Source organism: Aeromonas veronii, from assembly GCF_040215105.1.
In the GTDB taxonomy this organism is placed as follows: Bacteria; Pseudomonadota; Gammaproteobacteria; order Enterobacterales; family Aeromonadaceae; genus Aeromonas; species Aeromonas veronii_G.
This window is the reverse complement of the sequence record NZ_CP157875.1, coordinates 1,309,644-1,771,016: the sequence shown is the minus strand read 5'-3', so window position 1 is coordinate 1,771,016 and position 461,373 is coordinate 1,309,644. Positions and strand designations below refer to the sequence as shown.

The 461,373-nt window shown below is 60.3% G+C and carries 401 protein-coding genes, 6 tRNA genes, 1 pseudogene and 2 riboswitches (1 of these 410 cut by a window edge); of the genes and pseudogenes, 212 read left to right on the top strand and 196 right to left on the bottom strand.

All coding sequences use genetic code 11. The features are described from left to right. The 27 genes from ABNP46_RS08225 to dauA all read right to left on the bottom strand — a co-directional run. Positions 1–764 carry the 5' end (the start) of a glycoside hydrolase family 19 protein gene (locus ABNP46_RS08225; RefSeq protein WP_349921907.1) on the bottom strand. It extends 1,828 nt beyond the left edge of the window, so only the first 764 of its 2,592 coding nucleotides appear in the window; the start codon lies at positions 762–764; the stop codon falls past the left edge of the window. A gap of 39 nt (positions 765–803) precedes the next feature. Next, entirely contained in the window at positions 804–2,852 is a 2,049-nt protein-coding gene (gene tssI / locus ABNP46_RS08220) for a type VI secretion system tip protein TssI/VgrG (RefSeq protein WP_349921906.1), read from the bottom strand. A gap of 10 nt (positions 2,853–2,862) precedes the next feature. Then, positions 2,863–3,150, bottom strand: coding sequence for a type VI secretion system PAAR protein (locus ABNP46_RS08215; RefSeq protein WP_349921905.1), 288 nt, complete (start codon positions 3,148–3,150; stop codon positions 2,863–2,865). Positions 3,151–3,426: 276 nt separating this feature from the next. Continuing rightward, entirely contained in the window at positions 3,427–4,857 is a 1,431-nt protein-coding gene (locus tag ABNP46_RS08210) for a VasL domain-containing protein (RefSeq protein ID WP_349921904.1), read from the bottom strand. 39 nt (positions 4,858–4,896) lie between these two features. Further along, the gene (gene tssM / locus ABNP46_RS08205; RefSeq protein WP_349921903.1) at positions 4,897–8,388 is read right to left on the bottom strand and encodes a type VI secretion system membrane subunit TssM; all 3,492 of its coding nucleotides are present in this window, start codon (positions 8,386–8,388) and stop codon (positions 4,897–4,899) included. 50 nt (positions 8,389–8,438) lie between these two features. Beyond that, on the bottom strand, positions 8,439–9,851 hold the full coding sequence (tssA, locus tag ABNP46_RS08200; protein ID WP_349921902.1) for a type VI secretion system protein TssA: 1,413 nt from the start codon (positions 9,849–9,851) through the stop codon (positions 8,439–8,441). Positions 9,852–9,859: 8 nt separating this feature from the next. Then, on the bottom strand, positions 9,860–10,462 hold the full coding sequence (vasI, locus tag ABNP46_RS08195) for a type VI secretion system-associated protein VasI (RefSeq protein ID WP_349921901.1): 603 nt from the start codon (positions 10,460–10,462) through the stop codon (positions 9,860–9,862). After that, positions 10,462–12,000: a sigma-54 interaction domain-containing protein gene (locus tag ABNP46_RS08190; RefSeq protein ID WP_349922429.1), complete on the bottom strand. Its 1,539-nt coding sequence runs from the start codon at positions 11,998–12,000 to the stop codon at positions 10,462–10,464. Before ABNP46_RS08190 ends, vasI begins: the two co-directional genes overlap by 1 nt. Positions 12,001–12,002: 2 nt before the next feature. Continuing rightward, a complete protein-coding gene (gene tssH / locus ABNP46_RS08185; protein ID WP_349921900.1) occupies positions 12,003–14,657 on the bottom strand; it encodes a type VI secretion system ATPase TssH in 2,655 nt (884 codons plus the stop codon). 20 nt (positions 14,658–14,677) lie between these two features. Next, complete coding sequence (gene icmH, locus ABNP46_RS08180; protein ID WP_349921899.1) at positions 14,678–15,457, bottom strand: type IVB secretion system protein IcmH/DotU; 780 nt, start codon at positions 15,455–15,457, stop codon at positions 14,678–14,680. Between the two features lie 21 nt (positions 15,458–15,478). Next, positions 15,479–16,813, bottom strand: coding sequence for a type VI secretion system baseplate subunit TssK (gene tssK, locus ABNP46_RS08175; RefSeq protein ID WP_349921898.1), 1,335 nt, complete (start codon positions 16,811–16,813; stop codon positions 15,479–15,481). 2 nt (positions 16,814–16,815) lie between these two features. Next, positions 16,816–17,331 (bottom strand): type VI secretion system lipoprotein TssJ, encoded by a 516-nt coding sequence (gene tssJ / locus ABNP46_RS08170; RefSeq protein ID WP_349921897.1) that lies wholly within the window; start codon positions 17,329–17,331, stop codon positions 16,816–16,818. Then, a complete protein-coding gene (gene tagH / locus ABNP46_RS08165) occupies positions 17,328–18,566 on the bottom strand; it encodes a type VI secretion system-associated FHA domain protein TagH (RefSeq protein ID WP_349921896.1) in 1,239 nt (412 codons plus the stop codon). Before tagH ends, tssJ begins: the two co-directional genes overlap by 4 nt. Before the next feature lie 26 nt (positions 18,567–18,592). Further along, a complete protein-coding gene (gene tssG / locus ABNP46_RS08160; protein WP_349921895.1) occupies positions 18,593–19,591 on the bottom strand; it encodes a type VI secretion system baseplate subunit TssG in 999 nt (332 codons plus the stop codon). After that, on the bottom strand, positions 19,555–21,321 hold the full coding sequence (gene tssF / locus ABNP46_RS08155; protein WP_349921894.1) for a type VI secretion system baseplate subunit TssF: 1,767 nt from the start codon (positions 21,319–21,321) through the stop codon (positions 19,555–19,557). Before tssF ends, tssG begins: the two co-directional genes overlap by 37 nt. A gap of 3 nt (positions 21,322–21,324) precedes the next feature. Further along, positions 21,325–21,756 carry a type VI secretion system baseplate subunit TssE gene (gene tssE, locus ABNP46_RS08150; RefSeq protein ID WP_349921893.1) on the bottom strand — a complete coding sequence of 144 codons (432 nt, stop codon included), beginning with the start codon at positions 21,754–21,756 and terminating at the stop codon, positions 21,325–21,327. Between the two features lie 6 nt (positions 21,757–21,762). Next, positions 21,763–23,241: a type VI secretion system contractile sheath large subunit gene (tssC, locus tag ABNP46_RS08145; protein WP_349921892.1), complete on the bottom strand. Its 1,479-nt coding sequence runs from the start codon at positions 23,239–23,241 to the stop codon at positions 21,763–21,765. 36 nt (positions 23,242–23,277) lie between these two features. Beyond that, positions 23,278–23,781 carry a type VI secretion system contractile sheath small subunit gene (tssB, locus tag ABNP46_RS08140; protein ID WP_349921890.1) on the bottom strand — a complete coding sequence of 168 codons (504 nt, stop codon included), beginning with the start codon at positions 23,779–23,781 and terminating at the stop codon, positions 23,278–23,280. A 665-nt stretch (positions 23,782–24,446) separates the two neighbouring features. Beyond that, the gene (locus ABNP46_RS08135) at positions 24,447–25,817 is read right to left on the bottom strand and encodes a tetratricopeptide repeat protein (protein WP_349921889.1); all 1,371 of its coding nucleotides are present in this window, start codon (positions 25,815–25,817) and stop codon (positions 24,447–24,449) included. Positions 25,818–26,341: 524 nt separating this feature from the next. After that, positions 26,342–26,716: a hypothetical protein gene (locus tag ABNP46_RS08130; protein WP_349921888.1), complete on the bottom strand. Its 375-nt coding sequence runs from the start codon at positions 26,714–26,716 to the stop codon at positions 26,342–26,344. 236 nt (positions 26,717–26,952) lie between these two features. Then, entirely contained in the window at positions 26,953–27,171 is a 219-nt protein-coding gene (locus ABNP46_RS08125; protein WP_100861745.1) for a hypothetical protein, read from the bottom strand. A gap of 1 nt (position 27,172) precedes the next feature. Then, the gene (locus tag ABNP46_RS08120; RefSeq protein ID WP_349921887.1) at positions 27,173–32,032 is read right to left on the bottom strand and encodes an RHS repeat-associated core domain-containing protein; all 4,860 of its coding nucleotides are present in this window, start codon (positions 32,030–32,032) and stop codon (positions 27,173–27,175) included. Beyond that, on the bottom strand, positions 32,029–32,760 hold the full coding sequence (locus tag ABNP46_RS08115) for a DUF4123 domain-containing protein (RefSeq protein ID WP_349921886.1): 732 nt from the start codon (positions 32,758–32,760) through the stop codon (positions 32,029–32,031). The genes ABNP46_RS08120 and ABNP46_RS08115 overlap by 4 nt, the downstream gene beginning before the upstream one ends. Then, the gene (gene tssI / locus ABNP46_RS08110) at positions 32,750–34,795 is read right to left on the bottom strand and encodes a type VI secretion system tip protein TssI/VgrG (RefSeq protein ID WP_349921885.1); all 2,046 of its coding nucleotides are present in this window, start codon (positions 34,793–34,795) and stop codon (positions 32,750–32,752) included. The genes ABNP46_RS08115 and tssI (ABNP46_RS08110) overlap by 11 nt, the downstream gene beginning before the upstream one ends. 285 nt (positions 34,796–35,080) lie before the next feature. After that, positions 35,081–35,599 carry a type VI secretion system effector Hcp1 gene (gene hcp1, locus ABNP46_RS08105; protein ID WP_349921309.1) on the bottom strand — a complete coding sequence of 173 codons (519 nt, stop codon included), beginning with the start codon at positions 35,597–35,599 and terminating at the stop codon, positions 35,081–35,083. An 853-nt stretch (positions 35,600–36,452) separates the two neighbouring features. Then, positions 36,453–36,540: transfer RNA gene (locus tag ABNP46_RS08100), tRNA-Ser, on the bottom strand. 182 nt (positions 36,541–36,722) lie between these two features. Beyond that, a complete protein-coding gene (dauA, locus tag ABNP46_RS08095) occupies positions 36,723–38,459 on the bottom strand; it encodes a C4-dicarboxylic acid transporter DauA (protein ID WP_349921884.1) in 1,737 nt (578 codons plus the stop codon). A 515-nt stretch (positions 38,460–38,974) separates the two neighbouring features. On the opposite strand from dauA, the gene ABNP46_RS08090 reads away from it, so the two are divergent. The 4 genes from ABNP46_RS08090 to ABNP46_RS08075 all read left to right on the top strand — a co-directional run bounded on the left by ABNP46_RS08090 (position 38,975) and on the right by ABNP46_RS08075 (position 46,748). Beyond that, positions 38,975–39,050: transfer RNA gene (locus ABNP46_RS08090), tRNA-Asn, on the top strand. Positions 39,051–39,052: 2 nt separating this feature from the next. Then, positions 39,053–39,128: transfer RNA gene (locus tag ABNP46_RS08085), tRNA-Asn, on the top strand. A gap of 1,064 nt (positions 39,129–40,192) precedes the next feature. Then, positions 40,193–45,235: an AAA domain-containing protein gene (locus tag ABNP46_RS08080; protein WP_349921883.1), complete on the top strand. Its 5,043-nt coding sequence runs from the start codon at positions 40,193–40,195 to the stop codon at positions 45,233–45,235. Then, positions 45,228–46,748 (top strand): hypothetical protein, encoded by a 1,521-nt coding sequence (locus tag ABNP46_RS08075; RefSeq protein ID WP_349921882.1) that lies wholly within the window; start codon positions 45,228–45,230, stop codon positions 46,746–46,748. The genes ABNP46_RS08080 and ABNP46_RS08075 overlap by 8 nt, the downstream gene beginning before the upstream one ends. Before the next feature lie 832 nt (positions 46,749–47,580). Here ABNP46_RS08075 and ABNP46_RS08070 read toward each other — a convergent pair. Next, the gene (locus ABNP46_RS08070) at positions 47,581–48,471 is read right to left on the bottom strand and encodes a hypothetical protein (RefSeq protein ID WP_349921881.1); all 891 of its coding nucleotides are present in this window, start codon (positions 48,469–48,471) and stop codon (positions 47,581–47,583) included. 256 nt (positions 48,472–48,727) lie between these two features. Here ABNP46_RS08070 and ABNP46_RS08065 point away from each other — a divergent pair, with 256 nt between their 5' ends. Genes ABNP46_RS08065 through ABNP46_RS08055 form a run of 3 tightly spaced genes read left to right on the top strand, consistent with a single transcriptional unit; the run spans position 48,728 to position 49,663 of the window. Next, positions 48,728–48,946 carry a hypothetical protein gene (locus ABNP46_RS08065; RefSeq protein ID WP_076574930.1) on the top strand — a complete coding sequence of 73 codons (219 nt, stop codon included), beginning with the start codon at positions 48,728–48,730 and terminating at the stop codon, positions 48,944–48,946. Positions 48,947–48,957: 11 nt separating this feature from the next. Continuing rightward, positions 48,958–49,482 carry a hypothetical protein gene (locus tag ABNP46_RS08060; RefSeq protein ID WP_349921880.1) on the top strand — a complete coding sequence of 175 codons (525 nt, stop codon included), beginning with the start codon at positions 48,958–48,960 and terminating at the stop codon, positions 49,480–49,482. Between the two features lie 19 nt (positions 49,483–49,501). Then, entirely contained in the window at positions 49,502–49,663 is a 162-nt protein-coding gene (locus tag ABNP46_RS08055) for a hypothetical protein (protein ID WP_349921879.1), read from the top strand. Positions 49,664–49,696: 33 nt separating this feature from the next. Here ABNP46_RS08055 and ABNP46_RS08050 read toward each other — a convergent pair whose 3' ends face one another. Next, positions 49,697–51,628 (bottom strand): methyl-accepting chemotaxis protein, encoded by a 1,932-nt coding sequence (locus tag ABNP46_RS08050; protein WP_349921878.1) that lies wholly within the window; start codon positions 51,626–51,628, stop codon positions 49,697–49,699. A 930-nt stretch (positions 51,629–52,558) separates the two neighbouring features. Between ABNP46_RS08050 and ABNP46_RS08045 the strand changes: the two genes are divergently transcribed. The 9 genes from ABNP46_RS08045 (at position 52,559) to ABNP46_RS08005 (ending at position 64,235) form a co-directional block, all read left to right on the top strand. Further along, on the top strand, positions 52,559–53,044 hold the full coding sequence (locus tag ABNP46_RS08045) for a YqhA family protein (protein ID WP_349921877.1): 486 nt from the start codon (positions 52,559–52,561) through the stop codon (positions 53,042–53,044). Positions 53,045–53,160: 116 nt separating this feature from the next. Further along, complete coding sequence (locus ABNP46_RS08040; protein ID WP_349921876.1) at positions 53,161–53,610, top strand: hypothetical protein; 450 nt, start codon at positions 53,161–53,163, stop codon at positions 53,608–53,610. Between the two features lie 3 nt (positions 53,611–53,613). Then, entirely contained in the window at positions 53,614–56,634 is a 3,021-nt protein-coding gene (locus ABNP46_RS08035; protein WP_349921875.1) for a YncE family protein, read from the top strand. Continuing rightward, entirely contained in the window at positions 56,634–57,470 is an 837-nt protein-coding gene (locus ABNP46_RS08030) for an FTR1 family iron permease (RefSeq protein ID WP_349921874.1), read from the top strand. Before ABNP46_RS08035 ends, ABNP46_RS08030 begins: the two co-directional genes overlap by 1 nt. Positions 57,471–57,533: 63 nt before the next feature. Further along, positions 57,534–58,958 (top strand): FAD-dependent oxidoreductase, encoded by a 1,425-nt coding sequence (locus ABNP46_RS08025; RefSeq protein ID WP_349921873.1) that lies wholly within the window; start codon positions 57,534–57,536, stop codon positions 58,956–58,958. A 202-nt stretch (positions 58,959–59,160) separates the two neighbouring features. Next, positions 59,161–59,718 (top strand): hypothetical protein, encoded by a 558-nt coding sequence (locus ABNP46_RS08020; RefSeq protein ID WP_349921872.1) that lies wholly within the window; start codon positions 59,161–59,163, stop codon positions 59,716–59,718. A 122-nt stretch (positions 59,719–59,840) separates the two neighbouring features. Beyond that, positions 59,841–61,106, top strand: a complete 1,266-nt coding sequence (locus ABNP46_RS08015; RefSeq protein WP_349922428.1) for a hypothetical protein — start codon at positions 59,841–59,843, stop codon at positions 61,104–61,106. A gap of 95 nt (positions 61,107–61,201) precedes the next feature. After that, on the top strand, positions 61,202–62,878 hold the full coding sequence (locus ABNP46_RS08010; protein ID WP_349921871.1) for a hypothetical protein: 1,677 nt from the start codon (positions 61,202–61,204) through the stop codon (positions 62,876–62,878). Positions 62,879–63,035: 157 nt separating this feature from the next. Beyond that, positions 63,036–64,235, top strand: coding sequence for a Bcr/CflA family multidrug efflux MFS transporter (locus ABNP46_RS08005; RefSeq protein WP_349921870.1), 1,200 nt, complete (start codon positions 63,036–63,038; stop codon positions 64,233–64,235). A gap of 204 nt (positions 64,236–64,439) precedes the next feature. Here ABNP46_RS08005 and ABNP46_RS08000 read toward each other — a convergent pair whose 3' ends face one another. Next, positions 64,440–64,907 carry a DUF4357 domain-containing protein gene (locus tag ABNP46_RS08000; RefSeq protein ID WP_349921869.1) on the bottom strand — a complete coding sequence of 156 codons (468 nt, stop codon included), beginning with the start codon at positions 64,905–64,907 and terminating at the stop codon, positions 64,440–64,442. A gap of 152 nt (positions 64,908–65,059) precedes the next feature. On the opposite strand from ABNP46_RS08000, the gene ABNP46_RS07995 reads away from it, so the two are divergent. The 4 genes from ABNP46_RS07995 (at position 65,060) to ABNP46_RS07980 (ending at position 70,247) form a co-directional block, all read left to right on the top strand. Continuing rightward, a complete protein-coding gene (locus ABNP46_RS07995) occupies positions 65,060–65,740 on the top strand; it encodes an ABC transporter ATP-binding protein (RefSeq protein WP_349921868.1) in 681 nt (226 codons plus the stop codon). 42 nt (positions 65,741–65,782) lie between these two features. After that, complete coding sequence (locus ABNP46_RS07990; RefSeq protein WP_349921867.1) at positions 65,783–68,182, top strand: ABC transporter permease; 2,400 nt, start codon at positions 65,783–65,785, stop codon at positions 68,180–68,182. Further along, positions 68,179–69,279, top strand: a complete 1,101-nt coding sequence (locus tag ABNP46_RS07985; RefSeq protein WP_434476181.1) for a lipocalin-like domain-containing protein — start codon at positions 68,179–68,181, stop codon at positions 69,277–69,279. Before ABNP46_RS07990 ends, ABNP46_RS07985 begins: the two co-directional genes overlap by 4 nt. Before the next feature lie 239 nt (positions 69,280–69,518). Further along, a complete protein-coding gene (locus tag ABNP46_RS07980; protein ID WP_349921866.1) occupies positions 69,519–70,247 on the top strand; it encodes a hypothetical protein in 729 nt (242 codons plus the stop codon). Between the two features lie 390 nt (positions 70,248–70,637). On the opposite strand, the gene ABNP46_RS07975 is transcribed toward ABNP46_RS07980, so the two are convergent. Continuing rightward, positions 70,638–71,426, bottom strand: coding sequence for an alpha/beta fold hydrolase (locus ABNP46_RS07975; protein ID WP_349921865.1), 789 nt, complete (start codon positions 71,424–71,426; stop codon positions 70,638–70,640). A gap of 109 nt (positions 71,427–71,535) precedes the next feature. Between ABNP46_RS07975 and ABNP46_RS07970 the strand changes: the two genes are divergently transcribed. From ABNP46_RS07970 to ABNP46_RS07960, 3 genes are read left to right on the top strand one after another with little or no spacing between them, the layout of a single operon-like run. Then, positions 71,536–71,904 (top strand): MmcQ/YjbR family DNA-binding protein, encoded by a 369-nt coding sequence (locus ABNP46_RS07970; protein WP_349921864.1) that lies wholly within the window; start codon positions 71,536–71,538, stop codon positions 71,902–71,904. A gap of 8 nt (positions 71,905–71,912) precedes the next feature. Then, positions 71,913–72,464: a GNAT family N-acetyltransferase gene (locus ABNP46_RS07965; protein WP_349921863.1), complete on the top strand. Its 552-nt coding sequence runs from the start codon at positions 71,913–71,915 to the stop codon at positions 72,462–72,464. Between the two features lie 48 nt (positions 72,465–72,512). After that, positions 72,513–72,848, top strand: coding sequence for a DUF3802 family protein (locus ABNP46_RS07960; protein WP_349922424.1), 336 nt, complete (start codon positions 72,513–72,515; stop codon positions 72,846–72,848). A 341-nt stretch (positions 72,849–73,189) separates the two neighbouring features. On the opposite strand, the gene msrA is transcribed toward ABNP46_RS07960, so the two are convergent. Continuing rightward, positions 73,190–73,822: a peptide-methionine (S)-S-oxide reductase MsrA gene (gene msrA, locus ABNP46_RS07955; RefSeq protein ID WP_349921862.1), complete on the bottom strand. Its 633-nt coding sequence runs from the start codon at positions 73,820–73,822 to the stop codon at positions 73,190–73,192. 248 nt (positions 73,823–74,070) lie between these two features. Between msrA and argA the strand changes: the two genes are divergently transcribed. Next, entirely contained in the window at positions 74,071–75,399 is a 1,329-nt protein-coding gene (gene argA / locus ABNP46_RS07950; protein ID WP_349921861.1) for an amino-acid N-acetyltransferase, read from the top strand. A gap of 131 nt (positions 75,400–75,530) precedes the next feature. Next, a riboswitch (Lysine riboswitch) is annotated at positions 75,531–75,752 on the top strand. A gap of 86 nt (positions 75,753–75,838) precedes the next feature. Further along, positions 75,839–77,191 (top strand): lysine-sensitive aspartokinase 3, encoded by a 1,353-nt coding sequence (lysC, locus tag ABNP46_RS07945; RefSeq protein ID WP_349921860.1) that lies wholly within the window; start codon positions 75,839–75,841, stop codon positions 77,189–77,191. 100 nt (positions 77,192–77,291) lie between these two features. Here the strand turns inward: lysC and ABNP46_RS07940 are convergent, their stop codons facing one another. Continuing rightward, complete coding sequence (locus ABNP46_RS07940; RefSeq protein WP_349921859.1) at positions 77,292–78,377, bottom strand: hypothetical protein; 1,086 nt, start codon at positions 78,375–78,377, stop codon at positions 77,292–77,294. A gap of 251 nt (positions 78,378–78,628) precedes the next feature. Between ABNP46_RS07940 and ABNP46_RS07935 the strand changes: the two genes are divergently transcribed. Beyond that, a complete protein-coding gene (locus ABNP46_RS07935) occupies positions 78,629–80,893 on the top strand; it encodes an LTA synthase family protein (RefSeq protein ID WP_349921858.1) in 2,265 nt (754 codons plus the stop codon). A 331-nt stretch (positions 80,894–81,224) separates the two neighbouring features. On the opposite strand, the gene ABNP46_RS07930 is transcribed toward ABNP46_RS07935, so the two are convergent. Next, a complete protein-coding gene (locus tag ABNP46_RS07930; RefSeq protein WP_349921857.1) occupies positions 81,225–81,542 on the bottom strand; it encodes a heavy metal-binding domain-containing protein in 318 nt (105 codons plus the stop codon). A 184-nt stretch (positions 81,543–81,726) separates the two neighbouring features. Here ABNP46_RS07930 and ABNP46_RS07925 point away from each other — a divergent pair, with 184 nt between their 5' ends. Further along, the gene (locus ABNP46_RS07925) at positions 81,727–82,935 is read left to right on the top strand and encodes an OmpP1/FadL family transporter (protein ID WP_349921856.1); all 1,209 of its coding nucleotides are present in this window, start codon (positions 81,727–81,729) and stop codon (positions 82,933–82,935) included. A gap of 40 nt (positions 82,936–82,975) precedes the next feature. Here ABNP46_RS07925 and ABNP46_RS07920 read toward each other — a convergent pair whose 3' ends face one another. The 6 genes from ABNP46_RS07920 to ABNP46_RS07895 form a co-directional block, all read right to left on the bottom strand. Then, on the bottom strand, positions 82,976–83,650 hold the full coding sequence (locus tag ABNP46_RS07920) for a hypothetical protein (protein WP_349921855.1): 675 nt from the start codon (positions 83,648–83,650) through the stop codon (positions 82,976–82,978). 63 nt (positions 83,651–83,713) lie between these two features. After that, positions 83,714–85,006, bottom strand: coding sequence for an NAD(P)/FAD-dependent oxidoreductase (locus ABNP46_RS07915; protein WP_349921854.1), 1,293 nt, complete (start codon positions 85,004–85,006; stop codon positions 83,714–83,716). 81 nt (positions 85,007–85,087) lie between these two features. Next, positions 85,088–85,627 (bottom strand): alpha/beta hydrolase YcfP, encoded by a 540-nt coding sequence (gene ycfP, locus ABNP46_RS07910; RefSeq protein ID WP_349921853.1) that lies wholly within the window; start codon positions 85,625–85,627, stop codon positions 85,088–85,090. 216 nt (positions 85,628–85,843) lie between these two features. Beyond that, positions 85,844–87,652: a M3 family oligoendopeptidase gene (locus ABNP46_RS07905; RefSeq protein ID WP_349921852.1), complete on the bottom strand. Its 1,809-nt coding sequence runs from the start codon at positions 87,650–87,652 to the stop codon at positions 85,844–85,846. Between the two features lie 152 nt (positions 87,653–87,804). Then, positions 87,805–89,583: a M3 family oligoendopeptidase gene (locus ABNP46_RS07900; RefSeq protein ID WP_349921851.1), complete on the bottom strand. Its 1,779-nt coding sequence runs from the start codon at positions 89,581–89,583 to the stop codon at positions 87,805–87,807. Positions 89,584–89,719: 136 nt separating this feature from the next. Continuing rightward, on the bottom strand, positions 89,720–90,631 hold the full coding sequence (locus ABNP46_RS07895) for a DUF808 domain-containing protein (RefSeq protein WP_349921850.1): 912 nt from the start codon (positions 90,629–90,631) through the stop codon (positions 89,720–89,722). Between the two features lie 210 nt (positions 90,632–90,841). On the opposite strand from ABNP46_RS07895, the gene ABNP46_RS07890 reads away from it, so the two are divergent. Continuing rightward, positions 90,842–91,444: a DUF924 family protein gene (locus ABNP46_RS07890; RefSeq protein ID WP_349921849.1), complete on the top strand. Its 603-nt coding sequence runs from the start codon at positions 90,842–90,844 to the stop codon at positions 91,442–91,444. A gap of 58 nt (positions 91,445–91,502) precedes the next feature. Here ABNP46_RS07890 and secF read toward each other — a convergent pair whose 3' ends face one another. The 9 genes from secF to hinT form a co-directional block, all read right to left on the bottom strand. Beyond that, positions 91,503–92,420, bottom strand: coding sequence for a protein translocase subunit SecF (secF, locus tag ABNP46_RS07885; RefSeq protein ID WP_349921848.1), 918 nt, complete (start codon positions 92,418–92,420; stop codon positions 91,503–91,505). Between the two features lie 97 nt (positions 92,421–92,517). Then, on the bottom strand, positions 92,518–94,320 hold the full coding sequence (gene secD / locus ABNP46_RS07880; protein ID WP_349921847.1) for a protein translocase subunit SecD: 1,803 nt from the start codon (positions 94,318–94,320) through the stop codon (positions 92,518–92,520). A 146-nt stretch (positions 94,321–94,466) separates the two neighbouring features. Beyond that, positions 94,467–94,895: a hypothetical protein gene (locus tag ABNP46_RS07875; protein ID WP_349921846.1), complete on the bottom strand. Its 429-nt coding sequence runs from the start codon at positions 94,893–94,895 to the stop codon at positions 94,467–94,469. A gap of 108 nt (positions 94,896–95,003) precedes the next feature. Next, positions 95,004–95,864, bottom strand: coding sequence for a DUF6279 family lipoprotein (locus ABNP46_RS07870; RefSeq protein ID WP_349921845.1), 861 nt, complete (start codon positions 95,862–95,864; stop codon positions 95,004–95,006). Positions 95,865–95,944: 80 nt separating this feature from the next. After that, a complete protein-coding gene (locus tag ABNP46_RS07865; protein WP_349922422.1) occupies positions 95,945–96,781 on the bottom strand; it encodes a phosphotransferase in 837 nt (278 codons plus the stop codon). Positions 96,782–96,833: 52 nt separating this feature from the next. Then, the gene (lpoB, locus tag ABNP46_RS07860; RefSeq protein WP_349921844.1) at positions 96,834–97,430 is read right to left on the bottom strand and encodes a penicillin-binding protein activator LpoB; all 597 of its coding nucleotides are present in this window, start codon (positions 97,428–97,430) and stop codon (positions 96,834–96,836) included. Continuing rightward, entirely contained in the window at positions 97,430–97,831 is a 402-nt protein-coding gene (locus ABNP46_RS07855; protein ID WP_349921843.1) for a YcfL family protein, read from the bottom strand. The genes lpoB and ABNP46_RS07855 overlap by 1 nt, the downstream gene beginning before the upstream one ends. Before the next feature lie 70 nt (positions 97,832–97,901). Continuing rightward, positions 97,902–99,278: a COG3014 family protein gene (locus ABNP46_RS07850; protein WP_349922420.1), complete on the bottom strand. Its 1,377-nt coding sequence runs from the start codon at positions 99,276–99,278 to the stop codon at positions 97,902–97,904. A gap of 44 nt (positions 99,279–99,322) precedes the next feature. Beyond that, positions 99,323–99,673 carry a purine nucleoside phosphoramidase gene (gene hinT / locus ABNP46_RS07845; RefSeq protein WP_042883127.1) on the bottom strand — a complete coding sequence of 117 codons (351 nt, stop codon included), beginning with the start codon at positions 99,671–99,673 and terminating at the stop codon, positions 99,323–99,325. A gap of 254 nt (positions 99,674–99,927) precedes the next feature. Here hinT and ABNP46_RS07840 point away from each other — a divergent pair, with 254 nt between their 5' ends. After that, positions 99,928–101,940 carry a methyl-accepting chemotaxis protein gene (locus ABNP46_RS07840; protein WP_349921842.1) on the top strand — a complete coding sequence of 671 codons (2,013 nt, stop codon included), beginning with the start codon at positions 99,928–99,930 and terminating at the stop codon, positions 101,938–101,940. Between the two features lie 158 nt (positions 101,941–102,098). After that, positions 102,099–102,731: a LysE family translocator gene (locus ABNP46_RS07835; RefSeq protein WP_349921841.1), complete on the top strand. Its 633-nt coding sequence runs from the start codon at positions 102,099–102,101 to the stop codon at positions 102,729–102,731. A gap of 74 nt (positions 102,732–102,805) precedes the next feature. Here the strand turns inward: ABNP46_RS07835 and ABNP46_RS07830 are convergent, their stop codons facing one another. Continuing rightward, on the bottom strand, positions 102,806–103,681 hold the full coding sequence (locus ABNP46_RS07830) for a 6-carboxytetrahydropterin synthase (protein WP_349921840.1): 876 nt from the start codon (positions 103,679–103,681) through the stop codon (positions 102,806–102,808). Positions 103,682–103,760: 79 nt separating this feature from the next. Here ABNP46_RS07830 and ABNP46_RS07825 point away from each other — a divergent pair, with 79 nt between their 5' ends. The 4 genes from ABNP46_RS07825 to ABNP46_RS07810 all read left to right on the top strand — a co-directional run bounded on the left by ABNP46_RS07825 (position 103,761) and on the right by ABNP46_RS07810 (position 107,609). Further along, positions 103,761–105,104: a dihydroorotase gene (locus ABNP46_RS07825; RefSeq protein ID WP_349921839.1), complete on the top strand. Its 1,344-nt coding sequence runs from the start codon at positions 103,761–103,763 to the stop codon at positions 105,102–105,104. Between the two features lie 351 nt (positions 105,105–105,455). Continuing rightward, a tRNA-Pro gene (locus ABNP46_RS07820) sits at positions 105,456–105,532 on the top strand. Between the two features lie 125 nt (positions 105,533–105,657). After that, the gene (locus tag ABNP46_RS07815; RefSeq protein ID WP_349921838.1) at positions 105,658–106,134 is read left to right on the top strand and encodes a CC0125/CC1285 family lipoprotein; all 477 of its coding nucleotides are present in this window, start codon (positions 105,658–105,660) and stop codon (positions 106,132–106,134) included. 203 nt (positions 106,135–106,337) lie between these two features. Then, a complete protein-coding gene (locus ABNP46_RS07810; protein WP_349921837.1) occupies positions 106,338–107,609 on the top strand; it encodes a dicarboxylate/amino acid:cation symporter in 1,272 nt (423 codons plus the stop codon). Between the two features lie 55 nt (positions 107,610–107,664). Here the strand turns inward: ABNP46_RS07810 and ABNP46_RS07805 are convergent, their stop codons facing one another. Further along, positions 107,665–108,111, bottom strand: coding sequence for a methyltransferase family protein (locus tag ABNP46_RS07805; protein ID WP_349921836.1), 447 nt, complete (start codon positions 108,109–108,111; stop codon positions 107,665–107,667). Between the two features lie 172 nt (positions 108,112–108,283). Here ABNP46_RS07805 and alr point away from each other — a divergent pair, with 172 nt between their 5' ends. Continuing rightward, the gene (gene alr, locus ABNP46_RS07800; RefSeq protein ID WP_349921835.1) at positions 108,284–109,510 is read left to right on the top strand and encodes an alanine racemase; all 1,227 of its coding nucleotides are present in this window, start codon (positions 108,284–108,286) and stop codon (positions 109,508–109,510) included. A gap of 56 nt (positions 109,511–109,566) precedes the next feature. On the opposite strand, the gene ABNP46_RS07795 is transcribed toward alr, so the two are convergent. The 7 genes from ABNP46_RS07795 to ABNP46_RS07765 form a co-directional block, all read right to left on the bottom strand. After that, positions 109,567–110,523 carry a TerC family protein gene (locus ABNP46_RS07795; protein WP_349921834.1) on the bottom strand — a complete coding sequence of 319 codons (957 nt, stop codon included), beginning with the start codon at positions 110,521–110,523 and terminating at the stop codon, positions 109,567–109,569. Between the two features lie 289 nt (positions 110,524–110,812). Next, positions 110,813–111,808 (bottom strand): murein tripeptide/oligopeptide ABC transporter ATP binding protein OppF, encoded by a 996-nt coding sequence (gene oppF / locus ABNP46_RS07790; RefSeq protein WP_349921833.1) that lies wholly within the window; start codon positions 111,806–111,808, stop codon positions 110,813–110,815. Continuing rightward, positions 111,809–112,789, bottom strand: a complete 981-nt coding sequence (locus tag ABNP46_RS07785; protein WP_349921832.1) for an ABC transporter ATP-binding protein — start codon at positions 112,787–112,789, stop codon at positions 111,809–111,811. A 54-nt stretch (positions 112,790–112,843) separates the two neighbouring features. Next, the gene (oppC, locus tag ABNP46_RS07780; protein ID WP_349921831.1) at positions 112,844–113,755 is read right to left on the bottom strand and encodes an oligopeptide ABC transporter permease OppC; all 912 of its coding nucleotides are present in this window, start codon (positions 113,753–113,755) and stop codon (positions 112,844–112,846) included. Between the two features lie 14 nt (positions 113,756–113,769). Continuing rightward, positions 113,770–114,690 carry an oligopeptide ABC transporter permease OppB gene (gene oppB, locus ABNP46_RS07775; protein ID WP_349921830.1) on the bottom strand — a complete coding sequence of 307 codons (921 nt, stop codon included), beginning with the start codon at positions 114,688–114,690 and terminating at the stop codon, positions 113,770–113,772. A gap of 97 nt (positions 114,691–114,787) precedes the next feature. After that, positions 114,788–116,407: an ABC transporter substrate-binding protein gene (locus ABNP46_RS07770; protein ID WP_349921829.1), complete on the bottom strand. Its 1,620-nt coding sequence runs from the start codon at positions 116,405–116,407 to the stop codon at positions 114,788–114,790. Between the two features lie 280 nt (positions 116,408–116,687). Continuing rightward, positions 116,688–117,323, bottom strand: coding sequence for a YchE family NAAT transporter (locus ABNP46_RS07765; protein WP_349921828.1), 636 nt, complete (start codon positions 117,321–117,323; stop codon positions 116,688–116,690). A gap of 1,011 nt (positions 117,324–118,334) precedes the next feature. Between ABNP46_RS07765 and adhE the strand changes: the two genes are divergently transcribed. The 5 genes from adhE (at position 118,335) to ABNP46_RS07740 (ending at position 126,666) form a co-directional block, all read left to right on the top strand. Beyond that, positions 118,335–121,010, top strand: a complete 2,676-nt coding sequence (gene adhE / locus ABNP46_RS07760) for a bifunctional acetaldehyde-CoA/alcohol dehydrogenase (protein ID WP_349921827.1) — start codon at positions 118,335–118,337, stop codon at positions 121,008–121,010. 110 nt (positions 121,011–121,120) lie between these two features. Continuing rightward, the gene (locus ABNP46_RS07755) at positions 121,121–122,353 is read left to right on the top strand and encodes an HD-GYP domain-containing protein (protein ID WP_349921826.1); all 1,233 of its coding nucleotides are present in this window, start codon (positions 121,121–121,123) and stop codon (positions 122,351–122,353) included. A 352-nt stretch (positions 122,354–122,705) separates the two neighbouring features. Beyond that, positions 122,706–124,397: a sensor histidine kinase gene (locus tag ABNP46_RS07750; RefSeq protein WP_349921825.1), complete on the top strand. Its 1,692-nt coding sequence runs from the start codon at positions 122,706–122,708 to the stop codon at positions 124,395–124,397. Continuing rightward, entirely contained in the window at positions 124,394–125,098 is a 705-nt protein-coding gene (gene btsR / locus ABNP46_RS07745; protein ID WP_349921824.1) for a two-component system response regulator BtsR, read from the top strand. Before ABNP46_RS07750 ends, btsR begins: the two co-directional genes overlap by 4 nt. 143 nt (positions 125,099–125,241) lie before the next feature. Further along, entirely contained in the window at positions 125,242–126,666 is a 1,425-nt protein-coding gene (locus ABNP46_RS07740; RefSeq protein WP_349921823.1) for a carbon starvation CstA family protein, read from the top strand. Positions 126,667–126,728: 62 nt separating this feature from the next. Here ABNP46_RS07740 and ABNP46_RS07735 read toward each other — a convergent pair whose 3' ends face one another. Continuing rightward, complete coding sequence (locus ABNP46_RS07735) at positions 126,729–128,399, bottom strand: mechanosensitive ion channel family protein (RefSeq protein WP_349921822.1); 1,671 nt, start codon at positions 128,397–128,399, stop codon at positions 126,729–126,731. 222 nt (positions 128,400–128,621) lie between these two features. On the opposite strand from ABNP46_RS07735, the gene ABNP46_RS07730 reads away from it, so the two are divergent. The 5 genes from ABNP46_RS07730 (at position 128,622) to ABNP46_RS07710 (ending at position 133,826) form a co-directional block, all read left to right on the top strand. Next, positions 128,622–128,954 (top strand): DUF3302 domain-containing protein, encoded by a 333-nt coding sequence (locus ABNP46_RS07730; RefSeq protein WP_349921821.1) that lies wholly within the window; start codon positions 128,622–128,624, stop codon positions 128,952–128,954. A 10-nt stretch (positions 128,955–128,964) separates the two neighbouring features. After that, positions 128,965–130,002 carry an HlyD family secretion protein gene (locus tag ABNP46_RS07725; RefSeq protein ID WP_349921820.1) on the top strand — a complete coding sequence of 346 codons (1,038 nt, stop codon included), beginning with the start codon at positions 128,965–128,967 and terminating at the stop codon, positions 130,000–130,002. A gap of 132 nt (positions 130,003–130,134) precedes the next feature. After that, on the top strand, positions 130,135–131,895 hold the full coding sequence (locus ABNP46_RS07720; protein ID WP_349921819.1) for a DEAD/DEAH box helicase: 1,761 nt from the start codon (positions 130,135–130,137) through the stop codon (positions 131,893–131,895). An 83-nt stretch (positions 131,896–131,978) separates the two neighbouring features. Beyond that, complete coding sequence (gene dacB, locus ABNP46_RS07715) at positions 131,979–133,424, top strand: D-alanyl-D-alanine carboxypeptidase/D-alanyl-D-alanine endopeptidase (RefSeq protein WP_349921818.1); 1,446 nt, start codon at positions 131,979–131,981, stop codon at positions 133,422–133,424. A gap of 144 nt (positions 133,425–133,568) precedes the next feature. Next, complete coding sequence (locus ABNP46_RS07710) at positions 133,569–133,826, top strand: GrxA family glutaredoxin (protein ID WP_349921817.1); 258 nt, start codon at positions 133,569–133,571, stop codon at positions 133,824–133,826. Between the two features lie 63 nt (positions 133,827–133,889). Here ABNP46_RS07710 and ABNP46_RS07705 read toward each other — a convergent pair whose 3' ends face one another. Further along, the gene (locus ABNP46_RS07705) at positions 133,890–134,099 is read right to left on the bottom strand and encodes a DUF1653 domain-containing protein (protein ID WP_349921816.1); all 210 of its coding nucleotides are present in this window, start codon (positions 134,097–134,099) and stop codon (positions 133,890–133,892) included. A 344-nt stretch (positions 134,100–134,443) separates the two neighbouring features. Between ABNP46_RS07705 and ABNP46_RS07700 the strand changes: the two genes are divergently transcribed. Then, positions 134,444–135,658 carry a pyridoxal phosphate-dependent aminotransferase gene (locus ABNP46_RS07700; RefSeq protein ID WP_349921815.1) on the top strand — a complete coding sequence of 405 codons (1,215 nt, stop codon included), beginning with the start codon at positions 134,444–134,446 and terminating at the stop codon, positions 135,656–135,658. A 61-nt stretch (positions 135,659–135,719) separates the two neighbouring features. Here ABNP46_RS07700 and ABNP46_RS07695 read toward each other — a convergent pair whose 3' ends face one another. Further along, on the bottom strand, positions 135,720–137,195 hold the full coding sequence (locus tag ABNP46_RS07695) for a YfcC family protein (protein WP_349921814.1): 1,476 nt from the start codon (positions 137,193–137,195) through the stop codon (positions 135,720–135,722). A 158-nt stretch (positions 137,196–137,353) separates the two neighbouring features. After that, positions 137,354–138,547: an enoyl-ACP reductase FabV gene (fabV, locus tag ABNP46_RS07690; protein WP_349921813.1), complete on the bottom strand. Its 1,194-nt coding sequence runs from the start codon at positions 138,545–138,547 to the stop codon at positions 137,354–137,356. A 466-nt stretch (positions 138,548–139,013) separates the two neighbouring features. Between fabV and ABNP46_RS07685 the strand changes: the two genes are divergently transcribed. Beyond that, complete coding sequence (locus tag ABNP46_RS07685) at positions 139,014–139,466, top strand: DUF4124 domain-containing protein (protein WP_349921812.1); 453 nt, start codon at positions 139,014–139,016, stop codon at positions 139,464–139,466. Between the two features lie 80 nt (positions 139,467–139,546). Here ABNP46_RS07685 and ABNP46_RS07680 read toward each other — a convergent pair whose 3' ends face one another. After that, positions 139,547–141,967: a beta-glucosidase family protein gene (locus ABNP46_RS07680; protein WP_349921811.1), complete on the bottom strand. Its 2,421-nt coding sequence runs from the start codon at positions 141,965–141,967 to the stop codon at positions 139,547–139,549. 323 nt (positions 141,968–142,290) lie between these two features. Here ABNP46_RS07680 and ABNP46_RS07675 point away from each other — a divergent pair, with 323 nt between their 5' ends. After that, on the top strand, positions 142,291–143,343 hold the full coding sequence (locus ABNP46_RS07675; RefSeq protein ID WP_349921810.1) for an AraC family transcriptional regulator: 1,053 nt from the start codon (positions 142,291–142,293) through the stop codon (positions 143,341–143,343). Between the two features lie 264 nt (positions 143,344–143,607). Next, positions 143,608–144,906, top strand: coding sequence for a methyl-accepting chemotaxis protein (locus tag ABNP46_RS07670; protein ID WP_349921809.1), 1,299 nt, complete (start codon positions 143,608–143,610; stop codon positions 144,904–144,906). 69 nt (positions 144,907–144,975) lie between these two features. Here ABNP46_RS07670 and ABNP46_RS07665 read toward each other — a convergent pair whose 3' ends face one another. After that, positions 144,976–145,173 carry a hypothetical protein gene (locus ABNP46_RS07665; RefSeq protein ID WP_349921808.1) on the bottom strand — a complete coding sequence of 66 codons (198 nt, stop codon included), beginning with the start codon at positions 145,171–145,173 and terminating at the stop codon, positions 144,976–144,978. 53 nt (positions 145,174–145,226) lie between these two features. Next, positions 145,227–146,123, bottom strand: a complete 897-nt coding sequence (locus ABNP46_RS07660) for a DMT family transporter (RefSeq protein WP_349921807.1) — start codon at positions 146,121–146,123, stop codon at positions 145,227–145,229. A 112-nt stretch (positions 146,124–146,235) separates the two neighbouring features. On the opposite strand from ABNP46_RS07660, the gene rsxA reads away from it, so the two are divergent. The 8 genes from rsxA (at position 146,236) to gloA (ending at position 153,587) form a co-directional block, all read left to right on the top strand. Further along, the gene (rsxA, locus tag ABNP46_RS07655) at positions 146,236–146,817 is read left to right on the top strand and encodes an electron transport complex subunit RsxA (RefSeq protein ID WP_349921806.1); all 582 of its coding nucleotides are present in this window, start codon (positions 146,236–146,238) and stop codon (positions 146,815–146,817) included. 4 nt (positions 146,818–146,821) lie between these two features. After that, positions 146,822–147,388, top strand: a complete 567-nt coding sequence (rsxB, locus tag ABNP46_RS07650; protein ID WP_349921805.1) for an electron transport complex subunit RsxB — start codon at positions 146,822–146,824, stop codon at positions 147,386–147,388. Positions 147,389–147,390: 2 nt separating this feature from the next. Then, positions 147,391–149,892: an electron transport complex subunit RsxC gene (gene rsxC, locus ABNP46_RS07645; protein ID WP_349921804.1), complete on the top strand. Its 2,502-nt coding sequence runs from the start codon at positions 147,391–147,393 to the stop codon at positions 149,890–149,892. 3 nt (positions 149,893–149,895) lie between these two features. After that, a complete protein-coding gene (gene rsxD, locus ABNP46_RS07640) occupies positions 149,896–150,948 on the top strand; it encodes an electron transport complex subunit RsxD (protein ID WP_349921803.1) in 1,053 nt (350 codons plus the stop codon). Between the two features lie 43 nt (positions 150,949–150,991). Beyond that, positions 150,992–151,624, top strand: coding sequence for an electron transport complex subunit RsxG (gene rsxG, locus ABNP46_RS07635; RefSeq protein WP_349921802.1), 633 nt, complete (start codon positions 150,992–150,994; stop codon positions 151,622–151,624). Between the two features lie 38 nt (positions 151,625–151,662). Further along, complete coding sequence (locus ABNP46_RS07630) at positions 151,663–152,418, top strand: electron transport complex subunit E (protein WP_349922418.1); 756 nt, start codon at positions 151,663–151,665, stop codon at positions 152,416–152,418. Positions 152,419–152,435: 17 nt separating this feature from the next. Further along, positions 152,436–153,077, top strand: coding sequence for an endonuclease III (gene nth, locus ABNP46_RS07625; protein WP_349921801.1), 642 nt, complete (start codon positions 152,436–152,438; stop codon positions 153,075–153,077). Between the two features lie 96 nt (positions 153,078–153,173). After that, positions 153,174–153,587 (top strand): lactoylglutathione lyase, encoded by a 414-nt coding sequence (gloA, locus tag ABNP46_RS07620; RefSeq protein WP_349921800.1) that lies wholly within the window; start codon positions 153,174–153,176, stop codon positions 153,585–153,587. 116 nt (positions 153,588–153,703) lie between these two features. Here the strand turns inward: gloA and ABNP46_RS07615 are convergent, their stop codons facing one another. Continuing rightward, positions 153,704–155,335, bottom strand: coding sequence for a methyl-accepting chemotaxis protein (locus ABNP46_RS07615; RefSeq protein ID WP_349921799.1), 1,632 nt, complete (start codon positions 155,333–155,335; stop codon positions 153,704–153,706). 343 nt (positions 155,336–155,678) lie between these two features. Here ABNP46_RS07615 and ABNP46_RS07610 point away from each other — a divergent pair, with 343 nt between their 5' ends. The 8 genes from ABNP46_RS07610 (at position 155,679) to ABNP46_RS07575 (ending at position 163,306) form a co-directional block, all read left to right on the top strand. Beyond that, on the top strand, positions 155,679–156,608 hold the full coding sequence (locus ABNP46_RS07610) for a ZIP family metal transporter (RefSeq protein WP_349921798.1): 930 nt from the start codon (positions 155,679–155,681) through the stop codon (positions 156,606–156,608). Between the two features lie 77 nt (positions 156,609–156,685). Beyond that, positions 156,686–157,441, top strand: coding sequence for a substrate-binding periplasmic protein (locus tag ABNP46_RS07605; RefSeq protein WP_349921797.1), 756 nt, complete (start codon positions 156,686–156,688; stop codon positions 157,439–157,441). Positions 157,442–157,574: 133 nt separating this feature from the next. Then, positions 157,575–158,267: a 5'-methylthioadenosine/S-adenosylhomocysteine nucleosidase gene (mtnN, locus tag ABNP46_RS07600; protein ID WP_349921796.1), complete on the top strand. Its 693-nt coding sequence runs from the start codon at positions 157,575–157,577 to the stop codon at positions 158,265–158,267. Next, positions 158,264–159,241 carry a cobalamin biosynthesis protein CobD/CbiB gene (locus ABNP46_RS07595; protein ID WP_349921795.1) on the top strand — a complete coding sequence of 326 codons (978 nt, stop codon included), beginning with the start codon at positions 158,264–158,266 and terminating at the stop codon, positions 159,239–159,241. The genes mtnN and ABNP46_RS07595 overlap by 4 nt, the downstream gene beginning before the upstream one ends. Before the next feature lie 19 nt (positions 159,242–159,260). Next, a complete protein-coding gene (locus ABNP46_RS07590) occupies positions 159,261–160,079 on the top strand; it encodes a cobalamin-binding protein (RefSeq protein ID WP_349922416.1) in 819 nt (272 codons plus the stop codon). Between the two features lie 162 nt (positions 160,080–160,241). Next, positions 160,242–161,246 (top strand): UDP-N-acetylglucosamine 4,6-dehydratase (inverting), encoded by a 1,005-nt coding sequence (gene pseB / locus ABNP46_RS07585; RefSeq protein WP_349921794.1) that lies wholly within the window; start codon positions 160,242–160,244, stop codon positions 161,244–161,246. After that, a complete protein-coding gene (gene pseC, locus ABNP46_RS07580; RefSeq protein WP_349921793.1) occupies positions 161,243–162,376 on the top strand; it encodes a UDP-4-amino-4,6-dideoxy-N-acetyl-beta-L-altrosamine transaminase in 1,134 nt (377 codons plus the stop codon). Before pseB ends, pseC begins: the two co-directional genes overlap by 4 nt. Before the next feature lie 21 nt (positions 162,377–162,397). Then, the gene (locus tag ABNP46_RS07575; RefSeq protein ID WP_349921792.1) at positions 162,398–163,306 is read left to right on the top strand and encodes a class I SAM-dependent methyltransferase; all 909 of its coding nucleotides are present in this window, start codon (positions 162,398–162,400) and stop codon (positions 163,304–163,306) included. 117 nt (positions 163,307–163,423) lie between these two features. Here ABNP46_RS07575 and wecC read toward each other — a convergent pair whose 3' ends face one another. The 18 genes from wecC to ABNP46_RS07485 form a co-directional block, all read right to left on the bottom strand. Continuing rightward, positions 163,424–164,668, bottom strand: a complete 1,245-nt coding sequence (gene wecC / locus ABNP46_RS07570) for a UDP-N-acetyl-D-mannosamine dehydrogenase (RefSeq protein ID WP_349921791.1) — start codon at positions 164,666–164,668, stop codon at positions 163,424–163,426. A 699-nt stretch (positions 164,669–165,367) separates the two neighbouring features. Beyond that, positions 165,368–166,510, bottom strand: a complete 1,143-nt coding sequence (gene rffA, locus ABNP46_RS07565) for a dTDP-4-amino-4,6-dideoxygalactose transaminase (protein WP_349921790.1) — start codon at positions 166,508–166,510, stop codon at positions 165,368–165,370. An 80-nt stretch (positions 166,511–166,590) separates the two neighbouring features. Beyond that, positions 166,591–167,286, bottom strand: a complete 696-nt coding sequence (locus ABNP46_RS07560) for a class I SAM-dependent methyltransferase (protein WP_349921789.1) — start codon at positions 167,284–167,286, stop codon at positions 166,591–166,593. Further along, positions 167,276–167,848 carry a hypothetical protein gene (locus ABNP46_RS07555; protein ID WP_349921788.1) on the bottom strand — a complete coding sequence of 191 codons (573 nt, stop codon included), beginning with the start codon at positions 167,846–167,848 and terminating at the stop codon, positions 167,276–167,278. The genes ABNP46_RS07560 and ABNP46_RS07555 overlap by 11 nt, the downstream gene beginning before the upstream one ends. A 1-nt stretch (position 167,849) precedes the next feature. Next, positions 167,850–168,539, bottom strand: a complete 690-nt coding sequence (locus ABNP46_RS07550; RefSeq protein ID WP_349921787.1) for a metallophosphoesterase family protein — start codon at positions 168,537–168,539, stop codon at positions 167,850–167,852. Further along, positions 168,536–169,525 carry an ATP-grasp domain-containing protein gene (locus tag ABNP46_RS07545; RefSeq protein WP_349921786.1) on the bottom strand — a complete coding sequence of 330 codons (990 nt, stop codon included), beginning with the start codon at positions 169,523–169,525 and terminating at the stop codon, positions 168,536–168,538. The genes ABNP46_RS07550 and ABNP46_RS07545 overlap by 4 nt, the downstream gene beginning before the upstream one ends. 49 nt (positions 169,526–169,574) lie before the next feature. Next, positions 169,575–170,264 carry a WbqC family protein gene (locus ABNP46_RS07540; protein ID WP_349921785.1) on the bottom strand — a complete coding sequence of 230 codons (690 nt, stop codon included), beginning with the start codon at positions 170,262–170,264 and terminating at the stop codon, positions 169,575–169,577. A gap of 18 nt (positions 170,265–170,282) precedes the next feature. Continuing rightward, complete coding sequence (locus tag ABNP46_RS07535) at positions 170,283–171,284, bottom strand: TDP-N-acetylfucosamine:lipid II N-acetylfucosaminyltransferase (RefSeq protein WP_349921784.1); 1,002 nt, start codon at positions 171,282–171,284, stop codon at positions 170,283–170,285. 582 nt (positions 171,285–171,866) lie between these two features. Beyond that, the gene (locus ABNP46_RS07530; RefSeq protein WP_349921783.1) at positions 171,867–173,033 is read right to left on the bottom strand and encodes a glycosyltransferase; all 1,167 of its coding nucleotides are present in this window, start codon (positions 173,031–173,033) and stop codon (positions 171,867–171,869) included. Further along, entirely contained in the window at positions 173,033–174,397 is a 1,365-nt protein-coding gene (locus ABNP46_RS07525) for a glycosyltransferase family 2 protein (RefSeq protein ID WP_349921782.1), read from the bottom strand. The genes ABNP46_RS07530 and ABNP46_RS07525 overlap by 1 nt, the downstream gene beginning before the upstream one ends. 42 nt (positions 174,398–174,439) lie before the next feature. Further along, entirely contained in the window at positions 174,440–175,600 is a 1,161-nt protein-coding gene (gene glf / locus ABNP46_RS07520; RefSeq protein ID WP_349921781.1) for a UDP-galactopyranose mutase, read from the bottom strand. Continuing rightward, positions 175,597–176,580: a glycosyltransferase family 2 protein gene (locus tag ABNP46_RS07515; RefSeq protein WP_349921780.1), complete on the bottom strand. Its 984-nt coding sequence runs from the start codon at positions 176,578–176,580 to the stop codon at positions 175,597–175,599. The genes glf and ABNP46_RS07515 overlap by 4 nt, the downstream gene beginning before the upstream one ends. Positions 176,581–176,736: 156 nt before the next feature. Further along, complete coding sequence (locus tag ABNP46_RS07510; RefSeq protein ID WP_434476193.1) at positions 176,737–177,924, bottom strand: acyl-CoA reductase; 1,188 nt, start codon at positions 177,922–177,924, stop codon at positions 176,737–176,739. Then, positions 177,921–178,976 (bottom strand): acyl-protein synthetase, encoded by a 1,056-nt coding sequence (locus tag ABNP46_RS07505; RefSeq protein WP_349921778.1) that lies wholly within the window; start codon positions 178,974–178,976, stop codon positions 177,921–177,923. Before ABNP46_RS07505 ends, ABNP46_RS07510 begins: the two co-directional genes overlap by 4 nt. Beyond that, positions 178,973–180,331, bottom strand: a complete 1,359-nt coding sequence (locus tag ABNP46_RS07500) for an AMP-binding protein (RefSeq protein WP_349921777.1) — start codon at positions 180,329–180,331, stop codon at positions 178,973–178,975. The genes ABNP46_RS07505 and ABNP46_RS07500 overlap by 4 nt, the downstream gene beginning before the upstream one ends. After that, positions 180,328–181,077: an SDR family NAD(P)-dependent oxidoreductase gene (locus ABNP46_RS07495; protein WP_349921776.1), complete on the bottom strand. Its 750-nt coding sequence runs from the start codon at positions 181,075–181,077 to the stop codon at positions 180,328–180,330. The genes ABNP46_RS07500 and ABNP46_RS07495 overlap by 4 nt, the downstream gene beginning before the upstream one ends. After that, positions 181,077–181,310: an acyl carrier protein gene (locus ABNP46_RS07490; RefSeq protein ID WP_349921775.1), complete on the bottom strand. Its 234-nt coding sequence runs from the start codon at positions 181,308–181,310 to the stop codon at positions 181,077–181,079. The genes ABNP46_RS07495 and ABNP46_RS07490 overlap by 1 nt, the downstream gene beginning before the upstream one ends. After that, positions 181,307–181,843 carry a GNAT family N-acetyltransferase gene (locus ABNP46_RS07485; RefSeq protein WP_349921774.1) on the bottom strand — a complete coding sequence of 179 codons (537 nt, stop codon included), beginning with the start codon at positions 181,841–181,843 and terminating at the stop codon, positions 181,307–181,309. The genes ABNP46_RS07490 and ABNP46_RS07485 overlap by 4 nt, the downstream gene beginning before the upstream one ends. Before the next feature lie 157 nt (positions 181,844–182,000). Between ABNP46_RS07485 and pseF the strand changes: the two genes are divergently transcribed. The 5 genes from pseF to ABNP46_RS07460 are packed head-to-tail and all read left to right on the top strand — an operon-like array spanning position 182,001 to position 186,534. Next, a complete protein-coding gene (gene pseF / locus ABNP46_RS07480; protein WP_349921773.1) occupies positions 182,001–182,696 on the top strand; it encodes a pseudaminic acid cytidylyltransferase in 696 nt (231 codons plus the stop codon). Next, the gene (gene pseG / locus ABNP46_RS07475) at positions 182,686–183,942 is read left to right on the top strand and encodes a UDP-2,4-diacetamido-2,4,6-trideoxy-beta-L-altropyranose hydrolase (RefSeq protein ID WP_349921772.1); all 1,257 of its coding nucleotides are present in this window, start codon (positions 182,686–182,688) and stop codon (positions 183,940–183,942) included. Before pseF ends, pseG begins: the two co-directional genes overlap by 11 nt. 6 nt (positions 183,943–183,948) lie before the next feature. Beyond that, positions 183,949–184,995, top strand: a complete 1,047-nt coding sequence (gene pseI, locus ABNP46_RS07470; protein ID WP_349921771.1) for a pseudaminic acid synthase — start codon at positions 183,949–183,951, stop codon at positions 184,993–184,995. Next, positions 184,988–186,277, top strand: coding sequence for a motility associated factor glycosyltransferase family protein (locus tag ABNP46_RS07465; RefSeq protein WP_349921770.1), 1,290 nt, complete (start codon positions 184,988–184,990; stop codon positions 186,275–186,277). The genes pseI and ABNP46_RS07465 overlap by 8 nt, the downstream gene beginning before the upstream one ends. Then, positions 186,274–186,534: a hypothetical protein gene (locus ABNP46_RS07460; RefSeq protein ID WP_349921769.1), complete on the top strand. Its 261-nt coding sequence runs from the start codon at positions 186,274–186,276 to the stop codon at positions 186,532–186,534. The genes ABNP46_RS07465 and ABNP46_RS07460 overlap by 4 nt, the downstream gene beginning before the upstream one ends. 20 nt (positions 186,535–186,554) lie before the next feature. Here ABNP46_RS07460 and ABNP46_RS07455 read toward each other — a convergent pair whose 3' ends face one another. The 7 genes from ABNP46_RS07455 to flaA form a co-directional block, all read right to left on the bottom strand. Next, positions 186,555–188,636: a motility associated factor glycosyltransferase family protein gene (locus tag ABNP46_RS07455; protein ID WP_349921768.1), complete on the bottom strand. Its 2,082-nt coding sequence runs from the start codon at positions 188,634–188,636 to the stop codon at positions 186,555–186,557. Between the two features lie 6 nt (positions 188,637–188,642). Further along, complete coding sequence (locus ABNP46_RS07450; RefSeq protein ID WP_349921767.1) at positions 188,643–188,885, bottom strand: hypothetical protein; 243 nt, start codon at positions 188,883–188,885, stop codon at positions 188,643–188,645. 50 nt (positions 188,886–188,935) lie between these two features. After that, positions 188,936–189,358, bottom strand: a complete 423-nt coding sequence (gene fliS / locus ABNP46_RS07445; RefSeq protein WP_349921766.1) for a flagellar export chaperone FliS — start codon at positions 189,356–189,358, stop codon at positions 188,936–188,938. 37 nt (positions 189,359–189,395) lie between these two features. After that, entirely contained in the window at positions 189,396–190,787 is a 1,392-nt protein-coding gene (gene fliD, locus ABNP46_RS07440) for a flagellar filament capping protein FliD (RefSeq protein ID WP_349921765.1), read from the bottom strand. Positions 190,788–190,817: 30 nt separating this feature from the next. Then, positions 190,818–191,240, bottom strand: coding sequence for a flagellar protein FlaG (locus tag ABNP46_RS07435; protein WP_349921764.1), 423 nt, complete (start codon positions 191,238–191,240; stop codon positions 190,818–190,820). Between the two features lie 41 nt (positions 191,241–191,281). Beyond that, positions 191,282–192,187 carry a flagellin B gene (gene flaB / locus ABNP46_RS07430; RefSeq protein WP_349921763.1) on the bottom strand — a complete coding sequence of 302 codons (906 nt, stop codon included), beginning with the start codon at positions 192,185–192,187 and terminating at the stop codon, positions 191,282–191,284. 620 nt (positions 192,188–192,807) lie between these two features. Then, the gene (gene flaA, locus ABNP46_RS07425; protein WP_349921762.1) at positions 192,808–193,719 is read right to left on the bottom strand and encodes a flagellin A; all 912 of its coding nucleotides are present in this window, start codon (positions 193,717–193,719) and stop codon (positions 192,808–192,810) included. A 390-nt stretch (positions 193,720–194,109) separates the two neighbouring features. Between flaA and ABNP46_RS07420 the strand changes: the two genes are divergently transcribed. Beyond that, the gene (locus ABNP46_RS07420) at positions 194,110–194,742 is read left to right on the top strand and encodes a trimeric intracellular cation channel family protein (protein ID WP_349921761.1); all 633 of its coding nucleotides are present in this window, start codon (positions 194,110–194,112) and stop codon (positions 194,740–194,742) included. Positions 194,743–194,841: 99 nt separating this feature from the next. Beyond that, positions 194,842–195,249, top strand: a complete 408-nt coding sequence (locus ABNP46_RS07415; RefSeq protein WP_349921759.1) for a hypothetical protein — start codon at positions 194,842–194,844, stop codon at positions 195,247–195,249. A gap of 67 nt (positions 195,250–195,316) precedes the next feature. Here ABNP46_RS07415 and thiI read toward each other — a convergent pair whose 3' ends face one another. Next, entirely contained in the window at positions 195,317–196,765 is a 1,449-nt protein-coding gene (thiI, locus tag ABNP46_RS07410) for a tRNA uracil 4-sulfurtransferase ThiI (RefSeq protein ID WP_349921757.1), read from the bottom strand. Between the two features lie 46 nt (positions 196,766–196,811). On the opposite strand from thiI, the gene ABNP46_RS07405 reads away from it, so the two are divergent. The 3 genes from ABNP46_RS07405 (at position 196,812) to ABNP46_RS07395 (ending at position 198,723) form a co-directional block, all read left to right on the top strand. Continuing rightward, positions 196,812–197,393, top strand: coding sequence for a helix-turn-helix domain-containing protein (locus tag ABNP46_RS07405; protein WP_205760232.1), 582 nt, complete (start codon positions 196,812–196,814; stop codon positions 197,391–197,393). A 295-nt stretch (positions 197,394–197,688) separates the two neighbouring features. Beyond that, a complete protein-coding gene (locus ABNP46_RS07400) occupies positions 197,689–197,970 on the top strand; it encodes a hypothetical protein (protein WP_167825047.1) in 282 nt (93 codons plus the stop codon). Positions 197,971–198,156: 186 nt separating this feature from the next. Next, positions 198,157–198,723, top strand: a complete 567-nt coding sequence (locus ABNP46_RS07395) for a hypothetical protein (protein ID WP_167825046.1) — start codon at positions 198,157–198,159, stop codon at positions 198,721–198,723. A 313-nt stretch (positions 198,724–199,036) separates the two neighbouring features. Here the strand turns inward: ABNP46_RS07395 and ABNP46_RS07390 are convergent, their stop codons facing one another. Beyond that, entirely contained in the window at positions 199,037–199,417 is a 381-nt protein-coding gene (locus ABNP46_RS07390) for a DUF2513 domain-containing protein (RefSeq protein WP_167825045.1), read from the bottom strand. Positions 199,418–199,655: 238 nt separating this feature from the next. Between ABNP46_RS07390 and ABNP46_RS07385 the strand changes: the two genes are divergently transcribed. From ABNP46_RS07385 to ABNP46_RS07330, 12 genes are all read left to right on the top strand, one after another. Further along, positions 199,656–199,940: a hypothetical protein gene (locus ABNP46_RS07385; RefSeq protein WP_167825044.1), complete on the top strand. Its 285-nt coding sequence runs from the start codon at positions 199,656–199,658 to the stop codon at positions 199,938–199,940. Between the two features lie 440 nt (positions 199,941–200,380). Next, positions 200,381–200,593, top strand: coding sequence for an Hha/YmoA family nucleoid-associated regulatory protein (locus ABNP46_RS07380; protein WP_167825043.1), 213 nt, complete (start codon positions 200,381–200,383; stop codon positions 200,591–200,593). A 13-nt stretch (positions 200,594–200,606) separates the two neighbouring features. After that, on the top strand, positions 200,607–201,179 hold the full coding sequence (locus tag ABNP46_RS07375; protein WP_167825041.1) for a recombinase family protein: 573 nt from the start codon (positions 200,607–200,609) through the stop codon (positions 201,177–201,179). A 1,994-nt stretch (positions 201,180–203,173) separates the two neighbouring features. Further along, entirely contained in the window at positions 203,174–203,398 is a 225-nt protein-coding gene (locus tag ABNP46_RS07370; protein ID WP_205760231.1) for a hypothetical protein, read from the top strand. 99 nt (positions 203,399–203,497) lie between these two features. Then, positions 203,498–204,301, top strand: a complete 804-nt coding sequence (locus ABNP46_RS07365; RefSeq protein ID WP_167825038.1) for a hypothetical protein — start codon at positions 203,498–203,500, stop codon at positions 204,299–204,301. A 477-nt stretch (positions 204,302–204,778) separates the two neighbouring features. Beyond that, positions 204,779–205,864 carry a capsid protein gene (locus tag ABNP46_RS07360; RefSeq protein ID WP_167825036.1) on the top strand — a complete coding sequence of 362 codons (1,086 nt, stop codon included), beginning with the start codon at positions 204,779–204,781 and terminating at the stop codon, positions 205,862–205,864. A gap of 204 nt (positions 205,865–206,068) precedes the next feature. Continuing rightward, complete coding sequence (locus ABNP46_RS07355) at positions 206,069–206,293, top strand: hypothetical protein (protein WP_167825034.1); 225 nt, start codon at positions 206,069–206,071, stop codon at positions 206,291–206,293. Further along, positions 206,293–206,877, top strand: a complete 585-nt coding sequence (locus ABNP46_RS07350; RefSeq protein ID WP_058059736.1) for a hypothetical protein — start codon at positions 206,293–206,295, stop codon at positions 206,875–206,877. The genes ABNP46_RS07355 and ABNP46_RS07350 overlap by 1 nt, the downstream gene beginning before the upstream one ends. A 110-nt stretch (positions 206,878–206,987) precedes the next feature. Next, the gene (locus ABNP46_RS07345) at positions 206,988–207,491 is read left to right on the top strand and encodes a hypothetical protein (protein WP_167825032.1); all 504 of its coding nucleotides are present in this window, start codon (positions 206,988–206,990) and stop codon (positions 207,489–207,491) included. Positions 207,492–207,548: 57 nt separating this feature from the next. Beyond that, the gene (locus ABNP46_RS07340; RefSeq protein WP_042016711.1) at positions 207,549–207,761 is read left to right on the top strand and encodes a hypothetical protein; all 213 of its coding nucleotides are present in this window, start codon (positions 207,549–207,551) and stop codon (positions 207,759–207,761) included. 196 nt (positions 207,762–207,957) lie between these two features. Next, positions 207,958–208,428, top strand: a complete 471-nt coding sequence (locus ABNP46_RS07335; protein WP_167825030.1) for a ribonuclease H family protein — start codon at positions 207,958–207,960, stop codon at positions 208,426–208,428. Positions 208,429–208,701: 273 nt separating this feature from the next. Then, positions 208,702–209,427 (top strand): KilA-N domain-containing protein, encoded by a 726-nt coding sequence (locus ABNP46_RS07330; protein ID WP_167825028.1) that lies wholly within the window; start codon positions 208,702–208,704, stop codon positions 209,425–209,427. A 584-nt stretch (positions 209,428–210,011) separates the two neighbouring features. Here the strand turns inward: ABNP46_RS07330 and ABNP46_RS07325 are convergent. Both ABNP46_RS07325 and ABNP46_RS07320 read right to left on the bottom strand, forming a co-directional pair. Then, positions 210,012–210,461: a hypothetical protein gene (locus ABNP46_RS07325; protein ID WP_349921754.1), complete on the bottom strand. Its 450-nt coding sequence runs from the start codon at positions 210,459–210,461 to the stop codon at positions 210,012–210,014. 644 nt (positions 210,462–211,105) lie between these two features. Continuing rightward, a complete protein-coding gene (locus ABNP46_RS07320) occupies positions 211,106–212,464 on the bottom strand; it encodes a tyrosine-type recombinase/integrase (RefSeq protein ID WP_167825026.1) in 1,359 nt (452 codons plus the stop codon). A gap of 319 nt (positions 212,465–212,783) precedes the next feature. Between ABNP46_RS07320 and ABNP46_RS07315 the strand changes: the two genes are divergently transcribed. Beyond that, positions 212,784–213,743 (top strand): hypothetical protein, encoded by a 960-nt coding sequence (locus ABNP46_RS07315; RefSeq protein WP_349921753.1) that lies wholly within the window; start codon positions 212,784–212,786, stop codon positions 213,741–213,743. Between the two features lie 101 nt (positions 213,744–213,844). On the opposite strand, the gene pbpC is transcribed toward ABNP46_RS07315, so the two are convergent. Next, positions 213,845–216,211 (bottom strand): penicillin-binding protein 1C, encoded by a 2,367-nt coding sequence (gene pbpC, locus ABNP46_RS07310; protein ID WP_349921751.1) that lies wholly within the window; start codon positions 216,209–216,211, stop codon positions 213,845–213,847. 7 nt (positions 216,212–216,218) lie between these two features. Continuing rightward, positions 216,219–221,063 carry an alpha-2-macroglobulin family protein gene (locus tag ABNP46_RS07305; protein WP_349921749.1) on the bottom strand — a complete coding sequence of 1,615 codons (4,845 nt, stop codon included), beginning with the start codon at positions 221,061–221,063 and terminating at the stop codon, positions 216,219–216,221. 569 nt (positions 221,064–221,632) lie between these two features. On the opposite strand from ABNP46_RS07305, the gene ABNP46_RS07300 reads away from it, so the two are divergent. The 8 genes from ABNP46_RS07300 to ABNP46_RS07265 all read left to right on the top strand — a co-directional run bounded on the left by ABNP46_RS07300 (position 221,633) and on the right by ABNP46_RS07265 (position 231,402). Beyond that, positions 221,633–222,670 (top strand): AI-2E family transporter, encoded by a 1,038-nt coding sequence (locus ABNP46_RS07300; RefSeq protein ID WP_349921748.1) that lies wholly within the window; start codon positions 221,633–221,635, stop codon positions 222,668–222,670. Between the two features lie 3 nt (positions 222,671–222,673). After that, complete coding sequence (locus ABNP46_RS07295; protein WP_349921747.1) at positions 222,674–224,197, top strand: TolC family protein; 1,524 nt, start codon at positions 222,674–222,676, stop codon at positions 224,195–224,197. Next, positions 224,190–225,281 carry an HlyD family secretion protein gene (locus ABNP46_RS07290; RefSeq protein WP_349921746.1) on the top strand — a complete coding sequence of 364 codons (1,092 nt, stop codon included), beginning with the start codon at positions 224,190–224,192 and terminating at the stop codon, positions 225,279–225,281. Before ABNP46_RS07295 ends, ABNP46_RS07290 begins: the two co-directional genes overlap by 8 nt. A 7-nt stretch (positions 225,282–225,288) precedes the next feature. Further along, positions 225,289–226,317, top strand: coding sequence for a hypothetical protein (locus ABNP46_RS07285; RefSeq protein WP_349921745.1), 1,029 nt, complete (start codon positions 225,289–225,291; stop codon positions 226,315–226,317). Position 226,318: 1 nt separating this feature from the next. After that, positions 226,319–226,738 carry an ion channel gene (locus ABNP46_RS07280; RefSeq protein ID WP_349921744.1) on the top strand — a complete coding sequence of 140 codons (420 nt, stop codon included), beginning with the start codon at positions 226,319–226,321 and terminating at the stop codon, positions 226,736–226,738. Between the two features lie 152 nt (positions 226,739–226,890). Then, positions 226,891–229,827, top strand: a complete 2,937-nt coding sequence (locus ABNP46_RS07275) for a putative bifunctional diguanylate cyclase/phosphodiesterase (RefSeq protein ID WP_349921743.1) — start codon at positions 226,891–226,893, stop codon at positions 229,825–229,827. 76 nt (positions 229,828–229,903) lie between these two features. Beyond that, positions 229,904–230,683 carry a pyruvate formate lyase 1-activating protein gene (gene pflA / locus ABNP46_RS07270; protein WP_349921742.1) on the top strand — a complete coding sequence of 260 codons (780 nt, stop codon included), beginning with the start codon at positions 229,904–229,906 and terminating at the stop codon, positions 230,681–230,683. A gap of 77 nt (positions 230,684–230,760) precedes the next feature. Beyond that, positions 230,761–231,402, top strand: coding sequence for an energy-coupling factor ABC transporter permease (locus tag ABNP46_RS07265; protein ID WP_349921741.1), 642 nt, complete (start codon positions 230,761–230,763; stop codon positions 231,400–231,402). Positions 231,403–231,473: 71 nt separating this feature from the next. On the opposite strand, the gene ABNP46_RS07260 is transcribed toward ABNP46_RS07265, so the two are convergent. The 4 genes from ABNP46_RS07260 to ABNP46_RS07245 form a co-directional block, all read right to left on the bottom strand. Further along, positions 231,474–232,166 carry an ABC transporter permease gene (locus ABNP46_RS07260; protein WP_349921740.1) on the bottom strand — a complete coding sequence of 231 codons (693 nt, stop codon included), beginning with the start codon at positions 232,164–232,166 and terminating at the stop codon, positions 231,474–231,476. Positions 232,167–232,169: 3 nt separating this feature from the next. Further along, a complete protein-coding gene (locus ABNP46_RS07255) occupies positions 232,170–232,910 on the bottom strand; it encodes an ABC transporter permease (protein WP_349921739.1) in 741 nt (246 codons plus the stop codon). Positions 232,911–233,133: 223 nt separating this feature from the next. Further along, complete coding sequence (locus ABNP46_RS07250; protein ID WP_100859508.1) at positions 233,134–233,907, bottom strand: ABC transporter substrate-binding protein; 774 nt, start codon at positions 233,905–233,907, stop codon at positions 233,134–233,136. Between the two features lie 64 nt (positions 233,908–233,971). Beyond that, a complete protein-coding gene (locus ABNP46_RS07245) occupies positions 233,972–234,742 on the bottom strand; it encodes an ABC transporter ATP-binding protein (RefSeq protein WP_349921738.1) in 771 nt (256 codons plus the stop codon). 534 nt (positions 234,743–235,276) lie between these two features. Between ABNP46_RS07245 and ABNP46_RS07240 the strand changes: the two genes are divergently transcribed. Then, a complete protein-coding gene (locus ABNP46_RS07240; protein ID WP_349921737.1) occupies positions 235,277–236,179 on the top strand; it encodes a lysine exporter LysO family protein in 903 nt (300 codons plus the stop codon). A 95-nt stretch (positions 236,180–236,274) separates the two neighbouring features. Here ABNP46_RS07240 and iadA read toward each other — a convergent pair whose 3' ends face one another. Then, complete coding sequence (gene iadA, locus ABNP46_RS07235; RefSeq protein WP_349921736.1) at positions 236,275–237,405, bottom strand: beta-aspartyl-peptidase; 1,131 nt, start codon at positions 237,403–237,405, stop codon at positions 236,275–236,277. A 165-nt stretch (positions 237,406–237,570) separates the two neighbouring features. Here iadA and ABNP46_RS07230 point away from each other — a divergent pair, with 165 nt between their 5' ends. Beyond that, positions 237,571–238,176 (top strand): ACP phosphodiesterase, encoded by a 606-nt coding sequence (locus ABNP46_RS07230; protein WP_349921735.1) that lies wholly within the window; start codon positions 237,571–237,573, stop codon positions 238,174–238,176. Positions 238,177–238,215: 39 nt separating this feature from the next. Here the strand turns inward: ABNP46_RS07230 and ABNP46_RS07225 are convergent, their stop codons facing one another. The 3 genes from ABNP46_RS07225 to arsC all read right to left on the bottom strand — a co-directional run bounded on the left by ABNP46_RS07225 (position 238,216) and on the right by arsC (position 240,228). Then, on the bottom strand, positions 238,216–239,277 hold the full coding sequence (locus ABNP46_RS07225; protein ID WP_349921734.1) for a linear amide C-N hydrolase: 1,062 nt from the start codon (positions 239,275–239,277) through the stop codon (positions 238,216–238,218). A gap of 223 nt (positions 239,278–239,500) precedes the next feature. Further along, a complete protein-coding gene (locus ABNP46_RS07220; protein WP_349921733.1) occupies positions 239,501–239,881 on the bottom strand; it encodes a DUF2069 domain-containing protein in 381 nt (126 codons plus the stop codon). Next, complete coding sequence (gene arsC / locus ABNP46_RS07215) at positions 239,878–240,228, bottom strand: arsenate reductase (glutaredoxin) (RefSeq protein WP_349921732.1); 351 nt, start codon at positions 240,226–240,228, stop codon at positions 239,878–239,880. Before arsC ends, ABNP46_RS07220 begins: the two co-directional genes overlap by 4 nt. Before the next feature lie 87 nt (positions 240,229–240,315). On the opposite strand from arsC, the gene ABNP46_RS07210 reads away from it, so the two are divergent. Beyond that, positions 240,316–240,774 (top strand): TlpA family protein disulfide reductase, encoded by a 459-nt coding sequence (locus ABNP46_RS07210; RefSeq protein WP_349921731.1) that lies wholly within the window; start codon positions 240,316–240,318, stop codon positions 240,772–240,774. Positions 240,775–240,899: 125 nt separating this feature from the next. Here the strand turns inward: ABNP46_RS07210 and ABNP46_RS07205 are convergent, their stop codons facing one another. Further along, positions 240,900–242,354, bottom strand: a complete 1,455-nt coding sequence (locus tag ABNP46_RS07205; protein WP_349921730.1) for a beta-barrel assembly-enhancing protease — start codon at positions 242,352–242,354, stop codon at positions 240,900–240,902. Positions 242,355–242,482: 128 nt separating this feature from the next. Between ABNP46_RS07205 and ABNP46_RS07200 the strand changes: the two genes are divergently transcribed. From ABNP46_RS07200 to ABNP46_RS07190, 3 genes are all read left to right on the top strand, one after another. Further along, positions 242,483–242,725, top strand: coding sequence for a sulfurtransferase TusA family protein (locus tag ABNP46_RS07200; RefSeq protein ID WP_349921729.1), 243 nt, complete (start codon positions 242,483–242,485; stop codon positions 242,723–242,725). A gap of 67 nt (positions 242,726–242,792) precedes the next feature. Beyond that, positions 242,793–243,863 (top strand): AI-2E family transporter, encoded by a 1,071-nt coding sequence (locus ABNP46_RS07195; RefSeq protein ID WP_349921728.1) that lies wholly within the window; start codon positions 242,793–242,795, stop codon positions 243,861–243,863. 240 nt (positions 243,864–244,103) lie between these two features. After that, positions 244,104–244,910: a MipA/OmpV family protein gene (locus ABNP46_RS07190; protein ID WP_349921727.1), complete on the top strand. Its 807-nt coding sequence runs from the start codon at positions 244,104–244,106 to the stop codon at positions 244,908–244,910. 65 nt (positions 244,911–244,975) lie between these two features. Here ABNP46_RS07190 and ABNP46_RS07185 read toward each other — a convergent pair whose 3' ends face one another. The 6 genes from ABNP46_RS07185 to yejK all read right to left on the bottom strand — a co-directional run bounded on the left by ABNP46_RS07185 (position 244,976) and on the right by yejK (position 252,401). Beyond that, a complete protein-coding gene (locus ABNP46_RS07185) occupies positions 244,976–245,776 on the bottom strand; it encodes an alpha/beta fold hydrolase (RefSeq protein ID WP_349921726.1) in 801 nt (266 codons plus the stop codon). A gap of 161 nt (positions 245,777–245,937) precedes the next feature. Further along, positions 245,938–247,074, bottom strand: a complete 1,137-nt coding sequence (locus ABNP46_RS07180; protein WP_349921725.1) for an ABC transporter ATP-binding protein — start codon at positions 247,072–247,074, stop codon at positions 245,938–245,940. A gap of 68 nt (positions 247,075–247,142) precedes the next feature. Continuing rightward, entirely contained in the window at positions 247,143–248,033 is an 891-nt protein-coding gene (gene malG, locus ABNP46_RS07175) for a maltose ABC transporter permease MalG (protein ID WP_349921724.1), read from the bottom strand. A gap of 12 nt (positions 248,034–248,045) precedes the next feature. After that, a complete protein-coding gene (malF, locus tag ABNP46_RS07170; protein WP_349921723.1) occupies positions 248,046–249,695 on the bottom strand; it encodes a maltose ABC transporter permease MalF in 1,650 nt (549 codons plus the stop codon). Between the two features lie 74 nt (positions 249,696–249,769). Continuing rightward, positions 249,770–250,951, bottom strand: coding sequence for a maltose/maltodextrin ABC transporter substrate-binding protein MalE (gene malE, locus ABNP46_RS07165; protein ID WP_349921722.1), 1,182 nt, complete (start codon positions 250,949–250,951; stop codon positions 249,770–249,772). Between the two features lie 394 nt (positions 250,952–251,345). Next, positions 251,346–252,401: a nucleoid-associated protein YejK gene (yejK, locus tag ABNP46_RS07160; protein ID WP_349921721.1), complete on the bottom strand. Its 1,056-nt coding sequence runs from the start codon at positions 252,399–252,401 to the stop codon at positions 251,346–251,348. A gap of 73 nt (positions 252,402–252,474) precedes the next feature. Between yejK and ABNP46_RS07155 the strand changes: the two genes are divergently transcribed. From ABNP46_RS07155 to hdfR, 10 genes are all read left to right on the top strand, one after another. Next, positions 252,475–252,702 carry a DUF1414 domain-containing protein gene (locus tag ABNP46_RS07155; protein WP_349921720.1) on the top strand — a complete coding sequence of 76 codons (228 nt, stop codon included), beginning with the start codon at positions 252,475–252,477 and terminating at the stop codon, positions 252,700–252,702. A 44-nt stretch (positions 252,703–252,746) separates the two neighbouring features. Beyond that, complete coding sequence (locus ABNP46_RS07150) at positions 252,747–254,594, top strand: DUF3413 domain-containing protein (RefSeq protein WP_349921719.1); 1,848 nt, start codon at positions 252,747–252,749, stop codon at positions 254,592–254,594. 274 nt (positions 254,595–254,868) lie between these two features. Beyond that, on the top strand, positions 254,869–257,034 hold the full coding sequence (locus tag ABNP46_RS07145) for a TonB-dependent hemoglobin/transferrin/lactoferrin family receptor (RefSeq protein ID WP_349921718.1): 2,166 nt from the start codon (positions 254,869–254,871) through the stop codon (positions 257,032–257,034). Then, positions 257,034–259,055: a prolyl oligopeptidase family serine peptidase gene (locus tag ABNP46_RS07140; protein ID WP_349921717.1), complete on the top strand. Its 2,022-nt coding sequence runs from the start codon at positions 257,034–257,036 to the stop codon at positions 259,053–259,055. The genes ABNP46_RS07145 and ABNP46_RS07140 overlap by 1 nt, the downstream gene beginning before the upstream one ends. A 35-nt stretch (positions 259,056–259,090) precedes the next feature. Continuing rightward, on the top strand, positions 259,091–261,505 hold the full coding sequence (locus tag ABNP46_RS07135) for a proprotein convertase P-domain-containing protein (RefSeq protein WP_349921716.1): 2,415 nt from the start codon (positions 259,091–259,093) through the stop codon (positions 261,503–261,505). 69 nt (positions 261,506–261,574) lie between these two features. Next, the gene (locus tag ABNP46_RS07130) at positions 261,575–262,933 is read left to right on the top strand and encodes an Lcl domain-containing protein (RefSeq protein WP_349922415.1); all 1,359 of its coding nucleotides are present in this window, start codon (positions 261,575–261,577) and stop codon (positions 262,931–262,933) included. After that, positions 262,930–263,487 carry a DUF1566 domain-containing protein gene (locus tag ABNP46_RS07125; RefSeq protein ID WP_349921715.1) on the top strand — a complete coding sequence of 186 codons (558 nt, stop codon included), beginning with the start codon at positions 262,930–262,932 and terminating at the stop codon, positions 263,485–263,487. Before ABNP46_RS07130 ends, ABNP46_RS07125 begins: the two co-directional genes overlap by 4 nt. A 198-nt stretch (positions 263,488–263,685) precedes the next feature. After that, a complete protein-coding gene (eco, locus tag ABNP46_RS07120; RefSeq protein WP_349921714.1) occupies positions 263,686–264,168 on the top strand; it encodes a serine protease inhibitor ecotin in 483 nt (160 codons plus the stop codon). Between the two features lie 291 nt (positions 264,169–264,459). Beyond that, entirely contained in the window at positions 264,460–264,819 is a 360-nt protein-coding gene (gene maoP, locus ABNP46_RS07115; RefSeq protein ID WP_349921713.1) for a DUF413 domain-containing protein, read from the top strand. Beyond that, complete coding sequence (gene hdfR / locus ABNP46_RS07110) at positions 264,819–265,694, top strand: HTH-type transcriptional regulator HdfR (RefSeq protein ID WP_349921712.1); 876 nt, start codon at positions 264,819–264,821, stop codon at positions 265,692–265,694. Before maoP ends, hdfR begins: the two co-directional genes overlap by 1 nt. Positions 265,695–265,861: 167 nt before the next feature. On the opposite strand, the gene tyrA is transcribed toward hdfR, so the two are convergent. From tyrA to glpT, 6 genes are all read right to left on the bottom strand, one after another. After that, positions 265,862–267,001, bottom strand: a complete 1,140-nt coding sequence (gene tyrA, locus ABNP46_RS07105; RefSeq protein WP_349921711.1) for a bifunctional chorismate mutase/prephenate dehydrogenase — start codon at positions 266,999–267,001, stop codon at positions 265,862–265,864. Positions 267,002–267,132: 131 nt separating this feature from the next. Beyond that, positions 267,133–268,206 (bottom strand): 3-deoxy-7-phosphoheptulonate synthase, encoded by a 1,074-nt coding sequence (locus ABNP46_RS07100; protein ID WP_349921710.1) that lies wholly within the window; start codon positions 268,204–268,206, stop codon positions 267,133–267,135. A 343-nt stretch (positions 268,207–268,549) separates the two neighbouring features. Then, positions 268,550–269,632, bottom strand: coding sequence for a glycerophosphodiester phosphodiesterase (gene glpQ / locus ABNP46_RS07095; RefSeq protein ID WP_349921709.1), 1,083 nt, complete (start codon positions 269,630–269,632; stop codon positions 268,550–268,552). Between the two features lie 99 nt (positions 269,633–269,731). After that, complete coding sequence (gene glpD / locus ABNP46_RS07090) at positions 269,732–271,219, bottom strand: glycerol-3-phosphate dehydrogenase (RefSeq protein ID WP_349921708.1); 1,488 nt, start codon at positions 271,217–271,219, stop codon at positions 269,732–269,734. A gap of 329 nt (positions 271,220–271,548) precedes the next feature. Next, positions 271,549–272,307 (bottom strand): DeoR/GlpR family transcriptional regulator, encoded by a 759-nt coding sequence (locus tag ABNP46_RS07085; protein WP_349921707.1) that lies wholly within the window; start codon positions 272,305–272,307, stop codon positions 271,549–271,551. Positions 272,308–272,407: 100 nt separating this feature from the next. Further along, positions 272,408–273,763 carry a glycerol-3-phosphate transporter gene (glpT, locus tag ABNP46_RS07080; RefSeq protein ID WP_349921706.1) on the bottom strand — a complete coding sequence of 452 codons (1,356 nt, stop codon included), beginning with the start codon at positions 273,761–273,763 and terminating at the stop codon, positions 272,408–272,410. A gap of 488 nt (positions 273,764–274,251) precedes the next feature. Here glpT and ABNP46_RS07075 point away from each other — a divergent pair, with 488 nt between their 5' ends. Both ABNP46_RS07075 and glpK read left to right on the top strand, forming a co-directional pair. After that, positions 274,252–275,103: an MIP/aquaporin family protein gene (locus tag ABNP46_RS07075; protein ID WP_349921705.1), complete on the top strand. Its 852-nt coding sequence runs from the start codon at positions 274,252–274,254 to the stop codon at positions 275,101–275,103. Between the two features lie 54 nt (positions 275,104–275,157). Next, on the top strand, positions 275,158–276,660 hold the full coding sequence (glpK, locus tag ABNP46_RS07070; RefSeq protein ID WP_349921704.1) for a glycerol kinase GlpK: 1,503 nt from the start codon (positions 275,158–275,160) through the stop codon (positions 276,658–276,660). Between the two features lie 113 nt (positions 276,661–276,773). Here glpK and ABNP46_RS07065 read toward each other — a convergent pair whose 3' ends face one another. Then, on the bottom strand, positions 276,774–277,676 hold the full coding sequence (locus ABNP46_RS07065) for a LysR family transcriptional regulator (protein ID WP_349921702.1): 903 nt from the start codon (positions 277,674–277,676) through the stop codon (positions 276,774–276,776). Positions 277,677–277,921: 245 nt separating this feature from the next. Here ABNP46_RS07065 and ABNP46_RS07060 point away from each other — a divergent pair, with 245 nt between their 5' ends. The 5 genes from ABNP46_RS07060 to dkgB all read left to right on the top strand — a co-directional run bounded on the left by ABNP46_RS07060 (position 277,922) and on the right by dkgB (position 280,650). Beyond that, on the top strand, positions 277,922–278,269 hold the full coding sequence (locus tag ABNP46_RS07060; protein WP_349921701.1) for a GFA family protein: 348 nt from the start codon (positions 277,922–277,924) through the stop codon (positions 278,267–278,269). Between the two features lie 225 nt (positions 278,270–278,494). Then, positions 278,495–278,881 (top strand): DUF6404 family protein, encoded by a 387-nt coding sequence (locus tag ABNP46_RS07055; protein WP_349921700.1) that lies wholly within the window; start codon positions 278,495–278,497, stop codon positions 278,879–278,881. Between the two features lie 41 nt (positions 278,882–278,922). Then, entirely contained in the window at positions 278,923–279,288 is a 366-nt protein-coding gene (locus ABNP46_RS07050; protein ID WP_349921699.1) for a VOC family protein, read from the top strand. Positions 279,289–279,445: 157 nt separating this feature from the next. Continuing rightward, on the top strand, positions 279,446–279,736 hold the full coding sequence (locus ABNP46_RS07045; RefSeq protein ID WP_349921698.1) for a putative quinol monooxygenase: 291 nt from the start codon (positions 279,446–279,448) through the stop codon (positions 279,734–279,736). Between the two features lie 110 nt (positions 279,737–279,846). Then, the gene (gene dkgB, locus ABNP46_RS07040) at positions 279,847–280,650 is read left to right on the top strand and encodes a 2,5-didehydrogluconate reductase DkgB (RefSeq protein ID WP_349921697.1); all 804 of its coding nucleotides are present in this window, start codon (positions 279,847–279,849) and stop codon (positions 280,648–280,650) included. Positions 280,651–280,896: 246 nt separating this feature from the next. On the opposite strand, the gene ABNP46_RS07035 is transcribed toward dkgB, so the two are convergent. After that, positions 280,897–281,703 (bottom strand): Shedu immune nuclease family protein, encoded by an 807-nt coding sequence (locus ABNP46_RS07035; protein WP_349921696.1) that lies wholly within the window; start codon positions 281,701–281,703, stop codon positions 280,897–280,899. A 472-nt stretch (positions 281,704–282,175) separates the two neighbouring features. Between ABNP46_RS07035 and ABNP46_RS07030 the strand changes: the two genes are divergently transcribed. Further along, positions 282,176–283,348, top strand: coding sequence for an MFS transporter (locus ABNP46_RS07030; RefSeq protein WP_349921695.1), 1,173 nt, complete (start codon positions 282,176–282,178; stop codon positions 283,346–283,348). A gap of 71 nt (positions 283,349–283,419) precedes the next feature. On the opposite strand, the gene cydX is transcribed toward ABNP46_RS07030, so the two are convergent. From cydX to ABNP46_RS07015, 3 genes are read right to left on the bottom strand one after another with little or no spacing between them, the layout of a single operon-like run. Then, on the bottom strand, positions 283,420–283,533 hold the full coding sequence (cydX, locus tag ABNP46_RS07025; RefSeq protein ID WP_005310033.1) for a cytochrome bd-I oxidase subunit CydX: 114 nt from the start codon (positions 283,531–283,533) through the stop codon (positions 283,420–283,422). Positions 283,534–283,557: 24 nt separating this feature from the next. Then, positions 283,558–284,685: a cytochrome d ubiquinol oxidase subunit II gene (cydB, locus tag ABNP46_RS07020; RefSeq protein ID WP_349921693.1), complete on the bottom strand. Its 1,128-nt coding sequence runs from the start codon at positions 284,683–284,685 to the stop codon at positions 283,558–283,560. Beyond that, positions 284,685–286,256, bottom strand: a complete 1,572-nt coding sequence (locus ABNP46_RS07015; RefSeq protein WP_349921692.1) for a cytochrome ubiquinol oxidase subunit I — start codon at positions 286,254–286,256, stop codon at positions 284,685–284,687. Before ABNP46_RS07015 ends, cydB begins: the two co-directional genes overlap by 1 nt. A gap of 120 nt (positions 286,257–286,376) precedes the next feature. Between ABNP46_RS07015 and ABNP46_RS07010 the strand changes: the two genes are divergently transcribed. Further along, positions 286,377–287,801 carry a PLP-dependent aminotransferase family protein gene (locus tag ABNP46_RS07010; RefSeq protein ID WP_349921691.1) on the top strand — a complete coding sequence of 475 codons (1,425 nt, stop codon included), beginning with the start codon at positions 286,377–286,379 and terminating at the stop codon, positions 287,799–287,801. Between the two features lie 74 nt (positions 287,802–287,875). On the opposite strand, the gene ABNP46_RS07005 is transcribed toward ABNP46_RS07010, so the two are convergent. Continuing rightward, a complete protein-coding gene (locus ABNP46_RS07005; protein ID WP_349921690.1) occupies positions 287,876–288,526 on the bottom strand; it encodes a tellurite resistance TerB family protein in 651 nt (216 codons plus the stop codon). A 62-nt stretch (positions 288,527–288,588) separates the two neighbouring features. Here ABNP46_RS07005 and ABNP46_RS07000 point away from each other — a divergent pair, with 62 nt between their 5' ends. The 5 genes from ABNP46_RS07000 to ABNP46_RS06980 all read left to right on the top strand — a co-directional run bounded on the left by ABNP46_RS07000 (position 288,589) and on the right by ABNP46_RS06980 (position 291,033). Continuing rightward, complete coding sequence (locus ABNP46_RS07000) at positions 288,589–289,440, top strand: DMT family transporter (protein ID WP_349921689.1); 852 nt, start codon at positions 288,589–288,591, stop codon at positions 289,438–289,440. Next, a complete protein-coding gene (locus ABNP46_RS06995) occupies positions 289,437–289,739 on the top strand; it encodes a hypothetical protein (RefSeq protein ID WP_349921688.1) in 303 nt (100 codons plus the stop codon). The genes ABNP46_RS07000 and ABNP46_RS06995 overlap by 4 nt, the downstream gene beginning before the upstream one ends. Positions 289,740–289,759: 20 nt before the next feature. Continuing rightward, positions 289,760–290,230, top strand: a complete 471-nt coding sequence (locus ABNP46_RS06990; RefSeq protein ID WP_349921687.1) for an acyl-CoA thioesterase — start codon at positions 289,760–289,762, stop codon at positions 290,228–290,230. A gap of 74 nt (positions 290,231–290,304) precedes the next feature. Then, positions 290,305–290,502, top strand: a complete 198-nt coding sequence (rsmS, locus tag ABNP46_RS06985; protein ID WP_349921685.1) for a pleiotropic regulatory protein RsmS — start codon at positions 290,305–290,307, stop codon at positions 290,500–290,502. A gap of 63 nt (positions 290,503–290,565) precedes the next feature. After that, on the top strand, positions 290,566–291,033 hold the full coding sequence (locus tag ABNP46_RS06980; RefSeq protein ID WP_349921684.1) for a GyrI-like domain-containing protein: 468 nt from the start codon (positions 290,566–290,568) through the stop codon (positions 291,031–291,033). Positions 291,034–291,048: 15 nt separating this feature from the next. Here ABNP46_RS06980 and ABNP46_RS06975 read toward each other — a convergent pair whose 3' ends face one another. Continuing rightward, positions 291,049–291,891, bottom strand: coding sequence for a LysR family transcriptional regulator (locus ABNP46_RS06975; RefSeq protein WP_349921683.1), 843 nt, complete (start codon positions 291,889–291,891; stop codon positions 291,049–291,051). Between the two features lie 111 nt (positions 291,892–292,002). On the opposite strand from ABNP46_RS06975, the gene ABNP46_RS06970 reads away from it, so the two are divergent. Further along, a complete protein-coding gene (locus ABNP46_RS06970) occupies positions 292,003–292,503 on the top strand; it encodes a nucleoside deaminase (protein ID WP_349921682.1) in 501 nt (166 codons plus the stop codon). Continuing rightward, a complete protein-coding gene (locus ABNP46_RS06965; RefSeq protein WP_349921681.1) occupies positions 292,496–293,746 on the top strand; it encodes an MFS transporter in 1,251 nt (416 codons plus the stop codon). Before ABNP46_RS06970 ends, ABNP46_RS06965 begins: the two co-directional genes overlap by 8 nt. A gap of 187 nt (positions 293,747–293,933) precedes the next feature. Here ABNP46_RS06965 and rluF read toward each other — a convergent pair whose 3' ends face one another. After that, positions 293,934–294,962, bottom strand: coding sequence for a 23S rRNA pseudouridine(2604) synthase RluF (gene rluF, locus ABNP46_RS06960; protein WP_349921680.1), 1,029 nt, complete (start codon positions 294,960–294,962; stop codon positions 293,934–293,936). A 585-nt stretch (positions 294,963–295,547) separates the two neighbouring features. On the opposite strand from rluF, the gene gdhA reads away from it, so the two are divergent. Beyond that, entirely contained in the window at positions 295,548–296,894 is a 1,347-nt protein-coding gene (gdhA, locus tag ABNP46_RS06955; protein ID WP_349921679.1) for an NADP-specific glutamate dehydrogenase, read from the top strand. Between the two features lie 192 nt (positions 296,895–297,086). After that, the gene (locus ABNP46_RS06950; RefSeq protein WP_349921678.1) at positions 297,087–297,299 is read left to right on the top strand and encodes a DUF3955 domain-containing protein; all 213 of its coding nucleotides are present in this window, start codon (positions 297,087–297,089) and stop codon (positions 297,297–297,299) included. Between the two features lie 111 nt (positions 297,300–297,410). On the opposite strand, the gene ABNP46_RS06945 is transcribed toward ABNP46_RS06950, so the two are convergent. Further along, positions 297,411–297,779, bottom strand: a complete 369-nt coding sequence (locus tag ABNP46_RS06945) for a VOC family protein (RefSeq protein ID WP_349921677.1) — start codon at positions 297,777–297,779, stop codon at positions 297,411–297,413. Between the two features lie 239 nt (positions 297,780–298,018). Between ABNP46_RS06945 and ABNP46_RS06940 the strand changes: the two genes are divergently transcribed. Continuing rightward, entirely contained in the window at positions 298,019–298,414 is a 396-nt protein-coding gene (locus ABNP46_RS06940; protein WP_349921676.1) for a hypothetical protein, read from the top strand. 70 nt (positions 298,415–298,484) lie between these two features. Here ABNP46_RS06940 and ABNP46_RS06935 read toward each other — a convergent pair whose 3' ends face one another. Continuing rightward, entirely contained in the window at positions 298,485–298,964 is a 480-nt protein-coding gene (locus ABNP46_RS06935) for a very short patch repair endonuclease (RefSeq protein ID WP_349921675.1), read from the bottom strand. Positions 298,965–299,081: 117 nt separating this feature from the next. Between ABNP46_RS06935 and ABNP46_RS06930 the strand changes: the two genes are divergently transcribed. Further along, a complete protein-coding gene (locus ABNP46_RS06930) occupies positions 299,082–300,488 on the top strand; it encodes a DNA cytosine methyltransferase (RefSeq protein WP_349921674.1) in 1,407 nt (468 codons plus the stop codon). A gap of 38 nt (positions 300,489–300,526) precedes the next feature. Here ABNP46_RS06930 and ABNP46_RS06925 read toward each other — a convergent pair whose 3' ends face one another. Together ABNP46_RS06925 and ABNP46_RS06920 are read right to left on the bottom strand one after the other, a co-directional pair. After that, positions 300,527–301,747: a type II restriction endonuclease gene (locus tag ABNP46_RS06925; RefSeq protein ID WP_349921673.1), complete on the bottom strand. Its 1,221-nt coding sequence runs from the start codon at positions 301,745–301,747 to the stop codon at positions 300,527–300,529. 174 nt (positions 301,748–301,921) lie between these two features. Beyond that, a pseudogene (locus tag ABNP46_RS06920) lies at positions 301,922–302,415 on the bottom strand (histidine phosphatase family protein); the annotation flags it as partial. A gap of 289 nt (positions 302,416–302,704) precedes the next feature. Between ABNP46_RS06920 and ABNP46_RS06915 the strand changes: the two are divergent. Then, positions 302,705–304,804, top strand: a complete 2,100-nt coding sequence (locus ABNP46_RS06915) for a putative bifunctional diguanylate cyclase/phosphodiesterase (RefSeq protein ID WP_349921672.1) — start codon at positions 302,705–302,707, stop codon at positions 304,802–304,804. 68 nt (positions 304,805–304,872) lie between these two features. Here ABNP46_RS06915 and ABNP46_RS06910 read toward each other — a convergent pair whose 3' ends face one another. Further along, positions 304,873–305,628: a DeoR/GlpR family DNA-binding transcription regulator gene (locus ABNP46_RS06910; protein WP_349921671.1), complete on the bottom strand. Its 756-nt coding sequence runs from the start codon at positions 305,626–305,628 to the stop codon at positions 304,873–304,875. 105 nt (positions 305,629–305,733) lie between these two features. On the opposite strand from ABNP46_RS06910, the gene ABNP46_RS06905 reads away from it, so the two are divergent. Then, positions 305,734–306,315, top strand: a complete 582-nt coding sequence (locus tag ABNP46_RS06905; RefSeq protein WP_349921670.1) for an NUDIX domain-containing protein — start codon at positions 305,734–305,736, stop codon at positions 306,313–306,315. 104 nt (positions 306,316–306,419) lie between these two features. On the opposite strand, the gene ABNP46_RS06900 is transcribed toward ABNP46_RS06905, so the two are convergent. Further along, entirely contained in the window at positions 306,420–307,007 is a 588-nt protein-coding gene (locus ABNP46_RS06900) for a histidine phosphatase family protein (protein ID WP_349921669.1), read from the bottom strand. Between the two features lie 245 nt (positions 307,008–307,252). On the opposite strand from ABNP46_RS06900, the gene ABNP46_RS06895 reads away from it, so the two are divergent. Next, positions 307,253–307,543 (top strand): hypothetical protein, encoded by a 291-nt coding sequence (locus tag ABNP46_RS06895; RefSeq protein ID WP_349921668.1) that lies wholly within the window; start codon positions 307,253–307,255, stop codon positions 307,541–307,543. Between the two features lie 98 nt (positions 307,544–307,641). Here the strand turns inward: ABNP46_RS06895 and speA are convergent, their stop codons facing one another. After that, the gene (gene speA, locus ABNP46_RS06890) at positions 307,642–309,543 is read right to left on the bottom strand and encodes a biosynthetic arginine decarboxylase (protein ID WP_349921667.1); all 1,902 of its coding nucleotides are present in this window, start codon (positions 309,541–309,543) and stop codon (positions 307,642–307,644) included. A gap of 1,064 nt (positions 309,544–310,607) precedes the next feature. On the opposite strand from speA, the gene pepT reads away from it, so the two are divergent. Together pepT and ABNP46_RS06880 are read left to right on the top strand one after the other, a co-directional pair. Next, a complete protein-coding gene (gene pepT, locus ABNP46_RS06885; protein WP_349921666.1) occupies positions 310,608–311,831 on the top strand; it encodes a peptidase T in 1,224 nt (407 codons plus the stop codon). 119 nt (positions 311,832–311,950) lie between these two features. Beyond that, complete coding sequence (locus ABNP46_RS06880) at positions 311,951–313,672, top strand: lysophospholipid acyltransferase family protein (protein ID WP_349921665.1); 1,722 nt, start codon at positions 311,951–311,953, stop codon at positions 313,670–313,672. Positions 313,673–313,747: 75 nt separating this feature from the next. Here ABNP46_RS06880 and ABNP46_RS06875 read toward each other — a convergent pair whose 3' ends face one another. From ABNP46_RS06875 to ABNP46_RS06860, 4 genes are all read right to left on the bottom strand, one after another. Beyond that, positions 313,748–314,059, bottom strand: coding sequence for a SelT/SelW/SelH family protein (locus ABNP46_RS06875; RefSeq protein ID WP_349921664.1), 312 nt, complete (start codon positions 314,057–314,059; stop codon positions 313,748–313,750). Then, complete coding sequence (locus tag ABNP46_RS06870) at positions 314,056–315,177, bottom strand: adenosylhomocysteinase (RefSeq protein ID WP_349921663.1); 1,122 nt, start codon at positions 315,175–315,177, stop codon at positions 314,056–314,058. Before ABNP46_RS06870 ends, ABNP46_RS06875 begins: the two co-directional genes overlap by 4 nt. A 185-nt stretch (positions 315,178–315,362) precedes the next feature. After that, on the bottom strand, positions 315,363–316,100 hold the full coding sequence (locus tag ABNP46_RS06865; protein WP_349921662.1) for a hypothetical protein: 738 nt from the start codon (positions 316,098–316,100) through the stop codon (positions 315,363–315,365). After that, on the bottom strand, positions 316,100–316,660 hold the full coding sequence (locus ABNP46_RS06860) for a YceI family protein (RefSeq protein WP_349921661.1): 561 nt from the start codon (positions 316,658–316,660) through the stop codon (positions 316,100–316,102). The genes ABNP46_RS06865 and ABNP46_RS06860 overlap by 1 nt, the downstream gene beginning before the upstream one ends. A gap of 110 nt (positions 316,661–316,770) precedes the next feature. On the opposite strand from ABNP46_RS06860, the gene ABNP46_RS06855 reads away from it, so the two are divergent. After that, entirely contained in the window at positions 316,771–317,673 is a 903-nt protein-coding gene (locus ABNP46_RS06855; RefSeq protein WP_349921660.1) for a LysR family transcriptional regulator, read from the top strand. A 7-nt stretch (positions 317,674–317,680) separates the two neighbouring features. Here the strand turns inward: ABNP46_RS06855 and ABNP46_RS06850 are convergent, their stop codons facing one another. Next, positions 317,681–318,106 (bottom strand): hypothetical protein, encoded by a 426-nt coding sequence (locus ABNP46_RS06850; protein WP_349921659.1) that lies wholly within the window; start codon positions 318,104–318,106, stop codon positions 317,681–317,683. A gap of 66 nt (positions 318,107–318,172) precedes the next feature. Here ABNP46_RS06850 and ABNP46_RS06845 point away from each other — a divergent pair, with 66 nt between their 5' ends. Continuing rightward, complete coding sequence (locus tag ABNP46_RS06845) at positions 318,173–319,903, top strand: formate--tetrahydrofolate ligase (protein WP_349921658.1); 1,731 nt, start codon at positions 318,173–318,175, stop codon at positions 319,901–319,903. Positions 319,904–320,043: 140 nt separating this feature from the next. Here the strand turns inward: ABNP46_RS06845 and ABNP46_RS06840 are convergent, their stop codons facing one another. Continuing rightward, positions 320,044–321,699: a methyl-accepting chemotaxis protein gene (locus ABNP46_RS06840; protein WP_349921657.1), complete on the bottom strand. Its 1,656-nt coding sequence runs from the start codon at positions 321,697–321,699 to the stop codon at positions 320,044–320,046. Between the two features lie 323 nt (positions 321,700–322,022). Continuing rightward, on the bottom strand, positions 322,023–322,679 hold the full coding sequence (gene folE / locus ABNP46_RS06835; RefSeq protein WP_349921656.1) for a GTP cyclohydrolase I FolE: 657 nt from the start codon (positions 322,677–322,679) through the stop codon (positions 322,023–322,025). Between the two features lie 274 nt (positions 322,680–322,953). Here folE and moeA point away from each other — a divergent pair, with 274 nt between their 5' ends. Further along, positions 322,954–324,180 carry a molybdopterin molybdotransferase MoeA gene (gene moeA / locus ABNP46_RS06830; protein ID WP_349922413.1) on the top strand — a complete coding sequence of 409 codons (1,227 nt, stop codon included), beginning with the start codon at positions 322,954–322,956 and terminating at the stop codon, positions 324,178–324,180. Then, complete coding sequence (gene moeB, locus ABNP46_RS06825) at positions 324,177–324,932, top strand: molybdopterin-synthase adenylyltransferase MoeB (protein WP_349921655.1); 756 nt, start codon at positions 324,177–324,179, stop codon at positions 324,930–324,932. The genes moeA and moeB overlap by 4 nt, the downstream gene beginning before the upstream one ends. Positions 324,933–325,061: 129 nt before the next feature. Here the strand turns inward: moeB and ABNP46_RS06820 are convergent, their stop codons facing one another. From ABNP46_RS06820 to moaA, 16 genes are all read right to left on the bottom strand, one after another. Further along, positions 325,062–325,841, bottom strand: coding sequence for an alpha/beta fold hydrolase (locus ABNP46_RS06820; RefSeq protein WP_349921654.1), 780 nt, complete (start codon positions 325,839–325,841; stop codon positions 325,062–325,064). An 80-nt stretch (positions 325,842–325,921) separates the two neighbouring features. Next, positions 325,922–326,977 carry a molybdenum ABC transporter ATP-binding protein gene (gene modC / locus ABNP46_RS06815; protein WP_349921653.1) on the bottom strand — a complete coding sequence of 352 codons (1,056 nt, stop codon included), beginning with the start codon at positions 326,975–326,977 and terminating at the stop codon, positions 325,922–325,924. Beyond that, positions 326,974–327,654: a molybdate ABC transporter permease subunit gene (modB, locus tag ABNP46_RS06810; protein ID WP_349921652.1), complete on the bottom strand. Its 681-nt coding sequence runs from the start codon at positions 327,652–327,654 to the stop codon at positions 326,974–326,976. Before modB ends, modC begins: the two co-directional genes overlap by 4 nt. A 104-nt stretch (positions 327,655–327,758) precedes the next feature. Then, complete coding sequence (modA, locus tag ABNP46_RS06805) at positions 327,759–328,472, bottom strand: molybdate ABC transporter substrate-binding protein (RefSeq protein WP_349921651.1); 714 nt, start codon at positions 328,470–328,472, stop codon at positions 327,759–327,761. Between the two features lie 62 nt (positions 328,473–328,534). After that, positions 328,535–329,014 carry a molybdopterin synthase catalytic subunit MoaE gene (moaE, locus tag ABNP46_RS06800; RefSeq protein ID WP_349921650.1) on the bottom strand — a complete coding sequence of 160 codons (480 nt, stop codon included), beginning with the start codon at positions 329,012–329,014 and terminating at the stop codon, positions 328,535–328,537. 2 nt (positions 329,015–329,016) lie between these two features. Beyond that, positions 329,017–329,262 carry a molybdopterin synthase sulfur carrier subunit gene (moaD, locus tag ABNP46_RS06795; RefSeq protein WP_349921649.1) on the bottom strand — a complete coding sequence of 82 codons (246 nt, stop codon included), beginning with the start codon at positions 329,260–329,262 and terminating at the stop codon, positions 329,017–329,019. Next, a complete protein-coding gene (moaC, locus tag ABNP46_RS06790; protein WP_349921648.1) occupies positions 329,259–329,768 on the bottom strand; it encodes a cyclic pyranopterin monophosphate synthase MoaC in 510 nt (169 codons plus the stop codon). The genes moaD and moaC overlap by 4 nt, the downstream gene beginning before the upstream one ends. 50 nt (positions 329,769–329,818) lie before the next feature. Next, positions 329,819–330,325 carry a molybdenum cofactor biosynthesis protein B gene (gene moaB, locus ABNP46_RS06785; protein ID WP_349921647.1) on the bottom strand — a complete coding sequence of 169 codons (507 nt, stop codon included), beginning with the start codon at positions 330,323–330,325 and terminating at the stop codon, positions 329,819–329,821. A gap of 178 nt (positions 330,326–330,503) precedes the next feature. Next, a complete protein-coding gene (locus ABNP46_RS06780; protein WP_349921646.1) occupies positions 330,504–331,094 on the bottom strand; it encodes a cytochrome c3 family protein in 591 nt (196 codons plus the stop codon). 11 nt (positions 331,095–331,105) lie between these two features. Continuing rightward, on the bottom strand, positions 331,106–331,561 hold the full coding sequence (locus ABNP46_RS06775; RefSeq protein ID WP_349921645.1) for a nitrate reductase cytochrome c-type subunit: 456 nt from the start codon (positions 331,559–331,561) through the stop codon (positions 331,106–331,108). Further along, entirely contained in the window at positions 331,561–332,436 is an 876-nt protein-coding gene (napH, locus tag ABNP46_RS06770) for a quinol dehydrogenase ferredoxin subunit NapH (protein WP_349921644.1), read from the bottom strand. Before napH ends, ABNP46_RS06775 begins: the two co-directional genes overlap by 1 nt. After that, positions 332,433–333,167 (bottom strand): ferredoxin-type protein NapG, encoded by a 735-nt coding sequence (gene napG / locus ABNP46_RS06765; protein ID WP_349921643.1) that lies wholly within the window; start codon positions 333,165–333,167, stop codon positions 332,433–332,435. The genes napH and napG overlap by 4 nt, the downstream gene beginning before the upstream one ends. A 12-nt stretch (positions 333,168–333,179) precedes the next feature. Continuing rightward, a complete protein-coding gene (napA, locus tag ABNP46_RS06760; protein ID WP_349921642.1) occupies positions 333,180–335,669 on the bottom strand; it encodes a nitrate reductase catalytic subunit NapA in 2,490 nt (829 codons plus the stop codon). Positions 335,670–335,867: 198 nt separating this feature from the next. Next, entirely contained in the window at positions 335,868–336,134 is a 267-nt protein-coding gene (locus tag ABNP46_RS06755) for a chaperone NapD (protein WP_349921641.1), read from the bottom strand. An 85-nt stretch (positions 336,135–336,219) separates the two neighbouring features. Next, positions 336,220–336,732 carry a ferredoxin-type protein NapF gene (napF, locus tag ABNP46_RS06750; protein WP_349921640.1) on the bottom strand — a complete coding sequence of 171 codons (513 nt, stop codon included), beginning with the start codon at positions 336,730–336,732 and terminating at the stop codon, positions 336,220–336,222. Between the two features lie 237 nt (positions 336,733–336,969). Beyond that, entirely contained in the window at positions 336,970–337,965 is a 996-nt protein-coding gene (gene moaA / locus ABNP46_RS06745) for a GTP 3',8-cyclase MoaA (protein WP_349921639.1), read from the bottom strand. Then, positions 337,953–338,093: riboswitch (molybdenum cofactor riboswitch) on the bottom strand. (Overlaps the previous gene by 13 nt.) 78 nt (positions 338,094–338,171) lie before the next feature. Here moaA and narQ point away from each other — a divergent pair. The 4 genes from narQ to ABNP46_RS06725 all read left to right on the top strand — a co-directional run bounded on the left by narQ (position 338,172) and on the right by ABNP46_RS06725 (position 342,049). Further along, positions 338,172–339,884, top strand: coding sequence for a nitrate/nitrite two-component system sensor histidine kinase NarQ (narQ, locus tag ABNP46_RS06740; RefSeq protein ID WP_349921638.1), 1,713 nt, complete (start codon positions 338,172–338,174; stop codon positions 339,882–339,884). Next, on the top strand, positions 339,884–340,522 hold the full coding sequence (narL, locus tag ABNP46_RS06735) for a two-component system response regulator NarL (protein ID WP_349921637.1): 639 nt from the start codon (positions 339,884–339,886) through the stop codon (positions 340,520–340,522). The genes narQ and narL overlap by 1 nt, the downstream gene beginning before the upstream one ends. Positions 340,523–340,739: 217 nt before the next feature. Beyond that, complete coding sequence (locus ABNP46_RS06730) at positions 340,740–341,165, top strand: globin domain-containing protein (RefSeq protein ID WP_349921636.1); 426 nt, start codon at positions 340,740–340,742, stop codon at positions 341,163–341,165. Between the two features lie 308 nt (positions 341,166–341,473). Continuing rightward, a complete protein-coding gene (locus tag ABNP46_RS06725; protein ID WP_349921635.1) occupies positions 341,474–342,049 on the top strand; it encodes an LON peptidase substrate-binding domain-containing protein in 576 nt (191 codons plus the stop codon). 276 nt (positions 342,050–342,325) lie between these two features. Here ABNP46_RS06725 and ABNP46_RS06720 read toward each other — a convergent pair whose 3' ends face one another. After that, positions 342,326–344,407: an ATP-binding protein gene (locus ABNP46_RS06720; RefSeq protein WP_349921634.1), complete on the bottom strand. Its 2,082-nt coding sequence runs from the start codon at positions 344,405–344,407 to the stop codon at positions 342,326–342,328. Positions 344,408–344,430: 23 nt separating this feature from the next. Then, the gene (locus ABNP46_RS06715; protein WP_349922411.1) at positions 344,431–345,615 is read right to left on the bottom strand and encodes an FIST signal transduction protein; all 1,185 of its coding nucleotides are present in this window, start codon (positions 345,613–345,615) and stop codon (positions 344,431–344,433) included. 108 nt (positions 345,616–345,723) lie between these two features. On the opposite strand from ABNP46_RS06715, the gene ABNP46_RS06710 reads away from it, so the two are divergent. Continuing rightward, positions 345,724–346,647, top strand: a complete 924-nt coding sequence (locus ABNP46_RS06710) for a gluconeogenesis factor YvcK family protein (protein WP_349921633.1) — start codon at positions 345,724–345,726, stop codon at positions 346,645–346,647. Positions 346,648–346,662: 15 nt separating this feature from the next. On the opposite strand, the gene ABNP46_RS06705 is transcribed toward ABNP46_RS06710, so the two are convergent. The 3 genes from ABNP46_RS06705 to lpcA form a co-directional block, all read right to left on the bottom strand. Continuing rightward, a complete protein-coding gene (locus tag ABNP46_RS06705) occupies positions 346,663–346,998 on the bottom strand; it encodes an Hpt domain-containing protein (RefSeq protein WP_349921632.1) in 336 nt (111 codons plus the stop codon). 304 nt (positions 346,999–347,302) lie between these two features. Beyond that, positions 347,303–348,100: a class II glutamine amidotransferase gene (locus tag ABNP46_RS06700; protein ID WP_349921631.1), complete on the bottom strand. Its 798-nt coding sequence runs from the start codon at positions 348,098–348,100 to the stop codon at positions 347,303–347,305. Between the two features lie 116 nt (positions 348,101–348,216). Then, positions 348,217–348,795 (bottom strand): D-sedoheptulose 7-phosphate isomerase, encoded by a 579-nt coding sequence (lpcA, locus tag ABNP46_RS06695; RefSeq protein ID WP_349921630.1) that lies wholly within the window; start codon positions 348,793–348,795, stop codon positions 348,217–348,219. A gap of 262 nt (positions 348,796–349,057) precedes the next feature. On the opposite strand from lpcA, the gene fadE reads away from it, so the two are divergent. Further along, on the top strand, positions 349,058–351,514 hold the full coding sequence (gene fadE / locus ABNP46_RS06690; RefSeq protein WP_349921629.1) for an acyl-CoA dehydrogenase FadE: 2,457 nt from the start codon (positions 349,058–349,060) through the stop codon (positions 351,512–351,514). Between the two features lie 178 nt (positions 351,515–351,692). Then, the gene (locus ABNP46_RS06685) at positions 351,693–353,210 is read left to right on the top strand and encodes an HD domain-containing phosphohydrolase (RefSeq protein ID WP_349921628.1); all 1,518 of its coding nucleotides are present in this window, start codon (positions 351,693–351,695) and stop codon (positions 353,208–353,210) included. 60 nt (positions 353,211–353,270) lie between these two features. Here the strand turns inward: ABNP46_RS06685 and ABNP46_RS06680 are convergent, their stop codons facing one another. Beyond that, entirely contained in the window at positions 353,271–354,515 is a 1,245-nt protein-coding gene (locus ABNP46_RS06680; RefSeq protein ID WP_349921627.1) for a TIGR03503 family protein, read from the bottom strand. Beyond that, on the bottom strand, positions 354,512–355,246 hold the full coding sequence (gene dnaQ / locus ABNP46_RS06675; protein WP_349921626.1) for a DNA polymerase III subunit epsilon: 735 nt from the start codon (positions 355,244–355,246) through the stop codon (positions 354,512–354,514). The genes ABNP46_RS06680 and dnaQ overlap by 4 nt, the downstream gene beginning before the upstream one ends. Before the next feature lie 75 nt (positions 355,247–355,321). Between dnaQ and rnhA the strand changes: the two genes are divergently transcribed. Next, on the top strand, positions 355,322–355,786 hold the full coding sequence (gene rnhA / locus ABNP46_RS06670) for a ribonuclease HI (protein WP_349921625.1): 465 nt from the start codon (positions 355,322–355,324) through the stop codon (positions 355,784–355,786). A gap of 46 nt (positions 355,787–355,832) precedes the next feature. On the opposite strand, the gene ABNP46_RS06665 is transcribed toward rnhA, so the two are convergent. Further along, entirely contained in the window at positions 355,833–356,555 is a 723-nt protein-coding gene (locus tag ABNP46_RS06665) for a methyltransferase domain-containing protein (RefSeq protein ID WP_349921624.1), read from the bottom strand. Positions 356,556–356,636: 81 nt separating this feature from the next. On the opposite strand from ABNP46_RS06665, the gene gloB reads away from it, so the two are divergent. Further along, the gene (gloB, locus tag ABNP46_RS06660) at positions 356,637–357,401 is read left to right on the top strand and encodes a hydroxyacylglutathione hydrolase (protein ID WP_349921623.1); all 765 of its coding nucleotides are present in this window, start codon (positions 356,637–356,639) and stop codon (positions 357,399–357,401) included. 68 nt (positions 357,402–357,469) lie between these two features. Continuing rightward, positions 357,470–359,017: a LysM peptidoglycan-binding domain-containing protein gene (locus ABNP46_RS06655; protein ID WP_349921622.1), complete on the top strand. Its 1,548-nt coding sequence runs from the start codon at positions 357,470–357,472 to the stop codon at positions 359,015–359,017. Positions 359,018–359,086: 69 nt separating this feature from the next. Here ABNP46_RS06655 and ABNP46_RS06650 read toward each other — a convergent pair whose 3' ends face one another. Continuing rightward, complete coding sequence (locus tag ABNP46_RS06650) at positions 359,087–359,932, bottom strand: endonuclease/exonuclease/phosphatase family protein (RefSeq protein ID WP_349921621.1); 846 nt, start codon at positions 359,930–359,932, stop codon at positions 359,087–359,089. Between the two features lie 111 nt (positions 359,933–360,043). Here ABNP46_RS06650 and ABNP46_RS06645 point away from each other — a divergent pair, with 111 nt between their 5' ends. Then, positions 360,044–360,268, top strand: coding sequence for a hypothetical protein (locus ABNP46_RS06645; RefSeq protein ID WP_349921620.1), 225 nt, complete (start codon positions 360,044–360,046; stop codon positions 360,266–360,268). A 6-nt stretch (positions 360,269–360,274) separates the two neighbouring features. Here ABNP46_RS06645 and yciA read toward each other — a convergent pair whose 3' ends face one another. From yciA to ABNP46_RS06620, 5 genes are all read right to left on the bottom strand, one after another. After that, positions 360,275–360,673, bottom strand: coding sequence for an acyl-CoA thioester hydrolase YciA (yciA, locus tag ABNP46_RS06640; RefSeq protein WP_349921619.1), 399 nt, complete (start codon positions 360,671–360,673; stop codon positions 360,275–360,277). 205 nt (positions 360,674–360,878) lie between these two features. Next, the gene (locus ABNP46_RS06635; protein WP_349921618.1) at positions 360,879–361,688 is read right to left on the bottom strand and encodes an NAD-dependent epimerase/dehydratase family protein; all 810 of its coding nucleotides are present in this window, start codon (positions 361,686–361,688) and stop codon (positions 360,879–360,881) included. Between the two features lie 246 nt (positions 361,689–361,934). Beyond that, the gene (locus tag ABNP46_RS06630; protein WP_349921617.1) at positions 361,935–362,933 is read right to left on the bottom strand and encodes a LacI family DNA-binding transcriptional regulator; all 999 of its coding nucleotides are present in this window, start codon (positions 362,931–362,933) and stop codon (positions 361,935–361,937) included. Positions 362,934–363,112: 179 nt separating this feature from the next. Further along, entirely contained in the window at positions 363,113–365,029 is a 1,917-nt protein-coding gene (locus ABNP46_RS06625) for a transglycosylase SLT domain-containing protein (protein WP_349921616.1), read from the bottom strand. A gap of 100 nt (positions 365,030–365,129) precedes the next feature. Beyond that, positions 365,130–367,631, bottom strand: a complete 2,502-nt coding sequence (locus ABNP46_RS06620; protein ID WP_349921615.1) for a putative bifunctional diguanylate cyclase/phosphodiesterase — start codon at positions 367,629–367,631, stop codon at positions 365,130–365,132. A 388-nt stretch (positions 367,632–368,019) separates the two neighbouring features. Between ABNP46_RS06620 and hpf the strand changes: the two genes are divergently transcribed. Beyond that, positions 368,020–368,358: a ribosome hibernation-promoting factor, HPF/YfiA family gene (gene hpf, locus ABNP46_RS06615; RefSeq protein WP_349921614.1), complete on the top strand. Its 339-nt coding sequence runs from the start codon at positions 368,020–368,022 to the stop codon at positions 368,356–368,358. Positions 368,359–368,434: 76 nt separating this feature from the next. Here the strand turns inward: hpf and ABNP46_RS06610 are convergent, their stop codons facing one another. Then, positions 368,435–368,959, bottom strand: a complete 525-nt coding sequence (locus tag ABNP46_RS06610) for a VC2046/SO_2500 family protein (protein ID WP_349921613.1) — start codon at positions 368,957–368,959, stop codon at positions 368,435–368,437. A 126-nt stretch (positions 368,960–369,085) separates the two neighbouring features. On the opposite strand from ABNP46_RS06610, the gene ABNP46_RS06605 reads away from it, so the two are divergent. Continuing rightward, a tRNA-Tyr gene (locus ABNP46_RS06605) sits at positions 369,086–369,170 on the top strand. A gap of 50 nt (positions 369,171–369,220) precedes the next feature. Then, positions 369,221–369,305: transfer RNA gene (locus ABNP46_RS06600), tRNA-Tyr, on the top strand. 123 nt (positions 369,306–369,428) lie between these two features. Here the strand turns inward: ABNP46_RS06600 and tamB are convergent. Next, positions 369,429–373,280, bottom strand: a complete 3,852-nt coding sequence (tamB, locus tag ABNP46_RS06595; protein ID WP_349921612.1) for an autotransporter assembly complex protein TamB — start codon at positions 373,278–373,280, stop codon at positions 369,429–369,431. Between tamB and ABNP46_RS06590 the strand changes: the two genes are divergently transcribed. Beyond that, entirely contained in the window at positions 373,237–373,407 is a 171-nt protein-coding gene (locus ABNP46_RS06590) for a hypothetical protein (RefSeq protein WP_349922614.1), read from the top strand. The two genes, tamB and ABNP46_RS06590, sit on opposite strands and share 44 nt — an antisense overlap. Here the strand turns inward: ABNP46_RS06590 and tamA are convergent. Further along, complete coding sequence (gene tamA / locus ABNP46_RS06585; RefSeq protein WP_349921610.1) at positions 373,402–375,174, bottom strand: autotransporter assembly complex protein TamA; 1,773 nt, start codon at positions 375,172–375,174, stop codon at positions 373,402–373,404. The genes ABNP46_RS06590 and tamA overlap by 6 nt on opposite strands. Positions 375,175–375,715: 541 nt before the next feature. On the opposite strand from tamA, the gene ABNP46_RS06580 reads away from it, so the two are divergent. The 10 genes from ABNP46_RS06580 (at position 375,716) to mltB (ending at position 385,638) form a co-directional block, all read left to right on the top strand. Then, positions 375,716–376,090, top strand: a complete 375-nt coding sequence (locus tag ABNP46_RS06580) for a hypothetical protein (protein ID WP_349921609.1) — start codon at positions 375,716–375,718, stop codon at positions 376,088–376,090. Positions 376,091–376,221: 131 nt separating this feature from the next. Further along, positions 376,222–376,500: a peptidylprolyl isomerase gene (locus tag ABNP46_RS06575; RefSeq protein ID WP_349921608.1), complete on the top strand. Its 279-nt coding sequence runs from the start codon at positions 376,222–376,224 to the stop codon at positions 376,498–376,500. A 293-nt stretch (positions 376,501–376,793) separates the two neighbouring features. Continuing rightward, positions 376,794–377,480: a DUF1499 domain-containing protein gene (locus ABNP46_RS06570; protein ID WP_349921607.1), complete on the top strand. Its 687-nt coding sequence runs from the start codon at positions 376,794–376,796 to the stop codon at positions 377,478–377,480. A gap of 7 nt (positions 377,481–377,487) precedes the next feature. Then, positions 377,488–378,123, top strand: a complete 636-nt coding sequence (locus tag ABNP46_RS06565) for a carboxymuconolactone decarboxylase family protein (RefSeq protein WP_349921606.1) — start codon at positions 377,488–377,490, stop codon at positions 378,121–378,123. Next, positions 378,120–380,285, top strand: coding sequence for an FAD-dependent oxidoreductase (locus ABNP46_RS06560; protein ID WP_349921605.1), 2,166 nt, complete (start codon positions 378,120–378,122; stop codon positions 380,283–380,285). The genes ABNP46_RS06565 and ABNP46_RS06560 overlap by 4 nt, the downstream gene beginning before the upstream one ends. Positions 380,286–380,306: 21 nt before the next feature. Further along, positions 380,307–381,494, top strand: a complete 1,188-nt coding sequence (locus ABNP46_RS06555; RefSeq protein WP_349921604.1) for an ABC transporter substrate-binding protein — start codon at positions 380,307–380,309, stop codon at positions 381,492–381,494. 43 nt (positions 381,495–381,537) lie between these two features. After that, positions 381,538–383,163 (top strand): ABC transporter permease, encoded by a 1,626-nt coding sequence (locus ABNP46_RS06550; protein ID WP_349921603.1) that lies wholly within the window; start codon positions 381,538–381,540, stop codon positions 383,161–383,163. A 2-nt stretch (positions 383,164–383,165) separates the two neighbouring features. Continuing rightward, complete coding sequence (locus ABNP46_RS06545; protein ID WP_349921602.1) at positions 383,166–383,831, top strand: ATP-binding cassette domain-containing protein; 666 nt, start codon at positions 383,166–383,168, stop codon at positions 383,829–383,831. A 2-nt stretch (positions 383,832–383,833) separates the two neighbouring features. After that, positions 383,834–384,439 (top strand): CDP-alcohol phosphatidyltransferase family protein, encoded by a 606-nt coding sequence (locus ABNP46_RS06540; protein WP_349921601.1) that lies wholly within the window; start codon positions 383,834–383,836, stop codon positions 384,437–384,439. A 95-nt stretch (positions 384,440–384,534) separates the two neighbouring features. Next, positions 384,535–385,638, top strand: a complete 1,104-nt coding sequence (gene mltB / locus ABNP46_RS06535; RefSeq protein ID WP_349921600.1) for a lytic murein transglycosylase B — start codon at positions 384,535–384,537, stop codon at positions 385,636–385,638. Between the two features lie 40 nt (positions 385,639–385,678). Here mltB and ABNP46_RS06530 read toward each other — a convergent pair whose 3' ends face one another. Further along, complete coding sequence (locus tag ABNP46_RS06530; RefSeq protein WP_349922409.1) at positions 385,679–386,161, bottom strand: MarR family winged helix-turn-helix transcriptional regulator; 483 nt, start codon at positions 386,159–386,161, stop codon at positions 385,679–385,681. A gap of 94 nt (positions 386,162–386,255) precedes the next feature. On the opposite strand from ABNP46_RS06530, the gene ABNP46_RS06525 reads away from it, so the two are divergent. Then, positions 386,256–387,137: a DMT family transporter gene (locus tag ABNP46_RS06525; protein WP_349921599.1), complete on the top strand. Its 882-nt coding sequence runs from the start codon at positions 386,256–386,258 to the stop codon at positions 387,135–387,137. A 70-nt stretch (positions 387,138–387,207) separates the two neighbouring features. Here the strand turns inward: ABNP46_RS06525 and pgm are convergent, their stop codons facing one another. After that, the gene (gene pgm, locus ABNP46_RS06520; protein ID WP_349921598.1) at positions 387,208–388,857 is read right to left on the bottom strand and encodes a phosphoglucomutase (alpha-D-glucose-1,6-bisphosphate-dependent); all 1,650 of its coding nucleotides are present in this window, start codon (positions 388,855–388,857) and stop codon (positions 387,208–387,210) included. A 57-nt stretch (positions 388,858–388,914) separates the two neighbouring features. Further along, positions 388,915–389,427, bottom strand: a complete 513-nt coding sequence (gene seqA, locus ABNP46_RS06515; RefSeq protein WP_349921597.1) for a replication initiation negative regulator SeqA — start codon at positions 389,425–389,427, stop codon at positions 388,915–388,917. A 289-nt stretch (positions 389,428–389,716) separates the two neighbouring features. On the opposite strand from seqA, the gene ABNP46_RS06510 reads away from it, so the two are divergent. From ABNP46_RS06510 to fldA, 4 genes are read left to right on the top strand one after another with little or no spacing between them, the layout of a single operon-like run. Then, a complete protein-coding gene (locus ABNP46_RS06510; protein ID WP_349922407.1) occupies positions 389,717–390,481 on the top strand; it encodes an alpha/beta fold hydrolase in 765 nt (254 codons plus the stop codon). Between the two features lie 55 nt (positions 390,482–390,536). Next, positions 390,537–390,758 carry a DUF2788 domain-containing protein gene (locus tag ABNP46_RS06505; protein WP_100860450.1) on the top strand — a complete coding sequence of 74 codons (222 nt, stop codon included), beginning with the start codon at positions 390,537–390,539 and terminating at the stop codon, positions 390,756–390,758. Between the two features lie 20 nt (positions 390,759–390,778). Then, a complete protein-coding gene (ybfE, locus tag ABNP46_RS06500) occupies positions 390,779–391,075 on the top strand; it encodes a LexA regulated protein (protein WP_005309699.1) in 297 nt (98 codons plus the stop codon). A gap of 40 nt (positions 391,076–391,115) precedes the next feature. Beyond that, positions 391,116–391,640, top strand: a complete 525-nt coding sequence (fldA, locus tag ABNP46_RS06495) for a flavodoxin FldA (RefSeq protein ID WP_349921596.1) — start codon at positions 391,116–391,118, stop codon at positions 391,638–391,640. 58 nt (positions 391,641–391,698) lie between these two features. On the opposite strand, the gene ABNP46_RS06490 is transcribed toward fldA, so the two are convergent. Continuing rightward, positions 391,699–392,184: a DUF4442 domain-containing protein gene (locus ABNP46_RS06490; protein WP_349921595.1), complete on the bottom strand. Its 486-nt coding sequence runs from the start codon at positions 392,182–392,184 to the stop codon at positions 391,699–391,701. A gap of 245 nt (positions 392,185–392,429) precedes the next feature. On the opposite strand from ABNP46_RS06490, the gene fur reads away from it, so the two are divergent. Next, a complete protein-coding gene (fur, locus tag ABNP46_RS06485; RefSeq protein ID WP_349921594.1) occupies positions 392,430–392,858 on the top strand; it encodes a ferric iron uptake transcriptional regulator in 429 nt (142 codons plus the stop codon). Positions 392,859–392,957: 99 nt separating this feature from the next. Here the strand turns inward: fur and glnS are convergent, their stop codons facing one another. The 3 genes from glnS to nagE all read right to left on the bottom strand — a co-directional run bounded on the left by glnS (position 392,958) and on the right by nagE (position 399,196). Beyond that, complete coding sequence (glnS, locus tag ABNP46_RS06480; protein ID WP_349921593.1) at positions 392,958–394,619, bottom strand: glutamine--tRNA ligase; 1,662 nt, start codon at positions 394,617–394,619, stop codon at positions 392,958–392,960. A 337-nt stretch (positions 394,620–394,956) separates the two neighbouring features. Next, a complete protein-coding gene (locus ABNP46_RS06475; protein WP_349921592.1) occupies positions 394,957–397,620 on the bottom strand; it encodes a beta-N-acetylhexosaminidase in 2,664 nt (887 codons plus the stop codon). A 121-nt stretch (positions 397,621–397,741) separates the two neighbouring features. Further along, a complete protein-coding gene (nagE, locus tag ABNP46_RS06470; protein ID WP_349921591.1) occupies positions 397,742–399,196 on the bottom strand; it encodes an N-acetylglucosamine-specific PTS transporter subunit IIBC in 1,455 nt (484 codons plus the stop codon). 268 nt (positions 399,197–399,464) lie between these two features. On the opposite strand from nagE, the gene nagB reads away from it, so the two are divergent. Genes nagB through nagC form a run of 3 tightly spaced genes read left to right on the top strand, consistent with a single transcriptional unit; the run spans position 399,465 to position 402,639 of the window. Further along, positions 399,465–400,265 (top strand): glucosamine-6-phosphate deaminase, encoded by an 801-nt coding sequence (gene nagB / locus ABNP46_RS06465; protein ID WP_349921590.1) that lies wholly within the window; start codon positions 399,465–399,467, stop codon positions 400,263–400,265. Between the two features lie 9 nt (positions 400,266–400,274). Then, entirely contained in the window at positions 400,275–401,420 is a 1,146-nt protein-coding gene (gene nagA, locus ABNP46_RS06460) for an N-acetylglucosamine-6-phosphate deacetylase (protein ID WP_349921589.1), read from the top strand. Positions 401,421–401,424: 4 nt separating this feature from the next. Continuing rightward, entirely contained in the window at positions 401,425–402,639 is a 1,215-nt protein-coding gene (gene nagC, locus ABNP46_RS06455) for a DNA-binding transcriptional regulator NagC (protein WP_349921588.1), read from the top strand. A 315-nt stretch (positions 402,640–402,954) separates the two neighbouring features. On the opposite strand, the gene ABNP46_RS06450 is transcribed toward nagC, so the two are convergent. The 3 genes from ABNP46_RS06450 to aspS form a co-directional block, all read right to left on the bottom strand. After that, entirely contained in the window at positions 402,955–404,571 is a 1,617-nt protein-coding gene (locus tag ABNP46_RS06450) for a phosphoethanolamine transferase (protein ID WP_349921587.1), read from the bottom strand. A 236-nt stretch (positions 404,572–404,807) separates the two neighbouring features. Beyond that, positions 404,808–405,548: a YebC/PmpR family DNA-binding transcriptional regulator gene (locus ABNP46_RS06445; RefSeq protein ID WP_349921586.1), complete on the bottom strand. Its 741-nt coding sequence runs from the start codon at positions 405,546–405,548 to the stop codon at positions 404,808–404,810. A gap of 74 nt (positions 405,549–405,622) precedes the next feature. Continuing rightward, a complete protein-coding gene (aspS, locus tag ABNP46_RS06440; protein WP_349921585.1) occupies positions 405,623–407,407 on the bottom strand; it encodes an aspartate--tRNA ligase in 1,785 nt (594 codons plus the stop codon). A 413-nt stretch (positions 407,408–407,820) separates the two neighbouring features. Between aspS and ABNP46_RS06435 the strand changes: the two genes are divergently transcribed. The 8 genes from ABNP46_RS06435 to ABNP46_RS06400 all read left to right on the top strand — a co-directional run bounded on the left by ABNP46_RS06435 (position 407,821) and on the right by ABNP46_RS06400 (position 415,884). After that, entirely contained in the window at positions 407,821–408,681 is an 861-nt protein-coding gene (locus tag ABNP46_RS06435) for a DUF72 domain-containing protein (RefSeq protein ID WP_349921584.1), read from the top strand. A 325-nt stretch (positions 408,682–409,006) separates the two neighbouring features. Continuing rightward, positions 409,007–409,744, top strand: coding sequence for a carboxy-S-adenosyl-L-methionine synthase CmoA (gene cmoA / locus ABNP46_RS06430; RefSeq protein ID WP_349921583.1), 738 nt, complete (start codon positions 409,007–409,009; stop codon positions 409,742–409,744). A 3-nt stretch (positions 409,745–409,747) separates the two neighbouring features. Further along, entirely contained in the window at positions 409,748–410,725 is a 978-nt protein-coding gene (cmoB, locus tag ABNP46_RS06425; protein ID WP_349921582.1) for a tRNA 5-methoxyuridine(34)/uridine 5-oxyacetic acid(34) synthase CmoB, read from the top strand. A gap of 82 nt (positions 410,726–410,807) precedes the next feature. Beyond that, a complete protein-coding gene (locus tag ABNP46_RS06420; protein ID WP_349922405.1) occupies positions 410,808–411,566 on the top strand; it encodes an ATP-dependent zinc protease family protein in 759 nt (252 codons plus the stop codon). 3 nt (positions 411,567–411,569) lie between these two features. Next, positions 411,570–413,108, top strand: a complete 1,539-nt coding sequence (locus tag ABNP46_RS06415; protein WP_349921581.1) for an inactive transglutaminase family protein — start codon at positions 411,570–411,572, stop codon at positions 413,106–413,108. 3 nt (positions 413,109–413,111) lie between these two features. Beyond that, positions 413,112–414,077 carry an alpha-L-glutamate ligase-like protein gene (locus ABNP46_RS06410; RefSeq protein WP_349921580.1) on the top strand — a complete coding sequence of 322 codons (966 nt, stop codon included), beginning with the start codon at positions 413,112–413,114 and terminating at the stop codon, positions 414,075–414,077. Positions 414,078–414,378: 301 nt separating this feature from the next. After that, positions 414,379–415,299 (top strand): hydrogen peroxide-inducible genes activator, encoded by a 921-nt coding sequence (locus ABNP46_RS06405; RefSeq protein ID WP_349921579.1) that lies wholly within the window; start codon positions 414,379–414,381, stop codon positions 415,297–415,299. Between the two features lie 129 nt (positions 415,300–415,428). Then, positions 415,429–415,884, top strand: a complete 456-nt coding sequence (locus tag ABNP46_RS06400; RefSeq protein ID WP_349921578.1) for a C40 family peptidase — start codon at positions 415,429–415,431, stop codon at positions 415,882–415,884. A 53-nt stretch (positions 415,885–415,937) separates the two neighbouring features. On the opposite strand, the gene ABNP46_RS06395 is transcribed toward ABNP46_RS06400, so the two are convergent. Beyond that, entirely contained in the window at positions 415,938–416,231 is a 294-nt protein-coding gene (locus ABNP46_RS06395; RefSeq protein ID WP_349921577.1) for a hypothetical protein, read from the bottom strand. Between the two features lie 211 nt (positions 416,232–416,442). Here ABNP46_RS06395 and ABNP46_RS06390 point away from each other — a divergent pair, with 211 nt between their 5' ends. The 4 genes from ABNP46_RS06390 to ABNP46_RS06375 are packed head-to-tail and all read left to right on the top strand — an operon-like array spanning position 416,443 to position 420,195. Further along, on the top strand, positions 416,443–417,876 hold the full coding sequence (locus ABNP46_RS06390; RefSeq protein WP_349921576.1) for a coniferyl aldehyde dehydrogenase: 1,434 nt from the start codon (positions 416,443–416,445) through the stop codon (positions 417,874–417,876). An 8-nt stretch (positions 417,877–417,884) separates the two neighbouring features. Then, positions 417,885–418,463: a TetR/AcrR family transcriptional regulator gene (locus ABNP46_RS06385; RefSeq protein WP_349921575.1), complete on the top strand. Its 579-nt coding sequence runs from the start codon at positions 417,885–417,887 to the stop codon at positions 418,461–418,463. Beyond that, a complete protein-coding gene (locus tag ABNP46_RS06380; RefSeq protein WP_349921574.1) occupies positions 418,453–418,956 on the top strand; it encodes an SCP2 sterol-binding domain-containing protein in 504 nt (167 codons plus the stop codon). The genes ABNP46_RS06385 and ABNP46_RS06380 overlap by 11 nt, the downstream gene beginning before the upstream one ends. Positions 418,957–419,010: 54 nt before the next feature. Next, positions 419,011–420,195 (top strand): iron-containing alcohol dehydrogenase, encoded by a 1,185-nt coding sequence (locus ABNP46_RS06375; RefSeq protein ID WP_349921573.1) that lies wholly within the window; start codon positions 419,011–419,013, stop codon positions 420,193–420,195. Between the two features lie 76 nt (positions 420,196–420,271). Here ABNP46_RS06375 and cysM read toward each other — a convergent pair whose 3' ends face one another. Further along, the gene (gene cysM, locus ABNP46_RS06370; RefSeq protein ID WP_349921572.1) at positions 420,272–421,168 is read right to left on the bottom strand and encodes a cysteine synthase CysM; all 897 of its coding nucleotides are present in this window, start codon (positions 421,166–421,168) and stop codon (positions 420,272–420,274) included. Positions 421,169–421,342: 174 nt separating this feature from the next. Between cysM and ABNP46_RS06365 the strand changes: the two genes are divergently transcribed. The 6 genes from ABNP46_RS06365 to ABNP46_RS06340 all read left to right on the top strand — a co-directional run bounded on the left by ABNP46_RS06365 (position 421,343) and on the right by ABNP46_RS06340 (position 426,661). Next, on the top strand, positions 421,343–421,600 hold the full coding sequence (locus ABNP46_RS06365; protein WP_349921571.1) for a GNAT family N-acetyltransferase: 258 nt from the start codon (positions 421,343–421,345) through the stop codon (positions 421,598–421,600). Beyond that, positions 421,590–422,174: a nucleotidyltransferase family protein gene (locus tag ABNP46_RS06360; RefSeq protein WP_349921570.1), complete on the top strand. Its 585-nt coding sequence runs from the start codon at positions 421,590–421,592 to the stop codon at positions 422,172–422,174. The genes ABNP46_RS06365 and ABNP46_RS06360 overlap by 11 nt, the downstream gene beginning before the upstream one ends. 70 nt (positions 422,175–422,244) lie before the next feature. Next, positions 422,245–424,068, top strand: coding sequence for a SulP family inorganic anion transporter (locus ABNP46_RS06355; RefSeq protein WP_349921569.1), 1,824 nt, complete (start codon positions 422,245–422,247; stop codon positions 424,066–424,068). Between the two features lie 129 nt (positions 424,069–424,197). After that, a complete protein-coding gene (locus tag ABNP46_RS06350) occupies positions 424,198–425,556 on the top strand; it encodes an MATE family efflux transporter (RefSeq protein WP_349921568.1) in 1,359 nt (452 codons plus the stop codon). 11 nt (positions 425,557–425,567) lie between these two features. After that, a complete protein-coding gene (locus tag ABNP46_RS06345) occupies positions 425,568–426,158 on the top strand; it encodes a hypothetical protein (protein ID WP_349922404.1) in 591 nt (196 codons plus the stop codon). A gap of 287 nt (positions 426,159–426,445) precedes the next feature. Continuing rightward, entirely contained in the window at positions 426,446–426,661 is a 216-nt protein-coding gene (locus tag ABNP46_RS06340) for a YdcH family protein (protein ID WP_108536732.1), read from the top strand. Between the two features lie 73 nt (positions 426,662–426,734). On the opposite strand, the gene ABNP46_RS06335 is transcribed toward ABNP46_RS06340, so the two are convergent. Continuing rightward, positions 426,735–427,859, bottom strand: a complete 1,125-nt coding sequence (locus tag ABNP46_RS06335; RefSeq protein WP_349921567.1) for a helix-turn-helix domain-containing protein — start codon at positions 427,857–427,859, stop codon at positions 426,735–426,737. A 184-nt stretch (positions 427,860–428,043) separates the two neighbouring features. Between ABNP46_RS06335 and ABNP46_RS06330 the strand changes: the two genes are divergently transcribed. Together ABNP46_RS06330 and ABNP46_RS06325 are read left to right on the top strand one after the other, a co-directional pair. Beyond that, entirely contained in the window at positions 428,044–430,542 is a 2,499-nt protein-coding gene (locus ABNP46_RS06330; RefSeq protein WP_349921566.1) for a penicillin acylase family protein, read from the top strand. Between the two features lie 257 nt (positions 430,543–430,799). Beyond that, positions 430,800–432,614 (top strand): MOSC N-terminal beta barrel domain-containing protein, encoded by a 1,815-nt coding sequence (locus ABNP46_RS06325; RefSeq protein ID WP_349921565.1) that lies wholly within the window; start codon positions 430,800–430,802, stop codon positions 432,612–432,614. Between the two features lie 107 nt (positions 432,615–432,721). On the opposite strand, the gene htpX is transcribed toward ABNP46_RS06325, so the two are convergent. The 5 genes from htpX to bioB form a co-directional block, all read right to left on the bottom strand. Next, positions 432,722–433,594, bottom strand: a complete 873-nt coding sequence (htpX, locus tag ABNP46_RS06320) for a protease HtpX (protein ID WP_349921564.1) — start codon at positions 433,592–433,594, stop codon at positions 432,722–432,724. 111 nt (positions 433,595–433,705) lie between these two features. Beyond that, positions 433,706–434,386, bottom strand: a complete 681-nt coding sequence (gene bioD / locus ABNP46_RS06315) for a dethiobiotin synthase (RefSeq protein WP_349921563.1) — start codon at positions 434,384–434,386, stop codon at positions 433,706–433,708. A gap of 172 nt (positions 434,387–434,558) precedes the next feature. Next, positions 434,559–435,524, bottom strand: a complete 966-nt coding sequence (locus tag ABNP46_RS06310; RefSeq protein ID WP_349921562.1) for a methyltransferase domain-containing protein — start codon at positions 435,522–435,524, stop codon at positions 434,559–434,561. Then, positions 435,517–436,713, bottom strand: a complete 1,197-nt coding sequence (bioF, locus tag ABNP46_RS06305; RefSeq protein WP_349921561.1) for an 8-amino-7-oxononanoate synthase — start codon at positions 436,711–436,713, stop codon at positions 435,517–435,519. Before bioF ends, ABNP46_RS06310 begins: the two co-directional genes overlap by 8 nt. Continuing rightward, positions 436,710–437,831, bottom strand: coding sequence for a biotin synthase BioB (gene bioB, locus ABNP46_RS06300; protein ID WP_349921560.1), 1,122 nt, complete (start codon positions 437,829–437,831; stop codon positions 436,710–436,712). Before bioB ends, bioF begins: the two co-directional genes overlap by 4 nt. 198 nt (positions 437,832–438,029) lie before the next feature. Between bioB and bioA the strand changes: the two genes are divergently transcribed. Then, complete coding sequence (gene bioA, locus ABNP46_RS06295) at positions 438,030–439,304, top strand: adenosylmethionine--8-amino-7-oxononanoate transaminase (protein ID WP_349921559.1); 1,275 nt, start codon at positions 438,030–438,032, stop codon at positions 439,302–439,304. Between the two features lie 130 nt (positions 439,305–439,434). After that, complete coding sequence (locus ABNP46_RS06290; protein WP_349921558.1) at positions 439,435–440,280, top strand: HAMP domain-containing protein; 846 nt, start codon at positions 439,435–439,437, stop codon at positions 440,278–440,280. A gap of 28 nt (positions 440,281–440,308) precedes the next feature. Here the strand turns inward: ABNP46_RS06290 and ABNP46_RS06285 are convergent, their stop codons facing one another. After that, positions 440,309–440,653 (bottom strand): hypothetical protein, encoded by a 345-nt coding sequence (locus ABNP46_RS06285; RefSeq protein ID WP_349921557.1) that lies wholly within the window; start codon positions 440,651–440,653, stop codon positions 440,309–440,311. Positions 440,654–440,849: 196 nt separating this feature from the next. Between ABNP46_RS06285 and asnS the strand changes: the two genes are divergently transcribed. The 3 genes from asnS to ABNP46_RS06270 all read left to right on the top strand — a co-directional run bounded on the left by asnS (position 440,850) and on the right by ABNP46_RS06270 (position 444,852). Beyond that, on the top strand, positions 440,850–442,250 hold the full coding sequence (asnS, locus tag ABNP46_RS06280) for an asparagine--tRNA ligase (RefSeq protein WP_349921556.1): 1,401 nt from the start codon (positions 440,850–440,852) through the stop codon (positions 442,248–442,250). A gap of 470 nt (positions 442,251–442,720) precedes the next feature. Next, complete coding sequence (locus tag ABNP46_RS06275; protein WP_349921555.1) at positions 442,721–444,064, top strand: anaerobic C4-dicarboxylate transporter; 1,344 nt, start codon at positions 442,721–442,723, stop codon at positions 444,062–444,064. A gap of 116 nt (positions 444,065–444,180) precedes the next feature. Then, the gene (locus ABNP46_RS06270; RefSeq protein ID WP_349921554.1) at positions 444,181–444,852 is read left to right on the top strand and encodes a hypothetical protein; all 672 of its coding nucleotides are present in this window, start codon (positions 444,181–444,183) and stop codon (positions 444,850–444,852) included. Between the two features lie 162 nt (positions 444,853–445,014). On the opposite strand, the gene ABNP46_RS06265 is transcribed toward ABNP46_RS06270, so the two are convergent. Together ABNP46_RS06265 and dcuC are read right to left on the bottom strand one after the other, a co-directional pair. After that, complete coding sequence (locus ABNP46_RS06265) at positions 445,015–446,154, bottom strand: M20 family metallopeptidase (protein ID WP_349921553.1); 1,140 nt, start codon at positions 446,152–446,154, stop codon at positions 445,015–445,017. 84 nt (positions 446,155–446,238) lie between these two features. Beyond that, positions 446,239–447,615, bottom strand: coding sequence for a C4-dicarboxylate transporter DcuC (gene dcuC, locus ABNP46_RS06260; protein WP_349921552.1), 1,377 nt, complete (start codon positions 447,613–447,615; stop codon positions 446,239–446,241). A gap of 285 nt (positions 447,616–447,900) precedes the next feature. On the opposite strand from dcuC, the gene ABNP46_RS06255 reads away from it, so the two are divergent. The 7 genes from ABNP46_RS06255 to ABNP46_RS06225 all read left to right on the top strand — a co-directional run bounded on the left by ABNP46_RS06255 (position 447,901) and on the right by ABNP46_RS06225 (position 454,066). After that, positions 447,901–448,215, top strand: coding sequence for a hypothetical protein (locus tag ABNP46_RS06255; protein WP_349921551.1), 315 nt, complete (start codon positions 447,901–447,903; stop codon positions 448,213–448,215). 196 nt (positions 448,216–448,411) lie between these two features. After that, positions 448,412–448,762: an ArsC family reductase gene (locus ABNP46_RS06250; RefSeq protein ID WP_349921550.1), complete on the top strand. Its 351-nt coding sequence runs from the start codon at positions 448,412–448,414 to the stop codon at positions 448,760–448,762. Positions 448,763–448,784: 22 nt separating this feature from the next. After that, positions 448,785–449,915 (top strand): succinyl-diaminopimelate desuccinylase, encoded by a 1,131-nt coding sequence (gene dapE / locus ABNP46_RS06245; protein ID WP_349921549.1) that lies wholly within the window; start codon positions 448,785–448,787, stop codon positions 449,913–449,915. Between the two features lie 67 nt (positions 449,916–449,982). Continuing rightward, positions 449,983–450,672, top strand: coding sequence for a M15 family metallopeptidase (locus tag ABNP46_RS06240; RefSeq protein ID WP_349921548.1), 690 nt, complete (start codon positions 449,983–449,985; stop codon positions 450,670–450,672). 94 nt (positions 450,673–450,766) lie between these two features. Next, positions 450,767–450,913: a hypothetical protein gene (locus ABNP46_RS06235; protein WP_005325762.1), complete on the top strand. Its 147-nt coding sequence runs from the start codon at positions 450,767–450,769 to the stop codon at positions 450,911–450,913. A 276-nt stretch (positions 450,914–451,189) separates the two neighbouring features. Further along, positions 451,190–452,917 carry a potassium/proton antiporter gene (locus ABNP46_RS06230; RefSeq protein ID WP_349921547.1) on the top strand — a complete coding sequence of 576 codons (1,728 nt, stop codon included), beginning with the start codon at positions 451,190–451,192 and terminating at the stop codon, positions 452,915–452,917. Positions 452,918–452,965: 48 nt separating this feature from the next. Next, entirely contained in the window at positions 452,966–454,066 is a 1,101-nt protein-coding gene (locus ABNP46_RS06225) for a beta-N-acetylglucosaminidase domain-containing protein (protein ID WP_349921546.1), read from the top strand. Positions 454,067–454,260: 194 nt separating this feature from the next. On the opposite strand, the gene ABNP46_RS06220 is transcribed toward ABNP46_RS06225, so the two are convergent. Continuing rightward, the gene (locus tag ABNP46_RS06220; RefSeq protein WP_349921545.1) at positions 454,261–454,893 is read right to left on the bottom strand and encodes a LysE family translocator; all 633 of its coding nucleotides are present in this window, start codon (positions 454,891–454,893) and stop codon (positions 454,261–454,263) included. Between the two features lie 388 nt (positions 454,894–455,281). On the opposite strand from ABNP46_RS06220, the gene ABNP46_RS06215 reads away from it, so the two are divergent. The 5 genes from ABNP46_RS06215 (at position 455,282) to ABNP46_RS06195 (ending at position 459,115) form a co-directional block, all read left to right on the top strand. Then, on the top strand, positions 455,282–455,812 hold the full coding sequence (locus ABNP46_RS06215) for a DUF1523 family protein (RefSeq protein ID WP_349921544.1): 531 nt from the start codon (positions 455,282–455,284) through the stop codon (positions 455,810–455,812). Between the two features lie 39 nt (positions 455,813–455,851). Continuing rightward, the gene (locus ABNP46_RS06210; RefSeq protein WP_349921543.1) at positions 455,852–456,148 is read left to right on the top strand and encodes a winged helix-turn-helix domain-containing protein; all 297 of its coding nucleotides are present in this window, start codon (positions 455,852–455,854) and stop codon (positions 456,146–456,148) included. 174 nt (positions 456,149–456,322) lie between these two features. Next, on the top strand, positions 456,323–456,496 hold the full coding sequence (locus ABNP46_RS06205; RefSeq protein WP_349921542.1) for a hypothetical protein: 174 nt from the start codon (positions 456,323–456,325) through the stop codon (positions 456,494–456,496). A 508-nt stretch (positions 456,497–457,004) separates the two neighbouring features. Continuing rightward, positions 457,005–457,415, top strand: a complete 411-nt coding sequence (locus ABNP46_RS06200) for a hypothetical protein (RefSeq protein ID WP_349921541.1) — start codon at positions 457,005–457,007, stop codon at positions 457,413–457,415. Between the two features lie 308 nt (positions 457,416–457,723). Continuing rightward, positions 457,724–459,115: a P-loop ATPase, Sll1717 family gene (locus tag ABNP46_RS06195; RefSeq protein WP_434476192.1), complete on the top strand. Its 1,392-nt coding sequence runs from the start codon at positions 457,724–457,726 to the stop codon at positions 459,113–459,115. Between the two features lie 380 nt (positions 459,116–459,495). Here ABNP46_RS06195 and ABNP46_RS06190 read toward each other — a convergent pair whose 3' ends face one another. Next, positions 459,496–461,076: an ATP-binding cassette domain-containing protein gene (locus tag ABNP46_RS06190; RefSeq protein WP_349921539.1), complete on the bottom strand. Its 1,581-nt coding sequence runs from the start codon at positions 461,074–461,076 to the stop codon at positions 459,496–459,498. Positions 461,077–461,373: the final 297 nt, after the last annotated feature.

Below are 461,373 nucleotides of genomic sequence, written 5' to 3'. Positions count from 1 at the left end.
TTACGCAGATAGCTATTGCGGCTGACCGGGTAGAGAGAAGGAATATCTTGCTTAGGCATCATCCAGTCGGGCTCAACCTTGCGTACTTCCTTGATAAATTGTGAGGCCACATAAAACTCTGACGGATCATCGCCCTTTGGGGTTGCATAGCTGACTAGCTGATAAGAATAAGGCTCATTCTTCAGATTCATCCGCTCTGATGGAACCCCAATCAAGGTAACTTCGGCCCCCTTGCGAGCCGTACCCAACCTATCCACTTTCTGAAATTGCAGATTCGATGTGGCCTTGTATATAGCGACACCGCTCCCTGTCAGCACATGACGCTCTGGCTCACCCTGATAAGCATTTTTGCAAGCAATATGCATATAGAGGCTGTAGAAGGTAAGGGTATTTCGCTTTGGCTGCTGCTGTCCGGAAACCTCTTCTGTGGCTTCATAGTGATGACGGATCAGGCAAAATGAAGGGGATGTACGCAAGGTGATCCCCTCACTAGGTTTCCCCTCTTCCGGCTCAAGCTGCACAGCTGCTGGCTCGGAGGCAATGCGGTAGGCCACTATCTCCCCATCGGAGATCGCTCGCACAGCCCCCTCTGGGTGCCAACCTCCCTTATCGCTAAAATGAATGCCGCCATGCCAGATACGGTTGCCGCCCAATAGGAAAGTGCCACCCGGTTCACTATTGAGCTTTCCGATAAACTCTTCAAGCGAGGCAATTTCTTTGGGGGCATCGCCGCTGCCCACTTGCATTGGATATAGAATTTTCATCTTCGTCTTTTCACTCGTAATCACACGACACTATTGCTCTTAACGGGATGGCACAAAGAAGGTTTGTGCAGGTTCCTGCTCCTTGAGCAGCGCCTCCATTGCCTTCTCGGTGGGAACGGCCTTGGTCAACTCCACCGCCTCGGGGGCCTTGACCACTTCCACAGCCTTGGGCGCCACAGGTGCCTTACCCGCCCAGCCAGCGCCTGAGCCCGCACTGCCGCCGGCGTTGAGCTTGATGGCGGGGCCCACCAGCTTGATGCCACTCGGGTCCACTTTCACGAAGCTGCCGCCTCCCTTGAGGGTGATCTCGGCCCCCGCCTCCAGCACCAGCTTGTCCCCCACCTTGATGTGCACCTCTTGCCCGGCCTGTACCAGCAAGGATTGCCCGAGCTTCTGGTGCATGGACGCATCCACGGTGAGGGACAGATCCCCCTTGATATGGTCGCGCTTCTCGCCGTTGACGGTGAGATGGTCGTTGGCCTTGATGCGGGTCACTCGTTCATTGTCGATGTCCCTGTGCTCGTCGTGCTTGATGTGCCAGGCCGCGTCATTTTCGATGAGCAGATTCAGGTCTTTCTGACCGTGGATGTAGATCTCTTCCTTGCCCGCCTGGTCCTCGAATCTCAGCTCGTTGAAGCCCTCCCCCTGATGGGTCTCGGTGCGCAGCACGGTGCGGGTCTTGTTGGCTGGCAACTCGTAGGGCGGACGGTTGGTGGCGTGATAGGTGCGGCCAGTGATAATGGGCTGGTCCGGATCCCCTTCCAGGAAGCTCACGATCACCTCGTGGCCGATGCGCGGGATCGCCATCATGCCGTATTGACCGCCGGCCCAGCCCTGACTTACCCGCACCCAGCAGGAGCTCTGATCGTTTGAGCTACCATATCTGTCCCAGGGGAATTGCAGCTTCACCCGCCCGTGCTCGTCGCAGTAGATCTCTTCCCCTTGTGGCCCCACCACCGTCGCAATCTGCGGGCCGTCCACCATGGGCTTAAAGGGCGCCTGTGGGCTGCCGATGCGCGCGCGCCAGGTGGTGCTGGCCTTCACCACCCCGAATTCGTTGTGATAGACGGTGGGGCCGCTGCCCCCCTCCTCTTCCAGCGCCTGGGGCTGCTGGCCCACGTGGCTGATACGCACGACTTGCCAGTCGGCATTCAAGCTGCCGTTCGGGTGCTCGGTGAGGGAGAAATACTGCCCCGGCAACAGGGCCGCGCAATTGGATTTGCCTTGGCCGGTGACGGCGTCATTGCGCAGGGCATCGAGCCGGTGCTGGGCAAACGCCTTGCCGCTCGGGTCCAGCTTGTAGCGACCCGGGGAGTCGAAATGCTGATAGGTATCGCGCTGATGCTCGAGCTCGGCACCGCGCAGCTTGTGGGAAAGCCCATAGGCCGGGGTCTTGAAGCTGTAGTCTTTGAGCTCCACATCCGAGGGACGCACCGCCTCCCGGTAGTGGAATTGACGCACATAGGGGCCCTGCTCCAGCGAGCGGTTGCCCAGATTGAAGAAGAGTTCAGGGCCTTGGGTCAATGCGGCGGCATCGTCGGCAAAGACGATGCGATGCTTGCCAGCTTCAAACTCGTGGAAGTAGAAGAGTCCCTCTTCGGCGGCGAGGCGATTCACGAAATCGAGGTCCGTTTCCCGGTACTGGACGCAGTATTCACGCTTCGCGTGTTCATTTTTCAGTGCAAAGGCGTAGTCTGTGATGCCGTGCTCTTGCAGGAGGATGGAGAGGATTTCATCCGGCTTCTGGGCCTGGAAGATACGCGAATTCTGGCGAAGCCCCAGTCGCCACAAGGCGGGCTGCACCAGCAGCTGATAGCGGGTGCGGCGAAAGCCGCTGTCCCCTTGGCCAACATCGCTCACCACCCCGCACACCCGCCGCTGCAGCTCGCCGTTATACCAGATGAGCAGCTCGCAGGGCTGGTCCAGCACGGCGCCGAAATCGACATCAGGCTGGGGGCTGGCGAGTTCCAGTCTCAGCTGGAAGGGGCCATTGAGCGCCTCCTCCAGCGCAAATTCCGCGACCACGAAGGTGCTCTCGGGCAGCGCCCCCACCTTGACGGTAAATTGCAATCCTGTGCTGTCTGCCATGGTCGCCTCCTTATCCTGCCTGGCCACTGCCAGAGCCAATCACCACGCCACCACAGCCGATGGCGGTACCAGTCACGGCGATGGGTTTGCCATTCACCAGCACGGAGCCGACGCCCCCCGAGATGCTGCGCGGATGGGGAGCACTGCTGGGTTTGACGTGGGGAGCCAGGGGATCCCCCTGACGGGCCACCGGCTTGCCGTCGAGGAAGACATTGGGGCTGGCGGCGATCACCGGGGATGGGTGGAAACCGTCGTGGTCGGTGCCGATGTCACCGAGCAATGCAATCGTGGGGCACATCTGAATTCTCCCTGTGGGCAAGGGGGGCGGCACGCCCCCGCCATGGTCCGGCGCTTGCGGACAGTCATAACAGTCGGGAGGCTGGCCCAGCAGCCTCCATGCCAATGACACTGTTTTATTAATGTCTTTTAAATCATGATGTTGGACTCTATGGCGCAGAATGCAGCACAAGGCACTGCAACAACTTGCCGCCAGCAACATCAATGCACCGAGAAACATGACAAAGGCAGTCAAATACTCCGCAATGCGAGCAATAACTTGCTCCCATCAGCAGGATCAGCCACCTTCAGCCCCCTGCTGCAGCTGATAAAGGCGGACATTGAGCGCCTTGAGGTCATTTTCCAGCCCCTTGAGATCCGCCGCCGTGATGGGCTCCTGGGCCACCTTGCGTGCCTCCAGTTCATTGAGGCGCAGGCTGAACGGGATGTTCTGCATCAGGTTCTTCTGCACCTCATAGAGCTGGGACTTGAGGTAGGAGATGGTCACCGTCTTGCGTTGACGCTCCAGCTCCAGCAGTTGATCCAGCAGGGCATCTACCCCGGCGCGAGCATCCAGGTAGGTCGGCACGCTGACGGCGTCCCCCTGCTGGCCGGCCAGCGCCGTCTGCCACTGCTTGTCCAATGCCTTCACCGCCAGGGAGTCGGGATAGAGCATCTGCAGCGAGTTGCGCAGCCCTTCCCCATGGCGATAGCCATCCAGGGGGGACGCCTGTTCGAGACGGGTCAGCTGGGACTGGTAGCGCGCCACCAGATCGCTCTCCATCCCCTGCAGGGCTTGCTCACCCAGCACGATGCGCGCCTGGCGGATGTCGTCATAACTGAGCACCTTGGGTTGCTCGGATGCCGGTTGTAACAGGCGTTGGGCCGCCAGCAGCTTCGCCTCCTGCTGATGTTGCCAGCCGAACCAGGCCATCACCGGCAGGGCGCAACTGAGCAGGCCGCAGCCAAACCAGAACCAGGCAGGGCGCTGCTTGCGATGCTGCTCTATCTTGAGCACGGTCGGCTTGACCTGACCCTTCTCCCGTCCCACCAGGATGCTGCCCTGGGGCAGAGGGGGGCAAGCCTGGGCAGAGGGTGAGGCCACACTCTGCTCCATGTCCCCCTTGAAATAGACCATGGGGGGGATCTGCAGCTCATCCTTGAGCCCAGGATCGTCGGAGACGATGACGATCTCCGCCTCATCAAACAGGTGGGTGTAACCTTCGATGAAGTGCACCAGGTTCTCGACCCGGGGAATGCGGCTCAGCCCCGCGTTGTGGAGCTTTTCGCTGATGAGCTGCAACGCCCGCTCGCAGCGGTAGATCAGCCGCTTGTCCTCGTGGCTTATCTGGTACTGGCGAATGACGTCACTGATGCGGGCGATGAACCAGTCCAGCATCTCGATGCGGGCCCGCTCCTGCTGCACCGGCGGCCAGAAGCTCTCCCACTGGGTCACGATGAGGTTGGCCAGAAACTCGCAGCCCTCGGTAAAGCCGCTCAGGCCCTGCAGGCGTGAGCGCGCCAGGGTGAAGTAGATGGCGGTCTGCAGATCCACCCCGTGTTTTTCGAAGATCTGGCTCGAAAGCTGATGGATCCTGTGCCAATCCACCTCGGGGCGCGAGGCATGGCTGAGCTTGTTGATCTCGGCGCGCAGCGCCTCGTATTCTGGCAGCATCCTGGGGTCGCGCCCCACGTTCAGCGCCTGCTGACCTTGCTGGTTATATGTCATAAGTGTTCCAACTGGATGGGGGCTAAGGCCCCCACCCCATCAATAGAGGGATTCGGGCAACTTGAACTGGCTGAACAAGCCGCCGGTAAAGGGATTTTGCGCACTGTCGGTGTAGACGCGATAAGTCATGGAGCCTTGATCCACCGGGAAGCGTACGTCGAAGGTCGCCTCGTTCACCTGGGTCAGTTCCCCCTTGTCCATCAGGCGGAACATGGCCCAGGGGCCGACGAAGCCTTCGCTGCGCGGGGAGCGCTCGCGGGCGGCCGGCACCAGGGTTATCTTGCTCTCGGCCCCGTCACGCATGGTGTTGGGCCACACCAAGGGGATCTTGGTACGCCGGCCGTGGGCGTATTCCAGCAACTGGCCGTCCAGATTCAGCACGCTGCGCCGCTTGTTGGCGGTGAGTTCGATGGGCTCGAGGGCAAACTGCACCTCCAGGTTGCCCTGCTGGCTGAAGAAGATCTGGCGGATGCGGGCGGCGCGATCGAGCTGTTTTACCAGCTCGGCCTGCACCGGCGAGCCGAGCTCTCCTTCCATCAGTCCACTCTCCACCATGGGCTTGAGGTTGACCTGATAGAAGCTGTCCAGGGTCCCGTTGGGTGCGAAGAAGCGCTCCATCTCGGACAGGGGCACATCCTTGGCAGAACCCGGCTCGAACGGGTAACGCCCCGCCAGCTGGCTGTTGAAGGGGGCCAGCACCTTGTCCTGCCACTCCTGGTTGAGGGAGGACATGGCGAGATCCACCACCAGCCGCGAACTCTGCTCGGAGAGCTGACCCACCCAGCGATCCAGCGGCGCCGGCAGGCCACGGGCATACTGCTGCAGCGCAAACACGGGATCGGCGTACTTGTTGGTCAGGCGAAGCTGCACCGCCTTCAAGGCGGACTGACCCGGCTCGGTGGCATTGACGATAAGCTCCAGATAGTGCTGCAGCTCCATCAGCTTCTGGTTCACCTCCTGGATGAGGGGCCCCTGCTCACCTCGTCCCGCCAGGGCGGCATTGGTGGCCAGGAAGGGGCGACCGATACGGGCCGTGATGGCCTGGGCCGGATCCCCTTCCACATCCGAGATCTTGCGGATACGGGTGTTGTCATCCAGCGCCGCCAAGACGCGCTGGAACGGCTGATCGTTGCCGGTGATGGCGGTCAGCACGTCCAGCGCCTGCTCCGGGCTCTCCAGCGTCTGCACATCCAGGTTGGTCAGCAGGTTCTGCCACTGGTTGACGTAGTCGGTGACGTAACGTTCATTGACCTGACGGGTGATCTCCTTGCGATCCGCCTCACTCAAGCGACTCAGCTTGCGCTGACCCAGCACCCAGGCGTCCATGGCGGTGAGATCGATCAGCGCCTTGTCCTGCTTGATGAAGAAGTTGTTGAAACCCGGCCAGGTCAACAGCCGTGGCACCTGTCCCGCCGGTTCACTGCGCAGTGCAAAGACGGTGTCGAAGGTCGGCCCCACCTCGTCGCGCACGTTGAGATCCGGCGCCAGCTCGTCCCCGGCCTTCACCACCAGGTTCTGATAAACCCGCTGATAGAGCGGCAGCTTGCCGAGTTCGCGCTGGGCGCCGTACACCGGCTCCTTGAAGGGGACGAAGGCGGTGATGGCGGCCTGATCCCGCGCAGCCCGGGCCCCATACCAGTCGGTGTGATCCAGGGCATAGTCCAGATGCCCCATCAACTGCTCTTGTACCGGCCCCTGGCCCGGGAAGGCCCGCTGCCAGCGGCTCGCCATGTACTGCTCCACCAGCTCCTTGTTGCGGCCCGAGGCATCGTCCAGCATCCGCATCACCCGCAGGATGGAAAGTTTCTCCTCGCTGCCCGCCGGTGCCCGCTGAAGATCGTCCAGCAGCCCCTGCATCTGGGCCGGCAGGAAGCGCAGACTCAGCAGTTGCAGGTAGGAGCCTTCCACATAGGGGCCGATCTCGTCCCCTTGATAGAGGCCGAGATCCGCCACCAGCGGGGTACGTTCCCGATAGTTGCCAAAGGAGAGGGTCGCCTCGCGAATGAGGTTCAGGCGCGGCAACTGGCTCACCCCGAAGGCGTGATCATCGGTCAGCTCGCGGGTGCTGGTGAAGGCCTGGGCCTTGGTCAGCACGTTGCGCCCCGCCTCTTCGTTGACCCGATAGAAATAGTGCCAACCGCCGATGAGAGCCGCCGAGAACAGGGAGAGGCAACCGAGGCCGATGGCCATGCGACGACGGCGATAGAGGGTGTGCAGCCGGTTTTCCCCGGCCAGATGGGCCTCGGGGAAGATGATGCCGGAGAACAGCTGGCGCACGAAATAGGTGTTGGACTCCCCGCGCAGGGCCGAGTGGATGGGCTCCGGCAGGTTGTAACGACGGGAGGCCGCCTGGGCGAACGCATCGAACGGTACCCCTTGCTGGTAGACGGAACTGATATAGACCCCACGCACCAGCAGCGGTTTGCTCTCCTCTATGGCCAGGGTTTCATCCAGCAGGCTGGCCACATAATCCTTGAGTCCCGCCAGCTGACGCACGAAAGAGAACAACGCGCTGCGCTGACCGGCATCCAGCCTGGTCAGCATCAGCTCGGGCAGATTCTGGTTGAGGTTCTCCACCCACTGATCCCAGAACTGGATCAGCTCCTGTTGCCAGCCATCATGGCCGCTCGGGTTGAAGGTCACCCCCAGCACGGCCTCGCGGGCCTCCTTGTCCAGCTGCTCGTACACCACATCAAACCCGCGCAGCAGATCCAGCTTGGTGAAAGTGACGTAGAGGGGCAGCCGGGTGTTCATGGTGGCCGAGACCTCCTGCAGGCGCGAGCGCATCAGCTGGGCATAGGCCTTGCGCTCGGCCACGCTGGCGTGGGAGAGCCAGGCCAGGTCCACCGTCAGCACCAGACCGTTGAGGGGCTGGCGACGACGATGCTCGCACAGCCAGTTCAGCAGATGCAGCCAGAGCCGCTCGTGCTTGCGGGCAAGGGGATCGAGCTCAGGTTCGGATTGGGACAAGAGCTCGCCGGCGGGATCCAGCATCACCGCCTTCTCGCCAAGCCAGCAGTCAATGAGCTGATCCTGGGCGACATCCCTAAGCTCGGTATCGAGTCTCGGGTTCAACTTGTTGGCCGGGTTGGCCCGGTGAATGAGGCTGCTCTTGCCGCTGCCGGGCAGTCCCAGCACCAGATACCAGGGCATGGCATAGCGGGCCCCCTTGCCAAGATGCTCATCGAGGGCCTGTAGCCAGCGCCCGAGGAACAGTCCCTGGCGATCCAGCAGTCCCTGCACCGGATCTTGTTCCAGCACGCTCTCCTGCTGGCGCTCGGCCTTGAGTTGCTGCATCTTGCGCCACATCCGCCAGGAGAGCACCCCCAGCAGCAGCCAGAGCCAGAGCAGGGTGAACACCACCCGCCCCCACAGGGGCTCGAAGGGTTTGGCATCGCGGATCTCGAGGCGGGGGCCGAGCCACCACACCAGGATCAAGGCGACAACCCAGAGCACGGCACCGAGCAGGGGCCAGGAGGGTTTCAATTTCGGCAGCTGTTGCCGCAGAAAGGTAAAAATGGTCTTGAACATAAAATGTGATCCAACTCCGACTCAGCGACTCATTTCGCCATGCATGTCATTTACCCAGCCGCCTGCTGTTCCAGGCGACTGACCAATCCGGGTTCCCATTGCGCCAATCCCAGGCGACTCGCCTCTTGCCAAAGATGCTGATAGTGCTGGCGCGCCAGCGCCGCCATACCCTCTTGTGCCAGCAATTCCGCCTGCACCAGTTGGGCGTGGAAGCGGGCGCGAGGCTCCTGCAGTTGCTGCATGCGTTCATCGAGCAGGGTCAGGGCCGCGGCCATGCCCTGCTCCCCGTGCCGCTGGGCGACCTCTTCCCCCAGGCTCCCGCCCGCCTCTCCCGCCCCGCGGTTCACCGGTTGCAGCCAGCGCTCGCATTCGGAGGGAAAGAAGGGAGTGCCATCGCTAAAACCCAGTTCCCGCAGGGCCGGCAGGCGCTGCAAGAAAGCCGCGAGCTCCTCCTTGATGGCCTGGGCGACGGCGCCAAAACCCAGCTTGTCCGCTACCAGGGCCGAGAGGCGATGGCCCTCGAACCAGTAAGGGGCCAGGGTCAGGCTCTGCTCGATACGCTGCCAGAGCGCCAGATCCGCGCTGGCGAGCGCGGCGCGATACTCGTCCACCATGTCCACCGACATGGGGGCCAGCGGGGTTTTGTTGCCACTGGATGCCATGGGCGGCGTGGTGATCCCCGCCCAGATGGCGTGACGGCGCAGGCGATAGCCCACGGCCGCCTCCGGTTGGCGCTCGATGAGCAAATCCGCCACCTTGAGCTGGGTCTGACGCCAGGCCCGGTCGTTGGAGCTGTCTATCTCGAGCCCGGGGGCCTGGCTGGCCCCGCTCAGTACCATGGTGGCGCCCTGGCTGGCATGGGCCGTCGTGCCCACAGCGCCTGCGGCCGGGGAGCTGGCACCATCCACCTCGGCCTGGGTGGCCTGCTGGCGCTGGGCTCGTCTCAGCCCCATCAGCAGCGGGTCGAGCAACTCTCCCTTATCCGGGCACTGCACCAGCCAACAGGCGCCGAGCTGCTCGGCCTGCACCAACAGCTGAGCCAGCTCGGCCGCCGAAGCGCTCTCGCAGACCCGCGGCAGGGCCCCCTCGAAGCGCTTGACGATCTGCACCATCAGCCGCTGTTTCTGGCTGGCATTGCCGGGCCAGGCCAGCAGCCAGTAGGCGCGGATCCAGGACTCCAGCAGGCTCAGCGCCGCCCCCATGGGCGTCGCCTTGGCGGGGTGTTGCAGGCAGCGCAGCAACTGGGCCAGTACCCGCATATCCTTGGTGCGCGTCTCCAGGAGGCCAAGGCAGGCCTCAGCTACCGCATTGAGATCCACCTGGGCGTGGGCCAGAGATCCGAGCTTGACCAGCTCGGTCTCCACATAGTCCCAGCGTGGCTCGTCTGCGAGGACGGCACTCTTGGTCTGTTCATCCGGCAGGCTGGCGAGCAGGCGGCCACACCAGGGGTGTTGATAGCTCATCTCCCCTCCTACCAGCGACACTGCTGGCGCAGGGGCACCAGGGCGGTTTTCAGACCGCTCAAGTCGACCCTCAGCAAGGCACCGTTGTCGGCCCGCACCTGCAACTCGCGATGGCCCAGCCAGCGCTTGAGCTCCTCGATGGCGGGCAGGCCGCGGCCATATTCCAGCAAGAGCCCCTGATCCCGGATAAACCAGCTCTGAGCACTGCTGCTTGGCTGACCATCCAGCGTGACCTGCACGTTTTCTCCGGCCCAGGGGCTATCCAACCGCAGCCGGATGTGGGTGATGCTGTCGACACAACCGATGGAGAGCGTCGCTCCCCTCAGGGCCGGGCGGGTCAGGATCTCGCTGCCACGGCTCGGGTTGCTTTGCAGCAGGAAGGGAGGACTGTCCGGGGTGCGGCCCAGCTCCTGATCCCAGATGGCCTGCCAGGCGGGAGACTTGGCCGCCCCGCTCGTGGCGGCAGGTTCACTCCCACGACCGAGGGCGTCATAGCAGGCGAGGCGCACCAGGGGGGAGGCTTCACGCCGGCACTGTTGCCAACCCGCCAGATCGAACTGGGGCTCGGCGGCGCTTGCCAGCAAGAGGGGCAACAGGGTGAGCAGGCTCATCAGTTCACCTCCAGCTTCTGGCACTTGTGATCCAGGGTGCGCTTGGGAATGTTCAGGCTCTCGGCCACCAGCATGCGATTGCCCTGGAAGTAGCGCAGCCGCGCCTCGATGACGGAGGCCTCATACAGCTGCATGGCCCGGCGCAGGTCGCGAATGTGGTTGTAGTTGTCCATCGAGCCGGGCAGCTCCACGCAGACCCGCTCCCGCAGCTCGGGCGGCAGCGCCTCCAGCACCACCTCTTCCCCGTGGCGGGTATGGGCGCAGGCCACCTCCAGCAGGTTGCGCAATTCTCGCACGTTGCCGGGGAAGTCGTAGCTCTGTAGCTGCTTCTGGAACTGACGGTGCAAGCCGCCGAGGGCCTTGCCATCCTGCTCGGCAAACTGGGCCATGAAGTGCTGGCACAGCATGGGCACATCGTCCATGTGCTCGCGCAGCGGGGCGATGAGCAACAGGCACTGGCAGAGGCGGTGATAGAGATCGGCCCGGAACTGGCCATCCTCCACCTGACGGGTGAGGGGCTGATGGGTGGCGGCGATGAGGCGAAAATCGGAGTGGAGCTCCTGCTCGGCCCCGAGGGGCCGGTAGCTGCGCGTCTCCAGCACCCGCAGCAGCTTGGCCTGCATGGCGGCAGGCATGTCCCCCACCTCGTCCAGGAACAGGGTGCCGCCATTGGCCTGGGCCACCAGCCCGGCCTTGTTGCTAAGCGCCCCGGAGAAGGCCCCCTTCTGGTAGCCAAACAGCTCGCTCTCGATGAGGTTTTCCGGGATGGCGGCGCAGTTGATGGCCACGAACGGCTTGCCGGCGCGATCCGAGCATTGGTGCACCAGGCGGGCGACCACCTCCTTGCCGCTGCCGGTCTCCCCCTGAATGAGCACGGTCAGCTTGTGCTGCGCCGCCTGATGGACCTGCTCGCGCAACCCGCAGATCACCGCGGATTGACCCACCAACTGGTCAGCCAGCAGCTTCTCGTGCTGCTTCTTGACCTGATCCTCCCCTTTTATCTGGCGAAGAGAGTCTCTCAGCACACTCTGATCCCGGCGGCTGCGACCCAGATCCCGGATGAGGGTAAGCTGGTTGCAAAACACCTGGGAGAGCTGGGCCAGCTCGGGGCCGTCGGTCCACCCCTGCAACTGCTCGGCGCTGTCCATCATGGCCAGCACGGCGAACGGCTTGCCGTTGCCATCCAGCAAGGGGAAGGCGTGCAGGCCGCACTGCTGGCCGAGGTTGGAGAGCAGGGCGCGAAACTCCTTGTGCTCGATGCGCGCGCCCCCGTGCAGGGAGTCCCAGGTGCGGGACTGGGCCTTGTGCAGCACATAGGCAAGGGGGTGGGAGAAATCATCCACCGCCAGGGAGAGGCTCACCGCCTGCCCCTTGACCCAGCCACTGCACTGCATCTGGCGCCCGCTCACGTCCAGCATGGCGAGCAGCATGCCCTTGGGCTGGAAGCTGGCGTGCAGCACCTGTGACCACCATTGGCACAGGTGCGCCTCATCGCGCTGCTCGGTCAGCTCGAGGGCAAAGGCGAGGGCTTGTTCCATACTCAAGCCCCCACCTCGGCCAGGAACTGCTGATCCGCCACAGAGAAGCGCACCCGGTTGATGGGTTCACCGGCGGCCAGACGCTGCAGCAGTTGCAGGGAAACCGGCGGCAGCAGGGCACCGTCGATGACGGATTCGAGCATGCGGGCCCCGTTCTCGCTGCGATTGGCACGGCGCAGTATCTCTTCGGCCACCTCCGCATCCAGCTCCACCTCGGCGCCGAAGCGCTCCTTGAGCAGCTTGACCAGGCGGTTGAGCTTGCCCTCCACGATCTGCACCAGGGTCTCGTGACCGAGCGGCAGATAGGGGATCACCTCCATGCGCGCCAGCAGCGCCGGCTTGAAGAAGGCGGCGAGCTCGGGGTAGAGCGCATCCAGCAGCACGTCCGGCTGCTCGGCGTTGTCGACGATTGTCTGGAAACCCAGGTTGGAGGTGAGGAAGAAGACCACGTTCTTGCAGTCGATGATGCGCCCCTCCCCGTCTGCCAGCTCACCCTTGTCGAACGCCTGATAGAAGAGGTTCAGCACATCCGGATGCGCCTTCTCCACTTCGTCCAGCAGCACTACGGAATAGGGCTTCTGGCGGATGGCCTCAGTCAGTACGCCCCCCTCGCCAAAGCCCACATAACCGGGGGGTGAGCCGATGAGGCGCGAGACGGTGTGTTTCTCCTGATACTCGGACATGTTGATGGTGGTCAGATACTGGCGGCCACCGAACATCAGCTCGGCGATTTGCAGCACGGTTTCTGTCTTGCCGACCCCGCTCGGGCCCACCAGCAGGAAGGCGCCGAGAGGACGGCCCGGGCGGCGCAGGTCGGCGCGGGCGGTCAGCAGGTGCTTGTGCAGATGGGCCACCGCCACATCCTGCCCCTTGATGAGATCCCCGAGGTACTCCGGCAGCCGGGTCACCACGTCGAGCTCCCCCTGGGAGATGCGATTGAGCGGCACCCCGGTCCACTCGGCGATCACCGCCGCGACCTGGGTCTTGTCCACGTGGGCGGAGACCAGCACGGACTCCTGCTGCAAAACGGCGAGCTCGTCCTCGAGCGCCGCCAGCTGCTGGGCGGCAGCGTGAAGGTCCAGCGGGGCATCAGCCAGATCCAACGCCTCTGTCTTTAACAGCTCATCCTGCTCGTCAGCCAACAGCGCTGCGCGCAGGGTCACGATCTGCTGCACCAGCCCCTGCTGTTGCTGCCATTGGGCCTCTTGTTCCACCAGGGCATCACGACAGGCAGACTGGGCGGCCTGCAACTCGGCGAGGCGCTCTTCGTTGTCACCCAGACCGATGAGACGCTGACGCTCCAGCTGGCGGATCTCCAGCTCCCGCTGGCGCAACTCGTTTTGCAGGTGGCTGACGGCGCGCGGCGGCGTGGTGAGGTTGATGGCCACCCGGGCACAGGCGGTGTCGAGCACGTCGATGGCCTTGTCCGGCAACTGGCGACCGGAGATGTAACGGGCGGAGAGCTGGGCGGCGGCTTGCAGCGCCTCCTCGTCGATGAGCACCCCGTGGGACTGCTCGTAGATGCTGCGCAGGCCCCGCAGGATCACGGTGGCCTCCTCGGCGTTGGGCTCGCCCACCTTCACCAGCTGGAAGCGGCGCGACAGGGCCGCATCTTTTTCCACGTATTTCTTGTACTCGCCCCAGGTGGTGGCGGCTATGGTACGCAGCTCACCCCGGGCCAGAGCGGGTTTGATCAGGTTGGAGACGTCCAGGCCACCGGCCTGGTTGCCCGCCCCTATCAGGGTGTGGGCCTCGTCGATGAAGAGGATGACGGGGCGCACCGCCTCCTTGACCTCCTGCATCACCCCCTTGAAACGCTTCTCGAACTCCCCCTTGACCGAGGCCCCGGCCTGCATGGCACCGAGATCCAGGGTCATCAGCGCCACTTCACGCAACTTTTCGGGCACCTGACCCGCCACCATGCGCAGGGCCAGCCCCTCGATGAGGGCGCTCTTGCCCACTCCGGCCTCCCCTACCACGATGGGGTTGTTCTTGCGGCGACGGGAGAGGATGTCGATCATCAGATCAATTTCGTGATCCCGGCACAAGACGGGATCCAGGCTGCCCTGACGGGCCTGCTCGGTCACGTTGACGGTGAAGCGGGCCAGCAGGCTGGCATCGGCGGGCAGGGCCGCCCCGGTCGCACCGGAGGCGGCGTTGCCGTTGCTGGCGGCGGTCACCTGCGTCTCGGCCGATTCCTTCACCCACTCATCGAACTGCTGGCGCAGCAGCTCCCGATTGACGTTGGCAAGCAAACGCGTCACCGAACCCGGCAGGTAGCGCTGGGGAGTCATCAGGAGCACCAGCAGCATGACGCCGCTGCGCAACTGGCCGTGCTGCAGCTCGGCGGAGGCCAGCAGCCAGCTGTCTTGCAGCCACTCCACCAGGAGCGGCGAGAAGGAGGGGTAGCCCTGTCCATAGCCGCTGTCGGCGGACGAAGGCTGCAGCAGGGTGCGCAGCTCTTCCACCTCCACCTCGGCCCGTTTGAGGATCTGGCGTACATCGGACAAGGGGGTATCCAGCATCTTCAGCAGCAGGTGTTCGATGCGGATCTCGGCCCCCTGATGGTTAACGCAGAGGGCCGCAGCCTCCTCCAGCATGTGACGACAGATGGGATTGAGTCTTTCCACCAGTACCGGTAGCTCTATACGAATCAAGGCGTGCTCTCCTCAGAATTTTATTTTAATAATTCGCCCAGTTGACGCAGAACGTCCTGAGTCTGGTTATTGAGTTGGTGGTGATAGAGGCCAAAGATGATGGCCAGCACCACGGCGCCCCCCAGGTAAAGGCTGCGCAGGGAAACCTGTTTGCGCAGCCGATAGCGGGAGGCCTGCTGACCGAGGTCCAGGTGAAACACGCTGGGTGCCTCGCCGCTCGCCTCGGGGGACAACTGTTTGTGCAACTGTCTGACGATGCGTTCGAACTCCCCCTGCCCCTTGCTCATCACCTTGTAACGCCCCTCGAAACCGAGACACAGACACAGATAGATGAACTCCAGGATGTCCCGATAGCGCACCGGGTCCTCCTGCAGGCGGGCGAGCAGCACGAACACCTTCTCCCCGCCCCAGGTCTCGTTGTGAAAACGAGTCAGCAGGGAGTGCTCAGACCATTCGCTCTGGCTGCCCCAGTCGCGGCCCATCACGGCCTCGTCGATGAAGGTGCAGAGGATGTAGCGAAACGAGAGCACCACGCCGTTCTCGTAGCCCTGGGCCATCAGCTCCTGCTCGATGGCCTGGATCTCGGTCACCACCCGCTGGTAGAGCTCGGGTACCCGGTCATAGCGCGACAGCAGGCGTACCCGCTGCACCAGGCCGAGCAAGGGAGTCACGGCGTCGATCATGGGATTGATGCTCTGGCCCCGCAGCCGGAACCAGTAGTCCGAGTCCATGTCCAGCTGCTCGGCATGATCGAACAACAGGTCGCTGAGTTGCTCGTTCTTGATAATGTCCGTGGTCATCTGTGCTTATTCCTTGTGAGATCACTGGCTGCGAATGGCCCAGAGCTGCATGTCCAGCTCCGGGAAGTCGCCGGCGATGTGGAAGGCGAGGGTGTTGCCCACCGCCAGCATCTGCCAGGCCGGACTCTGCCGGTCGAGCTGGAAGTAGCTGTAACCAGCGTGATAGGGCAGCTGGCGCGGGGCCACCGGCAGCGGCAGCAGCGGGATACCGGGCAGTTGCAGGCTGATGAGTTCGCGGATCTTGTCGCTCGACGCCACCTTGGTCTGTTGCAGCAGTTGCTTGCGCAGTTGCTCCTGGGGCATGCGGGCACGCACCGCCAGCACGAAGTCGGCGCTTTGCATCAGCTCGCTCTCCCCCACCACGGCCACCATGACGCCGTACTGGTGTTTGCGCAGCTGGATGGAAACGGCCCGTGGCGACAGCACTGTGCTGAGGGCCTGGCGCAGGGCCAGCATCACGGGTTCGAAGCTCTGCTGCTGATCGTCGTGGCGATAGGCGGCAAACTCCGGCGGCAGGCGGGACTCGTCGGTGAAGGTCATCAACTCGCCGCAGATCTGTACCAGGGCCTCGTGCAGCCGCTCCGGGTGCAAGGTACCGAGGCGCGCCAGATGCGCCAGCTGGGGCTGGGCCCGGTTGAGCAGTTGCAGCATCATGAACTCCGCCACATCCGCCACCCCCTGCTGGCCCGGCGCCGCGATACGCTGGGAGAGGCTGCGGGCCCGCTCGGCCACGAGACCGGCGGACTCGCCGAGGAAGCGTTTCAGGGCCGGAATGGCGGAGACGCTGATGCTGCAGGGCATGAAGTTGGGATCCAGCACCAGACCGCCGTCCGGACGCTTGTCCAGGATGCGGGCGATGGCCAAGGAGGCGTAGGCGCTGCGATCGTCACGCTCCAGCATCAGTCGCAGGCTGACCCGACCCACCTCGAGGGAGACCACGTCTCCCCCTTCGCTGTGCAGGTCGCGCACATCGTGGCGATGGGCCTGCAACCGGGTAGCCACCTGGCCCCCCTGATTGACCTCGTTGACGCCGCTCACCGACAGCGGCAACGCCAGATAGACCTTCTGGTTGGCCACCGAGGCGTCGGTGACCTCCAGCGGGGTCGGCAGCACATCGTCGTTCGGGATGTTGAACACGGTGCCGTCCGGCAAAATGCCGGTGGCCCCCACCAGGGCGATGCGGCCAAAGCCGAGGTAATCCTCGTTGATGGCCAGCGACTGGAGCCCGTAGAAATAGTCCGACAGCGCGCTCAGCCGGGCGTGCAGCGCGTAGTCAGAATGCCGCTGCTGTTGTTGGAAGTGCTGGGGCTTGATGAAGAGCCCCTCTCGCCAGATAACCCGATTTCGACTCGACATGGTCACTCTTCTTCTTGTTGTAGTTCCACTTCATCCAGACGCAGATGAACCAGGATTTGATAGGCACGGCCCGTGCTCTTGACCTTGATGACCTTGCGCCACTCGGCGCTGTCCGGATCGGCGTAGCGGGCTATCACGCCGATGTAGCGGGTCTTCTCGTCGAGCTTGACGGGCGGCAGATACTTGAACTGCCCCGGCAGCAGGGTGTAGTCCTGATGGTCCAGATAGTTCTTGCCAAGCGCCTTCTCCACATCCTCGGTCACCTGGTCGTAATCGGTGGCGAGTAGCTTGGAATCCTCCGCCAGCAGCAGCACCTGGAACTCGATGGGCGCCGCCTCCCCGCTATCGTTGGGATTGACGTCCGGCTCCGCCACCAGGCTCAGGCCCAGGGTGGAGGGCTGATCATCGTTGCTGCCCACCTGGATGTCCGGGTTCATGGCCACGTCGGCCATCTTGCCCATGGTGGTACAACCTGCCAGGACCAGCAGCGCGGTACCCAGCATCAGCGCACGTCTCATCCAATCAGCCCCTGTTGCTGACGCACGGCCTGGTCATAGGCCTGGGCATAGACCTGATGGAACAGCTTGTCGAACCCCTGCTGGCGCGCAGAGGTCAGCTCGCGGTAATAGTGCTGGTACATGTTCCAGGCCCAGCCTTCGTCCGCGGCGCCCGGGGTGCCGGTGCGGCGGTAATGTTCGAAGCGCCCGACCAGGGCATCCGGCGAGAAGGCTTGCAGGATGCTGTCGAGAGCCGCGCCGATGGCCTGCTGGTTTGCCACATGGTGAATGCGCACGTTGCGCAGACTCTCGGCCACCGCCGCCGGAGCCGTCAGGTGTACCGGGCTCTTCTGCTCGGCGAACAGCACCGCCAGGGTCTCGTCGTAGTCGAGCCCCAGACGCAGGGGGTTGTCCTCGATGGGGCGCAGGTGTTTGTCCGCCAGCGCCGCCTGATCGCTTTGCAGCTGCAACAAGCCTTCCACCATGGCGCGCACCGTCTTGCCCATCTCTTCGAGCATGTCGTGGGCCTGCTGGGTATCCTGCAGTTGCAGCGGTTGGCCGAGGCCACGCATCAGCGGGGTCAGAGCGACGTGATCCACCCCGTTAAGGGAGGGGCGATAATCCGGGTGATTCTCGATGCCGGGCATATCCAGAAATTCTTGGCTCATGGTGTTCTCGATGGCAGAAAAGGGGGACAGGGACGGATGTTCCATATCCGGTTGTGAAGGGAATTCGCGCTGGCGACCCGGGGTCACCAGGGGGGTCAGAGCTGAACGCTCGTGCTGCAGCGCCAGCAGGGGATCGAGGGCCAGGGTGTGAGGATCATCCTGCCCGATGTGGGGTTCGTCGCTCGCCAACCACTCGTCCAGCTGTTCGGTTGGGCGGTTGCCCAGCACCTGCTGCAGACTCTGCTCCGGGGTGATGGCGCCGAGGTAGGCCCGCAGCCGGAACGGGCCGACGACGAGTTCGTCTCCCTGCTCCAGATGCACCTTGCGCGCCCTTCCTATGGGGGAGGTAGCGCCATTGATGTAGGTCTGGCCGCTCAGATCGCACAGGCAGAAACGGCCGTCCTGCAGCTCAATCCTGGCGTGTGCCGGCATGACGGCCCCCAGCCGATCCCGCAGTTGCCAGTCATCCTGCTCGGAGGCGCCGAGGGTCCCCCCCATCTCGCCGAAGCCGTATTGCACCTGCTGGTTGCCGTCGAGCTGTTCGCTGTTGAGCACCACCAGGGAAAGTTGCTGGTTTAGGTCGTTCACATTCACTCCTGCTCTCATTCCTGCACTTATTCCTGAACACAAATGGTGACAAACGGGTCACTCGGCGGTGCGCCGAGGAAGGTACTCCACCCCAGGCGCGCACTCTGCTCCTCCCCGAGCCTCAGCCCCCTTGCCTGCTCCTGGCCGAAACCAAGGCGCAGATCCCAGGCCAGCTGGTCACGCAGAATGAAAGAGACAAAGGTCACCAAGGCGTGGAAGTGCTCCCCGTTCGGGAGAAACCCGAGAAACTGCCCAAAACTCAGGTTATTGATCTTCAATAGAAACTTGCCGGCACAGTCATTGACCTTGTCGCCGATGACAAAGTCTCCTCCCAGGGTGGCGCAGGCACGGCCCAGCCGGTTTTGCTGATCCTGATGGATGGGCACCCGGCGCCACTGCCAGGCGCTCACCTCCACGTCCGCCAGATCGAAACAGTGGGCCACCAGCCCCGCCACCACCTCGGGGGAGCGACTGGGGCTCGCCAGCAGGCCCGCATAGGAGAGCATCTTGGCCCGGTTCACCGGCAAACTGCGGCAGACCGCCTCGTTGCCGAGCCCCACCAGGGCGAACATCAGGCGGGAGAAACCATCCTCGCCGTTGTCCTGAAAGCGCACGTGATAGCGGTATTTGCGCCAGATACGGTGCAGCAGGGTCAGCAGTCGGTGATGGAAGAAATCCAGAAACAGGCCGAGCTTCTGCTCCCCTTGCGCGTACTCCCAGGCCAGGGAGTCGAGGTAGTAACCCGGCATGGGGGACTGGCTGCCGTGCAGGCCGAGGAAGGCCACCTCCAGCTGGTGGCGCCCCTTGTCATCACGGCCGATCTGCAGCACGTCGCTGGTGGGAAACCCTAAGGAGGCGGTCGCCTTGAAGCGGATCCCCTCATCCTCTGGCAGGTAGTCGAGTCCTCGCTCCTGATCCGCGCCATCCAGCCGGTTGAGCAACTCAACCAGCTGGAAGAAGTTGAAACGGGGCGCCTCCTTGGCGGCACTCACATCAGGGAGTGTTGACCGATCTGGACTGGCCACTGGTAACGCTCCTTGTTGTCGAGATTGACCACCTCAAGCAGGTGGAAGGCATTGACGCTGGCATATAGCGAGAAGAAGTGGGCCAGCACTGTGCTGAACAGATAGAGCTCCCCCTCGCTGCCAAAGGCGGACTGGCGGACATGCAGCACGGATTTGAGCCCCCGCACCGGCATGCCACGCACCAACCTGTCCACCGGGGTGGTCTCGATCTGCTCTATCCCCCCCAGCCGCTTGCGCGAGGCCTGCTCCGCCTGTTTGTCGTGCAGGGCCGGGAAGTCATAGGTGCGCAGCACCTGCACCAGGGCATCCCGGCGCAGCAGGGAGACATAGTTGAGCGACAGGTTGGAGATGAGCGTCCAGTGCAGACTGCCATCCAGGGCCGGTCGCAGGGGCCGGGTCGGCCGGATCAAGTTGCGGAAGGTGGCGAATGACGGCGAGCTGCCGGTCGGCACGCAGATGTTGCCCACCTTGAGGGTGGCGGCCCGGGAGCGGTTGGTGCAGGTCAGGGTGACGGAGATGGATTCATCCAGGTCCACCGTGGTGGTCTCGTCCCCGCGCACGAAGGAGAGGCTGTGCTCAAACCCGTCCCCGCTCACCGATTCGCGCACCCGCACCCGGTAGTAGAGTGCCAGCCGCTGCTTGGCCCGCTCTATCTGGTGCTGGAAACTCTCGAATGGCTGATAGATGCGCGGCGTACCGCGGGAGCGACCGAGGTTGCCCTCCACCCAGCCTTCCACCTCGTCCACCGAGAAGATCTCGAAACTGTCCGCGTGGCGGTAGCTCGCCTTGAGGGGATATTCCGCCTGGCGTCCGTTGAGGTTGACCGGTTCGCTGTCGTGCTGGAACAGATTGATGGCCGGCACGCAGTTGAGCATGAAGGAGTCCGGCCGGATCTTGAGCTCGGCGGGCAGAGGCTTGTCAAAACAGAAATGGATCTTGAATTCGCTGACCGGCAGCGGTTGCTTGGGCCACTCCCCTCTGGAGAGCTCGAAGAAGAGGAAACTCTCGGGGAAGCAGAAATACTCCTGCAGGATGCGATAGCCGGAATAGACGTTGTTCGGATAGGGCAGGAGCGCGTCGTCGCGCTCGAAGCCGATGGGCTTGAGAGCGTTGGCTTCCTGACGAAAGCGCTTGCCGTCTATCTCCAGCTCGATGTGGGAGAGCTGATTGGAGAGCCAGAAGTAGAGCTCATAGGCGGTATAGCTGTCCCCACCGAGGAAGAAGCGCAGCTTGTCGAGCTGCAATTCATCTAGGGGCAAGGGGGCATGCAGGGCGATATCCAGGGAGATGGTGGAGAGATCGTTGCCGCTCTGGGCCGCGATGTGGCGGATATCGGCCGGGTAGATCCAGGCGTCGTGGCTGGTCTGGAAGTGACACGTCACTTCGTCAATGGGCAGGCTGTCGAGCTGACACCCCTGCTTGACCAGTGCCGGCTGGGTGATGGCCCCGGGGATGACCGAGAACTGCATGATGGTCATGCTGGGCACGGGACGCAGATAGTTGGGCCAGAGCATATTGAGCAGACCGTGGGTCAGCTCGGGGAACTCGTCCTCTATCTTGGCGCGCAGGTTGCCGGTGAGAAACGCGAAGCCTTCCAGCAGGCGTTCCACATCCGGATCCGTGTTTTGCTCGGACAAGAAACGGGTGAGTTCGGGATAGGCGTCTGCAAATTCGCGCCCTTGCAGGCGCAAAAATGCCAGTTCATCCCTGAAGTAATGTTCCAGCGACATTGATCAGACCATGCGGTAGTGACGGTGACTGTCCAGGTGGACGTTGAACGAGGTAACCTGTTCGATGTGCTCCAGCCTCACATGGGCCGTCACCTGAAACGACATCTCGAGCGGGCTCGCCTGAGCGTCGGGTGAACGAACTTCCACATGAACTATCCGCGGTTCATACCGACGGATGCATTGCCGGATCGCCTCACGGATCCGCCCCTTGATATCGGCACTACCCTGGGTGGCGTCATTGAGATCGACGACGCCAAGCTCGGGAGCACTGCGACAATTGCCGGGGCGGGTGTTGAGGATCTGATCGAGCTGCCGTTTGACAGAATCCACCAGATCATCCACTTCCGAACGGGGGGAAGGGTGAACCCCCTCCCCCCGGATCCGGTCAAACAGGCTGGCCGCATTTCCTCTATCCCAGGAAGAGAGAGACGGCATCGGCCATTATTCCTTGTCCAGACGACCTACCAGAGACAGCTCGAAGCTGGCCCCCATGTACTTGAAGTGCGGACGGACGGCCATGGCGACCTGATACCAGCCCGGCTCCCCTTCCACATCCAGCACCTTGATCTGGGCGGCACGCAGCGGGCGGCGGCTACGCACGTCTGCCGGCGGGTTCTCCTGATCGGCCACGAACTGCTTGATCCAGCCGTTCAGTTCACGCTCCAGATCCTGGCGCTCCTTCCAGGAGCCGATCTGCTCGCGCTGCAGCACCTTGATGTAGTGTGCCAGGCGATTGATGATGAACATGTAGGGCAACTGGGTGCCCAGCTTGTAGTTGGTCTCCGCTTCCTTGCCTTCCTTGGTGTTCGGGAACACCTTGGGCTTTTGCACCGAGTTGGCGGAGAAGAAGGCGGCATTGTCGCTGTCTTTGCGCATGGTCAGGGTGATGAAGCCCTCTTCGGACAGCTCATACTCGCGGCGATCGGTGATCAACACCTCGGTCGGGATCTTGGCCTGCAGCTGACCCATGGCCTCGTACACATGTACCGGCAGGTCGTGGATGGCGCCACCGCTCTGCGGGCCAATGATGTTCGGGCACCAGCGGTACTTGGCGAAGCTGTCGGTCAGGGAAGTCCCCATCAGATAGGCGGTGTTGCCCCACAGGTAGTGGTCGTGATCCGAACTGATGTCTTCCTGGTAGTTGAAGCCCTTGATGGGGTTTTCGGTCGGATCGTAGGGCAGGCGCGCCAGGAAGCGCGGTGCCGTCAGCCCCAGGTAGCGGGCATCTTCCGACTCGCGCAGAGAGCGCCACTTGGTGTAGGCCGGGCCTTCGAATACCGACTTGAGATCCTTGATGGACGGCAGATCGGTGAAGCTGTCCACACCGAAGAACGTCGGTGCGACGGAGGAGATGAAGGGAGCATGGGCCATGGCGCCCACCGCGCTGACATACTGCATCAGCTTGATGTCGGGAGAGCTTTGGGTAAAGGCGTAATCACCGATCACGGCACCGATGGGTTGACCACCAAATTGACCATAACCAGTGGAATAGACATGCTTGTAGAGGCCTGACTGGGTGATCTCGGGTGAGAACTCGAAATCTTCCAGCAGTTCCTCCTTGGTCGCATGCAGCACCTGGATCTTGATGTTCTCGCGAAAATCGGTGCGATCCACCAGGAGCTTGAGGGAACGCCAGGAGGACTCCAGCTCCTGCACTTCCTTGGCATGCAAGATGACATCCATCTGCTTGCTCAGCTTCTTGTCGAGCTCGACAATCATGCTGTCCACCAGGGCCTTGTTGACCGGGTCAGTGGTGGTGCCACTGTCCAGAATGTTTGCGATGAGGGCAGCAACTCCCTGCTTGGCGACGCTGTAACCCTCGTCTACCGGGGTAATGCGTGCCTGCGCCATGATTTCGTCCAGCAAGGACGAGGAGGCAGCACTCGCCCCCGCTTGAACCTGTTCTTCGACCTGAGACATGTTTTTTCCTTATCAATCAGTCAATTAATCTGCAGATCACTCGGCAGGCTTGATCAGATCCAGCTCCTTGAGCAGTTGCTCGCGAGCCTCGTCACTGGACAGCAGATCCTGCAAACGATTGCGGAAGGACGGGATATTTCCGAGCGGTCCTTTCAGGGCAACCAGAGCTTCACGCAGTTCCAGCAGCTTGCGCAGCTCGGGAACCTGCTGGGCAACGCTGTCGGGGGTGAAGTCTTCCAGGGACTGGATCTTGATCGACACCGGCAACTCGTCCTGGCTGTTCTCTTCCAGGCGGTTGGGAACGGAGAACTTCAGTTCCAGTGCAGATTCTTTCATGACAGAGGAAAAATTATTCTTGTCGATGGAGACGGTCTGGCGCTCCTCGATGGGGGTCTCTTCCGTACGTCCTTTCATGTTGCCGATAACCATCATGGTCAGGGGAAGTTCTATTTCCGCCTGTTGACCACCGGTTGCTGGCACATATTTGATATTAATACGCTCTTTAGGCGCAACGGTGGCGCCATCAATTCCTTTTCCCATGCTCTAAATACCAAGTTAAGGATCCATGAAGACCCTAAAGCTTATAGCCAACGCTTCTACAGACAACTGTAAAAAATGACAGTTGACGAGTTCAGGGGTGAACTCGGTAGAAAAACGCCAGCCGACGAGGCATTTTCGATATGAATCCCGCCAAGGCGAAATAATCAAAAACGCAATATGCATCTTGTTACTTAATACAACCCGATTCGCCTCTACTCTTTGTTAGAGGTCTTGTTGGCTTAAGAGCCATTTGTGACAGATGGTATATTTATGACTCTTTTTCAGTCAACAAAAAATATCCAAAAGATAGACAGCAAAATTCAAACAAACAGATAAAAATCATTAAAATCAATAGTTTACATGAAACCCTTCACTGCGTAGGAAATATCTCAAGTTGAATGCAGCGGTATAATATTCACGTTTGAACCGACGATTAAGATAAGCCATTTGTCAACAATGACATAAAAAATGGCGGCCTCTGATGTAGGCTCATAGTGCGCGAACCATGACATTGACTAGTCAGTCGATAATTGTCATGTGAGATGTCTTATAAGGTGAAGCTTGATTGTCCACGCTGTTACGCGTTGAGAATATTGTACATATGGTGTCATTGAGTATGAATATTACCTATATCCACCATCTGATTTAGTTCTAGGTTTTATCCTTTATATCGGCAAGGGGGTACTTTCTTCGAGTTTGACAAACCAGTGTTGGGCCAATTTTTGACCAGCGGCTTTCTCCTGTTTTGTCATCCCTTTTTCCAATTCATTGCCCGCATCCGTCGCATCCTTGTTCCCATCAGTCGCGGCGAGCAGATACCATGCATAAGCATGCAAGCGGTTGCGTGGCGCCCCCCAGCCACGCTCACGCATGGTGCCCATGCGGTATTGCGCCTGCCGGTGATTCGCATTGGCCGCCAGCCGGTACTGCTTGAGCGCCTGGACGTAATCCGCCTCCCCGCCCAGCCCCAGCCGCAGCATCTCGCCATAGGCATAATGGGCCTCGACATTGCCCTGCCGCGCCGCCGAGGCGAAACTCAGGCGGGCCGCCACCAACTCACCCCGCCCCTGCTGCAATTGTGCCAACTCGAGTTGTGCCTGGCTCACCCCGCCTTTGGCGGCCAGGGTCAACCAGTGCTCTCGCGCCGCCGGATCGCTCTGTCTCAGACTCAGCTGATATTCCGCCTCGTGGGAACCATGGCTCGCCGCCAGTTCCAGCCAGTAACGGCCGAGGGCGAGATCCTGAGCCACCACCTCCCCCGCCAGATAGGCTTGTCCCAACCACAGCTGAGCCTCGGGAGCACCGGCATCGGCGGCGCGTTGATACAGGGGCAGAGCCTCGGCACCACTCGCCCGTCTGGCCAGGATCAGCAAGGCATCCGGTTGATGCTGGGCGGCGGCTTTGTCATACCAGCGCTGGGCGAGATCGGGTCGCTTGGCGACACCTTTCCCTTGCTCATAGCGCAGGCCGAGCCGATATTGCGCCTCACGGTTACCCTGCTCGGCCGCCTTCTCCAGCCACTCGATGGCATCGGCGTCGGCACCGGGCTGCTTGGCATACCACTCACCCAGCACCAGCTGAGCATCCGCATGATCCCGTTTGGCCGCCTGCTCGAACCAGTCGAGACACTCATCGGCCTGCTTGCCCTGATGTTGCTGCTGGCACGCCAGCCCCAGCTGATAACTGGCATCCGCATTGCCCAGCTTGGCCGAGCGCTGCCACCACTCCTGAGCCAGCTTTGGATTCTTGGGTTCACCGAGGCCAGATTGATACCAGCTCCCCACCTGCAGCGCGGCCTTGCCTCGTACATCCGCATCCGCCGCCAGTGGTCCTGATTGAACCGCAGCCTGTTTCATCCAGCGCATCGCCTCGGGATAATCCGGCTTGGCCGCCAGGCGATTGGCCAGCTCATACTGCGCCTTGCCCTGACCCTGCTGGGCGGCTTGAGAGAGTTCGGATTCGGTCAGTGGGACCGTTGTTGTGCAGGCAATCAACACATTCGATATTAGTATCGATAATAAAGCACGGTATACCATCAATAATTCCCAAAGTTTTAAAAAATAGAACAGTGATTGGGTATAAAACTAAGTGTAGCTATATTTAACCCCCCTTAAAAATTATGTGCCTTGCGAAACTAAAAAATATACAAGAACGCCACGCGTGGAGTATAAAGAGAATAATCTATGGCGATATTATAATTCTACTACCGTCTACCCACCCATCTTTTATTATAGTCGAACATGTCTTATAATAAACCACGCGAACCCCATCATAAGTATGCAGGAGATATATCCATGCAGTTACTAACACGAAATATTTCTTCATCAAAAAATTATTTCAGTAGGAATTTTGTCCGTATCGTAGAAAAAACTAAATTATAATCACAACATATCCATTGCTGGCTATAAATTATGTTAGGTAGCAACCAAAAAACAAATACACCTCATCATTCATGCGTGAACATATAAACCAATTCAAAAGCCACATAAAAATATAAAAAAGTACTTCATACGTAACAGCAATGTTAAACGCCGCTCTCAAACCGTTGTTACAACGGTATTCAGTAAGCTGGAGAAAGTCGCTTTCCAATAATGAAATTTTCTAAGTCAACTTCAAAAAACCAATATTGGAAATTATCAACCAAGTTACTATAAGTACCTACGATTGCGACTCCACTTGCAGAGCTAGGATGTATGGATATATATTCATATATTATATCTTCAGCAAAAGGGGTTATCTTACCTAGTTCAAACCCATACCTATTGTAGGCTGTAGCATTGAGGCTATTACCCCTTCCATACTCCATTACAACTATTAACTCATACTTATTTGAATACACACCATATCCTGTAGTGGGATAATCTATCCTGACCAACGAGTCATCGATATTCCACTTAGTATATTTAAAGTCCCTATCGTTAATAACTTCAACCATAAATATTTTACTACTAAAACCTGTAAAGAGTTAATTTTCAGGTTAACTCCCTAGGCAATATAAAACCCAACTAACTAGAGCACTAGAAAATATTAAAGACATTATTGTATAGTTCTTAATTACCATTCAGAGGTATTTTCTAAAAATTGATATGGATGTGTCATTTTATATACTGTAACACATCCAGAGTCTGCCGAAAGTCCCATTACTAGATTGCACTACAATTAGCCATTACTTTATCCATATCTGTACATAAGTTCGTCTATGAGTTCTTTCTCTAAGTTTGTAAATTGCTTTAAATTAAACTCATCCATGTGTACAAGAATTGCTTTTATAGGTATGGCTCGTTTAGTATCTAAAACCATCTGGATCAACTTTATTGCCTCAGGGTCAATGCCTAGCAAATGATTTTCTATCATTTTTTTTGTTTCTGCTCTCAACGTCAAAATATCCATTTTATTCCCCCGGCAGTATATCTATTTCATCTACTTTTATAAATATGTCTTCACCATCGTTTGGCACCAACTGTCTAGCCCCCCCCTTACCATATTGTGGATATGCTTCAGTGAACGGTTCTAAATCAGGACCTTCACCGCCATGGCTATTAGGGACCTTGACTTTAAGTTTACCGGATTCATCAAACAATTGTAACGTATCAAACTTTATCCTAAGTCGCCCATCACTCCATGACCCTGTAGTATCACTAGACGTAACATGCTTCGGCGCCTTTATTTGGAAGGCCTCAGTGACCTGTTCACCAGTATCAAACTTATCAAAACCGAAATATGAAAGCCGTACTTCACCAGTATCCATTGCTTTTTGAGCAAATCTATTTACAGAACCATCATCATTAAGATATCTCATATATCGATATCCGGTGCTTGGCAATGTCGATGCTGGGCCACTTGGGCCAACATAAAAGTCAGGTTTACTCGCACCAACGCTCGGCGGCGCTTCCATCCCCTCCTGATGCTTTTGTTGAACAACATCACTATTATCCGGGCACTGCCCCGGCACATTGCTTAACCCCAGCGGATCCACCCAGCCGGTGGGGTTGGGGGTATACTGGTAGTTGTTGAGTCCACCGGCCAAGCCTATCGGGTCGGGGGTAATAAATCTACCCGTGTCCGGCTGGTAATAACGGTGACGGTTATAGTGCAGCCCGGTCTCGGCATCATAATACTGTCCTTGGAAACGCAGAGGCGTCTCGACCTCGGCCAGCTCCTGTTTCCAGACGTTGCCATAGGCGCGATAACGCACCTGCCAGGCGGTATGACCGTCGTGATGGGTCAGGGCCAAAGGCGTGCCCAGATGGTCCAGCTGATAGTGATAAACCTCGGCCTGTTCCCCCTCTCCTTCCAGCTGTACCAGGGGTTTGAAACTGCCCGGCTCGTAGATGAAGCTGCGATAGGCCCCGTCGCTGCGACTCTCGGCGATGAGGTTGTTGGCCTGCCACAGGAACTCGGTCACCTGCTCATCGGCGCCACTCGTCACCGTCTTGCGAATGCGGCGGCCAAAGGCATCGTAGTCGTAACGCACCCGGCGACCATCCGGCAGCTCGGCACCGATCAGTTGATGCTGGCAGTCATATTCATAGCGGGTGAGCAGGCGTTGCCCCTTGCCACGGCGCTCGGCGGCCAGCCGACCGAATTCGTCATAGTCGAAGTGACGATCACCGCTAAACAGCAGCCGGTTGCCCTGAGTGCGCGCCGCCTCAAAGGAGGTGCCCTGGGTCTGGCTCAGCAGGTTGCCAGCCGGGTCGTGCATGAAGCGCTCGGTCAGCTCGCCGCGCACCTCCAGCAACCGATCCAGCGGATCATAGCGATAGTGTTGCTCCCCTCGTGGATTGCCGGCTGTCACCAGGGCACTGTCATCCACCTTCAGCAGATTGCCCGAACGATCGTACCCGTAGCGCCGCTCGCGGGCGACCTGCTGACCGCGCTGCAGGCGCAATGCGCTCAGGCGCCCCTGCTCGTCGTATTCGTATTGCTGGGTCAGCGCCCCCTGGCGGCGGCGCATCTCGAGACCCGCGGCAATCTGGTGGCGCGTCAGCTCAGAGCCGTTGAGATCCACGCCCCAGAGGTCGCCATCCTGATACTGGTAGTCGAGGCGATTGCCATCCGGCAGTCGCCAGTGCGCAAGCTGTCCCATGGCATCGTGCTGGAAGTAGCTGGATGCCCATCCCTGATGCTCGGCAGTGAGGTTTCCGCCCTTGTCATATTCAAAAGCCAGTGGCCAGGCGCCGTCGTCAACCCGGATCAGCTGGCCATAGGCATCATAGGCAAACTGGATCTCGCGGCCATCAGGCAGCTGTTTACTGAGCAGCCGACCCATGGCATCGCGCTCATAGCGGGTAACCAGTTCGGCCTCTTCCTTGCCGTACTCCACCTTCTCGCAAAGATGACCGTTCAGATCGTAGCGATAGGCGATGGTGCGCCCGTCAAAGCCCGTTTCCTGCGCCACCAATCCGTTGGGGTAATACTGGATGCGGTGCTGCTCGCCGTGCTCGTTCTCAATCTCGCTCAGGAACATCTTGGCGTTGTCGTAGCGGTACTTGAGCGCGCTGCCATCGGGATTGATGCGTCGGCTGAGCAGATGAAGGCGATCGTGGTACTCATAGCGGGTCTCGCGGCCCAGTTCATCCCACTCGGCCGTCACCTTGCCATAGGGGTTGTATTCAAACCGGCGGGTGCCGCCGCCGGGCAGGTGCACCGCCAAGAGGCGATCGGCCCCATCCCACTCGTAACGGGTGATGGCACCACGGGGATCCCGGCGCAGGATCTGGCGACCCCGCTCGTCATAGCGCCAGCGGGTGAGACCACCATCGGCGCCCTTCTCCTCGATAAGCTGGCCGAGGCGGTTCCAACCCAGTTCGATGCGGCTGCCATCGGGCTGCGCCACCCAGCTGAGCTTGCCTTGCGCCGTGTAGCCGTAACGGGTCTGGCGACCGAGAGGGTCAACTCTGGCGGTGACATCCCCCTGTTCGTTGCGCTCGAAGCGCCACTCCCGCTCTCCTTGCACCACCTTGCGAACTCGACCATCCCAGTAGCTGTAGGCGGTTTCACTGCCATCCGGTGCTATTTCCAGTGACAACAACCACGCATCATCGTAGTGATAACGGGTTTCCCCTCCCAAAGCATCGCGGGACAGTACCTTCTGACCCTGGCCGTTGTAGTCAAATTCGGTGATTGCACCGTCCGGATCCTGCTGGCGCACCAGGCGGGCATTGCTGTCATGGCGATAGACTTCGAGGCTGCCATCGGTATTCGCAACCGTCACCTCTCCCTTGTCGTCATCCCAGCCGTAGCTGACATCGAAGCGGGCGACGTCGCTCCAGTGGCGAGTGGCGCGGGCCTGACTCCCCTCCCCTTCCCACTCCCAGAAGAAGCTGGCGCCACCGGCGAGAGTACGCTCGAGGATCACTCCGTCGGGCCGGTAGCGGTAACGCTCCTGCTCACCCACCCCGTTCTCGGCGGCGGCAAGCCGACCGAATTCGTCGTAGTGATAGCGTTGCAGGATCGATTGTGGCTGCCAGTGCAGGCCATCGAACTGTTGCAACTCGAGGGCGCAGAGGCGCTCCCCCTGATAGACGAGGCGCAGGGCCAGGCCCCCCTCGTTCTCCAGCCAGCTGGGGCGCCCCTGCTCATCGGCGCGTACCGTCAGCCGATTGCCGTAAGCATCGGAGAGTGCGGTCAGGCGCCCTTCGTTCCCCTGCCAGCGAAAATGCAGGAGAGGTGACCCCGCCTTGGCCAGGATCACCTCGTCATCGCTGTCGCCGAGATAGACGGCCGCCGCCGCCAGCCGGTTGGTCACCATGGGCATGCTGCCGGACGGCAGCGGCAACTCGATGGCAAGGGACTCATCATCCCACCAGATCAGGGTCTCGCCGTGGCGCTCGAGCCGATGGGCCAGAGAGTGACTCCAGCCAGCCCCCATGCCGCAGTCCAGCGCCACCGCCGAGGTGCGGTAGAGACGGCCAAAGGTGAAAGGCAGCATGCCCGGCAGCTGTGCATCTTCCAATGCCAGCAACTCTTCCCCCGTCACCATGGAGACGGGGCAGCCATTGGTGCAGGTCTGGGCTTCGGGCTGGTGAGGCTGATCCGATGGTGTCCTGCCTTGCTTGGAGGCATCCGGGGTGTTGTTGACTTGCTTGATCTCGGTATGAGCCTCGAACCTGCGCTTCGCTGCGGTCCCCTGCACCACTTCGGTCGTGGCGCCGCCATCCACCAGCTTGAGATCCGCCTTCTTGGCTGGATTGAGCCGGGCAGCGCCGGCCACCAGCACTTTCTTGGCACTCTGGGCATGCTGAGCCAGATTGTGTTTCTTGGAGAGACTAACCAGTGCACTGACCAGCCTGGTCACCCGATCGCTTTTTCTGGCGACGGTGGCGGCCTTGGCGCCATAGCGCACCGCCAGCCCGGCCCCACCGGTCAGAACGACCCCAATGATGACGTCGATAAGCACTGAGGCGATCACCTGGGCACCAAATTCGGTCTGCTCGTCCGGCGGCAACAACTTGACCCAGCTCACCAGGGCGTAAGCGTAGAGATAGAGCAGGGCCTCGTCTTGCAGCACCAGCATGGCGGCCTCCATCTCGGAGGCCCCCGCCCTGGCCATGGCGGCCGCATCGACCCCGAACTCCGCCAGCTTCTTGGCATTGCCCACCGGATCGGCCAGCAGATCGTAAATAGTTTTGAGATCATCCCAGACCCCGACCAGGGCCTTGCCAATCCCGCTGGCGGCGGCGAGGGAATGAGCCCCGAAACCGCTCCCGTTCATGGTGTAACGGGCCCAGGCGGCCTTGTGTTCGCTGCCCCACTCCTTGGTGAGCCAGGCGATGAGATCCTGTTGCACTGGGGCATAGGAGGCAAAGAGTCCATCCAAGTCGGCCTTCTTCACATTGGGATAGAAGGTGACGCGATAGGATTTGCCGGGGACCAGTTTGCCCACCTCGGCGATGCCCTTGGCATCCAGGGTTCCTTCCTTGACCACGGACTCGCTGACGAAACGCCCTCGCACCATCTTGCCCGCTTCCACCCTGTAGGGGGTATTGCCGATGGGGATGAAACGCACCGATTCGAACAGATGCACCAACCGCAGGGTGCCGCTCAGTGGGCACTGGGTGACGACAGACTGTGCCTTTTTGCTGTTTGATGAAGCCGTGACTTTCTTGTCACCCACCTTGATGGTCTGCTCCATGTCCATGCTGAGCAGATCCCCCAGAAAGAAGCTCTCGGCATCCTTGCGGTACTCTTTCAGGGCGTTGCGATAATCGGCGATCACCTGGTTGAAGACGGCCTGACCGGCGTTGCTCATGCTTGGACCTCTTGCAGCAGCGCAGCTTCCAGCGCCGGGAATAATTCGGAGTCACTCAAGGCATTGCGCGCGACAAAGCGGGCGACCTTGAGCCGTAGATTGGCCTCGGGGAAGGACCAGTAGAGCTGACCATTTTGATCCGCAAGTTGTTGCATCAGGTTATTGATGAGAGGGGTAGGATCCCGTTTTGCCAACGCGCTCGTCAGCGCCTCAGGCAGGCTCCACCAGGGGAAGGGTTGTGATGCCTTGGCCTCGGATGCGGTCCAATGAAAGCCATGTCCAGCGACCCAGAGTCCGCTCAGTTCCGGCAGCAGGGTAGTGAAGCTATCCCCTAGCAGCTCTGCGATGGGCACCAGATAGGCGCCATCCCAGTAACGAAAGAACACCGCCTCCCCCTGATGCCATACCTGGGTCAGCCCCTGCAGATGGGCATAGAGGGTCGCCATGGGCTGCGCCGTCGACAGGATGAACCCCCAGTCACGGGAGTCCGTCGTTGCCGCCCATTCGATAAAGGAGCTACCTCGCTCCAGCTCAACCAGATAGGGCATGACGGGGTGCCAATCTTCATAAGAGGTACCGAGATAGAGCCCGCGAGGAGTATGGCGGCCATCCAACCGATAGTAGTGCTGCAAGGGGGCAGCATCGCTCGCTCCCGCCAGTACGGCATAGAGAGGGCACGGATCCTCCGTGGCGATCCACTCGCCCAAAGGGATGGACTCAGATCTCACAAGCACCCTCCTTGCACTTCTCGCACTCTTCGCAGAACGGCGCCGCGCTCTTCATGGTGGCGAGCTGAGCCGGGCTCAGCGGCACCTTGGGAGTCGGGGGAACTGTGACCCCCAGGGGATTGATCGGCGATTTACCGCCCCAGCCAGAGCCGGATCCGGGGCTGCCGCCTGAGTTCATCTTGATGGTGGGGCCCACCAGAGTGACGCCACCGCCATCGACCTTGATAAAGCAGCCGCCGACCTTGACGGTGATCTCGGAACCTGCCTCCAGCACCACCTTGGCACCGGCCTTGACGTGTACCTCCTGCCCCGCCTGGGTGAGCCAGCTTTGCCCGAGCTTCTGGTGCATCGAGGCATCCACGGTGAGCGAATAATCAGCCTTGACGTGATCCCGCTTCTCGCCGTTGACGGTGAGGTGGTCATTGGCCTTGATGCGGGTCACCCGCTCGTTGTCGATGTCCCGATGCTCGTCGTGTTTGATGTGCCAGGCCGCATCGTTTTCGATGAGCAGATTCAGGTCTTTCTGACCGTGGATGTAGATCTCTTCCTTGCCCGCTTGATCTTCGAATCTCAGCTCGTTGAAGCCTTCCCCTTGATGGGTCTCGGTGCGCAGCACGGTGCGGGTCTTGTTGGCCGGCAACTCGTAGGGCGGCCGGTTGGTGGCGTGGTAGGTGCGACCGGTGACGATGGGCTGGTCCGGATCCCCTTCCAGGAAGCTCACGATCACCTCGTGGCCGATACGCGGGATGGTCATCATGCCGTATTGGCCGCCCGCCCATCCCTGGCTTACCCGCACCCAGCAGGAGCTCTGATCGTTGGAACTGCCGTATCTGTCCCAGGGGAACTGCAGCTTCACCCGGCCGTGCTCGTCGCAGTAGATCTCTTCCCCTTGCGGCCCCACCACGGTGGCAATTTGCGGGCCGTCCACCATGGGCTTAAAGGGCGCCTCTGGGCTGCCGATGCGCGCCCTCCAGGTCGTACTCGCCTTCACTACCCCGAATTCGTTGTGATAGACGGTCGGGCCGCTGCCCCCTTCCTCCTCCAGCGCCTGGGGTTGCTGGCCCACGTGACTGATGCGCACGATCTGCCAGTCGGCATTGAGCACCCCGTTCGGGTGTTCGGTGAGGGAGAAATACTGGCCCGGCAGCAGGGCCGCGTAGTTGGACTTACCCTGACCGGTGACGGCGTCATTGCGCAGGGCATCGAGCCGGTGCTGGGCAAACGCCTTGCCGCTCGGGTCCAGCTTGTAGCGACCCGGGGAGTCGAAGTGCTGATAGGTATCGCGCTGATGCTCGAGCTCGCTACCGCGCTGCTTGTGGGAAAGCCCATAGGCCGGGGTCTTGAAGCTGTAGTCTTTGAGCTCCACATCGCTTGGACGCACCGCTTCCCGGTAGTGGAATTGACGTACATAAGGGCCCTGCTCCAGCGAGCGGTTGCCGAGGTTGAAGAAGAGCTCGGGGCCTTGAGTCAGTGCGGCTGCATCGTCGGCAAAGACGATGCGATGCTTGCCGGCTTCGAACTCGTGGAAGTAGAAGAGCCCCTCTTCGGCGGCGAGGCGGTTCAGGAAATCCAAGTCCGTTTCCCGGTACTGGACGCAGTATTCACGCTTCGCGTGCTCGTTTTTCAGTGCAAAGGCGTAGTCGGTGATGCCGTGCTCTTGCAAGAGGATGGAGAGGATTTCGTCCGGCTTCTGGGCCTGGAAGATACGCGAATTCTGGCGAAGGCCCAGCCGCCACAAGGCAGGCTGCACCAGCAGCTGATAGCGGGTACGGCGAAAGCCGCTGTCCCCTTGGCCAACATCGCTCACCACCCCGCAGACCCGCCGCTGCAGCTCGCCGTTGTACCAGATGAGCAGCTCGCAGGGCTGGTCCAGCACGGCGCCGAAATCGACATCCGGCTGGGGGCTGGCGAGTTCCAGCCTCAGTTGGAAGGGGCCGCTCAGCGCCTCCTCCAGCGCAAACTCGGCCACCACGAAGGTGCTCTCGGGCAGCGCCCCCACCTTGACGGTAAATTGTAATCCTGTGCTGTCTGCCATCGGTGCGCCTCTGCTGTCGGCCCGCATCGCTGCCGGCTGCCTCAAGGTGGGAGAGAGATCCGCCATGGCCGCCACTTTTTCGCCGCCATGGCTACCGCACGCCCCCAAGGCGTGCGTGCAGATCCGTCGTCATGTTCTTTGTTGTGCCCGCTCACGCGGCAAACGGGCAGAAGAAAGCCATGGCATGGGTCAGGGGATGAGGAGTTAAGCAAGCGGGGTTTTGAGCTTCATCAGGCTCTGCGGCACACAAAACAAGGAGCACCCATGGGGTGCTCCTTGCAGGCATCACGCCTCGATCGGCGCGCGCCAGTCGTCCGCACCGGAGGTGCCGGCAACGGTGTGCTCCCAGTCAATCTTTCGATAGGCCAGGGAAACCTGGATCAGCTGGGTGAAGTCAGCCTTCGCCGGATCCTGGCAGTGGGGCATCTGGCAGTCGATGTCGACGATGGTGGCATCGGTCAGCACGGTGCTGAAGAAGTGCTCCTGCTTGCCCTCGACGGAGGTGCGGTACCACTTCAGGGTCACTTTCGGCAGCATCTCGCCGGAGGCCAGGGAGTTGTACATCAGCGGCACAGCCTTGTTCAGGGCCACGGTGAACTTGAACGGCTTGTGGACGCGCTGACCAGCCGGCTGGCCGGATTGCGGATCGGTCGGCACGGTGACGATGTGCTGGAACTCTTGCACCAGCATCTCGTCTTCGTGGCCTTGTACGAAGATGTTGCCGACGGAGTCGGAGGTGAAGGCACCGGCGGTGATGTTGCCCTGGGTTTTACCTTCAATGCTGATATAACATGGAGTTGGCATGGAATTGCTCCTGATTGATTAAACGGTAATGACACTCAACCGAAACCGTTAGCAGCGTCCATGCCAAACAATTTTACCAATTAAAAACAATGACTTGCCAAAACCCCGCCGTTATCCACCGCAGTAAATATCGCAACACATTGCCCCAAAAACCAAAACAACTACAAAATATTGCATAGGCAGCCTATTCATCCAAAAAAAGAGCAATGAATTGCGCCAGCCAGTTGATAACACCAAATCCGGAGTGTTTGGGATGCCCTGTCGATGCTCATAGCCCCCACTTCGGTGACATGTAGCAGAATGTCCCATCTCATAGGTTCTAGCCCCGTCCCAAGAACCCATTACCCCATAAGCCCATAAGCCCATAAGCCCCGTATCGGGGAAGAACGGCAATCAGAAAAGGGGTCAGAGAACAGAGAGTTAGCCCGGGGGTAGGCTTTGCAATGTTGGGAATGGATGGCGGTAGGAGTTGGTGCTCCCCTTGCGCACTGACCGGAGGGCTTCAGACAGGCAATTTTACTGCCGCATCAGGCAATAAGAGATGAGAGTTCCGCCGGACTCACACATTCTGGCGCCCTGTGGCCGCTCATCCCGATAAGCGGAGTGGCTCAACGCAAGGAGGCTTGCCCCCCTTCAACATCAGCACAGATAACGTTCGGATAGCAAAAAGCCGCCCCTGAGGGCGGCTTTTCAACCTTGAAGGTGGGAAGGATAGGCTCTCTCCCAGGGGCTCGCGCCTTGGGCAGCCTGCGGCAGCCCGGAATGACTGGATTGCCTGTCGAGCCAGGCTCCAAATCCTTCGTCGTCGGATAAGCAAAAGGGCCTGTCTTGCGACAGGCCCTTTTGCTTTATTTGGCGGTGAGGGAGGGATTCGAACCCTCGATACGTTGCCGTATACACACTTTCCAGGCGTGCTCCTTCAGCCACTCGGACACCTCACCAAATTTTCGACCGCTGTTTAACGTGTTCAATCACCACGTTGTTCGCTACGCTGTTGCGCTAGAACGGGGCGTAATGTAAGGGATAGGTCGGGAGCGGTCAATGCTATTTTTCACCTTTTGCAGTCAACTGCTCAATTACCGAGCCAAGTGACCAAAAAGATGCCGTTTCCTACCCCTTTCACTCAATTTTCAGCCACTTCGTGCAAGGGTTCCCCTCTGAGGGCCTCTTCCAGCGAGCCGTAAAACTCCAGCTCCCCCGGGATGGGGCGTACCTTGGCTCTCGCCAGGGTCTTGAGAGGCTGGAACTGCAATTCCGCCACTCGCACCCGCACTCCGGCCTTGGCCATCCGCTTGGCAAATTGCTGGAAGGCAGACAAGCCACCCGCATCCAGGATGGAGACCGCCTCCATCTGCAACACCAGCGTCTTGTGATCCTTCACCTGGGCCAACAGTTCACCGAAGACCCGCTCCGCCGCCGCGAAGAACAGGGGGCCGTTGATCTTGTAGACCAGGGTTCCACTCTGTACCTCGCCGGCGTAGCGCTTGTGCTCGGCCAGGTTGTGCAGCCGGGTCATCTTGGCGATTTCGCGCATAAACAGCAGGGAAGCCAGGATCACCCCGAAGGTGATGGCGATGACCATGTCGAAGATGACGGTGAGCGACAGACAGACCAGCAGCACCAACACGTCGGAGCGCGGGGCGCGGCGGATGAGATCCACCACCTTGTGGGCCTCGCTCATGTTCCAGGCCACCAGCAGCAGCAGGGCCGCCATGGCGGACAGCGGCAACCAGGAGAGCCAGGGGGCCAGCACCAAAATGGCGGCCAGCACCACCAGCGCATGGATGATGCCGGAGATGGGCGAGGTGGCACCGGCCCGCACGTTGGCGGCGGAGCGGGCAATCGCCGCCGTCGCCGTGATCCCGCCGAAGAAGGGGGCCAGGATGTTGCCAAGCCCCTGCCCCACCAGTTCACCGTTGGAGCTGTGTTTGCGCCCCGTCATGCCATCCAGCACCACGGCGCAGAGCAGGGATTCGATGGCGCCCAGCATGGCCATGGAGAAGGCGGCGGGCAGCAGACGCTCGATGGCTGCCAGATCCCAGACCACGGGGGCACCGTCCGGTCCTGGTAGTGACCAGGGCATCATCAGGGTTGGCGCTATGGGGGGGATCCCCATCCCTTGGGTGCCATCGGCCAGGGTATAGCTGAACTTGCTGCCGATGGTCGCCACCTCGATACCCATGGTGTGCAGGCCAAAGCCAAGCCCCACCCCCACCAGCACGGCGGGCAGATGGCCCGGCACCGGCAGCCGCAACCGGGGCCAGAGCAGCAGTACCGCCAGGGTCGCCACCCCCACCAGGGTATCCCCCCACTGCCAGCTTGGCAGGGCCTGAGCCAGGGCCTCGACCTTGCCGATATAGGTCTCCGGCATTTCGGCAACATGCAGACCGAAGAAGTCCTTGATCTGCAAGGTGGCGATCACGATGGCGATCCCGCCGGTAAAGCCCAGCGTCACTGAAGGAGGGATGTACTCGATGAGACGGCCGAGTCTGGCCATCCCCATGGCGACCAGGAAGAAACCGGAGAGCAGGGTCGCCATCAGCAGGCCCCCTACCCCAAACTGCTGGGCCACCGGGTAGAGGATCACCACGAAGGCCGCGGTCGGCCCCGAGATGGAGAAGCGCGAGCCGCCGGTCACCGCGATGACGATACCGGCGATGATGGCGGTATAGAGGCCATGCTGGGGCGGCACGCCGCTGGCGATGGCGAGCGCCATGGCGAGCGGAATGGCGATGATGCCCACCGTGATGCCGGCGATGAGATCGCGGCCGAAACGAGCGGCGCTATAGGGTTCGTCGATACAGGATTGGCGCAATGCGATAGCCAGCTTCACGCCTTGTAAGGAAGCTTGATTGTGCATGTATTGAGTAATACCAGAAGGAGGAGACAAAGGCCGGCGTGACCCGGCACCCGATCATCATCAAGGGCCGGCAGAGCTGTCGACGCGGCGATGGTATCGAGGGCAACCATACCCGAGACGGCGTCATATTTCGATGGGCAGGATCAAGAAATGGCCATTAGCCCGCATTATTGCCGTGGATAAGCATCAAATCGCCGATCTTTATCGCCTATTACGCCAAGAGATCATGAAAGGAACCGATCGCCGACCGGCCATCGTCCTTTACCCTGCGACAACGACCTCATCTCCGGCTTTGATGAGGTCGCCCACCCCTTGCACCGGATCGCCCGCAGGGCCGAACCCGATGGCAGGCAAGAAGCCCCTCTCCCTTCCAAGCTGCTGATTGTGCTGAAAATAGTCCATGGCGACCAAGTTTTGGACAAACAGGCCGAAAACCCCTTTCTTGCCCGGGGTTACGGGTTGACACCCGGCCGAGAGGCCATTAATATCCGCACCGTCTCGACGAGACAGGCGATTCCTCCTTAGTTCAGTCGGTAGAACGGCGGACTGTTAATCCGTATGTCACTGGTTCAAGTCCAGTAGGAGGAGCCAATTCCCTCGTAGTTCAGTCGGTAGAACGGCGGACTGTTAATCCGTATGTCACAGGTTCAAGTCCTGTCGAGGGAGCCACATTCGAAAGCCCAGCCTTTGGCTGGGCTTTTTTCGTTTCCGCTTCTCCATTGTTTCAAGCTGAGCCAGCTATCCCTCACCGCTTGCTCTGCCACATTCCCCTCGCAGTGAACGATCCACTCTCCCTGTTTTCTCTCGACTCAAACCCGACTAACGCAGGCTCCGGTCCCTATCCGGTCAGCTCAGCTGGCGAATGGGTCACGATCTAGCCCAAACCAGAAATCATCCCCTCCCCTGACGTAAATCCCCTCAGCTCCCCCCTCCGGTCACAGCTTCCGGTCTTTCTGCTGGGATACCATGGGGATGCTCAGACCGGAGCAGGTGGCTCTGGCGTGGAGATAGCGCAGATTGAAAGATGGAGGCGATCACGAAAAGCAAGGGAAGAGGAATGGTTAGTGGGCAAGACCGGTGCAGCTCTGGGGGATATCCGGTCTTTGGGGCTGTAGCTGAGTTTGCCGGGAGTTGCGAAAAATCGCGTCGATGCCGACGAGGTGACGGGTCGTCACAATTGACAACAATTTTCATCCTAGAAGGATCAATCTACAAAAAGCAGAATTACCTTTCATGGATAGAAATACACCTCCCTCTGACATGGTTACCGAACTGCCAAGATGTAGCTCTATAGGCTCCATTATTTAGCTGGTGAACTCTATACACTCGATAGCGTCAAAGGGGGTGCGAACAAGTCCCAAATGTGAGATCATCAACTCCATATTGACAGAAGAAACGATACGCAGCTTGAGCCATAGGCTAATAATCGCCAACATCCAAATGCTCTAGTAGCCACGATTGTTGCCAAGGGCTCTCGGGTTCATGTCATCGGCTGCCATCATGAACCTTCGTTCGCCATATCAGCTTCAATCAAAACCCACCCACTACAGGTGTCATGAGGATTTCAAGCTCTCTGTGGATGGTTTTTTTGATCTCAATCTACTGCCGACACTGAAATTGGATGATTTTCGCTCTTTGATCGATTTCGTATCTAACGCAATACATGCTGTCTCGTTTTGATGGTGACTCAACACAAGTAGAGCCTAGGAATAAATAAAACTACAGGACTAATGATGAAGCTGGATATTCGCTCACCTCAAGGAATACATGCCGCAGAGCACAAGGCTATCACTGAACTGGCCGCAGGATTGCGGCCGGCCTGGCATGGGTATGCATCGTTCCTGATCGCAGACAAAGCGGGATCGATGGAAATTGACTTACTGATTTTCACACACAGTCGCATCTTATTGGTCGAGATCAAACACTGGTCAGGTTCAATTGCCTCTGATGGTAAAAATTGGATACAAACTGCGCCCTCAGGATACAGCAGGTCACAGGCCTCGCCAGTTTCTATCAAACGCGAGCATGCTGAACGCCTGAAAAGCCTATTTGATAAACACCTACAGAGTCGTTGGAATGGGTACTATCCAATCGAAACCTGTATAGTCCTAAGTGGCCAAGCAACTATTACGCAAATGCCCGATTGGGAGAGGGAGATGGTTTTCACTCTCAAGGAGTTTCTTGAGATTCGCACCGAAGCAGGCTTCGAACGTCTGTTGCCCAAACGCGAGCACGAGTACCGACTCAAATCAGGCAAGCTAGCTAGGCCAAATACCGAACGTCAAATCGCAATTTTTGAAAATTGGCTGAAGGGTGGTGGTTGCGTTAAAGCCAGGCAAAGAGAAGCTGGGGGCTATGTTATGACCGAACCTCAGCCAATTTTCAGCCACCGAGGTGGAGTCTACGCCGAATACATCGGTGTACATAGAACAATGGAGAACAACCAAGCGGTACTGCGAGCTTGGAACTTTAACCAGCTAGGCTCTCAAGCATTAACACAAGAGCAGAGGGCGTTTTACGGATTGCGTGAGCAGCGCGCTATCAACTTCGTTGGACAAAAAAATCATCAGTTACGTAAAGACTATCTGATGCAACCACAACAGCAGTTGGTTGAGGAGCAAGTAACCGAAGACTTAATTGAAGTCTACGAAAAACCACCTTTATTTGAACGTCTTGATGCCCACCTCACCATAGTTCCGCACGAAAAAACCGCCCGTCTTGAGTTACTGCGAGCTCTATTAGATCCCTTCGCACGTTTGCATCAGTTGGGACTAGCGCACCGAGATATTGCCCACGAACGCTTGTATTACAATAGTCAGTCACAGTCCATAACAGTCAGTGGTCTTGTCGCTGCTCGCTTCCCCGATGTCAATGGAAGAAGTATCGGTGACGTTCGCCGTCAACTAGCCACTTCATCAGTACCATTACCGGAAGAGGTTTATGGTGAAACGGACATTGATGCTTGCCGGCTAGACGTCTACTTGTTAGGTGTTGTTGCTTATCGCATTGCGTTCAACACACCGCTCCCCTTTGGTGAAGATGGAGTCATTTGGCAGGATCCGCTTATTGACCCTTTTGAGGGACAGCTACATTCCTGGCTAAAACAATCCCTGTCGATGGAGCCGGCGTCTCGCCAAGCTGATGCTGGAGAAATGTTAAGTCAGTTGACTCAGTTATTTGTGCTGGACAGCCGTGAGGTCGCCAATGATGAAGCTGAAATCATTTCCTCACTAGAGGCTTATCGCTCACCGATTAACCTAATGTTGGACTTCCCTCCGACTAGTGCTCCAACGCAAGATTTGGCTCGTAACCGAATGAGCTACAGATCTACATATGAAGGTCGGCCAGTGGTCGTTAGGATTTGGGCAGGCTTGCAGCCGCAGAACACCGACAAGGGACTCAATAGAAGGCTACTTAGATTTATCGAACGCTGCCAGTCATTGAAGCAACACTCGTTGCCGACAGCACCAGTTGTAGACTTCGGGCTCTCGATGATGGGGCTATATACAATTCAGTCTTATATCGAAGAGGGTCAGCAACTGACCTCTTGGTTAGAATCTAAGAGCAAAGAAGTATTGACACCTCGGTTCGAGGTAGCCAATGACCTTATCAGTGGTATCAACCAATTGCACGCTCTTGGCTTGGGGCATGGGGATCTCAAACCAGACAATTTGCTGGTAACAGAAGTAAACGGCCAGATAGGTCTGTACTTCCTAGATACGTTAGATCTGGATATCAATGGCCTTCCAATGCAAAACCATGAATATAGGCCATTGCAGGATGTTAGTTCCTTAGCCCGCGATAGATTTGCTACCTATCTGATAATTGACGAATTGTTTGCCGGTTGTGGTGGGCAGACTGAGTTGATCCGTAAAGAAATTCGCAATGGTCTCGGCAGTGAACTAACGCAAGTTCCGTTAAGCCTTGAACCATTACGTGACAGCTTACAACGTGCTGCAGAACAACCATTGCCTAAAGTGGAACCGTTAAATCTTCATTGGCCAAATTTGCTGGGTGATAACGGACCACAGATGCTAGAAACTGATCAAGGACGGCTATATCTAGCCGTGCGCACTTTACCTGAATTCCTGCAGCTTTTCATTACAGGTTTGAAACAGAAGCTTATTCTTGAAGCCAAATGGGAAGGTCAGGAACTGGTGCTGTGCAAAGTTCGCATAAAGAATATTTCCCCTGCAGAATTTATGCGCGATGCCCAACAGGCAGCTAATCCCAAACGCCACCAACATCAAATATTTGAGCAACCTCTTAAATTACAAAATGGAGAACGCATTACCAAAGATGAAGCATCTTTGATGACGATTTTGGCAAAAATATCCGCTGTTGCTGCCACTCAGCCACCGCAAACTCTTGGTGCCAAAACCTCACTCACAAACGATTTCGAGAGACCATTTGAGACAAATGATAGAGTAGACCTTCATAGATTATGGTCTGCATTGGTGGATGCTGAACGCGATCTACACCCGACAGTAACGGTAGCATCAGCGCCCCAAAAGCAAGGGGAAATCTACCTTTTGCAAATCCAGGAAGACCTTACCAATTTTGACTCACTGGACGTCAGCGACCAGATTCAACTGATGACTGATTCTCTCGAAGACAAATGGAACTACGGTACAGTTGACCTTAGCCGCAGCCAAGGAGACATGTTGGCTGTCATGGATGCGCGCTCAATGGGTTTCTTACGCCCAGGAACACGATTAAAACTCGTTGAAGTACGTAGCGAAACCAGCTGGCAGCGTCGACGCCAAGCGCTACAAGCCGTTTTGCAGCACGAAACACTGATTCCCTCATTAGTAAGCTGGTTTGATCCAACACAACCAAACCCTACCCCAGCCGTTGCGCCTTTACCGCAACCTGAGGACCAAGTACTTGCCAGTTACGGACTAGATGAGAGCAAGGCAACTGCTTTTCGCTACGTGCTAAACCAACCACTATCGGTCGTAATGGGTCCCCCAGGAACTGGGAAGACCACTATGTTGTCTGCGCTTCTCGATTACTTGTGCCAACAACCATCCGTAGGCCGTATTTTACTGGTTTCTCAGTCACATGTGGCAGTGAATGAGTTGGCGGTAAGAACTCGACAGGTCATGCGCCGTCGACTGGAGGCTAACGGCCTATCGCCATCAATTTTTGAACCATCGATGGTGCGACTCGGTGATCGTCAAAAGATTGATGACGAATTGCTAGACGTTCACGTGGAATCTCTCCAAGCACGCTATCGCACCGCATTTCACCGCAACCTTGACTCTCGCCTACTTGCTCTTGCCGCCCGCATGCGCTTGCCCAATGCTCTTGTTGCCGATGTAGGCGACTTATATCGTCGTTTCGGCACAGAGTTGTACCAGTACATCAAAGCAAGAGAAGAGTTGGAGCGTCTACAGAGTAAGATGGAAGAGCTAGACGAACGGCGACGCCCCCAGCGAGACTTTGAAAAAACTCGTTCCCGGCTCAAGCGTTTGTACGACGCCCTCAGCCATGGCCTGCTGGCCTACACCGATCTCCCACAACCTTTACTCGAAGCTGATGATCCCATGCAGGAACTGCTTGAGCTCATGGCTGAGAAGCACCAGATTTATAACCCGCAGAGTCTACTGCGGTTACGTGGAGTACTCGATACCAGCCACAACTGGATGTTGCGCCTATCGGCAGACGCTGACGGATTTGCCGGATTTGCTGCACGAACCCGAAAATTGGTTATCGGGACATTGGTTGGGATCGGCAAAGGAGCTTATAACCTTGCACAAAACACTTACGACATCGTGATTATCGACGAAGCTGGTCGAGCCACAGCCAGTGAATTAGCTATAGCGATGCAATCAGCAAGAAGGGTAATCCTCGTCGGTGATCATAAACAGTTGCCACCAATGAATGATCCCAGTCTAGTTCGTCAAGTCAGCCAGAAATTGGGGCTGACATTACAGGAAGTACTACGAACTGACTTCGAGCGCGCCTTCATCTCCACACAGGGGGCGATGCTGAATATGCAGTATCGAATGGCACCTGCAATTGGCGATCTAATCAGCCGCGTTTTCTATGATGGGAAATTAAATACCGGTCGGTCGCCAGCCGAGGCTTGGATGAAGGACTTACCAAAACCATGGAACCGGACTGTGACATGGCTAGATAGCAGCAAGTCTTATGAAGATGATCTACGAGGCACCCTAACATTAGGTGGTTCACGAAAATCCAAACCCACTGGAGCACGAAACAGTGTAGAGGTAGATTTGATTTGCATGTCTTTGCGTCGACTTATAGCTCATCCTGATGCATTAGAACAATTACATACTTGGGCTTCAGAAGATAACGCCCCACCAATAGGAATCATCACTGGTTACCGCCGCCAAGTGCAGGCTATTCGGGCGAGATTAGATACGGACTCTTGGGCAGATGGGATTCGTAATCTAGTACGAATAGACACCATTGACTCCTACCAAGGTTCAGAGAATAGGATCATCATTCTATCTTTGGTTCGTAACAACAAAGCAGATAAAGCAGGCTTCATTGATGACGCCCCTAGAATAAATGTTGCGATTTCTCGGGCAAAGGAACGATTACTCATCCTCGGGGCAATCAGCTTTTGGGGCAAACGTAATAACAATTCGCCCCTAGGTAACGTGTATCGATATATTTCTTCAGCGATAGAGCGCGGGCATCCAGAATACCAAAAAATACAGCCGGAGCAGTTGGCCATCGAATCACAGGCAGCCACTCTCAAATCTACAACTACCAAACAACTAACAGAGGCTGCTCATGACTGAAAATGCACTATTCCCACCAGAGGCTGAGCGGCTACGCAAAATCCATACTCTATCGTTGCTAGCACCAGCTCGACGTTACGAAGCCAATTTTGACGTAACAGCCAAACAAGCTCTTCCAGCGATCCTCGAATGTGCTCTAATGCTGATCTCACAGTTAGAACAAGTTTCAGCTGGAGAGTTACAGGACTATTTTGGCCTCAACGCAGCCGAACGTGAGGGCCTTCTTAAGGAAATTCTAGAAACGGGGTTCGCAGAAGAAGATCGCCACGGCCTGTTAGTACCAACCAGTCGGCTTCGAGACACTCGGAACAACTTGCAGGATATTTCTCTTGAGGAAATCGTCAATTACAACCACAGCTTCGTTGTCGACAGTCTAACCCATTCCATTCAACCGAGAGCTGATGATAAACCTGTACATGGCTTACCAGCACTAACTGCCGAAGAGCAGGAAGGGCTGGTGGACACAGCAAGCTTGTTCACCTCACAGTTTGAACGATTTCAACAATGTACTAATATCCAGCGTCTGAAGCGTTTCCATACAAAGCTATATCGTATCAACCATTGTCATTACACACAGCTGACCACGTTGCCTTTGTCGCTGGACATTTACGCGGAATGTGACCCCCTCGAAGGGCTACGATTGACTTCTGAACTGACTGGCTTTCCCGAACAAGTCAAAGGGCTTCTCACCAGCAGTGGGCTACACGGAGCTGTCAACAAACATTTTGATCAGCCACAGTCTAACCCACCGCAATTATCTCTAGCTCAATATGCTCAGGCTGTGGGAGATGCTGTCCTAGCGCGCTATATCGATGGCTACACATTAGACTTGGGAAAATTATTGCTTGATCGTAAAGCCAAGCGTACTGGTTATGGCAACAGTATGACTCAAATGATGATTGGCCCATTATACATGGATAGTAATCGCGGCCGACTGCTTAATTGGTTGTCAAGCATTCCGAGACAGGCTGCACTATCACGTGCAGTGTGGTTACCTGCGGCAACATCAACTTGGGGTGCCTATGTTGGCCTGAAAGAATTTATCACGACCATTGACAAGGCATTATCGAGCCACGACAGTACTGTCGATTTTGTTGTACCGGTCCATGACAAACAGGAACGCTACGATGTGAATGAACGCTTTGGTGCTAGAGTTCCACGTATTATTGAACTACCTAATGCGCCAGACCTTAATGAGATGGAAATATTCATCATTCCAGGAGATCCTGGCTGTGCTTTAGTGCAATATCATGCTTGCTTGCCAGAGAACTGTGGCATGGCTGGAATCACCTTACCAATCGGTTATTACACCTATGATGTGGAAAGAGTGGAACTATTATGGTCGGTGATACGTCAGCGATTAGGTAGCGATGTAACATTTTCATCCTTGCCCACCAGCACACACAAAACATTGGATGATTCCTACGCACAACTACAAAAAGATTGGCAATCAATTATATCCACACAATCTGACAACACTAAAATTAAACTTCTGGACAAAATAACAGATTAAATGCATGACATAGCCGAAAGCCAATACGAATATGGCTTTCGGCTTTGTTATATCGATATTACGGAGGGATTTTCACATTCACACCAGATACAATTCAAGACACGAAGGTTTTATCGATATCTCAGATGTTCCCGTTTATTTTTTAACAAACCTACATATTGACCAAACCTAATAAAATTAGACTTTCTCTACATAGAGAAAATGTAGTAAAAAACAAATCTTGATATATAATTTTTTCCCACAGATATAATCTATTTGTCATAATTTTTAACTTAAAAACTAGAATCTCGCCTTCTTTTATAACTATCAAAGTGCTATTTTACCAACTATCGTACAAAATCGCGTCTATGCCGACGAGGCGTCGGACCGTCACGTCGACACAACCGTCGGCAACTTTCCCGCAAGATCTCCAGTAATCCCCCTCCCCCAACAGTTCAACCTACAAGCAATGTCAGAAATGGCTCCTTTGGGCATCCCATGTTTTGAATGAAACCCAAAGTATGGCAGACTGCCTGCTCACAAAAACCTTTGCGTTTAAAAGGAGTTGTTTGCATGGCGACCAAGAGTATTGGCGAGCTGACCTAGGATGAGTTCTTGAGAATACTAGGCCCAGACCAAGGTAGTTCCAAGGATGGCAGCCGTGTAGCGGTGGACAGTTCGACTAGAGATAGCAGCGTAAATGTGATCGATGGAAAATTGTAAAAATCGTGTCAATGCTGACATCATAAAATATCGAAGCATCAACACGAATAACACTCAAAAAGCTAAATAAAACACAAACCTCAGCTTGATTTTTATTTATCACCCCCGTTTAGATATAAAATAAAACCGCTCACCTGACTTTATAAACCTCACTTCTCGGAATAGATAGAGTGATCGATTTCTCTCCCGATGTGAATTGAATTATATCATCAGCACCGAATGCACTTGCAAGTATGTTTGCATTAGTGTACTTGTCGTATCCTTTCACTATGGGACTAGACTCACCATTAATACCATTATCTTTAATAATACCTGAGTATTTCTGCGATACATATACAGTCACATTATCATTGCGTATTTCAGAGAGCCTCATCACCCCATTTACAATGGTATTCGCCATCCCTGCCAGTAATATGGGCATAACCAATATTAACACACCACAAAACAATGACTTCCATTTGTTTCTTTCAAGAAACTCTTTTTCTCGCCGGGTAATTAAATCCTGATGCTTAGAGGTTATTAATTCTCGCTTATTAAAGCTTTCCACTAACATTAACCAAACCATAGAACTTGCAATAGTAGCTATCAGTATTTGAATAAATGAATCGAAATTTTTTGTATGAGATATAAAGATTAAAACCCCAAAGAATGCAAAAGGATAGTCCTCAATGTTTATCTTCTTAAATGTCACTTTTTTATACTTAGGTCTCTTTCCTTGGGAAACCCTCAAAAAATTGAAATAATAATCAAGCATCAGCAATGGCTTAATAATCAATTTTGAGAGAAAGTGACCTAGGCATATCAATGAATATATCATAAACAAATACGCTAGGCCGAAGACTAATGATATCATAACAAATAGTGCACTATCCCCAACACTTAGGTCTCGTGGAAAAAAACCCAAGTTGTTATAATGTTTGAAGACAATTAAGAATCCAATTGCTATAGCTATTTTAAAGACAAAATTAATAACTGAAGAAAAGCTATCAATTTTCTTTGTTACTTCCTCAAGTGTATCCATCTTCCCTCCGCACAAGAAATGCTGTATATAAACACAGTATACCGAAAAAATGAATAGTTCAATATGATTCACATATTTTTTAGAGCGGCTCAATTAAAATCCCTAGCCTCACACCACCGGTGACTTTTTTAAATTAGTTAAAATAACGTAATATCCCCACCTTTAAATACATATTAAAGCTATGTTCATCCCGAACATCAGGCCCTGAGCTAACCACTCAGGGCCTTTTTCATATCTACGATCCAAAGGACAGAGCATGTTTATCCACCAAATTTTGCGCAAACAAGTAGCTGCGATCAGCATCAAGCCCATGAGAGATGGCAGCATTGATTTCACGGTAAAGGGCAGTACCAAGGGAGCAATTAAGGGGGCTATCACTGGAGCTGGCGTCGGTGCCAGAGGCGGTATCCCAGGAGCCGTCGCGGGTACCATCATCGGCGGCACCATCGGCTACATCACTGGACCAGCAGACTAAGGGAGACTGCCATGGATGAGTTCATTCAAGAAGGGAAATACGCTTCCCACGAGACGCTAAAGGGTTATGCCTACAGCTGGCAAACGCTGAGCTTGTTGATGCAGGAGGTCATTAAAAGCGGCATGTATGTTCCTGAGTTCCTGCCAGAGGAAAATCAGCCTGTGCTGCTGGTCGTGATCAAAGAGGCGACCGTTCTCAAGGCCAAGTCCCTACATAGCGAAGCGCCTGAAGTATTGATCTCTATAGCATCCCATACGGGCGAGTCAGTCCGGGATGACGACAACGGTTACTACGCTGACTACTGGCGGCTAGCAGCAGGAACTATCAAGCTGATCGACTGTGCCGAAGATGCCGTGTTCTGGCTGCCTCTCCCAGGAGTGGAAGCATGGGAGCCCTATCGCTTCTCTGGCTATGGCTCACCGTTCGATGCTCTATCTGCACCACTCTCGGTATTCCAGCATCTGGCCTTCGCTCTCAAGCCAGATCAAAGCTCGCCTGATTTGGGCATCACTATCTACCTGAAATCCACTATCTGATTTACCCGAGGATCCCAATATGAATAGCAAGACCAACAAGCAAGCCGTCAACCAGCAAGCCAATACCCAGCCCGAGAACCAGGCCAGCGATAAACCCGCGCTGCCTGCCAAGGTTATCTTGACCAGTGGTGTCGCTACCTTGCTCTCGCCAGGTTCAACTGGACTGACCCAGCCCCAGTAGACGATCCAGCCCTAGAGCTGGATCGCCCCCAGACTACAGGCGGAATCGACGCACTGTCGCATTGAGATTGACGACGACTTTGTGCATCTGCTCCGCCTCCTCCGCGGCGTCGTGCGAGGCGGCTTCGTTTTGAACAATCATGCGGGAAACTTCATCGACACTGGCCGCAATTTCGTTACTGGCCAGACTCTGCTCGTCCAGTGCACGGGTGATGAACTCAGTGACACGCTCCACTTCGCTGGTGGTGCTGGCAATACGCTGCATCGCCTCGCTGGCATAGCGAGCCAGCTCGGTGCTGCCTTGCGCCTCACTTTGGGCCTGCTCCACCCTTAGCACTGTCGCACCCGCGCTGTCGCGCACGGCGCCGAGGGTGCGGGCTATCTCCTTGGTGGACTCGCCGGTACGCATCGCCAGCGTGCGCACCTCATCGGCCACCACGGCAAATCCGCGCCCCTGTTCACCGGCGCGAGCGGCTTCGATGGCCGCATTGAGTGCCAGCAGATTGGTCTGCTTGGCCACTTCATCAATGACCGCTACCACGTTGACAATGTTTTCGCTTTGGCTGGACAGGGTCTCAATCATATTGGCACTTTGCGCCACTTCGCTGGCGACCCGGCTGATCCGCTCGGCCATCTCGGCAATGATCCGGTTGCCTTCGCGAGACTCGTGAGCGCAGTGATCGGTGGTTGATTGTGCCTCTTTGGCGTGCTCGGCAATCTGACCAATACTGGCCGCCATCTGCTCAAGCGCCGCCGCCATGGTATGGGTAGCCTGGGTCTGACGCTCGGAGCCGCTGGCAATCTGGCGCGAGGTGACGTTAAAGCGCTCGGCGCAGGCAGACACTTCGCTGGCCTCTTGCTGCACATCCTCGACCAATTGACGCAGCACACCTTGCATCCGCTGCATGGCTCCCAGCACACTGTCGGTCGGTGCCTGCTTGCCAAGCTGAAGGCCCAAATCGCCGTCGGCGATGGCGCGGGCCAATTTGACGGCATCGGCCGGCTCCCCGCCGAGCGGGTTGAGAACCAGGCGTTGCAGCAAGCTGAGCAGGACGATCAGGACGATGACAGCAAGGGCAATGCCGCCGCCGATGATGGTGATGGCCCGCTCATGGGCCACCGCATCGATTTCCGCACGCGGGTAACCGGCAATCACCCGAAAGCCCCACTGGTTGAACGGCTGCTCGGTCCACTCCCACGTGGTGTCACGCGTCTGGATCAAGGCGCTGATGTCGTCGGGTGAGCGCCCTTGCGAGGCAAAACGAAGCCTGCCCTTATCGTCGAGCACGGCGACAAACCCGGTGTCGGCCAACTTGATGCGGCTGGCGGCATGGGCCAACGGAGTCAAGTCAACCGGATAGCCGACGTACCAGATCCCGATGGTTTGACCACCGGCATCGTGAAGCGGCTCATAACCGGTGAGGTAGGGGTTGCCAAGAATATCCACCTGACCGTAAAACGGCAGGTTCTGTTTGATGGCTGCAATGGCGCGGCCATCGGGATCCAGTGGCGATCCCGTCGCACGAACCCCCTCTTTTTTGACCGTGGTGCTCACCCGGATAAAGTCGTCGCCGCTGCGGCTAAACAGGGTGGCAGTCCCCCCCATCAACGCGCTGACGCCATCAACCAACTCACTCTCGTTGGCTTGTGGTCGTTGGCCAAGCAGCAACTGGGGAACTTGGCGCTCTTTGACCGTCACCATGGCCCCCTGGCTTGCCTGACCGAGTGCGGCACTGCGCTCTTTGAGCAGTCGCATGGAGGCATCCACCCGCTGACTGATCTGGCCATCAAGCAGACTCATCTGATCGAGCAACCCGGTGACGGCATTGTTCGCATCGCTATTCGCCACCTGGTGCAGTTGCTTCTGATCGCTCCAGGCCAGCAGCAACACGCTACCGATCAGAATGGGCAACAACAGGCTGGCAATGGTCAGGGTGATTCGACCACGCAAGGTTTTCAACATCATGCTTCTCTCTTTTTGAACAACTGCGCAGGGTTGTGTGCTGGCTGGTATCAATCAGCCAGTGATGTTCCTATCCTCAAGCCGTCACATCCTAGCTGATTGTTTTCCGAACACAACATGTCATTCACTAATTATGCAATTTGCTTTTCATTTGAAACTCGCCTGTAACCTTGTATTTAACAGGGTTTATGGCGCTTTCAATAGAACATAAGAAATGCATAAATGATGGAATATTCAGACCGCATTTGAGTCTTCCACCAGGTGGGCTGTGGATGAAACAGTGAAGAAGCCGTCTTGAGCGGCTGTGTCGAGAGAGATGCGAAGAGACGTGCGGGAGAGACAATCGTCCGAGGCTCGTCACCGTTGACTGGCAAGCCAGCCTGAGATGGCCCGCTTGTGCACGCCTCCCCTGATACTGTTTTTGCCAGCGTAGTGCAGAGTCTGCCGACGTCGGCACCACGAGGATCTTCAACGGGCCTCGAGTCATCGGAGCATGGCCGAGACCTCGGCTGATGAGCCCCTTAAGAGGGAGATTTATCGGGCAATTGGCGATATATACAACCAACAAATCAAGGATAAGCAATACAAACAACCGTTAATGGTGGGATGGGTGATGCAACATGCCATGCAGAGTCTGGACACCGGCATCTGCTCATTCCGCACGGTGGGATCTTCTCCGCCCCCTTGCACAAACTCGCTCGCTTGCCTTCACCTGGCATATCGCTCCCGATCGCTGTCTGCTGACACCTTCTCCCGATGGCTGGTGAACCAAAAGGCCTCTGGCGGGCAATAGGTATAGAAGCTGCCACCCGAGGACGCACGACCGGGTGATGCGTCGGCGCCCAACCCTGCCAGCCATTTTGTCATGGTGACTGCCCAAGCCCGCCGATACACGCCATAATCAGCGTAATTTCAATTCGTTAAGGAGTCTGCATGCGCCGCTTCAACTTCATGCTCAACGGCAGCCGGCTGATGATGTTTCCCTTTTACGTGGCCATTCTGGTCTGCGTTGCCCTGCTGATGGTGAAGTTCGCCATGCAGCTCTATGTGCTGTGCCGCGACATCATCGAGATCCCCTATATGGACCTCATCACCGGTGTGCTGACCCTGGTGGACTTCGTACTGGTGGCGCAGATGCTGATCTTGGTGGCGGTCTGTGGTTTCGTGCAGTTCATCCAGACCCAGGAGCAGCGCGAGGCCCTCGGCGACAACTGGCTCAGCAAGATAAACTTTGCCTCCCTGAAGCTCATCGTCATCAACTCCCTGGTGACCATCGCGGGCATAGAGGTGCTCAAAGCCTTCCTGGAAGACGGGGTCGGCAATGAAGTGGAGATGAAATGGTCGGTCATCGTCTTCCTCGCCTTCTCCGCCGCGGCCCTCATCTATGCGGTCACCGAGCGGCTGGCGGATCATAAATAGCCACCCTTTTCATTCAGGGTTTATTCATCAAGAGCGAAATTGATAACTCTTTTCATTACGGTTACCCCAAGGTAGACTTGCTCACCCGGGTTGAATGCCCGGGTGCTGGAGCCTGTATGACAAGCCTTTCTCTCTCACCACGACACTTCTGGCGATGGCTGGCCTATCACCATCAGGCCGCCGAAGGCAGCCTCTACCTGATGTTTTTCTCCGGTCTGCTGCTGTGGGAGCCCCTGACCCCCGTCTGGTCTCTGGCGCGCTGGAACCTGTTCCTCCATGTCATGCTCTCCCTCTCCCTCTTCCCCCTGCTGTTTGGCGCTTTCTGGCTCTCTCATCGCCGTCTGCTGCGCCACAGTCGCAAGCCGTTTTTGCGCACCACGGGCCAGATCATCGAAGCCCTGCTGCTGGTCTGCCTCGGCAGCGGCCTGGTGCTGGTATTGCACGGCACACCGGGGGACAGTCTCGGCAACCTGGCGAGCTGGGCCCACTGGCTCAGCGCCCTGGCGCTCACTCCCCTGGTCTTGCGCCACGCCTGGCGCTGGACCCTGCTCAAGTGGCGTCCCTGAGCCATGATGAAGTGGCTTCTCCCCTGCCTGCTCATCGTCACCTCCCTGCTGGCGCAGGCCCAGCAGATGGGCTCGTCCCTGCAGGCCTATGACGAGGGCAAGGCACAGCGCCTGTTGAGCGCCAACCAGAGCGGCGGCTCCATAACCCTGATCGAGCGAGACAGCGGCAAGCGGATCAAGGAGGCTCGCCTTGGCGGCGACCTGCGCCAGCTGGCGCGCGCCGATGACGGCACCCTGCTGGTCACCGACTACAGCGGTGATCGCCTGCTGCTGCTGGATGAAGATCTCGACCTCAGGAAGATCATCCCCACAGGCCACAGACCCTACGGCGTCATCTTCGATCCCAAGCGGCGCTGGTTCTGGATCACCCTGTTCGAATCGGCGCGCCTGCAGGCCTATGACGAGAATGGCGATCTGCAGCTGGATCTCCCGACCGCCGAGACCCCGCGCGGGCTGGCGCTCACCGATGACGACCGCCTGCTGCTGACCCACGCCATGACGGGCCAGCTCGCCATCTACAACCTGAAAAAACTGGGCAAGGCGCCCACGGCGGCGGCCATTGAAAAACCCAAGCTCATCACCCTGGCCGAGACCCACAGCGCCACGCCAAGCGACTCCCAGGGGCTGCCGCGTCTGCTCGATGGCATCAGTCTCTCCCCCGATGGCAGCGAGGCCTGGTTGCCCCATGTACTCTGGAGCTTCGACCACCCCTTCCAGTTCCAGAGCACCGTCTTCCCGGCGGTCTCCATCATCGATCTTGGCAGCGAAACCGAGCGGGTGGATGAGCGCAAGCAGCTGTTCTTGCAGATCAACCTGCCCAACGTCGGCAACCGCAGCCAGATTGTCTCCAACCCCTTCGCCGCCCGCTTCGCCGCCGACGGCAAGCGGGTCTACCTGACCCTGGCGGGCTCGGAAGATCTGCTGGTGTTCGATCTCTCTCGCAGCGGCAAGCAGAACAGCAACCGCCACAGACGGAAAAAATTCCAGGGGGGGGCCAAGGCGACCCAGCTGCTGCGCCACCTGCCGGGTCAGAATCCTCAGGATCTGCTCATCGACGGCGATCACATCCTGGTGCACAACGCCATGGGCCAGGATCTGACCCGCCTCTCGGCGGGCGGCAGCGGCCCTTTCGCCCGGGTGACGGTAGACAGTCCCCATTTCGCCAAACTGGTGGAGTCCGACCCCCGCCCTGCCGCCCTCATTCGCGGCGAGCGGCTGTTCAATCTTGGTAACACGCTTGGCAACACGCTCGGCAGCAGCAGTGCCAACGGCCGTTTCCCCATGGCGGGGGACAACTGGATGAGCTGCAACTCCTGCCACCTGGACGGGTTCAACTTCACCAACAAGTTCCTGATGCAGGCCCACCGCCAGAAGAGCCGGGACAATGCCATCAACGGTCACGCCAACCTCGCCAACATGGTGGCGGGGGATTTTGTCGGCGAGTACCTGCGCATGATCCAGCAGACCCAGGGCGGCATGGGCCATGACGGCCGCGACGGCGCTGAGCCGGTGGATCCCGCCAGGCCCCAGCCCGAGGTCAAGGCCATGATGGAGGACTTGCACGCCTTCGTGACCGCCGATGGCAACCTGCCCTATCTCGCCAACTGGCTGCGTCTCGACGCCCCGCGCACGGATCCGGCCAAGGCCCCCGTCACCCATCCGAAGGAGTGGCTCAACTCCGCCTCCTGCCAGAACTGCCACCAACAGGCGTTTGCGGACTGGAGCGACAGCAACCATCGGCTGATGGGCAACTCTCACCCCTACTACAAGGCGGTGCAGGCACTTGCCCGCGAGACCGAGGGGGAGGCCTTCGGCCAATGGTGCCAGGGCTGTCACATGCCCCAGCAGGTGCTGACCGGCCAGACCGACCTGCCCAAGGGCTCCCATATGCTTGAGCGAGGGGGCGTGTCCCTCATCAAGGCCCACCAGACGGGGAAACCCGTGGTGGAAGAGGGCACCGGCTGCCTGCTCTGCCATCGCATCACCCGGCTGGAAGACGCCGGCGGCAACAGCGCCTTCACCGTGAACCTCAAGGATCGCGAGAGCTATGTGTTCGAGGATGCCCCCGGCGGCAGCGCGCGCCACTGGCTGGCAGAGCGCCAGATCAACGCCCGCCCGGCCATGCACAAGGCCTCCTATCAGAAGGATTTCTACCAGGACGCGGCCCTGTGCAAGTCCTGCCACAACGAATTCGCTCCGGGCACGGGCGCCAACATCGTCAACACCTGGGATGAGTGGCAGAATTCGAGCTTTGCCACATCAGCAGATCCGGCGACGCGGCGCACCTGCATCGACTGCCACATGAACCCGGAGCCCGGCAATGGCGGCGCCCCCGTGGCGGGTCGCTCCACCGAGAACGGCCCCCTGAAAGCACGCCTCTATCGCCACAATTTCACCGGTGCCCAGCACCAGCTGGTGGGACTGCGCAATTCAGGACTCGAACAAGAGAGCCTGGCGCTGCTCAAATCCAGCGCCACCCTCTCCGCCCGTATCGACGCGCAGCATGGACAACCAACGCTGGTGGTAAGGGTCGCCAACACCGGCGCCGGTCACGCCCTGCCCACCGGCGTCGCCGATTTCCGCGAGCTCTGGCTGGAACTGACCCTCACCGATGCCAGTGGCCAGGTGGTGCTGCAAAGCGGCCAGCCGGTCAATGGCGCCGTGCCTGAAGATGCGCGGCTGTTCAGGAAGGTGTTCGGCGATGCGCAAGGCAAGCCGGTGGGGCTCAAGTTCTGGCGCTACGCCAAGCTCCTGGAAGACACCCGCATTCCGGCCGATGGCTGGCGTGATGAAACCTGGCCGCTGCCGGCGGATGCCAAGGGGCCCTTTAGCGCCGACATCAAACTCAATTTCAGAACTTATCCCAAATGGGTCAACGACATAGTGCGCAAAGGCGAACCGGATCTGCCAGAGCCCCCCATCGTGACCCTCAACCACCTGCAACTGCGGGATCTGCCATCGGCAGCCCCGTCGTTGCAGGCCCGAACCACCCTACATGCCCTCAACCTGGAGCCACATCCCTGATGTTCGCAAGTTTCCTCATTACCCTGCGTGAGGGGTTGGAAGCCTTCCTGCTGGTCGGCATCTGCCTCTCCTACCTCGCCAAGCTGGGGGCGAGCCGTTACAACAAACTCATCTATCTGGGTGTCGTATTGGGCCTCATTGCCTCCTTGGGCGTGGCCTTCCTGTTCCAGGTGGTGGTCAGCCAGTTCGAGAGCGAGCGCTACAACCACCTGTTGATGGCGGGGATCCTTATCTTCGCCACCCTGGTGCTCACCTACATGGCGGTCTGGATGCAGAAGCAGGGCAAATCCCACGTGGGGGCCATGACGGCGCGCATCGATGCGGCCATCGACGGCGGCAACCTGCTTGGCCTGGTGCTGCTCGCCTTCCTGGCGGTGATGCGTGAAGGCTTCGAGACCGTGCTCTTCTTCTCGGCCCTGCTCTACTCGGGGCAAGGAGTGAGCCTGCATGAGGGGCTCGTCGGTGCCCTGGCCGGGCTGGCCCTCTCCATGGTGCTGGTGTGGGGGCTGCTGCGCTCCACCCGCAAGGTGGCCCTGGCCCCCTTCTTCCGCTGGACCGGGCTGCTCATCATCATCATCGCCGCCGGTCTGCTCTCCTCTGCCATCAACATGTTGCAGGCGGCGGGAGTCATCACCCTCTGGACCGAGCCGGTGTTCAACATCAGTCACATTCTCGACGACAGGGGCGTGTTCGGCACCTTCCTGCGGGCCCTGTTCGGCTACAATGCCTCCCCGGCCGGCCTGCAACTGGCTACCTGGCTGGCCTATCTGGCGGTCTTCGTGACCATCTGGTATCGCAACTACCAACCCAAACCGAGCCAGATCAAACAGGGGTAATCCCTTTTTTCAGTCACGGGGCCTGCGGGCCCCCTTTTCTCCTTGAGCCGTGGATAGAGATTGATGGGCGATAACAGCAGTAAGAAGATTGCCGTACTGGGCGCTGGGCCTGCCGGTCTGATGGCCGCCTGGCGCCTGCGCAGTGCGGGCTTTGCGGTCACCCTGTTCGAACAGGAGGCCGTGGTCGGGGGCATGTGTGCTACCCAACGTTTCGCGGGCCGGGACGGAGACTACCGCTTCGACTACGGCGGCCACCGCTTCATCACCAAGAACCCCGAGCTGCTCGCCTTCATCGACGAGCTGATGGGGGACGATTTGCTGCACGCGGAGCGCAAGAGCGTCATCCGCTTCGGCGGTCGCACCTATGACTACCCCCTCAACCTGCCGAATCTGCTCAAGACCGCGCCCCTCTCCCTGATGGCGGGGGCGGTGAAGGATCTGCTGCTGCTCCCCTTCGCGAGCAAGCCCGCCGACTTTGCCAAGGCGAGCTTTGCCGAGTGGATCCAGAGCCATTTCGGCCGCACCCTCTATCGCCAGTTCTTCGAGGGTTACACGGCCAAGCTGTGGGGCATCAACCCGGACAGGCTCTCCGCCGACTGGGCCGGCCAGCGCATCAGCCTCATCGATTTGAAAGACGTGGCCCGTCGCCTGCTGCCAAGGCGCAAGGGCAACCTCTCGGTGCGCACCTATGCCCGCAAGTACCGCTACCCCAAATACGGCTTCGGCCAGATCTTCACCACCCTGGGTGAGCGGCTGATAGCAGAAGGGGTCGAGCTCAGGACGGGGGCCACCATCACCCGCCTCGCCGAGGCTGATGGCCGCATCCAGCGGGTGCACTGGCAACAGGATGGCAGCGAGCATGAGGAGCACTTTGAGCAGGTGATCTCCACCCTGCCCCTGCCGCTCACCTGCGCGCACCTCGGCCTGCCCTGCTCCCTGCACTACCGCGCCCTGCGCTTTATCAACATGCCGCTCAATCAAGAGAACCTGTCGGACAACACCTGGCAGTACCTCTCGGATCCGCACATCCTCGCCACCCGCTTGCAGGAGCCGCGCCGGCGCAGTCCCTTCATGGCCCCTGCGGGCAAGACCTCGGTCATGCTGGAGGTACCCTGCAATCCGGGGGATGCCACCTGGCAGGCCCCCCTTGCCACCCTGCGCGAGCGGGTCAGCCAGGATCTGGCGAGCCTCGGCGTCGATACCGCCAGGCTCGGGGATGAGACCTTCGAGGCACGCAGCGAATATGCCTACCCCCTGATGGATCTCGGTTATCAGGAGCGGCGGGATGCGGCCATCCAGCAGCTCATGCCGATTGGCAACCTCATCATGAGCGGCCGCCAGGGGACCTTCCGCTACATCTTCACCGACACCGCCATGGAGATGGGGTTGATGGCCGCGGACATGGTGATCGACGGGGTGGACAGACGGCACGCCATCTTCAATCATCGCAACGAAAACACCGTGATCGAAACCCAGAGCGTGGCCTGACATGGCGGCAAATGAAGCGAACAGACGCCTTGTCACCTTCAACCACCGCAACGAAAACACCGTGATCGAAACCCAGAGTGTGGCCTGACATGGCGGCAAATGAAGAGGACAGACGCCTTGTCACCTTCAACCACCGCAACGAAAACACCGTGATCGAAACCCGGAGCGTGGCCTGACACAACGCTCGATAAAGGAGAACTGGATGATCTTTCGCAGCACGCTTGTCGCCCTTTTGTTGCTGACCACCATGGGGCAGGCCCAGGCCTACTCCTATGCGGCGGCGGGCAAGGAGCCCCTGATCGACGCCCGCGAACAGTTGCTGACCGCCGCGAGCGAAGGCCAGGATGCCAGCGCCGTGCTGGCCGGCCTCACCGAGGAGCTCGGCTACCTCGAGCAGCATCACAAGGTGGTGCTGCAGGCACCGCTCGCCGAGGCCATCAAGGCCAAGGACGTGGCGGCCACCCAGACCCTGCTCAACCGCGCCTACAAGGCCGAGATTGAACGCCGTCTCGAGGGCGCCAGCCAGAACCTTGGCGACTACCAGACCGCCAAGGTGCTGGTGGTCAAGAGCAAGCGCTTCCTGGACTTGATCCTCCCGTCCTTGAGTGAAGCGGACCGCAAGGCCGCCGATGGGGCGCTGGCCAAGGTGCTGGAGGCCATCGGCAACCCCGGGGTATTCGGGGTGGGCACCAAGACAGCCGATCCCGAGGCCTTCAAGGCCGCCGAGCAGGAGCTGATGACCGTGCTGGCCCCCCTCTGATCGCCATCCGTCGATAAGTGAGCAAGGATGCCGATTTGCCCCCTTCTCCCCCGGCGGGAGAAGGGTTGGAGATGAGGAGGACGCCCCGACCTTGGGAGCTCCCGCACTCGGCCTCCATCTGGCTGCTGCTCCTGCTGCAAGGGGTCTGGATGGGCTGGCTGTTTGCCTTCCCGGTGGCGCTCGATTCCGACGATGCCCTGAACTTCGCCCACGGGGTGGCGCGTTTCAGCGTGCTGGAGTTCTCCCCCCATTTTCCCGGCTACCCCGCCTTTATCTGGCTGGCCCGGCTGATCAACCTGCTGGCCGACGATCCCGCCAGCGCGGTGCACTGGGCCAGTCTGCTCGGCAGCGCCCTCATTCCCCCATTATCGGCCTGGCTGGCGGCGCGGCTCTGGCGGCGTCCCGCCTTGCTGGCGCCACTCTGGCTCGGCGCCATGGCGCTGCCGCTCACCCCGACCCTGGCACTCTCCGGCCTCTCCGACGGACCGGCGCTGGCCGCCTGGCTCGCAGCCCTGCTGGCATTGCAATACCGCAAGCTGGCCCTGGCAGGTCTATTGGTGGGGCTCTTGCTGGCCCTTCGCCCGTCTTATTTGGTGCTGGCCCTGCTGCCACTCTGGCTGGGATGGCAGCACAGGGGGCAGCGACCAGCCTTCCTCGCGCCCATCGCCCTGGTGGGGCTCGCCTGCCTGCTGTTCGTCTGGCAGGCGGATGGCTGGGCCTATTTTGCCGAGGGGCGACGCTTTACCGACGGTCACTTCACCCTCTGGGGCAACACGGCGGCCGCCCACGGCTCCAGGCTGCTGAGCTGGGGCCAGACCCTGAACAGCCAGCTCAGCCCGCTCTGGCCGCTCTTGATGGGGCTGCTGATCTGGCCGCTCTGGTCCAAGACCTGGCCAACACGGCTCGACAGAAGCTGGTTCCTCGGCTGGCTGGCCCTGCTGCTCTGGACCCTGCTCGGCCAGAATCCGGACAACCCCCGCCATCTGGCCCCCCTCACCTACCTCGGGCTGATCCTGCTCTCAGGCTGGCTGCCTGCGGCGAAACATGTCGTGAATACCGCCATGCTGGGGGCCCTCGTGCTGTTTATCGCCACCCTGACGCCGCCTCGTCTGCCCGCGATGGCGCGGGCGACACTGGTCGCCGAGCAGCACTGCCCGGCCCTGGTGACCCAGTGGGGCGTGCGCCTGCTGCGCGAGACCACTCCGCTGCCCGTCACCGATGGCTGGTATGGGGGAGACGCCAGCCTCGCCCTGACTCAAGGGGCTTGTCGCCTGAGTCGCCGCCCCCTGGCCGCCGATGCCCTGCCCTACCCCTTCGAAGCGAGCTGGTTTGCCCCCCGCTTTGGCGCCGAACCCGGCCTCTGGCTCGCCATACCACGCAAGCAGTGAATAGCCCGCCCACCATATGGGGATGGCAGACCCTATAGGCTCCCTCACTCGACTCGACTAAACTCACTGCGCATTCGCCAAGGGAGTGGTTGACGATGAAGGGAACAAGGGAGTGGGCGCTCGTCCTGCCGGTGTTGCTGGTTGCCTGTGCACTCTTGCTGCTGCCACTCTGGCAACAGGGGGGGACCCAGGGGCACGATCTCTTCCATCACCTGCTCTCCGGCCACTACTTTGCCAAGCAGCTCTGGCAGGGGGAGCTCTATCCCCGCTGGCTGATGGCCATGAACGGCGGCTTCGGCAGCCCCACCTTCTTCTTCTACCCGCCGCTCCCCTATTACGTCAGCGCCCTCTTTGCCGGCCCCGCCGCCCTGCCCCATCAGGCGGTCTACCCCCTGCTCGCCAGCGCCAGCGTCGCACTGCTGCTCTCCGGCGTCTTTGCCTACCTCTGGCTGCGCAGCTTCACCGCCCCCGGCCGAGCGCTCGCGGTCAGCCTGCTCTACCTGGCCCTGCCCTATCACCTGGCCATGGATCTCTACGCCCGCTTCGCGCTGGCCGAATTCTGGGCCTTCGTCTGGGCCCCGCTCATCTTGCTTGGGCAGGATCTCGCCACCCGGCGCCTGCGCGGTGGTCTGCCCCTGCTGACGCTGGCCCTGGCACTGCTGGCCTACTCCCACCTGCCCAGCCTGCTGTTGATGCTGGGACTCATCAGCCTGCGCGCCCTCTGGCACTCCTGGCGGGGCCACTCCCTCGTCCCCTGCGGGCTCACTCTGGGCGCCATCCTGCTCGGGCTCGCCATGGCGGGCGCCCTGCTGCTGCCCGCCCTGCTGGATCAGGGGGCCATCTCCATGGAGCTGATGCGCGGCGGCATGTTCGACTTTCGGCGCAACTTCCTCGATCGCCTGCCCACGGGGCTGGATGATTGGCGCTTTCGCGGCCACCTCGCCTGGCAGAGCGTGCTGACCATGGCCCTGCTGCTGCTGGCCTGGGCCGCCACCCGCGAGCCCTATCACCCCGAGCTGCTCTGCTGGGGCGCCATCGGCGTGGCCGTCTTCCTGATGATGCTGCCCCCAAGTCAGCCCATCTGGCAGTTGCTGCCCCCGTTGCAGCGGGTGCAGTTTCCCTGGCGGCTGAACCTCATCCTCACCCTGGCGACGGTGGCCGTGGTGGCCCTCGGCACCCCGGCCCAGCGCCATTGGCAAGGGCTATGGTGGGGCCTGCTGCTGCTGACCCTCATCAGCGCCTTCCTCTATGTGCGCCACGCCCCCCTCACCCAGGCACCGGATCGCTTCGCCATCGGCGCTGAGTTCGACAGCAAGCGCAGCGCCCGGGAGTACAGACCCAGGCAGGTGCCGGGAGGTCTGTTCGCCCCCAGCCTGCTCGCCTGGAAGGAGGAGTTCTTGCCCCCAATCAGCACGGATCAAGCGGGGGCCAGCTGGGAGGTACTGACCTGGCAACCCCGCAGGATCGTGCTGGAGGTGAGCGCCAGCGCCCCCACCCGGCTGGTGCTGCACCAATATGACTACCCCGGCTGGCAGGCCAGACTGGACGACGCCCTGGCCCTCACGGTCAGCGCCAATCACCAGGGATTGTTGCAGGTGTGGGTACCGGCGGGTCGCCATCAACTCAGCCTGACCCTTGAGGCTCGCTGGCCGGAGCGTATCGGCAACGGCCTCGCCCTGGGGGGACTGTTTGTCTGGCTTGTGCTCGCCGCCCGCGCCGCCTCTGCCACCCGCCGCCAGCCCCAGACGGCAATCCCTCAGGGCCTGGGCTAGCAGGGCTCCCCACAGGGCGCCGTCATGGCGCCGTCATGGCGCCCTGATTGATCAGCCAAACGGCCCCGCCCCAGCGCAGGTTATGTCTGCTCCGAGGCGCCAAAGCTGATAGACTCAACACTGCCCTTTGCCGCCTTCCCCACGACACGGATAGCCTATGCCTCAAGCCTCGACCCTTTCACCCCGTTTCCTGTTCATCCTGCTCGGCGCCCTGGCGGGCCTCACGCCACTGGCGGTAGACATGTATCTGCCCGCCATCCCGAGCATCGCCCGGGACTTGGCCAGCACCATCGACGGGGCCCAGCTCACCATCAGCGCCTTCCTTGGCGGCTTTGCCATCGGCCAGCTGTTCTACGGGCCGCTCGCCGACAGCTTCGGCCGCAAGCCGGTGATCCTGGCGGGACTCTCCATGTTTGCCATCGCCTCCGTGGGCTGCGCCATGGCGGACTCCCTGCCGGAACTCTTGGCCTGGCGCATGCTGCAGGCCGCCGGCGGCGCCGCCGGCTCCGTGGTGGTCAATGCCCTGCTGCGGGACTTGTTTGAAAAAGATGCGTTTTCGCGGGCCATGTCGTTCGTGATCCTGGTGATGACGCTGGCGCCCCTGGTGGCGCCCGTGGTGGGGGGCTACATCAGCGCCCACAGCGACTGGCGGGTGATCTTCTGGCTGCTGGTGGGGATCAGCCTCTTCATCTGCCTGGTGCTGCAGTGGAAGATCCCCGAGACCCTCAAACCCGAGCACAAGCAGCCCCTCAAGCTCGGCCAGGTGCTGCGCAACTACTGGGGGGTGCTCTCCCATCGCGGCGCCATGGGTTACGTGCTGTGCGGCGCCCTGTCGAGTTCGGGCATGTTCGCCTTCCTGAGCGCCTCGCCTTACGTCTACATCGAGTATTTCCACGTGCCGACCGAGCACTACGGCTGGCTGTTTGGCCTCAACATCTTGCTGATGATGGTGGTCACCTTCGCCAACAGCCGCCTGGTGAAAGGGGTGGGGGCCGAGCGCATGCTGCAGTACGGCCTCATCATGTTGCCGCTCGCGGGGGCCCTGCTCATCTACAACGCCTGGAGCCAGACCGGGGGCCTGTGGGGCATCGTCATTCCGGTAGTCTTGTTCGTCGGCCACATCAGCCTGGTGGGGGCCAACGCCATGACCGGCCTGATGGGCCACTTCCCCCAGTCCGCAGGCACCGCCTCCGCGCTCGCCGGCACCCTGCGCTTTGGCATCGGCGCCCTGGTGGGGATCCTGGTCAACCTCAATCCACCCGAATCCCCCCTGCCCATGGCCATCGCCATCGCCAGCTGCGGCTTCGGCTCGGCGATCTGCTACTGGTCGCTGACCGGCAAGAAGCAGTCACGCTGAGCCCAGGCGCTCGCACTTCGCCATACAAAAACGCGGCCCCGGCGCCCTCTCATCGAACCGATGTCGATATGAGGGGCGCCGGGGCCGCGTGCATTGAGCCAACAGGAGGGACAAACCGGCATCTCAGCGGGCTCTTTGGGTCACAAGTTCTGAAAAATTCTTATCAATATCGCCTTTTCATTAGCATGGCTAATGACTTTGCGCCTATTTCTTGCCAAAACCGGACTGCTTGAGGGTATAACCGGCACTGTTCTGCCAGGCGTCCAGACCGCTTCGGTTGTTGCCCGCCACCAGGCTGGCGGCCAGGCTCGGGCTGTTGAACAGCTGATCGGCCACGAACACGAAGCCCCCCTCGGCCCGCGGGCTCAGCACCCCCTTGTCCAGCAATTCCAGACGCAGCTCGATCACCGCCTCACGCAGGGATGCCGCATCCTCTCCGTTGGCGGTGGATCCCGCCTGCACCATGAAACCGGGATTCTGCCGCTTGCCCACCGGGTAGCCATGGGCCTCGGCCCCCTTGCCGTTGAAGTGGTAGAGCTCGCGCTCCCCGGGCTTGTTGTCGGAGAGCGCCTTTTGCAGGGTCATCAGCTCGTTGTAGATGTCGATGGGAACCACGGCAGCCTGTTTGGTGCCCTTGCTGTCGACGATAAAACTGACTTGCTTGTGTAACATCCTTGCTCATCCTGTGACCCATGGAGGCCCCTATTCTAACCACCTCTGGCGAGCGGGATCCAGCGAGGATCCTCATCCCTTTTGCAGCCGGGATCACTAACTGGCATAGTGGTTGTCACAGTGAAAGCCATTGACCATCAACCGGTTATCCCATGCTGAGCCTGAAAAACCTGAGCAAGTCCTTTGGCGCTGACGCCGCTTCCCCTCCCCTGTTCAGGGGGCTGGATCTGCGTCTGCACGCCGGTGAAAGCTGTCTGCTGCTGGGGCAGAGCGGCTCGGGCAAGTCCACCCTGCTCAACCTGATCGCCGGGTTGATTGCCCCCGATGAGGGGGAGGTCTGGCTCGATGACACCCGCCTCGACCACCAGCCGAGCGGCGAGCGGGCCCGCCTGCGCGGTCGCCACTTCGGCATTGTCTATCAGGACTTCAACCTGCTGCCGACCCTGACGGTGGAGGAAAATTGCTGCCTGCCGCTCGATATCAACGGCCTGCCCCGTGAGCCTGAGCGGCTCGATGCCCTGCTCACACGCCTTGGCATGGCAGACAAGCGCCATGCCTGGCCGGAGCAGCTCTCCGGCGGCCAGCGCCAGCGGGTTGCCCTGGCCCGGGCCCTCATCCATCAGCCCAGGTGGCTGCTCGCCGACGAGCCCACCGGCAGTCTGGATGAACACAACGCCCGGCAGGTGATGGACCTGATGATGGGGGCGGTGCAAGAGAGCGGGGCCGGCCTGCTGCTGGTGAGCCACAACCCCGCCTACGCCAGTCAGGTGGACAGGGTGCTGCGCCTCGAAGGCGGGCGGCTGCTGGAGATCAAGGGCGCGGCCCATGGCTGAACGGGTGAAGAGAGCCCCTGAGCCCGTCCTGGGAGGTGAGCCGTGCTGCCCCTGAAGGCGCTGCTGCGCCTCTACCGCGCCCACCCCTGGCTGCTGCTGATGAGCCTCACCGGCCTGATGCTGGGGGTCTCGCTGGTGGTCGCCATCGAGCTGCTCAACCAGAGCGCCAAGACCAATTTTGTCGCGGCCCGCAGCCAGCTCGCCGGGGAGGCCAACTACCGGCTGGCCCCAAGCGGCGGCCTGGACGAGCAGCTTTACGTGCAACTGGTACGAAGCGAGCGCGCCCTCGCCGCCCTGCCCCAGGTGCACGCCTGGCTCAAGGATACCGAGGGGCGCAGCTTCCAGCTGCTCGGCATCGATCTGTTGAACCCCGGGCCCTTGAGCCCCTTGCTCGGCTCAGGCAAACAGAGCGGCGACAAGGATGCATTCTCTCTGGCGCGGGCCGACGCCGTCTGGCTCGCCGAGCCGGAAGCCAAACGCCTCGACTGGGGCATTGGCGAGACCCGCGCCTTTATGCTGGGTGAGCGGTCACTCCAGCTGACCCTCGCGGGCACCTTCGCGCCCGGCGCCGTGCCCATGGAGCGGCTGCTGGTGACCGACCTTGGCATCGCCCAGCCCCTGCTTGGCAAGAGCGGACGGCTGGATCGCATCCTGTTCACGCTAAGTGACGCCGAAGCCAAGGCGCTGCAAGCCAGACTGCCCAAGCCGCTCTGGCTAGAACCCATCAGCCCGGCGCTCGATGCCAGCCTGCTCGGCGATGCGCTGGGGCTCAACCTCAGCGCCCTCTCATTGCTCGCCATGGCGGTGGGGCTGTTTCTGGTGTTCAACGCCCAGCGTTTCGTGCAGAGCGTGCGCCGCCCCCAGCTCGCCCAGCTGATCATCTTAGGCATGCCGCCGCGCCGGGTGCTGCTCTGGCTCGGGCTGGAACTTGGCCTGCTCGCCAGCCTCGGTACCCTGCTCGGCCTGGTGCTCGGGGTGCTGCTCGCCAGAGGGCTGATGGGTCAGCTGACCCAGGCACTGGCGGACCTTTATGGCCCCAACCCCATCGATCTCCTGCGCCTCGCCCCCGGGGGCCTTATCAAGGCCGCCGCCCTGGGCCTGCTGGGGACTCTCGCCGCCAACCTGCCCGGCTGGTGGGCACTGCTGCGCCAATCGCCGCTGCAACTGCGTGAAGGCCAGGTGCGTTCAAGCGCCCATCCTTGGCGCAGGCGCCTGCTGGCGCTCGCCATCCTGCTGATCTGCGCCCTCTGCCTCGCGCTACCCCAAACGGGACTGCCCGGCGCCCTGCTCGTCGCCGGCGGTTGGCTGCTGGCCATGGCGCTCACGCTGCCGGATGCCCTGCGCTGGGTGCTGAGCCGGTTGCGACGTCGGCCCGGTGGCCTCACCACCCGGCTTGCGGTAGCCGAGACCCAATACCATCTGGATCGCACCGCCATCGCCGTGATGGCGCTGCAGCTCGCCATCGCCGCCGCCATCGGCATCGGCGTCATGGTGTCGAGCTTTCGCACCAGCGTGGAGATCTGGCTGGGCCAGCGCCTCGCCGCCGACCTCTATGTGAGCGCCCCCAAAGGCGCGGCGGGCAGTCGCGGCACGCTCGACCAGTCAACTCTGGACGCCATCTTCGCCAGCCCCGACGTTGGCGCCGCCTCGCGCCGCTCGGTGCAGCCCGCCCGCTGGCAGGGGCAACCCATCGAATGGGCCCAGATGGACGCCATCCCGGAGCTCAAAGCCGCCTATCCCCTGCTGAGCGGTCGCTGGCCAGCGGCCCCTGACGAGGTGCTGGCGAGCGAACCGCTGACGGTGCGCCTCGGGGTCAAGGTCGGCCAGACCCTTGTGATCACGAGTGAGTCGGGCCCGCGATCGGTACAGGTCACCGGCGTCTATCAGGATTACGGCAGCGACAAGGGGCAGGTGTTGCACGATTTTGAATCCGGGCCGGTGCAGTCCCTGGCGCTCTTCAGTGCGCAACCGGAGCGGCTCGCCGATGAGCTGCGTGCCCGCTTTGGCGAGAAGATAAACCTCCTGCCCGCCCCCGCCATCCACGCCGCGGCCCTCAGGGTGTTCGATCAGACCTTCGTGGTGACCGAGCTATTGAAACTGCTGATCCTGGGGATTGCCTTTGTCGGTATCGGCTCCGCCTTTCTGGTGCTGGGGCTCGCCCGGCGAAGTGAACTACAAACCTTGCAGAGTCTGGGCTTAAGTCCCAGTCGCTGCCGCCAGTTGCTGGTGTGGCAGGGGGCGGGACTCGGGCTGCTCACTGCTCTGCTCGCCCTGCCAGTGGGATATGGCTTGGCCTGGGTGCTCATTGAAGTGGTCAACCCCCGCGCCTTCGGCTGGCGGCTGGCCTTCGAAGCCGCCCCCGCCCACGCCATCACGGCGCTGCTGCTGGCGCCCGTCTGCGGGGCTCTGGCCTCCTGGTTTGCCGCAAGGAGAGTGGTATGAAGCATTCACTACGGGCCAAGCTGCTGGCCGCCCTGCTGGGTGTGCTGGGCACCAACGCTCAGGCCCAGGATCTCGGCGCCGTGCTCGGCAGCAATGGCGATCACTTCAAAAAAGCGCAGCCTGGGCAGGCCGTGAACCTGCCCACCGATCACGCTGCCCACCCGGACTACCGCTCCGAGTGGTGGTATCTCACGGGGAATCTTAAAGACGAGCAGGGGCGCGAATACGGCCTGCAGTGGACCCTGTTTCGCCAGGGTGTGGAGTGGCAAATTGCTGACAAGAAAGGCTCGATTCGAGAGCAACCACTGACCAATCCCTGGCTCACCCCCCAGCTCTGGCTGGCGCAATTTGCCATCACGGATCTCGCTACCGGCAAACATCTGCAAGACGAGCGCACCAGCCGCCAGGGGCCGGGCTTGGCGGGTGCCAGCCAGGGCGAATATTGGCTAAGGGAGTGGCGACTTAAATCCGAGGGGGATGCGCTCTTCCCGGCACGGCTCAAGGTCGATAGCGCCATCGGTCAGCTGGCACTCGAGGTGAGCAATCGCAAACCCGCGGTGCTGCAGGGCAAAGCCGGTTACAGCGAGAAGAGCCCGGGCAACGCCTCGTTTTACTACTCCTTCCCGCGCCTGGCGCTTACCGGCACTTTGACCCTGGATGGGGAGACCCGCAAAGTGAGCGGCCAGGGCTGGTTCGATCACGAATGGAGCAGCTCGGTGCTGGCGGACTGGCAATCGGGCTGGGACTGGTTCTCGCTGCAACTCGTTGATGGCCGCGAGCTGATGCTGTTTCGCCTTCGCACCAAGGCAGGTCGCCCCGAACCGGAGAACCGCTACGGCATCCTGATCGAGCAAGATGGCAGCAGCCGAGTGTTGCCCCCGGAATCCATCGTCCTCACCCCAGGCAAAACCTGGCGCGGCCCCAAGGGTCAGCCCTACCCCATAGAATGGCAACTTAACGCCGCTGACCTCAATCTCCGCATCAAGGCCCGCCAGCCGGATCAGGCCATGACAGGGCGTTTTGACTACTGGGAAGGGGCGGTGACTGTGGAGGGGGATGCAACAGGGCTGGGCTATCTGGAGATGACGGGGTATTAGTGACCGATGTCACTCGGTTTGCCTAGCTTGATATTTAATTGCCTCTAAAAAATCATTCAAACCCGGTACGTTAAGTTGTTGTTTATCGGAAAATTTTTATGTCCAGCATCATTATTTTCTAATTTTCAATGTGAATCTTCGGTATAATTCGATTCTTCTATGCTAATACAAACTGCCGCAACACTATTTTTTGTTAGTGTTGTGCAGATAATTCAAATAGTTACCAACATAGGTTTATAATGGAACAGTTACAGAATCTCGCTGACACTAGACTCTTACTTGGTTGCATCTACTGTGGTGGGGATAAAGGCACGCGGGAACACGTTCCTTCGAAAGTTTTTCTCGATACGCCCTACCCAGAGAACCTCTCTATTATCGGTGCCTGTCGTGAATGCAATAACGGTTTTTCTAAGGATGAAGAATACGTAGCCTGCCTAATAGAAGCAGTGGTTGCCGGTTCGGCGGAACCAAGTGCGATAAGACGTTCCAATATTGCAAATATCCTTGAACGTTCCCCCGCGTTGAGGAACAGAATTGAAGCGTCCAAGACGATTTCATCTGGTGTATCATTCCATCCCGAAGTTGAACGTATTGAACGCGTATTAGTAAAACTCGCCTTGGGACATGCTGCATACGAACTCGCGCAGGAGTGTCGCGACCATTCGGCGTCCATCTGGTGGTATCCCCTTGACCAACTCAACCAAGAGCAGAGAGAGGAATTCGACGCTCCAGAAGTAGTTACCCTCTTAGGAGAGATTGGATCATGCGGAATGCAGCGCTTACAGGTGGTAGAGATAAAGCTGGCGTCACTGTCCGGCGAAGATATCAGCAAGAAGATAATCCTGAATGATTGGGTTGAAGTCCAACCGCAACGGTACAGGTATCTTGCATCAGACCAAGGTAAAGTCATCAGCATCCGAATAGTTATTGGAGAATATCTAGCGGCTGAAATAACTTGGGATGCCTAGTTGAATCATTATATTTTATGAAAAAAACTAATTTCCAACCCGTTTTTCATAAAAGCATCTATATCAAAAATAACTGTGGGTTCGATTAGCGAAGCATTTTCTAACGTTCGCAATACATCTCTTGACGTGTAATGCAAGAGGCAGCGGGATTTATAACAATCTGAAATACAAGGTGTTATTCCTACGGGCAAATGTATATCGTGTGTTCTAAATAAATCTGCTCATATAACCTCAGCTCTCAATATATATTCCCTTCCCATGCGTAAGATTACGCTTCGCTAATCGAATCTACTCGAAACGACCAGAATGACGGCCAACGGGTTGGGAATAATATTCTAGGGTTAGACTTCGCTCAGCCCAACCTACAACCTACCTTTTCTAATAATTGAATTACGCCACGGTTGTTTGATTGGATAAAAACGCCAACGACTGGCGGTTAAAGTGCTCCGGCTGCTCCACGTTGCAGACGTGGCCGCAGTTTTCGATGATGGCGAGCTGGCTGTAGGGATCGCGGGCGACCTGCTCGCGCACCGGGGCGATAAACATATGATCCTCCTCCCCCATCAGGTAGAGGGTCGGGATCGGTAGCGCCCGCTCACGGAAGTAGCGCATCAAGGGGTTGACCTCGGTGGCGAGGCGGAACCAGCGTTTGAACTCCTTCTGGCAGAGCTTGCGAGCCTCGCGCACGAAGAGGTTGCGGGACTCCTGATGGCGCTGGCGCGGCATGATGATGAAGGCGAACAATCGGTAGAGCCACATGTAGGGCAAAAAGTGCTGGCCGAGGCGGCCGAGCTGTACCAGCACCCGGGAGCGGATGTCGAGGCGCAGGATGGCGCCGCCGAGCACCATGCTTTTGACCCGCTCCGGGCAGAGCTCTGCCAGGTGGCGAATGAGGATGGTGCCCAAGGATATGCCGACAAAATGGGCGCGGGGGATGCGTAGGTGATCGAGCAGGCGCAGTATGTCCTCGGTCACGGCCCGAAAGCTGTAGTGACCCTGCACCACCTGCTGCAACTGGTTGGACTGGCCGTGGCCGCGCAAGTCCAGCAGCAACACGTTGAAGTGCTCCCGATAGGCGCGCAGTTGCTTGAACCAGATGGAGGAGCTGCCGCCTGCGCCGTGCACGAACACCACCCAATCCCGCTCGGGACCCAGCTCGAAAGTCTTGTGGTACAACATCTTATGGGCTCCCGGGTGGTTGGGGGATATACTCGGTCGACATATTAACAGATGGGGCGCGCCCGATGAATATGCTGCTGCTCATCATTGGACCAGCATGGAGTATCGTATGACGCTCATATCCTTGCGTGAATTTCTGCTAAGCCAGCCCGGCGCCACCGAAGATACGCCGTTCGGCCCCGAAATCCTGGTCTATCGCATCGCCGGCAAGATGTTCGCCCTGGTGGACTGGCAGGCCGAGCCCCTTACCATCAATCTCAAATGCGAGCCGGAACTGGCGCTCTTGCTGCGGGAGATCCACCCCGAGGTGAAACCGGGCTGGCACATGAACAAGCAGCACTGGAACACGGTCACCCTGGAGGGCGGTCTCGACGATGAGCTGTGGCAGGGTTGGATAGTGCACTCCTATGAGCGGGTGGTGGCGGGTCTGCCCAAGGCCAAGCGCCCCCAGGCCCCGACCATCCATCCCAAACCATGAGCCACCCCATGCCTGACGCCTCTCAATTCCAAAACCCAGCCACATACCAAGTCGTTCCCCTGGACGAGGGCCATATCCCGGCCCTGCTCGCCCTGTTCGAGCAGTCGGTGCGCCAAACAGGCCCCGAGCACTACAGTCCCGAACAAGTGGAGCAGTGGGCTCAGGGGGCCAGCCATCCCGGTCTTGCTGCCCAGTTGTGTGAGCACCACGGCTGGGTCATCACATGCGCAAAGCCGCAAGGTGAGGGGCACATGGCAGGAGAAGAGACGACAGAGCCCGCGCCCCTTGGCTTTGTGACCCTGAGCGATGACGGGCACCTGAGCCTGCTCTATGTGAGCCCACATCATCAGCGACAGGGGCTCGGCGGCCGTCTGCTGGAGACCGCCATGCAATTTGCCCAGCGCCGCAGCCTGCCTCTGCTCACCACGGAGGCGAGTGCCTTCAGCCTGGGGCTCTTCTTGCGCCACGGCTTTGAGCAGACCGGATTGGAAACCGTTGAACGGGGCGGAGTCAGTTTTATCCGTCATCGCCTGCACTGCCGCTTGCCAAGCCAGGGGTAGCCACTAAAATACGGCCCACTTTCCACAGATTGAATGAAGGCAGCCATCATGGTGGTAGAGAGCGAAGGGTACATTGCGCTGATCGAGTATCTGGTCGAGAGTCTGGCCCTGTTCGAGAGCCAGCAGGCGGGCACGGGCAGCCAGACCATCGAGGATCTGGTGAGCGGCCGGGTAGCCGACAACCTGATGACCATCTGCGAGCAAAACCCCCAGCTCGACGCCAAGGTGCGTTTTCTCATCATGCAGGAGGCCGACGCCGTGGTCGCCGATCTGGAAGAGGTGCTCTCCGCGGTCTGGCTGCGCGCCCCCACGCCGGCCCAACAAGCCTTCCTCGATGAATTCATCGATCTCATCAAGAACCTGTTCGACAGCGCCATCCGCTAATGCTGATTGGCACGTCCTGCACGGCGCCTCGTCAACCCGCTGATTGCTCCGCGATACAACGCAGCAGACATGAAAAGGGCCGCCTCTGGGGCAGCCCTGCTTGCTATCATTTTCAATTCATCGCGCTTGTCTAAGTTGAATGAATCTCGAGGCAAGAAAAATGTGTCTGGTCTTGGCTGCCGTCCTTGGTAGCTACCTGTTTAGTCAGCGCCAGTTCAGTTAAGTTCCCCGCCGTGACAGATTTTTTTCAATTTTCTTTCCGTTTCACTCGTTTCTTTGTGTTTCTCTCGTCTAGCCATTAAAAAGGGGCCTGAACGGCCCCTTTTTAGCATGTTTTGCACTCAGCGATTCAGGCTGGGGGGCAGACAGACCCCGATCCCCCCGAGGCCACAGTAGCCTTCCGGGTTCTTCTCCAGATATTGCTGGTGGTAATCCTCGGCATAGTAGAAGGGAGCCAGCGGCAGGATGCGGGTGGTGATGGTACGCCCGTCACCGCTCGCCGCCATGGCCTGCTGGAAGGCGGCCAGGCTCTGCTGGGCGATGGCTTCCTGGCTCTCGTCCCCGACGAAGATCACCGAGCGATACTGGGTGCCCACATCCCCGCCCTGGCGCATGCCCTGGGCCGGATCGTGCTGCTCCCAGAACAGCTTGAGCAGGGCGCCATAGCTGGTGACCTTGGGATCGAAGATCACCTGCACCGTCTCCGCATGACCGGTCAGACCGCTGCACACCTCCTTGTAGGTGGGGTTGGGGGTCAGCCCCCCCTGATAACCGGCGGCGGTGGAATAGACGCCGGGCTGCTGCCAGAACAGACGCTCCACGCCCCAGAAGCAACCCATGCCAAACCAGGCGGACTCCAGCCCCTCGGGCCAGGGTCCCTGAGTCGGATGGCCATTGACCGCGTGCTGCTGGCCAATCACCAGCGCCTCACGTCGACCCGGCAGCGCCTCTGCCGGTGAAATAATCTGCTCCATATGCCCTGTCCTTGTATAAAACTCGCGAAATGCCGCGACTGACGAAAAGGAGTATCGAAGATAACAGGTTATGGCATGGGATCAACTTGGCCGGACGCCGCCTGACCCACGCCAGTTTCCCGTCCTCTCCCCTCCCCCTGGAGGAGATAAATGGCAGCAACAGCCATCAAATCAATATTTAGTCTTGATTTGTGAATTTATTTTCATATATTGAGCAAATTGCTGTTTTTTTATGGATGAAGTCTCAAGTGCGTGAACGCGAACCCAGCCTGGTCTATGCCTTTCGGCAATCCACCCCCTATGTCAACGTGCACAGAGGTGCCACCTTCGTGCTGATGATGGGGGGCGAAGCCATCTGCCACCCCAACTTTGCCAACATCGTCACCGACATCGCCCTGTTGCAGACCCTCGGCATCCGACTGGTACTGGTGTTCGGCTCCCGCCCGCAGAACGACGAGGCGCTGGCCCGGGCCGGCATCGAGGCGCAGTACCACAAGCGCATCCGGGTCACCGACGATCAGAGCTTCGACCTCATCAAACAGGTGTGTGGCGGGCTGCAGTACGACATCACGGCCCAGCTCTCCATGGGGATCGCCAACACCCCCATGCAGGGGGCACGCCTGAGCGTGGTGAGTGGCAACTTCGTCACCGCCCAGCCGCTCGGGGTGGAGGATGGCGTCGACTACTGCCACAGCGGCCGGGTGCGCCGCATCGATGTGGAGGGGATCCGTCGCCAGCTGGATCAGCAGGCCATGGTGCTCATCTCCCCCATCGGCTGCTCGGTCACCGGCGAGAGCTTCAACCTGAGCTCGGAAGAGGTGGCACGGCGGGTGGCGGTGGATCTGAAAGCGGACAAGCTCATCTGTTTCAGTAGCACCCAGGGGGTCATGGACAGGCACGGCGAGGCCATCTCCGAGCTCTTCCCCGAGCAGGCCGAAGAGCTCCTGGTGGAGCTGGAGCAGGCAGGGGAAGAGATGTCCGGCACCGCCCGTTACCTGCGCGCGGCCATCGCTTCGTGTCGCGGCGGCGTGCCCCGCTCCCACCTGGTGAGCTATCAGGATGACGGCGCCATGTTGCAGGAGCTGTTCAGCCGCGACGGCCTCGGCACCCAGATAGTGCGCGAAAGTGCCGAGCGGGCGCGGGCCGCCGCCATCGAAGACATCGGCGGCATCCTGGACCTCATCCGCCCGCTGGAAGAGGAAGGCATACTGGTGCGCCGCTCCCGCGAGCAACTGGAGATGGAGATCGACAAGTTCACCATCATCGAGCGGGACGGTCTCATCATCGGCTGCGCCGCCCTCTACTGCTTCATGGAGGAGGCCATGGCCGAGATGGCCTGCGTCGCCATCCACCCGGATTACCGCAACTCCAACCGTGGGGATCAGCTGATCGCCAAGGTGGCCGAGCGGGCCAAACGGCTCGGTATCGAGCGTCTGTTCGTGCTCACCACCCGCTCCATTCACTGGTTCCGGGAACGGGGCTTCGAGCCGCTGGAGGTGGAAGACTTGCCAGTGGCGCGCCAGCGCTTCTACAACTGGCAGCGCAGATCCAAGGTATTGTCCAAGACTATCGCGTAACTCTTTGTACGAAGCATTTAGCTAACTGATTGATCTTGTGTCTGGTTCCTGTCGATTGTTGATTTTTTTGCAAACTCGATTGACAGTGCATTCCAGTGCAGGGTATTTCTACATGCACGCCACCTCAGGGTGGCACCAGAAGAGGAGCGCTGCCCAGGCAGCCCAAGGGAGGACGCCAGCGTCCGGTGAACTTGGGTCAGGGGGAGCAGCGCCGAGACGAGGCGAGTCGCTGGAGACCACCACGTCGGCTGCGGGGGCTGAATCCCCCGGGTTGTCATCGGTCGTGTGCATCCCACAGGCATCCATCAGGATGTCTGTGGGATGGGCACCGCGGATGGAGTGCTTCTGGCCGGGACCCTCGTGTTTTCCTGCCATTTATCGCCTCCTCCTCTCTTTTGCCTGCTGAAACCGGATTTTCACCTTGAGACAGGAGTATGTTATGAGCCAGATCAACGTCGCCAAGTTCGGCGGAACCAGTGTCGCCGATGCCGCGGCCATGAACCATTGTGCCGACGTGGTACTGGCCAATCCGGCGACCCGGGTGGTGGTGCTGAGCGCCAGCGCCGGCGTCACCAACCTGCTGGTGAGTCTGGCACAAGGGGAACTGGACGAGGCGGGTCAGGATGCCCAGCTCGCCCGGCTCGCCGACATTCAGCAAGCCATACTGACGGCGCTGGGGGAACCTGGCGATGTGAGCGCCATCATCCACGCTCAGCTCGCCGAGATCCGGACCATGGCCCGTCAGGCCCAGTTGCACACGGACGCTGAACTCGCCGACAGGCTCATCGCCTGCGGTGAACTGATGTCGACCCGCCTCTTTACCGAGCTGCTGCACCAGCGCGGCGTCAAGGCCCAGTGGCAGGATGCGCGCCAGCTGATGCGCACCGACAGCCGCTTTGGCAAGGCGAGCGTGGATCTCGCCGCCACCCGCACCCTCTGCCAGGCCAGTCTGGGCCCCCTGCTTGGCGACAGCCTGGTCATCACCCAGGGCTTCATCGGCGCCGACGGCGACGGCCGTACCACCACCCTGGGACGCGGGGGCTCCGACTACAGCGCGGCCCTGCTGGCCGAGGCGCTGGATGCCAGCAGCATCGAGATCTGGACCGACGTGCCCGGCATCTACACCACGGATCCGCGCCTCGTCACCCGGGCCCGTCCCATTCCCGAAATCAGCTTCGTGGAGGCGGCCGAGATGGCCACCTTCGGCGCCAAGGTACTGCATCCGGCCACCCTGCAACCGGCCCTGCGCCAGGACATTCCGGTCTTCGTCGGCTCCGCCAAGGATCCGGCCGCCGGCGGCACCTGGATCCGCGCCAGCACCACCACCAACCCGCTGTTCCGGGCCGTGGCCCTGCGCCGCTCCCAGGTGCTGGTCACCCTGCACAGCCTCAACATGTTCCACGCCTACGGCTTTTTGGCCGAAGTGTTCGGCATCCTGGCGCGCCATCGCATCTCGGTGGATCTCATCACCACCTCCGAGGTGAGCGTGTCGCTCACCCTGGATCACACCGGCAGCCAGAGCAACGGCGAGCCGATCCTGAGTGACAAGGTGCTGGCGGAGCTGGGGCAGTTGTGCAAGGTCGAAGTGGAAACGGATCTTGCACTGGTGGCCCTCATCGGCAACCGCATGAGTGAGGCGGCCGGGGTCGGCAGCCGGGTATTTGATGCCATCCGCGAGCACAATATCCGCATGATCTGCTACGGCGCCAGCGCCCATAACCTCTGCTTCCTGGTCAAAGAGAGCGAGGCGGGCCACATCGTCAACCGTCTCCATCAGGAGCTGCTCGACTGAGCCCAATGACGACAATCCTCCATCAACAAGAAGAGGGGCCCCTGCCCCCTCTTCTTGTTTTCGTATCGGCAATCCGCCGCGGCATCGCCGCTTGTCGCGACTACGCCTGGACGGCCTGTGGCAGCAGATGCTCCCTGATGGGTTCGCGCAGGGCCGCGAGCCGCGCGAGCAAGCCCTGCTGACCGAGCCCGGCCTCCTCGTCACTCAGGCTGCCCGCGAGGGACGGATAGTGATCCCGCACCGCCTCCTCCAGCCAGTCGAGACGACGCAACGTGAGGGGGCCGCAGCTCTTGCCGCCGAGATCGTCGTCGATATCGAGCCGATGGCTGCGATACATGTCCTGCCACCAGTTGGCCGCCAGCGCCGCGTCACTCTCGAGGGCGGTGCGCCAGCGCGCCTGCAGGGCCTGCATCCGGGCCAGCACGGCGGGATTGGCCCCTTCCCGGTGCAAGTATTGCAACTCGTCCGTGGCCCAGGCGAGGCAGAGAGTGCGCCAGTGGTGAAACAGCGGCAGGGGATCCGCCTCGTCCAGCCAGAGACCGGAGAGGGTACGGGTCTCCAGCCGCTCGGGCACATGAAACTCGGGATCGGACAGGCCGTTGGAGTTGAATTCGTGGCGGGGATCGAAGGGCCACATGTAACCAAAGTCGAACACCGAGATCTGCTGGCCGTCATCGAGCAGATTGCCCGGGCTCGGATCCCAGTCAAACCAGCCCCAGCGGGCCAGCTCGGCCTGCACCGCCAGCATCTGCGCCAGATTGCGCCGGTTCAGCGTCTTGACGGGATCCCCCCTGAGCCAGGGGGAGACCAGCACCCCGGCCCGGGCCGAACCAAAGCAGGTGCAGACCACGTGGGAGAGGATGGTGGGATGCAACTCTCGCAGGGTTTCAATCTCCCGGCGCCGCTCCAGCTCGGTCAAGAAGGCGGTCTGGCCGTCCACATTGGCCACCAGGGAGTCAGCCCTGCGCCGCTTGAGGCACCAGTGATGCCCCTCGACTTTCAGGTGAAACACTTCGGCGGTGAGGCCGTGGCGATAGACCCTGAGCACATCTGGGTGATCCTCGGTCAGCTTGAGCAATTGGGCCAATGGCTGGGGACAGTCGCGTTCACGCCCGATCCGGATCTCCTCTTTGCGCTCCAGCATCTGGAGCAGCCTTGCCTGACGTGCCGCAACCTTAGGATTCATACATGTACCTCCGACCGTTATTGAGAGACTAAGCAGCAAGACAGAGGCAAACCAGCGGCAAACGCTCATGATGCCGTTTTCATCACAGAATCAATCCGCCCTCTGGATCGGGATCACAATTTGCAAGTCAATACAGTCACACAATATTCATCTTTCGGTCATTAAATTGACATCAAGGAACCCACCCAGCACCATCGGGTCAAAATAGATGCAGCCATGGCTGCGAACCCCGCTCCAAGGATGAGCTTTTTATGAATGCCCCCCAGTTCGGTCACAGCCCCCCCTCCCGTCTCTCCAGGCTGCTGTTTGGCCTGCTCAGTGCACTCTTGCTGCTGACCCTGGCCCTGCCCCTGCTCAATCCCGTCGGCTGGCTCGGGCGAGCCGAGCCGCTCATCCTGGGGCCCGCCGATCAACCCATCGCCACCCTCAACCGCCACTCCCTGCTCTACAAGAGCGACAGCCGCGGCCTCTATCTGGTGGTGAGCAGTCAGTGGCAGTTGCTCAAGCCCCTGCAGCCGGGGGACAAGGTGCGGGTGGAGCTGCTCAACGACAAGGGGGTGCGCATCGATCAGTTGAGCCAGGCGGTGGACAAGCGTCAGAAGTGTCGCAAGGAGCGCTGCACCCTGGATCTCAACAGCACCCTGCGGGCGCCGGATGATGCCCTGGACAGCCGCTATCAGCTGCGCATCGGCCTGCTGCTCAAGGAGAGACCCGAGAGCGGTGAGTACAGCCAGATCCTGCAGACCCTGCCGGAGCGTGGCTTCAACCTCGTCTATCTGATGACCAGCCTGCTGCTGGTGCTGCTGGTGAGCGCCGCCGTGCTGCGGGTGCTGCTGCCACGCCTGCGCCAGAGCCCGGCGTCACGGGTGCTGGGCAGCCTGCTGCTCGGCAACCTCACCTTCGTGCTGCTGCACGGCTTCGTGGTGTTCAAGCTCGGGGAGTTTCTGCTCTGGTCAGGCTTTCGGCCGGAGCACTACTACCTCGCTTGGGGCAGTATGGTGCTGGGCTGGAGCCTGTGTGCCCTGGCGGGCTTCAATCTCTATATGGGGCTGGTGTTCACGGCGCTCTCCGGCATCGGTCTGCTCGCCAACTTCATGAAGATAGCCATCTACGGGGTGCCCCTTGGCGGGGACGATCTCGGCAACCTGCTGGCGCTGGTACATATCCTGCTCGATCAGCACCCCGTGTTGCCGGTGCTCGGCGCCCTGGGGCTGCTCTACCTGTGCTGGCGCTTCGCCCTCTCCCGCTGGATCCTGCGCGCCAGCGCCGCCACCGTCGCCTTCTTCGCCCTCTGCGTGTTCGCGACCCAGACCAGCAACAAGCTGCTCGGGGCCAACGTACGCTACGTGGACAGGGCAGTGAACTACCACAGGGACATCATCCGCGCCGGCCCCGGCCTCTACGTCTTCAACCTGGTGGACGAGATGCTGCAAAGCGGCAACGTCTTTCGCTACCCCTTGCAGATCAACGATCGCACCCCCGAGCTCGCCCGGCCCGGCTCTCTCCTGGCCTCCCAGCCCCCACGCTTCGATCTGGTGATCGTGCTGCAATACGAATCGCTCTGGCTCGACTGGCAGGGCAGGATCTGCGCCCCAGCCCCCACCCTGAGCCTGCCCGCCGGCGTGCAGCAATGGCACAAGACCATCCACTCCCCCACCACGGGGGGCATGACGGTGCTGGCGGAGTTCGAGATGAATACCGGCTTGCCGGTGGGGCTGCTCAAACAGGGGGTGGTGCCCTACTACTACCTCTCGGAGCAGGTGCCGGGACTGGCCCAGAGCGCCAGGCAGAGCGGCTATCAGACCCTGTTCGTTCACCCCTATGTGGAGAAGTTCTGGGGCCGCGCCAAGGCCATTCCGGCGCTCGGCTATCAGGAGCGCTGGTTCGATACCCGCTTCAGCAGCCTGGAGCACAAGGGGCTCTACATCTCCGACGACGCCCTCATCGATCACCTGCTCAAGCGCAGCGAGCAGGATGACAAGCCGCTGTTCGCCTATGCGGTCACCATGCAGGGCCATGGCCCCTTCGACGGGGATCGCTACCAGGCCCAGCAGCGAGGCGGTGCCTGCCCGGATCAGAGCGCGGCAGACCAGCAACTGCTCAACACCTACTACACCGGGGTGGTGGATGCCATGGCCTCCCTGGAGCGGCTGCTCAAAAGCCTGGACAACTCAGGCAAACGCTACCTGGTGGTGGCCTTCGGGGATCACCAGCCGTTTTTGATGTCGGCGGGCAAGGGCATTCACGGCGCCAAACCGCCCCGGGATGCCGCCTACCAGATCCCCATGATGGCCTTCACCCGCCGCGATAGCGGAATAGCACTCGAGCGCCAGTTCGCCCCGGTGCGCCAGCTCTATCAGATGGGACAGGCTACCCGCGCCCTGCTGGTCGGCGATCTCGCCCCCATCCCGGATCTGCCCCTGCTCCACCCCGTGCTCGGGGAAGAGAAGGGGTTCGATCCCTCCCCCCTGGTGCCCCAGATCCGGGCGAGCTTCAAAGCCGATGCCCTGCCTTGAGCCCTCTACCTGAATGTAAAAGAGGCCGCTACCGCGGCCTCTTTTTATTCGGAGCCTGGCACGATTCACTCTTCCTCCGCCGACAAGGATGAAAGCCCCTGCCAGCAGGCGCTTTTTGTTTAGATAAACCAAACAACCCCATCAATTGGTGAATAAAAATTGAACATTCCTGTCGGTCCGTGACGCGCGACCTCATCCTGCCGGTGCTCATCAGACCAGCGTGCAGCCCCGCAGCACCGATCCCGCCCCGACAATGACGAGCGCCGAGGCACAAAAAAGCCGATCCAGGGATCGGCTCTCACAACTGGGCGGTCTGTAGCCAGGGGAGTGACTAGATCACCACGGCGGTGCCGCTGATGCTGACCATCAGCATGCTGCCGTTCTGGCCCACCACTTCGTAATCCATGTCGATACCGACCACGGCGTTGGCGCCGAGGGCCGCAGCCCGCTCTTTGAGCTCCCCGAAGGCGATCTCCCGGGCACGGGCCAGTTCCTTTTCATAGGCGCCGGAGCGACCGCCGATGATGTCGCGAATGCCGGCGAACAGGTCCTTGAACACGTTGGCGCCGAGGATGGCTTCACCCACGACGATGCCGCGATATTCACGAATGGGTTTGCCTTCCAGAGTGGGGGTCGTTGAGAGGATCATGGGGTCTCCTGTGGGGTCATGGTGCGCGCCGATGCGCCCTCAGCGTCAGGTTAGCAGGTCTGCCGCGATAGCATAAGCCGGTTCCTACCATGTGAGGAGATGGCAAGCACATGATTTGACAGTCAAATGCCATCTATACTCCCCACGTGCGAACAACCCCTTTTATCACAGGAGTGTGACCAAGATGACCAGCCTTGATGCCAGAAGCCCCCTCATCCCCCGGCTGATGCTGCCCCTCGCCCTCTTCAGCGCAGCGCCGAGCCAGGCAGGCGGCCTCTATCTGTACGAAACCGGCACCGACGATCTGGGGCTTGCCACCGCGGGCATGGCTGCCCGGGCCCAGGATCCCAGCGTCCAGCTGATGAACCCGGCGGGCTTGAGCCATCTGGAGGGACGCCAACTCACCGTCGGCGGCCAGCTGCTCTACGGGGACGCCCCCTACGATCTGGACGATCCCGCCCAGTCGGACGTCGATACCGTCATCGGCTGGTTCCCCGCCGCCTCCTTCTACTACAGCCAGCAGCTCGACGAGCGCTGGTCCGTCGGCTTTGCCACCTATGGCAACTTTGGACTGGGGCTGGACTACGGCGACTGGGCGGGCAAGCAGCAGATCAAGGAGGCTACCCTGCTCGCCCTCACCATGCAGCCCTCTCTGGCCTATCGCATCGATGAGCACTGGTCCCTCGGCGCGGCCCTTGGCGTCAACTACGGCCTGTTCGCTCTCACCCGCGACACGAATAACGGGGAGAACAAGGAGGATGACAGCGACTGGGCCCTCAACGGCAAGCTGGGGGTGCTCTATGAATTCAATCAAGGGACCCGCATTGGCCTGGGTTACACCAGCGAGGTGAAGTATCACTTCAACATCGACCGCGACATTCCCCTGCCCAGCCTGCCCGGTGAAAGCGCCCGCCTCTCGGTCACCGGTCTGGTCAACAGCCCCCAGCAATTGATGCTGAGCGCCTACCATCAGCTCACTCATGACTGGGCCATCATGGGCAACCTCGGCTGGCAGGACTGGAGCAAATACAACAGTAACGAGGTCGCCCTGCCCGGGCGCGTCATCACCGACAAGGGGATGTACAAGGACACCTACCACCTGGCGCTGGGGGTTCAGCACACGCTGACGCCCCAGTGGACCCTCAACGGCGGCATCGCCTATGACAGCAGCGCCTACGAGGATCAGCAGAACACCTCACTGACGGTGCCAAGCGGCGCGGCCGTGCGCCTTGGCACCGGCGCCCGCTACGCCTTCAACCCGCAAGACAGCCTCGGCGTGGCATTCGAATACCTGCACATGGACGGCTCAAGCGTCGAGCTGGGCGATCTCTCCGGCCACTACCCCGACCCGGACTTCTATTTCTTCGCCGTCAACTACCACAGGCGTTTCTGACCCTAGCTGCAAAAAAAAACCGCTCACGAGAGCGGTTTTTTTATCGGTGAACTGACGCCGGCGGCTCCTGGCGCAGGTAGCCGCCCTGGGTCAGGATGCCGTAGGCCACATAGATGTAGCCCAGCAGCTCTATCCCTTCCTGCAATGGCGTCTTGAACTCGAAGGCCATCTCTCCCCCCAGGATCTCGTTCCACAGCAGGGAGCCACTGCCAAACATCCGGCTGAACACCGTCACCAGCAGCAGGCCAAAGAGGGTGAAGAGGGCGCTGCGGTGGCGTACGAACCGGGCGGCCCCGTGCAGCAGCGTCTGCCAACCCTGGCGCCAGCTGTGCCTCAAAGTCATCATGGCCAGCAGCAGGGCAGGATAGATCCAGAAGCCGTGCCGGATCATGTCAAAGAAGATGTCCAGTTCGCGGATCAGCAGGCAGCCGAAGAAACCGGCAAGCAACCAGAGGAAGGCGCGCACTTCCGGCAACGCCCTGCCCTTCCAGTAGAGGCCGATGACGATGGCCAGCAGGACGCCTTCTTGCAGCAGTTCGGTGATGGAGGTCTCCCCCACCCCGTTGTGGAGCCAGCGCAGATCGAGGGCCACGGTGAGGGTCGGGATCAGGGTGAGCAGCAGCAGGGACAGGATGTCGCAGGCCGCCAGCAGGAGGGTTCTCAGGGGTTCGGCGACTCCGGCCGGGCAATGCTCCTCGCAAGACGTTGGATTCACGATGGGATCTCGTCGATATCGGGAAAGTGAAAGGCCCGCCGAAGAGGCGGGCCCTGAGCGGTATCAGTGCAGCTTCATGCTCGGGCGCAGCACCCGGTTGATGCGGCCCACCAGCATGATGAGGCCGGTCTTGATGTAGCCGTGCAGCGCCACCTGGTGCATGCGATACAGGCTGATGTAGACCATGCGGGCGATGTAGCCCTCCACCATCATGGAGCCGCGCATCAGGTTGCCCATCAGGCTGCCCACGGTGGAGAAGCGGCTCAACGACACGAGTGAGCCGTGGTCGTGGTAGAGGTAGGGCTTGAGCTCGCCGCCGTTCATCATCGCCAGGATGTTCTTAAACGCCTGGGTCGCCATCTGGTGGGCAGACTGGGCACGCGGCGGCACGAACTTGCCATCTGGTTGCGGGCAGGCGGCGCAGTCGCCGATGACGAAGATGTGATCGTCACGGGTGGTCTGCAGGGTCTCTTTCACCACCAGCTGGTTGATGCGGTTGGTCTCAAGACCCGCGATGTCCTTCATGAAATCCGGGGCCTTGATGCCGGCGGCCCACACCATGAGGTCTGCTTCAATCAGCTCGCCATCCTTGGTGTGCAGCCCATCGCTGGTGGCTTCGGTGATCATGGTGGCGGTACGCACGTCCACCCCGAGTTTCACCAGCTCCTGGTGAGCGGCGCCGCTGATGCGCTCCGGCAGCGCCGGCAGGATGCGGGGGCCCGCCTCCACCAGCGTCACCTTGAGGCTCTCGGTGGTGAGGTTCTTGAAGCCGTAGGCGTAGAGCTGTTCTACCGCGTTGTAGAGCTCGGCGGAGAGCTCCACCCCGGTGGCGCCGCCGCCAACGATGGCGATCTTCACTTTGTCGCCGGGCTGGTATTCGGTGGCGAACTGCAGGAAGCGGTTCATCATGCTGTTGTAGAAGCGGTGGGCCTGGGAGGGGCTGTCCAGGAAGATGCAGTGATCCTTGATGCCCTTGGTGTTGAAATCGTTGGAGACCGAACCGATGGCCATCACCAGGTAGTCATAGGGCAGCTCGCGCTCGTGCACCACCAGCTCACCGTTCTCGTCGTGAATGGGGGCCAGGACGATGCGTTTGTCGTCGCGCTTGATGTCGGTCAGGCTGCCGAGCTGGAACTCGAAGCCGTGATTCTTGGCGTGGGACTGGTAGCTCAGGGCATCGATGCCCGCGTCCATGGAGCCGGTGGCCACTTCGTGCAGCAAAGGTTTCCACAGGTGGGTGCGGTTGCGATCCACCAGGGTCACCTTGGCCTTGTTCTTCTTGCCCAGCTTGCGGCCCAGACTGGTCGCGAGCTCGAGACCGCCGGCGCCGCCGCCAACAACGACAATATTCATCATGATGATTTTCCCTTAGTTCCTCAAAACGAAAGGGAGCCATTGGCTCCCTGAAACGAAATTGGTCGACGTGATAGCGCAGGCTCAGGCTTCTTTGAAGGCCTTCATCCGTTGCAGATGGTGCGAGATGTTCTTGAATTTATGGGTCTCGCGCTCATCCCATACGATGTCGTAATAGTTCTTCAGTTCACGCTCAGTGGCCCGATTATCGCGGATTTCATCCTGAACGGAAAGGATGCACAGGCAGTTTCCTGAATTTTTATTACGAAATTCGGTTACACACTTGGTGCCGATATCCTCGTACTCTTCCGGCCTGTCTATCTTGCCCTGCATGCTGTGCGCCGGGTCGAGATTGGGGTTGAAGATCACCTGCTTGATGCCGCACAGAAAACCGATCCGCTCGCTCCAGTAACCGCCGAGACCGACGCCACAGATGAGGGGCTTGGGGTCCGTGCTCATGTCGAGTTGCTTCTTCACTTCCTTGAGCAGGTGACTCATGTCGTGGCGGGGATGAACCGTGCTGTAGTGCACGAAGCGCACATCATCATCAATAAACTGCAATTGCAGCACTTTCTCATGATTGCCCGGGCTGGTGGCATCGAAGCCATGCAGGTAGATGATCATGGGTAAGACCTCGGAAACTGTGTCGGTTCTATCGAAACTACTCCAGCGGCAGGGCCGCGCGCCACCAAAACATCCAACTTTCTTGCTTTGGATCACGCCGGTTGCCGCCGGAAAAACCTTTTTCCTCCCGAATTGAGCAGAGAACGTGCAACAAAGCGCCGCCCAGCCCCCTCTGCCCAGTCGAAGATCCCGCCGCGAGAGGCGACGGGAGCTCAGTCAGTCGAGCGCCTGCTCGAAGCGATCGACCGCCTGTGCCACCAGGGCCAGACTCCCCTGCCAGAACGCCGCCTCGCGGATATCCTGCCCCAGGTGTTTTTCCACCAGCGCCTCGGCGCTCATGCGACCGGTGTCTTGCAGCAGGGCGCGATAGGCCTGGGCCACGTTCGTTTCACCTGCGGCCTTGCGGGCCATCAGCTGGTGATAGACCCCGAGACTGAACAGGTAGCCGAACAGATAGGGGTAGTTGTAGAACCCGAAGCCCGCGATGGAGAAGTGCGCCTTGGCGGCCCAGAACAGCGGGTGATAACGCTCAAGACTCTCTTCGTACCAGCGTCCCCAGGCCTCGTCGGTCAGGGCGCTGAGTCTTGCGGCCGACACATAGCCCCCCTTTCGCTCCGCCACCAGGGCCTGCTCGAAGTCGAAGCGGGCCGGAATGTTGACCAGGAAGGTGGCGGCGCCGTCGGCCTCGGCCCAGGCGATGGCCAGCCGCTCCTCTGACGTCTGCGCCTGCTCGAACAGGGCGCGGCGCACCAGGGTCTCGGCGAAGATGGAAGCGGTCTCGGCCAGCGTCATGGGGTAGCTGCGCTGGCTCATGGGCAAGTCCCGGATGAGCCAGTTGTGCCAGGCATGACCGAGTTCGTGGGCGAGGGTGATGACGTTGTCCATGGTACCCGCGTAAGTGATGAAGACCCGCGGCTCCACCGGGGAGGCGAACTTGGTGCAGTAGGCGCCGGTGCGCCGGTTCGGGGTAGGGGCGGCATCAATCCAGCCCCGTTCGGCCATCATGCGGGCGAACGCCCCCATCTCGGGATCGAAGGCGGTGAAGGCCTGGGCGATAAGCGCGATGGCCTCCTCGAAGGGGATGGCCCGGTTGCTGACCGCAGGGGGTGGCGCAAACAAATCCTCCGGCCCCGGCACCGCAATGCCGAGCTTGCCGGCCATCAGGGTCAGAGCCCGCTGGCCCAGCCCCCGTGCCTGATAGGTCTCGGCCATCAGGGTATCCAGGGTGGCACGATCGATGTGGCTCTGGTGACAGGAGAGGTCCAGGGCATCGAGCAGCCGCGTCTTGCCACGCTGGCGAGCCAGCTCGAGACGCCAGCCGTTGAGGGCATTCAAGATGGCGGCCACCGTCTCCTGCTCCCCCGCCCAGCCATCGCTGATGGCATCGAACGCCGCCTTGCGCAGTGCCCTGTCCGGGCTCGACAGCAGATTGCTCGCCTCTGCCAACCCCATCTCGCGGCCACCGATGGAGAGGCGAATTTTACCCACCAGATCGTTGTAGAGGTTGCCCCAGCCGTGCAGGCCATCGGTGCCAAGCCCTATCACCAGCTGCTCCGCCGCCACCGGCAGGCGCTGATCCTGCAGTCGCCGCTCGTGGCGCAGGCGGTAATCCTCCTCCCCGAGCAAGGGGTCTTGCATCAGTCGCCCAAATTCGGTCTCAGGCAGCCCCAGCATCAGATCCTCCACCGGCGCCAGGGCCTTGAAGAGATCGGCGTTGAGGGCGCGTGCCCGGGAGGCCAGCTGCTTGGCCAGGGGATCCAGGGCATCCTGACTGCCCTTCGAGGCCGCCAGCACCGCCACGTTCCAGCCGATGTTGCGAATGCGCTGCGCCCGCAGGCGAACCTCGCGCAGGAAATCCTGCAGTGCCTCCCCGTTGTCCCGCACGCCGGCCAGCTGGCCGATGAAGGCATCGAGTTCCGCCAGGCTGGCACGGGCCAGGCTCATGTCCGCCTCCAGCACGCTGCTGTCGAGGGAGGGATAGATATGCTGGTTTTGCCACTGCTGGGGATATTGAATGGGTTGCATCGTTGACTCGTGTTGATTCGTTATCAAAAGATGTCGTGGCCCGACGCAGCGGACCACGGATAAAGGATGCCTGGGGCGGCTCACGCACATGGCGCGCAGCACTCTCCCCTTTCAGCGCGGTGCTGGCCCCCTGGCCTGCCGAAGCGGCTGGGTCACACCAGCCGCTCGAGGCGGTTCACCGCCTCCTCGACATAACGCAGACTCTCCTGCCAGAAGGCGGGCTCGCGAATGTCGACGCCCAGGTGCTTCTCCACCAGCGCCTCGGCACTCATCCGCCCGGTGTCGGTGAGCAGCGCCCGGTAGGCTTCGACAAAGTCGCTACCGGCCCGCTCCTTCTGGGCATAGAGCCCCAGGCTGAACAGGTAGCCAAACAGATAGGGGTAGTTGTAAAACCCGAGATCGGCGATGGAGAAGTGACCCTTGCTGGCCCAGAACAGCTCGTCGTACTGGCTAAGGCTGTCACCATACCACTGCTCCTTGGCGGATTTCATCATGGCCCTGAGCTGGCTCGCGCCCACATAGCCCTGTCCCCGTGCCGCCACCAGGGCCCGTTCGAAATCAAAACGGGACGGAACATCCAGCAGCATGCTGGCAGCCCGCTCGCCATCCATCCAGGCGATGTCCAGCCGCTGCTCCCGGGTCTCCATCCGCGCATAGAGCGCTTCTCGCACCAGGGTCTCGGCAAACAGGGACGCCGTCTCGGCCAGCGTCTTGGGATACTCCCGCTGCTCCAGCGGCAGATCCCGCAGCAGCCAGCTGTGCCAGGCGTGACCGAGTTCGTGGGCGAGCGTGATGACATTGTCCAGGGTGCCCTCGAAGGTCATGAACACCCGGGGCTCGGCGGGCTCGGCATACTCGGTGCAGTAGGCACCGCTGCGGCGGTTCTCACTCGGGTTGGCATCAATCCAGCCTCGCTCGGCCATCAGGTGCACGAAACGCCCCATTTCGGGGTCGAAGCTTTCGAAGGCATCCGCCACCAGGCGCAGGGCCTCTGCCAGGCTGATGGCGACCGGACTCGTCGCGGGGGGCGGGGCATAGAGATCCCAGGGGGCGAAATCCACGATGCCAAGGGCACTGCCCATGGCGCGCAGGGCCCGCCTGCCGAGTTCCTTGTGGGTATCCGCCTCCCCCATCAGGGTCGCCAGGGTGCGGCGCTCAAGGTGACCCTGGTGGCAGGAGAGATCCAGCGCATCGAGCAAGCGCTGCCTGCCGCGCTGGGTGGCAAGTTCGTTGCGCCAGCCATTGATGGCGTTGAGGATGGCCGCCACCGTCTCCTGCTCTGCCCCCCAGGCGGCCTGGATGCCGTGCCAGGCGTGGACACGGCGCTCCCTGTCCGGGTGCGAGAGCAAATTGTCCGCCTGAGCCAGCCCCATGGCCTCTCCTTCCACCCGGGGGCTGAGCCTGCCCACCAGGTTGTCGTAGAGATCTCCCCAGGCCAGCAGGCCGTCCACCGCCAACCCCTCAATCAGTTGCTCTGACTCGAGCGAGAGGCACTGATCCTGCAACCGGCGGGCATGGCGAATGTCATAGGCCAGCTCGAACAGCTCGGGATCTTGCAGCAATTGCCGCAACTGCGCCTCGGGCACCGTCACCCAGAACAGGGCCATCGGCTTGAGACACTGGGCCAGGGTCGCCTGCAACTGCTGGGCCCGGGAGTAGAGCGCCTTGGCGGCCTCGTCCCGGCCATTCTGGCTGAGCCGGTTATAGCCGTAGATCCAGGCGTTGAGGGCAAAGCGCTTGACCGCGTTGCCTTGTTCCCGAATCTCCCGCAACAGGTGGCGCAAGGCGTTGGGATCCCGGGTATCCGGCAGTCTGGCAAGCTGCTCATCGAGGGAGGCAAGGGTCTTGGCGGCGTTCATGAAACCGGCGTCAACGGCCGGGCAGTCGGGGGCGGCGAAGATGTGATCATCCTGCCAGACGAGTGGAGTCATAACTGTCCTTGTGGGCTTGCGTCCAAATCGGGTGGCGCCGCCTCTGGTGGGCAGTCGCCACCCGATAGTACGAAGGGGGCTGGCGATTGCCCAGCCCCCACCCGGGTCACACCGGCAAGGTCAGTGGGAGCACCGCCTATTTGGCGGGCTTGAGTCGGCTCACCAGCGTCATGGCCACGACCAGCACCAGGCCCGCCAGCACCCCCACCAGGGCGTTGAGCAGGGTCGGTGTCACGGCGGCCAGCACGGCCCCCACGCCGGCGAGGGGAGCCAGGCTCGCGGCCGCCCCCTCGATGAGGTGATGGGCAAAGGGCCAGCCGTGGACCAGGATGCCGCCACCCACCATGAACATGGCGATGGTACCGACCAGGGCCAGCAGATGCATCAGCTTGGGAGCCGACACCAGCAGGCCCCGACCGACGGCGCGGCGCAGGGTGCCGCCATCCGGCTTTTGCAACAGGTGCAGGCCGATGTCATCGAGCTTGACGATGAGCCCCACCAGGCCGTAGACCCCCACCGTCATCAGCAGGGCGATGCCCGCCACCACGGCAATTTGCAGGCCGAGGCTAGACCCTTGCACGGTGCCAAGGGCAATGACGATGATCTCGGCGGAGAGGATGAAATCGGTGCGGATGGCCCCCTTCACCTTCTGCTGCTCGTAGGCCACCAGATCGTCCGGGACCGGGCCGCTGGGCTCGGCGACATCGTCATGGGGCAGAAACTTGTGGACCAGCTTCTCCGCCCCCTCGAAACAGAGATAGGCGCCCCCCAGCATCAGCAGCGGGGTGATGAGCCAGGGCACCAGGGCACTGATGGCAATGGCGGCGGGCACCAGGATGAGCTTGTTGCGAAACGATCCCTTGGCCACGGCCCACACCACGGGCAGCTCCCGCTCCGCCCGCACCCCGGAGACCTGTTCGGCGTTGAGGGCGAGATCGTCCCCGAGTACCCCGGCGGTCTTCTTCGCCGCCACCTTGGTCATCAGCGCCACGTCATCGAGCACGCTGGCAATGTCATCGAGCAGGGTCAGCAAACTGGCTCCGGCCATATCGTCTATTCCTCATCTGGGTAACGAACAAGCGGTCATCGCGAAAGCCAGTCTGACCACGGGTGGCTCGACCGGACGCGTCGATGAGGGCTTCCTCATTTCGGGCAAAAGATGGCACAGTGTAGCGAGAAGCCGCCGTTTCGGCAGCCCCCATGACAGGGCCAGTTGGCCTTGTTTCACCCGCAAGCCCTTCTGGCCCAAGGAGTTTCCATGCAGCCCTGGCAATCTCTGCTCGATTTCTGGTTTGGCGATGACGCCGACGATGTCACCCGCGCCCGGCGCCAAGCCCCCCTCTGGTGGGGCAAAAGCAGCGAGACCGATGCCCTCATCCTGCACCGCTTCGGCGCTCTGGCCGAGGCTGCCGCCAGCGGCACCCTGACTGGCTGGGCCGAGGTGCCCGCCGGACGCCTCGCGCTCATCCTGCTGCTCGATCAAGTGCCGCGCAACATCCACAGAGGCACGCCGGCCGCCTTCGCCCAGGACGCCAAGGCGCGGGAGCTCTGCCTCAAGGGGCTGGTGCTGGGGGCGGACAAGTCGCTCTCGCCCCTTGGCCGGGTCTTCTTCTACCTGCCCCTTGAGCATGCGGAATCCGCCGAGCAGCAAGCCCGAAGCGTGGCCCTGTTCGAGGCGTTGGCGGCGGAGCAGGCGGGCGGCGAGGCCAGAGACACCTTCGAGGGCTTCGCCGATTTTGCTCGCCGCCACCGGGTGATCGTCGATCGCTTCGGCCGCTTCCCCCATCGCAACGCCATCCTGGGGCGAGCCGATGAGGGGGAAGAGGCAGTGTTCCTGACCCAGCCCGGCTCGGGGTTCTGAGCCACCCAATAAAAAAACGGGCCAGCTGGCCCGTTTTTTTATGGCAATCACGCGGGCGTCAGGCCACCTCCGCCAGCGGGTTCTCCTCTTTCTTCTGATAGGCCTCGGGAGAGAGACCCAGCAGCTCCTGCACCGTGGACGCCACCGTGATGGAGGAGAGGGTCCCCACCAGGATGCCGGCGAACAGGGTGAAGGAGAAGCCGTAGAGGGCATCACCACCGAACAGCAGCAAGGCCCCCACGGTGAACAATGTGGTGCCCGAGGTGATCATGGTGCGACTGAAGGTGGCCTTGATGGCCACGTCCGAGCACTCGTGGATCCCCATCTGGGTGCGCGAACCGAGCAAATCCCGCAACCGATCCGAGATGACGATGCTGTCGTTCAAGGAGTAACCGATGACCGCCATCAGGCCAGCGATCACGTTGAGATCGAACTCGATGTCAAACAGCGCCAACAACCCGATAGCCACCAGGCCGTCGTGCAGCACCGACACCAGGATGCCGATGGCCTGGCGCCACTCGAAGCGCACCGCCAGGTAGGCGGAGATGGCCAGGGAGGCCACCAGCACCGCCAGCATCCCCTGCTGGAACAGCTCGGCACCGACCTGGGGCCCGACGATGGTGGTGCGCAGCAGCTCCACCGGCAGGGAGAGCTGCTGACCCAGCAGGGCCGCCAGCTCCTCCGCCGGCCAGGGCAACTCGTGGGGGGGCAGCTTGATGAGCCACTCGCCGGGCACACCGGCCGAACTCAGCTCCACCACACCGGCCAGGGGGGCGACGAGCAGGGCGTTGAGTTCATGAGCCTCCTTCAGGGTCTGGATCCGGAACTCCAGCAGGATCCCGCCGGTAAAATCGAGACCGAGGGAGAGCCCCTTGACGGCCAGCACGGCGATGCTGGCGATGGTCAGCAGCACGGACAACCACAATCCGATATAACGCCAGCGGGTCAGCCCCATGGCGATGATCATTCTCAGCATTGTTCTACCCTCGAAAGCGGATAAGGCAGGATCTCCTGCGGAAGGCGATGGGCGCAGCCTGTGGCGCCAGAGTACAGCTCGCTATGTCTGCTCATGGTCAGACCCTCAACAACTTGGCGCGGCTCGCGCCCCACAGGGGGTTGATGATGGCGCGGGTGCCCCAGATCCCGGTCACCATGCTGGAGATGAGGCCGAGGATCAGGGTGATGGAGAAGCCCTGCAGCGGCCCAGAGCCGATGGAGTAGAGCACCACGGCGCAGATCAAGGTGGTGAGGTTAGCGTCGAAGATGGTCCGAAACGCCGAGCGATAGCCAAAGTCGATGGCATTGGCCAGGCTCCCCCCCTCCCGCAACCTGTCCTTGATCCGCTCGAAGATGAGCACATGGGTGTCCACCGCCATGCCGACGGTGAGCACCAGGCCGGCGATCCCCGGCAGGGTCAGCACGGCCCCCGGCAGCACCGCCAGCATGCCCACCTGCATCAAGAGGTTGCCGATGAGCGCCGTGATGGCGACCCAGCCGAACTTGCGATACCAGGCCATCATGAACAGCATCATGCCGGCCATGCCGAACGCCAGGGCGGTGAAACCCGCCTCGATGTTCTGCAAGCCCAGGGTCGGGCCTATGCTGCGTTCCTCCAGGATCTTCAGCGGCGCGGTCAGGGCGCCGGCCCGCAGCAGCATGGCGAGCTCTTGCGCCTCGGGCACGCTGGCGAGTCCGGTGATGCGGAACTGGTTGCCAAGGGCCGTCTGGATGGTAGCGACGTTGATCACCTCGCTCTGGGCCCGCAGCTTGCCCTGGGCATTGGTCTTGTACTCGGTGAAGACGGTGGCCATGGGCTTGCCCACGTGCTGGCGGCTGAACTGGTTCATCTTGCTGCCCCCCAGGCTGTCGAGCACTATGCTCACCTGGGGTTGCCCCATCTCCCCCATGCCGGCGCGGGCATCGACGATGTGCTCACCGGTCAGCACCGGCTTGCGGGCCAGCCCCACCGCCTGGCCGCTGCGATCCGCCATGAAGAAATGGCTGTCGGCCTGCGCCTCGTAGAAGGCCAGGGAGGCGGTCGCCCCGATCACTTCCTTGGCCTGCTTGGGATTGTGCACCCCCGGCAGTTCGATGCGGATACCGTCTTGCCCCTGGCGCTGGACCGAGGCTTCGACGATGCCGAGCTCGTTGATCCGCTTTTTGAGGATCGACAGGTTCTGGGTCACGGCGTTGTTGGCCAGCAGGGTGCGCTCGGCCTCGGTCATCACCAGCCGCAGCTCATTGCCGCTGCGCTGCTGGCGCCACTGATCCAGGCGGGTGCCGGCGCTGTCCCGGATGATAGTGAGCCAGGGCCCCTGCTCCACCCCCTCAGGCAGAATGACCCTCACCTCCCCGGCCGACACCCTCGCCACGTTGGCCCCCCTCAGGTGCGCCTCGCGAAACTGGGTGCGCAACATGTCCACCAGGTTGCGGGTCTGGTTGTCGATGACAAAATCGAGATCCACCCCGATGAGCAGTTGGGAGCCACCGCGCAAGTCCAGTCCGAGCTTGATGGGGGCGGCGCCGAGCTGGCTTATCCAGGTCGGGGCGTTGGAGTGGAACTCCAGGGTCAGGGCCGCGCTCTCGAAGCCCTGTTGCTCCAGCAGCTGCTTGGCCCGCTGCTGGCTGGCCTGGCTGTCGAACACCAGTTCCACCCGCCCCCCCTGCTGTACCTCTTTTTGCAGGGAGATCTGGTGCTCGGCGAACAGGGTGCGCTGGGCCTCGGTCAGGCTAGACTGGCCATGCAGGCCGAGGGAAGGCTGCTCACCGAAGAAGGTGGGCAGGGAATAAAACGTGAAGGTGAGCAGCATGAGCAGCAGCAGGGCGTACTGCCACAGGCTCATGCGGTTCAGGATGAGATGACTCTTTTTTCTCATGAAATCGGCCTCTGTCAGGCGAAAGCGACGGATGTGACGGCGCACATCGCGTAAAAAAACGAAACAAGACAGCCAAACCGTTTAGTAAAACTAAACAGCTACGGAGAAACGATGAGGCAACAGATGGCAGCCTGACCCCATCGGAGTCAGGCGAGGAAACTCTGGGTGAAGCGGTATTGCAGATGTCGGCGCTGCAGACGCCGGCTGTGCAGCGTCGCGAAGTGATGCCGGAAACTCTGCCTGGGGTAATGAAGGGCGAGATGGAACAAAAGGCCGCACAGCAGCAAGAGGATCGCCTGCTGGGACCAGCTCTGCACCAGCTCGTAGACCACCTTGCCGGGGCCATTGTCACTGCGCAGGGAGTGTTCGAGGCGCAGCAGATGTGTCTGGTTGGAGCCGACAAACTTGACCACGCCGTCGTCGCTCTGGCTGACAAGGTGCAGGGCCTGAGTCTGCTCAGCCCCCTGCTGCGCCGCGGATACGGCGACGCCCCCCGCCGGCAAGGCAGAGAACAGCAGGGTCAGCGCAATGAACAGCGTCATCGCGGCCAGTTTCACTTTATCCAGGCGACTCAAACAGTTAATTCCCGAGTAACAGAGGGGGCAAGCTATCACAGGGGCCTGACAAGGACAAGGGCGGCAGGCCTTGCAGCCTGCCGCCCTCGCGGTGCGGACACGGGATCCTCAGCGCCCCCGCGTCATCTCCTCGAAGTCTTCGGCATAGTCCTTGAGCAGGGTGTAGAGGTGCGCCCGCTGGGAGAGCTCCATGGACTGGCTGAGATCGCTCAGCCACTGGACGGTGCGCTGGCGGGACTGATCGGTATAGCCGGTGAAGCGGCCATCCATCAGGCCGTCCCCCTGTTGCAGCAAGCGGGTCAGCTCCTTGCCAAAGTCCGGGCTCTGGCGCTGCTTCATCAACCTGTCCAGCTCCTGGGTCCAGGCTCCCTGAAACTCGAGCCAGGGGCCCATCATCTCGTATTGCCACTCGGCCCACTGGGCGATCAGCGGCTCCTGGGCCGGCTTGACCTTGCCAATCCAGAACACCAGCCGCTCGCTCATCTTCTCCCGAAAACCCTTGAGCATCTCGGCCTTCGACTCGGTGGCAAAATCGTGCTGGCGCTCCTGCTGGCGCTTCACCCTGTCCCCCATGAAGTGGGCCACCTGGGCATCGGTCAGGGTACGGGCGAGGCGCACGGTGCGGGGAATGGCGTTCTCCAGGGTGCGGGCCAGGCTGGCCTGGGTCTTGTCCAGATGCAGGGAGACCTGCTCCGGGGTCATGGGGCTCGCCACCGCCTTGGCCAGGGCGTCGAGATCCCTGGCGTAGATGGGCAGCTCATGCTGGCGGTGCCAGGCCATCAGCCCCTTCACCTCGGTATCCAGCAGCTTCTTCTGGCTGCGATCCAGAGAGAAGTAGTCATCGAGCTGCCAGACGATGGCGGAGTCGAGCCAGTAGTAGATGACCCGGGTGGCGCAACCCGTCAGCAGCAGGCAGAGCAGCAGCAGGCTCCAGCTGCGGGGGTGACGCCATGAGAAGGTGGTTCGCATGCATGCCTCCAATCGTTGAGATACTAGCGTCGTGTCGGGTGAGTCAGCGGTGAGCCCCTTGTTCGGCAAGTTCGCTCCCCCTATTCCAGGCGGCGGCGGTTCTTGTCGATCAGCGCCTGATAATCGGGACCTGGCTGCTGCTCGGCCATCAAGAGCCCCCACAGCAGCCCGATGTAATCGACCCATGGCAGGAAGGCCTCGGCCTGAAATCCCTTGCCATTGAGCAGCTTATGCCCTTCTCCCGCGCCCTCAAGCCCTATGCCTTCAAGATAGCAGCTCTCCAACTGGCGCTGCTGTTCTTCGCTCCAGCCGTGAGTGCGCACTATGCTGGCAAGCTCGAAACCCGGGTGACCGGCGGCACCATACTCCCAGTCGATGACCCAGGGTTTTCGCCCCAACAAGTTAGCCGGATTGAGATCGTGGTGACAAGGGAGCCAGCAATCGTCCGGCTCCCGGCTCGCGAGCAGGGCTCGCTCAAGGGCGGGCAGCCACTCCGGCACCTGGGCCAGCCGATCACGATACCCCCTGGCGTGGGCCCGTACCGCCATCACCACCCTGGGCACCGGCAAACGGTGCATGCGGCCGAGCACCTCGGCCAGCAGCCGGGGTTGCTCGTCCGGTGGCGGCGGGGCCAGCAGCCAGTTCGGCTCCTCGCACCAGGCCAGCAGCATCAGGCCCGTGGCTGGATCGCTGTGATGACAGGGCAAGGCGATCCCCTGCCCCATGGCCCCCTGATAGAGCTGCCACTCGGTGGCGCGATCGATGCCAAGGCGCACCGGTTCCGGGTGACCACAGCGCAAGAAACCGCACTGCCCCGAGGGGAGCGTCAGCCGGTAGTTGCAGTTGGTCAGCCCCTCCCCCAGGGGCGCGAGGCGCCCCTCACGCCAGGGAGCGGGCAGGCTGGCGAGCAGGGCCAGCTCGGCAAGATCGCCGCGCTGAGCCTGCGCAGCCCCGTTTCCCCCAGCTGGCTTACCAGCCAAAGGTGGAGGTCTTCGCCTGCTTGCGGATCTCTTTCTGATCGGCCCAGAGCAGCTCGCCGTTTTCCAGATCCATCAGGTTCATGGTCATCTGGTAGTAGACGTCCTTCACCTTGCCGTTGTCCTTGACGATGCTGGCGAGGTTGCCATAGACCATGTAACGGGCACCGGTCTGCTTGCCAATGCGCACCATGGTCGCGGGATCCACCATGCCGCTGCCCTGCTGGTATTCCAGCTGCTGCTTGACCGCCGCCACCTTGCTCATGTCGACGAAGCGGAACTTGCCGGAGCGCAGCAGCTTGGTGCGCAGGGTATCGGTGATGGCCTCGGTGTCGATGTGCTCCGACGTCTTGTTGCGAATGGAGTCCATGAACATCACGGGGCGCCCCCCTGCGGTGATCTCGCTGGTGGCCGGCGAGCTCAGCATGGAGTCCGCCATCTTGTCGGCGATGGCCTGCAGGTCGCTTGAGCCGTAATCCACGGTCACCGTCTCGGTTTCGGTCGGATCGCCATAGCTGACGGTGGTGCTGGAACAACCGCCGAGCAGCAGGGCGCCGCTCAGGATCAGCAGGGCATGATTCATTTTCATCAGTTCGATTCCTCAATCACTTCGCGTACATAGACCCTGTAACCCTGGGCGCTCCCATTGGGTGCCAGGGCAGACAGGGTTCGGCTCTGGTGGCCGTGGAGCTTGATGGGGGTCCAGCCGCGACCATCACTGGCCACCTCCTGGCCGCTGCCATCGTACCAGTAGAACAGGTATTGCAGATGGTTGTCCCCGGACTGGGTGTTGGTCAGGATCACGTTGACCTGCAACAGGCCGTTCTGCTGACGCCGGCTCTGTTCGGTCAGGGTCGCGTCCAGGGAGCCGTTGTGGGTCTCCAGAGTCGCCGCGCCCCCTGCCGGTGCATAGAGCGCCACGCCGGAGGTATTGGTGCTGCAGGCCGACAGCAGCAGTGTCAGGGCCAGGGCAGCCATCGGGGCTTTCATCATCATCACCTCACGCTGTGTATCGCTCCCCGGGGGGAGCATTCGTTATCCAATGGCGGGGCAGCCCCCGCTAGATCGGCATCACCCGGGTCGTCAAACCGGCGCCGAGGCGCTGCACCCACACTAGGGTGGTGCGCCCGCTGTGAACCCTGAGTGGCAGGGTGTGCAGGGCGCTGCCCGCCCCCAGGGTGAGACTCACCTCCCCCGCCGGAACCATGGCCTGCCAGCTGCTCGCCTCCGCCGGCAGGGTCAGCCAGCTGCGGGTATCGGCCCGCTCGGACAGGGTATTGAAGATGCCGACCAGAATGTTGCCCACATCCCCCCCTTCTTTGGCGGCGGAGCGTCTGAGCTGCTCCTTGGCCAGCAGTCGCAGGGCCTGGCGGGTCAACATGCCGGGCAACCGCTCCTGCAGATCCTTGGCGGCCAGGGCCTCGAGCCGCACCAGGGAGCTGGTCTGCTGGTGGCGATTGCCAAGGCTCACCGTCAGGGGACCGGTACTGGCACTCCTATTGTCGTAATAGGGGACCGCCACGGTAAAGGTACGAAAATCCCCGCCCGAGGTGGCGATGGGCAGCGGCAGGAACAGTTCCCGCCGCGCCGGGATCAGGCCATCTTCAAACAACACCACCAGCTGGCCCTGATCCTTGACGAGCGGCGGGGCCTTGCGGCCCACTCGCTTCTCGGTATCGCGGATCTCGTCCGGGGAGCCCCGCAGCCGGGCCAGACGCAGCAAAGCATCCTGCAGACTCTGGTTGTCCGGCGCTATCTGGTAGCCCCGCTGGTAATCCACCCAGGCGTCGTTGAGATCCCCGCTCGCCTCGTAGAGCACCCCGGAGAGATAGAAGGTATATGCATTCTGGAAACCGTTTTTCACCTGGCCGATGAGCCGGTCGAGACTCGGAGCCCCCCGCGACATGAGCTGGCGCATCTGCGCCTCGTCCCCCGCCGCCGTCGCCTCCTTCTTGACCGCACGCACCTCGTCGGCCCGACTCTTGAGGGCCTGCTCCTGCACCTGATTGGCCCGGCGCACCTCCACCAGAGCACCTTCCAGCTCCCCCCGCTGCAGGTAGTTGAGGGCCAGATAGTGATGCAGCATGGTGCGCTCGTAATCCGGCGCCAGATATCCCAGGGTCTGATCATTGGTGAGCAGGCTGCCCGCCTGGGCCAGGCCACGGCTCAGCCGATAGCGGGCCTGGTTATCTTCCCAGGCGAGACGGCTGTCGGCGGCGGCGAAGGCCTGCTTGCTGGCCGCATCCTGGCTGGCGAGCCAGGCGATACGCCCCTGCTCCAGCCGATCCAGCACATAGGTGTCATCCCCCAGGGTGGAGTCACGCACCTCGGACAAGGCATCAGCGGCCTTGCCCTGCAGCAGCAGGTTGCGCTGGGGCACCATCTGATCGGAATAGGAGACGAAAAGATCCTGCCAGTGGGAGGCGCAGCCCCCCATCAACAGGCCGGCCAACAACAGGCCGGCAGTGGAGACGGCACGGATCACAGGCTGAGCAGGGGTCCCAGGGGCTGACCACCGACCAGGTGCAGGTGGATGTGGTACACCTCCTGCCCGCCATGACGGTTGCAGTTCATGATGAGGCGATAGCCGTCCTCGGCGATCCCGGCGTCGCTCGCCAGCTTGCGGGCCACGGTAAACATCCGGCCAAGGGCCAGCTCATGATCGGGTTCCACGTCGTTGACCGTGGGGATCAGCACATTCGGGATGATCAGGATGTGGGTCTTGGCCTTGGGCTGGATGTCGCGAAACGCGGTCACCAGATCGTCTTGATAAAGGATGTCGGCGGGGATTTCCTTGCGGATGATTTTGCTGAAAATGGTTTCTTGCGCCATGGGTAACTCCTTTATATGAAAAAGAAAATTCTACACGAACCCCAAGCGAATCCCAAAAATGCCGCCGAGGCTCGCCAAGTGTGACACAAGCCGATATTTGACACAGCCGTTGTCCAAATCCCTTCAGTTATTGTTAAAAATACCGATAGCCAAGGAGACGTCTTCCGTACCAGAGGCATGACCACAGGGCATGCAGGGTACCAAAAGGACGGGGTACTCAGGCAAGGGACTTTTGCATCGACAGCGGGACAATAATGAAACAAACAATGTCAGACCTCTCCATTTTACAGAGAGTCTATTTGGGCTTTGCCATCCTGGTCGCCGTCATGGTCGCCAGCGCAGCACTGACCTTTCGCAGCCAGAGCGAGCTCAATGGGGCCCTGAGTCAGGTCACCCAGCAATCCATGCCGCTGGTGATCGCCAGCAGCCAGACCCAGATCAGCCTCCTCAGCGCCAACAAGTGGCTCACCGACGTGCTGACCGAGCAGGATCCCAAGCTGTTGCCCGGGGAAGTGGCCGAGCTGCAGCAGGCTCAGGCCCAAGTCGACCAGATGCTGGCGACCCTCAAGGCCCAGGTGGCAGCCCATCCTGAGCTGCAAGGAGAGATGACGGCCCTGACCAAGCTGGTGGCCGACTACCTGCAACTGACCCAGACCCTGCCCACCGAACACGAGGCCCTGCTCACCCGGCTGCACAAGGTGAACCAGGCCAAGGGGCAATTTCAAGTCAGCCTGCCCCAGTTCAAGAAAAACCTGGGTGACATGATGGTCTCCATCGACGACAGCTTCATCAAGATGCTCTCCGAGACCCTGACCACCAAGCTCTCCGCCATCGAACTCTCCACCATGGATGCCCTGAACCAGAGCATCCCGGCCCCCATCGAGAGTGCACTCAAGCGCAACAAGATGCAGATCGAGAGCTTCAACAGCACCATCAAGGATCTGCAGGGTGAGCTCCAGGACTTCGACAACAACATGGGCCACTACGTCCATGGGTTCGTGCGCGACACCACGGGCAACGAAGGGGTACTCGCCCAATACCTGGCGCTGATGAAGCAGCAGCAGGCCATGCGCGAGCAGAGCAAGCAGGCGAGCCAGCTCATCGTCGCCATCCAGAACAAGCTGGAGGGGATCACCACCCAGAGCCAGCAGCTCATGAACGCCAGCATCCAGGCCTCGGATCGGGTGCAGACCCAGAGCACCCTTACCCAGACCATCAGCATCGTCATCGCCATCCTGGTGGCCATTCTGGTGGCCTACACCCTCGGCAAGGCCATCCGCCGCCCTCTCAAGGAGCTGCTGCGGGTGCTGACCGAGGTGACCCAGGGCGACATGACCCAGCGGGTCGGCTTCAAGAGTCAGAACGAGTTTGGTCAGCTCGGCAGCCAGGTCAACCTGCTGATCCAGCAGATGGGGGATGTGCTCAAGCAGCTCTCCCAAGCCTCCAACCAGCTCAACAGCGCCGCCCACGACAACCGCCACACCACGGAATCCGTGCGCGCCGACCTCGAGAAACAGCGCCAGGAGACCGCCTCGGTCGCCGCCGCCATGACCCAGATGGAAGCCTCGGTGCGGGAAGTGGCCCAGGCCGCCAACCAGACCCTGGAACGGGTTCAGGACGTGGAGAAGGCCTCCGAAATGGGCCGCAAGGTGATGGCTGGCAACATCACCACCACCCACCAGCTGGCGGGCAAGTTGCAGCAAACCGGCGCCGTGATCGGCGACGTGAGCGCCATGAGCGGCCAGATCGGCAATATTCTGGACGTCATTCGCGGCATTGCCGAACAGACCAATCTGCTGGCCCTCAACGCAGCCATCGAGGCGGCCCGTGCCGGCGAGCAGGGTCGCGGCTTCGCGGTGGTGGCGGATGAAGTGCGCAACCTGGCGGGCCGTACCGCCCAGTCCACCAGCGAGATCCAGCAGATGATCGAGAACCTGCAGCAGGGGGTCGCCCGGGCGGTCAACGTCATGCAGGAGTGCTCCCGCGAGATGGACAGCTGCATGGATCAGAGCTCCCAGGCCAACAACGCCATGGAAGAGGTGCAGGGCATCGTCGTGCTCATCAGCGACATGTCGAGCCAGATAGCCTCCGCCGCCGAGCAGCAGCAGGCCACCAGCGCCGACATCGCCACCAACCTCAACCGCATCTCGGACATCTCGGATCTCAACTATCAGGGCATCGAGAAGGTGGCCGAGACCAGCCAGCAGCTTGACTCCCTGGCCGAGCAGCAGGAGGGGCTGGTGCAGCGCTTCCGGCTCAGTGCCTGAATCGCGCATGCGACATCAGGGGCCTGCGGGCCCCTGTTTCATTCTCCCCCGCCAGTAAACATTGAAAGCCTGCGCCCGGTCACGGACAGCCGCCCGCCCCTGCGTCAGCATAGCCAGATGACCCTGCCTTCTGGCCCGTTTGCCCTCAGGATGCCCTCATGATCTCCCTCAGCCAGCTGCTGCTGTTTGCCGGTGCCTCCCTGCTGATGGCCCTGACCCCGGGCCCCAACATGATTTACCTGCTATCCCGCTCCCTCTGTCAGGGGCGCGTGGCGGGCATAATGTCCTGGGGCGGCGTGGTGCTCGGTTTCAGCGTCCACATGCTGTGCGCCGCCGTCGGCCTGACCGCGCTCTTCATGGCGATCCCCATGGGCTATGAACTGCTCAAAGTCGCTGGCGCCCTCTACCTGCTGTGGATGGCCTGGCAGGGCATTCGGCCCGGCTCCCGCTCGCCGTTCGAGCCCTCGACTCTGCCGGCCCACTCCCCCGGCCGGCTGTTTCTGATGGGGCTGCTCACCAGCGTGCTCAACCCCAAGGTGGCCATCTTCTATCTCTCCGTGCTGCCCCAGTTCATCAGCCCCGAGGCAGGATCCGTGCTCGGCCAGAGCCTGCAGCTCGGCGCGGTGCAGCTGCTCATCAGCGCCGCCGTCAACCTGGGAGTTGCGCTTTCTGCCGCCCATATCGCTGGCTGGTTTGCCCGTAACCGGCTCTGGCTCGCGGTGCAGCGTTATCTGATGGCCACCGTACTGGGCCTGCTCGCGGTGCGTCTGCTGGCACAGGGTCGCAGTTAACACCTGGCCACCTGCACACAGGCAACAAAAAGGCCCCCATCGGGAGCCTTGCTTGAAACGTGCTGGGTGCCCGATCAGGCGTAGGCGATGGCGCCCTTGCCCACCCCTTCATAGGCGACGATCTTCACGAACTTGTCACCCACCTGCTTCTTCACTTCGCGGGCGATGTAGTGGGCCAGCAGCTCTATGGTGGTGTCGGTGTCGATCATCTCCACCTCCGCCGCCGGCATGGCGAGCTGGAACAGCCCCTGGGGCGCCACGTACTTGAAGCCCAGGTGATGCGCACCCAGCTGAGCCTTGGCCTGTTCACTCAAATCGAGTTCGGACAGGGACACCTTGTCCTCTTCGGTACCGAGGTAGATGTCACTCCAGCGCTCGGCCCAGTTGAGCTCCAGTTCCTCGTCCCGTTCCCCATCCACCAGGATTTCGACAGGCGAGCGGTGACCATGGGCGATGCGCTGACAGTTGCCGTCGTGCTTCTTCAGGCCATGGCTGTAGTGGTAGAAGGCACCATCGATGCGCTCCGAGCGCAAGGTCAGCGACAAATCCTTGATGTTGCCCGGCAAACGGGTCGCCAGCACGCCCAGCAGGTAGTGGGTCACCGACTCCTTGTCCACCTGGGGAGCAGGGATGAAGGCGAACGCCTGGGCCGGGCAGCGCAGATGGATGGAGCGGTGCGGACGCAGCAGGTCCACGGTGCACTCGCCATTGTCCAGCTCGGCCATCTGCACCAGGGCACTGCCGGTGGGGACCAGCAGCTTGTGATCCACCTCGTCGTCGATGATGGACTTGATGAGCTTCTTCACCCGGCCAAAGTCCAGCAGCATGCTCATCTCGTTGAGCTCACCGCTCATTTCGATATCGACCAGCCAGCTCTCCCCCACCATGCCACGGCGTTCACACAGATAGCTGGAGTCGATAACGGTCAAATCTCTTACAAATAACTTCATCACTCAGACCTTGCTACAGAGAAAGTGCAGTTTGGGATATTATGACCCCGGATTATCGGCAAAGGAACTGGAACCCCCCATGAACAAATTGCTTATCAAGAACGCCACCCTGGTCAACGAAGGCCGCATCTATGCTTCCGATGTGTTGATCGAGGGGGAAAGGATAGCCCGCATCGCCCCCGATATCAGCGCCCCGGATACGGTGGTGATCGATGCCGCGGGTCGTCACCTCATCCCCGGGATGATCGACGACCAGGTCCACTTCCGCGAGCCCGGCCTGACCCACAAGGGCACCATCGCCAGTGAATCCCGGGCCGCCGTGGCCGGTGGTACCACCAGCTTCATGGAAATGCCCAACGTCAATCCCCAGACCACCACCATCGATGTCCTCGAAGCCAAATACCAGATAGCCGCCAACTCCGCCGCCGCCAACTACAGCTTCTACCTGGGTGCCACCAACGACAACCTGGAAGAGATCAAGAAGCTCGATCCCAAGCAATCCTGCGGCATCAAGATCTTCATGGGAGCCTCCACCGGCAACATGCTGGTGGACAATCAGGAGACCCTGGCGGCCATCTTCCGCGAGAGCCCGGTGATGATCGTCACCCACTGCGAGGACACCCCCTCCATCAAGGTGCTGGAAGACGAGGCCCGCGCCAAGTGGGGCGAGGATGTGCCGATGCGCGAACACGGCCGCATCCGCAGCGCCGACGCCTGCTACAAGTCCTCCAGCATGGCGGTAGGACTGGCGAAGCAATATGGCGCCAAGCTGCATGTGCTGCACCTGACCACGGCGAAGGAGCTGTCGCTCTTCACCGCCACCCCGGATCTGAAGGATCTCAAGGACAAGAACATCACCGCCGAGGTGTGCGTCCATCACCTCTTCTTCAACGAAGCGGATTACGACACCCTGGGCAGCCAGATCAAGTGCAACCCGGCGGTGAAGAGCGCGGCGGATCAACACGCCCTGCTGGATGCGGTGCGCAACGACGTGCTGGACATCATCGCCACCGACCACGCGCCCCACACCTGGGAAGAGAAGCAAAACAGCTACTTCAAGGCACCGTCCGGCGTGCCCCTGGTGCAGCACTCCCTGCAAGCCCTGCTGGAGCTCTACCACAACGGCGTGTTCTCCCTGGAGACCATCGTCAAGAAGACCTCCCACGCGGTGGCCGAGCGCTTCCAGGTGCAGGATCGCGGCTACATCCGCGAGGGTTACTTCGCCGATCTGGTGCTGCTGGATCTCGGCAAGCCCTACGTGGTCAACGACAGCAACCTGCTCTATCTCTGCGGCTGGTCGCCGTTCAACGGTTATCGCTTCCAGAGCACCATCGAAATGACCCTGGTCAACGGCCAGATCGCCTGGCAGAACGGTCAGGTCACCGACAAGGTATTGGGCAAGCGACTGACTTTCAATCGCTGATATGAGAGGTTAACCGCTTCCAGAGCGCCATCGTTGAGATGACCCTGGTCAACGGCCAGATCGCCTGGCAGAACGGTCAGGTCACCGACAAGGTGCTGGGCAAGCGACTGACCTTCAACCGCTGAGCCACCTTCACGCAAGGTATGCGCTCACTGCGCCAGACGGCCACCCACGGGGTGGCCGTTTTTTTGGCCGGCGAGACGGAATGATGGCGTCAGATTGAGCGACTGGTCGCACTTTGATCCAAAGTTGCTCGCAAAGTAGGCGAACAGTCTCGGCGTGCTATTTACCCTGTTGACAGGACCTGACCATCTCCATAAACTCAGCCCCCGTCAGCCGAGCTGACCTCGTCGGTGTGTAGCGCAGCCAGGTAGCGCATCTGCATGGGGTGTAGAGGGTCGGAGGTTCGAATCCTCTCACACCGACCAAATTCCCCGAGAAAGGCCTTGTCAGACGACAAGGCCTTTTCTTTTTATGGCGCCGGGCCACCCTCATTGTCTCCCTCCGCCCGTTGTGCTGTAGTGAGGCACTCTCTTCTGCCCGGATTGCCCAGATGTCGCTCCCCCGCTCTCCTCTTCCACGCCTCGCCCTGTGCGCCCTGTTGCTTGTCCAGCTCGCTGGCTGCGCCACCCCCTATGACAGCGAGAAGTCCTTCTGGAACGGCCAGACGGGCTTCTCCCAGACCCAGCTTGGGCCCAACAAATGGCAGCTGGAGTTCGTCGGCAACGATCTGGTGGACAGGGAGCTGGCCCGCAAGTATGTGCTCAAACGGGCGGGAGAGATGGCGCTGGCCCGGGGCCATGCCTGGGTCAACGTGCAAGAGCTGACCCTGGCGCGGGATCCGGTCAGGGTCAGCCCCACCCGCCCCCAGTTCGGTTTCGATGAGTACGAACCCGATACCTTCATGGACGAGATGCACGTCGAGCACCGCACCTCGGCCCTGCTGACCTTCTCCCTCGGGGACCACCCCTTGAACGATCGGAGCCTGGAAGCGTCTTATCTCGTAAAAATGAAAACAAACAGTGATTAATATCAGTTAATCGCAAGATCTATATCACATACATCTAACATCATCTAAAAAACCCACCATAAGCCGCTGGATTTCCTCGGTGCGATTAGGCATTCTGCCAGCACACCGGCGACCAGGATTCCATGGTCCGGATCACAAAAAAGGACTAAGGTGGCGCCCTTTGCCCCCTACACACGACAGCACACAGAGACTGGGATCCCCCCATGAAAATGAACAAATTGACCGTCGCCATTCTGATCGCGATGCTGCTCGGCATTGCCACCGGCCAGGGTTATCGCCTGCTGGCACCGGCAGAGGCTGCTGATTTTGCCGGCAACATCACCATCTTGACCGACATCTTCCTGCGCCTCATCAAGATGATCATCGCCCCCCTGGTGTTCACCACCCTGGTGGTCGGGATCGCCAAGATGGGGGATACCCGCACCGTGGGTCGCATCGGTGCCAAGACCCTGGGCTGGTTCATGCTGGCCTCGCTGATGTCACTGACCCTGGGGCTGGTGATGGTGACCCTGATGCAACCGGGGGTGGGCCTCTCCCTCTCCCTCTCCCTGCCCGATGACACCGCCACCTCGGGGGTGGCCGCCAGCGCACTCAGCCTCAAGGACTTCGTCACCCACGCCATCCCGAAAAGCGTCATCGAGGCCATGGCCACCAACGAGATCCTGCAGATCGTGGTGTTCTCCCTCTTCTTCGGCCTGGCCGCCGCTGCCCTCGGCGATCTGGCACGCCCCGTGGTCACCCTGATGGCCAGTACCGCCGAGATCATGCTCAAAGTGACCGGCTACGTGATGAACTTCGCCCCCTTCGCCGTCTTCGGCGCCATCTCCGCCATGGTGGCCAAGGAAGGGCTCGGCATCCTGGTGACCTACGGCAGCTTCATGGCCCAGTTCTACCTGGCCCTGGCCTGCCTCTGGCTGCTGCTGATCCTGATGGGCAGCCTGTTCATTCGCCGCCGCATACTGACTCTGCTCGCCATGATCCGCGAACCCATACTGCTCGCCTTCTCCACCGCCAGCTCCGAGGCCGCCTACCCCAAGACCCTGGACAGGCTGGAGAAGTTTGGTTGTGACAAGCGCATCGCCAGCTTCGTGCTACCCATGGGCTACTCCTTCAATCTGGACGGCTCCATGATGTACTGCACCTTCGCGGTCATGTTCATTGCCCAGGCCTATGGCATCGAGCTCTCCATGGCCCAGCAGATCACCATGCTGCTGCTGCTGATGGTCACCTCCAAGGGGATGGCCGGGGTACCGCGCGCCTCCCTGGTGGTGATCGCCGCCACCCTCAACCAGTTCCACATCCCGGAAGCGGGCATACTGCTGCTGCTCGGCATCGACCACTTCCTCGACATGGGCCGCTCTGCCACCAACGTGCTGGGCAACGCCATCGCCGCCAGCGTGGTGGCCAAGACCGAAGACAGCCTGGGGGAAGGCCAGCCCCTGCAAGAGGCAAAGGCCGAACTCGCCAAGGCGTGAGACGACACCCCATGAAAAAGACCCGCCACGGCGGGTCTTTTTGTTGATATGCGCCTCAGCACCAGCGCCGCACTCGCCGGCAGTAGTGCAGATAAGCGACCCCGAAGCGGGCGCGCAGGGCCCGCTCCTCCGCCGGGATCTGGACGCGGGTCATCCAGCCGAAGAACACCAGTGGGCCGAGCCAGACAGACAGGCCGCCAAGATGGCAGGCCAGCGCCATCAACCAGCACAGCAGCCCCAGATACATGGGGTTGCGGCTGATGCGATAGACCCCCAGCGTCACCAGCACCCGGCTCTGTTGCAGGCGAATGGGATTGACCGTGGTGCGCTGGCGGGCAAACTGCGTGAGCGCCCCCAGACCGAGCGCGGCTCCCACCAAGGCCAGGATCATCGCGATGATCGACCAGCCCCCCAGACTGCCGCCCTCCCCCGCGCCCACCCCCATGGCGAGCACGATGATGACAAACAGCAACAAGGGTGGGATCCGCGGCTCGAAACGCATTTTTTCTTCCTGCTACCTGTGCCACGAATGGCGCCAATGAGATACACTCCCGCAGTCGTCGCATTGCAAAAAATGGATAAATATCATCCACATACGAATAATTTCCCAAGCGACTGACGTCCGCGTCCATGCCCGGACGCTCTCAACCTCAACAATAAGAAGGTTACATCCCATGCACAAGAAAACCCTGCTCGCCACCCTGGTGTTCGGCTTGCTCGCCGGTCAGGCGGTCGCCGCCCCCTACCTGCCGCTGGCCAGCGATACCCGCAACGGCCAGGAGCAGACTGCCACCAACGCCTGGCTGGAAGTGGATCTGGGCGCATTCGAACACAACATCCAGACCCTCAAGGATCGCCTCGGTGACAAGGGGCCGCAGATCTGCGCCATCATGAAGGCGGACGCCTACGGTCACGGCATCGATCTGCTGGTACCTTCCGTGGTCAAGGCAGGCATTCCCTGCATCGGCATCGCCAGCAACGAAGAGGCGCGCGTCGCTCGCGAGAAGGGCTTCGAAGGCCGACTGATGCGGGTGCGGGCTGCCACCCCGAACGAGGTGGAGCAGGCCCTGCCCTACAAGCTTGAAGAGCTCATCGGCAGCCTGGAGAGTGCCAAGGGCATCTCCGACATCGCCCTGCGCCACAACACCAAGATCCCGGTGCACATCGGCCTGAACTCCGCCGGCATGAGCCGCAACGGCATCGACCTGCGCCAGTCCGGTGCCAAGGATGAGGCCCTGGCCATGCTCAAGCTCCAGGGCATCACCCCGGTCGGCATCATGACCCATTTCCCGGTGGAGGAGAAAGAGGACGTCAAGCTCGGTCTGGCCCAGTTCAAGCTGGACAGCCAGTGGCTGCTGGAAGCCGGCAAGCTGGATCGCAGCAAGATCACCATCCACGCCGCCAACTCCTTCGCCACCCTGGAAGTGCCTGACGCCTACTTCGACATGGTTCGCCCGGGCGGCCTGCTGTACGGTGACTCCATCCCCTCCTACACCGAGTACAAGCGCGTCATGGCGTTCAAGACCCAGGTCGCCTCGGTCAACCACTACCCGGCGGGCAACACCGTCGGCTATGACCGCACCTTCACCCTCAAGCGCGACTCCCTGCTGGCGAACCTGCCGCTCGGTTACTCCGACGGCTATCGCCGCGCGCTCAGCAACAAGGCTTATGTGCTGATCCAGGGCCAGAAGGTGCCGGTCGTCGGCAAGACCTCCATGAACACCATCATGGTGGACGTGACCGACTTGAAGGGAGTGAAACCCGGTGATGAGGTGGTACTGTTCGGCCGCCAGGGTGAGGCCGAGGTGAAACAGGCGGATCTGGAAGAGTACAACGGCGCCCTGCTGGCGGACATGTACACCATCTGGGGTTATACCAACCCCAAGAAGATCAAGCGCTGATAACCATCAGACATAAAAAAGGGCTCCCGCGGGAGCCCTTTTTACTTATTTGGAAATCAGACCGTTTTCACACCGTCTTTCTTGCGAGTCACCCAGAGACTCAGCCCCATGGAGGCCAGCAGGATCAGGGCTACCACCCCCAAAGCGATGCCGGTGGGGATCTTGAACACATCCAGCAGCAGCATCTTGACCCCGATGAACATCAGGATCAGCGCCAGGCCGTATTTGAGCAGGGCAAAGCGCTCCGCCACACCCGCCAGCAGGAAGTACATGGCGCGCAGGCCCATGATGGCGAAGATGTTGGAGGTCAGCACGATGAAGGGATCCGTGGTCACCGCGAAGATGGCCGGGATACTGTCCACCGCGAAGATGAGATCGCTCACCTCCACCAGCACCAGGATGAGCAGGAGCGGCGTGGCGTAGCGCACACCATCACGCCAGACGAAGAAGTTCTCCCCTTCCAGGTTCTCGGTCACCTTGAAGCGACGGCGCATCCAGCCCAGCAGCGGGTTGTTGGCCAAGTCCGGCTCCTTGTCGGCGGCCCACAGCATCTTGACCCCGGTCAGCAGCAAGAAGGCGCCGAACAGGTAGAGGATCCAGTGGAACTGCTCGATGAGCCAGCTGCCGGCGAACACCATGCCGGCCCGCATCACGATGGCACCCAGTACCCCGTAGAGCAGCACCCGGCGCTGCAGCTCGGCCGGAATGGCAAAGTAGCCGAACAGCATCAGCCAGACGAAGACGTTGTCCACCGCCAGCGCCTTCTCGATGAGGTAGCCGGTGAGGAACTCCAGCCCCTTCTGGTTGGCGATTTCACGGCCTGCGCTGTGATCCAGCCAGAGCCAGATGGCCAGGTTGAACAGCAGGGCCACGCTCACCCAGATGAGGGACCAGATCCCCGCCTCTTTCAGGGACACCTTATGCGCCTTGCCGCCGCCGACGAAGCGTATGTCAATCCATAACAGGACCAGCACTATGCTGAAGAAACCGGTCCACATCCACCATTCACCCATTTTTCACCTCTCCAAAAACGACAAAACCCACGACCGAGAGGCGTGGGTTTGCGTTTGGAGCAGATACACCTTGCCTCTCGGCAAGGTCTCACTTACAGCGATTCAATCGCTGCCCGGCTGCCGGGTCCACTGCATAAATGCGTGCACCGTAATGACGACAAACCGGCGAGAAGTTACTCCCCTTGTTGCGCGGATGATAGCAACCCTGAAAGATAACGCCAAGGGGCATCTTCTGCCCTTTGCAAAATAAAAGGGGCGCCACCTGGGCGCCCCTTGTCATGGGTCACGATCAGAGCGGATCCACCTTGAGGCAGGAGACAGCGTGATCGAAGTTCCCCTCCAGCATGGGCCGGGTCTTGGCGCACTCCGGGCCCGCCACCGGGCAGCGGGTGCGGAACACGCAGCCAGACGGCGGATTCATGGGGGACGGCAGATCCCCCTCCAAGATCTGGATGACCTTGCTGCGCTCCAAGTCTGGATCCGGGATGGGCACCGCCGACATCAGCGCCTTGGTGTAGGGGTGCAGGGGGTTCGCGAAGATCTCCTGGCGGGTACCGAGCTCCACCGCATTGCCCAGATACATCACCAGCACCCGATCCGATATGTGTTTGACCACGGAGAGATCGTGGGCGATGAAGATGAGGGACAGCCCCATCTCCTTTTGCAGGGATTTCAGCAGGTTCACCACCTGAGCCTGGATGGAGACATCCAGCGCCGAGACCGGCTCGTCGCAGATGATCATCTTGGGCTCCAGGATCAGCGCCCGGGCGATGCCGATACGCTGACACTGGCCGCCGGAGAACTCGTGGGGATAGCGGTTCACCAGGTTTGGCAAGAGGCCCACCTTGGTCATCATGGCCCGCACCTTCTCCTTCACCTCCTCCTTGGAGAGCTTGGGATAGAAGGTGATGAGGGGCTCGGCGATGATGTCGCCTATGGTCATGCGCGGGTTCAGGGAGGCCAGCGGGTCCTGGAAGATCATCTGGATCTCCTTGCGCTTCTCTCGCAGCGCCCCCTGCTCCAGCTTGGTCAGGTCCTGCCCCAACCACACCACCTTGCCGTCCGTAGCCGGCACCAGACCGATGAGGGCCCGGGCGAAGGTGGACTTGCCACAGCCGGACTCACCCACCACGCCCAGGGTCTCCCCCTCGTACAGGCGCAGGGTCACCCCGTCCACCGCCTTCAGGGCGGAGGGTTTGGCCCAGGGCCAGGCCTTGTCACTCTTGATGCTGAAGTGGACCTTGAGGTCGGACACTTCCAGCAGCAGTTTCTTGTCAGTACCCATTTAGTTGCCTCCCTTGCTCATGGCATCCGATACCCAGTGGCAGGCCCGCTCGCGACCGTCGTTGAACGGCGTCAGTATGGGGGACTGCTTGCCGCAGATCTCGCTCACCCTGTGGCAGCGCTCCTGGAAGGGGCAGCCGGTGGGCAGACGCAGCAGGTTGGGCGGGTTGCCCGGGATGGTGGGCAGCACCTCCCCCTCGGTGTCGAGGCGGGGGATGGCGCGCAGCAGGCCCTCGGTATAGGGGTGGCTCGGGCGGTAGAAGATGTCGTTGACCTTGCCGTACTCCATGGTACGGCCAGCGTACATCACCAGCACCTTGTCGCAGATACCGGCGACGACACCGAGGTCATGGGTGATCATGATGATGGCGGTGTTGAACTCGCGCTTGAGTTCGTTCATCAGGGTCATGATCTGGGCCTGCACCGTCACGTCCAGGGCCGTGGTCGGCTCGTCGGCGATGAGCAGTTGCGGCCGGCACAGCAGTGCCATGGCGATCATCACCCGCTGGCGCATGCCGCCCGAGAACTCGTGCGGATACATGTTCATCCGCTTGCGGGCCTCGGGGATCTTCACCGCGTCCAGCATGCGCACCGACTCCTCGAAGGCCGCCGCCTTGCTCATCCCCTTGTGCAGCATCAGCACTTCCATCAGCTGATCCTTCACCTTCATGTAGGGGTTCAGTGAGGTCATGGGGTCCTGGAAGATCATGGCGATCTTCTCGGAGCGGATGCGGTTGAGCTTGGACTCCGGCAGATTCAGTATCTCGTCACCCTGAAACTTGGCGGAACCGGTGATGACGCCGTTCTTGGCGAGCAGCCCCATGATGGCGAACGCGGTCTGGGACTTGCCGGAGCCGGACTCGCCGACGATGCCGAGGGTCTCGCCCGCAGCCAGAGAAAAGTTGAGGTCGTTGACGGCCACCACATTGCCATCCGGGGTCTTGAACTCGACCCGCAGATCTTTCACATCCAGTAATTTCATAAAGACTCCTTATCCGTCTTCCGCGGCTCTCTAAACGATCCTGAGGGGGTGTTTTTATCGATCTTTTGGATCGAGAGCGTCGCGCAGACCATCCCCGAGGAAGTTGAAGCAAAACAGGGTCACCACCATGAAACCGGCGGGGAACAAGAGTTGCCAGATGGCCACTTCCATCGCTTTGGAGCCTTCATCCAGCAGGGCACCCCAGCTGGTCATGGGTTCCTGCACGCCGAGTCCGAGGAAACTCAGGAAGGATTCGAACATGATCATGCCCGGCACCAGCAAGGTGGCGTAGACGGCCACGATACCGAGCACGTTAGGCACTATGTGACGGGTGATGATCTTCCACTTGGAGACGCCACAGACGTGGGCCGCCTCGATGAACTCCTTGCTCTTGAGGCTCAGGGTCTGGCCGCGCACTATCCGCGCCATGTCGAGCCAGCTCACCGCGCCGATGGCGAGGAAGATGAGCGCCAGGTTTCTACCAAAGAAGGTCACCAGCATGATCACGAAGAACATGAAGGGGAAGGCGTTGAGGATCTCGAGGACCCGCATCATCAGGCTATCGACCCGACCGCCGATAAAGCCGGAGGCCGCGCCGTAGAGGGTGCCGATGACGACGGCCACCAGGGCTCCCATGATGCCGACCATGAGCGAAATGCGACCGCCGAGCAGGGTGCGCACGAACAGATCACGCCCCAGGCTGTCGGTGCCGAACCAGTGGCCGGTTTCCATGTCCGGCGCGGTCTGCATGGCACCCCAGTCCGGATCATCGAAGGTGTATTGGGACAGGTGCGGACCCACTATCACCGCCAATCCGATGATGGAGAGGATGATGAGACTGGTGAGGGCCGCCTTGTTGCGCAGGAAACGGCGACGGGCATCCTTCCACAGGGAGCGTCCTTCCACCACTTCCACTTTCTGGGCGAACGCCTCGACGGCTTCGCGCTTTTCAGTTGTGACTACCATGATGTACTCCCGACTTAGTAACGGATCTTGGGATCGATGACGGCATAGAGAATATCGACCACGGCGTTAAAGGTGATGGTGAGGGCACCGACCAGAATGGTCAGACCGAGCACCATGGAGTAATCACGGTTGAGGGCACCGTTGACGAACAGCTGACCAATGCCCGGCAGGCCGAAGATGGTCTCGATGACCACGGAGCCGGTGATGATCCCCACAAACGCCGGCCCCAGGTAGGAGACCACCGGCAGCATGGCCGGGCGCAGGGCGTGTTTGAGAATGATGTGACGCAGGGGCAGACCCTTGGCACGGGCGGTACGGATGAAGTTGGAGTTCATGGTCTCGATCATGCTGCCACGCATGATGCGCGAGATGGCCGAGATGTAGTACATCATCATGCCAAACACCGGCAGCACCATGAACTGGGCCCCGCCCCCCTGCCAGCCACCGGCCGGGAACCAGCCGAGATAGATACTGAAGAAGAGCACCAGCAAGGGTGCCAGCACGAAGCCCGGGATCACCACCCCGGCCATGGCCGACGACATCAATAGATAGTCGATGAGGGTGTTCTGCTTGAGGGCGGCCATGGTGCCAAAGGAGACACCCAGCGTCACCGCCAGCAGAAAGGCGACGGCGCCAATCTTGGCGGAGACCGGCAGCGCCTGGCTCACCAGATCGTTGACGGTGAAATCCTTGTACTTGAAGGAGGGGCCCAGGTCACCTTGTACCAGGTTGCCCAGATAGGTCAGATATTGCACACCGATGGGCTTGTCCAGACCATATTTGGCCTCGATGTTGGCCAAGACTTCCGGTGGCAGGGCGCGTTCGCTGGTGAAGGGGTTGCCCGGGGCGAAACGCATCATGAAGAAGGAGACGGTGATCAAGACCAGTAGAGTCGGGATCGCTTCCAGTAGACGTTTAAGGATAAATTTCAACATAGACATTTCCTGTCCTGTACTGCTTCCAAAGGGTCGCGGTTGTAATATAAGGCCCGCCATCCGGCGGGCCTGCTTGTTATGCGACTTGTTTCTTTACTCAGTGAGCAATGATGTACATGTCTTTGCTGTAGAGGTTGTCCAGCGGGTTGGCCGGGTAGCCGCCTACATAGGGTTTGACCATGCGGGAGGTCACGTACTGGTAGATGGGGGCAATGGGCATGTCCTTGGCCAGAATGTCTTCGGCCTGGACATACAGCTTGTTGCGCGCCTCGCCATCCACCTGGTTGCGAGACTCGGCCATCAGCTTGTCGAACGCGGGGTTGGAGTACTTGCCGTCGTTGTTGCCGTGGGTGGTCTGCATCAGATCCAGCATGGAAGAGGCTTCGTTGTAATCCGCGATCCAGCCGGCACGACCCACGTCGAAGTTACCCTGCTTTTTGGTTTCCAGATAAGTCTTCCACTCCTGGTTCACCAGGCTCACCTGCACGCCGAGCTTCTTCCACATGGAGGCCACGGCCACGGCTACCTTCTTGTGGTTGTCGTCGGTGTTGTAGAGCAGCTCGAACTTGAGCGGCTTGCCCGGGCCGTAACCGGCTTCGGTCAGCAGCTCTTTCGCCTTGGCGTCACGCTCCGCCTGGGTCAGCTTGGACCAGGCCGGTGCCACCGGCTTGAAGCCGTCGACAAAATCAGGGACCAGGGTGTAACCCGGGGTCTCGCCCTTGCCCATCACCTTGTCGGCAATCACGTTGCGATCGATGGCGTAGGAGAGCGCGGTACGCACCCGCACGTCGTCAAACGGCTTGTGCTTGAAGTTGTACTGGTAGTAGTAAGTCCCTACGTAGCCGCTGACCTGCACCTCTTTGGGCAGCTCTTTCTTCATCTGCTTGAAGCGCTCGATGGGCATGTTGTAGGTGAGATCCACTTCCCCGGCCAGGTAGCGGTTCAGCTCGGCATTGGTGGACTGGATCGGCAGATAGGTCACCTTGTTGATGACGGTCTTGGCGTTGTTCCAGTAGTTGGGGTTGCGCTCGACGTCGACCCGCTCGTTGACCACCCAGTCCTTCAGCACATAGGCGCCGTTGGAAACCATATTGGCCGGCTGGGTCCACTTGTCACCAAACTTCTCGATCACCTTCTTCGGAACCGGGTAGGTGGTGGTGTGGGAGAGCATGCTGACGAAATAGGGAACCGCCTTCTCCAGCTGTACCTCGAAGGTATAGTCATCCACCGCCTTCACACCCAGGGTGTCAGACGGCTTCTTGCCAGCGATGATGGCGCTGGCGTTGACGATGGTCGGGATCTCCAGATACCAGGAGTAGGGAGAGGCAGTCTTGGGATCCACCGCGCGCTTGAAGGCATATTCGAAATCGTGGGCGGTGACCGGATCCCCGTTGGACCACTTGGCATCTTTGCGCAGGTGGAACACGTAGTGTTTGTTGTCCTTGGTTTCCCAGGTTTCGGCCACGCCAGGCAGGGTTTCACCCTTGGGGCCGGAGGAGACGAGACCTTCGAACAGGTCGCGCAGAATATTGGATTCTACCGTTCCTTCGGTCTTGTGCGGATCCAGGGTTGCGGGCTCGGATCCATTGCCCTTCACCAGTTGCTGAACGTCTGCCAGCTTGGTACCTGCGGGTACATCGGCGGCTTGTGCCGCATTGATGCCACCAAACAATGCTGCCACCAAGAGGGTATTAATAATTGTTTTTTTATGAGTCATTTCCATACTCCAACAAGAACATTCCATGCATTTGTCCATCCGCGAGCTAAAAAACCTCGCAGCCAGCATAATTCCCTGTGATTTCTGATAATGCAATAGATATCATCAGGGGAACCGCTTCATAATGGTTAAAAAAACAGCTTTGCCCCCATTTATCAGCATTTAAATACTATTCAATGGGCGTTTTTCGTACAAAGCCGCTCGATTCTAGAAAATGACTCACAAAAAAGAAACAAAAAAAGCCGGTCGCAAGGACCGGCTTTAACAAAGCGGAGCTGAATCACATCAAGCCAGGGAAGACTCCCTTGATACCGGCCACCATGATCTCGATGCCAAGAGACATCATGATGAGACCCATGATCCGGGTGACCACGTTGATGCCGGTATTGCCCATCAGCTTGAACAGCAAGGGGGCGGCGCGGAAGATGAGCCAGGAGCAGTAGGCAAACGCCACCACCACCAGGAACATGCCCGCCATCTGCGGCAGCGTCTTCTGGCTGGCGTAGACAATCGAAGAGGAGATGGCGCCGGGACCGGCCATCAGCGGCAGGGCCAGGGGTACCACGGCGATGGATTCACGCGCCGCCAGCTCTCCTTTCTCCTGCTTGTTGTGTTTCACCTCCCCGAGCTTGCCCTGCAGCATGGACCAGGCGATCAGGGTAATGAGCGAGCCGCCGGCGATGCGAAACGACGCCAGCGAGATGCCAAAACCATCGAGGATCAACTGCCCCATGCACATGGAGACCATCAGGATGACCATCACGGCGATATGGGCCGTGGTATTGGTCTTGCGGCGCTCATCCGGCTGCATGTGGCCAGTCAGGCTGACGAACACCGGCAACAGGCCCAGCGGGTTGATGATGGCGAACAGACCAACGAAAAATTTCAGGTATAAAGAGAAGTCAATTGCTGCCATAGGCGTCATCCAGAACCAAATCGGGCCACAGGGGCCATCCCAACAAAACTGGACGTAAATTTACACCATGGTTTTTCCCTTCACCAATCAAATAATCTCACCCTTTCCGTGGCTTTTCAGTTAGTTCCTCTAATGTATCGACAAAAATCAACATATCAAGTTGTTAACGCCGCGAAAGTAAAATTAACATTCCAACGATGCCTATTGGCGCATTATACTGCCAGCATCCACTCCTGCGACATTTCCCTTCACTGAAACCACCATTTCCGGACGGAAACCGGAGTCGATAACAAAGCATTCACGATCACTCACTGCCCGACCGGCCCGGCGTCAACACTATGGCCACACTCCCCATTCTGGCAAAACCACCGTACCCGTATGCCTCTTGCATCCCCTTCCGCCTCCCGGCGCCTGGCGAGAGGCTCCGAGCTCGGTCAAACCGGGTCGCAGCGAGCGTTAATGGCCCTCTCCCCCTTGCATCATGAAACTGCGGCCTGCACGCAAGCAGGCTCCACCTCGTCATTGATAGCCAGTCCCGGCATCCAGGGTGGTCAGCGATCAGTCTGTCCGACATTTTCTGATTGAAAGCAACGGGATCCGTCCCTCTGTCTGACGTTTGGCCTTGTCCAGCCCCCCTCCAGAGGCCGCCTCATGGCGTCATGAACGCCGCTGCCAGCGCCCCGGACACGGTGAACAATCAATCGATAACTCCATGAAATATAATTAATTATCCTGCATGCTCCTGAAACCATGTTCCTCGATACGACGCCTCGCTCACCCCCTGCCGCCCAGCCCCTACATCTGTGAAACAAAATTTCTTTTGTTCTTTTGTTACATATGATCCAGATCAAGTTTTTCTGGCGAGACCCCGCTCATAATCGAGCCAGAGAACAGTTTACTAAGACATGTAAATACCCCGTTATGGTGATTCCTTCCTTGACAAGGCATCTATAATTGCCGGGCATTGCCAAGGTCTTACTAAACAGTTTTCAAAATCATCAGGAGATAAACATGGCAGTAACCAATTTGGCTGAACTGGATGCACTGGTTGCCCGCGTCAAAGAAGCACAGCGTGAATTCGCCAGCTTCTCGCAAGAGCAGGTAGACAAGGTTTTCCGTGCCGCCGCCCTGGCCGCCAGCAACGCCCGTATTCCCCTGGCCCAGATGGCCGTGGCCGAGTCCGGTATGGGTATCATCGAAGACAAGGTTATCAAGAACCACTTCGCCTCCGAATACATCTACAACGCCTATAAAGACGAGAAGACCTGCGGCATCCTGAGCCAGGATGACGAGATGGGCACCATCACCATCGCCGAGCCGGTAGGCATCATCTGCGGTATCGTTCCGACCACCAACCCGACCTCGACCGCCATCTTCAAGGCCCTCATCTCCCTGAAGACCCGCAACGCCATCATCTTCTCCCCGCACCCCCGCGCCAAGAACTCCACCAATACCGCTGCCAAGCTGGTACTGGATGCCGCCATTGCCGCCGGTGCACCGAAAGACATCATCGGCTGGATCGATCAACCGTCCGTTGAGCTCTCCAACGCACTGATGCGTCACGACGACATCAACCTGATCCTGGCCACCGGTGGCCCGGGCATGGTGAAAGCCGCCTACTCCTCCGGCAAGCCCGCCATCGGCGTGGGTGCAGGCAACGTGCCCATCGTCATCGACGAAACTGCCGATGTGAAGCGTGCCGTCGCCTCCATCCTGATGTCCAAGACCTTCGACAACGGTGTGGTCTGTGCGTCCGAGCAAGCCGTCATCGTGGTGGACTCCATCTACAACCAGGTCAAGGAGCGTTTCTCCACCCACGCCGGTTACATCCTCTCCAAGGACGAAGCCGACAAGGTGCGTAAAGTGCTGCTGATCAACGGCGCCCTGAATGCCGACATCGTGGGCCAGCCGGCCACCAAGATCGCCGCCATGGCGGGCGTGACCGTCCCCCCGACCACCAAGATCCTCATCGGTGAAGGTCTGGAGCTGTGTGCCGAAGACGAATTCGCCCACGAGAAGCTCTCCCCGACCCTGGGTATGTTCCGCGCCAAGAACTTTGAAGAAGCCGTCGAGATGGCCTGTGACATGGTCAACATCGGTGGTATCGGCCACACCTCAGGTCTGTACACCGACCAGGATCGCAACGCCGACCGCATCAAGTACTTCGGCGACAAGATGAAGACCGCGCGTATCCTGATCAACACCCCGTCTACCCAGGGTGGTATCGGTGACCTGTACAACTTCGCGCTCGCCCCGTCCCTGACTCTGGGTTGCGGCTCCTGGAGTGGTAACTCCATCTCCGAGAACGTCGGTCCCAAGCACTTGATCAACAAGAAGACAGTCGCAAAACGGGCAGAAAATATGCTGTGGCACAAACTTCCGAAATCCATCTACTTCCGTCGTGGTTCCCTGCCGATCGCCCTGGGCGACCTGGAAGGCAAGAAGCGCGCCCTGGTTGTGACCGACCGTTTCCTGTTCAACAACGGCTATGCCGATGAAGTGGTACGCCTGCTCAAGAAGCTGAACATGGAAGTGGAAGTGTTCTACGAAGTGGAAGCTGACCCGACTCTGTCCGTGGTACGCAAGGGCGCCGAGATGGCGCACTCCTTCAAGCCGGACGTGATCGTCGCCCTGGGCGGTGGTTCACCCATGGATGCGGCCAAGATCATGTGGGTCATGTACGAGCACCCGAACACCGCGTTCGAAGACCTGGCCATGCGCTTCATGGACATCCGCAAGCGTATCTACAAGTTCCCGAAAATGGGCGTGAAGGCCGAACTGGTCTGTATCACCACCACCTCGGGCACCGGTTCTGAAGTGACCCCGTTTGCGGTCGTGACCGACGACGCCACCGGCATGAAATACCCGCTGGCCGACTACGAGCTGACCCCGAACATGGCCATCGTCGACGCCAACCTGGTCATGGGCATGCCCAAGTCCCTGTGCGCCTTCGGCGGTATCGATGCGGTCACCCACGCCATGGAAGCCTATGTCTCCGTACTGGCCAACGAGTACTCCGACGGTCAGGCGCTGCAAGCCCTGAAACTGCTCAAAGAGTACCTGCCGTCCAGCTACATCAACGGTGCCAACGACCCGGTTGCCCGCGAGAAGGTACACAATGCCGCCACCATCGCCGGTGTCGCCTTTGCCAACGCCTTCCTGGGTGTCTGCCACTCCATGGCGCACAAACTGGGTGCCGAGTTCCACATCCCGCACGGTCTGGCCAACGCCCTGCTGATCAGCAACGTCATCCGCTACAACGCGAACGACAACCCGACCAAGCAGACCGCGTTCTCCCAGTACGACCGTCCGCAGGCCCGTCGTCGTTACGCCGAAGTGGCTGACCACCTGGGTCTGACCAATGCCAGCGACCGCACCGCAGCCAAGATCGAGAAGCTGCTGACCTGGCTGGATGAACTCAAGGCGACCCTGGGTATCCCGGCCTCCATCCGTGAAGCTGGCGTCAACGAAGCCGACTTCCTGGCCAAGGTTGACCAGCTGGCCCTGGAAGCCTTCGATGACCAGTGCACCGGCGCCAACCCGCGCTACCCGCTGATCACCGAGCTCAAAGCCATTCTGATGGATACCTACTACGGTCGTCCCTTCATCGAGGAAGCCCCCGCCGCCGCGCCGGTCGCTGCCAAAGTTGAAGCCAAGGTTGAGACCAAGAAGAAATCCAAGGCCTGATAATCCAGCCTGATGACAAAAGCCCGCGCACCTGCGCGGGCTTTTTTATTTGTCTATCTGTTTAATTTTGCTAGCTTATTGGTAGGCAAACACGATACCAGAGCGAGCATATGGCGCTGATCCAAGCCTCCATCGAACAGTTAAGAGTCGGCCACTACATCCATCTCCCCACGGGATGGACCAGCCACCCTTTCATGTTCAATGCCTTCAAGATCCGCGATCAGCAACAACTCGACATCCTGCTCCATCTCGAGCTCACCTTGTTGATGGTGGATCCCGACAAGAGTGATCTGCCCATAGAGCCCCTGCTTCGCGCCGAACATACCCATACGACACCAAGCGAACCCGAGCAGGATCAGTCTCTTCCTGACACCCCACTCTTCGATGAGAAGGCATTTCGTAAATCCCTTCGCGCCGCCGACAAGGCGTTTGGTCAATCCCTCTCCGAGCTGCGCGATGCCCTCGGCGCCCTCAATCTCAAACCCGATGAGGGGCTGGCCAACACCATGCAGATAGTGCGCAACGCCGCCGCCCGTCTCGCCGAGCACCAGGGGCCCCTCGGCCTGCACCTTATCCGCAGCCAGCACACCGATAGCCTGTTGCAGCACAGCCTGAACGTGGCCTTCATCGCCATGCTGATGGCCCGGGAGCTGGAGATGAGCCCCATCGAGATCGAGGAGGCGGGGCTGGCCGGGCTCATTCACGACATAGGCGAGCTCAGGATCCCGGGGCAGATCACCCAGAAACGGGGGGAGCTCAGCCGCGCCGAGCAGAACTTTCTCAACATGCACCCCCAGTACGGCCTGGAGATGCTCAACCAGTTGCAGGCCTTTGAACCCCGGATCCGCGAGGTGGCCCACCTGCATCACGAACGCCTCGACGGCAGCGGCTTTCCCCTCGGCATCAAGGGAGGAGAGATCCCCCCCCTCGCCCGCCTCATCGGACTGGTGGATTACTATGACGAGCTGCTGCATCCTCGCAGCAGCACCAACCCGGCGGCGCCGAGCCAGGCCATCGCCCAGCTCTACAAACTCTCCCAGAAGAAATTCGACCAGGACTTGGTCAGGCTGCTCATCAAGGTGCTCGGGGTGTATCCCCCGGGCTCTCTGGTGCGGCTGGACGACGACTCCGTCGCCCTGGTGCTCTCCACCGAGCCCACCATGCCCCTCAAGCCCAAGGTGTTGCCCTATGTCAGGGCCCAGCGCCCGGAGGCGGTCGCCATGCTCGATCTGCGGGAAGATGAGCGCAGCATCGTCGCCACCCTGCGCCAGGAGGATCTCGACGAGGGGCAACGCCCCTTCTTCAACCTGACCCGGCGCTTCTGTTACTATTTCGCCTTCTGAGTTATCCCCAGAAGCTGGGGATAACTCATTGGACAAACCTGAATAATTGCCAGTTGCCCCTTAAAATCGTTCCCTATCGGGGCTGAATAAAAAACGCCCAGCTAAAAGCCGGGCGGAGCATGCCACCTCCGTGTGGCGTATCCTGCGGATACATTCATGCACTCACCAGCAATATCAATCCCGTGCCGATTACACAAATATCAATTTAACATGCTGATTTAATGTGGTTTTATTTTTCATTTCTGGCACACTGCGCCGCGCTGCGCAGCCGAGACGCCAAACAATGCGGGATCGGGATCACAAAACCCCAGCGGGGCCTGGCAGTCCAATCCGGCTTTAAGGAACGTTTTTCATGCAGTTAGTCCTCTCCCTGCTCCAGCAGATGAGCGTCAGCCTGGTCATCGCCTACCTCTTCTCCAAGAGTCCACTGCTGCGCCCCCTCGCCAACTACTCCGTCAGACTGCCCCACAAGGTGCTGATCTACGTCATCTTCTCCTCCTTCTGCATCCTCGGCACCTATGTGGGGCTCGACATCGACGACGCCATCGCCAATACCCGCGCCGTCGGTGCCGTGCTGGGAGGCTTGCTGGGGGGACCTCTGGTGGGCTTTCTGGTGGGGCTGACCGGTGGCCTGCACCGCTATACCCTCGGCGGTTTCACGGATCTCGCCTGCGCCATCTCCACGACCTGCGAAGGCCTGCTGGGGGGCCTGGTGCACTGGCGACTGATGCGAGCCAACCGGGTGGAGGACTTGTTCAAGCCGCGCATCGCCTTTTTCACCACCCTGTATGCCGAGATGCTGCAGATGGTCATCATCCTCCTGGTCGCCACCCCGTTCGACAAATCCCTGCTGCTGGTGCGCACCATCGCCACCCCCATGATCCTCGCCAACTCCTGCGGCGCGGCGCTGTTCATCAGCATGATCCGCGACCAGCAACGGATGTATGAGAAGTTCTCCCGGGTCTTCTCCGCCAAGGCGCTCACCATCGCCAACCGCACCGTCGGCATCATGACCCAGGGTTTTACCGTCGAGGCGAGCCAGAAAATCGCCCACATCGTGCAGGAGGAGACCGGCGTCGGCGCCGTCGCCATCACCGATACCCAGAAGATCCTCGCCTTCATCGGCACCGGCGAGGATCACCACAAACCGGGCACCCCCATCACCTCGGCCATCACCCAGCAGGCCATCGCCCAGAACCGGGTGCTGTTTGCCGATGGCAACCGTCAACCCTATCGCTGCAGTATCTCAAGCCACTGCCAGCTCGGCTCCGTGCTGGTGATCCCGCTGCAGGGGGACGAGGGGGTGATCGGTACCATCAAGCTCTATGAACCCAAGAAGCGGCTGTTTCTCAAGATCAATCACACCCTTGGGGAAGGGATCGCCAATCTGCTGTCACAACAACTGCTGAGCGGGCGGCTGGAGCAGCAACAGCGGCTGCTGGTGCAATCCGAGCTCAAGCTCATCCAGGCCCAGATCAATCCCCACTTCCTGTTCAACACCCTCAACACCATCAGTGCCATCACGCGGCGCGAGCCCGAACGTGCCCGCCAGCTGCTGCTGCACCTCTCCCGCTTCTTTCGCAAGAATCTCAAGCGCCAGGATGGGCTGGTCACCCTGCAAGAAGAGCTGGATCACTGCCAATCCTATCTGGAGATAGAGCAGGCGCGCTTCGGGGAGCGGCTTCGCGTGCAAAACGAGATCCCGCCCCATCTGGGGGAGCTGATACTGCCGAGCTTCACTCTGCAACCCCTCATCGAGAATGCCATCAAGCACGGCATCTGCTCCCTCCTGGATCAAGGGTGCATTCGCCTCTTCGCCCAGGAGCAGGCGCACGAGGTCATGCTCTGCGTGGAAGACAACGCCGGCGCCTGGCAGACCGGCACCGGCGGAGATGGACTCGGCATAAGCATCGTCGACAGGCGGCTCAAGAGCGCCTTCGGTGAACGCTTCAGCATTCAGGTAACCTGCGAGCCGGAGCAGTGGACCCGAGTCAGCTTCACCCTGCCCAAGCCCCCCGGCCCCCTCACCAAGGAGATGACATGATCCGCGTGATCCTCGTCGATGACGAACCCTATGCCCGCGCCGAGCTGGCGGAACTGCTCGCCCCCGAGGCCGACATCGAGATCCTGGGCACGGCGGCCAATGCCATCGAGGCACTGCCCCTCATCCAGTCACTCAAGCCGGATGTGGTCTTCCTCGATATCCAGATGCCCAAGCTGAGCGGCATGGATCTGGTGGCCATGCTCGATCCCCTGCCCCGCATCGTTTTCGTCACCGCCTTCGATGAGTACGCCATTCAGGCGTTCGAGGAGAACGCCTTCGACTACCTGCTCAAACCGGTGGAGCCCGCCCGCCTCACCAAGACCCTGGGGCGGCTCAGACAGGATCTCAGCCCTCTGCCCATGACGACCCTGGCGCCTGTCATACGCCACATCCCGGGCTACCTGCACAACAGGGTCAGACTGCTGCCTACCTCGCAGGTGGAATATGCCTTCTCCGATCTCGGCGGCGTCCATGTGGCCTGTCAGGGGGAGCTGTTCCATACCCAGCTCACCTTGAAATCCCTGGAAGAGAAGACACCGCTGCTTCGCTGCCACCGCCAGTATCTGGTGGCGCCCGCCGCCATCTTCGAGATCCAGCTGCTGGACAACCAGCTGGCCGAGATAGTCACCCCGAGCGGGGCGCGTGTGCCGGTCAGCCGTCGCTACCTCAAGACATTGCGGGAGGAACTGGGCCTCGAATAACGCGCCCTGACTGTGCGCCGGATCACAATGGTTCGCCGCTCGCTTCGCCATGGCGCCGCTCACGACCTTTACCTGCCGTTAACAGAAGCTCTCCACTTACACTGCCGGCGCACACCATAAAATAACAATGCTGGAGCGTAACAATGATCTGGTTCTTCCTCTGTGTCGGCCTGCTGGTGGCAGGCTATTTTACCTATGGCAAATTCATCGAGCGGCTGTTCGGCCCCAAACCCGAGCTGGCAACGCCCGCCATCACCATGGCCGACGGCGTGGACTATGTGCCAATGTCGGACAAGAAGGTCTACCTGGTGCAACTGCTCAACATCGCCGGGGTCGGCCCCATCTTCGGCCCCATCCTGGGCGCCCTCTACGGCCCGGTCGCCATGCTCTGGATTGTGTTTGGCTGCATCTTCGCCGGCGCCGTCCATGACTACTTCTCCGGCATGCTGTCGGTACGCGCCAAGGGTGCCTCCGTGCCGACCGTGGTCGGTGAGCACCTCGGAACCGCCGCCAAGCACTTCATGAACCTGTTTGCCGTGGTGCTGCTGATGCTGGTGGGCGTGGTGTTCGTGCTGAGCCCGGCGGGTCTGCTGGCCAACCTCACCGCCACCGATCTGGTCTACTGGATCATGGCGATTTTTGCCTACTATATTCTGGCAACCATCGTCCCCATCGATAAGATCATCGGTCGCTTCTACCCCATCTTCGGCGCCCTGCTGGTGTTCATGTCGGTCGGCCTCATCATCGGCCTCATGGTGTCCGGCAAAGGCTTCTACAACACCGGGATGGACTTCTCCAACCTGCACCCGACGGATCTGCCGCTGTGGCCGCTCTTGTTCATCACCATCGCCTGTGGCGCCGTCTCCGGCTTCCACGCCACCCAGTCCCCGCTGATGGCTCGCTGCATGCAGAACGAGAAGTCCGGCCGCTTCATCTTCTACGGCGCCATGATAGGTGAAGGCATCATCGCCCTCATCTGGTGCACCCTGGGCCTCTCCTTCTACGACAGCACCGAAGCCCTCAACGCCACCCTGGCGAGCGGCGGCCCGGCAGCCGTGGTGCACGAGGTATCCACCAGCCTGCTTGGCACCGTCGGCGGCATCCTGGCCATCCTCGGCGTGGTGATCCTGCCCATCACCTCCGGTGACACCGCGTTTCGCAGCGCCCGCCTCATCATCGCCGACTTCCTGAAGCTGACCCAGAAGCCCATGGCCAAGCGCCTGCTCATCGCCATCCCCATGTTCATCCTTGGCTTCATCATCTCCAAGGCGGAATTCGGGGTGATCTGGCGCTACTTCGGCTGGGCCAACCAGACCACGGCGGTCATCATGCTGTGGGCGGCCGCCGCCTACCTCATCAAGGAAGGCAAGCTGCACTGGGTCTGCACCATTCCCGCCATCTTCATGACGGCGGTGGTGATCACCTACCTGGCCAATGCCCCCATCGGTTTCGGGCTGGCGATGGACACCTCCACCATCATCGGTCTGGTGGCGACCGCCCTCATCACCCTGGCCTTCCTAGTCAAGTTCAGACCCTCCCGTCTGACCCAGGCCGAAGAGCGCGGATAAGTCTTCCCCCTGAAAAACAAGAGGCCCGGCATCACTGCCGGGCCTCTTCGTTTCTGCCTTCCCTATCCCTGCCTGCCCTCATCCGATCCGGACGCTGACGCCTGGACGGACTCGTCGGTGGGTGTCTGCGCCGGGGCCTGATACCAGTGCTCCTTTGCCACCAGTACCGCCTGATCCGGCTGGGCGATGAAGTTGGGGGACATGATCTGTACCCCGAACTCGTTGAACACATCCTGGATATGGCCGTGCAACTCGGTCTTGACCGGCGCCGGCAGCAGATCCCCCTTCATCCGAACCTGCAGTTCGTACTCCACATACCAGTCCTGCAGGTTGAGCTGCCGCACCAGAGGCGGTTCATCCTGATTGATGAGCTTGCAGCGCCTGGCCGCCAGCTCCAGCATGGCGTGCACCTGACGCCAGGGCGTGTCATAGCCGATGGTCACCTTGGTCAGGAGCGCCACCCCCTTGCTGCCCGCCAACCGTGTGAGGTTGGTCACCCGGCCGCCGACCACCACCGCATTGGGCAGGGTCACCTCGTGCTCCTGACGAGTGACCAGCTTGGTGGAGAGGGCGTTGAGCTCGGTCACCATGCCCTCCACGTCCCCTATCTGCACCAGATCCCCCGGCCGCAGGGCGCGAGAATAGATGAGCACCAGGCCGCTCATGGCATGGTTCATCACCCCGGCGGAGCCGAGTGTCACCATCAATCCGAAGAAGACGCTGATCCCCTTGAATGCATCGGAATCCGCCCCCGGCAGATAGGGATAGGCCACCGCCAGGGCAAACAGCCAGATCACCACGGAGAGCAGCCGCCGGGTGGCGCCAATGGTCTCCGCATGCAGCCCTTGCAGCCTGAACTGGCCCCGCTCGATGCGATCAAACAAGATGGCCAGCATGCGGATGAAGAAGCGGGTGATGACGATGATGAGCAGTACGGTCACCAGCCCCGGCATGGCGGCGATGATCCCTTCCAGCATGTCTGCGCAGAGGGCGAACAAGGAGTCCCCGAGTCGCTCGCTCCAGGCCCGGGTCTGGGGGAAGAGCCCGAGCACATAGGTGAGCCAGCCGTAGGTGAGCATGAAGATCACCAGCAGGGCCAGCAGACTCAGCAGCCGGGCCTCCACGTTGCCCGCGACCTGTCGCCACTGGTGGGGGATCAGCCCCTTTTGCAGCAACAACCGGTTGGCGAGCCACTTCTTGACGCGCCGAAGCCCCCTTTGCAGCAGCCAGACCAGGGCGAAGAAGAGCAGGCTGACCAGCAGCGTCTTGCCGACGGATTTGAGCAGATAGGAGGTCGAGTGCAACTCGAGATACTTGGTACGCACCCCGTCGAGCCGGACTTTGACGCGTTCGGCCGCCTGATCCAGGGTCAGCTCATCGAATTCATCCAGATCCCCTGCCAGCAGTACCAGGATGCGTTTGCCGTTGACCAGAAACTCCCGGCTGTCCTGACCGTGCCGGGTGCCCTGCGCCACCGTCACCGGCAAGGCGAGGTCCACCGGCTCCATCCGCTGGATCCGTTCATGGGCCAGCCGCACCCTGGCCGCCCCGTCCAGGCTGCCATATTTGGCCGGCAGCATGACGATGGGTTCATGGAGCAGGATCAGGGTCTGGGCCCGCTCCTGGTCATTCGGTTCTATCCTGGGTTCGGCCGCCCAACCAACGCGGGATAGCAGCAACACCATCAGCACCAGGCCAAGCCGCCATCCCTCACTCCAGCCCCATCTTTCCATCCGGCTCACCTCTCCCTTTGCCCCATCGGGCATCCATTGCTGTTTGATTTTATCTAACCAAATCAAATTTGTGCGATAAATGAGCAACCAATGAACCACGACTGTACGAGTTCATCAACTCTCTGATTGCAGTCTTGCACTGGCGTAATATGCTGTCATCATGGCCGGGTGTCTTGCCGAGAGAAAACAAGGCATTAATCGCGACTCAGATGGGAGAAATCGATGGTACTTGACTACATAGCCCTGGGCATTCTGGTGTTTGTCGTCTTGGTCATGTTTTACGGGGTCATCGTCATCCACGATATTCCGTACGAAATTGCCAAGCACCGCAACCACCCCCACCAGGACGCCATTCATGTGGCCGGCTGGGTGAGCCTGTTCACCTTGCACGTGCTCTGGCCATTCCTCTGGATCTGGGCCACGGTCTACCGTCCGGATCGGGGCTGGGGCTTCAATCATCGTCTGGACAAGGATGAAGACGAGATCAAAACCCTCAAACAAGAGCTTGCCGCCTTGCAAGCCCGCATGAACACGCTCGAACAGACTGACAAATAGGTAACTCTCCATGGACCTGCTACTGATCCTCACCTATACCGCCATCTGTATAGGCATTTTCAAGATCTTCAAGATCCCGCTCAACAAGTGGACCGTGCCGACCGCCGTGCTCGGCGGCGTCTTCATCATCGGGGCCCTCATCACCCTGATGAACTACAACCACCCCTATTCGGAGCTGGCACGCAACTACTACGTCTCCACCCCGATAGTGCCTCTGGTCAAGGGCCGCGTCAGCGAGGTGCCGGTCAAGGCCAACCAGCCGGTCAAGAAGGGGGACGTGCTGTTTCGTCTCGATGCGGTTCCCTTCCAGGAGCGCGTCGCCAGCCTGACCGCACGCCTTGCCTCCAACAAGGACTTCCTGAAGTCCCTGGACGCCCGGCTGCGCTCTGCCAGCCTCGACCGGGATCGCGCCCTGGAGCTGGTGCGTCGCGGCATCGGCAAGCAGCGTGATCTGGACGTGACTCAGGCCAACGTGGACGACATCGTCGCCCAGATCGACCAGCAGAAGGCGTCGCTGGATGATCTCACCGCCCAGCTCAACATCGCCAAATACGAGCTCGAGCAGACCGTGGTCTATGCCCCCACCGACGGTCACGTGGTGCAGCTGGCCCTGCGTCCAGGCATGATCGCCGCCCCCTTCATGTATCGCCCCGTGATGACCTTCATCAACGAGGATGCCAACTCCTACGTCGGCTGGTTCTGGCAGAACAGCATGCAGCGCCTGAAGGCGGGGGATGAGGCCGAGGTGGTGCTGGACGGCATCCCTGGCCGCATCTTCAAGGCCAGGGTGCAGTCGGTGATCCCCGCCATGGCGCCGGGCAACATCCAGGCCCAGGCCGGTCTCATCGACCAGACTTCGGCCCAGGTGCCGGGTCGATTGCCCATCGTCCTCGAGATTACCGACCCCGAGTGGGCCAAGTACCAGGTGATCGCGGGCTCCAGCGGCCAGGCAGCCATCTACACCGAGCATGTCCACCACGTGGCCATCATGCGCAAGATCCTGATGCGCATGGGTAGCTGGCTCAACTACCTGTTCCCCTTCCACTAAGCTGCGATACACAGCGACAACGGGCCAGCCTTTGCTGGCCCGTTGCATATCTGGCAGCCCCTCTCTGCCAGCCCCTGCATTTTGAACGCAACCCCCCTATAATGGCGCCACCTCGCATCAGCACGTTGCCCCATGTTCGTCCTCAGACCCTATCAGACCGACGCCGTCAACGCCGTCATCCAGCACTTTCGAAAGCACCCGGATCCCGCCGTGGTGGTGCTGCCCACCGGCGCAGGCAAGAGTCTGGTCATCGCCGAGCTGGCCCGCAAGGCCCGTGGCCGGGTGCTGGTGCTGGCCCATGTCAAGGAGCTGGTGGAGCAGAACCACGCCAAGTACGAGGCCTGGGATCTTAAGGCAGACATCTTCGCCGCCGGCCTTGCCCGAAAAGAGGCAAGCGCCCAGGTGGTGTTCGGCTCGGTGCAGTCGGTGGCCCGCAATCTCGATGCCTTCGACGGCGCCTTCTCCCTGCTCATCATCGACGAGTGCCACCGGGTCTCTCTCGATGATGACAGCCAGTACCATCAGGTGATCGACCATCTGAAGAGCGCCAATCCGGCGCTCAAGATCCTGGGGCTCACCGCCACCCCCTATCGGCTGGGGCTGGGCTGGATCTACCGGCGCCACTATCACGGCATGGTCAAGAGCCACGGGGAGCGCTTGTTCGGGGATTGCGTGTTCGAGCTGCCCCTGCGCTTCATGGTCAAGAACGGTTATCTGACGCCGCCCAGGCTGGTGGATGCCCCTATCGTCCACTACGACTTCAGCCGGCTGGTTCCCCGGGAGAACGGCCTGTTCAGCGAGGCGCAGCTCAACGGCGAGCTCAAGCGCCAGCAGCGGGTCACCCCCCACATCATCAGCCAGGTACTGGAATATGCCCGGGAGCGGCAAGGCGTGATGATCTTCGCCGCCACCGTGGAGCACGCCCGGGAAATTCACGGCCTGCTCGGCAGCAAAGGAGAAAACGCCGCCCTTATCACGGGGGAAACCCCGGGGCCGGAGCGCGATGCCCTGATCCAGGCCTTCAAGGAGCGGCAACTCAAGTATCTGGTCAACGTGGCGGTGCTCACCACGGGCTTTGACGCCCCCCACGTGGATCTCATCGTGATGCTGCGCCCCACCGAGTCGGTGTCGCTGTATCAGCAGATCGTCGGTCGGGGCCTGCGCCTGTCGCCCGGCAAGGAAGATTGTCTGGTGCTCGACTATGCGGGCAACAACTTCAACCTGTTTGCCCCCGAGGTGGGAGAGCCCAGGCCCCATGCCGGCACGGAGCCGGTGCAGGTCCCCTGCCCCGCCTGCGGCTTTGCCAACACCTTCTGGGGCAAGACCGATGAAGACGGCAAGGTGATAGAGCACTACGGCCGCCGCTGCCAGGGGTTGTTCGAAGACGACGAAGGGCACCGCGAGGAGTGCGACTACCGCTTTCGCGCCAAGAGTTGTCCCGCTTGCGGCGCCGAGAACGACATTGCCGCCCGCCGCTGCCAAAGCTGCAATCAGCTGCTGATGGATCCGGATGACAAACTCAAGGAAGCCCTCAATCTCAAGGACTGCATGGTGATCCGCTGCGCCGGGCTGAGCCTCGCCAGCGGCCTGGGCAAGCAGGGTGAGCGGCTGGAGGTGACCTACCACGATGAGGATGGTCTGACCCTGATGGAGTACTTCGGCTTTCACTCAAGCGGCGCACGGCGCTTGTTTCAACAGCGCTTTGTGCGTCATCATTGGCCCGCTCCGGGACTCGAACCCGAATTTGCCACTCTGGAGAGCGTGCTGGCCGCCGAAACCCGGTTTCGCCACCCGGACTTCGTCATCGCCCGCAAGTCCGGTCGTTTCTGGCAAATAAAAGAGAAGATTTTTGACTACCAGGGCCGCTATCGCACCGCAGATACCCTGGCATGATGGCACCCTGGCAGATGAAATGCCGATTTTGATTATCGGGGATGGTACAAGATGCCGCCCCCTTCGTTCAGTTTGAGGATCTTATGCAGCGGCAGTTGATTGGTTTATGTGCTCTCGTTTCCACGCTATTTTCCACTGTGGCACCCGCCGCTCCGCTCACGCCCCCCAAGGGGGGCCAGTATGCCGTCATCGTGCAGGGCAACAGCGGGGTGGAGTTCGCAAGCCACGCCGATGACATGATAGCCCCCGCCTCCACCATGAAGGTGCTCACCGCGCTGGCCGCCCGCCTCGAACTCGGCGCCGATTTCCGTTTCGCCACCGACATCCAGGCACAGGCCGGCGCCAAGCAGGGGGATGCCATCAACGGTGACATCTGGATCAACTTCGTCGGTGATCCCACCTTGTCCCGCATGGACCTGGTCGCCCTGTTCAAACAGCTCGGCGTGACCCGCATCAAGGGCAATGTCTACGTCAACACCGGGGCCTACAACGGCTACGAGCGCGGCAATGGCTGGTCATGGGGGGATCAGACCCTCTGCTTCGCGGCCCCCGTCTCCTCGGTCATCATCGACAAGAACTGTGCCTACGGCACCGTCACCGCCACCCAGATTGGCAAGCCCGCGGTCGGTAACGTCGCCACCGGCGTGCCCATCGGCATCGGCGCCGACAACGTGGAGGTGATGAGCTATGGCGACATGGCACGTCAGTTCTGTGCCCTGGAAGTGGACATGGCCAAGGGCAACTTCTATGAGCTCAAGGGCTGCATCACCCCGAACAAGGAGCCCCAGGGGCTGCGCTTTGCCATCCACGATGTGGAAGCCTGGGGCTGGGACAACATCCGCTGGGCCATGAACCGGGCCGGCATCAGCCACGACGGCCTGCTGCGCGTCACCCATCAGGCGCCGGTGGGCGCAGCGACGCTGGCCACCCACTACTCGGTCTCCCTGCCGGTCATGCTCGCCAAGATGCTGAAAAAATCCGACAACCTCTATGCCGATACCTTCTTGAAAACCGTCGGCCGCCACTACTACAACAAGCCGGGCAGCTATCGCAGCGGCACCATGGCGGTACGCGCCATCCTGACCAAGAACGGCATCGATCTGGGCAACGCCACCCTGGCCGACGGCTCCGGCCTCTCCGCCCACAACCTCATCAGCGCCCGCCAGATGCTCTCGGTGCTGAACTTCATCCAGAAGAACGACGCCCAGCTCGACTTCATCAAGCTGCTGCCGAGCTCCCAAGTGGATGGTACCCTGGCCTGGCGCCGCAGCGTCACCGCCCCCATGATGAAGAACAAGGTCCACGCCAAGACCGGCACCATCACCGGCACCTCCAACCTGGCGGGCTTCATCGACACCGCCGGTGGCCAACGCAAGGCCTTCGTGGTGTTCCAGCGCGGCCTCTCCCAGGATCCGGCCACCCATGAGCGTTACCGTGCCAGCAAGGCTCCCTGGCCCTGGACCGTGTTCGAGAAGGGCATTCTGGAGAGCATCTACCAGCAGCAACCCATCCAGATTTCCGCGCAATAAATGCAAACGGCCGCCTTGCGCGCGAGGTGGCCTCTATCGAATACGGCGAATGGCCGTATCGGCAATTTCCACTTTGACTGGCCCAAGGGCGAGGCTATGCTGTGGCAAACCTCGTCTTAGCGGCGAATTTAACGGAGAGAAACGATGTTTGTAGAAATTTTTGGTCGCCCCGGTTGCCCCTATTGTGTTCGTGCCAAGCAGATCGCCGAGCAACTGACCGAGGATCGCGATGACTTCGAGTTCCGCTACGTGGACATCAACGCCGAAGGGCTCACCAAGGACGATCTGGCCGCCAAGGCGGGCAAGCCCGTCACCACGGTGCCGCAGATCTTCCTAGACGAGCAGCACATCGGTGGCTGCACCGATTTTGAAGCCTACGCCCGTGCCAACCTGGGGCTCTGATCCCGAGACTGCACAAAAAAGGCGCCTGATGGCGCCTTTTTCATGGTCAAGATCGGGAGGGATTCACGCCAGGGGGGTAAAGCGGCTCACCACCTGCCCCTGATGCTCAATCCACTCCATGAACATGGGGACGGGCCTGGCATAGACCTCCCCATCCTGCTCGGACTGATAGATGACCAGGGACTCCCCGGTCTCGGTGTGCCGGGCCAGGGTGAGCACCCGATAGAGCCCCCCCTTGAAGTGACGATAACGGCCGGGTGCAGGTGCGTGCATGAGAGTGCCTCGATGAAGGATGAGAGAGCCCCGTCCACGGGGCGACAGGGCACCAAGGCCCTTTTTCAGACCAGCCAATCGTGCCAGATAGCGCGTTTATTTCAATACACCACCTTGGCTTTATGGGGTCATTCCCCATCTTTCACTGCCTTGCGGGGAAACCGGCAAAAGATCCTGCTGAATTTAACGAATCAGCAACGCTGTTTAGAGGCCCAATATCAGGGATTTATTCCATAAATTAGATTGTTCTAGCATTCAATTCTGTGAAGAATAGAGGTAGAAATATTTGATACTAAAAAACGCTTTCTGCCAACGCGCCCCCAGGGGAAGGAATCACGCTCACCATGTTCACGATCGACAAGTCGCACAAGCTCGACGATGTCTGCTATGACATCCGCGGCCCGGTGCATAAAGAAGCTCGCCGTCTCGAAGACGAAGGCCACCGCATTCTCAAGCTCAACATCGGCAACCTGGCCTCCTTCGGTTTCGAGGCGCCGGAGGAGCTCATCAAGGATGTGATCCTCAACATGCCCCAGAGCCAGGGTTACTGCGACTCCAAGGGGCTCTTCTCCGCCCGCAAGGCGGTGATGCAGTACTACCAGCAGAAGGGGATGCGCAAGGTCGACATCGATGACATCTACATCGGCAACGGTGCGAGCGAACTCATCGTCATGGCCATGCAGGCGCTGCTCAACAACGGCGACGAGATGCTGGTGCCCTCCCCCGATTATCCACTCTGGACCGCGGCGGTGACCCTCTCCGGCGGCCATGCGGTGCACTATCGCTGTGACGAAGGGGCCGACTGGTATCCGGATCTGGACGACATCCGCGCCCGCATCACCCCGCGTACCCGCGGCCTGGTGCTGATCAACCCGAACAACCCCACCGGCGCCGTCTACGGCAGCGAGTTCCTGTTGGAGCTGATCGAGATCGCCCGCCAGCACAATCTCATCATCTTCGCCGACGAGATCTACGACAAGATCCTCTACGACGACATCTCCCACACCAGCGTCTGCACCCTGTGTGACGATGTGATGGTGGTGACCTTCAACGGCCTCTCCAAGGCCTATCGCGCCTGTGGCTTCCGCCAGGGCTGGATGGTCATCACCGGGCCCAAGGGGCGCGCCAAGGGCTACATCGAGGGGCTGGAGATGCTGGCCTCCATGCGGCTGTGCTCCAACGTACCCATGCAGCACGCCATCCAGGCGGCCCTTGGCGGCTACCAGAGCATCAACGAGCTGATCCTGCCGGGGGGACGTCTGCGCCGCCAGCGGGACAAGGCCTGGGAACTCTTGAACGAGATCCCCGGGGTCTCCTGCGTCAAGCCCAAGGGGGCGCTCTACATGTTCCCGCGCCTGGATCCCAAGGTGTACGACATCCGCGATGACCAGAAGATGGTGTTCGACCTGCTGCAGCAGGAGAAACTGCTGCTGGTGCAGGGAACTGGCTTCAACTGGCCCGCACCGGATCACTTCCGGCTGGTGTTCCTGCCCCGGGAAGAGGAGCTGGAAGAGGCCATCGGCCGCTTCGCCCGCTTCCTCAAGGGCTACAAACAGTAAGCTCGGTTCACGAAAAAGGCTCCCGCGGGAGCCTTTTTGCTATCTGTCGCTGGCCAAGCCATCAGCCGTGCAGCAGGGCACCGGCCACCAGCACCCCCATGGTGATGAGGGCCACCCCGACGATGAAGGGCAGCACCCAGCGCACGAAGCGATCGTAGGGGATTTTGGCGAGCGCCAGCCCGGCCACCAGGTGGGCGGCGGTGGGAGCGAACAGGTTGATCCAGCCGGAGGCGGACTGATAGGCGGTGATCACCAGATCCCGGGAGATGCCGGAAAAGTCCGCGAGCGGCCCCATCAGCGGCATGGAGACGGTGGCCAGCCCCGAGGTGGAGGGGATGAAGAAGCTCAGGATGATGTGCACCAGATAGGCCACCAGGATGAACACCGACGATGACAGGCCGCTCACCAGCCCCTCAGCCCAGTGCAAGATGGTGTCGATGATGACCCCCTGCTCCATCACCACATAGATGCCCCGGGCCACCGCCACCACCAGCGCCACCCCGATGAGATCCCGCGCCCCGTTCAGGAAGGTCGCCACATAGCTGGACTCCGGCATCCGGTTGATGAGCGCGATCAGGATGGAGGCGCTGAAGAACAGGGTGGAGAGTTCGTCAAACCACCAGCCCAGGGTCGGCAACCAGACAATGCCCAGATCCGACCAGGGCACCACCGCATAGATCATCAGCAGGAAGGTGGCGAAGAACACCGCCATGGTGAGCTTCTGCTTGCCGCTGAAGAGCCCGTCCCCGCTCTTCATCTGGGCGAACTCGTCGTCGTAGTGAATGTCGGCGAGCACGGAGCTGCCCTTGTCCTGCTGCACCCGCTTGGCGTAGCGCATCACGAACCAGGAGGCGAAGATCACCAGCAGCAGCCACAAGATGACGCGAAGGCCGATGCCATCCCCGATGGGAATGCCGGCAAAGCCCGACGCGATACCGGTGGCAAAGGGGTTGACGGTGGACGCCAGTACCCCGACCCCGGAGCCGAGCAGGATGATCCCCGCCGCCACCATACGATCGAAGCCCGCCGCCATCATCACCGGCACGATGAGCGCCCAGAAGGCCACCGTCTCCTCCGCCATGCCGAAGGTGGAGCCGCCGAGGGCAAACAGGGCGATGAGCACCGGGATGAGCAGCCGCTCACGACCGGCGAAGGCACGCACGATGGCGCCAACCCCGGCATCCAGGGCGCCGCTTTGCATGGTCACCGCGAGAAAACCGCCGATGATGAGCACGAACAGCGCCACGTCCGCGGCCTTGTGAAAGCCCTGGATGGGGGCCTTGAGCACCTCGAACACCCCCTGCGGGTGGGCGGGTAGCTCGGTGTAACTGCCGGGCACCGGCAGCAGGCGCTCACCGCCGCTGTAATCCGCCACGGCGGCCGCCGCGATCGGCTGCTTGCTGTCGGCGGTGACATAGTCATATTTGCCCGCCGGCAACACCCAGGTGAGGGCCGCCATCAGGGCAATGATGATGAAAAGCAGGGTATAAACGGTGGGGAGCTGGCGCCTCGATCGCGCCGCTTGGGGGCTGGTCATAGTTTCCTTTCCTCGGCTGGGCCGTCAGTGATCCGATCAGCGCAAGACTAGCGGGTTTGATGAACCCAAAAGGTGATCGAGAATAATAAAAATCGGTGAAACACGATGATTTTCCATAAAAAAGGGCCCCGCAGGGCCCCTCTTCATCGGTGTCAGGCTCAGAGCTCGACCACATCGAACTTGACGTCCGGGTTCACGTCCGCCTCGTAGTCCACCTCGTCCAGACCGAAACCGAACAGGCGCAGGAACTCCTGCTTGTAACCGGTGTAGTCGGTCAGCTCGGACAGATTCTCGGTGGTGATGGAGGGCCACAGATCCCGGCAGGTCTGCTGTACGTCGTCACGCAATTCCCAGTCATCCATGCGGATGCGGGCCTGCTCGTCCAGGGCCAGATCGGCGCCGTACAGACGGGTGCGCATCATGCGATAGACCTGCTCCATGCAGCCCTCGTGGATGCCCTTCTCCTTCATGATCTTGAAGGCCATGGAGATGTAGAGCGGCATCACCGGAATGGCGGAGGAAGCCTGGGTCACCACGGACTTGAGCACGGCCACGTGGGCGGTGCCGCCCTTGGCGGCCAGATCCCCGCGGATGGCGCTGGCGGCGCGATCCAGGTCTTCCTTGGCGCGGCCCAGGGTGCCATGCCAGTAGATGGGCCAGGTCAAGTCGGTACCGATGTAGGAGTAAGCCACGGACTTGGCGCCGTCAGCCAGCACACCTGCATCGCGCAGGGCCGACATCCACAGCTCCCAGTCCTGACCACCCATGACGGTGATGGTGTTCGCGATCTCTTCCTCATTCGCCGGCTCGACGGTGGCGGTGATGATCTGATCCTTGTTGGTGTCGATGGCGGTGGTGGTGTAGGTCTCGCCGATGGGTTTCAAGGCGGAACGGACTACTTCGCCGGTATCCGGCAGCTTGCGCACCGGCGAGGCTAGGGAGTAGACCACCAGATCAATTTGACCGAGATCCTGCTTGATGAGATTGATGACGGTGTCGCGGCACTCATTGGAGAAGGCATCACCGTTGACGCTTTTCGCGTACAGACCGGCTTCCTTGGCGGCCTTGTCAAAGGCGGCGGAGTTGTACCAGCCGGCGGTGGCGGGCTTGGTCTCGGTGCCCGCTTTTTCGAAGAAGACGCCAATGGTGGCGGCGCCGGAGCCAAAGGCGGTGGCGATGCGGGAAGCCAGGCCATAACCGGTGGACGCGCCGATCACCAGTACCTTCTTGGGACCATTTTCGATGGTGCCCTGTGCCTGGGTGTAGGCGATCTGGCGACGGACATTGGCCTCACAGCCAACCGGGTGGGTGGTGGTGCAGATAAAGCCACGAACCTTGGGTTTGATGATCATGTGTTGTCTCTTATCCGTTTGATGGATGAAATCGGGGCATAAGATACCTCATCTTGCCGCGATTAGGTGCTCTGATGTGTTGAACCACCGCCATTTTGTGTCCATGGGCCCTGACCATCCTGGCCACGATGCCGCCCTTTCAGCGGGTGCATGGCGAGCCAGATGGCCACCATGACCCGCACCGGCCGATGCCTGATGCCTGCACGCCCTCCGCTGGGGTTGAACACTGCGATACGCCACCTGTCTTCGCCCCAAGGCGTCGTGCATGGGCTCCATCCTGTTGAACAGGGGGTGCCATGCTGGCGGCCAGCCCCATGATTGCCAACGCAGGCGCCCTCCTGCCATGAGTGCGTCAACACAGACCGGCTGGCCCATCAGGAAGCGAGCCGCTTAAACGACTACTGTTTCAGGAAGAGGCAAACGGCCCGCCCGGGCCCTGCCGGAGCCAACACGCAAGGAGGAGTTCATGTCACGCACTCTGGTCATCTGTCTCGTCGGCCTGCTCGCGTCGCCGCTGGTGCAGGCCGCCGTCTACCAGTGCACCGTCAACGGCCAAGTCACCTTCAGCGACATTCCCTGCGCCGGCAATGCCAAACCCATGGACTTGCGCATCTACACCCCGCCAGCCGAGGCGGTGGCCCAGGCCAGCAAGCAGACCGAAGCGATCGAGAAAGATCTCGCCGCCAGCCAGAAGCAGCGCCAGCTGGCGACCCTGCGCGCCGAGATGGAGGCCAAGACCCAGAAGATGAACGGCGAGATCACCCGCTACAACGCACAGCTGACGGAGACGACAGCCCCCCAGGGCGATAACGGCGGTGCGCGGCGCTCCGCCGCCGAGATCCGGGACATGAGCCGCCGCCATCAGAGCGAGATGGAGGCCCTGAACAAGCAGATAACCACCCTGCAGCAGCAAAAATAACCTGCCCTACTCCTGTTCCGCATTGCGGTGATACGAAAAAGGGGGAGCCAAGCTCCCCCGACACCGTACCGCCAGCCCCATCAATATTGCGTTTCGAAGGAAGCCTCCGTCACCCCGGCAGGCAGTGCCAGCGCCCCCGGTGTCGTCTTGCCGACCACCAGCCGGCTGGCCAGATTGAAGGTCAGCGGCGCGATGCCCGTCACATCCGATGAGGGGACCACATACACCTTGTAGGCGCCGGGCTCCATCACCCATTCGTTGGTGGCGCCGTCAAAGCTCGCCAGCCAGCTCGCCGGGATCTCGAAGCTCAGGGTCTCGCTCGCCCCCGCAGCCAGCAACCGGGTCTTGGCAAACGCCTTGAGCTCGATGGCGGGTTTGCTGAGAGCGCCGGCCGGCGCCGCCACATAGACCTGGGCCACTTCACGCCCCGCCACGGCCCCGCTGTTGTAGACGGTGGCAGTCAGGGTCACTTTCCCGTTCGAATCTGGCAGTGTATTGCTCTGTATGGCGGCGTTTTTATAGTCAAACTGGGTATAGGAGAGCCCATAGCCGAAGGGGTAATTCACCCCCTTGCCGAAGGTCGCGTAGTAGCGATACCCCACATAGATCCCCTCGTTGTAGTAATGGGTATCGATGGTGCCATCCCCGTCGGTGTCCGTGCCCGGGAAACCAGCTGATGAGGGCACATCCTGGTAGCTGGCCGGGAAGGTCTGGGTCAGCTTGCCGCTCGGGTTGACCGCCCCCGACAACAGATCGGCGATGGCATGGCCCGCCTCCTGCCCCGGCATATAGGCCAGCAGGATGGCATCGACCTTGTCCTGCCAGGCGCTGGTGTCCATGACGCCGCCGGTATTGAGTACCACCACCACCTTCTTGCCCAGGCCGTGGAAGGCGGCACTGACCTCATCGATGAGCGCCAGCTCCGTGTCGGAGAGCAGGTAATCCCCCTTGGCATTCGCCCTGTCCTGCCCCTGCATCGAGTTGCGTCCCAGGGTGATGACGGCCGCCTCGTTGCTGGCGGCATAGGCCGCGATCTCGCTCGCATCCAGCGCGGGTTCCGGGCAGCTCACTACGGTGGAGATGCCGCCAAAATCGCTCGACGTCTTGTTCTGCTCGAAGAAGGTGCGATAGAAATCGGCCAGCCCGGCATCGACGCTGAACTGCTGGCCCAGCCCGTCCACCAGATTGACGGTATAGGCCGCGTTCACGTCTCCGCTGCCGGCTCCGCCCTTCAGGGTATTGACCTGGGTAATGCCGAAGCTGGCCAGCTTGCTGCCCTGCGCCAGGGGCAGGCTGCCCTGCTCGTTTTTGAGCAGCACCATGCCATCGCTGGCCGCCTGGCGCGACAACCTGGCATGGCCCGCCAGATCCGGCGCATTGCTGGCCACATACCCCTGATTGGAGGGCATCTTCAGCACCTGGGTCAGGATCCGCGTCGCCCCCTGCTTGATCTCCTCCGCGCTCAGATCACCGGCCGCATAGGCCTCCTGCAACCCGGTCAGGGCATCGCCGTAGCCATAGGGCAGCGCCGGGCCACCGGGTTCGATGAGATCGTTGCCGGACTTGATCATGTCCGCATAGTGGCCATCCCCTGACCACCAGTCACTCACCACGAAGCCTTCGAACCCCCACTCGTCCCGCAGCACCTTTGTATTGAGGTCCGCCCACTGGCCGGTGTAGGTGCCATTGACCTTGTTCATGGCGGTCATCACCGCCCAGGGGTTGGCGTGCTCTTCGGCATACTGGAAGCCCCGCAGGTAGATCTCCCGGATGGCGCGGGGGGAGATGATGTTGTCGACGATGGAGCGGGAGGTCTCGGCGTTGTTGGCGATGAAGTGCTTGATGGTGGTGCCCACCCCCTGGGCCTGGGCTCCCTCCACTTCGGCGGCCCCCATCACCCCGGAGACCAGGGGATCTTCGGAGAAATACTCAAAGCCGCGACCATTGAGGGGGTCGCGCTGGATGTTCATCCCCGGTGCGAGCCAGACGTCCAGCCCATACTCCTTCACCTCGTTGCCGATGGCGGCCCCCACCTGCTTGACCAGATCCCTGTCCCAGGTCGAGGCCAGCAAGGTACCGACCGGGAAGGCAGTGCCATGGAAGGTGCCGCCCTCCCCCTCCCGGGTCGGCGAGATGCGCACCCCGGCGGCCCCGTCCGCCATCTTGCTGGCGGCGATGTCGAGACCGGACTCGGCATTGAACACCCCGTTGATGTAGCCCACGCTGCCCGGTACATCTCCCTTGAGGTTATTGAGGGCCTCGCTGTTGATCTCGAAGGCGCCGTTGGCAAACACATAGCCCGGGCCCACCAGCATGCCCAACTGCTCGTCGTGGGTCATCCTGGCCACCATGCCCTCGGCGAGGCTGCGGTAGTAGGCGTTGTCCTTGACGGTTTCCTTGGGCGCCTCGGAGCTGTTGTCGTTGCACCCCTGGGTGGCGAGAGCCAGCGCGATGGCGATGGCCAGTCCGCTCCAGCCTGGATGCTGAGTGTGATGTTTCATCGGATCCCCTTTCGTTCCATGTGTTGAGAGCAATTGTTTTTAGACTGCTGTTTTTAGAGACATAACCAGACAAGCCAGGGCAGCTTATCGCGGGGGAACGGGGGTCTGCTTTGCATGGGGGAGTGACGACTTTGCATGGGGGTGGCGAGGTACCATATTCCTACCGCCGTCACAGCGTTACATTTGGTTACCTGGCACAACCTTAGGTTTCGTGGCGCTTGATCCCGCGCGCAGACGGCAGGCCGCCGGGCTGTCTTAATAGCGCGGTGCAGCAGGATGCTGCCCGCCTTGCCATCCGCTGCCGCCATGAAAAGGGAGTGTTCATGAGAAAGCATGTGTCAAACACCATCGCCCGCACGACCCTCGCCTTCCTGCGCGAGAGCGGCGTGGATACCCGCGCCATCCAGGCCCGCTGCCAGCTCAGCCAGTACGAGCTGGACAAGCCCGATGGCCGCATCACCGGTAGGCAACATCAACGTTTCATCCAGACGGTCTCCTCCTTCGACTTTCTGTGGCGCGAGCGCATGCTGCACACAGAGGCCCCCGACAGGATCATCGACGGCGCCTATGCCCTGTTTCCCGAGCTGGTGGGGTTTTGCCTCAACCAGCCCACCGCCGGGGAAGCCGTGAACAGCTACATCCACAACCGGATCATCATCGGCAACTGTGATGACTACCGTCTGCAAGGGGACGGGGAACACCTCTTCATCACCTACCTCGACGAACTCAATGCACCCGGTCAAAGCCAGTCGGCCATCGGCAACTTCATGATGCTGCGGGAGCTGGTGCGCCTCTATGCGCCCCGGGCGCAGTTGACGGTGAGTCTGTGCGGAGAGGCTGGCCCCGAACACAAGGCCCTGGACGATCTCTTCGGCTGCCACTGCCAGTTCGGTCAGCCGGCCAATGTCCTTGGCCTGCGGCACGCCGATCTCGCCCTGTCAGCCGAGACGCATCTTCCCCTGCTGCACAGGCAGCAACGCCAGCAGATAGCTCAGCGGGTGCTGGCACTCCAGCAGGAGCAAGGCTTCGCCGCCATGGTGGCGAGCCTGCTGGGGGAGGCGCTTTGCAATGAGAAGATGGGGGATGCGTCGAGCTGTCTGGATCACCTCTGCGCCGTCATGAACATGAGCCGCTGGACCCTCAACGCCCGCCTCCAGCAGGAGGGGCAAACCTTCAGCAAGGTATTGCTGCGGGTGCGTATCGAGCAGGCCTGCGCCCTCCTGGCCGACAGCCGCATGAGCGTGCAGGAGATAAGCGATCTTCTGCGCTTCTCCTCGCTGTCTGTCTTCTCCCGTTTCTTCTCCACCCACCTGGGGGCCTCCCCCCGCCACTATCGACAGCTCCGCGCCGGGCGAGGGAGTGAAGCCAAGGTCTGAACCGCTATCCGGGGAATGGTGCATCGCCTCCCGGCGTGTTATCCATGAGACGGCGACAGGTGGCACAACGACCACAACAACGATCTCGTTTGGATACAAACGAGGGGGAATGCAGCACACCATGCAATTAATCACCGATTAATCAGGGCAATACACAAAAGTTTCATTCACGGCATATTCAGCTTTCCCGAAGATTGCCGCTATTGTTAACAAGCTCAAATAACCGTTATGACCCCATTCAAGGATCTCATGGAGGAGTTCCATATGTTCTGGAATCGCAAGACAAGCAAAGAGGCGAGTGAACAGGTGGCGAAGATGGCGGAGTTGAGCGCCTTCGAGCATGCCATCCAGTCTCAGGTACCCTATATCCAGTTTACCCCGGCGGGCATCGTCACCTTCGTCAACGACCTCTTCCTGCAGATAGTGGGATTCAACCGTGAGGAGGTGATCGGCAAGCATCACAGCGCCCTCTGCTTCCCCGAGGACGTCAAGACGCCCGAATATGAGAAGTTGTGGCAGGATCTGCGCGGTGGCGCGTTTCGCAGTGGCCGCTTCATCCGCCAATCCAAGTCGGGCAAGGCCGTCTGGCTGGAGGCGACCTACTTTCCCATCGTCGTCGAGGGACGGGTCATCCGGGTCGCCAAGGTGGCCTCTGATGTGACCCAGCAGCAATCCTCCCTCGAACGGACCCAGGCCCTGCTGGCGGCGCTCGACAAGTCCCTCGCCGTCATCGATTTCCAGCCGGACGGCACCGTCATCACCGCCAACCAGAACTTCCTGCGCTGCTTCGGCTACCGGCTGGAAGAGGTGGTCGGCCAGCATCACCGCCAGTTCTGCGAGCCCGAGTTTTATCAGAAGAACCCCAACTTCTGGCGGGATCTCGGGTCAGGGGACATCAAGTCCGGCCTCTTCATGCGCATCGGTCATCGGGGCGAGAAGATCTGGCTGGAGGCGACCTACAACCCCATCTTCAATCACGAGGGCAAGGTGGTCAAAATCATCAAGCTGGCGAGCGACATCACCGAGCGGATCGAGAAGTCCATCTCTACCCGGGCCGCGGCCCAGAAGGCATGTGCCATTGCCAGTGAAACCGTGTCGAGCGCCGCCAAGGGGCGGGAGGTGATCGACAAGGTGCTGGAGACCTCCCGCCACATCAACACCTCGGTGGGGGAAGTCAGCCAGCAGATAGAACAGCTCAACCAGCAGTCCCGCAGCATAGAGTCCATCATCTCCACCATCAGCGGCATCGCGGATCAGACCAACCTGCTGGCGCTGAACGCCGCCATCGAGGCGGCCCGGGCTGGCGAGCAGGGCCGCGGCTTTGCGGTGGTGGCGGACGAAGTGCGGCAGCTTGCCGCCAGAACTTCCAGCTCCACCAACGAGATCGTCTCCGTCATCAAGCACAACTCCGAGATCACCTCCCGCATCACCCAGACCGTCTCCATCGTCTCCGACAAGGCGGTGGCGGGGCAGGATCAGGCCAACATCATCTCCTCGGTCATCAAGGAGATCATCGAGGATGCCAACTCTGTCTCCGACACCGTCAAGAGCCTCTCCATCTAAGGGGCTGGCCTTTTAAAAAAGAGACGGGGCCTGGCCCCGTCTCTTTTTCATGCAGATGGCGAAGAACGCTCAATCCTCCCCCGACAGATAGTGCCTGGCCTCCTCATCGGCCTGTTGCAAGGCGGCGTCCCACAGCCCGGCGATGCAGAGCCCCTCCTCCCCCACGGCCTCCTCTTCCAATGCCTCCAGCGCTCTGGCATCGGCCAAGGTGAAGGGATGGTGGCCGAGCAGCGCCTGTGCCCTCGCCAGTAACCTCATCTCGCTCATCATCGACTCCTCACAGATCAGCGCCTGCCTCAGACTGTAGCCGATGTCAGCGCTCAGGGATCTGTGGTGACCACAGCCCCTTGAGGACGCCGTACCGGTAGCTGGCCCACCCCGATGCCGGCCAGCACGGCGGCGCAGGCGACCCATTGCAGGGCGTTCAGGGTCTCTCCCAGCAGCATGTAGGCAAGCAGCAGGGTGAAGACCGGGATGAGGTTCACGTAAGCCGCCGCCAGGGTCACTTTCACCTGGGTCACCGACCAGTTGTAGAGCAGGTAGGCGCCGAGCGTCACGAAGGCGCCGAGGAAGAGGATCACCGCCATGTCCTGCCAGGCCCAGTCGGCGGGCCAGGGGGAAGAGAAGGCGAAGGGCGCGAAGAAGAGGGTACCGACGAAGGCCTGCAGGGCGGTGAGCGTCATGACGCCGTAACGGCTGGAGAGTTTCTTGAACACCACAGAATAAGTGGCGGCGCAGAGCATGGCTCCCATCTCAAGACTGTTGCCGAGCAAGGCATTGGCAGCAAATTCATCTGCTTCGCCGCCCAGTCCCAACAGGGCGATGCCGAAGATGGCGATGCCAAAGCCGAGCAACTGACGCCGACTCACCCGCTCTTTGAGCAGCACGAACGCCACCAGGGCCACCATCAGCGGCAGGAGGGCGCACACCATGCCCGCCTGACCGGCGCTGGTGTAGCGCAAAGCGTTCACCTCCAGCAAGAAATAGAGGCAGGGTTCGAGCGCCCCCATCAGCGCCAGCCAGCGCCAATCCCCTTTTTGATAATGAAAATCACCGAGCCAGCGGTAGCACAGGAGCCAGCAACAGGCGGCCACCAGCATCCGCATGAACAACACCTGGCCGAAGGACCAGACCTCCAGCACATGCTTGAGGGCGATGAAGGAACTGGACCAGAGCAACATGGCCAGGGTCAGGGCAAAAATCGGTAAAGGACGCACCACTTCCTCCATGAACTGGCATTTTGAATAATAACCATGCCGCCTTGCGGTTGTCTAAAGGCACCTAAAATCAGATAATACGGCCGCCTTCACACCGGATAACCCATCTTCAATGACTGAGTACCTGCTTTTACTGGTCGGCACCGTGCTGATCAACAACTTCGTGCTGGTGAAGTTTCTCGGCCTCTGCCCCTTCATGGGGGTCTCTGGCAAACTGGAAACCGCCATCGGCATGGGTCTGGCCACCACCTTCGTCATGACGCTGGCCAGCGCCTGCTCCTATCTGATGGAGCACTATATCCTGATCCCGCTGAATATCGCCTATCTGCGTACCCTGGGTTTCATCCTGGTGATCGCCGTGGTGGTGCAGTTCACCGAGATGGTTATCCGCAAGAGCAGCCCCACCCTCTATCGCCTGCTCGGCATCTTCCTGCCCCTCATCACCACCAACTGCGCCGTCCTCGGCGTGGCCCTGCTCAGCATCAACGAGCACCACAACTTCATGCAGAGCATCATCTACGGTTTCGGCGCAGCCTGCGGCTTCTCCCTGGTATTGATTCTGTTTGCCGCCATGCGTGAGCGCCTGGTGGCCGCCGACGTGCCGGCCCCATTTCGCGGCGTCTCCATCGCCATGGTCACCGCCGGCCTGATGTCGCTTGCCTTCATGGGCTTTACCGGCCTCATCAAGATCTAGCCCTATGACTCATATACTCTTTGCCATTCTGGTGCTGGCCCTGCTGGCCCTGGCCTTCGGCATCATTCTGGGATTTGCCGCCGTCAAGTTTCATGTGGAAGCCGATCCCATCGTCGATCAGCTCGACGCCCTGCTGCCCCAGACTCAGTGCGGCCAGTGTGGCTACCCGGGCTGCAAGCCCTACGCCGAGGCACTCGCCAACGGCGATCAGATCAACAAGTGCGTGCCCGGTGGCGATGCCACCATGCGCAAGATAGCGGACCTGATGGGGGTCGAGCCCCTGCCCCTTGGCGGCGGTGACGAGGCCGCCGTGCTCGTCAAGAAGGTTGCCTTCATTCACGAGGACATGTGCATCGGTTGCACCAAGTGCATCCAGGCCTGCCCGGTCGACGCCATCCTCGGCGCCACCAAGGCGATGCACACCGTCATCACCAGCGAGTGCACGGGTTGCGATCTCTGCGTCGACCCCTGCCCGACCGACTGTATCGAAATGATCCCGGTTCCGACCACGGTCGATAACTGGAAATGGGATCTGGCCAAGGTCACCATTCCGGTCAAGATAGTGGAGTAACCATGCATTCCTTGCTCGAACGTATCAAAGCCGGTTCCCTCTGGGATTTTCACGGTGGCATCCATCCTCCCGAGAACAAACACCAGTCCAGCCTGACCCCAGTGGTCCAGGCGGGCCTGCCGCCCCAGCTCATCATACCGGTGCGCCAGCACGCGGGCCCCGCCGGCGATCTGCTGGTCAAGGTGGGTGACAGGGTCAAGAAGGGCCAGCCCCTGACCCGTTATGACAAGGGCCGCATCGTGCCGGTGCACGCCTCCACCTCGGGGACCATCACCGCCATCGAACCCCATACGGTGGCGCACCCTTCAGGGCTCGACGATCTCTGCGTGCTGCTCACCCCGGATGGCGAGGATGCCTGGGGGCCACGGGACGGGCGTCCCGATTACTGGAACCTGGAGCGTGGCGAGTTGCTCGAGCGCATCCAGCAGGCCGGTATCGCGGGCCTCGGCGGCGCCGTGTTCCCGACCCACAGCAAGCTCGATGGCCGTGGTCAGCTCACCGAGATCCTCATCGTCAACGGCCTGGAGTGTGAGCCCTACATCACCACCGATGACCGGCTGATGCAGGAGTACGCGGACGAGATCCTGGACGGTATCCGGGTGCTCAAGCACCTGCTCAAGCCCAAACTCACCCTGATCGGGGTGGAGGACAACAAGCCCGCCGCCATCGCGGCCTTGACCGCGCACGCCACCGATGAGGACGTGCTGGTCAAGTCGGTGCCCACCAAATACCCCTCCGGCGGTGCCAAGCAGACCATAGAGCTGCTCACCGGTCGCCAGGTACCCAAGGGCGGGCGCGCCGTGGACATGGGCATCATGGTGCTCAACGTCGCCACCGTGTTTGCCATCAAGCGCGCCATCATTGACGGCGAGCCCTTGATCGAGCGCATCGTCACCCTCACCGGTGATGCCTTCAAGCAGCCGGGCAATGCCTGGGTGCGACTCGGCACCCCGGTACGCTGGCTGTTGCAGCGCTTCGAACTGCAGCCGGAGGCGGATCAGCGGGTCATCATGGGGGGCCCCATGATGGGCTTCACCCTGCCCCATGCCATGGTGCCCGTGGTCAAGGCCACCAACTGCCTGCTCTCCCCCACCCGGGCCGAGCTGCCGCCACCCGGCCCCGAGCAGGCCTGCATCCGTTGCAGCGCCTGTGCCGACGCCTGCCCCGCCAACCTGCTGCCCCAGGAGCTCTACTGGTACAGCCGGGTCAAGGAGTATGACAAGGCGCAGGGGCTCAACCTGTTCGACTGCATCGAGTGCGGTGCCTGCGCCTGGGTCTGCCCGAGCGAGATCCCCCTGGTGCAGTACTACAAGATTGCCAAGGACGATATCCGCGAGACCCGTGCCGAGGCCGAGAAGGCCGAGCGTGCCAAGCTGCGCTTCGAGGCCAAGCAGGCGCGTTTCGAACGGGAGAAGGCCGCCCGCGAGGCTCGTCACGCCGAGGCCGCCGCCCAGCGCCGTCAGGCCATGACCAAGGCGGGGGGCGACGACCCCGTTGCCGCCGCCCTGGCCCGTCTCAAGGCCAAGCAGGAGGCGGCCGACGGCGCAGCCCCATCGGATCTCAGACCGGACAATGCTGATATGGCGGCGGCCCGGGAGGCGCGCAAACAGGAGGCACTGGCCCGCCGCGCTGCCAAGGCGGCCGAAGCGGCAGAGGGAGTGCAGAACCTGGCCGCCGAGGCCCGGGAGAGTGCTCCCGTCGCCGAGGTTGATCCCAAGAAAGCGGCCATCGCCGCCGCCCTGGCCCGCGCCAAGGCCAAGAAGGCGGCCCAGGCTTCGGAGTCCGACGCCGATGCCGATGTGGTTAAACCCACCCCTGTAGCGGATACACCTGCAGCCGAGGTCGATCCCAAGAAAGCGGCCATCGCCGCTGCCATCGCCCGCGCCAAGGCCAAGAAGGCAGCCCAGGCGGCGGAGTCCGATGCCGATACTGCTGTGGTGGAACCCGCCCCTGCCGCGGATGCCCCCACTGCCGAGGTCGACCCCAAGAAAGCGGCCATCGCAGCCGCCATCGCCCGCGCCAAGGCCAAGAAGGCGGCCCAGGCTGCGGAGTCCGGTGCCGATACTGCTCTGGTGGAACCCGCCCCTGCAGCTGATGAACCCGCAGCCGAGGTCGACCCCAAGAAAGCGGCCATCGCAGCCGCCATCGCCCGCGCCAAGGCCAAGAAGGCGGCCCAGGCTTCGCAGTCCGATGCCGATACTGCCGTGGTTGAACCCGCTCCTGCAGCGGATGAACCCGCGGCCGAGGTCGATCCCAAGAAAGCCGCCATCGCAGCTGCCATCGCCCGCGCCAAGGCCAAGAAGGCGGCCCAGGCTTCGCAGTCCGATGCCGATACTGCCGTGGTTGAGACCGCTCCTGCAGCGGATGAACCCGCGGCCGAGGTCGATCCCAAGAAAGCCGCCATCGCAGCTGCCATCGCCCGCGCCAAGGCCAAAAAACTGGCAGCCGAGGCCGCCGCGAAAGGCCAGACCGAGCCAGACCCACTTTCAGACAAGAGCCATTGATCCATGTTCAATATCGCGACTGCGCCCTTTGCCCATAACCGCAAGCAGACCCAGACCCTGATGTTGCTGGTCATACTGGCCTGCCTGCCCGGTTTCCTGGCGCAAACCTGGTTCTTCGGCTGGGGTACCCTGATTCAGATCGTGCTGGCGCTGGTGACGGCGCTGGCCTCGGAAGCACTGGTGCTGACACTGCGTGGCCGCCCCGTGAAACCGGCCTTGCTGGACGGCAGTGCGGCCCTCACCGCCGTGCTCATCGGGCTCTCCCTGCCGCCCCTGCTGCCCTGGTGGATGCTGGTACTGGCCACGGCTTTTGCCATCATCATCGCCAAGCACCTCTATGGCGGCCTCGGTCAGAACCTGTTCAACCCGGCCATGGTGGCCTATGTGCTGCTGCTGGTCTCCTTCCCGGTGCAGATGACCAGCTGGCTCCCCCCCGCCAGCATCGCCGCCTACGGCATCGGCTTCGGGGATGCGGTCTCGGTGATCTTCACCGGCTTCAGCCTCGATGGCTACAGCATGCTGCAGCTCAAGCAGGGGGTGGATGGCCTGACCATGGCGACCCCGCTCGACACCCTGAAGACAGGTCTGACCCAGGGCCTCACCGCCACCGAGGTGATGACCCACAAGGTCTTCGAGGGCTGGGGCGGTATCGGCTGGAGCTGGGTCAACCTCGGCTACCTGCTGGGGGGCCTGTTCCTGTTGCAGCAGAAGGTGATCCACTGGCGCATTCCGGTGGCCGTGCTGGGCGCCCTGCTGCTCTCGGCCACCCTGGGATATCTGGCGACACCGGATGCCACCGCCACTCCCATGCTGCATCTGTTCAGCGGCGCCACCATGCTGGGGGCCTTCTTCATCGCCACGGATCCGGTGAGCGCCAGCACGACACCGCGAGGCCGGATCGTCTACGGGATCATGATAGGGGTACTGGTCTACCTCATCCGCCACTTCGGCGGCTACCCGGACGCCTTCGCCTTCGCGGTGTTGCTGGCCAATCTCTGCGTACCGCTGATAGACAGCCTGACTCGCCCCAAAGTCTACGGAGCACGCCGCAAATGACTCACGCCCTGATCTTTCCCATCCACGCCAAGGGGAGCGTCCCATGTTAAAGAGCATGCGCAAAAACGGCGTCACGCTGGCCCTGTTCGCCCTCGCCTGCACTGCCATGGTGGTGCTGACCAACGAGCTCACCAAGGATCGCATCGCTCACCAGCAGCAGCTCGACAAGCTGCGCATCCTCTCGGCCCTGCTGCCGGAGGGAAGTTATGACAACGATCTGGTCGCCAGTTGCAAGTTGGTCACCAGCCGTGAATACCTCGGCAGCGACCAGCCCATGCCCCTCTACAGTGCGACACTCAAGGGGGAGCCCACCGGCTACGCGCTGGAGACCATCGCCCCCGACGGCTACAGCGGCGCCATCCGCATGGTGGTCGGCACCGACGCCAAGGGAGCGGTCAGCGCGGTGCGCGTGCTGGCCCACAAGGAGACCCCGGGGCTTGGCGACAAGATCGAGCTGAAAAAATCCCGCTGGATCGACAGCTTCGTCGGCCGTACCCTCAATGCAGACAATGACGCGGCCTGGGCGGTGAAGAAGGATGGGGGCGAGTTTGATGCCTTCACCGGCGCCACCATCACCCCTCGCGCCGTGGTCAAGGCGGTGAAGAACCTGCTGCGCCTGCAACAGGAACACCCCGAGCTGCTGCGGGATGCCCCCGCCTGCGACGCAGCCTCATGATGCCGGAGCCAACCATGCAACAGACAATGCAAGAGTCCATGGAACAGGTGGACGTGATTGACACGGCCTCCCCGGCCGAGGGCAATGCCCGCCGTGAAGAGCTCAAGGAGCTGATGCTGCAGGGGCTGTGGAAGAACAACCCCTCTCTGGTGCAGGTGCTGGGGCTCTGCCCGACCCTCGCGGTCTCCTCCACCTTCACCAATGCCCTGGGGCTTGGCCTGGCGACCCTGGTGGTGCTGGTCGGCTCCAACCTTGCCGTCTCCCTGGTGCGCAACCTGGTGCCCAAGGATATCCGTATCCCCATCTATGTGATGATCATCGCCGCCCTGGTGACCAGCGTGCAGCTGTTGATGAACGCCTACACCTATGGCCTCTATCAGTCGCTGGGCATCTTCATCGCGCTGATCGTCACCAACTGCGTCATCATCGGCCGGGCCGAAGCCTATGCCTCCAAGAACCCGCCCCTGCTGGCGGCGATCGACGGCTTCATGATGGGGCTCGGCTTCACCCTGGTGCTGCTGGTGCTGGGGGGCTTGCGGGAGATCATCGGCATGGGCACCCTGTTCGACGGGGCGGATCTGCTGCTGGGGGACTGGGCCAAGTCCCTGCGCATCGAGCTGTTCCACACCGATGCCAGCCTGCTGCTGGCCATCTTGCCGCCGGGTGGCTTCATCGGGTTGGGGCTGCTCATCGCCGGCAAGAATGCCATCAACGATCGGTTGGGCCGCAAGCACAATGCCGACAAGGCCCACTGCGCCGTGCCCGCTCCCGGCGCCCGAGCCACAGAGCTGTAAACACAGATTCGAGAGCAATGAACAACCAAAAACGCAGAGAAATTCTGGAGCGACTGAGGGATGACAATCCCCACCCCACCACAGAGCTTCATTTCAACTCGCCGTTCGAGCTGCTGATCGCCGTCCTGCTGTCGGCCCAGGCCACCGACGTGAGCGTCAACAAGGCCACCGCCCTGCTCTATCCGGTGGCCAATACCCCGGCCGCCATGCTGGCCCTCGGGGTGGACGGTGTGAAGCACTACATCAAGACCATTGGCCTGTTCAACACCAAGGCCGAGAACGTCATCAAGACCTGCGCCATCCTGCTGGAGCGCCATGGCGGCGAGGTGCCGGAAAACCGCGAAGCCCTGGAAGCCCTGCCCGGAGTGGGACGCAAGACCGCCAACGTGGTGCTCAACACCGCCTTCGGCTGGCCTACCATCGCCGTCGACACCCACATCTTCCGGGTATCGAACCGCACCGGTTTCGCGGTGGGCAAGAACGTGGATCAGGTCGAAGAAAAATTGCTCAAGGTGGTGCCCGCCGAGTTCAAGCTGGATGTGCATCACTGGCTGATCCTGCACGGCCGCTACACCTGTCTGGCACGCAAGCCTCGCTGCGGATCCTGCATCATCGAGGACTTGTGCGAGTACAAAGAAAAAGTCTACCCGGAGAGCTAGGTATCGAGGCATGTGCTTCCACCTCGCCTTTGACGATATTTTATTTCACAGAATGAAATTCAATCAGTACAAATAACCAACCTGGAGAGGCAAGCAATGAGAATTCTGCACACGATGTTACGCGTCGGCGATCTGCAACGCTCCATCGACTTCTACACCCGGGTGCTCGGCATGAAGCTGCTGCGCAAGAGCGAGAACAGCGAGTACAAGTACACCCTGGCCTTCGTCGGTTACGGCGACGAGAAGGATGAAGCCGTCATCGAGCTGACCTACAACTGGGGCGTCAGCGAGTACGAGCTGGGCTCTGCCTACGGTCACATCGCCCTGGAAGCGGACGACATCTATGGCACCTGCGAGGCCCTGCGTGCCGCCGGCGCCAAGATCATCCGCGAGCCGGGCCCGGTCAAGGGTGGCACCACCGTCATCGCCTTCGTGGAAGATCCGGACGGCTACAAAATTGAGCTGATCGCCAAGAAGGATGCAGGCGCGGGTCTGGGCGAGAGCGTCTGACCCACCGTTTTCCAGAGATAAAAAAACGGGGCCATTGGCCCCGTTTTTTTATCTGCCTTGCTCCCCGGTGCGCCCTGCATCGGGGCGCACCGACTCTTGGCAATCGATGCCTGGCGTCAGGCCAGACGGAAGCGGCCGATGGTCTGGCGCAGTCCCGCCGCCAGCTGGCTCAACTCCAGGCAGGCACGGGCGGTGTGATCGGCGCCGCTCGCCACCTCGTTGGAAGAGTCATTGATCCGCTCCACGTTGCGGCCAAGCTCGTCGGAGACCGCGTCCTGCTCACCGCAGGCGCTGGCGATCTGAATGGCCATGTCGGCTATCTGCCCCACCGCCACCTCGATCTGCTGGATGCCATCGCTGGTCTGCTCGCTCTGGCTCACGCACTGACGGATCATCTCGCAGCTCTGGCCGGTCACCGCTTTCGCCTGATTGGCGCGGGCCTGCAGGGTCTCGATGATGGCGACGATTTCGCCGGTGGAGGCCTGGGTGCGACCCGCCAGGGTGCGTACCTCATCGGCGACCACCGCAAAGCCGCGGCCCTGCTCACCCGCCCGGGCCGCTTCGATGGCGGCGTTCAGCGCCAGCAGATTGGTCTGATCGGCGATGCCGCGAATCACGTCCACCACCACGTTGATCTGAGCCGATTCCCGTTCCAGCTCGGCCACCAGGGTACCGGCCTGCTCCATCTCCTCGGCCACCCGGGTGATGGCCACCAGGGCCCCCTGCACCTCACGATTGCCCTGTCTGGCCAGAGCATTGGCGGAGCTGGCTGACTCGGATGCCACCTCGGTATTGCCCGCCACATCGGCCACCGTCGCCTTCATCTGGGCCATGGCGGTCGCCACCATGGCGATCTCCTGTTGCTGGCTCTGGATCCCTTGCGCCGACTGCTCGGAGACGGTGCTCACCTCCTCGATGGCGGCGCCGAGCTGGGTCACGGCGGCCACCACCTCCTCGATGAGACCACGCAGGTTGTCCTGCATCTTGAGGGAGGCCTTGGCCAGCATGCCAAGCTCATCCTGGCCGATGTGCTGGCGATCCAGCTGATGGGTGAGATCGCCGGCGGCAATGGCATTGGCCTGTGCCACCACCGCATGGAGCGGCAGACAGATCTGGCGGGTCAGGAACCAGGTCATCACCCCCATGAACAGCAGCAAGGCCCCGATACTCAGGGTGGCGGAGGTGGTCACCATGGTGACGCTGCCGAGCAGGCTGCCCCGGTTCTCCTGCACGAAGCCGAGGTTCACGTCCACCAGGGCATTGACCGACTGCTCCAGATCGCTGTAAGCGGCATTGGACTGGAACAGCGCCTCCTTCGCCTGAACCAGGCTGCCCTGAGACAGCAGCACATCGATCTGGTTGACCTGGCGCAGATACTGCTGCCAGTGCTGCTTGGCACGGTTGAACGCCTGACGCTCGTGAGCCGCCCCCACCGTCGCCTCGTAGGCGCTCAGGGCGCGCTCGACCTTGCCGATGCTGTCCTGAATGCGGCCACGGCGAGCCTGCAGATCGGCCACATCGTCGATCATCAGCAAGGCAAACTGGGCGCGGCGAACATAGGAGACGTCGTAGAGCAGATTCTCCACCGAGATGACGCTGGGCAGGGTGGAATCGGTGAAGTTCAGCACCCGATCCCTGATGCCGCGCAGCTCGCTGGCGAGAAAGAGACCGAATATCACATTGATGACGGCAATGACCGAAAAGACCACGGCAATCTTCTTGCCGATGGAGAGATTTTTATAAGACATCTTGGTTGGTGATCCTCGACTGCTGACAAGCAGGTGCACGATGGCGATCACGTCCCTGTAAACGATGGCCCGAAGCGTCCTGACGGGAGATAAAAAAGCGCGAGCGACAAGGGAAGCGGCGTTCGCAGGGGCGGCACCTTACCACAAGACCCCCATGGCCCTCATCGCCTTTCGTTGCGGCGGAACCCTTTCAGAGGTCTGCACCGTTCGGGGCGCCCGGCACAACATCGACCGGCGGTCACCAAACTTGAGCAGATTGTGGCAATCGCCCCGATGCCGTGGACAAAGGGCCCCGCCGAGGATGTAATGGAGTCCGCTCTTTTCCTCGTCTCAAGGTCTGCCCATGGATAACGTATCGACCCTCTCCCCCTCCTGGACCACCCAGCTTCGCGAGCAGATCCAGGCCCGCCCCCTCACCGCCCTCGGCCTGTTGATCGCCCTGCTGGCCGTGTTGCTGCTCCTGCTGCAAAGCCTGGTCATGCTGCTGGCGGGAGACATCAGCCCGGGAGCCCGCTATGGCCTCATCGGCGGGGTCGCCGGTTTTGCCGCCACGGCGCTGGGCGCCCTGCCTGCGCTGTTTTTGCGATCCGTCCCCCAGCGGGTGGAGGATGGCATGCTGGGCTTTGCCGCCGGCATGATGCTGGCCGCCAGCGCATTTTCGCTGCTGTTGCCCGGGCTCGAGGCGGCCGAGGGGATCACGGGGGACGGCTTTCTCGCCGCCGCCGTGGTGGTGACCGGCATGACCCTCGGCGTCTTGCTGATGCTGGGGCTGGATCAGTTCACCCCTCATGAACATGACAAGACAGGCCCCTGCGGCCCCGGTCACGAGAGTTGCTCCCGGGTCTGGCTGTTCGTGTTTGCCATCGCGCTGCACAACCTGCCGGAAGGCATGGCCATCGGGGTCAGCTTCTCCCAGGGTGACATGGCGGTGGGCCTACCGCTCACCACCGCCATCGCCCTGCAGGACATTCCGGAAGGGCTAGCGGTGGCGCTGGCCATGTGCGCCGCCGGTTTTCGCCCCTCTCTCGCCGTGCTGGTCGCCATCGGCAGCGGCCTGCTCGAACCCCTGGGGGCCCTGCTCGGGGTCGGGCTCGCCAGCGGCATGGCCATCGCCTACCCCATTGGTCTGGGGCTCGCCGCCGGCGCCATGCTGTTCGTGGTCTCCCACGAGGTGATCCCCGAGACTCATCGCAACGGTCATCAGACCTATGCCACCCTGGGGTTGATGGCGGGCTTTGCCCTGATGATGACCCTCGACACCGCGCTGGGTTGATAAGGCACTGATCTCTCACCTAATATCTAGCCACCATGCAGCCCCTGAGGGCTGTGACTTGCCAGGGAGTGGACGGAATGAGGGTCAGGATGGCCGGGCTGCTGTGCCTGCTGCTGATGGGCGGCGAGGCCGGTGCCATCGAGTATTACCGCACCGCGGCCCAATCCGATTCGGCCCCCAAGTATCTGCGCCAATCCGATGGCCGGGTCGGCGGGATCTGCGTCGACCTGTTTCGGCTGATGGAGCAAGAGGAGCCTGCCCTGCGCATTGTCGGGGATCAGGCCTTTCTCCCCCTGCGGCGACTGGAAAAAAAGGTGCTCTACGGCCAGCTGGACTTCATCTGCGGCGTGGGAGACAACCCGCAGCGGCGCCGCGACTTCAGCTACCTCAGCCCCGCCATTTTCACGGTGCGCTACCACCTGGCGGTGCGCCGCGACGATGATGTCGAGATCCGGAGTTGGGAAGATGTCAGGGCTCTTGGCCGGGACGGGGTCATTCTCATCAACCATGGCAGCGGCGCCATCGCACGGTTGCAAGCTATCGGTGACCTTCGCATCGACAGCGGCGGGATCAGCAGCGAGGCCAACTACGACAAGCTGCTGATGAAACGGGGGCGTTTTTTCTATTACCGCTCCCCGGGGTTCGAATCAGACCTTCGTGAACATCGGCTGGATACCCAGATACGCCTGTTGCCCAGGGTGATGGAGGAGACTCCCTTCTACATCCTGTTCCACCGCCAGAGCTCCCCTGAGCGGCTCAAGCTGTTTGGCGACACCCTGCAACGGCTCGCCAGCCGGGGGGAGCTGGCAGCCCTGGCGGCCCGCTACGATTGATTTTCCCGCAATCAGCCATTCGCGCCGCTCAATGCTCGGCGACATCGACAACATTTGTTATCATCCGCGCCAAGCAAGGCGGCCCTCGAGTGCCGTCCACCATAGTGCAGACACGAGACAGACGAGGTAGAGGATGAAAGTAGGTATTATCGGCGCCATGGAGCAGGAAGTCGCCCTGCTGCGTAGTCAGCTTAGCGAACCCCGCACCCTGCAACTGGGCGGCTGCGAGTTCTATCAGGGGCGGCTCGCCGGTAAAGAGGTGATCCTGACCCGCTCCGGCATCGGCAAGGTCGCCGCCAGCGTCGCTACCAGCCTGCTGCTGGAGAAGTTTGCCCCGGATTGCGTCATCAACACCGGCTCCGCCGGCGGCTTCGACCAGGATCTGCACATCGGTGACGTGGTGATCGCCAGCGAAATGCGCTTCCACGACGTGGATGTCACCGCCTTCGGCTACGAGATGGGGCAGATGGCCCAGCAACCCGCCGCCTTCCCCTGCGACGAGAAGCTGATCGCGCTGGCCGAATCCTGCATCGGCGAACAGGGCAAGCACCAGACCAAGATTGGCCTCATCTGCACCGGTGATCAGTTCATGTGCAAGCCAGAAGCGATTGCGAAAGCTCGCGCCGACTTCCCCCAGATGCTGGCGGTGGAGATGGAAGGGGCCGCCATCGGCCAGGTGTGCCAGATGTTCAAGGTGCCCTATCTGGTGGTACGCGCCATGTCTGACATCGCCGGCAAGGAGCAGGTGGAATCCTTCGATGCCTTCATCGAAGTGGCAGGCCAGCACTCCGCCGAGATGATCATCAGACTGCTCGGCAAGCTGTGATCGACGCCACCGCCTGGGAGCCTCTGGCCGCCTCGCTGCTCTCGACGAGCGCGGCCATTGCGCTCGGGGCCGCCCTGCTGGAAGCCCTGCTGCCCTGGCCTGCCCGCTTTCGACTCGGCGCCGTACTCCCGCTGCTGGTACGACTGGGTCGCCGGGTCTATCGCCCCGACGGTTCCCCGCGCCAGCAGTGGCAGGCCGGTCTGCTGGCCCTGCTGGTAGTCTGGCTCCCCTGCGCAGCCGGACTCTGGGCGGTGCGCAATCTCTCCCTGAGTGAACCCCTGTTCGACCTCCTGTTCCTGCTGTTGATGCTCGAATCCCGCCCCTTGCGCGAACTCGCCAAGGCGACCCGGGCTCTGGCAAACCAGGACACCCTGGTGGTCGCCAGGCTGCAAGTCGCCCCTTGGCTCAGACGCGAGACGGGTAGTCTGTCGGTGATGGGACTCGTCAAAGCGGTGAGCGAAACCTGCGCACTGCGTCTGGTCGGCCAATGGGCCGGCCCCTTGTTGGGGTTTGCGCTGGCGGGCGTGCAGGGAGCCCTGCTCTGGCGCCTTGCCCAGCTGATGAACCAGGCCTGGAGCCCGAAATCGAGGGAGTTTGAACACTTCGGCCGCGCGGCTTCTGCCCTCTATCAGGGACTCTGCGCCCCGGTCATCCTGCTGCTGGCACTGCCGCTGTTGCTCACCCAGCTCTGCCTCGGCCAGTTGCCCGGACTCGGGGCTCGCCTGCGCGCCGCCCTGCCCTGGCCCTATCCAGCCATGGGCTGCCTGCTCAGCCTGGTGGCGAGCGCCACAAGCACTCGCCTGGGCGGCCCCCGCTACTATCAGGGCCAACTGGTGCGCTTCCCCGTGCTCGGCGACGGCGCCGAGCCGGATGCGGGGCTGCCGCTGCGGCTGCTCAACCGCCTGGCGCTCATCGGTTGGGGATGGATGGGGCTGGCACTCTTGCTCACCACCCTGGAGCTTGTCCGTGGTTAATCGATTCGCCGTGAAAGCCCTGTTCACTCTGACGCTCCTGCTCGGCTGGCCGCAGAGCGGCTGGAGCCAGCCCCCCCAGCGCATCATCAGCCTTACCCCTCACCTCACCGAGCTGCTGTTCGACATCGGCGCCGGGGATCGCATCGTCGCCACCGACGACGCCTCTGATTTTCCGCCCGAGGTGAAGACCAGACCCCAGGTGGCCAACTACCGCAGCATCAACCTGGAAGCCCTGCTGGCGCAAAAGCCGGATCTGGTGGTGGCCTGGCGCTCCGCCCAGTCCCGCATGCTGGCCCCGGTGGCCCAGCTCGGCATCCCCATCTTCTACTCGGAACCCACCGACTTTGCCTCGCTGGCGGACGAGATGCGCCGCCTTGGCAAGTTGCTCGCATTGGAGCCAGGCGCCAATGCCCAAGCCGATGCCTATATGACGAGACTTGATGGCTTGAAACAGCAATACGGCCAGCCAAAACCCGTCTCCGTGTTCTATCAGCTCTGGTATCCGCCGCTCACCAGTGTCAGCGGCTCGGCCTGGCCGGCCCAGGCCATCGCGCTGTGCGGTGCCACCAATGTCGCGGCCGGGGCCAAGACCCCCTACCCCCAGATAGGGCTGGAGCAGGTGATCAAGGCCAATCCGAGCCTCATCCTGGCCGGGAGTCAAGATCCCGCCGTGCTGACCCACTGGCAGCAGTGGCCCATGCTGGACGCCGTCAAACATGGGCAACTGAAGCTCATCAATCCCGACGAACTGCATCGCTTCACCCCCCGCGCCCTCAATGCGGTGGAACAGGTATGTACGGCAATACAGGCGATCCAAGAGACGGCTCCCCATTCCTGAAGACGATAACCGTCAATCCTGAGATATCGGTTAAGTTTCTTGCTTCAAACGTCGATAACTGTAAATCCAGCATTTTCTCGGCCGATCACATTCTTCTTGCAAGAAACTCGCGCCTTATTTGTTAGTATATGATTCATCACTGTTTTTAATGAGATGCTCACTATGTTCAATGAGAAAACGATCCTGATCACCGGTGGCACAGGCTCTTTCGGCAAGCTCTTTATCCAGACCATACTGGAGCGCTATCAGCCCCGTCGCCTGATCGTTTACTCACGCGATGAGCTCAAACAGTTTGAAATGCAGCAAGAGTACAATGCCCCCTGCATGCGCTACTTCATCGGGGATGTGCGGGATGCCAACCGGTTGACCATGGCAATGCGCGGGGTCGATTATGTGGTCCACGCGGCAGCCCTCAAGCAGGTGCCCGCCGCCGAATACAACCCCATGGAATGCATCAAGACCAACATCCACGGGGCCGAGAATGTCATTCAGGCCGCGCTGCTCAATCAGGTCAAGAAGGTCATCGCCCTCTCCACCGACAAGGCCGCCAACCCCATCAACCTCTACGGCGCGACCAAACTCGCTTCCGACAAGCTGTTTGTAGCCGCCAACAACATCGCAGGCCAGGATCCCACCCGCTTCGCGGTGGTGCGTTATGGCAATGTGGTAGGCTCCCGTGGTTCGGTCGTACCCTTCTTCCAGAAGAGAATTAATCAGGGAGCAACGGCACTCCCCATCACCCACTCCGAGATGACCCGATTCTGGATCACCCTGCAGCAGGGGGTTGATTTCGTGATCAACAACTTCTCACGCATGAAAGGGGGGGAGATCTTCGTCCCCAAACTGCCTTCGGTCCGGATCACTGACCTCGCTACCGCCATGGCTCCCCAGCTAAAGCAGGAAATCATCGGTATTCGGCCTGGTGAAAAACTGCATGAAGTGATGTGTCCCGCAGATGACTCCTATCACACCTTCGAGTTTGACGACTTCTTCATCATCGGTCCCACCATCAATTTCAATAACCGCAACAACGACTTTTCCGTCACCGCGACGAATGAAGCTGGAAACTTGGTTGAGCAAGGATTCGAGTATAACTCTCGCAACAACGGCGATTTTCTGACCATTGAACAACTCAAAGCATTGAACGACAAGATGGTGGTGGCATGATTCCGTACGGGAGACAGTCTATCAGCGAGACGGATATCGAAGCCGTCGTCGAGGTATTGAGATCCAATTTTCTGACCCAAGGCCCGGTGGTTCCCCGCTTCGAGCAGGCGGTCGCCGATTATTGTGGCGCCCGCTTCGGCGTGGCCGTCAACTCAGGTACTGCCGCTCTGCATATCGCTTGTCTAGCGCTGGGTGTGGGGCCTGGGGACTGGGTCTGGACCTCCCCCATCAGCTTTGTCGCCTCTGCCAACTGCGCACTCTATTGCGGAGCACAGGTCGACTTCGTCGACATCGAGCCCGACACCGGCAATATGTGCGCCATGGAGCTGGAGCGCAAGCTGGTAGCCGCCAAGGCGCAAGGATGTCTGCCCAAGGTGGTCATCCCGGTACACTTCGCGGGCCTGCCCTGCGACATGCAAGAGATCCGCCGCCTTGGACAAGAGTACGGCTTTAAGATAATCGAGGATGCCTGTCATGCTCTCGGCGCCCGCTACCATGACGAACCCACCGGCAATGGCCGCTACAGTGACATCACCGTCTTCAGCTTCCACCCGGTGAAGATCATCACGACCGGTGAGGGTGGGATGGCGATGACCAACGACCCCGCCCTGGCCAAAACCATGAGCCTGCTGCGCAGCCATGGCATCACCCGGGATCCGGCCGACTTCATCAATGAGCCGGACGGTCCCTGGTATTACGAACAGCAGATGCTGGGCTTCAACTACCGGATGACGGATATCCAGGCTGCGCTGGGATTGAGCCAGATGGCGAATCTGGAAGGCTGGATCGCCAAGCGTAGCGAAATTGCCCATCGTTACTTCGAAACATTGGCCCCCGAACGTCTGCCCCGTTATTTCAGTGCAGAACGACGCAGCGCTTTCCATCTCTATGTTCATCATGTGTCCCCCGAGCAACGTACAGTAACGTTCCAGAGACTCCGAGAAAAAGGCATTGGTGCCAACGTGCACTATATGCCGATTTATAAACAGCCTTGGTATCAAAAAAGGGCCCTGATGCCCCACCCACATACTGAACAGTTCTACGCCGGAGCCATCACACTGCCGCTGTTTCCAACTTTGAACGCTGTCCAGCAAGACCTCATCCACGCCTATTTGATATCAACAGTCTGAAATCGATCCCCGGGATACTTTATGCATATTCTCATTTATGGAACCTCAACCCAAGCGCTGCACTTCTTACCAGCCCTGGCATTGAACCATACCCTGTTAGGTTTTGTTGATAGTGACCCGGCCAAACAGGGTTCACGCTGGATGAACAGACCGATTTATCACCCCAGTCAACTTGCAGGGATCCAATTCGACCGAATTGTCATCGCAAGCTGTTTTGTTCACGAGATAAACCAGACGCTGGCCAGTTATGGCATAGAACCGGGGATTCCCGTAGAAGCGTTTGACGAGGTGGTCATGCAGACCAGCCGTGAATATGAAAGTACCCTGCAAGCAGTGCGTGCCAAACGCGAAGCGATGCAGCCAAAAACTCCTTTATTGCAACAACATATCGAAGGTGCAACCCTATTGACCGATAGATCGTCGCTGCTGGCGCAATTGCCTAAACACGGGGTTGTTGCAGAGCTGGGCGTAGCTGCAGGAGCTTTTAGCCGCCAGATATATGAGATATGCCACCCCAGCAAACTGCATCTGATTGATATATGGGGCTCAGAGCGTTACGGCGAAGCGCTGTACCTAAGTGTTAACAGCCACTTTCAGCAGCAACAACAGCACGGCGAGGTGATGATTCACCGCAAACCCTCGCTAGAGGCACTGGATAGTTTCCCGGATCGAACCTTTGACTGGGTATATATAGACACGACCCACAGTTATGAATTAACCCGGGACGAGCTCAGAGCCTGTGCGAGAAAAGTAAAATCAACTGGGATTATCGCTGGCCACGACTACATACAAGGCAACTGGTGCTCTCAATACCGCTATGGAGTCATCGAAGCAGTACATGAATTTTGTGTGGAATATGATTACCGAGTGCTTTATCTAACGATGGATATTTCCGAATGTTTGAGTTTTGCACTGGTTAAGAACATTTGATTTTTATTCATGCAAAGTAAATGAAAGCCTTGATAAAAATAAAACTATCAAGGCTTTAAGATATATACATATCAGTGATATAAATAGCAACCAGATGCTTGCTATTATACTTGCAGATCAACAGAACTTAATATACCTGACATGTTGTCCACATGCTGTAGAAACACCTGAAAATTGGCGGTGGTTCACTAATTGTACGACTATATCTGCCTTTTCTAGCGCATCCGTCAATGTCATCAGTTGCACATTTTCCAAATCAGAAAACTCATGAGGCAAAGCAGAAATATATGGTTCTACGACTAGTATTTCATTCTGAGGGGCTCCGGCCAAAATACGTGTAATATTCAGTGCAGGGCTTTCACGCAGATCATCAACATTGGGCTTAAATGACAAACCTAAGCAGGCAATCTTCCGACTCGACATCTCAGATAACACGCCCTCAATTTTCTCTACGACATATAATGGTTTGTAATCATTAACTAACCTTGCTTGTTTAATAATTTTGGCCTGTTCTGGATTCTGATTTACAATAAACCAAGGATCCACCGCGATGCAATGACCCCCAACCCCACACCCTGGCTGCAATATATTAACTCTTGGATGACGGTTTGCTAGAGAGATTAACTCCCATACATCAATCCCCTGACGGTCGCAAATAAAGGATAACTCATTGGCAAACGCAATGTTGACATCCCGGAAAGAGTTTTCTGCCAGTTTACTCATCTCAGCAGTGCGCGCCGTCGTAGCTATACATTCACCATTTTTAACAAATAGTCGATAGAACACCATCGCCGCTTCGGTGCTAGCTGTATCCAACCCACCAATAATCCGGTCATTGTCTACCAGCTCACGAACAACATGACCGGGTAATACCCGCTCAGGACAATACGCCACCTTCACATCCGAACAAACCCCCGCTTTTGCCGTGTGAGGAAATGTCAGGTCAGGACGAGCCTCGGATAGCCAATTAGCCATCTTCTCAGTCGTGCCAACTGGTGACGTGGACTCTAAAATCACCAGATTACCTGGCTTAAGGCATGGTGCCAAGCTGATTGCGGCCTGTTGGATAAAGCTTAGATCCGGCTCCTTGTTCTCCCCTTGAAATGGCGTAGGTACAGCGACAAGGAATACATCGGCCTGCTGCGGTATCGTATGTGCGGTTAAGTAACCATCATCAACGGCGCGGCGAACCAATTCTTCAAGTCCAGGTTCAACAATGTGGATTTTCCCATTGTTAATGGTATTAACAGTACCATGGTTGATATCAAAACCAAAGACGCGAATACCGTTACTGGCAATCACTGCCGCTGTAGGCAGTCCAATATATCCCAGTCCGATAATAGATATTCTGTCGAATTTCATATTACTACAGCTCCGTACAAGTCTGCGCGGCTAACATCCTGCGATTATGTAAAACATCGAAGAAGCGGCGGTCTCAGTTATGCCATCGACTTCCTGTCAATACGGTGGCAACAATCCGCTCCCTGATTTCCCCTATCACTATAAGAGTTGGAACGGTAGTAGATAGATAGTTTCTTGAAAAAGAAAGAAATAGTATCATCATAGACCAGAACCTGGGCGACTTAAATTTCATTATTTTAAACCAGTAACAAATACTACTTTAAATTTATTTAATCCCTGACCATGCGTCATAACTTAAAAATAAAACACAGGTAGACATATAGTAGAACGAACATTAAATTCAACATATACCTATGCTGGCAGTTGGAACAGACAGCAATCTCAACGTCCGAATTACGGCTGAATACCTTGAAGCAGAAACCATCATGATGCTTTTAACAAATGTTGTGAACACAATCAGCATAGCCGTATCGACGATATGGGTGAACCTCGAAGAAGTTGATAGCTCATACCTGTATAATCGATAGGAAATAACTGACCAATTCGTTGCACCCAATCATAGCTCAATAACCATAGCAACAAGCCATATCAGCTGATCCCCCTATGCTAATAGCAATCATAAAACGGTGGAGGTACCCTAGAATGTTCCAGCTAAGCCTACATATACTTTATATCCAACTGTATCAGTAGGCCAGTTATTTAGCTATTTTGGCTAAGACAGATAACTACCTGCTCACAAATAAAATCAACCTCATCATTAGACAAATCGAAATACATCGGCAAACGGACGACCGAATCGGTAAAATGATCAGCATTCGGCAGCAAACGACCATCATGTAGTTCCTGAAAATAGGGGCTGCAATGCAAAGATTGATAATGGAACACTGCTTTAATTCCAGCTAAATCCAGATGCTGTATCAGCTGACTACGTTGATGAAGACTAGCACAATCCAGATAAAACATATGAGCATTGTTGGTGGCATAATCAGGAATAAATGGTAGCTTGAACCCGTATTTATCGGCCACTGGGGTTAATGCCTGAAAGTAGCGATGCCATATTTCCAGCCTACGCTTTTGTATCTCTTCCAGCTGCTCCAGCTGTGCATACAAATAAGCAGCAATGATATCCGATGGCAGAAATGAGGACCCAATATCAACCCATCCATATTTATCGACTTCACCGCGAAAGAATGAACTGCGGTTTGTCCCTTTCTCTCGGATTATTTCTGCTCGTGCTGCATATTGTTTATCATTTATAACTAGCAAACCACCTTCACCTGAAATTATATTTTTTGTCTCATGGAATGAGAATGTTGACAAACATCCGATGCTACCTAGAGGGCGGGATTTATAGAATGCATCGATAGCCTGGGCCGCATCTTCAACAACAGGAATATCATATTTCTCAGCCAGGAGCATAATCGAATCCATATCACAGGCTACCCCTGCATAGTGAACAACTACAATGGCACGTGTTCGTGGAGTAATAAGCTCGGCAATCTGTTTAGGGTCAATGTTTGGATGATTAGGGTAGGAATCAGCAAAAATAATCCTTGCACCACGCAAAACAAATGCATTAACGGTCGAGACGAAGGTATAGCTAGGGGCAATAACTTCATCACCCGCCTGGATATTGAGCAAAATTGCCGCCATTTCCAAAGCATCGGTACAGGAAGTTGTCAGCAGTACCTTATTAAAGTTGTATCTATTTTTAATAAAGTCATGACATTTATGAGTAAATACACCATCACCAGAAATCTTACCACTTGCAACAGATGAAGAAATATAAACCAACTCACGCCCGTGCAGGTAAGGTTTATTAAATGGAATTAGATATGACATGGGTGCATCCCTCAACATTTATTATATTTGCCACCCACATGATTACCTATAAAACGAATGCGGGGATAAATAAGAGCCCTTTATTTTATCTCTTTCCATGAGTTAAAGGTTGTATCATCAACCGAAAAACTATCATCTTTCAATAATCGAATAGCAAATTCGAATGGAAAATAGTCATTACGCAATACTACATTTCTAGTCAGACTATAGCCAAGAGATAAAACCTCTTCGGGGCTGCTATGATATGTATGAGTATGCATAAAGTCCACTTTGTCCGATAGAAAATCAAAGGCGACGCCTTCTGCGGCTAACGCAAGTGACTTCTTAATAACCTCGAAAATAAAGCGTTTGTTATCAGCTTTAGTAAATTTATGATTAAAAATACCAGAGGCAAGAATCACATCAAACTCACCTAATGAATGCCAATCAGAAATAAAATCACAGCACCTAAAAGATACTTTATCAGAGGAATATCTAGCCCGAGCTTCTCGAATGAATGACTCAACAAGATCTATACCCAGATAAACATAATCATCCCCGTATTGTTCCTGTAAACATTTATTAATGTCGCCAAACCCACATCCTATATCAAGAATTCGTTTTCCTTTCAGAGAAAAAAAATGAGTGAGAATATAAAATCGGATATCCTGTTTACCTTTATCCCATCCCAAAGAGCGTGGCGAGTATCCATATAATTCATAATCACACTGATACTTTGATATAGTATCTAGACGGTCCTGTACTGGAAAAACACTTTCATTCCATTCATTTATCATTTATTTCACCCAATACCGAACAAGGAAGAGAATGAGCGTGACTGGAAATTTTATTGTAAGGTAAAATACAACAATTCATACCTATTTTACATTCGTCAGCTATCTCGGTGTAACCCCCTACTGAGGCATTCGGACTGAAAAAATTATAACAACCGACTTTGTTATGGTGGGTAATAGAAACCCCTGGGAAAACGACATTACCGTTCCCCATAATTGTTTTAACACCAAGATATGTATGCGACATAATAATATTCCCAGAACCTAAAATCATGCCATCTTCCAAAACAGCGGTAGGATCTAGGATATTCATTAATGGAATCCCTGCGGCAATAATACGTTCACTTATTAGACGACGATTTGAATTATCTCCTATTGCAACAAAAACTCCTGCTTGCTGTACTGCATCCATCTTGAATATTTTCTCAAGTTTCCCTACTACTGGGGCACCACAGAATTCAACATCAGTATAATAATCATCGAAAAAACCATCCAGCCTCCCACCTCCCCGCTTGAGAACAGAACAAGCTATCTCCCCTAAGGTACTGGCTCCCACTATATACATATCAAATCCACCTGAAGTTATTATCTAGATAATGAAGAAGCTTAGGGTTATAATTCTTATCTATTATTGCTTTCCTCAATCTATCTCGATCAAAATCAAATGTTATAAACTCATGAAAACCCGACGAGGTGTCTAGCATTAGCATTCCAGTTTGATGTCTAAGATCTTTAGGAAAACCCGATGAACCGGGATTCAAATATATTAGAGTGTCAGTGTAAAGCATTGTAGCCATATGTGTGTGGCCAGCTAGCAGATAATCAACACCAGGGTGTAGAACATTCAATTGTTGTGAGTTGATAATATTCTTTTCTTTCCCAGTGCGAATGACGCCAGTCACATCATGAATCAGTCGTATATTTAAACCATCGATTTTTAAATCAAGCTTTTCAGGAAGTGAAGATAAATAATAAAGATTTTCTTTAGTTATTGACTCCCTTTGTTCCTGAAGCGCCTGATTACCAGTATAACTCCAGACCATGTCTTCGCCGGAAAGAAGTAGCTTTTCATGATCACCACAAACCATGTGAACATTCATACGCTGCAGTAGATTTAATGTCTCGTTAACTTGTGGAAATATTCCCACCGAGTCACCAGCAGATAACCAAATATCTATTTTGCTACCAAACTTCTCAACCATGGATTCTAATGCAGGAAGATTGGAATGCAAATCCGAAAACATACCAATAATCAATTCTCCTCCTGATATATTTCTTCCCAGTAACGCATAAATTTACCCACTTGCGCAGGTTGCTGATCGCGAAGCGGATTGATACCAATTATTTCTCGAATTATCATATCAGGTTCATTGAAACCGAAATGTGCACGCACACTAGTTGTGCTTGATAGACGTGGATTTATTTCATAACAATATGGTTGGCCCGCCATCATTTTGAACTGAATATTAATAGAGTACGTCGATTTCAGAGCATTGGCAATTGACAGACAGTATTTTTTAATACCTTCATCTATTATGATTTTACCGCTATATGATAGGCCAAACTTCAAATCTCGCTCAAAAATAATGACGTCATTGAAATCAGCTGAAGATGAGACATATACACCGGCCGTATAGTCTTTTGGATCTTCAAGATATTCCTGCACAACAAAGTAATCTTCAGGATACGCACCAAGCAGCGCTAATAATCGGGCTTTGTTTTTAATAATAAAAACATCATTGCTTGAAGCTCCATTTCTTGGCTTTATTACAACAGGGAACCCATACCTTTTAATGAACTCTTCAATCGCGTCGTGTTCACAGCCCAATATTGTAGATGGTGCAGCTATATTATTCCGCCTGAGATATTGCATTGACTCATATTTATCGTTACATATTTCAAATACTGATGCTTCACAACTCACAATATGAATTCTTCGTTCATGAAAGTAGGTAGTATATTTTGCAAAGAATTCGTGCTCCACAGCAATAGTTGGAAAAATAACTTTGATATCATATTTTTCCACGAAACTGGTTAACTCATCAAAATAACTATTCTCTTTGACCAATGGAAGAATCACCGGATGCACATTTTCGAAATGTAATCCAGCCGCAAGTACACTTATATCTGTGGCATAGATATTATCAACATATGGGCTTGCTCTGACCGCCTTTAGAATACTTTGACCTAGTGGAGAGCCAACAGCCATGACCATGACATTTACTTTATTAGTAATATTCATACTAAATCCTCTAACGGCTAACTTTATTCACATGACTGAAAATAAATTCTTATTTATTGTCTAGCATCATGTAATGTTTAAAATCACGCCCAACATTAAATAACAAGTCTAATATAGTCACATAATGACAAAATGGCGGAAACAACTGTGGATACTCTGGGTAATGGTCATAACTCATCCATTCTAACTTTATTTCTGAAGCGATGAACTCGTTCGTATCAAGATAATCTTTGGCGGCTGGCCCAGATAAATATTCCGTTGCACCTACTTTATTAAGCAACTCGATAACACGAGCACCTTTCTTATTATTCAAATGGTAATCTCGTGAGTCTTCAAAAATCACATTGATTCCCAATATCTCTGTGCTTATGCTTTTTATAATATGTTGATTCATGTCACTCAAATTATGCCACTTATTGTTAAGATATATCTCCTCAAAGAAATCTCGATAGTATGAGAAATAAGGTGATTTGGCATACGATTTATACAGGGCATCCCAGTGTTTTTTTTGCCACGAAGAATCGACAAGGGCGACATCACAAATTAGTCTCTTTTCATCTGTACCACACGGAACAGTAAGCCAAACTACGCCTGAGTGCGACTTAATTTTATTTCTATTTCGCCAGTCATTTTTAGTATATTGAATATCATCATGAAAAATAAATCTATCAACTTTAGAAACTATATCAAAGTATCCCTTCCAAGGAATATAATTTGATTGTAAAATCGCAACGCGCATTCCGCCCTCTCAGCTAGATCAACTATTAAAAATAGCCTGCCAGTCATTAATCAATCTCTGCTCAGAGAATATATGGTTAACCAGTTCAATATTTGAAGTATTTTGATAATTGGCACACAGCCCATTAATATGGCTGTAAGAATCAACATGTAACCCCAGACGTTTAAAAAACCGCCATGAAGTCGTCTGTTCATTTATATACACATGTATTCCTCGCCCTAGTAAATTGATAATATTGCCTATGGCATGCTGCCGCCAAGATGGTAATATAGCTACATCAATCGAATCAAGGAAGCTGTAATATTCATGTTCATTCATCCATGAGACCAGCGGAGTAAAACGCTCACCAAACATTTTAGAACCGACATTAACTACATTAGTAATATAGCTATTCATCAAAGGATATGATAGGGGACACCAGACATTTATGCTGTAAGGTAAGCGCTCATTTAGTAAATCAAATATCTCAATATGAATATTATCTTCAACGCCAGAATGCCCCACCATAATATTTTTCCGACTCACGTCAGCGGCTTTCTTATGTGAACCATACTTGCATATATTACTAGGGTAAGAAAAACACTCCATATGTTGGCCAATTGATTGATAGTTCCACCGAACCCAATCCACATCTTCTTTCATAAAGGTAATCAAGTACCCGATTCTTTTTATTACCTCTAACTGTGATGGCTTATACTGGTTTTTATGATAAAAATCTCCTCCCCACATCACCCAAAATGACTTATCTAGCCAGCTTTTATTTTTTAAAAGAATGTCATTTACTTTATCACGCCAGAGGCCATGTAAAATTATTTTTTCTGCCACATCGAAATAACTCTCCAAAGTTAAAAAATCTTCATCTCGATACAAAAACTCTACTGGGTGGTGAGGCTGCAAGCCATATTGATATTTAGGGCTAGTAATAAATAAAAAACGATGCGGCCCTACATCAAAATGTTTCATCATGAAGTCAATAAATGATGGCATAAACTTCTCAATGATCATGACATGTACAATCATAAAAGTCCTTACTACCCCTTACCTCTAACAGCCTGAGGATTTCACACTAATGAAATAACTTTCCATATATGAAATTAAAATATTATATCCATCGACTAGCTGTATATAAAAAAGTAATACATTTACTCTTTAAAAGATCCAATACAACCGACTAAACAGTCCTTATCAATAAATCAAGAAAGCGCTTGTGGACCCAGTGTATCTGGAAAAAATCATCGGCAAAAAGTACCTTTATTTTACTTGAGAAGTAATATTTCTCATTTTTATGGTAATAGTATAACACGGCACAAAACATTCCATCAAGATAGGAAGGTATGTCGGTAAAACTTGGTGCTGATAATTATGTGTCATCTCCACCAGACTATATATTCATTATCAACCTAGTCCTTCAGGCCCCTGATTCATTAGGTCTCATAGAATGGAAATAATTTGGCAGCGACTAATCTATCATCCTGATATTCAGACTCAATGGTGAGCGGGCACAGTTACTCTTGAATGTAAACAATCTGACCAATTTCACCTATATCATTAGGACGGTTTATATAACTAAACAGTTTAGCTTGATGGGTGTATTTCTATTAATTAACTTACTCTCAACTGTTTCTGAATTTCAGTCATGATATTTTTAGTTTTCATCTGCCAAGTAAAATGAGACTTGGCATATTTCATCAATCCATAAAATAAATCCACTTGAGGCAGATCTAGATATTTCTCATAAATGGTAATAAGATTTATTGGACTTTCATCAGTTGGCTGGCGCCAGACACCTTCCAGTTGGTCATCACTAAAACTGTCCTGAAGACTGTAAATAAATGGCAGACCATAAAACATGAATTCACGATGTTTTAGCGCTTCTGCATAAGTAATTCCGGTACGATGGCAACCTAAGGTCCCGATGCCCAAATGCACACCAGAATAACGATTGGCTAGACACTGCGGATCCAGTGCACCGGTAAATGTCACATAGTCGGCAACACCCAATTCCTGAGCCTGTTGCGCTAATTGTTCGGATGCCGGCCCCTGACCCACAAGGAACAATCGCAGATCGACATTCGGGTAGGCTTTAACGAAGTCAGGTATCAGTGGGAACAGACGGTCATACCCATGCCAGCGTGCTAGATAGCCAACCCCCAACAGATGGAAAGCTTTGCGGATATCCAGCTTGGGCTCTGGCGCTTGAGGTTCAATCCAGGTCGCCCCGTTACCCATCTTGCGAATGGGTCTGCCTTGCAAGGTGGATCTCTCCGCCACTTGACTGGGGGTAAAGAATCCAGCCACAAGCGGTGCCAGTTGCAGAAAAAATGCCTGATCCGCCTTGGCCACTAGTGCTGGCAATTCATTCTGATATTCCAGTGTGTACATCTCGATGAACAAGGGAACTTCCACATCACGTAATTGGCGAGCCAATTGCACTAACTCGTCGTTATGCATCGGGTTATAGCGGACGTAGGCCCATTCGAACGAGCGTGCCATCGCCTGTTGCCCAGCAATCCATACCGCGACATGTACAAAGAAATCTCCAGGCACCACAGTTGCAGTGATGATCTCGCGCTGAACTTCTCGACCCTCTTCGAACACCAGTCGCACAATGTTAGGGCCATCACCACAGACCATATGAACCTGTTTGTGGTTCAGACTAAATCCCTGTGCCTGAGCCAACACTTTTCGCATAACACCCATGTGACCACGCGTTTTAAGGTTCACGTTATAAACCGTCAGTATGGACCCGTATAACCCTATTGTATTCATCATGCCTCCACAGCAAAAAATGCATCGACTGACTGACGCGACGACTCCAACACTGTGGCCATCTTCAAGGCAGTCGCCCCGTCGACAGTCTGTGGTAACAAATTCCAGAACAGGTCGGTTAGCAGCTCATCATGTGCTACCTCGGTTGAAGTAATATCAAACAGGTGAGGAACCACGACCAGATGGGTTACATTGGGCAACTCAGACAGTGGGACTGTAGTGACGCATTCTGGCCACTCTCGAATGCTCTTCGACAAGGCCTCATACAATGCCGGATCTAGCATAAAACTGTGACTATCTACACTAAATTGGCCACAACTGACGATGAAACGGCACAGGCTATTGTGCTTTCTTGCTGCGGACATATCAGCGTTTGCCACGGCGCGTGTATCTAACAAATAAACCCCGGGCGGTATCATCGTGTGAAGCAGCTTTTTCTTGCCACTACCGCGATCCGGAAAGGCTCCGCCCTGATAACGCCCACCGATGCCGGTAGCGGCATCTTGTAACCCACGTTGCATGGCAACAAGCAATTCGTCCATAGCGTTCAAATGCTGGAAAGTGATACTTCTCGCCAAGCTACGTTGTACATAGTGCTGAACCTGATGCGGAGGGTAACGAACGGGATGTTTTGCGAAGAAGCGTAGTTTGTTACGCCAGTAGTAGTAGCGAGGCAATGTATTCGTTGCATTGGCCCCACCTCCCTTGTGCAAAGCCTGTAGTCGTGGTTGTGCGACTACACGCCAACCGGCATCTTTGACTCGAACACACCAATCGATGTCATCCCAATAAAGGAAAAAATCCTCATCAAATCCCCCAATCTGTTGGATAATTTCCGCCTTTGTCATCAGGCAACAAGCGGGCACATAATCACAATCTACCAGTTCCATTGCTATCGAAGCATAAGATTCACCTGCAAAATTAAGGTGAAAACTAAAAGTAGCATCCTTCAAAGAAACGTTAGCACCAACCTCCTGTACGACCTCCGGATTATCCATCTTGCATACTGCTGGTCCAACCACACCTATATCGCTGTGGTTCGCCAGTAAATCCATCATCCCAGCTAAGGTGTTTGGTAGTACTACAGCATCATTATCCAGCAATGTAATATAACGATACCCCATTTGTTGTGCTTGATGCATGCCATGAGCAAATCCCCCAGATCCACCAATGTTTTCTTTTAATACATCAAGCCTAATATTAGGATAGAGCTGACGAATCAATGCTGCTGAGTCATCTGTTGACGCGTTGTCTACAACCAAAACATCCGCCAACTGGTCTGCTGTTTTTAGTACCGACTCAATGGCTCCGAGTACGTAATCTTGTTTATTGAAATTGCAAATAACCACGCATATTGGTTTCATTTCATTACTCGCTAGCTAATATTTTGTATCAACTGCCAACAGTTAGTATGTCATCGCCACTTGAGTGAAACGTCTCAATACATTATCAACAGCATCATCCATATCAAAATAACGGTATTCAGCGAGGCGACCCAGGGAAATCAACTGTGGGAACTGGATTAACTCATCACGATAAGCTTGATAATGCTGCTTGGCCGTGTCTGTAAAGAGCGGGTAATAAGGCTCAAGTCCCTGTTTTGGCTGATAGTCACAGGGATATTCGTATACGATGCTGGTACCGGGATGCACCTGCCCACTGAAATGCTTGAACTCGGTGATCCGCGTGAAGGCTTCTTCATTCGGATAATTGACGGTAGTGGCCGGTTGAAATTGTTCCTGCGTCAGATGGCGATGCTCGAAACGTAGCGAACGATATGGCAGGTTTTCCCCCTCTTCAGGCATCAGCTGGTCCAGCATACCGGTATATATCAAGGGACCATCAAAGGGCTCCTCATCCAAGAGAACCTGCTTCAACCGCCAGTCCAGTCTGACACGCTGCGCCATGGGAGTAGACAACCTCACCTCAATCAGCGGGTTAGCAAGCATGCGCTCAAACATGGCGGTATAGCCATCGGCTGGCATCGCCTGCCAGGGATCGGTGAAATAGCGATCATCCCGACTGACCACCACGGGCACCCGCGCCGTCACCTCGGGAGAAATCTCGTCTGGCGCCACACCCCACTGTTTGCTGGTGTAATTGACGAAGGCTTTCTGATAGATGAAATCGGCCAGCTCACCCAACAGGGGATGCTGTTCTTTTCGCAGCTCCAGGATCGGTACTCTGGCACCGTCACCAAACCGGGTGCGAAGGGTCTCGATCATGGCGCTGGCTTTATCGGCGGGGAAACATCGCTCGATGCTGGTCAGGTTGAACGGGATAGGCACCAATTGCCCGTCGATACGTGACAACACACGATGTTCGTATGGCAACCATTCGGTAAACTGCGACAGGTAATCCCACACCACCTTGCTGTCGGTATGGAAGAGGTGCGGCCCATAACGATGGATCAGCACGCCGTGCTCGTCCTGCTCGTCGAAACAGTTACCGCCGATATGATCGCGCTGCTCCAGCACCAGCACCTTCCAGCCAAGCTGGCTGGCCATTCGCTCAGCCATGACAGCTCCGGAGAGTCCGGCGCCGATAACGATTGCTTGATAGTTCACGCCGCCTCTCCAAACAGTTGTTGCATAACTTGGGATGGGTGGGCCCGATGAGTCCATGCCAGTTGATGCCGCTCATCGAAGAACCAACCCGGCGCCAATTTCGCGACCTCCGCGGCAGACTGCTCGATAAGCTGCGTGAAGCGTACGACGTCATCCTGGCGCAGAAAATAGAGCGCGGCGGAATAGTAGTGATGGGCACGTCCCTGGGCAATGATCACGGGATCAGCATCGAACATAGCGGCATTGTCACAGGCGCGCAGCAGATCGTGCAGCGACTGCTCACGGCGTTCTGCCGACTTGCGGGTCTGCCCACCAAAGCTCTGAGTATGAAAACGGTAACGCCCCAGCGGCTCGGGAATGAAATCCAGAGTCCCTGGGTTGAGGGAGAGATTCAGGATGTGCCAGGGGTAATCAAGGATGATCTTGCACCCTTCATCGATGGCATCAGCCATGCCGTCATAGCGGTGGAACATGATGGAGCTGGCATTGACGAAGACCCCAAAGCGGATCAGCGCCTCCCGCGTCATCACGGGTCCGAGGTAATGGGCGTTGTAGTAATCGCGGGTGAAGAGCTTGATGCGCTCATCGGTCTCATCGTCAAACATCTCCGCTTCATGGTAACAAAGCGTGCAGCCGGGGTGTGTGTCCAGATAGTCAACCTGACGCTGCAGCTTGCCCGGCAAGGCCAGGTCGTCTCCATCCACATAGGCAAGGTAAGCCCCTTGCGCTTCGGCAAGCAGCCGCTTCTGGGTTCTGGCCAGCCCCATGTTCTGTTCATTTTGCAGGGCCCGCAGCCCCGGCCACTGACGTGCCAGCCGCTGCATGATGGACCAGGAGTCATCACTCGAGCCATCATCGATGGCGATCACCTCGAACTCGAAATCAGTTTGCTGTTCAAGCAGGCTGAGCAGGCAGGGTTCGATGAAGCGCGCCAAGTTGTAGACGGGCACCAATACGCTGACTTTCATAGGTAAATCCAAGGAAAAATGAATAGAAAAGAAGCGGATGAGAAAAAATGGGCAAGGCTACTGCACGGCCCCTGTCAACCCTTCCCCTCTCTGTCAGATTTAATGCAAAAGCTATGCCTGGACAAGCTAATCCATTGAAGCTACAGGATTTATGTGAACCATACCCGATTATTCGCGTCGGCTGAGGCCACGGCTGCACAGTTGCAGCATGTCGATACCATCCCAGTGCCATTCGAATGCGAGCGCCTGTCCTGGCGCCACCACCCGGTCAATCCGGCAGGTGGGGGCAGTCGGCAGCACCGCTTCGACCCCGGCCCTGTCACCGCCGACCCAGACGCAGGTCTGCATGTCCCAGGGCTGTGCCAGCAGCTCATTCAGGGTATCGGCCACAAATTCGGCAACTGTACCTCCTCCGACGTGTGCGAGCCGCAGCGTGCTGGTCGGAGTCAATAAGGTGACGCCGGGCAAGCTGGTCACCTTCATTCCCCCCTGCTCGGCGGCATTTTGTTGACTGTGGATGAGCCTCTCCATCGCCAGGGCGGGATCGGCGGCAAAGGGAGCAAACAGGGCTTCCAGCAAGCGCCGGCGCAGTCCCTCGTCGGGTTCACCCAGCCAGCAGAGGGTGGTCGGCGAGGCGCAGGCCTGCTGGTTGAAACGGGTGCTGTCCTGCTGCAAGGCATCCAGCGTCCGTTGCCACTCTTGCGGATCCAGTCCGGCCAGCCAGCGGCTGTCGAGCACCGCCATCGAGCGGCGATCTGGAAATACCACTTCCTGCGCCATTGGTGCCAGGGGAATGGCCCGCACCTGGCGAATGGTCTCGTCGCCGCCCCAGATGATGCGCAGCCGGCAGCGCGCCGACAGCCAGGCGGTGATGCCCTCGTCGTGGTCATAGCGAATGAAGCGGGTACGGGCGGCGATCTCTTGCCATTCACCGAGGCTGAACAGTTCGTTGAGGATCGCCAGCATGGCCTCCTGCTGCGGATCGCGGCGTGACGACAGCCGCACCACGCAGGGGTTGCCCATCAGCAGAGCCACCAGCCAGGAGTAGAAAGCCACCGTCGGCACGTTGGAGGGTACCAGATGAAACGTGACCCCCATCGCTCCCCTTCCCTGCAGTCGCAGGCTCTCTCTGGCCAGCTGGCGTGGTCGCAACCAGAAACCGAACGCGGCCAGGTCGGGATGGCGACGCCCCTCCTGCTGCAATCGGGCTGACAGCGCCGCCACGAAATCGCAGATGACGGGAGCAAAACAGGAGAGTGGCTGCGGGCAAAACGTCTGCCAGCTCCCCGTCGGTGCCACGAAGCTGACGGCCGGCCCCGCCTGCCAGAGCCCGGTTATTCTCCCGGGCGGGATCATTGGAAGGTGTCGCTGCATCCCCTCACCTCGGCGCCAGCCTGGCGCCCCAATACCTGAAAATAACGGCCATGGCGGCCACAGGGGCAATCATCTTCCCCCAGCAGCACGCCGAGATCCTCGGTCAGCAGGCTGTGACCGGGATAACTGCCCGGTATGGCTGAAAGCACCTGCAGCAAGCCTGGTTGGCCTATTGCCAGCGGTTGATGGGTCAACGGGTCACGCACCAGCAAATCGGCAAAGACGGGGGCATGGAGATGCCCCTGCTCACACTCGACGAAGATAGAGCCTACCTGCTCCACCATCCCATAAAAGTTGTGAGCTCGGCTCAGTCCCAGCTGTTCGCGGCAACGGGCCTTGAAAGCGGGATTGTCCACCGCCAGGTGCTGCAATTTTTTCCAGCCACCGCTGTGGAACAAGATGCCCTGCTCCAGTGGCAACTGCAGTCCACGCTCGCGTAGCGGCTCCAACAAGCACTGCCATACCATAAAGGTGAAGCCAAACAGCAGTACGGGCTGACCGGCATATTTCTCGCAGAAGGCTTCGATCACAGGCCAATTGGGACGCATCTGTTCATCAAGGGCATAAGTGTGGTCACGCCCAAGGAAAGAGAGTCCAAGTGCACCGGCGCCACGTGCCGAAAACCCGCTTCGATTCTGGATGAGCGCGGGTTGTTCCACCAGCAGCATGGGCAGGCGCTGTTTACCGACAAACTCCTGCAGGATTTTCACCAGCACCTTGCTTTGCAGGGCAGCGGTCTCTCTGTCCAGCACAATCTGTGACGCAGTCCCCGTGGTGCCCGATGAGGTAAGTACCTTGAACACCTCATCCTCCGGTACGCTTTTCCACCTTGCCAGTTTGAACAGGCGGGCGGCGAGATAGGGCAGCTCGGCGTAAGAGATGGCTTGTCCCCAACCAAACGCCGACAAGACGTTGGCGTATGCGGGGCAAGCCTGCTGATGGCGAGCAGTCAGCTCATTGAGACGCGTCAGCAGCAGAGCCGACTTCTCTCGTTGCGCCAGGCCAAATATTGAAGCATCCAGTAATGCGTTCATGATGCCTCCAGCAACGCCAACAGGGCCGGGTAGTCGACTTTCATGTTGCTGCGACGCGGCAGTGGCTGCACACGGATCAACACGCTGGAAGGGGGGACCTTTAACCAGCCGGCAATCTCCCGTTGCAGTTCGTCACAGGCCATCGGCTCCCCTTCGATGGCCACCAGCAGGCGATCATCCCGACCGGTCGCAGCGCAGAGATAGCCCTGCGCCTGCAGCCAACACTCAACATCCGACAGGCTCACCCGCTTGCCAAAGAGCTTCAGGAAGCGATTGAGACGTCCGGTCAAATAGAACCGTCCCGCCTCGTCGCAACGAGCCAGATCGCCGGTAAAGAGAGACTCCACCTCGCGTCCGTGCGACAGCTCAGCCCAGCCTTCGGCATAACCGAGCATGACGTTGGGACCGTCATAAACCAGCTCCCCCTCCCCTTCGGGCAGTCCCGCTTCGGGGCGCAAGGTGAGATGCCCTCCCGGCACGGCACGGCCAATGGCATCGGGGGCAACCAGCACTTCATCGTGCCCCAGCCAGGCGATGCGTGGTGCAGCCTCGGTCTGGCCATACATGACGAAAAAACGACGCCCCAGCGTCGCGGCCTGACGGGCGAACTGGCTTGCCAGGGCTGGCTCGAGGCGCCCACCGGCCTGAGTCAGGGTCATGAGGCTGGGATAACGGTTCCAATCAAAGCGCAAGCGGTTCAGCATCTGGAAGGTAAATGGGACTCCGGCCACGCTGGTGACCCGATGAATATTGACCTCTTCCCAAAACTGGCGCTCGAGCGGGCTGACCGCACTCTGTACCAGCGAGGCTCCCACCAGCAGATGGCTGTTGAGCACCGACATGCCGAAGGAGTAGTAGAGCGGCAAACTGGTGATCGCCCGCTCCCCAGAGTCCAATGCCAGATACTCGGCGATGGCGGCAGCGTTGGCATTGAGGCTGGCTCGGGAGAGTCGAACCCATTTACTGGATCCCGTGCTGCCAGAGGTGGGCAGCAACAAGGCAAGATCGGCATACAGTGCGGGGGGGTTGCCAAGAGGTAAAAGGTCGCCTTCCGTAGTGACCACCAGGCTCGCGCCGAACCGCTCGCACAGCTCACGCTGCGTCTCCTCATCTTGAGCTGGATCGACCAGCATCACCACATGCCCCTCACGCAGAGCCAGCAGATAATGCAGCAAATGACGGGTTGAGGTAACAAACGGCAGGTAGATGAGCTGGCGCCCCTTCGGGTAGGTCTCGGCAAGCCGCTCTACTCGCTGTGCCAGCTCGCCATAGCTGAGCCAGCCTTCATCGGGATCCCGCCAAGCGGGGGCGCTATTGCCAACGACCAGATGGGTTAGCAAATCGGGTGCACTCAAATCAGCATTCCCCCGTCGACCCCGATCACCTGGCCCGTGACATAGCAGGACATATCCGAGGCCAGGAACAGGGCCACCTTTGCCACCTCGTCCGGAGTGCCGATACGCCCCATGGCGATGCTGGCCACCCGTTCGTCAAACTTGGCGGATGGCAACGAACGCGCCATGTCGGTATCGATAAAACCTGGGGCGATGGCATTGACCCGGATCTGGCTTGCGGCCAGCTCCTTGGCCAGAGACTGGGTAATGCCAATCACCGCCGCCTTGCTGCCGGCATAGCTGCTGAGTCCGGCCGCCCCTACGCATCCCATCAAAGAAGCCATATTGATGATGCTGCCACCGCCACTACGCTGCATCAGGCGAGCAGCATACTGACTGCAATAGAGCACACTGAAGGCGTTGTGACTGAACGTCTTGTCCAGCTGCGCCTGGCTGACCATGCCAAGCAGGGCATCCTCAAGCACTCCGGCGTTGTTGACCAGTACATCCAGCTGGCGAGTCTGGGAAAACAGTTGCTGGAAAGCTTGCTTGACCGCCTGCGGCTCGGCCACATCGAAACACAAGGGCTGACAGGGAACACCAAACTCGGTGGTTAGCTCTGCCGCGACCCGGCACAGAGCGGATTCATCACGTCCCCCCAACCACAGCTCGGCCCCCTGTGCGGCGAACTGGCGAGCGATGGCCAGACCGATGCCGCGCCCGGCGCCGGTGATCAGCGCCCGCTTGCCCCGCAACAGCGTCATCATTAGAGAGCGGCCTCGTATTTGGCCAGGATCTCGCGAGCTTTGGCGACCGAGCTCATGTCGATGATGTCATCGGTATCGAGCAGGACGCCGTAGTGATCCTCCAGGTGAGCAATCAAGCCCATATGCGCGACAGAATCCCACTGAGGGATGCTGTTGTAGGCCAATGTATCACTGACGGTATTGAGCTCGATCCCCAGGGCATCGGCAAAAACCTGTTCCAAAGATATTGTCATCTGAAAAATCTCCGCAGCCGTTCGCGGGCAGCATAATAATCCACAGGATTTAGCTCAAGCGAGACAAACCCACTATCATAGCCCAATTGACGATAGCCCAATTGCTCATTCAAACGTAAGGCAGCATCATTGCCTTCCCGCACCAGGGTTCGGATAAGGCCAATATTCAAGCCATCGAATGCCTGATCCAGTTGTGACAAGGCAGCGGCAATGCCCAGCATGGGGTGACGTACAGGAGATGTGCCCAGATAGAGGCCTGCATCTGCCATGGCCTGAGACTGCAAACTGCCTCTGTGCGCCCCTTTCAGGTTGACATAGCCCGCCCGCATCCCCTTGCACCAGAGCACCCAATGACGCTGATCCGGCCGTTCTTGGCTGGCAACGAACCACTGCCGCTGCTGGTGAGGAGAAACAAGCGCCTGGTCAACCATTTGCAAGCGCACTTCATCCCGATTGCGCCAGCGTCTCAGGATGGGCAAGTCCCAGGGTTCCAGCGGACGCAATTCGACACCGTAGCTCATGCTTGGTACCACTTATTGTTCACGACTTGCCTAGGTTATCGACCACAATGGGGCAACTCCGTAGCAAAAATCAGTAATATTCGTTAGAAAGTCGATATAATATCAAAAATAATCAATGAGTTGTCCGCAATAATCTCGACAATCACCACATCTTGAGAGAGTTTGTATCATGGCCATCGCCATCATTCCGGCCCGAGGCGGCAGCAAGCGTATTCCACACAAGAACATCCGCGCATTCTGTGGCCAACCCATGCTTGCTTACGCCATCAATGCGGCCCGTGCAGCTGGGTGCTTCAGCCATATCGTGGTCTCCACCGATGATGAGGAAGTAGCCGGCGTTGCGCGTGAACTCGGTGCCGAGGTACCTTTTTTACGTGCCGCCAACCTCGCTGATGATCATACCGGCACCACCCCCGTGGTGATCGATGCCATCCGGCAACTCGACCACCTGGGCATGACCGCCGAACACTATTGCTGCATCTATGCCACTGTCCCCCTCATCCAGGCCGATGACCTAAAGCGTGCACATCAGTATCTGCTCGCGAGTCAGGCCCCCTTCGTTTACACGGTCGCGGAGTTTGGCTTCCCCATTCAACGAGCGGTACGCATGGATGAACGAGGATGCGTCACTCCCTTCTGGCCCGAGCAGATGGCCCTGCGTTCCCAGGATCTGGAGCCTGCCTATCAAGATGCGGGGCAGTTCTATTGGGGAAGTCGTGCAGCCTGGCTGGGGAACATCAGTCCGGTAGGTGGCAACGGCGTAGGCCATATCTTGCCAAGGCACAGGGTGGTCGATATCGATACGCCTGAGGATTGGCACCTGGCCGAGCTACTCTATCGGGCGTTGCAACAGCATGACGCTTGAGGTCGCGTTTCGGCTCGACGCAGGCCCCGAGATAGGGTTGGGCCATCTGATGCGCTGCCTGGCCATCGCCGATCGATTGCAAGTGGCGGGGGCCGAGTGTCACTTTCTTTGCCATGAATTGCCATCTCACCTGCAATCCCTACTCAAGCAACACCGCTATCACCCTCTTGCTGCACTGGATGATGTGGGCCCCTTGCCTCATTTACGACCCGCCTGGCTTGTCATCGATCACTACGTCATCGCACAGTCCCTTGAAGCCTCTCTGGCCCAGCACTGCGGTCAATTGCTCGTACTCGACGATCTGGCAGATAGGCCACACCACAGTCAATTGCTGCTGGATCAGGGGCCCTTGCGCACCAAGGCCGACTATCAGACCCTGATCCCTGACAATTGCCGACTGCTGCTCGGTACGGATTATGCGCTGCTGCGCCCTGCCTATCGCCAGCTTGCTCGCCGAAACATCGCCCAATGGCGGCGTGGTCTCATCTGCTTTGGCGGCGCCGACCCGGCCGGTGCTTGTCTCATCACCCTCAATACCTTGGCCCAATTGCCTTGGGCAAAAAACATGTCGTGGACTCTGGTGGCCGGCTCGGCCAATCCTCTATGGGACCAGTTGCAGCAAAAAGTGGCCGAGCAGCCCGATCTTCACATCGATTTGTTGCGCCAAAGCGATCAGATGGCACTGCTGATGGCGCGGCACGATTTTGCCATCGGTGCGGCAGGTGGCATGACTTGGGAGCGAGCCTGCCTCGGGCTGCCAACCCTGGCGGTCCCCATCGTCGACAACCAGCAGTTCAACGATGAAGTGATCGCCCGCTTCCAGCTGGCCGAACGCATGACGCTAAGTGAGCTGGCCGAACCGGCACGCCTCGAGCAGGCCTTGCTTTCACTCGAACGGCGAGCTGAGGTCTATCGTCAACGTGGTCAGCAACAAGTGGATGGATTGGGGCTCGATCGTCTCATTGCCTGGTTGCTGCCTCAGACCAACTATCAACTGCTGCCAGAGGGGCAAGCGTGGCAACTTCTGCATAAAGGGATGCCACTACTCAATCTAGAACTCGCCGGCCAACAACTGCATTGGCAGGCACATCGCCCACTCAGATCCGAAGATTGGCAAGAGCTGGCACATCGCTTGCTAATCATTTTCTCTCATTTTCCACTCTATCTTGCCAACCCGCCGCAAGTGACGCCGCCCTCCCCCTGGTTGTCGGCGCCATCTGGTTGGCTACTTGGCGCAGGAACCTAATCACAGATGCAGATTGCCCATCAATCCATCGGCCCGACTCAGCGCCCCTATGTGATCGCCGAATTGTCGGCCAATCACAACGGAGACCTGACTCGCGCCCTGGCCATCATGACCGCGGCCAAGGAGGCGGGAGCCAGTGCAGTCAAACTGCAAACCTATCGTCCCGATACCATCACTCTCAAAAGCGATCGCCCCGAATTCCAGATCCATGGCGGCTTGTGGGATGGCCACAGTCTGTATGACCTCTACGAGTGGGCTCATACCCCTTGGGAGTGGCATCAGGCACTGTTTGCCAAGGGACGTGAGCTGGGGCTCACGGTTTTCAGCAGCCCATTCGATTTCAGCGCTGTCGATCTGCTCGAATCGCTAGAGTGCCCGGCCTACAAGATCGCCTCTTTCGAATTGGTTGACCTGCCCCTCATCCGTCATGCCGCGCAGACCGGCAAACCCCTCATCATGTCCACCGGCATGGCAAATGAAGCCGAGATCGCCGCTGCGGTCGAGATGGCGCTCAAGCACGGCAATGGCCAGCTGGCCCTGCTGCACTGCGTCAGCGGCTACCCGGCGCCGGCGGCTGAGTACAACCTGCATGCAATCCCCATGATGCGCCAGCGCTTCGGAGTCGAAGTGGGTCTCTCCGATCACACCCTGGGTGCAGCCACTGCCATTGCTGCCACTGCCCTTGGAGCCACCGTCATCGAGAAGCACTTCACCCTGGCACGCGCCGATGGCGGGCCGGATTGCGCCTTCTCCATGGAACCCGCAGAGTTAACCGAGCTTGTGACCTCGGTCAATACAGCCCATACCGCACTCGGTGTCGCCGATTATCAGCTCACCCCCAGCGAGCAGGACAACCGCGCATTTCGCCGCTCTCTCTATCTGATCAAGGAGATAGCCGCTGGAGAGCGCCTGACCGAGGCTCATATCAAATCGGTCCGACCGGCCCTTGGCCTCCCCCCTGCCGATTACGATCGCCTGCTCGGCAAGCGGGTCACCCGGAGTATGGACGCCAACCAACCGCTGAACTGGGAGTGGATAGCACAGGATGAATGAAGAGTTGCTTCGCCATCAGCTGGCGATGATAGAAGAACGCTGGCCCACTCTGGCCATCACGCTATCCAATGCCCAATTGGGGGAGCTGCAGGTCGAACTGTGCGAAGGCGCGGGGAGCACGCTCCTGGTCAATCATATTCAGCTCAGCAGCCGCCATGACCGTATCGCGGAGGCGCAGTTGCAGGCCAACAGCCTGCCAGATGCGCGTGAACTACATCTCTATGGTACTGCCCTTGGGGATTTGCCTCCTCTTTTGCTGGCCCGCCCGGATCTGGAACGACTGCATATCCACATCCTGAACCACGCCTTGTTTACACTGCTGCTGGCATTGCTGGAAATGGAGTGGCTGCAAGATCCCAGGATCCAGCTCAGTCTGGCCAGTGATGAAACTGAAATCTCATTGCCCTTCTTCGCCATCCCCAGTGAGCTGGAACTGGCGGAGACAACCGCCAGCCGTATCCGTGGCCGATTGATCAGTGAAATCTCGGCCGAGTATACCAAGTTGAGATTTTCGCCGGACTCAGCACGTGTCCAGTCCAGACTCACTGAAAACCTGCCATTGATACGTTCGGACGGTGACGTTACCAGTCTGTTTGATTCAGCCCCTCACGGGACGGCGCTGGTCATCGCCAGTGGTCCGACACTGCAGCAACACCTCTCCCGCTTGGCGGCATTGCTCGACCGCCATCCAGACTGGCAATTGCTCTGTGTTGATACCGCATTGGCCCCGTTAAGGCAGCATCACATCACTCCTCATCTGGTTGTCTGCATCGACGACAGCTTGACCCAGAACCATCTGGCCAGTGACGGTCTCATCACAGTGCCCCTAGTTTATAGCCCCATGGTACCTAACGTCACATTGAACAGCTGGCCCGGGCCAAGGCTCACCGCCTATTCCATCAGCCCCATGTACCAGAGCCTGCGCGAGTTACTGCCCAAAGGGGTGCTGCATCAAGGTGGGAGCGTCCTGCATCCTGCAGTCGATCTCGCCGTCAACATGGGCTGCAGCGACATAATCCTGCTGGGTTGCGACTTCGCTTTTCCGGGAGGGCAGACCCACACCGGCTGGCAGGATGGTGCACTCGGACCAACCGCTCACCAGACGTTCAGCTGGACACTGGATGGCCACGGTCATCGAGTGGCAACCAATCCCAATTTCACCACTTATCAGATTGAGCTGGAACGCTACATCGCCAAGCATCCGCAGACTCGCTTCTGGAATACCAGCCGTGATGGCGCGGCGATCCTGGGGAGTCATTATCATCCGGAGTTTGTATCATGAGTCTGCGACAAGAGTGCATCAACCTGGCCCAGCGCTTCCGACTGGGTCATCATCTGGAAAGTGCGCAACATTTGCCTGTGTTGATTGAGAAAGTGCTGACCACAATTCCCGTGTCTCAGCATGCAAATATTGCCGGCATGGTCGCGGCAATGTTGGCTTGCCAGGAGCGTGGCGACTGGCTGGGACTGGCCGACTGGCTGGAAGGTGAGCTAGTGATGCTGTTGGACTCGGCAACCCAAGAGGGCCGTGATCAATGATCAGGCCCTCTTAAGGCACTCTATTTGAATACGTTCAGCCCCACAAAATAAGCGGTATCATGCCGCTCTAGTGCATCGGCGTAGATGCTCTTCGCATCGTCAAAGAACTGCTCCAGTATGCCAATGGCGACATCCAGTTTTTCGGCAAGTGCTGTCGCATCACTATTCATCTCGGCAAGCATCAAGCTGATGATATTGGCGTAGAAGTAGTTCAGTGATCCAATCAGAACCCGATACAGATGCCCCTCATTGCTCATCAGGAGATAAAGCAGATAATCGTGGTGTCGTTGCATCATCAGTTGAATGGTATTGTGTTCACGATCCACATTCTGCCAGTCATGGCGCAATTTCTCGATGATCTCATGAAACAGCGGTACGTTGATGGCAGCCTGGAAATCGATGCTGGTAACATCAAATGACTGGAAACAATTAGTCAGGATCTCATCAACGACGGCCCGCTTGTCAATATCAAACCAGTTCGGTATCAATGCCTCGACACGGCGGGGAGAAGCCCCCTTGATATAAGCCCCATCACTGCTATTGATGCAATGTACATCAGGATGAGTCGCTAGCACCTGCTCCATATTATGGATTGCCAGTCCGAACAGATGGTTTATACGAACCTCTCCACCAAAATTGGCTCGGGCTGGGAAGGTGTCTTTCAGGTTCTGTTGGTACTTTGCCTCTTGTTTTTCATTGTAATAAAGGCTTAGTTTGGAATGGTGTTTGTCCGCCGATTTATAGCCATTATCGATACCAAATAGATATACTTCCTTGAATCCTAACAGTGCGGCATAATTCACTCCCGTATTTCCTACGAAAGGATTGGAGTACTGAATAGCTTCATACTCAAACTTTGACCCAAAACGCGTGGACAATATTTTATACATGGGTTCATTGGGCTTGAATGCTATCCCTGTTTTACGGAAGAATTCCTTGCACTCAGGATGAATGACATCGACACTCAGAAAGACACAATCTTTGATGAAGTCATCTGCATTCAATATTCGCAGAAAATCGGCCGAACTTTTGGTGCGTTCGACGGCAACATAAATATCAGGCTTGATATCAGCCTTATAGAGGGCACTCACCGCCGTACCACAGGCAATAATGATGGCCTGATGCTGATGTTGCCGAATAAAATCGATACTTTGATCCAGTGAAGGACCATTGCCTACCACAAAGACCGGCAATGTCGCAGCCAGCCTGGTGTCTCGGTCCCGCTTCAAGAATGGGGTACCGTCTTGCAGGTGTGTATGGCTGTGGGCTAATGCGTACACATTGTCATCGAAAAATCCCCAACCGGTTCTGAGCAAGTAGAATTCATTTTCGACTTGCTGAATAAGGGCATCCAACTTGGGGGAATGGTAGTGACGGAAAGAGAAGTATGCGGCTGACCAAAAAGCGCCCTTGCGATGCAAGGCCTCCATCATGTCTGCAGCTAATAACTTCTCGTCAACACCGATGAATAGATGCAGAGTCAGAGACTCTTGCTCCATATATGTCAGCAATGCATGCCAATCAAAACAGAACAGCGAGGCATAGAACAGGTCAAGGTCTGGCTCAAAAGCAAACAGATTCCTTATCTTGCATCGCTCGTAAAGATAACCCAGTTGATAACCGAGTCCTACACCATACATCAATGACAAAGGAATATCCGTGCTCGAGGCATCTTTGAGTTGTGGACTGCCCTGGCTGGATTTCTGCTTTAGCTTTGAAATTTCATTGTTGTACTTGATATGAATTTGATCGTCAAAATACCATTGCGGGGCGAAGTCAATACACTGTAACGTACTCTGTTCGAGCACTTCAGTGATTTGGTGTTGTGCATCGGCGAAGGGGTCTTCACCATAGAGTGCTATTTCAGTATCCAGCCACAGAAGATTGGGAATGCCATTTTCATTGCAGAAGAAGCGAAATGGACGCACCGGCTGATAATCCACGAAAAAATCATGAATATCTGGCATGTATTTCTTGAAGGCTTCCATGTTGTTTTGAAAGCGCAGTGGCAACATCTGGACCATCGCCGCTTCTTGTTCATGCTGCTGGCTCAACCGAGAAAGCTCTGCTTCTATTTCGCCAATCTTCTGTGTGATATCCATCAGTCGTTATCCTGCGTGTTTCTTGTACAACTCGGTCGCTCGTCCTGCCTTTGACAGACTCAACAGCTCGGTTTCTATTTGGCTTCTTTCTCTTTCGACCAGAGCCAGCAAGTCTTTAAACTGCAGCAGCACTTGCCGTCCTTCATGCTGCAAAGCATGAGGTTTCGCATCGCTGAAATGTTCATCCAGCCCTGAGAGATAAGTATCCATCAAGGCCTCGACATCGCTGGGGGGGCTGACTGTCAGCATGGTCCGGATCCTCTCCCCCAAGGTATGAAGTTCTGCCAGCTCGGTAGGCATCACTCGACCTTCTCTGATTGTTGACGGGCAAGTGCCTGCGCACGTTCTTCCGCTGGGATTGCATCCCAGCCACTCTTGATGGTCAACATCAGCTGACCGACTTCGTCCAGTGGCGTCGTATCCATGCTGCGGCTGGCATCCTGCAGACGCTGTTTCATGTAGTCATAGAGTGCAAACAGATCTTCCGGCACCTTGCCATAGGAGAGATCCAAGGCATCTTGCAGGCCATTGATAAGTGCCATGCATTTGGAGATGGCAACCGATTTCCCTTCAAAATCCTTGCGCTCTATCGCCCCTTTCGACTGGGCGATACGCTCGACACAACCTTGCATCATCAACTGGATGACACGATGAGGATCCGCGACCGCCATCTCGGCTTGCAGACTTTGAGTGGTATAGGCTTTGATATTCTTGCGATACATGACAACTCCCCTCATTCGGGATCGTGATGGAGATAAATCAGGAAGATGAAGAGCCGGATGTATTAATGAGGCTCAGATAAGAGGCCGACTGATTCATCTTGGCAAGCAGGGTGTCCAGCCCACCATAGCGAGCACGCAGGTTGGCTTCATACTTCACCAGTTGAGCAGAGGCATCCGCTTCTTTTTGGGCTAGCGTACGTAGATCTGCATTAAGAGAGTCTTCTCGCTGGGCCAGTAAACCGCCGGTCTTGGAATAGCCCTCCAGAGCTGTAGCCATTTTTCCCGCCACACCATTTTCACCACCAAAGATGGCGACGACCTGCTCAAAGTTTTTGTCCAACGCCTCATCGAACTTCTCACTATCCAGGGAGAGGACCCCCTTGTTGTCCATCTTCACACCAAGCTGGAAAATAGTGGAGAAGGTGCTCGAATTATCAGAAGGAGAGATGATGGTATTGCTCATCAGGTTGGTCACACTGCGAGTGACCGAGTCACCAGCGAGAGCGCCCCCATCGTCTTTGCTCTGACCAGCCACCATGGTATTACGCTTGCCCAAGGCTTCTGTCTTGCTCACCAAGCTGTTATAGCCATCGATAAAGCTCTTGACCATGGCTTTGATGCCATCTTTATCGGTCGATACATCTACCTTGTTGGATTTTTTGGAACCATCCGTCTCTTTATCTGACTCACGCAGCACTGTGACCTTCAAACCCATGATGGTGCCATCGAAGGTGTTGGTATCACTGGTCAGCGTGCTGCCATCGACATTGATCTCGGCGCTGCCCGCGTCCTGGGTTTGGGTCAAAGAGGAGGCGAAGTTGCTCAGGCCGGTCGTGTTGCCACTGATCTGAAGATCCTTGCCGGTACCGCTCACACCAGAATCCATCACCAGCTTGGCCTTGCCATCCGAGGTATTGATGATGTTGGCGGTCAGACCGAAGTTATCACCATGGTTGTTGATCTTCTTGCGCACGCTCTGCAACGAGTCACCGGCTTTGACATCCACGGAGAAGGTCTTGTCCCCAGCCTTGAAGGTCATGGTGCCATCTTCGGTGATCAAGGGGTCAGTGGAGCTGTCAAAGGTCCCTTCAAACTTACTGGTCGTTGCCAGTTTATTGACGGTGATATTGTACTGACCATTGGAGGAACCAGCCTTGCTCTCCACCTTGAGGATCGGGTTGTCCTTGTCCTGGGTGATGTTGACGGCACGCTTGTTGAACGCATCCGTCTTGGCCATGTCTTTGAGTGTGGTGACATAGGCAGCAATGGCCGATTTCAGCTGACCCACACCAGACAGAGTGATCTGAGCATTGGTTTTCTTGGTGGTGATTGGTTGCTGAAGCTGAGCTTTCCTCGCATTCAGACTCGCGCTGATCACACTCTCCAGATCGATATTAGACCCGGCCCCTGCCGACGTTATCGTTGCCATTGTCTTGCCTCCTCATTCACGATGACCGGTTCATATCTCGCTATCAAACAGCAAACCTCTCCTGGGATTGGCTCCGGCCTCTCCTTGGCGTAAAGCTTGGATCCGCTTGTTGATGGCAATCAACTCTTCACTGGGGATCTGACGGATCATTGACTTCGTCTCAGCATCCATGACCTTGATCACCACCTGACCAAGCTCTTTCTCCACGCTGAAGTTGACCGTCCATCCTTGTAACTGGCTGAACTCCTGCAAGTTCTGTACCTGTTTCTCGATATCTGCCTGGCTCTGCTTCATCGAAGGTGTCAACTCCTTTGACCCCTGCTTGCCTTGATGCGCAATGCCGGCATCTTCCACTCCGCCAGAAAGCAATTGAGCGGCCACTTGGCCGCTCTTGTCACTTAGCTGTACGGAAGAGCCACTGGCAGATGACAAGTTGCCCAGTTCTGTTGTCATCTTTTCTCTCCCATTTCAATTAGCCTGTCAGGCTGGTGGCTTTAGCCGAGCAGAGACAGGGCTGATTGTGGACGCTGGTTGGCCTGAGCCAGGATGCTGGAAGCCGCCTGTTGCAGGATATTTTGCTTGGTCATGTTGGCCGTTTCAGTCGCAAAGTCCGCATCGCGAATACGTGAACGGGCTGCGCTCAGGTTTTCTGAGACGTTGGACTGGTTGCGGATAGTCGAGTCAAAACGGTTCTGGACCGCACCCAGCTCGGCACGCTTGCTATCCACGGCCTGGATCATGAAGTCCAGATTGGCCATGGCAGATTGCGCAGCACTGGCCGTGGTAATGGAATTCATATTCGCAACATCTACAGGACCGCTTCCATTGGTCACACTGTAGGGCTCTTTCCCTGTCCCTGTCGCGACGGTGGCACTGCCCTTGGTAGCAGAGGCAATACCGCTGATGGTGAAAGCGGAGGTCATCTTGAAGGTGATGGTCTGACCGGCATCGGCACCCACCTGGAAGGACCCTTTGTAGCTACCATCGAGCAGCTTCTGGCCACCGAAAGTGGTATCGCTGGAGATACGATCGATCTCCGTGGTCAGTTGGTCGTATTCCTGCTGCAGTGCGGTACGGTCATCGGAGTTGTTAGAGCCGTTGGCAGATTGCTGGGCCAGGGTACGCATACGTTGCAGCATGGAAGTCACTTCATCCATGGCACCTTCAGCGGTCTGGGCGACGGAGATACCGTCGTTGGCGTTACGGTTGCCCTGGTCCAGACCGTTGACCTGGGAGGTCAAGCGGTTGGAGATCTGCAGACCCGCCGCATCGTCTTTTGCCGTGTTGATGCGCAGACCGGACGCCAGACGGGTGTAAGAGGTATCCAACGATTTATTGGTGTTCATCAAGTTACGCTGGGCGTTCAATGATGATGTGTTGGTATTGATATACATAGCCATAAAAGATCTCTCCTGATGAACAAGAAACTGCGGGCTCTGCTGTCGATACAGTCAGGATCCCACCGTTCAGATGGACAGTTTGAACGGACTGTGCCATCTGGCGGGTCCTCTGTTTGAACGGACACAGGACCCGCAGTTGCGCAAATGTTGGTTTTCCGAACACCCCTCAATTTGCTTCACACTCTGTAACGGCAGCCTCATCGGAAGCTTTAGGAAATTTATTGCCGCATTCGTCAACAAAGAGGCAAGCATCAACCGCCAGCACTCGCAATGCATCATCAAGCAACCAAGTAGGCATCATAGGAGAACAACGTTCCTGACACAGAAGGGCAGTACTAGATGAAAGATTGGCATAAGAAATGCTTGAATCTATATGTCGCCGGTTTTCCGGCGCCCATAAAAAAGGCCGACATCAAGTCGGCCAAAGAAGAGCTTACGCTCAGGAGAATAACCTCGAGGATGACAGAGTGAACGATCTGCGCAACACTCGAGGGGTATACCAAGTAAGAAAATCTCTCTTTCGATAGAACAAGGCGTAAATCCGAACACCCCATTGTTCCATCTTTCTTACCAGGGCGGCCTGAACAACCGCCCTTTTCTTTTTTCTAAAATCCTGTGGTTTAGCCTTGCAGCAGAGAGAGTGCTGACTGCGGACGCTGGTTGGCTTGTGACAGTATGCTGGAAGCCGCCTGTTGCAGAATATTCTGCTTGGTCATGTTGGCGGTTTCGACCGCAAAGTCTGCATCACGGATCCGGGAGCGCGCGGCGGTCACGTTTTCCGAAATGTTGGACTGGTTGCGAATGGTGGAATCAAAGCGGTTTTGCACGGCACCCAGCTCGGCACGCTTGCTATCCACCGCCTGGATCATGAAGTCCAGGTTGGCCATCGCCAGTTGGGCACTGCTTGCTTGCGAGATGGTCTTCACATCTGCGGCCGTGACGGCAGTCCCTGCCGCCTTGCTCACTGCATACGGCTCTTTCCCGGTCCCGGTCGCCACGGTGGCGCTGCCTTTGGTTGCCGACGCAATACCATCCATGGTAAAGGCGGTGGTCATTCTGAAGGTAATGGTTTGACCTGCATCGGCCCCCACCTGGAAGGAGCCCACATAACCGCCGTTAAGCAGATTCTGCCCACCGAAGGTGGTGTCTTTGGCGACGCGATCAATCTCTGTCATCAGTTGGCTGTACTCCTGTTGGAGCGCAGTACGGTCGTCAGAGTTGTTGGAGCCGTTTGCTGACTGCTGGGCCAACGTACGCATCCGTTGCAGCATGGAAGTGACTTCGTCCATGGCCCCTTCAGCGGTCTGGGCTACGGAGATGCCGTCGTTGGCGTTGCGGTTGCCCTGATCCAGACCGTTGATCTGGGAGGTCAGGCGGTTGGAAATCTGCAGACCCGCCGCATCGTCCTTGGCAGTATTAATGCGCAGGCCGGAGGCCAAACGGGTGTAGGAGGTATCCAGAGATTTGGTGCTGTTCATCATGTTACGCTGAGCGTTGAGCGATGACACGTTGGTATTGATATACAGGCTCATAACTTTTCTCCTAAGCTATTAAATTTTATCTTTAATTCACTCAGGCTTTATTTTTTCTGTGCCTGATATGTTTAGGTTAACGGCGCGTTTTGATGATGCTTTAGTGTTTTTTTACAGCCTTTGGAGCTGTTATCGCCGCCTGACCTATATATCGGCCCCTCTTTCCGAGTCTTGAGAAAAATGTTGGCATTTTTTCCTCATGCAACGCTCAAAGACGATGTCTCCCGCCACCAACCCCTGGGTTGGAGGCAGCCATCGCGCTTGCCCGGCAAGGCCGCAAGTCGCCGGAAACTTGGTCTGGCTCCCACTTTTGCACGCCAGTATTGCTCGTCTGCCCACCTTGCCCCTAAAATCGCCGCCCCATCATTGATCAGACCTGAGTTGTTCCCCATGCAGACGCTAGTTGAGCAGATTGTTTATATCAGCGACATGTTTGGTACTGCAGTATTCGCGTTCTCCGGGGTCCTGGTCGCAGGTCGCCTGCGAATGGATGGTTTCGGTGTCATGGTATTGGCGGCGGTCACCGCCATCGGCGGCGGCACAATCCGCGACATGATCCTGGGCGCCACCCCGGTATTCTGGGTGCGCGACCCCCTCTATATCTGGGTGGTCATCGCCACGGCATTGATCGGTATGTGGATGGTCAAGCTGCCAAGGCGCATGCCCTGGTATGTGCTGCCGGTGGCGGACGCCTTCGGATTGGCCCTGTTCACCGTGATCGGGGCCCAGAAGGCGCTTAACTTCGGTACATCAGGATTGATCGCCGTGCTCATGGGCACCATGACAGGGGTGGCCGGTGGCATGATCCGGGATGTACTGGCCCGGGAAGTGCCCATGGTCCTGCAAAAAGAGATCTATGCCACCGCCTGCATTCTCGGCGGCATCCTCTATACCCTTGCCCTGGAAATCGACATGGACAGGGTGACCGCCATGCTCATCTGCATGACGGCCGTCTTCGGTCTGCGGGTGGCGGCCATTTACTGGCACCTGTCACTGCCCACCTTCTCGTTGCAGCGCAACTGACACGCACCGGCGCGGGAGATCTCACCCCCGCCGGTGCAAGATTGAACCAAGCCCGCTTTTCTGTTGTCATAAAGGGGTCGTTTCAATCCGGACTATCTCATGCAAAAACTTGGGTTCATGACCACCCTGATACTGATGATGGTGGCGGCCAATGCTGGCGCACAGGCCCTGTTCGGGCGCCTGGCATCGACCCCGGTGCAGCAGTTCAACCAGCAGATCCGCCAGGCCAGCAGCAGTCAGCAGAGCTGGGTCAATGACTACCGTGAAGTGGCGCGGCGCTTTGTGGGCCACGAGAACATGCCAAGTCGCATCCATGCCCAGCAGCTGGACAAGGATCTGGTCCTCTCGGTCGCCCTCGATGGCCACAAGAGCGACATGATCTACATCCTGACGTTGTTTCGCCGTGACAATCTCTGGCAGATGCGTCAGGCCCAGATGGGCTGGCGTTGTCTCGGTCAGGAGACCTTCACCCCTGTCCCCTGCCCCGAGTCGACCATCACCCCCTAGGGCTCGGCAGACGACCATAAAAAAATCCGGCACATGGCCGGATTTTTTATGGTAAGCGCGTGCTCACTCAGGGGCGATAGACCTTCACATTGTCAAAGCCCTGCTCCTTGAGATAGAGCGCCTGCAGCTTGCTCATCACGCCGCGGTCACAATAGAGCAGATAGGTCTGCTCTTTGGGCAGATCCCCGAAGGCGGTCGCCAGCTTGAAGAAGGGGATGTGCAGCACCTCGCGTCCTTCCACCACCAGCGGTTTGTCGTCGTGCTCGTCATTGGAGCGGATGTCCAGGATGACCTCGCCGGCGGCCAGCTCCTGGGTCATCTCCACTTCCTGCACCTGGGCCGCGGTCTCTTCGCCGATGCGGCGGATGTCGAGGTAGCGAGCCTCGCTCACCACCTTGTCCAGGATGGCGAAGTCGAAGTTGCCCTCTTCGGCCTCGATGCGGGCCAGATCCGCCTTCACCGTCGGCTTCTTGGAGATGACGCCGCAGTACTCCGGCATGGTCTCGGCGAACTCCAAAGTGCCGATGCGGCGCGCCTCGCTGATGATGTCCGGCTTGTCCCAGGTGATGAGCGGGCGCAGGATCACCTTGTCGGTCACCCGATCGATGACGTTGAGATTGGTCAGGGTCTGGCTGGAGACCTGGCCCACGCACTCGCCGGTCACCAGCGCGGGGATCTGGAACTCGTCGGCCACCTTGGCGGCGGCACGCATCATCATCCGCTTGAGCACCACCCCCATCTGACCGTTGTCTACCTTCTCGAGGATCTCCGCCACCACGGGCTCGAAGTCCACCGCGGTGAAACGCACCCGGTGGGAAGAACCGAAGCGGTTCCACAGGTGATAGGCCACCTGCTTGACCCCGATCTCGTGGGCGGCGCCGCCGAGGTTGAAGAAGCAGTAGTGGACGCGGCAACCACGCTTGATGAACTGGAAGGAGGCAACCCCGGAGTCAAAGCCGCCGGAGATGAGGCTCAGCACATCTTCCTGGGTGGCAATGGGCATGCCGCTCAGCCCCTGGTGGATGGCGCTGACGATGAACAGCTCCTCGCCGTCGATCTCCAGGTTGATCTTCACATCCGGGTTCTTCAGGCGCACACCGGCGCTCTCGCAGTGCTGGTTGAGGCCACCCCCGACGTAGCGCTCCACTTCGAGGGAGGAAAACTCGTGTTTGCCATGACGCTTGGCACGCACGCAGAAGGTCTTCTCCTTGAGCTGTTCGCCCCAGACCCCTTTCACCTGCTCGAAGATGTCGTGCAGGTCGGTGAACTTGCTCGCCTGCACCTCGAGGAAGGCCTGGATGCCGGGAATGCAGGCCAGCGCCGCTATGGTCTGCTCGCGGAACTGGTCATTGCGGGAGCTCACGATCAGCTTGTCCCAGTCCATCCGCACCCGGGCGTCGTCGTCGAAGCGTCGCAGGACGTTGCGGATGTTGCCCTGCAGGATCTTGATGAAACGCTGGCGAACCGACTTGCTCTTGATGGTGATTTCCGGGAACAGCTTGATAATGAACTTCATGGGGGCTCTTTAAATTTTAAAGTAAATCAACGACTTACGAGTAGCGATGGGAACAAATGTTAGAATAGGAGTTCCCGTGAACAGCTACACATTATCTCACAGCGACCAGATTGTTGCCACCATTGCCAAATTGCCTGCGTCCACCTTCGGGACCCACTACACCAAAGAAGTTGCATTGGTCATAGCCCGTCACATGAACAAAGCTCAGGGCTGGGCAGCCTGTCTCTACCTACGTTCTATCGCTAAAGCTGTCGGCTGTACCACTCGCACTGTCCGCAATGCGCTGCGTCGTCTGGAAGGTCTTGGTTTCATCAAGACCGAACACCGTAAGCACGACCAGATAGCCAACTGGAATCTGGCGTCAATTTACCGTCTCGGCTCTGCGATCATGTCAATTTTCCGCACCCCCAGCACCCAACGTCCGGCTAAGTCTTTGACTTCTTATAAACAGAAACAAAGTAACAAGGATCACGCTCCCGTTTCTTCGTCTGTAGGTAAGTTCGCCATGTTCGACCACAAGCGCGTCACCAAGACACTGGAAGAATGGGAAGTCAGCAAGAAGGCCAGCCAAGAGCACAACAGGAACGCCCTACAGAAGCTCAAGGAAATGCTGAGGGCACAACGATGAACGTACAGAAAAAGCTGGTATGCGTAGAAGCTGGACTTGGGATAACCGAGGGCCAGGAATTCCCTGTGCTGGGAGAGAATGGGAACGTGTGGGAGATCCTGCTGGGCAGTGAGTACCAGAAGGTGAGCAAGCGGTCAGGCCGTGTCCAGGGCTGGAAGAGTGGCCCACGATTTGACCTAGCAGGGTGAACAATAGCACTTAGTAAGATACTGATTATAAAACAAATCATCCCTAATTGAACCGACATCAATACATAGTTATTTTTAGGCACACGGGTCCATGTGGAGTAGATAAAATGTACCAACTCAAAGTAATCAAAAAAAACAATGTAGACCAAGAAACCTTCGAGATAGCCCTTGATGCCGCTCTTCGCCGCATTGAAAACGAGATAGAGGGCTGTCAGTTACGGGCCATAGTCACAGGAGACACAGTAACTATTGAAAGTATTTACCCCAAAGAGCTCATCACAGCAAATCAGGAGGAGTTAATGCGCAAAATTGAGACCTGTTTCTGCTATAGCGGCAGGCTACTCTCTGAAAGTTTTTGCAGTATTGTATGGTTATCATACTGGTCTTAAAGATGTTTCAAACTCGAGCAAGGTTGTCTTATTGAATTTTTCCAAACTATGGCCTTTCAGCGACCACTTTCTGTCATCTGATCATCCACTATTGTTGCACCGCAAGACATGATCAAAGATTTGTCTCCGAGGCAAAACAAGTCACCTGCTCACAATCCCCCCAGTAACTAAATGAAGGATTAGACCATGTCATTGTTTGGACGGTTTTTTAAAGGAAAATCAGATTTGGCAACCACGACAGAGCAGCCAGCACAGACGACGAAGACTAGCATTCCGGTAGTAAAGGTTGATCCCTCTCAGGTTACAGAAGCAGTCAAGGCTGACTTATGGCAAGCCATCTCCCAGACTGTGGACATCCCTGAGGAATCAGCAAAGTTCGCTTATGAGGTTGCATTACGGACAGCAGCGACTCGCGACCTTTGTGAAATGACAGAGGCTTTGATTAGTTTGGGGATACAAAAGCAGCGGGCGGCATGGCTTAGTTCGTGGTTGGCAAATAGATCTAATGCACTTATGACTCGCGACAAGCGAATCAAGCTTGGGATTACGGAAGCCATTTGGCAGTATTCAGGTGCGCCATGTAAGGCTAAAAACTCGACTGACGAAGAGTCTAAGTGCAGAGATGAAGCTCATCGTCTTGCTGACGGACAGAAGTATAAAATTGCTGATGGGCTCAATCTGAACGGAACAAACACTTGGCCGGGCTATGAACCAGAATGCAAATGCGTATCGAAGTCTGTTCTTCCTTTCTGAATACGAACAAGCATCTGTGGTTACAGCGATAGTGTTTGTGCTGAAGCATTACTGCACCGGAGAACCATGTGGCGCACGCCTTGATAAATTCTGGAAAAAAATCTGAACGGCCTTTTCAGTATTAGAGCGCTCCCAAGCCCCAGCAGGATCCATTCGCCAACCACTCATCCCCTTCTGTGTGCAGGGTTTGAAGAGTGGCCCAAGGTTTGAAGAAAATTATCCTCATGGTTTAGAACGAGCTCCAACATGAAATTTTCAGGGCTGCGTGTACCATAGCTATGATTTCAAGGAGGTGCACGGTTAGAGTTATGTGCTATGACGACAACCCAAGCATGGAAGCACCTACAGCAGAAGCAACAGCTTTAATTGTCTCATAGGTCATTTCGAGACCTTTGCTGACAAAGGTTTCCTTAGTCTTGTTCCACACGGTATCGCTACGGATTGCGTCTAGGAATTCATGGCCTGCCCATGTTAGACGAGAGGCTGTGAAGTTTATGGGACCCCCGCCAAGAACTGGGCGCATTTTTCCTTCAACAAGCCCTGCCTCAATCAATAACTCCATGTGGTAGGAAGTTGTATAAGCAGCATCTTTATCAGAAAATTGGAAATTCCCGAGAGATAGGTAATGGTCTCTGTTTGGCAACTCTTCAAGTAGTGTTAGTAAATTTCTGACAACATCCCAATCACGTTTCATCCTAACCCCCTTCCCCAGATAAATTTCCCAAATAACCAAGATGTTACCTAATGAGCCCATCTTGGTAAATTCATCATTATTGCTGTGTCCAATGTCAAAAGACCTTCAATACGGCATGGACTCAGAGGGGGAGCATGAGGCACAGTTAACCAAGTGCGCTAACAGCAAGCAGTTCTCTCCAAGACCAAAGCTGGCAACGCTGAAGATTCGACACTAGGCATAATGGAGGAAAGAAAAGATGGTTCCAAAATTTAACTATAACGGTGAGCTTATTTGTCCATCATGTGGTTTTGACTACCTACACCATGACAAAGTTGAAGTCTTCGAATGCGGGGAAGATGCTGAACACGGGGTTCACGTAACGATCAGTGATGGCAAAGCAGTAATGGATACTTCTCTTGCGGGAAATCCAAGTGCACGGCGGCATGGGTTATCCGTTCACTTCTGGTGTGAAGGCTGTGATGCAAAGCCAGTCTTGTCTATCAGCCAGCACAAAGGCAACACTCAAATGACCTTTGAGTAAGGGCCTAGCCCACTACCGGATTTGCGTACACGGCTCACAAGTCCGGTAAATTCTGCAAAAAATCTGTGAGGGCATCTCGAGTAATCAAGCAGCGCCAGTATCCCCCCGTCCCCCCCTCAGTTCTCCAGCCAGCCGGTCGCCCTGCCGTCCTCTTTTTCTCACCACCTGAGCGTCCGCCTGTACCTCTCTTTGTCCCTGCCCCAAGCCATCCCCTTGCTAACACGTAGACGCTCCCCTGCGGCCTCCTGCCGTGTATCTCTCTACCATTCCATCCGTCCCTTTAAGGTATACCCTAATGAACTTCTTTCACACGGGGCTATTGACTGTCTCATTTATGTTTCATAATCTAAGTCCCATCATGTCGAGACCTTAATGTGACAGCGTGACACCGACAAGGACTCACGTTGAAGCAATAGGAAGAAGATGAAGGAGATTTCCGCATGAATGACTTGGTTATCAGGCTTCGCCGATTCAAGGACAGGAAGTCACTGGATAGAGTTGCCCCAAGGATGCTTGATAAGGCTGCTGCTACGGGCTTCCAAGAAGAGCTGAAGGTCATCGCAGCGATTGACCACCGGCAAGCAGAGATAGCGGCTGGTAGGCATTTTGATGCGGGGAAAGTCCCTATGACAGCTTGGGCATTGGTGGATTGAGTAGGAGAGAGTGATGGGACAGGTTATCGGTTATGCGCGTGTGTCATCTGTCGGTCAATCGCTGGATGTTCAACTGGATAAGCTGACAAAGGCCGGTTGTGAGCGTGTGTACCAAGAGAAGGTATCAGGGACCAGCACAGATGGCCGTGAGCAACTAGCCGAACTCCTGCGGTATGTCCGAGAGGGGGATGATGTGGTGATCACCAAGCTGGATCGTCTGGGCCGTTCTCTCGCTGATCTGCTGGACATTACTGAGCAACTGGAAGCCAAGGGCGTGACCCTGCGTGTACTGGACCAGAACCTAGAGACGACGACAGCCCAAGGGAAGCTGATGTTCACCATGCTGGGCGCCTTTGCTGAGTTCGAGACGGCTCTACGCAAGGAGCGTCAGATGGAAGGGATTGCCAAGGCCAAGGCTGCGGGGAAGTACACCGGCAGGCCCAAGAGTATCGATGAGGATGCAATCAAGGCGACCCTGTTGGAAGGCGGTAAGTCCCTGCGGGAAATCGCTGCGCTTCATGGAGTCAGCCGAGCGACTGTCCATCGCCTATCAACAAGGATGCGAGAGGATGGAGAGCTGAGTTGATCGAGTGTGTCTATCGGTTGAGTCTGGGACCATCGAAAGGACCGATCACTGGGTCTGTCCCAAAGCACATTAGAGAAAGCTAATTTACCCTGACCAATAGAAAGAACTGATCGAGTGACCCACTTTGATCGAATCTTTCAATCGACCCCCGAGGCTGTTCACCGCGACACCTTGGGGATTTGTCGTTTGGGAGGCACTGGGGCCGACTCTGGGCTTGTTCGTCTGAGAGCCCCTGTTTGTTATCCGTGGGTCTGTCACGACGACCATCATGGTGTTTTCGGAAAATCGGGAATCTCGAAAAACCGAAAGATCACCCCGACGAGTATCGCGGAGACACCACCGAGACACCTTCCAGGGACCTCTAGATCAGGGACAAATGAGGCTATCTGAATTTTCCCTGACCATTGAATGAAATGAAAGACCGGTCCCCTCTCTCTCCTTCCCTCCGCCCGTCCCTAAGACTATCTATAAGACATCTATTAGATACCCTAAATACTATCTCTCTATACATTACTTACTACAGGTATCTTTAAGACTACCCGAGGACACACTAGGACTACCCACGGTCTACCCAACGACTCCTTCAGGATGGCCTACGGGCTGTCCTGTTGTCGCTTCCTCCAGACTTCCCCCTGACCATCCCCAGGACAACCGAGTGACAACTTCAGGACAGATAGCTAGTAAGGATGATCAATCGAGAGTATCCGTTGGTTGAACATGGTGAGTTCCTTATGAGGCTCTAAGGGACGGCCTTATGCAAAATGTCTCAAGGGCAAATTGCATAACCCAGCGACTGACCAGAGGACTGGTAAATCATCCTGAATCAGGGAAACTTACCACCTGCCAAGCGACTGACCCGAGGACTGCCCGCAAAATGCCCTTGAGGCAAAATGAGGGTATCCCAGCGTCTGACCTTGAGACTGTCCGAAAATCCCAAATTGGGGAATCCGGACACCTGCCCAGCGACTGACCTTGGGACTGGTCGGAATAGCGGAATCCGGTAATCCGACCTCCAAGCGTCTGACCCGAGGACTGGTCGAAAATGGCTCGGGGGCAAATCCGACCACCTCCCCAGCGTCTGACCTTGGGACTGTCCGAAAATGCCCCGAGGGCAAATCCGGACACCTCCCAGCGTCTCCCTCCGCTCTGCCCTTTATCGCCTATCAACATTGTCCATCCAAGCAAGGGAAGGAGAGGGAGTTATCTATAGGTAATCTGTAGGTACTTATCCTGTGGCCCCTATGCACAGGGAAATCCGGAAGGGGGTAACGAAACGGGACACCCCCTTTTAGTGACCCCCGAGGTCTGTCTGGAGGGGTACAAAAATGCCCTTGAGGCAAAACTGTACCCCCCGAGTTCCATCTGGAGGGGTCCCCAAATGCTGACACGACATTTAAGGACCCCGAGGTCTGTCTTGAGGTGGTGCGAAATGCTGTGACGACATTTAGCACCACCCAAAGGTATGCCTAGCCGTGTCCAAACGGTGGATTCCCCTTTGGACACCCCCGAGGTCTGTCTTGAGGGGTAGCCAAACGCCCCAACGGCTTTTGGACACCCCCGAGGTCCATCTGGAGGGGTAGCCAAATGCTGGTACGACATTTAGCAACCCCCGAGGTCTGTCCGGTGGTTGTGAGAAAAGAGAGTTTGTCTTTTAGCACAGCCCCGAGGTCCATCTGGAGGGGGGCTCAAAATCGGGAATCCCGAAAATGTGTCCCCCGAGGTCCATCTGGAGGTGGTCCCAAACGTCGAGCCCACTTTTGGGTCCACCCGAGGGGGTCACCAAATGCTGATACGACATTTGGACACCCCCGAGGTCCGTCTTGGTGAGTGGCGAAAATGATGGCGTAACAAATCCGCCAGTAGCCGAGGTCCGTCTGGAGGGGGTAACAAAATCCCAATCTGGGAAAATGTGACCCCCGAGATCTCCCCCAGCCCTCTCTGTGCAACTGACGGAGAAGCGCGACGCTGCGATTCTGGAGAAGCACAAGGAAGGCATGAGCAACAACGCAATCGCCAAGTTATTCGACATGAACCCGATGACCGTCGGACGGATTCTTGCCGATCAGGAGGCATGTAACAAAATGCGGAATCCGCAAAATGTTACCCCCGAGTCTTCCACCTCCGCCGTCCCGATGGCATCCACTGAAGACCGCTCCGACACCCGCGAGGACGCCCGCTCCTTTATTGACGCCCAGCTCGACGCTCTGCTTACAAATTGATGATCCACTCTAAAGGTTTGACATCAATCAATGAAATGACTTTGCAGGCTTGATCAAATAGAAGTCGATTGATGCAACCACCTAATGGAGGAACATTAAATGATGAAAAAGCATCCAACTCTTTTACCCGAGGGAACGGTGCTGACAACAGAAGGCCGCGACAAGATTCTGACGGGCAAGCTACAGCGAGCCGTGGTACATACTCTGGTTGATAGTGACTTCTATTCCCTCCCAACCCCTGAGCAGACCGTCGCCAACCTAGTTAAACAAATGAGCCGCTTTGACAAGGTAGCCCCCCAGAATGTCCACCGGACGCTGAAGGTGCTCGAAGAGAAAGGAGTGCTCAGGCTCACCAAGCTGTCTTCAGGGAGCGCCGTTATTAAGCACGCGATCGACAGCAGGCGGACCGGCGAAATGACAGCCGATGGATGCCACCGGTGGGAATACTACATCAGCGGCAACGTTGCAAAAGAGCTGTGTGATTACGATGTGCGTTATGCAGCTGACGTCGTTGGACATGTGGATTTCGTCGCGGCAATTAAGGAAGCGTTTAAGGAGAAGAAGAATACATCCGTGTTCAAGACTGTGAAGCTGGCGAAGGAGGGATCAACCCGCTGGTTTATCACTGAGTTCAACAAGCCATCCTTATTTGCGCTCGCCGCCCGTGCCTACTCTATCCGCGTGAATGACAACTACGGCGAGATCCCGCGCCAGCTTGTCGAGCAGGCAGCCCGTGGAGCATGGCAGCCGTTCTTCGACACCCTGAAGACGAACAAGGTGATCAGCTACCACGACCTTCCAGAAGGCCGTGTGATGGTCTGGGACGCCCGTTGCTGGTCAGTCTATAGCGCCCGTGTGATGCAGCAACGGGAAGCGATCATTCATTCCTGGGAGACCGAGTGATTAACAGGGGGTCCTTAAAAGCCCCTACGGCGTTTTGGGACCCCCAAGACAGACACGAGGACGACCTGAAGGGGGGAGGAAAAAATCCCGAATTGGGGAAAATTCCCCCTCCCGAAAAGAGAGTTTGTCTTTTGGATACCCCCGCGTCAGACCCGAGGATGACCCTGCGTCTGACTTACCGAAAATGGCCCGAGGGCAAATCCGGTAGCCCCATGTGGCCCTTACCGAAAATCCCGAATCGGGAAAATCGGTAACTCCCCCCCCCTGCCCGAAAATGGGGATTCCCCAAAATCGGACACCCTCTCGCCTCCCTCCAGATTTCCCTGACCTAAGAACGTAGGAAGACGCTCAAAAGTGCGCAATTCAAGGACCAGCCCGTGGGGAAACCTGCGGGCTCCCTTTTTCTACGTCCTGACTCCCTTTCCCTCTTTCTCTTTGGCCGAAGGGCCATCCACCTATCAACAAGGAAAAACAACTATGTCTGCTTACGGCACTTTCCCGACTTTTCAAAACGTAACCCATGTAGGTCAGAACAACGGTCAAGGCGATACCCGAGCACTATTCATGAAGCTGTTCGCTGGTGAAGTCCTGACGATGTTCCGCAATCAATGCGTCTCCTTGGGCACCACCCGAGTGATGACCCTGAAGGACGGCAAAGCATTCGATTTCCCTGTACTTGGCATGAGCCACAATGCGAAGTACCACAAGCCCGGCGAGCTGATTCAAGCTGGCGGCATTAAGAACGTCCTGCGCACTGTCACCGTGGATGACGTCGCTGTGGCTGCTGTGTTCGTGGCAGAACAAGACGAAGACCTGAGCACCTTTGAGGTTCGCTCTCACTATGCCCGCGAGCTGGCCTATGAGCTGTCGAACATGATCGACAAGAACGTCTTCCGGACCATCGCCAAGGCTGCCTTCATTACCAACAAAGAGCTGGCTATTGCTCAATTCGGTGAGAACGGCGTACTGGATGACGAGACCTTCACCGAGAACATTACCCTGCGAGCAACCGATGCGGCAGGCCGTCCGATGACCCGTGGTCAGCAAATCGTGGACGCTATCTACCGTGCCCGTACCGAGTTCCGTAAGGCAAGCGTCCCAGGTATCCCTGTGTGTGTCCTGAAGCCGGACGACTACGAGGCCCTGACCAATGCAGCAGGCGACCTTGGCAACATGGCATGGCTGGATAAGCGTTTCTTGGGTCAGGCCGGAGAGGACAAGTCCAACGGTAACGCTGACACCGGCCTTCGCATTGCCGGCATGAAGATCTTCGAGTCCAACAACCTGCCGGACCAAGACGAAAGCAACGGACTGATCGGCTCACCGGAACCTCTGAGCGTGGAAGACGGTGGCTCTGGCCGTACCGCTGCGTACCGTGGGAACTTCTCCAAGCTGCTGGGCTTGGTCTACACGAAGGACTGCGCGGCTACCGTGAAGGTGCGCGACATTGCGACCAAGTGGGTCCCCGAGCCCCTGCGCGTCGGTAACACCGTGCTGGCTAAGATGTTCGTCGGTCACAACATCCTGCGTCCGGCCTGTGCGGTCGCTCTGCTGGAAGCGTAAGGGGATTTCCCTGACCAAAGGATGAAGAGAGGTTTCCGGACATAGACCTCTCGACATCTGGTGATTTGGCATAGCTGATGGTCATGCGGTGCTTCCTCAGACCCCCATGCGTAGCTCCTGTGTTCTTCACGGGGTCTGCCCTTGGGGGTTCTTTTTTGAATAACGTTACTCTGACCTATTACTTCCCAACTTCAAGGAGACCTTATGTCTACTCAAACTCAACACCCGAATCTGCAACGAAAGAAACCACAAGCCCGTACCACTGCAATCCTGTGGGAAGACGTAATCCCCAAGGCTGACGCTCTGACCCTCCACTTCTCCAAGCAGGCAGGCTTTGCCCTGACTCGCACCCAGATGCTCAACGCACTGATTAACCGTGAGTTCGACAAGCTGCGCTCTCAAGGTGGACTGGCTGGGGAGGTGCAGTGATGGACTACCAGACAGCCGATTACGGCTTCAGCGTGGAGACCTGCGACCTGCCCTCCTACTCCAGCGGCGTGAACGACCAAGGGGAAGCCCTCTATGAACTGGATGGGATCGAAATGACCAAGGCACAAGCCGAGGACTTCAAGGACTACTTCTTCGACGACGAGGACGATCACTCGCTTTCCCAGGACAACGACACCGAGTCCCTACCTGACGCCATTCTTTCAGGCTTGAACGCTGTGAATGACGCGCTGGGAGGCGGTGGAGTCGCTGAGTTCTACGCTGACGAGCTGCTGGGTCTAGGCGAAAGCCGAATGGACTCTGTGGTCTCTTCTTCCGGTATGAGTCGGGAGGAAATCCAGTCCCATGCAACAGCGGTAATGATCGACATGGCCGCACAGGTAGGAATGCCCAGCGACTACCTGATGAACGAGCTTCAGAACGACATCAACCGCGTCCGCTCGTTTAACTCCCAGTCAGGCATGAAGCTGCTGCGAGAGGCTATCGCTGACGGTATCGCTGGGGAATACGACTCCGCGATGACCAAATGGGATCGCCTGCGTCGCGCCCTGCAATCCGTCAAATAACCCACTTTCTCTAACCCCTAGTTACCCCATACCACAACCATCCGGAAAGCCTCTGCGGCCTTCTGGAGGGGCCACTGTGCCCGTCTCAACACACACATAAGGAAACCGACATGAACAAAATCACCATTGCTGACCTGTCCGAAGAACTGCTGGACGTAATCAACGGCCAACGCGCTGTTATCAACAAACTGGCTGAACTGGCTGGCCTGTCTTCTGGTCAAGTCCGAGTGCTCCAGATGGAAGCCTCCCAGCGTCACCAACGGGCCAAGGCTGCTGAAGCGAAGGCCAAGGCCAACCGTGAAGCCTACGAAGAAGACTCCCACCAGATGGCCGCTTGGGTCTACGCCACCCGCTTCGACTTCACCAATGCGAAAGAGTGGGGCAAAGCAGCAGCAACCGAATGGCTGGTTATCTGCGAGCGCAACGGCTCCGAGCATGGCCGCGACCACACCTACAAGTACCACGAGCCGACCCAAGACGAACTGCTGGAAGCCCTGAAGGATCTGGAGGTCTGGAGCCGTGCGACTGAAGAACACAACAAGGGCCGCCGCGAACATGCCGAGCGGACCCTTCCGAAGGTCAAGGCCAAGCTGGCCGCCCTGCTGACCGCTTAATGCACCCCACGGGGGAGGCCCAGCGTCTCCCCTGCTCTACCGAAGGAACCTATCAACATGACCGCTAATGAAACCTTTCTTGTCCATCCCAGCGACTTCGTGAAGCGCCTTCAAGCCTTCGCCACTCTGAGCCTTGGCCGCCGTCCGTCTACTGGTCAGGTGCAGAACGCAATCAACCGGTACGTCATGCAATCCCACGGGACAGACCAAGAGTCGATGCTTGCGCTTGTCCGTGAGCTGTTCCCGACAGCCGAACAGGAGGCCGCCTGATGATCACCATTGAGGACTGGAGCCACATACGCAAAGCCAAAGTCCGTCATGCCCTCTTCTGCGTGGCCTATCGGAGGCTCCAAGGGGACAGCTTCAGGACTGCCTGCCGGACTACCGCAAAGCGTCTGAAGCTCCATGAACCGACCCTGCGTCTTCTCGCAAGGCGTTACATCAAGACCACCGGAGACAACACCAAATGATCCAACCGTACACCTACACACTCGCCACTGATGGCGCTTGCAACACCAACCACACCAAAGCGTCAGTCCGCGTGGCTGGCTGGGGCTTCCTTGCCGTCCGTAGCGATGGCCGCAAAGTTGAACGCTGCGGCTACTGCGTGGGCGCTGGGGAGTCCAACCAGACCGGAGAACTGGAAGCAGTCATTCAAGGGCTGTCACTCCTTAAACCTGGCTCTGTGGTCGAGGTCCTGACGGACTCCGCCTATGTGATCAATGGGGCGACCCAGTGGTTAGCCGGATGGAAGGCGAAGGGATGGAAGAAGGCAGACAACAAGCCAGTCCAGAACAGGGACCGCTGGGAACAGTTGGATGACCTACTGACCACCCGCCAAGTGAGCTTCAAGAAAGTGAAGGGACACAGCGGCCACCCGATGAACGAACGAGCGGATCAACTGGCGGTAGCCGGTATGAATCGCGCTGGACAGTGAAAAGCCAAGTGAACAAGTCAACTACTGGTGAGCCTACGTGAAATCCTGAAGAGTCACTGGGAGATTGTCCCCGAGATTTCACGCAGCGATGCCTCCCCAAGGTCACTTCTCCCTGACCTAAGCAATACATCCGGTCACTCCCCGACTGTAAATCAACCAATTGCGTCTTTATGTCGTGCTTCTTCTGCTGCTCCAGCTTGCCTATGGGTTAAGCGATTGGGGGCTTGCTGGAGGGGGAACGGCATGAGAGGCACAACATAAGGAACCCATTCAATGAAACAAGTCGAATCTATCTCCCTGCACTTCATGGGCAACACAGTGACCGTCAACCAGAAGGACGGCCTGTTCTGTCTCAACGACCTGCACCGTGCGTACACTGGTGGTATGAGCCGTAAACAGAAGCCGCACGACTGGTGCAAAGGGATTCTTAATGGCGAGAAAAGTCGCCATTACAATTTGATCACCTTCAAGGGCAAGCACGGCGGCACCTATGCGAATGAGCAAGGGGTCTATGCCTACGCTTCATGGCTAGACGATGATTTCCACAACGCTGTCCTCCAGACCTTCTCCTCTGCTGCCCATGGTGATGCTGAAGGGGCGGTGAAGATCGCTCAATCCTCTGTCACTCTGACATGGCGTGAAACCCTTCGTGAAGGCAATAAGGCTTTCTGTCACGCTATCTACACTGCACAAAAAGAAGGGAACGTGAAAGGCAACCTGAACCACGTCATGGCTAACATACAGTCTCTTGTCTGCAAGGCAGTGACTGGTCTGGACGGCACGGCATTCAAGAACCGCTATGGTATGTCTGCGCGTGACTTCTTGGTGTCTCAAGATGATGGCAAGCGGCTTGGAGTGATGGCCCGCATTGAAGGCAAGGTGGAAGCGCTGCTGGACGCGGGGATGGACTACATGATGATCAAAGCAGCCCTTGCTAAAGATGTTATGAAGGCAATCAAAAGCTGGAGGTATGATGATGTTACTGCAAGCAATGGATGATGAGTGGGAAATGCAAGCGATGAGCGTTAATCAGCATGATTAACTCATTCTCGATGAGTGAACTGCGAAGATGATTGCTCCATTGAATTTTGTCACTCAAGCTATTCATGAAAAAAGGGAACCTTGCGGTTCCCTCTTCGTCATTACTTGCCGCCGATCTTAAATCGGAAACATTCTGCCGTCTTAGGGTATACATACTCACCACTGCGCCAATGTTTGAAGCGCTTGCAGTAGACGTAGCCATCTTCTACGTAAGGGTATGTTTTATCGCTCATTGTAGCATTCCTCATGTCCAGAACTACTCATAGAACACCACAAGCAAAGCTGATGGTTTCTACATTGGCACACAGGGTTAGTTGCGACTTTGTCGAACTTAAACCTGTTTTCTAAAGCACCTGCGTTCAGCATCTTGCCTCCCATAATGCAGGTGAACCAATTGAGTAGGATTGATTTCCAGACGTTGACGGCATACTATCCAAGTCGAGAATGACTATGGGTTGTAACCTTCCAGCATTGGCGTGCTGGTCAATTTGGTTCAATCCTACCCTCCTCAGAAGGCATCCTAACGGATGCCTTTTGTCTTTCTAGATCTCATCATCTTCTTCTGAATCAACGAGATCTAATTGAAAGGTTAAACAACCGTCTTTGAACTCAATCATGTCGTCTTTGTGCAAATACTTGACCCGATTGAAAGTCTTGTTAGTCCTTTTGCTCTCTTGAGCTAAAAAATCAGGTAGTCCGGCGCGAAATGACAGCCGAATGATTGCTGGAGATGTGTCGCTCTTCTTTGTTTGTTGGCTCAGAGTGACACTGCCAGGCTTATCTGATTTCATGATCCGACAGACGGTATTGTCGTTAGCAAAAAGAAGCTGGACTTTGTCCTGATACTGGAAGCCACACCGCTCCATCGCTTCATGGCTGATCCTAAAAAGCAGCTCATTTTTTTTGGTCTTGAAGCTGTGGGTTATGCTGACAAGCTCTGATGATGATTTGCCTGCCGCTGTCACAGCTTTAAAATTGAGATTGTCAAACATCACAGTCCCCTCCAAAGAGTTCATGCGGACAAGTTTACTCCCCTCTCATTCGCTGATCAACGATCTTCATCGATCCCCACTCAATAAATCATTATTGATTTGGTCACCTTGCATTAAATAACTTCACCCTTTGGCGCATTACCTTCAATTTATAGCTCCTAATGTTAAGTTACTGGCGCCACATTGCGTCACATTGCGCCACATCGCGCGATTAGTTGCACTATCAGTGCCACGGCAATGGACTTTAATCTCCTCACTCGTGCACTCTCAGTGCCACACTGGTGGATTCTAATCTCCTCGCCTGCGCACTCTCAGTGCCACACCGGTGGATTCTAAGTTACTCGCCAGCGCACTCTCTGTGCCCCATCGGTGGATTCTAAGTTCCTCACCAGCGCACTCTCAGTGCCTCACCGGTGGATTTCTAAATCTCATACACCTCACCGCCCATGTTCACTATTCCATAGCTCGGCGAAGATGTGCTGCCCTGCAACTGACACAATGGGTCACTGTAAAAGAGTGAGTGTTCTCTTAGAGTTATTGGGTAGCTACTAAAGAAGCACAAACGCTCCGCTCAACGAATAAGCCCCCTTGGCGGACTTCAGGACTACCTGATGTTCACCGAGGGGGCTTTTTGTTTGTGTTGATTACTTGTTGAACAACTTGAGGAACTGGGACATGTAGTCGGACGCAAGCATGGTCTCCACGGCTTCAAGCTGGCGTGAATAGTCATGGCCGGATGAATAGAGACCATAAGACATGGTTAGCCCTTTGGTCCCGTGCCCAACTATCGGAGCTGTAACGTCCTCTGGAATGCCTGCACGTTGGTACGCGGTAATAGCCATGCCACGCAAGCTATGGAAGCCCTTAGTGCGATCTCTGACGCCTGTGACAGCCTCTTTCAACTTGCCAAACTTGCTGGACCACCCGTGGGGGTTCTTCGACTTAGGGACAGGCCACACGTTACCGACCACGCATTGCCTGAGTTCTTCCCAAAGACCGAGCGGAAGAGGGAAGGCACGAATTGAGTTTGCTGTCTTGCCAGCTTTGATACGCACCAGCGGAACGCCTTGGCTAACCTCAAAGGAATCAGCCTGAAGACCAATAATTTCGCTTAGGCGGCAACCAGTGATAAGTCCAAACTTCGTCAACGTGCGAAGATCATGCGGTGCCTTCTCAACGATTTGGGCCATCTCTTCAAGCGTGAAAGGGGCGTATGACTGGGAGTCTCCTGTGCTCTTGATTCCCGCGTTCTTGAATGGGTTATCCCCTTCCACGCTCCGAGTGAGATAGCAGTTTTCCCACACAAGGGACAAAGCCGATAAGTAGCCGACCCGTGTGCTATCGCTCTTGCTACCAGCCAGGGAATCAAGCCACAAAGTCACGTCCCTCCGCTCCACATCCTTCAGCAGAACCACTTGACCACCAAGGAAGGATCCAAGGCTTTCTGCCGCGTGTTTGGCGCGACTCAACGTTGCCGGAGCTGCGGCTTTAAGACCCTTCGCGGCCTTGGCCTTCTCACTCTCAATGAATGCCTTGGAGGCTTCCTGTAGAGTGATGGCGTACTTATCGCCCACCTCTAGCTCCCCGTGGAGGGCAAGCCTTATGGCGTCCGCCAGTTCTTCATCCCCACGCGCAATTGCTGCCTCGACGTCATAAGCGTGGTATAGCCCTTCAGGTTCAACGACAACCTCTTGTCCATCTGGCAGCATGACAACCTCAATGCGCTGCTCTGCTTCCCTGACGGCTTGTTGAATCTCTTCGATGTAAGCGTTAAATCGCAGACGCTTGGGGGCTTCTTCAGCCTGTGCCACCAACCGGTCAAAGTTGGCAATGATGAGGTCACGCTTCCTCTGGGCTTCTTTGAGGTCGCCTGTTTGTAACGTCTTTGTGTAGAGCCTCCGACCTCCAAACATCGGCAAGCAACGGATAGCCTTGGGGACATTCCACACCAAGTACCAGCAATTTGCCTTCTGCTGTAAGGCCCAAGTCTCACGCCTTCTCATACACACCTCACTTATGCTAGTCTTACCACAAAAGTTACCGCCAATGTTTCCATCTTTGTGCTGTAAGTTGTTGATTAGCTATAAATTCAATGCGTTACACATGGAGTCAAAAGATAATGAACTTCATGATAATGACTCGGGTGGCCTCGATTTAAGGGCGCGGATTATATCAGAAGTTTGCGGCCAGCGCCTACAGGCTGAGCACTCCCCGCATATCCCGCCCATTTCCCCACACAATGTTTGCCGCCGACCGGCCATGTTGCGTATATTCCTCTGCCTGCGGTCTGGCAACCCCAACAACATACAACAGATAGGCGTGATGAAGACCTACATCTACTACCCCGGCATGGAAGTGCGGGATGAACTCTGGCTCAAGTTTGCCCTGCTCTATCTGGAGCGGCTCGCCTTCGTCTTCACCGTCAGCGAGAAAAGTGGCCTCACCGCCCTGCTGGACACCCTGCGCCACCAGACGGATCTGCTGACCGAGCGACCGAGCGCCGACTTCTTCTCCGCCATCAGCCCCCAGATTGAAACCCAGATCGCCGGCCTTATCACCCCGGACTTCGTGCGCCACAAGGTGTTCGGCAACAAGGAGCTGATCACGCGCTGGCGCCAGGACGCCAATCACGACTGTTTCTGCCCGTCTCAGGCAGGGCTTGAGCGGCTGCACGGCTTTTGCCTTGCCCACGGCTTCGCCACCCGGGACGACGGGGGCATTCGCATGGCACGGCGCTTTGCCAACCTGCTCTCCATGCGCCTCGCCCGTGAGTGGGCGCTCGCCAATGAGGGCGCCCTCATCACGGATCACGACTACCTCGACCGCCTGTTGCACCTGCTCGAATCCCGCTACCACCATCGCGGTGGCCAAGACTGCTTCCACCTCGAAATCCCGTTGCAAGTACCCACTCACCTCGCCGACATCTCCTTTGCCGAGCTTGTGGCCCTGCGCGGGCGCAGCGGCTTTCGCCAGCAGCTGGCCGAGTTCCATCAGGCCCTTGATGCCCTGCTCGCCATGCTCGGCAGCGGTTATGCCGACTCCGCAGTGCTGACCCGGTTCGAGCAGGCCCAGCAAGGGCTCAACCTGCTGCTGGGACCCGATACCCGGCGTCTGCCGCTCACCACCCTCGTCAGTACCGGCTTGCCGGCCATGGCGATGATCCACCGCCTGAAAGAGAGCCACCCGGATAGCACTCTCGTCTTCCACTCCATCAAGAAGAGCCACTTCCACCAGCGCAAGAGCCAGCACTTCTTCACCCGGCTGGGACAGGTCAAGCCCTGAGGCTTTCAGGGCCTGCCCTTTCACCGTCTATCGCTCATCCGGGGCGAATGGCGTCAATATTTTGTCGCATTGAAATGGAGTTAAAAAGTACCCCATCCTGTTCAGGAGGGATTTTCCAGTCGAAACTCGATGCGATCGCTGTTCCCTACCTCATCAACCACTACCAGCTGATAGCGCCCTGCCGCGCTCAATACCTGATCCCCGTCCCAGCGAAGCCGCTCGCCGTTCAAGAACCAGTGCGCCTTGCCGATGCCGCCAAGTACCCTGGGCTGCAACCGATAAAGCTGGCTGCGGATGAGGTTCCCCTCCCCCAGCGCCACGATCCGGATGGGGGCCTGCTGATCCGCCCCCCGGCTTTCCCCCTCGCAGCCACTGGCCAGGAGCGCCCGACGCCGCTCCGACGGTGGGCGCCAGGGTTCGAGAGAGAGGGGCCAGAGCGCCCGCCAGGCAACGCCATCGGCATCACGGCAGCGGGCCTGGGTCGGCTTGCCCTGCGCGGTCAGGGCCACCTTGCGAAGGGGAGACGGCCAGTCCATGGGATCCGGCAGGGTGGGCGGATCCCGCTCATCCAGCAGCCAGGCGCTCTGTCGCAGCAAGCAGGTTTCGGTCAGGGTATCGCTCGTTCGCCGCCCGAGTGGCCAGCAGACATCGGCCTCGCTCACCGTATTGGGTTGCACCGGCACGGGGCTGTCGTCCCCAAGCCTGGAGTAGACAGAGAGCAGCAGGGGGATGGCGGCGCTCTGACCGTAGAAGCCCGGCAAGGGGGTGCCATCGGGGCGCCCGATCCAGACGCCGAGGGTCCAGCGGCCGGAGACCCCCAGCGCCCAGCTGTCCCGATAGCCATAACTGGTGCCCGTCTTCCAGGCCAGGCGATTGACCCGGCCGGTCGCCTCGCTGGCGAAGGGCTGATCCGCCCGCCCCTGGGCACTCAGGATGTGCCAGATGATCCAGGCTGCCCCGGGACTCAGCAGGGGGCGGGACACCGCCTGCTGCCCCGCGAGCCAGACCGGCATCGCCACCTGACCCTGACGGCTGAGGGCGCTGTAGAGCGCCACCAGCTGCTCCAGCCGGATACCCGCCGCCCCGAGCGCAATGGCGGGATTGGGCTTGTCCGAGAGCGCGAGCCGCACTCCGGCGTTGTCCAGCCGGTTGACCAGGCTGTCCGGCCCCAGCGCCTCCAGCACCTGCACCGCCGGCACGTTGAGAGACTGCTGCAACGCCTGGGTCAGGGTCACCGGCCCCTGGAAGGCGCCGGTGAAGTTGGCGGGTCTGTAGTCCGAGCCCAGACGGGGGGCGTCGGCCAGCAGGGAGGCCGAATGCACCAGACCCGCATCCAGCGCCAGACCATAGATGAAGGGTTTGAGGGTAGAGCCGGGGGAGCGAATGGCCTGCACCATGTCGAGGTAGCCGTGGCGCCTCAGGTTGCCATACTCGGCGCTGCCCACGTAGGCACGCACCGCCATGGTGGCGTTGTCCACCAGCAAGAGGGCCGCCGAGGTCTGCTCGGGGAAACGGCGGATATAGCTCTCCACCCGCCCCTCCAGCCAGCGCTGCAGGTTGCCGTCTATGGTGGTGTGCACCAGGGCCCCCGGCTGGCTGCTGGCGGCGAGGCGGGCAAACAGCGGCGCCTCCATGGGAGTGAAGTGACCCCGGGCCAGCACGGGTTCGATGCGTCCCTGCTCCCAGACCGATGGCGCCCAGGTTCCCTGCAAGACCAGACGTTGCATCACCTTGTCGCGGGCAGCCCGTGCCCGCTCGGGATGCCGGTCGGGCCGGTAACGACTGGGGGCCTGGGGCAGCACCGCCAGCAGCGCGGCCTCTGCATGAGTGAGCTTGGCCGCGCTCTTGCCGAGATAGGCGAAGCTCGCCGCCTGCACCCCCTCCAGGTTGCCGCCAAAGGGGGCCCGGTTGAGATAGACGGTGAGCAGGGTGCGTTTGTCGTAGTGCCACTCCAGTTGCAGCGCCCGCGCCATCTGGCGCAGCTTGCCCGGCACGCTGCGATGGTAGGGCTCGATGAGGCGCGCCACCTGCATGGTGAGGGTGGAGCCACCGGAGACCGCCCGGCCATAGTAGATCCATTGCCAGACCCCTCGTGCCATGGCGACGGGGTTGACCCCGGGGTGCCACCAGAAGTGGCGATCCTCATAGCCGAGCAGCGCCTCTATGTAGCGGGGGGAGACTTGCGACAGGGTGACCGGATAGCGCCAGACCCCGCTGGTATCGGCGAAGGCCCGCAGGGGCTTGCCCTGATTGTCGAGCACCACCCGCGCGTAGGCAGGATCGAGCGGCGGCGGCGGGAACAGTCTGTCCAGCGCCACCAGCAGCAGGCACAACAGCGCGAACCCCGCCCCCAGCAGACGCAGCCACAACGGCAGTCGGCGCAGCTGGCGGGAGAGCCCCCGCCAACTCCCGCCAAGCTGCCGGCGGGCGCGCTGCCACCAATCGGCCGGACGCACCTCGTCTTGCATGGGAGCCCTACTCAGAGATGGTCACCTCGTGGATATCCTGCCCCACCGCCCGGATCTCCGGACGATACATATCCTCCACCTGGGTTGGCGGCACCTGATAATGCCCCGGGGTCACCGCCCGCATCAGATAGACCAGCTGCTGGTTGCTCCCCTCGCTCAAGTCCAGGGCTGCGGTGTAGCGATCATCCCTGAACTCCTGATGCTTCAAGTAGTCATTCCAGTCGCTCTGCCAGGCGGGCTTGCCGTCGATCCGCAACTCCTCGAGCTTGATGCTGTTGCCAAGAGCCGGGTTTTCCAGCTCGAAGCCCGCCGGCAGCATCTCCACCAGCAGGGCGTCGGGCACCGCCTGTTCGCTCGAGACGTTCAGTCTCACCACCACCAGATCCCCCACCCGCACCTTGGCGGGGTCGAGCTGTTTGCCATCCCCGTTGAACCAGCTGCGGGTCACGCTCATCCCCTGGCTCACGCGGCTGGGGGCTTGTTCGGGGTAACCGATGAGGGTGCGCTGCACATAGAGGGAACCCTGCCCTTCGTTGCCCACTGTGCTCATCGTCAGCGCCTCGGGGGCGCCGAGCTGCAGACTCGCGTGGCCAGAGAGCGAGCGCTCGCCACTGGCACTCACCATCCTGGCCTGCCAGTCGACGGCGGGGTCAACCTGGGCCAGGCGCAACAGGGCGAGGCGCTCCTGGGTACTGAGCCATTGGCGGTGGGCCAGGGTGTCGGCCAGCCTGGCGCTCAACCCACTCCAGCTATCCGGTGCCAGCTTGTGCTGGCGCAGCAGGGCGAGCGTCAACGCCCCATCCCGCAAGGGGGAGCCATAATCCGCGAGATAATCATCCCCCCGCTCGGTCGCCAGTGCCCGGTTCAGGGCCTCGGCGCCGCCTTGCTGATCCCCCATGGCGGACAGGGCCAGGGAGAGATGCAGCAACGGCAGGCCGGAGCGGGCGTGATCGGCCTGTTGTTCCCAGATGAGGCGCAGGGTGGAGAGCGGCGCCTTGCCCACCCGTGCCAGCACATAGGCGCTGTAGGCCTGATAGGCCAAGCGGCTGTGCTCGGGAGCACTGCTCCAGCGCTCGCCATACTGGCTGTCGGTGAGATAGCTTTGCAGACGGTTCAAGGCTTGATTGAGCATGGCCTCAGGCACTGCCTCACCGGCTTCCTTGCGGGTCAGCAGGTAGTCGGCGGCGTAGGCGGTGAGCCACTGCTCCTCATCGGAGCGACCATCCCAAAGACCGAAGCCGCCGCTTGGCAGTTGCAACCGTTGCAATCGCTGCATCAGGCCACGTTGCACCTCGGCCTCGTTCTGCGCCTTGGCGGGCTTGGGCAGAGGCCTGGACCAGGCCTCCCGCTCGGCAGTCGTGGTGAGCTCATAGGGCCAGGCGCGCGACAGGGTCTGCTCCAGACAGGCGTAAGGGTAATCGGCCAAGGCCTGCCACTGGGCTGCCGGATCCCAAGGTGGGGTGCCCGAGAGGCTCAGCAGCCCCTGCAGGTTGGCGCTATCAAGCCCTGCCAGCTCGTTCGGAGCGAAATGCATCTGCTGACCGGGGGTCAGCATCTGGTAACGCTGGCGGGTCTGGGCCGGCCAGGGGGATCGCAGGGGCAGGGACCACTCGCGGCTCATGGCAAAGCCATCGCCGCTGGCAGCCAGCGCCAGACGCGCGACCCCGCTCGCCCCCGTGACGGTGAGGGGCAGGGTGAGCCAGCGCTCCTCGCCATTCTTGAGCGCAAGGGTAGCGGGCAGCTCGCTCCCCGCCTGCAGGCCACCACTCAGGGTCCAGTCCAGGGAGAGGGATTGATCGCTGCCGCTCATGTTGCGCAGTTGCACCAGAGCGCGGGTCTCGTCCCCGCGGGCGCCGAAGCGCGGCCAACCTATCTCGGCCACCAGGGGGGAGACCACCTTGACGGCACGCTCCGCCTGACCGACCTGCTGCTCATTCCAGGCCAGGGCCATCAGCGCCAGCTCACCGTTGAAGTTCGGCAAATCCAGCGGGATGACCGCCTTGCCGCTCTCATCGAAGCTCACCTCGCCACTCCAGAGCGCCGCCACCTCGACCCGGCTCTCCAGGGCGCCCCCCTTCTTGAGGGCCGGTGCATCGCCGCCATAGTTGAGGCGAGCCAGCTTGCCATCCTGGGGCGGGATCACCTGGCCGTAGTTATCAAACAAATCCTGGGCAAAGCGCTTGCGACCGAAGAAAATCTCGAACGGGTCCAGGGGTTTATAGTCGCTGATATTGAGCACGCCCCTGTCCACGGCCGCCAGTACCACCCGCCCCCGGCTGTTGGGGGTGGAGCTCGCGCTCACCTCGAGGCGAGTCAGGGGCACCGCCTTGTCCGGCGCACTCAGGGTCAGCGGCAAACGACGCTCTTCTCTGTCCAGAGTCAGGGGCACCAGACCGACCGAGCGCAGGCTCTGAACCTGCGCCGGGCTCGGCACTGCGTCACCATCCGGGGCCGCAATCTGGGCCGAAATGTGCAAATCGTGGCGCTGCCACTCGGGGCGGATAGGGATCTCGAACTCCCCGCGACCCGTGGTCGCCTCCCCCTCGGCTTTCAACTCGATGCGTTGCCACCAGCGCAGACCATCGCCATCCTCCACCAGCAGCAGGCCCTTGCCGGCGCGCGGTGCCACCAGCGTCACCCTGGCGCTGTCACCGGCCTGATAGGCCCGCTTGTCGAGGCTGATGGCTATCTTGTCGGGGCGGGCCTGTTCCCCGCCGCCGCCCCAGGCGTAACTGCCGATCTCGAGGCGCAGGCTGGAGACATGGCCCTGGCTGTTTTCCACCTCCAGGCGATACCAACCGGTTGCCAGCGGCAGGCTCAGGGGCGTCGGCCCCTTGCCATCCAGTGGCAGGGTCAGTTCCTGCTCGAGGTAGGGCTGGGGATTGTATTCATACTTCCAGCCCTCGCCCCCCGAATAGTGCCAGTAGTAGTCGCGGTATTCGTTGATGAGGCGTACCTTCACCACCCCCGCCACCGGCTGCCCCTGTCCATCCAGGTTGAGGATCTGGAACGGCAGGGGCCTGCCCCCTTCCACCCTGTCTGCCACGAAGTCCGCCTTGAGGGCGGGCCACTGGCTGCCCGCCGGCCAACCGTATTGGGTGCGACTGCGATTCACCGTCCGGCCACCGGGCTCGGAGAGGGAGACCCGGAATGCCACCTGAAGCGGACCCAGCGCCTTGACGTCGTCGAGCTGATCGACAAGGGACACGATCCCCTCCCCTCGCTCATCCAGCGTCAGGGAAAGGGGCTCGGGTTCTTTCTCCTCATCCTGCAGCCGCACGTCTCCCAGGGTGAATCCCTGCCACTGGCCGAAGGGCATGAGGGCACGGCTGATGGTCACCTCCGCCTTGGCCTTGGTGCCGCTGGCGGGGGCGCCGTAGAGATAATCCCCCTTGAGAGACAGCGAGAGCGCTTCGACATCGCCGAGCAGCTCCCCGTCAGGCCCGGTGCCAAGCTGGAGTTTCAGCCGCTCCGGCAGAAACTCCTCCACCAGGAAGGGCCACTCGAAGCGACTGCCGGCGGCGGTTTTCAGCTGGATGGTCCAGCGACCCAGGGGGGCATCCTGTGGCAATCGCAGGCTGTAGCCCGCCGCCCCCAGGTTGTCCGGCAACAGCCGCCGCTGCTCAAGCAACTGCCCATCCGGTTGCTTCACCTCCAGCTCCACCGCCATGCCGGGCAGCAACTGACCATCTTGCCCCTTGAGCAGGATCTCGCTGTCGAGCCGCTCACCGGGGCGATAGAGATCCCGTCCGCTGAACAGATAAAGCTGCTGCGCCTGCCAGGGCTGGGTACCCAGATCGAAGGCGGAGAGATCCAGCGCCGCGCCGTCGAGGCGCAGCACTGCCAGATGCTTGCCTTGCTCCGCCAGCAGCAAGCGGGCACCTTGCACCTGCTCGAAGCGGCGATGGCCCTCGGCATCCGAGCGCTGCACCTGCAGCCGGTTGCCCTTCTCGTCGAGCAGGGAGAGTTGTACGTCCTTGAGGGGTGAGGCGCTGGCCAGGGAGCTGACGAACACCTCCAGCTGATCCGGATAGCGGCGGGCGCTGAGGCCCATGTCGCTCACCGCGAAATAGGTGGTTTCCTTGCGCCAGTGGTAATCGCCAAGGGGGGACATGACCGCAAAATAGACCCCGGCCTCGGCCAGTTGCGGCTCCTTCACGTTGATGAGGCGGGTCTCGCGGCGGTTGGGATCGAGCGCGAGGGCATAGCGGCCGCTGAACACCCGCTTGGCCCGCGCACTGACCTGCTCCAGATCCCAGTTGCCCATGCCGGCGCCGGGTCTGTACTGCGCCAGGAATCGGGGCAGATAGTCCGCATCAATCCTGAAGAAGTCAATATTGACCTCATCCACGTTGACCGCGCTGATGGGCAGACGCAGCTCCTGGCGCAGCGGCAACACCATGCCGCTGGCGGTAAAGGAGGCCCCCGCCTCCAGCGGCCGGGTCTTGAGGGTCCAGTGCTGGGCCCTGGGCCCCAGTCCCGCCTTGAGACTCACCTCATAGGCCGTGTCGGGTTTGACACTCGGGAAGTAGAGGGTGCGACCATCCTCGGCCAGGATCCACTCCCCCTGCACCTGCTTGCCCCCTTCCGTCACCCCAAGCCAGCTCTGCCAGCTGCGCCTTGGCGGGAGCGGGCCGGAGAAGACCAGGGCCAGCGCCGGGGCATTCCGGTATTGCCGCGCACTGGCCTGGCTGATGTGTTCAGGTGCACCGGGCTCTTCCGTGCCCGCCATCGGCGTAGATCCCGCCTTGGGTTCTGCCGGTTCAGGGCCGCAGCCCCCCAGCAACACGGCCAACGACAGGGCAAGCAATGGAAGAATGCGGGGCTTGGAGAGGGGCGCGAAGAGGTACATGGATGTCATCCCGGATTGAATCACCGCGACGGCGGTGCAAGGAGTACAGGATAAGGGATCCCGTCTCATTAATACAAAATCCCTTATCCAGAACGAGATACTACATAAGTGGCATATTAAAGCAGAACAGACCATCCATGAATGTCTCAGGGATATAATTCAATCGACACTCTCGGTAGGAACCTCATTATATCGCTGTCGGAATTTATCCGTTTTCTGAACCCAGGCTAAACTGCAAACAATAGTTCACTTGTGTGCCTTGCGTGGACTATTTATGCTTTGCCGCCATCAAATCAGAACCATCAATCAAATAAATTTCAAATAGTTAGGAACCGTCTTTACAAGCCCACTGCCTGTGCCATAAATGAAGCACGGGTATGCAGCAATGCCAAGACGAACCCAATTATTGAACTCAGGTTCATTTATTACTGCATCACAGTATCCCCGTTGGCCCGGCTTTTTTGTCGGGCCAACATCGTTATGTGCTCACTACCTGCCGGAGTCATACCAGAATGGAAAATAACGATCTCGTCATAGTCGAAAAAAGGCTGGTGACCCGATTCCTGGATATGTTTATCAAGTTCGGGCTTATCCTGGGTCTGGCCTCCTTCTGCTTTACCGTCTTCTCCCCCTTCATGAACATGATGCTGTGGGGTCTTATCCTGGCGGTGACCCTCTATCCGCTCCATCAGCGCTTCGCCGCCCGCCTCGGTGGCAAGCAGGGTCGCGCCTCCACCTTGCTGGTGCTGCTGGGCATCGTGCTCATCGTCGTTCCCACCATCGCCATGGTCAGCTCCCTGGGTGACAGTGTCAGCTCCCTGGTTCACAAGGTGGAGAACAACACCCTGACCATACCCGCGCCCTCCGACAGCATCGCCGCCATTCCGCTGGTGGGCGAGAAGCTGCACGCCTTCTGGCTGAAGGCCTCGGTGGACTTGCCGAGCCTCATCAAGAGCTACCAGCCCCAGCTTGGCGACATTGCCAAGCAGGTCGTCGGCATGCTGGCCAGCATGGGGGGCGGTCTGCTGGGCTTCGTCGCCTCCTTCATCGTCGCCGGCATCATCATGGCCTGGGGGGCACCGGGCGCCGTCAGCGCCACCCGCATCGCCATTCGCTTCACCGATGAAAACAAGGGGATCGCCCTCATCAAGCTGTGCACCAGCACCATCAGGGCGGTGGCACAGGGGGTCATCGGCGTGGCCTTCATCCAGGCGCTGCTGGCGGGCATCATCATGTCCCTCGCGGGGATCCCGGCGGTGGGCATCTTCTTCGTGCTGGCACTGATCCTCGGCATCGCCCAGGTGCCCGTCATCCTGGTCACGGGGCCGGTGATTGCCTACATGTGGATGGCCGGGGATCACGGCACCGTCGTCAACATCGTCTATACCGTGCTGCTGGTCATCGCCGGCATGGCGGATAACGTGCTCAAGCCGCTGCTGCTCGGCCGCGGGGTGGACGCCCCCATGCCCGTGGTGCTGCTCGGCGCCCTCGGTGGCATGGCCACCAACGGCATCCTCGGCATGTTCATCGGCGCCACCATGCTCTCCATCGGCTATCGCATCTTCATGGCCTGGGTCAACGAAGGTCAACCCGGCGTGAAGCAATAACCCATGGTCGTCGTTCATCATGCCATGCGCCCCCTCTTTGCAGGGGGCGCATGCCTGTTTCTGAGTGCCTGCACCCTGCTTGGCCCAGACTACCAGACTCCCCAAGTCACCGAGCTGGCAGGCTGGCAAAACGCCAGTCAGGGCCAGCGTGCCGCCACCGCGACTGACTACCGGCAATGGTGGGCGCAGTTGCACGATCCCGTGCTCAGCGCCCTGATCGAGGAGGCCCTTCGCAACAACCCGGATGTGCGCATCGCGGGTCTGCGGATCCTCGAGGCCCAGGCCCAGCTCGGCATCGCCGAGAGCCTGCTCGACCCGCAGGCAACGGTCGGTACCGGGGAGTTCCTGCAGACCGGCCAGAGCCGGGATGGCCACAGCAGCGCAGGCAGCCACTATGGCGCGGGGTTCAACCTCGGCTGGGAGCTCGATTTCTGGGGCAAGTTCCGGCGCGGGATCGAATCGGCGGATGCCAACTACTTCGCGACCCTGGCGCAATACGACGATGTGCAGGTGCTGATGATTGCCCAGGTAGCCCAGCTCTACGTGAGCATCAGAACCGTCGAGGCCAGGCTTCAGATAGCCCATGACAACGCCCGCCTCCAGCGCCGCAGCCTGGAGATCACCGAGCGGCTGTTCAAGAGCGGCAACAGCGCCGAGCTGGATGTGCAACAGGCCAGAACCCAGTATCTGGGCACCCTCTCCGGCATACCGCAGTTGCAGACCAGTCTGCGCCAGAGCCAGAACGCCCTCTCGACCCTGCTGGCCCGCACGCCAGGCCCCCTGCCCGAGATGGGCGCAGGGACGGGGCAGATCCCCCGGGGTCAGCTAGCCCTGGTCGCCGAACTGCCTGCCGACTTGCTGCGCCGCCGCCCCGATGTGCGGGTCGCCGAGCGGCAACTGGCCGCCCAGTCGGCCCTCGTCGGAGTGGCCGAGAGCGAGCTCTACCCCTCCATCACCCTGCTCGGCACCCTGGGGGTCAGCGCCACCGGTGGCAGCAGCGGCACCTACTCCTGGGCTGTGGGTCCGTCGCTCAGCTGGAACCTGCTGGATCAGGGGCGCCTCGGCAATCAGGTACTGGTGCAGGATGCCCGCTTCCAGCAGCTTCATGAGCGCTATCGCGACACCCTGTTCAAGGCGGCCAGGGAGGTGGATGATGCCGCCATCGCCTACGCCAATGGCCAGGACGAAATTGCCCTGCTGACCCAGACGGGGGCCGCGGCGCGGCGCTCTCTGGACATCGCCAACACCCAGTACCGGGAAGGCATGGCCGACTTTCAGCGGGTGCTCGACTCCCAGCGCGCCCTGTTCAGCCAGCAGGAGCGGCTGGTCAACAGCCAGGGCGCCCGCATGCGCGACCTCATCACCCTCTACAAGGCTCTGGGTGGCGGCTGGGAGCAGGGGCGATCCCGCCCCCTGGTAACGCCCGCCGTCGAAGCCCAGTTGCGCAAACGCGCCGACTGGGCCCCCTTGCTCGACCAGGTCCAGCCGCCAGCCCCCTCTTCCCAGAAGGTAAGTGCCCATGACTGACAACACTCCCCCCGGCAAGGCCAGCCGCAACGCCACCCTGGGGCTGCTCGGTCTCATCGCCCTGCTGCTAGGCTGGTATCTGCTGGCCGACCGGCTGACCCCCTACAGCTCCCAGGCCCGGGTACAGGCCTTCGTGGTCCCAATTGCCGCCGAAGTGGCCGGCCAGATCCAGCGGGTCCATGTGCGCGACAACCAGGACGTGGCGGCGGGGGATCCCCTGTTCGAGATAGATCCCGAACCCTATGAGATCGCCCTGGCCAAGGCACGCTCCGATTACCAGACGGTGCTGAGCGGCGTCAAGGCGGGCAACGAGGGGGTCAAGGCGGCCGAGGCGGCCTTGATGGCCATGCGCGCCGCCTATGACAATGCCGCCAAGGATGCCGCTCGCCAGGAGCGACTCTATCGGGAGGATCCGGGGGCCATCTCGGTACGCCGTCTCGAGGTCGCCCAGGCCAGCCGGGAGACCGCCAAGAGCCAGGTGGCGGCGGCCGAAGCCGACGTGCGCCGCGCCATCGAAGCCGCCGGCGCCAGCGGCGATGACAACTCCCAGTTGCTCAGCGCCCGCTCGGCGGTCCACAAGGCCGAGCTGGATCGCGCCAACACCCGGGTGGTGGCGCCAGGGCGCGGCCTCATCACGGATCTTCGCACGGACAGCGGTCAGTTCATCGGTGCCGGTGCCCCGGCCATGACCCTGATCGCCATCCACGACGTCTGGATCTCGGCGGATCTGACGGAGAACAACCTCGGCAACGTCCAGCCCGGCGACAGGGTCGCCATCTTGCTGGACAGCCTGCCCGGTCGCCTGTTTGAAGGGGAAGTGCGCAGCATCGGCTACGGGGTGAGCGATGGCAAGAGCCAGCCCGCCGGCACCCTGCCGAGCGTGGACAACAACCGGGACTGGCTGCGGCAGGCCCAGCGCTTCCCGGTCAAGGTCGCCTTCAAGGAGGGGGATCTGCCACCGGCCGACGGGCTGCGGGTCGGTGGCCAGGCCGATGTCATGATCTATGCCGCCGACAATGGCCTGATGAACCTGCTGGGGGGGCTCTACATCCGGTTGATGAGCCTCTGCTCCTTCCTCTACTAGGTGGTCTATGCATAACGCCGACAGGGCAATCCTTCGCATCGGCACCGGCATCGCACTGGCGGCGGGGCTCTGCTACGGACTCGCCCTGCCCATGCCCCACCTTGGACTCATCATGGCCTGGGTGGTGTTGTGCCGCCCGGGAGACCCCCTGTGCTTACAGAAGGGATTGGTGGGTGGCCTTTTGCTGATGGTCGTGATGATGGGGGGCGTGCTGCTGGTGCCCCTGCTGACCCACTACGCCCCGGCGGCCGTGCTGCTCGTCACCCTGCTGCTCTATTTGCTGATGCTGCAGGGGATGGCGGGCAAGGGGGTGGCCTCCATGCTGCTCATCATGGCCATCACGGTGATCCCGGTGGCCGGCCTCATCGAGCAGCGACTTGCCATCGCCATCGCCCAGATGATGGCGGTGGGGATCCTGGTGGGGGCCCTGGTCAACGCCCTGGCTCATCGCCTGTTTCCACCCATACCGGCGACAGAGTCCGCCCCAAGGCCCAGGCCCGCCTCCCCGGAGCATCCAGAGCGGCTGGCGCTGCGCGCTGTCATCATAGTGCTGCCGGTCTGGCTGCTGGCCCTCGGCAATCCCGCCTTCTACATTCCCGCCGTGATGAAGACGGTGGCCCTGGGCCAGCAGAGCAGCGCCCTCAGCGCCAAAGCGGCGGGCAAGGAGTTGTTGGGCTCGACCCTGATGGGGGCCCTGCTGGCCTTTGCGCTCTGGATGGGGCTCGGCATCTGGCCGTCATTGCTGATGTTGATGCTGATGCTGGCCCTGATGACCCTCTGGCTGGCGCGGCGACTGCTGGGGCTGACACCGACCCGCTTCCCGCCCTCGTTCTGGAGCAATGCCTGGATCACGGCGATCATTTTGTTCGGCCCGGCCATCGAAGACAGCGCGGCGGGCAAGGATGTCTGGCTCGCGGCGGCGATGCGCTGCGGCCTCTATCTGTTGGTGGCTGGCTACGGCTGGTGCTGTATCTGGCTGTTCGAGCAGCGGTGGCCGGTCGGCCGCCCCCTGGCAGAGCAACCCGTTGGAGAGTGATATGTTGACCATCTTTCTGGTCGGGATCCCGGTGATCCTGGCCAACATGCTGCTGCAATCCCTGGTATCGGTCTGGTGCATCCGCTTCTATTTCAGACGCTTTGGCGAGCGGGAAGGCATCGTCGCCGGGGTGTTGGCGCTGTTTGGCATCATCACTCTGGTGATGCTGGGCAACCTGGCCCAGATCGCCATCTGGGGGGGGCTCTTCCTCTGGCTGGGGGAGTTCTCCACCCTGCACGACGCCGTCTATCACTCCGCGGTCAACTTCGCCACCCTGGGTTACGGGGATATCGTCATGAGCCCGCAATGGCGACTGCTGGGGCCACTGGAGGCGGTCAACGGCGCCCTGATGATTGGCCTCTCCGGTGCCTGCATGCTGGCGGTGCTGCAGCATCATGTCCGCAAGCAATTTCCGAGATAACGCGAAGCGGCGGGGCCACATCACCTCCCCCTGATTTTCAGCTCCGCCAGGGCGGCAGAGTGCGTCCTGCATCACGCCAACAAAATGTTGTTTGACGCGGTTTTGCAGTATTCTTGCCATCCGACCGTTTCCCAACAGGACAGTGCCCGTTCATGTCGTCTACCGCGCTCAGTCATCTCCCGACCGCCAGCCCGGCGCCGCTGTTCTTTCGCCTGGACACCCGCAGCCAGCGGCTGGTGGCCCTGACCGATGTGATGCAGACGCCCCTTCACTGGCTCGATGAGCCCAGAGACGCCTGGCCCGCCCAGTTGCCCGAGGCCTTGCGCCTGCCCATAGAGCAAAAACTGGCCAGCGGCCAGGGCGGCAGACTGTTAGTTCGCTTCGCCGACCTGCAGTGGAATATTTCACTATCCCATGAGCAAGATGCCTTCTGGTTAATCTGCCTGCAGACCCAGCGCCAGGACAGCGTGGCCAGCCTCGCCCTGCAGCTGCCACGTCTGAGCCAGATGGCCAGCCAACGGCAATATGCCCCCATGCTGGAGAGCCTCAAGGAGTGCCTCGGCGCCGACCGGCTCATCCTCTGGCATTATCAGGCCAACGGCCCCCTCGGCAGCGAGCAGCTGACCCCTGTCTTCACACTGGGGGTGGATTCGCTTGCCCCCATCCGGGGAGACAGCCGCTACATCCGCGCCCTGCGTACCCGCGGCGCCTTGAGTTTCTCCGAGGCCGCCCACCAGCCCATGCTGGGGCAGCACTACTATCTGGGGGAGGCCAATGTCTGCTCTCGCCTGGACGGCGCCCTGCTGGAGCAGGAGAAGCTCATCGGCGTCCTCAGTCTCGAATACCTGGAGTCGACCCTGCCCGGCGAAGAGGCGCTGCAACTGGTGCGACACTGCGCCCAGTTGCTCGGCCACTGGCAACCCGAGCCGGTGATGACCGAGGCCCCCACCCTGACCCCGCCTGCGGATCTCGCCCTCAAGACGGGACACGACTATTGCCGGGCCTTGCTCCACTGGGCCATGGGTATCAGCGGTGCCCGCATCGGCTGGCTCGCCGAGTTCCAACCCCGCGGTCAGGAGCTCTGGATCATCCCGCGCTGCACCCTGGAAGGAGAAACCTTCTCCACCGTCAAACCCCTGCGGCTGGAAGCCGGCCCCGGACTCGAGATCTTCCGTCACGGCCAGGCCCTCTACATCGACGATCTGCCCCAGCGCTACCCGCAGGCCGAGCAGCTCAACGCCCTCAAGGCCAGGGGTTACATCGGCATCCCCCTCTCCAGTCAGCCGGGAGACCCCTTCGGCCAGCTCACCCTGCTGCTCGATGAGCCCATCGCAGATCCCATCCCCGTGCTCGATATCCTGAGCGGCCAGCGGGCGCGGGCCGCCATCGAGTTGCAGCGCCTCGCCACCGATGTGGCCCTGCGCCTGGCGGAAGTCGCCTTCAACACCCATGACGGCCTGCTGGTGATGGATCAGGACGGCATCATCCTCAAGGTCAATGACTCCTTCACCCGCGTCACCGGGTTCGAGGGGGATGAGATGATAGGCCTGCACATCACCAAGCTGCGCCCGACCTACTATGGGGACAGCCTGAAAGCGGACGTCACCACCGCCGTCAACAACGAGGGTTACTGGCTTGGGGAGGAGCAGTGCCTGCACAAGAGCGGGCACCTCTTCCCGGTTCGGCTCATGGTGACCGGGGTCAAGGAAGAGGAGGAGATCAGCCATTTCGTCTGCAGCTTCCACGACATCAGCAGCGAGAAGGAGGCGGCCCACCATATCGAGCGCCTGGCCTACTACGACGATCTCTGCGATCTCTACAACCGGCGCAGCCTGAACGACATCATGCAGCGCACCCTGCAACACCCGACCGGGCAATGGGGCGCCCTGCTGCTGCTGGATCTGGATAACTTCAAGTCGGTCAATGACTCCCTCGGCCACGCCTGTGGCGATCTGCTGCTCCAGGCCGTGGTGATCAGACTCAAGTCCCTGCCCCAGGAGAATCTGGTGCTGGCCCGCACCTCGGGGGATGAGTTTGCCCTGCTGTTTACCGCCCTCGGCCAGGGGTATGTGACCGCCAAGATCCTGGCGGAGCACTTCGCCCGCGAGCTGATGGGGATGTTCCGCAACCCCTTCGATGTGGGGGATCACAAGCTGCACTGCAGCGCCTCGGTGGGGATCAGCCTCTTCAGCGACGAGGACAAGGATCACCTCGTCCTGATGCAACAGGCCGATACCGCCGCCCACATGGCCAAGCGGGCCGGCCAGGGCAACTATGTCTTCTTCAGCGAAGCCATGGCGGAGAAGGAGAAAAGCAAGCTGGCCCTGAACAACCAGCTGCGGGACGCCCTTCGCAACAACGAACTGGTGCTGCACTACCAACCTCAATACCGGGTCGACAATGGCAGTCTCTCCGGGGTGGAGGCCCTGGTGCGCTGGCAGAAGAGCGATGGCACCATGGTGCCGCCCGGCGACTTCATTCCGGTCGCCGAGGAGACCACGCTCATTCAGGAGATCGGCTACTGGGTGATGAAGACCGCCTGCGCCCAATACAGTTTCTGGCTCAACAACGGCCTCGCCATTCCTCACCTGTCGGTCAACGTCAGCGCTCGTCAATTCCACACCACCGGCTTCGTGCAGCAGGTGGAATATATATTGCGCGACACCGGGGTGCCCCCTTCCCGCCTGCTGCTGGAAGTGACCGAGTCCGTGGTGCTGGAAAACCGGCTGGAGAGTATTGCCCGGATCCGCCAACTGAAAGCCCTCGGCATCCTCATCTCCATCGATGATTTTGGCACCGGCTACTCCTCCCTCGCCTATTTGCGCGATTTGCCCGCCGATGAGGTCAAACTGGACAGGAGCTTCATCCAGACGCTGGTGCACAGCGAACAGGACAGGGCCATCGTCAAGGCCATCCTGGATTTGGCCAAGGTGTTTCGCTTCACCGTGACCGCCGAGGGGGTGGAGGATGAAGAGCAGCTTGGCGTCCTCAAGGGGCTGGGGTGCCAGCACTATCAAGGCTTCCTGACCAGCCGCCCCCTGTCGGTCAAGGCGCTGGAGAGTCTGCTCGGTGCGAGCCCCCTGGGCTAAACAGGTAGGATTTATAGGGCCTTTTGTAATAAAATAACGACCTGCTCGCCCCCAGCACGAACTATTGGAGTCGTCTATGTCAGTCACAAACCGGATCCCGGCCATCAGCAGCACCGACGTTATTGGCCGTATCCATTCCGTTGAGACCTGCGGCACCGTCGATGGCCCCGGCATCCGCTTCATCGTGTTCATGCAAGGCTGCCTGATGCGCTGCAAGTATTGTCACAACCGGGACACCTGGGACACCCAGGGCGGTCGCGAGGTGACGGTGCCCGAACTGATGAAGGATCTCACCAGCTATCGCCACTTCATGAATGCCTCCGGCGGTGGCGTCACCGCCTCCGGTGGGGAAGCCATGCTGCAACAGGAGTTCATCGCCGAGCTGTTCAGCGCCTGCAAGGCACAAGGGATCCACACCTGTCTCGACACCAACGGTTTCGTGCGCCACTACGATGAATTGCTCGACCGGGTGCTGGACAACACCGATCTGGTGCTGCTCGACATCAAGCAGATCAACGACGAGAAGCACATTCCCCTCACCCACGTCAGCAACAAATACACCCTGGAATTTGCCCGCTACCTGGCGGCCAGGGGCCAGACCATGTGGATCCGCTACGTGGTGGTGCCCACCTGGTCCGACGATGACGAGAGTGCCGAGGGGCTCGGCCAGTTCATCGCCGAGTTGGGAGAGTGCGTGGAGAAGGTGGAGCTGTTGCCCTACCACGAGCTTGGCAAGCACAAATGGGACGTGCTGGGCGATCACTATGATCTCACCGGGATCAAGCCCCCCAGCAAGGAGACCATGGACAGGGTCCAGGCCATCCTTGGCAAGTACCACCCCAACGTCAAATATTGATGACAAAGGGCTGGCCCTCTCGGGTCAGCCCTTTTCTTCAGCCGCCCCCTCCCTCGTCACAGGCCAAGGACGCTGCCATGACTGACGGACAAGTCGCCGCCCTGCTGCTCTGGCTGGTACTGCTCGCCTTCAGCCTGAATGGCCCGCTGCTGCGCACCCTCCATGCCAACCCCCTCTATCAGCATCTTTGCCTCGGCAGCGCCATCGCCCTGATCCCCCTCTGGGTGCTGCGGGCGGGATTGCACGAGGGGCTCGAGATCCATTTTCTCGGCCTGACCGCCCTGACCCTGCTGCTGGGCTGGCGCCTCGCCCTGCTGGCACCCAGCCTCACCCTGCTGATCCTCGGCTGCTTCGGCGTCACGGACTTGGCAGACTTTGGCTGGCAGGCGCTGCTTGGCATCGCCCTGCCGGTCGCCACCAGCTGGCTGCTCTTTCTGGCGAGCTGGGCCTGGCTGCCCCGCCACCTGTTTGTCTACCTGTTCGTGGCCGCCTTCCTCGGCGGTGCGCTCGCCATCTCGGTCAAGGTGATCGCCAGCGCCCTCTGGATGGGGTTGGATGGCCGATACGGCTGGCAAACCATCAGCAGCGACTATCTCTCCATCTGGCCGCTGCTGCTCTTCCCCGAGGCCCTGCTCAACGGCATGGCCATGACCCTGCTCGCCGTCTACCGCCCCCATTGGGTCAATACCTTCTTCGATCGGGAATATCTGGGGCGCTGAGCCATCATCCTGGAAACATGAACAAAAAAGCCCGCGATTGCGGGCTTTGTTGTTCATGGCCTTTGCATCCGCTACACGCTGCGGGGGCGCAGGTGGGCATGCCAGCGGGCTTCCCACTTCTTGAACAGCCAGACGATGACGAAGGTCAGCAGCATGTAGAGCAGGCCTGCAGTCAGGAAGGCCTCGAACGGGCTGTAGTAGCGGGAGTTGATGATCCGCGCCGCGCCGGTGAGATCGACGATGGTGACGATGCCCGCCACCGCCGAGCCCTGCAGCATGAAGATCACCTCGTTGCTGTAGGCGGGCAACGCACGGCGGAAGGAGTTCGGCAGGATGATGCGGGTGAGGGTCTGCCAGCGGGTCATGCCAAAGGCATTGGCCGCTTCAATCTGTCCCTTGGGCATGTTCATCACGGCCCCACGCACGATCTCGGCGGTATAGGCACCGGTGTTCAGGGTGAACGCCAGCAAGGCGCAGAACCAGGCCTGGGCGAACAGATCCCAGGCGATGCTGTTTCTGAGCCACTCCCACTGGGCGGCGCCGTAGTAGATGATGAACAGTTGCACCAGCAGCGGGGTGCCACGGAAGAAGTAGATATAGGCCCAGATCGGCCCCTTGATCAGCCAGTTGCGGCTGTTGCGCAAGATGCCGAGAGGAATGGCCAGCGCCAACCCGAGTGCAAGGGAGCCCGCCACCAGCAATACCGTGGTGTAGAGCCCCTGCCAGTAGGTGGGCCACTCCTTGAGGATGATTGAGAAGTCCATGGCTTACCTCGTTTTGATGGCGTAGTGACGTTCGGCCCACTTGAGCGCCGAGGTGGAGACGGCGGTGAAGACCAGGAAGATCAGCGCCACGGCCATGTAGAAGGTGAAGGGCAACTGGGTCGAACCCGCCGCCAGCGACGCCTTGCGCACCATGTCATCGAGCCCGATGATGGAGACCAGCGCCGTGGTCTTGAGCAGCACCAGCCAGTTGTTGCCAAAGCCCGGCAGGGCGTGGCGCATCATCTGGGGGAAGAGGATCCGCACAAACACCTGGCGAGCCCGCATGCCGAAGGCGCGAGCGGCCTCGAGCTCTCCCTTGTCCACCGCCAGGATGGCACCGCGGAAGGTTTCGGTCATGTAGGCGCCGAAGATGAAGCCGATGGTGGCGACCCCGGCCGCAAAGGGACTGATGTCGATGTAATCCGGCAGCAAGGAGACCCATTCCTGGTTCGGATTGCTCGCCAGCAGATAGTTGTTGTAGCTCTCGTTGACCCAGGTGCAGAAGTTGTTGATGAGCACCTGGCCGCCGAAGAACAGCAGCATCATCAGCACCAGATCAGGTATGCCGCGAATGAGGGTGGTGTAGCCGGCGGCTATTCCGCGCGCCCAGCGGTAGGGAGAGAGCTTTGCCAGCGCCCCCAGCATGCCGAGTAGCAGGGCCAGCAGCAGGGAGGCGAGCGCCACTTCCAGGGTGACCCAGGCCCCCTCCAGCAGGGAGGCTTCGTATCCTTTCAAGTCAAACATATGCGGCTCCATCGCCATTGAGTGGGCTCAATCAGCAGCTTCATATCCTTGTCAGATCCATGTCATGCCACCCGTCGCGTCGTGTTCGACGAGGCCGGCATTGTCAAATCAACCAGATACAGCTTCATTGCAATCAAGTAGGCCCGCCACTCCCGGCGGGAGCCAACGGGCCTGATGACGACTGGCGGTAGCCCCATCGACGGGACCACCACCCGAATGGTCGTTATTCGCCGTAGACGTCGAAGTCGAAGTACTTGTCGTTGATCGCCTTGTACTTGCCATTCGCACGCAGTGCCAGGATGGCAGCGTTGAATTTCTCTTTCAGATCCTTGTCAGCCTTGCGCACCGCAATGCCGGCACCCTCGCCAAACCACTTGGGATCGGTCAGTTTCGGGCCGACGAACTCGAAGGCATCGCCCCCTTCTTTCTTCAGCAAGCCGTCGCTGATGGCGGCAGAATCGGCCATCACGTAGTCAACCCGGCCGGATTTCAAGTCGAGATAGGCCTCGTCGGCAGTGCCGTAGCGCTTGATGGTGGCATTGGGGAAGTTGTCGGTGATGTAGGTATCCATGGAGGTGGCGCGCTGCACGGCGATGGTCTTGCCATCCATGAAGGCTTTCTCCAGTTTCACCTCGGTGCCCTTCTTGGCTGCGAAGCGGGCCGGAATGTGCTGGTACTTCTGGGTGAAGTCCACCTTCTTCTTGCGCTCTTCGGTGATGTCCATGGTGGCGATGATGGCGTCATATTTGCGCGACAGCAGCGCCGGGATGATGCCATCCCAGTCCTGTTTGATCAGGGTACACTTGACCTTCATCTCTTCGCACAGGGCGTTGGCGATGTCGATGTCAAAGCCTTTCACCTCGCCGCTCGGCTCGGTCCAGGAGAAGGGGGGGTAGGCACCCTCAACCCCGATCCGCACCTCTTTCCACTCCTTGGCCATCAGGCTGCCGGAAGACAGGGCGGTCACAATGGCAGTCGCCAGCATCAGCTTGTTCATGTATCTCTCCTTGATAAACACGTCGATCGTTGAAAGTGCAGCTTGTTGAAAATAACGCCCGCCATCAATAGATGGAGGAGATGAATTGTTTGAATCGCTCAGACTTGGGGTGGGCAAAAATCTCCTTGGGATTGCCCTCCTCCTCCACCCGCCCCTGATGCAGGAACATCACCTTGTTCGATACATCCCGGGCAAATGACATCTCGTGGGTCACCACCAGCATGGTGCGCCCCTCCTCGGCCAGCTCGCGCATCAGGCCGAGTACCTCCCCCACCAGTTCAGGATCGAGCGCCGAGGTGGGCTCGTCGAACAGCATCACATCGGGGTCCACCGCCAGCGCACGGGCAATGGCCGCACGCTGCTGCTGGCCGCCGGAGAGGTGGCCGGGGTAATAGTCACGGCGCTCCCAGAGTCCCACCCGGTTGAGCAGATGCTCCGCCTTGGCGATGGCCTCGGCACGGGGCACCTTGAGCACCTGGATGGGGACTTCGATGATGTTTTGCATGATGGTCATGTGGGACCAGAGATTGAAGCTCTGAAACACCATGGCCAGCCGGCTGCGGATCCGCTCCACCTGGCGCATGTCCTCCGGCAGGCGTTCACCAGCGCGATTGCTCTTCATGCGAATGAGTTCACCGTGCAGAGAGACGGTACCGGCCGAGGGGGTTTCCAATAAATTGATGCAGCGCAGAAAGGTCGACTTCCCAGAACCCGAGGAGCCGATCAGGGAGATGACATCCCCCTTGTGGGCGGTCATATCGATGCCCTTGAGCACTTCGTGGGTGCCAAAATACTTGTGCAGATCACGAACTTCCAGTGCGGCGACGTCGCTCATCCATTACAACCTTGTCTGTCCCTAGACGCCCCGTTGGGCGTGACTCAAACCATCGTCCATTTAACAAATCGTTAACCGATGGCAACCTCCAGCGAAAATATCACTCAGGTAGTCAAAAAACAATACAGAACCGAGGTATTTGGTGTTTTATCTGTATTTTTATTGGTCATTAACGGTTTTTTCAGCAGTTTGTCTGCATAAAATCCGAGTTTTGTCATGCGCCGAATACCGCATTTTTATACCCCCAATGCACGAGTGGCAAGAAAATTTCGCGATCAGGTCGAAATCACGACCAGAACAACTTTATTCACCACCCTTGCGCTCTGCCATCTGGCACTTTTCGAAGGATGAAATTGATTTTACTGACGATGACGTTGCCAGAATGTGACTACTTTTCCATTCGAGACTACCCAGAAATCACAACAATATGGTAAAAAAGCCTCGCATGAGCCGCTCAAACCACTGGATTTGTGACCCTTGTGCAATAAGAAGTGATAGTGTGTCGTTTTTCCAAGTTTTGTGACCGAGGCCCCAATGTTGCTGAATGTGTTGCTGATCCTGCTGCCGCTCGTGATCGGCTATCTTGTCCCCCTCTCTTCCGCTCGGCTCATCAGGCTGGTCAACCAATCCCTCGGCAAGATGGTCTACCTTATCCTGTTCCTGATGGGGCTGGGGCTCGCCTATGTGGAGAACCTCGGCACCAACCTGGGAGTGATCTTCAAGGTGGCGGCCATCATGCTCGGGGCCATCACCGTCTGCAATCTGCTGGCGCTCTGGTGGCTGGACAGGCGCAGCCCGCCGACCCACGAGGCTAGCGACGGCAAGATGCCGAGCAAGTGGCACCTGCTGTGGGAATCACTGCAGCTCTGCTTCGTGGTGCTGGCGGGGGTCGGGCTCGGCCTGCTGGTAGACTTGCGCGCCCTGCCCATCGACCGCTTAAGCGAGTGGGCGCTGATGCTGTTGTTGCTGCTCATCGGCATCCAGATGCGCAACTCCGGCATGCGGCTGCGCCAGATCCTCCTCAATCCCTGGGGCATGAAGATAGCCGCCACCGTGATCTTGAGCAGCTGGGTCGGCAGCCTGCTGGCAGCCCAACTGCTGGCCATGCCCTGGAGTCACGCCCTGGCGCTCGCCTCCAGCTTCGGCTGGTATTCCCTCTCCGGCATCCTGGTGGCGGACAAGCTCGGGCCGGTGCTCGGCTCCGCCGCCTTCATCAATGATCTCGGTCGCGAACTCATCGCCATCCTCATCATTCCTGTGCTGATGCGCCGCCACCCCTCCGCCGCCATCGGCTATGGGGGCGCCACGGCACTGGACTTCACCCTGCCGGTGATCCAGAAGTCAGGGGGTATCCAGGTGGTGCCGGTGGCCATCGTTTCTGGCTTTATTCTGAGTCTGCTCGGCCCCATCCTGATCCTGGGTTTCCTGGCTATCTGACCTCGTCCTCCTCTCTCCTGCGAAAAAGCCCGGCATCGCTGCCGGGCTTTTTACTTCTTTAAAAGACGGGGGCATGACGGGCGCAGCGCCCCGAGTCACACTCGCCACTGACCGGCGCTCATCACCCATCTGATGGCCATGGTTTCCGGGTCTACCAGCAGCAGATCCGCATCCTTGCCAGGAGCGATCACTCCCTTGCCTGCAAGACCGAGCGCCCTCGCCGGATTCACCGTCACGACCCCGAGAGCCGTCTCCCACGCCACGCCCAGCGCCCGCGCCTTGACGCACGCCTGCCACAGGCTGCCAATCTGGCCGCAGCGCAGCTCGATGAGCCGCCCTTCGCCATCGAAGCGCGGCAGACTGGCGTTGGCATCCGAGCTGAAACTGATGCGATCGGCTGACACACCGGCGGCCAGCAGTTCCACCAGCGCATCCGCCGCCAGCCGCTCCCCATCCTCCAGCAGGTCGGGGAAGCTCGAGGTGGTGAGATCGACCCAGCCTCCCGCCTTGCCCCAGTCGATGGCTTCGGCAAACAGCCAGGGGTTGCGGTTGCAGTGGGTCGGGTAGAGCTGGCGCAGCGGGATGTCGGTGTTATCGCGCAGGGCCCGCAGCGGTGCGAGCGCCCCCTTGCCATCCCCCAGATGAAAGAAGCTGACTCCGCTCTTGCCCGACAGCAGCCCCGCCACCCGCGCCTCGCTCACCAGCCGGGCCAGCTCGTCATGGGTGGGCGCGCTGGAGCGGTGATCGCTGATGGCGACCTCCCCCACTCCCAACACCTCGGGGATCAGCATGATGTCGGACTCCATCGAATCGGTGAGAGTCTTGACCGGCAGATGGTAGGAGCCGGTGTACATGAAGGCGCTCACCCCGGCGGCGTTGAATTCGCGCACCTTGCCGAGCACCTGGGATGGGCTCCGGGTCAGGCTGTCGGTACCCAGCGCCGCCACCAGGGTGGTGACGCCCGCCTGCAGGGCTTCTCCCGCCGCCAGCTCGGGGGTGCGAAAACCAAAGCCCCCCTCACCGCCACCGCCGGTGATATGGGCCAAGGGATCCACCAAGCCAGGCACCAGATAGTGGCCACGACCATCCACCCGTACCAGCGGCCAGTTGGCGGGCACATCCAGCCCTTTGCCTGCCCAGGCGATGCGGCCATCGGCCACCAGCAGATCCTGCTGGCCAAGATAATGGGGACTGTAGATCTCGGCACCTTCGATCAGGGTCAACATGGGGTCACTCCTTGCGAAACATTGTCTGGAAGCCGGCGAGGCGGGAAGCGTCATTAACCCACCTTTGGCACGCCAGGGGAAGGGCTCACGTCACGTTGCCCATAGGCAAAGCCGCGCGGATCCGCTAGGCTCACCTGCAATCTTCGCTGGTCGATATCCGCTCCCATGAACTATCTGGCTCACCTGCACCTGGCCGCCCACACCCAGAGCTCCCTCACCGGCAACCTGCTGGGGGACTTCGTCAAGGGCTCGCTCCCGAGCCAGCTCGGACCCGATCTGGACGAGGGGATCTGGCTGCACCGCAAGATAGATGCCTTCACCGATGCCCACCCCGAGCACAGGGCCGCGGTCGCCCGCTTCGAGGCCCCCTGGCGCCGCTTCGGCGGCATTCTGGTGGACATGCTCTATGACCACTGGCTCTGCCGACACTGGTCCCGCTACGCCAGCCTCCCTCAACCCGATTTTCTGCGGGAGAGCTATGGTCGCCTGCTGGCCGATGATGCGCGCCTGCCCCAGGGCTTGCCCCTGCCTCTCAGACGGATGGCGGAGCAGGACTGGATAGCGTCGTACCACCACAAGGAAGGACTGGCCCAGGCCCTCGATGGTATCGGACGCCGGTTGCGCCGGCCCCTGCCCCTCGGGGAGGCGCTCCTCACCCTGGATGCGGCGCAGTGGCGGGCCAGTGAGCAGGGCTTTCTGCGCTTCTACCCCGAGTTGATGGCCGCCAGCGAGCAGCAACTGGCGGCCTATCGGCGGGGCAAGCACCCATAAAAAAACGCCCCAATGGGCGTTTTTTTATCTGCGTGCGATTCAGATCGCTGGCTGGAAGACAAACGGCTTGCTGGCCACAAACTTCTCCGCGGTCTCTCCCGCATAGAGCTGTCCCTCGGTCAGCCCCAGCTTCTTCACCGCGGCCCCTTCCTTGAGATCCAGCTTGTCCATGCTCACCCAGAAGGTGTTGGGCAAGTTGGTCAGCTCGAAGAAGTAGCGGCGATGCTGTTGATCCGCCACGCTGCGCCACAATGTGGTGGAGATGTTGGGCTGATCCGGCGTGCTGATCCCCATGGGGACGGAGACGTTGCGCATCACGCTCATCACCCCGGCCACCCCCTGCTCCATCTTGCTGGTCTTGGGCAGGGTCTTGATGTAGAAGGAGGCGCGCGCGAAACGATCCGCCGAACGGTTGGTACCGGGCAACATGGTCAGCCCCCCGATCTCTTCCCAGTAGTCGTTGAGGGCCAGCTGCTTGTCGAAGGTGGGGGAGTTGGTCATCACCTGGTAGCTGCGGTCGTGATGGATTTGCAACTTGCCGCCCACATACTGGAAGATGGCCGAGTCGCCGCTCGCATCCGAGAGGGAGAGGTGCAACTGGGCCGGTCGCCCATCCGGCGTCATGCCGGTCATCACGTAGAATTCATCCTTCGCGAGCGCCGTCACCGCCTCGTCCACGGTGGCGAAGTTGTCCAGCACATACTGGGCCCAGAGGGAGATGGAGAGGGTCTTGCGCTTGTCTGCGGCGCTCGGGGTCACATACTCCGATTCGGTCAGATAGAGCAGGTTCGCCACCAGCCCCCGCTCGTTCATCCCATCCGCCGTGCCCGCATCAAACCCCGCCGCCACCACGGAGCCATAGCGTGCCTGCCATTTCAGCGAATTGGGGCCAGCGGCGCCGTCCCGACTGATACCCCGTGGCAGCGACCAGAGATTGGTGGGCATGGCGGTGCGCCAGTCCATGGTGCGCCCCGTGACGATGAGGCCATCCTCCCCCTGATAGAGGGCGCGGGTACAGGCCTGTGCCGCGCCACCGACCGAGCAGGCCAGCGCCAGGGTCAACAGGGAGTGTCGAAAGAGAGGAGCAAGTTGGATTGTCATAGAGGTCTCGCAGATCGGGGCCAGGGGCACCCGACTCATCAGGCCATCCCGTGGATGACGTTCAGGAGCCTGATCAATACAGAGGGCAGTCAAGCTCCGGCCGAGGCTTTATTTTATCACCATACCTCTTTGGAGATGGGAGCGGAGAGGCTGTCAGGGTCAATAGCTGACGGATGGCGCCAAAAAAACCGGACGCGTGGTCCGGTTTGAGGGTCAGGCTCTGTCAGCTCGACTCTTTCTTCTTGCGGATACTGAGACCCAGCTCGCGGCCGCGCAGGCGGGCGTAGTAGATGGTGCCGATGAAGGCTAAGGTGGTGAACACCAGCTCCACCACCGCCAGCCAGCGCTCCCCCTCGTCCGTGGTGATGAGCGTCAGGGCGTGCAGGAAATAGGGCATCAGCACGAAGTTGCCCCAGGCGTGGGTGTAGGGGTTGCCCTGCACTATGCCCTTTAGGGGGAACAGCAGGGGCACCGTCCAGATCACCGGCAGCAACCAGGGGTTGAGATCCGGATGGGGAGAGAGCCACAGATGCCACAGCAGGACCCATCCCAGCAGACCGAAGAAGCCGGTCAGGGTCAGCAGACGGGCGAAGCGGGTGCTCACTTGAGGATCTCCAGCACCTGCTCGGGCGGACGGCCGATGCGGGCCTGTCCGTTTCTGATGACGATGGGGCGCTCGATCAGCTTGGGATGCTGGTGCATGGCGGCGATCAGGGCATCGCCTTCTTGTTCGGCCAGCCCCAGCTCCTTGTAGAGATCCTCCTTGGTGCGCATCAGCTGGCGCGGATCGCTGAAGCCGAGCTGGCCCAGCAGGGTGCGAATCTGCGCCTCGCTAGGCGCCTGTTCCAGATAGAGCACCACATCAGGGGCGATCCCGTGCTGCTCCAGCAGCGCCAGGGTTTCACGGCTCTTTGAGCAGCGCGGATTGTGGTAGATTTGGGTCTCGCTCATGGTAACTCCCTGATATGACTGATGGGACAAGAAACCGCGCTATTGTAGGGGAAACGTCGGATGAGGGTAAGGGCAAGGGTGCCAGAAATGAAACGAATTTGTTGGCTGATTGTGGCCGCTCTGCTGACGGCCTGCTCGCCGGCACCGCGCTTCACCGACGCCGGGGGGCAAGCCGTGACCCTCGACGACTTCACCGGCAAGCCGCTGCTGGTCAATTACTTCGCCCCCTGGTGCCCCCCCTGTCTGCGGGAGATGCCGCTGCTGGCGGCCCTGCAGCAGCAAGGGGAGATAGGGGTGATCGCCATCAACTATGATGCCGCCACCCCTGCCGAGCTGACCGCGCTCGCCCGCCAGCACGGGATAACCGTGCCCCTGCTGATCCCGGCAGATGAGTCACGCCTCCCCTTCCCCCGCCCCGCCATGCTGCCCACCAGCTACCTGCTCAGTGCCGAAGGCGAGCTGCTGGAGACCCTGGTCGGGGAGCTGGACGAGCAGAAATTGGCCGAGATAAAAGCCCGGACAGTCACACCCCGGCAGCATCAGTAGCTACCAATCATCACATTGACCTAGCAAGCCCTCTTCAACAGGCATCAATGGCAGCATGAGTGTCCAATAAAACGAGACGGGGTGCCCCTGATGGGGCACCCCGTCTGTCATCACCCGCCTCGGGATCAGCCTTTCAAGCTATCGAGATCCTTCTTCGCCCGCTCCAGCTGGGTGATGCGCGCCTCGATGCGGGCCAACGTCAGCTTGTCGGTGGTGGTGCCGCGGGCCACCACCAGCTCGTCGATAGCCGCCTGATAGTCACCACGCAGGGAGAGGGTCTCCGCCCGCGCCATGTGCAAGTCCGTCATCCGGCCCGACTTGCGATAGGCGTCCGACAACAGGCTCCAGGCCAGGCTGTTCTCCTCGTGCTCGCGGGCGTAAGGATCCAGGGTGGCGATGGATTTCTTGTAATTGCCCGCCTCCAGATAGGCGTTGCCGAGGTTGACCACCACCACCTCGTTGTCCGGCATCCGGGTACGGAAGCGCTCCAACCGGGCGATGGCCTGGGCACTGCGCCCCTTGGCGAGATCGATGTCGGTCATGGCATCCACCATGAAGAGATCCTCGGGGTGGCGCGCCGCCAGCTCCTGCATCAGCGCATCCGCCTCATCGGTGCGCTTGAGCTGCAGCAGGGCCAGGGCCTTGCCGTAGAGGGCGGCATCCTTGAGGGGGTAGTCTCCCTTTTGCAGGCGGTTGTCAAAATAGCTCAGCAGTCCCTGGGGGGTCTCGGTGCCGTAGCGCACCTGGATGCGCACCTTGGCCAGCCAGAAGTCGAGGCTGGGAGGCAGGGTGCGGCGGCCATAGCTGCTGGCGCGGGCGCGGGCCTCGCTGATCCGGGTCTCCGGCAGGGGGTGAGTGAGCAGCATCTCCGGCGGCTTGCTGGCGTAGCGATACTCCGCCGCCAGTTTCTGGAAGAAGGTGGCCATCCCCATGGGATCGAAACCGGCGTCATAGAGCGTCTTCATGCCGATCCGGTCCGCCTCGTATTCGTTGTCCCGGGTGTAGTTGATAGCGGACTGCATGGAGAGACCCAGGGTGGTCTGCAAGGCGGCGATACCGGCGGTGGGGTTGATCACCGCCAGCGCAATGGAACCCACCAGCCCGGCCAGGGTCATGGCGGAACTGCTCGCCTGGGACTCCATGTAGCGGGCGATATGGCGCTGGGTCACGTGGGTGATTTCGTGCGCCAGCACCGAGGCGAGCTCGCTCTCGCTGTCGGCGTAAAGGAACAGGCCGGTGTGCACCTTGACTCGTCCGCCCAGGAAGGCGGCCGCGTTGATGCTGGGATCGTTGATGAGGAAGAAGGTGAAGGGGAAGCGCACCCCGTCCGCGTTGGTGAGCAGTCGCTGACCCAGATCGTCGATGTATTCGCTCAGCACGGGATCGTCGATGATGGGCAGGCCGGCCCGGGCGAATCGCATGAAGGCATTGCCATAGCGCACTTCCTGCTCGATGGGCAGGGCCGCTACCCCGGCGGTGCCGATGTCGGGCAGCTGGTTGTTCGCCTGGGCGTGGAAGGTCGCGCTCATCAGGGAGACCAGCAGGGGAAAGGATGCCATCAAGGGGGAAAAGCGGGCCACTGTGTCTCTATCTCCATCAGAAAGTGCTCGGGCAGAATACCCTTGCCCATCAAGGCCTACAAGCGTTGTTTCATCCTGCCATCGCGGCCATAATGACGGCCATCATACGCGATGGAGCCCTCCCCGAGATGGAACAGCACTGGGAACAGCTCGACCTGACCCCCTGGCGTTGCCCCGAGCCCCTGATCCGGCTCAAGCTCTGGCTGCGGGCGGCCCATGACGGCCAGTGCGTGCAGCTCCTGCTGGCCGATGCGGGTTCCAGACAGGACATTCCCGTCTGGTTGCGCCGACAGGGCCATCAGGTACAACCGTTGCAGGAAACCGAGACCTGTCTAAGGCTGCAACTGGTGGTCAGCAGTCCCTCGTCATGATGCGTCTCTTTGCACACCGTCGTCGGGCGCATGTCATCCCATGCCCCAGTAATGTAAGGAAGCTCCGATGTTAGAAGTCCTGAAGCGCTGGTACCAGACCCGCTTCTCCGATCCCGATGCGGTCACCCTGTTCCTGCTGCTGGTGTTCTGCTTCGCCGTGCTCTGGCTGTTTGGCGACATCCTGGCGCCGCTGCTGGTCGCACTGGTGATGGCCTACCTGCTGGAGTGGCCGGTGAGCCGATTGCAGCGGGCCGGGCTTTCTCGCACCCTGGCCACCAGCCTGGTACTGCTGCTGTTCATCGCCCTCACCGTGACGGCCTTCCTCGGGCTCATTCCGACCCTGGTGAGCCAGGGCATCAACCTGGCCAAGGAAGCGCCGGCCATGCTCAACCACGCTCAGGACTATGTGCGTGCCCTGCCGGAGAAGTACCCGGAGATCATCGACGTCAGCCTGGTCGAGACCATCATCGACAACATCCGCCAGCGCATCTTGGCGGGGGGCGAGCAGTTGGTGAGCGCTTCCCTGAGCTCCCTGGTCAACGTGGTCGCCATCCTGGTCTACGCCATCCTGGTGCCCCTGATGGTGTTCTTCATGCTCAAGGACAAGCAGGTTCTGATGGGAGGGCTGCGCCGCTTCCTGCCGCGCAACCGCACCCTGGTGAACCGGGTCTGGGTGGAGATGAACGACCAGATCATCAATTACATCCGCGGCAAGGTGATCGAGATCCTCATCGTCGGCATCGCCACCTATGTGCCCTTCGCCCTGATGGGGCTGCGCTACTCGGTGCTGCTGGCGGTGGCGGTGGGCTTCTCCGTGCTCATCCCCTACATAGGGGCGGTGGCGGTGACCGTGCCCGTGGCCATGGTGGCCCTGTTCCAGTGGGGGCTGACCCCGGACTTCGCCTGGCTGATGGTGGCCTATCTGGTCATCCAGGGGCTGGATGGCAACCTGCTGGTGCCCCTGCTCTTCTCCGAGGCGGTCAACCTGCACCCTGTGGCCATCATCATCGCCGTGCTGGTGTTTGGCGGCCTCTGGGGCTTCTGGGGGATCTTCTTCGCCATTCCCCTCGCCACCCTGGTCAAGGCGGTGATCAATGCCTGGCCCAAGCGCGAGGAGCTGCCCCGCCCCGCGCCATAAGCCCCATGACAATCCAACAAGAAGAGAGGCCCCGGCCTCTCTTCTTGTTGCCTCTTTGCGTATTTACTCTCCCCCGCGACGTGGTTGGACACACCGGCGTACTTTCCTCCCCCCTTAGCCCCCACTTGCTGACACCAACCTGAATTCCTGCGGCTATCGACTTGAATTCACAGCAAAAACACGCTTCACTGACGAAGACTCCACCTACGCCCCGGCCTGAAAACCCAAAAGGATCCCTTGATGCCCCCTGTCTCCTTGCGCCACGCCTGTCTCCCCGCACTCCTGAGCCTGTTGCTCGTCGCCCCGGCCCGGGCCGACATCGACATCGGTGCTCTCAGCGCCTTCTCCAGCGACAGCCCGAGCAGCCCCATCCCCAAGGGATTGGTGCTGGGCGGCGTGGTCCTCGGCGGCCAGGCCCGTTATCAGTATCAGGATGATGCCCTGCTCCCCATCCCGGGGGCCCTCTATTTTGGCGACAACCTGATGTACCTGGGGGATCGGGCCCGTTACTACCTCAGCCGGGATGGCGGGCTGTCGACCTATGCCTTCGGGCGGGTGCGCTTTGGCAACCTGGATCCCGATGACGATGCCTATTTCACCGGCATGGAGAAACGCAAAGGGGAGTTCGAGGCAGGCTTTGGCGCGGATCTCATCACCCCCTATGCCCTCTGGTCGATGCGGGCCACCACGGATGTCACCGGTACCAGCAACGGCCAGGAGGTGATGCTCTGGGCCAACTTCCCCATAGTGCGAGGCCGCCTGCTGCTGATGCCGGGGGCGGGTCTGATGCTGCGCAGCCACAATCTGGCGAACTACTATTTCGGCGGCATCGGGGCGGATGAAGTGGCCCCCGGTCGTCCCCAGTGGAATACCGGCACCACCCTCTCCCCCATGGCCTCCATCATCGGCAGCTACCGCTTCAGTCCCAACTGGATTGGCGGGTTTGGCTTCAACTACGAGCGCTATGACGACGACATCGCAGACAGCCCCCTGGTGCAACACCAGGGCGAGTTCTATGCCGGGGTCGGCGTCGGATACATCTGGTAACGGTGCAACATAACGAGAAGGGAGCCCGAGGCTCCCTTCTTGCAATCTTGTGATGCACGCACGCCTCAGACGCTCGCCAGAAACTCCGTCAGCTTGCGGGTAACGAACGCCGGGTTTTCCAGGGTCGGGATATGGCCTGCGGCCGGCACCTCGATGAAGGGGCAGGCCAGCGCCTCGGCCATCAGATAGCCTTCCAGCACCGGGCGCGCCTTGTCTTCGCAACCCGTCATCACCAGGCTCGGCACGCGGATCTCCTCGAGCCACTCCATTCTGTCTTCCCGGGTCACGAAGGCGCGTCCCAGCGCCACCAGACTGGCCACCTTGTCCAGCGGCCAGTTCGCCAGCCGAGCCTTGAAACCGGCCATCAGGGCCGGCTCCGGCTGGTTGGCGAAAAACAGCGGCGCCACCTGATCGATGATGGGAGGCGGCAGGCTGCCCTGCTGTTCGATGGCGGCGAGCATGGCGAGGTAGCGTTCGCAGGTGATCTGGGGCTCCCAGCCGACGAAGGTATCCATCAGCACCAGCCCCTTGAGGCGGGTCGGCGCCAGTCTGGCCAGCTCCACCCCCCACATGCCGCCGATGGAGAGGCCGACCAGTATGAACTCGTCCACCCCGAGGGCATCAAGCAGGGCCAGCTGATCCCGTGCCAGAGTCGCCAGATTGCAGGGGCCCTCGGGCACGGGATCGGAATCCCCATGGCCCCAGAGCTCGGGCACGATGCAGCGATACTGCCCCTTGAGGGCTTGGATCTGCGGTGCCCACATGGTGCTGTCCCACAGATAGCTGTGCCCCAGCAGCAGCACAGGCCCCTGCCCTTCATCCAGATAGGCCAGGCGACGCCCTGCTATCTCCATCATTTTCTTCATGTTTTCTCCTATGACCCGCTAGCTGGCGCCAGTGTAGCACGAGGGGCAGGCGCCTGACCTCCCCAGACGGGCGAGGCCTCCGGCCAGCCTGCGAGCGGGCAATAAAAAGCCGGTCGTCAGACCGGCAAAAGGCATTGAAGATAACGGAAAACCTGGCGTCATCAGACGCGGATATATTTGGCCGTGCGCGGGAAGGCTTGCTCCTTGGCATCGAACAGGTAGCAGGCCTCGGCCGGGATGCCGACGCTGTAGGTCTGGCCGGTGGCCACGTCCACGTCAGAGCTCGCCTTGACGGTGAAGTCGTGACCATCCACGTCCATGTAGACGAAGGACTCGGCTCCCAGGTGCTCGGCCACCTGCACCATACCGCTTACCTTGCTGTCGGCATGGGCGTGATCCAGCGGCACCAGGTGCTCGGGGCGAATGCCCAGTTCCACCTTGTCACCGACCGCACCGCGGCGGGCATCCACCCGCACCCGCACGGTATCGCCGGAAGTCAGCTTGACCACGGCTTCCTGCTCACCGATCTCCTGCAACTCGCCGGAGAGGAAGTTCATCTTGGGAGAGCCGATGAAGCCCGCCACGAACTTGTTGTCCGGGTTGTGGTAGAGCTCGAGCGGGGTGCCGAACTGCTCCAGGTTAGTCTCGGCCTCACCCTTGAGAGGGCTCAGCACCACGATGCGGTTGGCCAGGGTCATGGCCTCCACCTGATCGTGGGTCACGTAGATGATGGTGGAGTTGAGCTCCTTGTGCAGCTTGGCAATCTCGATGCGCATCTTGACCCGCAGGGCCGCATCCAGGTTCGACAGCGGTTCGTCGAACAGGAACACCTGAGGCTGCTGGACGATGGAGCGACCGATGGCCACCCGCTGGCGCTGACCGCCGGACAGGGCCTTGGGCTTACGGTCGAGCAGGGGCTCGAGGCCGAGGATCTCGGCGGCGCGCATCACCCGCTTGTGGATGTTCTCCTTGTCCATCTTCTTGAGCTTGAGGCCGAAGGCCATGTTCTCGTAGATGTTCATGTGCGGGTAGAGGGCGTAGGACTGGAACACCATGCCCACATTGCGCTCCACCGGCGGCACGTCGTTCATGTAGCGACCGCCGATGGTCAGCTCGCCGCTGGTGATGTCTTCCAGGCCCGCGATCATCCGCAGCAGGGTGGACTTGCCACAGCCGGACGGGCCGACGAAGACGATGAACTCCCCTTCCTTGATGGCCAGATTGATGTTGCGCAGGGTGTCCTTGTGGACCGCCGGATCATAGTTCTTGCGAACCTTGTTGAGTACTACTTCAGCCATGTCGAGCTCCGCTCTTGAATCTTTGCAAATCGTGATGGCGGGGGGAGAAGCTTCCCCGGCCATGAACCTTAACCTTTGACGCCACCGGCAGTGAGACCACCTACCAACCAGCGCTGTGCCAGCAGGAATACGACGGTGATCGGCAAACCAGATAGCACTGCTGCTGCGGCGAAGTCACCCCACAGATAGTTCTGCGGATAGAGGTATTGCTGGGCACCGACCGCCAGGGTCAGATTGTTCACATCCGACAGCAGGATGGACGCCACGGGCACCTCGGTGATGGAACCGATGAAGGCCAGAATGAACACCACCGCCAGGATGGGCACCGACAGGGGCAGCAGGATCAGCCTGAATGCCTGCCAGGGCGTCGCACCGTCGATGGCCGCCGCTTCCTCCAGGGAGGAGTCGATGGTCTCGAAGTAGCCCTTGATGGTCCACACGTGCAGGGCGATGCCCCCCATGTAGGCCAGGATCAGGCCGCCGTGGGTGTTGAGGCCGAGCCAGGGGATGTAGTCCCCAATCTTGTTGAACAGCGCATAGATGGCCACCAGGGCCAGCACCGCCGGGAACATCTGGAAGATCAGCATCCCCTGCAAGATGGTCTGCTTGCCACGAAAACGCAGGCGGGCAAAGGCATAGGCACAGGTGGTGGAGAGCACCACTATCATCAGGGCGGTGATGCCCGCTATCTTGATGGAGTTCCACAACCAGGTCAGCACCGGGAACGGCGGCGGCGTGATGCTGCCGTCAGCGTTGGTGATGGACATGCCGAGCGCCAGCTTCCAGTGGTCCAGAGTCGGATTGGTGGGGATGATCTCCCCCACCGAGAAGTTGCCGTTACGGAACGAGATGGCGATGACCATGATCACCGGGAAGATGATCAACGCCAGGAAGGCCCACATGACCAGGTGGGTTGCCCACACCCGGTATTTGACTGATTTGGGTTGTACGATAGCCATTTTCGAGCCTCCTTACAGCTTGTCCGCTTTGGACAATTTCAGGTTGAGCAGTGCGAGCGCGCCGACGATCAGGAAGATGGCGGTAGCGATGGCACTGGCCAGACCGTAGTCCTGACCACCCGAACCCTGGAACGCGATCCGGTAGGTGTAGTTCACCAGCAGATCCGTGGTACCGGCCGGGGTGCTGGCCCCGATGATGTCCGGTGCTCCGTTGGTCAACAGCTGGATAAGCACGAAGTTGTTGAAGTTGAAGGCAAACGACGCGATGAGCAGCGGCGTCAGCGGCTTCATCAACAGCGGTACCGTGATCTTGAAGAAGTTCTGTACCGGACCCGCCCCGTCCATGGCGGATGCCTCATAGAGATCTTCCGGAATCGCCTTGAGCAGGCCCATGCAGAGGATCATCATGTAGGGGTAGCCGAGCCAGGTGTTGACGATGAGGATCATCATCTTGGCCAGGAAGGGGGTGGTGTACCAGTCCGGCTTGATGCCGAACGCCGCTTCCAGGAACAGGTTGATCTCGCCGAAGTTCTGGTTGAACAGACCCTTGAACACCAAGATGGAGATGAACGCCGGTATGGCGTAGGGCAGGATCAACATGACCCGGTAGAAACCACGGCCGCGCAGTTGCTCCCACTGTACCAGGCAGGCCATCACCATGCCGATGGCCAGGGTGAAGGCCACGGAGCAGGCGGAGAAGATCACCGTCCAGACGAAGATCTGCATGAAGGGGCCCTGGATACCCGGGTCTGTCATGATCCGCACGAAGTTCTTCCAGCCCACGCTGACCACGAAGCCCGGTGCCAGCCCCTTGCCGACGAACTGGCCATCCGCGTCGATGTACTGGTAGAAGCCGGTGTCGGGGTTGGGCAGCATCAGCTCGCCGGTCTGGTTGTCACGCAGCAGGTTGACATCCTTGATCATGACCCCGGACTTGAGCACGGCGCCGTCCACCAGCTGGGTGTAGAGCGGTTTTTGCGCCGCAAACTTGCGCAGGCTGCTCATGGTCAGGTGCACGCTGCCGTCCGGCAGCACCAGATCCAGGGCATTGAGATGGCTGCGGTGATCGACGATGGCGCGAATGGGCGCCGCCTGGCCGACCGCTTCCCCGTTCAGGGGCTGCAGTTGCACGGTTTCAGGCTCATTCGGTGCGCTGCCCTCGCGAACGGCCAGGGTGTGCGCCTTGTTGTTCTGCAGGTGAAGAGGCTGGCTGATGAAGGATTGGTCATCTTGCTGCAACAGCAACTGGTACTGACCCTTGTCCCCACCCAGCAGGGTGAAGTCGAATTCGCCCCCCGCCACCTTGTAGATCTTTTTCAGATGGAAATTGCGTGCCTGCTCGAGGGAGAGCAGGTTGGTGCCCGAATAGTTGGTGAAGGCGATGCCGATCGTGTAGGCAAGAGGGAAGATGATAAACACCACCATGCCAGCCACACCGGGGAAGATATAGCGGTGGGCATAGGTCTTCTTGTTCATGAAGACATACAGCCCGACGGAAACCACCACCAGATCCAGCAGCGCGAACACCCACTCACCGCTGGCATACATCATCACGGCGGCATAGCCGTTGAGGATGGCGACCAGGGCAGCGATGGTCCACTTGAGCCAGGAGTGCTTAGCCTTCGGACCGGCATAGGATTCAATAGAAGGTACTACTTCCATGCCAATTAACCTTTATTACGCCAAGAGAGAGTTGAGAGAGTGGGAGGCCCGAAGGCCTCCCGGGTAGTGCATGCTTACTGAACGATACGCTTGGCAGCAGTATCCAGGGCTTCGTCAACGCTCTGACGGCCAGAGGTGACGTTCTTGAGGGCAGTTTCGAAGGAGGACCAGAAACGGCTCATCTCAGGCACGGACGGCATCGGCTCGCCATTCTGGGCGTTCTGCATGGTGGCCTTGATGTTGGCATCCGCTTCCAGGGTCTTCTGGAAGGACTTCAGTGCCACGGCACCCAGCGGCTTGTCGGCATTCACCGGCGCCAGACCGGCATCGGTCAGCAGATAGTTCTCGAGGAACTCGATGGCCAGATCCTTGTTCGGGCTGGCGGCGTTGATGGTCGCACCCAGTACGCCAACGAAGGCCTTGGCCGGTTTGCCCTGCAGGGTCGGCAGCGGCGCTACGCCGTACTTGATGCCGCTCTTGTCCAGGTTGCTCCAGGCCCAGGGACCGTTGATCATCATGGCCACTTCGCCCTTGTTGAACTTGGCATCCATGACACCGTAGTCGATGCCCTTCTCCAGGTGACCGGACTTGATCATCTCGGAGATGTAGCCCACGCCCGCCTTGGCGCCCGCGTTGTTCACGCCGGTGTCTTTCACGTCATAACCGGTGGCGGTCTTCTTGAAGGCATAACCACCGTTGGCAGCCACCAGGGGATAGCTGAAGTAGGGGGTGTCATAGGCCCACATGATGGCGCGCTTGCCATTCTTCTTCAGATCTTCGTCGATCTTGGCGATCTCTTCGAAGGTCTTCGGCGGGTTCGGCAGCAGATCCTTGTTGTAAATCAGGCTGACGGCTTCAACTGCAACCGGGTAGCCGTAGGTCTTGCCGTCGACGGTCATGGCGTCCCAGGCGAACTGCTCGAACTTGGCCTTCTCGGCGGCATTCGGGGTCACCGGCACCAGCAGACCGGCCTTGACCCACTCACCGTAACGGTCGTGAGCCCAGAAGAAGATGTCGGGACCGTTGCCGGTGGCAGCGGCTTGCTGGAATTTCACTTCAACCTGGTCCGGGTGAGCCACGGTCACCTTGATGCCGGTCTCCGCTTCGAATTTCTTGCCGACTTCGGCCAGGCCGTTATAGCCCTTGTCACCGTTGATCCAGATGGTCAGCTGACCTTCGTCAATGGCAGCCGTGGCAGAGCAAGCCACACCCAGAGTAGCCAGACCGATCAGGGATGACAGCAATTTCTTTTTCATGAGCCTTTCCTTGTATAAGTTCCGCGCTGTAAGAGCATTGTGTGCAAGTGAATATTATCCCAAGCCGTGCATGCCTCACATGACACGCCTCGCATTTTTGAAATGCAATTACGTATTTTCTTCCAGAAAGTTCTGAAAACATTTTCTTATTTCCGCGAATACCGGGGGTTTATTCCCGTATTTTTGACTCCGCAAGGAAATAAAATTACCAATCGGTAATAAAATTTCATGAATGAAAGGGGTTTCACCCCCATGAAAGCCCTTTCAAACCCTTTATTTTGTCCAATGTGTTAACAAAGTACCGAGTCCATTTCGATGTGCGCCAACCCCATAAATAAAAAGACACCCGGGGCAGCCCGGGTGTCTTTTTGCCGAAAATGAAGAGTGGATCACATTATGACTGGCGCAGCAGTTGATCCTTGAGGTTGGGGGGGACGCCACGGATGGTCAGCGTGTCGGTCTGGGGATCATAAAACACGCGGCTGTTCAATAGCTTCTGCTCGAAGCTCAGGGTCAGACCACCGCCTGAACCGACGAATTTGGTGAGCCCCCGCAGGGTGGACCTGTCCGCCGGGAAACGATCTTCCAGTTCATATTCCTGGCCGATGAAACTGTAGAAGTCGAGATCCCCTTCATCTTTTGCAGCCAGTTCAGCCGAGAGTTCTTTTATCTCTATTTCTGCACCGGCACTGGCTTGCTCGGTGCAATATTGGAAGACCTGTTTCTTGTAATCATGGCGCTCGGCGGGCTCGAGTTGGCGGCTGTCGCAATAATCGTCCACCGCCTGCAGCAATCCCTTGTTTTGCACCTTGGCATCCATGCCTTCACGGGCACCCAGATAATCCATGAAGAAGTCCCCCAGCTTGCGACCGACCCGCCCCTTGCTGAAGGTAATATAACGGCGAGAATCGGGCTGGGTCTTCCACTCGGTCAGATCGATACGGGCCACCAGATTGAGTTTGCCGATATCCAGATACTGGATATGACGCAGCTCCAGCGCCTCGCTGACGGTGACGCTCTCCTTGCCTTCCAGGAGGGCGATCATCAGATAATCAACCCCCACATAGTTGTATTTGGCAAACAGCAGCACCCCCTGCTCTCCCAGGGCATGTTCCACCAGGTTCTTCACCAGCAGCTGGGTCATGGTCACGGAGAAGGGGACGAACTCAGTCTGCTCGGCGAGCAGCTGTTCGAGGGCGATGCGAAATGCGGGGGAAGGCTGTTTGGGGGCATCGCTCCCTTCTGCCTGCTCGGCGACGGCGGCTTCCGGGTCCGCGAAGAAGCCGAAGCCCTTGCCACCCTTGCCGTTGTAGATGCGATGCAGTTCAGCCATCAGCCCTTGCACCGCCTCGTCTGCGGGCAGGGTCTGGCTGCGGGTGTCGGCGTGCGGTTGACCATCGCCGCCCTGGCGCAGGGAGTGAAGAATGATCTTGTCGATATCGAGACTCATGTCACAAAGCCATAGTGTTAGCCGAAAGGGTGAAGTATTATAAGGCGCTTTGAACCGAGATGAACTGAAGATTATGCCCATCGTATCAAAGTACAATAACGAGCAGTTTGACGCCCTGATGAACGACCTGATCACCGCCCTGGAAAAGCACAAGGCGCCGGTGGATCTCAGTCTGATGGTGCTTGGCAACCTGACCACCAATATCATCAACGGTATGGCCCCGGCCCAGCGTCAGGCGATCACCGAGAAGTACATCCAGGCGCTCACCGCCTCGGTGAGTCTTCGTCACGATGCTCACTGAGTTTCTTCGCATTCTTTGACGTTTCTCAACCCTGATGGATCACTATGGTCGAAACCGGCAACCCCTATCGTGATAATGTCTCTCGCCTGATCACCTGGGGGCATTGGTTCTCCTTCTTCAACATCATCCTGGCCATGCTGATCGCCACCCGTTATCTGGGCTCCATCAGCTGGCCATCGACCACGCTCGGTGTCACCTATCTCATCATCAGCTGGATAGGGCATTTCTCGTTCCTGAGCTTCGTCACCTATCTGTTGACCATCTTCCCCTTGAGCTTCGTGCTGCCCAAGGAGCGGGTGCTGCGTTTCACCTCGGCCATCATCGCCACCCTGGCGCTGGTGCTGCTGCTCATCGACACCCAGGTGTTCCAGCTGTTCAAGTTCCACCTGAACGGTCAGGTGTGGCAATTGCTGCTGGATCAGGCCCAGACCGAGGAGGGCTCAATCTGGAGCATCATCTTCGTGGCGGTGCCCACCATCTTCCTGCTTGAGCTGCTGCTGTCAGCCTATGTATGGCGCAAGATCAACAAGCGCAAGCGCCGCCAGTACGGCAATCAGGTCGGGCTGGCCCTGCTGGTCTGCTTCATCCTGACCCATCTGGTCAACAGCTGGGCCGATGCGACCCTCTATCAGCCCATCACCATGCAGCGGGCCAACTTCCCCCTCTCCTACCCCATGACGGCGCGCAGCTTCCTGGCCAAGCACGGCTGGCTGGATCTGGAGCAATACGAGAAGAAGGCCGAGAGCCAGGGCAGTGCCGAACACAGGCTGATCTATCCCCTGCGCCCCCTCAACGTGAGCGCCCCGGTTGAGCACATGAACCTGCTGGTCGTGGTGGTGGATTCCCTGCGGGCGGACATGCTCAACAACATCAACATGCCCAATCTGCAGCGCTACGCAGACAATCATCTCAATTTCCGCCAGCACATGAGTGGCGGCAATGACGATGTCATGGGGATGTTCGGGCTCTTCTACGGGTTGCCCGGCCACTATTACGACGACATCAGTGCCGACAAGCGCCCTCCGGTGCTGTTCGACGAGATGCTGCGCCAGGACTACCAGTTTGGCCTGTTCGGCTCGCTGGAAGATGCCCAGAAGTACCGCCAGAGCCTGCTGGCCGGCCTGCGCAAGCAGGTGTTTGTCTCCGAACAGACCGACGATACCCGCCTGATCGGCGACTGGCAGCAGTGGCTCGGCAAGCGCTCGACCGATCGCCCCTGGTTCTCCCTGGTCTATCTGTCGAGCCCGGGGGATTATCAGGTGCCCGCCGATGTGAAGGGCCCCTTCCAGCCTGAGCTGACCCGCTTCAACCCGGCGACGGCCTATCGGTCCGAGAATCTGCAGAAGCTGGAGAATCGCTACAAGAACACCGTCTTCTATACGGATCAGCTGCTCGAGCAGATGCTGGATCAGTTGCAGCAGCAGGGCCTGAGCGAGAAGACCATCGTCGTCATCACTTCCAATCACGGTCAGGAATTCAACGAAACCCAGAGCAACAGCTGGGGTTATGGCAGCAACTACTCCCCCTATCAGGTGCAGGTGCCCTTCGTACTCGCCTGGCCAGGGGCCGAGGAGAAGCCTCAGGAGCAGGCCAGCAGCCACCTGGATCTGGTGCCGACCCTGATGAAGGGCATGCTGGGCGTGCGCAACCCGCCGCGAGACTACAGCATTGGCCGCAGCCTGTTCGATATCAGTCCGCGCAACTGGCTGCTGGCGGGGGATCAGAATGACTTCGCCATCTACCAGGACAACACCATCACCCACTTCAACAAGCAGGGGGATTTCGAGTTGCTGGATCGCGCGAGCTACAAACCCATCAAACACGGTACGCCGGATATGGGGGCCATGATCCAGGTGATGAACGAGCTCAATCGCTTCTATCGCTCCCCCTGATCGATGCGATAAGTGTCACCAGGCCCGCCTTCATGGCGGGCTTTTTTATGGCCTCCCGGGCCCACCTTTCCCCTTCTGTCCCGCAGACGTTTGCGCTGCTTTTCGATTTCCATCCGGAATACCTCATCAACCACTAATGAGTTATCAGTCAGAAAAAGTCCAATCCGATCAAGATCATAAAAACAAAATGATAATGATTATCAATCATTGAACTAAAAAGATTCATCTGCAATAATCCGCGCCCTTCAGGCTTAAATAACAATCATTATCAACAATGAAAACACTACTGCACTACTGGCCCATGCTGCTGTCCGGTACAGCTTTGGCTGCCAGCGATCCGGCGAGGATCGACTCAACCGACATGAATCCGGAACTCAAGGCGCGCGAAACCATCGTGGTCAAGGGCCAGCGGATAGAGCAGAAGTTATCCGACGTGTCCGGTGCCATCACCGTCATCACCGAGGAAGACCTGGATCGTCAGGTGGCGACCGAACTCACCGACGTGTTCAAGAACGAACCCGGCGTCTCGGTCACCGGCTCCGCTGGCCGGCCCCAGAACATCATCATCCGCGGCATGGGTGGCAACCGGGTGCTGATCATCAAGGACGGGGTCCGGGTCAGCGACGGCTTCGGCGCCGACGATCTCAACGACAAGGTGGGCCGCTTCAGCTTCGACCTCGATGACGTCAAGCAGATCGAAGTCGCCAAGGGCGCGGGGTCATCCCTGCATGGCTCGGACGCCATCGGCGGTACCATCGTCATCAGCACCAAGCAGCCGGAAGATTACCTGCAAGGTCAGGATGCCTACCTCAGCAGCAAGGTGCTGCAAGACGGCAGCTCAGACAAACAGAAGCTCAGCGCCACCGGCGCCGCCAGAATCATGGATACCGAGCACCTGCTGCGGGTCTCCGGCTGGCAGGGGCACGAGACCGCCAACTATGACGAGAGCCGCATTCCGGCGGATCTGGACGGGCTCAGTGCCTCCACCAGCTCCCGCTTCCAGCTAAGCGACCATCACCTGCTGCGCCTCGAACTCGATTATTTCGAGGACAATGCCGAGCGGGATCAGGGGCCTCTCGAAGTCCCCCAGCCCGACGGCAAGTGGCAGGTGCGCCAGTACCGGGAAAACGCCAGCCAGAAAACCCAGGGGGGCAAGCTCGGCTGGGAGGCCAGCGACCTTGGCACCCTGCTGGCCGACAGCTTTACCTGGAGTGCCTACGGCAACCACTCCAAGAACACCGCCAACAAACGCAGCCTGCTGCAAAACGATCTGCTGAGCGGCTATCCCCGCTATCGCAGCGAGCGGGAACTCGCCACCTTCACCGAAGACAGGGTCGGCACCGAGCTGGACGTGCGCCGGGATCTCGTCACCGGTGATATCGCCCACAAGCTGAGCTACGGCCTGGAACTGGAGCGCACCACCCACGAGCGGCCGGTCGAAAAACTGAGCCTGGAGGCCGGCGTGCCCCAGCCCCAGCAATCCGCCCCCTTCAGCCGTGCCCGCACCGACCGGGCCGGGGTCTGGCTGAGCGACGTGGCCTCCCTCGGCCAATGGCAGTTCACCCCGACCCTGCGCATGGATCACCAGTGGCTCAAGCCCCTCGATGGCAGCAATGGCGAAAACCACAGCTGGCACCTCTCCCCGAGCCTGGCCACCAGCTATCGCTTCAACGAGGAGTGGCGCAGCTGGCTGAGCTACGCCAACGGCTTCCGCGCCCCCTCCTATGACAAGGTATACGGCAACATCCCCCACTACTTTGCCCTGCCACCGTTCGAGATCATCGCCAATACCGAGCTGGAGGAAGAGACCAGCCACAGCTTCGAATGGGGGGTCAGCGGCGAGGGGGAGAACTGGAGCATCAAACCGTCCCTCTTCTACAACCGTTACTACAACTTCATCGACTGGCGGGAAGTGGGCATGCGCCTGCGCGACGGCGTCTACCTGCGTCAGTACCGCAACGTGGCCAAGGCCGAGACCTGGGGCGCCGAAGTGGCCGCCAGCTACTGGCTGACCCCGGAGTGGGAACTCGCCACCAAGCTCGGCTGGGTTGACGGGGAAGACAGTCAGGGCGAGGCCCTGCGTACCCTCACACCGCTGGAAGGCAACACCCGCCTCACCTATCAGGCCAATGCCTGGAGCCTCGGCCTGCAGGCGGACTACGCCGCCGCCATGAACCGTGTGCCCACCTGCAGCAACAGCCTGACCAGCAGCCAGGGTGACTGCTTGAAGAGCGCCGGCTGGTTCAGCATGGCGATGACCGCCGACTGGCAGGTGACCGATGCCCTCAAGGTCAACCTCAAGCTCGATAACCTGTTCGACACCCGCTACACCCGCTATCAGGATGTGGCCGGGCTGGAAGCCGGTACCGACGCCGATCTGTTCACCCAGACAGGCCGCTCCCTGAGCGCCAGCCTGCGCTACACCTTCGTGGGGCTCTGATGCGTCGCCTGTTGATACTGGCCAGCCTGTTGGCCATCCCGGCCCTGGCCGAGGAAGAGGCGCCGCTCATCCCGGAACGCCCCGCACTGATGAAAGGCAGCATCGCCCGGGTCGATCCCTACGGCGGCTGGCGCGATGACAGCCGCAGCTCACCCGAGCTGTTGACCCTGCTGCGCGAGCAGAACCGCTGGACCGAGCAACGGCTCGCCGACCTGCAACCCCTGGTCAAGACCCTGCAAGGGGAGTGGCAGCGCCAGGCCAGGGGCGAACCCATGCCCGTGGCGTGGTTGAGCCAGGCCGGCAGCCAGTGGCGCATGGGCGCCGATGGCAGCCTGTGGCAGCGCACGGACGAGCAGGCTGAACCGCGCCAGCGGCTGGCACCGCGCCAACCGGCAGAGGGCTACTACGAGCTTGCCGCCTGGGCGCTGCACCCGAACGGCCACTGGCTAGCGCTGGCCGAGGACAGCCGTGGCGATCGGGATTACCGCATCACCCTGCTGGATCTTGCGAGCGGCAAAACCCTGGCAACTCTGCCCCATCGCGCCAGCGATCTGCTCTGGAGCCTGGACGGCAAGACCCTCTACACGGTGGCCAACGAGCGCAGCACCCTGCGCCCCTGGCAACTGCAAGCCTGGCAGAACGGCAAGGAGACCCTGGTGTACGAGGAAGCCGATCCCGCCTGGCTTATCGGCCTCTACCGCACCACGGATCGGCGTCACCTGATCCTGCAGAGCAACAACCACAACAGCTCGGAGCAATACCTGCTGGATGACGGCAAGGCGACCCTCATCAAGGAACGCCAGCGCGGGCTCGAGTACTACCTGGATACCCAGGACGATCGGGTGCTCATCAAGAGCAATCTGGATGGGGATCTCGGTCTCTATCAGGCCGGCAACCTGACCGAGGCAGGGAGTCAAACCTGGCGCCCCCTCTGGTCCGGCAAGGGTCACAGCCTCGAGAAGTGGCGCCTGTTTGAGCACCACACCGTGCTGCAATATCGCAAGGAAGGGGACGACTGGCTCGACGTGCTGGATGCCGACGGCAAGCTGCGTCACAGCGTCCCCCTGACCGAGGGCGCCGGCACGGCCTGGATCCAGGGCAGCCAGGATCCGGCCGACACAGGGGTGCTCATTCGTCGTCAGGGCATGGCCGAGGCGCCGCACCAGCGTTGGCTGAGTCTGGACTCGGGTCAGTGGCAGGACGATGACACCCGGGCCGTCGCTTCCCCCTATCAGAGCGAGCGACGCTGGATAGTGGGCAAGGACGGCGTCAAGGTGCCCGTCTCCCTGGTGTGGCGCAAGGACATCACCACCCCCAAGGCGCTGCTGCTCTACGGCTATGGCGCTTACGGCACCCCCATGCGCCCCTACTACCAGCCCAGGGTATTGAGCCTGCTTGATCGCGGCTTCGTCTACGCCATCGCCCATGTGCGCGGCGGCGGCCTGCTCGGCGACCCCTGGTATCGGGAAGGCCATGGCCAGCAAAAGCAGCACAGCGTGGATGACTTCCTGGCGGTGGCCGAGAGCCTCTCCCGGGATCCCGCCATCGATCCGGCCCGACTGTTCGCCATGGGCGGCAGCGCTGGCGGCCTGCTGGTGGCGGCAGCCTTGAACCAGGCGCCGACCCGCTTCGCCGGTGCCGTGCTGCAAGTGCCCTTCGTCGACATGCTGGGCACCATGACCGACCCCGAGCTTCCCCTCACCCGGCAGGAGTATGCGGAGTGGGGCAATCCGGCAAATACCGATGATTATGCTGCCATGCGCCGATTAAGCCCCTATGACAATCTGCATGAGGCTCACTATCCGCCACTTTATGTGACAGCAGGCCTGCATGACAGTCAGGTCCCCTACTGGGAACCCCTCAAGTGGCTGGCCCGCCTGCGTGCCCACAGCACGGGGACGGGTCCCTATCTGCTCAACACCGAGCTCGAGGGGGGGCACCTGGCCAACCCCAACACCGCCACCCAGCGGGCAGCCCAGGAGTATGCCTTCCTGCTCGATCTGGCCGGAGTCAAACACTGATGCCAGCACTCAATCTTCCTGTTTTGGAGTCATTTATGAAGCCCTCTTCCCTGGCCCTCTGGCTGGCGGCCACCCTGCTCGCCCAGCCCCTCGTCGCGGCCGAGCTCATCTATGTCGATGAGGCGCCGCTCTCCACCACGCCCCAAGCCTGGCTCGAACAGCGCCTCGGCGTGACCCTGACCCCCGACTATGACAGGGCCAGCCTGCTCGGCCATCACTACAGCTTCCGCCAGCAGGTCAACGGCCTGCCGGTGGCCACCACCCAGGCCGCCGTCAGCCTCGATGCCGCCGGCAAACCCTGGCGCCTCTATCACAACCTGCGCCCGCTCCAGAGCACCCAGGCCGGCTGCGATCCCAGCACGGACCTGGATCCCCTGCTCACCAGCCTGCGGGATGCGGGAGCCGAGATTGACTCTCTCGGCCCGGTGGAGGCCTGGTACTGGCGCGACGGGGAGACCCTGACGCCGGCCCTGCGTCTGCGCATCCGCGAACATCGGGATGGCAACGCCAAGGCGGCCTACCAGCAGCTGTTTGCCAGCTGTGATGGCAGCCAGGAGCTCGGTCGCTGGCTCGATGCCGCCACCACCACGCCGACGGACCCTGCCGATGCCGGCGACGTCAGCGTAGAGGCGCGGGTGTTCGATCCGGACCCCCGCACCCAGTTGCAAGATGCCAGCCTGGTCTGGCACGAATCCCTGGTACTTGCGGATGCCGCCTATCAGGACAGGGTCGCCCTGCCGGTCACCCTGCGCGGCAGCGACTATGTACTGAGCGGCCCCAACGCCCGGGTGGTGGATGCCATGGAGCCCAACACGGCACCCTACAGCGCCGACAATCCGCAGGCATTTCGCCTGACCCGGGATGATATCGGCTTTGCCGACATCAATGCCTACTACCACCTGGATCTCGCCCAGCGCCACATCAAGGCGCTCGGCTTTGCGGATCTCATCCCGGGTGCCATCGATATCGATACCGATTCCGGCTATCAGGACAACTCCCTCTATGACCCCTTCGAGCGCAGGCTGGAGCTGGGTCGCAGCGGGGTGCCCGATGCCGAGGATCCCATGGTGGTCTGGCACGAGTTCGGTCATGCGGTGCAGCACCACATAGTGCCGGACATGGGGGACGAGGCGGATTGGGGCGCCATCGGCGAGGGCTTCAGCGACTATCTGGCCGCCAGCCATCGTCAGCGCAGCGAAGCGGGCCGCAACTTCGAACCGGCCCTGGTATTCAACTGGGATGCCCGTTTCACCGATCGTGCCCCGCGCCAGCTGGACGACATGCGCGCCCGCTACCACCCGGACTACACCTACCCGGCCCACAGAACCGTCAACGGCAGCAACGGCGATCAACTCTGGGGCACCCCCTTGTTCCAGGCCCTGCTGGCCTCGGTCGCCGAACACGGCGAAGCGGCGCGCGATGAATTCGATCGTCTGATCATCGAGTCCCACTTCGGCCTGGGCCCGGCCATCAAGATGCCGCAGCTAGCCCGCCTCACGGTGGAAACCGCCGAGCGGCTCTATCCGGCCCGTCACTACGGCCGTCATCTGGAGCAGGCGTTCCGCCAGCACGGTCTGTTGCAGGCCCCCGTCAACCTGGCCCTGGCCGATGGCAGTGCCATCGAACTGGGTCAACCCCAGTCCGTGGTGCTCACCTTGAGCAACCCGGGCAACAGCCCGGTGACCCTGCACAGCCTGACCCTGGCCCTGCCGAGCGGCTTGCAGGCCGATCCTTATCAGTGGCAGACCAGCACCCTGGCGGCGGGGGCCAGCATGAACACCACCCTGCGTCTGCAAGCCCAGAGCCCCCTCGCCTGTGGCGATGTGGCCGAGCTGCCCCTGACCTTGGGCCTCACCGGCGCCAGTCCGAGCGAGCGTCAATGGCAGCAGTCCCTGAGCCTGCCCATCGGTACCCCTGTCATCGCCCGGGCGAGCGGCCAGGCCCAGACCCTCAAGGATGCCCAGAGCACCGACGAGAAGGGACTGAGTCAGGCCAGCCTGGTGATGGCCAGAAGCGATGCCCGCGTGAGTGGCGAGCTGCTGCTGAATATTGACTTGCAGCACGAGGCCCTGGACGAGCTGGAGATCTGGCTCAACTCCCCCTCCGGCACCCGGGTGCAGATCTGGGACAAGGGCCACAGCCCGCTGCCACGGCTCAAAGGGACCTTCCCGACCGATCTGCAATCCCTCCAGTCTCTGAGCCTGTTCAATGGCGAGCCACTGGCGGGCCAATGGACCCTGGAGATCGTCGACAACGCCCCCGGCAAACAGGGTCGTCTCAACAGCTGGAGCATCAGCCAGCGCATCGGTGCCCAGTGCGGCGAGCCCATCCCCCTGCCGGATGACGGCATCCTTCACTTCAACGTCCCCGACAGCAGCGGAGGCGGTGCCTTCAATCTGCTCTGGCTGCTGCCGCTGGCGTTCTGGCGTCGATGGAGCCGTCGCGGCTAAAGACCCGATCAACCCTTAATCAAGCGCGAGGGGCCGGTGCCCCTCCAAGGAACAAAGATGAAGATGAGAATGACCCCGCTGGCCTGCTTGCTGGCGCCCCTGCTCACCGCCTGCGGCGGTGGTGGCACGGATGAGGCCCCCCTGGCGGCGCCGGACTATCACCTGACGGTCAACCTGCCCCAGGCGGGCACCCTTTGTGTCAACCTCAACCAGAACGAGAGCTGCGATGCCGGTGAACCCGAGGTCAGCGGCACTGCCGGTGCCCGCCAGCTGAACGGCACCTCTCCCGCCCTGCTGACCAGCCCGCTGCTGTTCATCCCGACGGATGCCGCGGCCCTGACCCTGACCCACCCGGCGGCACGTCTGGATGGTCAAACCCTCACCCCGACCCCGCTCAGTACCTTGCTGCAGGTGCGCATCGGTGACGGCATTCCCCCCGCCCAGGCGCTGACCGCCCTGCTGGCGGATCTGGCCCCCCTGCAGCCGGGCCAGGATCTGGCCGCCCTCGGCCAGCTTGAGGCGTTCAACCAGGCCCTCGCCGAACTGGCGCTGGCCGCCCTCGACGATGCCACTACCCTGCCGGGCGTGGCGGCCAATGAACGTCGCCGCCAGATCTGGCAGGGTCTGATGACCCTGCTGCCCGAACTTGGCCAACATTTTGCGCAAAGCCCCGAACTGTTGAGCTTGCAATCCCGTCTCGCCGACGTGCTGAGACAGCAACAACCCAGGGCCCTGGTCACCGCCAGCGGCGTCACCACCTACACGGACGGGGTGGACTACCTGCTGACCAGCGAGCCTGCGGATCACCCAGGTCAGGATGCCAGCCTAAAGCAGTCCCCCTTGCGTTATCGCAAGCTCGACAGCCAGGGACAGCCGCTGCCAGACAGTGCCACCCAGTGGGATTGCGTGGAAGATCTCAACACCGGCCTCGTCTGGGAGAAGAAGCTGGATGATCCGGGCAGCCCGCGGGATCTGCACCGGGTCTTCGCCTGGGAATTTGGCAACTATCACCCGAGCCAGGATGAGCGGGACTACGCCTGCCCCGATGGCGATGCCATCTGCTCCACCGAGGAGTACCGTCAATGGCTCAACAGCCAGAAGTTGTGCGGCATCCAGACGTGGCGCCTGCCCCACAATCAGGAGTTGATGAGCCTGCAGCATTTCGGCTCCCTCACTCAGCAAGATGGCCAGGTGGTCAGCATGGATGTGCGCTACTTCCCGGATGTTGGTCCCTCCAACGGGGACTACGATGGCATCTACTGGAGCCAGACCCTGACCCCGTCCAGACGCCTTGAGAGTGTGCCCATCGCGGTCCTGGGTCCCCAGTTCCTAGGGGAGGATCCGGGCGCCGATTATCCCTATGCGGTCCAGAATCCCGATGAAGTCAATGCCCTGCAACTGCGCCTGGTGGCCGAGGTAACCCGATGAACAAGTTTCTCCTGACTCTGCTGCTCAGTCTCTGCAGCCCGCTGGCCCTGGCCATCGCCATCTGTGACGACAACCTGCCCAGAACCAGTCCGACGTCCCGCTTCCTCGATCACGGCAACGGCACGGTGACGGACAGAGCCTCCGGCCTCACCTGGATGCGCTGCCAACTGGGACAAAGTTGGCAGGGCAACAGCTGCAGCGGCGAGCCGACCCGCCTCTACTGGCAACAGGCCCTGCTGACGGCCGAGCGGATCCGCACCGAATCCAATCACACCCTCTATGGCTTTGGCGGTCACACCGACTGGCGTCTGCCCACCATCAAGGAGCTCACCAGCCTGCTGGAATCGGCCTGCTACAAACCGGCATTGAACGAGACCATCTTCCCGCGGGCCATGGCCGGTGACGGCAAAGAGGTGAACGACGGCTATGTCTATCTCTGGTCCTCCACGCCCTTCCCCGCGGGCAAGACGGTGGCCTACCTCGACATCACCAGCGGTTCTGTCGGACTGCGCGCCCCCAGCGCCTGGGCCAAGCAGGTGCTGCTGGTTCGCTGACCAATGAAAGGGACCGGATCCCCAGGATCCGGTCCCTTCCCATATATAGAAGGCGTATATTTGTGAGGCGCCTCGTCAAAAAAGCATCAAATTACGTCATTGCGTGCCGGTTCATGCAGGTTTTGCCCCCCGGGGCGCTGGAATGAAACCGGCAGAGCGGTTAGTCTAGCGGCGTTGAACCAACCCCATGAGGTACAGATGAAAACCGTATTGCGTTTTAGCCTGCTGGGCGCCTTGTTATTGGGCGGCCATGCCTTCGCCGCCGAGCCTAAAAAATTCGATATCAGCATGTTCCCCGCCGCCGAAGTGAACCAGGAACGTGTCGTGATCCGTCTGCCGGAAGTCGAGAATGAAGCGGACATGATGGTCGAGCTGCAGGTCGGCAAGAAGATGCTGGTGGACTGCAACCTGCCGCGTTTCGCCGGCAACCTGGAACAGCACAGCGTCAAGGGCTGGGGCTACAACTACCTGGCACTTGGCCAGGTCTCCGGCCCCGTCAGCACCCTGATGGCCTGCCCGAATGGCCAGAAGAAGGAGACCTTCATCCAGATCTACGGTCAGGGCTTCTTCGTGAACTACAACTCCAAGCTGCCCTTCGTCATCTATGTGCCGCAGGAGTATGAAGTACGCTACCGCCTGTGGCGTGCCGACAACCTGGCCCAGCCAGCCATGATCGAGTGACTATTGAAGCTCAGGTTCAGCGGCTTCACCCAGACTCAAATAAAGCGCCATTTGGCGCTTTATTTTTTGGCTTTTGTCTGTCAAACAGTGACGTTTCCTTTACAGAAACTGACATAACTCCACTATTTTTCAGGCTTTTTTGTGTCTGGCAGCGCAAAATCCCGGTGCGGGATGAGACAAAGGCTGTTCGATGAAAGATATTTATTAACATAGTAAGAAAATTGATTTTGCACTCTGCGACGGCCTGATGATACTTGCCCGCAAAGGTCAAACTAACCAGAACAAGAGACTATGAGCTTCGAATCAGATAAGCGTTTCAATGACTTCAAACATTTCCCCCGTGGCCTGCGTCGCAGCGGTGAATTTACCGTCGCCGAAGCGGACAGTCTGGAAAAATACGGTACCGTCATGCTGGCGCTCTATCAGGGCAATCTGGCCCCCCGTGATGATGTCGAAACCGCCTTTATAGAGCAGGTGAAATCCGGCGCCGCCGGCAGCAACCCCCACGCCAAGGTGTGGTTCAAGTATCTGAAAGTCATCGGCCCCAAGCGGGTTCATCGCCTGTGTACCGTGGCCGGTGGTGCCAACGAAGATGCCGGTGGCAGCTTCGAGAGCAGTGGCGGTGGCGGCAGTGACGAGTCCCTCGATTAATGGATACCGAACTGCTTCGGACCTTTATCGAGGTGAGCAAGACCCGGCACTTCGGCCGGGCTGCTGAGAATCTCTACCTGACCCAGTCGGCGGTGAGCTTTCGGATCCGCCAGCTCGAGCAGCAGCTCGGGGTCAGTCTGTTTGCCCGGCATCGCAACAACATCCGCCTGACCGCCTCCGGCGAGCGGCTGTTGCCCTACGCCGATGCCATCTTGCACACCCTGGGCCGCGCCAAGCAGGACGTGGCCCTCTCCCCCGGTTTCAGCCAACAGCTCGCCATCGGTGCCCCTGCGGTATTCTGGGAACTCGATTTCAACGACTGGCTCAATCATGTCTATGCCCTGGCTCCCGGCCTCGCGGTGCGCCTCGAAACCGCATCGCGCGAGCACCTGTGCCGCCAGCTGCTGGAGCGCTCCCTCGACCTGGCCCTGCTCTCCGAGCCGACCAAGATCGACGAGATTGCCCTGCACCCCATCGGCGAGCTGGTGTTCGAACTGGTGAGCCGGGATGGCAGCGCCAACGCCGACAGCCTGATGCAGATGCCCCATATTCATCTGGATTGGGGCACCAGCTTCGAGGCCCAGCCGAGCCGGTTGCAGAGCCTGCAGAAGACGCCGGTGCTGCACTCGAGCTCCGCCAACATGGCGTTGCAGTTCGTGCTGGCCAACGGCGGCGCCGCCTATCTGCCGCGGCGGATGGTGAGCCCCTTCCTGGAGCAGGGCAAACTGCACCTGGTGGACGGGGCCCAGGCCCTGAGCCGCCCGCTCTACCTCGCCTATCTGGAGAAATCCGATCGCCGGGAGCTCATCGATCAGCTGCTGACCCTGCCCCTGGGCTGGGATGGCGCCGATCTGCGACTGCCCGCCACACCATGAGCCAGCGGCTGTGAGCACGGCAGGCTGATGGGAGCTATTGCGGCCCCATGTCATGCTGCCTGATTGCAGTTTTACCTCATCATTTATCTGCGTAATTCAAGAAAGGCAGCGTGAGTGCAACGAAAAAGGGGCCTGATGGCCCCTTTTGTCTGGGTAAAAACCGGGTGTCAGCCGTGGTGGCGACGATCGTTGGCCTGGGCCAGCAGCATGCGGCTCTCGCGCAGGAAGTCGTCCGCTTTCTCGCCAAAGTAACCGGAGACCTCGGAGAAAGCATCGATGAAGCCCGCCCGATCCCCCCGCTCCAACAGCCCCAGCGCCTCGCCGAAGTTCTGGTAGTAGCGACGGATCATCGCGAGGTTCTGCGGTGACGACAGGATGATGTCGGCGTAGAGGTGGGGATCCTGGGCGAACAGCCGTCCCACCATGGCCAGTTCCAGCCGGTAGATGGGGGAGCTCAGGTTCAGCAGCCTGTCCAGATTGGCCTGCTCCCGGGAGAGGTGTAGACCGTAGGCGAAGGTGGCGAAGTGGCGCAGCGCCTGGATGAAGGTCATGGCCTCGTCGTGCGCCTTGGCCTCCACCTGCTGCAAGCGGGCACCCCAGATGGTCATCTGATCCAGCAGCCACTGGCTGGCGGCGGGCTCGCGCCCCTGACAGCAGACGATCACCTGCTTGGCGAGGCTCGCCACGTCGGGCCCGAACATGGGGTGCAGCCCCAATACCGGACCCTTGTGCACCGCCATCATATGGGCAAGGGGCTCGGCCTTGACGCTGGTGACATCCACCAGCAGGCAGTCGGCGGGCAAGTTGCCGAGCCGGTCGATGATGTCGCAGGTCACGTCGATGGGCACAGCCACCATCACCATGCCGGCACCGCTCAGTATCGCGTCGGCGCGCGGCCAGTCGGCCTGCTCCAGGCTCTCGACCCGGTAACCCGACAGGCTGAACAGCTGGCCGAACAGGCGACCGAGCTGGCCCTGACCGCCGATGATCACCACCTTGCCGAGGGCCGGATTCATGCACTTGAAGTGATGCTCCTTGTCGCTGGCGGATTCGAGAATATAGGATTCGCGCATCACCCGGCGCAGTACATCCTCGATAAGATCCCCGGGCACCCCCAGGGTCTCGGCCTCGGCGCGGCGGCGGGCCAGCATGCTCGCCTCCCTGTCCGGCGCATAGATGGGCAGGCCATGACGGCTCTTCACCTCACCCACTTCCCCCACCAGAGCCAGACGGGCGGCCAGCAGATCGATCAGCTGCTTGTCCACCGCATCTATCTTGTCCCTGAGGGCATTCAACTCTTCGGCCATATCCAGTCCTTGTTGGCGCCGCCGCTGGCCGCGCCCTGTGATCCAATCGATCGCAACAGATGTCATGAGAGCGCCACGACCGCTGGCCGTGGCGCTCTCCTCCCAAGTCAGTGATGACAAGATACCACGGCTTAAGACGCGGTTCTGCCCTTGAGGGGCGCGGCCAGCTGGCGATGGCAACGGGCCAGCAAGTCGGCGGTGGTGTCCCAGTCGATGCAGGCATCGGTGATGGAAACGCCGTAGCGCATCTGCGCCTTGGGCTGCTCGCTGGACTGGTTGCCCTCCAGCAGGTTGGATTCGAGCATCACCCCGATGATGGAGCGGTTGCCCTCCTGGATCTGGTGGATGACGTTGTCCGCCACCTTGGGCTGCAGGCGGTGATCCTTGCTGGAGTTGCCGTGGCTGCAATCCACCACCAGGCCCGGCAGCAGACCCGCCTTCTCCAGCGCCTCTTCCGCCAGCGACACATTGACCGAATCGTAGTTCGGGTGCTTGCCGCCGCGCAGGATCACGTGGCCATCCGGGTTGCCCTGGGTCTGCAGCAAGGCGACCTGTCCCTGCTGGTTGATGCCCATGAAGGCGTGGGGGCTGGAAGCCGCCTGCAGCGCGTTGATGGCGGTGCCCAAGTTACCGTCGGTACCGTTCTTGAAACCCACCGGCATGGAGAGCCCGGACGCCATCTCACGATGGGTCTGGGATTCCGTGGTGCGGGCACCAATGGCCGACCAGGAGAAGAGCTCCGCCAGGTATTGGGGGCTGATGGGATCCAGCGCCTCGGTGGCGAGTGGCAACTCCAGCTCGGCGAGCCAGCAGAGCAGCTCGCGGGCGCGGTGCAGCCCGAGCTCCACATCGAAGGTGCCGTCGAGGTTGGGATCGTTGATGAAGCCCTTCCAGCCGACCGTGGTGCGTGGCTTCTCAAAGTAGACCCGCATGACAATGTAGAGAGAATCCTGATAGGCATCATGCAGCGCTTTGAGTCTGGTTGCGTACTCTTTGGCGGCGTCCATGTCGTGGATGGAGCAGGGTCCACAGATCACCAGCAGACGGTGATCGCGACGATGGATGATGTCGGCGATGGTGTTGCGGGCCCCTTGCACGAAGGCCAGCGCGCGATCGGAGATGGGCAGTTTCTCCTTGAGCTGGGCAGGCGTGATCATCACTTGTTCGGACTGGATATGGATGTTGTTCAGGGGATCTCTTTGCATTTTCTCATTCTCTCTACTGTATCAAGCCAAAAGCGCGATTGTATTTTTATGTTTACACAAGTCAGCACTTTGTTACGCAACCGCCCCCACCTTACCAAGGAAAAACAAACAATCAAGTGAAACCAGCGGTGAAACGGCTCAACAGGTGAATAAACGACCACCCCGCGAATCTAAACAGCCATAAAATCGGGTGCTTCCCACCACCAAAACACAAAATATCGTAAACATACATTTACACACAAAGAGCCTAGGCCACAGGCAGATGATTCCCCTTTGCCATTATCGGGCATAAAAAAAGCGGGGCACCTGGCCCCGCTTGCGTTCCCGTACTCTCTTCTTCTATTTATCCGTTGTTGTGCGCCTTGATGACGGCGACCGCCTTGTCCGGGAAGTCGCTGAACACCCCGTCCACATCCGCCTGATAGAGGAAGATGTTGAGCAGGTCGGTGAAGTCCTTGGCATAGGCCGGGATCTGACCTTCATCCTGACGGAAGGTATAGGGATGCACTTTCAGACCGGCGGCGTGGGCCTCCTTCACCATGCCGGTGATGACCGGCTTGCCCGGAGTGCCCGGCTCGGTGACGATCATCGGCTTCCAGGGACCGATGCCATCGGCGTAGGTGGCGATGGTCTTCATGGCCCCCGGTTTGAACATCCAGTCGTAATCATAGGGGGTCGCCTTGCCCTTGGCGTCGTAGACCATGGTCTCGTTCCAGTCGGTCTCGGCCATCAGCTGTACCAGCTTCAAGTCCATGCCGAGGGCCGGCATCAGCTCGCCGTCGATGCGCTTGAGCTCATCGGCATCGAAGCTCTGCAGGTAGATCTTGCTCTCCTTGCTGGTGTAGCCGTACTGCTTCAAGACCTTCAGCACCGCCTTGGAGATGTCCTTGCCCTCGTGGCGGAACAGCCAGGGGGCCTTGATCTCCGGGTAGATGCCGATGTTGTTGCCGGTGCTCTTGTTGAGCCCCTGGATCATTTCGATCTCTTCTTGGAAGGTGTGGATCTTGAAGCTGGACTGCCAGAGGGGGAAGCGCGCCGGGTAGACGGGCACCTGTTTGCCATCCACCAGCTGGAACGGCTCGGTCATGCGCAGTGAGCGCACCTCAGCCAGGGTGAAATCCACCACATAGTAGCGACCATCGGCGCGGGCGCGGCCCGGGAAACGCTCGGCCACGTCGGTGATGCCATCCAGGAAGTGATCGTGCATCACCACCAGCTGGTCATCCTTGGTCATCACCAGATCCTGCTCCAGATAGTCGGCCCCCATGCCATAGGCGAGCGCCTTGGATTCCAGGGTGTGTTCGGGCAGGTAACCGGAGGCGCCCCGGTGGGCGATGACCACCTTGCCTTCGTCGACGGCGAGTACAGGCAAGCTGAGTGCGGCCCCGAGGCCAAGGGCGACCAGGGAGAGGGAGGATTTTTTCATGGCTAGTGCCTTTGTTATTGTTTATTGGATGTAGGTGATTGTTATAGCAGAGGTTTGTTGCAGTAATGCGGCGGGCGGCCAGGGCCGCCCGCCATCATGTCAGCTCGCCTTGGGCAAGGCGTGATGATGTGCGCCGAGCCAGGCTTGCAGCTGTTGCTGCTCGGGCTCGGAGAGGCGCAGCCCCAGCTTGCTGCGGCGCCACAGGATGTCTTCCAGGCTGTGGGCCCACTCCCGGTTGATGAGGTAACGCACCTCGGATTCATACAGACCGGCGCCAAAGTGCTGGCCGCGCTCCTCGTGCAACCAGAGGCGGGCCTGGCTGCCATACGCCTCGGCGATGCGATGGGCGCTGCGCTCATCCAGCCAGTCGAACTCGAGTTGATAGGCGCGGGCCAGTTCGCTCGTGGTGCAATCGAACTCGCCGCCCGGCAACCGGGTGGTGGCGGTCCAGTCTTCTCCCATCTGGCCGAACCAGGGTTTGAGTTTGTTGCAGGCGGCCTGGGCCAGCTTGCGGTAGGTGGTGAGCTTGCCGCCAAACACGGAGAGCAGCGGGGCGCCATCGGACTCGCCACTGAGCTCCAGGGTGTAGTCGCGGGTCACCGCCTGGGGGGAATCCGACTCGTCATCGCACAGCGGCCGTACCCCGGCGTAGGTCCAGATCACATCGGATGGCGCTATCTGGTGGTTGAAGTGGCCGTTGACCACCTTGCACAGATACTCCACCTCGGCGCTGCTGATCTTGGCGTCTCGCGGATCCCCCTTGTGCTCCACGTCCGTGGTGCCGATCAGGGAAAAATCCTGCTGATAGGGAATGACGAAGACGATGCGGTTGTCCTCGTTTTGCAGGATATAGGCCTCTTCGCGCTCGTGGATGCGCGGCACTATGATGTGACTGCCCTTGATGAGGCGAATGCCACGGGGGGATTTCTCGTGCAGGCTCTCGTCATAGAAGGTCTTGACCCAGGGGCCGGCCGCATTGACCAGGGCGCGGCAACTGACGTTGAACTGCTCGCCCCCTTCCCGCTCCAGGGTCAGGGTCCAGTGTTTGGAGCCGCGCACCGCCTTGACGCAGCGGGTGCGGGTCTGCACCTCGGCCCCCTTGTCCCGGGCCAGCATGGCGTTGAGCACCACCAGGCGGGCATCGTCCACCCAGGCATCCGAATACTCGAACCCCTTGTTGATCCCCTGTTTCAGGCCATCTTGCGGCAGGAAACGCACCCCGCAGCTGCCTTTTAGGCGATCCCGCTTGGCCAGGTTGTCATAGAGGAAGAGGCCGGCGCGGATCATCCAGGCCGGGCGCAGGTGTGGGCGATGAGGCAGGCGAAAGCGCATGGGACGGGCGATGTGGGGGGCCATGCCAAGCAGCACCTCCCGCTCCGCCAGGGCCTCTTTCACCAGCCGGAACTCGTAATGCTCGAGGTAACGCAGGCCACCGTGGATCAGCTTGCTGGAGTTGGAAGAGGTAGCCGAGGCGAGATCCTGCGCCTCGAACAGCGCCACCTTCAGCCCGCGCCCCGCCGCATCTGCCGCAATGCCGACCCCGTTGATGCCGCCGCCGACGACGACCAGATCATAATGTTCGCTCATGTTCACCTACTTTCTTATTTTGGGTTTGCCACGGTGGCAATGTTTGATTTCGCTCATACTAGAACATTAAAAAATGATAAACGAACATTTCATGGAGGAAATGTGATCGGGATTGTTCTGACAATGCTAAAAATGCTGCCAGTCGGTGACCGTCTGGTCACTCGGTCGCAACCCGGGTAACGACGCGCAAGCGAAGCCGCGAGAGCGGCCGTGAGCGTGCCGTGCACAAGCGTGCGCGGCAGGCGCAGGGAAATGGGCGGGGATTGGGCGAAGCGCAGAGACAAAACGGCCGCCCGGGGGCGGCCTGTGCTAGTGCGGGTGAAGAAGGCTCAGCAGATGTGGCAGGGGATCTGGTGCTGAGTCATCAGCCGCATCAGCCGCTCCGGCGGCTCTTCGTCGGTGAACAGGGCATGGATCTGGCTGAGGTTGCCGAGGTTGACCATGGCGTTGCGGCCAAACTTGGTGTGATCCGCGGCCAGGAACACCTGGCGGGAGTGGGCGATGATGGCCTGGGCGATCTTCACCTCGTGATAGTCGAAATCGAGCAGTGAGCCGTCGTTGTCGATGCCGGAGATGCCGATGACGCCGTAGTCCATGCGGAACTGGCCGATGAAGTCCCGGGTCGCCTCCCCCACGATACCGCCGTCCCGGTTGCGGATCTCGCCCCCGGCGATGATGACGGTGAAGTCATCCTTGGCGGTGAGAATGCTGGCGACGTTCAGGTTGTTGGTGACGATGCGCAGCTCCCGGTGATCGAGCAGGGCGCGGGCGATGGCTTCCGTGGTGGTGCCGATGTCGATGAACAGCGACGAACCGTCCGGGATATTGGCGGCCACTTCGCGGGCGATACGCTCCTTCTCCTTGAGCTGCATCACTTTACGGGCGCTGTAGGCGGTGTTGACCGTGCTCGAATGCAGGGAGGCTCCGCCGTGATGACGCCGGATCTTGTTCTGCTCCGCCAGATCGTTCAAATCCCGACGAATGGTCTGGGGGCTGACGTCAAAATGGGTCACCAGATCGTCGGTCGAGACGAAGCCCTGCCGGGTCAGGACGTCCAGGATCTCCAGATGTCGTTGGGTTTGCTTCACGCTTGCACTCCGCAGATGAGACGAAAAAAGGCCCCGGCAGTGCGGGGCCTTTGGCAGTGTACCCTATCCCTTTTCGGATCGATAAGGGCAGGATCACGTTTTATGCCTTGTTGACGCTAGCCTTGTGTGCCAGAGACTGGTTCTCGTGCTTGAGGGTCATGGCCAGCAGCACGATGGAGAGCACGCAGGAGACCACCAGCACCATGAAGCCACCATCCCAGCCGAAGTGGTCGACGGTGTAGCCCAGCATGGCGTTGGCGGCCACGGCGCCCCCCAGGTAACCGAACAGCCCGGTGAAACCGGCGGCGGTACCGGCAGCCTTCTTCGGTGCCAGCTCCAGGGCGTAGAGGCCGATCAGCATGACGGGGCCATAGATGAGGAAGCCGATGGCGACCAGGGCCATCATGTCCACGCTCGGGTTGCCCGCCGGGTTCAGCCAGTAGACCAGCACGGCGACGGTCACCAGGACCATGAACAGGATGCCGGCCGGCGCGCGGCGGCCCTTGAACATCTTGTCGGAGATCCAGCCGCACAGCAGGGTGCCCGGGATGCCCGCCCACTCATAGAGGAAGTAGGCCCAGGAGGAGTGATCCACGCTGAAGTCTTTCGCCTCTTTGAGGTAGGTCGGTGCCCAGTCCAGCACGCCGTAGCGGATGAGGTAAACGAAGGCGTTGGCGATGGCGATGTACCACAGCAGCTTGTTGTGCAGCACGTACTTCATGAAGATCTCCTTGGCGGAGAACTCCTGCTCGTGGCTCTCGTTGTAGTCCTGCGGGTAGTCGTTCTTGTACTCCTCAATGGGAGGCAGACCGACCGACTGCGGGGTGTCGCGCATCACGAAGAAGGCGATCACCGCGATGGCTGCCGCCGCCGCCGCCGGTACATAGAAGGCGCTGCGCCAGTCGTTGAACCAGCCCATGCCGAGGATGAACAGCGGGCCTATCATGCCGCCGCCCACGTTGTGGGCCACGTTCCAGACCGAGACGATCTCGCCCCGCTCTTTCTGTGACCACCAGTGCACCATGGTGCGGCCGCAGGGAGGCCAGCCCATCCCTTGCACCCAGCCGTTCAGGAACAGCAGCACGAACATGATGGCGATGCTGGAGGTGGCCCAGTGCATCGTCCCCATCATGAACATGATGCCGGCCGAGAGCAGCAGGCCGGCGGAGAGGAAGTAACGGGCATTGGAGCGGTCCGACACGTTCCCCATCAGGAATTTCGACAGACCATAGGCGATGGAGACCCCGGACAGGGCCAGACCCAGATCACCGCGGGAAAAGCCTTGCTCGATGAGATAGGGCATGGCCAGGCTGAAGTTCTTGCGCACCAGGTAATAACCGGCATAACCGAAGAAGATCCCGAAGAACACCTGCCAGCGCATGCGCTTGTAGAAGGGATCGACCTTGTCGGCCGGCAACCGCTCGATATGGGGTGCGGGCCTGAAGAGACTAAGCATGTTCTGCTTCCTTATTGTTGTTATGGGCCGTTGAGAGTGCCCCGAGTACAGCTGCGACCAAGGAAGACCTCATTCGCAAGCGAGCCAATTGTGCTCACTTGTGAACATTTAATCTGTGATGAAGACTCAATTATTGCAGTTTTATTACAAAATAAACCATCGAATGAGTGTTTGCTCATTAACCAAAAGGCCTTATGAAACAAGGTTTCACAGTACCCATTAAGTGGTAAACCAATCGAAGTTAGCGGTTATTAGTCACATTTTATTAGCAATGAGTGGGATCTTGCCCACATTTCCGATGGCGAGGGGATGGTGAATCGGCGCAGAAGAGTTATTTTCTCACTCGTCCAAGAACGAGCGCAAACGAGCATAACGTTTGCGTCAACTCAAACAACAAGAAGAAACGTTTTCGGGCGCAATAACTAGGACGAAAAGATAACGAAACGGAACATCAAACCTACTCTGGGTGGATATAAGGAATGAAAGGTATGAGCATACAAAGACCCAATACCCTGCTTGGCGAGTGCATCGCCGAGTTTATCGGAACCGGCCTGCTGATCTTCTTCGGCGTCGGTTGTGTGGCTGCCATGGTGCTGGCTGGCGCCAACTTCGGGCAATGGGAAATCTCCATTACCTGGGGCCTGGGCGTTGCCATCGCCATCTATGTCACCGGCGGCATTTCAGGTGCCCACCTGAACCCGGCCGTGACCCTGGCACTGATGACCTTCGCCGGTTTTGACAAGCGCAAGGTGGTGCCCTTCATCATCGCCCAGATAGCGGGTGCCTTCGCCTCCGCCGCCCTGGTCTACTTCCTGTATGATAACCTTTTCACCCAGTGGGAACTGACCCACAACGTGGTGCGTGGCAGCGTCGAGAGCCTCGGCACCGCCGGCATCTTCTCCACCTACCCCAATGCCCTGCTCTCCAACATGCAGGCCTTTGCGGTGGAACTGGTGATCACCGCCGTGCTGATGCTGGGCATCATGGCGCTCGGTGACAACAACAACGGTGCCCCCAAGGGCTTCGCCGCCGCCCTGCTGATCGGTATCCTGATCGCGGTGATCGGCGCCTCCCTCGGCCCCCTGACCGGCTTTGCCATGAACCCGGCCCGTGATTTTGGTCCCAAGCTGTTCGCCTTCTTCGCCGGCTGGGGTGACGTGGCCCTGACCGGTGGTCGTGACAACCCCTACTTCTGGGTCCCCATCCTCGGCCCCATCGTCGGCGCCCAGATTGGTACCGCCCTCTATGTGAAAGTGCTGGCTCCCTGCGTGCCGGGCAACCGTGTTGCCGCCGCCGAAGAGGCCGCCAAGCTGTCCAATAAAGAAGAGGCCGCCGCGTAAGAGCGGCCCTCCCCTGCGTGTAACAACGTGGAAAATAAAAACGTGGAGAACATCATGTCTGCTGAAAAGAAATATGTCGTCGCCCTGGATCAAGGCACCACCTCGTCCCGCGCCATCGTGTTTGACCAGGACGCCAACATAGTCGCGACCTCCCAGCGCGAATTCACCCAGCACTACCCGAAGGCGGGCTGGGTCGAGCACGACCCCATGGAGATCTGGGCCACCCAGTCTTCCGTCTTCACCGAGGTGCTGGCCAAGAGCGGCCTGCACAGCGAGCAGATCGCCGCCATCGGCATCACCAACCAGCGTGAAACCACCGTGGTGTGGGAAAAGGCCACCGGCAAGCCCATCTACAACGCCATCGTCTGGCAGTGCCGCCGCACCGCCGCCATCTGCGAGGAGCTCAAAGCCCGCGGCCTGGAAGAGTATGTGCGCGAGAATACCGGCCTGGTGCTGGATGCCTACTTCTCCGGCACCAAGGTGAAGTGGATTCTGGACAACGTGGAAGGGGCCCGCGAAAAGGCGATGAACGGCGAACTGCTGTTCGGCACCATCGACACCTGGCTGGTGTGGAAGATGACCAACGGCGAGGTGCATGTCACCGATCCGACCAACGCATCGCGCACCATGCTCTACAACATCCGCGAGCTGAAGTGGGATGAGCGCATGCTGGACGAGCTCGGCATCCCCATGTCCATGCTGCCGGAAGTGAAACCCTCTTCCGAGATCTATGGCTACACCACCCGTGGCGGCGGCGCCCGCATCCCCATCGCCGGCATCGCCGGTGACCAGCAGTCCGCCCTGTTCGGCCAGCTCTGCTTCGAGAAAGGCATGGCCAAGAACACCTACGGCACCGGCTGCTTCATGCTGATGAACACCGGCACCGAGCCGGTTCGCTCCAGCAACGGCCTGCTGACCACGGTCGCCATCGGCCCGAAAGGGGAAGTGAATTATGCCCTCGAGGGTGCCGTGTTCATGGGCGGCGCCACCATCCAGTGGCTGCGTGATGAACTCAAGATCATCCACGATGCCCGCGACACCGACTACTTCGCCTCCAAGGTGGGGGACACCAACGGCGTCTACCTGGTACCGGCCTTCGTGGGCCTGGGCGCCCCCTACTGGGATCCCTACGCTCGCGGCACCATGGTCGGCCTGACCCGGGGTGCGAACCGCAACCACATCATCCGCGCGGCGCTCGAATCCATCGCCTACCAGAGCCGTGACGTGCTGGACGCCATGCAGCAGGACTCCGGCATCAAGCTGGCATCCCTGAAAGTGGATGGCGGCGCCGTCGCCAACGACTTCCTGATGCAGTTCCAGGCCGACATGATGCACACCCCAGTGGTGCGCCCGACCCGCATCGAGACCACCGCCATGGGCGCGGCCTTCCTCGCGGGCCTCGCGGTCGGCTTCTGGAAGAGCTCGGAAGAGCTGGAAGACAAGTTCAGCGTGGATCGCGAGTTCATCCCGCAGATGGACCGGGACGATCGCGCCAAACGCTACAACGGCTGGAAGAAGGCCGTGGAGCGTTCCCGCCGCTGGGCGGAAGAGGATTGATAGGGCGACCTGTCCTTTCGTGAGATGAAAAAGAGGCCGACAGCGATGTCGGCCTCTTGTTTATGCTTTTAAAGCCATAAAAACAGCACAAATACGCTGTCAAAACCGGCCCATCACAGCTCATTGGCGCCGAGTCGCTCCTTCAGGAAGTCGAGCCAGACCCGCAGCCGGATATCCCGCTGGGCATCGGAGTAAAACACCGCATGGATGGGGCGGGACGCGCCGCTGTTGCTGCGAGCCAGCACCTCCACCAGGGCGCCGCTCGCCCTGTCCGGCCCAGTCATGAAATCCGACAGGCAGACGATCCCCTGATCCGCCAGCGCCAGCTGACGCAAGGTCTCGCCGCTGCTGGCCCTAAGCGTCGGGGTGATGGCGAATCTGTCCCCTTGTTCGCTGCTCAGCAGCGGCCAGTGGTTGAGGTGATCGGGGTGCAAAAAGCCGAGCAGCTCGTGGCCAGCCAGCAGATCCGCCGGCTGGCGCGGCGTGCCCCGCGCAGCCAGATAGGCCGGGGACGCCAGCAACCGCAGCCGGGAGCGACCGAGCGGCAAGGCCCGCAGGGAGGAGTCCGTCAGCTCGCCGATGCGGATGGCCATGTCCACCCGCCGCTCCATCAGGTTGATGAAACCCTCGGAGCTGTGCAGTTGCAGCTCGATGCCGGGGTAGCGGCGACGGAACTCGCCGATGAGGGGCACCAGCCGGTGCAGGATGAAGGGGGTGGCGGCATCGACCCGCAGCACCCCTTCCGGCTGCTCCCGGCGCATCAGCAGATGCCCCTCCGCCTCGCTCATTTCGGTCAGGATCCGCACCGCCCGCTGATAGAACCAGCTCCCCTCCTCCGTCAGGCTGACCCGCCTCGTGGTGCGATTGAGCAGGACGGTGGCGAGCTTCTCTTCGAGGCGCTTGATGCCGCGGCTCACCACGGAATTGTCCATCCCCAGGTTCTCCGCCGCCTGGCGAAAGCTGCCCGCCTCCACCACGGCCACGAACAGGGTCAGTTCATCGGAATGGGTCTTCATTGTTGTTATCCCGGCAAGAAAGATGGGTCTTTATAGGCGTAATACCGGTTAGTTGGCAAGACGGATGAGGGCGCTCAGCCCCTTTACTGGCGCCGCAACCCTTCCCTGCAGACAGGCCCCTTGTCGCTCCCGGCCCCCGCAATGGGGCCTGACTATACTGAGGCGGGTCGCTTATCGCCCCGTAACAGGCATGCCCTGGATCACGCAGACGCCGGCTCGGCGCTCCATCAACCAAGGAGTCAGTCATGAAGTACAAGGGAAGCTGCCACTGCGGCAAGGTGGCATTCGAAGTGGAGGGGGAGCTGACCCAGGCCATGGCCTGCAACTGCTCAATCTGTCAGCGCAAGGGATCCCTGCTGTGGATGCTGCCTCGCGCCAAGCTGACGTTGTTGACCCCGGACGAGGCGGCTAGCACCTACACCTTCCACAAGCACGTGGTCAAACACCGATTCTGCCCGGTGTGCGGCATCCACCCCTATTGCGACGGCGTGGATCCCAAGGGCAATCACATCGTCGCCGTTAATGTCCGCTGCCTGGAGGGAGTGGATCCCGACGCCCTGCCGGTGCAGCACTACGATGGCCGGGCCCTGTGAGCAGGTGCTGAGCCCTGTCATCCGCACGCCGGGGCCATCGAGCCTTGGCGTGCCCCCCTTTGCACCACCGCCCCTCCCTCAGGCTCTGTCAATCCCTCACCCCCAGGATGGGATCTGGCGCTAACTCTCCAGCCCACAACAAGGTTACAATCGACGCCTACATAGGGATATTCGGAGCCGGCGTCTTGTCGCCAGCTCCGCTTTGCTGTTATGAAAGGGAAGCAGATGTCATTTGAACACCGCCTGTTCGCCGCCCACAAAGAGCTGGCCAGCAAGGGCATTAAGGAACTCAACTACAACCCGCCACTCATCTGGCTGTTGCGCAAGGCGGGGATCAATATCAGACCGCCCTACTATGAGCACTTTATGGTCAACCTGCTCACCATGGGGCTGCCGACAGGCATCATCTGGGGTCTGCTGATGTGGTTCTTCGGCTGGGAGCATGAGGTGAGCCTGGGGTATGCCCTGCGCCAGACCAGTTTTTTTGCCATCGGTGTCGGGCTGCTGATGGCCATCGTCTTCTGGGTGCGCCGTAAGCAACTCAAGCTGACTCCCTGGAAGGCACTACCCGGCTCCACCCCACGGACCCAGCAGCGCTGGCAGCCCAGATAGGGCAACCACTCAGGCAACATCCATCTAGCAAGGAGCCGTGCATGACCCAGTCCCATGAAAAACTGAACTATGTGGAGTTTGCCGCCAGGGATCTCGCCGCCACCAAAGCCTTCTTCGAGGGAGCCTTTGGCTGGCAGTTCGTCGATTACGGCCCCGACTACTGCGCCTTTGCGGGAGAAGGGCTGGATGGCGGCTTCTACCGGGCGGATCTGTGCAGCCACAGCCACCAGGGAGGCGCCCTGCTGATCTTCTACAGCGCCGATATTGCCACGACCCAGGCCAAGGTGAGCCAGTGGGGCGGCATCATCAACCGCCCCCTGTTCGACTTCCCCGGCGGTCGCCGTTTCCATTTCGTCGAACCGAGCGGCAATGAGTTTGCGGTCTGGTCCGAGTCGGCCCAAGCCTGAGTTGGCGCGGCAGTGCCCTGTTCCCATTGAAGGGTTGGCAGTCCATGCCGCCAACCCGCGATTGCTGCGCTGCGCTCAATAGTGTTTTGCGACCTGCCCCCTCTTTCACACCCGCCGCCGCAGGCATACTGACCCTCGTTGTCCCGAGGAGAGTCAGATGCCCGTCCCCATCACAGTGATTGCCGAGCTGGAGGCCAGACCCGAGTTTGGCGCCGAGCTGCCATCCGCCCTGGCCCCGCTCATCGCGGCCAGTCTGCAAGAGCCGGGGTGCCTTCGCTACCAGTTGCATCAGAGCCTGGATGCCCCCCACCGCTGGATGCTGCACGAGGAATGGACGAGCGAAGAAGCGCTCATCGCCCACCAGCAGACGCCCCATTTTCTCGCCTTCGTGGCCCAGACCCGAGGCTGGTTTGCCAGAAGCCAGGTTCACCGCTATCACTTGGCCTGACCGCCTGCACCCTTTTGCTGCCCATCAAGAGGGTCAGCCGACGATGGCGACCCCAGTGATGGGCAAACCCGATACACAAGAGCGTAAAAATAGAGAACATGAGGAAATTGATGATGAAAATGCCTGCAATCGGTTTGGGAACCTTCCGCCTGAAGGGCGAGCCTTTGGTCGCCACTCTGAACACCGGCCTAGAGCTCGGCTATCGCCATATCGACACCGCCCAGATCTATGACAACGAATCCGAAGTGGGCCAGGTGCTGGCCAGCACGAACGTGCCTCGCAACGAGATCTACCTGACCACCAAGGTGTGGACCAGCGAGTTCGGGCCGGGCAAGGTGATCCCGAGCCTCAAAACCAGCCTTGAGAAGCTGCGCACCGACTATCTGGATTTGGCGCTCATTCACTGGCCCTCCCCCCAGGATGAGGTGCCGATGGCCGTCTACCTGGAGCAGCTGGCCGAGGCCAGGGCCCAGGGGCTGACCCGGGAGATAGGGGTTTCCAACTTCACCGTGGCTCAGCTTAAAGAGGCCATCACCATCCTGGGGCCGGGCGCCATCGCGCACCAGCAGGTGGAAATTCACCCCCTGCTGCAAAACCGCAAGGTGGTGGCGTTCTGCCAGGAGCAGGGCATCGCCCTCACCGCCTATATGCCGCTCGCCTATGGCAAGGTGCTGAGCGAGCCGCTCTTGCTGGAGATCGGCAAACGCCACGGCGTCTCCCCGGCCCAGGTGTCCCTGGCCTGGCTGCTGGCCCAGGGCATGACGGTGATCCCGAGCTCCACCAAGCGGGAGAATCAGGCCGCCAACCTGGCCGCTCTCAAGGTGCAGCTCAGCGCCGAGGAGATGGCACAGATAGCGACCCTGGATCGGGGCGAGCGCTGCGCCAACCCGGACTTTGCACCAGATTGGGATTAATCCATCAGAACATTTAACTGCATCATGATCACGTGGAAGCGGGAGGCACTATGCCTCCCGATTTTTTTGGTTTGGTGCGTTACCATTGCTGTTCTTCGCCAGATAACATCCTCTCTGTCAACACTAAACTCAGATGTCCGCAAGCTAGCAAAGTTGAAAAAGCCACTACCAAAATAAATGGAGTATTTAGAATATTGTTCTAGCGCAAGCTAATTTGCGCCTGTTTTCTTATTTTATTTTTCACACTCAAATTCGTCTAATAACTGGAAGAACAGCCTCCATTACTTTAATCATTCCATCTTTTGTAGGCTTAAAATGATGCCAAGTTTCCGACTTTGAAAGTGCATCATCGTATATATCTTGTGTAATAACTAACACACTTGTATCCATCCATGCAAAAATGCCCTCATCAATAAATTCTTTTGATATTAATTCGTAATGATTGTTTTTCTTAACCCCAATATATAACTTATATTTTCTTTCAATATTTTCAGCCAAACTGTCAAATGAGATTATTGAGAAATCACTTCTCTGCTGACCTCTTATGAGTGCAGTTCTTTGCACATTATTTTCGTATTCCTCCCTACGGCCATGCACCAGAACATATTTAAAATTGAACGGATTCCGCCCCATGTGAGCTGGCTCAATAAAGCCCTGCAGCGTATTATTTTTAAAATGATTTCTGTTGGATTCATCTTCAAACCATGCCCTCCAAGTGTTGATTTGTTGCAAAGCAACATTGAAGTCCGTATGAAATATAGTAGAGTTTGCTTTAAAATATTTTGAAGATGGTTTTTCGATTTCAACCAACACTACATTCCAGTTATCAGAGCTTTTTGATAGATATACAAAGTCTGGTTTATAATCACTCGATAAAGGTAACTTCCTAAACACCGTACTGAAATGAATACCATGATTTTGCTCAAACTCCCTTGGAATGAACATTGTGTTCTCTTCAAGATAAGTCTGATATACCTGTTCACTCTCATTTTTGTTTAGCAGGTCAATAAACTCTTTCTTTTTATCGTTGATAGCTTGCCCAATGATGAACATAAGAACCCCTACTTATGATTTAGAAAATTTATAGCTTCACTGGTGCCATTATGTATGTGATTATTTCAATATCAATACAAATTAACTGCTACATGATATTCAAGCATTGCTGGATAATCACCGAGAAATGGTTCAGAGCTTTGTAACACAAGATACCTGCACAGGAGATCGCTCACGCGCTTTCATCTGTGTTGTCAGGTGCCAGCTAGTAACATCTTGAATTTTTTTGAGTTGGTTAACTTCGTCAACTCCACAGCCTGAACCGTCATTAAAATCTCCGATAGTGAGCCTGCGCGGCAGACATCTTAACTTCGCCCAGAGTAGGCATTCCTACCTTACCACTACATCAACATTTCGGCTATTGCTGCAAATAGATCAAAAGTAATTTGATGTCATCGTCATTTTTGCCAACAAACTCCGGGGGCATACTGCCGCCATTCTCCCGTCGGGAGTCACCATTCAAGGAGTTTGTATGCCACTGGCGTTGTTTGCCCTCACCCTGAGTGCCTTTGCGATCGGCACCACCGAATTTGTCATCGTGGGGCTCATTCCCACCATAGCCGAGCAGCTGCACGTCTCCCTGCCCTCGGCAGGCCTCCTGGTCAGCCTCTACGCCCTCGGCGTCGCCATCGGCGCGCCCGTGTTGACGGCGCTGACCGGCAAGCTGCCGCGCAAGTGGCTGCTGGTGGGCCTGATGGCGCTGTTCACCGCTGGCAACCTGCTGGCCTGGCAGGCCCCAGGTTACGAGAGCCTGATCGTCGCCCGCGTGCTGACCGGGCTGGCCCACGGGGTCTTCTTCTCGGTGGGTAGCACCATAGCCACGGGTCTGGTGGCCAAGGAGAAGGCGGCGAGCGCCATCGCCATCATGTTCAGCGGCCTGACGGTGGCCCTGGTGACTGGCGTGCCGCTCGGCACCTGGATTGGCCAGCAGTTCGGCTGGCGCGAGACCTTCCTAGTGGTGAGTCTGCTCGGGATCATCGCCATGGTGGGCAGTCTGCTGCTCATTCCAAACAACCTGCCCAAGGGCGCAGCCTCCAGCATTCGTGAACAGCTCTCGGTGCTGACCCACAAGCCGCTGCTGCTGGTCTATGCCAAGACGGCGCTGGGTTACGGCGGTGCCTTCACGGCCTTTACCTTCCTCGCCCCCATCCTGCAGCAGGTGAGCGGCTTTGGCGCCAACGCGGTGAGCCTGATCCTGCTGGTATACGGGGTATCGGTGGCGGTCGGCAACATCTGGGGCGGCAAGCTGGCCGACAAGATGGGCCCGCTGCCTGCCTTGAAGCTACTGTTCGCAGGCCTCGCCCTGGTGCTGCTCACCCTCACCTTCACCGCACCGCACCCTGTGCTCGCCGTGCTCACCGTGCTGGTGTGGGGCGCCTTCGCGTTTGGCAACGTGCCTGGGCTGCAGGTGCTGGTGGTCAAACAGGCCGAAATCCACACCCCCAATGCCGTGGACGTGGCCTCAGGCCTCAATATCGCCGCCTTCAACGTCGGCATCGCCCTGGGGTCTGTGGTGGGGGGCTTTGTGGTGGAGCACCTAGGGTTGATGCACACCCCCTGGATCGGGGCCCTCATAGTGTTGCTGGCCTATGGCCTCACCCATATCAGCGAGCAGCGCGAGGCCAGGATCGCCCTGACCGTCTGATCCGCTGCTCAGACACAAACAAAAAGGCCGACACCCAGTGTCGGCCTTTTTCATTGGCAAGATGGCGCGGCTCAAGACTCCTTGAGATCCTCATCCGCGGCCCAGCGCGCCTCGAGCCAGAGCAGATTGACCAGGCCGCACAGCAGCGCAAACCCCAGCCCCAGTATCCAGGTGAAATACCACATATCGAAGACTCCTCAATTCCGGTGTTAGTAGAGGCTATGGCCGTGTTCACGCACCTGCTCGGTACTCATCTTGCCCCGCGCCACCCAGTAGACCCAGAGGGTGTAGCCGATGTTGATTGGCATCAGCACGGCGACTATGCCCAGCATGATGAAGAGGGTGCGCTCGCTGGAGATGCCGTCCCACAGGGTCAGGCTGCTCGACGGATCCAGAGACGAGGGCAGCACGAAGGGGAACAGGGCGATGGCGATGGTCAGCATCATGGCGGCGCAGGCACCGCCGCTGGCGACGATGGCGAGCCGCGCCCGGCCAAGGCTGCTTGCCAGCGCGCTCAAGAGCGGCAGCAAGAGGCCAAGTGCCGGCACGGCCCAGAGCACGGGGTGCGTAATGAAGTTGCCAAACCAGCCATCCGGCGCCGTCGTCACCTGTTTCATCAGGGGGGTCAGGGCGCTGTTGAGATCCCCAATCTCGGCTATCTGGTAGCCGCGCATCTGGCTGAGCCAGAAGCCGCCCAAGGCAAACAGAGCGCTTGCCAGAGGGCCGAGCCAGCGGCTCTGGCGAGCGCAGCGCGCCGCTATCACCCCTTGAGTCTTGCACTGCAAGAAGCTGCAGCCATGGAGCATCAGCAGGGCCAGCGCCGTGCCCATGCAGGTGAAGAGCAGCGGCCAGTTAAAATCGAAGGCGCCATAGTGGATGCGAAGGGCCGAGTCGAAGCGAAACGGCAAGCCTTGCAGCAAGAAGGCGAGGGTCGCGCCAAACACCAGGGTCGGCAGCAGGGCTCCCATCACCAGGGCCCGGTCCCACCAGCGGCGCCACACGGGGTCCGGCAGCTTGCTGCGATAGTCAAAACCGACCGGGCGCAGGAAGAGGCCGAACAGCAGGAACATGAAGGGCACATAGAGCGCCGAGAAGGAGGCCGCATAGACCAGAGGCCAGGCGGCGAACAGGGTGCCGGCGCCGGCGATGAGCCACACCTGGTTGCCCTCCCACACGGGCCCCACGCTGTTGAGCAGCACCCGCCGCTCCTCATCGTTCTTGGCCACCACGGGCAACAGCATGCCGACCCCGAGATCGAAGCCATCCATCACCACGAAGCCGATGAGCAGGAAGAGCACCAGCCCCCACCAGACGAGTTTCAGGGTTTCGTAATCCATCAGACGGGACTCCCGTTTTTCAACACTTCACCTTGATAACGACCCGTCTGCAGGCTGGCGGGCCCTTTGCGGATCACGTGACGCAACAAGAACAGCTCCACCACCAGCAGCGTGCTGTAGATGAGGAAGATGGAGATGAGGCTGAACCAGAGTTGGCCCGGGCGCAGCAAGGAGACGGATGCCGACACCGGCAGCACGTCGCTGATGGTCCAGGGCTGGCGACCGAACTCGGCCACGAACCAGCCCGCCTCGATGGCAATCCAGGGCAGGGGGATGGACCAGAACAGGGCCTTGAGCAAGCGGGTCGATTGCACCAGCCGGCCCCGGCACAGCTGCAGGAAGGCGGCGGTAAAGAGCAGCAGCAATACCACACCTATGCCCACCATCAGTCGGAAGCTCCAGAACAGTGGCGCCACCTGGGGGATGGAGTCGTCCACCGCCTTGGCAATGGCCACCTCGTCCGCCTTGCCAATCTCCTTGGCGTAGGGGGTCAGCAGCAGGCCGTAGCCGAGATCGGCGCGGTGGCGCTCGAAGGTGGCCCTGGCCTCAGCATTGCCGCCATCCGCCCGCAGGGCTTCCAGGGCATCGTGGGCCAGCATGCCACTGCGGATGCGCACCTCGTGCTCGGCCTTGAGATCTTTCAGGCCCGTCACCTGCTCATCGAGGGAGCGGGTGGCGATAATGCCCATCAGATAAGGGATCTTGACCGCGGCGTGGGTGGTCTCGGCGCTCTGATCCGGCAGACCGAACAGGGTGAAGGAGGCCGGGGCAGGCTCGGTGTGCCACTCCGCCTCGATGGCGGCGAGTTTCACCTTCTGTACCTCGCCGGTGCGATAGCCAGACTCGTCACCCAGTACTATGACCGAGAGGATGGCGGCCAGACCGAAACCCGAGGCGATGGCGAAGGAGCGCAGGGCGAAGCGCACCTCCATGCGGCGCAGCAGATACCAGCTGCTCACCCCCATCACGAACAGGGAAGCAGCCACATAGCCCGCCGCCACCGTGTGCACGAACTTGACCTGGGCCACCGGGTTGAAGATGACAGCGGCCACGTCCACCAGCTCCATGCGCATCGTCATGGGGTTGAACTCGGCGCCGACCGGGTTCTGCATCCAGCCGTTGGCGATGAGGATCCAGAGCGCTGAGAGGTTGGAGCCGAGCGCCACCAGCATGGTCACCATCAGGTGCTGACCGCGGGAGAGTTTGTCCCAGCCGAAGAAGAAGAGTCCCACCAGGGTGGATTCGAGGAAGAAGGCCATCAGTCCCTCCACCGCGAGCGGAGTGCCGAAGATGTCGCCGACGTAGTGGGAGTAGTAGGCCCAGTTGGTCCCGAACTGGAACTCCAACGTAATCCCGGTAGTCACCCCCATCACGAAGTTGATACCGAACAACTTGCCCCAGAAGCGGGTGATGTCCTTGTAGATCACCTTGCCGGTCATCACGTAGGCCGACTCGGCAATCACCAGGATCCAGGACAGCCCCAGGGTGAGGGGTACAAACAGAAAGTGGAACATCGCCGTCGCGCCGAACTGTATTCGGGAGAGGCTGACCACATCATCCAAGCTTATCATGCATGACTCTCTATGTTGCATTTAACAGACAGGTTTTCGCCCGTTAAGTACAACACGTGCCATGACACCTATAACAGATGCAGTTATAGTGAAATACACCTATAACAGTTTGAGCCCACCATGTCCCGCTACGGCCAACTGGCAGATCAGCTGCAGCAGCAGATAGAGAGCGGCGTCTGGCGGCCGGGGGAGCGCATCCCCTCCATCCGCCAGAGCTGCAAGACCCATCATTTGAGCCCCATGACGGTGCTGCAGGCCTACCAGCTGCTGGAGAGCCGCGGCCTGGTGTTGGCGCGGCCCCAGTCCGGTTACTACGTCAAGGCCGCCGCCTCCCCCCAGCGCATCAGCGCCCCCCAGCAGGCGCACTACAGCGGCTCGGTGGACATCAACGATCTGGTGTTCGAGGTGCTGCAGGCGAGCAAGTCCCGGGATCTGGTGCCGCTCGGCATGGCGGTGGCGGATCCCGTCCTCTTCCCCCATCCCCAGCTCGGCCGGGCGCTGGGCAGCTGCATGCGCCGGCTCGATCCCTTCAGCACGGTGGCGGATTTGCCCCCCGGCAACGAGACGTTGCGCCGGGCCATCGCCCGCCGCTACGCGGACGATGGCCTGCTGGTCGACCCCCAAGAGATCATCATCACCACGGGAGCCATGGAGGCGCTCTCCCTCAGCCTGCAGGTGCTGACCGAGCCGGGAGACTGGGTGGTGGTGGAGTCTCCCACCTTCTACGGCGCCCTGCAGGCCATAGAGCGTCTGCAGCTCAAGGCGGTGGAGATCCCGGTCACCCCCGGGGTTGGCATCGATCTTGCGCTGCTGGCACAGGCCCTGGCCCAGCGCCCCATCAAGGCGTGCTGGCTGATGGGCAACGTCCAGCATCCACTGGGTCACACCATGCCGGATGGCCACAAGGAGGCGCTGATGCAGCTGCTCAACGCCCACCGGGTTCCTCTGGTGGAGGACGACGTCTATGCGGAGATCTATTTTGGCCGCGAGCGGCCGCGCCCGCTCAAGCATTGGGACGCTCGGGGGGACAGCCTGCTGTGCAGCTCGTTTTCCAAATGCCTGGCGCCGGGCTTTCGGGTCGGCTGGGTGGTGGCGGGCCCCCATGCCGAGCGCATCCAGCGGCTGCAGCTGATGTCGACCCTGTCGACCAATGTGCCGAGCCAGCTGGCGCTTGCCGACATGCTGCGCCAGGGCGGGGTGGATGCCCATTTTCGGCGCCTGCGCCACACCCTGGCCCAGCGCCAGCAGCAGATGCGGGCCGCTCTGCTGCGCCTCCTGCCCCTGGATGTGCGCATTTCCTCCCCCGATGGCGGCTACTTCCTCTGGCTGGAATTTGACGAGCGTCTCGACAGCCGGGCCCTGCACGCCAGAGCGCTCGCCTGCGGCTTTTCCCTGGCGCCCGGGGCGCTCTTTTCCAGCCAAGGTCAGCACAACCACTGCCTGCGCCTAAACAGCTCCCATCCCTGGAGCCCAGAGCTGGAGGCCGCCCTCGGCCAGTTGGCGGAGCTTATCCGGCAGCAGTTAGACAAACCCTTGTTGCGTTGAGCCCTTGAGGCGGACGCGGCCGAACACAAACAGGCCCCATGACGGGGCCTTTTCATCGAGTACGAACGTGCGGATCAGCTCGGCGACCCCAGCTGGGCCACCTGCTTCTCTATGCTGCCTTTGAGGTTGTCATCGAGCCTGAGGGCACGGGCCAGCTCGTCCAGATAACCGCGCTCCATGAAGTGATCCACCTCGACGGTGAGCAGGGAGGCGAGGTAGACCTCGGTGGCCTGCTCCATGTCGGTGACCTCCCGGGCCAGGGCCTGGGGATCCAGCGGGCGGGCCAGCTCGGCGTCAATCCAGCGGGCCGCATCGCTCTGCCCCTGTTCGGTCAGGTACTGCTGGATCTTCTGGCGCTCGGCGTCGTCGATGTGACCATCGGCCCGGGCCGCCGCCACCATGGCACGCACCAGCAGGGTGGCACGGGCGTCAAGCGCCTGTCCCTGCAGGGAATCCAGAGGCTGGGCTGGTTGCGCCGCCCCGCCCTGCTGGGATTGCCAGTCCTGGTAGAGCTTGTAGGCGAGACCACCGAGGGCCGCCGCACCGCCCACCGCCGCCACCTTGCCACCATATTTACGTATCTTCTTGTTGCCGAGCAGCAAAGCCATGGCCCCGGCCGCCAGGCCGCCCTGCGCCATGCCCTTCATCTGGGCCTTGCGGCTGTCGCCGCCATCGTTGAGCCAGCTCTTGCCGCTGCCGAGCAGTTGATCGAGTATTTGTTTCATAGGCCCTCCTCATTGCATTTTGCTTTATGCTGGTTCGCCGCCACTGAACTCAAGGTGAATAAATGCCGCTACCCCGCCTGTTGCTGCTCACTCTGCTGACCCTGGTGGCATTCGCCGCCAACTCGGTGCTCTGCCGCCTGGCACTGTTTGAAGAGCGCATGGATCCGGCCCTGTTCACCCTGCTGCGCCTGACCAGCGGCGCCCTGGTGCTGTTCCTGCTCTGCTCGGCGCGCCGTCCCACGCCAGCGCGCCAAGGAGACTGGGCTGGCGCCCTCTGCCTCGTCATCTACGGCGCCGCCTTCTCCTTCGCCTACCTGACCCTGACCACAGGCACCGGCGCCCTGCTGCTGTTCGCCGCCGTCCAGCTCAGCATGCTGGCCCCGCCGCTGCTGCGTGGCGAGCGGCTTCCCCCTTTCCAGTGGGCCGGCCTGCTGCTCGCCATGGCGGGGCTTATTTTGCTGCTGCTGCCCGGCATCAGCGCGCCGGATCCCCTGGGGGCCGTGCTGATGGTCGCCGCCGGCATCGCCTGGGCCTGCTATACCCTGCGCGCGCCGCGTTTTAGCGATCCCGTCGCCGCCAACGCGGGCCACTTCCTGATGGCCAGCCTGCCTGCGGCCCTGCTCTATCTGTGGCTGGGGCAACTCAATGCCAGCCCGACCGCCATCGGCTACGCCCTGGCATCAGGGGGGCTCGCCTCCGGTCTCGGCTATGCCCTCTGGTATCAGGTGCTGCCCCAGCTCGGGCGCACCCTGGCCGCCAGCATCCAGCTACTGGTGCCCCCGCTCGCCCTCCTGGCCGGGCTCATCCTGCTCGATGAGTCGGGATCATGGCGGCTGTTGCTCTCCTCCCTGGGTATCCTCGGGGGGATAGCGCTGGTCATCGCGGGGCGCACCCCGCAAGGAGACAAATCATGATGAAGCTTGTCATACTGCTGCTCACCTGCACCCTCGCCGGTGGCCTGCTGGCCGCCACCCCGGACAGGCAGACCCATCAGGACGGATTGGACAGAGCCTGCCTCAACGCCCGCCAGTTGCAGACGGGACAAGACCGACAGCAGCGCATCGATGCCTGCGTCAGGGCGGGAGGCAAGGCGACCCGTTGTCAGCAACAATACGCCAGCGTCGGCCAGCGCACCGGCAACGAGCGCCCCTATGTGTCATCCCTGCCTCCCTGCCAGCAGGCCGAGGCTTATCGCAAGAGTACCCGGCCATGAGCCGGCAGCAAGGAGAGAACATGACCCCACCCCGCGAGCTGACCCTGCAGTTTCTGGCCGAGCCCGCCGACGTGAACTTCGGCGGCAAGGTGCACGGCGGCATGGTGATGAAGTGGATCGATCAGGCGGGTTACGCCTGCGCCGCCGGCTGGTGTGGCGGCTATGCCGTCACCGTCTACGTGGGGGGCATCCGCTTCCTGCGCCCCATCCAGATAGGCCAGTTGGTGGAGGTGCACGCCCAGGTGATCCACACCGGCACCACCAGCATGCACCTGGCGGTGGATGTCTACAGCCGCCACCCCACCAGCCGGGAGCGCCACAAGACCACCCACTGCATCATCATCTTCGTCGCCATGGACGAGCACGGCAAACCGGACAAGGTGCCCCAGTGGCAACCGGTGAGCGAGGGGGATCTGCAGTTGCAACAATACGCGCTCAAGCTGATGGCCCTGCGCGAGGAGATAGACAAGGAGATGCGCCAGCACCTGTAGTGGCGTACCCCTGCACCAACCCGGGCGCGGCCCTGTATACTGGCCCCCGACACGACACTGATGCGGAGAAGAGAATGTCACTGGAGAACGCCCCCCCCGAGATCAAGCTTGCGGTGGATCTTATCGAACTGCTGGAGACCAACGACATCGATCCGGCTCTGGCCCTGGCGGCGCTCGCCATCGTGCAACGAGACTATGAGCGCAAGATCCAGCAGGCGGCGCACACCCAGGCCGCCAGCACCGACCCCGACCGAGGGGGGAGTGCTGGCTAAGCAGGCCACAGGCGGCCAAGCACTGGCCAGCCTGATGTATTCAACCGACAGAGAGGAAACGTCATGACAGCCCCCATCCGATTCGAGCAAGGTCGCCCCATGCTGCTGGGGGGAATACGCCGCCATCACCTGTTTTCACAGGGGGATTTCGGCGGCCAGTGGCACGACTTCGGCGCGCTGGGCCCCTTGCCGGGCCAGCTCGGGGAACACGCCTACGGGGTCATCTGCGGCGCCGACGAGCGCGGCTGCGAATACCTGTGTGCGGTGGAGGTGAACGCCCTGGAGGTGCTGCCCCCCACTCTTGGCCGGATGCGCATCACTGCCCAGACCTATGCCGTCTTCCTGCACCAAGGCCATGTGGATACCTTGCCCCAGACCTGGCAAGCCGCACTGGCCTGGCTCGCACAATCCAGCTATGAGTCTGCCCACAAGCCGGATTTCGAGCGCTACGGCCCCGAGTTTGACGCCCAAACCGACAGCGGCGAGGTGGAAGTCTGGCTCGCCGTGCTACCAAGGCAAGCCACCGCCTGATCCCGGTGCTCGGGATCAGCGCGGCCCCATCACCTCGTCACACAGGGCGATGAGGGCCTCGCTCAGGCGGCGAAGGGCTTCCCCGCCCTCCTCCCCCCGATGCAGGGCCAGCTCCACTGCCCGCATGGGGGGCCAGTCGGTGAGTTCGACCTGATCGCCCTGCACCAACCGGCTCGGCAACAGGCTCACCCCGATACCGGCGCTCACCGCCCCTTGCAGACTCGCGAGGCTGGCGCTGACATAGGCGATGCGCCAGCGCAGCCCTCGCTCATCCAGCGCATCCGTCATCTGCCGCCGATAGAGCCCCTCGCTTGGGAACACCACCAAAGGCACGGGATCCCGCGTTGCCGCCGGCCAGTCGCGACTGTCGACCCAGGCGAGCGGCTCGCGCCAGCGGGCGACAGGATCCCCCTGCCCCCGCGTCTGTTTGATGAGCGCCAGATCCAGTTCGCCCCCCTCGAAACGCTGCCAGATCTCGTGACTCAGCCCGCTTGCCACCTCCAGTCGCACGGCAGGGTAGTCCCGGGCGAAGGCCCCCAGCACCGGGGCCATGGCACCGGCGGCAAAATCCTCCGGCACCCCGAGCCTCAGGGGCTGGCTCGCCTCGCTCACCCGCTCCCGGGCCTCCTCCAGCAGCGCCAGAATGCGCCGCGCCAGTCCAAGCAGCTTCTCCCCGGCCACCGTGGTGGTCACGGTGCGGCCCGTGCGATCAAGGAGCGGGCAGCCGAGTTGTTCCTCAAGGCGCCGCATCTGCTGGCTGATGGTGGACTGGGTCAGATGGACCCGATCCCCGGCCCGGGTAAAGCTGCCGGTCTCGATGATGGCGACGAAACTGCGCAGTAATTGGGGATCCAGCATGGCCGTTTACCATTTATAAAATCACTGATTGTCATTCTATCATTTAATTTCCAAATGACCTGGCGAGTCGCTAGGCTCCCTCCACCCCCATTTTTTGCCCAGGACAACCCCATGTCGCCCCACGCCCAGTCCGGTACCGGCCTCGTCAACTCCCTCACCGCCCTCAGCGACCCCAACCATCAGGAGTGGCTTGAGCAGACCCTGCACCTGGCGCTGACCCATCGCCAGCAAGGGGGCCGCCCCTTCGCCGCCCTGCTGGTGAGAGAGGGAAAACTGGTGGCGAGCGCGGTGAACCGCATGCTGGAAGCCGGGGATCCCACCCGTCATGCGGAGATGGAGGCGCTGCGAGAAGCGAGCCAGCAGGGGCCGCTCAAGGGCGCCGTGGTCTACGCCAGCGGCCACCCCTGCCCCATGTGCCTGTGCGCGCTGGTGATGAACGGCATTCAAGCGGTCTACTACGCCTTCGACAATGCCGACGCGACCCCCTTCGGCTTTGACAGCAGCGCCAGCTACGACCGGCTGCGGCTCCCTCTCTCCCCGCCGCCCCTGCCGCTCATCAAACTCAACAGCCCCATCCCGGCCTCAGCCCTCTACGGCAGTCAGCATGAGTAAGGGCGGCAACCCGGCCCTGCTGGTGCTGGTGGTGCTCATCGCCCTCAACCTGCGGCCCTTTCTCACCGCCATCGGCCCGCTGGCGGGGCAGATAGACGGGCGCCTCGCCATGGGCATGGACAACCTCGCCTGGGTCACCCTGCTGCCCCTGCTGCTCATCGGTGTCGGCGTGCTCTGCACCCCGGCGCTGCTCGGGCGCACCAGCGCCGGCGTCTTGCTCGGCGCCGCCTTGCTGCTGCTCGCGCTCGGCAGCGCCCTGCGCTTTGACTTGACGAGCGGCGCCCTGCTTATCGCCAGCGCCGCCCTCTGCGGCCTGGGCTCGGCCCTGGTGCAGGGGGTGCTGCCCGGCCTTATCAAGGGGGCGTTTGCCCGGCGAGTGCCGCTGGTGATGGGGATCTTCTCCGCCTGCATGATGGGGGGCGGAGCGCTCGGCGCCATGCTGAGCCCACGGCTCGCGGGCCTCATCGACTGGTCACGGGTGCTGGCGCTCTGGAGCCTGCCGGTGCTGCTCGCGCTCGCCTGGCTTCTCTGGCGGGTGCGGCTGCCGCGCCCGGCGCCTAAGCCTCCGTTGCAGACAGAACAGCGTCTCGTCGCCCTGCCCCGCAGCTGGCTGCTGATCACCTGCTTTGGCATCATCAACAGCGGCTACGGCATCGTCGTGGCCTGGCTCGCGCCCGCTTACATGGCTCAGGGCTGGAGCGCACAATCCTCGGGTGAGCTGGTGGCCTGGCTGGCCCTGGCCCAGACCCTGAGCGGCCTGGGGCTACCGCTGCTGGCGGCACGCCGGGAGGACAGGCGCCCCTGGATGGGGATTGCCATCACGCTGCAGGTGCTGGGCTTTGGCGGCCTCTGGCTGGCTCCGCAAACGGCCCCCATCCTCTGGTGCCTGCTGTGCGGCGCAGGGCTCGGCGGCAGCTTCTCCCTCATCATGGTGATAGCGCTCGATCATTTGCCGGATCCGCGCCGGGCCGGCAGCCTGAGCGCCCTGATGCAGGGATTTGGCTTCATGCTGGCGGCGACCGGACCCTGGGTGGCGGCGCGCCTGCATCATATAAGCGGGGATTTTGCCAGCGCCTGGCAGTGGCAACTCGGCGGATTGGCGCTGATGAGCCTGCTGGTGCTGCGGCTCAACCCCTTGCACTACCCGAGCGTGATGCGCCTGCCCGTGACTGGCGAGACGGCTGTCCCCTTGGTTGGCAAGACGAACGCTCCCCTGGCTGCCCAAAGCAATACACCGGCCTAGGGCCGGTGTATTGAGAAGGTTGCAACGCGAGTGATGGGGCGCCTTAGAACCTGTTCAGGATCTGTCACGAGAGGCGGTCAGCAAGGTGAAGAGCAGCGCTGGAACCGGAGTTTATAGACATAAATGAGGATTCCTAGCAGCACATGAGCCTTGATCACGGTCTCGCAGCAAGATCATGAACCGGTTCTTAGCGCCCCTTCTTCTGCCGTCCGCCCTGATTGGTGCGCGGTTTGCCCGCGGCGACCGGCTTGCCGCCCTTGGCCGGTGCCCCCTTGCCCCCGGCCTGTTTGCCAGCACCGCCTTTGCCTGCCGCGCCCTTGGTGGGGCCTTTGCTCTCGAACGCCTCGGGTCCCGGCACATTGGGACGTCCGCCAATCTCGTGATCGTCGCTCCGGCGGGGCTTCTTGCCCTGCGCCGTCTTGCCAGCCGCACCGCTTGCAGCCTTGGCCACCGGCTTGCTGGCAGGCGCCGCCCCCTTGGCGGGTTTCACCTCGGAGGAGGAGTCTTCGATGAGCTTGAACAGCTCAATGAGCTCGTCGTCGGTGAGATCGCGCCACTCCCCCACCGGCAGCCCCTTGAGACTGACGTTCATGATGCGGATGCGCTCGAGCTTGGTCACCTCGAAGCCGAAGTGTTCACACATGCGGCGGATCTGGCGGTTCAGCCCCTGCACCAGGGTGATGCGAAACACGAAGGGGGCTTCCTTCTTCACCTTGCACTTCTTGGTGACGGCGCCGAGGATCGGCACCCCGGCCCCCATGCCGCGGATGAATTCATCGGTCACCGGCTTGTCGACGGTCACCAGGTACTCTTTCTCGTGATCGTTGCCCGCCCGCAGGATCTTGTTCACCAGATCCCCGTGATTGGTGAGGAAGATGAGCCCCTGGGAATCCTTGTCGAGTCGGCCGATGGGGAAGATGCGGGTGCTGTGGTTGACGAAGTCGACGATGTTGTCCTTCTCCCCCGCCTCCGTGGTGGAGACGATGCCCACCGGCTTGTTCAGCACGATGAACACCAGGCTATCTGCTTCCCGCGCCTCGATCACCTGACCGTTGACCTTGACCAGATCCCCGGCAAACACCTGATCCCCTATGCCGGCGCGTTTGCCGTTGATGAAGACGTTGCCCTGCTCGATGAAGCGATCCGCCTCGCGGCGCGAGCAGATACCGCTCTCGCTGATGTATTTGTTCAGGCGCATGGATTCATCGGCCAGCATGGGTCACCTGCCAGATCATGGGGTTGAGGGAGCTTGTCGGCTGGGTCAGCCAGGTCATCATCGAGTTAGTCTGCATACCATTCCATCTGCAAAAAGCATCTTCAAAAAGGTCAAAGCCTGCACAATCATCAAAAAAACGCCGCTACAGTAGCATATTGCCTGCCGTCGTTCGCCGGATACTTGCATCTGGCTCATGGTGCCCAGAGCTAGGTCCCGGCCTGGCGAGCTTGGTCCCCTCGATGCCCGCCATGTTACTCATTCACTTTTAACGCATTGTTAACCTTTTGTTGTATCCCATGGCGGCCATAGGGCTCTTCCCTGTTCCCCGCTTGCCGCCATGACGACGCCGCGAAAAGCCGACAGGAATCGCTTGCTATTTATTAATCTAAAATGCATAAAAAGATTTTCGTCCGCACGAATTATCTTGCCGAAGCCAAGGGGAGACGCCATGAGCTCTGCCCCATTCGGCGAGGATCGCAATCCCTGCGATCACCGCTCATTCCCGCCATCGAACGCAGAGTTGGCTGCGGGGCATGATCGTCTCTGGCAAGACGCCAATTGCATCATTCACGACAGGAGTTATAGATGAGTCATTCCCTCTCCCAGGCCGACTTTCTGGCCCAGGTGGCCAAGCGCAACCCCTATCAACCCGAGTTCATCCAGGCGGTGAGCGAGGTGGTCGCCTCCATCTGGCCCTTTATCGAGCGCCATCCCCGCTACCTGCAGCACGGTTTGCTGGAGCGCCTGGTGGAACCGGAGCGGCTGGTGCAGTTTCGGGTGAGCTGGGTCGATGACCAAGGCCAGGTGCAGGTGAACCGCGGCTATCGCATCCAGCACAGCTCCGCCATCGGCCCCTTCAAGGGCGGCATGCGCTTCCACCCCTCGGTGGATCTCTCCGTGCTGAAATTCCTCGCCTTCGAGCAGACCTTCAAGAACGCCCTCACCACCTTGCCCATGGGCGGCGGCAAGGGGGGCAGCGATTTCGATCCCAAGGGCAAGAGCGAGGGGGAAGTGATGCGCTTCTGCCAGGCGCTGATGCTGGAGCTCTATCGCCACCTGGGTGCCAACACCGACGTGCCGGCCGGTGATATCGGCGTCGGCGGGCGCGAGGTGAGCTACATGGCGGGCATGATGAAGAAGCTCACCAACAGCGCCGAGTGCGTCTTTACCGGCAAGGGGCTCTCCTTTGGCGGCAGCCTCATTCGCCCGGAGGCCACCGGCTACGGCCTGCTCTACTTCGTCGAAGCCATGCTGGCTCACCGCGGCCAGTCGCTCGCGGGCATGACGGTATCGGTGTCGGGTTCGGGCAACGTGGCCCAATACGCCATCGAGAAGGCGATGGCCCTCGGCGCCAAGGTCGTGACCGCCTCCGACTCTGGCGGCACCGTCTACGATCCGGACGGCTTCACCCCCGAGAAGCTGGCCCGATTGATGGAACTCAAGAACGAGCAGCGCAAGCGGGTGGCGGACTACGCCCATGAGCTCGGGCTCGAGTTCTTCACCGGCCGTACCCCCTGGCACCTGCCGACCCAGGTCGCCCTGCCCTGCGCCACTCAAAACGAATTGGATGAGTCGGACGCCGCAGCCCTGATCGCGGGCGGCGTACAACTGGTGGCTGAGGGGGCCAACATGCCCTCCAGCGCCGCCGCCATCCAGGCGTTCCATGCCGCCAAGGTCCTGTTCGCTCCGGGCAAGGCCGCCAACGCCGGTGGGGTCGCCACCTCCGGCCTCGAGATGAGCCAGAACGCCCAGCGCCTCTCCTGGACCCGGGAAGAGGTGGACGCCCGCCTCAAGGGGATCATGAACAGCATCCACAGCACCTGTGTGCGCTACGGCCAGGATGGGGATCACCATGTGAACTACGAGAGCGGCGCCAACATCGCCGGTTTCGTCAAGGTCGCCGACGCCATGCTGGCGCAAGGGGTCTGCTGATCCCGGCGCAATAGCGGGGAGCGACCCGCCGCACCCGATCACGAAGGGCAGCCATGGCTGCCCTTTTCACATGCGTTTTCAACAGCGTGATGTCTGCGCCTTTCGCCTTTCACCTTTCGCATCTCGCTTCACACTCCCTTCACCCGGCCGTGACAGAGTGCCCACTCTTTAAGCAGCAGCGAGGGCAATAGCATGGTCAAATTCGGTGTTTTTCTGATGGGGCTGGGGGTCGCCAGCTTTATGGCATTCAGCCTGATGGGATCCAGCCTGGATGAAGCGGGATGCTTGCATGAGCCTTTCGCCTTGCTCCCCTTGGGCTATCTGTTGCTGCTGGCGGGCGCCTGCATCGGCATTGCCGGGGTGATCAGGGCGAGGCGCCGACCAAGGCCGGCCTCGACAGACTGAATCTGCGGTCGACATTTCCTCCATTCGAGGCCTGAGCAGTCAAAGGCGCTTAATTAACAAACAACTGCAGCAGTTAATATCAAAAACACCAATAACGCAGCATTAATCGTCTTATAGATAACGACTTATCTCAATAAGATGCTGATCCGGATCCAGAAAATAGACGGATTCGATGGGCCCGCAGGCACCGCTCTTGGTCACGGGCCCCTCCACTATCTCGACTCCGTGATTGCCGAGCTGATACATCACCTGCGCAAGCGTCCAATGGGTGATAAGACAGATATCCCCCGCCCCCACCTGGGCCCGGTTGCGTGGCTCCTCACCCAGCAGTTGCAGATTGATCTTCTGATTGCCAAAGCGCAGCGCCCGCCGCCCGGCCCCGAAGGTGATGGCCTCCATTTCCAGCACTGAACTGTAAAACGCGACCGAACGATCTATGTTGCTCACCGTCAACACCAGATGGTCGATATGGCTGATCATGTCCCCTCCTGAATGCTGTGGTTGTGCAACCCAATCATATCCACCCTTACCAAGGGGATCTGTACCATGACGTACAAAGCATCCATCAGGTGGCTCTTTCAAAAACCATGACCTTTATTCACACCTTAATGCAGATTACTGCATGCATATTGACAAAGAGCTTCACATAGTGCCTTATCTTAATGTATGCCTCATGACGATACATTTGAAATCAGTTATCAGGAAAATAAGGAACCGACATGTCTATCAAACCAATCAACTTCAGTGCCTCTTGCGTAAAAACATTATCGGCAGTTGAAGTAGATACATCACGATCCAATCAACATGAGTTTAATGGTGTTACTCAACTCAAGCGATTATTTGGATCTAATAAGATAGAGATGTTGGCATCATTTTCCATCAGAGGTTCTGATGACATATCTCATTCAAAATTGACATGGTATGATGCAAGAGAACTACATCCTACCCGCTCAGAATACCGGCTTTATTTCCAAACCAATCACGTTATGAGTCAAGCTCAGACCGGTGACAACATCATCATTGGTTTTGACTCTAAAGGAGAAATCCACTGTGAGTTGATTTCTCAAGGTAGTATTGGATACCAGAAAACACCTGAGTGGCTTATTTTAAAATAGATATTTCACAAGGACATCAAGCATTGAGGCGGTCATGAAAAATTCCCTCTGACCGGATCTGATTTTTAGTTCACACCATATTAATAAGACTCAATTCCTCTCCCCCTGAAATATCCCCATGACAGTCGCTTTCATGCAACCACCAAGATATCACCTCTGCCAGTCTTTCTTTATCATGACGTTTTTTTCCCTTTAGAGCACACTCCCAAACAGTCAGGCTTTTGATTCCAAGGGCTGTCAATTCATGAAGATTATTTCTATCTCGCTTCTGATTGGTTTCAATCTTCCCCCTCCAGAAAGCCACATGGCTACGTGGCCATTTGAACAGATGGCACATGTGCCCATGCCAGAAGCAACCATTTACCTCTATCACCGCTTTCCAACGTGGTAACCAAATATCGGGAGTGCCAGGCAAGCGGCGATCATGAAGGCGATAACGAAAACCAGCATGGTACAGAAGCTGACGGATCTGTATCTCCGGCTTAGTGTTGACACTCTTGATGCCTGCCATGAATCGACTTCTGGCTTCCACAGTCACAATATCAGACATAAAAAGCCTCTATTGAAACCCAATCATGGGTACTGTATTTTTTTACAGCCCCGGCATTCTCTCTGGGTAAAATGAGTGATAAGATTCTGACAACTGCAACACTCCCTAGACCTAGATATGAAACACTCAACACTACCGGTTTACAGCACCCCTGAAGAAGATCAAGCATTTTATGCCCAACGCCAGACCGAAGATCGACGGTTGATGGAGAGAGTCCTCGAAATCTATGATCAAAAGCAAATTGCTGAAAAATTGCGCGTTATGGGCGATGGCGAATGGACTCGTGAATCGCTGAATCGCTGGCTGAATGGCAAGATAGAACAAAAGCCGTTGACCCATGCGGAAACCAAAATGCTAAGGGAGCTGATCCCCTCCCCTCCCAAGCATCACGGTCACTATGAGTTCAAGTTTATTGACCTGTTTGCCGGAATTGGTGGCATTCGTAAAGGTTTTGAAGACATTGGTGGTCAATGCGTCTTTACCAGTGAATGGAATGAACAAGCTGTCAGAACTTATAAGGCCAACTGGTACTGTGATGAGTCACATCACAAGTTCAACTCGGACATCCGTGAAATCACGATGCCAGACAATGACGATCGTGATTCTGTCTATGCCCATATAAATAAAGAAATCCCGGATCATGATGTACTGCTAGCCGGTTTCCCATGTCAGCCATTCTCCTTGGCAGGTGTTTCCAAAAAGAACTCCCTTGGCCGGGCTCACGGCTTTGAGTGCGAGGCTCAGGGAACACTATTCTTTGATGTGGCCCGTATTATCGATGCTAAAAAGCCAACTGCATTTGTGCTCGAAAACGTCAAAAATCTTAAAAGCCATGACAAGGGCAACACATTTCGAGTAATCAAGGAAGCATTGACGGAATTGGGTTATTGGGTTGCAGATCTCGATATTAATGGTTCAAATGACCCCAAAATAATTGATGGGAAGCATTTCATTCCTCAACACCGGGAACGTATTGTTCTCGTCGGTTTCAGAAAAGACTTGAATCTACATGAAGGTTTTACATTAAAAGATGTAGCCACATTATTTCCAGAACAAAGGATAACTTTCGCAGACTTACTTGAACCAGTTGAGAAAGTTGATCCTAAATATATTCTGACCCCCAAGCTATGGTCTTACTTGTACCAGTATGCAAAAAAACATCAGGCGAAAGGTAATGGCTTTGGTTATGGTCTAGTTAATCCCCAAAATCCAACCACTGTTGCCAGAACCCTATCGGCTCGCTACCACAAGGATGGTTCTGAGATCCTGATCGATCGCGGCTGGGATATGATGCTGGCAGAAGCAGACTTCAATAATGAACAAAACCAACAGAACCGACCACGTCGTCTGACCCCCAGAGAATGTGCAAGGCTTATGGGCTTTGAGCAACCTGGTGAGTACAATTTCAGGATACCTGTCTCGGATACACAGGCTTATCGCCAATTTGGTAACTCAGTTGTTGTTCCTGTATTCGCTGCTGTTGCAAAACTAATGAAGCCATATATTATGATGGCAAAAAAATAGTTATCTATTAGACCCACCTTAAATCGGTGGGCTTTATTCTATATTTGTGTTTCTTTTATCTCATTAATGAATTCTATAAATGACATCAACCATGGGGTCTGATCCGGTGAATATGTTTTCTGAATAACTGCTGGCACAACAAGTTGCAAATTGTTGGCTTGCATTTGTTCTATCTGATTTTCACTAATAGCAGGTTCCATAGTAATAAGATGCTTACGCTCTATTCTATCAGCTTCAGCTAATACCTGTCTCCATCTATCTTTACAAGTAGTTTTTGCTCCCAGAATTCTCAATTTTTCATTGGAAAATAAATCATCATTATAACAACTAGAATTGGGAAATATAAAATCAGGTTTTTGCCTCTTCTCTGTTATTTTACCTCGCTCAAAAATAACACCTGATTTCTTTAGAATAAATTCAATGTGGTTTTCAAAAGCGTGACCACTACGAGACTTACGGCGATTCTGCACACTCAAAGAGAATTGGACAAATTCATCCACATCATCACCATGCTCTCCAAATCCGGCGAGAAGCTTTTTTCTGACAATATGCCTTTCCAATTGCCTAAACGCCGACTCCTCAACCTCCATCCATTCAATCAAAGCCTCATCAGGATACTTAATCGGACATATTTCTTTAGAAAGTTTTCTGGAAAAGGTTGAAAAGTCACGAGTTGTAGGGAATTGATCTCCAAAGCGCTCTAATATTTTCGTAAGATAATCTTGTCCGATGGTACCTATGTTAATACCGTAACGGGCCAACATTAGACTAACTGGTACAGCCAATTCAGTATCCATTGTTAATCTGGTTAACCCTTTTTCTAGCGCGTCAACTTTACGAGCCCCAAACAAAGTTCTGAGCTGCAACTCAAACTCACCACCGGGAGGGCAAAAAATCATCAAAAGACCGCCTTCCCAAGTTCTTGCTATCAGTAAAAAATCTCCAGGTCTTAGGCGTGTAGTGACATCATTCGATTTGTAATAGAGTCTCCACTCTGGACTCCGTTTTTTGTAACGTGTATCATACCAAGTCACAAAATCATCCACGATTAGCGTTTCCCCATCCCCCTCATTTAAGTACACCATGATTGTACTAATATTGAATTTACTTCCATCATCAGGCATCCCCAACTCAAGACCCATTCCGGCCTCAACAAGCCCACCAATTTCATGTTGATTAGATTTTTTTGGGTTTACATCTACTACAGATAGATATTTAAATGCTGCAGATGAGAATACGTCCGCCAGTTGTTCAAACATATTTATGTCTCTGATTAAAATTCAGTGAGTGCCAGAAAAATCAAAATTATCATTTAATATATCCATTGGGTCATATTAAAACCACATATTCAACGAATTTTCAATGTATGTACTAAACCATCTACATCACGTCCTTTGTGCAACGTTTACTCTTTGATGGACTTTTCATTAGCCTTAGCACTTGATCCGCTCGATACGGCCACCGCTTAGCTTGAAGAAGGCATCCTGGGGCAACTCCTGGCGTCAGGTGGTGTTGTAAGCGTAGGCACCGCGCAGCATGGCGCCGAGCAGGCCGTGGGAGACGACGATGGCGCACTCGGCGATGGCCGGGTCCATCAACCAGCTCCGGGCGCAGCGCTGGATGCTCTCGACACTCTCCCCCGCCGGGGCTTGCAGATACCAGGCCGGCTGGCTGATATCGAGACTGGGATACTCCTCCAGCAGATCCGGCACCCGGCAGCTCTCCCACTCCCCCATGCCGAGCTCCACCAGTCGCTCGTCCCAGACGATGCGTTCCTTACCCAATCCAAACTGCTAGCATATCCGCTCCGCCGTCTGCTGTGCCCGGCTGAGGGGCTGACATAGCGCGTCCAACTCACGGAATCCGTCAGGAGGTCGACCAGACGGGAGTCCATGGCGAGGCCTATCCCCTCATATGCTGCAGCTATCGTGAGGGCGACAACAATGCGGGAGTTCACCAACACCTCTACCACTGCTCCTACACGCCATATCAGATCCGCAATCCTGCGGTTTGGGAGGGAGATAATTGGGTCTTTCCGGTTCACCAAGCACGGGATGGCTACCAATGCAGGGCAAAGGCAGGTTTTTCGCTCTGAACCGGGGCCTTTTTGGTACATATCTCTGGCCCACAAGAGGGACGCCTGATATACAATCTGCCACTCGATTTCCCAGGCCGGGCCTAGGCTCAGGCCCTGATGTATCCCAGAGTGAGTGAACGTGACCGCGACCCACACCATGCTCGACAGCTCTTACAGCCAGGATCTGGTCTTCTTCTCCATTCTGGTGGCCGTGCTCGCCTCTTACACCGCCTTGAACATGACGAGTCGAGTGAGCCAAAGCAAGGGGCGCGCCGCCGTGCTCTGGCTGGCCGGTGGTGCCTTCGCCATGGGGCTCGGCATCTGGTCCATGCATTTTATCGGCATGCTCGCCTTCGAGCTGCCCATCGCCCTGGGTTACGATCTGGCGCTGACGGGGCTCTCTTTAGTGGCGGCCATCGTCTCGTCGGCCTTTGCGCTCTGGCTGGTGAGCAGGCCCCAGTTGCCCTGGCGCCACATCGCCATCGGTGCCCTCTTGATGGGAGCGGGCATTGCCAGCATGCACTACATCGGCATGGCAGCCATGAAGATCATGCCCGGTATTCATTACCACTCTGGCCTCGTCATCCTCTCCATCCTCATCGCCGTGCTCGCCTCCGGCGCCGCGCTCTGGATAGCCTTTCGCCTGCGCGACAGCCATCAGCGCGCCTTCTTTCGCAAGGCCCTGGCCTCGCTGGTGATGGGATCCGCCATCATCGGCATGCACTACACCGGCATGGCGGCCGCCGAGTTTCCAGAGCACAGCCTGTGCGGCGCCCTTTACACCGGGCTCAACACCCAGTGGCTGGCCACCGTGGTCATCATCGTCACTCTGGCAGTGTTTGCCATCGCCCTGGTGCTCTCCATGCTGGATGCCCACGCGGCGCGGCTCTCGGCCTCCCTGCACCAGGCCCACGACGAGTTGCTCAAGCTGGCACTGCACGACAGTCTGACCCAGCTCCCCAACCGCCTGCTGTTTGCCGATCGGCTGGAGCAGCGCATTCAGGAGTGCCGGCACAGCCAGCGCAGTTTTGCACTGCTGTTTCTCGATCTGGATGGCTTCAAGATCATCAACGATGCCCATGGTCACCACATCGGGGATCAACTGCTGGCGCAGGTCGCGCAGCGGATAAAAGCCTTGCTCGGCGCCAACGATAACGCCTCCCGCTTCGGCGGTGATGAGTTTGTGCTGACCCTGGCACCGGGGGATCTGGCGCAGAGCACCGAGTTTGCCGAGCGGTTATTGGCGAGCCTGGCCGAGCCCTATGCGTGGGAACATCACAGCCTGCGCGTCACCGCCAGCATCGGCATCGCCGTCTATCCCCAGGATGGCACCAGCCTGCATGAGCTGACCCTCAACGCCGACGCCGCCATGTACCATGCCAAGAAGCGGGGGCGCAACGACTACTACTACTTCGACAGCGCCATGAACGCCAACGCCCACCAGCAGTTTTTACTGCAACAGGAGCTGTGCCATGCGCTGGCGCGAGGGGAGTTCTCCTTGCTCTACCAGCCCAAATATGACGCGCGCGAGGGCAAGGTGATCGGGGCTGAGGCGCTGCTGCGCTGGCACCATCCCCATCATGGTGCCATCTCCCCCGCCAGCTTCCTGCCGCTGGCGGAGAAGAGTCGGCTCATCATCGCCATCGGCAACTGGGTGCTCGACGAAGCCTGCCGCCAGATGAGCCAATGGCGCGATGCGGGCCATCATGACTGGAGCGTGGCGGTCAATCTCTCTACCATTCAGCTCGCCAGCACCGGTCTGCTGGAGGAAGTAGAGGCCTGCCTGCACCGCCATCGGCTGGAGGCTCGCCACCTGACGTTGGAGATCACCGAATCCACCGCCATGGAGAATGCCGAGGAGAGCCTTGTCATCCTCAACCGTCTGGCCCAGCTGGGCATTGGCATCTCCATCGATGACTTCGGCACCGGCTACTCCAGTCTGCTCTACCTCAAGCGCTTCCCGGCCTGCGAGCTCAAGATAGACAAGGGCTTCGTCGCCACCCTGGAGCAGACCAGTGAAGATGCCACCATCATCAGCGCCATCATCGCCCTGGGTCAGGCGCTGGGGATGCGTATCGTGGCAGAAGGGGTGGAGACGGAGCGCCAGCGCGCCCTGTTGACTGACCTCGGCTGCGATACCCTGCAAGGCTATCTGCTCGGCAAACCCATGCCAGCCAAGCAGTTGCTGGCCCACTGCACTCCCCTGTGCCAGGCCCCCAGTCCGGTTGCCGCCCATTAACGACAACTGGCCAAGCGCCGCAGTGGCATCGCTGTCATGGGGTGAACAGGGCTCTTGATACGCTCGGGTCAGGCCTCCATCAGGGTCACGCCCGCCTCATCGAGCCAGCCTCGGGGCTCTGCCCCGAGCGTCCCCTCGGTGATCAGGGTCCCCAAATTGGCAAGCGCCATGATCCGATAGGGTGACACGGCCCCCAGCTTCTCGTGCCCGGCCAACATGATGACCTCCGCCGACTGTTCGGCCATCAAACGCTTGATGGTCGCCTCTTCCCTGTCCCCCGTGGTGATCCCAAGCTGTGGGTGGATGCCGGTCGCCCCCATGAAACACAGATCTGCGCGTACCTCCGAGATGGCCGCCGCGCTCAGGGCGCCCACGGCCACCAGGGAGTGTTTGAACAGACGCCCGCCAATCAGCTCCACCTCGATGTGGGGATGGTGAGCCAGCGCCACCGCGATGCTGGGGCTATGGGTCACTATGGTGGCGTTCAATGAATGGGGCAGCTGTTGCGCCAACTGCACATTGGTCGTCCCCCCGTCGATAAACACAATCTGGCCTGGCTGAACCAGCCCGGCCCCCACCTTCCCCAGCCTCGCCTTGACGGCGGACCCCAGCTGTTCACGGGCTCCGAAATCGACGATGGCAGAGGAGGCGGGCATGGCCCCCCCATGGACGCGCAGCAACAGTCCTTCACCGGCAAGTTCCCGCAAATCTCGCCGTATGGTGTCGTCAGAGACATCAAACTGCTGGCTGAGCGCCTTGGCAATGACGCGTCCATCACGCTTCAATACATTCAAGATCAATGCCTTGCGCTCTGATGTCAGCATGCTTCCCTCGATATGCACGAAATCAATTGATAATGCACGATATTACATGAAAAACTGTAACCATGGCCAGCACTGGGCTGGCCCCTGGCCGATAAAGGACGATCCATGAGTGTTGCAACGCGTGTGCGGGTGGAGAGTGTCGATGTGCTCTCCGACGACTGGTATCTGCTCAAGAAGACCACCTTCTCCTTCCTGCGAAGTGACGGCCGCTGGCAGCGCCAATCCCGTGAGACCTACGACAGGGGGAACGGGGCGACCATACTGCTCTATGAGCCCGCGCGGCGCACCGTCATCCTCATCAGCCAGTTCCGCTACCCCGCCTTCGTCAATGGCCACGACGACTTGCTCATTGAAGCACCCGCCGGACTGCTCGATGCGGCCGATCCCGAGACCCGCATTCGTGCCGAGGCCGAAGAGGAGACCGGCATCCGTGTACGGGAGGTACGCCAGATCTTCGATGCCTTTATGAGTCCGGGTTCGGTGACGGAGCGGCTGCACTTCTTCGTGGGAGAGTACAGGGAGAGCGATCAGATCTCCCGGGGGGGTGGCAACGAGGCGGAGGGGGAAGACATCGCTGTGCTGGAGGTGGATATCGATGCGGCGCTCGCCATGATAGAGACGGGGAAGATCCGGGATGGCAAGACCATCATGCTGCTGCAATATGCCGCCCTGCACCTGTTTCGATAAACCAGCCAAACCGGGCGGGTCTGGCTCCTGCCGGGCATGACCCGGCAGGAGCCCATGTTGGGGGGAGAGACCCCTGCCCTATTGATGAGCAAGCGCGCGTCGCCTTAGCACGGGATCCGCTCGATACGGCCACCACTTAGCTTGAAGAATGCATCCTGAGGCAACTCTTGTGACCAGGTGGTGGCGTAGTCGAGATCGGCGTAAGCACCGCGCAGCATGGCGCCGAGCAGGCCGTGGGAGACCACGATGGCACGCTCGGCGATGGCCGGGTCCATCAACCAGCTCTGGGCCCGGCGTTGAATGCTCCCGGCGCTCTCCCCCGCCGGGGCCCGCAGATACCAGTCCGGCTGGCTGATATCCAGTGTGGGGTGATCTTCAAGCAGATCCGGCACCCGGCAACTCTCCCACTCCCCCATGCCGAGCTCCACCAACCGCTCGTCCCAGACGATGCGCTCGCTGTCCAGCCCCAGCTGCTGGCAGACGAATTCAGCCGTCTGACGAGCACGGCCAAGGGGGCTGGCGTAGAGCGTCCATTGCTCAGGCTCATCCAGAATCTCGCGCAGGCGATCCCCCATGGCGATGGCCTGGGCCTCTCCCTTGACGGTCAGCGCCGAGTTGCAGCGCCCCTGCAAACGTTGTTCGGCGTTGTAGCGGGTCTGGCCGTGGCGCAGCAGATAGATGATGCGAGACATAATTTCTCCAATGGGCTCAACGAGATAGACAGAAGGCAGGATACCAGATATCAGCCCGGGGGGACGATGTTACGAAAAGCCGTGGCAGGAGCGCGGCGCGTGGCCACTCATATGGGGAGATGGGAGCAACCCTCTGACGGGATAGACTCCTCGCAGTGAGTCCCACGCTGTGTTGCTGCAGGCGGCTCACGGCACCAGGTCCAACCTGCATCACTCTTCTACGTCTCAATCTCAGGCGAGGCAACATGGCCAAGTATCAGTTCCTGACCCTGCCGGCATCCCAGCAGCAGACCTACACCTATCTGGACGCGGACTCCCCCACCTTCATCCAGGAAAAGCATGCCCTGCTGGCCCAGGGATTCGAGGTGGAGGATGACTTCATCTACGCCAATACCCCGGCCGAGGCCATCGAGAAGTACCGATCCGGCTTCACTTATGTGGCACAGGAGTATGCCCACGCCAACGGTATCTATGCCTTTTTCCATCTCCTGCTGGTGCTGGCCAAATCCCTCTTCGGGCGCAAGCAGCCCCGCTGAGGCACGGAGTTTCAGGCGTCAGACCAATACCAAAACGGCGCCCGAAGGCGCCGTTTTTTATTCCCGTCTTGTACTGCCCGGGTGAACAAGCGCGATGCTTATTCCTCTTCCAGATAGGCGTAGCCTTGCAGACCCAGCTCCAGCTCGTCGAGCAGGGCCTTGCGGGTCGCATCGTCCAGCGCCGGGTGGGAGGCGATCCGCTGGTAGTTCTCGCGGATGACGGAGGGGTCGATGTTGACGTAACGCAGCAGCTGGTCGACGGTGTCGCCGCGCACCACGTTGCGGATGTCCATCTTGCCCTCTTCGTCCAGCCACACTTCCGCGCAGTGGGTATCGCCAAACAGGTTGTGCAGATCGCCGAGGATCTCCTGATAGGCCCCCACCAGGAAGAAGCCGACGTGGCACACTTCGTTGGCGCCGTACTCCGGCATCGGCAGCGTCTTCTCGACACCGAGGCCATCGACGTAGTGTTCCACCTGACCGTCGGAGTCACAGGTGATGTCCATCAGGATGCCGCGACGGCTGAGCGGACGCTCGAGGCCGGCAAGGGGCATCACCGGGAACACCTGGCCAATGCCCCAGGCATCGGGCAGGGACTGGAACAGGGAGAAGTTCGCGAAGCACTTGTCCGCCAGCTTCTCGTTCAACTCGTCCGCCAGGGCGCGGTGGTTGCGGTTGACCGGGTTGAGCAGCTCTTTGAGCGCCAGACAGGTGTTCTGGTGCAGCATCTCGGCCCAGGCACGCTGTTCGAGGTTCAGAAGGCCCATGGTGTACTGAGCGTTCACGTCCCCAAGGTCAGCCACGGAGTCGTGGTAGATCTCGAGCAGGGAGGGATCCTCGGTGCGCAGGTCCAGCCATCCCTTCCACATGTTCTGCAGGATGGTGGGAGCGTCGTCGCCCGGTTCGCTGATGTCGTTCACCTCAACCCCTTCGGCCCCGATGATATCGGTGACCAGCACGGCGTGGTGAGCGGTCAGGGCGCGGCCGGACTCGCTGATGATGGTCGGGTGCGGCAGGTCGAACTCACGGCACACATCGCCGATGCCCCAGACCACGTTGTTGGCGTACTCGGACAGGCTGTAGTTCGCGGAGCAGTGGCTCTGGGAGCGGGTACCCTCGTAGTCCACCCCCAGGCCGCCGCCCACATCGACCACATCGATGGGCACGCCCAGGCGACGCAGCTCGGCGTAGAAACGGCCGCACTCGCGGATACCGCCCTGAATGTCGCGGATGTTGGCGATCTGGGAACCCAGATGGAAATGCAGCAGTTGCAGGCAGTCCAGCTTGCCAAGGCCGCGCAGACGCTCAACCAGCGCCAGGATCTGGGAGGCGGAGAGACCGAACTTGGACATGGAGCCACCGCTCGATTCCCACATGCCGGAGCCGGTGGAAGCCAGCTTGGCGCGCACCCCGATGTTGGGCTTGATGTTGAGGCGAGCTGACTCGTCCAGCACCATTTCCAGCTCGGAGGGTTTTTCCACCACGATGTAGACCTTGTGGCCCATCAGGTTGCCCAGAAGGGCGTGGCGGATGTATTCACGGTCCTTGTAGCCGTTACAGACGATCACCGAGCCTTGCTCATGGTGATGGGACAGCACGGCCAACAGCTCCGGCTTGGAGCCCGCTTCCAGCCCAAGCCTCGGCTTGTCGCTGTAGGACTGACTGATGGTCTCGATGACGCGGCGCTGCTGGTTCACCTTGATGGGGTAAACGCACAGGTAGTCCCCTTCATAGGCGGACTTCTCGATGGCCTGACCGAAGGCGTTGAACAGCGCATCGACCCGGCTCTTGAGGATGTCGGGGAAGCGCAGCAGTACCGGGGTGGTCAGCCCGGACTGGCGCAGCTGTTCGATGGCATCGGACAGCACGATCTGCGCCTCGGGACGAGACTTGTCGGGGGAGACGGTCACATGACCGGCGTCATTGATATTGAAAAAACCCGCTCCCCAGTAGGGAACGTTGTAGACCTTCAAGGAGTCCTTGCTGGACCAGTTAGTCATGGGCTATGCCTCGCAAATGAGCGGCCGGTGGCCGCCTTCGTTACCCTCAATCACATCCAGACCATCTATTGCAAATCGCGGCAAACCTAAGCTGCCTGCTGGAACCGGTCAGGGCGCCCGCGGTCAATGGCGATCTTCGCCATCTCTACCAAAGGGGTCCTGCCATCACATCCAGACCATCTGCACATCGCGGCAAGCCAGGGCTGCCTGGTGGATCTTGGGGAAGTAACGAGTCTTGATGTGGGGCTGGTGGCTTTACATCAAGCTCAACGGTATACGGTGTCACGCTAGCGCGATACCGCGGTACTTTGATGACAAGGGGCATCAGCCACGCCGCTTGTTCATCATTCGGCAGCCGTCACGACGACGAGGGAGGTGTCCAAGAAGAGAGGGAAGGCATCTGCACGCAACCGTGTTGTTAGACGACAACCACCACAGCCAGCTCAACACCGACGACCGCCCATGACAAGGGAAGATGATGGGCCAGTGGCCCACTCGGTCGGCGAAATGATGAGAGTCCGTTGTTCTCCCTGATACCGGAGCCTAACCGGTATTAAAGAAACCATGCCCTAGCAGTGTCTGTCGTTTCTGCGTGCCTCGCCCTATAGGCGCGTGATCCTCCGGGTGCTGGCGGCCACGCCTGCGCAGGGTTACCCTCGGATCGGCGCGGAGTGTACACATTTACCGCGACCGGTGACAATAAAAAATCGCGTAAAAAAATCCGTTTGATCCGCATCGCCTGATCTCGCTGTCAGCCAAGCGGGCTCTGGGATAGCGCATCATGACCCCCTTCCCCGTCAGCCCTGAAAATAACCTGTGATTTGCCCGTTTTTCCCGATGCCTTGCCAGTGCTGGGATGCGGTCATATCCGACCATGCCGAGGCTGCTTATTCAGTTTTTAAATCGGAATTTTTATGCATATTTGAGCAGTTGTCCGCGCTCTACCCTCTATGGGGAGATTTCGCTATCCCGTTCGACAAATGCGCCAAAAACTGCGCTGACGCAAAAAGTGGCGGAGCAGCTTTGGCCACAATGTCCCCTCATCATCAGTCTGAGGCCTGCCAATGGATACCCTGCTTGAGCGTTTTCTCCGCTATCTGACTTTCCATACCCGCTCCGATGCGACCAATCCCGTCTGCCCAAGCAGCGAGGGACAGCGTATCTTCGCCCGCGCCCTGCAAGAAGAGCTGCAGCAGCTCGGCTTGAGTCAGGTGATCCTGGATGACAACGGCTACCTCACCGCCTGCCTGCCGGGCAACCAGCCAGCGGCACCGGCGATCGGACTGATTGCCCACATGGACACCGCCGACTACGAGGCCGAGTTCGTGGTGCCCCAGATCGTCGAGAACTATCAGGGGGGGGATATCTGCCTCGGCAAGGGGGACGAGGTGCTGGCCATCCACCAATATCGCTTCCTGAAGAACTACCTCGGCCAGGATCTCATCACCACGGACGGCACGACCCTGCTCGGCGCCGACGACAAGGCGGGGATCGCCGAGATCCTCACCGCCGTCGAACACCTGCAGAATCACCCCGAGATCCCCCGCGGCGATCTCTGGCTCGGTTTCACCCCGGACGAGGAGATAGGCCGGGGGGCCGACTTGTTCCCGCTGGATCGCTTCCCGGCCAAGTGGGCCTATACGGTCGACGGCGGGGAGCTCGGCGAGCTGGAGTACGAGAACTTCAACGCCGCCAGCGCCACGGTGCGCTTTATCGGCAACAACGTGCACCCGGGCACCGCCAAGGGGGGCATGATCAACAGCCAGACCCTGGCCGCCCGTTTCCACGCCGACATGCCCGCCGCCCAGACCCCGGAGTGCACGGAAGGCTACGAGGGCTTCTTCCACCTGGCCCAGATGAGCGGCACCGTGGAAGAGAGCCGCCTGCACTACATCATTCGCGACTTTGACGACGACAGCTTCGCCGCCCGCAAGGCACAGCTCAAGGAGCGGGTCGCCTCCTTGCAACTGGACAACCCCAAGGCGCGCATCGAGCTCACCCTCACCGACAGCTATCGCAACATGCGCAGCCAGATTGAGCCGCACATGCACATAGTGGCGCTGGCCAAAGCCGCCATGGAGGCCGCCGACGTGGCACCCAAGATCAAACCCATTCGCGGCGGTACCGACGGCGCCCGCCTCTCCTTCATGGGTCTGCCCTGCCCAAACCTCTTCACCGGGGGTCACAACTTCCACGGCAAGCACGAGTTCATCCCGCTGCAATCCATGGAGAAAGCGGTCACCACCCTGGTGGAACTGGTGCGCCTCACCGCCGCCTGGCGCGGTTGATCCTGCCAGCCTGACGCGCAGGGCGAGCCCGTCGCCCTGCCATCAAACTGTCATCTCACTGCCACGAGGCAGGCACAGAAGGGACGCACGCTGGGGCAAAGGATCAGCGGAGCCACCCCATGTTCAACGTCGATACCCTGCTGCAACAGCACCTGCCCCAACTCACCAGCCAGCCTCTTTTTCGCCCCTTGCTGAGGCGAGGTCTCGGCTGGTTGCTGCACGAGCAGACCTTCCAGCGCTTTGCCGAGCACTATCCCCACCTGCGTGGGCTCGACTTCATCGAGCAGGCCCTGGCGCAGCTCGATTTTGACTACCGGGTGAGCGAGGCGGAGCTCGAGAACATCCCCGCCAGCGGCCGGGTCATCCTGGTGGCAAACCACCCCATCGGTTCCCTGGACGGGCTGGCCCTGCTGCGACTCATTGGCCGAATCCGACCGGACGTGAAGATAGTGGCCAACCGGTTGCTGGCCGAGCTGCCTCCCCTGCGCCCCCTGCTGCTGCCGGTGGACAACCTCGGCGGCAAGACCGACCGGCAGGCCATCCTGGCCATGGGGGAGCACCTGGCCCGTGAGGGTGCCCTCATCATCTTCCCCGCCGGGGAGGTTTCCCGCCTCGGCCCAGGGGGGGTGAAAGACGGCCCCTGGCAGGGGGGCTTCATCAAGCTCGCCAGACGAACCCTGACCCCCCTGGTGCCCATCCATCTCGGCGGACGCAACGGCGCGGGCTTTTATCTCACCTCCTGGCTCAACAAGAACCTGGCGGGGCTCTTGCTGGTCAAGCAGCTGTTTCGCCAGCAAGGGCAACGCATCCCCCTCACCATCGGAGAGCGGATCCCCCCCAGCAGCCTCGGCGAGTTGCCCGCCAAGACGGCGGCACGCCTGGTGCGCAGCCACCTCTACCGCATCGGCAGCGGCAAGTCCGGCCGCCTGCTGACCGAGGCCCCCATCGCCTTGCCGGAGGAGCGGCGCCTGCTGAAAGCGGCCATCGACGGGTGCGAGGCGCTGGGGCAGACCCCGGATGGCCAGCAGATCCGGCTCTACCGGCGTCATGAACTGAGCCACTCGGTGATCCTGCGCGAGCTCGGGCGACTGCGGGAGATCGCCTTTCGGGCGGTGGGGGAAGGGTCGGGACGGCGACGCGATCTCGACGCCTTCGACGATGACTACTATCACCTTATCCTCTGGGATCCGGCCCGCCTCGAGATAATCGGTGCCTACCGCTTCATCCCGGTGGCCGAGCAACTGGCGCGCAAGGGCCTCCACGGCCTCTACAGCCACAGCCTGTTCGGGTTCGAGGATAGGCTGCTGCCCCGGCTGGAGCAGGCCATCGAGCTCGGTCGCAGCTTCATCCAGCCTGCGTACTGGGGCAAACGCGGGCTCGATTACCTCTGGTTCGGCATCGGCGCCTACCTGGCACGCTATCCCCATTACCGTTATCTGTTCGGGCCCGTGTCGCTCTCCGGCAGCCTGCCACCCCAGGCCAAGGATCTGCTGGTGAGCTTCTACCGCCAGCACTTCGCCCCCGATGGAGCCCTTGCCCCCTCAAGGCGCCCCTACCCGGCCACCCCGCCCTTGTTCGAGGGACAAGATTACGGCGCCGATCTCAAGGTGCTCAAGGCCAGCCTCGACAACCTGGGCTGCGCCATCCCCACGCTCTACAAGCAGTACTCGGAGCTGTGCGAGCCGGGAGGCGTCCAGTTCATGGATTTTGGCACCGACCCGGCCTTCAACCACTGCATCGACGGCCTGGTGTGGGTGGATGTGAGCCGCATCAAGGCCCACAAGCGGGCACGCTATATCGAACAAGCTTCGGGCAGCAGTCGAGAACACTACAAATCATAACCTACACAGCCGAAGTAACTGCCAACCTACAAAAGGGAGGCATGGCCTCCCTTTTGTTTACCCTTTTACCGCCGTTCACTCGGTAGCCGGTTTGCGATCCGCATGGCCGAGGTCGCGTTCGGGGGCGATGATGTCCCGCACCCGCTGCTTGATCTCCTTGGCCTCGGGGAAGCCCTCGTCCACCACCCTGTCCCACACCTGCACGCCGTTGACCAGGATCTTGAATTCCCCCTTGCTGGCCGGGACCAGTGCCACCTCGCCGAGGTCGCTGTCGAAGGTGGAGAGCAGCTCCTGGGCCAGCCAGGCGGCCCGCAGCATCCAGCGGCAGAGGGTGCAGTAGCGGATCTCGATGCGGGGCTTGAGGAGGGGGCTTGAGGGTTCTGTCATTGGGTCACTCCGTGAAAATCTGCCAACCAGTGGCAGGCGATGGTGTTCATGGTGCTCTGGGGCAGCTCGAACAGGCCGGGCGGCGGCATCTGGCGCGCCAGCTGATGCACCCCTTCGATGATCTCCGCCAACACCAGATAGACATATTCGCCGATCACGGCGCCATGGACAAAGTTGACCGCCTCCCCCCGGTTGAGCAGGAAGATGGTGCTGCCATCCGGACGGGTCAGGGCCAGCACATGAGGGCACACCTCGGCACTCGGCCAGGAGAGCCGGGAGAGGCAGAAGGCGAACTCGTCGTCCGCCGAGGTGACCGAGGCCAGCATGGCGCCGGGGCGCAGGGCCAGCAGATCCTCGATGTCCAGCGAGCCATTGCCGGTGGAGCAGATCACCAGCTCGGCCCGGCTGAGGGCCTCGGCCTTGTTCACCAGTTTGAAGCCGTGGGAGAGCGCCTCCACCTGGCGCAGGGCATCGGTCTCCACCAGCTCCAGGTGCAGGTTGCGGCAACGCAACTCGCGGGCGATGCTGCGCCCCACCTTGCCATAACCGAACAACGCGGCCTGGCAGACGTTGAAGGTACGCCTCAAGGTACGAGCCAGGGATTCGGCGGAATAGACCACGCTAAGCCCGATCTGGATATCTTCCGCCTGCTTCAAGGGACTGCGGGCCACCGACACCACGGGGGCGGCCAGGGGCTCCTGCTCGTAGCGCTGATGGCCGTTTTCGGTCATCTCCACCACCCCGATGAAACGATCGCCGAAGTGCTCGGCCAGGCTGGACTGGGTTCTGGCGAAGTAGCCGCCGATATCCAGGATGACGAGCCGCTCATGGGGCTGCACCAGGGGGGCAATCTGGGTGATCACCTCGCCAGGATCCGAGGTCCAGTGGCGATTGAGGGGCAAGACGGGGTAGTGTTGCTGAGCCCAGTTCAGGGTTGCTCCATGCACTGACTTGGGTTTGGGCAAGATGGCACCGACCCGCCCGACCCGGTCCAGCACCTGAATGAAATGGGGGCGATCGGGCAAGAGGTGCGTCACCAGCAGGATACAGAGATCCTCGAGGCGCGGCTGCTCGATGAAATGGCGAAAAAACAGATGCTCAGATCCTTGACTGCGCAACTGTGGCCTCCTTAGTGTGCCGCAAGCATGCAGGCAAACAGAACCCGGCCAGGCCGGGTTCTGTGTGTGTCCAGATAATTGAAAATCCTTTTTATCCGAAACCACTATGGGGCTCAATCATTATCTATGCAGACTATGAGCTCTCATGCAAATTAAGGGGTAATAGCCTGTTTTTCATGCGAAAATCAATAAAGTGATGCCTCGGGCCAGACCCACCACAGACTCAACCCAGCGCCAACTCCCGCCACCAGGATCAGCAGACCCCAACGAGCTAGCCAGGGCTTGCCGCGCATGGCCCACTCCAGCAGCGGCAGCAGCCAGACCGGCAACAGAGCCACCAGCGGCACTTCCACGTATTGCCAGGCCAGCATCTGCACGAAGGCAAGCGCCAGAGCCAGCGCCGCCGGGGCGTTGTTCAGGCCGGCGAAGACCCCAAGCAGGGCACGAAAACCGGCGAAGGCCGCCAGGGCTCCCGCAAGCTGGGCGATAAGCAGGCTGCCATCGATACCGATGACCAGCGCCAGCCAGACGAAGCCGAGCGCAAAGCCGAGCCCCTCCTGGCTGTCGGCACGCAACTGCGTCCAGCCAAACCAGACGATAGCAGGCAACAGCGCCAGCCAGATGCGCGGCTCGCTGGCGATCACCGTCGCCAGGCCTTGCCACCACACCAGGGCCCCCAGGGCCGCAAACAGCAGTAGGGCGACCCGCTTGTCCGCAACCTCAGCCGCGATGGCGGGCACCAGCAGGGTCAGGGGCAACCATTGCCACGCCTTGACCGGCAAGCCGTAGGCGCCACCCAGCAGACAACCCACCAGCCAGATGGCCAGGGCGCCCCAGAGGTAGCCGAGCCGTGGCCAGCGCCAGGATAACAAAGCGGCCCCCAAGGGAGCCGCCAGGGTTTGCAACAGGAGTGCTGCGCCCATTACTTGCGCACGCCTTCGACGAACAGGTTGATGCCCATCTCGTCAGGAATGCCGGGCAGCATGTAGTTCACGCCAAAGTCGCTGCGCTTGATGGTGGTGGTGGCGTTGAAGCCGCTGCGGTAGCCGCCCCAAGGGTCTTTGCCTTCACCGACATGGACCAGATCGAAGGCCACCTCTTTGCTGACCCCGTGCAGGGTCAGGGTGCCCTTGAGCACGCCCTTGTCCTTGGTGCCTTCATAGCCGGAGCTGACGAAGGTCATCTTGGGGTACTGCTTCACGTCCAGGAAGTCCGGGCTGCGCAGGTGCTTGTCACGGGCTTCATGGTTGGAGTCCACGCTGGCGGCATCGATCTCGAAGCTCGCCTTGGCCGCAGCCGGATTGGCCTCGTCCATGCTGAAGGTGCCGCTGAAGGTGTTGAAACGGCCAACCAGATCGGAGAAGCCCAGATGGCCCACCTTGAACTGGACAGTGGTGTGCGCCGCATCCACATCGTAATCGGCCGCCATCAGGGGAGCCGTCATAAACAGGCAGGAAGCCAGCAGGGCCTTGGTCATTTTCATTCCAGTCGTTCCTTCAATTAGGGGTTCACATTGATACCCGACATGCTAACCTCCGAACAGGAATGGATAATCACCGATTTATTAAAATAATTATCAACCGAGAGTGGAATATGGATCAGATAGCCGCCATGCGCACCTTCATCAAGGTGGTGGAGTGTCAGAGTTTTACCAAGGCCGCCCACCAGCTCGGCATCTCGGTGGCCATGACCTCCAAACTGATGCAGCAGCTCGAGGAGTCCCTCTCCACCCGGCTGCTGTCCCGCACCACACGCCAGGTCAACCCCACTGAGGCAGGCCAGTTCTACTACCAGCGCTCGCTGGCCCTGCTGGCGGAGCTGGAAGAGACCCACAGCCAGCTCACCCACAACAACCAGCAACCCCAGGGCACCCTCAAGCTGTCGGTGCCCATGGACTTTGGCTACCTGCACCTCTCCCCTACCCTGCCGCTCTTCTATGAGCGCTTCCCCGAACTGAAGCTGGAAATTGAGTACAGCGATCGGCGGGTGGCACTGGTGGAAGAAGGGTTCGATCTGGCGCTGCGCATCGGCAACCTGCCGGACTCCTCCCTGGTGGCCAAGCCGCTCGCCATGATGAAGCTGGAGGTGTGTGCCAGCCCGGCCTATCTGGCCAAGCACGGCACCCCCAAGACCCCCGAGGATCTCAAGCAGCACGACTGCCTCATCTACACCCTGACCCAGCCGGACTGGGTGTTCAAACGGGATGGGCTACAGACCAGCGTGCGCCCGCAAGGGCCCCTTCGCGCCAACAACGGGGTGGTGTTGACCCGGGCCGCCTGCAATCACATGGGGATCATCTGGCAGCCCACCTTCATCGTCGGGGACGCGCTGCGCTCGGGGGAGCTGGTGTCACTCCTGCCCGAGTGGGACAAGGGGCAGATAGGCCTCTATGCCCTCTACCCTCACCGCCGCTTCGTCTCCGCCAAGGTGCGCTGCTTCATCGAGTTCGTGCAGGAACGCTACCTCGCCCCCCACTACTGGGACAGAGTGGAGTAGGCAGGGATCAGGCCGGCGTTGTCGGTTGTTCGTCCGCGGGCAGGGGCAGCTCGGCCACCAGCAGTTGCTCGTTCAGACGAAGCTGCCAGCGCGGCAGACGGCGCTGCAAGGCGGCAAACTGATCGTCACCCAGGACATAAGGCAGGCTGATATGCAGGCAGTGGCAGTCCAGCATGCCCGCCAATTGCAGCGTCAGGGTGAGATTGGCCTCATCGGTCTTGTGCTTGTTGATGCGCTTGCCGAGCTCGTGGCGAAAGTGCGTCTCGGGATCCTGGGTCATCGCCTGCCAGCCGTAGCCGAACAACGGGATGAAGGCGCTGACGATGCCAAGGGCGGTGAGCGGCTGCTTGGGGGGATGATAGAGGGCGTTGAGATCCAGCAGTATGGGGGTTAGATGTCGCTCACGACTACCGGATAAAATGTTATTACTCATTGGATAACCTTGTTGATTCCTCTAGACTTCGCCGCATCTTTGACCCGACATGCCAACGAGGTGCTGATGCTAAGCGATATCGAGATCTCCCGCCAGTCCCCCCGCCTGCACATCGACGAACTGACCCGGCGTCTCGCCATCCCGCCACATCTGGCCAACCCCCAGGGCCACCACAAGGCCAAACTCAGCCTGGCCCTGCTCAAAGAGCCCCCCAAACGGCAAGGCAAGCTGGTGCTGGTGAGCGCCATCACCCCCACCCCCCTCGGGGAGGGCAAGACGGTGACCACCCTCGGTCTCTCCATGGGCCTCAACCACATCGGCCAGTCCAGCGTGGCCACCATACGCCAGCCGAGCCTCGGGCCCGTGTTTGGCGTCAAGGGAGGGGCCGCCGGTGGCGGTCATGCCCAGGTGGTGCCCATGGAGGAGATGAACCTGCACCTGACCGGGGACTTCCACGCCCTCGCCGCCGCCCATAACCTGGCTGCTGCCGCCCTGGATGCCCGCCTGTTCCACGAGCAGACACTGGGGGATGCGTTCACCCCCAGAACCGGACTGGCTCGCCTCGATATCGACCCTGCCAACATCCTCTGGCCCCGCACCCTGGACATGAACGATCGGGCCCTTCGCCACCTGACCATAGGCCAGGGTGGTCCGGCCGATGGGGTGGAGCGCCAGGATCGCTTCGTCATCACCGCCGCCTCCGAACTGATGGCCATATTGGCGCTCGCCAGCGATCTCAAGGATCTGCGTGCGCGCATCGGCCGCATCCAGCTCGCCCTGGATCTGCGCGGCCAGCCCATCACCGCCGAACAACTGGAAGTGGCAGGGGCCATGACGGTGCTGCTCAAGGAGGCCCTGCAACCCACCCTGATGCAGACCACGGAGCAGACCCCGGTGCTGGTGCACGCCGGCCCCTTCGCCAACATTGCCCACGGCAACTCCTCGGTCATCGCCGATCGCATGGCACTGGCGCTCACCGACTACGTGGTGACGGAGGCGGGTTTTGGTTCCGACATGGGGCTGGAGAAGTTCTTCAACATCAAGCATCGCCAGTCCGGCATCACCCCCTCCTGCGTGGTGCTGGTCGCCACGGTGCGCAGCCTCAAAGCCAACAGCGGCCTGCTCGACATCCGCCCGGGCCAGCCTCTGCCGGCCAGCCTGCAGGATGAAGATCTGCCGACCCTGCGCCAGGGCTGTGCCAACCTCGCCTGGCATATCCAGAACGCCCGCCGCTACGGGGTGCCCGTGGTGGTCGCCATCAACCGCTTCCCAAGTGACAGCCCGGCCGAGCTGGCCCTGCTGGAAGAGGAGGCGCGCCGGGCGGGCGCCTGCGGCGTGGCCCTGTCGGAAGCCTTTACCCGGGGCGGCGCAGGCGCGGCAGATCTCGCCAGGGCCGTGATGGCCGCCAGCGCACAGCCGAGCGAGGTGCAACTGCTCTACCCCGATGCCATGAGCCTGGAGGCCAAGCTCGCCACCCTGGTGGAGTGCGGCTATGGCGGCCGTGGCGTCATCCTTTCTGACAAGGCCAAGAGTCAGCTCGCGGCCCTCTCCAAGGCAGGCTGGGATCATCTGCCGGTCTGCATGGCCAAGACGCCGCTGTCGCTCAGCCACGACCCCGCCCTCAAAGGCGTGCCCACGGATTTCGAGGTGCCCATCGAGGAGGTGCGCCTGTGCGCAGGGGCCGGTTTTGTCTACGCCCTCGCGGGTCCCATCATGACCATGCCGGGGCTTGGCAGCCTGCCTGCCTACCGGCATATCGATATCGATGACGACGGTGAAATCATCGGGCTGAGCTAAGTCGAACGACCTACCCAACCGGCTAGGATGCCTAGAGAGGGCTGACATTGTTGGGTTGAAACAACACTGCCTAACACCGGATAACAAGAGGCCCCGCCAACCGGCGGGGCCTCTTGCTATCCGGCATAACCCTGAAGGGCCTAGAGCGTGAAGCGCTGGGTCATATGGTGCAGCGTATTGGCTAGCTTGCTCAGCTCGATGCAGGCCTGGGCGGTCTGCTGGGCCCCCAGGGCGTTCTCGTCTGCGGCGCTGTGAATGTTCACTATGCTGCGGTTGAGCTCCTCGGTCACCGCATTCTGTTCCTCGGTCGCGGTGGCGATCAGGGTATTCATGTCGGTGATCTGGGTGACGGCGCCATTGATGCTGTCGATGCTGTTGCCCGCTTCCCGCGCCAGCCCGACGCTGTTTTGCATCTGCTGACGGCTCAGCTGCATGGCGTTGCCCGCCTCGGCGGTGCGCTCCTGCAACACCTCGATCATCTTGCTGATCTCGGCGGTGGAGTTCTGGGTACGCTGGGCCAGGGAGCGCACCTCGTCGGCGACGACCGCGAAACCGCGGCCCTGCTCACCGGCGCGAGCCGCTTCGATGGCGGCATTGAGCGCCAGCAGGTTGGTCTGCTCGGCGATGCCGCGAATGACATCCAGCACCATGCTGATGTTGGTGCTGTCCTGCTCCAGCTGCTGCACCACGCTCCCGGCCTGCTCAATCTGCAAGGAAACCTGCTCTATGCTGCCGATGGCGCGACCCACCACCTGATGCCCCTCACTCGAGGTGTGGGAGGCGGCCTTGGCGGCGCTCATGGCGTCCGTGGTGTTGCGAGCCACCTCGTGCACGGTGGACTGCATCTCGTTCATGGCGGTCGCCACCTGGGAGACTTCATTCTGCTGGCTGGCCATGCCCTTGGCAGACTGCTCGGAGATGGCGCTCACCTCCTCCACCGCGCTGCTGAGCTGGCTCACCGAGCCCGCTATCTCGCTCACCAGGTCTGCCAAGGCGCCCTGCATGCGATCGATGGCGCCGCCGAGCTGACCCAGCTCGTCGCGCTTGAAGCGATTGCCGCGGATCCACTCCTGCAGCTCACCCTTGCCGAGATCGCCGCTGGCGATGCGCTGGGCCTGGCGGGCCAGCATTACCAGGGGATCCCGGATCTGGCGAGTCAGTACCACGGAGAGCACGGTGACCAGGCCAAGGCCCAGTACCAGGGCGATGATGATGCTGAACCTGGCGCTGTCGAAGGCCCCGACCACCTCGGCGCGGGAGTTGACGGAGTAGCCATGGTTGATCTGAATGAGTGTGGACACCGACTTGGCCAGGCTGTTGTAGAGGGCGATCCCCTCGCTCATGAAGATGCGCTGGGCCTCCGCCATCTGGCCGTTGTCCTGCATCTGCTTGAGGCGCTGATGCATCGCCACGTACTTGCTCCAGTCCGCCTTGACGATGTCGAAGGTGCGACGCTCTTCCACGTCCTCCGCCCAGATGGTCACATCATGGGCAGCCACCTGCCGCTCCACGTCCCGCAGACTCTGCTCGCTGGCATCGCGGTAATGGGCCTTCTGCTGGGGGTCATCCGCCACCAGGAACACATCCAGTTCATAACGGCGCAGATCATTGATGGTCTCCCCCAGGGCGCTGGTACGCACCACGGCAGGCAGAATGCTGTCGGTGAAACCGGTGGCGGCCCGGTTCATGTTGCCAAACTGCAGCAGCGAGAAGCCGCCGATAAAGGCCATCATCAGGCCGAGCACCGCAAAACCTGCGGTGAGTTTCTTGCCGATCGTCATGGTACTGGGATTCATGGTTTGTCCTGCAATGGGTGAATTACTGGCATCCGCCTGAGTTGTGCCCTCCTGGCACGAAACACGATAGCTGCCATCCATTGCAGTCATGCAAGTGCGCCGCCTCGAGGGAGACGGCGCCAAGGGGTCCGAACGTGCAGATCCCGGTCGATACGGGTGATCATCGCAAGAGCATCGTCTGCGCCGCACCGACCATCCATCGGTATGAAGATCTATATCGACCCGACAGGGTCATGGCTTTAGGTGTTTTTTGGTTAAAAATCAGCAGAAAATAGCGAAGGGGAGCAAAGAGGAGGCATGCCCGGGGGCATGCCGTTGGCCACTCAGCCTTTCAGCCCGCCCAGAAACTCGGCACGGGTGTCCGGCTGGGTCTTGAATACACCACCGAGGGAGGTGGTGGTGGTATAGGAGGTGGAGTCCATCACCCCGCGCGCCTTCACGCAGTAGTGGGTCGCCCGGATGCTGATGGCCACGTCACGGGTGCCGAGCAGGGTCTGCAGCGCCAGCAGGATCTGCTGGGTGAGACGCTCCTGCACCTGGGGACGGCGGGCGAAGAACTGGACGATGCGGTTGATCTTCGACAGCCCGATCACCTTGCCACGGGGGATATAGGCCACGTGGGCCAGCCCGTCGATGGTGACGAAATGGTGCTCGCAGGTGCTGGTGAGGCTGATGTCCCGCACCATGATCATCTCGTCCACCTTCATCTTGTTCTCGATCACCGTCACCTTGGGGAAGGTGGCGTAGTCGAGGCCGGAGAAGATCTCGTTCACGTACATTTTGGCGATGCGGTGCGGCGTCTCCGCCAGGCTGTCATCCGCCAGATCCAGCCCCAGCGTCTCCATGATGGCGCGCATGTGGCCTTCGATCTTCTCTCGCTTCTGCTGGTTGTCCAGTACATTGGCCACTAGTGGTGTCTCGAGACCCTCGGCCTCGAGCGCTGCCCTGACCAACAGGGCTTCCTGACTCATATTCGTCATTCTCGTACTCTCCCACGCTCAGGGACTGTGATGGTCGCCATCTGTTGTGGCGGCATTCTACTGTGGCGCAATCTTACAGGGCGATTATTGTCATAATTCGAACTAACTCAAGCCCGGTACCTGACTTTATGTCAATCCGTCGTGTTTTACTCCCGTGCCACCCTGCCCGTATGGGGTGTCCGGCCATCAATATCGTCACCCGCCCACACCAGCCTGCCCAAGCGGTCACTTTTTTGGGATAATCCGCCCTCACCACAATAAAGAGGTCATGATGATGGGATTCGATACCGGCACACTCCTCCCCCTAAGCGACGCCCTGCAAGGGATGCTGGACCAACTGGCCTGCTGCTGCGACACCGAGCAATTGCCGCTGCCCCAGGCGTTGGACCGGATCCTGGCCGAGGATATCGCCTCCCCCCTCTCGGTGCCTCCTTTCGACAACTCCGCCATGGACGGCTATGCCGTACGCCTGGCCGATCTCGCCGCAGGCACCCCGCTCAAGGTGGCAGGCAAGGCCTTCGCCGGCCAGCCCTATGAGGGAGAGTGGCCCACCGGCCACTGCGTTCGCATCATGACCGGTGCCCCCGTCCCCGCCGGCACCGAGGCGGTCGTCATGCAGGAAGAGACCGAGGCCCTGGGCGAGCTGGTGCGTTTTGTCAGCCAGCCCAGGCTCGGCCAGAACATTCGCCGCCGGGGCGAGGACATGGCCGAAGGCTCGCAAGTGCTGGCGAAGGGCCTGCGCCTGAGCCCCCGCGAGCTGCCGCTGCTGGCATCGCTTGGCATCGCGACCGTGACAGTCCATCGTCCCCTCAGGGTCGCCATTTTCAGCACCGGGGATGAGCTCAAACCGGTGGGCACTCCCCTTGAGCATGGCGATATCTACGACTCCAATCGCTACGGGGTCAAGGCCATGCTGGCGCGCCTCGGCATCGACTGTCTGGACCTTGGCATCATCCCGGACGATCCCGCCGCCCTGCGGGCCGCCTTCCTCCAGGCCGATCGGGAAGCCGATGCCCTCATCACCACCGGCGGCGTCTCGGTCGGTGAGGCGGACTTCACCAAGCAGCTGCTCGAAGAGCTAGGCGAGATAGGCTTCTGGAAGCTCGCCATCAAGCCGGGCAAGCCGTTCGCCTTCGGCAAGCTGCCCCAGGCCTGGTTCTTCGGCCTGCCGGGCAACCCCGTCTCCGCCATGGTCACCTTCGATCAGCTGGTGCGCCCGGCGCTCGCCAGGCTCGCCGGCCAGACGCTCGCCCCCGCGCTGCGTCTCAGTGCCATCACGAGCGAGCCACTCAAGAAGGCGCCGGGGCGGATGGATTTCCAGCGCGGCATATTGAGCGCAGGCCCGAACGGCCTCGAGGTTCGCAGCACCGGCTCCCAGGATTCGGGGGTGTTCAGCTCCCTCTCCAAGGCGAACTGCTACATCGTCCTCGAGCAGGAACGGGGCAAGGTGGCGGCAGGGGAGACGGTCACCGTCGAACCTTTCGCAGGGCTGCTGCTGTGAGCGAGATCCTCTCGGACGCGGAGCTTCTGCGCTACAACCGCCAGATCATCCTCAAATCCTTCGACTTCGAGGGGCAGGAGGCGCTCAAGCAGGCCAGGGTGCTGGTGATAGGGGCCGGGGGCCTTGGCTGCGCCGCCGCCCAGTATCTGGCGGTGGCCGGGGTCGGCCAGCTGACCCTGGTGGATTTCGACAAGGTGGAGCTCTCCAACCTGCAACGCCAGGTGCTGCACAGCGACGCGCGCATCGGCCAGTACAAGGTGGACTCGGCGGCCGAGACGCTGCGCGGCCTCAATCCCTGGCTCACCGTCGAAACACACGCCGCCCTCGCGGACGAAGCGCTGCTCGATACCCTGTTGCCGAGCCATCAGCTGGTGCTCGATTGCACCGACAACGTCGCCATTCGCAATCTGCTCAACCGGAAGGCGAGACAATATGGTGTGCCGCTGGTCTCCGGCGCCGCCATCCGGCTGGAGGGTCAGCTGTGCAGCTTCACCTGGCAGGAAGGTGAGCCCTGCTACGCCTGCCTGAGCTCCCTGTTTGGCGAGCAGTCACTGACCTGCGTCGAGGCCGGCGTGCTGGCCCCCATGGTGGGAGTAGTCGGCAGCCTGCAGGCGCTCGAGGCCATCAAGCTGCTGGCTGGCATGGGCAAAACCTACAGCGGCCGGTTGCTGATGATCGACGGCCTCGGCGGTGGTTTTCGGGAACTGAAACTCCCCAAGCGCCCCGACTGCCCGGTCTGTGGCCAGCCCTGATGGCTTGAGGCAAGTACCAAGTCTGAGCCGTTGTCACAAAAAAGCCGACCCCCCGGGTTCGGCTTTTTATTTACATGAGATTTGTCGGTTCGAGTCGCCATCTGGAGGTATCCTCGGACGTCGCCAATATCAGTGCATCGCCAGGATCCGCGTCAGCAAATGATTGAATCCGGCGGGATCTTCCGCTGGCCAGGCGTGATGGCCCGGCGGGGTATGGATGCTGGCGTTGGGCAGGGCAGCGAATTGTTCCACCCGTTTGGCGAGCGGCAGATAATCCTGGGTGGTGGAGATGATGGCGACCGGCTGTTCTATCCGGCCGAGGCGGGAGCGGGCCGACCAGCCGGGCAAGTCCCCCAGCAGCGCCCGATAGGTCTTTTTCTTGTTGCTGCGCACGAAACGCTGCCGGAAGGCGTGGCGTACCTGGGCGAGCTCGGGGCCCGGGAAGAGCTCGCGCCCGAGCCACCAGGCGAGCGGGCGCAGGCCAAACCAGCGCAGCCATTTCAGGCGCTGGGCAAAGCGCGCCTGCTCCTGCGGGGTCTCCAGCAAGAATTCGCTGAAGCCGTTGACCAGCACCAGACCATGCACCTTGTCCGGCAATTGCAGGGCCAGTTCCAGCGCCACCATGGCTCCGAGCGACAAGCCCACCACCCAGGCGGGCTCTGGCTGCTCATCGAGCCAGCGCGCCACATCCCGGGTCAGGGTCAGCACGTCGAAGGGCCCCTCCTGCAGGCTCTGGCCGTGACCGCGCAGGTCGAGCGCCACCACCCGGTAGTGATCAGCGAAGTGCTCAAGCTGGGCCTGCCAATCGAGGCTGGAGGAGCCGAGCCCGTGCAGCAGCACCAGCAAGGGGCCCTCCCCCGCACTGCGCAGGGCCAGCCCGTGGGATTTCATTACCTGATTACGACGCACTTCGCCTCTCCCTCCCGGCCCATGCCGGCTCTCGATCCCATCGGCTCCCCCGCTCACTCACGATGGCTGAGCATAGCTTCTCAGCCTTCCCCCACCAGACTCACCGCCTTGATGTAGGCATAGAGGCGCTGATCCGGCGCGAGGGTGAGCCGCTTGGCGGAGCGGCTGGTGATCCGGGCCAGCAGTATCTGCTGCCCCAGCGCCAACTGCAACAGGGTTTGCCCCGGCCGTACCTCGTGGGCATTGAGCAGCCGGGTCTCCAGGCAGTTGGAGAGGCTGGAGTCGGTGATGGGAGCGGTGGCAATCACCACATCCCGCCCCGCCACCTTGATCTGCAAGGGGCCGGGCTCGTCGGGGGCATGCTCCATGGTGACCATCAGCAACTGCTCACCGAGGCGCAGGCTCGCCATCTGCTCCCGCTGATCGTAGCTGTCCAGGGTCGCCGCCAGCATGACACCGGCGTCGTCCCGGCTGGCGAGCGAGAGATCGGTACGGGCGAAGATATCGCTCGGCCGTCCCTGGGCCTCTACCTTGCCGTCGGCCAGCAACACCAGCTGGTCGCAGAGCAGGCTGACCTCCTCCATGGCGTGGCTGACGAAGATCATCGGGATGCCGCTCTCCCGCTGCAACTCCTTGAGCACGTGGGCCTGATGGATGCGGCTGCGCCTGTCCAATGCCGAGAAGGGTTCATCGAGCAGCAGCAAGTCCGGCTCCGCCAGCAGGGCCCGGCCGAGGGCCACCCGCTGGCGCTGACCGCCGGAGAGGCCGTGGGCGGGTTGGTCCAGCAGCTCGGCAAAGCCGAGTCGCGTCGCCAAGGGGGCCGGATGCCAGCGTCCCTTGCCCTTCTTGGCGGCCAGTTGCAGATTGGCCAGCACCGTCATGTGCGGGAACAGGCGTGAATCCTGAAACACCAGGCCGATGCGGCGCGCCTCGGGCAGCGTCTCCGCCAGCTCCCTTCCCTGCCAGCAGAGGCGGTCACCGGCCTCTCGGTCAAGGCCCGCCAGCACCCGCAACAGGGTGCTCTTGCCACAGCCGGAGGGGCCAAAGAGGCCGAGTATGCCCCCCAGCGGGAGTTTGAGATCGCAATCGAGTGTGAATCCACCGAAGTGGCGTCTTGCCCTGATATCCAGCGTCATCCGAACAGCCTCCGTTGCCGGTGTTGCAGCACGCCATAGACCAGTACCAGCATGACGAGAGAGAAGCCCATCAGGCCGCCGGCCAGGATGTGGGCATGCTGGTAATCCATGGTCTCCACGTGATCGAACAGGGCGATGGAGAGCACCTGGGTCTCCCCGGGAATGTTGCCCCCTATCATCAGCACCACCCCGAACTCCCCCAGGGTGTGGGCAAAGCCGAGCGCCGCCGCCATCACGAAGCTTGGCAGCGTCATCGGCAAGATGATCTGAAAGAAGCGCTCGACGGGCCCGAGCCCCAGAGTGGCCGCCGCCTCCAGCTCCTTGTTGCCCATGTTGACGAAGGCGGAGGTGAGGGGTTGGACCACGAAAGGCAGCGAGTAGATGATGGAGGCCAGCAGCAGGCCGAGGAAACTGAACGCGAGGGGGGTGCCGAAGGTCTCTCGCCACCAGCTGCCGATGCCGTATTCGGGGGAGAAGGCGAGCAGCAGGTAGAAACCGAGCACGGTGGGTGGCAGCACCAGAGGCAGCGCCACCAGGGCCTCCACCACGGGCCGGAGTCTGTGTTGACTGCGAGACAGCCACCAGGCCAGCGGCGGCGACAGCAGCAAGAGTATGCCCGTGGTACTGGCCGCCAGCTTCAGGGTGAGCCAGACCGCCAGCAGATCACCTTCACTCATCGCCACCTCCCGCTCGGGATGCGCATTTTCATGATTCTCCTCCTTGATTCAACAAACTGGCCGGCGCAGGGCCGGCCAGTCATCAGGGGGTCAGTGCCTTGCCGTCATTGCGGCAGGGCATAGCCCGCGGCCTTGATCTGCGTCTGGCCCGGGCCCTTGAGCCAGGCAACCAGGGCATCCACGGCCTCACCATTTTTCAGTACCAGTGCTTGCTGCTCGATGGCGGGGTAATAGGCCCCCGGCACGGCCCAGGCTTCACCGGTCTTGCCCGCTTCCACCAGGTTGGCCCAGGCCACGAAGCCCATCTCGGCGTTGCCGGTATCCACGAACTGCCAGGTCTGGCTGATGTTGTTGCCGGTCAGCACCCGATACTGCTTGGGATCGATCTTGAGGTGCTCAAGGGTCGCCATGGCGGCGGTGCCATAAGGGGCGGTTTTCGGGTTGGCGATGGCGAGGTTGCCCTTCCAGTTGCGCAGGGTGGCCTCGTCAGGTGCCGGGCCGCCCTTCTTCCACAGACCCAGCTGGCCGATGGCGTAGGTGAAACGCTCGCTGCCCTTGCCCTCTTGTTCCAGCTTCTCAGGGGTCTTCACATCGGCGGAGAGGAAGAGATCGAAGGGGGCGCCGTGGGTGATCTGGGTGTAGAGCACGCCCGTGGCCGCCGAGCTGATGGTGACGGTATGGCCGGTCTTGGCGGTGAAATCCTTGCTAATGCGCTCTATGGTGCCCTTGAAGTTGGCCGCCACGGCCACCTTGACCTCGTCGGCCTGCACGGCGCTGGCGCAAGCACTCAGCAACACCACGGATAACAGCTTTTTCATTCCCTTACTCCTGTCTAAGCCTGAGCCTGTTGGCGGCTCTGTCATGGGAAGCCCTGATGGACTCATTCCCCTTGTTGCCAGCGGGCCGCGGCAGCGTCATCGCTCTCCTTGGCTTCCACCCAGCGTTGTTGCCCTGCCGCCGTCAGCTCTTTTTTCCAGAACGGCGCCCGGGTTTTCAGAAAGTCCATGATGAAATGGCAGGCCTCGAAGGCCGCCTCGCGGTGGGCACTGCTCACCGCCACCAGCACGATTTGATCGCCGAGCAGCAGCTCGCCGATGCGATGGATCAGGGTGCACTCCTGCAGCGGCCAGCGGGCGCGCGCCTGTGCAACGATCCCCGCCAGCGCCTTCTCCGTCATGCCGGGATAGTGCTCGAGGGCCAGCCCTTTCACCTCCTCCCCCTGATTGAAGTCCCGCACCTTGCCCACAAAGGTGACGATGGCGCCGGTATCGTGGCGGGTGGCGAGTCGCTCGTACTCCTCGGCCAGGGAAAAATCGGCCCGCTGCACCAGAATGCGATCCACTGTGGTTGCCTCGCTCATGATCAGCCTCCGGTCACCGGCGGGAAGAAGGCCACCTCATCCCCGTCGGTCAGGGGCGTCCCCAGCGGCACCAGGGTCTGGTTTACCGCCACCAGCAGCTTGCCCGCCTCCAGCGCCAGGGCCCACTTGTCCCCCCGCTCACACAGGGCGGCACGCAGCGCCTCGGCGGTGTCGTAGTCAGGGGACAGGCTCAGTTCGTCACAACTCACCAGCTCCCGCACCTGGGCAAAAAACAGTACCTTGATCATGCCTGCTCCCCTTGCGCGTGTTCACCGCCCACGACCGGGGCCTGGAAGTGGCCGGACTTGCCGCCGCGTTTCTCCACCAGTCTGAGCTGCTCGATCACCATGTCCTTTTGCACCGCCTTGCACATGTCGTAGATGGTCAGCGCCGCGACCGAGGCGGCCGTCAGGGCTTCCATCTCCACCCCCGTCTTGCCGGAGAGCTTGCAGAGGGTGCGAATATGCACCCTATTGTGCGCGGGCTGGGGTTCTATCTCTACCTCCACCTTGGTGAGGGCCAGAGGATGGCAGAGGGGGATGAGATCGGCGGTCTTCTTGGCCGCCATGATGCCGGCGATGCGGGCGGTGGCGAACACGTCGCCCTTGTGGTGCTGACCACCGAGGATCAAGGCCAGGGTCGCGGGAGCCATGGCGACATACGCCTCGGCGCGGGCTTCCCGCTCGGTCACCTGTTTGTCGGTGACGTCCACCATGTGGGCCTCACCGCTCTGGTTGAGATGGGTCAGGTTCATCTAGCCCCCTATCAAGAAATAAGATGGATGATCCGGGGCAACGCTCGGGATCACAGATGGGTCACGAAGTTGCACGGTCGGGTACGGGCATCGAGCTGATCCCGGATGAGCTGCTCCCAGCCGAGTCGGCAGGCGCCGGTGGAGCCCGGCAAGCAGCAGATCAGGGTGCGATTGGCGAGCCCGGCCAGAGCCCGGCTCTGCATGGCTGAACCTTTGATCTCGGCAAAGGAGAGCTGGCGGAACAGTTCGCCAAAGCCCTGTACCTTGCGCTCGAACAACACCCCTACCGCCTCGGGTACCCGGTTCTGCTCGTTGAAACCGGTGCCGCCGTTGACCAGGACCACCTGCACCCCTTCGTCGGCGATCCAGTCGCTGACCTGGGCGCGAATGCGAAACAGATTGTCGGCGCACAGGGCTCTGTCGGCCAGTTGGTGGCCCGCCTCGGTCAGGGCCGAGACCAGGTAGTCGCCGGAGCTGTCGTCGGCGGCACTGCGGCTGTCGGAGACCGTCAGGACGGCGATCTTGAGGGGAATGAATTCGTTGCTTTTAGGTGCCATGGAGCGAGTCCTGTAACACGGGAGAAGAGAAAATCGGCCACCACCCGGCGGGCAAAACCGGCCACAGGCGGGCTGGCAGCGTTACCGAGGGCGGATTCTAACAAAGAAGTCGGGTTGACGGGGATGAATTAGATCACGCAAAGACCATGGGGCCGGGTCCGGCCCCATGGTCACGGGCTTAGAATCCAGGCACGCCCTTCATGTCAGGCAGCTGGTGAGCAATCCCCTTGTGACAGTCGACGCAGGTGTTGGCCCCGCTCGCCAGGTTGGTGGAGTGCATCTGGGCGGCACGACGCCCCTGCAAGGAGAAGTCCATGTACTCGAAGTTGTGGCAGTTGCGGCACTCCCGCGAATCCGTGTCCTTCATCCGTTGCCACTCCCGCTCCGCCATCTCGCGGCGATGGGCCTCGAACTTCTCGCGAGTATCCACCTTGCCGGTCAGCATGCCCCACAGCTCCTTGGAGGCCTGCACCTTGCGAATGATCTTGTAGGTCCATTCGTGGGGTACGTGGCAATCCGGGCAGCTCGCGCGCACCCCTGAGCGGTTTGCATAGTGGATGGTGTCACGGTACTCCATGAAGACGTTGTCTTTCATCTCGTGACAGCCGGTACAGAACTTCTCGGTGTTGGACGCTTCCATGGCGGTGTTGAAACCACCCCAGAAGATGACGCCCCCGAAGAATCCCATCAGCAGCAGCACCCAGAGGGCCGCCTTGGAGGGAGATTTGAAGGTGACCCACAGTCGCTGCACAAAACCAGGTAATTTCATCGATGAACTCCTCAGTTCAGGGCTTCGACCGGCTTGAAGGTATTCCCCACCAGCGGCTTGGCATCCGCTTGCGGCACGTGGCACTGCAGGCAGAAGTAACGACGGGGGGAGACTTCACCCAGGGTCAGGCCATCGCGAGTCTCGAAGTGCGTGGGGCTGATCTTGGGGGCCTTCATGGCGCTGGCATTCTTGAAGCTGTGGCAGGCCAGGCACTTGTTGACCTTGTTATCCACTTCATAGTTGCGGATATCGTGGGGGATCAACGGCGGTTGATGCATATACTGGCGATCATAGGTATCCCCATCCTTGCGGAAGTTCTTGAGGGGGGCGGCTTCGGCCTCTGACGCCAGATCCGTACTGCCCCGTTCCGATTTGATCCCCCCCGTGCTGTTGGTGATCTCAGGCACGGCCGCCATCAAGGAACCCGCCATCAGGCAGGCCAGCATTGCTCCAATCAGCTTTTTCATTATGTGTTCTCCGACATTGTCTCTGCCTTGACGGCAAAACCTACAGTGATTTCAAAAACTTGTTCCGCGCAGACATCGATGCAACGGCCACAATTTGTACACTCCTGAGCCACAATCAAGGGCCCATGACCGCGTCTGGCGCCGTGAACCGGACCGCGCAGTATGGGGCGTTCCGGGCAGACCGCATAACAATCCATGCAGTTGCTGCAACGCTCACGCCCTTTGGCTGAAATCTTGATAAACCCGACCCGGTTCACCAGGGCGTAAAAGGCCCCCACCGGGCAGAGATGACCACACCAGCCCCGCTCCACCACAAACAGATCGAACAGAAAGAGCGCCAGCAGCAGCCCCCAACCCGCCCCCATGCCAAACAGCAGACCGCGCAGAGCCAGCGACACCGGGTTGACCAGCTCCCACACCAGCACGCCTGCGATGGCGGGCACCACCAGCACCATGGCCAGCAGCCAGTAGCGGGTGTTGCGGTTGAACTGGCCGTTGCCCTTGAGGCCGAGCCGGGCCCGAACCCAGGCGGCCGCATCCGTGATGAGGTTCACCGGACAGACCCAGGAGCAGAAGACCCGCCCTCCGACCAGCCAGTAAGCCACCAGCACCAGGGCGGCCCCGAGCCACAGGGTTGCCATGGGCCAGTGGCCCGCAGCGACCGTTTGCAGCAAGGTGAGAGGATCCGTGAGCGGCACCGTCTCCAGCAACAATGAGCTGGAGAGGTTCCCCTTGAGGATCCAGACACCCGCCAGCGGACCCAGCAGGAACAGACCGAGCACGCTGAGCTGGCTCACCCTGCGCAGCAGCAGGAAGCGGTGCGACCGCCACCAGCCCAGCTTCGCCCTGGCCTCGGCTCCCGGATAACGACTCATAGCCCCTCCGGTTTGCGGGTCGGCAGGGTGAGTCGCTCACCGATAAGGGACTTGCCGGCCTTTTGCTTCTCTTCCCAGCCGAGTCGGTAGTGATGACCCAGCTCCCCCTTGGCAAGACCGCGAGGCACCACCTTGATCGCGGCTTCCTCCAGCACGCAGGCATGCTCGCACTTGCCACAGCCGGTACACAGATCGCTGTGCACGGTCGGCAGGAACATGGCGTGCTTGCCGGTACGGGGGTTGCGTTGCAGCTCGAGGGTGATGGCCTCATCAATCAGGGGACAGACCCGGTAGCAGACGTCGCAGCGCAGCCCCAGGAAGTTGAGGCAAGTCTCGTGATCGATGAGCACCGCCACCCCCATCCGCGCCTGATCGATGCTGGTCATCCCCTGATCCAGTGCCCCGCTCGGGCAGGCCACCACACAGGGGATGTCTTCACACATCTCGCAGGGAACGCTGCGGGCCTCGAAGTAGGGAGTGCCCGTGGTCACCGGGGTCAGCAGTCTGGCGAGCTTCAAGGTGTCATAGGGACAGGCCTCGACGCAGAGCCCGCAGCGCACGCAGGCACCGAGGAAATCCGCTTCGGCCAGCGCCGCCGGGGGGCGCAGAGCCTGGGCCGGCACGGCTTGCGCCTGCTGGCGTGCAACCGTGCCAAGCCCGGCCCCAAGCAGGCCCACTGAGCAGGCCCCCTTGGCAAAGTCGGCCAGAAACTGGCGGCGGCTGCGGCTCATCCCCTAACCGCCTCAGGCCTTCACGACCTTGACGGCGCACTTCTTGTAATCCGTCTCTTTGGAGAGGGGATCCGTGGCGTCCAGCGTCAGCTTGTTGACCAGCTGGCTCGCATCGAAGAAGGGCATGAACACCAGGCCTTTTGGCGGCTTGTTGCGACCGCGGGTCTCGACGCGGGTCTTCACCTCGCCACGGCGGGAGGAGACGATGACCTCTTCCCCACGGCGCACCCCACGGGCCTTGGCATCTTCCGGGTGCATGAACAGCACCGCATCCGGGAAGGCGCGATAGAGTTCGGGCACCCGGCGAGTCATGGTACCGGTGTGCCAGTGCTCCAGCACCCGGCCGGTGGAGAGCCACATGTCGTATTCGCTGTCCGGTGCTTCGGCGGCCGGTTCGTAGGGCAGCGCGAAGATCACCGCCTTGCCGTCCGGCTTGCCGTAGAAGCGCACGCCCTCGCCCGCTTTCACATAAGGGTCGAACCCTTCGCGGTAGCGCCACAGGGTCTCCTTGCCGTCCACCACGGGCCAGCGCAGACCGCGTGCCTCATGGTACTGATCGAACGGAGCCAGATCGTGACCGTGACCACGACCGAAGCTCGCGTACTCCTCGAACAGCCCTTTCTGGACATAGAAACCAAAGTGCTCCGCCTCGTCGTTCAGGACACCCTTGCTCTGCTCTTTCGGGAACTGATCGACCTGACCGTTCTTGTAGAGCACCTCGTAGAGGGTCTTGCCCTTCACTTCCGGCATCTTGGCGATGAGCTCAGCCGGCCACACCTCTTCCACGGTGAAGCGCTTGGAGAACTCCATCAGCTGCCACAGGTCAGACTTGGCCCCTTCCGGTGCCTTGACCTGCTGGTGCCAGAACTGGGTGCGACGCTCGGCATTGCCGTAGGCCCCCTCTTTCTCCACCCACATGGCGGTGGGCAGGATGAGATCGGCGGCTTGCGCCGTCACGGTCGGGTACGGATCGGACACCACGATGAAGTTGGCCGGGTTGCGATAACCGGGCAGCCCCTCCTCGTTCATGTTGGGGCCGGCCTGCATGTTGTTGTTGCACATCACCCAGTAGGCATTGAGCTTGCCGTCTTTGAGCATGCGGTTTTGCAGCACGGCGTGGTAGCCCACCTTGTCCGGGATGGTGCCTTCCGGCAGCTTCCAGATCTTCTCGGCGGTGGCACGGTGCTTGGGATCGGTCACCACCATGTCGGCAGGCAGACGGTGGGCGAAGGTACCCACTTCCCGGGCGGTGCCACAGGCGGAGGGCTGACCGGTCAGGGAGAAGGGGCCGCTGCCCGGGGTGGAGATCTTGCCGGTCAGCAGGTGGATGTTGTAGCAGAGGTTGTTGGCCCAGACACCACGGGTGTGCTGGTTGAAGCCCATGGTCCAGTAGGAGACCACCTTCTTGCTGGGATCGGCATAGAGCTGGGCCAGTTTCTCGAGTTTGTCCTTGGAGACACCGGAGAGTTTGGCCACGGAGTCGACGTCGTAATCCGCCACGAATTTCGCGAAATCGTCGAAGTTCATGGGGGTGGAGTCGCCGCTGTCCGGATTCTTGGCTTTTTGCTGCAACGGGTTGGTGGGACGCAGGCCGTAACCGATGTCGGTCACCCCTTTGCGGAACTGGGTGTGCTTGTTGACAAACTCCCAGTTCACCTTGTCGTTCTGGATGATGTAGTTGGCGATGTAGTTGAGGATCGCCAAGTCGGTCTGGGGCGTGAACACCATGCCGTTGTCCGCGAGCTCGAAGCTGCGGTGCTCGAAGGTGGAGAGCACGTGCACCTGCACGTCCTGGTGGGACAGACGACGATCCGAGATGCGCGACCAGAGGATGGGGTGCATCTCGGCCATGTTGGAACCCCAGAGCACGAAGGCGTCGGCCTGCTCGATGTCGTCGTAGCAGCCCATGGGTTCATCCATGCCGAAGGTACGCATGAAACCGACCACGGCGGAGGCCATGCAGTGACGGGCGTTGGGATCCAGGTTGTTGGTGCGCAGGCCTGCCTTCATCAGCTTGGCGGCGGCATAGCCTTCCCAGACGGTCCACTGGCCGGAGCCGAACATGCCGACCGCGGTCGGGCCCTTCTCTTTCAGGGTGGCCTTGAACTTCTCCGCCATGATGTCGAACGCCTGATCCCAGCTGATGGGGGCGAAGTTGCCGTTCTTGTCGAACTTGCCGTTGGTCATGCGCAGCATGGGCTGGGTCAGACGGTCCTGGCCGTACATGATCTTCGACAGGAAGTAGCCCTTGATGCAATTGAGGCCACGGTTGACCGGGGCATCGGGATCACCCTGGGTCGCCACGACGCGGCCTCCCTGGGAGCCGACCAGCACGGAACAGCCGGTCCCGCAGAAACGGCAGGGGGCCTTGTCCCAGGTGATGGCGGTCTTGTCGGTGCTGGTGATCAGGTTCGCCGCCATAGTGGGGGCACTGACACCGGCCACCGCAGCGGCTGCCGCCACCGCATTGGCCTTCATAAAGTCGCGTCGACTCAGCTTCATGGCATATCCTCACATCGCTTATCGCGTAAGTTGTCGAGTGTATCGATCTGTTAGTGGCTCGGGGCGGTGAACAACACACCCGGCATCGCCTGTCTCACGTCAATGGCTGCCATCCTGATGAACCCGTTGGCACAGCCTGTTGACATGACTTCCTTGCTAGTTCGCATCGGGGCCGACCATGACGGCGCCCCTGCTGCCTTACTCCTCGCCTTGCTGGTCGAGTTCATCAAACTGGTGGTAGATGAGGGCGGCGGAGAGCACCCCCGGCATGGCCTGAATGGCATCGATAGCATCCATGATAGGACGTTGGCTGATCCCTTCCAGCGTGACCACCAACTTCCCCTCGTCGCTGACGGCGTGGATCTCGGCCCCATTCAGGGTAGCAATCTGCTGGGCGAGTTGATGGCGCTGGGAAGGCTGTGTCAGCACGACCAGGCTGGATACGTGAAACTCTTCTCGGCTCATACTGCTTCCCTACTCTCTTGTTCGTCTGTGCTGGATGAGTGGCACCGGCATCGCTGTCATGCCGCCAAAATAGCATCCGTATACACTACCCAAATGACACTTTACCACTTGGCATGCTGATTTTTATGCTGCCAACAGGACAATCCGCTACACAGGCGCCGCAGCCGTTACACAAATCGTTGTTGATCACCGGGGTCGGCACCTGTCCCAAGCGGGGAGAAAAACCGATGGCCCGCGCTTCACAGCTGTCCTGACAACGCTGGCAGTACACCTGGCCCAGGGCCAAACAACCGGATTCGATATGGGCCACATAGTCCCAGGCCACCTCGGTGGTTGGACGGAACAGGGGCTGCTTGCAGGCGGAAACACACTCGGTACAGAAGGTGCACTCTCCCAGCTGAAAATCCACGATCGGAAAGCCGCCATCCCCGTTGACCAGGATCTGCTCGGGGCAGGCAGCCAGACAGTCACCGCAACGGGTGCAGTCGGCCACGAAGTCGGGCCAGGGGATGGACCAGGGCAGTTGTACGTCTGGCGTGCGGGCACTCAGCTTGCCTCGAAACAGGCTGCGACGTGACAGATCTACCCCATCCGGCATAAGGCTTCCTCTTCCCTGGAGAGATGCGTGACAGGCATTTTCAATACCGATTATAAGATTGGGTGTATATTGCGACCCTGACAAGTCGAGGGATATACCACCTGGGAGATAAACAGGGGGGAATCTTGCGCTGGATCAAAACCTTGGCGCAATAAAGCAGCAGAGGGGCAAACCAAATTACCCCTATGTGAGGATTGCTTATTAATCAGTGGCTATTTGGAACGGGCGATGAACCTGTCAGCCACCGATGGAGGCAAGATGGGGGGTGATGCCGGCATTGCCCTCGTGCAACCGATGGCTGGCAGCCTTGCCGACCAGGGCCTCGCGGATCCGCCGTTGCAATGCCTCTTGCTGATCATCGGCCTGCAGCAGATCCCGCAGCTCCACCCCGTTGTCACCAAACAGGCACAGGTGCAGCTTGCCGACGGAGGAGACCCGCAGCCGGTTGCAACCGGCGCAGAAATCCTTGCTGTAGGGCATGATGAGCCCCACTCCCCCTTGTGACGCGGGGTGCATGAACACCTGGGCCGGCCCATCATCCAGGCCGCGCAGCTGTTGCATCCAGCCACTGCCGAGCAGTTGCTGCTTGATGAGCTCACCGCTGGCGTGATGGTCGCGAAACAGGCTGTCCATTTCGCCGGTCTGCATCAGCTCGATGAAGCGCAGTTCGATGGGCTTGTCTTTTATCCAGGCGAGAAACGCTCCCAGCTGATGATCGTTCAGCCCCTTGAGCAGCACCGCATTGATCTTCACCGATTTGAAACCGGCGGCCAGGGCGGCCTCTATCCCCTCCATCACTTCGACCAGCTTGTTTTCGCCGGTGATCTGGTGAAACTGGCGGGGATCCAGGCTGTCGACGCTGACATTGATGGCGGTCAGGCCCGCATCGAACCACTCCCTGGCCCGCTCTTTCAGGCGATAACCGTTGGTGGTCATGGCCACCTTCTCGATGCCCGGAGTCGTGGCCACGGTGTCGATGATGGCGGTGAAGTCACGGCGCAGGGAAGGCTCGCCGCCAGTCAGGCGCACCTTGCGGGTCCCCATGGCGGCGAAGCCGGAGACGGTGCGGCGGATCTCGTCAAGCGAGAGGAATGACTTGCGCGCCTCCCCGTTTCCGTGTGCGGGACGATAGCCATCGGGCAAACAGTAGGTACAACGAAAATTGCAGACGTCGGTAATCGACAAACGCAGATAGTAAAAACGACGGGAGAACCCATCTTCAAGTGGCAACATAAACACCTTTCCAAATACGGGAGGCCAGGGCATTTCTTTCCTGACCCTTACAGCTCAAACGGCGGCTGACGGCGGTTTCCCCTTATCTCAATGACTTAGGCGAAAACAGCTCGGAGTTCATCTAGTTTTTCGATGCTAGCACAAGTTGGAGTACACTCCCATGCTACTTTGTGGGGTTATTGCCGTATCCGGGGAAGAACAGCGACATGGGAAAGTGGTTCAAAGTACATTCGGTCAGCAGCGCCATCGGTCGCTCCATGCTGCTCATCCTGTTCATGGCCAGCCTGATCGCCGTCGTCGCCATGGTCACCCTCTTCTACTCGGTGCCCGATGCCAAGGCCATCAATCTGTCGGGATCCCTGCGGATGCAGGCCTACCGGATGGCCTATGAAATAGAAAAAGATCAACCCGTGCTCGGGCGGCTCGCCCAGTTCGAACAGACTCTGCGCGCCCCCGAGTTGCAGGAGACCCAGCGCTGGATCACCCCAGCCTCCTTGCGCCGCACTTACGGCGAAGTCTTGCTGCAATGGCAGGTGATGCGCGAGCACATCGAGAATGCCACCCCCAAACGCTATACCGACAACACGGAGCAGTTTGTCGCCGCCATCGACGATTTCGTCAACCAGATGCAGTATCACGTGGAGTTCAAGGTACGCATGCTGGCGCTGGCCGAAGGGCTGGGGCTGCTCTCCATCATCACCATCGCCTGGTTCACCGTGCGATTCACCCGCCAGCAGGTGGTCGCCCCCCTCAACCAACTGGTGCTTTGCGCCCGCCAGATCCAGCGCCAGGAGTTCAACTTGGCCCTGCCTCCTCATTGCGAGAATGAGCTCGGGGAGCTGTCGGGGGCTTTCTCGACCATGGCGGACGATCTCGGCAAACTCTACCGGGATCTGGAAAGCAAGGTAGAAGAGAAAACCGCCAAGCTGCAGCAAGCCAACGACACGCTCTCTTTCCTCTACTCCACGGCCCAGAAACTGCACGCGGCGCCGCTCAGCCGGCGAACCCTGCAGAAGCTGCTGGAGCGGGCCGCCGCCCATCAGCATATCGACTACATCCGGCTGACCCGTTTCGAGCATAACGCCATGCCGGTCTACATCACGGGGCGCAACGGCTGGCCCGGCGATCTGGAGGCGGTGGTGAGTTTCTACCTGCAGATGGATGAGCAGGAGTATGGCCGCCTCGACATGATAAGCGCCCACCCCATCGACGAGCGGTTGATGAAGAACTTCTCCATGCTGCTGGCCCAGGTGCTGCACAAGGATCAGACCCTGCTGCAGCACCAGCGCCTGCTGCTGATGGAAGAGCGGGCCGTCATCGCCCGCGAGTTGCATGACTCCCTGGCCCAGGCCCTCTCCTACCTCAAGATCCAGTCCACCCTGCTCAAGCGTTCCGTCGCCAAGGGAGAGAGCGCCAAGGCGGAAGCGGCCATGCAGCAGATCGACGAAGGGCTCAGCAGCGCCTACATCCAGTTGCGCGAGCTGCTCGGCACCTTCCGCCTCAGCATCGGCGATGCCAATCTGGGGGAAGCCATCGGCGTCATGCTGGAACAGCTCAAGCCGCAGACCAAGGCCGAGATAGGGCTTCAATACGGTCTGGCAGACACGGATCTGGAGGCGGGGCAGCATATTCACATTTTGCAGCTAATTCGTGAGGCAGTCCTCAATGCCATCAAACATGCCGGCGCGCAACGCATCGAGGTTAGCTGTGAGACCCTGACTGATGGTAACATTCAGGTTCAGATTTCAGATGATGGTGTCGGGATCGGGGGTGCAAACTCCGCGGTCAATCACTACGGACTTAGCATCATGAACGAGCGCGCCAGCAAGTTGCACGGTCAGTTGACCATCAGCGAGCCGCCCTCCGGTGGTACCCGTGTGCACCTGACCTTCCCCACCAGCCTAACAAGAGATGCCTGATGGACGAGATGAAATACAGTGTTCTGGTCGTGGATGACCATCCCCTCATGCGCAAGGGAATTGTGCAATTGCTGGCCCTGGAAGAGAACATCGAGGTCGTCGGTGAAGCGTCCAACGGGACCGATGCCGTTGCCATTGCCAAAGAATCCGAGCCGGACCTGATCCTGCTCGACCTCAACATGAAGGGACTGTCCGGTCTCGATACCCTCAAGGCACTGCGGGCCGAAGAGGTCACCTCCCGGGTGGTGATCCTGACCGTTTCCGACGCACGCCAGGACGTGGTGGCCCTGCTCAAGGCTGGTGCCGATGGCTATCTGCTCAAGGATACCGAACCCGACATGCTGCTCGGCCAGCTGGCGGATGTCATGACCGGCAAGCAGATCCTGAGCGAACCGCTGCGCCCCTATCTCGAGAACATCTATGAGCTGGATCACCTGCAACAGAAACTCGAGAGCCTGACCCGCCGCGAGATGCAGATCCTGCGCGAGATAGCCAAGGGCCTCTCCAACAAACAGGTCGCCTCCGTGCTCCACATCTCCGAAGGTACGGTCAAGGTCCACGTGAAGAGCCTGCTGAAAAAGCTCGAGGCCCAGAGTCGGGTGGAAGCGGCCGTCATGTATCTGGAACAGCGCAACTGACGCCAAGCCTGACGGTTTTCGCAAGTCGGCCCCAGGCAAGCAACCTGCGCCTAGCGCCCACGCAAAAAGGCCCCGTCATGACGGGGCCTTTTGCTGACCGGTTCCTCCCCCATTCCTGGTCATGGACGAGCCGTTTAACCACTTTTTATCTCTCTCAAACCACTATTGAGTTAATGCATTATTATTTTCAGGCGATCACAACGAAAGGATGGGCAACATGACTCCCACACAGATCGAACTGGTACAAAAGGCATGGGGCAAGGTCACCGCGCTGAACAACTCCTATGTGGTGGAGGTCTATGAGGAGCTGTTTCGCCTCTCGCCGGAGCTCAGCGCCCTCTTCCCCGACCATCCCCAGTTGCCGGTCGCCAAGGTGTCCGAAACCCTGAACACCGTCATCACCAGCCTGGAGCAGCTCGATGCCCTGGGATTCATCATCCGGGATCTCGGCCGCCGGCATCAGAAGTTCAATGTGCAATCCCATCAGTTCGACCTGCTGAAACAGGCGATGACAGTGGTGCTCGCAAGACGGCTGGAAGGGCGTTTCACCCCCGAGTTGGCAGCGGCCTGGTCGCAGATGTACGATGAGGTCGCGGCCCTGATGCAAGAAGGGCTCAGACAACCCACGGATACCCTGGCCTGAGTCCCTCGTACCGACGGCACAGTGAGCGCATTGCGACTCATTGGAGACATGCATTCTGCATGATAACCATTTGCAATATGCGACATCTCTCCCGTTCTGCAGATGGGTCATGTTCGAGCCCCTGCCAATCCATCTGCATCCCATCCAGCCTAGGCCCCCAGCCAGATTCAACAAGCCACATAACCATATGATTTAACATGGTTATTAGTTAGCTACTGCTCAATCTCTACCGCGTAGCCCTGATTTCTCGCTCTCTGGCACAGTCACTGCATTGTCACATTCAGACATGACTACTCGGAGGATGGAACATGAAACTTCAACCCTTGGCACTGTTCCCCTTGCCTTCGCACATACTGCCGGGCGGCAAGCTTCCCCTGCGTCTGTTCGAGCCACGCCACATAGAGATGCTCAAGGCGTCGTTCATCGACGATCGGGGTTTTGGCATCGTGATGGAAGAAGCCACCAATGAAGGTGCCAGCGGGCGGATCCTCCCGGTTGGCACCCGGGTCAGAGTGACGGATTTTTATACCCTCAATGATGGCCTGCTCGGCGTCACCGTATTGGGTCTGGAACGCTTCTGCATCCATGAAATGGAGACCGACGCATCGGGTTTGCGCCATGCCCAGGTAGAAACCCTGCCCAACTGGCCGAGCGCACACTCAGATTTCAGCGACAAGCAGCTGGTGAGCCGTCTGCGGGAGGTGTTTGAACAGTACCCGGAACTGGATGAGCTCTACCCGGACAAGCAGTTTGACGATGCCGCCTGGCTCTGCCAGCGCTGGCTCGAGATCCTGCCCATGCCCATCTATGAGAAACAGATGTTGATTGCCAAACAGAACAGTGAAGCGGCGCGTCAATTCTTGCGCCGACTGATCGCGCAGTGAGTCAGTAGTGAGTCAGTAGTGAGTCAGTAGTGAGTCAAGCCGGGTGTCGCAGAATGCGAATATTCTTACAATGAAAACACAGCATTCGCATTTTGCGACTCGCATGCAGCCATAAAACCATCAAAACCGTGCTGCAAGCTGCAATAACAGGTCTGTAAAAGTTGGCACGACTTTTTCATATAGGATCGTACAACCCGATTTATCCCGTGCTCTCTTCAGTATTTGCTGAAGAATTGGTCAACCAACAGGTTGACCATTTTTTTATCCAAAATTCGCTCAAAGCTCCCGGCAATGGCGCAGCAGACAGCTCCGCAGTCGGCTCAGGCTGATGGGCTTGGCCAGGAAATCGTTCATCCCCTGAGCGAGGCAGCGTACCCTGTCTTCGGCCATGGCATTGGCCGTCAGCGCCACGATCGGCACCTCGCACCCCATGGCACGCAGCCGCCTGGTCGCCTCCAATCCATCCATCTGCGGCATCCGCATGTCCATCAGGATGAGGTCTGGCAACAACTCGCCGACCAGTGTCAACGCCTCCAGCCCATTGCTGGCCACCCTTACCCGACACACCAGTTTTTGCAGCATGAGTGAGACCACCAGCTGATTGACCGGGCTGTCTTCCACCACCAGCACATCCAGATCCAGGATCCCGCCTTCATCCCTCGGTGGCTGGGCGACAACAGATCCAGGTGCCGCCATGCCGGGCAGTTCGAACCAGAAACAGCTGCCTTGCCCCACCGTACTTTGCAGACCTATCTCTCCCCCCATCAGCTGCACCAGGCGTCGACTGATGGCGAGCCCCAGACCGGAGCCACAGAAACGGCGGCTGGCGGAGCTGTCGACCTGATAAAAAGGCTCAAACAACAGGGCCTGATCCTCGGGGGAGATGCCGATGCCGGTATCCGTCACCGAGACCCTCAATCGCTCGCTGCGCCACTCCAGCCGCAGCTCCACATCCCCGCTGGCGGTGAACTTCAGCGCATTGCCAAGCAGGTTGCCGATCACCTGGGAGATACGCACCGGATCCCCCAGCAGATGGGTGGGCAGGGCCTCGTGCAGCAGCCAGTGCAGGCGTACCCCCTTGCCATCGGCTTCGGCTTGCAAGGGCTCCACCAGGGCCTGGCAGAGCCGAACAGGTTCAAAGCGCTCGCAATGCAACGCCAGGGTATGGGATTCAATCTTCGAGAAGTCGAGCACATCATCGATGATGGTCTGCAACAGGTGCGCCGAGTGGGTCGCATGGCCAAGCAGCGCCTGCTGCGATGTCGCCAGCTCCCCGTGCTGCAACAGATCCAGCATCCCCAGCACCGCATTCATGGGGGAACGGATCTCATGGGTCATCATGGCGAGGAATTGCGATTTGGCCCGGTTGGCACTCTCCGCATCATCTCTTGCCCGCGCCAGTTCCTGCTCGCGGCGAATCTGGATACCGATGTCCCGCGCCGTCCCCCTATACCCCACGAAGGCGCCAGCCCCATCGAAACAGGGCTCGGCGTTGATCTCCATCCAGCAGGGACCACTGGCCAGGGCGACCTGGGCCCGTATCCCCCGCACAGGGAGGTGATGTGTGATGAGCCGTCGGTACTTGCACCACTCGGGATCCCCCTTGTCATGGGCAAAATCATAGAGGCTGCGACCCGTCTGGCGGCTGATCAGCTCCCCCTGATAACCGGGGGCCGACACATAGCTAAGCCTGTGCTCGGGATCCGTCTCCCAGAACCAGTCGGAGGCCATGGCAGCAAAACTGCGAAAACGCTGCTCGCTTGCTTGCAGCGCCAGGGTCTTGAGCTCGACCTGCTCTTGCAGCCGAGCCCGGTAGGCGATGTTGACCAGTGCCTGGGAGATGAGCGGCCGGCAGCGCTGCATGGCCGCCTTGCTCTTGAGATCGAAGGTGCCGGCCACGCTGTGCCGACAGACGAGGACTCCGGTAAACCCCGGCGCCTGCAATCCGGTCATCATCACACTCGCCCACCCGGTCACGCCCACCAGAGGGGCGAGTTCAGGCAGCTGGGTCGGGTCGTAGATCACCAGGGTTTCCCCTGCGAGTGCACGTGAGAAAAGGGGAGTCAGGGGCCAGGGGCGGCCCACCTCCGCCGGCTGCGTGCTGAGGTGCGTCGTACCACTCGACGGGGTCCAGGCAATCACATCCGCCTGTTCGAAGCCGATAAAGGGCTTGAGCGCGAGGATGAGGCTGTCCAGCACCTGCTCCAGGCTCTGGGCATCTGCCAGTGTGGCCACCCCGCACAGCAGCGCCTGTGACTCCTGGCGATATTTGGCCTCTCGCTCCCGACAGCGCACCAGTTCCACCAGGGTGGTCTGCAGCTTGTCACCCAGAGCCTCGAGTTCGCTATTGCCTATCATCTTGTGTCCAACACTGTATCAGCTCAGCTATCGAGGAAAATGACGCTCGATACCATGAGGTTGCCATGAGCCAGCTCGCCATGGGGCAGACGCCCCTGCTCGCCGAAGGTAAACGGAGTGACGAAGGGGATCTCTCCCAACTGATTGCGGAACTGGCTGACCACGTCCTTCAGCTCATCCCCGAGTGCCAGACGGCAGCCGGCGCAGAAAATGACCAGGGCTCCGAAGGGCTGCAGAGTGCCGGCCATCCCGTACTCGGGTTCGATGCGCACCGCATTCAGGCTGCGTTGCAGCAGTCCTTCCTGACTGCTGTACATCAATTGCAAGCGCTCTCCCACCCGGGTCTCGGTGAAGAGGCGAAGCCCCTCCCTCGGGGTCACGGCCTCGGGGTGGGAGAGCTTGTAATAGGGCAGATCATCGAGCAGGCCAACCTGGCGGGCCAGCGGGGAAAGCGTCGTCTCCCGCAATATGGGGCCTGTCTGCCAGGGCTCCTCACGCTCCACCCAGCGGGCATAGACCCGGGCCGCCGGCTCATGATCGATGGTCAGCACCTCCCGTCCATCCAGGGCTGTGATGATGCCATGTCGCTCGGTCGGCACATAGCCGGAATGGAACTGGAAGGCGAGCTGGCAATCGGGATAGAGCACCGCCAACACACAGCCCTGCGGGCTGTCGCCCTCGTCCCAGCACAGTTGCCACTGCCCCCTCACGCCATCATCTGCCGCCGACCCTCCCACGACGGGAACCGTCGTGCCAAACTCCGCTTCGATCCCTGCCAGCATCACCTCTTCCAGCCCGGGGCTGGTGTGGAGCAAAATGAGTTGCGGCAGCTCTCCGGGACGTCCCCCATCGGCGATGGCTCTGCGCAGTAGTTGGCGGGCATCCAGCGTTTCTCCGGCCTGGCCCGCCACACCGTAGGCTCCCTTGTCGTCATAGAAGGCGGCCACCGCCAGGCTCCATCCCTGCTCGGCATGGTGGCCAGCCTGGGTCAGGATCCCGCAGCAGGAGCTGCAACCGATGAGGCGACTTTCAGGAAAGCGTTTTTTGAGGGTCTGGCGCAGTACCGCAACATCGTGGGCTTGAGTAAAATAGACCAGCAAGAGTGAAGGGGGGTGGGGTATCTGATCGAACAGCCTATCCGCTATCTGCTCGGCGGCCAGCGGGGTCGTCTGTGCAATAGAGTGAGCTGTCAGGAAGTTCAACACCATCTCCTCGTGGTATGCGATGCACAAGGCAAGCAAAAATCATACCCTTATCAATTAATTAACTGGCCACCTTGGCTACAATGATGTTCACCGCCCCCGCAGGATAAAGACATGTGGCAGAACAATATCAATGACTTTGAACGAGTCGTCGCCATAGGTGGTGGCCACGGCATGGGTCGGGTGCTCTCTTCCCTCTCGTTTCTGGGGCCTCGTCTCACCGGTATCGTCACCACCACGGACAACGGTGGTTCCACCGGTCGCCTGCGCAAGAATCAGGAGTGCATCGCCTGGGGAGACTTGCGCAACTGCCTCAACCAGTTGGTGACCGAACCCGGCATCGGCAGCCTGTTGTTCGAATACCGCTTCACCGGCAAGGGGGAACTCGCGGGTCACAACCTTGGCAATCTGATGCTGCTGGCCCTGGACAATCTCTGCATCCGGCCCCTCGACGCCATTCGCCTCATCAGCGACATGCTGAAAATCGAGCCCCAGTTGCTCCCCATGTCCGAGCAACCCACGGATCTCTGTGCCCACACCCGCTGTGGCGATCAGATCCTCGGGGAGGTGTCCATCGATCAGCTCACGACGCCCCCCCTGTCACTGGGACTTAGCCCCATGGTGCCGGCCACCCGGGAAGCAGTGCAGGCCCTGACCCGGGCCGACATGATCATCCTGGGGCCCGGCAGCTTCCTCACCTCCGTCATGCCCCCGCTGCTGCTCGACGAGCTGGCAGATGCCATCCGAAGCAGCCAGGCCATCGTCGTCTTCATCAGCAATCTGGTGGCAGAAGAGGGGCCCGCCGGTCAGCTCACGCTGCTCAATCAATATCGCTGGCTGGAGGAGAGAATTGGGAGCGGCCGCATCGATGCCATCCTGGCTCCCGAAGAGCAGTCGGTTCCCGAACTGGCCCATCGCCTCATCCTGGCGGATCTCGGCGAGGCGGCACTGCCCCATCGCCATGATCGCCGCAAACTCAGGCTGGCGCTGGACGGGGTGATCCAGGGTTGGCACCTCGCCCATGACAAGCTGGGCTGAGTCCGGTCGCCGGACTCAGTGATAGCATGCCAGGTGGGAGAATACCTGTGGCAGGGAATGCTCCAGCTGGGTCAATAGCTGCCCTGCGGTCTGCGCATCCTCCTGGCGGCAGGCAAGCTCCAGCGCCAGCACTTGCCGATAGCTGGGCTCGGCACCATAACTGCCGCAGGAGGACTTCATGCTATGGGCAATGCGCGCCATGGCGGGCCAGTCCCGCTGCTCGTACAGCGGCCTGAGCTGGGCCAGTTGCTCACCCACCTCCTCGACAAACACGGAGATGACCACGGGCATCATCTCCTGTCCGATGTCTTCCGCCAGTTGTCGCAGAACCTTCTGATCCAGCCATTCCATCTTGCCATTCCTTTGATGGTATCCAAACAGACCACAATATAGTCGATCCTGAAACCGGCTGTCATCTGCGGGCAACGGAAGAATGAGTCCCAGTCCGCGACTGACCTCCCCCGCCATAATGTGAACCAGCTCAAGTTATCGCGATGCTGACATCGTGAGATGAAAATTAATGTTGCAACAAAATTAACAACAAAATAACAATGTGAGTCATGAGAACGATGCGACTCAGCAACACCTCTCTCATCCCTTTTTGCCTGTATGGCTGCTGCGAAGAACCAGGGTAGGATTCTACCCTGGTATTTTTTTATGCCTGAGAGTCTGCGCCAAGACCCTTGCCTTCCACCCGCTCACCCAGCCGGAACAGACAGGACTCTCCGGCGGCCATCTTCACCCAGTTTTCATTGCCGGTCAGCGGCCGGGTCGCGATCAGGGTTACCACGTCGTTGGGCGTGGTCTCGCTCTGAAAATCGATGGCCACATCCTCATCGAGCAGACGCGCCTCCCCGAAGGGGGCCCTGCGAGTCAGCCAGTAGAGGTTGTTGCTGCAATAGGTCATCACGAATTCGCCGTCCGAGAGCAGCATGTTGAACACCCCCAGGGTGCGCAACTCGTCGCAAAGCGTGCCCAGGTAGCGGAACATGGCGGGGAAGTTGGCGGGGCGCTTGGGGTATTTCTGCTCCAGCTTGCCAAGCAGCCAGCAGAAGGCGTGCTCGCTGTCGGTATCGCCCACCGGACGATGGCGCCCGGTCGGCAGCTTCTTGTAGCCCGTCAGCTGGCCGTTATGGGCGAAGGTCCAATAACGTCCCCACAATTCCCGGGTGAAGGGGTGCGTGTTCTCCAAAGAGACACAGCCCCGGTTGGCCTGCCGGATATGGCTGACCACGGCGCGACTCTTGATGGGCAGCGCCTGTACCAGTTTGGCAATGGGCGACTGGGCACTGGGTTCGGGATCCTTGAAGGTGCGAAAACCGCGCCCCTCATAGAAGGTGATCCCCCAGCCATCCTTGTGGGGCCCCGTCTTGCCACCCCGCAGCATCAGCCCGGTAAAGCTGAAGCAGATGTCGGTCGGCACATTGGCGCTCATGCCGAGCAGTTCACACATATCCCCTCCACAACCTGGATCAATGGCGGATCCCCTCTGGGTGCTCCGCCAGCATGGGGAGCGGCATCATGGGCCGATACCGACCACAAGGCTCCCCATTCGGTGGGCCCGTCCGCTTACTTGGCCATCTCTTTTTCAACCAGCTGGATCAGGATGTGGATCACCTTGATGTGCACTTCCTGAATGCGGTCGGCATAACCGAAATGGGGCACCCGGATCTCGACGTCCGCGAGGCCGGCCATCTTGCCGCCGTCCTTGCCGGTCAGGGCGATCACCTTCATGCCCTTGGCACGGGCGGCCTCGATGGCTTTGAGGATGTTGCCGGAGTTGCCACTGGTGGAGATGCCGAGCAGCACGTCACCACGGCGACCGACGGCTTCCACATAGCGGGAGAAGACATAGTCGTAGCCAAAGTCATTGGAGACGCAGGAGAGATGGCTCGGATCCGAGATGGCGATGCCAGCATAACCAGGGCGGTTCTCCCGGTAACGACCAGTCAGTTCCTCTGCAAAATGCATGGCATCGCAGTGGGAACCACCATTGCCACAGGAGAGTACCTTGCCTTCCTGCTTGAAGGAGTCAGCCAGCAGAATGGCGGCGGCCTCGATGTTCTTCAGATTCTGCTCATCGGCCAGAAAGGCCTGGAGCACGCTGGCAGCTTCGGTCAATTCATTGCGGATAAGTTCTTGGTACATGGGTCTGAACTCTCTTTGTATCGTCCAACATAGGGTTGCCCCATTGTCGCACAAGCTGATCCCGCCGTCGCCCCCCTGCCCTGGCAAGCGCGCAGGAAAGCAGAGCGTTAGCTGGCTCACACCCGGAAGGTAACCAGCTTGTAAACAGCTTGATAATTTTGTGCCCATGAATTACAACAGAGGCCACATCCAACAGGTCAGACCTCTGGATCAGTTCAATCCCGTCTCAACCCATTTCGGCAACTCATTCAAGGAGCGAAAAATGACGACGACCCTCACTCTGCTCGGAGTGATCCTGGTGATCGGCGCCATGGCATATCGCCGTGCGTCCCTGTTCACCGCCACGCTGGCCACGGCGATAGTCCTGGTTATCGGCACCTTCTATGGCCATGTCCCCTTGCTGGTGTGGGCACTGTTTGCGGTAGTCGCCATCCCGCTCAACCTGGTGGAGTTTCGCCGCAACCAGCTGACCAAACCCCTGTTCAAGATCTACAAATCCATCATGCCGGAGATGTCCCGCACCGAGAAGGAAGCCATCGAGGCTGGCACCACCTGGTGGGAAGCGGACCTGTTTGCCGGCAATCCAAACTGGAAGAAACTGCACGCCATTCCGGTCGCCACCCTCAGTGCCGAGGAGCAGGCCTTCATGGACGGCCCGGTGGAAGACGTGTGCCGCATGGTCAATGACTGGGAAGTGACCCACGAGCGCGCGGATCTCTCCCCTGAGGTGTGGCAGTACCTGAAGGATCACAAGTTCTTCGCCATGATCATCAAGAAGAAGTACGGCGGGCTGGAATTCTCCGCCTATGCCCAGTCCTGCGTGCTGCAGAAACTCTGTGGCGCCAGTGCCGTACTCGCCTCCACCGTCGGCGTACCCAACTCCCTCGGCCCGGGTGAGTTGCTGCAACACTACGGCACCGAGGAGCAGAAAGACCACTACCTGCCCCGTCTGGCTATTGGCAAGGAGATCCCCTGCTTCGCCCTGACCAGCCCGGAAGCTGGCTCCGACGCCGGCTCCATCCCCGATTTCGGCATCGTCTGCAAGGGCGAATGGGAAGGGGAAGAGGTGTTCGGCATGCGCCTGACCTGGAACAAGCGCTACATCACCCTGGCCCCCATCGCCACCGTGCTCGGTCTCGCCTTCAAGCTGCGTGATCCCGACCATTTACTGGGTGAAGAAGAGGAACTCGGCATCACCTGCGCCCTGATCCCGACCCACATCGAAGGCGTCGAGATCGGTCGCCGCCACTTCCCGCTGAACGTGCCGTTCCAGAACGGCCCGACCCGCGGCGAGGAGGTGTTCGTGCCGCTGGACTTCATCATCGGCGGCCCGGCCATGGCCGGCCAGGGCTGGCGCATGCTGGTGGAGTGCCTCTCCGTCGGCCGCGGCATCACCCTGCCCTCCAACAGCACCGGCGGCGTCAAGATGCTGGCCCTGGCCACCGGCGCCTACAGCCGTATCCGTCGTCAGTTCAAGCTGCCCATCGGCAAGATGGAAGGCATCGAGGAGCCCCTGGCACGCCTCGGTGGCAACGCCTACATCATGGGCGCCGCCGCCAAGTTGACGGTGACCGGTATCGATCTGGGGGAGAAGCCCTCGGTCATCTCCGCCATCGTCAAGTACCACCTCACCGACCGTGCCCAGAAGTGCATCATCGATGCCATGGACATCCACGGCGGCAAGGCCATCTGCATGGGGCCGAACAACTATCTGGCGCGCGGCTATCAGGGCGCCCCCATCGCCGTCACGGTGGAAGGGGCCAACATCCTGACCCGCAGCATGATCATCTACGGCCAGGGTGCCATCCGCTGCCACCCCTATGTTCTGCCGGAGATGCTGGCAGCCAGCCACCCGGATCAGGACGTGGCGCTCAAGGCCTTCGACAAGGCGGTGTTCAGCCACGTGGGCTTCGCCATCAGCAACCTGGTACGCAGCTTCTGGCTGGGTCTCACCGGTGCCCGCTTCGCCGGCGCGCCGTACAAGGATCAGACCAAGGGCTACTACCAGCAGCTCTCCCGCCTGTCCGCCAACCTGGCCTTCCTGTCCGACATGGCCATGGGCACCCTGGGGGGCGAACTCAAGCGCAAGGAACGTGTCTCCGCTCGTCTCGGCGATGTACTGAGCCAGCTCTACCTCGCCTCCAGCGCCCTCAAGCGCTTCCAGGACGAGGGTCGTCAGCAGGCGGATCTGCCGCTGCTGCACTGGGCGCTGCAAGATGCCATGTTCAAGGCACAGGAGGCGATCGACGAGTTGCTGCGCAACTTCCCGAATCGCTGGATTGGATTGGCCCTTCGCGCCGTCGTGCTGCCGCTCGGCCGCGATCTGAAGCGCCCGTCCGACAAGCTGGACCAGCAGGTTGCCCGCTTGCTGCAAACCCCGAGTGCCACCCGTGACCGTCTGGCCGAGGGGCAGTACCTCACCCGCGAGGAGGGCAACCCCTTCGGCCTGCTGGAGCAGGCGCTGGATGACGTACTGGCGGCGGAGCCTCTGTTCGACAAGATCTGCAAGGCGGAAGGTGCCAAACGTCCCTTCACCCAGCTGGACAAGGTCGCCGAGGCGGGTCTTGCGCTCGGCGTCATCAACCAGAGCGAAGCCGAATTGCTGCGCCGCGCCGAACTGAGTCGTCTGCGCACCATCAACGTCGACGACTTCGACCCCGTCGATCTAGTCGCCAACAAGGCACTGTTTGAGCCTTCTGTCTATCACAGAGCGGCCTGAACCCGGAGTTGAACCTCACAACGCCTCCCTTAGTGGAGGCGTTTTTCATGGCGGGTCAGCGGCGCAACAACCGCTGGAATAAAGAGAAGGAAGCGGGATCATATTTTGTTTATCAATCCGTTTCCTATCCTGAGTGAAGCAGTTAAGGTAAGCACAGAACCCAAGACAGGATTGCATAATGGATGATCAAATCCTGATTATTGATGACGACGATCTGGAGCAGCCCAGCCCCTCCCTTCCCGGCTGGAAGGTGATGATCGTGGACGATGAGCCCGAAGTGCATCGCATCACCAAGATCACCCTGAGCAAGTTCGAATTCGACGGCAAACCCATCGACTTCTTGCATGCCTATTCGGCCGCCGAGGCCAAAGCCCTGCTCGCCAATACCCCGGATCTCGCCCTCCTGCTGCTGGACGTGGTCATGGAGGCCGACCATGCCGGTCTGGAGGTGGTGAAGTTCGTGCGGGGAGAGCTGCAAAACAAGATGGTGCGCATCGTGCTGCGTACCGGTCAGCCCGGGCAGGCGCCGGAAGATGATGTCGTCGCCAACTACGATATCAACGATTACAAGGACAAGACCGAGCTCACCTCCCAGAAACTGCGCACCCTGCTGCGGGCCAGCCTGCGCTCCTATCGGGACATCCGCGCGCTGGAGAGCAACCGCCAGGGACTGGAGAAGGTGATCGAAGCCTCCAAGGGGATCTTCGAGCAGCGAGCTCTGCGCCAGTTTGTCGAAGGCGCCCAGACCCAGCTCAGCGCCCTGCTCAATCTGGAAGAGTCCCAGATCTACGACGTGAAGCATCTGGCCTACGAGGTGCGGGATCAGGTGCTCGAACCCCTGCTCAGCGACGGCCCCGCCCTGCGTCTTAGCGAAGCGCCGGCCATACTGCGCTGCGCCATGACCAAGGGGGCCAACGTCTACGACGGCAACCAGCTGGTGCTCTACTGCCAGAATGCCCGCCACCACCTCTTGTTCCACATCGAGACCAGCCGCCCCCTCAACCAGATGGATACCGGCCTGCTGAGCCTGTTTACCGAGAACATCATAGTGGCGCTGGAGAATATCCGGCTCAACGAGGTGATCGGCGACAACCAGCGGGAGATCATCTATCGCATCGGCGAGCTGGTGGAGACCCGCTCCAAGGAGTCCGGCATGCACGTCAAGCGGGTGGCGCTCTATACCGAGCTGTTCTGCCAGTTGCTCGGCATGCAGGAGGAGCGCTGCGAGCTCATCAAGCGCGCCTCACCCCTGCACGACATCGGCAAGGTGGGCATTCCCGACGCCATCTTGCACAAACCGGGCAAGCTCACCCCCGAGGAGTGGGAGATCATGAAGACCCATGCCCAGCTCGGGCAGGACATGCTCTCCGGCAGCGATCTGGCGCTGTTCCAGATAGGTGCCACCATCGCCGGCAGCCACCACGAGAAATGGAACGGCAGCGGCTACCCCCGTGGACTCGGCGGCGAGGCCATCCCGCTGGAGGGGCGCATCGTCGCCCTGGCCGATGTGTTCGACGCCCTGGGCTCGGATCGCTGCTACAAGAAAGCCTGGCCACAGGATCAGGTGCTGGCGCTGATCGAAGCCGAGCGGGGTCAACACTTCGACCCCCAGCTGGTTGATCTGATGCTGGCCAACCTGGACAAGTTCCTCGACATCCGCGATCAGTACAAGGACACCTACCTCGGGGAACATTGAGACCTTCTGAAACGCGCAATGAAAAAGCCGCCCATCGGGCGGCTTTTTTGCAAACAGACCTTACTGCTGCGGCAGGTTCAGATCCAGCTTGGGCACAGGGGGGGCGGCATTGTCGCTTTGCGCCTTCTGCGCGGCCATCGCCTTGTGCAGAGTGCGACGTTTTTGCAGCAGCAGGAAACCGGCGCCTCCCAGCAGAAGCAGGAGCACGGCACCGCCACCCAGGGCCCAGGGCAGCCAGGCTCGGCTCTCTCGCTCCTCGAACTTGACCGGCTTGGGCGCCGGCGCGGCAGAAGGCGTGGGGGCCAGCACCGGCAAGATGTTGAACGACTTGACCGGCAACTGCAGCTGGATCTCGCGCCCGAGGCGGGTCGTACCAAACAGAGTGGTCTCCACCTTGTATTGCCCCACCGCCTTGAGCCCGGACAGATCGATGCGCACGTCAGGGCCGCTCGCCACGGCATTGAATACCTGACGCTCCCCGGTCGAGCTCGCCGCCTTGCCCTGAATGACCACGGACGCCGGATCCAGCTCCTCCCCGTCGATGTGCAGGGCGATACTGGCCCCCGCCTCACCCGAGGGCGTCGTCAGGGTATAGCTCACCGGCATGGGATAAAGCAGAACCTGCTGTGACTGGGCGCGGGTGAACACCTGATTGCCCGTGCTGTAGAGCGCGCGGTACTTGCCCGCCGGCACCTCCACCACCGCCTCGGCGGTCAGAATGCCGTCCCCTGGTCGCTCATCGAGCCCCTTGCCGTCATCGAGATAGTGTCCGAGCGTCTCCTCCAGCACGGGCTCTCCGCTCTGGCTGTCATCGCCAAATTGCTGCAGTCGCACCGTCATGCCGAGATCCGTGAGGTAGTAGCTGGCATCGGGAGCCGCGCCATCGATCAGCAGGCGGGATTCGAGCTTGATACGCTCCCCCTGATAGAGACGGGCCGGCAGCGGCTTGCTCTCGAGCCGGATATCGGTCAACAGGCGTACCCGGTTGTCCGGATCCACCGCGCCGATAGCCTGCCAGGGGCCTGGCATGGGATCACGCACGGTGATGAGATCCTGCTGTGGCAGTGCCAGCCAGCCCACATCGGGAGGGGTCACCTTGCCCGCGTAGAGCTTGCTGCCATCGGGCCGCACCAGGATCACCGAGGGGGTACCCGGCTGGCGTTTGATGATGAAGGTAATCTCCTTCACCCCGTAATCGATGCGAAACCGGTTGTCGAGCAAGGGGACATCGGAAGGGGCAAACACCTCGTTGGCCATTACCCCACACGAAGCCAGCAACAGCAGGCTGCCCCAGAATCTGCTCATTGCCGCCACAGGCAGGCTCCTCCCTTTTTTTGCACCAGATCGAGGCGCGACTCATGGGTCGCGACCACCTCGTCGCTGGCGCGGATCACCCGCAGAGGGGCTCTATCGTCCGCCAGTCGGCGAATGCTGGTGTCCTGATTGCTGTCGCTTTCACTGCTCTCGCTGGCCAGATTGAGCTTGGTCTGGCCACCGGTCATCAGCAGGTAGACGTCCGCCAGGATCTCCGCATCCAGCAAGGCCCCGTGCAGGGTACGGTGAGAGTTGTCGATGCCGTAGCGATCGCACAAAACGTCCAGGTTGTTGCGCTTGCCGGGGAAAAGATCCCGCGCCATCGCCAGGGTATCCGTGATGCCGCAGATGTCCGCCGTCTTGAAACCCAGGCCGAGCTTGCTGAACTCGTAGTCCATGAAGCTCACGTCGAAGGGCGCGTTGTGGGCGATGAGCTCGGCGCCGCGAATGAACGCGATGAAGTCGTCCGCTATCTGGCTGAACGCGGGTTTGTCCGCCAGGAAGGCATCCGTGATGCCGTGCACCGCGATGGCCTCGGGGTCCACCAGCCGATCCGGTTTGATATAGACATGGAAATGGTTGCCGGTCAGCTTGCGGTTGATCACCTCCACACAGCCGATCTCGATGATGCGGTGGCCGAGGTAGACGGGACCGCCTGCCGTGTTCATACCTGTGGTTTCAGTATCCAGAATGATCTGGCGATTCAGTTGGGGTGTGCTCATGATCCAATCTATGTCAAACTTCAGCTTTGCTCGCTAGTTTACCCCAAGGCTCAGCCTAAAACAGATTGATTGCTCATGTTAAAACAGATTGATTTATTTACGGATGGTTCCTGCCTCGGCAACCCGGGCCCCGGCGGTTATGGCGCCGTCATGGTCTATGGCAAGCATCGCAAGGAGCTGGCGGGGGGTTACCGCCTCACCACCAACAACCGGATGGAGCTGATGGCGGCCATCATGGGGCTACGTGCCCTCAATGAGCCCTGCCAGGTCAGACTCACCACCGACAGCCAGTATGTGCGCCAGGGGATCACCCAATGGATCATCGGCTGGAAGAAGAAAGGCTGGATGACGGCCAACCGTCAACCGGTCAAGAATGTCGATCTCTGGCAGGCGCTGGATGCGGAAGTGGCACGCCACCAGATCGAATGGCTCTGGGTCAAGGGTCACTCCGGCCACCCGGAGAACGAACGCTGCGACGAACTGGCCCGGGATGCGGCGAGCGGCAAGCAGCTGGCCGAAGACACCGGCTATCAGCCCTGAGCATCAGGGCGAAGATCCCCTGCCGCGACTCGACCTGAGTGGCGGCTTATCCGCCCTGGCGCGCCATCCCCGGTGCCGCCATCGAGTTTGGCAGACGCCAGCGGCGGCGTACCGGCGTGATGGGGAAGCGCCGCTTGCGGGCGGCGATGACATAGACAGACGCCAGGGAACGGCAATAGTCCCGCCCTAGGCTCTCCCGCCACCAGGCTACCCGGCTCTGCCTGCCCATGAAGGAGAAGCCGAAACGCTCGTCGAACATCACCTCGCACCCCAGCAGTTGCAACCAGTCCGTCACCCGGGCCGGGGTGAACATCCGTGCCGACCAGGGCAGGTGCTGGCGCATGAAGGGCACATAATGGCCGAGCCCCACCAGACTCGCGGGGTTGTAGCCGCTGACGATGAGCCAGCCATCGTCGGTCAGCACCCGCTCGGCCTCGCGCAACACCTGATGGGGATCCTGGGAAAAATCGAGGCTGTGGGCGAGCAGGCAGGCATCCACGCTGGCACTGCGCACCGGCAGGGCGAGAGGATCCCCCACCATGTCCAGCGCCCTCCCCTCGGGGGCGATGCCTACCTGGTGGCGAATGGAGGAGTTGCCGCAGGAGAGTTCGGCGCTCAGGGCGCCAATTTTCAGCAGATGATAGCCAAACAGATGCGGGCACCAGTTATCGAGGCGCTCCTGCAGCTCGGCGGCCACCCAGTCGCCCATGGGCAGCATCGACCAGCTGGTCGGGATCGCGATCTGTTGTTCGGTACGAGCCAGCTGCATAATGGGACCAATCCGGGGTGCGAATGCCATCCTGTTATATAAGATCCCTTCCACAAAGAGAACACCAAGAGACACCGACCCATGTATAGCGTCATCACAATTCCCGCTTTCAACGACAACTACATCTGGTTGATCCGACACGAAAATCACTGCCTGGTTGTCGATCCGGGCGAGGCTGCGCCCGTGCTGGCACGGCTCGAGGCCCTGGGGCTGGAGCTCGATGCCATCCTGCTGACCCACCATCACAAAGATCATGTGGGTGGCGTGGGCGAACTGCTCGGTCAATTCCCCCACGCTCGCCTGTATGGCCCCAGACATGATCCCATGCCGGATCATCAGGGGCAGTGGCTGGAAGATGGCGACCAGATCGGCTGGCATGGCCTGAACCTGGAGGTCATGCACGTGCCCGGCCACACCCTTGGTCACATCGCCTATTACGGCAACGGCATGCTGTTTTGCGGCGATACCCTGTTCTCCGCCGGTTGCGGCCGTCTGTTTGAAGGCACCCCGGCCCAGATGTACGCCTCCTTGCAACGGTTGGCGGCCCTGCCCGACGACACCCTTCTCTACTGTGCCCACGAGTACACCCTCTCCAACCTGCGTTTCGCCCACGCGGTGGAGCCGGACAACCCGGCGATCCAGCGCCAGATCGGGCTGATCAGCAAGCTGCGCCAACAGGGTCTTCCGAGTCTCCCCTCCCGTCTGGGAGATGAGCGCCATTTCAACGTATTTATCCGCTGCGAGCAGGACTCAGTGAAATTTTCTGCTGAAAAATACGCCCTGAAATGCTTGGAAAATCCAGAGGATACCTTCGCCACCTTGCGTCGCTGGAAGGACGTTTTTTGAACAAACCTTGATCAGGGGGCGGTTGCCCCTTATGATGCGGGCTGTTTTTCCAATATGACCTGAGCGAGATGAAGCTACGAACGGCCTTATTGGCGGCGCTGTTTCTCAGCGGCTGTCAAAACCTGAGCCATCAGGATGACCGGGCGGTAACGGCAATCGAGCCGATCAAATCCCCCCAAGTCAGCAAGAAAACGTACAAGAAACACTCTTCCAGAATGCTGTTCGGCGACGAGCAGTTAGAAGAGATGGATGACACCGATAACCTGTGGGTGCGTATCAGCGATGATATGCAGCTGGACTCGCACGATAATGCCCGAGTCCGCCAGCAGCGTGATTGGTTACTGCGTAATGATAAGCATATGGCGACCATTGCCAGCCGGGCTGAGCCCTACCTGTATCTGATGGTAGAGGAAATCGAACGGCGTGAGCTGCCAATGGAGCTTATTACCATCCCCATGATCGAGAGCATGTTCGATCCCAATGCCCGCTCCCGCAGCAATGCGGTTGGTCTTTGGCAGTTCGTTCCTGCGACCGGCAAGAACTTTGGCCTGCGCCACGACAACTGGTATGACGGTCGTCGCGATGTGATTGCGTCCACCAACGCCGCGCTGGACTATCTGGAGTACCTGAACCGTTTCTTCGACGGTGACTGGCTGCAGACCATGGCCGCCTACAACGCTGGTGAAGGCCGGGTGCGCAACGCCATCATCCGCAACCAGAAGGCCGGTCGACCGACCGACTACTGGTCCCTGGACTTGCCCCGCGAGACCCGGATGTATGTGCCCAAGATCCTGGCCATGGCCGACATGATCCGCAACGCGGACAAGTACGATGTCACCCTGCCGGTGCTGGCCAACAAGCCGCAACTGCGGACCATCAACACCGGTGGCCAGATCGACCTGAACGTGGCGGCGCAACTGGCAGGGGTTTCGGCCTCCCAGCTGAAGGCGCTCAATCCCGCGCTCAAACGTGGCATGACCTCGCCCCGCGGCCCCTACAACCTGTTGGTGCCCGTCGAGTATGCCGACACTCTGGAGCTGGCCCTGGCCGATCTGCCCCAGCGTGAACGCAGCCGTGGCGTGCGCTCCTATCAGGTCACCAGCGGGGATACCCTGTCCCGCATCGCCCAGAATCACGGGGTGAGCCTGCAGCAGCTCAAGCTGGCCAACAACCTGCGCAGCAACAACCTGCGCCGTGGCCAGAGCCTGATCATCCCCAATGGCGGCAAGGCCATGGTGAGCCAGGCCGCCCAGAGCAAGCCGCAGCAGCTCGCCAGCACCGGTGGCAACAAGATCCAGTATCAGGTGCGCTCCGGCGACAACCTGTGGAGCATCAGCCAGGCGCACGGGGTCACCCACGCCGATCTGGCCAAGTGGAACGGTCTGAACGCCAAGTCGGCCCTGAAACCTGGCATGAAGCTGGTGGTCTGGCCGAAGCAGGGCAAGGGCAGCAACAAGTCCATGGTCTATCAGGTGCGCCGCGGAGACTCGCTCTCCTCCATCGCAGCCCGCTTCCAGGTCGCCGTCAACGACGTGATGCGCTGGAACCAGCTTGGCAAGAGCGACTACCTCAAGCCGGGCCAGGAGCTGACCCTGTTCGTGAAGAACAACAGCTGATGGCTGACGCCGGATAAAAAAATACCCCGCTTGGTGCGGGGTATTTTTTTGTCTGCCATCCGGCGAGCCTTAAGGCGTAATGGCCTGGGCCGCGAAGCGCGCCATGATGGGATTGTGATCCGAGGCATCGGTAGCCGGCGAGCTCACCTCCACCAGATCCAGATTGCGGTAGTAGAGGTGATCCAGCGGGCGGCCGAAGGCGGTACGGCGCAAGTCCGGCACCGGGATGGCCTCCTGCAGACCGAGTTCGCCCACCAGCTTGTTCAGCCAGTATTCCCGCTTGTCGCTCCAGGTGTTGAAATCCCCGGCCAGGATCACCGGCCCCTGGTGGCGATGGACCAGCGCGGTCAGGTCGTTGATCTGCTCGCGGAAGGTCGCCATGCCGAGTTCGAAGTTGACCGCATGCAGGTTCACCACCAGTACGCCATCCGGATCCCCCTGCAGGGGATAGAGGCTCACCAGACCGGACTTGGGGATGCGCAGCAGGGGCTCGGGGGAGCGCACGCCGCAGACGAAGGCCTGGGGCGTCTTGGCCACCGTCATCACCCCGAAGGAGACACCGCCCTGGGTGAAGGCCTGCAGCTGTTGCCACTGGAAGTCCCCGCGCTTCAGCCAGTCCAGCATCTCGGGCCGGGTGGCGGACTCTTGCAGTAGCACCAGATCCTGGGATTTGGCATACTCATCCAGCCCTTCCTGCCAGTTTTTACGCTGCCCTTTGTAGAGATTCCAGACGGTAATGCCAAATTCTCGAGGTAAAGCAGTGGATGCCAGTGCCACCAGCGGTGGTTTGTTACAGCTCATGCCGGGCACTATGCCCGCCGCCGTCACCAGATGATCCTGATCCGGCACCTCGAAACAGCCGACCAGCCCCAGCGTCAGCAGGGAGGTCCCCAGAATGCGATAACTATTTTTCATTGGCTAACAACCACCTGCCTCTGCAAGGCGCCACGACCATCACAAATGTCATGAACGCCGACTAGTCTCATTATTCGTGTCCGGCCCGACTCATCCATGAGGGATCCCGCAATGGCGAGACAGCACCAGTACTGCGTGACATTTTACGATCAACAAGGAACTTGTCATCAAGTGGAGCTTTCCACCATCTATCAGATCAGGCGGGATCCCCAGTGCGATCTCTGCCTGTTCGACACCTTCCAGTGCGTCGGCTCGGAAGAGATGCTGGAGCGCATGATACGGCAAAAAACCGGGCTTGAGCAGGAAATATCCATTATCAGCGCCCGGCTTGCCTGAACCGGATCAGACCGGCACGGGCCGGGATTTCCCCTGATCGTCGATGGCGACATAGGTAAATACCCCTTCGGTCACGCAGTAACGCTGGGCTTCGTTCTCCCGCAGCACCGGTTTGACCCAGACCTCCAGCTTCAGCCGCATGGAGCTGCGTCCCACCTTCAGGCAACGCCCGTAGCAGCACACCACGTCTCCGACCTTGACCGGGCTGTGGAAGGTCATGCCCTCGACCGAGACGGTACAGATGCGCCCCTTTGCCAGCTCCTTGGCCATGATGCCCCCACCTATATCCATCTGGGACATGATCCAGCCCCCGAAGATATCGCCATTGGGGTTGGTATCGGCTGGCATAGCCAGGGTTCTCAGCAACAGTTCACCATCGGGGTGACGCAGGGTATCGACCATCATTACGGCTCTCTATGATGTGGGGAAAGGTGCCACGATGCAGGATGTTATTGACGTCATCCGGCCCGCATCATGGCCACACACTCACTATGGATGCGGCATGATAGGGGGGGAGCCTGCCCTTGGCAAATCGCGATTGCCCCGAAGCGGACGCGCGCCGGGCAGATGGGGCATAGCAGATAATATTGAGCCCCACCGATTCCCCTCCTTATTGTGCTGCCGGATCCGCAAACCAGTGGGCGGGATCGGGCCAGCGATAGACGAAGCCGAGCCGCTCGCAGATCCGCTGCCCCTCGATGGGAGCAAAGTCGCCGCGAGGCTCGGTAAAGAGCGGCGGCGTCAGCCCGAGCAGGCGGGACGCGAAGGGATAGAGCTGTTCCCGGCGCGGGTGGACGGGGGCGCTCAGGTTGTAGGCATCCCCATCCTCTCCCTTGTCCAGCATCAGCACACAGGCGGCGATGACGTCGTCCAGATGCACCAGGTTCACTGCCTGCCCTCCCCCCGCCAACGTCTTGCCCGCGAGGAAGCGACCGGGATGCCTGTCCGGCCCATAGAGGCCGGCGGGGCGCAGCACCATGGCGCACTCAAACCCGGCGGCCAGCACGGCTCGCTCGGCGGCCAGCATCCGCTCCCCCCGCTCATGGAGCGGACGCGGCGACTCTGCTTCCGTCTGTCCTGGACGCCACACCGAGGTGGCGCCGATGAACAGCACCCTTTGCGTGCCCGCCTCCAGGGCCAGCTGGCAGAGTCTGGTCAGCGCGGCCGGGTAATCCTCGGTCTTGCTCGGTGGCACGCAGACAACCAGCTCATGACAGCGAAAGGGCAAGGGATCCGCCATGTCGGGGGCCAGTCGCACGGACCAGGCGTCGATGCCCTCGGCGCATAGCCGCGCGGCCTTCTCGGCCGAGCTCACCGTCACCGCGACCGATTTACCCTGCCCCTGCAGCGTCTTCGCCAGCGGCCATCCCAGCCAACCCGCTCCCACTATCCCCGTCTGATATTCAGGCTTTGTCGTCATCGCTAGCATCTCGGCAAAAAAAAACGGCCATCGTATGATGACCGTCGAAAGTAACGAAGGAAATAGCTGGATTAACCAGTTACCTCCCACAGCGGGAAAATCGGGAGCGCACGCTCCTAATTCGTGGGGCCTATGCTAGTGGCAGCGCGGGCAAAAAGCTTTGAAGCTGATCACAGTTGAAAAGGATTTCTGAAAGCGCTTTCAATTCGATGCGAAAAAGTCGGCCCAGTTGGGGCCAACCTTCTCTCAGGCGACGGACTCCCGGCTCACCAGCTCGGCTTCAAACTTCAGGACCAAGCCGTCTGCGGGTTTGTGGTCGAGCAGCCGCAGCGCGAGCTCGGCGGCCCGCTCCCCCATCTCCTCGATGGGATAGCGCACCGTGGTGAGCTTGGGGTAGATGTAGCGGGCATAGGGAATATCATCGAAACCGACCACGGACACCTGCTGCGGTATCTTGTAGCCCCGCTCCAGCAGACAGGAGATGGCACCCGCCACCATGGCATCGTTGAAGCCAAGCACGGCGCTGAACTCGACACCCCGCTCCAGCAGCTCGCCCATGGCCACATAACCGCCCTTCTCGTCGGCAAAGGCGCGACCGATGAGGGAAGGATCCAGCTCAATGCCCGCCCGCTGCAGAGCGACGCGATAGCCCGCCATCCGCTGTTGACCGTCGACGAAGTCTTCATCGTCCGAGGTGACAAAGGCAATCTTGCGGTGTCCCGCATCCAGCAGGTGCTGGCACGCCGTGGTGATCCCCGCCTGGTTGTCCAGCCAGACACAGCGATCCTCGCAGCCCGGCACCTGGCGGTTGATGAAGACGATGGGGGTGGACCCCGCCGCCAGCTCGCTCAGTTCTTCGTCCGGCAGTGCCTTGCTGTGCAGGATCAGGGCATCGCACTGGCGCTGCAGCAGGGCCTGGATGGCGTGGCGCTCACGGGCCGCATCGTGGTTGCCGGAGACAACGATGGTGAACTTGTTGGCCTGATCGACCACGCTCTCGATACCACGCATCATCTGGGCGAAAAAGGGCCCCCCGCAGAGATCCCCCACCAGCACGCCGATGCAATTGGAACGTTTGCTCACCAGTGCCTGAGCGAAGCTGTTGGGGCGGAAACTCAGCTCCTTCATGGCCGCCAGCACGGCCTCACGCTTCTCGGGGGCGACCTGCGCCGTGTTGTTGATGACGCGCGACACCGTCGAAATGGACACATTAGCCAGCTGAGAAACGTCTTTGATCGTTGCCACTCTCAATTCCTTGGTTGTGAAGCCTGTAGGTGTTGATCGGGGCATTATATCGAACCTGTCAGACCAAGACGTGGCGCCCGATCACCTGGCAGGTTTCCTTTTGTAACAAAATCTTAAGGGATGATAACCATTTTGGGGGAACAATGGGAGGCAGCCGCCACGGCAACGGCCTCCTCGTGTCAGTAGGTGTGATTCAGCTCCCGCTCGGACATGAATCGCAGAGGTTGCTGCAACTTGTGCTGATAGATGAGATCGAAGGAGAGCACGTTCTGCACGTAGTTGCGCGTCTCCCGGTAGGGAATGCTCTCAACCCAGACATCCATTGGTTTGTCCGCACTCTGCTCCCGCCAGCGTTTGACCCGGCCAGGGCCCGCGTTGTAGGCGGCGGCCGCCAGGATCCGGTTGCCGTCATAGACATCCAGCAGACGCTTGAGATAGGCGCTGCCAAGGCGGATGTTCATGGTCGGATCGAACAGCTGCTGCTCGTTGCGATAAGGCACCCCCAGCTTGCTGGCGGTCTCCTTCGCGGTGGCCGGCATCAGTTGCATCAGGCCTCGTGCGCCCACGGGTGACTGCGCCAGCGGGTAGAGTGCGCTCTCCTGACGGGAGATGGCGTAGAGCAGGCTGGTGTTCATGGTGCGCTCCTGGGCCATCTGGGAGAAGGTGCGCTTGAGTGGCAAGGGGAAGCGCAAGTCCAGCGCATCCCAGGCCTCGGCCCGGATGCTGGAGAGGATCGCCAGCTCATGCCAACCCTGATTGAGGGCGATGTGACCAAATTCGATGCGCTGGGCCACCGTGTTGCGATCCATGTTGTGGATCCACTCAGAACGTGCCGCCGTGATCTCGTTCATGGCCAGCAGCTCGCGCACCCGCAGCAGGAAGGGCCAGCGACTGCTCGCCGTACGCCAGTCCGGTACCTTGAGCCCCGAACTCTGGTTTTTCATGCGATAGGGCACACCGGTGCGCTGGGCCGCCATGAAGCCGTAGAAGCCGCGCAGATTGGCGGTCTCGAGATAGAGATCCCTCGCCGCCTTCTGCTGACCCTGCACTTCCAGCGAACGAGCCATCCAGTAGCGCCAGCGGTCCTCCTTCTGTGAGCCCATGGGCATCTTCTTGACCCAGCCCGAGAGGCCACGCCAATCCAGCTCCCAGATGGCGAGACGGGCTCTGAGTTCCAGCAGCTCCGCATCCTTCATCCGCACCAGGGTCGCATCCAGCCAACCACGCTGGGCGGTGGATCTGTCCAGCAACAGGCGACGGGCGGCGGCCCGCTCCACGCTGCTGACCTCGGTCTGGTTGAGACCAAAGCGGCGCTTCATCTCCCCCAGCTGGCGCAGCACCGCCTCGGGTTCCTGGTTGGCGTAACGCGCAAGGCCGAGGGCGAGCAGATGCCTGGATTGGGATGCCGTCGTGAAATAGGCCGGATTCATCGCCCGGGCCGGCTGCTCATAGAGGGCGATCATCTGATCCCCATAGGGTTTCAGGTTCCCCCCCAGCTGGGCACCGAGGTGGCGGATGAGGTTGGGGTTCTGCGCCTCGAACGCGAGCTGCATGCGCTGCCAGATCTTGTCCTGGGTGCGCAACCCCGCCTGTTGCCAGAGATCGAACAGGGGATCACACGCATCCGGCCTGGATTGCCCGCTCAGCCAGAGCTTGCCCGCCTCTCGCAGCGCCTCTTGCCGCTGCCCGGTGTAATAGCGGGCCTGATAGTGCTGGCAGAGCAGATCGGTGGAGCTGGGCTTAGTTGGATAGAAACGCAGGAATTGGGACCACTGCTGGCTCTGGGCCAGATAGGTGAGATAACTGCGCTCCAGCCGGTTGGACTGGGGAGTATCCCCGTGCTGGCGGATGAAGCGGGTCACATCGTCATAGTCCGCCGCCCCTGGCCGGAAAGCCAGCTGGTAGTAATCCAGGTAGGGCAGCAGAGGATAGTGGGTCAGGCGGGAACGAATTTGCTGGAAACGGGCCTGATCATCGGCGCGCACCGCATCATAGGCCTGACGGTAGAGGGACTGTTCCATGGTTTGCGCGAAGACCGGTGCCACCGGCCCCGATGCGCACAGCGCCGATACGATGATTCCCCAGACGGCTTTCACGAATAGCGTACTCCCTTGAGAGGCAGAACCACCGCCCGCTGGCGGTGGTGATATGGTTCTCATTCTACCCGCTAATCAGGGGGGCGACGCCACACTATTTTTATCCGCAGAGGGAGGCCGTTCGCCGCGGCAGACGCTCGATATAACGCTCCAGATAGGGCACGGGCAGCGGCTTGGAGGCGAGGTATCCCTGGAAGAAATGACAGCCCTGCGCCTGCAGGAATTCCAGCTGCTGGCGCGACTCCACCCCCTCCGCCGTCACGTTGAAGCCCATGTGACGCGCCATGGCGATCACCGCCTCGACGATGGCCATGTTGTCGCCATCCCTGGGAATGTCCTGGATGAAGGAGCGATCTATCTTGAGCTCATCCGCCGGCAACCGCTTGAGGTAGCTCAAGGAGGAGTAACCGGCACCAAAGTCATCGATGGCGAAGCTGATGCCGAGTGTCTTGAGCTCGGCCATCTTGCTGATGGTGTCTTCTGCGTGGCCGAGCACCACGGATTCGGTGATCTCCAGATTCAGACAGCCAGGATCCATGCCGGTCGCGGCCAGGACGTCGTGAATGCGATCGACGAAGTCGTGGGCATGGAACTGCTTGGCACTGACATTGACCGACAGCTGGGGCACGTGAATGCCATTTTCCTCCCAGGAGACGTACTGGGTGCAGGCTTCGTGCAATACCCAGTTGCCGATGTCGACGATGAGATCCGTCTCCTCGGCGATGGGGATGAATTCACCGGGGGACACCAGGGCGCGGCCGGGAGGCTGCCAGCGGATCAGCGCCTCCACCCCGATGAACTCCCCGCCCTCCACCATGTGCTGGGGCTGATAGTGAAGCGTCAATTCCTGGTTGTTGAGGGCACTGCGCAGCTCGTTGTGAATGAGCAGGCGCCGATCGGCCTGTAACTGCATGGAGGCATCGAAGAAGCGCCGGGTCTTGCGTCCCGCGGATTTCGCCTGATACATGGCGGTATCCGCCTGCTTGAGCAAGTCCCCCGCCTCCTGCTCCCGACCGGGGAAGAGGGTGATGCCGACGCTGGCCCCGATATGCAGCACCTGACTCCCATGGCTGTAGGGAGCGGCAATCTCCCCGATCAGGCGCTCGGCAATCATGTCGGCCTGCATCTCCGCCTGGGGCGGGCTGGCCGAGAGCGACGGCAGCAGCAAGACGAACTCATCCCCCCCGAGTCGGGCAAGGCAATCCCCCTGCCGAACCAGTCGCTTGAGGCGGCTCGCCACCTCCTTGAGCAACCAATCACCGGTGGCGTGGCCAAGGGAGTCGTTGATGGTCTTGAAGTGATCGAGATCGATGAACAGCAGGGCCCCGACCAGATGCTCGCGGCTCGCCTCGATGAAGGCCTGGGCCAGGGTTTCATGGAGCTGACGGCGATTGGGCAGGCCGGTCAGCTCGTCGTAATAGGCGAGATCCTGGATGCGGCGCTCCGCCGCCTTGCGCTCGGAAATGTCCTCGAAGAAGATGACGTAGTGGCTGATCTCCCCCTTGTCGTCCTGCACCGGCGTGACGATTTCCCACTGGGGATAGGCGCGGCCATCGGCGTGCTGGCGCTGGGTTTCCCCCTGCCAGCGCGTGAGGTCGCTGAGCTCGTAACCCAGCCCCCCCAGACCGGACCAGAGATCGTCCCCCAGATGCAGGCCTATCACGCCCTGGTTGTCAAAACCGGTGATCTGGCCGAAGGCATGATTGACCCGCAGGATCTTGAACGCAGGGTCAGTGATGATGATCCCTTCGTGGGTCTCGAAGGCAACCGCAGAGAGTCGCAGCTGGGCATCGCTGTGCAGGCGTTCCAACTCGGCAGCCATGCGAGCCGAGAAGAGGGTCAGCACGGCGTCCAGATCGGCGGTCTGGATCTCGCCGGGGAACAGCAGGGCCAGATGACCCAGCAGCTGGCCGCCGCGATCCCGCAGCGGCTGGGCATAGTAGTATTGGCCCGGCAGGGATCCCGCCTCCTCCAGCAGTCGCCCGCTCACCGGCGCCATGCCGGCGGCATGCTGCTCATAGAGGCGCTGGCAGGGCATCTGCGCCGGGGAGTACTCCTTGAGTTCGATGCCGTGGCTCGCCAACACCCTGAGCCGATCCCGTGCGAGGCACTCCGTCAGCCAGACCGCGCTGGCACCCAGGATATGGGCGAGCTCGTTGACCAGGGTATGGCAGAAGTCGAGCCCCGTCTTGGCGGAGAGCGCCTGCGCCAGCTGGGCCAGCAAGGGTTCTTGCAGCAGGGGAAGTCGCGGGGAGACAGTGCCCAGCGGATCGCTGGTGCCCTGGAGGCGGGACGTCATGTCCAGAGGCGCCACCCAGCCACAGCAGAGACCCTGGGCGGGCACATACTGGCCGCACCAGAGCATGTGATGCATGACGCCGTCTTCACCCTGCAGATGTCCGATGAACTGGCCGGGCTGATCCGAGTCATGGAGCCGGGAGAGAAACTCGGCGAAACCGGCTTCATCTTCCTGTGCCAGCCTTGCGGCCCAAGGGTGGGCCCCCTCTCCCTGCCAGGACTGGCAGGTGAGATGATCGGACAAACTCCATTTCCCGAGTGGCCGATCATAAAACCACATCAGCTGAGTGGCTTGCTGCTTCATTGACGACTCCAACACGACAACCACGTTACCGACCCGCACATCTGCGAGCCGATAACTATCAACGCATATCTTCACCGGCACACGGCATGCCGTCTGCGATGGGGTGGGAGAGATATGGGCAATTAAATCCGAAACCAGGGGGCAGAGACCAGACATCAGGTCGGCACGAGGCGCTGCCAAGGGGGGACAGAAACGATTCTACTTCCGCCATACTGCCTGCCGGTTTCGCTGAGCTCAAGCGGTTTTTGGCACGAAACCGGAAAAGGTCACAATTTATAATTCGCTAAATAATTGAGAGGAAATTTCGTGATCCAGATCACACTTTCATCCCGCTACATGGGTAATCTGGAGGTGAAGACACAAGCAAGACGACCCGAAGGGGGCCAATATGAAAATTGAAATTACCAGTAAAATCATTGAGATTACCCCGGCTATCCGCGAGCGCATCGAATCCCGGTTTGAAAAGCTCGAACGTCTTCAGGTGCCTCTTATCACACCGCATGTGATCATCTCGAAAGAGCGTTTGATGTATATCGTCGAAGCCAAGGCCGGTGTTCCCAACGGCAAGCTGTTTGCACAGGCAGAACACGAGGATCTCTACGCCGCCGTCACCGAACTGGGTCAGAAGCTAGAACGCCAGCTCAATCGTCACACAGAGAAGCCCATCGCGCGCCGTGCTTCGACCAAGGAAGCACCACAACTGGAACCCGACGAGGCCGATGTCTGAGCCTAGTCCGGTACAGATCACATCATTGACGAGAGAGGCGGGGTAACCCGCCTTTTTGCTGCCTCTCTTTCCGCCATCAGCTCAGCCAGTGCAGGCCAGCCTCCACCCCGCCCTTCAATCTATCGAGCAGGGGCAGCATCAACAGGGGATCTTCTCCTCTGGGTGCAGACACCACGGCATCAGACACCTGTCTCGCTTGCCAGCGTTCGCGCCCGAGCGCTGACAGATTGTCGTAGACGGCGGAAGTCAGCGCCGGCGTCTTCGCCACTATGGGAGGGGAGCGCAGTGCCAGCCAGAGCTGCAGATCTAGCGCGCAGCCCCCCTGCTGCAGGCGCTCGTTGATGCCGCTGGCATCCCCCTCCTCCACACTCCCCTGCAAGGCCGTCTGCGCCGGCAGGCCGAAGTGCTGGCGCCATTCACAGGTCTCAGTGGTCGCAGGAGAGCGCCCCTCGAACCAGGGCTGCTCGTCGACGGCATCGGTCAGCAGTGCCAGGTGTAGCCGGAAGTCGGCCCTGTCCCCCTGGCGCAGATCCTGGTTTAAGCGCTGACCCAGCTGGGCTTCATCGACGAGCAGGCGATCGCGAATGGCGTTGGGTAGCATGAGATAAATCTTATAAATAGGGGTTTCATTGCTTATCGGCCGTCAACCCGATCCTTTAAGCATTAAAAATCCTGGGCAAGGGGTTCACAACGGTGAGGGATCTGTTAGTATGCGCCTCGCACTTGGGGAGGGGTTCCCGAGCGGCCAAAGGGATCAGACTGTAAATCTGACGGCTCTGCCTTCGAAGGTTCGAATCCTTCTCCCTCCACCATTCAAGTGCCGTGTCTCGCAAGGGATGCATCAAAACCAGCAAGGCCCTGTGGAGGGGTTCCCGAGCGGCCAAAGGGATCAGACTGTAAATCTGACGGCTCTGCCTTCGAAGGTTCGAATCCTTCTCCCTCCACCACTCTTCAGACAACCCGGCCTTGCGCCGGGTTTTCGCTTTTTTGCCCCCCAGATCCTGCCACCACCGGCCACCCCAAATAAGAACGGGAGGCCAGCGCCTCCCGTTCCCAAGTCATGCCGCCCCTTACAGGGTGAAGCGATAGAAGATGTCCACCGCCTGGGCCACTCCGCTCATGGCCTGCAGATAGAGCCTCGGCATCACCTCGTAGCGCAGCTTGAACTCGGCGATGGGGCTGAACACCCCGACCCCGTACTGGAACTGCAGGCCGGGCAGCAGATAGGCCGACAGGGTAACCTGGGTATCGTCTCCGCTGCCGGCGGTGTCCAGGGCCATATCGCTCATGCCAAGGGACTCGCCAAGCCCGGAGACCACCCCGTTGGCCTGGCTGACCGCTCCCGCCACCAGCAGGCCGTTGAAACCGCCATCCTCACCCCCGGTCTGCAACCCCTTGCCTCGGAGCAGATAGGAGAGCTGTTCGGACTGCGCCATCTGGGGCTCGGAGTAGACGGAGATCTTCGGCTTGGTGGCCGGCCCCGTCACCCGCACCCCGACGGTCACGTTGTCCTCCATGGTATCGGGATCCCGATAGGTCTCGATATTGAGGTAAGGCTGATCGATGGGGCCGGAGAAGATGATCCGCCCCTCCTTGATGATGAGGTTCTGGCCATAGGCCTTGAAGCGCCCATCCTTCAACTCCAGCTGACCGTTGCCCGACAGGGGTTTGGCGGGATCCTGGCGGATGTTGAGCCCGCCGGCCACCTTGGTCTTGAGCCCCATGGCCTCAAGGCGCACGTCATCCCCCATCCGGATGGCGAGGTTGATCTCCATCGGCAGGGGTTCGGCCTTGGGTACGGGAGGGATGTCGTCATAGATCACAGTCACATCATCCGACACCGCCACGGCGCTATCGGGCAGACTCTTGACCAGGATCCGTGACCAGGGGATATCCACCTTGCCACTGACCTTGGTCTCTTCCCCGAGGGAAATGGCGATGTCCGGCGTCACCCGCACCCGTCCCATGCCGGGATACTGGGCCTCCAGATCCTTGCCCTGAATGGTAAGGCTGCCGGTGAGAGGCTGCTTGGCCCAGCTCATCCAGCCCCCCAGTGCCAGCGGCCCCTTGCCCACCAGCATGGAGCCATCAAGCTCTGCCCGGTTGCCATCTATCTTGAGGCGCGTCACCAGCTTGGAGAGGGTCACCATGTCGGAGTGGGTCTGCACCTCCCCATCCCTGAGGGCGAGCTCCCCATACAGCAGAGGCGCCGCCAAGGTGCCATCGAAGCGGGCATTGGCGGAGATGATCCCCTGCAGGGAACGCACCTCGGGAATGAGGGGGGCAAAGGCGGTGAGCTTAAGATCGTCGAACTTGAGCTGACCCGACAGCTGGCCTCGTCCGGCGGGTTCCCGGATGAGCAGATCCGTGTCGATGTTCCCTATCTTCTGAGAGGCGAAATCGAGACGAATGGCGGCCTGCTGACGCTCGAAGTCGACCCCGAGCTCCAGACGCTGGTAGTCGGTCTTCAACTCATCGGCCACCAGGGTGCCCGGGGTGGTGCGCACGGTGGCGTGCAGGGTCGGCTGAGAACCACGCCAGCTGGCCCGGCCATCGGCCGACAGTACCGCCTGCCAGCGGAAATTGTCCGGCATCCAGGGGCGCAGGCGCTTGAGATCGAACTGGCTCAGGGCAAACTCCAGGCTGCCCTGGGCTGCCGAGAGGCGGCTGCCCTTGACGCAGAGGCTGGCGCCCTGCGAGGCGAGACAGAGATCCCCCATGGTCAGTTGCTGCTTGGGCAAGTCCACATCCAGCGCCCAAGGGGCCGTCAGGGCCCAGCGTTTGAGCGGCGTCTTCAACTTCAATTCGGACAGGGCGCCACGCCAGTGATCCCCGCGCAGGCTGCCGTTGATGCTGAGATCCGCCGCCACCGGCTCCCCCTTCACGGTCAGCGTCAGCCCATGGCGATTGAGATCGCCGCTGGCGTTGAGGGCGAGATCGGAGAGCTTGTTCGCCCCCTGCGCCAGGCTTGCCACCGTCAGCGACAACTCGCCGGCCGGCTTGTCGGACGCCAGCACATTGCCCTTGATGGCGATCCCCTTGAGCACCATGCCGTCATAGGCGAGGCGGCCAGCAGCCAGATCCGCATTCACCCTGGGGGCCTGCTGGTTGCCGGTGACGCGCACCTGACCCTTGATGTCCCCCTTGAGGGCGGGATAGAGGCCGCCCAGCTGGGGGGCATCGAGATCCGCATCCAGCTTCCAGGCCTGCTGGGTCAGCGCCCCCTTGGCCTGCAGCCGGTTCGGGCCGCTTTGCAGCGCCAGAGAGGGGATGGTCCACTCCATCTTGTCGTTGCCGCTGAGGTTCCCCTTCAGGGCCAACGGATACTGATTCAGCTTGCCTTCGATGTTGAGTTCAGGCAGCGCCAGCTGCCAGTGCCCTGCCTCTGTCATCTCGAAACGGCTGGCAATCTTGCCCGCCAGCTTGCCCTTGATCTCGGGCACCAGCTCGGCCGGGTTGATCCCCTTGAATTCTGTTGTGCCCTGCCACTGGACGCCCTTGCTCCAGGCCAGCTTGCCATCGAGCTTGAGTTCACCACTCAGGGCATTGAGCAGCAGCTCGATGCGGCCAAGCTGGGTCAGATCCCCCTTGCCATCGATCGCCAATTTGAAGGGAGGCACGTCCGTCCCCCTGCCCCCCGTGTTCAAGGCAAACTGATAGCCGGAGAGCTTGCCCTTGGCACTCAGGCGGCCCTTGTCCAGCTGATAGCTCGGCTCCTCTTTTGCCGGCTTGTGCAGCGGCCAGCCCAGGCGCTTCCAGTCCAGCGCCAGATCGAACGGCAAGTCGGGATCCAGGGCCGCCAGGGTACCCTTGAGGTTGGCGGCGACCGGTCCCTTGGCTTGCAGCGCCAGCGCCAGCTTGCCCACTGAACCGTCCAGCTTGAGACTGGCCTGCTCGCTGTCGAGCTCCCACTGTTTGAGCCCCTTGCGGGCCTTGGCATCCAGAGTCAGGTCGAGGGGATAGTCATCCACCAGGCGCACATGACCGTGCAGGGAGAGATCCGCCATGTCGTGGCGCAGGGAGAGTTCGCGAACATCGATGCGCTCCTCCTTGGCCGAGACGGTCAGCAGCAGACTGTCGAGCCCCTCGATGAGCTCACCCTGCTGGTAACGCACCCGGGTGGCGTTCAGCCCTTGCAGCTCGATGGGGAATGGCAGACGAATGGCGGGCAGCACGATGGGCTCCGGCTTGCCGGGCGCCACCTTGTCGGCCGTGCTCTTCCTGGTGTTGCCTGTCGGCTTGCTCTTCTGCTCGGCGGGCAGGCTGACCACGACACGAGCCTCATCCTTGGCGGACTGGGTGGCGACAGCGCCGGAGGGGGGAGTGTTGGCCTTTGCCGGCCCCTTGCCGTCGGCAGGCTTGGCCCCCTTGGCATCCGCGGCGTCCGCCAGGGTGATGGTCAGCCCGTCGAACACGGGGCCGCGCACGATGAGCCCCTGCCGGTTCAAGGTGGCGCCGATGTCGAGATCCTTCAAGGTCACCGCCACCCCGGGTACCACCAGATCCAGGTCCGCCACCTTGAGGCTGTCGAACTGGATGCGCAGGGGCAAGGGATGCCAGACGAAGGGCTCTGACGGTTCTTCCACCGCGGGTTCGGATTCCGCGACCCGCACCACGGGATGGGTCACGTCCAGGGATTTTATCCAGAGCTTGCCCTGCAGCAACTTGCCGAGATCCCAGTCCAGCACGGCTCGCTCGACGGTGACATCCACCAGCTCATCCTGCCAACCGACCCCTTCCAGGGTCCAGCCGTAGCCAAGCTGACCCGCCACCAGCTCCCCTTTCAGGGCGGGCAGAGCGGATTTGGCCTGTTGCCACAGCCATTTGTTGCCCTGATGGGTGAACCCCAGCAGGCTGACGCCGATGAGCAGCAGGAAGATGATGCCCATCAACCACAAGAAAATGCGTTTTACCCAGATCACGATGCAGACCCCAGCGAGAAATGCAGCCGCAGCGGCCAATGAAGATGAATCACGCTTTCAATTGCGACTTTTGCAGCGTGTAATGTCGCAGGATATTCAACAAGCAGTGGAAGTCTCGGCATCATAGCTCCGGCCCCAACGCGAAGTGCAACCGCAGCGGCTTGTCTTCCTCGGAGATGCCGACCGCCAGATCCAGCCTGACCTGCCCGATGGGGGTCACCCAACGCACCCCGAAGCCCGTCCCTATCTTCCAGGCCTCGCTGTAATCGACGGTGGCGGTGCCCGCATCCACGAACAGGGCCCCCAGCCACTTCTCGCTGATCCGGTAGTTGTACTCCAGACTGCCCACGCTGGTGTAACGACCGCCGGTGAGCTTGCCGTCCTCATCCCGTGGCGAGATGGTCTCGTAGCCATAGCCACGCACCGTCTGATCGCCACCGGTGAAGAAACGCAGGGAGGGCGGCACCAGGGAGAAGTCGTCCCCGACGATGGCCCCCTGCTCGACCCGCATCAGGAAGCGGTGATCCTCCCCCAGGGTGCGCAGCCACTTGCTGCGTCCCCACACCCGCATGAAGTTGATGTCCGATCCCCAGTAGGGGCTGGAAAACTCGAAGGTCAGCTGCTGGCGATCCCCCCACTCCGGCACCAGGCCGCCGCGTACCCGCAGTCGTGACCAGGAGACCCCGGGGATCAGCAAGAGGCTGTTGCCTTCGTCGTTGCCCTGTACGTAGCGCTCGTTCTCCAGACGCAGGAAGACGTCTCTGTCCCAGCTCTCCGGCCGCCGCTTCCAGCGGTGCACCCCGATGCTGGTGAGATCGGAGCGGGTATCGTTGTTGTTGGTGTACTGGTAGCCCGCCTGCAGGGAGTAGTAATCCCGCAGCGGGTTGCCCACCGGGATCTGGTAGTCGAAGCTGAGTTCGGCTTCCGGCGCCGAGACCTTGGCAGTACTGGAGAGGCTGTGACCGTAACGGTTGACCCAGGGCTTCTCCCAGGTGGCGCTCATGCGCGGCCCCACGTCGGTGGCATAGCCGACACCGACCTCGATCTCGTGATCGACCCGGTTGGAGAGGGTCACCTGTACCGGCACCCGGTGATCCTTGGCCTGGCTGATCATGGGTTTGATATCCACCTGCTTGAACAGCTTGGTGGAGGAGACATCCTGGGACATCTCGGCGAGGCGGATGGCGAGATAGGGCTCACCGCTCTGGATGTTGATGAGGGGCTTGATGAGGCGCAGGGCTTCCGGGGTCGCATCGTAGTGGATGTCACCGAAGCGATAGCGGGGGCCGGAGCGGAACACGATATAGATCTCCGCCTTGCCCTGATCCGGGAAGACCTTGACCTGACTCTTGCTGATCCTGGCGTCGAAGTAGCCGCGGGCCAGCCCCAGGCTGCCGAGATCCGCCTTGATGGACTCGTACATGCCGTGATTGAGGGGATCCCCTTCCTTGAGGGGCAGCTTGTCCAGCAGGGCGCTGTAGATCTCGTCGTTGCCCGCCTCCCCTTCCAGCAGGATGTCGAGGCGGGAAACCAGCACGGGTTTGCCTCTGTCAATCTCTATGCCGACCTTGGCGGGGGCCTTCTTGTCACGGGTCAGGGTGATCTTGGGCTGGTAGTAGCCATAGACCTGCAGCGCCTTTTGCACTTCCTCGGTGATCCGGGTGCGCGCCGTGCGGTATTGGCGCTCCTGATAGACAGGCAGGGCGTTGAGATAGGCCTCGACGTTGTCTTTCTGTTCCCCCTTCACCCCCTTGACCTGATAGGTCAGCTTGGCGGCCATGGCGGGCATCGCCAGCAACAAGAGGCAGAGGGCGAGCAGTGTGCCGAGCCCAGGGCGAAAATATCGTCCAGGCGTTCTGGTCCCTGCAGGCAGGAGAGAATAGCATCCTGTCAAACGTCGGTTTCCCCGCATAACGTGATTAAATTGCTGTATTAATTAGAATGATAATGGGGACTGGCCCCTGACAAGCGCCGCTCATCCTAGCATAACCTCGTCTGGGGTCGCAGCGCCTGCCCCCCACACAGTCCCCTCTATTCTGGCACCGCCTTTCCCCGTCCCGGGTCGCCTCGCAGGGTCTGCCCACGAAAACCTGGCCCTCGACGGGTAAAACTGGACACTCCTTGGACACTCATGGGTAAAAAACCGGCGCCGGGGCCGTTTCTCCCCCCGGCAAGTCTGACAGCCCCTTCGCAGGCGCCGCGCGACAATCTCTGTCGGAGCCGCGATGTTCCGGCCCCCATGGGCGTCAAGCGTTACTTGACATCATGCCTGCATCCCGGGGGCTTGACCAGCCGCGAATGGGCGAGAAAACAAGTTTAAATCAACAACTTGAACCGAAAAAGTGAAAGCCTCGTTCAATCCAATCGATTTATCCCGCTGCCACTGGTCGCTCCCCTGCCCCACACTTCTCCCATCCGATGCAAGAAGAGACTCCATGCCCATGCGTAGCGAACAGATGGCGGACTACATCGCCGACCGACTCGAGTTCATCACCTTCCTGGCCTGTTGCAGCGCCCTGCTCGCCCTGCTGACCGGCATGAACGGCCAACAGGCGCTGGCCTTCACCGCCCTCAACCTGCCCTTCGGCCTCGCCCTGCTGCTGGGGTTGGCCATGCTGGCCCCCCTGCCCGTCCATTGGCGCCTGCCCGGCGTCACCCTGCTGCTCGCCGGTAGCGCCCTGCTTACCCTGCAACTCGGGGGAGAGTGGCTCAACCCGCTGGCCATCTGGAGCCTTTATGCCCTGCTGGGGCTGGAGATCCTCTGGCAGGCTCGCCCCCGGGCACGGCTGACCGCCAATGCCCGAGGCTGAAAGAGGCGCCTCCCAGCGCAAGCCGGCGGCTGACGCCTGACCAGATTTGGGGTAATCTTGCGCCCCTGGTTTTTAGCCAGCCCTGTTCAGCCGTCCGTTTCAGTCATTTGCGATCCGCCGAGGAGCCCCCCATGAAGAAAGCCTGTGCCCAGCACATCCTGGTCAAGACCGAGAAGCAGTGCCTCGAGATCAAGGAGAAGATCGAGAAGGGCGCCGACTTCGGCCAGATGGCCAAGCGCTTCTCCACCTGCCCGTCCGGCAAGCGCTCCGGGGATCTGGGGGAGTTTTCCAAGGGGGACATGGTCAAGGCCTTTGACGACGCCGTGTTCAAGGGAGAGCTGCTGACCGTGCTGGGGCCGGTGCGCACCAAGTTCGGCTTCCACCTCATCAAGGTGCTCTACCGCAGCTGAGCCCCGCGCGCGTCAGCAGGGGCGACCGCCCGTCGCCCCTGTTTGCTCCCGCCATCCCACTACCCGCATCTCGCCCCGCATCTAGTCCCTCCCACAATGGCCCGGCCTCTTCCTTCACATCCCTGCTGCCTCTGCCGAAGTCCCGCCCTCTCTCCACCCTCGCTGGCATCTGGCTCTCCACCGAGGCCAAGGCCAAGGCCAAGGCCATGCAATATGGATGAATTTACTAACGTTATCAGTTAATTAAGTTTATCCTTCTGAGCATTGCCCATCAAAATCCGCGGATCCCTGATATGCCCAGCTTTTTGTGGTGGCCCCTGCTGGCCTGGTTGCTGCCCCTCGGGGGGGCCCTTGGCAGTCGCATTCATCTCTGGCCCTGGTGGGCTGGCTTCATCCTCTGTCTGGGAGGGGCCCTCCTCAGCCTCTGCCTGTTGCTGCGCCTGCCCTGGCGCCGTCGCCGCACCACCAATCTCTGGCCGGATATTTGGGGCATAGCGCCCCTGCTGCTGCCCCTGCTGTTTCTGGTGCAGGCATTGCGAGCGCCGCTGACCAACGACGTCAGCACGGATCCCTACAACCCTCCCCGCCTCACTTGGGCCGAAGAGCTCAGAACGGCGCAGGATCTGCCAATAAATGCCGCCCCCTTGCAAGCATTTACCGGCAACCCCGGTCCTCTCTATACCCAGGCCTCCCCGGCCGAGGTGCTGGCCGAGGCCGAGGAGTTGATGGCCGAGCTCGGCTGGCGCGTCAGGGAGACACAGAGCGGGCTCGACGCCGTGGTCACCAGCCCCTGGTTCGGCTTTGAGGATGACGTGGCGCTGAGGATCTTCAAAGGCCCCCAGGAGACCCGCGTCGACATGCGTTCCGCCTCCCGCCAAGGCCGCAGCGATCTCGGGGTCAACCGCGCCCGGATCCTGGACTTCAAGGAGCGTCTGAACGAGCGTCTCGGCCAGGCCTATAAACCCAAGATGAAAGATTGAGGTCAAGATGCGCATCGAGGTGAAACCCGACCATGACTATGCCTGGTTTATCCGCCCCTTCTTCTGGTTGCAAAAACGCAACTACGGCCAGGTGCTGATCCCCGGCAAGTGCTGGGGCCGCTCCCCGCGCCTGTTCGCCGCCGTGGCGACCCTGTATGGGGTCATCAACCGCAAGCGCTCTCCCATCACGCCCGTGCTGCGCTCCCTGGTCACGGTGCGGGTCTCCCAGCTCAACTGGTGCCGTTTTTGCGTCGACATCAACGCCATGACCCTCATCAAGCGGGCAGGATCCAGCGAGAAAGTCGAGGCCCTGGCCCAGTGGCGCACCAGCCCCCTGTTCGATGAGCAGGAGCGGGCCGTGCTCGACTACGCCGAGGCCATGACGGGGCTGGATGGCGTCAGTGACGAGCAGGTCGCCCGGCTCAGGCCCTGGTTCGACGACGATGCCATGGTGGAGCTGACCGGCCTCATCGCCTTCCAGAACATGTCCGCCAAGTTCAATGCCGCCCTCGACATCGCCCCCCAGGGCTTCTGCCAGTTGCCGGTGCAACCCGAGCGTGGCACCGCGCCCACAACCAGCGTCGCCGCCGCCCCGATAAAGAGTGACACTTCCCCTCCCCAGCAGGACAAACCGCTGCCATGAGCCGTTCTCGCCTGCTGTTGCTGCTGCTTATCCTCGGATTGGTCGGTACCTTCTTCGCCTTGGATCTCGGCCGCTACCTGAGCCTGCCCGAGTTGCAGGCCCGCCAGGCCGCGGCCGCCACCTGGGTAGAGGCCCATTTCGGCCAGGCCGCCCTGCTGTTCCTCGCCGTCTATGTGCTCAGCACTGCCCTCTCCCTGCCGGGGGCCAGCCTGCTGACGCTCGCCGGCAGCGCCGTCTTCGGCATCGGTTGGGGGCTGCTGCTGGTGTCGTTTGCCAGCACCCTCGGTGCAACCCTCGCCTTTCTCAGCGCCCGCTTCCTGCTGCGCGACTGGGTCAAGGCGCGCTTTGGCGACAGGCTGGCCCAGTTCGAGCAGGGGATGGCAAAAGATGGCGCCAGCTATCTGCTGACCCTGCGTCTCATCCCCCTCTTCCCCTTCTTTCTGGTCAACCTGCTGATGGGGCTCACCCCCATCAGAGTCAGCACCTACTTCTGGGTGAGCCAGCTTGGCATGCTGCCCGGCACCTTCGTCTACGTGCTGGCGGGCTCCGAGCTCGCGACCCTCACCAGCACCGGCAACATCCTCTCCCCCGGCCTCATCCTGGCGCTGACCCTGCTGGGGCTCATGCCCTGGCTGATGAAGCTGCTGATGGCGCGCCTCGCATTGCGCCGACTGCACGCCCCTTATCAGAAGCCCGCGCGCTTTGACTACAACCTGCTGGTCATCGGCGCCGGTGCCGGTGGCCTGGTCACCAGTTACATCGCCGCCGCCGTCAAGGCCAGGGTCGGGCTCATCGAACGCCACCGGATGGGGGGAGATTGCCTCTATACCGGCTGCGTCCCCTCCAAGGCGCTGATCCGAAGCGCTCGCTTCGCCGCCGAGCAGCGCCGGGCGGCCGAACTCGGCTTCACGCCGGCTCAGTCACGGGCCGACTTTGCCGCCGTGATGGCCCGGGTGGCCGAGGTGATCAAGAACGTCGAGCCCCATGATTCGGTGGCGCGCTATCAGGGACTGGGGGTGGAGTGCATTGAAGGCACCGCCCGCCTCGTCTCCCCCTGGGAGCTGGAGGTGGACGGTCAGCGCCTCTCTGCCCGTCACATCGTCATCGCCACCGGCGCCCGGCCCCGCATTCCGGAGCTGCCGGGGCTGGCAGAGGTTCCCTACCTCACCTCGGACAACCTCTGGCAACTGCGCGAAGCGCCGCGCCACCTGCTGGTGCTGGGGGGCGGCCCCATCGGCTGCGAGCTGGCCCAGAGCCTGGCCCAGCTCGGGGTCCCCGTCACCCTGGTGGAGCTGGCTCCCCAGTTGTTGCCAAGGGAAGAACCCAACGTTGCGGCCCTGTTGCAAACCAGGATGGAAGCCGACGGCGTACGGGTGCTGACCGGCTGGCGCGCCGAGCGGGTCGACTACCTGCCATCTGCCGAGGGCTCGCAAACCGAGTCGCAACCCATTCGATTGCACCTGCGCCGTGATGACGAGAGCCTGATGCTGGACGGGGATCAGCTGCTGCTGGCCCTCGGCCGGGTCGCCAACGTCAGCGGCTTCGGGCTGGAGACGCTGGGCGTGACCCTCTCGCCCGGCGGCACCGTCGCGGTGGATGAGTATCTGACGACCAATTACCCCAGCCTGCTGGCGGTGGGGGACGTGGCCGGCCCCTATCAGTTCACCCATGTGGCGGCCCACCAAGGCTGGTACGCCGCCGTCAACGCGCTGTTCAGCCCCTTCAAGCGCTTCAAGGCTGACTATCGCGTGATCCCGACCGTCACCTTCACCAGCCCGGAAATCGCCAGGGTGGGCCTCAATCAGGGGGAGGCCCGCGCCCGCGCCATCCCCTTCGAGCTGACCCGCTTCGAGATGGCAGAGCTCGACCGCTCCATCGCCGACGGGGAGCGTTCAGGGTTCGTGGAGGTGCTGACGGCACCCGGCAAGGACAGGATCCTCGGCGCCACCATCGTCGGCGAGGGGGCGGGGGAGCGCCTTGCGGAGTTCGTGCTGGCCATGAAGCAGGGGCTCGGCCTTCGCAAGATACTGGCCACCATTCATCCCTATCCCACTCTGGTGGAGGGGAACAAATACCTGGCCGGGGAGTGGCAACGGGCCCACCAGCCGCACCACCTGCTGCCCTGGCTCAACCGCTATCACGGTTGGCGCCGCGGCGCCTGAATCTACCCAGAGGTCATCATCATGCCCAAGATTTCCGCCTTGCTTCGCACCTTGCTGCGCCCCCTGCAACTGGCCGCCCTGCCCCTGCTGATGGCGGGCCCCCTGCAGGCGGCCCCCGCGAGCGATCCCCAATGGCAACAGACCCTCGAGGAGGCGAAGGGGCAGAGCGTCTATTTCAACGCCTGGGGTGGCAGCCCCGAGATCAACGCCTATTTGCAGTGGGCAAGCGGCGAGGTGCAGCGCCAGTACGGCGTCAAGCTGGTGCAGGTGAAGGTGGACGACATCGCCCAGAGCGTGAGCCAGTTACTCGCCGACCGGCAGGCGGGCAAGCAGAGCGGTGGCCCCATCGACCTGCTCTGGGTCAACGGCGAGAACTTCAAGGCCCTCAAGGAGCAGGGGCTGCTGGGTGCGCCGTTCACCCAGGAGCTGCCGAACATGGCGCTGGTGGATGGGCAGTTGCCGGTGAGCGAGGACTTCACCGTGCCGGTGGCGGGGCTGGAAGCCCCCTGGGGCATAGGTCAGCTCAACCTCATGGTCAATGAAGACGAGGTCAAGACGCCGCCCACCTCGGCGGCAGCCCTGCTCGCCTGGGCCAAGGCTCACCCCGGCCGCTTCACCTATCCCAAGCCACCCCAGTTTCATGGCTCGAGTTTCCTCAAACAGATGTTGCTGGAGCTGACACCCGATCCCGCGCCACTGTATCGGGAGGCGACCGATGCCGAATTCCAGCGCCAGACGGCCCCACTCTGGGCCTGGCTCGACGCGCTGCACCCCGCGCTCTGGCGCAAGGGCAAGCTGTTCCCCACCGGCGCCGCCGAGACCAAGCAGTTGCTGGACGATGGTGAGCTCGCCATGGCCATCAGCTTCAATCCCCAGGAGGCCCAGAGTTCGGTGCAAAACGGCACCCTGCCCGCCGGCGTCAGGGCCCTGGCCATGGAGAAGGGAGCCCTCACCAACAGCCACTTCCTCGCCATCCCGTTCAACGCCAACGCCCGAGCCGGGGCCAAGGTGGTGGCCAACTTCCTGCTGAGCCCCGCCGCCCAGGCCCGCAAGGCCGATCCCGCGTTCTGGGGAGATCCCAGCGTCTTGCGAAGGGATGCCCTGCCCCAGGGCACGGCCCCGGCCTTGCGCTTCAAGGCGCAGGCCGAACCCCACCCCAGCTGGCAACTGCGACTGGAAGCGGCCTGGGCCGAGCGTTATGGCCAGTGAGCTGAGTCATGGCGATCACCCTTAAGATGGCAATCCGCTGAGCATGGGGCGCACCCTGTTCATCCTGCTCTGTGTCCTGCTGTTCGGGGCCCCGCTCCTTGGCGGCCTGATCCTGCTGCTGGTTGATGGCATGGCGGCCGACAACCTCGGCCTGCTGCTGAGCCAACCCGGACTCTGGCACTCTCTCATGCTCAGTCTCTGGATCGCGGGCGCCTCCACCCTGGGGGGCCTGCTGCTCACCGCCCTGGTGCTCGCCCATGGGGACGGGAGCCGCTGGTTTGGGATCTTGCAGCGCCTGCTCTCCCCCCTGCTGGCCATGCCCCACGTGGCTTTTGCCATCGGTTTTGCCTTCCTGCTCGCCCCCTCCGGCTGGCTGCTGCGCCTGCTCTCTCCCGCACTCACCGGCTTCGAGCTGCCGCCGGATTGGCAGAGCGTGCGCGACCCTCTCGGGCTCGGCCTCATCGCCGCCCTCATCCTCAAGGAGACGCCGTTTCTGCTGCTGATGGCGCTGTCGGCGCAAGATCCCGCCAGGATGGCCCGTCAGCAGTGGCTCGGCCAGACCATGGGGTTCAGCCCTCCCCAGATCTGGTGGCGGTTGCTGCTGCCCGCCCTCTGGCCCGCCCTGCGCCTGCCCCTCTATGCGGTGGCGGCCTACGGCCTGGCGGTGGTGGATCTCGCCCAGCTGCTGGGACCGGATGCCCCGCCCCCTCTGGCGGTGCGGCTCTGGCTCTGGTATCAGGACCCGGATCTGCACTGGCGCGGCGTGAGCGCCAGCGGCGCCCTGCTGCTGCTCGCCGCCAACCTGCTGCTGCTCGCCGCCTTGCGGCTGCTGGAGTGGGGTCATCGGCAGGGAGGCAAGGCGTTGCAGCTCGATGGCGTGCGGCGCACAAGTGCCCCCTTTCACCGCCACGGGACCGGCGTGCTGGTGTGGGGCCTGCTCGCTGTCAACCTGCTGGTACTGGCGAGCTTGCTGCTCTGGTCCCTGACCCGGCGCTGGCCCTTTCCGGCGCTCTGGCCTGCGCAGTGGAGTGCCCAATATTGGCAGGATCTGCTGCCAGCCCTCGGGCCCCTGCTCGGCCAGAGCCTGCTGCTCTCCCTCGCCTGCGCCGCCATCGCCCTGCTGCTGGTGATCCTGAGCCTGGAGGCGCAGCAAGGCAGACGCCCCTGGCCACTGTGGCTCATCTGCCTGCCCCTGCTGCTGCCACAGGCCAGCCTGCTGTTCGGCCTGCGGCTGCAGATAAGCCTGCTGGGCGGGGGGATCGGCTGGGGCTGGGTGCTCTGGTGCCAGCTGCTGTTCGTGGCGCCCTATGTCTATCTCTGTCTGCACGGCCCCTATCGCCAGTTTGACGACCGCCTCACCCAGGCGGCCCTGCTGCTCGGCGCCAGCCCCTGGCGTACCTGGTGGCAGGTGAAGGCGCCGCTGCTGGCCCGCCCCTTGCTGTTTGCCTTCGGGGTCGGGGCGGCGGTGAGCCTGGCCCAGTATCTGCCCACCCTGCTGTTTGGCGCAGGGCGCATCGTCACCATCACCACCGAGGCGGTGGCCATCGGCAGCGGCCTCAACCGGCGGCTGGCGGGACTCTATGGCCTGTTGCAGCTATTGCTGCCGCTCTGCCTCTATGGACTGGTACTCTGGCTGCCCCCCCGCATCAACCCCGCCCTGAGGCCCTGACCATGCTGCGCACCACCTCCCTCACCCTCTGCCTGCACCACACGCCCCTGCTCCAGCTGCCGCCCTTGACGGTGGCGCCCGGCGAGATGCTGACCCTGATGGGGCCGAGCGGCTGCGGCAAGAGCTCCCTGCTGGCGGCGCTGGCGGGGGTGCTGCCCGGCACGCTGGGCCGCGGCCCATTCGGATTGGCGGGAGATATCTATCTCAATGAACGGCGACTCACGGCATTGCCCCCCCAACAGCGCCAGATCGGCATGCTGTTTCAGGAGGATCTGCTGTTTGCACATCTGAGTGCCACCGAAAATCTGATGTTCGGCCTGCCCGCCCACATGAAAGGAATGGCCGCCAGGCGGGAGGCCGCGCTGGCCGCCTTGCACGAAGTGGGGCTGGCCGCCGAGGCCGACAAGCTGCCGAGTCAGCTCTCCGGCGGCCAGAAGGCCAGGGTCAGCCTGCTGCGCACCCTGCTCGCCGAGCCCGCGGCCCTGCTGCTGGACGAGCCCTTCTCCCGTCTCGACAAGCCCCTGCGATCGGCTTTTCGCACCCTGGTGTTCGAACGCATCGCCGCGCGACGGATCCCGGCCATCCTGGTCACCCACGACGCGGAAGATGCGCCGGGCGCCATTCTTGACCTTATGCCTTCCACTTCCCACACACGCGAGGAGATCTGACCGTGTTCGATAGCCGCATCATTCCCCTGATACGCCGCCCTCTGGCGCGCATGGCCTCTCCTCTGTGCCGGGCCGGGGTCAGTGCCAACCAGATAAGCCTCGCCGGCTTTGCCATCGGCATGCAGGCCCTGCCGCTGCTGGCGCTGGGGCTGCACGGCTGGGCCCTGCTCGCCATCCTCACCAATCGGCTGCTGGACGGGCTGGACGGCGCCGTGGCGCGCCAAAACGGCATCACCGACTGCGGCGGCTTTCTCGACATCACTCTCGACTTCATTTTCTACGCCGCCGTGGTGCTGGGTTTTGCCCTCGCAGCCCCCGCCAACGCCCTGCCCGCCGCCACCCTGCTGTTTACCTTCATGGGGACGGGTTCGAGCTTCCTGGCCTTTGCCATCATGGCGGGCAAGCGGGGCATCGAGAATCCCGTCTATCAACACAAGTCCCTCTACTACCTCGGCGGGCTCACCGAGGGGAGCGAGACCATTGCCCTGTTCGTGCTGATGTGCCTCTGGCCCGCCGCCTTCCCGGCACTGGCTTACGGCTTTGCCCTGCTCTGCGTCATTACCACGATGACCCGGCTCTGGAGCGGCTATCACACCCTGCGGGATTAGATTCATTTGAGAGAGGACAATGCGATGCTGCACTTGCGCGCGGGCGCCAATGCTCTACCATGACGACACTCAGTTTCAGGCCCTTCGAGATCCCTATGCGTCGCCTTGTCTGCCTTCTCACCCTCTCTGCCCTGCCGCTGCTCCAGAGCTGCAGCAGCACACCGGCCCCCAAGCCCGTGGTCAAGCCACAGCCCAACAGCGCCTTCATCAACCAGACGCCGCCGAGCAAGCCCTTCTACGGGCAGGGAACCGGTCAGGGGGTCAGCAAGGGGGATTTCGCCAATCGCCCCAACGTGGACAACTTCGTGCGGCGCATGGTGCAAAAGCACGGCTTCAACGATGCCGAGCTGCACCAGGTGCTGGCCCAGGCCCAGCGTTATGACTGGATCATCCGGCTGATGGACGCCCAGGCGCCCACCAGCACGCCGCCCACCGGGCCGACCGGCGCCTGGAATCGCTACCGTGCCAAGTTCATCACCCCGGACAACGTCCAGAACGGCGTCAACTTCTGGCGCGAATACGAGAGCGAACTCAATCGGGCGCAGCAGATTTACGGGGTGCCGCCTGAGATCATCGTCGGCATCATCGGGGTGGAGACCCGCTGGGGCCGGGTGATGGGCAAGACCCGCATCCTGGATGCGCTGGCGACCCTGGCGTTCGACTACCCGCGCCGGGCCGAGTTCTTCACCGGCGAGCTGGAAGCCTTCCTGGTGATGACCCGGGACGAGGGCATGGATCCCACCCAGCCGCAGGGCTCCTACGCCGGCGCCATGGGTTACGGTCAATTCATGCCGTCGAGCTTCCGCAGCTATGCGGTGGACTTCAACGGCAACGGTCACACCAACCTCTGGGATCCGGTGGATGCCATCGGCAGCGTGGCCAACTACTTCAAGGCTCACGGCTGGGAGAAGGGACAACCGGTGGCGGTGCGCGGCCAGGGCCAGTTGCCCGGCTACGAGCATGGCTTCCAGACCCGCTACCCGGTCGCCACCCTGCGCGGTGCCGGACTCGCCCCCATCGCCTCTCTCGGCAATCACAAGGAGGCGAGCCTGCTGCGCCTGGACGTGGGGACTGGCTATCAATACTGGTACGGCCTGCCAAACTTCTACGCCATCACCCGCTACAACCACAGCACTCACTACGCCATGGCGGTATGGCAGCTGGGTCTCGCGGTGAAAGATGCCAAAGGCAGTTATTAATGCTGACAGAGTGTAAAAACGGGCCATCTGGCCCGTTTTGCTATTCGTTCTCCAGCAACCAGCGTTTGAGCAGGGCCGCCAGCTGGGCCTGTTCGGCCCCGGTCAGTGGCGCCAGCAGGCGCCGCTCGTTCGCCACGTGCCGCTCCACCGCCAGATCGATCTGCGTCCGCCCCGCCTCGGTCAGGCAGACCAGCAGGCTGCGCCTGTCACTCGGGGCGGCCTGACGCTCGATGAGGCCCCGCTCCGCCAGCTTGTCCAGACGCGCGGTCATCGCCCCCGAGGTGAGCATGGCGGACTGGTAGAGGGCCGTGGGAGTGAGCGGCTCGCCGGCGCGGCGCAAGGTCGCCAGGATGTCGAAGTCCGATCCCAGCAAACCGCACTCTTTCAGCTCCTCGTTGATCTCGCGCCCGGCGATGGCCGCCATGCGCGCAACCCGCCCAAACACCCCCATGGGGCTGCAGTCGAGATCCGGTCTCTCCCTGGCCCACTGCGCCAGCAGCAGATCCACGTGATCTGTCTCCATCATGACTCCAATATCTTTTCGTAAAGATACTTGATAGTAAACCAACTCGTGGCTAATGTATCTTCACTTAAAGATACTTTCTTATGAGATAACCATGCCGCTGCTGATCGCCCTGCTCGCCCCCCTGCTATGGGGCAGCACCTATGCCCTCGTCAGCCTCTACCTGACCGACTACTCCCCTTACTGGGTGGCGGTGTGGCGAGCCCTCCCCGCCGGCGTGCTGCTGTTGCTGCTGCATCCGCGCTGGCCGCCGCTCACCTGGAGCCGCCAGTTCCTGCTGGCGTTTTGCAACATCACCGCCTTCTTCGCCCTGCTGTTCGTGGCGGCCTTCCGCCTGCCGGGCGCCGTGGCGGGCACCCTCGGTGCCACCCTGCCGCTCATCCTGATGGCGCTCGCCTGGTTGCAGGATGGCAAGCGGCCGACCCTCAAGTGGCTATTGCTGGGGTTGATGGGGCTCGCCGGTGTCCTGCTGCTGCTCAACCCCTCCGCCAATCTGGATCCCGTCGGGGTCGCCTGCGCCCTGCTCGCCACCGTGCTCATCGGTCAATCCAGCCGCTGGATGCAGCGCTGGCCGGTGAGCGATCTGCTGGCCCTCACCGCCTGGCAGCTGTTGCTCGGCGGCCTGATGCTGATCCCGCTCGCCTGGTGGCTGGCGGGGCCCATGCCGATACCGCACCTGGCGAGTGCCCCCGCCTTTGGCTGGCTCATCCTGCTCAACACGGCGCTCGCCTACTGGGCCTGGCTCTGGGGTCTCAAACGCCATGGTCCCGAGGTGATGGGCATGCTGGCCCTCACCAACCCCATGGTGGCGGTGTCCCTCGGGGTGCTGATGGTGGGAGAGAGCCTGGACGGTCGTCAGTGGCTCGGCATCGGGGTGATCCTGCTCTCCCTGTTCCTGATGAAGCTGCCGTCCCGCCCCTTCTTCAAGCGCTGGCAGACCCGCAAGGCCGTCACCGGCAAGGTGGATAACGGTTAATCCGTGCCAACGCCGCATAAAAAAGAGGAGCCACCAGGGCTCCTCTTTCACATGAGATGACTCAGACGATCTAGACGCCGGCCTTGGCCAGGGCGGCGGAGACGATCTGCTGGGCCTCCTGTTGAATAAGGTCCAGGTGGGATTCGCCCTTGAAGCTCTCCATGTAGATCTTGTAGATGGACTCGGTGCCGGAGGGGCGCGCCGCGAACCAGCCATGCTCGGTCACCACCTTCAAGCCACCGATGGCGGCGTCGTTGCCGGGGGCACGGGTCAGCTTGGCGAGGATGGGGTCGCCTGCCAGGGTGGAGGCTTCCACCAGCGCCGGATCCAGCTTGGAGAGCACGGCTTTTTGCGCGCCATTGGCCGGGGCGTCGATGCGGCGATAGCTGGAGCGGCCGAACTTGGCCTCCAGGGCATCGTAGTGGGCCTGGGGATCCTTGCCGGTGACGGCCAGGATCTCGGCGGCCAGCAGGGCCAGGATGAAACCGTCCTTGTCGGTGGTCCAGACGGTGCCGTCCTTGCGCAAGAAGGAGGCGCCCGCACTCTCCTCGCCGCCGAAGCCGAACTCACCGCTATAGAGGCCGTCAACAAACCACTTGAAGCCGACCGGCACCTCTTTCAGGGTGCGGCCAATCTCGCCGGCGACCCGGTCGATCATCGAAGAAGAGACCAGGGTCTTGCCGACGGCGGCTTCCTTGGCCCAGCCGGTTCTGTGGGTAAACAGGTACTGGATGGCCACCGCCAGGTAGTGGTTCGGGTTCATCAGACCGGCCTTGGTGACGATGCCGTGACGGTCGTAGTCAGGATCGTTGCCAAGAGCGATGTCGAATTTGTCTTTCAGCGCAATGAGGCTCGCCATGGCGAAGGGACTGGAGCAGTCCATCCGGATCTTGCCGTCCTTGTCCAGGGTCATGAAGGAGAAGGTCGGATCGACACGGTAGTTGACCACCTCGATGTCGAGGTCGTAACGCTTGGCGATGACGTCCCAGTAGGCGACGCCGGAGCCACCGAGAGGATCCACCCCAATCTTGATGCCAGCCCGTTTGATGGCGGCCAGATCCAGCACGTTTTCCAAGTCGTCCACATAGGGAGTGACGTAGTCGTGCTCAACCACCAGAGCGCTCTTGAGCGCCTCGGCAAAGGGCATCCGCTTCACATCGGCCAGGCCCGCTTCCAAAATCGCGTTGGCCCTGTCTTCCACCCACTTGGTGATCTCCCCCTCGGCGGGGCCGCCGTGGGGCGGGTTGTACTTGAAGCCACCGTCTTCCGGCGGGTTGTGAGACGGGGTGATCACCACGCCGTCCGCCAGCGCCGCCGGCTTGCTGGCATTGTGACGCAGGATGGCGTGGGAGATGACCGGGGTCGGCGTGAAGCCAAGGCCGGCCTGGATGCGGGTTTCAACGCCATTGGCCGCCAGCACTTCCACCGCGCTGGCAAATGCGGACTCGGACAGGGCGTGGGTATCCATGCCAACGAACAAGGGGCCAGTGATGCCGGCCTGCTGGCGATACTCTACCAGTGCCTGGGTCACCGCCAGAATGTGGGATTCGGTGAAGGCGCCGTGCAGGGCGCTGCCGCGATGGCCGGAGGTGCCGAAGGCTACCCGCTGCTCGGGGCGGCTCATGTCCGGCTTGTTCAGGTAGTAGGCGCTGACCAGACGGGGAATGTTGGTCAGATCGCTGAGACGAGCCGGTTTGCCGGCGTGAGGATGCTGTGCCATGGCGTTTTCCTTGCAAGATGGCGGCCTTGCCGGGCAAGGCCTGGAATCAGTGAACCGTTAAACCGCTGCGCACACCCGAGCCGTCAGGCTCTCGTCATACCCCATGCTGTTCATCAGCTGGGCCACCATGTTCTGTTTGCGGCTGGTGTTGGTATTGGTGATGACCCAGAACGGGGTATCCGGCACCTGCTTGGGCTTGGTGGTGCTGCCACTGGCCCGCAGCGCTTCCGGATCCCGGGAGAAATAGACGCGCTTGCGCCCCTTGATCTCGGTGGCCTGGGTAAAGCCTTCCGGGTTGTCCCGATAGAGGGTACTCAGCACCAGCATGAAGCGGTTGATGGACTTCTCTTCCTGTTGCAGGGCTCCGGCATCGAGCAGGGCCTGCAATCCTTGTGCATCTGCCACCAGTTGGGGCAGAGGCTGGGCCGGTGCCACGGCCTTGGGAGCCGGCGCTCGTTCACCGGGTTGCTCCAGCAGGCGACGCAGAATATCGGACGCACTCTCGCCGATGTGTCGGGTCTGGCTCGCGATAAAGAAGTAGAGATCGTCATCAAGCTCGATGGTTTTCATAGGGATGCGCTGGGCTCGTCGAAGTTCGGATGCGGCGATTATACATAGGCAAACCCGGCAGCCCAAGCAAGGGGCTGGCAGATGTGCATGAATCTCATGGAGAATACGGCATAATGCGCAACCAGATGTGTGATCCCCCGCACTGATAACCGATCCCGGGGCAATTTTTTTGAAAAAAAACCACAAAAAAATTCCCACGAAAGAATGAAATCCTTTTCTTTCAACGCATTAAAAATCTGGCGATAGCGCCATCGACCGAGAGGATGTCATTTTGCAACAGAATCCATGTTTGAATTTCAAGGATCAGGGCCAAGGCGCTCCGGTCGTACTGATCCACGGCCTGTTCGGCAGTCTGGACAACCTGGGCCTGCTGGCGCGCCCCTTGAGTGAACAGTTTCGCGTCATCAGTGTCGATCTCCGCAACCACGGCTCCTCCTTCCATTCAGACGAGATGACCTACCCCCAGCAGGCCGCCGACGTGCTCGCCCTGCTGGACCATCTGGATCTGGCGCAGGTGGCCATCGTGGGCCACTCCATGGGCGGCAAGGTCGCCATGCAGGTCGCCAAGCAGGCGCCGACGCGCGTCAATCGGCTGGTGGTGGCCGATATAGCCCCGGTCGCCTATCCCCATGCTCGCCACAAAAACGTGTTTGCCGGTCTGAACGCCACCCTGACCAGTCCACCCCAGAGCCGCAGCGAGGCCGAGGCCGTGCTGGCCCGACACATCGAGATCTCCGGGGTGCGCCAGTTCCTGCTCAAATCCTTTGCCAAGAAGGATGCTGGCTGGGGATGGCGTTTCAACGTGCCAGCGCTCGAGCACAACTACGCCAACATCATGGGCTGGCCGGACAGTGAGACCCGCTTCGAGGGGCCGACCCTGTTTATCAAGGGGGGGGAGTCTGACTATGTGCTGCCCGAATACACGGACACGGTGACTGCCCAATTCCCGGCCGCCAAGGCCCGGGGCATCGCCGGCACCGGCCATTGGCTGCACGCCGAAAAACCGGTTTTGTTCAATAAATTGGTTGTGGATTTCCTGTCCACAGGCGGTTAACAGTTTCAAATCCTTTGTGATATAGTGCGCCCGTCATAAGGAGTGTGCGCAATCCATGCTGAGTGAACATATCGATCTCATCGAGAGTCTGGGCCTGAAGCTGTTCTTCGTGGCCATCTTCCTGCTGATTGGTCTGGCCATTCAAGACGTGCTCAAACGCGGCAACGTGCCCCGTTTCGGGCGTCTCATCGTCTGGCTGGTTCTGTTTCTGGGTTGCGCGGGTTTTGTCGCCAAGGGGCTGATCGAAATGGGCTGGGAAGGCTCAGGGATCGGCTAACTACTTTTCATCTGTGATGTATGGCCAAACAGCAAACTGATCGAACAACACTGGATCTGTTCGCCAATGAGAAGCGCCCCGGCAGGCCGAAGACCAATCCACTCCCCCGTGAGACCCAGCTCAAGATCAACAAGCGCAACCAGCTCAAGCGCGATCGGGAGAACGGTCTGAAACGGGTTGAGTTAAAGGTGGAGGCCGAATTGCTGGAGCGCCTGAACCAACTTGCGCTGCAACAGAACGTCAGCCGAGCCGAGCTGATCCAATCTATCCTGAAGCAACAGATTGAGTCTGCTTTTGCAGCAGGCATCGCAATCTGAACCGTTAAGCATCAACACCAAATACGGGTAACTAAACACTATGGCTAGTGTAGGTCTGTTTTTCGGCAGCGATACCGGTAATACCGAAGCTGTCGCCAAGATGATCCAGAAAGAACTGGGCAAACAACTGATTGAAGTCCGTGACATTGCCAAGAGCAGCAAGGCCGACATCGACAGCTTCGATCTGCTGATGTTCGGTATCCCGACTTGGTACTACGGCGAGGCCCAGGCCGACTGGGATGACTTCTTCCCCGAGCTGGAAGAGATCGACTTCACCAACAAGCTCGTAGCCATCTTCGGCTGCGGCGATCAGGAAGACTACGCCGAGTACTTCCTCGACGCCATGGGCACCCTGCGTGACATCGTCGAAGCCAAGGGCGCCATCGTCATCGGCAACTGGCCGACCGCGAGCTACGAATTTGAAGCCTCCAAGGCCCTGGTGGACGACAAGCACTTCGTCGGCCTCGGCATCGACGAGGATCGCCAGCCCGAGCTGACCGCCGAGCGCGTCAAGGGCTGGTGCAAGCAGTTGCACGACGAGCTGAATCTGGGCGAACTGGCCTGATCCATCTCCTCCCACAACAAGGGCCCCATCGGGGCCCTTGTTGCTTGTGTGCCATTCCTCACGAGTCCTGGCTGACCGTCCTGTACTCCGGCTTGGATCTGACATAGAGGACGCGTTGAACCTGGGCCACCAGCTCGCCCCTCCTGTCCTGAACCTGTACCTCGAACTCGGGGAAGTGTTTGTCGCCCCCCTCGGTCGCCGCCACGATGGAAGCCAGTTTGGCATCGGTCAGGTTGAACTCGGCCACCAGCATCCCCTTGCCCGGCTTGATATAGTTGATGCTGCCCGCCTTATCCCAGACGTAGTAACGGTTCTTGAAATGCCCCATCAGCATCAGCGGGTAGATGGGGTCCGTCATGGCAAACATGCTGCCACCAAACTGGGTCCGGTTCGCGTTCTTGTTCCACCAACGGGATTTGAGGGTGACACGACAGAAACGAAAGTCATCGCTGAGGATCTCTATCTTGATCCCCGCGCCCCAGAAGGGGGGCCAGGCGTTGAGGGCGCGACGCACCCAGGCTGCGTTGCCAAAAAGCCAATCCATGGATCTCATCCGACCAGATAATGAAGAAAGTTACATCTTATCAACATTTCCTTCATGAGCAAGCCCGGCCCTCACCGGGCAAGATTTATCCATGATGGGAAAAGGATGGCTAAAGCCCTTGATTCACTGGGTTTATTTTTCCCCTCGCTACGACCTATAATGACAGGCCAAGCGAGTTCGTGGTTGCCATTCCAGCGGCAGTCAATCAGAATAACCACACCTTCGAGAATGCGAATAAATAGAACATGCCTGACAACAACCAAGCATTGAAAAAGGCCGGGCTCAAGATCACCTTGCCCCGCGTCAAAATCCTGGAAATCCTGCAACAGCCGGACTGCCAGCACACCAGTGCGGAAGATCTGTACAAGCGACTGATCGATCAGGGTGAAGAGATCGGTCTCGCCACCGTCTATCGCGTCCTCAACCAGTTTGATGATGCCGGCATCGTCACCCGCCACCACTTCGAAGGGGGCAAGTCGGTGTTCGAGCTGGCAACCCAGGAGCACCACGACCACCTGGTCTGCCTCGATTGCGGCAAGGTGATCGAGTTCTCCGACGAGGTCATCGAGCAGCGTCAACGGGACATCGCCAAGGCCCACAACATCCGGCTGACCAACCACAGCCTCTATCTGTACGGCCACTGCGCCTCCGGTGAGTGCAAGCACGAGGAGTGATCCTCTCGCCACCACCCATAAAAAAAGCCAGCTTAGCGCTGGCTTTTTTGCATCCATCATCCAGTCAAAAAGGGCAAGGTCTCCCCTGCCCTTTGACGATCAGCCTTCGGCCTTGCCCCAGACGTCCCGCAGCGCCACAGTGCGGTTGAACACCAGGTGCTCCGGGCTGGAGAGCTTGTTGTCGGCGCAGAAGTAACCTTCACGCTCGAACTGGTAGGCAAACTCCGGCTTGGCCTCTTTCAGGGAAGCCTCGACACGGGCCCCCTCGATGACGACCAGAGAGTCCGGGTTCAGGGCCGCTTCGAAGTCATCCTCGGCACCCGGGTTCGGGACCTTGAACAGACGATCGTAGAGGCGGATCTCTGCCGGCAGAGAGTGCGTGGCGCTAACCCAGTGGATCACCCCCTTCACCTTGCGGCCATCGGCCGGATCCTTGCCGAGCGTCTCGGGGTCATAGGAGCAGTAGACGCAGGTCACCTTGCCATCCGCGTCCTTCTCGACCCGCTCAGCCTTGACCACGTAGGCGTTGCGCAGGCGAACTTCCTTGCCCAGCACCAGACGCTTGAACTGCTTGTTGGCCTCTTCCTTGAAGTCCGCTTCATCGATGAAGATCTCGCGGCTGAAGGTCAGTTCACGCGTGCCCATCTCAGCATTGCTCGGGTGAGCCGGTGCAATGAGCACCTCATCGGCGGGCAGATTCTCGATCACCACTTTCAACGGGTGCAGCACGGCCATGGCGCGCGGGGCGTTCTCGTTGAGATCCTCACGGATGCAGGCTTCCAGCATGCCCATCTCGACGATGTTGTCCTGCTTGGTCACGCCGATGCGCTTGCAGAACTCGCGGATGGAGGCCGGAGTGTAGCCACGGCGACGCAGGCCGGAGACGGTCAGCATGCGCGGATCGTCCCAACCGCTCACGTGCCCCTCGGTCACCAGCAGGTTCAGCTTGCGCTTGGACATGACGGTGTATTCGAGGTTCAGACGAGAGAACTCGTACTGACGGGGGTGGCAGTCGATGCTGATGTTGTCCAGCACCCAGTCATACAGACGGCGGTTGTCCTGGAACTCCAGGGTGCACAGGGAGTGGGTGATCCCCTCCAGGGCGTCCGAGATGCAGTGAGTGAAGTCATACATCGGGTAGATGCACCACTTGTCACCGGTCTGGTGGTGGTGAGCAAACTTGATACGGTAGATGACGGGATCGCGCATCACGATGAAAGGGGATGCCATGTCGATCTTGGCGCGCAGGCAGGCGCTGCCCTCGGCCATCTCGCCGTTCTTCATCTTGGCAAACAGGGCCAGGTTCTCTTCGACACTGCGGTCGCGGAACGGGCTGTTCTTGCCCGGGCTGGTCAGGGTGCCACGGTATTCGCGCATCTGCTCGGCCGTGAGCTCGTCCACATAGGCCAGCCCCTTCTCGATGAGCTCGACGGCATAGCCGTGCAGCTTGTCGAAATAGTCGGAGGAGTAGCAGATCTCGCCATTCCACTGGAAGCCGAGCCATTGCACGTCCTGCTTGATGGACTCCACGAACTCGATGTCTTCCTTCGCCGGGTTGGTGTCATCGAAGCGCAGATTGCACTGGCCCTGATAGTCGCGGGCGATGCCGAAGTTCAGGCAGATGGACTTGGCGTGGCCGATGTGAAGATAACCGTTCGGCTCGGGCGGAAAACGGGTATGCACGCTCTTGTGCTTACCGCTGGCCAGATCTTCATCAATGATCTGACGAATAAAGTTGGTTGGGCTGCTCGCCTCGCTCATGGCTCACCTCAAAAATGCGTCACTGGCGGAAGTTGTGCCGGCTGGCACCCTCATCCCCCCGCCGTCAAGCCGGATATGATCCCTCATAACGCGCCCTGTCTCAACCTGAATTTGGCCATTCCTGGGTATTGGCGCGTTAAAACCGAAGGAGAGGTGAGTCATGGCAGGCACAGGTGAAAAAAAGCCCCGCACGAGGCGGGGTCACAAGTGATGAAAAACAGACAATACACACACAACAAAGGCTCACACGCACAGTCAACCTTTCCCAAGCCCGATGGCCACCGCCCTTGGGAAAGGCGGGTCTTGCGACCCACCTTGCGTTATGGATTAAAGGCTATCAGTTCAGCTCGGTGACGCGGCTGGTGCGCTTGCCATCGAAGCTGGTGGTACGCAGGTAGACCTTGCCTGTCACGCTCGGCTTGGCCGCGGCGTCATAGGCGCTCCAGCTCTTGCCATCCAGGCTGTACTGGATGGGCAGACCCGGCAGATCCACGTTCGCTTCCAGCACGCCGTTGACAACCTTGGCACCCGGTACGGAGAGGCGGTATTCCACCCCGGCCTGATCCAGTTTCGGCAGCTGACGCTGGCCCAGCAGGTTCGCGAACTGGTTCCACTCTTTGTTCAGGGTCGCCTTGTTGACGAACTTGGTGGCACCGGAGAACTCACGGCCCTTCACGTAGTCCAGCTCGAAGCCGCCCTTGTGCCAGGCACGCTCGGCCACGGAGAAGATGCGCGGGTAGACCATGTACTCGTACTGGGCATCGGTACGCACCGTCTCGCTCCACAGCTGACCGGAGATCCCCTTGAACTTGATCGGCTCCTGATCACCCTTGGCGACGAAGGCGTTGCCATCGCGGTCCACCGAGGTCTCGGCGTTCTGCGGCAGGTTTTCCGGCGCGAAGGCGAACACCTTGCGGGTATCGTTGAAGCGGGTGGCCCAGTAGTAGCCACGCTCGGCCGGGTGTACCTCGTTCGGGAAGTCGAAGTAGAGGTAATCCGGGTTGGAGAGCACCACGTCATAGCCGTTGTGCGCCCACTTCATCGCCTCGTTGAAGCCACCCCAGTAGAGGGTTTCCCAGAAGTTGACCCGGGTCTTCTCGGTGGCGAAGACGCTGGCATCCTTGGCGTACTTAAGGCCATCTTCCCACGCCTGCAGGGTGGAGAAGCCGTGGCCCTTGACCATCTCGCTCACTTCCTTGGCGAAGTAGACAGGCAGCTCGGCCACGTCCTTGATCTTGCCGTCATCGATCATCTTCTGGCACAGGGGGGACTTGCCGAACGGCTTGTCCTGCTTGCTCCAGTCGGTGTTGCCCTTCCAGGCCACCAGCTCTTCTTTCTTGGTGGTGTTGGGATCCTGATAGCCACCGCCCAGCATGATGTTCTTCGCCTCGTCACCACCGTAGTGCCAGGCAGTCAGCGGCTGACCGGCGTCCTGGTGCATCTTGGCCACTTCATCCATCACCTTGGCCACGAAGGTGGCGGCACCCGGCTGGCAGGGGTTGATGAAGGACATCTTGTCGTAGAACTGGACCGAGGTGATGTTGGAGGTATCGGCCGGATCGGTCAGGCGATACTGGTTCGCCTCGACTTCCTTGCCCTCCGCCATCAGACGCTTGTAGCGGGCTTCCATGGAGACCACGGCGGCACGGGCGTGGGCCGGCATGTTGATCTCGGGGATCACGGTCACGCCGCGCGCCTTGGCATAGCGTACCAAGTTGATGTAATCGGCCTTGCTGTAGAAGCCGGTGCCCTGGTTGTCGCTGCCGGGGCCTGAGCCCAGCTGCGGCAGGATGCACTGGGTCTCGGTGAGATCGTGGCAACGCTCGCCACCGACGTCGGTCAGCTCCGGCAGCCCCGGGATCTCGATGCGCCAGCCTTCATCGTTGGTCAAGCCCAAGTGCAGGGTGTTGAGCTTGGTGGCGGACATCTGGTCGATCAGCTTCTTCAGGGTTGCCGGGTCGCGGAAGTGGCGAGCCACGTCGGTCTGCATGCCACGGTATTCGAAGCGCGGTGCATCCTCGACCACCATCTGGCTGACCTTCTTGTCATCCACCCCGAGCAGGGAGATGAGGGACTGCGCCCCCCAGAAGGCCCCCTGGACATCGTGCCCCTGGATCACTGCGCCCTTCTGGCCAATGGTCATGTCATACCCTTCGGCCTGCTTGTTCTTGCTGCCGAGCTTGACGGTCACTGGATAGCCGGTGTCGGAGAGGGTAACACCCAGCTTGGTCAGTTGAGCCTTGATGACGTCGGCGCGGTCGGACGGCAAGTCCAGCGCATTGAGCTTGATGGTGGACAGATCGACCTGAGGGCCGGCCTTGACCACCTGCTTGTGCGGGGTCGGCAGGATGCGATCATCGATCTTGCTGGCGGGCAGCAGGGTGCTGGTCTGGTTCGCGGCGAAACGGGTCTCGCTGTTCATCAGGATGTTGTTGTCATCCTTGGTGCGCTTCCAGCCATCCGCCGGCATCGGTTTTTCGTAGGTGGTGGCGTCGTTGATGTTGCTCATGCTGGCGATCACCTTGGGCTCGGCGCCCTCGGCAGTCACGTACCAGCTCGGCATGATGTCGGTTTCGAACAGTACCCAGTACTCCACCACCATGGGCACTTCGACCGTCGCATCCTTGGCAAAGCCCTGGAACTTGTCGGTCGGCGAGAGGCGATAGAGGTCACCGGTCAGGTGGGTGATGGTGAACTGATCGTTGTCGACACGCTGAATGCGGCGGATGGAGGAGACATAGATGCTCCAGTCCTTGGAGGTGACGTCGGCACCCGTGTTGGTCAGGTGCAGCTTGGCCACCCCGCAGCTCGCCCACTCGGAGCCGAGCGCCTGGCAATCCAGACCGGCGCCGGCACCATCGTTGGTCACCACTTCGTACTTGACGACGAGGTTATTGGCGATGGAATCGATCACGGCTTGCTTGGCGGTATCGGCTGCCTGTACCTGGGCGGTAAAAACGGTAGACATGGCAATGGCTAACAGAGAATGTTTCAAGTTCATAACTGCTGCTCTCTTTTGAAGTAAAGGTTGGATTTTCTTGGCTTTTTTTATGTGGGGCCCCTGGGTGGGGCCCTTATTTATGTCAACAATGGACTTAGTCTTGAGGTGAGCTCGTGCTCGATTAACGCAGGGCTTTCATCTCACCGGCGATGATTTCGGCCAAGGGGCCCAGAATCACCTGCAGGTTCTGCTCACCGAGCTTGACCACACCGGCCGCGCCCAGGGCTTTGAGCTTGCGCTCATCGACGATGCTGCGATCTTTCAGGGTCAGACGCAGACGAGTGATGCAGGCATCGATGGTGACCAGGTTGTCTTGACCACCCAGCACTTCCAGATACTGCTTGGCCAGCTCGGTGCGGTCAGTGGTCTGAGCCTGTACCGGTACGGCTTCGTCGTCTTCACGACCCGGGGTCTTCAGGTTGAACTTGACGATCACGGCGCGGAAGATGACGTAGTACAGACCGAAGAACACCAGGCCTTGTACCAGCAGCATGTACCACTGGGTCGCCAGCGGGTTGCGGCTGGAGAGCACCATATCCACCAGACCGGCGCTGAAGCCGAAGCCAGCGATCCAGTGCATGCTGGAGGCGATGAACACGGAGACACCGGTCAGCAGCGCGTGGATGACGTACAGCACCGGCGCCACGAACATGAAGGAGAACTCGAGCGGCTCGGTCACACCGGTGAAGAAGGCGGCAAAGGCGGCTGCGATCATGATGGACGCAACTTTCTCTTTGTTCTCTTTCTTGGCGGAGTGATAGATGGCCAGGGCGGCGCCCGGCAGACCGAACATCATGATGGGGAAGAAGCCAGCCTGGTACATACCAGTCACACCAACCACCGCTTTACCCGCATCGATGGAGCTCTGACCACCCAGGAAGTTCGGGATGTCGTTGATGCCGGCCACGTCGAACCAGAACACGGAGTTCAGGGCGTGGTGCAGACCCACGGGGATCAGCAGACGGTTGAAGAAGGCGTAGATACCGGCACCGGTGGAGCCCATGCTGACGATGGATTCACCGAAGGAGACCAGGCCACCGTAGATGACCGGCCAGACGGCCATCAGGATGAAGGAGACCACGATCATGACCACGGAGGTCACAATCGGCACCAGACGACGGCCAGAGAAGAAGGCCAGCGCCTTGTGCAGCTCGACGCTGCTGAAACGGTTATACAGCTCGGCGGCGATGACACCACAGAGGATACCGACGAACTGGTTGCTGATCTTGGCAAAGGCAGCCGGAACCTGATCGGCCGGGATACCCTTGATCTGGGCAACGGCGCCCGGGCTCAGCAGAGTGGTTACTACCAGGAAACCGACCAGACCGGCCAGTGCGGCGGAACCGTCTTTATCTTTGGACATGCCGTAGGCAACACCGACGGCAAACAGGATGGGCATGCTATCGATGATGGCGGCGCCGGCTTTGATCAGGAAGGCTGCCAGTGGACTGCCACCGCCCCAACCGTTCGGGTCAATCCAATAGCCAATCCCCATCAGGATCGCTGCGGCAGGCAATACCGCCACCGGCACCATCAGGGCACGGCCGATCTTTTGTAAATAACCGAGAATGTTCACGGTTCCTCTCCTTAGTTGATGTTTTTCTAGAAATTAAGTGCTTATCACGTTCGACGCATAAGCCATCAAGGCTTGATTGGCAGTCTATGGGTTTTATTTCGCTGCGCAAATTAATAAACCAGCATTCGTGATCATTATCACTCAACAGAGATAAAAGTAGTCGATTGATGTGGCTTAGTCCGCAATCTTTATTTACGCTATAAAACAACTTAAAAATGTTTAGTCCTTGCCGTCGATAGACTGCCGCAACCCGTACAGAGGTATAGAAATGCGCCTGATCCCGTTGAAGTCAGCCAGCCAAGTGGGTCTCTGGTCTGCCCGTTATATCGTTGACCGCATCAATGCGTTCAAGCCCACCAGCGACCGCCCCTTTGTACTGGGTCTGCCCACCGGCGGTACCCCGCTGGCAACCTACAAGCGTCTGATCGAGCTGTACCAGGCCGGTGAAGTGAGCTTCGAGCACGTGGTCACCTTCAACATGGACGAATACGTGGGCCTGCCGAAGGAGCATCCCGAGAGCTACCACAGCTTCATGCACAACAACTTCTTCAACCACGTGAACATCCGTCCGGAAAACATCAACATCCTCAACGGCAATGCGCCGGATCTGGTGGCCGAGTGCCAGCGTTACGAGGACAAGATCAAATCCTACGGCAAGATCAACCTGTTCATGGGCGGCGTCGGCAACGACGGTCACATCGCCTTCAACGAGCCGGCCTCCTCCCTGGCTTCCCGTACCCGGGTCAAGACCCTGACCGAAGATACCCGCATCGCCAACTCCCGCTTCTTTGGCGGCGACATGGATCAGGTACCCAAGCTGGCGCTGACCGTGGGCGTGGGCACCCTGATGGATGCCGAAGAGATCCTGATCCTGGTGATCGGTCACGCCAAGGCCCAAGCCCTGCAGGCCACGGTCGAGGGCAGCGTCAACCACATGTGGACCATCTCCACCCTGCAGCTGCATCCGAAAGGCATCGTCGTGTGTGACGAGCCCTCCACCATGGAGCTGAAGGTCAAGACAGTGCGCTACTTCCAACAACTGGAAGTCGACAACATCAAGCACCTGTAAGGAGTCCCCATGTACGCACTGACTAATTGCACCCTCTACACCGGCAGCTGTGTGCTGACCGGTCATGGCGTCCTCATCGATGGCGACAGCATCGTCGCCATCCTGCGCCAGGACGAGTTGCCTGCCGGTGTCAAACAGCATGATCTGCAGGGTGCCAACCTCAGCGCCGGCTTCATCGACGTCCAGCTCAACGGCTGCGGCGGCGTCATGTTCAACGGTCACATCACCACCGAGACCCTGGCCATCATGCAAGCGGCCAACCTCAAGTCCGGTACCACCAGCTTCCTGCCGACCCTGATCACCAGTCCGGACGCGGACATGAAGCAGGCGGTGGCGGTGACCCGCGACTACATGGCCGCCCACCCGAACGAGGTGCTCGGCGTCCATCTGGAAGGGCCTTACACCAACCTCAAGCGCAAGGGGATCCACCCGGCCGAGCAGATCCGCCAGCCTGCCGACGAGATGATCGACTTCTTCTGCGCCAACAGCGATGCCATTGCCAAGATCACCCTGGCACCGGAGCGCAACAAGCCGGAACACATCCGTCGCCTGGTTGAGGCCGGCATCCTGGTCTCGGCCGGCCACACTGCCGCCAACTACGAGCAGGCCATGGCCGGGTTCGACAACGGTATCCAGTTCGCCACCCACCTCTACAACGCCATGACCCCCACCGTGAACGGGCGCGAGCCCGGCGTGGTCGGTGCCATCTATGATCGCAAGGATGTCTATGCCGGCATCATCGTCGATGGCCACCATGTGCACTGGGCCAACGTGCGCCTGGCGCACAAGATACTGGGGGAGAAGCTGGTGCTGGTCACCGACGCGACCGCCGCGGCCAGTGCACCGGAAGGCTTTGAGAAATTTGATTTTTGTGGGGCAACCGTCTATTTCCGCGATGGTCAGTGCATCGACGAGAATGGTACACTCGGCGGTTCTGCCCTCACCATGATCGAAGGGGTGGAAAATCTGGTCAAACAGGTCGGTTTACCGCTCGATGAAGCACTGAGAATGGCCACCCTTTACCCCGCTCGCGCCATTGGATGGGACTCACGTCTCGGTAGTATCCAGGTCGGAAAAATTGCCAACCTCACCGTCTTTGATCAGGCCTTCGCGGTCTGCGGGACCGTGGTTAACGGACACTACACACAACAGTGACACTATGACTGGCGGACAAATAGCAAACGTAGATCTTATCAAGCAGGTGAACAGTGCGGTCGTCTATCGGCTCATTGACCTGCAAGGGCCCATCTCCCGGGTCAAGATTGCCGAATTGAGTCAGCTGGCCCCGGCCAGCGTGACCAAGATAACCCGGCAATTGATCGAGCATGGGCTGATCAGGGAGACCTCACCGCAAGCCTCCACCGGCGGGCGGCGCGCCATCTCCCTGACCACCATCAAGCATCGCTTTCAGTTTGTCTCCGCCAAGCTGGGCCGCGGCTATCTGCAGCTGAGCCTCTATGACCTCGACGGCAAGGAGCTCGATCAACACGTCACCCAGGTGACCGAGATCGAGCAACAACCCGTGGTCGACATGCTGCTGCGGGAGATTGGCGCCTTCATCGACGCCAACACGGATCGCAGCCGCAACCTCATCAGTGTCGCCCTCACCATGCCGGGGCTGGTCAACCCGGAATCCGGCATGGTCATCTATACCCCGACCTACCAGATCCGCAATCTGGGTCTGGCCAAGTTGCTGGAACACCACTTCAACCTGCCCTGCTACGTGGGCAACGACACCCGTTCCCTCGCGCTCGCCGAGCACTTCTTCGGCGAATCCCGCGACTGCATGGACTCCATCCTGGTGAGCGTTCACCAGGGGGCGGGCTCGGGCATCATCACCAAGGGCAAGGTGTTCCTCGGTCAGAACCGCAACGTCGGCGAAATCGGTCACATCCAGGTGGAGCCGCTTGGCAAGCGCTGCCACTGCGGCAACTTCGGTTGCCTCGAGACCATCGCCTCCAACGAGGCCATCGTCGACAAAGTCAAGGAGCTCATCAGCCGCGGCCACCTGAGCTCGCTGCAGGAGAAGCACATCACCATTGCCGAGGTGTGCAAGGCTGCCGTGGCGGGGGATGAACTCGCTCGCAGCGTGATCGAGAACGTGGGGGAACATCTGGGCCGGGCCATCGCCATCACGGTCAACCTGTTCAACCCGCAGAAGGTGCTGATCGCCGGTGAAATCACCGCCGCGGAAGAGATCCTGATCCCGGCCATCCGTCGCTGCGTCGAGCATCAATCCCTGCCGAGCTTCCACCGTGGTCTGCCCATCGTGAAGGCGCGCTTCCAGAACCAGCCCACCATAGGTGGCTTCGCCCTGGTCAAGCGCTCCCTGCTGGAGGGTGATCTCTTGCAGATCATCATGGAGCAGAAGTAGCTTCCCCTACCCTATAAAAGAATAAAGGCAGCCTCGGCTGCCTTTATTGCATTTAACCTCGTCAATCATCTGCCAATATCAAATTCAATGGCCAAAGCTGCTGAACAGGCCGCATTTCATCGCTTCCCCGTGATCTCCCGGCCCGAAGGCGGCCCTTCCCGGCAACTGATGCCGCCACTGTCACCGCGACCCGAACCCGCAACAGGCACACCCGGCGCGCCAGCCAGAAGGCCGCCCGCGCCCGGCGGTGACCCTTGCCCATAAAAAATGGCAGCCTCTTGGCTGCCATTATGGTGCATGTCGCCTGCTCAGGCATCACGCCCGGCAAGGTTTGAACATGTCCAGCGCCCCGTCATATACCTTGGTCTGCACATCCATGATGCCGAGCATGGAGTGGAACAGGTTGTCGTGGGAGAAGCGCCTGGTGGCGGCCTCCTGGCGCAGGCAATCCTGGTTCAGCTGGCGATCCTGCTGCAACTGGGGGGAGAACCAGGTCAGCAGGGGCACCCGGGTCTGATCATCCGGCGCAAACTTGTAGGGGGTGCCGTGCAGATAGAGGCCCAGGGCACCGAGGGATTCCCCGTGATCCGACAGATAGACCAGGCCCACGTTGTAGCGGCTCTCCAGGGTCTTGAGTTTGGCGATGAGCTGAGCCAGCACCTTGTCGGTGTAACGGATGGTGTTGTCATAGGTATTCACCAGCTCCTCGTTGCTGCAGTTCTCGATGTCGCTGCGCGGACAGTCCGGCAGGAAGAAGCGATCCTCGGCCGGATAGCGGCGATAGTAGGTCGGGCCATGGCTGCCCATCAGGTGGAAGGCCACCACCTTGTTGCCTTCCTTCATGTCGGCGATCTGCTTGTCCAGCCCCTGCAGCAGCACGGCATCGTAGCAGGAGCCACCCTGGCAGAAATCGGGGTACTGCTTGGGTTCGATCTCTATGGTGGGCACGTTCTTGCACACGCCCTTGCAGCCGCCGTCGTTCTCCTTCCACAACACGGAGACCCCGGCGTGTTGCAGCACGTCCAGCAAGCCGTCCCGGGACTTGGCCAGCGTCTCGTCATAGCTGCGCCGGGTCAGGTTGGAGAACATGCAGGGCACGGAGACCGCGGTGGCGGTGCCGCAGGAGCGCACATCCTTGAAGGAGACGACCTCGGACTCCTTCGCGGTGAAGCCGTTGGTCTCTTTCTCGTAGCCATTGAGGGAGTAGTTCTTGCTGCGCGCCGTCTCCCCCACCACCAGGAACATCAGGGTCGGCTTGTCGCGCTTGCCCGCTATCTTGGCATCCGTCCCTATCTGCTCGTACGGGATGGGCGTCGCGAAGACGATGTCACGGAAGTAGCGATAGACCCCGCGCACATAGTTGGAGGGCACTATCTCCTTGACGATGGTGTGATTGTTGCGGCCCACCGAGGCGTAATCCTGGTAGTAGAGCGCCGCGACCCCACCAAGAAACAGCAGCGAGAGGGCGATGCTGCCAAGGCGCATGCCAAGCCCCTTGTACCAGGGGCTGGGGTAGTCAATCTTGATCGCCAGCAGGCAGAGCACCGGCAGCACGCCGGTCAGCAGGAACCAGAGCGCCACCGAGCCGTTGAGGTAGGAGGTCGCCTCCCCCCTGTTGGTCTCGATGATGTTCTGCACCATGCCCACATCGAAGATGACGCCGTATTTCAGCATGGCGTAGCTGGCGATGGAGCCGGTCAGGATCATCAGGGTGAAGAAGGGCTTGAGCACATATTTGAAGGTAAACGGCAAAAAGACCGCATTGAGAGCCGCCATCAGCACGAAGGGGATGGAGAGCGCGAAGCCCGCCTTGACGTGCTCCAGTGCGGTGAGGATCCGATAAAAGTGCAGGAAGATGGGCCAGTTGAACACCAGTGCAAACAGCAGCACCAGCAACAGGTTGACCTTCATCACGCCGAGGGTGAAACGCATAACGATACTCCGACAAGCCAGTAAATCTGAAGCCCTTCAAGGGGCGTTGGGCACGCCTGTCACCTGTCTCTCATCCCGAGCAGACAAGGGTGACGGGCATAGCAGCCCGGATACTGGACAAGCCTAGGGAGGCAAACTTAAGCGGAAATTAAGGCGGTAGAAGATTGAGTCCTGATTACATTTTCAAGACAAAAAAAACGGCAGCCGATGGCTGCCGTTTTAATAAGGATACGGGATCAGAGGGTCGCCGCGACCTCGTCGGAGATGGAACCGTTGTGGTACACCTCCTGCACATCGTCCAGATCTTCGAGCATGTCGATGAGACGCATCAGCTTGGGGGCGGTCTCCGCGTCCAGTTCCGCCTCGGTGGAGGGGATCATGGTTACTTCCGCGCTCTCGGGCTTGAAGCCGGCGGCTTCCAGGCCGTCCAGCACGGTGCCGAAGTCGTTCGGGCTGGTGTAGACCTCGATGGAACCATCTTCTTCGGTGACCACGTCATCGGCCCCCGCTTCCAGGGCGGCATCCATCAGGGCATCTTCATCGACGCCCATGAAGGTCAGCAGACCCTTCTTGCTGAACAAGTAGGCAACAGAGCCATCAGTGCCCAGGTTGCCGCCGCACTTGCTGAAGGCGTGACGCACTTCGGCCACGGTGCGGTTGCGGTTGTCGGTCAGGCACTCCACCATGACGGCGGAGCCCGCCGGGCCGTAGCCTTCGTAGACGATGGTTTCGAGCTGTTCACCGTCACCGCCACCGGCCCCACGGGCGATGGCGCGGTTGATAGTGTCACGGGTCATGTTGCCGGTCAGGGCGGCGGCCACGGCCGCGCGCAGACGCGGGTTGTTGGCGGGATCCGCATCACCCAGACGGGCGGCCGTGGTGATTTCACGGATCAGCTTGGTGAAGATCTTGCCGCGCTTGGCGTCTTGCGCCGCCTTGCGGTGTTTGATGTTGGCCCACTTGCTGTGACCTGCCATAAAAACTCTCCGTTATACTTATAAATCAATCAGATACATGGAAATAATCGGGCCGCAAGTGCGGCCCGAACAAGTTATTCAGCCCCTTCGGCCTTGGCATCTGCCTTGGCGACGGTGGCAATGGCCAGCTCGGTCAGCTGAGCCTGGTTGGCGAAGCTCGGGGCATCGGTCATCAGGCAGGCTGCCGCCGTGGTTTTCGGGAAGGCGATGACGTCACGGATGTTGTCGGTGCCGGTCAGCAGCATACTCAGGCGGTCCAGGCCGAAGGCCAGGCCGGCATGGGGCGGGGTGCCGTATTTCAGGGCATCCAGCAGGAAGCCGAACTTCAGGCGCTGCTCGTCCGGGGCGATCCCCAGGATGTCGAACACGGTGGACTGCATCTCGCTGTTGTGGATACGAACGGAGCCGCCACCCACTTCGTAGCCATTGATCACCATGTCGTAGGCGTTGGCATAGGCACTGACCGGATTGGCCTTCAGCTCGGCCGGGCTCAGCTTGCTCGGTGCGGTGAAGGGGTGGTGCATGGCTGCCAGACCGCCTTCGCCATCTTCCTCGAACATGGGGAAGTCGATGACCCAGAGCGGTTTCCAGACGTTCTCCACCAGGCCCAGATCGCGACCCACCTTCAGGCGCAGGGCACCCATGGCGTCACAGACCACCTTCTTGCTGTCGGCGCCGAAGAAGATGATGTCGCCATTGGCGGCACCGGTACGGGCCAGGATTTCGCGCACGATGGCGTCGGAGAGGAACTTGGCCACCGGGGACTGCACGCCTTCGAGGCCGTTCGCGGCGTCATTGACCTTCATCCAGGCCAGGCCCTTGGCACCATAGATGCCGACGAACTTGGTGTACTCGTCGATCTGCTTGCGAGAAAGCTCGGCGCCGCCCGGCACCTTCAGGGCCGCCACACGGCCTTTCGGATCCTTGGCAGGACCGGCGAACACGGCAAACTCCACCTCGGCCAGCAGATCGGCCACGTCCACCAGCTCCATGGGCAGGCGAAGATCCGGCTTGTCGGAGCCGAAGCGGCGCATGGCCTCGTCGAAGGTCATCACCGGGAAGTTGCCGAGATCCACGGCCAGCACGTGTTGCCACAGCTGGCGGATCATCTCTTCCATCAACTCGCGCACTTGCGGCGCGGTCATGAAGGAGGTCTCCACGTCGATCTGGGTGAATTCAGGCTGGCGGTCGGCGCGCAGGTCTTCGTCGCGGAAGCACTTGACGATCTGGTAGTAGCGATCGAAGCCGGACATCATCAGCAACTGCTTGAACAGCTGCGGAGACTGGGGCAGCGCGTAGAACTTGCCCTTGTGGACGCGGCTCGGCACCAGGTAGTCGCGCGCCCCTTCCGGGGTCGCCTTGGTCAGCATGGGGGTCTCGATGTCGAGGAAGCCCTGCTCGTCCATGAAGCGACGCACGAAGGCGCTGGCCCTGGCGCGGGTCTTCAGGTATTTGGCCATCTCGGGACGGCGCAGATCCAGGTAGCGGTACTTGAGGCTCACCTCTTCGCTGTTGACCTGGTTGAAGTCGATGGGCAGGGGTTCGGAGCGGTTGATGATGGTCAACTCGTGGGCGAACACCTCGATGGCACCGGTGGCCATGTCCTTGTTGCGCTGGGACTCGGGACGAGTGCGCACCACGCCGGTCACCTGGATGCAGAATTCACCGCGCAGTTCAGAGGCCAGGGCGAAGGCATCCGGCTTGTCCGGATCGAAGAACACTTGCACGATCCCTTCCCGGTCACGCATGTCGATAAAGATCAGACCACCGAGATCACGACGACGATGGACCCAACCGCACAATGTAATGGTCTGCCCTGCATGGGCCTCATTGACCTGTCCGCAATAGATAGAGCGCATGGACTTCTTCCTTCGAAATAGTAGAGAGACGGTTTGGGTCGCCGGGCACGACTGGCAAGCACCGTCTGTCTCATAGCTGGCCAGATTCGGATTCTTACCCGGTTTGAAATCAGTCTCATATCATCCGGCTCCCCCGAGCCGGATCAGTACTGCCGAGCATATGCGAGCACACCCCCCGTAGGGGTCTGCGATGGCATCGGCAGCGTCGTGCCTGCTCAATTCGTGGGCGCCATCATGCTCCCCCTGGGGACATGTGCGCATGAGTCACAACGAATTGGCAAACAAAAGGGCTGGCATTATAGAGGAAAACCCCCATTTGGGTAAAATAGCCCGCAGCCACCTTTGCCCTGTTTTTTCTTGTCCTGGCGCAAAAACAGGGACGAAATGAGACAAACCTGCAGACAGGATCCCTTATGAGCCTCTATCTGGGCCTGCCCCAATGGTCCCATCCGGCCTGGCCCGGCCAACTGCTGGGCCTGCATGCCAGGCCCGCCGAGCACCTTGCCGACTACGCCCGGGTGTTCAATACCGTGGAAGGCAACACCACCTTCTACGCCCTGCCGACACCTGACACGGTGCGGCGCTGGGCCGATGCGGTGCCCGCGCACTTTCGTTTCGGTTTCAAGTTTCCGCAGACCATCAGCCACCAGAGCGATCTGGTGAGTGTGGACAAGGAGGTGACGAGCTTTATTCGCCTGCTGGAACCCCTGCACCCCAAGCTCGGGCTGCTCAAGCTGCAACTGCCCGCCCGCTTCGGCCCTGCCGGCCTGGCACGCCTCGCGGAATTCTTCCGCCGTCTGCCGCAAGACTTCACCTATGCCCTCGAGGTGCGCCACCCGGATTTTTTCGCCAAGGGTGAGGCAGAGCGCGCCCTGAACCGGCTATTGATGGAGCAGGGCATCAACCGCATCATGCTCGATTCCCGGCCGCTCTTCTCGGTGTCCGCCACTATCGCAGCAAAGAGTGCAGCCATGGTGGATGCCCAGGGCAAGAAGCCGAGACTCCCTGTGCACCTGCTCGCCACCGCCCAGGCGCCCGTGGTGCGCCTGATAGGCCTGCCGGATCCGGCGGCCAATCACCCTTTCCTGCCACCCTGGCTGCCCCGCTGGCAACAGTGGCTGGCAGAGGGCAAGGATCTCTACCTCTTCATCCATACCGCCGACAATGCCGAGGCACCGGTACTGGCTCGCCAGATCAGCCAGTTGCTCGGTCAGGAGATGGCGCCCTGGCCGGGGGAAAACGATCGCGCCCGCCAGGGGGAACTCCACTTCTAATGCATCCCTTCATTCCCCACCCACAGGGGTAAAAAAAGCCGATTTTTTGTGGCGCCAAGGGGTGCGCCGTCAAGACAAACGCCAGTCAATCCACTACACTAGCGCCCCATACAACAGGGCCAGCCCTCCGTTTCTTGCAACAGTGTGCAACAATCGGTCTGGTCTCACGAAGGGCCAGGATGATGGCCCGTTGCGAACGGAAGCGGCGCCAGGGATCCCAAGGCCGCTACCCCGTCCGTCAACCGGTGATGACGCCGGAGCGTCGCGCCAACACCCCATTGAATAACACAGCCGGGTTCTGTCCCGACTGTCAGGTTGCGCCAACATGCACGATCAGATTTTTGCCGCCCCCATCGCCCGCCTGGGGGATTTTTGTTTTGACGAGCAGGTCGTCGATGTCTTCCCCGACATGATCCAGCGCTCGGTACCGGGCTACAGCAACATCATCTCCGCCATCGGCATGATGGCAGCCCGCTACGCCCAGCCAGACAGCCGCCTCTACGATCTCGGCTGCTCCCTCGGGGCCGCCACCCAGGCCATGCGCCGCAACCTGACCCAGTCCGGTTGCACCATCACCGCCGTCGATCTCTCCCACCCCATGATAGAGCGGGCCCGCGCCCACCTCTCCGGTTTCAAATCCGAGGTGCCGGTGACGCTCATCGAGGCGGATATCTGCGACATCGCCATCGAGAATGCCTCCGTGGTGGTGCTCAACTTTACCCTGCAGTTCGTCGACCCCGAGAAACGGGCCGCGCTTATCCAGCGCATTCATGACGGTCTGCGTCCCGGCGGCATCCTGATCCTGAGCGAGAAATTCCGCTTCGAGGATGCCCAGGTCAATGCGTTGCTCATCGACCTGCATCTCGACTTCAAGCGAGCCAACGGCTACAGCGAGCTGGAGATAAGCCAGAAGCGCACCGCCCTCGAAAACGTGATGCGCACCGATACCCTGGCCATTCATCAGGCCCGCCTGCACGAGGCCGGTTTCGCCCATCAGGATCTCTGGTTCCAGTGCTTCAACTTCGGTTCCATGATTGCCATCAAAGCCAGCGACGCCAACTAAGCCATGATCGACTTTGCCAATTTTTATCAACTCATTGCCAAGAACCGGCTGAGCCACTGGCTGCACACCCTGCCCGCCCAGTTGCACGCCTGGCAGCACGACAACCTGCACGGGGATCTGCCGCGCTGGAATCGTGCCCTCAACAAGTTGCCCGCCATCGCCCCCGGCCACATCGAACTGCGTGACAGGGTCGAGATCGGGGATGAGCACAGCCTGAGCGAGGGGGAGCGCAAGAAGACCGAGAGCCTGCTGCGCCAATTCATGCCCTGGCGCAAGGGGCCCTTCCATGTCCACGGCATCCACATCGATACCGAATGGCGATCCGACTGGAAATGGCAGCGGGTACTGCCACATATCAGCCCGTTGGCAGGGCGTTATGTGCTTGACGTGGGCTGTGGCAGTGGTTATCACCTGTGGCGCATGGTCGGCGAAGGCGCCAGACTCGCGGTCGGCATCGATCCCAGCCCCCTGTTCCTGTGCCAGTTCGAGGCCATCCGCCACTTCACGGGGGGGGATCAGCGCGCCCACCTGCTGCCGCTCGGCATCCAGGAGCTGCCGGAGCTGCGGGCGTTCGACACCGTCTTCTCCATGGGCGTGCTCTATCACCGCAAGTCCCCCATCGAGCACATCGAGCAGCTGCGCAACCAGTTGAAGGATGATGGTGAGCTGGTGCTGGAGACCCTGGTGATCGACGGCGGCGTCAATGACGTCCTGGTGCCGACCGATCGCTACGGCAAGATGCGCAATGTCTGGTTCATCCCCTCGAGCGCGGCCCTCAAACTCTGGGTCGAGCGCTGTGGATTCAAGGATGTGCGGATCGTGGACGAGAATATGACCAGCACCGACGAACAGCGTCGTACCGACTGGATGATCAATGAATCCCTGAGCGACTACCTGGATCCCGCCGATCCTGCGCTCACGGTAGAAGGATATCCGGCACCCAAACGTGCCGTACTGATTGCCAGAAAGGCCAAAGACTAGCCGATGGCGCCTGTGGAAGTTACACTGACCCAATTCCAGGAAGCACAGTTAAATGAATGACATGAAAAGCAAATTAAAAGGAATGACCCTGCTCTCCCTGCTCAGCCTTGGCGGGTGTGTCAGTATGGAGAAAGCACCGCCGGTTCCGACCCTGACGCTGGCAGAGCTTCGCACCGAGATAAGCCTCAGCGAACAGCGCCTGCAAACCGCCATGGAACAGCAACAGAAACAGTATGTGCAGCAGCAGCACCTGCTGGTTCAGCTCAACACCGATGTCACCAACATGAAAGAGTCCGTGAATAAAGTCGACAGCAAACTGGCGACATTGCCGCCAGAGCCGCCCAAGGCCATGCCCATCCCGACCGAGAAGTGCCCGGCCCCGAGCCAGGGTCACACCGTCGATGGCAAGCTGCTGGTGGGTGAAGCGGAGTGGATCTGGGTCGATGCGGCCAACGACGCCTTCCAGGCGCGGGTCGATACCGGCGCCACCACCTCCTCCATCAGCGCCCAGGAGATCACCATCTTCGAGCGCAACGGCAAGAACTGGGTGCGCTTCTTCCTGAGCCACCAGGAGATGGATGACAAGATCCAGATTGAAGCGCCGCTGGTGCGTCACGTCCGGGTGCGTCAGGCCTCCGCCGACGACCTCGATCGTCGTCCCGTGGTGCGCCTCGCCGTGCGCATCGGCGACATGACCGAGAAGGCCGAATTTACCCTGAAAGATCGCAGCGACATGACTTTCCCCGTGCTGCTGGGCCGTGAATTCCTCAAAGACATCGCCGTGGTCGATGTGGCCCGCGAATATATCCAACCCAAACCCAAGCTCAAGGATGTGAAATAATCCATGGTCTCCCGCAAGCCGTTCTATCTGCTGGTTGCCCTGCTGTACATTGTCGGCCTGGGTATGACTATCTATCACCATGCCGCGTTGGATGTCCCGCTGACGCCCGGTGAAAAACGTCAGATCTGGTCCATCGAAGCCAAGCTGGAGTTCGAGGCCACCGGCGAGCCGGTCATCGCCTCCCTCGCCATCCCGGGCACCCAGCCCGGCTTCACCCTGATGAACGAAAACGCCGCGAGCCCGGGCTACGGTCTGTCGTTCGTCGAGAAGGACGGAGACGCCCGCGCCGAGTGGTCCATCCGCACCGCCTCCGGCCGTCAGGAGCTCTACTACCGGGTCGACATGATGGCGGACGCCCATGCCAAGCCGGCCGCCAATCCCCAGCCCCCTGCCATCGAGAAGCAGATCGAGAGTGAGCCTTATGCCACCGCGATGAAGCAGATCCTGGAACGGGCGCAGGAGCGTTCTGCCGACGGTTACACCCTGACCCGCGAGATCATCAAGGAGATCGAGAAGCAGGAGCAGAATGCCGAGCTGCTGAAATCCCACAAGACCCGCGCCAATCTCATCGCCGAGCTGCTCAACAACGCCGATGTCCCGGCCCGGGTGGTTCATGCGCTGAATCTGGAAGATGGCCGTCGCCGTCAGGAGCTGGTGGACTACCTGCAGGTATTCAACAGCCCGACCGACTACAAGCTGTTCAACCCGCAAACCGGCGAGCAGGGCCATCCGGCCAACCTGCTGCTGTGGGAATACAACTCCGGCGCCCTGCTGGACGTGACCGGCGGTCACAACTCCCGCGTAACCTTCTCGATGATCGAGCAGGAGCAGCCGGTGAACGTGGCGCTGGCGCAGAAGTTTGAAAAATCCGAAATGATGAACTTCTCCATCCACAGCCTGCCGCTGGAAGAGCAAGCCCTGTTCAAGGGGCTGCTGCTGATCCCCATCGGCGTGCTGATGGTGGTGTTCCTGCGGGTCATCGTGGGTATCAAGACCTCGGGCACCTTCATGCCGGTGCTGATCGCGGTGGCCTTCATCCAGACCTCCCTCATCACGGGTCTGGTGGGCTTCCTGCTCATCGTCGGCACCGGCCTCATCATCCGATCCTACCTCTCAAGGTTGAACCTGCTATTGGTGGCCCGAATATCGGCGATCATCATCATGGTGATCTCGATGATCGGCATCTTCTCCGCGCTGGCCTTCAAGCTGGGGCTGACCGACGGCATGAAGATCACCTTCTTCCCGATGATCATCCTCTCCTGGACCATCGAACGGATGTCCATCCTGTGGGAAGAAGAGGGTCCGAAAGAGGTGGTACGCCAGGGTGGCGGCTCCCTGCTGGTAGCGGTCATCGCCTACCTGGCCATGGATAACGAGCTCATTCGTCACCTGACCTTCAACTTCCTCGGCCTGCAGTTGGTGCTGATGGCGACCGTGTTGCTGATGGGTAACTACACCGGCTACAAGCTGAGCGAGCTCAAGCGCTTCAAGCCGCTGGTCGACGAGATGAAGTCCGGCGGTACCCCGGGTAAGGACAAGTAACAGATGTGGTTCTGGCAGAAATACACCAGTCCGTGGAGCCTGTCCCAGGCAGGCATCCTCGGCATGAACAAGCGCAACCACTCCTACATCAGCCGCTACAACCCGCGCAGCCTCTATCCGCTGGTGGATGACAAGCTCAAGACCAAGCGCATCGCGCTGGATGCGGGAGTGACGGTGCCCGAGCTCATCGGCACCATCCGCGAGCAGCACGATGTGGGCCGGATCACCGCGCTGGTCAAGGAGTGGCCGGGCTTCTGCATCAAGCCGGCCCGCGGCTCGGGGGGCAAGGGGATCCTGGTGATCCTGCGCCAGGAAGACGGCCTCTTCTACAAGCCAAACGGCAGCGCCAGCAATGGCCAGGATCTGGAGCGTCATGTTTCCAACATCCTGGCAGGGCTCTATTCGCTGGGCGGCAAGCCCGACGTGGCGCTGGTGGAAGGCCTCATCAACTTCGATGACGTGTTCGACGGCTACTCGTTTGAAGGGGTACCCGATGCCCGGGTGATCATTTTCAAGGGTTTCCCGGTGATGGCCATGATGCGCCTCTCCACCTCGGCCTCCGACGGCAAGGCGAACCTGCACCAGGGCGCCGTGGGGGTGGGTCTGTGCCTGCGTACCGGCCGTGCCTTGCGGGCGGTGCAGTTTGGCAGCCCCCTGCGTCACCACCCGGACACCGGCCTCGATCTCTACGATCTCAAGGTGCCCCACTGGGATACCCTGCTGACACTGGCCGCCTCCTGCTACGAGATGTCGGGCCTTGGCTACATCGGCACCGACATGGTGCTCGACAAGTTCCGCGGCCCCATGCTGCTGGAGCTCAACGCCCGTCCCGGCCTTGCCATCCAGATCGCCAACGGCCGCGGCCTGGTGCCCAACCTCAAGACCATCGAGAAGCTGGGTCAGGTCAAGATGACGGTGGATCAGCGGGTCAACTTCGCCAAGGATCACTTCGGGATCTTCGACGAGTAGCCAATGTGCTGCCCTCGCAAAAACGCGCCCATCGGCGCGTTTTTTATGGTTTCACGCCATGAACAGGCGGGGACGCACCTCTGATGCGGATCCCCATCACATCCCCTCGCCTGGGCGCTTCAACGGCACAAGCGAAGAAGATAAGCTGCCAGAGCCCTTGCGTCTGCCCGCCACGGCGGCTCCGTCAGGGATGCGCTTCACGCCCTGCCTGCAACCAGATTGGCGCCTAATCCCGGCGACAAACCCGCTTGCCGATGGTAGATTAATTAAATCAAATAGATAGCAACTATCGGGTTTCTTTATGCAACGTTGGCCCAGCCTGAAACAGCTGCAATATCTGGTCGCTCTGGATGAGCACAAGAACTTCAATCGCGCCGCCAAGGCCTGCCATGTCAGCCAGTCCACCTTGAGTACCGGGATCCAGACCCTGGAGGACATGATGGGTCTGCAACTGGTGGAGCGGGATCACAAGAGCTTCATCATGACACCGGTCGGCATGGAGATCGTCACGCGCGCCCGCCACCTGCTCTCCGACGCCCGGGATCTGATGGAACTCGGCCAGCAGCAGGGCGGGGTCATGCACGGCACGGTGCGCCTCGGCTGCATTCCCACCATAGCCCCCTTCCTGCTGAGCAAGCTGTTGCAGGTGTGCGGCAAGGCCTATCCGGAGCTGGAACTGCTGCTGCGGGAGGACACGACCACCAATTTGCTCAAGCAACTGGAGCAGGGGCAGCTGGATCTGCTGATCCTGGCGCTGCCGGTGGAGATCGGCGGTTTCCACAGCAAGGTGGTGGGCATGGATCCCTTCCATATGGTGATGCCGTCAGATATGGCTGCCACTTTGCACATGCCGTTCGATTACAAGGAGCTGCCCAACCAGAGCATCTTCCTGCTGGAGCGGGAACATTGCCTCACCGAGCATGCGGTCAGTGCCTGCCGGCTGCGGGACAAGAGCAAGATCAATCCCTTCGCCGCCACCAGCTTGCACACCCTGGTGCAGATGGTCGGGGCCGGCCTTGGCACCACCTTCCTGCCCCAGATGGCCATAGATGCCGGCATCCTGGACAACTCGGATCTGGTGGCCATTCCCCTGCCCGGGGAGAAGCCCTACCGGGAAATCGGTCTGGTGTGGCGCCCCAGCACCACCCGGGTACAGACCTTCTACAAACTGTCGGAGCTGCTGACACCGTTGATCGCTCCCGCTAGGGAGAAAACCGAGTAGGAATGGGCTGAATGGCAGCTTGTCGCTAGCAAAATATCTGCACAATGCAGCACTTTATGCTATCGATATTCAGGTTACAGGCAGAATCACGCGGCTATGATGAGTCTCGTATCCCATGAAGGAGTCCGGATGCTTCGCACCTCGCTGCTACCTCCCCTCTTGGCCCTGCTGCTGACGGCCTGCTCCAGCACGCCGAAGCCACAACCCGTGGCCCCCCGTCAGAGCGGAGCCTTCGACGGCTTCTATCAGCAGTGGCGCGGCGTTCCCTATCGTATGGGGGGCGAGGATCGCGCCGGTCTCGACTGCTCCGCCTTCACCCAGCTCGCCTACAGCCAGGTGCTGGGATTCAACCTGCCCAGAACCACGGAGTCCCAGGCCAGCCTGGGTCGACCGGTGGATCGCTACCGCCTGCAATACGGCGATCTGGTGTTCTTCAAGACCGGCTGGCAGCAGTATCACGTCGGTGTCTACACCGGGGCGGGGGAGTTCATCCACGCCTCCACCAGCAAGGGGGTGATCCGCTCCCGCCTCGACAACGTCTACTGGAACAGCCGCTACTGGCAGGCCCGTCGCCTCACCCAGTGACGGCATCGATAAAAAAGCAGGGCCCGCCGGGCCCTGTTTTTTTATCGATCGATTCAGTGCTTACGGTGCCAGCGGGGCGAGGTGGCGCGCTCTCCCCAGGGGGTCGTGCAAGGCAACAGGGCCCCCTCTATCACCCCGTCGTTACCCGCCAGTGCCTCGGCAATCTTCTGATGCAGCGCCCGGAACAGGCACCCCTCCTGCCCGGCGAGGGAGTGACCGGCGGCGAAATATTCCCGCTGGTGTTTCAGCGCCAGCTTCTGGGCAAACTCGTAGGTATTGAAACTCTCGGGCATGCGTTCGATCACATCGTCGAGCCTGCTCAACAGGCTGTGCAGTTCCTTGGTCATCGCTGCTCTCCATAAAAATAGACACCTCAAAACTACCCACTATTAGATAGAAACCCAATCCGTGCGCCCAAAAACTGTGGCTCAGGACACAGTTCCCGCCCCCCATTCCTCCCTCCGGCAGCATGAACGCCGTCGGATGTTTACAAAATATCAACATCAGGGTAGATTCAGACCGACTAATCAGTCGGCCATTTTTCGAACGGAGCCTTTCATGGAAGCCACACCGCTGCAATCCACAGAGACCGACAAATTTGCCCTGCCAGATCGGCTGCTTCGTCTCAAGCAGGCCTATCAGGCCGACCCCATGCCGAGCCTGGATAGCCGCAAGGATCAGTTACTGCGACTCAAGCAAGCCCTGCTCGCCCACAAGCAGAGGCTCTGCCAGGCCCTGACCCGCGACTATGGCCAGCGCAGTGCCCATGACTCCTTGATCGCCGACATCCTGCCCTGTGTCATGCAGATCAACTACTGCCACAAGCGCCTTCGCCGCTGGATGAGGCCGGAGCGTCGCCACGCCGGCCTGCTGCTGGCGCCGGCCTCCATCGAAGTGCACTATCAGCCCCTCGGCGTGGTGGGCATCATGGTGCCCTGGAACTTCCCGGTGATGCTGAGCCTCGGCCCCCTCATCAGCGCCATCGCCGCCGGCAACCGGGCCATGCTCAAGCTCTCCGAGTTCACCCCTCACACCAATGCCGCCCTGCGCGCCCTGCTGGCCGAGGTGTTCGATGAGAACCAGGTGTGCATCATCGAGGGGGATGCAGAAGTGGCCGCTGCCTTCAGCACCCTGCCCTTCGATCACCTGTTGTTCACCGGCTCGACCGCCGTGGGAAAACAGGTGATGGCGGCAGCGGCACCTCAGCTCACGCCGCTGACCCTGGAACTGGGGGGCAAGAGTCCCTGTCTCATCGCCCCCGACATACCCATGGCCCTGGCGGTGGAGCGGATGATCTTCGGTAAGAGTCTCAACGCCGGCCAGATCTGCGTGGCCCCCGACTATGTGCTGCTGCCTCGCGGCCAGGAGCAGGCCTTCATTGATGCCTATCGAGACCACTTCAGCCGCCTCTACCCCAAGGGGGTGGCGAGTCCGGACTATGGCGCCATCATCAACGAGCGCCAGTATCAACGGCTCACCGCCTGGCTGGCGGAAGCCGAGCAGGCGGGAGCCCAGCTGCACCCCTGCGCGTCACCGGCCCGGGATGATGCCAGCCGGCGGCTGGCCCCCCATCTGCTGACCGAGGTGCCCGAGCACTGCCAGCTGATGCAGCAGGAGATCTTCGGTCCCCTGCTGCCCCTCATCCCCTACGATGAGCTGGACGAGGCCCTGGCTTATGTCGCCGCCCGTCCCCGCCCGCTGGCCTTCTATCTGATGACCCTGGATCCGGCGCTGCAGGCCCGCGTCATTGGGGAGACCCATGCCGGCGGCATGGCCATCAACGAGAGCCTGTTCCAGGTGGCGGCGGACGATGCACCCTTTGGCGGCATCGGCCCCTCCGGCATGGGCCACTATCATGGCCGCGAGGGGTTCCTCACCTTCTCCAAGGCCAAAACCGTGCTGCGCCGGGGCAAGTTCAACCCGGGCACCCTGGTTCACCCCCCTTATGACCGCTGGTATCAGCGGCTGATGATGGCCCTGTTTCTGCGCTAGGAGCTCCCATGACCGACAAACGCCGCCAGATCCTGGAAGCCACTCTCACCCTGTGCGCAGAAGATGGTCTGCAGGGGGCCGCGACCGCCCGCATCGCCAAGGCCGCCGGTGTCGCCAACGGCACCCTGTTTCACCATTTCCCGAGCAAGGAGGTGCTGATCCAGCAGCTCTATCAGGACATCAAACAGCGTCTCGGCGCCGCCATCAGCGAGGCGGACCCGGCGCTGACGCTGAAGGAGCAGGTTCGCCACTACTGGGGCCAGGCCATGGTCTGGATGATCGAACATCCATATGAGCTCAAGTTCGTGCTGGATTTCTTCCACTCTCCCCTGCTCTCTCGCCCCTTGCGCAGCCAGATCTTGAGCGACACCCTGCGCTTCCTGCCCCAGCTGCTGGCTCAGGGCCAGGCCAGCGGAGCGCTGCACCCCGTGCCGCCCGAACTGATGCTGGAGGTATGCCAGAGCCAGTTTCTCGCCTGCGCCTCCCTCTTCGTCGACAAGCCGGCGCTTGGGCAAGATGTCGACTGGCAAGAGGGCGCCTTCACCCTGTTTTGGTCCACCATCGCAAGGAGCACCCATGACACTTGAACGCCTGCGCCAAACTGGCCACCGCCTCTGGAATCTCAGCCTGCTCTGGGTACTGGGGCGAACCCTGTGCCGGGCCGCCCGCATCGATGAGTCGGTGCGCCGCGAGCTCTCCCCCCTGGCCGACGGCACCTGCATCCGGCTGGAGATCAGCGGCTACCGACACGGGCTCGACCTGTACAAGCAGGACGGCCGCTGGCACTGCGGCGCCCCTGCCCAGGTTGCGCCGCATCCGCTGCGGGTGCGCTTCAAGCACCCGGCCATCGCCTTTCGGGCCCTAAGCTTTCGCCTCGGGATCAACCAGGCCTTCTGCGAGAACCGGTTGCAGGTGGAGGGGGATCTCACCACCGCCATGCACCTGGTGCGGGCCATCGAGCAACTGCAGGCCCTGATCCTGCCCGCCTTCATCGCCAGGCCCCTGATGCGCCACTATCCGGCCCCCGTCAGCAAGGGCGTGCGGGCAGGTCGCATCTATCTGGGGCTGCTGACGGGCTGACCTCGGCCTCTTTCATACCGATCTTTCAATCACTCGCACACAGGGAGTCTCGCGATGAGCCGATACTACGATTTCTTCTGCCCGGTCAAACTGCTGGCAGGGGAGCAGGCGCTGGAGCAAGTTGCCAGCGAATTGATGGCACTGGGGGCGAGCCGTCCCTTGCTGCTCACCGACAAGGGGGTCAGCGGCAGCGGCCTGGCGACCCTGGTACAGGAAATGCTGGCCGAGGGAGGCCTGCCGGCGGTGGCCTGCTGGGACGAGATCCCGGCCGATTCCTCCACCGCAGTGGTGGAGCAGATAGCCGTGCGCTATCGCACCCTCGACTGTGACAGCCTGGTGGCCCTGGGGGGTGGCTCCGTCATCGATACCGCCAAGGCGGTCAACATCCTCGCCACCCTGGGTGGCAACAATCTGATGGATCATGCCGGTGCCGGCAGCCTCACCCGCCCGCTCAATCCTCTGGCCGTGATACCGACCACGGCGGGCACCGGTTCGGAGGTGACCCTGGTGGCGGTGATCCGGGACGAGCACAGCGGTCGCAAGGTACCCTTCACCTCCCCCTTCCTGCTGCCCCAGCTGGCGGTGCTGGATCCGCGCCTCACCCAGGGGCTGCCCCTGCCCATCACGGCCGCCACCGCCATGGATGCCATGACCCATGCCATCGAATCCTTCATCGGCAACGGCAAGAATCCAGTGAGCGACGCCCTGGCCCTGGGGGCAGTGGAAAAGATAGCGAACGCCCTGCCGAAGGTATTGGGCTCCCCGCAGGACAAGGGGCTGCGGCTGCAACTGGCGGAAGGGTCGACCCTGGCGGGCATGGCGTTTTCCAACTCCATGGTGGGGCTGGTGCATGCCCTCGGTCACAGCCTGGGGGCCCGCTGTCATCTGCCCCATGGCCTGTGCATGAACCTCTTCCTACCCGCCGTGCTCGACTACAACAGGCCCCAGATCGATGAGGAGCTCGCCCACCTGCTGCTGCCGCTGGCGGGGGCCGAGCGCTTCGCCGCCACCCCCCCCTCTCTGCGGCCACAGGCCACCCTGGATGCAATCAATAGCCTGCGAGACACCCTGTGGGAGGCAGTGCGCCTGCCGCGCACCCTGGCGGAGGCCGGGGCGACAGACCGCTCCCTGCTGGAGGAGATACGGGATCTCGCCATCAACGACGGGGCCCTGCTCTACAACCGCAAGGATGCCGACCGGGAGCAGTTGCTGGCCCTGCTGGAGCGGGTATGGGAGTAACGGGGCGACGGTCACGATGATCTGCGGGATCAGATTTTCCTGATCCCGCCTTGTGCGCCACCCGGACGAATGGGGATCAGTTGCCGAACACCCCGGTGGAGAGGTAGCGATCCCCCCTGTCACAGATGATGGCGACCACGACCCCGCGCTCGAGGCTCGCCGCCACCCGCAGGGCCCCCGCCACGGCCCCACCGGAGCTGACCCCGCAGCAGATCCCCTCTTCACGGGCCAGACGGCGCATCATGGCGAGCGACTCATCCAGCGTCACATCCAGCACCCGATCGACCCTTGCGGGTTCGAAAATGGTGGGCAGATAGGCTGCGGGCCAGCGCCGGATGCCGGGGATCTGGCTCCCCTCAGCGGGCTGCAGGCCGACGATCTCGATGGCGGGGTTCCGCTCCTTGAGATAGCGGGAAACCCCCATGATGGTACCCGTGGTCCCCATGGCGGAGACGAAGTGAGTGACCGCCCCCTCGCTCTGCTGCCAGATCTCGGGGCCGGTCGACTGATAGTGGGCATCCGGGTTGGCCGGATTGTTGAACTGATCGAGCACCAGCCCCTCCCCCCGCACCTGCATGGTCAGCGCGAGATCCCGCGCCCCTTCCATGCCATCGTCCACCAGCACCAGTTCGGCGCCATAGGCCTGCATGGCGTCGCGCCGCTCCTGACTCATGGTACGCGGCATGATGAGCCGCATCCGGTAGCCCCGGGCGGCCGCCACCATGGCGAGCGCGATGCCGGTGTTGCCCGAGGTAGCCTCGATCAGGGTGTCGCCGGGGCGCAAGTGACCGCTCACCTCTGCCGCCTTGATGAGGTTCAGGGCCGGTCTGTCCTTGACCGAACCGGCGGGGTTGTTGCCCTCCAGCTTCACCAGCAGGGTGACCTCTGGATAGGGGTTGATGCGCTGCAACCGCAGCAGCGGGGTATTGCCGATCAAACTCTCCAGGGTGGCAAAGGCCATGACGGGATCCATCCTCTGTTAACTGTTCTATACCTTGGCTTATCAGCCCCCAGGCTCTCGCCATGGGCTGGCGGCCAGTGTAAGCGAGCGGGATGGATAGGCAAAGCGGGCCCTTGGCCTAAAGTGCGGTTGGCAAATGACCCCCATCATGCTCTCATCACCCCTATCACAATTCGAGGAGCCATCATGAGCGAGATCCTTCATCAGAGCGATGAGCACCAATTCGTCTGCATTGTCGACGGCCAGCTCTCCCGCCTCGCCTACCGGCCACGGGATGCAGGCACGGTCGAGGCATACAGCACCCAGGTTCCGAGTGAGCTGCGGGGACAGGGGATCGCCGACAAACTGGCTCGCGCCTTCTATGACTGGAGCCAGGAGAAGGGACTGACCATAGTGCCGACCTGCAGCTATATCGAGGTCTGGCTGCGCCGCAATGCAAAGTGACGTCATTACTCGCCAGGAGATCGCCTTGCAGATGAAGACCGAGGCGCTGCTGAGGGCCGATCCGCTGCGGATGGCCTGCCTGCGCACCGCTCGGACACTGGATTTGTCCGACTGGGCCCTGGGGGCCGGTTTTGTCCGTAACCTCGTCTGGGACCATTTGCACGGCAAGACAGTGCCAACGCCCCTCAACGACATCGACCTCATCTATCTCGATGCCGCTGATCCGGAAGGGCTGGCAGAGGGGGATCATGAAGCCTGGCTGTACGCCCGTCTGCCGGATCAGCGCTGGGAGGTACGCAACCAGGCCCGCATGCATCTTCGCCAGCGGGTGCCTCCTTTTCACAGCAGCCAGGAGGCACTCAGCCACTGGGTAGAGATCCCCACCTGTATCGGGGTGCGCTTGCTGGCCGATGATAGCTTCGCCTGGCTGGCGCCCTATGGCTTTGGTCATAACTGGTCACTGCGAGTGAACGCTAACCCGAGATGCCGCCAGGATCACCAGGTGTTCGTGCAACGCATCCTGACGAAACGTTGGCAGCAGATCTGGCCCGACCTTGAGGTGATCTGGTCATAACGCCGTTGCAATGCCCCGCCATGCATGGGCAAACTACGAAAAAGCTGTTTATTACTCAATGGGTTAATTAATGCGCGACTTCTTCTCTCTCGAACGCTGGCTGCCGGGCCTTGCCGCCCTGCTGCAATATCAGCGGGCCTGGCTGGTGCCGGACCTTCGCGCTGGCCTGTCGGTGGCCGCCGTGGCACTGCCCGTGGCCATCGCCTATTCGGAGCTCGCCGGCGTCGGTGCCATCGTCGGCCTCTACTCCTGCATCCTGCCCATGCTGGTCTATGCCATGTTCGGCACCTCCCGCCAGCTCATCGTCGGGCCGGACGCCGCCACCTGTGCCGTCATCGCCGCCGTGGTGACCCCGCTGGCCGCCGGGGATGCCACCCGTCATTGGCAACTGGTGATGACCATGACCGCCATGACCGGCTTCTGGTGCCTCATCGCCAGCCGCTTCAAGCTGGGGGTGCTGGCAGATTTTCTCTCCCGTCCCATCCTGATGGGCCTGCTCAACGGGGTCGCCATCACCATCATGGTGGGCCAGCTCTCCAAGATCTTTGGCTTCACCTTCAGCGAACGCTACCTCATCGAGCGGATCCTCAACGGCACTCACTACATCACCCAGACCCATCTGCCCACCCTGGCCATGAGTCTGACCACCCTGCTCACCCTGCTGCTGGCCAAGCGCTACAAGCCGGCCTGGCCCTCCTCCATGGTCGCCATGGTGGTGACCGCGGCCCTGGTATGGGCCTTCGACCTCGGACGATTCGACATCGCGACCCTGGGGGCCATCGGCTCCGGCCTGCCTGCCTTCCAGATGCCGGAATTTCCCCCCGGCCTGATGCGCGAACTCGTGCTGCCCGCCCTCAACCTCGCCATGGTGAGCTTCGTCTCCATGATGCTCACCGCCCGCAGCTTCGCGGCCAAGAACGGCTACGAGATTGACGCGGACAAGGAGTTTCGAGCGCTCGGCATGGCGAACCTGGCGGCCGCCGCCTCCCAGGGCTTTGCCATCAGCGGGGCGGATTCGCGTACCGCGGTCAACGACGCCAATGGCGGCAAGAGCCAGCTGGTCTCCATCATCGCCGCCATCGTCATCGCCCTGGTCACCTTCTACCTGACGGCCCCCCTGCAATACATTCCCACCGCCGCCCTCGGCGTGGTGCTGGTGATGGCCTCCCTGTCGCTGACCGATTTTCGCGGCCTCTGGGCCCTGCGCAACTCCGACCGTGCCGCCTTCTGGCTGGCCCTCATAACCTTCATCAGCGTGTTGACCATGGGGGTCATCCCGGGGATCACTCTCGCGGTCTTGCTCGGCCTGTTCCAGTTCCTGCGCAACGTGATGCGCCCAACGGATCAACTGCTCGGCATGGATGATGAAGGGGTGGTACGCACCCTGGGGGACAACGAACAGGCCAAGGCCATCCCCGGCATTCTGGTCTATCGCTTCAACTCGCCGCTGACCTACTTCAACGCCCCCTATTTCAAGCGGCGGGTGCTGGCCCTGCTGGTGCAGGATCCCCACAGCCCCAAATGCCTGGTGATCGACGCCGTCGCCTGTTTCACCCACCAGGACATCAGCGTGATGAGCATGGTGGGGGAGCTGCACAAGGATCTGAAACGGCGCGGCATTCACATGGTGATGGCCGGTCGTCACGGCCAGATGACCCACTGGTTGCAACAGGCGGGGATCCGGGTCGGCGAGGAGGGCATACTGCTCAGCCCCGACATGTATCAGGCCCTGCGCCTGACCCGCTGTTACCGGGAGCCGGTATTCAAGGATGATGAGGCGCAGCAGACCATCCCGGACAGCCCGGCGCCCTCCTGGCCGCGAGATGAGACGCTGCCGGACTCGGCGCGCCTCACCCTGCCCTCCGAGCAGGAGGCCGGTGCCACCCCGGCCTGATCCGTTCTCCTCTCACCCCTCCCCCACGGACAGGGGTGAGGGGATCCCCATTGCACCGCTCAGGCTCTTGGTGTTAAATGCCCGTCCAGATGGCCCTGACGAGGGCCATCATCAGTATTTGGACACCCCATGCAGACTCAATCCCATGCAGGCCCCGGCACCCTCTTCGCCCTGACCTGGCCGCTCTTTATCGATCTCGCCCTGCACTTTTTGACCGGGGCCCTCAACACCTTCATGGTGGGCCATGTCTCCTATCAGGGGGTGGCGGCGCTCGCCGTCGGCAATCAAGTGTTCGATCTCGCCATCACCCTGTTCAGCTTTGTCAGCATCGGCACCAGCGTGGTGATCACCCAGTATCTGGGAGCGGGCGACAAAGAGAAGGCGCGCATAGTCATCCACACCGCCATCGGTTTCAACCTGCTGGTGGGACTGGTGGCGGCGGTGGGGGTCATGGCCGGCGCCAGCACCATGCTGGCGCTGATGAACCTGCCTGCCCACCTGATGGGGGATGCCACCCTTTACTTGCAGATCATCGGTCTGTGTCTGCTGCCGGAGGCGGCGGCGCTCTGTCTGGCGGCCACCCTGCGCGCCCACGGCCACACCCGTCAGGCCATGTACGTGACCCTGATCGTCAACCTCATCACCTTCGTCGGCAACCTGTTGCTGCTCTATGGCTGGTTCGGCCTGCCCCAGCTCGGGGTGGCCGGGGTCGCCATCAGCACGGTAGCGGGGCGCATCGTCGGTGTGGTGCTGCTGGTGTGGCTGGTGGCCCGCAAGACCGGCATCCGCCTGCGTCTGCCCGAGATCGTTCGGCCGAGCCGTGCCATGCTGGACAAGGTGCTGCACATCGGCCTGCCGGCGGCGGGGGAGAACCTCTCCTGGATGCTGCAGTTCATGGTGGTGACCGCCTTCGTCGGCCTGCTCGGCGACAAGGCGCTGGCTACCCAGTCCTACTTCTTCCAGATCTGCCTGTTCATCTTGCTGTTCGGCCTCTCCATCGGCCTGGGCAACGAGATCATCATCGGTCATCTGGCGGGGGCACGGCGCTTCGAGCAGGCCTACAAGCAGTTGCTCAAGAGCCTCAAGCTCGGTCTCATCGTCACCACCCTCATCGCCATCGCCGCAGCCCTGAACGGGCGCGCCATCATCAGCCTGTTCACCGACGATGCCGACATCATCACCCAGGTGGCCCAGCTGTTCCTCATCAGCCTCATCCTCGAACCCGGCCGCACCTTCAACCTGGTGGTGATCAACGCCCTGCGCGCCACCGGGGATGCCCGCTTCCCCCTCTACATGGCGCTGGTCTCCATGTGGGGAATTGCCGTTCCTCTGGCCTATTTCCTTGGTATCATGCAGGGCTATGGGCTGGTCGGCATCTGGCTCGCGCTCGCCTGTGACGAATGGGTGCGCGGTCTGGCCATGTTCTGGCGCTGGCGCAGCCGTCGCTGGCAAAACAAAATCCTCGTTGAACCATCAGTGGAATCATAAGCAGAATCATGATGAAGAAATTCGGACTCTTGCTGGCAGCCCTGCTGCTCAGCCCGCTGGCCATGGCGCAGACCGCGCCCAAGGCCCCCAAGGCACCGGCCCCCCAGACCTGGTATGTGGCCCCCATCGCCATCGATGAGAGCAACGAGGCCCAGAAGGCGCTGACCAAGGAATTCATGGCTCAGATGATCAAGACCATCAAGATCAACGAGTACCAGACCGGCAAGGCAGTGGGCAAGACCAAGGATCCCAAGTGGCTGATCCGCACCAAGCTGATCCCTGCCAGTACCGACCCCCTGGTGGGCAAGAAGCACGCCCAGGGCCTGACCTATGGCAAGGGTATCCCCACCCAGGAGATCGTCGGCGAACTCATCATGAATGGCACGCTGGTGGCCCATATCGGCCAGGGCTGGCGTGAACCCATCGTCCCCGGCACTCCGGTGGCGGAGAGGATCACCATCGCCAACTACCAGTACGCCATTGGCAACGAGGCCAAGGCACCGGATCTGGAAGAGCTGGCGGCGCAGATCGGTTTCGAGGCGGGCAAGGTGATCGCCCGTGACGGCAAGCCCCTGCCCGAGAAGAAAAAGAAAAAAGAATAAGCATCGCTGTCGTTATCTAAAAAGGGGCCTCAGGCCCCTTTTTGCTGCCCGCCCGGCGGCGCTTCCCCCGTCATCAGGCTGCCAAGTTGTGATCCCAGCGGCAGTTTTTGGACTCGCTGTGGATGGTGAGCCTGCTTATCAGCTTGTGATTCAAACAGTTAGCCATCGACATTTCGAGAGCGGCGATCATTGCCCCCGAATTTGAATTGGATCACGTTTCTGTGACCCGCTTAGGGGTAGTTTGAAGGTCAAGGCACAATCAAACAGCAACAAGGAGGCCGCATTACATGTTCCCAGAGTACAGAGAGCTCATCTCGAAACTGAAGAGCAGTGATGTCCATTTCCAGAAGAAGTTTGACTTGCACAACGACCTGGATGCGGAGATTAGAAAACTGGAGAAGCATCACGCCAGCGATTACAGCTCCGAGGTGAAGGATCTGAAAAAACAGAAACTTAAACTGAAAGAGGAGATATACGACATCCTCAAACAACATCCACACTAGACGCCTCGACGAATACCCGGATAAGCAACTTATCCCCCAGCCCGGCCTCTGCGCCGGGCTTTTTGTTGCTCGCTCACGAAGCGGCGCCCAGCGCATCGGAGGGAGCCTGGCGACGAAACGCGCTGGGGGTCAGGCCGGTGTGGCGCCGAAACGCGGTGTTGAAGGTCGATTTGCTGTTGAAACCGGCCTGGTAACAGATGCTGGCCACCGTCTCCTCGCTCCCTTGCAGCAATCGCTTGGCCTCCTCCACCCGGTAGCGGTTGATCCAGTCGTAGAAGTGTCCCCCCGAACAGGCGTTGATGGCGCTGGAAGCCTGATGCGTGCTGATCCCACACTCCCCCGCCAGCTTGCCAAGCGACAGGGCCGGATCCCGATAGGCACCGCTCTTCAGTTGGCGTTCTAGCTCGGCAAACAGGCACGACAGCCCCTCATCCCGCAAAGGGGCCTCGGGTTCTGGGCTCACCGATGCGGTCTCATGAGAGGGGGTCGCCACAAGAGGCGATGGCTGTGGCAGACGGGCGTGAGCCAGGATCTGCAACAGCAGCCAGGCGATGACCGGAGCCTGCAGGTAGGCGGTGGAGAAGGACCAGCCCAGCCAGCTCACAACAATCCTCACCAGCAGCAGCGAGGCCACCAGCAGTTGCAGCCCTTGCAGTTGCATCACCCAGGCCCGCAGCGCCGGTTTGCGGCTGACGACACCGAGTCGCCGCTGCTGCCACCAGTATCCCAGCCCCAGCAGGGCGATGATGAGCAGGTATTGATTGCCATAAGGCGTCAGCCCGGACCAGAGCGCCTCATCTTGCGCGCCGAGCAAGATCCTGCGGATTTTTTCCTCCGCCGGCAGCAGCCAATAAGGCAGATCCAGCAGGGCGACCAGCAGCAGCGGCAGGCCATGACCCAACTTTTCACGCCAGCGACCGAGAACGGCCTCCCCTTGCAGGGCACGGATGTAGCCATAGAGGCAGAAGGGGATCATTACCACCAGGGGATCCGCCAGCTTGAGCAGATGGGGCCAGTACATGAACCACTGCTGCTGATGGTAGAGATATTCAAGAGCCTGCAGGCTGCTCAGCATCAGCAGAGCCAGCAGGTAGCCGGAAGCCCCATCCCAGCGGGCCCGCCACCAGTTGATCACCGCCAGCAGCAGCATGGATCCCAGGCTCAGACTGAGCACCGCCGCCATTCCTTCCCATTGCATACCCGCTCCTTGAGGTACGGCTCCATCGAGACGAACCTGTTCACCCTTGATTTAATTGACTATTTATACCGATGGCCGGTTCCATCCAACGGGGCGACATCCCGGTTCCCCTGCACTTAAATACCCTCTCCTCCACGCAAAAAGCAACAAATTCATAACAACAGAGACCACAGAAGGAACTGACATGCGATCTCCTTTTTCCCTCCCTCTGCTCGGCTGCCTGGTATTGGCAGGCTGTCAGGACAACAGCAGCGAAGCGGATCCCCGCAGCCACTACAAGGTGGCCATCACCTACACGGAGCAAGGGGTGCCCCACATCAAGGCGAATGACTACGCCAGCCTCGGCTTTGGCGCCGGTTATGCCCACGCCGAGGAGAACCTCTGCACCCTGAGCGAGCAGATCATGAAGCTCCAGGGTGACAAGTCTCGCTGGTTCGGTGCTGGCGAGCAGCAGCGCAACCTGCTCTCCGACGTGGGTTATCGCACCCTGGCGCTGGTCGATGAGGCCAAGGGGCTTTATGACAAACTTTCCCCCGATGCCCGGGATCTCATCGAAGGCTATGTGGCGGGTTTCAACCATTCACTCGCGGCCAGAACCAGTCCGGCAGACTATCCCTCTCCCTGCCGCGGGGCTGAGTGGGTCACCCCCATCACCCCCACCCAGCTGCTGGCCTATCACCTGGATCTCGCCCAGCTCGCCAGCGGTCGCAGTTTCATCTCCGCCATGGCGGCGGCCCAGCCTCCCAGTCCTCAGGTCGCCGCCCGTGCCCTGCCAGCCCCGACACTCGAGTCTGAGTGGCTGCTCACCTCCGAGGGGATCGGCAGCAACGGCTGGGCACTGGGGGCGGATCGCAGCCGCAATGCCAGCGGACTGCTGCTCGGCAACCCGCATTTCCCCTGGGACGGCGAGCTCAGGTTCTATGAGCTGCACCTGCAGATCCCGGGCAAGCTCAACGTGACCGGGGCGACCATGATGGGCTTCCCTGCGGTGCTCATCGGCTTCAACGAGCAACTCGGCTGGACCCACACCGTCTCCCAGTCCAAGCGCTTCACCCTCTATCAACTGACTCTGGATCCGGACAATCCCCTGCGTTATCGCTACGGCAACGAGTGGCGGGAGATGAGCCAGAAGACAGTCACCCTCGAGGTACGCCAGGCCGACGGCAGCCTGCAACCCTACCGCCAGACCGTCTATGCCAGCCACTTCGGCCCCATGGTCAACCTGGCTTCCCTCTCGCCGGCCCTCGGCTGGAGCCGCAGCACAGCCATCAGTTTCCGCGATGCCAATGCCGGCAACTACAAGATGCTGGAACAGTGGCTGGCCATGGCCAGAGCCCAGAGCACCCCGGCCTTCTTTGACGCCCTTGCTGAGCATCAGGGGATCCCCTGGGTCAATACCCTGCTGGTCGACAAGCAGGGAGAGGCCAGCTACGTGGATGCCACCCAGGTTCCCCGCCTCGGAGCCAAGGCCGAAGCCTGGTGGCGCACGGCCTCCCAGAGCTCGCAGCTCGCCCCCATCTGGCTAGACGGTGAGGGCAGCGTGCTGCTGCCTGGCAATGACCCCGACTTCGAGTGGGTCGACAGCGGCCAGACCCGGGCCCCCGGCCTGGTCCCCCTGAGTCAGGCCCCCCGGCAGACCCGCAGCGACTATGTCTACAACGCCAATAGCAGTCACTGGCTCACCAACCTCGATGCCCCCCTCGAGGGCTACTCGATCCTTTACGGCCCCGAGCAGACGGTACGCAGCCCGCGCACCCGCTATAACGCCCTGCTCATCACCCATCCGGACAGCCAGGGACTGACCGGCCCGGATCGCCGCTTCACCCTTTCGGATCTGCAACGGGTGGTCACTCACAACGGTTCCCTGTTTGCCCGCGAGCTCAAAGAGCCCCTGCTGGCCCGCTGCCAAGCTCATCCCCTGATCCAGCTGACCACGGGCCCCCTGGATCTGAGCCCGAGCTGCAATGCCCTGGCTGGCTGGGATGGGGAGTATCAACTGGACAGCCGGGGCGCCCACCTGATGCGCGAGTGGTTGACGGCATTTCGCACCGGCGGTCACAGGGACATCAAGGACGCCCTGTTTGCCCTTCCCTTCGATCCGGCCAACCCCGCCACGACGCCTCGCGGGTTGGCCCCCTGGTCCGGCAACCCGGATCAGGATCCAGCCCTGCTGGCTCTGGCCGGGGCACAGCAACGCCTGCAAGGCGCACGGATAGCGCTGGATGCCTCCCTCGGCGAGTTGCAGTTCGTGCAGAAGGCCAGCGGCCTGGCTCCTGTCGCCCTGCCCGGTGGCAACTCGTTCGAAGGCATGTTCAACATGGTGCAGACCAACATGCCCTCGCGCAGCACCTCGGATCTGGCCAACATCATCACCGGCCAGGCCGTACCGGGCACCACGCTGCGCAGCCGGAATGATGATGGGGATGGTCAGCCGGATCTGCGCTATCGCGCCAACTATGGCTCCAGCTTCGTGCTGGCCCTGCAGTTCGATGCCGACGGCCCCAAGGCCGAGCGCTTCCTGAGCTATGGTCAGTCCCACGACCCCGAAAGCCCGCACTTCATCGATCAGACCGAACAGTTTGCCCGGCAACAGTGGCAGCCCATGCGCTTCACCGACGAGGAGATCGCCGCCCATCAGGAGCGCAAGCTGACACTCCAGGTGCCTCGCCCCCTCACGCCCTGATCACCTTGTGTAAACCATCCATCGCGGGCCCACGGGCCCGCTTGCTGGTTTGCAACTGTCGCCACGTTTTTGCCCGCCTCACTTGATGAGCAGTGGCTGCTCCCCCGCCATTGCATGTAACATCCTGCCCATGACGTTCCGCCGTCTGCGACCAGGCCTGTCCTTCTCATCTCTCTGCGCGCCTGATCATGGGGGCGGTCGTGCTCACGGGGCCCGCCCCCCGCCTCACCGGAACCCGCCACGCACAAGGATTTCAGATGCCAAGGCTCGACAGCATTCATCTCTACCCCATCAAATCGACGGCAGGCATGCCACTCTCCCGCGCCCGGGTGACCGAAGAAGGCCTGCTCGGGGATCGCCGCTACATGGTGGTCAAGCCGGACGGCAGCTTCATCACGGCCCGCACCCATCCCCAGTTGCAACTGGTGGTGGCCACGCCCATGGAGGGCGGCTTGCAGCTGCGCTACCCGGGCATGACGCCCCTCGCGCTGCACGAGAGCGACTTCAGTCGCGCACTCCAGGCTACCGGGGTCTGGGGTGACAGCTTCCAGGCCCTGCACACCCACGATCAGGCGGATGGCTGGTTGAGTCGCGTGGCCGGTGAGCCGGTACGCCTGCTCTGGCTCGGCGAGCGCTCCGAGCGTTTTCGCGCCAAGACCGGTACCCGGGTCAGCTTCGCCGACGGCTATCCCCTGCTGCTGATAAGCCAGGCCTCCCTTGAGGATCTCAACCTGAGATCCGAAGCCCTGCACCAGATGAGCCAGTTCAGGACCAACCTGGTGGCGAGCGATACCCGACCGTTCGAGGAAGATGGCTGGAAGCGGATCCGCATCGGTGAGGTGGAGTTCCTGGTGGCCAAGCCCTGCAGCCGCTGCATCATGACCACGGTGGAGCCCGGCAGCGACAGATTCAACGCCCTCAAGGAGCCGCTCGCCACCCTCACCCGCTATCGCCGAGGCGAAGACGGGGAGGTCTATTTCGGCCAGAACCTGGTGGCCCTGAACGAGGGCTGGATTGAAGCGGGCAGCGAGATCGAGGTGCTGGAGCGCGCCCGTCCCCCCGTCTATCCCAACGGCGCACCGAAGAAGCGGGAGCTGGTCTGCGTGGCGCGCGAGCCCCTGGCCCGGGATCTGGAGACCTTCTGGTTCGAGGCCGCCGATGGGGAACCGCTGCCAGACTATTTACCCGGCCAGCACCTGCCCATCAGCCTGGATATCGGTCAGGGGCAGGCGCGAGAGCGGCAGCAACGGCGCTACACCCTGAGCTCGACGCCGGATCTGCCGGAGCGTTACAGCATCAGCGTCAAACGCATCGGAGATGGTCGCCTCTCCCCCTGGTTGCACGGCCAGTTCAAGGTCGGCGACCGGCTGCTGGCTTCCCCTCCCGCCGGGGACTTCCATCTGGGGCGCGAGCGCAAGCTGCTGCTGCTCTCGGCAGGTTCCGGCGTCACCCCCATGCTCGCCATCGCCCGCACTCTGCAACTGCGCCATGAACTCGACGAAGTCCATTTCATGCACCTGTGCCGCAGCGAGGCCGACATCCCGGCCGCCGCCGAACTCAATGCCCTGCGCCAGGCCGGCATGGGCCTCACCCTGATACTGAGTCAACCGGGGAGCCATTGGCAGGGGCTGCGCGGTCGCCTCAGCAAGGAACACCTGGCCCGACTGCCGGATCTCGCGACCCGGGAGGTCTTCCTGTGCGGCCCCCATGGCTTCATGAGCGAGGCGGTCAAGCTGTTGCAGGCGCTGGACGTACCCGCCGATCGCATCAAGCAGGAGAGCTTCGGCGGCGCCATCCTCTCGGTGGCAAGGCCCCATCAGGCGGTGCAGCTGCGCATCGGCGAGCAGAGCTTCATGGGCAACAACCAGGGCACCGTGCTGGATCAGGCCCACAAGCAAGGAGTGGAGCTGCCCTGGAGCTGCCGCGCCGGCATCTGCGGCAGCTGCAAGCAGACCCTGCTCTCGGGAGAGGTGGATCATCCAGAGGCGCCGGCCATCACCGCCGCCGAGCGGGCCGAGGGCAGGATCCTCACCTGCTGCGCCGTGCCGCTGACCGATCTGGTGATTAAATAGGGCAACCTGCGGGCTGCCCCGCCGCGATAACGATCCCGCCCGGTTCATCGCCAAGGCGGAAACAAAAATGGCTGCCCGAGGGCAGCCATTTTTCATTGGGGGCAGGATTAACCGCGCAGGGCGGCGATACGCTGCTCGATGGGCGGGTGGCTCATGAACAGCTCGCTCATGGAGCGCTTGCCGTTGATGCCAAAGGCCATCATGGAACCTTCCATCTGGGGCTCGGCACCGCGGGAGAGGCGCTGCAGGGCGGCGATCATCTTGTCACGACCGGCCAGCTTGGCGGCGCCCGCGTCGGCGCGGAATTCACGCTGACGGCTGAACCACATGACGATGATGGAGGCCAGCACGCCGAAGATCATCTCCAGCACGAAGACGGTGATCATATAGGCGAAACCACCGGTGCTGCTGCTCTCTTCCTCGTTGTTGGAGCTGAAGAAGTTGCTGATGACGCCGGCCACGATGCGGGCGAAGAACATCACGAAGGTGTTCACCACCCCCTGGATCAGGGTCAGGGTCACCATGTCGCCATTGGCCACGTGGCTCACCTCGTGGGCCAGCACGGCTTCCGCCTCGTCACGGCTCATGCTGTAGAGCAGGCCGGACGACACCGCGACCAGCGAGTCGTCACGACGGGCGCCGGTGGCGAAGGCGTTCATCTCGGGCGAGTCATAGATCCCCACTTCCGGCATCTTGATGCCGGCTTCACGGGCCTGACGCGCCACCGTGCTCACCAGCCAGTGCTCGGTCTCGTTGCGGGGCTGCTCGATGACCTGGACGCCATAGCTGCGCTTGGCCATCCACTTGGACATCAGCAAGGAGATAAAGGAACCCCCAAACCCGAACACGGCACAGAACACCAACAGACCGGAAATGCTGGACTTGTTGATCCCCAGAACCGAGAACAGGATATTGAGTACCACCCCCAGCACCAGCATGACGGCCAGGTTGGTCACCAGGAATAGCATAATTCGCTTCATATTGACTCCTTGAAAGATAGATATGTGGTCAGGCCCGATCCATCGTCGCGCCGGTCCCACTTCTGTCCCAGATAATAGATAGACGCGATGAATGTTTGCTGAATGTGCCCCTCAAAGCAGAGGGGAAACGTCGAGACAACCGCGCAGATCTGCATCGAGTGGATTGTTTACAAAGGGTATTTCACCCAAAAACGGCGCCGGCATCAAGCCCCTCAGGGTATCCAGGTTCTCCGGATAGTGGCTCATGTGCTCATCCAGCCGGTTGATGACCCAGCCCGCGATGGGCAAGTCCTGATGGCGGATGGCGGCCACCGTGAGCAGGGCGTGGTTGAGGCAACCGAGCTTGGCCCCCACCACCACGATCACCGGCAGATTCTGCTGCTTGACCCAGTCCGACAGCAGGTGGGTTCTGTCCAGGGGCAGGAACCAGCCCCCCGCCCCCTCCACGATCACCAGTTCAGCCCCCGCCTGCTCGATGGCCCGCAGGCCGGCGCTCAGCCCCGCCATCTCGATGGTCTCTCCCACCTCCCTGGCGGCGATATGGGGCGCGATGGGCGGTTCATAGGCGAAGGGATTGACCTGCTCGTAGGGGAGCTTGAGGCTGGCCGCGGCCTGCAGTTGCAGGGCATCCTGATTGCGCAGGCCATCCGGGGTGCGGGCGCAACCCGCCGAGATGGGCTTGTAACCGGCGCAGCGAAGGCCGAGGGCTGAAAACTCCTGCAGCAGGGTGCGGGCGACCAGGGTCTTGCCCACGTCGGTGTCGGTGCCGGTGATGAAGAAGGATGTGGCCATGATGACTCCTCGGCGTGATGGCGGGCGACCCTCTGGCCGCCCGTCGCACTCATGGTATGGGGTGATAAAGAGGCCGACCCCGCAGGGTCGACTGATGGCAATGCAGGCAAACGTGCCAGCCTGTGGCCGGCGCGCTAACCCATCTTGGATGGGCGGACAAACCGGCCGATCATCATTGGCGCACGAGCCGCCCGAGGCAAACCTGATAACTGGCGGCCAGCAGGCCGTCTGGCTGGCGATACCGCTCATAGGCCTCCCCCAGGCGCCGCAGGCGCTGGCGATTGCCAAGGCCCTGGTTGCGCCCGTCGTTGACCTGGCTCGCCCCTATCCCCTTGAGATCGCGAAGCAAGCTGCCGAGATCGCCATAGGCCAGCTGCCAGGTCAGGGATGCCAGCTGGATGTCGGCAAAACCACCGTCGGCCACGGCACTGCGCAATTGTGGCAGCCCGAGGAAACGATTGACATGGGCAGACTCGTCAACCGTGCGCCAGGCCTCACGAAGCTGCCACAGCGACTCGGCAAGCAGGGTCGAGAAGAACAGCTGGCCGCCGGGTTTGAGCACCCGATGGAGCTCGGCGAAGGCCAGAGCCGGCTGCTCGCACCACTGCAGGGCCAGGCTTGAGAAGATCCAGTCAAGGCTCTGGTCGGCGAAGGGAAGCGCCTCCGCATCGCCGCACACCAATCGGGCTCCGCTCTGGCGCCTTGTTGCCTCCTGCAGCATGCCGGGGGCGAGATCCAGCCCGTAGAGCTGCTGGCAACGCCCGGCGAGCGCGGGCAGGAAGAAGCCGGTGCCGCAGCCGAGATCCAGGCCAGCTTCGGGTAGATCTGCGAGCAAACGCCTGGGCGCGCTCACGTCATGAGCCAGTCCCCTCTCGGGCAAACACAGGGCCGTGTGCGCATCCAGCGCCTGTCCGGTCGGTGACCACTCCCCCGCGGACATGCGTTCCAGCAGCGCCTGCCCCACCTCCTGCTGGAAGCGGGCATGGGCGTCATAGTGGTGGGCGGCGGCGCCGAAACGCCGCGCCAGCTGCACCTTGTCCACCCGCTGGAAGGGGGCCGCGCTGCCGACCTCATTGAGGATCCGGGCTTGCGAACAAGGGGGGCTCGACGGGGCCTCGTGGAGCGGGGCTTTATCCATGGGCTTGCCCTCCCTCATTGGATGCGAGGCCGAGGCCGTCCAGCAAGCGGTCGATGTGCGCTTCCTGATGGGCGGCGCTCAGGGTGATGCGAAGGCGCGCCGTGCCCGCCGGCACCGTCGGGGGGCGGATGGCGCCAACCCAGAGGCCGGCCTCTCGCAGCCGCTCGCTCAGGGCCAGGGCGGCGCGACTCTCCCCCACCAGCAGCGGCTGAATGGGAGTCTGGCTCGCACCCAGTGTCCAGCCGAGTTGCTCCGCCCCCTGTCGGAAGCGGGCGATCAGATGGTTCAAGTGGGCACGACGCTCATCGGCACCGCGCACCAAGGCGATGCTCTCGCTCACCGCCAAGGCCTGGGCGGCGGGCATGTGGGTGCTGTAGACATAGTGGCGGGCGAAGTTGACCAGATAATCCACCAGCTCGCGGCTGCCACCGACGAAGGCGCCGGCCACCCCGAGCGCCTTGCCAAAGGTGCCCATCTGGATGTGAACGCTATCCGGGCTAACCCCCTGGGCCGCGAGGGTGCCGCGCCCCTCTGGCCCCAGCACGCCGAGGCCGTGGGCGTCGTCGATCATCAGCCAGTTGTGGCTCTGGGCGGTGAGGCGGGCAAGCTCGGGCCAGGGACCCTGATCCCCGTCCATGCTGAACACCCCCTCGGAGACGATCAGCCCCCGACCGGGTTCCAGCTGCCGCGCCAGCGCCGCCATGTCGTTGTGGGCAAAGCGCCGCATCTTGCAGGGCAGCCGGCTCCCCATCTCCTGCAAGGAGGCATGATTGAGCCTGTCTTGCCACAGCAGGTGCTCCTTGCCGAGCAGGGCCCCCAGCACCGCCTGGTTGGCCGAAAAACCGCAGTTGAACAACAGTACCGCCTCCAGCCCCAACCACTCGGCGATGGTCTCCTCCAGTCGCTGATGGGCCCGGCTGTAACCGGTCACCAGGGGGGAGGCACCAGCACCGGCACCATATTGCTCGACGCCCGCCACCAGGGCGGCCTTGATGGCCTCATCCCCCGCCAGCCCCAGGTAGTCGTTGGCAGAAAAATTCAGATACTCCCGCCCATCCACCCAAAGCCTTGGCCCGGTCGGCCCTTCGGTCGGAACACGGCGACGCAGCAAATCCTGCTGCGCCCGGGTGGCCAGCGCCTCGCTCAGGGGGAAAGGGCCATAATGGGCAGTCACATGCGCAGATTTCATACCGATTTGACAGTGGATTGTGCTGATGACAGCGTCCTGCGCTGGCGGGTGGCGTCGTAGAACAGATCGCCACTCACCGGCTGGCTGGCGGCACGGGCCCGCAGTTCGGCCTCCAGCTCCTCGGTCTGCACCGCGTCCGGCTTCTGGGCCCGCTCTGCGGGGCGAATGCCGAGACGCTTGAACAGCTGCATGTCGCTGTTCTCGTCGGGGTTCGGGGTAGTCAGCAGCTTGCAGCCATAGAAGATGGAGTTGGCACCCGCCATGAAACACATGGCCTGCATCTGCTCGTTCATCTTCTCCCGCCCGGCGGAGAGACGCACGTGGGAGGCGGGCATCAGGATCCGCGCCACGGCGATGGTGCGGATAAATTCGAACGGATCCAGATTCTCCTCGTTCTCGAGCGGCGTGCCCTTCACCTTCACCAGCATGTTGATGGGGACGCTCTCCGGGTGGCGCGGCAGGTTGGCGAGCGCGATCAGCAAACCCGCCCGGTCCCGCGCCTGCTCCCCCATGCCGACGATGCCGCCGGAGCAGACCTTCATGCCGGCGCCGCGCACATGTTCCAGGGTGTCGAGACGGTCCTGATAGGTGCGGGTGGTGATGATGTCGCCGTAGAACTCCGGCGAGGTGTCGAGGTTGTGGTTGTAGTAATCAAGCCCGGCGGCGCCAAGACGCGCGGCCTGATCCGCGGTGAGCATCCCCAGGGTCATGCAGGTCTCCATGCCGAGCCCACGCACCCCCTCGATCATCTGCAGGATATAGGGCATGTCCCGTTCCTTGGGGTTGCGCCAGGCGGCCCCCATGCAGAAGCGCGACGAGCCGTTGGCCCTGGCCTCCCGGGCCCGCTCCAGCACTTTTTCCACCTCCATCAGCCGCTCGGCTTCGAGGCCGGTATGATAGCGGGCGCTCTGGGGGCAATATTTGCAATCCTCCGGGCAGGCACCGGTCTTGATGGAGAGCAAGGTGCTCACCTGCACCTCGTTGGGATCGAAATGGGCGCGGTGCACCGTCTGGGCCCGGAACAGCAGATCGTTGAACGGCAGGGCAAACAGGGCCTGCACCTCGTCGTGGGTCCAGTCGTGACGCAAGGCCCGTTGGCCCGTCGGGAGTGAATGCATGAATGGCTTCCAGTGATGTTGAAGGACTTCGCCTTCTTGATGGGGCGGATCGCCTCAGTGCCAGGACGCAGTCCCGAAGACTGCCGTCGGTGGCCGCATCAGCAACCGAGTAAGTGGCTGAAATTGTTGGCTAGTGTAAAGAGCCAGCGTAGACTGTCAACACCGACCAGATCATATGAATTGACAATAGAACAGATAATGACCAACCAAGAATTTGACCTGCGCCACGTCTGGCACCCCTATACCTCCCTCACCCGGCCCCTGCCCTGCTACGAGGTAGCCAGCGCCCAGGGGGTGACCCTGACCCTCAGCGACGGCCGTCAGCTGGTGGATGGCATGAGCTCCTGGTGGGCCTGCGTGCACGGTTACCAGGTGCCCGAGCTGGACGCCGCCGCCACCGCCCAGCTCGGCAAGATGTCCCACGTCATGTTTGGCGGCCTGACCCACGAGCCCGCCATCGCGCTGTGCCGCAAACTGGTGGAGATCACCCCGGCCGGGCTGGATCGGGTGTTCCTGGCGGATTCCGGCTCGGTAGCGGTAGAGGTGGCCCTCAAGATGGCCCTGCAGTACTGGCACGCCAAGGGCACGCCCCGCGCCAAGTTCGTCTCCCTGCGCGGCGGCTATCACGGCGACACCTTCGGCGCCATGAGCGTCTGCGATCCCGACGGCGGCATGCACGAGCTCTACAAGGGCTTTCTGCCCGAGCACCACTTCGTGGCGGCGCCGAGCTGCCGCTTCCATGCCCAGTGGGATGAGGAGTGCGTGGTGGAGCTCGCCACCCTGATGGCGGACAAACACGAGGAGATCGCCGCCATCGTGCTGGAGCCCATAGTGCAGGGGGCCGGTGGCATGCGCTTCTATCACCCCCGCTACCTGCAGTGGGTGCGCGCCCTGTGCGACGAGTTCGGGGTGCTGCTCATCGCCGACGAGATCGCCACCGGCTTTGGCCGCACCGGCCAGCTGTTTGCCTGCGACTGGGCCGGGATCAGCCCGGACATCCTGTGTCTGGGCAAGGCGCTCACCGGCGGCTACCTCACCCTGTCGGCGACCCTGACCACGGAGCATGTGGCCCGCACGATTTGCGATGGGAAAGCGGGCGTCTTCATGCACGGCCCCACCTTCATGGGCAATCCGCTGGCCTGCGCCGTCGCCAACGCCTCCATCGATCTGCTGCTGGCTTCCCCCTGGGCCGAGCGGGTCAAGGCCATCGAACATCAGCTCAAAAGCGAGCTGGTCCAGCTGACCCTGCACCCGGCGGTCGCCGATGTGCGGGTGCTCGGTGCCATCGGCGTGGTGGAGATGAAGGAGCGGGTGGACGTGGCACGCATCCAGCGCAGGTTCGTCGAGCTGGGAGCCTGGATCCGCCCCTTCGGCAAGCTGGTTTACCTCATGCCCCCCTTCGTCATCACCGAGGTGGAGCTGCGCGTGCTGACCCAGGCCATCGCAACGGCCATCGCCGACGGCGAGTTCTGATCCCTGGCGGCCCCGCCATGGCGCGGGGTCTTTTGACTCTTTTTTATCAGAATGTGAGCAAACCATCAGAAGCCCGGGAGCAAGGGGGTGTAGACTGTGTGGGTTTTACCCAACAGATGTACCTTTTCCCATGCGCCTCTCCATCGCTGCCAAGATCAATTTTTTCCTGCTGTTCATCTTCTCCATGGTGCTGGTGTTCTCCGCGGCCTATCAGGCGGTGCGTGAACGCGACCTCATCCTGACCCTCATCAAGGAGCAGAGCCACGAGCAGACCGAGGCCTATTTCGATGGCCTCAACATGTTGATGCTGACCGGCAAGATGGAGGCCCGCGATACCCTGCGCAACAAGTTCCTCGCCCATGCCCATGTGGAGGATGCCCGCATCGTGCGCGGCGCACCGGTCAACAAGCAATATGGCCCAGGACGCGACATCGAGGCCCCCAAGGACAGATTCGATGCCCTGGCGCTGTCGGGCAAGGGCAGCCTGGAGGTCGTTCATGACGGCTTGCACAGTCGCCTGGTGGTGACCCGCCCGCTGCTGGCCAAGAAGGACTTTCGCGGCACCGACTGCACCAGTTGCCATCAGGTACCTGAAAACACCGTGCTGGGAGCGGTGCGCTTCGATTACTCCCTCGACACCCTGTTCACCCGGGTCGAGAAGAACATTCTCACCTCGGCCCTCAGCCTCACCGTCATCTTCGGCCTCGGGCTCCTGCTGACCCTCTGGGTGATCCGCACCTGGATAGTGCGCCCCCTCAACCAGCTGACCCGCTCCATGGAAGAGGCCACCGATCGCCATGACTTCGGCCACCGGCTGGAGGGCGATGAAGGAGACGAGATTGGCCGGGTGGCGCTCGCCTACAACCAGATGCTCGACAGCGTGGAGCGCCAGCTCGGCAAGCGCCCCATGGCGACGCCGGAAGAGCCTGAACCGGAGCAGCCAAGCTCACCGGAGCGTCAGAACCAGGCCAGCTAGCCAGAGCCAGCAAAGGGATGGCCGGATCCTAGGCCAGATAGTGAAACAGCAGGCTGGCCAGTAGCACCAGCAACAATATCCCCAGATGCACCTGACGGGCATCCTCCTGGCGTCGGCCGCGCAGGCGCGACAGCAGCAAGACCCCCAGGGTCAGCAGACAGCAGCCCCAGAGCCCGTAGAGCAACCAGGTCGCAAGGACGGGATCCCACTCCTTGCGCACCTTGACGCCCCCGTAGACCAGATAGCCAAAGAGGGTGGGCGGCCTAGCGTGATGATAGAGGGAGAGCAGCGCGATGAAGCCACCCCAGCAGAGGATGACCAGCCCCTGCAACAGCCTTATCAGCCCATCCGGCCCCGATCTTCGCTCCTTCACGCCCTCTCTCCTTTCATCGCACAATCCCCCATGCTTGCGGCCGAAAAGCCCACAGGAAGCAGACATTTTTGCTTGTTTATCACACCTGCGCGGGTAAGATGAACGGCTCAGTCTGCCATGGTGGGCCACCTGTGCCCGGGCCAGACCCCGAGTGTTGCAAATAGCGCTGCAAGAACAAGCTGGAGACAAATTTTCGATGACGCACGCATCCGTAGTAGATGTGCTGACCGGTAAGTATGCGGTCGGCACCACCCAGACAGTCAAAGGGTGGATCCGGACCCGCCGCGATTCCAAGGCGGGGATCTCATTTTTGGCCATATCCGATGGCTCCTGTTTCCATCCGGTACAGGCCGTCGTCCCCAATACCCTGGCCAATTACGAGAATGAAGTGCTGCGTCTGACCACCGCCTGCTCCGTGGAAGTGACCGGCCAGGTGGTCGAGTCCCAGGGCAGCGGCCAATCCTTCGAGCTGCAAGCCTCCGAAGTCAAGGTGGTGGGCTGGGTCGAAGATCCGGACACCTATCCCATGTCCGCCAAGCGCCACAGTATCGAGTACCTGCGCGAGCAGGGTCACCTGCGCGCCCGTACCAACGTGGTCGGCGCCGTGACCCGTGTGCGCAACTGCCTGGCCCAGGCCATCCACCGCTTCTTCCATGAAGAAGGCTACCTGTGGATCGCCGCACCGCTCATCACCGCCTCCGACACCGAAGGCGCCGGCGAGATGTTCCGCGTCTCCACCCTGGATCTGGAAAACCTGCCGCGCACCCCGCAAGGCAAGGTGGACTACGACAAGGACTTCTTCGGCAAGGAGACCTTCCTGACCGTGTCCGGCCAGCTGAACGTCGAGACCTATGCCTGCGCCCTGTCCAAGGTTTACACCTTCGGGCCGACCTTCCGCGCCGAAAACTCCAACACCAGCCGCCACCTGGCGGAGTTCTGGATGGTGGAGCCGGAGATCGCCTTCGCGGATCTGGAAGACAACGCCGCCCTGGCCGAAGCCATGCTGAAGTACGTCTTCAACGCCGTATTGGCCGAGCGCCGCGACGATCTGGAGTTCTTCGCCCAGCACATCGACAAGGATGCCATCGGCCGTCTGGAGCGCTTCGTCGCCTCCGACTTCGCCCAGATTGACTACACCGACGCCATCGAAGTGCTGAAAAACTGCGGCAAGAGCTTCGAGTTCCCGGTTTCCTGGGGCATCGATCTCTCCTCTGAGCACGAGCGCTACCTGGCCGAGGAGCACTTCAAGTCCCCGGTGGTGGTCAAGAACTACCCCAAAGACATCAAGGCTTTCTACATGCGCCTCAACGACGACGGCAAGACCGTCGCCGCCATGGACGTGTTGGCCCCGGGCATCGGCGAGATCATCGGCGGCTCCCAGCGTGAAGAGCGTCTGGAGGTGCTGGACGCCCGCCTGGCCGAGATGGGCCTGAACAAGGAAGACTACTGGTGGTACCGCGACCTGCGCCGCTACGGCACAGTGCCGCACTCCGGCTTCGGTCTGGGCTTCGAGCGCCTGGTGGTCTATGTGACCGGCATGGGCAACGTGCGCGACGTCATCCCCTTCCCGCGCACCCCTCGCACCGCCGAGTTCTAAGCCGCGAACTGCACGCGAAGATCATAAAAGCCGACCCCAGGGTCGGCTTTTTTCATGCACTCCCGCTGAACCCGCCATTCGGGCTAATGACGAGCCGCCCCTGGCGCGGCCGAACCTGACAACCCACACGCTCACGCCGCCCGGCAAGGCGCCCCCCCCCTCCCGCACGCCGGGCCCCATCGATGACACCTCCATCGCCTGATCGGGCACCCATTCGTGCAAGCGAGCAGTCTCTTATGCATCTCTTTTGACTAACGAATCAGTTGATTTGTGGCCGTGATGACCACTGCAACCCCTTGTCCGTAGTTTTTATGCACTTAAATCGGAAAAACATGGGTTATTGAACCACCTCAATTTTTTACCCCTTTTGAGTAGGCAGAATAACCACTAACCCTTTAGGGCTAAATAACAACAGACAATGTCGTCCTGGGCGCTGCGCCTGCATGGATTGAATCACACGAGGTAATGGAATGATCTTCATGGAATTTATGGTGGTACTCGGCTGTTTGCTGCTGGGTACCCGTTTCGGGGGCATGGGACTGGGTCTCATCAGTGGCATAGGTCTGTTCCTGCTGACCTTCGTGTTCGGCCTCACCCCGGGTGAGCCACCGGTACAGGTGATGCTGACCATACTCGCGGTCATTGGCTGCGCCGCCACCCTGCAGACCGCAGGCGGCCTCAACCTGATGATGCAGGTGGCCGAACGTCTGCTGCGTCGCCACCCCCAGTACATCACCATTCTGGCGCCGCTGACCACCTGGACCCTCACCTTCCTGTGCGGTACCGGCCACGTGGTCTACACCATGTTCCCCATCATCGCCGACATAGCGTTGCAGAAGAATATCCGGCCGGAACGCCCCATGGCAGTGGCTTCCGTTGCCTCCCAGATGGCGATCTGCGCCTCGCCGGTGTCGGTGGCCGTGGTCTCCATGGTCTCCATCCTGGCGGCCGGTCATGGCATCGGTCAGGCCTACGGCCTGCTGGACATCCTGATGATCGCCATCCCCTCCTCCCTGGCCGGGGTCATCGTCGCCGCCCTCTGGAGCCTGCGCCGCGGCAAGGATCTGGACAAGGACGAGGAGTTCCAGGCCAAGATCAAGGATCCGCAGCAGCGTGAGTTCATCTACGGCGGCGGCGAGACCCTGCTGGGCACCAAGTTCCCGAAAGAGGCCTACTGGTCGACCTGGATCTTCTTCGCTGCCATCGCTGCCGTGGTGGTGCTGGGGGCCGATGCCTCCCTGCGCCCGGTGTTCGAGATCAAGGGCAAGACGGGCCCCCTCTCCATGAACCTGGTGATCCAGATGATGATGCTGATCGCCGGCGCCCTCATCCTGATGCGCTGCAAGGTCAAGCCCGGTGACATCTCAAACGGCGCCGTGTTCAAGGCGGGCATGGTCGCCATCTTCTCGGTCTTCGGGGTCGCCTGGATGAGCGAGACCTTCTTCCAGGCCCACATGCCGCTGCTCAAAGAGACCCTGGCCCACGTGGTACAGGCCCAGCCCTGGACCTATGCCCTGGTGCTGTTCCTCATCTCCAAGCTGGTGAATAGCCAGGCCGCCGCCCTCACCGCCATCGCCCCCATGGGGCTGGCGCTCGGGGTCGAGCCCAAGCTGCTGATCGCCTTCCTGCCGGCGAGCTACGGCTACTTCGTGCTGCCGACCTACCCAAGCGATCTGGCCTGCATCGGCTTCGACCGCTCCGGCACCACCCGCATCGGCAAGTTCATCATCAACCACAGCTTCATCATTCCGGGTCTCATCGGGGTCGCCACCTCCTGTACCCTGGGCTACCTGCTCACCAGCGTGCTGCTGTAATCGCGCATCCCTCGACCAGACAGGCCCCCATTGCGGGGGCCTGTCTGCTTTCCGGCGCTTTGCCAAGGGGTCGCGGCGGGTTAGCATGCCCTCCTTTCATCTTCCAAGGAGAGCCCATGTCCCGCGTCATCGTACTCTGGAGTGGCGGCAAGGATGCCATGCAGGCGCTCTGCCATGCCCGTGAGCAGGGCCATCAGGTGGTCGCGCTGGTCACCTTCGGCCCGCCCAATCCCCGGTTCCTCGCCCATCCCCTGCCCCTGGTGCGCCGTCAGGCCGAGGCGCTGGGCCTGCCCCACCGGCTGGTGACCATCACGGCCCCCTTCGAGCAGAGTTACGAGCAGGCGCTGGCCGACTTGCAGCGAGAGTGGGCGATAGAAGGCGTGGTCACCGGCGATATCGACCGGGTCAATGGCGCCGACAACTGGATCTGCGCCCGCTGCCGGCCGCTCGGCCTCTCCGTGCATACCCCGCTCTGGCAGCAATCCCGAGAGGCGCTGCTGGCGGACCTGCAGGCGCGCGGGATTGTGGCCCATCTCTCCTGCGTCGATACCAGGGTGCTGGCGCCAGCCTGGGTGGGGCGCGTGCTGGACGCAGCCGCCCTCGCCGAGTTGCAGCAGCTGGCCGCGGCGCAGGGTTTCGATGCCTGCGGCGAGCAGGGGGAATATCACACCATGGTGACGGACGGGCCTGGCTTTGCCGCCCCCCTCGCCCTCGACGGCTGGCAGGTACGCAGACAGGAACATCTCGCCTATCTGGCTGAAGAGGACGCCAGCCATCTAGTCAGTTAGGTATTAGTCAGTTAGGCGTTAGCCATCTAGTCCGTTAGGCGTCAGCCATCTGGTCAGCCAGGCGCGATCGATATCGTCCATCAAGACGGTACCGGACCACCCGGAATACATAAAAAACGGGAGGCCTGAGCCTCCCGTTTGCACTGCCTTCACGTTGTTTTTTCAGCGCACTAATTTGGCAAGCACGCGCTTAAGCAGACGAATGCGCGGCTCTATGCTGCCCAGCAGCAGGAACTCCGCCTCCGAGTGAAAGCCGCCCCCCATGGGGCCGAAGCCGTCAAGGGAGGGCACCCCGGCCGCGGCGGTGAAATTCGCATCCGAGCCGCCACCGGCCTCCAGCCAGTTGAAGGGGATCCCCTCCTCCTGACCGGCCGCCTCCACCAGCGCCATCAGCGCTTGGGTATCCGCACTCGGGCGCATGGCCGGCTTGAAGGTCTGGCGCTCCACCTCGACCCGGCAACCCGCGAGGAAGGGGTTCTTGGCCATGAAGCCGAGCCGGTCGTGCACGGCGGCGGCCTCTTCATTGCTCCAGAAGCGCAGGTCGACGATGGCCTCGGCAAAGTCCGGCACCACATTGACCCCGGTTCCGCCCTGTATCACCCCCACATTCATGGTGGTGCCCGTCTCCATGTTCACCTGCTCGTTGATGGCGAGCACCCAGTTCGCCAGCTCGGTGATGGCGGAGACCCCCTCCGCCAGGGCCGAGCCCGCGTGGGAGGCCTTGCCGTAAAAGCGGATGCGGTACTTGGCGTTGCCCTTGCGGGCGCTGATGAGATCCCCGCTCGGGCGGGCCGCCTCGGCCACCAGCACGCAGACGCTCTGCTTTGCCTTCTCCACCAGCCAATCCTTGGACCAGGGAGAGCCAATCTCCTCGTCGCAATTGCAGCAGACCAGCACCTTCAGCTTGGCCAGCACATCGGGATCCATGCCTTGCAAGGCATACCAGGTGGAGAGCAGGCCGCTCTTCATGTCCGACACGCCGGGGCCGAAGGCCTGATCGCCCTCGACCTTGAGGGGTCGCTTGGCGACGGTGCCTTCCGGGAAGACGGTGTCCATGTGGCCCACCAGCATAACGTCATAGTGGGTAGCGCCGGGGGCATTGGTGATCTCAAGGCAAGGGCCGCACTCGTCGGCAAACTGGTGGCGCACCACCTGCCAGCCGATGGCCTGGTACTTCTCCGTCATGATGTCGGCGACCCTGGCCACCCCGGCCGGGGTGCGGGTGCCACAATCGAGGTTGATCAGCGGCGCAAGGTTCGCCAGATAGTCGTCCAGGGAAAAATCGTTGTGAATGTTTGTCATCATCGTCTCCATGGGATGGGGAGGCAGGCTCCCCAGCCAACAGCCGAGTGAAAAGAGCGGACGGCCCAGCCGTCCGCCACCTGATTACATAAACAGCAGATAATTGAGTGCCAGGGCGGTCAGCAGGGCACCGGCCATGGGCACGCTGGTGCGCTTGACCACCACGAAGGGGGAGACCTTGGCGATGCCGGCGCAGGCGATGAGCACGGCGGCGATGGGGGAGATGCTGCGCCCGATACTGGAGGCGAGCTGCATGGGCAGCAGCATGGTCACCGCCGGCACCCCGAACTTGGCTGCCACGGCGGGGGCCAGGGTGGAGAAGCTCAGGAAGGCCGCGTTGCCGGAGCCCATGATGACCGCGGCCACCATGATGAGGCCCACCATCACCAGCGTCATCAGCCCGCTGCCGATACCGGCGTTGCTGGCGGAATGGAGCAGGGTGTCGATGGCACCGATGGCCTTGAGGGATTCGGCGAACAGCTCGGCGCAGACGATGAGCGCTACCACGGGACCGAACACCTTGCCCATGCCGTCGAGGAAGCTCGACAGCCCCGCGAAGGCGGTGCGCACCGAGCGGCTACGCAGCAGCTCGCACAGCATGCCGAGGAACACCGACAGCAGCATGGCCACCTCCACGCTCATCTTGATGTCATCCACCAGCAGCTTGGAGAAGGTCATCATCAACACGAAGGGGATGATGGGCAGCAGGGCATACCAGGTCGGCGCCTTCACCTCGTCCGTCCCCTGCTCGTCAAGCTCGGCGTGATCGCCGCGGTGCTTGGCGGGATCCCAGCCATCCTGGCGGTCACAGTGACGCTGCCAGAAGAAGTGCAGCACCATGGTCACCAGCAGCATGGGGGCCACCAGCCAGATCTGGTAATCCACGAAGTAACTGGTCGGATCCATGCCGGACTGACCGGCGGAGAAGATGGCGTTGGTCTGGGTCGGGCCGATTTCGAACGCCTGGGAGGTGGCGATGACGCCACAGGCGGAGGCCGGGCTGATGCCGAGGTTGCGCATCACCGGATACATGGTGACCATCAAGAGCAGACCCAGGCCGGTGGCCGAGGTGACAAACAGGGAGACGAACACCGCCACCAGGTAGCAGATGGACAGCATCAGGTAGCTGGACTGGATGCCCGCCACCGGTTTGACCGCCACCCGCACCAGGGCCTGGGAGGCGCCGATGTGGGACATGTAGGTGGCAAAGCCCGCCACCGCCATGATGGTGAGGCCGAGCCCCGCCGCCCGGTAGGAGAAGATCCCCTTGAACACCTCGAACAGGTCGAACAGGGCAAACCCCGTGCTCTTCTCCGCCGGCAGGATGGGATGCAGACCGAGCCAGTAGGCCAGGGTGAACAGGCTCATCCCCGCCAGGGCGAGCACCGCCTGGGGGTTGTAGTCCTTGACGATGCCGTAGACCACGGCCATCAGCACGAACGAGACGAATAAGAGTTCCAAAGTGCGCTCCTGATAAGGTTATCGAGGTGCGAAATCTAGTGGTGAGGCCGGGCTTTCCTATTGATCCCTATCAATAAAGGTTGTTTGAACGCACATTAACAGCATTAAATTCCACTTAAATCACAAAAAACAGCCATTAAATCCATTGATAAGGTTCTAGAATTCCTCTTCGTGGGGTTTGGGCCAATAACCTCAACTTTTTTTGCTTTGGATCAACATCCGGGGTGGTTGAACTGGCCAAGATGCCCATCGACACAAAGCGACCATTTCGCACCGGAGAGAGTTATGACAAACCTGGCCACCGTAGAGAGCACCAACTGCGACTACAAGCTGTGGGACATCCTCGTCGAGTCTGCAAAGGAGCGCACCACCATTCGTTACTCCAAACTGGCCAAGCGGGCCGGGCTGGAGAGCAGCCAGGACGAGCTGCGTACCCTGTTGCAGCGCATCCGCATGTATTGCACCGAGCACGAGCTGCCGATCCTCTCCACCATAGTGGTGGATGACGTGGGCAAATACGGCGGCCTCTCCTCCAGCCTGCCGGGCGCCCCCTGGGAGCGTGCCCGGGTATTCGATTACCAGTGGCCCGTCGCCCCCTGAGCCACATTGCTGGACATCCATACGACAAAACGCGCCCTCTGGCGCGTTTTGTGCTAACAGGTGCCCTCCATCTGGTCGAAATCCCTGTGTAAAAAGCCTGGGCGCGGGGCGCCGCCGTTGCCATCGGAAGATCGGGATGCCAGAATCGGGCCTTGCATTTATTCAGGGCCGCTGGCCCCGCGATTTAAGGATCCCCATGGCCACCACCCTCTATGGCATCAAGAACTGCGACACCATCAAGAAGGCCCGCAAGTGGCTGGACGAAGCCGGTGTCGAATACCGCTTTCACGATCACAGAGCCGACGGCCTGGATCCCGCCGCGCTGGATGGCTGGCTGGCGAGCCTCGGCTGGGAGGCCCTGCTCAATACCCGTGGCACCACCTTCCGCGCCCTGCCGGAGGCGGACAAGCAGGGGCTCGACGTGGCCCGCGCCCGCGCCCTGCTGCTGGCTCACCCGGCCATGATCAAGCGCCCGCTGCTGGACAAGGACGGCGAGCTGCATCTGGGTTTCAAGGCCGATCACTATCAATCCCTCTTCTCTCGTTAACTTCTTCTTTTAAGGAACGCCGATGTCGGATGTCATCGCACTGGCCAAGGATCTGATCCGCCGCCCCTCAGTAACCCCCCTGGATGAGGGGTGCCAGACCCTGATGGCGGCGCGCCTCGAGCGTCTGGGCTTCGTCATCGAGCCCATGGTGTTCGAAGACACCACCAATCTCTGGGCTCGTCGTGGCACCGAGGGCCCCCTGTTCTGCTTCGCCGGTCACACCGACGTGGTGCCGGCCGGGCCGCTGGACAAGTGGCACACCCCGCCGTTCGAGCCGACCATCCTAGACGGCATGCTCTATGGCCGCGGCGCCGCCGACATGAAGGGGTCGCTGGCCGCCATGGTGGTGGCCACCGAGCGCTTCGTCGCGGCCCATCCCGATCATGCGGGCTCCATCGCGTTTCTCATCACCTCCGATGAAGAGGGGCCCTTCATCAACGGTACCGTGCGGGTGATCGAAACGCTGGAGGCGAGAGACGAGAAGATCCGCTGGTGCATCGTCGGCGAGCCCTCCTCCACCAGCGAGGTAGGGGACGTGGTGAAGAACGGCCGGCGCGGCTCCATCACCGGCGATCTGCTGGTGCGCGGGGTGCAGGGCCATGTCGCCTACCCCCATCTGGCGGACAATCCCATTCATAAAGCGGCCCCGGCCCTGGCCGAGCTCGCCGCCACCGTCTGGGACGAGGGCAATGCCTACTTCCCCCCCACCAGCTTCCAGATAGCGAACATTCAGGGGGGTACCGGCGCCTCCAACGTCATCCCGGGCGAACTGCAGGTGCAGTTCAACTTCCGCTTCAGCACCGAGCTCACCGATCAGGATATCCGCGAGCGGGTCGAGACTCTGCTGACCCGTCACGGGCTGGATTTTGAACTGAAATGGACTCTCTCCGGCCAGCCCTTCCTGACCGACACCGGCGCCCTGCTGGACGCGGCGGTGGCGGCCATCGAGAACGTCAACGGCCAGCAACCGGCCCTGCTCACCACGGGGGGAACGTCCGATGGACGCTTCATCGCCCCCACCGGCGCCGAAGTCATCGAGCTGGGTCCCGTCAACGCCACCATCCACAAGGTGAACGAGTGCGTGAAGGCCGAGGATCTGGATCTGCTGGCAGACATGTACCAAGGGGTGCTGGCGCGCCTGCTGGCCTCATGACCAAACCACACCGACCGGGCTGGCTGTGGGCCGGCCCGGCTTGCCATCTCATCACAAAGGAGCGGACATGACCCAGGATCAACTGCTGGGGCTGGACGACAGTCACCTGACCCTGCTGGGACGCGGTCCCCACCGCCTCACCGTCGCCACCGCGGCGGCCTTCAACGACATGCAGGTAGCCGCCACCTACGAGGGCCACAACCTGCAACCCGCCTCCAGCTGGCGCGGTTTCGAACGCCAGCTCGCCATCTGGAATGGCAAGTGGCGCGGCGAGCGGCCATTGCTGGACGCCAGGGGCCAGCCGCTGGATGCGCAGCAACTCGACGAGACCGAGCGGCTGCACGCCATCCTGCGCTGGAGCGCCCTGCCCGGCACCAGCCGTCACCACTGGGGGACGGATCTGGACATCTATGATCCGGACTGTCTGCCTGCGGACACCAAGCTGGCGCTGGAGCCCTGGGAGTACGAGGGAAACGGCTGGTTTGGGGAGCTGAGCGCCTGGCTCGGGGATCACATGAACGACTTCGGCTTCTTCCTCCCCTATGCCCAGCTCTCTGGCGCGGGCTGCGGGGTCGCCTACGAACCCTGGCACCTGAGCTTCCGGCTGGAGTCAGCCGATCTGCAGCTGGATCCGGATGCACTGGCGCTTTGCCTGCAGCAGGCGGATATTGAAGGCAAGGAGTGCATACTGGCCCATCTGGACGAGATCCTGGCTCGTTACGTCACTCCCGGTCTCGACGCGAGGAATCACCCATGAAGACGGGGTTTATGGAAGGCCGATTGACCCGGCTCGACCAGCGCCAGGTCAGTCATGACGTCACCCCCTGTCTTAGCAAAATGAGGACGCACCCATGAGTCTGTGGTTATGGATAGGGCTGCCGCTCTTGTTCCTGCTCGGTCTGTTTCTCAACGCCATCAAGGACATGAAACAGCTCGAGAAACAGCTCCCCAAATACAGGGACAAGATCCGGGAAGTCAAAGACGACGAAGACGACTGACCCCCAGGCTCCGGGCGCCGAACGACCTCCGGAGCCCATTTCTAGTGCCGCCCGAACCTGCCTCTCCCCTCCTTCCTGCCCCCATTCCAGCGTCAAACCAGCACCAATCGTTACTGTTTCATTTTCATTTCATTCTTGCTTCTTCACGCCTTCTTTTTGCTTAAAAACAGCACCGAAAGGTAAAAAAGTGCAAATTAATGCACGATTAAGCCACACAAGGGGACGCAAACTGCATATAATGTGCCTGTTTTGCAGCCCGCCATAAGGAGTTCGCCATTGGATGCCACCACCATCAACAGTTTCTTCTTTGTCGCAGCCTTGTTGGTGGGATGCAGTGTCCTGTTAAGTGCGCTCTCTTCCCGTATCGGCATCCCCATCCTGGTCATCTTCCTCGCCGTCGGCATGCTGGCCGGTGAGGATGGCCCCGGCGGTATCCATTTCGCCGACTACTCGGTCGCCTACCTGGTGGGCAACCTGGCGCTCGCCATCATCCTGCTGGACGGCGGCATGCGCACCCGGGTCTCGTCGTTTCGGGTCGCCCTCTGGCCCGCCCTGTCGCTCGCCACCGTCGGGGTAGCCATCACCACGGGTCTGACCGGCCTTGCCGCCGCCTGGCTGTTCGATCTGAACCTGATGCAGGGCATGCTGATCGGCGCCATCGTCGGCTCCACCGATGCGGCGGCGGTCTTCTCCCTGCTCGGCGGGCGCAGCCTGAACGAGCGGGTCAGCGCCACCCTGGAGATAGAGTCCGGCAGCAACGATCCCATGGCGGTGTTTCTCACCGTCACCCTGATCGAGGTGCTGGCCACCCAGCAACAGGGGCTGGACTGGACCTTCCTGCTGCTGCAACTCGGCAAGCAGTTTGGCCTCGGGGCCGGTATCGGCCTCGCCGGTGGCTGGTTGCTGTGGCGCCTCATCAACACCGCTCGCCTGGCTCCCGGCCTCTACCCCTTGCTCACGGTGAGCGGCGGTCTGCTCATCTTCGCCCTCACCACGGCGCTCGGCGGCAGCGGCATTCTCGCCATCTACCTGACCGGCCTCTTGCTCGGCAACCTCTCCCTGCGCAGCCGCAGCACCACCTTGTCGGTGCTCGATGGCCTGACCTGGCTCAGCCAGATCGGCATGTTCCTGGTGCTGGGGCTGCTCGCCACCCCGAGCAACCTGCTGCCCATCGCCCTGCCGGCGCTGGTGCTGGCCATGTGGATGATACTGTTTGCCCGCCCCATCTCGGTCTGGATTGGCCTGTTGCCGTTTAAAAACTTCGCCCCCCGGGAGCGCTGGTTCATCTCCTGGGTGGGGCTGCGCGGCGCCGTGCCCATCATTCTGGCGGTCTTCCCCATGATGGCGGGGCTGCCCAACGCCCAGCTCTACTTCAATGTCGCCTTCTTCGTGGTGCTGGTCTCCCTCATCCTGCAGGGCAGCTCGTTGCCGCTCGCCTCCCGTCTTGCGCGAGTCGAGGTACCGGCCCCTCCTTCTCCCATCAACCGCTCGGGTCTCGAGATCGATCTCGACAGCCAGTGGGAGACCTTCGTCTATCGCCTGGGCGATGAGAAGTGGTGCATCGGCTCCCCCTTGCGGGAACTGCGCATGCCGGAAGGGACCCGCATCTGCGCCCTGTTCCGGGGCCAGGAACTGCTGCACCCCTCGGGCAGTACCCGGCTGCAGTCCGATGACATCCTCTGCGTCATCGGTCATGAGCGCGATCTCCCCGCCCTCGGCCAGCTGTTCAGCCAGGCGCCCGAGCAGGATCTGGGCCCGCGCTTCTTCGGTGACTTCCTGCTGGAGGCGGGCGCCAAGCTGGTGGATCTCGCCCCGCTCTACGGGCTGGATGTGAGCGAAGTGGCGGATCTGACCCTCGGCGACTTTATCGCCGGCCAGTTGGGCGATAATCTGGTGGTCGGTGACCACTTTGCCTGGCAAGGATTGCTCTGGACGGTGGCCGAGATGGAAGAGGGTGAGCCTCGCAAGATAGGGGTACGCTTCCTGAAAGAAGATCCGGTTTAAGACGCGAGTCTGCCCATAAAAATATGCTCAGCGAGCAGGGAGTTGCCCATGCCTTACCAAACACTGCTGTCTGGTCTTACCCCTCCCTCCCCCAGGCTCGGCCTCATCGAGGGCTTCTTTGGCAAGGGCTGGAGCTGGGACGCCCGCGCCCGCTACGCCCAGTGGCTGCCCCGCCACGGCTACGGCTTCTACCTCTATGCCCCGAAGGAAGACGGCTATCTGCGCAAGCACTGGGCCAAACCCTGGCCTGCGGATCAGCTGGCCGCCCTCCGTCAGCTCGCCCAGCAGTGCCGTGACAACGGCCTGGCCTTCGGGGTGGGCCTGAGCCCCATGGGGGCCCATCACGATTACGATCGTCAGCGCCCGGCCCTGCTGGAGAAGGTGCGACTCATCGAAGAGGCGCTCAAGCCCGACATACTGGCGGTGCTGTTTGACGACATGAAGGGAGATACCCCGGATCTCGCCCACTGGCAGCTCACCATCGCCCACGACATCGCCGCCCACACCCGCGCCAGCCGGTTGCTGTTCTGCCCCAGCTACTACTCCACGGATCCCGTGCTGGAGAAGGTGTTCGGCGCCATGCCCCCCCACTATTTGCAAGATCTGGGGCAAGGGTTGGACAAGCGGTTCGACATCTTCTGGACCGGCCCCAAAGTCTGCTCAAGCGAATACCCGGCGGCGCACCTCAAGCAGGCCGCCGACTGGCTGCACCGCAAGCCTTTCCTCTGGGACAACTACCCGGTCAACGACGGCAGCAAGGCCAGCAGCTTCCTGCACCTGCGCGCCTTCGAGAACCGTACCGAGCTCGGGGACCTAGTGGCAGGCCATGCGGTCAATCCCATGAAGCAGGCGGCCCTCTCGGTGCTGCCCCTCGCCACCCTGCCCATCAGCTACAAGCTCGGCAAACAGTACGATCCGGACAAGGCGCTGCATGCCTCCCTCAACGCCACCTGCGGCCCGCAGATCTCCGCCATGATCCAGGCCGATCTGCCGCTGTTCCAGGATGTTGGCCTGAGTCTGCTCACCCAGGAGCAGCAGGATTACCTCAAGGCCCGCTATCTGCCATTCCAGGATCAGATCTGCGTGGACGAGATCCTGCGCTGGCTGGCGGGGGAGTATGTGTTTGACCCGGACTGCCTGACCGACTGAGCCGCGCGCTCGCCGTTCACGAAAAAGGCCCCCCTCTGCACGGCAGAGGGGGGCCTTTTTACACTGTGACATTCACCTGTCAGTCACGGCAGACTGTCAACTGGCCCCGCAGTAACCTGAGTCCATCCGCATACATAAGCCATTGATTTAACATCGAAGAATGGCACATGGAGCTGACTCGCAAGATCCAGTTATCAGCCGAAGGCCAGCCAGACGCCGACAAACAGCATCAGGGAACCCGCGATGCGGTTCATCAGGGTGACATTGCCGCTTTTCGCAAGGAAATGGCGCAGGGTGCGACCACCGCCCGCGTAGAGCAGCAGGCAGGAGAACTCGATGACAAGGATGAGGCCCACCAGGGCGCTGATCTGGGGCACCATCGGCTTGGCCGCGTTGATGAAGGGGGGCAGCAGGGAGATCATGAAGGCCCAGCCCTTGGGATTGGCGATGGCGGTGACAAAACCCTGCAGCGCCAACCCCAGCCGGCTTGTCTCCTGCTCCTTGGATAAATCTGCCGGAATGGCCATCTTGCCCTTGGCCTGCCACATCTGGATGCCGAGCCAGAACAGATAAGCCCCGCCCACGTATTTGAAGGCCGCGAAGATGGCCGGGTAGTGCAGCATGACGGCAGCCACCCCGACCACGGAGAGCACGGACACCAGGCCGACGCCGATGAGCTCGCCCCACATCATGTGCAGGGTGCGGCGCACCCCCAGGCTCATGCCGAGGGTCATGGCCAGGGTCATGCACATGCCGGGGGTAACGGATACGAAGAAGAACGTGGGAATAAACAGCGCCAAGATAGCGGGATCAATCCAGTGGGACACACTACACCTCCATGGTAACAAGCCATCAATCTTGCCCATCGCCCCCCGTACGCACAAGTGAAAACCTGCGCCGCCGCCGGATTTCAGTGATTATCACCACTCCTCCCCCCGGTTCCCCCACGCTGATGCGCAAAACCTGGCGCAGGCCCGCACATCATGAATCCACTCGAGCCCAGCGGGCCTCACATCAGTCCGCCCTCAGGCGACGGGATCAGGGCAGCAGCCAGGCGCGGCACAGCGGTGCTGTCACCCTCATTCACCCCCCTTTCATCGCCACGGGCCGCACGTTTTAAACGAGTTTTTGAATTTCAGGCTTCATTGGGGGCTGTGCTACTCAGGTAAATATGGGTATGGTAGAGGCACGTCACTGCCCCTCACAGAGAACACCATGAGCCTGAAGTTCAAGAAACCCGCTTTTATCGCCTTGGGCCTCATCGCCCTGCTCTCCGCTATCTGGCTCGATTTCTACCTGCCGGAACACACCATCGCCACCATCACCGGGGTGGAGGTGAAGCGTACCGACAAGGATGGCCCCATCAGCCAGAAGAACCCGGCCGACGGCCCCATCACCGATGTCTACTACATCTACACCGAACGCCCTGGCGAGAAGATCCGGGTGTTTCGCAATGAAGATACCCAGTGGGGCTGGCCCTTCTACTTCAAGTTCAATGCCGCGGATGTGCAGGCCAAGGCCAAGTCCATGGAGTTCGAGAAGCGCCTCGCCATCATCACCTCCTACGGCTGGCGCGTGAACATGTTCTCCCTGTTCCCGAACGTCACCAAGATTGAGAGCACTCAGCCCGACGCCTCCACCTGGAGCTTCTTCCGCTGGTTCTGGTTCGGCATCTGGGCCCTGGTGATGGGCAAGGCCGCCATTGCCACCTGGCGTTATTTCGACCGGCTCGAGGATGAGCTGTAAACCGGCCCGTCTGAGCGCGAACGACGTCAGGAATCGACCATGACAGAACCCAGCAAGACCCGCACCAGCTTCTACCGGCGCCTCTATGTCGCCTATCTGATAAGCCAGGGGACGGACACCGTCCCCGCCATCATGGCCGCCACCGGCATGCCGAGGCGCACCGCCCAGGATACCCTGACGGCGCTGGCGGAACTCGACATCCTCTGCCTGTTCGAGCAGACCGAGGGGGCTCGCCACCTGCAGGGACACTATCGCATCAGCGACTGGGGCCCCATCAACCCCGCCTGGATTGCAGCCCAGCTCGCGACGGTCAAGGAGACCCTGGGGTATCCCTGAGGAAGTCATTGGGGTATCCCTGAAAAAGTCATCAGTAATGAAAGAGGGGAGCCTGGGCTCCCCTCTTTCATTGCCGCCAACGCTGCTCTGCACCCGGAATATCGAGTCGCCTCCGCCTTCACCCCGCTGGAGGCAACCCACAACCACGACCCGGACGCCCGCATCTTCGAGCCCGTGACCTTCTTCGCCGATGGCCGCGCCGGTTACGACATCCAGTACCTGACCCGGGATGAGCTGAGTGCAGACGTCTTGCGCCAGTACGAACACTATCTGGTGCTGAGTCAGGACGAGGGGCAGGATCTGCTGAGCGCGGCGCCGGAGCACAGCCCGCCGGAGGCTGGGGGTTGATAGCCCCATTGGTTAGATGAATGTATCGGATGGTTAAATTACTTGGTCAGTGTGGCAAGGCTTTCTGCCTTGCAGGTCTGTTGAATAGGTTGAACTGGTTTATTGGGCACCAAACTTGAGCAATAAAAATCCCCCATCACGGGGGATTTTTATTGGCAGTCACTTGCTGCTTGATGGTCGAGATAACAACCCGCCGCCAGCGACTACTTGTCTACCCCTCTATCCGGCTTAGGTACCAATTGGTGAGCTGGCGCATAAAACGCAGATCTTCCTGATAGTTACGTCATCTTCTGACTGGTTTGCGTATGAGGCTTGCGGATATGCTGGTCATTCGGCGCCTACAGCACCATCCGGGCCCCGCCCGCTGGTCGATGGAGCACACTGGAAGCTGTAATCCACGGGCGGTAGCGTGGGATGTGACCGGTAAACCATGCAGCTAGTAGATTAATTCTCGCCTAATTGGTAATAATGCCCAAAGAAACATCTAATACTAAAATAAGGAAATAATATGATATTTATAAATTCTTTCATGGAGTCTTTTTCTCATCGTTCAACATCCATTGCTCTTTTCAAAGGATTTATAGCATTATTGACTCTTTTGTTGATTTCTACCCAACAAGTAATAACAGCCACTATACCTATCGAGCAATCGGCTTATGAGGAGAAGATTGCTTTTGAAGTAGCAACAGGGATTGCATCCCCATCATTCAAAGAAATGATGTGCGATATAACAAAGGAAGGATATAAGAGTTGTGCACTAGCCAAATATAAAGGTGAACTATCAGAGAATCTCATCGACCTTTTAATGACATTTCATGAATTTATATCTATTCTAGTATATCTCTTTGGTTCACTATGCATTACATCATTCATATCTTATTTGTTGTTACACAAGAAGACCAATGAGAGTAGTAATTAAATATCAGTTCGGAGAGTTAGCTATCAAATACTCTCTTTGTAAGTCATGCTAATTTCTGAGTCTATGTTAAAAATAGACTCTATCATTATAAATAGGACATAGGTTGTAAGTTCTATGTCTAATTTACTAATAACAGCAACCATCTGAACATAAGGAGGGATATTTTAAACGCATAAAATCAACACTATATACGCATGCGCTATATTAACTCTAAAAAGAAAAAATTTGTAAGGAAAACAATGATAAGCATTAATTTAAAAGATAAGAAATTATTCGGCAATGAAGCCGGAGAAGATGAAGACTTATAAATACTTAACTCTTACTATATTGATAATAATGATTTTGATGACTTCTTTGACCCTGACGAAAACCTATCAATTGTCAGTGCAAGAAAAGGTATGGGAAAATCTGCACTTTTGTCTAGATTAGAATACAAATTAAAACATGAAATAAAATATGATTCACCTCTAATCATAAGAGTGAAAGGTAATGAGTTATTAGGTCTTGGCAATTTTTCCGGTGAAGAACATACATATTTAGAAAACTACTGGAAACAAATTATATGTAAGAAAATCATCGTCGAAATAGGTGACAGGATTGGTTTCGCTTTCACTAGCGATGAGATGACCATGGTTGAGCTTGCTGAGATAGAAGGTTTTAAAAGCAAAAACCTTATTGGTGGGATCATTAGCAGAATAAAAAACAAAATCCCCTTGTTAAATGCAGAAATAACGACTAGTCAACCATCAGATCTTAAAAACCTTCTACAGAACTACCAAGACAAACACACTAACTCAAGCATTTGGATATTGATAGATGATATTGACGCAAAATATCAGAACACATCTGAGCATCAAGCTAGAGTCGGTTCATTTTTCAGTGCTATAAGATCGCTATCATTCACCCTGGAAGGCTTAAATATTAGGGCAAGTGTAAGAAGTGATGTTTGGTCATGCCTCAAGCATTTAGAAGATCTTGATAAGTTAGAACAATATATAATCCAAATAACTTGGACCAGACGACATATGAGGGATATGTTAGCACAGAAAATCTTGTCCTATGTACAAAGGAATCATCCGGAATCTTCAGAAGCAAAGTTAAAATTAAGTCGTGATTACAACAAGATAATAGACCTTGTTTTTAGTTCTCCCATAGAGTGGAGAGGAAACTCGGAAGTGAATATGTTTGAAGCCATTTCAGCATTTTCAAATAAAAGGCCAAGATGGATGGGGCAACTCTGTCGCATGGCAGGTAAAAAAGCAAAAGAAAACTCTTTCGCTAAAAAAATAGCTATTGAACATATTAGATTCATACTCATTGAATTTGGAAGGAATAGAAGGGATGATTTAATAAAAGAACACAAGCATCAATTTTTTGAGTTAGAAAATCTAATAGATGCTTTACGGGCAACAAAAAAAGAATTCACATCTAGTGAGCTACATGAAATCATTGTATCTAATTTTATTAGAGAGCGTAATCAGGATAGAATACCTCTGGTAGATGGTAAAACATACACCACCCCTAAAGACCTTGGATATTTCATTTATAAGTTAGGTCTAATATCCAGAATACATGATGATAAAAAAACATTTACTCATTTCACAGATGACCCAGATCTATACAACTCAATAGAAAATACTAACAACAAAATAACATGGTCAATACATTTAGCATACCGTGATTTTTTAAACATTCATTAATTTACTACGTAACTTGTTTATTTAGCATTGAAATCACAATGAAAGATCAAACCTTAAAATAATAACTAATTACACCTATTGTATTATAAACAGTATGGGACATGTAGTGACAGTCCTCCCTCTGAAGCATAACAGAGGGAGGACTCATTTATTTTTAAACGATCTTATTAATGACAAAATCACATTACTTAGAGCAATGGAATTATTTAAATTCGCTTTATATATACAGGAACCTCTACATCCAAACAATATAATATATATCCCCAACACCGATATAATATCGGCCAACGTAAATTGGCTTATCCGGCAATCTTTCGCATATGTTAATGGCGAACAATAGAAAAATATTAACTAACCGCCACTCGTAGTCCACTTCCGATTCACTTGTTAACTCTCTGCTCCTCCAGCCGATACTTCCTTTCAATCCCCACCCCGGCCACAAACTCGGGATCGTGGGAGACAAGCAGCAGGGTGCCCGGATAGTCGGCCAGCACCTGAATAAGCAACTGGCGGGAGGCATGGTCCAGATGGTTGTCCGGCTCGTCGAGCAGTAGCAGGTCTGGCTGTTGTGCCAACACCATCAAGAGTCCCAATTTCAACCGCTCGCCGCCGCTCAAGCTATGGCTCGGTTGCAAGGCTCTGTCTCGCCGCAATCCGATACCCGCCAGCCGGGTTCTCGCCTCGCTCTCAGCCAGTGTCGGCGCCACCGCCAGCAAGTTGGCAAGCGGACTGAGCGCCGTGTCGATAAGACTCAATCCCTGATCCAGACAGGCAAGCCTGGCGCTGATCCGGTAGGAACCCGACTCGGGCGCAAGATCCCCGCGCAGCATCTTGAGCAGGCTCGACTTGCCGCTGCCGTTCTTGCCGCTGAGCAGGCAGCGATCCCCCCGTTGCAGCACCAGGCTGACGCTCTGATTATGCCAACGGGGATGACAAGCCTCCGTGATAGCCAGCGGCTGGGCACTGCCCGGTTTGCTGGCATCCCCCCCATACTGCCACTGCATGCGCAGGGGTTGTACCGCCGCCAGCGCGGCGGCCGCATCCGCCTTGAGCCCCAGCAACTGCTGATGACCACGCTCATGGCGATCCAGCACCTTGCCAAGGGACTTGCCCGCTTGATCCGCTTTGAAATCCAGCAGCACCTTGGCCTGAGAGCCGCGATCCCGCCGTCCCTGACTGGCGCGCTTTGCCGCCTGCTCGCGCACCCTTTGCAGCGCCTGGGCCGCCGCCTTCTCGTTGCGTACTGCCTGATCCAGGCGCGCGTGTCTGGCGGCCTGCTCCTGTACCTGCTGCTGCAGATAGGCCTGGAATGAAAGCTGCGAGCTTTGCAGCCCCTGCTCGCTTAACTCGAACAGTTGCTGGGCCTGATTGAGCAGCCGCCGGTCGTGGCTCACCAGCAGATAACCGCCAGGGTGGCGCGCCAGCAGTTGCCCCAGCCAGTCGATACCCTCGGCGTCGAGATGATTGTCAGGCTCATCCAGCAGCAGGAAATGATCCGGGTTGGCAAAGAGCGCCAACAGCCTTAACCGGGTGAGTTGACCACCGCTTAAACAGGTCTGTGGTTGCTTGAGATCGACAGCCAGATTGGTCTTAGCCAGCAGCGCCGCGAGATCCTCTCGCAGGGTCCAGCGCTCTGCCAACAGATCGAAATCCCGACTGTCGATACTGCCCTGCTCGATGCGCTCAAGGGCGCCCAGGGCCTCCCCCCAGCCAATAAGGTCGGCCACTGAGCCCTCATGCTCGGGCGCAAATTGGGAAAGCCAGGCGATGGGCTGATCCCATTCCACCTTGCCCGATACGGGGGCGCGCAAACCGGCCAACACCGCCAGCAGCAGGCTCTTGCCGATGCCATTGCGACCGATCAGGGTACAGGGCCCTTGGGGCAGGGAAAATGTGAGGGGCGCAATGCCGGGCAGATAAGGCAGTTGCAACTGTTTGATATGACATGAGATAGGGGTCATCTGTACTCCTGTGGGTCAATGCCGGAGCATCAAGCCAAGAGCCAAGCCAAATGACAGGGACGTACGTCCACGGATAAGAAGCAATGAGGAATCAACATCAACCTGTCACGGTAAAGACGCACCCGGCCTCGCAGAACGAGGACAAAGACAATAAGGGGTGCGGACAGGTTAAATGCGCATCGGAGGAAATACTCGGGTATCAAGGGAGCCCAGAGGCTAACCCAAAGCCGGCGGCAAGGTCAACCGACACTCAAGGCACGCTTGATTCACCTCAAAAACGGGCGAAAGCCGCCCCAT

Bases quoted from the DNA above. Each gene is read 5' to 3' on its own strand.
- tssI (WP_349921906.1), bottom strand. From the start codon at position 2,852: ATGGCAGACAGCACAGGATTGCAATTTACCGTCAAGGTGGGGGCGCTG.
- ABNP46_RS08215 (WP_349921905.1), bottom strand. From the start codon at position 3,150: ATGTGCCCCACGATTGCATTGCTCGGTGACATCGGCACCGACCACGAC.
- ABNP46_RS08210 (WP_349921904.1), bottom strand. From the start codon at position 4,857: ATGACATATAACCAGCAAGGTCAGCAGGCGCTGAACGTGGGGCGCGAC.
- tssM (WP_349921903.1), bottom strand. From the start codon at position 8,388: ATGTTCAAGACCATTTTTACCTTTCTGCGGCAACAGCTGCCGAAATTG.
- tssA (WP_349921902.1), bottom strand. From the start codon at position 9,851: ATGAGCTATCAACACCCCTGGTGTGGCCGCCTGCTCGCCAGCCTGCCG.
- vasI (WP_349921901.1), bottom strand. From the start codon at position 10,462: ATGAGCCTGCTCACCCTGTTGCCCCTCTTGCTGGCAAGCGCCGCCGAG.
- ABNP46_RS08190 (WP_349922429.1), bottom strand. From the start codon at position 12,000: ATGGAACAAGCCCTCGCCTTTGCCCTCGAGCTGACCGAGCAGCGCGAT.
- icmH (WP_349921899.1), bottom strand. From the start codon at position 15,457: ATGACCACGGACATTATCAAGAACGAGCAACTCAGCGACCTGTTGTTC.
- tssK (WP_349921898.1), bottom strand. From the start codon at position 16,813: ATGTCGAGTCGAAATCGGGTTATCTGGCGAGAGGGGCTCTTCATCAAG.
- tssJ (WP_349921897.1), bottom strand. From the start codon at position 17,331: ATGAGACGTGCGCTGATGCTGGGTACCGCGCTGCTGGTCCTGGCAGGT.
- tssF (WP_349921894.1), bottom strand. From the start codon at position 21,321: ATGTCGCTGGAACATTACTTCAGGGATGAACTGGCATTTTTGCGCCTG.
- tssE (WP_349921893.1), bottom strand. From the start codon at position 21,756: ATGCCGTCTCTCTCTTCCTGGGATAGAGGAAATGCGGCCAGCCTGTTT.
- tssC (WP_349921892.1), bottom strand. From the start codon at position 23,241: ATGTCTCAGGTCGAAGAACAGGTTCAAGCGGGGGCGAGTGCTGCCTCC.
- tssB (WP_349921890.1), bottom strand. From the start codon at position 23,781: ATGGGAAAAGGAATTGATGGCGCCACCGTTGCGCCTAAAGAGCGTATT.
- ABNP46_RS08135 (WP_349921889.1), bottom strand. From the start codon at position 25,817: ATGGTATACCGTGCTTTATTATCGATACTAATATCGAATGTGTTGATT.
- ABNP46_RS08130 (WP_349921888.1), bottom strand. From the start codon at position 26,716: ATGGTTGAAGTTATTAACGATAGGGACTTTAAATATACTAAGTGGAAT.
- ABNP46_RS08125 (WP_100861745.1), bottom strand. From the start codon at position 27,171: ATGGATATTTTGACGTTGAGAGCAGAAACAAAAAAAATGATAGAAAAT.
- ABNP46_RS08120 (WP_349921887.1), bottom strand. From the start codon at position 32,032: ATGAGCAACGCCGGTCAGGCCGTCTTCAACCAGGTGATCGCCGATTAT.
- tssI (WP_349921885.1), bottom strand. From the start codon at position 34,795: ATGGCAGACAGCACAGGATTACAATTTACCGTCAAGGTGGGGGCGCTG.
- hcp1 (WP_349921309.1), bottom strand. From the start codon at position 35,599: ATGCCAACTCCATGTTATATCAGCATTGAAGGTAAAACCCAGGGCAAC.
- dauA (WP_349921884.1), bottom strand. From the start codon at position 38,459: ATGCACAATCAAGCTTCCTTACAAGGCGTGAAGCTGGCTATCGCATTG.
- ABNP46_RS08080 (WP_349921883.1), top strand. From the start codon at position 40,193: ATGAAGCTGGATATTCGCTCACCTCAAGGAATACATGCCGCAGAGCAC.
- ABNP46_RS08075 (WP_349921882.1), top strand. From the start codon at position 45,228: ATGACTGAAAATGCACTATTCCCACCAGAGGCTGAGCGGCTACGCAAA.
- ABNP46_RS08070 (WP_349921881.1), bottom strand. From the start codon at position 48,471: ATGGATACACTTGAGGAAGTAACAAAGAAAATTGATAGCTTTTCTTCA.
- ABNP46_RS08065 (WP_076574930.1), top strand. From the start codon at position 48,728: ATGTTTATCCACCAAATTTTGCGCAAACAAGTAGCTGCGATCAGCATC.
- ABNP46_RS08060 (WP_349921880.1), top strand. From the start codon at position 48,958: ATGGATGAGTTCATTCAAGAAGGGAAATACGCTTCCCACGAGACGCTA.
- ABNP46_RS08055 (WP_349921879.1), top strand. From the start codon at position 49,502: ATGAATAGCAAGACCAACAAGCAAGCCGTCAACCAGCAAGCCAATACC.
- ABNP46_RS08050 (WP_349921878.1), bottom strand. From the start codon at position 51,628: ATGATGTTGAAAACCTTGCGTGGTCGAATCACCCTGACCATTGCCAGC.
- ABNP46_RS08045 (WP_349921877.1), top strand. From the start codon at position 52,559: ATGCGCCGCTTCAACTTCATGCTCAACGGCAGCCGGCTGATGATGTTT.
- ABNP46_RS08040 (WP_349921876.1), top strand. From the start codon at position 53,161: ATGACAAGCCTTTCTCTCTCACCACGACACTTCTGGCGATGGCTGGCC.
- ABNP46_RS08035 (WP_349921875.1), top strand. From the start codon at position 53,614: ATGATGAAGTGGCTTCTCCCCTGCCTGCTCATCGTCACCTCCCTGCTG.
- ABNP46_RS08030 (WP_349921874.1), top strand. From the start codon at position 56,634: ATGTTCGCAAGTTTCCTCATTACCCTGCGTGAGGGGTTGGAAGCCTTC.
- ABNP46_RS08025 (WP_349921873.1), top strand. From the start codon at position 57,534: ATGGGCGATAACAGCAGTAAGAAGATTGCCGTACTGGGCGCTGGGCCT.
- ABNP46_RS08020 (WP_349921872.1), top strand. From the start codon at position 59,161: ATGATCTTTCGCAGCACGCTTGTCGCCCTTTTGTTGCTGACCACCATG.
- ABNP46_RS08010 (WP_349921871.1), top strand. From the start codon at position 61,202: ATGAAGGGAACAAGGGAGTGGGCGCTCGTCCTGCCGGTGTTGCTGGTT.
- ABNP46_RS08005 (WP_349921870.1), top strand. From the start codon at position 63,036: ATGCCTCAAGCCTCGACCCTTTCACCCCGTTTCCTGTTCATCCTGCTC.
- ABNP46_RS08000 (WP_349921869.1), bottom strand. From the start codon at position 64,907: ATGTTACACAAGCAAGTCAGTTTTATCGTCGACAGCAAGGGCACCAAA.
- ABNP46_RS07995 (WP_349921868.1), top strand. From the start codon at position 65,060: ATGCTGAGCCTGAAAAACCTGAGCAAGTCCTTTGGCGCTGACGCCGCT.
- ABNP46_RS07985 (WP_434476181.1), top strand. From the start codon at position 68,179: ATGAAGCATTCACTACGGGCCAAGCTGCTGGCCGCCCTGCTGGGTGTG.
- ABNP46_RS07980 (WP_349921866.1), top strand. From the start codon at position 69,519: ATGGAACAGTTACAGAATCTCGCTGACACTAGACTCTTACTTGGTTGC.
- ABNP46_RS07975 (WP_349921865.1), bottom strand. From the start codon at position 71,426: ATGTTGTACCACAAGACTTTCGAGCTGGGTCCCGAGCGGGATTGGGTG.
- ABNP46_RS07970 (WP_349921864.1), top strand. From the start codon at position 71,536: ATGACGCTCATATCCTTGCGTGAATTTCTGCTAAGCCAGCCCGGCGCC.
- ABNP46_RS07965 (WP_349921863.1), top strand. From the start codon at position 71,913: ATGCCTGACGCCTCTCAATTCCAAAACCCAGCCACATACCAAGTCGTT.
- ABNP46_RS07960 (WP_349922424.1), top strand. From the start codon at position 72,513: ATGGTGGTAGAGAGCGAAGGGTACATTGCGCTGATCGAGTATCTGGTC.
- msrA (WP_349921862.1), bottom strand. From the start codon at position 73,822: ATGGAGCAGATTATTTCACCGGCAGAGGCGCTGCCGGGTCGACGTGAG.
- lysC (WP_349921860.1), top strand. From the start codon at position 75,839: ATGAGCCAGATCAACGTCGCCAAGTTCGGCGGAACCAGTGTCGCCGAT.
- ABNP46_RS07940 (WP_349921859.1), bottom strand. From the start codon at position 78,377: ATGAATCCTAAGGTTGCGGCACGTCAGGCAAGGCTGCTCCAGATGCTG.
- ABNP46_RS07935 (WP_349921858.1), top strand. From the start codon at position 78,629: ATGAATGCCCCCCAGTTCGGTCACAGCCCCCCCTCCCGTCTCTCCAGG.
- ABNP46_RS07930 (WP_349921857.1), bottom strand. From the start codon at position 81,542: ATGATCCTCTCAACGACCCCCACTCTGGAAGGCAAACCCATTCGTGAA.
- ABNP46_RS07925 (WP_349921856.1), top strand. From the start codon at position 81,727: ATGACCAGCCTTGATGCCAGAAGCCCCCTCATCCCCCGGCTGATGCTG.
- ABNP46_RS07915 (WP_349921854.1), bottom strand. From the start codon at position 85,006: ATGATGAATATTGTCGTTGTTGGCGGCGGCGCCGGCGGTCTCGAGCTC.
- ycfP (WP_349921853.1), bottom strand. From the start codon at position 85,627: ATGATCATCTACCTGCATGGCTTCGATGCCACCAGCCCGGGCAATCAT.
- ABNP46_RS07905 (WP_349921852.1), bottom strand. From the start codon at position 87,652: ATGCAACCCATTCAATATCCCCAGCAGTGGCAAAACCAGCATATCTAT.
- ABNP46_RS07900 (WP_349921851.1), bottom strand. From the start codon at position 89,583: ATGACTCCACTCGTCTGGCAGGATGATCACATCTTCGCCGCCCCCGAC.
- ABNP46_RS07895 (WP_349921850.1), bottom strand. From the start codon at position 90,631: ATGGCCGGAGCCAGTTTGCTGACCCTGCTCGATGACATTGCCAGCGTG.
- ABNP46_RS07890 (WP_349921849.1), top strand. From the start codon at position 90,842: ATGCAGCCCTGGCAATCTCTGCTCGATTTCTGGTTTGGCGATGACGCC.
- secF (WP_349921848.1), bottom strand. From the start codon at position 92,420: ATGCTGAGAATGATCATCGCCATGGGGCTGACCCGCTGGCGTTATATC.
- secD (WP_349921847.1), bottom strand. From the start codon at position 94,320: ATGAGAAAAAAGAGTCATCTCATCCTGAACCGCATGAGCCTGTGGCAG.
- ABNP46_RS07870 (WP_349921845.1), bottom strand. From the start codon at position 95,864: ATGCGAACCACCTTCTCATGGCGTCACCCCCGCAGCTGGAGCCTGCTG.
- lpoB (WP_349921844.1), bottom strand. From the start codon at position 97,430: ATGAAAATGAATCATGCCCTGCTGATCCTGAGCGGCGCCCTGCTGCTC.
- ABNP46_RS07855 (WP_349921843.1), bottom strand. From the start codon at position 97,831: ATGAAAGCCCCGATGGCTGCCCTGGCCCTGACACTGCTGCTGTCGGCC.
- ABNP46_RS07850 (WP_349922420.1), bottom strand. From the start codon at position 99,278: ATGGGGGGCTGCGCCTCCCACTGGCAGGATCTTTTCGTCTCCTATTCC.
- hinT (WP_042883127.1), bottom strand. From the start codon at position 99,673: ATGGCGCAAGAAACCATTTTCAGCAAAATCATCCGCAAGGAAATCCCC.
- ABNP46_RS07840 (WP_349921842.1), top strand. From the start codon at position 99,928: ATGAAACAAACAATGTCAGACCTCTCCATTTTACAGAGAGTCTATTTG.
- ABNP46_RS07835 (WP_349921841.1), top strand. From the start codon at position 102,099: ATGATCTCCCTCAGCCAGCTGCTGCTGTTTGCCGGTGCCTCCCTGCTG.
- ABNP46_RS07830 (WP_349921840.1), bottom strand. From the start codon at position 103,681: ATGAAGTTATTTGTAAGAGATTTGACCGTTATCGACTCCAGCTATCTG.
- ABNP46_RS07825 (WP_349921839.1), top strand. From the start codon at position 103,761: ATGAACAAATTGCTTATCAAGAACGCCACCCTGGTCAACGAAGGCCGC.
- ABNP46_RS07815 (WP_349921838.1), top strand. From the start codon at position 105,658: ATGTCGCTCCCCCGCTCTCCTCTTCCACGCCTCGCCCTGTGCGCCCTG.
- ABNP46_RS07810 (WP_349921837.1), top strand. From the start codon at position 106,338: ATGAAAATGAACAAATTGACCGTCGCCATTCTGATCGCGATGCTGCTC.
- ABNP46_RS07805 (WP_349921836.1), bottom strand. From the start codon at position 108,111: ATGCGTTTCGAGCCGCGGATCCCACCCTTGTTGCTGTTTGTCATCATC.
- alr (WP_349921835.1), top strand. From the start codon at position 108,284: ATGCACAAGAAAACCCTGCTCGCCACCCTGGTGTTCGGCTTGCTCGCC.
- ABNP46_RS07795 (WP_349921834.1), bottom strand. From the start codon at position 110,523: ATGGGTGAATGGTGGATGTGGACCGGTTTCTTCAGCATAGTGCTGGTC.
- oppF (WP_349921833.1), bottom strand. From the start codon at position 111,808: ATGGGTACTGACAAGAAACTGCTGCTGGAAGTGTCCGACCTCAAGGTC.
- ABNP46_RS07785 (WP_349921832.1), bottom strand. From the start codon at position 112,789: ATGAAATTACTGGATGTGAAAGATCTGCGGGTCGAGTTCAAGACCCCG.
- oppC (WP_349921831.1), bottom strand. From the start codon at position 113,755: ATGGTAGTCACAACTGAAAAGCGCGAAGCCGTCGAGGCGTTCGCCCAG.
- oppB (WP_349921830.1), bottom strand. From the start codon at position 114,690: ATGTTGAAATTTATCCTTAAACGTCTACTGGAAGCGATCCCGACTCTA.
- ABNP46_RS07770 (WP_349921829.1), bottom strand. From the start codon at position 116,407: ATGACTCATAAAAAAACAATTATTAATACCCTCTTGGTGGCAGCATTG.
- ABNP46_RS07765 (WP_349921828.1), bottom strand. From the start codon at position 117,323: ATGGCAGCAATTGACTTCTCTTTATACCTGAAATTTTTCGTTGGTCTG.
- adhE (WP_349921827.1), top strand. From the start codon at position 118,335: ATGGCAGTAACCAATTTGGCTGAACTGGATGCACTGGTTGCCCGCGTC.
- ABNP46_RS07755 (WP_349921826.1), top strand. From the start codon at position 121,121: ATGGCGCTGATCCAAGCCTCCATCGAACAGTTAAGAGTCGGCCACTAC.
- ABNP46_RS07750 (WP_349921825.1), top strand. From the start codon at position 122,706: ATGCAGTTAGTCCTCTCCCTGCTCCAGCAGATGAGCGTCAGCCTGGTC.
- btsR (WP_349921824.1), top strand. From the start codon at position 124,394: ATGATCCGCGTGATCCTCGTCGATGACGAACCCTATGCCCGCGCCGAG.
- ABNP46_RS07740 (WP_349921823.1), top strand. From the start codon at position 125,242: ATGATCTGGTTCTTCCTCTGTGTCGGCCTGCTGGTGGCAGGCTATTTT.
- ABNP46_RS07735 (WP_349921822.1), bottom strand. From the start codon at position 128,399: ATGGAAAGATGGGGCTGGAGTGAGGGATGGCGGCTTGGCCTGGTGCTG.
- ABNP46_RS07730 (WP_349921821.1), top strand. From the start codon at position 128,622: ATGGTACTTGACTACATAGCCCTGGGCATTCTGGTGTTTGTCGTCTTG.
- ABNP46_RS07725 (WP_349921820.1), top strand. From the start codon at position 128,965: ATGGACCTGCTACTGATCCTCACCTATACCGCCATCTGTATAGGCATT.
- ABNP46_RS07720 (WP_349921819.1), top strand. From the start codon at position 130,135: ATGTTCGTCCTCAGACCCTATCAGACCGACGCCGTCAACGCCGTCATC.
- dacB (WP_349921818.1), top strand. From the start codon at position 131,979: ATGCAGCGGCAGTTGATTGGTTTATGTGCTCTCGTTTCCACGCTATTT.
- ABNP46_RS07710 (WP_349921817.1), top strand. From the start codon at position 133,569: ATGTTTGTAGAAATTTTTGGTCGCCCCGGTTGCCCCTATTGTGTTCGT.
- ABNP46_RS07705 (WP_349921816.1), bottom strand. From the start codon at position 134,099: ATGCACGCACCTGCACCCGGCCGTTATCGTCACTTCAAGGGGGGGCTC.
- ABNP46_RS07700 (WP_349921815.1), top strand. From the start codon at position 134,444: ATGTTCACGATCGACAAGTCGCACAAGCTCGACGATGTCTGCTATGAC.
- ABNP46_RS07695 (WP_349921814.1), bottom strand. From the start codon at position 137,195: ATGACCAGCCCCCAAGCGGCGCGATCGAGGCGCCAGCTCCCCACCGTT.
- fabV (WP_349921813.1), bottom strand. From the start codon at position 138,547: ATGATCATCAAACCCAAGGTTCGTGGCTTTATCTGCACCACCACCCAC.
- ABNP46_RS07685 (WP_349921812.1), top strand. From the start codon at position 139,014: ATGTCACGCACTCTGGTCATCTGTCTCGTCGGCCTGCTCGCGTCGCCG.
- ABNP46_RS07680 (WP_349921811.1), bottom strand. From the start codon at position 141,967: ATGAAACATCACACTCAGCATCCAGGCTGGAGCGGACTGGCCATCGCC.
- ABNP46_RS07675 (WP_349921810.1), top strand. From the start codon at position 142,291: ATGAGAAAGCATGTGTCAAACACCATCGCCCGCACGACCCTCGCCTTC.
- ABNP46_RS07670 (WP_349921809.1), top strand. From the start codon at position 143,608: ATGTTCTGGAATCGCAAGACAAGCAAAGAGGCGAGTGAACAGGTGGCG.
- ABNP46_RS07665 (WP_349921808.1), bottom strand. From the start codon at position 145,173: ATGAGCGAGATGAGGTTACTGGCGAGGGCACAGGCGCTGCTCGGCCAC.
- rsxA (WP_349921806.1), top strand. From the start codon at position 146,236: ATGACTGAGTACCTGCTTTTACTGGTCGGCACCGTGCTGATCAACAAC.
- rsxB (WP_349921805.1), top strand. From the start codon at position 146,822: ATGACTCATATACTCTTTGCCATTCTGGTGCTGGCCCTGCTGGCCCTG.
- rsxC (WP_349921804.1), top strand. From the start codon at position 147,391: ATGCATTCCTTGCTCGAACGTATCAAAGCCGGTTCCCTCTGGGATTTT.
- rsxD (WP_349921803.1), top strand. From the start codon at position 149,896: ATGTTCAATATCGCGACTGCGCCCTTTGCCCATAACCGCAAGCAGACC.
- rsxG (WP_349921802.1), top strand. From the start codon at position 150,992: ATGTTAAAGAGCATGCGCAAAAACGGCGTCACGCTGGCCCTGTTCGCC.
- ABNP46_RS07630 (WP_349922418.1), top strand. From the start codon at position 151,663: ATGGAACAGGTGGACGTGATTGACACGGCCTCCCCGGCCGAGGGCAAT.
- nth (WP_349921801.1), top strand. From the start codon at position 152,436: ATGAACAACCAAAAACGCAGAGAAATTCTGGAGCGACTGAGGGATGAC.
- gloA (WP_349921800.1), top strand. From the start codon at position 153,174: ATGAGAATTCTGCACACGATGTTACGCGTCGGCGATCTGCAACGCTCC.
- ABNP46_RS07615 (WP_349921799.1), bottom strand. From the start codon at position 155,335: ATGTCTTATAAAAATCTCTCCATCGGCAAGAAGATTGCCGTGGTCTTT.
- ABNP46_RS07610 (WP_349921798.1), top strand. From the start codon at position 155,679: ATGGATAACGTATCGACCCTCTCCCCCTCCTGGACCACCCAGCTTCGC.
- ABNP46_RS07605 (WP_349921797.1), top strand. From the start codon at position 156,686: ATGAGGGTCAGGATGGCCGGGCTGCTGTGCCTGCTGCTGATGGGCGGC.
- mtnN (WP_349921796.1), top strand. From the start codon at position 157,575: ATGAAAGTAGGTATTATCGGCGCCATGGAGCAGGAAGTCGCCCTGCTG.
- pseB (WP_349921794.1), top strand. From the start codon at position 160,242: ATGTTCAATGAGAAAACGATCCTGATCACCGGTGGCACAGGCTCTTTC.
- pseC (WP_349921793.1), top strand. From the start codon at position 161,243: ATGATTCCGTACGGGAGACAGTCTATCAGCGAGACGGATATCGAAGCC.
- ABNP46_RS07575 (WP_349921792.1), top strand. From the start codon at position 162,398: ATGCATATTCTCATTTATGGAACCTCAACCCAAGCGCTGCACTTCTTA.
- wecC (WP_349921791.1), bottom strand. From the start codon at position 164,668: ATGAAATTCGACAGAATATCTATTATCGGACTGGGATATATTGGACTG.
- rffA (WP_349921790.1), bottom strand. From the start codon at position 166,510: ATGTCATATCTAATTCCATTTAATAAACCTTACCTGCACGGGCGTGAG.
- ABNP46_RS07560 (WP_349921789.1), bottom strand. From the start codon at position 167,286: ATGATAAATGAATGGAATGAAAGTGTTTTTCCAGTACAGGACCGTCTA.
- ABNP46_RS07555 (WP_349921788.1), bottom strand. From the start codon at position 167,848: ATGTATATAGTGGGAGCCAGTACCTTAGGGGAGATAGCTTGTTCTGTT.
- ABNP46_RS07545 (WP_349921786.1), bottom strand. From the start codon at position 169,525: ATGAATATTACTAATAAAGTAAATGTCATGGTCATGGCTGTTGGCTCT.
- ABNP46_RS07540 (WP_349921785.1), bottom strand. From the start codon at position 170,264: ATGCGCGTTGCGATTTTACAATCAAATTATATTCCTTGGAAGGGATAC.
- ABNP46_RS07535 (WP_349921784.1), bottom strand. From the start codon at position 171,284: ATGATTGTACATGTCATGATCATTGAGAAGTTTATGCCATCATTTATT.
- ABNP46_RS07530 (WP_349921783.1), bottom strand. From the start codon at position 173,033: ATGAATACAATAGGGTTATACGGGTCCATACTGACGGTTTATAACGTG.
- ABNP46_RS07525 (WP_349921782.1), bottom strand. From the start codon at position 174,397: ATGAAACCAATATGCGTGGTTATTTGCAATTTCAATAAACAAGATTAC.
- ABNP46_RS07510 (WP_434476193.1), bottom strand. From the start codon at position 177,924: ATGATCCCGCCCGGGAGAATAACCGGGCTCTGGCAGGCGGGGCCGGCC.
- ABNP46_RS07505 (WP_349921778.1), bottom strand. From the start codon at position 178,976: ATGAACGCATTACTGGATGCTTCAATATTTGGCCTGGCGCAACGAGAG.
- ABNP46_RS07495 (WP_349921776.1), bottom strand. From the start codon at position 181,077: ATGATGACGCTGTTGCGGGGCAAGCGGGCGCTGATCACCGGCGCCGGG.
- ABNP46_RS07490 (WP_349921775.1), bottom strand. From the start codon at position 181,310: ATGACAATATCTTTGGAACAGGTTTTTGCCGATGCCCTGGGGATCGAG.
- pseF (WP_349921773.1), top strand. From the start codon at position 182,001: ATGGCCATCGCCATCATTCCGGCCCGAGGCGGCAGCAAGCGTATTCCA.
- pseG (WP_349921772.1), top strand. From the start codon at position 182,686: ATGACGCTTGAGGTCGCGTTTCGGCTCGACGCAGGCCCCGAGATAGGG.
- pseI (WP_349921771.1), top strand. From the start codon at position 183,949: ATGCAGATTGCCCATCAATCCATCGGCCCGACTCAGCGCCCCTATGTG.
- ABNP46_RS07465 (WP_349921770.1), top strand. From the start codon at position 184,988: ATGAATGAAGAGTTGCTTCGCCATCAGCTGGCGATGATAGAAGAACGC.
- ABNP46_RS07460 (WP_349921769.1), top strand. From the start codon at position 186,274: ATGAGTCTGCGACAAGAGTGCATCAACCTGGCCCAGCGCTTCCGACTG.
- ABNP46_RS07455 (WP_349921768.1), bottom strand. From the start codon at position 188,636: ATGGATATCACACAGAAGATTGGCGAAATAGAAGCAGAGCTTTCTCGG.
- ABNP46_RS07450 (WP_349921767.1), bottom strand. From the start codon at position 188,885: ATGCTGACAGTCAGCCCCCCCAGCGATGTCGAGGCCTTGATGGATACT.
- fliS (WP_349921766.1), bottom strand. From the start codon at position 189,358: ATGTATCGCAAGAATATCAAAGCCTATACCACTCAAAGTCTGCAAGCC.
- fliD (WP_349921765.1), bottom strand. From the start codon at position 190,787: ATGGCAACGATAACGTCGGCAGGGGCCGGGTCTAATATCGATCTGGAG.
- ABNP46_RS07435 (WP_349921764.1), bottom strand. From the start codon at position 191,240: ATGACAACAGAACTGGGCAACTTGTCATCTGCCAGTGGCTCTTCCGTA.
- flaB (WP_349921763.1), bottom strand. From the start codon at position 192,187: ATGGCTATGTATATCAATACCAACACATCATCATTGAACGCCCAGCGT.
- flaA (WP_349921762.1), bottom strand. From the start codon at position 193,719: ATGAGCCTGTATATCAATACCAACGTGTCATCGCTCAACGCTCAGCGT.
- ABNP46_RS07420 (WP_349921761.1), top strand. From the start codon at position 194,110: ATGCAGACGCTAGTTGAGCAGATTGTTTATATCAGCGACATGTTTGGT.
- ABNP46_RS07415 (WP_349921759.1), top strand. From the start codon at position 194,842: ATGCAAAAACTTGGGTTCATGACCACCCTGATACTGATGATGGTGGCG.
- thiI (WP_349921757.1), bottom strand. From the start codon at position 196,765: ATGAAGTTCATTATCAAGCTGTTCCCGGAAATCACCATCAAGAGCAAG.
- ABNP46_RS07405 (WP_205760232.1), top strand. From the start codon at position 196,812: ATGGGAACAAATGTTAGAATAGGAGTTCCCGTGAACAGCTACACATTA.
- ABNP46_RS07400 (WP_167825047.1), top strand. From the start codon at position 197,689: ATGTACCAACTCAAAGTAATCAAAAAAAACAATGTAGACCAAGAAACC.
- ABNP46_RS07395 (WP_167825046.1), top strand. From the start codon at position 198,157: ATGTCATTGTTTGGACGGTTTTTTAAAGGAAAATCAGATTTGGCAACC.
- ABNP46_RS07390 (WP_167825045.1), bottom strand. From the start codon at position 199,417: ATGAAACGTGATTGGGATGTTGTCAGAAATTTACTAACACTACTTGAA.
- ABNP46_RS07385 (WP_167825044.1), top strand. From the start codon at position 199,656: ATGGTTCCAAAATTTAACTATAACGGTGAGCTTATTTGTCCATCATGT.
- ABNP46_RS07380 (WP_167825043.1), top strand. From the start codon at position 200,381: ATGAATGACTTGGTTATCAGGCTTCGCCGATTCAAGGACAGGAAGTCA.
- ABNP46_RS07375 (WP_167825041.1), top strand. From the start codon at position 200,607: ATGGGACAGGTTATCGGTTATGCGCGTGTGTCATCTGTCGGTCAATCG.
- ABNP46_RS07370 (WP_205760231.1), top strand. From the start codon at position 203,174: ATGAGCAACAACGCAATCGCCAAGTTATTCGACATGAACCCGATGACC.
- ABNP46_RS07365 (WP_167825038.1), top strand. From the start codon at position 203,498: ATGATGAAAAAGCATCCAACTCTTTTACCCGAGGGAACGGTGCTGACA.
- ABNP46_RS07360 (WP_167825036.1), top strand. From the start codon at position 204,779: ATGTCTGCTTACGGCACTTTCCCGACTTTTCAAAACGTAACCCATGTA.
- ABNP46_RS07355 (WP_167825034.1), top strand. From the start codon at position 206,069: ATGTCTACTCAAACTCAACACCCGAATCTGCAACGAAAGAAACCACAA.
- ABNP46_RS07350 (WP_058059736.1), top strand. From the start codon at position 206,293: ATGGACTACCAGACAGCCGATTACGGCTTCAGCGTGGAGACCTGCGAC.
- ABNP46_RS07345 (WP_167825032.1), top strand. From the start codon at position 206,988: ATGAACAAAATCACCATTGCTGACCTGTCCGAAGAACTGCTGGACGTA.
- ABNP46_RS07340 (WP_042016711.1), top strand. From the start codon at position 207,549: ATGACCGCTAATGAAACCTTTCTTGTCCATCCCAGCGACTTCGTGAAG.
- ABNP46_RS07335 (WP_167825030.1), top strand. From the start codon at position 207,958: ATGATCCAACCGTACACCTACACACTCGCCACTGATGGCGCTTGCAAC.
- ABNP46_RS07330 (WP_167825028.1), top strand. From the start codon at position 208,702: ATGAAACAAGTCGAATCTATCTCCCTGCACTTCATGGGCAACACAGTG.
- ABNP46_RS07325 (WP_349921754.1), bottom strand. From the start codon at position 210,461: ATGTTTGACAATCTCAATTTTAAAGCTGTGACAGCGGCAGGCAAATCA.
- ABNP46_RS07320 (WP_167825026.1), bottom strand. From the start codon at position 212,464: ATGAGAAGGCGTGAGACTTGGGCCTTACAGCAGAAGGCAAATTGCTGG.
- ABNP46_RS07315 (WP_349921753.1), top strand. From the start codon at position 212,784: ATGAAGACCTACATCTACTACCCCGGCATGGAAGTGCGGGATGAACTC.
- pbpC (WP_349921751.1), bottom strand. From the start codon at position 216,211: ATGCAAGACGAGGTGCGTCCGGCCGATTGGTGGCAGCGCGCCCGCCGG.
- ABNP46_RS07305 (WP_349921749.1), bottom strand. From the start codon at position 221,063: ATGTACCTCTTCGCGCCCCTCTCCAAGCCCCGCATTCTTCCATTGCTT.
- ABNP46_RS07300 (WP_349921748.1), top strand. From the start codon at position 221,633: ATGTTTATCAAGTTCGGGCTTATCCTGGGTCTGGCCTCCTTCTGCTTT.
- ABNP46_RS07295 (WP_349921747.1), top strand. From the start codon at position 222,674: ATGGTCGTCGTTCATCATGCCATGCGCCCCCTCTTTGCAGGGGGCGCA.
- ABNP46_RS07290 (WP_349921746.1), top strand. From the start codon at position 224,190: ATGACTGACAACACTCCCCCCGGCAAGGCCAGCCGCAACGCCACCCTG.
- ABNP46_RS07285 (WP_349921745.1), top strand. From the start codon at position 225,289: ATGCATAACGCCGACAGGGCAATCCTTCGCATCGGCACCGGCATCGCA.
- ABNP46_RS07280 (WP_349921744.1), top strand. From the start codon at position 226,319: ATGTTGACCATCTTTCTGGTCGGGATCCCGGTGATCCTGGCCAACATG.
- ABNP46_RS07275 (WP_349921743.1), top strand. From the start codon at position 226,891: ATGTCGTCTACCGCGCTCAGTCATCTCCCGACCGCCAGCCCGGCGCCG.
- pflA (WP_349921742.1), top strand. From the start codon at position 229,904: ATGTCAGTCACAAACCGGATCCCGGCCATCAGCAGCACCGACGTTATT.
- ABNP46_RS07265 (WP_349921741.1), top strand. From the start codon at position 230,761: ATGACTGACGGACAAGTCGCCGCCCTGCTGCTCTGGCTGGTACTGCTC.
- ABNP46_RS07260 (WP_349921740.1), bottom strand. From the start codon at position 232,166: ATGGACTTCTCAATCATCCTCAAGGAGTGGCCCACCTACTGGCAGGGG.
- ABNP46_RS07255 (WP_349921739.1), bottom strand. From the start codon at position 232,910: ATGTTTGACTTGAAAGGATACGAAGCCTCCCTGCTGGAGGGGGCCTGG.
- ABNP46_RS07250 (WP_100859508.1), bottom strand. From the start codon at position 233,907: ATGAACAAGCTGATGCTGGCGACTGCCATTGTGACCGCCCTGTCTTCC.
- ABNP46_RS07245 (WP_349921738.1), bottom strand. From the start codon at position 234,742: ATGAGCGACGTCGCCGCACTGGAAGTTCGTGATCTGCACAAGTATTTT.
- ABNP46_RS07240 (WP_349921737.1), top strand. From the start codon at position 235,277: ATGTTGCTGAATGTGTTGCTGATCCTGCTGCCGCTCGTGATCGGCTAT.
- iadA (WP_349921736.1), bottom strand. From the start codon at position 237,405: ATGTTGACCCTGATCGAAGGTGCCGAGATCTACAGTCCCCATTATCTT.
- ABNP46_RS07230 (WP_349921735.1), top strand. From the start codon at position 237,571: ATGAACTATCTGGCTCACCTGCACCTGGCCGCCCACACCCAGAGCTCC.
- ABNP46_RS07225 (WP_349921734.1), bottom strand. From the start codon at position 239,277: ATGACAATCCAACTTGCTCCTCTCTTTCGACACTCCCTGTTGACCCTG.
- arsC (WP_349921732.1), bottom strand. From the start codon at position 240,228: ATGAGCGAGACCCAAATCTACCACAATCCGCGCTGCTCAAAGAGCCGT.
- ABNP46_RS07210 (WP_349921731.1), top strand. From the start codon at position 240,316: ATGAAACGAATTTGTTGGCTGATTGTGGCCGCTCTGCTGACGGCCTGC.
- ABNP46_RS07200 (WP_349921729.1), top strand. From the start codon at position 242,483: ATGGAACAGCACTGGGAACAGCTCGACCTGACCCCCTGGCGTTGCCCC.
- ABNP46_RS07195 (WP_349921728.1), top strand. From the start codon at position 242,793: ATGTTAGAAGTCCTGAAGCGCTGGTACCAGACCCGCTTCTCCGATCCC.
- ABNP46_RS07190 (WP_349921727.1), top strand. From the start codon at position 244,104: ATGCCCCCTGTCTCCTTGCGCCACGCCTGTCTCCCCGCACTCCTGAGC.
- ABNP46_RS07185 (WP_349921726.1), bottom strand. From the start codon at position 245,776: ATGAAGAAAATGATGGAGATAGCAGGGCGTCGCCTGGCCTATCTGGAT.
- ABNP46_RS07180 (WP_349921725.1), bottom strand. From the start codon at position 247,074: ATGGCTGAAGTAGTACTCAACAAGGTTCGCAAGAACTATGATCCGGCG.
- malG (WP_349921724.1), bottom strand. From the start codon at position 248,033: ATGGCTATCGTACAACCCAAATCAGTCAAATACCGGGTGTGGGCAACC.
- malF (WP_349921723.1), bottom strand. From the start codon at position 249,695: ATGGAAGTAGTACCTTCTATTGAATCCTATGCCGGTCCGAAGGCTAAG.
- malE (WP_349921722.1), bottom strand. From the start codon at position 250,951: ATGAAAAAGAAATTGCTGTCATCCCTGATCGGTCTGGCTACTCTGGGT.
- yejK (WP_349921721.1), bottom strand. From the start codon at position 252,401: ATGAGTCTCGATATCGACAAGATCATTCTTCACTCCCTGCGCCAGGGC.
- ABNP46_RS07155 (WP_349921720.1), top strand. From the start codon at position 252,475: ATGCCCATCGTATCAAAGTACAATAACGAGCAGTTTGACGCCCTGATG.
- ABNP46_RS07150 (WP_349921719.1), top strand. From the start codon at position 252,747: ATGGTCGAAACCGGCAACCCCTATCGTGATAATGTCTCTCGCCTGATC.
- ABNP46_RS07145 (WP_349921718.1), top strand. From the start codon at position 254,869: ATGAAAACACTACTGCACTACTGGCCCATGCTGCTGTCCGGTACAGCT.
- ABNP46_RS07140 (WP_349921717.1), top strand. From the start codon at position 257,034: ATGCGTCGCCTGTTGATACTGGCCAGCCTGTTGGCCATCCCGGCCCTG.
- ABNP46_RS07135 (WP_349921716.1), top strand. From the start codon at position 259,091: ATGAAGCCCTCTTCCCTGGCCCTCTGGCTGGCGGCCACCCTGCTCGCC.
- ABNP46_RS07130 (WP_349922415.1), top strand. From the start codon at position 261,575: ATGACCCCGCTGGCCTGCTTGCTGGCGCCCCTGCTCACCGCCTGCGGC.
- ABNP46_RS07125 (WP_349921715.1), top strand. From the start codon at position 262,930: ATGAACAAGTTTCTCCTGACTCTGCTGCTCAGTCTCTGCAGCCCGCTG.
- eco (WP_349921714.1), top strand. From the start codon at position 263,686: ATGAAAACCGTATTGCGTTTTAGCCTGCTGGGCGCCTTGTTATTGGGC.
- maoP (WP_349921713.1), top strand. From the start codon at position 264,460: ATGAGCTTCGAATCAGATAAGCGTTTCAATGACTTCAAACATTTCCCC.
- hdfR (WP_349921712.1), top strand. From the start codon at position 264,819: ATGGATACCGAACTGCTTCGGACCTTTATCGAGGTGAGCAAGACCCGG.
- tyrA (WP_349921711.1), bottom strand. From the start codon at position 267,001: ATGGCCGAAGAGTTGAATGCCCTCAGGGACAAGATAGATGCGGTGGAC.
- ABNP46_RS07100 (WP_349921710.1), bottom strand. From the start codon at position 268,206: ATGCAAAGAGATCCCCTGAACAACATCCATATCCAGTCCGAACAAGTG.
- glpQ (WP_349921709.1), bottom strand. From the start codon at position 269,632: ATGAAAAAATCCTCCCTCTCCCTGGTCGCCCTTGGCCTCGGGGCCGCA.
- glpD (WP_349921708.1), bottom strand. From the start codon at position 271,219: ATGAGCGAACATTATGATCTGGTCGTCGTCGGCGGCGGCATCAACGGG.
- glpT (WP_349921706.1), bottom strand. From the start codon at position 273,763: ATGCTTAGTCTCTTCAGGCCCGCACCCCATATCGAGCGGTTGCCGGCC.
- ABNP46_RS07075 (WP_349921705.1), top strand. From the start codon at position 274,252: ATGAGCATACAAAGACCCAATACCCTGCTTGGCGAGTGCATCGCCGAG.
- glpK (WP_349921704.1), top strand. From the start codon at position 275,158: ATGTCTGCTGAAAAGAAATATGTCGTCGCCCTGGATCAAGGCACCACC.
- ABNP46_RS07065 (WP_349921702.1), bottom strand. From the start codon at position 277,676: ATGAAGACCCATTCCGATGAACTGACCCTGTTCGTGGCCGTGGTGGAG.
- ABNP46_RS07060 (WP_349921701.1), top strand. From the start codon at position 277,922: ATGAAGTACAAGGGAAGCTGCCACTGCGGCAAGGTGGCATTCGAAGTG.
- ABNP46_RS07055 (WP_349921700.1), top strand. From the start codon at position 278,495: ATGTCATTTGAACACCGCCTGTTCGCCGCCCACAAAGAGCTGGCCAGC.
- ABNP46_RS07050 (WP_349921699.1), top strand. From the start codon at position 278,923: ATGACCCAGTCCCATGAAAAACTGAACTATGTGGAGTTTGCCGCCAGG.
- ABNP46_RS07045 (WP_349921698.1), top strand. From the start codon at position 279,446: ATGCCCGTCCCCATCACAGTGATTGCCGAGCTGGAGGCCAGACCCGAG.
- dkgB (WP_349921697.1), top strand. From the start codon at position 279,847: ATGATGAAAATGCCTGCAATCGGTTTGGGAACCTTCCGCCTGAAGGGC.
- ABNP46_RS07035 (WP_349921696.1), bottom strand. From the start codon at position 281,703: ATGTTCATCATTGGGCAAGCTATCAACGATAAAAAGAAAGAGTTTATT.
- ABNP46_RS07030 (WP_349921695.1), top strand. From the start codon at position 282,176: ATGCCACTGGCGTTGTTTGCCCTCACCCTGAGTGCCTTTGCGATCGGC.
- cydX (WP_005310033.1), bottom strand. From the start codon at position 283,533: ATGTGGTATTTCACCTGGATACTGGGGCTGGGGTTTGCGCTGCTGTGC.
- cydB (WP_349921693.1), bottom strand. From the start codon at position 284,685: ATGGATTACGAAACCCTGAAACTCGTCTGGTGGGGGCTGGTGCTCTTC.
- ABNP46_RS07015 (WP_349921692.1), bottom strand. From the start codon at position 286,256: ATGATAAGCTTGGATGATGTGGTCAGCCTCTCCCGAATACAGTTCGGC.
- ABNP46_RS07010 (WP_349921691.1), top strand. From the start codon at position 286,377: ATGTCCCGCTACGGCCAACTGGCAGATCAGCTGCAGCAGCAGATAGAG.
- ABNP46_RS07005 (WP_349921690.1), bottom strand. From the start codon at position 288,526: ATGAAACAAATACTCGATCAACTGCTCGGCAGCGGCAAGAGCTGGCTC.
- ABNP46_RS07000 (WP_349921689.1), top strand. From the start codon at position 288,589: ATGCCGCTACCCCGCCTGTTGCTGCTCACTCTGCTGACCCTGGTGGCA.
- ABNP46_RS06995 (WP_349921688.1), top strand. From the start codon at position 289,437: ATGATGAAGCTTGTCATACTGCTGCTCACCTGCACCCTCGCCGGTGGC.
- ABNP46_RS06990 (WP_349921687.1), top strand. From the start codon at position 289,760: ATGACCCCACCCCGCGAGCTGACCCTGCAGTTTCTGGCCGAGCCCGCC.
- rsmS (WP_349921685.1), top strand. From the start codon at position 290,305: ATGTCACTGGAGAACGCCCCCCCCGAGATCAAGCTTGCGGTGGATCTT.
- ABNP46_RS06980 (WP_349921684.1), top strand. From the start codon at position 290,566: ATGACAGCCCCCATCCGATTCGAGCAAGGTCGCCCCATGCTGCTGGGG.
- ABNP46_RS06975 (WP_349921683.1), bottom strand. From the start codon at position 291,891: ATGCTGGATCCCCAATTACTGCGCAGTTTCGTCGCCATCATCGAGACC.
- ABNP46_RS06970 (WP_349921682.1), top strand. From the start codon at position 292,003: ATGTCGCCCCACGCCCAGTCCGGTACCGGCCTCGTCAACTCCCTCACC.
- ABNP46_RS06965 (WP_349921681.1), top strand. From the start codon at position 292,496: ATGAGTAAGGGCGGCAACCCGGCCCTGCTGGTGCTGGTGGTGCTCATC.
- rluF (WP_349921680.1), bottom strand. From the start codon at position 294,962: ATGCTGGCCGATGAATCCATGCGCCTGAACAAATACATCAGCGAGAGC.
- gdhA (WP_349921679.1), top strand. From the start codon at position 295,548: ATGAGTCATTCCCTCTCCCAGGCCGACTTTCTGGCCCAGGTGGCCAAG.
- ABNP46_RS06950 (WP_349921678.1), top strand. From the start codon at position 297,087: ATGGTCAAATTCGGTGTTTTTCTGATGGGGCTGGGGGTCGCCAGCTTT.
- ABNP46_RS06945 (WP_349921677.1), bottom strand. From the start codon at position 297,779: ATGATCAGCCATATCGACCATCTGGTGTTGACGGTGAGCAACATAGAT.
- ABNP46_RS06940 (WP_349921676.1), top strand. From the start codon at position 298,019: ATGTCTATCAAACCAATCAACTTCAGTGCCTCTTGCGTAAAAACATTA.
- ABNP46_RS06935 (WP_349921675.1), bottom strand. From the start codon at position 298,964: ATGTCTGATATTGTGACTGTGGAAGCCAGAAGTCGATTCATGGCAGGC.
- ABNP46_RS06930 (WP_349921674.1), top strand. From the start codon at position 299,082: ATGAAACACTCAACACTACCGGTTTACAGCACCCCTGAAGAAGATCAA.
- ABNP46_RS06925 (WP_349921673.1), bottom strand. From the start codon at position 301,747: ATGTTTGAACAACTGGCGGACGTATTCTCATCTGCAGCATTTAAATAT.
- ABNP46_RS06910 (WP_349921671.1), bottom strand. From the start codon at position 305,628: ATGCTGACATCAGAGCGCAAGGCATTGATCTTGAATGTATTGAAGCGT.
- ABNP46_RS06905 (WP_349921670.1), top strand. From the start codon at position 305,734: ATGAGTGTTGCAACGCGTGTGCGGGTGGAGAGTGTCGATGTGCTCTCC.
- ABNP46_RS06900 (WP_349921669.1), bottom strand. From the start codon at position 307,007: ATGTCTCGCATCATCTATCTGCTGCGCCACGGCCAGACCCGCTACAAC.
- ABNP46_RS06895 (WP_349921668.1), top strand. From the start codon at position 307,253: ATGGCCAAGTATCAGTTCCTGACCCTGCCGGCATCCCAGCAGCAGACC.
- speA (WP_349921667.1), bottom strand. From the start codon at position 309,543: ATGACTAACTGGTCCAGCAAGGACTCCTTGAAGGTCTACAACGTTCCC.
- pepT (WP_349921666.1), top strand. From the start codon at position 310,608: ATGGATACCCTGCTTGAGCGTTTTCTCCGCTATCTGACTTTCCATACC.
- ABNP46_RS06880 (WP_349921665.1), top strand. From the start codon at position 311,951: ATGTTCAACGTCGATACCCTGCTGCAACAGCACCTGCCCCAACTCACC.
- ABNP46_RS06875 (WP_349921664.1), bottom strand. From the start codon at position 314,059: ATGACAGAACCCTCAAGCCCCCTCCTCAAGCCCCGCATCGAGATCCGC.
- ABNP46_RS06865 (WP_349921662.1), bottom strand. From the start codon at position 316,100: ATGGGCGCAGCACTCCTGTTGCAAACCCTGGCGGCTCCCTTGGGGGCC.
- ABNP46_RS06860 (WP_349921661.1), bottom strand. From the start codon at position 316,660: ATGAAAATGACCAAGGCCCTGCTGGCTTCCTGCCTGTTTATGACGGCT.
- ABNP46_RS06855 (WP_349921660.1), top strand. From the start codon at position 316,771: ATGGATCAGATAGCCGCCATGCGCACCTTCATCAAGGTGGTGGAGTGT.
- ABNP46_RS06850 (WP_349921659.1), bottom strand. From the start codon at position 318,106: ATGAGTAATAACATTTTATCCGGTAGTCGTGAGCGACATCTAACCCCC.
- ABNP46_RS06845 (WP_349921658.1), top strand. From the start codon at position 318,173: ATGCTAAGCGATATCGAGATCTCCCGCCAGTCCCCCCGCCTGCACATC.
- ABNP46_RS06840 (WP_349921657.1), bottom strand. From the start codon at position 321,699: ATGAATCCCAGTACCATGACGATCGGCAAGAAACTCACCGCAGGTTTT.
- folE (WP_349921656.1), bottom strand. From the start codon at position 322,679: ATGACGAATATGAGTCAGGAAGCCCTGTTGGTCAGGGCAGCGCTCGAG.
- moeA (WP_349922413.1), top strand. From the start codon at position 322,954: ATGGGATTCGATACCGGCACACTCCTCCCCCTAAGCGACGCCCTGCAA.
- modC (WP_349921653.1), bottom strand. From the start codon at position 326,977: ATGACGCTGGATATCAGGGCAAGACGCCACTTCGGTGGATTCACACTC.
- modB (WP_349921652.1), bottom strand. From the start codon at position 327,654: ATGAGTGAAGGTGATCTGCTGGCGGTCTGGCTCACCCTGAAGCTGGCG.
- modA (WP_349921651.1), bottom strand. From the start codon at position 328,472: ATGAAAAAGCTGTTATCCGTGGTGTTGCTGAGTGCTTGCGCCAGCGCC.
- moaE (WP_349921650.1), bottom strand. From the start codon at position 329,014: ATGAGCGAGGCAACCACAGTGGATCGCATTCTGGTGCAGCGGGCCGAT.
- moaD (WP_349921649.1), bottom strand. From the start codon at position 329,262: ATGATCAAGGTACTGTTTTTTGCCCAGGTGCGGGAGCTGGTGAGTTGT.
- moaC (WP_349921648.1), bottom strand. From the start codon at position 329,768: ATGAACCTGACCCATCTCAACCAGAGCGGTGAGGCCCACATGGTGGAC.
- moaB (WP_349921647.1), bottom strand. From the start codon at position 330,325: ATGGCACCTAAAAGCAACGAATTCATTCCCCTCAAGATCGCCGTCCTG.
- ABNP46_RS06780 (WP_349921646.1), bottom strand. From the start codon at position 331,094: ATGAAATTACCTGGTTTTGTGCAGCGACTGTGGGTCACCTTCAAATCT.
- ABNP46_RS06775 (WP_349921645.1), bottom strand. From the start codon at position 331,561: ATGAAAAAGCTGATTGGAGCAATGCTGGCCTGCCTGATGGCGGGTTCC.
- napH (WP_349921644.1), bottom strand. From the start codon at position 332,436: ATGAGTCGTTATCCGGGAGCCGAGGCCAGGGCGAAGCTGGGCTGGTGG.
- napG (WP_349921643.1), bottom strand. From the start codon at position 333,167: ATGAGCCGCAGCCGCCGCCAGTTTCTGGCCGACTTTGCCAAGGGGGCC.
- napA (WP_349921642.1), bottom strand. From the start codon at position 335,669: ATGAAGCTGAGTCGACGCGACTTTATGAAGGCCAATGCGGTGGCGGCA.
- ABNP46_RS06755 (WP_349921641.1), bottom strand. From the start codon at position 336,134: ATGAGCCGAGAAGAGTTTCACGTATCCAGCCTGGTCGTGCTGACACAG.
- napF (WP_349921640.1), bottom strand. From the start codon at position 336,732: ATGCCGGATGGGGTAGATCTGTCACGTCGCAGCCTGTTTCGAGGCAAG.
- moaA (WP_349921639.1), bottom strand. From the start codon at position 337,965: ATGTTGCCACTTGAAGATGGGTTCTCCCGTCGTTTTTACTATCTGCGT.
- narQ (WP_349921638.1), top strand. From the start codon at position 338,172: ATGGGAAAGTGGTTCAAAGTACATTCGGTCAGCAGCGCCATCGGTCGC.
- narL (WP_349921637.1), top strand. From the start codon at position 339,884: ATGGACGAGATGAAATACAGTGTTCTGGTCGTGGATGACCATCCCCTC.
- ABNP46_RS06730 (WP_349921636.1), top strand. From the start codon at position 340,740: ATGACTCCCACACAGATCGAACTGGTACAAAAGGCATGGGGCAAGGTC.
- ABNP46_RS06725 (WP_349921635.1), top strand. From the start codon at position 341,474: ATGAAACTTCAACCCTTGGCACTGTTCCCCTTGCCTTCGCACATACTG.
- ABNP46_RS06720 (WP_349921634.1), bottom strand. From the start codon at position 344,407: ATGATAGGCAATAGCGAACTCGAGGCTCTGGGTGACAAGCTGCAGACC.
- ABNP46_RS06715 (WP_349922411.1), bottom strand. From the start codon at position 345,615: ATGGTGTTGAACTTCCTGACAGCTCACTCTATTGCACAGACGACCCCG.
- ABNP46_RS06710 (WP_349921633.1), top strand. From the start codon at position 345,724: ATGTGGCAGAACAATATCAATGACTTTGAACGAGTCGTCGCCATAGGT.
- ABNP46_RS06705 (WP_349921632.1), bottom strand. From the start codon at position 346,998: ATGGAATGGCTGGATCAGAAGGTTCTGCGACAACTGGCGGAAGACATC.
- ABNP46_RS06700 (WP_349921631.1), bottom strand. From the start codon at position 348,100: ATGTGTGAACTGCTCGGCATGAGCGCCAATGTGCCGACCGACATCTGC.
- lpcA (WP_349921630.1), bottom strand. From the start codon at position 348,795: ATGTACCAAGAACTTATCCGCAATGAATTGACCGAAGCTGCCAGCGTG.
- fadE (WP_349921629.1), top strand. From the start codon at position 349,058: ATGACGACGACCCTCACTCTGCTCGGAGTGATCCTGGTGATCGGCGCC.
- ABNP46_RS06685 (WP_349921628.1), top strand. From the start codon at position 351,693: ATGGATGATCAAATCCTGATTATTGATGACGACGATCTGGAGCAGCCC.
- ABNP46_RS06680 (WP_349921627.1), bottom strand. From the start codon at position 354,515: ATGAGCAGATTCTGGGGCAGCCTGCTGTTGCTGGCTTCGTGTGGGGTA.
- dnaQ (WP_349921626.1), bottom strand. From the start codon at position 355,246: ATGAGCACACCCCAACTGAATCGCCAGATCATTCTGGATACTGAAACC.
- rnhA (WP_349921625.1), top strand. From the start codon at position 355,322: ATGTTAAAACAGATTGATTTATTTACGGATGGTTCCTGCCTCGGCAAC.
- ABNP46_RS06665 (WP_349921624.1), bottom strand. From the start codon at position 356,555: ATGCAGCTGGCTCGTACCGAACAACAGATCGCGATCCCGACCAGCTGG.
- gloB (WP_349921623.1), top strand. From the start codon at position 356,637: ATGTATAGCGTCATCACAATTCCCGCTTTCAACGACAACTACATCTGG.
- ABNP46_RS06655 (WP_349921622.1), top strand. From the start codon at position 357,470: ATGAAGCTACGAACGGCCTTATTGGCGGCGCTGTTTCTCAGCGGCTGT.
- ABNP46_RS06650 (WP_349921621.1), bottom strand. From the start codon at position 359,932: ATGAAAAATAGTTATCGCATTCTGGGGACCTCCCTGCTGACGCTGGGG.
- ABNP46_RS06645 (WP_349921620.1), top strand. From the start codon at position 360,044: ATGGCGAGACAGCACCAGTACTGCGTGACATTTTACGATCAACAAGGA.
- yciA (WP_349921619.1), bottom strand. From the start codon at position 360,673: ATGATGGTCGATACCCTGCGTCACCCCGATGGTGAACTGTTGCTGAGA.
- ABNP46_RS06635 (WP_349921618.1), bottom strand. From the start codon at position 361,688: ATGACGACAAAGCCTGAATATCAGACGGGGATAGTGGGAGCGGGTTGG.
- ABNP46_RS06620 (WP_349921615.1), bottom strand. From the start codon at position 367,631: ATGAAGCAGCAAGCCACTCAGCTGATGTGGTTTTATGATCGGCCACTC.
- hpf (WP_349921614.1), top strand. From the start codon at position 368,020: ATGAAAATTGAAATTACCAGTAAAATCATTGAGATTACCCCGGCTATC.
- ABNP46_RS06610 (WP_349921613.1), bottom strand. From the start codon at position 368,959: ATGCTACCCAACGCCATTCGCGATCGCCTGCTCGTCGATGAAGCCCAG.
- ABNP46_RS06590 (WP_349922614.1), top strand. From the start codon at position 373,237: ATGATGCCCATCAACCACAAGAAAATGCGTTTTACCCAGATCACGATG.
- ABNP46_RS06580 (WP_349921609.1), top strand. From the start codon at position 375,716: ATGCCCATGCGTAGCGAACAGATGGCGGACTACATCGCCGACCGACTC.
- ABNP46_RS06575 (WP_349921608.1), top strand. From the start codon at position 376,222: ATGAAGAAAGCCTGTGCCCAGCACATCCTGGTCAAGACCGAGAAGCAG.
- ABNP46_RS06570 (WP_349921607.1), top strand. From the start codon at position 376,794: ATGCCCAGCTTTTTGTGGTGGCCCCTGCTGGCCTGGTTGCTGCCCCTC.
- ABNP46_RS06565 (WP_349921606.1), top strand. From the start codon at position 377,488: ATGCGCATCGAGGTGAAACCCGACCATGACTATGCCTGGTTTATCCGC.
- ABNP46_RS06560 (WP_349921605.1), top strand. From the start codon at position 378,120: ATGAGCCGTTCTCGCCTGCTGTTGCTGCTGCTTATCCTCGGATTGGTC.
- ABNP46_RS06555 (WP_349921604.1), top strand. From the start codon at position 380,307: ATGCCCAAGATTTCCGCCTTGCTTCGCACCTTGCTGCGCCCCCTGCAA.
- ABNP46_RS06550 (WP_349921603.1), top strand. From the start codon at position 381,538: ATGGGGCGCACCCTGTTCATCCTGCTCTGTGTCCTGCTGTTCGGGGCC.
- ABNP46_RS06545 (WP_349921602.1), top strand. From the start codon at position 383,166: ATGCTGCGCACCACCTCCCTCACCCTCTGCCTGCACCACACGCCCCTG.
- mltB (WP_349921600.1), top strand. From the start codon at position 384,535: ATGCGTCGCCTTGTCTGCCTTCTCACCCTCTCTGCCCTGCCGCTGCTC.
- ABNP46_RS06530 (WP_349922409.1), bottom strand. From the start codon at position 386,161: ATGGAGACAGATCACGTGGATCTGCTGCTGGCGCAGTGGGCCAGGGAG.
- ABNP46_RS06525 (WP_349921599.1), top strand. From the start codon at position 386,256: ATGCCGCTGCTGATCGCCCTGCTCGCCCCCCTGCTATGGGGCAGCACC.
- pgm (WP_349921598.1), bottom strand. From the start codon at position 388,857: ATGGCACAGCATCCTCACGCCGGCAAACCGGCTCGTCTCAGCGATCTG.
- seqA (WP_349921597.1), bottom strand. From the start codon at position 389,427: ATGAAAACCATCGAGCTTGATGACGATCTCTACTTCTTTATCGCGAGC.
- ABNP46_RS06505 (WP_100860450.1), top strand. From the start codon at position 390,537: ATGCTGAGTGAACATATCGATCTCATCGAGAGTCTGGGCCTGAAGCTG.
- ybfE (WP_005309699.1), top strand. From the start codon at position 390,779: ATGGCCAAACAGCAAACTGATCGAACAACACTGGATCTGTTCGCCAAT.
- fldA (WP_349921596.1), top strand. From the start codon at position 391,116: ATGGCTAGTGTAGGTCTGTTTTTCGGCAGCGATACCGGTAATACCGAA.
- ABNP46_RS06490 (WP_349921595.1), bottom strand. From the start codon at position 392,184: ATGGATTGGCTTTTTGGCAACGCAGCCTGGGTGCGTCGCGCCCTCAAC.
- fur (WP_349921594.1), top strand. From the start codon at position 392,430: ATGCCTGACAACAACCAAGCATTGAAAAAGGCCGGGCTCAAGATCACC.
- glnS (WP_349921593.1), bottom strand. From the start codon at position 394,619: ATGAGCGAGGCGAGCAGCCCAACCAACTTTATTCGTCAGATCATTGAT.
- ABNP46_RS06475 (WP_349921592.1), bottom strand. From the start codon at position 397,620: ATGAACTTGAAACATTCTCTGTTAGCCATTGCCATGTCTACCGTTTTT.
- nagB (WP_349921590.1), top strand. From the start codon at position 399,465: ATGCGCCTGATCCCGTTGAAGTCAGCCAGCCAAGTGGGTCTCTGGTCT.
- nagA (WP_349921589.1), top strand. From the start codon at position 400,275: ATGTACGCACTGACTAATTGCACCCTCTACACCGGCAGCTGTGTGCTG.
- nagC (WP_349921588.1), top strand. From the start codon at position 401,425: ATGACTGGCGGACAAATAGCAAACGTAGATCTTATCAAGCAGGTGAAC.
- ABNP46_RS06450 (WP_349921587.1), bottom strand. From the start codon at position 404,571: ATGCGTTTCACCCTCGGCGTGATGAAGGTCAACCTGTTGCTGGTGCTG.
- ABNP46_RS06445 (WP_349921586.1), bottom strand. From the start codon at position 405,548: ATGGCAGGTCACAGCAAGTGGGCCAACATCAAACACCGCAAGGCGGCG.
- aspS (WP_349921585.1), bottom strand. From the start codon at position 407,407: ATGCGCTCTATCTATTGCGGACAGGTCAATGAGGCCCATGCAGGGCAG.
- ABNP46_RS06435 (WP_349921584.1), top strand. From the start codon at position 407,821: ATGAGCCTCTATCTGGGCCTGCCCCAATGGTCCCATCCGGCCTGGCCC.
- cmoA (WP_349921583.1), top strand. From the start codon at position 409,007: ATGCACGATCAGATTTTTGCCGCCCCCATCGCCCGCCTGGGGGATTTT.
- cmoB (WP_349921582.1), top strand. From the start codon at position 409,748: ATGATCGACTTTGCCAATTTTTATCAACTCATTGCCAAGAACCGGCTG.
- ABNP46_RS06420 (WP_349922405.1), top strand. From the start codon at position 410,808: ATGACCCTGCTCTCCCTGCTCAGCCTTGGCGGGTGTGTCAGTATGGAG.
- ABNP46_RS06415 (WP_349921581.1), top strand. From the start codon at position 411,570: ATGGTCTCCCGCAAGCCGTTCTATCTGCTGGTTGCCCTGCTGTACATT.
- ABNP46_RS06410 (WP_349921580.1), top strand. From the start codon at position 413,112: ATGTGGTTCTGGCAGAAATACACCAGTCCGTGGAGCCTGTCCCAGGCA.
- ABNP46_RS06405 (WP_349921579.1), top strand. From the start codon at position 414,379: ATGCAACGTTGGCCCAGCCTGAAACAGCTGCAATATCTGGTCGCTCTG.
- ABNP46_RS06400 (WP_349921578.1), top strand. From the start codon at position 415,429: ATGCTTCGCACCTCGCTGCTACCTCCCCTCTTGGCCCTGCTGCTGACG.
- ABNP46_RS06395 (WP_349921577.1), bottom strand. From the start codon at position 416,231: ATGACCAAGGAACTGCACAGCCTGTTGAGCAGGCTCGACGATGTGATC.
- ABNP46_RS06390 (WP_349921576.1), top strand. From the start codon at position 416,443: ATGGAAGCCACACCGCTGCAATCCACAGAGACCGACAAATTTGCCCTG.
- ABNP46_RS06385 (WP_349921575.1), top strand. From the start codon at position 417,885: ATGACCGACAAACGCCGCCAGATCCTGGAAGCCACTCTCACCCTGTGC.
- ABNP46_RS06380 (WP_349921574.1), top strand. From the start codon at position 418,453: ATGACACTTGAACGCCTGCGCCAAACTGGCCACCGCCTCTGGAATCTC.
- ABNP46_RS06375 (WP_349921573.1), top strand. From the start codon at position 419,011: ATGAGCCGATACTACGATTTCTTCTGCCCGGTCAAACTGCTGGCAGGG.
- cysM (WP_349921572.1), bottom strand. From the start codon at position 421,168: ATGGATCCCGTCATGGCCTTTGCCACCCTGGAGAGTTTGATCGGCAAT.
- ABNP46_RS06365 (WP_349921571.1), top strand. From the start codon at position 421,343: ATGAGCGAGATCCTTCATCAGAGCGATGAGCACCAATTCGTCTGCATT.
- ABNP46_RS06360 (WP_349921570.1), top strand. From the start codon at position 421,590: ATGCAAAGTGACGTCATTACTCGCCAGGAGATCGCCTTGCAGATGAAG.
- ABNP46_RS06355 (WP_349921569.1), top strand. From the start codon at position 422,245: ATGCGCGACTTCTTCTCTCTCGAACGCTGGCTGCCGGGCCTTGCCGCC.
- ABNP46_RS06350 (WP_349921568.1), top strand. From the start codon at position 424,198: ATGCAGACTCAATCCCATGCAGGCCCCGGCACCCTCTTCGCCCTGACC.
- ABNP46_RS06345 (WP_349922404.1), top strand. From the start codon at position 425,568: ATGAAGAAATTCGGACTCTTGCTGGCAGCCCTGCTGCTCAGCCCGCTG.
- ABNP46_RS06340 (WP_108536732.1), top strand. From the start codon at position 426,446: ATGTTCCCAGAGTACAGAGAGCTCATCTCGAAACTGAAGAGCAGTGAT.
- ABNP46_RS06335 (WP_349921567.1), bottom strand. From the start codon at position 427,859: ATGCAATGGGAAGGAATGGCGGCGGTGCTCAGTCTGAGCCTGGGATCC.
- ABNP46_RS06330 (WP_349921566.1), top strand. From the start codon at position 428,044: ATGCGATCTCCTTTTTCCCTCCCTCTGCTCGGCTGCCTGGTATTGGCA.
- ABNP46_RS06325 (WP_349921565.1), top strand. From the start codon at position 430,800: ATGCCAAGGCTCGACAGCATTCATCTCTACCCCATCAAATCGACGGCA.
- htpX (WP_349921564.1), bottom strand. From the start codon at position 433,594: ATGAAGCGAATTATGCTATTCCTGGTGACCAACCTGGCCGTCATGCTG.
- bioD (WP_349921563.1), bottom strand. From the start codon at position 434,386: ATGGCCACATCCTTCTTCATCACCGGCACCGACACCGACGTGGGCAAG.
- ABNP46_RS06310 (WP_349921562.1), bottom strand. From the start codon at position 435,524: ATGGATAAAGCCCCGCTCCACGAGGCCCCGTCGAGCCCCCCTTGTTCG.
- bioF (WP_349921561.1), bottom strand. From the start codon at position 436,713: ATGAAATCTGCGCATGTGACTGCCCATTATGGCCCTTTCCCCCTGAGC.
- bioB (WP_349921560.1), bottom strand. From the start codon at position 437,831: ATGCATTCACTCCCGACGGGCCAACGGGCCTTGCGTCACGACTGGACC.
- bioA (WP_349921559.1), top strand. From the start codon at position 438,030: ATGACCAACCAAGAATTTGACCTGCGCCACGTCTGGCACCCCTATACC.
- ABNP46_RS06290 (WP_349921558.1), top strand. From the start codon at position 439,435: ATGCGCCTCTCCATCGCTGCCAAGATCAATTTTTTCCTGCTGTTCATC.
- asnS (WP_349921556.1), top strand. From the start codon at position 440,850: ATGACGCACGCATCCGTAGTAGATGTGCTGACCGGTAAGTATGCGGTC.
- ABNP46_RS06275 (WP_349921555.1), top strand. From the start codon at position 442,721: ATGATCTTCATGGAATTTATGGTGGTACTCGGCTGTTTGCTGCTGGGT.
- ABNP46_RS06270 (WP_349921554.1), top strand. From the start codon at position 444,181: ATGTCCCGCGTCATCGTACTCTGGAGTGGCGGCAAGGATGCCATGCAG.
- ABNP46_RS06265 (WP_349921553.1), bottom strand. From the start codon at position 446,154: ATGACAAACATTCACAACGATTTTTCCCTGGACGACTATCTGGCGAAC.
- ABNP46_RS06255 (WP_349921551.1), top strand. From the start codon at position 447,901: ATGACAAACCTGGCCACCGTAGAGAGCACCAACTGCGACTACAAGCTG.
- ABNP46_RS06250 (WP_349921550.1), top strand. From the start codon at position 448,412: ATGGCCACCACCCTCTATGGCATCAAGAACTGCGACACCATCAAGAAG.
- dapE (WP_349921549.1), top strand. From the start codon at position 448,785: ATGTCGGATGTCATCGCACTGGCCAAGGATCTGATCCGCCGCCCCTCA.
- ABNP46_RS06240 (WP_349921548.1), top strand. From the start codon at position 449,983: ATGACCCAGGATCAACTGCTGGGGCTGGACGACAGTCACCTGACCCTG.
- ABNP46_RS06235 (WP_005325762.1), top strand. From the start codon at position 450,767: ATGAGTCTGTGGTTATGGATAGGGCTGCCGCTCTTGTTCCTGCTCGGT.
- ABNP46_RS06225 (WP_349921546.1), top strand. From the start codon at position 452,966: ATGCCTTACCAAACACTGCTGTCTGGTCTTACCCCTCCCTCCCCCAGG.
- ABNP46_RS06215 (WP_349921544.1), top strand. From the start codon at position 455,282: ATGAGCCTGAAGTTCAAGAAACCCGCTTTTATCGCCTTGGGCCTCATC.
- ABNP46_RS06210 (WP_349921543.1), top strand. From the start codon at position 455,852: ATGACAGAACCCAGCAAGACCCGCACCAGCTTCTACCGGCGCCTCTAT.
- ABNP46_RS06200 (WP_349921541.1), top strand. From the start codon at position 457,005: ATGATATTTATAAATTCTTTCATGGAGTCTTTTTCTCATCGTTCAACA.
- ABNP46_RS06190 (WP_349921539.1), bottom strand. From the start codon at position 461,076: ATGACCCCTATCTCATGTCATATCAAACAGTTGCAACTGCCTTATCTG.